General features: G+C 70.5%; 422 protein-coding genes, 3 tRNA genes, 3 rRNA genes, 5 pseudogenes and 1 riboswitch (2 of these 434 only partly in view). Of the genes and pseudogenes, 203 read left to right on the top strand and 230 right to left on the bottom strand.

Going from position 1 to position 453,794, the window contains the following annotated elements; all coding sequences use genetic code 11:
• Positions 1–942, bottom strand: the 5' portion of a protein-coding gene (locus ABFX55_RS15035) for a methionine ABC transporter ATP-binding protein (protein ID WP_346121426.1). It extends 9 nt beyond the left edge of the window; 942 of the gene's 951 nt are visible here — the first part of the coding sequence; its start codon is at positions 940–942; the stop codon falls past the left edge of the window.
• A 297-nt stretch (positions 943–1,239) separates the two neighbouring features.
• Positions 1,240–2,208 carry a GlxA family transcriptional regulator gene (locus ABFX55_RS15030; protein WP_346121424.1) on the bottom strand — a complete coding sequence of 323 codons (969 nt, stop codon included), beginning with the start codon at positions 2,206–2,208 and terminating at the stop codon, positions 1,240–1,242.
• Between the two features lie 84 nt (positions 2,209–2,292).
• On the opposite strand from ABFX55_RS15030, the gene ABFX55_RS15025 reads away from it, so the two are divergent.
• Positions 2,293–3,738, top strand: a complete 1,446-nt coding sequence (locus ABFX55_RS15025) for a pyridoxal phosphate-dependent decarboxylase family protein (protein WP_346121422.1) — start codon at positions 2,293–2,295, stop codon at positions 3,736–3,738.
• Between the two features lie 82 nt (positions 3,739–3,820).
• Here ABFX55_RS15025 and lon read toward each other — a convergent pair whose 3' ends face one another.
• Positions 3,821–6,178 (bottom strand): endopeptidase La, encoded by a 2,358-nt coding sequence (gene lon, locus ABFX55_RS15020; protein ID WP_346121420.1) that lies wholly within the window; start codon positions 6,176–6,178, stop codon positions 3,821–3,823.
• A gap of 167 nt (positions 6,179–6,345) precedes the next feature.
• Here lon and ABFX55_RS15015 point away from each other — a divergent pair, with 167 nt between their 5' ends.
• The gene (locus tag ABFX55_RS15015) at positions 6,346–6,591 is read left to right on the top strand and encodes a hypothetical protein (RefSeq protein WP_346121419.1); all 246 of its coding nucleotides are present in this window, start codon (positions 6,346–6,348) and stop codon (positions 6,589–6,591) included.
• 97 nt (positions 6,592–6,688) lie between these two features.
• Entirely contained in the window at positions 6,689–7,342 is a 654-nt protein-coding gene (locus ABFX55_RS15010; protein WP_346121417.1) for a response regulator, read from the top strand.
• 19 nt (positions 7,343–7,361) lie between these two features.
• On the opposite strand, the gene ABFX55_RS15005 is transcribed toward ABFX55_RS15010, so the two are convergent.
• The 3 genes from ABFX55_RS15005 to ABFX55_RS14995 form a co-directional block, all read right to left on the bottom strand.
• A complete protein-coding gene (locus ABFX55_RS15005) occupies positions 7,362–7,961 on the bottom strand; it encodes a TetR/AcrR family transcriptional regulator (protein WP_346121415.1) in 600 nt (199 codons plus the stop codon).
• Between the two features lie 4 nt (positions 7,962–7,965).
• Positions 7,966–8,604, bottom strand: coding sequence for a biliverdin-producing heme oxygenase (locus ABFX55_RS15000; RefSeq protein WP_346121414.1), 639 nt, complete (start codon positions 8,602–8,604; stop codon positions 7,966–7,968).
• Between the two features lie 242 nt (positions 8,605–8,846).
• Positions 8,847–9,743 carry a glycosyltransferase family 2 protein gene (locus tag ABFX55_RS14995; protein WP_346121412.1) on the bottom strand — a complete coding sequence of 299 codons (897 nt, stop codon included), beginning with the start codon at positions 9,741–9,743 and terminating at the stop codon, positions 8,847–8,849.
• 399 nt (positions 9,744–10,142) lie between these two features.
• On the opposite strand from ABFX55_RS14995, the gene ABFX55_RS14990 reads away from it, so the two are divergent.
• Positions 10,143–10,403: a hypothetical protein gene (locus ABFX55_RS14990; RefSeq protein WP_346121411.1), complete on the top strand. Its 261-nt coding sequence runs from the start codon at positions 10,143–10,145 to the stop codon at positions 10,401–10,403.
• 10 nt (positions 10,404–10,413) lie between these two features.
• On the opposite strand, the gene ABFX55_RS14985 is transcribed toward ABFX55_RS14990, so the two are convergent.
• From ABFX55_RS14985 to ABFX55_RS14975, 3 genes are all read right to left on the bottom strand, one after another.
• A complete protein-coding gene (locus ABFX55_RS14985) occupies positions 10,414–10,833 on the bottom strand; it encodes an SRPBCC family protein (protein WP_346121409.1) in 420 nt (139 codons plus the stop codon).
• A gap of 77 nt (positions 10,834–10,910) precedes the next feature.
• Complete coding sequence (locus tag ABFX55_RS14980) at positions 10,911–11,471, bottom strand: helix-turn-helix domain-containing protein (protein ID WP_346121407.1); 561 nt, start codon at positions 11,469–11,471, stop codon at positions 10,911–10,913.
• 482 nt (positions 11,472–11,953) lie between these two features.
• On the bottom strand, positions 11,954–12,271 hold the full coding sequence (locus ABFX55_RS14975; RefSeq protein WP_346121405.1) for a hypothetical protein: 318 nt from the start codon (positions 12,269–12,271) through the stop codon (positions 11,954–11,956).
• A gap of 231 nt (positions 12,272–12,502) precedes the next feature.
• On the opposite strand from ABFX55_RS14975, the gene ABFX55_RS14970 reads away from it, so the two are divergent.
• Positions 12,503–13,891: an MFS transporter gene (locus tag ABFX55_RS14970; RefSeq protein WP_346121403.1), complete on the top strand. Its 1,389-nt coding sequence runs from the start codon at positions 12,503–12,505 to the stop codon at positions 13,889–13,891.
• Here the strand turns inward: ABFX55_RS14970 and ABFX55_RS14965 are convergent.
• On the bottom strand, positions 13,873–15,102 hold the full coding sequence (locus ABFX55_RS14965) for a cytochrome P450 (RefSeq protein WP_346121401.1): 1,230 nt from the start codon (positions 15,100–15,102) through the stop codon (positions 13,873–13,875). The two genes, ABFX55_RS14970 and ABFX55_RS14965, sit on opposite strands and share 19 nt — an antisense overlap.
• A 66-nt stretch (positions 15,103–15,168) precedes the next feature.
• On the opposite strand from ABFX55_RS14965, the gene ABFX55_RS14960 reads away from it, so the two are divergent.
• Positions 15,169–16,578 carry an FG-GAP-like repeat-containing protein gene (locus ABFX55_RS14960; RefSeq protein WP_346121399.1) on the top strand — a complete coding sequence of 470 codons (1,410 nt, stop codon included), beginning with the start codon at positions 15,169–15,171 and terminating at the stop codon, positions 16,576–16,578.
• 14 nt (positions 16,579–16,592) lie between these two features.
• On the opposite strand, the gene ABFX55_RS14955 is transcribed toward ABFX55_RS14960, so the two are convergent.
• The 7 genes from ABFX55_RS14955 to ABFX55_RS14925 all read right to left on the bottom strand — a co-directional run bounded on the left by ABFX55_RS14955 (position 16,593) and on the right by ABFX55_RS14925 (position 24,780).
• Positions 16,593–17,159 (bottom strand): HAD family hydrolase, encoded by a 567-nt coding sequence (locus tag ABFX55_RS14955; protein ID WP_346121397.1) that lies wholly within the window; start codon positions 17,157–17,159, stop codon positions 16,593–16,595.
• 5 nt (positions 17,160–17,164) lie between these two features.
• On the bottom strand, positions 17,165–18,064 hold the full coding sequence (locus ABFX55_RS14950) for a phosphotransferase family protein (RefSeq protein WP_346121395.1): 900 nt from the start codon (positions 18,062–18,064) through the stop codon (positions 17,165–17,167).
• 43 nt (positions 18,065–18,107) lie between these two features.
• Positions 18,108–19,601, bottom strand: coding sequence for an alkaline phosphatase D family protein (locus ABFX55_RS14945; protein ID WP_346121393.1), 1,494 nt, complete (start codon positions 19,599–19,601; stop codon positions 18,108–18,110).
• 62 nt (positions 19,602–19,663) lie between these two features.
• Positions 19,664–20,368 carry a hypothetical protein gene (locus ABFX55_RS14940; RefSeq protein ID WP_346121391.1) on the bottom strand — a complete coding sequence of 235 codons (705 nt, stop codon included), beginning with the start codon at positions 20,366–20,368 and terminating at the stop codon, positions 19,664–19,666.
• Complete coding sequence (locus tag ABFX55_RS14935) at positions 20,292–22,184, bottom strand: hypothetical protein (protein ID WP_346121389.1); 1,893 nt, start codon at positions 22,182–22,184, stop codon at positions 20,292–20,294. Before ABFX55_RS14935 ends, ABFX55_RS14940 begins: the two co-directional genes overlap by 77 nt.
• Positions 22,185–22,186: 2 nt before the next feature.
• Entirely contained in the window at positions 22,187–23,962 is a 1,776-nt protein-coding gene (locus ABFX55_RS14930; RefSeq protein WP_346121387.1) for an HSP90 family protein, read from the bottom strand.
• Positions 23,963–23,970: 8 nt separating this feature from the next.
• Positions 23,971–24,780, bottom strand: coding sequence for a lipase family protein (locus ABFX55_RS14925; protein WP_346121386.1), 810 nt, complete (start codon positions 24,778–24,780; stop codon positions 23,971–23,973).
• Positions 24,781–24,902: 122 nt separating this feature from the next.
• Between ABFX55_RS14925 and arfB the strand changes: the two genes are divergently transcribed.
• Positions 24,903–25,310: an alternative ribosome rescue aminoacyl-tRNA hydrolase ArfB gene (gene arfB, locus ABFX55_RS14920; protein ID WP_183659589.1), complete on the top strand. Its 408-nt coding sequence runs from the start codon at positions 24,903–24,905 to the stop codon at positions 25,308–25,310.
• A gap of 3 nt (positions 25,311–25,313) precedes the next feature.
• Here arfB and ABFX55_RS14915 read toward each other — a convergent pair whose 3' ends face one another.
• On the bottom strand, positions 25,314–27,230 hold the full coding sequence (locus ABFX55_RS14915) for an ABC1 kinase family protein (protein WP_346121383.1): 1,917 nt from the start codon (positions 27,228–27,230) through the stop codon (positions 25,314–25,316).
• A 7-nt stretch (positions 27,231–27,237) separates the two neighbouring features.
• The gene (locus tag ABFX55_RS14910) at positions 27,238–28,161 is read right to left on the bottom strand and encodes an acyl-ACP desaturase (RefSeq protein ID WP_346121382.1); all 924 of its coding nucleotides are present in this window, start codon (positions 28,159–28,161) and stop codon (positions 27,238–27,240) included.
• A gap of 71 nt (positions 28,162–28,232) precedes the next feature.
• Between ABFX55_RS14910 and ABFX55_RS14905 the strand changes: the two genes are divergently transcribed.
• On the top strand, positions 28,233–28,685 hold the full coding sequence (locus ABFX55_RS14905; RefSeq protein WP_221241453.1) for an NUDIX domain-containing protein: 453 nt from the start codon (positions 28,233–28,235) through the stop codon (positions 28,683–28,685).
• Positions 28,686–28,694: 9 nt separating this feature from the next.
• Here ABFX55_RS14905 and ABFX55_RS14900 read toward each other — a convergent pair whose 3' ends face one another.
• Both ABFX55_RS14900 and ABFX55_RS14895 read right to left on the bottom strand, forming a co-directional pair.
• Entirely contained in the window at positions 28,695–29,315 is a 621-nt protein-coding gene (locus ABFX55_RS14900) for a hypothetical protein (protein ID WP_346121380.1), read from the bottom strand.
• A 4-nt stretch (positions 29,316–29,319) separates the two neighbouring features.
• The gene (locus tag ABFX55_RS14895) at positions 29,320–30,099 is read right to left on the bottom strand and encodes an HAD-IIA family hydrolase (RefSeq protein ID WP_183659585.1); all 780 of its coding nucleotides are present in this window, start codon (positions 30,097–30,099) and stop codon (positions 29,320–29,322) included.
• 62 nt (positions 30,100–30,161) lie between these two features.
• Between ABFX55_RS14895 and ABFX55_RS14890 the strand changes: the two genes are divergently transcribed.
• A complete protein-coding gene (locus ABFX55_RS14890; protein WP_346121378.1) occupies positions 30,162–31,370 on the top strand; it encodes a M20 metallopeptidase family protein in 1,209 nt (402 codons plus the stop codon).
• Between the two features lie 79 nt (positions 31,371–31,449).
• On the opposite strand, the gene ABFX55_RS14885 is transcribed toward ABFX55_RS14890, so the two are convergent.
• On the bottom strand, positions 31,450–31,881 hold the full coding sequence (locus tag ABFX55_RS14885) for a nuclear transport factor 2 family protein (RefSeq protein WP_346121377.1): 432 nt from the start codon (positions 31,879–31,881) through the stop codon (positions 31,450–31,452).
• Positions 31,882–31,944: 63 nt separating this feature from the next.
• Between ABFX55_RS14885 and ABFX55_RS14880 the strand changes: the two genes are divergently transcribed.
• Positions 31,945–32,703, top strand: coding sequence for an aminotransferase class IV (locus ABFX55_RS14880; RefSeq protein ID WP_346121375.1), 759 nt, complete (start codon positions 31,945–31,947; stop codon positions 32,701–32,703).
• Here ABFX55_RS14880 and ABFX55_RS14875 read toward each other — a convergent pair.
• Positions 32,700–33,548 (bottom strand): endo alpha-1,4 polygalactosaminidase, encoded by an 849-nt coding sequence (locus tag ABFX55_RS14875; RefSeq protein ID WP_346121373.1) that lies wholly within the window; start codon positions 33,546–33,548, stop codon positions 32,700–32,702. The two genes, ABFX55_RS14880 and ABFX55_RS14875, sit on opposite strands and share 4 nt — an antisense overlap.
• Before the next feature lie 217 nt (positions 33,549–33,765).
• Here ABFX55_RS14875 and ABFX55_RS14870 point away from each other — a divergent pair, with 217 nt between their 5' ends.
• Both ABFX55_RS14870 and ABFX55_RS14865 read left to right on the top strand, forming a co-directional pair.
• The gene (locus ABFX55_RS14870) at positions 33,766–35,067 is read left to right on the top strand and encodes a family 4 glycosyl hydrolase (RefSeq protein ID WP_346121371.1); all 1,302 of its coding nucleotides are present in this window, start codon (positions 33,766–33,768) and stop codon (positions 35,065–35,067) included.
• Between the two features lie 8 nt (positions 35,068–35,075).
• Entirely contained in the window at positions 35,076–35,852 is a 777-nt protein-coding gene (locus tag ABFX55_RS14865) for a DeoR/GlpR family DNA-binding transcription regulator (protein WP_346121369.1), read from the top strand.
• On the opposite strand, the gene melA is transcribed toward ABFX55_RS14865, so the two are convergent.
• Together melA and ABFX55_RS14855 are read right to left on the bottom strand one after the other, a co-directional pair.
• Positions 35,849–37,153: an alpha-glucosidase/alpha-galactosidase gene (gene melA, locus ABFX55_RS14860; protein WP_346121367.1), complete on the bottom strand. Its 1,305-nt coding sequence runs from the start codon at positions 37,151–37,153 to the stop codon at positions 35,849–35,851. The genes ABFX55_RS14865 and melA overlap by 4 nt on opposite strands.
• Positions 37,150–38,076, bottom strand: a complete 927-nt coding sequence (locus tag ABFX55_RS14855; RefSeq protein ID WP_346121365.1) for a carbohydrate kinase family protein — start codon at positions 38,074–38,076, stop codon at positions 37,150–37,152. Before ABFX55_RS14855 ends, melA begins: the two co-directional genes overlap by 4 nt.
• A gap of 104 nt (positions 38,077–38,180) precedes the next feature.
• Here ABFX55_RS14855 and ABFX55_RS14850 point away from each other — a divergent pair, with 104 nt between their 5' ends.
• From ABFX55_RS14850 to ABFX55_RS14810, 9 genes are all read left to right on the top strand, one after another.
• Positions 38,181–39,074, top strand: a complete 894-nt coding sequence (locus ABFX55_RS14850; RefSeq protein WP_346121363.1) for a carbohydrate ABC transporter permease — start codon at positions 38,181–38,183, stop codon at positions 39,072–39,074.
• The gene (locus ABFX55_RS14845) at positions 39,071–39,934 is read left to right on the top strand and encodes a carbohydrate ABC transporter permease (protein ID WP_346121362.1); all 864 of its coding nucleotides are present in this window, start codon (positions 39,071–39,073) and stop codon (positions 39,932–39,934) included. Before ABFX55_RS14850 ends, ABFX55_RS14845 begins: the two co-directional genes overlap by 4 nt.
• 10 nt (positions 39,935–39,944) lie before the next feature.
• Positions 39,945–41,252, top strand: coding sequence for an ABC transporter substrate-binding protein (locus ABFX55_RS14840; protein WP_346121360.1), 1,308 nt, complete (start codon positions 39,945–39,947; stop codon positions 41,250–41,252).
• 215 nt (positions 41,253–41,467) lie between these two features.
• On the top strand, positions 41,468–43,294 hold the full coding sequence (locus ABFX55_RS14835; RefSeq protein WP_346121358.1) for an ABC transporter substrate-binding protein: 1,827 nt from the start codon (positions 41,468–41,470) through the stop codon (positions 43,292–43,294).
• A gap of 5 nt (positions 43,295–43,299) precedes the next feature.
• A complete protein-coding gene (locus tag ABFX55_RS14830) occupies positions 43,300–44,307 on the top strand; it encodes an ABC transporter permease (protein ID WP_346121356.1) in 1,008 nt (335 codons plus the stop codon).
• Positions 44,304–45,197, top strand: a complete 894-nt coding sequence (locus ABFX55_RS14825) for an ABC transporter permease (RefSeq protein WP_346121354.1) — start codon at positions 44,304–44,306, stop codon at positions 45,195–45,197. The genes ABFX55_RS14830 and ABFX55_RS14825 overlap by 4 nt, the downstream gene beginning before the upstream one ends.
• Before the next feature lie 3 nt (positions 45,198–45,200).
• Positions 45,201–46,187 carry an ABC transporter ATP-binding protein gene (locus tag ABFX55_RS14820; protein ID WP_346121352.1) on the top strand — a complete coding sequence of 329 codons (987 nt, stop codon included), beginning with the start codon at positions 45,201–45,203 and terminating at the stop codon, positions 46,185–46,187.
• Positions 46,184–47,182: an ABC transporter ATP-binding protein gene (locus ABFX55_RS14815; RefSeq protein ID WP_346121350.1), complete on the top strand. Its 999-nt coding sequence runs from the start codon at positions 46,184–46,186 to the stop codon at positions 47,180–47,182. The genes ABFX55_RS14820 and ABFX55_RS14815 overlap by 4 nt, the downstream gene beginning before the upstream one ends.
• Complete coding sequence (locus ABFX55_RS14810) at positions 47,179–48,012, top strand: GNAT family N-acetyltransferase (RefSeq protein ID WP_346121349.1); 834 nt, start codon at positions 47,179–47,181, stop codon at positions 48,010–48,012. Before ABFX55_RS14815 ends, ABFX55_RS14810 begins: the two co-directional genes overlap by 4 nt.
• Positions 48,013–48,014: 2 nt before the next feature.
• On the opposite strand, the gene ABFX55_RS14805 is transcribed toward ABFX55_RS14810, so the two are convergent.
• Positions 48,015–49,094: an exo-beta-N-acetylmuramidase NamZ family protein gene (locus ABFX55_RS14805; protein WP_346121347.1), complete on the bottom strand. Its 1,080-nt coding sequence runs from the start codon at positions 49,092–49,094 to the stop codon at positions 48,015–48,017.
• 48 nt (positions 49,095–49,142) lie between these two features.
• Between ABFX55_RS14805 and murQ the strand changes: the two genes are divergently transcribed.
• The 4 genes from murQ to ABFX55_RS14785 are packed head-to-tail and all read left to right on the top strand — an operon-like array spanning position 49,143 to position 53,358.
• Positions 49,143–50,045 carry an N-acetylmuramic acid 6-phosphate etherase gene (gene murQ / locus ABFX55_RS14800; RefSeq protein ID WP_346121345.1) on the top strand — a complete coding sequence of 301 codons (903 nt, stop codon included), beginning with the start codon at positions 49,143–49,145 and terminating at the stop codon, positions 50,043–50,045.
• Complete coding sequence (locus ABFX55_RS14795; RefSeq protein WP_346121343.1) at positions 50,035–51,135, top strand: serine hydrolase domain-containing protein; 1,101 nt, start codon at positions 50,035–50,037, stop codon at positions 51,133–51,135. The genes murQ and ABFX55_RS14795 overlap by 11 nt, the downstream gene beginning before the upstream one ends.
• Positions 51,132–53,042 (top strand): S9 family peptidase, encoded by a 1,911-nt coding sequence (locus ABFX55_RS14790; RefSeq protein ID WP_346121341.1) that lies wholly within the window; start codon positions 51,132–51,134, stop codon positions 53,040–53,042. Before ABFX55_RS14795 ends, ABFX55_RS14790 begins: the two co-directional genes overlap by 4 nt.
• Before the next feature lie 43 nt (positions 53,043–53,085).
• On the top strand, positions 53,086–53,358 hold the full coding sequence (locus ABFX55_RS14785; protein WP_346121340.1) for a carboxymuconolactone decarboxylase family protein: 273 nt from the start codon (positions 53,086–53,088) through the stop codon (positions 53,356–53,358).
• 15 nt (positions 53,359–53,373) lie between these two features.
• On the opposite strand, the gene ABFX55_RS14780 is transcribed toward ABFX55_RS14785, so the two are convergent.
• Both ABFX55_RS14780 and ABFX55_RS14775 read right to left on the bottom strand, forming a co-directional pair.
• The gene (locus ABFX55_RS14780; protein WP_346121339.1) at positions 53,374–53,730 is read right to left on the bottom strand and encodes a response regulator transcription factor; all 357 of its coding nucleotides are present in this window, start codon (positions 53,728–53,730) and stop codon (positions 53,374–53,376) included.
• Between the two features lie 244 nt (positions 53,731–53,974).
• On the bottom strand, positions 53,975–54,859 hold the full coding sequence (locus tag ABFX55_RS14775; RefSeq protein ID WP_346121337.1) for a TIGR03619 family F420-dependent LLM class oxidoreductase: 885 nt from the start codon (positions 54,857–54,859) through the stop codon (positions 53,975–53,977).
• 1,103 nt (positions 54,860–55,962) lie between these two features.
• Between ABFX55_RS14775 and ABFX55_RS14770 the strand changes: the two genes are divergently transcribed.
• The 6 genes from ABFX55_RS14770 to ABFX55_RS14745 all read left to right on the top strand — a co-directional run bounded on the left by ABFX55_RS14770 (position 55,963) and on the right by ABFX55_RS14745 (position 60,199).
• Positions 55,963–56,340 carry a DUF2089 domain-containing protein gene (locus ABFX55_RS14770; RefSeq protein WP_346121336.1) on the top strand — a complete coding sequence of 126 codons (378 nt, stop codon included), beginning with the start codon at positions 55,963–55,965 and terminating at the stop codon, positions 56,338–56,340.
• An 83-nt stretch (positions 56,341–56,423) separates the two neighbouring features.
• Complete coding sequence (locus ABFX55_RS14765) at positions 56,424–56,597, top strand: hypothetical protein (RefSeq protein ID WP_346121334.1); 174 nt, start codon at positions 56,424–56,426, stop codon at positions 56,595–56,597.
• Positions 56,598–56,608: 11 nt separating this feature from the next.
• Positions 56,609–57,031: an SHOCT-like domain-containing protein gene (locus ABFX55_RS14760; protein WP_346121332.1), complete on the top strand. Its 423-nt coding sequence runs from the start codon at positions 56,609–56,611 to the stop codon at positions 57,029–57,031.
• A gap of 923 nt (positions 57,032–57,954) precedes the next feature.
• Positions 57,955–58,764 (top strand): ABC transporter ATP-binding protein, encoded by an 810-nt coding sequence (locus ABFX55_RS14755; RefSeq protein ID WP_346121330.1) that lies wholly within the window; start codon positions 57,955–57,957, stop codon positions 58,762–58,764.
• Entirely contained in the window at positions 58,761–59,519 is a 759-nt protein-coding gene (locus ABFX55_RS14750) for an ABC transporter permease (protein ID WP_346121328.1), read from the top strand. The genes ABFX55_RS14755 and ABFX55_RS14750 overlap by 4 nt, the downstream gene beginning before the upstream one ends.
• A 74-nt stretch (positions 59,520–59,593) precedes the next feature.
• Positions 59,594–60,199, top strand: a complete 606-nt coding sequence (locus ABFX55_RS14745; RefSeq protein ID WP_346121326.1) for a DUF1707 SHOCT-like domain-containing protein — start codon at positions 59,594–59,596, stop codon at positions 60,197–60,199.
• A gap of 338 nt (positions 60,200–60,537) precedes the next feature.
• On the opposite strand, the gene ABFX55_RS14740 is transcribed toward ABFX55_RS14745, so the two are convergent.
• The 5 genes from ABFX55_RS14740 to ABFX55_RS14720 all read right to left on the bottom strand — a co-directional run bounded on the left by ABFX55_RS14740 (position 60,538) and on the right by ABFX55_RS14720 (position 67,398).
• On the bottom strand, positions 60,538–61,026 hold the full coding sequence (locus ABFX55_RS14740; RefSeq protein ID WP_346121324.1) for a DUF5946 family protein: 489 nt from the start codon (positions 61,024–61,026) through the stop codon (positions 60,538–60,540).
• A gap of 280 nt (positions 61,027–61,306) precedes the next feature.
• Positions 61,307–61,423 (bottom strand): 5S ribosomal RNA (gene rrf, locus ABFX55_RS14735).
• 58 nt (positions 61,424–61,481) lie between these two features.
• Positions 61,482–64,593 (bottom strand): 23S ribosomal RNA (locus ABFX55_RS14730).
• A gap of 359 nt (positions 64,594–64,952) precedes the next feature.
• Positions 64,953–66,474, bottom strand: a 16S ribosomal RNA gene (locus ABFX55_RS14725).
• The 16S, 23S and 5S rRNA genes sit together here, the layout of an rRNA operon.
• Before the next feature lie 369 nt (positions 66,475–66,843).
• Complete coding sequence (locus ABFX55_RS14720; protein ID WP_346121322.1) at positions 66,844–67,398, bottom strand: P-loop nucleotide/nucleoside kinase family protein; 555 nt, start codon at positions 67,396–67,398, stop codon at positions 66,844–66,846.
• Between the two features lie 24 nt (positions 67,399–67,422).
• Here ABFX55_RS14720 and ABFX55_RS14715 point away from each other — a divergent pair, with 24 nt between their 5' ends.
• Both ABFX55_RS14715 and ABFX55_RS14710 read left to right on the top strand, forming a co-directional pair.
• Positions 67,423–68,286: an aminoglycoside phosphotransferase/kinase family protein gene (locus ABFX55_RS14715; protein ID WP_346121320.1), complete on the top strand. Its 864-nt coding sequence runs from the start codon at positions 67,423–67,425 to the stop codon at positions 68,284–68,286.
• Positions 68,287–68,344: 58 nt separating this feature from the next.
• Entirely contained in the window at positions 68,345–68,629 is a 285-nt protein-coding gene (locus ABFX55_RS14710) for a TFIIB-type zinc ribbon-containing protein (RefSeq protein ID WP_183659565.1), read from the top strand.
• 65 nt (positions 68,630–68,694) lie between these two features.
• Here ABFX55_RS14710 and ABFX55_RS14705 read toward each other — a convergent pair whose 3' ends face one another.
• The 3 genes from ABFX55_RS14705 to ABFX55_RS14695 all read right to left on the bottom strand — a co-directional run bounded on the left by ABFX55_RS14705 (position 68,695) and on the right by ABFX55_RS14695 (position 73,058).
• Complete coding sequence (locus ABFX55_RS14705) at positions 68,695–69,627, bottom strand: hypothetical protein (RefSeq protein WP_346121318.1); 933 nt, start codon at positions 69,625–69,627, stop codon at positions 68,695–68,697.
• A 38-nt stretch (positions 69,628–69,665) separates the two neighbouring features.
• Positions 69,666–71,231: an ABC-F family ATP-binding cassette domain-containing protein gene (locus ABFX55_RS14700; protein ID WP_346121316.1), complete on the bottom strand. Its 1,566-nt coding sequence runs from the start codon at positions 71,229–71,231 to the stop codon at positions 69,666–69,668.
• Between the two features lie 204 nt (positions 71,232–71,435).
• A complete protein-coding gene (locus tag ABFX55_RS14695; protein ID WP_346121314.1) occupies positions 71,436–73,058 on the bottom strand; it encodes a flavin monoamine oxidase family protein in 1,623 nt (540 codons plus the stop codon).
• Positions 73,059–73,213: 155 nt separating this feature from the next.
• Between ABFX55_RS14695 and ABFX55_RS14690 the strand changes: the two genes are divergently transcribed.
• Complete coding sequence (locus tag ABFX55_RS14690; RefSeq protein WP_346121313.1) at positions 73,214–74,980, top strand: AMP-dependent synthetase/ligase; 1,767 nt, start codon at positions 73,214–73,216, stop codon at positions 74,978–74,980.
• 53 nt (positions 74,981–75,033) lie between these two features.
• Here ABFX55_RS14690 and ABFX55_RS14685 read toward each other — a convergent pair whose 3' ends face one another.
• From ABFX55_RS14685 to ABFX55_RS14675, 3 genes are read right to left on the bottom strand one after another with little or no spacing between them, the layout of a single operon-like run.
• Entirely contained in the window at positions 75,034–76,521 is a 1,488-nt protein-coding gene (locus ABFX55_RS14685) for a bifunctional phosphatase PAP2/diacylglycerol kinase family protein (RefSeq protein ID WP_346121311.1), read from the bottom strand.
• 29 nt (positions 76,522–76,550) lie between these two features.
• Positions 76,551–77,609, bottom strand: coding sequence for an acyltransferase family protein (locus tag ABFX55_RS14680; RefSeq protein ID WP_346121309.1), 1,059 nt, complete (start codon positions 77,607–77,609; stop codon positions 76,551–76,553).
• Positions 77,606–78,223 carry a TetR/AcrR family transcriptional regulator gene (locus tag ABFX55_RS14675; RefSeq protein WP_346121307.1) on the bottom strand — a complete coding sequence of 206 codons (618 nt, stop codon included), beginning with the start codon at positions 78,221–78,223 and terminating at the stop codon, positions 77,606–77,608. Before ABFX55_RS14675 ends, ABFX55_RS14680 begins: the two co-directional genes overlap by 4 nt.
• 73 nt (positions 78,224–78,296) lie before the next feature.
• Between ABFX55_RS14675 and ABFX55_RS14670 the strand changes: the two genes are divergently transcribed.
• From ABFX55_RS14670 to ABFX55_RS14655, 4 genes are all read left to right on the top strand, one after another.
• Positions 78,297–78,920 (top strand): TetR/AcrR family transcriptional regulator, encoded by a 624-nt coding sequence (locus ABFX55_RS14670; RefSeq protein ID WP_346121305.1) that lies wholly within the window; start codon positions 78,297–78,299, stop codon positions 78,918–78,920.
• Positions 78,921–78,922: 2 nt separating this feature from the next.
• Complete coding sequence (locus ABFX55_RS14665) at positions 78,923–79,336, top strand: acyl-CoA thioesterase (protein WP_346121303.1); 414 nt, start codon at positions 78,923–78,925, stop codon at positions 79,334–79,336.
• Between the two features lie 56 nt (positions 79,337–79,392).
• Positions 79,393–79,782: a hypothetical protein gene (locus tag ABFX55_RS14660; protein ID WP_346121301.1), complete on the top strand. Its 390-nt coding sequence runs from the start codon at positions 79,393–79,395 to the stop codon at positions 79,780–79,782.
• 74 nt (positions 79,783–79,856) lie between these two features.
• Positions 79,857–81,887, top strand: coding sequence for a CehA/McbA family metallohydrolase (locus ABFX55_RS14655; protein WP_346121299.1), 2,031 nt, complete (start codon positions 79,857–79,859; stop codon positions 81,885–81,887).
• On the opposite strand, the gene meaB is transcribed toward ABFX55_RS14655, so the two are convergent.
• The 6 genes from meaB to ABFX55_RS14625 form a co-directional block, all read right to left on the bottom strand.
• Positions 81,874–82,833, bottom strand: a complete 960-nt coding sequence (gene meaB / locus ABFX55_RS14650) for a methylmalonyl Co-A mutase-associated GTPase MeaB (RefSeq protein WP_346121297.1) — start codon at positions 82,831–82,833, stop codon at positions 81,874–81,876. The genes ABFX55_RS14655 and meaB overlap by 14 nt on opposite strands.
• A complete protein-coding gene (gene scpA, locus ABFX55_RS14645; protein ID WP_346121295.1) occupies positions 82,830–84,959 on the bottom strand; it encodes a methylmalonyl-CoA mutase in 2,130 nt (709 codons plus the stop codon). The genes meaB and scpA overlap by 4 nt, the downstream gene beginning before the upstream one ends.
• A complete protein-coding gene (locus ABFX55_RS14640; protein WP_346121293.1) occupies positions 84,956–86,605 on the bottom strand; it encodes a methylmalonyl-CoA mutase subunit beta in 1,650 nt (549 codons plus the stop codon). The genes scpA and ABFX55_RS14640 overlap by 4 nt, the downstream gene beginning before the upstream one ends.
• 67 nt (positions 86,606–86,672) lie before the next feature.
• On the bottom strand, positions 86,673–87,449 hold the full coding sequence (locus ABFX55_RS14635) for a peptidoglycan recognition protein family protein (RefSeq protein WP_346121291.1): 777 nt from the start codon (positions 87,447–87,449) through the stop codon (positions 86,673–86,675).
• An 85-nt stretch (positions 87,450–87,534) separates the two neighbouring features.
• A complete protein-coding gene (gene mtnA, locus ABFX55_RS14630; protein WP_346121289.1) occupies positions 87,535–88,473 on the bottom strand; it encodes an S-methyl-5-thioribose-1-phosphate isomerase in 939 nt (312 codons plus the stop codon).
• Between the two features lie 157 nt (positions 88,474–88,630).
• On the bottom strand, positions 88,631–90,463 hold the full coding sequence (locus ABFX55_RS14625) for a CASTOR/POLLUX-related putative ion channel (protein ID WP_428834767.1): 1,833 nt from the start codon (positions 90,461–90,463) through the stop codon (positions 88,631–88,633).
• A gap of 116 nt (positions 90,464–90,579) precedes the next feature.
• Between ABFX55_RS14625 and ABFX55_RS14620 the strand changes: the two genes are divergently transcribed.
• A complete protein-coding gene (locus ABFX55_RS14620) occupies positions 90,580–91,263 on the top strand; it encodes a GntR family transcriptional regulator (RefSeq protein ID WP_346121285.1) in 684 nt (227 codons plus the stop codon).
• A 9-nt stretch (positions 91,264–91,272) separates the two neighbouring features.
• Positions 91,273–92,745, top strand: a complete 1,473-nt coding sequence (locus ABFX55_RS14615) for a serine/threonine-protein kinase (protein WP_346121283.1) — start codon at positions 91,273–91,275, stop codon at positions 92,743–92,745.
• A gap of 4 nt (positions 92,746–92,749) precedes the next feature.
• Here ABFX55_RS14615 and ABFX55_RS14610 read toward each other — a convergent pair whose 3' ends face one another.
• Positions 92,750–93,370 carry a hypothetical protein gene (locus tag ABFX55_RS14610; protein ID WP_346121281.1) on the bottom strand — a complete coding sequence of 207 codons (621 nt, stop codon included), beginning with the start codon at positions 93,368–93,370 and terminating at the stop codon, positions 92,750–92,752.
• Between the two features lie 58 nt (positions 93,371–93,428).
• Positions 93,429–94,100, bottom strand: coding sequence for a hypothetical protein (locus tag ABFX55_RS14605; protein WP_346121279.1), 672 nt, complete (start codon positions 94,098–94,100; stop codon positions 93,429–93,431).
• A 202-nt stretch (positions 94,101–94,302) separates the two neighbouring features.
• On the opposite strand from ABFX55_RS14605, the gene ABFX55_RS14600 reads away from it, so the two are divergent.
• From ABFX55_RS14600 to ABFX55_RS14570, 7 genes are all read left to right on the top strand, one after another.
• On the top strand, positions 94,303–95,376 hold the full coding sequence (locus ABFX55_RS14600) for a C39 family peptidase (RefSeq protein ID WP_346121277.1): 1,074 nt from the start codon (positions 94,303–94,305) through the stop codon (positions 95,374–95,376).
• 3 nt (positions 95,377–95,379) lie between these two features.
• Positions 95,380–97,185, top strand: a complete 1,806-nt coding sequence (locus tag ABFX55_RS14595; protein ID WP_346121275.1) for a S9 family peptidase — start codon at positions 95,380–95,382, stop codon at positions 97,183–97,185.
• A 1-nt stretch (position 97,186) separates the two neighbouring features.
• Positions 97,187–98,455, top strand: a complete 1,269-nt coding sequence (locus tag ABFX55_RS14590; RefSeq protein WP_346121273.1) for a M20/M25/M40 family metallo-hydrolase — start codon at positions 97,187–97,189, stop codon at positions 98,453–98,455.
• Between the two features lie 75 nt (positions 98,456–98,530).
• Complete coding sequence (locus tag ABFX55_RS14585; RefSeq protein ID WP_346121271.1) at positions 98,531–99,478, top strand: cucumopine synthase-related protein; 948 nt, start codon at positions 98,531–98,533, stop codon at positions 99,476–99,478.
• A complete protein-coding gene (locus ABFX55_RS14580) occupies positions 99,475–100,566 on the top strand; it encodes an NAD(P)/FAD-dependent oxidoreductase (RefSeq protein ID WP_346121269.1) in 1,092 nt (363 codons plus the stop codon). The genes ABFX55_RS14585 and ABFX55_RS14580 overlap by 4 nt, the downstream gene beginning before the upstream one ends.
• Before the next feature lie 2 nt (positions 100,567–100,568).
• Positions 100,569–101,795 carry a cytochrome P450 family protein gene (locus ABFX55_RS14575; protein ID WP_346121267.1) on the top strand — a complete coding sequence of 409 codons (1,227 nt, stop codon included), beginning with the start codon at positions 100,569–100,571 and terminating at the stop codon, positions 101,793–101,795.
• Positions 101,792–103,306: a class I adenylate-forming enzyme family protein gene (locus tag ABFX55_RS14570; protein WP_346121265.1), complete on the top strand. Its 1,515-nt coding sequence runs from the start codon at positions 101,792–101,794 to the stop codon at positions 103,304–103,306. The genes ABFX55_RS14575 and ABFX55_RS14570 overlap by 4 nt, the downstream gene beginning before the upstream one ends.
• Positions 103,307–103,322: 16 nt before the next feature.
• On the opposite strand, the gene ABFX55_RS14565 is transcribed toward ABFX55_RS14570, so the two are convergent.
• On the bottom strand, positions 103,323–103,904 hold the full coding sequence (locus tag ABFX55_RS14565) for a hypothetical protein (RefSeq protein ID WP_346121263.1): 582 nt from the start codon (positions 103,902–103,904) through the stop codon (positions 103,323–103,325).
• A 141-nt stretch (positions 103,905–104,045) separates the two neighbouring features.
• Here ABFX55_RS14565 and ABFX55_RS14560 point away from each other — a divergent pair, with 141 nt between their 5' ends.
• On the top strand, positions 104,046–104,948 hold the full coding sequence (locus ABFX55_RS14560) for a helix-turn-helix transcriptional regulator (RefSeq protein ID WP_346121261.1): 903 nt from the start codon (positions 104,046–104,048) through the stop codon (positions 104,946–104,948).
• Here the strand turns inward: ABFX55_RS14560 and ABFX55_RS14555 are convergent.
• Complete coding sequence (locus ABFX55_RS14555) at positions 104,945–105,367, bottom strand: ATP-binding protein (RefSeq protein ID WP_183659522.1); 423 nt, start codon at positions 105,365–105,367, stop codon at positions 104,945–104,947. The two genes, ABFX55_RS14560 and ABFX55_RS14555, sit on opposite strands and share 4 nt — an antisense overlap.
• 98 nt (positions 105,368–105,465) lie before the next feature.
• The gene (locus tag ABFX55_RS14550; RefSeq protein WP_183659520.1) at positions 105,466–106,194 is read right to left on the bottom strand and encodes a DUF1206 domain-containing protein; all 729 of its coding nucleotides are present in this window, start codon (positions 106,192–106,194) and stop codon (positions 105,466–105,468) included.
• Positions 106,195–106,288: 94 nt separating this feature from the next.
• Here ABFX55_RS14550 and ABFX55_RS14545 point away from each other — a divergent pair, with 94 nt between their 5' ends.
• Complete coding sequence (locus ABFX55_RS14545) at positions 106,289–106,753, top strand: adenylyltransferase/cytidyltransferase family protein (protein ID WP_346121259.1); 465 nt, start codon at positions 106,289–106,291, stop codon at positions 106,751–106,753.
• Between the two features lie 121 nt (positions 106,754–106,874).
• Complete coding sequence (gene thrS / locus ABFX55_RS14540; protein WP_346121257.1) at positions 106,875–108,074, top strand: threonine--tRNA ligase; 1,200 nt, start codon at positions 106,875–106,877, stop codon at positions 108,072–108,074.
• Here thrS and ABFX55_RS14535 read toward each other — a convergent pair.
• The 3 genes from ABFX55_RS14535 to fxsT are packed head-to-tail and all read right to left on the bottom strand — an operon-like array spanning position 108,052 to position 112,868.
• Positions 108,052–109,017: a magnesium transporter CorA family protein gene (locus ABFX55_RS14535; RefSeq protein ID WP_346121255.1), complete on the bottom strand. Its 966-nt coding sequence runs from the start codon at positions 109,015–109,017 to the stop codon at positions 108,052–108,054. The genes thrS and ABFX55_RS14535 overlap by 23 nt on opposite strands.
• Positions 109,018–109,028: 11 nt before the next feature.
• The gene (locus ABFX55_RS14530) at positions 109,029–109,742 is read right to left on the bottom strand and encodes a DUF72 domain-containing protein (RefSeq protein WP_346121253.1); all 714 of its coding nucleotides are present in this window, start codon (positions 109,740–109,742) and stop codon (positions 109,029–109,031) included.
• A gap of 27 nt (positions 109,743–109,769) precedes the next feature.
• A complete protein-coding gene (gene fxsT / locus ABFX55_RS14525; RefSeq protein WP_346121251.1) occupies positions 109,770–112,868 on the bottom strand; it encodes an FxSxx-COOH system tetratricopeptide repeat protein in 3,099 nt (1,032 codons plus the stop codon).
• Between the two features lie 87 nt (positions 112,869–112,955).
• On the opposite strand from fxsT, the gene ABFX55_RS14520 reads away from it, so the two are divergent.
• Positions 112,956–114,893 (top strand): alpha-amylase family glycosyl hydrolase, encoded by a 1,938-nt coding sequence (locus tag ABFX55_RS14520; protein WP_346121249.1) that lies wholly within the window; start codon positions 112,956–112,958, stop codon positions 114,891–114,893.
• Here the strand turns inward: ABFX55_RS14520 and ABFX55_RS14515 are convergent.
• On the bottom strand, positions 114,883–116,616 hold the full coding sequence (locus ABFX55_RS14515) for a GMC oxidoreductase (protein WP_346121247.1): 1,734 nt from the start codon (positions 116,614–116,616) through the stop codon (positions 114,883–114,885). The genes ABFX55_RS14520 and ABFX55_RS14515 overlap by 11 nt on opposite strands.
• Positions 116,617–116,939: 323 nt before the next feature.
• Here ABFX55_RS14515 and ABFX55_RS14510 point away from each other — a divergent pair.
• Positions 116,940–117,016 (top strand) — tRNA-Pro (locus tag ABFX55_RS14510).
• A gap of 75 nt (positions 117,017–117,091) precedes the next feature.
• On the opposite strand, the gene ABFX55_RS14505 is transcribed toward ABFX55_RS14510, so the two are convergent.
• A complete protein-coding gene (locus ABFX55_RS14505; RefSeq protein WP_346121245.1) occupies positions 117,092–117,220 on the bottom strand; it encodes a hypothetical protein in 129 nt (42 codons plus the stop codon).
• Positions 117,221–117,397: 177 nt separating this feature from the next.
• Between ABFX55_RS14505 and ABFX55_RS14500 the strand changes: the two genes are divergently transcribed.
• A complete protein-coding gene (locus ABFX55_RS14500) occupies positions 117,398–118,366 on the top strand; it encodes an AraC-like ligand-binding domain-containing protein (protein ID WP_346121243.1) in 969 nt (322 codons plus the stop codon).
• A 276-nt stretch (positions 118,367–118,642) separates the two neighbouring features.
• Positions 118,643–118,921, top strand: coding sequence for a hypothetical protein (locus tag ABFX55_RS14495; RefSeq protein ID WP_346121241.1), 279 nt, complete (start codon positions 118,643–118,645; stop codon positions 118,919–118,921).
• Positions 118,922–119,179: 258 nt separating this feature from the next.
• Here ABFX55_RS14495 and ABFX55_RS14490 read toward each other — a convergent pair whose 3' ends face one another.
• Both ABFX55_RS14490 and ABFX55_RS14485 read right to left on the bottom strand, forming a co-directional pair.
• Positions 119,180–120,034 carry an amidohydrolase family protein gene (locus ABFX55_RS14490; RefSeq protein ID WP_346121239.1) on the bottom strand — a complete coding sequence of 285 codons (855 nt, stop codon included), beginning with the start codon at positions 120,032–120,034 and terminating at the stop codon, positions 119,180–119,182.
• Positions 120,035–120,255: 221 nt separating this feature from the next.
• Entirely contained in the window at positions 120,256–121,098 is an 843-nt protein-coding gene (locus tag ABFX55_RS14485; RefSeq protein WP_346121237.1) for an SMI1/KNR4 family protein, read from the bottom strand.
• On the opposite strand from ABFX55_RS14485, the gene ABFX55_RS14480 reads away from it, so the two are divergent.
• From ABFX55_RS14480 to ABFX55_RS14470, 3 genes and pseudogenes are all read left to right on the top strand, one after another.
• Positions 121,097–121,417 (top strand): hypothetical protein, encoded by a 321-nt coding sequence (locus ABFX55_RS14480; protein WP_346121235.1) that lies wholly within the window; start codon positions 121,097–121,099, stop codon positions 121,415–121,417. The two genes, ABFX55_RS14485 and ABFX55_RS14480, sit on opposite strands and share 2 nt — an antisense overlap.
• Before the next feature lie 13 nt (positions 121,418–121,430).
• On the top strand, positions 121,431–122,666 hold the full coding sequence (locus ABFX55_RS14475) for a bifunctional alpha/beta hydrolase/OsmC family protein (RefSeq protein ID WP_346121997.1): 1,236 nt from the start codon (positions 121,431–121,433) through the stop codon (positions 122,664–122,666).
• Positions 122,667–122,720: 54 nt separating this feature from the next.
• A pseudogene (locus tag ABFX55_RS14470) lies at positions 122,721–122,771 on the top strand (hypothetical protein); the annotation flags it as partial.
• Here ABFX55_RS14470 and ABFX55_RS14465 read toward each other — a convergent pair.
• From ABFX55_RS14465 to ABFX55_RS14445, 5 genes are all read right to left on the bottom strand, one after another.
• The gene (locus ABFX55_RS14465; RefSeq protein WP_346122023.1) at positions 122,765–123,040 is read right to left on the bottom strand and encodes a hypothetical protein; all 276 of its coding nucleotides are present in this window, start codon (positions 123,038–123,040) and stop codon (positions 122,765–122,767) included. The pseudogene ABFX55_RS14470 and the gene ABFX55_RS14465 sit on opposite strands and share 7 nt — an antisense overlap.
• Positions 123,037–124,434, bottom strand: coding sequence for an MFS transporter (locus tag ABFX55_RS14460; protein WP_346121233.1), 1,398 nt, complete (start codon positions 124,432–124,434; stop codon positions 123,037–123,039). Before ABFX55_RS14460 ends, ABFX55_RS14465 begins: the two co-directional genes overlap by 4 nt.
• A gap of 116 nt (positions 124,435–124,550) precedes the next feature.
• Entirely contained in the window at positions 124,551–126,104 is a 1,554-nt protein-coding gene (locus tag ABFX55_RS14455) for a glycerol-3-phosphate dehydrogenase/oxidase (protein WP_346121231.1), read from the bottom strand.
• A gap of 43 nt (positions 126,105–126,147) precedes the next feature.
• On the bottom strand, positions 126,148–127,605 hold the full coding sequence (glpK, locus tag ABFX55_RS14450) for a glycerol kinase GlpK (protein WP_346121229.1): 1,458 nt from the start codon (positions 127,603–127,605) through the stop codon (positions 126,148–126,150).
• Between the two features lie 96 nt (positions 127,606–127,701).
• Positions 127,702–128,448 carry an IclR family transcriptional regulator gene (locus ABFX55_RS14445; protein ID WP_346121227.1) on the bottom strand — a complete coding sequence of 249 codons (747 nt, stop codon included), beginning with the start codon at positions 128,446–128,448 and terminating at the stop codon, positions 127,702–127,704.
• 61 nt (positions 128,449–128,509) lie between these two features.
• Here ABFX55_RS14445 and ABFX55_RS14440 point away from each other — a divergent pair, with 61 nt between their 5' ends.
• Positions 128,510–129,307, top strand: coding sequence for an alpha/beta hydrolase (locus tag ABFX55_RS14440; RefSeq protein ID WP_346121225.1), 798 nt, complete (start codon positions 128,510–128,512; stop codon positions 129,305–129,307).
• A 205-nt stretch (positions 129,308–129,512) separates the two neighbouring features.
• Positions 129,513–130,121, top strand: a complete 609-nt coding sequence (locus tag ABFX55_RS14435; RefSeq protein ID WP_346121223.1) for a dihydrofolate reductase family protein — start codon at positions 129,513–129,515, stop codon at positions 130,119–130,121.
• Between the two features lie 82 nt (positions 130,122–130,203).
• Here ABFX55_RS14435 and ABFX55_RS14430 read toward each other — a convergent pair whose 3' ends face one another.
• From ABFX55_RS14430 to ABFX55_RS14420, 3 genes are all read right to left on the bottom strand, one after another.
• Entirely contained in the window at positions 130,204–130,821 is a 618-nt protein-coding gene (locus ABFX55_RS14430; RefSeq protein WP_346121221.1) for a DUF305 domain-containing protein, read from the bottom strand.
• Positions 130,822–130,900: 79 nt separating this feature from the next.
• Positions 130,901–131,287, bottom strand: coding sequence for a hypothetical protein (locus ABFX55_RS14425; protein ID WP_346121219.1), 387 nt, complete (start codon positions 131,285–131,287; stop codon positions 130,901–130,903).
• Positions 131,288–131,864: 577 nt separating this feature from the next.
• Complete coding sequence (locus ABFX55_RS14420; protein ID WP_346121217.1) at positions 131,865–132,281, bottom strand: PPOX class F420-dependent oxidoreductase; 417 nt, start codon at positions 132,279–132,281, stop codon at positions 131,865–131,867.
• Between the two features lie 176 nt (positions 132,282–132,457).
• On the opposite strand from ABFX55_RS14420, the gene ABFX55_RS14415 reads away from it, so the two are divergent.
• Genes ABFX55_RS14415 through ABFX55_RS14405 form a run of 3 tightly spaced genes read left to right on the top strand, consistent with a single transcriptional unit; the run spans position 132,458 to position 133,334 of the window.
• A complete protein-coding gene (locus ABFX55_RS14415) occupies positions 132,458–132,601 on the top strand; it encodes a hypothetical protein (RefSeq protein WP_346122021.1) in 144 nt (47 codons plus the stop codon).
• The gene (locus ABFX55_RS14410; RefSeq protein ID WP_346121995.1) at positions 132,598–133,182 is read left to right on the top strand and encodes an LLM class flavin-dependent oxidoreductase; all 585 of its coding nucleotides are present in this window, start codon (positions 132,598–132,600) and stop codon (positions 133,180–133,182) included. The genes ABFX55_RS14415 and ABFX55_RS14410 overlap by 4 nt, the downstream gene beginning before the upstream one ends.
• Positions 133,161–133,334, top strand: a complete 174-nt coding sequence (locus ABFX55_RS14405) for a hypothetical protein (protein ID WP_346121215.1) — start codon at positions 133,161–133,163, stop codon at positions 133,332–133,334. The genes ABFX55_RS14410 and ABFX55_RS14405 overlap by 22 nt, the downstream gene beginning before the upstream one ends.
• Before the next feature lie 4 nt (positions 133,335–133,338).
• Here the strand turns inward: ABFX55_RS14405 and ABFX55_RS14400 are convergent, their stop codons facing one another.
• Positions 133,339–133,788, bottom strand: coding sequence for a YdeI/OmpD-associated family protein (locus ABFX55_RS14400; protein ID WP_346121213.1), 450 nt, complete (start codon positions 133,786–133,788; stop codon positions 133,339–133,341).
• A gap of 63 nt (positions 133,789–133,851) precedes the next feature.
• A complete protein-coding gene (locus ABFX55_RS14395) occupies positions 133,852–134,328 on the bottom strand; it encodes a MarR family winged helix-turn-helix transcriptional regulator (RefSeq protein WP_346121211.1) in 477 nt (158 codons plus the stop codon).
• A gap of 63 nt (positions 134,329–134,391) precedes the next feature.
• Here ABFX55_RS14395 and ABFX55_RS14390 point away from each other — a divergent pair, with 63 nt between their 5' ends.
• From ABFX55_RS14390 to ABFX55_RS14370, 5 genes are all read left to right on the top strand, one after another.
• A complete protein-coding gene (locus ABFX55_RS14390; RefSeq protein WP_346121209.1) occupies positions 134,392–135,537 on the top strand; it encodes an FAD-dependent oxidoreductase in 1,146 nt (381 codons plus the stop codon).
• A gap of 2 nt (positions 135,538–135,539) precedes the next feature.
• Positions 135,540–135,995, top strand: a complete 456-nt coding sequence (locus ABFX55_RS14385; RefSeq protein WP_346121208.1) for a helix-turn-helix domain-containing protein — start codon at positions 135,540–135,542, stop codon at positions 135,993–135,995.
• 78 nt (positions 135,996–136,073) lie between these two features.
• Complete coding sequence (locus ABFX55_RS14380) at positions 136,074–136,649, top strand: hypothetical protein (RefSeq protein WP_346121206.1); 576 nt, start codon at positions 136,074–136,076, stop codon at positions 136,647–136,649.
• Between the two features lie 40 nt (positions 136,650–136,689).
• Complete coding sequence (locus ABFX55_RS14375; RefSeq protein ID WP_346121204.1) at positions 136,690–137,505, top strand: hypothetical protein; 816 nt, start codon at positions 136,690–136,692, stop codon at positions 137,503–137,505.
• A gap of 6 nt (positions 137,506–137,511) precedes the next feature.
• Positions 137,512–137,706, top strand: a complete 195-nt coding sequence (locus tag ABFX55_RS14370; protein ID WP_183659447.1) for a hypothetical protein — start codon at positions 137,512–137,514, stop codon at positions 137,704–137,706.
• Between the two features lie 474 nt (positions 137,707–138,180).
• On the opposite strand, the gene ABFX55_RS14365 is transcribed toward ABFX55_RS14370, so the two are convergent.
• Positions 138,181–138,591 (bottom strand): ATP-binding protein, encoded by a 411-nt coding sequence (locus ABFX55_RS14365; RefSeq protein WP_346121202.1) that lies wholly within the window; start codon positions 138,589–138,591, stop codon positions 138,181–138,183.
• Positions 138,592–138,603: 12 nt separating this feature from the next.
• A complete protein-coding gene (locus ABFX55_RS14360; RefSeq protein ID WP_183659443.1) occupies positions 138,604–139,380 on the bottom strand; it encodes a SigB/SigF/SigG family RNA polymerase sigma factor in 777 nt (258 codons plus the stop codon).
• Positions 139,381–139,578: 198 nt separating this feature from the next.
• Here ABFX55_RS14360 and ABFX55_RS14355 point away from each other — a divergent pair, with 198 nt between their 5' ends.
• Positions 139,579–139,953 (top strand): STAS domain-containing protein, encoded by a 375-nt coding sequence (locus ABFX55_RS14355; RefSeq protein ID WP_346121200.1) that lies wholly within the window; start codon positions 139,579–139,581, stop codon positions 139,951–139,953.
• An 8-nt stretch (positions 139,954–139,961) separates the two neighbouring features.
• Here ABFX55_RS14355 and ABFX55_RS14350 read toward each other — a convergent pair whose 3' ends face one another.
• On the bottom strand, positions 139,962–140,669 hold the full coding sequence (locus ABFX55_RS14350; RefSeq protein WP_183659439.1) for an ANTAR domain-containing protein: 708 nt from the start codon (positions 140,667–140,669) through the stop codon (positions 139,962–139,964).
• A gap of 35 nt (positions 140,670–140,704) precedes the next feature.
• On the opposite strand from ABFX55_RS14350, the gene ABFX55_RS14345 reads away from it, so the two are divergent.
• The 4 genes from ABFX55_RS14345 (at position 140,705) to ABFX55_RS14330 (ending at position 145,059) form a co-directional block, all read left to right on the top strand.
• A complete protein-coding gene (locus ABFX55_RS14345) occupies positions 140,705–142,561 on the top strand; it encodes a SpoIIE family protein phosphatase (protein WP_346121198.1) in 1,857 nt (618 codons plus the stop codon).
• Between the two features lie 107 nt (positions 142,562–142,668).
• Complete coding sequence (locus ABFX55_RS14340; RefSeq protein WP_346121196.1) at positions 142,669–143,775, top strand: glycosyltransferase; 1,107 nt, start codon at positions 142,669–142,671, stop codon at positions 143,773–143,775.
• A gap of 10 nt (positions 143,776–143,785) precedes the next feature.
• A complete protein-coding gene (locus ABFX55_RS14335; RefSeq protein WP_346121194.1) occupies positions 143,786–144,355 on the top strand; it encodes an FMN-binding negative transcriptional regulator in 570 nt (189 codons plus the stop codon).
• Positions 144,356–144,360: 5 nt separating this feature from the next.
• Positions 144,361–145,059, top strand: a complete 699-nt coding sequence (locus ABFX55_RS14330) for a glycoside hydrolase family 16 protein (RefSeq protein ID WP_346121192.1) — start codon at positions 144,361–144,363, stop codon at positions 145,057–145,059.
• Here ABFX55_RS14330 and ABFX55_RS14325 read toward each other — a convergent pair.
• On the bottom strand, positions 145,043–146,086 hold the full coding sequence (locus ABFX55_RS14325; protein WP_346121190.1) for a PucR family transcriptional regulator: 1,044 nt from the start codon (positions 146,084–146,086) through the stop codon (positions 145,043–145,045). The genes ABFX55_RS14330 and ABFX55_RS14325 overlap by 17 nt on opposite strands.
• A gap of 76 nt (positions 146,087–146,162) precedes the next feature.
• On the opposite strand from ABFX55_RS14325, the gene ABFX55_RS14320 reads away from it, so the two are divergent.
• The 3 genes from ABFX55_RS14320 to ABFX55_RS14310 all read left to right on the top strand — a co-directional run bounded on the left by ABFX55_RS14320 (position 146,163) and on the right by ABFX55_RS14310 (position 150,026).
• The gene (locus tag ABFX55_RS14320; protein ID WP_346121189.1) at positions 146,163–147,080 is read left to right on the top strand and encodes a proline dehydrogenase family protein; all 918 of its coding nucleotides are present in this window, start codon (positions 146,163–146,165) and stop codon (positions 147,078–147,080) included.
• A 2-nt stretch (positions 147,081–147,082) separates the two neighbouring features.
• Positions 147,083–148,708: an L-glutamate gamma-semialdehyde dehydrogenase gene (gene pruA, locus ABFX55_RS14315; RefSeq protein WP_346121188.1), complete on the top strand. Its 1,626-nt coding sequence runs from the start codon at positions 147,083–147,085 to the stop codon at positions 148,706–148,708.
• Positions 148,709–149,513: 805 nt separating this feature from the next.
• Positions 149,514–150,026: an NUDIX domain-containing protein gene (locus tag ABFX55_RS14310; RefSeq protein WP_346121187.1), complete on the top strand. Its 513-nt coding sequence runs from the start codon at positions 149,514–149,516 to the stop codon at positions 150,024–150,026.
• A 32-nt stretch (positions 150,027–150,058) separates the two neighbouring features.
• On the opposite strand, the gene ABFX55_RS14305 is transcribed toward ABFX55_RS14310, so the two are convergent.
• The gene (locus ABFX55_RS14305; RefSeq protein ID WP_379479118.1) at positions 150,059–150,313 is read right to left on the bottom strand and encodes a nitroreductase family protein; all 255 of its coding nucleotides are present in this window, start codon (positions 150,311–150,313) and stop codon (positions 150,059–150,061) included.
• A 674-nt stretch (positions 150,314–150,987) separates the two neighbouring features.
• Here ABFX55_RS14305 and ABFX55_RS14300 point away from each other — a divergent pair.
• Positions 150,988–151,350: a nuclear transport factor 2 family protein gene (locus ABFX55_RS14300; protein WP_189143089.1), complete on the top strand. Its 363-nt coding sequence runs from the start codon at positions 150,988–150,990 to the stop codon at positions 151,348–151,350.
• Between the two features lie 277 nt (positions 151,351–151,627).
• Here the strand turns inward: ABFX55_RS14300 and ABFX55_RS14295 are convergent, their stop codons facing one another.
• Complete coding sequence (locus ABFX55_RS14295) at positions 151,628–152,620, bottom strand: hypothetical protein (RefSeq protein WP_346121185.1); 993 nt, start codon at positions 152,618–152,620, stop codon at positions 151,628–151,630.
• Positions 152,621–152,855: 235 nt separating this feature from the next.
• Entirely contained in the window at positions 152,856–153,035 is a 180-nt protein-coding gene (locus tag ABFX55_RS14290; protein ID WP_346121183.1) for a hypothetical protein, read from the bottom strand.
• A 603-nt stretch (positions 153,036–153,638) separates the two neighbouring features.
• On the opposite strand from ABFX55_RS14290, the gene ABFX55_RS14285 reads away from it, so the two are divergent.
• Positions 153,639–154,592 carry an RICIN domain-containing protein gene (locus ABFX55_RS14285; RefSeq protein ID WP_346121182.1) on the top strand — a complete coding sequence of 318 codons (954 nt, stop codon included), beginning with the start codon at positions 153,639–153,641 and terminating at the stop codon, positions 154,590–154,592.
• A 205-nt stretch (positions 154,593–154,797) separates the two neighbouring features.
• Positions 154,798–155,442 (top strand): DNA alkylation repair protein, encoded by a 645-nt coding sequence (locus ABFX55_RS14280; protein ID WP_346121991.1) that lies wholly within the window; start codon positions 154,798–154,800, stop codon positions 155,440–155,442.
• 522 nt (positions 155,443–155,964) lie between these two features.
• On the opposite strand, the gene ABFX55_RS14275 is transcribed toward ABFX55_RS14280, so the two are convergent.
• Complete coding sequence (locus ABFX55_RS14275) at positions 155,965–156,534, bottom strand: hypothetical protein (protein ID WP_346121181.1); 570 nt, start codon at positions 156,532–156,534, stop codon at positions 155,965–155,967.
• Between the two features lie 53 nt (positions 156,535–156,587).
• Between ABFX55_RS14275 and ABFX55_RS14270 the strand changes: the two genes are divergently transcribed.
• Positions 156,588–156,926, top strand: coding sequence for a hypothetical protein (locus tag ABFX55_RS14270; protein ID WP_346121179.1), 339 nt, complete (start codon positions 156,588–156,590; stop codon positions 156,924–156,926).
• 831 nt (positions 156,927–157,757) lie between these two features.
• Here ABFX55_RS14270 and ABFX55_RS14265 read toward each other — a convergent pair.
• Complete coding sequence (locus ABFX55_RS14265; protein WP_346121177.1) at positions 157,758–158,525, bottom strand: hypothetical protein; 768 nt, start codon at positions 158,523–158,525, stop codon at positions 157,758–157,760.
• Between the two features lie 462 nt (positions 158,526–158,987).
• Between ABFX55_RS14265 and ABFX55_RS14260 the strand changes: the two genes are divergently transcribed.
• The 11 genes from ABFX55_RS14260 to ABFX55_RS14210 all read left to right on the top strand — a co-directional run bounded on the left by ABFX55_RS14260 (position 158,988) and on the right by ABFX55_RS14210 (position 164,721).
• Positions 158,988–159,437, top strand: a complete 450-nt coding sequence (locus ABFX55_RS14260; RefSeq protein ID WP_346121175.1) for a hypothetical protein — start codon at positions 158,988–158,990, stop codon at positions 159,435–159,437.
• Complete coding sequence (locus ABFX55_RS14255; RefSeq protein ID WP_346121173.1) at positions 159,434–160,708, top strand: SRPBCC family protein; 1,275 nt, start codon at positions 159,434–159,436, stop codon at positions 160,706–160,708. The genes ABFX55_RS14260 and ABFX55_RS14255 overlap by 4 nt, the downstream gene beginning before the upstream one ends.
• Positions 160,709–160,742: 34 nt before the next feature.
• On the top strand, positions 160,743–161,171 hold the full coding sequence (gene gvpJ, locus ABFX55_RS49810; protein WP_428834763.1) for a gas vesicle protein GvpJ: 429 nt from the start codon (positions 160,743–160,745) through the stop codon (positions 161,169–161,171).
• Between the two features lies 1 nt (position 161,172).
• Entirely contained in the window at positions 161,173–161,985 is an 813-nt protein-coding gene (locus ABFX55_RS14245) for a GvpL/GvpF family gas vesicle protein (protein ID WP_346121171.1), read from the top strand.
• Positions 161,976–162,233: a gas vesicle protein GvpG gene (locus ABFX55_RS14240; RefSeq protein ID WP_346121169.1), complete on the top strand. Its 258-nt coding sequence runs from the start codon at positions 161,976–161,978 to the stop codon at positions 162,231–162,233. The genes ABFX55_RS14245 and ABFX55_RS14240 overlap by 10 nt, the downstream gene beginning before the upstream one ends.
• A 4-nt stretch (positions 162,234–162,237) precedes the next feature.
• Positions 162,238–162,576, top strand: a complete 339-nt coding sequence (gvpO, locus tag ABFX55_RS14235; protein ID WP_183659398.1) for a gas vesicle protein GvpO — start codon at positions 162,238–162,240, stop codon at positions 162,574–162,576.
• Between the two features lies 1 nt (position 162,577).
• The gene (gene gvpJ / locus ABFX55_RS14230) at positions 162,578–162,934 is read left to right on the top strand and encodes a gas vesicle protein GvpJ (protein ID WP_346121167.1); all 357 of its coding nucleotides are present in this window, start codon (positions 162,578–162,580) and stop codon (positions 162,932–162,934) included.
• Positions 162,931–163,716, top strand: coding sequence for a GvpL/GvpF family gas vesicle protein (locus tag ABFX55_RS14225; protein ID WP_346121165.1), 786 nt, complete (start codon positions 162,931–162,933; stop codon positions 163,714–163,716). The genes gvpJ (ABFX55_RS14230) and ABFX55_RS14225 overlap by 4 nt, the downstream gene beginning before the upstream one ends.
• Positions 163,706–163,933: a gas vesicle protein gene (locus ABFX55_RS14220; protein ID WP_346121163.1), complete on the top strand. Its 228-nt coding sequence runs from the start codon at positions 163,706–163,708 to the stop codon at positions 163,931–163,933. Before ABFX55_RS14225 ends, ABFX55_RS14220 begins: the two co-directional genes overlap by 11 nt.
• A 6-nt stretch (positions 163,934–163,939) precedes the next feature.
• Positions 163,940–164,251 (top strand): gas vesicle protein K, encoded by a 312-nt coding sequence (locus ABFX55_RS14215; RefSeq protein WP_346121161.1) that lies wholly within the window; start codon positions 163,940–163,942, stop codon positions 164,249–164,251.
• Positions 164,252–164,478: 227 nt separating this feature from the next.
• On the top strand, positions 164,479–164,721 hold the full coding sequence (locus ABFX55_RS14210; protein ID WP_346121159.1) for a hypothetical protein: 243 nt from the start codon (positions 164,479–164,481) through the stop codon (positions 164,719–164,721).
• Between the two features lie 99 nt (positions 164,722–164,820).
• Here the strand turns inward: ABFX55_RS14210 and ABFX55_RS14205 are convergent, their stop codons facing one another.
• Positions 164,821–167,934 (bottom strand): tetratricopeptide repeat protein, encoded by a 3,114-nt coding sequence (locus ABFX55_RS14205; RefSeq protein ID WP_346121158.1) that lies wholly within the window; start codon positions 167,932–167,934, stop codon positions 164,821–164,823.
• Complete coding sequence (locus ABFX55_RS14200) at positions 167,931–168,365, bottom strand: hypothetical protein (RefSeq protein ID WP_346121156.1); 435 nt, start codon at positions 168,363–168,365, stop codon at positions 167,931–167,933. Before ABFX55_RS14200 ends, ABFX55_RS14205 begins: the two co-directional genes overlap by 4 nt.
• 238 nt (positions 168,366–168,603) lie before the next feature.
• Between ABFX55_RS14200 and ABFX55_RS14195 the strand changes: the two genes are divergently transcribed.
• The 4 genes from ABFX55_RS14195 to ABFX55_RS14180 all read left to right on the top strand — a co-directional run bounded on the left by ABFX55_RS14195 (position 168,604) and on the right by ABFX55_RS14180 (position 171,538).
• Complete coding sequence (locus ABFX55_RS14195) at positions 168,604–169,071, top strand: cupin domain-containing protein (protein WP_346121154.1); 468 nt, start codon at positions 168,604–168,606, stop codon at positions 169,069–169,071.
• 157 nt (positions 169,072–169,228) lie between these two features.
• Complete coding sequence (locus ABFX55_RS14190) at positions 169,229–169,627, top strand: GntR family transcriptional regulator (RefSeq protein ID WP_346121152.1); 399 nt, start codon at positions 169,229–169,231, stop codon at positions 169,625–169,627.
• Entirely contained in the window at positions 169,624–170,550 is a 927-nt protein-coding gene (locus tag ABFX55_RS14185; RefSeq protein WP_346121150.1) for an ABC transporter ATP-binding protein, read from the top strand. The genes ABFX55_RS14190 and ABFX55_RS14185 overlap by 4 nt, the downstream gene beginning before the upstream one ends.
• 19 nt (positions 170,551–170,569) lie before the next feature.
• Positions 170,570–171,538 carry an ABC transporter permease gene (locus ABFX55_RS14180; RefSeq protein ID WP_346121148.1) on the top strand — a complete coding sequence of 323 codons (969 nt, stop codon included), beginning with the start codon at positions 170,570–170,572 and terminating at the stop codon, positions 171,536–171,538.
• A 24-nt stretch (positions 171,539–171,562) separates the two neighbouring features.
• On the opposite strand, the gene ABFX55_RS14175 is transcribed toward ABFX55_RS14180, so the two are convergent.
• From ABFX55_RS14175 to ABFX55_RS14150, 6 genes are all read right to left on the bottom strand, one after another.
• Positions 171,563–172,216 carry a class I SAM-dependent methyltransferase gene (locus tag ABFX55_RS14175; RefSeq protein ID WP_346121146.1) on the bottom strand — a complete coding sequence of 218 codons (654 nt, stop codon included), beginning with the start codon at positions 172,214–172,216 and terminating at the stop codon, positions 171,563–171,565.
• Positions 172,217–172,224: 8 nt separating this feature from the next.
• Positions 172,225–173,445 (bottom strand): MFS transporter, encoded by a 1,221-nt coding sequence (locus tag ABFX55_RS14170; protein ID WP_346121144.1) that lies wholly within the window; start codon positions 173,443–173,445, stop codon positions 172,225–172,227.
• Positions 173,446–173,455: 10 nt separating this feature from the next.
• A complete protein-coding gene (locus tag ABFX55_RS14165; RefSeq protein ID WP_346121143.1) occupies positions 173,456–174,001 on the bottom strand; it encodes an ArsR/SmtB family transcription factor in 546 nt (181 codons plus the stop codon).
• Between the two features lie 159 nt (positions 174,002–174,160).
• Entirely contained in the window at positions 174,161–175,360 is a 1,200-nt protein-coding gene (locus ABFX55_RS14160; protein ID WP_346121141.1) for an aminoglycoside phosphotransferase family protein, read from the bottom strand.
• A gap of 52 nt (positions 175,361–175,412) precedes the next feature.
• Positions 175,413–176,291 (bottom strand): TIGR03620 family F420-dependent LLM class oxidoreductase, encoded by an 879-nt coding sequence (locus ABFX55_RS14155; RefSeq protein ID WP_346121139.1) that lies wholly within the window; start codon positions 176,289–176,291, stop codon positions 175,413–175,415.
• Positions 176,288–177,205 carry an NmrA/HSCARG family protein gene (locus ABFX55_RS14150; protein ID WP_346121137.1) on the bottom strand — a complete coding sequence of 306 codons (918 nt, stop codon included), beginning with the start codon at positions 177,203–177,205 and terminating at the stop codon, positions 176,288–176,290. The genes ABFX55_RS14155 and ABFX55_RS14150 overlap by 4 nt, the downstream gene beginning before the upstream one ends.
• Before the next feature lie 95 nt (positions 177,206–177,300).
• On the opposite strand from ABFX55_RS14150, the gene ABFX55_RS14145 reads away from it, so the two are divergent.
• From ABFX55_RS14145 to ABFX55_RS14135, 3 genes are all read left to right on the top strand, one after another.
• Positions 177,301–177,876: a TetR/AcrR family transcriptional regulator gene (locus ABFX55_RS14145; protein WP_346121135.1), complete on the top strand. Its 576-nt coding sequence runs from the start codon at positions 177,301–177,303 to the stop codon at positions 177,874–177,876.
• A 138-nt stretch (positions 177,877–178,014) separates the two neighbouring features.
• Positions 178,015–179,085 carry a DUF6745 domain-containing protein gene (locus ABFX55_RS14140; protein WP_346121134.1) on the top strand — a complete coding sequence of 357 codons (1,071 nt, stop codon included), beginning with the start codon at positions 178,015–178,017 and terminating at the stop codon, positions 179,083–179,085.
• 101 nt (positions 179,086–179,186) lie between these two features.
• Positions 179,187–179,645 (top strand): hypothetical protein, encoded by a 459-nt coding sequence (locus ABFX55_RS14135; RefSeq protein WP_346121132.1) that lies wholly within the window; start codon positions 179,187–179,189, stop codon positions 179,643–179,645.
• Between the two features lie 67 nt (positions 179,646–179,712).
• Here the strand turns inward: ABFX55_RS14135 and ABFX55_RS14130 are convergent, their stop codons facing one another.
• Positions 179,713–180,882: an ABC transporter substrate-binding protein gene (locus tag ABFX55_RS14130; protein ID WP_346121130.1), complete on the bottom strand. Its 1,170-nt coding sequence runs from the start codon at positions 180,880–180,882 to the stop codon at positions 179,713–179,715.
• A gap of 352 nt (positions 180,883–181,234) precedes the next feature.
• Between ABFX55_RS14130 and ABFX55_RS14125 the strand changes: the two genes are divergently transcribed.
• The 8 genes from ABFX55_RS14125 to ABFX55_RS14090 all read left to right on the top strand — a co-directional run bounded on the left by ABFX55_RS14125 (position 181,235) and on the right by ABFX55_RS14090 (position 189,593).
• On the top strand, positions 181,235–182,215 hold the full coding sequence (locus ABFX55_RS14125) for an inorganic phosphate transporter (RefSeq protein WP_346121129.1): 981 nt from the start codon (positions 181,235–181,237) through the stop codon (positions 182,213–182,215).
• Positions 182,212–182,871, top strand: a complete 660-nt coding sequence (locus ABFX55_RS14120) for a DUF47 domain-containing protein (protein WP_346121127.1) — start codon at positions 182,212–182,214, stop codon at positions 182,869–182,871. The genes ABFX55_RS14125 and ABFX55_RS14120 overlap by 4 nt, the downstream gene beginning before the upstream one ends.
• 95 nt (positions 182,872–182,966) lie before the next feature.
• A complete protein-coding gene (locus ABFX55_RS14115; RefSeq protein ID WP_346121125.1) occupies positions 182,967–184,799 on the top strand; it encodes an ABC transporter permease in 1,833 nt (610 codons plus the stop codon).
• Positions 184,800–185,897 (top strand): ABC transporter ATP-binding protein, encoded by a 1,098-nt coding sequence (locus ABFX55_RS14110; protein WP_346121123.1) that lies wholly within the window; start codon positions 184,800–184,802, stop codon positions 185,895–185,897.
• Positions 185,894–186,658 carry an HAD family hydrolase gene (locus ABFX55_RS14105; RefSeq protein WP_346121121.1) on the top strand — a complete coding sequence of 255 codons (765 nt, stop codon included), beginning with the start codon at positions 185,894–185,896 and terminating at the stop codon, positions 186,656–186,658. The genes ABFX55_RS14110 and ABFX55_RS14105 overlap by 4 nt, the downstream gene beginning before the upstream one ends.
• Positions 186,649–187,452 carry an inositol monophosphatase family protein gene (locus tag ABFX55_RS14100; protein WP_346121120.1) on the top strand — a complete coding sequence of 268 codons (804 nt, stop codon included), beginning with the start codon at positions 186,649–186,651 and terminating at the stop codon, positions 187,450–187,452. Before ABFX55_RS14105 ends, ABFX55_RS14100 begins: the two co-directional genes overlap by 10 nt.
• Positions 187,449–188,225: a Cof-type HAD-IIB family hydrolase gene (locus ABFX55_RS14095; protein ID WP_346121118.1), complete on the top strand. Its 777-nt coding sequence runs from the start codon at positions 187,449–187,451 to the stop codon at positions 188,223–188,225. The genes ABFX55_RS14100 and ABFX55_RS14095 overlap by 4 nt, the downstream gene beginning before the upstream one ends.
• A gap of 93 nt (positions 188,226–188,318) precedes the next feature.
• Positions 188,319–189,593, top strand: coding sequence for a phytase (locus ABFX55_RS14090; RefSeq protein ID WP_346121116.1), 1,275 nt, complete (start codon positions 188,319–188,321; stop codon positions 189,591–189,593).
• 32 nt (positions 189,594–189,625) lie between these two features.
• Here the strand turns inward: ABFX55_RS14090 and ABFX55_RS14085 are convergent, their stop codons facing one another.
• Complete coding sequence (locus tag ABFX55_RS14085; RefSeq protein WP_346121114.1) at positions 189,626–190,231, bottom strand: TetR/AcrR family transcriptional regulator; 606 nt, start codon at positions 190,229–190,231, stop codon at positions 189,626–189,628.
• 83 nt (positions 190,232–190,314) lie between these two features.
• Here ABFX55_RS14085 and ABFX55_RS14080 point away from each other — a divergent pair, with 83 nt between their 5' ends.
• Both ABFX55_RS14080 and ABFX55_RS14075 read left to right on the top strand, forming a co-directional pair.
• The gene (locus ABFX55_RS14080; RefSeq protein ID WP_346121112.1) at positions 190,315–191,241 is read left to right on the top strand and encodes an oxidoreductase; all 927 of its coding nucleotides are present in this window, start codon (positions 190,315–190,317) and stop codon (positions 191,239–191,241) included.
• Positions 191,242–191,305: 64 nt separating this feature from the next.
• Positions 191,306–192,013, top strand: coding sequence for a TetR/AcrR family transcriptional regulator (locus ABFX55_RS14075; protein ID WP_346121111.1), 708 nt, complete (start codon positions 191,306–191,308; stop codon positions 192,011–192,013).
• 26 nt (positions 192,014–192,039) lie between these two features.
• On the opposite strand, the pseudogene ABFX55_RS14070 reads toward ABFX55_RS14075, so the two are convergent.
• Together ABFX55_RS14070 and ABFX55_RS14065 are read right to left on the bottom strand one after the other, a co-directional pair.
• Positions 192,040–192,153 (bottom strand): annotated as a pseudogene (locus ABFX55_RS14070) (BBE domain-containing protein); the annotation flags it as partial.
• Positions 192,154–192,157: 4 nt separating this feature from the next.
• The gene (locus tag ABFX55_RS14065; protein WP_346121989.1) at positions 192,158–193,651 is read right to left on the bottom strand and encodes an FAD-binding oxidoreductase; all 1,494 of its coding nucleotides are present in this window, start codon (positions 193,649–193,651) and stop codon (positions 192,158–192,160) included.
• A gap of 128 nt (positions 193,652–193,779) precedes the next feature.
• Here ABFX55_RS14065 and pdxR point away from each other — a divergent pair, with 128 nt between their 5' ends.
• Entirely contained in the window at positions 193,780–195,222 is a 1,443-nt protein-coding gene (pdxR, locus tag ABFX55_RS14060; protein ID WP_346121109.1) for a MocR-like pyridoxine biosynthesis transcription factor PdxR, read from the top strand.
• Here pdxR and ABFX55_RS14055 read toward each other — a convergent pair.
• Positions 195,219–195,776, bottom strand: a complete 558-nt coding sequence (locus ABFX55_RS14055) for a helix-turn-helix domain-containing protein (protein ID WP_346121108.1) — start codon at positions 195,774–195,776, stop codon at positions 195,219–195,221. The two genes, pdxR and ABFX55_RS14055, sit on opposite strands and share 4 nt — an antisense overlap.
• 63 nt (positions 195,777–195,839) lie before the next feature.
• Between ABFX55_RS14055 and ABFX55_RS14050 the strand changes: the two genes are divergently transcribed.
• From ABFX55_RS14050 to ABFX55_RS14040, 3 genes are all read left to right on the top strand, one after another.
• Positions 195,840–197,039 (top strand): MFS transporter, encoded by a 1,200-nt coding sequence (locus ABFX55_RS14050; RefSeq protein ID WP_346121107.1) that lies wholly within the window; start codon positions 195,840–195,842, stop codon positions 197,037–197,039.
• A 5-nt stretch (positions 197,040–197,044) separates the two neighbouring features.
• Positions 197,045–197,806 carry a hypothetical protein gene (locus ABFX55_RS14045; protein WP_346121105.1) on the top strand — a complete coding sequence of 254 codons (762 nt, stop codon included), beginning with the start codon at positions 197,045–197,047 and terminating at the stop codon, positions 197,804–197,806.
• Positions 197,807–197,903: 97 nt separating this feature from the next.
• Positions 197,904–198,713 (top strand): serine/threonine-protein kinase, encoded by an 810-nt coding sequence (locus ABFX55_RS14040; RefSeq protein WP_346121103.1) that lies wholly within the window; start codon positions 197,904–197,906, stop codon positions 198,711–198,713.
• 7 nt (positions 198,714–198,720) lie between these two features.
• On the opposite strand, the gene ABFX55_RS14035 is transcribed toward ABFX55_RS14040, so the two are convergent.
• Positions 198,721–199,821, bottom strand: coding sequence for a DUF5685 family protein (locus ABFX55_RS14035; RefSeq protein WP_346121101.1), 1,101 nt, complete (start codon positions 199,819–199,821; stop codon positions 198,721–198,723).
• A 6-nt stretch (positions 199,822–199,827) separates the two neighbouring features.
• On the bottom strand, positions 199,828–200,568 hold the full coding sequence (locus ABFX55_RS14030) for a lysophospholipid acyltransferase family protein (protein WP_346121099.1): 741 nt from the start codon (positions 200,566–200,568) through the stop codon (positions 199,828–199,830).
• A gap of 312 nt (positions 200,569–200,880) precedes the next feature.
• On the opposite strand from ABFX55_RS14030, the gene dhaK reads away from it, so the two are divergent.
• The 3 genes from dhaK to ABFX55_RS14015 are packed head-to-tail and all read left to right on the top strand — an operon-like array spanning position 200,881 to position 202,895.
• Positions 200,881–201,873 carry a dihydroxyacetone kinase subunit DhaK gene (gene dhaK, locus ABFX55_RS14025; protein WP_346121097.1) on the top strand — a complete coding sequence of 331 codons (993 nt, stop codon included), beginning with the start codon at positions 200,881–200,883 and terminating at the stop codon, positions 201,871–201,873.
• Positions 201,874–202,488: a dihydroxyacetone kinase subunit DhaL gene (dhaL, locus tag ABFX55_RS14020; RefSeq protein ID WP_346121095.1), complete on the top strand. Its 615-nt coding sequence runs from the start codon at positions 201,874–201,876 to the stop codon at positions 202,486–202,488.
• Positions 202,485–202,895 (top strand): PTS-dependent dihydroxyacetone kinase phosphotransferase subunit DhaM, encoded by a 411-nt coding sequence (locus tag ABFX55_RS14015; protein WP_346121093.1) that lies wholly within the window; start codon positions 202,485–202,487, stop codon positions 202,893–202,895. The genes dhaL and ABFX55_RS14015 overlap by 4 nt, the downstream gene beginning before the upstream one ends.
• A gap of 15 nt (positions 202,896–202,910) precedes the next feature.
• Here the strand turns inward: ABFX55_RS14015 and ABFX55_RS14010 are convergent, their stop codons facing one another.
• Both ABFX55_RS14010 and ABFX55_RS14005 read right to left on the bottom strand, forming a co-directional pair.
• Positions 202,911–204,575 carry a thiamine pyrophosphate-binding protein gene (locus ABFX55_RS14010; RefSeq protein ID WP_346121091.1) on the bottom strand — a complete coding sequence of 555 codons (1,665 nt, stop codon included), beginning with the start codon at positions 204,573–204,575 and terminating at the stop codon, positions 202,911–202,913.
• A pseudogene (locus tag ABFX55_RS14005) lies at positions 204,572–205,333 on the bottom strand (cyclase family protein). Before ABFX55_RS14005 ends, ABFX55_RS14010 begins: the two are co-directional and overlap by 4 nt.
• Before the next feature lie 120 nt (positions 205,334–205,453).
• Here ABFX55_RS14005 and ABFX55_RS14000 point away from each other — a divergent pair.
• On the top strand, positions 205,454–206,152 hold the full coding sequence (locus tag ABFX55_RS14000; RefSeq protein WP_346121089.1) for a VIT1/CCC1 transporter family protein: 699 nt from the start codon (positions 205,454–205,456) through the stop codon (positions 206,150–206,152).
• A 15-nt stretch (positions 206,153–206,167) separates the two neighbouring features.
• Here ABFX55_RS14000 and ABFX55_RS13995 read toward each other — a convergent pair whose 3' ends face one another.
• The 3 genes from ABFX55_RS13995 to ABFX55_RS13985 are packed head-to-tail and all read right to left on the bottom strand — an operon-like array spanning position 206,168 to position 207,503.
• On the bottom strand, positions 206,168–206,422 hold the full coding sequence (locus ABFX55_RS13995; RefSeq protein ID WP_183659324.1) for a Smr/MutS family protein: 255 nt from the start codon (positions 206,420–206,422) through the stop codon (positions 206,168–206,170).
• On the bottom strand, positions 206,419–207,042 hold the full coding sequence (locus ABFX55_RS13990; RefSeq protein WP_346121087.1) for an Rv1352/Rv1906c domain-containing protein: 624 nt from the start codon (positions 207,040–207,042) through the stop codon (positions 206,419–206,421). Before ABFX55_RS13990 ends, ABFX55_RS13995 begins: the two co-directional genes overlap by 4 nt.
• A gap of 32 nt (positions 207,043–207,074) precedes the next feature.
• Positions 207,075–207,503, bottom strand: coding sequence for a CBS domain-containing protein (locus tag ABFX55_RS13985; protein ID WP_346121085.1), 429 nt, complete (start codon positions 207,501–207,503; stop codon positions 207,075–207,077).
• Positions 207,504–207,648: 145 nt separating this feature from the next.
• Between ABFX55_RS13985 and ABFX55_RS13980 the strand changes: the two genes are divergently transcribed.
• A complete protein-coding gene (locus ABFX55_RS13980; RefSeq protein WP_346121083.1) occupies positions 207,649–209,046 on the top strand; it encodes an aminopeptidase P family protein in 1,398 nt (465 codons plus the stop codon).
• A 39-nt stretch (positions 209,047–209,085) separates the two neighbouring features.
• Positions 209,086–209,159: transfer RNA gene (locus ABFX55_RS13975), tRNA-Met, on the top strand.
• Here the strand turns inward: ABFX55_RS13975 and ABFX55_RS13970 are convergent.
• Entirely contained in the window at positions 209,119–209,484 is a 366-nt protein-coding gene (locus ABFX55_RS13970) for a hypothetical protein (protein ID WP_346121986.1), read from the bottom strand. The genes ABFX55_RS13975 and ABFX55_RS13970 overlap by 41 nt on opposite strands.
• Positions 209,485–209,668: 184 nt before the next feature.
• Here ABFX55_RS13970 and ABFX55_RS13965 point away from each other — a divergent pair, with 184 nt between their 5' ends.
• Genes ABFX55_RS13965 through ABFX55_RS13925 form a run of 9 tightly spaced genes read left to right on the top strand, consistent with a single transcriptional unit; the run spans position 209,669 to position 218,793 of the window.
• Entirely contained in the window at positions 209,669–210,460 is a 792-nt protein-coding gene (locus ABFX55_RS13965; RefSeq protein ID WP_346121081.1) for an MlaE family ABC transporter permease, read from the top strand.
• Complete coding sequence (locus ABFX55_RS13960; RefSeq protein WP_346121079.1) at positions 210,460–211,314, top strand: ABC transporter permease; 855 nt, start codon at positions 210,460–210,462, stop codon at positions 211,312–211,314. The genes ABFX55_RS13965 and ABFX55_RS13960 overlap by 1 nt, the downstream gene beginning before the upstream one ends.
• A 3-nt stretch (positions 211,315–211,317) precedes the next feature.
• The gene (locus ABFX55_RS13955; protein WP_346121077.1) at positions 211,318–212,337 is read left to right on the top strand and encodes an MlaD family protein; all 1,020 of its coding nucleotides are present in this window, start codon (positions 211,318–211,320) and stop codon (positions 212,335–212,337) included.
• 1 nt (position 212,338) lies between these two features.
• On the top strand, positions 212,339–213,397 hold the full coding sequence (locus tag ABFX55_RS13950) for an MCE family protein (RefSeq protein ID WP_346121075.1): 1,059 nt from the start codon (positions 212,339–212,341) through the stop codon (positions 213,395–213,397).
• Positions 213,397–214,422: an MCE family protein gene (locus ABFX55_RS13945; protein WP_346121073.1), complete on the top strand. Its 1,026-nt coding sequence runs from the start codon at positions 213,397–213,399 to the stop codon at positions 214,420–214,422. Before ABFX55_RS13950 ends, ABFX55_RS13945 begins: the two co-directional genes overlap by 1 nt.
• A complete protein-coding gene (locus ABFX55_RS13940) occupies positions 214,419–215,543 on the top strand; it encodes an MCE family protein (protein ID WP_346121071.1) in 1,125 nt (374 codons plus the stop codon). The genes ABFX55_RS13945 and ABFX55_RS13940 overlap by 4 nt, the downstream gene beginning before the upstream one ends.
• Positions 215,540–216,568, top strand: coding sequence for an MCE family protein (locus ABFX55_RS13935; protein WP_346121069.1), 1,029 nt, complete (start codon positions 215,540–215,542; stop codon positions 216,566–216,568). Before ABFX55_RS13940 ends, ABFX55_RS13935 begins: the two co-directional genes overlap by 4 nt.
• Positions 216,565–217,926, top strand: a complete 1,362-nt coding sequence (locus tag ABFX55_RS13930; protein ID WP_346121067.1) for an MlaD family protein — start codon at positions 216,565–216,567, stop codon at positions 217,924–217,926. The genes ABFX55_RS13935 and ABFX55_RS13930 overlap by 4 nt, the downstream gene beginning before the upstream one ends.
• Before the next feature lie 3 nt (positions 217,927–217,929).
• A complete protein-coding gene (locus ABFX55_RS13925; protein ID WP_346121065.1) occupies positions 217,930–218,793 on the top strand; it encodes a hypothetical protein in 864 nt (287 codons plus the stop codon).
• Here the strand turns inward: ABFX55_RS13925 and ABFX55_RS13920 are convergent.
• Entirely contained in the window at positions 218,790–219,422 is a 633-nt protein-coding gene (locus ABFX55_RS13920) for a L,D-transpeptidase family protein (protein ID WP_346121064.1), read from the bottom strand. The genes ABFX55_RS13925 and ABFX55_RS13920 overlap by 4 nt on opposite strands.
• Positions 219,423–219,471: 49 nt before the next feature.
• Between ABFX55_RS13920 and ABFX55_RS13915 the strand changes: the two genes are divergently transcribed.
• Together ABFX55_RS13915 and ABFX55_RS13910 are read left to right on the top strand one after the other, a co-directional pair.
• Positions 219,472–220,101, top strand: a complete 630-nt coding sequence (locus ABFX55_RS13915) for a 4'-phosphopantetheinyl transferase family protein (protein ID WP_346121062.1) — start codon at positions 219,472–219,474, stop codon at positions 220,099–220,101.
• Between the two features lie 4 nt (positions 220,102–220,105).
• Entirely contained in the window at positions 220,106–220,285 is a 180-nt protein-coding gene (locus ABFX55_RS13910) for a hypothetical protein (protein ID WP_183659295.1), read from the top strand.
• A 16-nt stretch (positions 220,286–220,301) separates the two neighbouring features.
• Here ABFX55_RS13910 and ABFX55_RS13905 read toward each other — a convergent pair whose 3' ends face one another.
• Both ABFX55_RS13905 and ABFX55_RS13900 read right to left on the bottom strand, forming a co-directional pair.
• Positions 220,302–221,231, bottom strand: coding sequence for a cation diffusion facilitator family transporter (locus ABFX55_RS13905; RefSeq protein WP_346121060.1), 930 nt, complete (start codon positions 221,229–221,231; stop codon positions 220,302–220,304).
• 11 nt (positions 221,232–221,242) lie between these two features.
• The gene (locus ABFX55_RS13900) at positions 221,243–221,416 is read right to left on the bottom strand and encodes a hypothetical protein (protein ID WP_346121058.1); all 174 of its coding nucleotides are present in this window, start codon (positions 221,414–221,416) and stop codon (positions 221,243–221,245) included.
• Here ABFX55_RS13900 and ABFX55_RS13895 point away from each other — a divergent pair.
• The 3 genes from ABFX55_RS13895 to ABFX55_RS13885 are packed head-to-tail and all read left to right on the top strand — an operon-like array spanning position 221,415 to position 224,024.
• Entirely contained in the window at positions 221,415–221,873 is a 459-nt protein-coding gene (locus tag ABFX55_RS13895; protein WP_346121056.1) for a MarR family winged helix-turn-helix transcriptional regulator, read from the top strand. The genes ABFX55_RS13900 and ABFX55_RS13895 overlap by 2 nt on opposite strands.
• Positions 221,874–221,889: 16 nt before the next feature.
• Positions 221,890–222,534, top strand: a complete 645-nt coding sequence (locus ABFX55_RS13890; protein ID WP_346121054.1) for an LppX_LprAFG lipoprotein — start codon at positions 221,890–221,892, stop codon at positions 222,532–222,534.
• On the top strand, positions 222,531–224,024 hold the full coding sequence (locus tag ABFX55_RS13885; RefSeq protein ID WP_346121052.1) for an MFS transporter: 1,494 nt from the start codon (positions 222,531–222,533) through the stop codon (positions 224,022–224,024). Before ABFX55_RS13890 ends, ABFX55_RS13885 begins: the two co-directional genes overlap by 4 nt.
• Here the strand turns inward: ABFX55_RS13885 and aspS are convergent.
• On the bottom strand, positions 223,975–225,228 hold the full coding sequence (aspS, locus tag ABFX55_RS13880; protein ID WP_346121050.1) for an aspartate--tRNA(Asn) ligase: 1,254 nt from the start codon (positions 225,226–225,228) through the stop codon (positions 223,975–223,977). The two genes, ABFX55_RS13885 and aspS, sit on opposite strands and share 50 nt — an antisense overlap.
• 350 nt (positions 225,229–225,578) lie before the next feature.
• On the opposite strand from aspS, the gene ABFX55_RS13875 reads away from it, so the two are divergent.
• Positions 225,579–226,028: a DUF6220 domain-containing protein gene (locus ABFX55_RS13875; RefSeq protein WP_346121048.1), complete on the top strand. Its 450-nt coding sequence runs from the start codon at positions 225,579–225,581 to the stop codon at positions 226,026–226,028.
• Positions 226,025–227,908 (top strand): multicopper oxidase family protein, encoded by a 1,884-nt coding sequence (locus ABFX55_RS13870; RefSeq protein ID WP_346121046.1) that lies wholly within the window; start codon positions 226,025–226,027, stop codon positions 227,906–227,908. Before ABFX55_RS13875 ends, ABFX55_RS13870 begins: the two co-directional genes overlap by 4 nt.
• A gap of 3 nt (positions 227,909–227,911) precedes the next feature.
• Here ABFX55_RS13870 and der read toward each other — a convergent pair whose 3' ends face one another.
• From der to ABFX55_RS13850, 4 genes are all read right to left on the bottom strand, one after another.
• A complete protein-coding gene (gene der / locus ABFX55_RS13865) occupies positions 227,912–229,282 on the bottom strand; it encodes a ribosome biogenesis GTPase Der (protein ID WP_428834766.1) in 1,371 nt (456 codons plus the stop codon).
• A 90-nt stretch (positions 229,283–229,372) separates the two neighbouring features.
• Entirely contained in the window at positions 229,373–230,008 is a 636-nt protein-coding gene (gene cmk / locus ABFX55_RS13860; RefSeq protein ID WP_346121984.1) for a (d)CMP kinase, read from the bottom strand.
• Between the two features lie 160 nt (positions 230,009–230,168).
• Positions 230,169–231,545 carry a carotenoid oxygenase family protein gene (locus ABFX55_RS13855; protein ID WP_346121042.1) on the bottom strand — a complete coding sequence of 459 codons (1,377 nt, stop codon included), beginning with the start codon at positions 231,543–231,545 and terminating at the stop codon, positions 230,169–230,171.
• Entirely contained in the window at positions 231,542–232,162 is a 621-nt protein-coding gene (locus ABFX55_RS13850) for a TetR/AcrR family transcriptional regulator (RefSeq protein WP_346121040.1), read from the bottom strand. Before ABFX55_RS13850 ends, ABFX55_RS13855 begins: the two co-directional genes overlap by 4 nt.
• Before the next feature lie 85 nt (positions 232,163–232,247).
• On the opposite strand from ABFX55_RS13850, the gene ABFX55_RS13845 reads away from it, so the two are divergent.
• Together ABFX55_RS13845 and ABFX55_RS13840 are read left to right on the top strand one after the other, a co-directional pair.
• A complete protein-coding gene (locus ABFX55_RS13845; RefSeq protein WP_346121038.1) occupies positions 232,248–233,081 on the top strand; it encodes a glycosyltransferase family 2 protein in 834 nt (277 codons plus the stop codon).
• Between the two features lie 39 nt (positions 233,082–233,120).
• Positions 233,121–233,315 carry a DUF2795 domain-containing protein gene (locus ABFX55_RS13840; RefSeq protein WP_346121036.1) on the top strand — a complete coding sequence of 65 codons (195 nt, stop codon included), beginning with the start codon at positions 233,121–233,123 and terminating at the stop codon, positions 233,313–233,315.
• On the opposite strand, the gene ABFX55_RS13835 is transcribed toward ABFX55_RS13840, so the two are convergent.
• The 10 genes from ABFX55_RS13835 to pyrG all read right to left on the bottom strand — a co-directional run bounded on the left by ABFX55_RS13835 (position 233,302) and on the right by pyrG (position 244,197).
• Positions 233,302–234,444 carry an NAD(P)/FAD-dependent oxidoreductase gene (locus tag ABFX55_RS13835; RefSeq protein ID WP_346121034.1) on the bottom strand — a complete coding sequence of 381 codons (1,143 nt, stop codon included), beginning with the start codon at positions 234,442–234,444 and terminating at the stop codon, positions 233,302–233,304. The genes ABFX55_RS13840 and ABFX55_RS13835 overlap by 14 nt on opposite strands.
• A 42-nt stretch (positions 234,445–234,486) precedes the next feature.
• Positions 234,487–235,578 (bottom strand): prephenate dehydrogenase, encoded by a 1,092-nt coding sequence (locus ABFX55_RS13830; protein WP_346121032.1) that lies wholly within the window; start codon positions 235,576–235,578, stop codon positions 234,487–234,489.
• Positions 235,575–235,934 carry a chorismate mutase gene (aroH, locus tag ABFX55_RS13825; RefSeq protein ID WP_346121030.1) on the bottom strand — a complete coding sequence of 120 codons (360 nt, stop codon included), beginning with the start codon at positions 235,932–235,934 and terminating at the stop codon, positions 235,575–235,577. The genes ABFX55_RS13830 and aroH overlap by 4 nt, the downstream gene beginning before the upstream one ends.
• Positions 235,935–236,000: 66 nt before the next feature.
• Positions 236,001–238,046 carry a pseudouridine synthase gene (locus ABFX55_RS13820; protein ID WP_346121028.1) on the bottom strand — a complete coding sequence of 682 codons (2,046 nt, stop codon included), beginning with the start codon at positions 238,044–238,046 and terminating at the stop codon, positions 236,001–236,003.
• A complete protein-coding gene (gene scpB, locus ABFX55_RS13815) occupies positions 238,043–238,600 on the bottom strand; it encodes an SMC-Scp complex subunit ScpB (protein WP_346121982.1) in 558 nt (185 codons plus the stop codon). Before scpB ends, ABFX55_RS13820 begins: the two co-directional genes overlap by 4 nt.
• 556 nt (positions 238,601–239,156) lie before the next feature.
• Positions 239,157–239,969 (bottom strand): segregation and condensation protein A, encoded by an 813-nt coding sequence (locus ABFX55_RS13810; protein ID WP_346121026.1) that lies wholly within the window; start codon positions 239,967–239,969, stop codon positions 239,157–239,159.
• Positions 239,966–240,907, bottom strand: coding sequence for a ParA family protein (locus tag ABFX55_RS13805; protein ID WP_183659261.1), 942 nt, complete (start codon positions 240,905–240,907; stop codon positions 239,966–239,968). Before ABFX55_RS13805 ends, ABFX55_RS13810 begins: the two co-directional genes overlap by 4 nt.
• Before the next feature lie 106 nt (positions 240,908–241,013).
• Positions 241,014–241,919 carry a site-specific tyrosine recombinase XerD gene (locus tag ABFX55_RS13800; RefSeq protein WP_183659259.1) on the bottom strand — a complete coding sequence of 302 codons (906 nt, stop codon included), beginning with the start codon at positions 241,917–241,919 and terminating at the stop codon, positions 241,014–241,016.
• 14 nt (positions 241,920–241,933) lie between these two features.
• Entirely contained in the window at positions 241,934–242,536 is a 603-nt protein-coding gene (locus ABFX55_RS13795) for an NUDIX domain-containing protein (protein ID WP_346121024.1), read from the bottom strand.
• Positions 242,533–244,197 carry a CTP synthase gene (pyrG, locus tag ABFX55_RS13790; protein WP_183659255.1) on the bottom strand — a complete coding sequence of 555 codons (1,665 nt, stop codon included), beginning with the start codon at positions 244,195–244,197 and terminating at the stop codon, positions 242,533–242,535. The genes ABFX55_RS13795 and pyrG overlap by 4 nt, the downstream gene beginning before the upstream one ends.
• Before the next feature lie 110 nt (positions 244,198–244,307).
• Here pyrG and ABFX55_RS13785 point away from each other — a divergent pair, with 110 nt between their 5' ends.
• The 5 genes from ABFX55_RS13785 (at position 244,308) to ABFX55_RS13765 (ending at position 248,508) form a co-directional block, all read left to right on the top strand.
• Complete coding sequence (locus ABFX55_RS13785) at positions 244,308–244,964, top strand: acyltransferase (RefSeq protein ID WP_346121022.1); 657 nt, start codon at positions 244,308–244,310, stop codon at positions 244,962–244,964.
• 117 nt (positions 244,965–245,081) lie between these two features.
• Positions 245,082–245,792: an MgtC/SapB family protein gene (locus ABFX55_RS13780; protein ID WP_346121020.1), complete on the top strand. Its 711-nt coding sequence runs from the start codon at positions 245,082–245,084 to the stop codon at positions 245,790–245,792.
• A gap of 16 nt (positions 245,793–245,808) precedes the next feature.
• A complete protein-coding gene (locus ABFX55_RS13775) occupies positions 245,809–246,894 on the top strand; it encodes a nitronate monooxygenase (protein ID WP_346121018.1) in 1,086 nt (361 codons plus the stop codon).
• 260 nt (positions 246,895–247,154) lie between these two features.
• Complete coding sequence (locus ABFX55_RS13770; protein ID WP_346121016.1) at positions 247,155–247,730, top strand: DUF4126 domain-containing protein; 576 nt, start codon at positions 247,155–247,157, stop codon at positions 247,728–247,730.
• Between the two features lie 217 nt (positions 247,731–247,947).
• Positions 247,948–248,508: a hypothetical protein gene (locus ABFX55_RS13765; protein ID WP_346121014.1), complete on the top strand. Its 561-nt coding sequence runs from the start codon at positions 247,948–247,950 to the stop codon at positions 248,506–248,508.
• 8 nt (positions 248,509–248,516) lie between these two features.
• Here ABFX55_RS13765 and ABFX55_RS13760 read toward each other — a convergent pair whose 3' ends face one another.
• A complete protein-coding gene (locus ABFX55_RS13760) occupies positions 248,517–249,077 on the bottom strand; it encodes a hypothetical protein (protein WP_346121012.1) in 561 nt (186 codons plus the stop codon).
• 259 nt (positions 249,078–249,336) lie between these two features.
• Between ABFX55_RS13760 and ABFX55_RS13755 the strand changes: the two genes are divergently transcribed.
• Positions 249,337–250,182, top strand: coding sequence for a serine protein kinase RIO (locus tag ABFX55_RS13755; RefSeq protein ID WP_346121010.1), 846 nt, complete (start codon positions 249,337–249,339; stop codon positions 250,180–250,182).
• Between the two features lie 48 nt (positions 250,183–250,230).
• On the opposite strand, the gene ABFX55_RS13750 is transcribed toward ABFX55_RS13755, so the two are convergent.
• From ABFX55_RS13750 to ABFX55_RS13710, 9 genes are all read right to left on the bottom strand, one after another.
• Complete coding sequence (locus ABFX55_RS13750; protein WP_346121009.1) at positions 250,231–251,775, bottom strand: amylo-alpha-1,6-glucosidase; 1,545 nt, start codon at positions 251,773–251,775, stop codon at positions 250,231–250,233.
• The gene (locus ABFX55_RS13745; protein ID WP_346121007.1) at positions 251,775–252,596 is read right to left on the bottom strand and encodes a carbohydrate ABC transporter permease; all 822 of its coding nucleotides are present in this window, start codon (positions 252,594–252,596) and stop codon (positions 251,775–251,777) included. Before ABFX55_RS13745 ends, ABFX55_RS13750 begins: the two co-directional genes overlap by 1 nt.
• A 10-nt stretch (positions 252,597–252,606) precedes the next feature.
• Positions 252,607–253,533 (bottom strand): carbohydrate ABC transporter permease, encoded by a 927-nt coding sequence (locus ABFX55_RS13740; protein ID WP_346121006.1) that lies wholly within the window; start codon positions 253,531–253,533, stop codon positions 252,607–252,609.
• Between the two features lie 2 nt (positions 253,534–253,535).
• Positions 253,536–254,822, bottom strand: a complete 1,287-nt coding sequence (locus ABFX55_RS13735; protein ID WP_346121004.1) for an ABC transporter substrate-binding protein — start codon at positions 254,820–254,822, stop codon at positions 253,536–253,538.
• Positions 254,823–254,911: 89 nt separating this feature from the next.
• The gene (locus ABFX55_RS13730; RefSeq protein ID WP_346121002.1) at positions 254,912–255,673 is read right to left on the bottom strand and encodes an SDR family NAD(P)-dependent oxidoreductase; all 762 of its coding nucleotides are present in this window, start codon (positions 255,671–255,673) and stop codon (positions 254,912–254,914) included.
• Complete coding sequence (locus ABFX55_RS13725; RefSeq protein WP_346121000.1) at positions 255,670–256,941, bottom strand: ATP-NAD kinase family protein; 1,272 nt, start codon at positions 256,939–256,941, stop codon at positions 255,670–255,672. Before ABFX55_RS13725 ends, ABFX55_RS13730 begins: the two co-directional genes overlap by 4 nt.
• On the bottom strand, positions 256,938–258,479 hold the full coding sequence (gene gcvPB, locus ABFX55_RS13720) for an aminomethyl-transferring glycine dehydrogenase subunit GcvPB (RefSeq protein ID WP_346120998.1): 1,542 nt from the start codon (positions 258,477–258,479) through the stop codon (positions 256,938–256,940). The genes ABFX55_RS13725 and gcvPB overlap by 4 nt, the downstream gene beginning before the upstream one ends.
• Entirely contained in the window at positions 258,476–259,801 is a 1,326-nt protein-coding gene (gene gcvPA, locus ABFX55_RS13715) for an aminomethyl-transferring glycine dehydrogenase subunit GcvPA (protein WP_346120996.1), read from the bottom strand. Before gcvPA ends, gcvPB begins: the two co-directional genes overlap by 4 nt.
• Entirely contained in the window at positions 259,798–261,765 is a 1,968-nt protein-coding gene (locus ABFX55_RS13710; protein ID WP_346120994.1) for a beta-galactosidase, read from the bottom strand. Before ABFX55_RS13710 ends, gcvPA begins: the two co-directional genes overlap by 4 nt.
• Positions 261,766–261,874: 109 nt before the next feature.
• Here ABFX55_RS13710 and ABFX55_RS13705 point away from each other — a divergent pair, with 109 nt between their 5' ends.
• On the top strand, positions 261,875–262,519 hold the full coding sequence (locus ABFX55_RS13705) for a GntR family transcriptional regulator (protein WP_346120992.1): 645 nt from the start codon (positions 261,875–261,877) through the stop codon (positions 262,517–262,519).
• Between the two features lie 75 nt (positions 262,520–262,594).
• Here the strand turns inward: ABFX55_RS13705 and uvrB are convergent, their stop codons facing one another.
• The gene (gene uvrB / locus ABFX55_RS13700; protein WP_183659227.1) at positions 262,595–264,703 is read right to left on the bottom strand and encodes an excinuclease ABC subunit UvrB; all 2,109 of its coding nucleotides are present in this window, start codon (positions 264,701–264,703) and stop codon (positions 262,595–262,597) included.
• Between the two features lie 102 nt (positions 264,704–264,805).
• On the opposite strand from uvrB, the gene ABFX55_RS13695 reads away from it, so the two are divergent.
• The 9 genes from ABFX55_RS13695 (at position 264,806) to ABFX55_RS13655 (ending at position 273,281) form a co-directional block, all read left to right on the top strand.
• Complete coding sequence (locus tag ABFX55_RS13695; RefSeq protein ID WP_346120990.1) at positions 264,806–265,309, top strand: SigE family RNA polymerase sigma factor; 504 nt, start codon at positions 264,806–264,808, stop codon at positions 265,307–265,309.
• Positions 265,306–265,431 (top strand): hypothetical protein, encoded by a 126-nt coding sequence (locus tag ABFX55_RS13690; RefSeq protein ID WP_346120989.1) that lies wholly within the window; start codon positions 265,306–265,308, stop codon positions 265,429–265,431. The genes ABFX55_RS13695 and ABFX55_RS13690 overlap by 4 nt, the downstream gene beginning before the upstream one ends.
• A complete protein-coding gene (locus ABFX55_RS13685; protein WP_346120987.1) occupies positions 265,428–266,633 on the top strand; it encodes a hypothetical protein in 1,206 nt (401 codons plus the stop codon). The genes ABFX55_RS13690 and ABFX55_RS13685 overlap by 4 nt, the downstream gene beginning before the upstream one ends.
• Positions 266,634–266,716: 83 nt before the next feature.
• Positions 266,717–268,621, top strand: a complete 1,905-nt coding sequence (locus tag ABFX55_RS13680; RefSeq protein ID WP_346120985.1) for an SPFH domain-containing protein — start codon at positions 266,717–266,719, stop codon at positions 268,619–268,621.
• Positions 268,618–269,847 (top strand): SPFH domain-containing protein, encoded by a 1,230-nt coding sequence (locus tag ABFX55_RS13675; protein ID WP_346120983.1) that lies wholly within the window; start codon positions 268,618–268,620, stop codon positions 269,845–269,847. The genes ABFX55_RS13680 and ABFX55_RS13675 overlap by 4 nt, the downstream gene beginning before the upstream one ends.
• 21 nt (positions 269,848–269,868) lie before the next feature.
• On the top strand, positions 269,869–270,642 hold the full coding sequence (locus ABFX55_RS13670) for a sporulation protein (RefSeq protein ID WP_183659217.1): 774 nt from the start codon (positions 269,869–269,871) through the stop codon (positions 270,640–270,642).
• Positions 270,643–270,812: 170 nt separating this feature from the next.
• A complete protein-coding gene (locus ABFX55_RS13665) occupies positions 270,813–271,853 on the top strand; it encodes a fused MFS transporter/spermidine synthase family protein (RefSeq protein ID WP_346120981.1) in 1,041 nt (346 codons plus the stop codon).
• Positions 271,850–272,470, top strand: coding sequence for a hypothetical protein (locus ABFX55_RS13660; protein WP_346120979.1), 621 nt, complete (start codon positions 271,850–271,852; stop codon positions 272,468–272,470). Before ABFX55_RS13665 ends, ABFX55_RS13660 begins: the two co-directional genes overlap by 4 nt.
• A gap of 10 nt (positions 272,471–272,480) precedes the next feature.
• Entirely contained in the window at positions 272,481–273,281 is an 801-nt protein-coding gene (locus ABFX55_RS13655) for an inositol monophosphatase family protein (RefSeq protein ID WP_346120977.1), read from the top strand.
• On the opposite strand, the gene ABFX55_RS13650 is transcribed toward ABFX55_RS13655, so the two are convergent.
• Entirely contained in the window at positions 273,273–274,421 is a 1,149-nt protein-coding gene (locus tag ABFX55_RS13650) for an ArsB/NhaD family transporter (protein WP_346120975.1), read from the bottom strand. The two genes, ABFX55_RS13655 and ABFX55_RS13650, sit on opposite strands and share 9 nt — an antisense overlap.
• A 168-nt stretch (positions 274,422–274,589) precedes the next feature.
• Between ABFX55_RS13650 and ABFX55_RS13645 the strand changes: the two genes are divergently transcribed.
• Together ABFX55_RS13645 and ABFX55_RS13640 are read left to right on the top strand one after the other, a co-directional pair.
• Complete coding sequence (locus ABFX55_RS13645) at positions 274,590–280,148, top strand: WD40 domain-containing protein (protein WP_346120973.1); 5,559 nt, start codon at positions 274,590–274,592, stop codon at positions 280,146–280,148.
• 18 nt (positions 280,149–280,166) lie between these two features.
• Positions 280,167–281,129, top strand: coding sequence for a hypothetical protein (locus ABFX55_RS13640; RefSeq protein WP_346120971.1), 963 nt, complete (start codon positions 280,167–280,169; stop codon positions 281,127–281,129).
• On the opposite strand, the gene coaE is transcribed toward ABFX55_RS13640, so the two are convergent.
• Both coaE and ABFX55_RS13630 read right to left on the bottom strand, forming a co-directional pair.
• Entirely contained in the window at positions 281,119–281,706 is a 588-nt protein-coding gene (gene coaE, locus ABFX55_RS13635; RefSeq protein ID WP_346120969.1) for a dephospho-CoA kinase, read from the bottom strand. The two genes, ABFX55_RS13640 and coaE, sit on opposite strands and share 11 nt — an antisense overlap.
• Positions 281,707–281,715: 9 nt before the next feature.
• Positions 281,716–282,162: a GNAT family N-acetyltransferase gene (locus tag ABFX55_RS13630; protein WP_346120967.1), complete on the bottom strand. Its 447-nt coding sequence runs from the start codon at positions 282,160–282,162 to the stop codon at positions 281,716–281,718.
• 551 nt (positions 282,163–282,713) lie between these two features.
• Between ABFX55_RS13630 and ABFX55_RS13625 the strand changes: the two genes are divergently transcribed.
• Positions 282,714–282,863 carry a hypothetical protein gene (locus ABFX55_RS13625; RefSeq protein WP_346120965.1) on the top strand — a complete coding sequence of 50 codons (150 nt, stop codon included), beginning with the start codon at positions 282,714–282,716 and terminating at the stop codon, positions 282,861–282,863.
• 242 nt (positions 282,864–283,105) lie between these two features.
• On the top strand, positions 283,106–284,245 hold the full coding sequence (locus tag ABFX55_RS13620) for an acyltransferase family protein (protein ID WP_346120963.1): 1,140 nt from the start codon (positions 283,106–283,108) through the stop codon (positions 284,243–284,245).
• A 509-nt stretch (positions 284,246–284,754) separates the two neighbouring features.
• On the opposite strand, the gene rpsA is transcribed toward ABFX55_RS13620, so the two are convergent.
• From rpsA to polA, 3 genes are all read right to left on the bottom strand, one after another.
• Complete coding sequence (rpsA, locus tag ABFX55_RS13615; protein WP_183659202.1) at positions 284,755–286,239, bottom strand: 30S ribosomal protein S1; 1,485 nt, start codon at positions 286,237–286,239, stop codon at positions 284,755–284,757.
• A gap of 224 nt (positions 286,240–286,463) precedes the next feature.
• A complete protein-coding gene (locus tag ABFX55_RS13610; RefSeq protein ID WP_346120961.1) occupies positions 286,464–287,546 on the bottom strand; it encodes a polysaccharide deacetylase family protein in 1,083 nt (360 codons plus the stop codon).
• Between the two features lie 683 nt (positions 287,547–288,229).
• On the bottom strand, positions 288,230–290,920 hold the full coding sequence (gene polA, locus ABFX55_RS13605) for a DNA polymerase I (RefSeq protein ID WP_346120959.1): 2,691 nt from the start codon (positions 290,918–290,920) through the stop codon (positions 288,230–288,232).
• 92 nt (positions 290,921–291,012) lie between these two features.
• On the opposite strand from polA, the pseudogene ABFX55_RS13600 reads away from it, so the two are divergent.
• A pseudogene (locus ABFX55_RS13600) lies at positions 291,013–291,385 on the top strand (PaaI family thioesterase).
• Positions 291,386–291,539: 154 nt separating this feature from the next.
• Here the strand turns inward: ABFX55_RS13600 and ABFX55_RS13595 are convergent.
• From ABFX55_RS13595 to ABFX55_RS13585, 3 genes are read right to left on the bottom strand one after another with little or no spacing between them, the layout of a single operon-like run.
• Complete coding sequence (locus ABFX55_RS13595; RefSeq protein ID WP_346120957.1) at positions 291,540–292,304, bottom strand: amino acid ABC transporter ATP-binding protein; 765 nt, start codon at positions 292,302–292,304, stop codon at positions 291,540–291,542.
• Positions 292,301–293,188: an amino acid ABC transporter permease gene (locus ABFX55_RS13590; protein WP_346120955.1), complete on the bottom strand. Its 888-nt coding sequence runs from the start codon at positions 293,186–293,188 to the stop codon at positions 292,301–292,303. Before ABFX55_RS13590 ends, ABFX55_RS13595 begins: the two co-directional genes overlap by 4 nt.
• A 3-nt stretch (positions 293,189–293,191) precedes the next feature.
• Positions 293,192–294,112, bottom strand: coding sequence for an ABC transporter substrate-binding protein (locus ABFX55_RS13585; RefSeq protein ID WP_346120953.1), 921 nt, complete (start codon positions 294,110–294,112; stop codon positions 293,192–293,194).
• A 197-nt stretch (positions 294,113–294,309) separates the two neighbouring features.
• Between ABFX55_RS13585 and ABFX55_RS13580 the strand changes: the two genes are divergently transcribed.
• Positions 294,310–294,837 (top strand): DUF4352 domain-containing protein, encoded by a 528-nt coding sequence (locus ABFX55_RS13580; RefSeq protein ID WP_346120951.1) that lies wholly within the window; start codon positions 294,310–294,312, stop codon positions 294,835–294,837.
• Between the two features lie 57 nt (positions 294,838–294,894).
• Here the strand turns inward: ABFX55_RS13580 and ABFX55_RS13575 are convergent, their stop codons facing one another.
• From ABFX55_RS13575 to ABFX55_RS13550, 6 genes are all read right to left on the bottom strand, one after another.
• On the bottom strand, positions 294,895–295,629 hold the full coding sequence (locus tag ABFX55_RS13575) for an ABC transporter ATP-binding protein (protein ID WP_183659192.1): 735 nt from the start codon (positions 295,627–295,629) through the stop codon (positions 294,895–294,897).
• Positions 295,619–296,404: an ABC transporter ATP-binding protein gene (locus tag ABFX55_RS13570; protein WP_346120949.1), complete on the bottom strand. Its 786-nt coding sequence runs from the start codon at positions 296,402–296,404 to the stop codon at positions 295,619–295,621. Before ABFX55_RS13570 ends, ABFX55_RS13575 begins: the two co-directional genes overlap by 11 nt.
• Positions 296,401–297,552: a branched-chain amino acid ABC transporter permease gene (locus tag ABFX55_RS13565; RefSeq protein ID WP_346120947.1), complete on the bottom strand. Its 1,152-nt coding sequence runs from the start codon at positions 297,550–297,552 to the stop codon at positions 296,401–296,403. Before ABFX55_RS13565 ends, ABFX55_RS13570 begins: the two co-directional genes overlap by 4 nt.
• The gene (locus tag ABFX55_RS13560) at positions 297,549–298,517 is read right to left on the bottom strand and encodes a branched-chain amino acid ABC transporter permease (protein ID WP_346120945.1); all 969 of its coding nucleotides are present in this window, start codon (positions 298,515–298,517) and stop codon (positions 297,549–297,551) included. The genes ABFX55_RS13565 and ABFX55_RS13560 overlap by 4 nt, the downstream gene beginning before the upstream one ends.
• 136 nt (positions 298,518–298,653) lie before the next feature.
• Positions 298,654–299,799, bottom strand: coding sequence for a branched-chain amino acid ABC transporter substrate-binding protein (locus ABFX55_RS13555; protein ID WP_428834765.1), 1,146 nt, complete (start codon positions 299,797–299,799; stop codon positions 298,654–298,656).
• A 368-nt stretch (positions 299,800–300,167) separates the two neighbouring features.
• Positions 300,168–300,752, bottom strand: a complete 585-nt coding sequence (locus ABFX55_RS13550) for an ANTAR domain-containing response regulator (protein ID WP_312895948.1) — start codon at positions 300,750–300,752, stop codon at positions 300,168–300,170.
• A gap of 108 nt (positions 300,753–300,860) precedes the next feature.
• On the opposite strand from ABFX55_RS13550, the gene ABFX55_RS13545 reads away from it, so the two are divergent.
• Positions 300,861–300,937 (top strand) — tRNA-Leu (locus ABFX55_RS13545).
• Between the two features lie 70 nt (positions 300,938–301,007).
• Here ABFX55_RS13545 and ABFX55_RS13540 read toward each other — a convergent pair.
• Together ABFX55_RS13540 and ABFX55_RS13535 are read right to left on the bottom strand one after the other, a co-directional pair.
• On the bottom strand, positions 301,008–301,895 hold the full coding sequence (locus ABFX55_RS13540) for a siderophore-interacting protein (RefSeq protein WP_346120941.1): 888 nt from the start codon (positions 301,893–301,895) through the stop codon (positions 301,008–301,010).
• A 46-nt stretch (positions 301,896–301,941) separates the two neighbouring features.
• Positions 301,942–304,002, bottom strand: a complete 2,061-nt coding sequence (locus ABFX55_RS13535; RefSeq protein WP_346120939.1) for an alpha/beta hydrolase-fold protein — start codon at positions 304,000–304,002, stop codon at positions 301,942–301,944.
• Positions 304,003–304,159: 157 nt separating this feature from the next.
• Here ABFX55_RS13535 and ABFX55_RS13530 point away from each other — a divergent pair, with 157 nt between their 5' ends.
• The gene (locus ABFX55_RS13530; protein ID WP_346120937.1) at positions 304,160–304,579 is read left to right on the top strand and encodes a pyridoxamine 5'-phosphate oxidase family protein; all 420 of its coding nucleotides are present in this window, start codon (positions 304,160–304,162) and stop codon (positions 304,577–304,579) included.
• Positions 304,580–304,599: 20 nt separating this feature from the next.
• A complete protein-coding gene (dapD, locus tag ABFX55_RS13525; protein ID WP_346120936.1) occupies positions 304,600–305,562 on the top strand; it encodes a 2,3,4,5-tetrahydropyridine-2,6-dicarboxylate N-succinyltransferase in 963 nt (320 codons plus the stop codon).
• 103 nt (positions 305,563–305,665) lie between these two features.
• Here the strand turns inward: dapD and ABFX55_RS13520 are convergent, their stop codons facing one another.
• The 5 genes from ABFX55_RS13520 to ABFX55_RS13500 form a co-directional block, all read right to left on the bottom strand.
• Positions 305,666–306,211, bottom strand: a complete 546-nt coding sequence (locus ABFX55_RS13520) for a hypothetical protein (RefSeq protein WP_346120934.1) — start codon at positions 306,209–306,211, stop codon at positions 305,666–305,668.
• A gap of 271 nt (positions 306,212–306,482) precedes the next feature.
• Positions 306,483–307,913 (bottom strand): pyruvate kinase, encoded by a 1,431-nt coding sequence (gene pyk, locus ABFX55_RS13515; RefSeq protein WP_346120933.1) that lies wholly within the window; start codon positions 307,911–307,913, stop codon positions 306,483–306,485.
• Positions 307,914–307,948: 35 nt separating this feature from the next.
• Positions 307,949–308,320, bottom strand: coding sequence for a DUF2784 domain-containing protein (locus tag ABFX55_RS13510; protein ID WP_346120931.1), 372 nt, complete (start codon positions 308,318–308,320; stop codon positions 307,949–307,951).
• A gap of 202 nt (positions 308,321–308,522) precedes the next feature.
• The gene (locus ABFX55_RS13505; RefSeq protein WP_346120929.1) at positions 308,523–310,409 is read right to left on the bottom strand and encodes a S8 family peptidase; all 1,887 of its coding nucleotides are present in this window, start codon (positions 310,407–310,409) and stop codon (positions 308,523–308,525) included.
• A gap of 875 nt (positions 310,410–311,284) precedes the next feature.
• Positions 311,285–311,854 (bottom strand): TetR family transcriptional regulator, encoded by a 570-nt coding sequence (locus ABFX55_RS13500; RefSeq protein ID WP_346120927.1) that lies wholly within the window; start codon positions 311,852–311,854, stop codon positions 311,285–311,287.
• 36 nt (positions 311,855–311,890) lie between these two features.
• Here ABFX55_RS13500 and ABFX55_RS13495 point away from each other — a divergent pair, with 36 nt between their 5' ends.
• Positions 311,891–312,811: an SDR family NAD(P)-dependent oxidoreductase gene (locus ABFX55_RS13495; protein ID WP_346120925.1), complete on the top strand. Its 921-nt coding sequence runs from the start codon at positions 311,891–311,893 to the stop codon at positions 312,809–312,811.
• 178 nt (positions 312,812–312,989) lie between these two features.
• Here ABFX55_RS13495 and ABFX55_RS13490 read toward each other — a convergent pair whose 3' ends face one another.
• On the bottom strand, positions 312,990–313,679 hold the full coding sequence (locus tag ABFX55_RS13490) for a TetR/AcrR family transcriptional regulator (RefSeq protein ID WP_346120923.1): 690 nt from the start codon (positions 313,677–313,679) through the stop codon (positions 312,990–312,992).
• 107 nt (positions 313,680–313,786) lie between these two features.
• Here ABFX55_RS13490 and ABFX55_RS13485 point away from each other — a divergent pair, with 107 nt between their 5' ends.
• Positions 313,787–315,277: an MFS transporter gene (locus ABFX55_RS13485; RefSeq protein ID WP_346120921.1), complete on the top strand. Its 1,491-nt coding sequence runs from the start codon at positions 313,787–313,789 to the stop codon at positions 315,275–315,277.
• Positions 315,278–315,342: 65 nt separating this feature from the next.
• Here ABFX55_RS13485 and ABFX55_RS13480 read toward each other — a convergent pair whose 3' ends face one another.
• From ABFX55_RS13480 to ABFX55_RS13470, 3 genes are read right to left on the bottom strand one after another with little or no spacing between them, the layout of a single operon-like run.
• Positions 315,343–317,652 (bottom strand): ABC transporter permease, encoded by a 2,310-nt coding sequence (locus tag ABFX55_RS13480; RefSeq protein ID WP_346120919.1) that lies wholly within the window; start codon positions 317,650–317,652, stop codon positions 315,343–315,345.
• Positions 317,649–318,356 (bottom strand): ABC transporter ATP-binding protein, encoded by a 708-nt coding sequence (locus ABFX55_RS13475; protein ID WP_346120917.1) that lies wholly within the window; start codon positions 318,354–318,356, stop codon positions 317,649–317,651. Before ABFX55_RS13475 ends, ABFX55_RS13480 begins: the two co-directional genes overlap by 4 nt.
• On the bottom strand, positions 318,353–318,616 hold the full coding sequence (locus tag ABFX55_RS13470) for a hypothetical protein (RefSeq protein ID WP_346120916.1): 264 nt from the start codon (positions 318,614–318,616) through the stop codon (positions 318,353–318,355). Before ABFX55_RS13470 ends, ABFX55_RS13475 begins: the two co-directional genes overlap by 4 nt.
• 22 nt (positions 318,617–318,638) lie before the next feature.
• Here ABFX55_RS13470 and ABFX55_RS13465 point away from each other — a divergent pair, with 22 nt between their 5' ends.
• Both ABFX55_RS13465 and ABFX55_RS13460 read left to right on the top strand, forming a co-directional pair.
• A complete protein-coding gene (locus ABFX55_RS13465) occupies positions 318,639–319,376 on the top strand; it encodes a response regulator transcription factor (RefSeq protein ID WP_346120914.1) in 738 nt (245 codons plus the stop codon).
• Positions 319,373–320,779 carry a sensor histidine kinase gene (locus ABFX55_RS13460; protein ID WP_346120912.1) on the top strand — a complete coding sequence of 469 codons (1,407 nt, stop codon included), beginning with the start codon at positions 319,373–319,375 and terminating at the stop codon, positions 320,777–320,779. Before ABFX55_RS13465 ends, ABFX55_RS13460 begins: the two co-directional genes overlap by 4 nt.
• A gap of 343 nt (positions 320,780–321,122) precedes the next feature.
• Here ABFX55_RS13460 and ABFX55_RS13455 read toward each other — a convergent pair whose 3' ends face one another.
• A complete protein-coding gene (locus ABFX55_RS13455; protein WP_346120911.1) occupies positions 321,123–322,574 on the bottom strand; it encodes a glutamate synthase subunit beta in 1,452 nt (483 codons plus the stop codon).
• 76 nt (positions 322,575–322,650) lie between these two features.
• Positions 322,651–327,159 carry a glutamate synthase large subunit gene (gltB, locus tag ABFX55_RS13450; RefSeq protein WP_346120909.1) on the bottom strand — a complete coding sequence of 1,503 codons (4,509 nt, stop codon included), beginning with the start codon at positions 327,157–327,159 and terminating at the stop codon, positions 322,651–322,653.
• A 242-nt stretch (positions 327,160–327,401) separates the two neighbouring features.
• On the opposite strand from gltB, the gene ABFX55_RS13445 reads away from it, so the two are divergent.
• Complete coding sequence (locus ABFX55_RS13445; RefSeq protein ID WP_346120907.1) at positions 327,402–328,931, top strand: bis-aminopropyl spermidine synthase family protein; 1,530 nt, start codon at positions 327,402–327,404, stop codon at positions 328,929–328,931.
• 29 nt (positions 328,932–328,960) lie between these two features.
• Here the strand turns inward: ABFX55_RS13445 and ABFX55_RS13440 are convergent, their stop codons facing one another.
• The 7 genes from ABFX55_RS13440 to ABFX55_RS13410 form a co-directional block, all read right to left on the bottom strand.
• The gene (locus tag ABFX55_RS13440) at positions 328,961–329,572 is read right to left on the bottom strand and encodes a hypothetical protein (RefSeq protein ID WP_346120906.1); all 612 of its coding nucleotides are present in this window, start codon (positions 329,570–329,572) and stop codon (positions 328,961–328,963) included.
• Positions 329,573–329,583: 11 nt separating this feature from the next.
• The gene (locus ABFX55_RS13435) at positions 329,584–330,387 is read right to left on the bottom strand and encodes a hypothetical protein (RefSeq protein ID WP_346120904.1); all 804 of its coding nucleotides are present in this window, start codon (positions 330,385–330,387) and stop codon (positions 329,584–329,586) included.
• Entirely contained in the window at positions 330,384–331,091 is a 708-nt protein-coding gene (locus tag ABFX55_RS13430) for a VIT1/CCC1 transporter family protein (protein ID WP_346120902.1), read from the bottom strand. The genes ABFX55_RS13435 and ABFX55_RS13430 overlap by 4 nt, the downstream gene beginning before the upstream one ends.
• Positions 331,091–332,167, bottom strand: a complete 1,077-nt coding sequence (lgt, locus tag ABFX55_RS13425) for a prolipoprotein diacylglyceryl transferase (RefSeq protein WP_346120900.1) — start codon at positions 332,165–332,167, stop codon at positions 331,091–331,093. The genes ABFX55_RS13430 and lgt overlap by 1 nt, the downstream gene beginning before the upstream one ends.
• Positions 332,168–332,193: 26 nt before the next feature.
• A complete protein-coding gene (locus ABFX55_RS13420; RefSeq protein WP_346120898.1) occupies positions 332,194–332,958 on the bottom strand; it encodes a DsbA family protein in 765 nt (254 codons plus the stop codon).
• Positions 332,951–333,436: a MauE/DoxX family redox-associated membrane protein gene (locus tag ABFX55_RS13415; protein WP_346120896.1), complete on the bottom strand. Its 486-nt coding sequence runs from the start codon at positions 333,434–333,436 to the stop codon at positions 332,951–332,953. Before ABFX55_RS13415 ends, ABFX55_RS13420 begins: the two co-directional genes overlap by 8 nt.
• A 121-nt stretch (positions 333,437–333,557) precedes the next feature.
• On the bottom strand, positions 333,558–334,427 hold the full coding sequence (locus tag ABFX55_RS13410; protein WP_346120895.1) for a helix-turn-helix transcriptional regulator: 870 nt from the start codon (positions 334,425–334,427) through the stop codon (positions 333,558–333,560).
• Between the two features lie 78 nt (positions 334,428–334,505).
• On the opposite strand from ABFX55_RS13410, the gene ABFX55_RS13405 reads away from it, so the two are divergent.
• Positions 334,506–336,248 carry a glycoside hydrolase family 35 protein gene (locus tag ABFX55_RS13405; RefSeq protein WP_346120894.1) on the top strand — a complete coding sequence of 581 codons (1,743 nt, stop codon included), beginning with the start codon at positions 334,506–334,508 and terminating at the stop codon, positions 336,246–336,248.
• A gap of 54 nt (positions 336,249–336,302) precedes the next feature.
• On the opposite strand, the gene ABFX55_RS13400 is transcribed toward ABFX55_RS13405, so the two are convergent.
• The 14 genes from ABFX55_RS13400 to ABFX55_RS13335 all read right to left on the bottom strand — a co-directional run bounded on the left by ABFX55_RS13400 (position 336,303) and on the right by ABFX55_RS13335 (position 352,444).
• Positions 336,303–340,085 (bottom strand): endo-alpha-N-acetylgalactosaminidase family protein, encoded by a 3,783-nt coding sequence (locus tag ABFX55_RS13400; RefSeq protein ID WP_346120892.1) that lies wholly within the window; start codon positions 340,083–340,085, stop codon positions 336,303–336,305.
• A gap of 46 nt (positions 340,086–340,131) precedes the next feature.
• Positions 340,132–340,968 carry a carbohydrate ABC transporter permease gene (locus tag ABFX55_RS13395; protein WP_346120890.1) on the bottom strand — a complete coding sequence of 279 codons (837 nt, stop codon included), beginning with the start codon at positions 340,966–340,968 and terminating at the stop codon, positions 340,132–340,134.
• Entirely contained in the window at positions 340,965–341,903 is a 939-nt protein-coding gene (locus ABFX55_RS13390; protein ID WP_346120888.1) for a carbohydrate ABC transporter permease, read from the bottom strand. The genes ABFX55_RS13395 and ABFX55_RS13390 overlap by 4 nt, the downstream gene beginning before the upstream one ends.
• A gap of 125 nt (positions 341,904–342,028) precedes the next feature.
• Positions 342,029–343,372 (bottom strand): ABC transporter substrate-binding protein, encoded by a 1,344-nt coding sequence (locus ABFX55_RS13385; RefSeq protein WP_346120886.1) that lies wholly within the window; start codon positions 343,370–343,372, stop codon positions 342,029–342,031.
• Positions 343,373–343,587: 215 nt separating this feature from the next.
• Entirely contained in the window at positions 343,588–344,385 is a 798-nt protein-coding gene (trpA, locus tag ABFX55_RS13380) for a tryptophan synthase subunit alpha (protein WP_346120884.1), read from the bottom strand.
• 1 nt (position 344,386) lies between these two features.
• Positions 344,387–345,616, bottom strand: a complete 1,230-nt coding sequence (gene trpB, locus ABFX55_RS13375; protein ID WP_346120883.1) for a tryptophan synthase subunit beta — start codon at positions 345,614–345,616, stop codon at positions 344,387–344,389.
• Position 345,617: 1 nt separating this feature from the next.
• On the bottom strand, positions 345,618–346,457 hold the full coding sequence (gene trpC, locus ABFX55_RS13370) for an indole-3-glycerol phosphate synthase TrpC (protein ID WP_312895945.1): 840 nt from the start codon (positions 346,455–346,457) through the stop codon (positions 345,618–345,620).
• A gap of 124 nt (positions 346,458–346,581) precedes the next feature.
• The gene (locus ABFX55_RS13365; protein WP_346120881.1) at positions 346,582–346,998 is read right to left on the bottom strand and encodes a DUF2752 domain-containing protein; all 417 of its coding nucleotides are present in this window, start codon (positions 346,996–346,998) and stop codon (positions 346,582–346,584) included.
• 18 nt (positions 346,999–347,016) lie between these two features.
• A complete protein-coding gene (locus tag ABFX55_RS13360; RefSeq protein ID WP_346120879.1) occupies positions 347,017–347,556 on the bottom strand; it encodes a DUF4190 domain-containing protein in 540 nt (179 codons plus the stop codon).
• A 104-nt stretch (positions 347,557–347,660) separates the two neighbouring features.
• Positions 347,661–347,861: an HGxxPAAW family protein gene (locus ABFX55_RS13355; RefSeq protein WP_346120877.1), complete on the bottom strand. Its 201-nt coding sequence runs from the start codon at positions 347,859–347,861 to the stop codon at positions 347,661–347,663.
• On the bottom strand, positions 347,861–348,415 hold the full coding sequence (locus tag ABFX55_RS13350) for a Trp biosynthesis-associated membrane protein (RefSeq protein ID WP_346120875.1): 555 nt from the start codon (positions 348,413–348,415) through the stop codon (positions 347,861–347,863). Before ABFX55_RS13350 ends, ABFX55_RS13355 begins: the two co-directional genes overlap by 1 nt.
• Complete coding sequence (gene hisI / locus ABFX55_RS13345) at positions 348,412–348,765, bottom strand: phosphoribosyl-AMP cyclohydrolase (RefSeq protein WP_346120873.1); 354 nt, start codon at positions 348,763–348,765, stop codon at positions 348,412–348,414. Before hisI ends, ABFX55_RS13350 begins: the two co-directional genes overlap by 4 nt.
• A gap of 95 nt (positions 348,766–348,860) precedes the next feature.
• A complete protein-coding gene (locus ABFX55_RS13340; RefSeq protein WP_346120871.1) occupies positions 348,861–350,636 on the bottom strand; it encodes an ABC transporter ATP-binding protein in 1,776 nt (591 codons plus the stop codon).
• On the bottom strand, positions 350,633–352,444 hold the full coding sequence (locus tag ABFX55_RS13335; protein ID WP_346121980.1) for an ABC transporter ATP-binding protein: 1,812 nt from the start codon (positions 352,442–352,444) through the stop codon (positions 350,633–350,635). The genes ABFX55_RS13340 and ABFX55_RS13335 overlap by 4 nt, the downstream gene beginning before the upstream one ends.
• Positions 352,445–352,562: 118 nt before the next feature.
• On the opposite strand from ABFX55_RS13335, the gene ABFX55_RS13330 reads away from it, so the two are divergent.
• Complete coding sequence (locus ABFX55_RS13330) at positions 352,563–353,192, top strand: TIGR03085 family metal-binding protein (protein WP_346120869.1); 630 nt, start codon at positions 352,563–352,565, stop codon at positions 353,190–353,192.
• Between the two features lie 30 nt (positions 353,193–353,222).
• On the opposite strand, the gene ABFX55_RS13325 is transcribed toward ABFX55_RS13330, so the two are convergent.
• Entirely contained in the window at positions 353,223–354,230 is a 1,008-nt protein-coding gene (locus ABFX55_RS13325; RefSeq protein ID WP_346120867.1) for a PrsW family intramembrane metalloprotease, read from the bottom strand.
• A gap of 513 nt (positions 354,231–354,743) precedes the next feature.
• Here ABFX55_RS13325 and ABFX55_RS13320 point away from each other — a divergent pair.
• Both ABFX55_RS13320 and ABFX55_RS13315 read left to right on the top strand, forming a co-directional pair.
• Positions 354,744–354,905, top strand: a complete 162-nt coding sequence (locus ABFX55_RS13320; RefSeq protein WP_183659132.1) for a hypothetical protein — start codon at positions 354,744–354,746, stop codon at positions 354,903–354,905.
• A 90-nt stretch (positions 354,906–354,995) separates the two neighbouring features.
• A complete protein-coding gene (locus ABFX55_RS13315; protein WP_346120865.1) occupies positions 354,996–356,324 on the top strand; it encodes a glutamine synthetase family protein in 1,329 nt (442 codons plus the stop codon).
• An 8-nt stretch (positions 356,325–356,332) separates the two neighbouring features.
• Here the strand turns inward: ABFX55_RS13315 and hisF are convergent, their stop codons facing one another.
• The 9 genes from hisF to hisD are packed head-to-tail and all read right to left on the bottom strand — an operon-like array spanning position 356,333 to position 362,319.
• Positions 356,333–357,094: an imidazole glycerol phosphate synthase subunit HisF gene (gene hisF, locus ABFX55_RS13310; RefSeq protein WP_183659128.1), complete on the bottom strand. Its 762-nt coding sequence runs from the start codon at positions 357,092–357,094 to the stop codon at positions 356,333–356,335.
• Positions 357,091–357,495: a Rid family hydrolase gene (locus tag ABFX55_RS13305; protein WP_346121978.1), complete on the bottom strand. Its 405-nt coding sequence runs from the start codon at positions 357,493–357,495 to the stop codon at positions 357,091–357,093. Before ABFX55_RS13305 ends, hisF begins: the two co-directional genes overlap by 4 nt.
• Before the next feature lie 21 nt (positions 357,496–357,516).
• Positions 357,517–358,239, bottom strand: coding sequence for a bifunctional 1-(5-phosphoribosyl)-5-((5-phosphoribosylamino)methylideneamino)imidazole-4-carboxamide isomerase/phosphoribosylanthranilate isomerase PriA (gene priA / locus ABFX55_RS13300; protein ID WP_346120863.1), 723 nt, complete (start codon positions 358,237–358,239; stop codon positions 357,517–357,519).
• A 5-nt stretch (positions 358,240–358,244) separates the two neighbouring features.
• Positions 358,245–358,574, bottom strand: a complete 330-nt coding sequence (locus ABFX55_RS13295; RefSeq protein WP_346120861.1) for a hypothetical protein — start codon at positions 358,572–358,574, stop codon at positions 358,245–358,247.
• Positions 358,571–359,203 carry an imidazole glycerol phosphate synthase subunit HisH gene (hisH, locus tag ABFX55_RS13290; RefSeq protein ID WP_346120859.1) on the bottom strand — a complete coding sequence of 211 codons (633 nt, stop codon included), beginning with the start codon at positions 359,201–359,203 and terminating at the stop codon, positions 358,571–358,573. Before hisH ends, ABFX55_RS13295 begins: the two co-directional genes overlap by 4 nt.
• Positions 359,200–359,355: a hypothetical protein gene (locus ABFX55_RS13285; RefSeq protein WP_346120857.1), complete on the bottom strand. Its 156-nt coding sequence runs from the start codon at positions 359,353–359,355 to the stop codon at positions 359,200–359,202. The genes hisH and ABFX55_RS13285 overlap by 4 nt, the downstream gene beginning before the upstream one ends.
• Positions 359,352–359,945 (bottom strand): imidazoleglycerol-phosphate dehydratase HisB, encoded by a 594-nt coding sequence (gene hisB, locus ABFX55_RS13280; RefSeq protein WP_183659120.1) that lies wholly within the window; start codon positions 359,943–359,945, stop codon positions 359,352–359,354. The genes ABFX55_RS13285 and hisB overlap by 4 nt, the downstream gene beginning before the upstream one ends.
• On the bottom strand, positions 359,942–361,012 hold the full coding sequence (locus tag ABFX55_RS13275) for a histidinol-phosphate transaminase (RefSeq protein ID WP_346120855.1): 1,071 nt from the start codon (positions 361,010–361,012) through the stop codon (positions 359,942–359,944). The genes hisB and ABFX55_RS13275 overlap by 4 nt, the downstream gene beginning before the upstream one ends.
• Positions 361,009–362,319: a histidinol dehydrogenase gene (hisD, locus tag ABFX55_RS13270; protein WP_346120853.1), complete on the bottom strand. Its 1,311-nt coding sequence runs from the start codon at positions 362,317–362,319 to the stop codon at positions 361,009–361,011. The genes ABFX55_RS13275 and hisD overlap by 4 nt, the downstream gene beginning before the upstream one ends.
• A 191-nt stretch (positions 362,320–362,510) precedes the next feature.
• On the opposite strand from hisD, the gene ABFX55_RS13265 reads away from it, so the two are divergent.
• The 4 genes from ABFX55_RS13265 (at position 362,511) to ABFX55_RS13250 (ending at position 367,529) form a co-directional block, all read left to right on the top strand.
• Entirely contained in the window at positions 362,511–363,788 is a 1,278-nt protein-coding gene (locus ABFX55_RS13265) for an MFS transporter (RefSeq protein ID WP_346120851.1), read from the top strand.
• Complete coding sequence (locus tag ABFX55_RS13260; protein ID WP_346120849.1) at positions 363,785–365,251, top strand: amidohydrolase family protein; 1,467 nt, start codon at positions 363,785–363,787, stop codon at positions 365,249–365,251. The genes ABFX55_RS13265 and ABFX55_RS13260 overlap by 4 nt, the downstream gene beginning before the upstream one ends.
• A gap of 18 nt (positions 365,252–365,269) precedes the next feature.
• The gene (gene ybaK, locus ABFX55_RS13255; RefSeq protein ID WP_346120847.1) at positions 365,270–365,767 is read left to right on the top strand and encodes a Cys-tRNA(Pro) deacylase; all 498 of its coding nucleotides are present in this window, start codon (positions 365,270–365,272) and stop codon (positions 365,765–365,767) included.
• 391 nt (positions 365,768–366,158) lie between these two features.
• Positions 366,159–367,529, top strand: a complete 1,371-nt coding sequence (locus ABFX55_RS13250) for an amidase (RefSeq protein WP_346120845.1) — start codon at positions 366,159–366,161, stop codon at positions 367,527–367,529.
• On the opposite strand, the gene ABFX55_RS13245 is transcribed toward ABFX55_RS13250, so the two are convergent.
• On the bottom strand, positions 367,524–368,042 hold the full coding sequence (locus tag ABFX55_RS13245) for a hypothetical protein (protein WP_346120843.1): 519 nt from the start codon (positions 368,040–368,042) through the stop codon (positions 367,524–367,526). The two genes, ABFX55_RS13250 and ABFX55_RS13245, sit on opposite strands and share 6 nt — an antisense overlap.
• Before the next feature lie 66 nt (positions 368,043–368,108).
• Between ABFX55_RS13245 and murA the strand changes: the two genes are divergently transcribed.
• Together murA and ABFX55_RS13235 are read left to right on the top strand one after the other, a co-directional pair.
• Positions 368,109–369,419, top strand: a complete 1,311-nt coding sequence (gene murA, locus ABFX55_RS13240) for a UDP-N-acetylglucosamine 1-carboxyvinyltransferase (protein WP_346120841.1) — start codon at positions 368,109–368,111, stop codon at positions 369,417–369,419.
• A gap of 52 nt (positions 369,420–369,471) precedes the next feature.
• Entirely contained in the window at positions 369,472–371,676 is a 2,205-nt protein-coding gene (locus ABFX55_RS13235) for a transglycosylase domain-containing protein (protein WP_346120839.1), read from the top strand.
• Between the two features lie 63 nt (positions 371,677–371,739).
• Here the strand turns inward: ABFX55_RS13235 and dnaE are convergent, their stop codons facing one another.
• Positions 371,740–375,267: a DNA polymerase III subunit alpha gene (gene dnaE / locus ABFX55_RS13230; protein WP_346120837.1), complete on the bottom strand. Its 3,528-nt coding sequence runs from the start codon at positions 375,265–375,267 to the stop codon at positions 371,740–371,742.
• A gap of 184 nt (positions 375,268–375,451) precedes the next feature.
• Here dnaE and ABFX55_RS13225 point away from each other — a divergent pair, with 184 nt between their 5' ends.
• Positions 375,452–376,831 (top strand): amino acid permease, encoded by a 1,380-nt coding sequence (locus ABFX55_RS13225; RefSeq protein ID WP_346120835.1) that lies wholly within the window; start codon positions 375,452–375,454, stop codon positions 376,829–376,831.
• Here ABFX55_RS13225 and ABFX55_RS49805 read toward each other — a convergent pair.
• Positions 376,782–377,603, bottom strand: coding sequence for a chorismate mutase (locus ABFX55_RS49805; RefSeq protein WP_379479125.1), 822 nt, complete (start codon positions 377,601–377,603; stop codon positions 376,782–376,784). The genes ABFX55_RS13225 and ABFX55_RS49805 overlap by 50 nt on opposite strands.
• 244 nt (positions 377,604–377,847) lie before the next feature.
• Here ABFX55_RS49805 and ABFX55_RS13210 point away from each other — a divergent pair, with 244 nt between their 5' ends.
• From ABFX55_RS13210 to ABFX55_RS13180, 7 genes and pseudogenes are all read left to right on the top strand, one after another.
• Positions 377,848–379,635, top strand: a complete 1,788-nt coding sequence (locus ABFX55_RS13210) for a serine/threonine-protein kinase (RefSeq protein ID WP_346120833.1) — start codon at positions 377,848–377,850, stop codon at positions 379,633–379,635.
• A gap of 9 nt (positions 379,636–379,644) precedes the next feature.
• Positions 379,645–379,935: pseudogene (locus tag ABFX55_RS13205) on the top strand (protein kinase domain-containing protein); the annotation flags it as partial.
• Between the two features lie 22 nt (positions 379,936–379,957).
• A complete protein-coding gene (locus ABFX55_RS13200; RefSeq protein ID WP_346120831.1) occupies positions 379,958–381,124 on the top strand; it encodes a serine/threonine-protein kinase in 1,167 nt (388 codons plus the stop codon).
• On the top strand, positions 381,121–381,924 hold the full coding sequence (locus tag ABFX55_RS13195; protein WP_346120829.1) for an AraC family transcriptional regulator: 804 nt from the start codon (positions 381,121–381,123) through the stop codon (positions 381,922–381,924). The genes ABFX55_RS13200 and ABFX55_RS13195 overlap by 4 nt, the downstream gene beginning before the upstream one ends.
• 26 nt (positions 381,925–381,950) lie before the next feature.
• Positions 381,951–382,595: an AzlC family ABC transporter permease gene (locus tag ABFX55_RS13190; RefSeq protein WP_346120827.1), complete on the top strand. Its 645-nt coding sequence runs from the start codon at positions 381,951–381,953 to the stop codon at positions 382,593–382,595.
• On the top strand, positions 382,592–382,903 hold the full coding sequence (locus tag ABFX55_RS13185) for an AzlD domain-containing protein (protein WP_346120825.1): 312 nt from the start codon (positions 382,592–382,594) through the stop codon (positions 382,901–382,903). The genes ABFX55_RS13190 and ABFX55_RS13185 overlap by 4 nt, the downstream gene beginning before the upstream one ends.
• A 10-nt stretch (positions 382,904–382,913) precedes the next feature.
• Complete coding sequence (locus ABFX55_RS13180) at positions 382,914–384,365, top strand: serine/threonine-protein kinase (protein WP_346120823.1); 1,452 nt, start codon at positions 382,914–382,916, stop codon at positions 384,363–384,365.
• A gap of 2 nt (positions 384,366–384,367) precedes the next feature.
• Here ABFX55_RS13180 and ABFX55_RS13175 read toward each other — a convergent pair whose 3' ends face one another.
• Genes ABFX55_RS13175 through ABFX55_RS13165 form a run of 3 tightly spaced genes read right to left on the bottom strand, consistent with a single transcriptional unit; the run spans position 384,368 to position 386,239 of the window.
• Positions 384,368–385,297: an RluA family pseudouridine synthase gene (locus tag ABFX55_RS13175; protein WP_346120821.1), complete on the bottom strand. Its 930-nt coding sequence runs from the start codon at positions 385,295–385,297 to the stop codon at positions 384,368–384,370.
• Entirely contained in the window at positions 385,290–385,877 is a 588-nt protein-coding gene (locus ABFX55_RS13170; RefSeq protein ID WP_346121974.1) for a signal peptidase II, read from the bottom strand. Before ABFX55_RS13170 ends, ABFX55_RS13175 begins: the two co-directional genes overlap by 8 nt.
• Entirely contained in the window at positions 385,850–386,239 is a 390-nt protein-coding gene (locus ABFX55_RS13165) for a TraR/DksA family transcriptional regulator (RefSeq protein WP_183659094.1), read from the bottom strand. Before ABFX55_RS13165 ends, ABFX55_RS13170 begins: the two co-directional genes overlap by 28 nt.
• Before the next feature lie 429 nt (positions 386,240–386,668).
• Here ABFX55_RS13165 and ileS point away from each other — a divergent pair, with 429 nt between their 5' ends.
• Positions 386,669–389,812, top strand: coding sequence for an isoleucine--tRNA ligase (gene ileS / locus ABFX55_RS13160; RefSeq protein ID WP_346120819.1), 3,144 nt, complete (start codon positions 386,669–386,671; stop codon positions 389,810–389,812).
• A gap of 595 nt (positions 389,813–390,407) precedes the next feature.
• Here ileS and ABFX55_RS13155 read toward each other — a convergent pair.
• The 18 genes from ABFX55_RS13155 to mraZ form a co-directional block, all read right to left on the bottom strand.
• Positions 390,408–392,609, bottom strand: coding sequence for a hypothetical protein (locus tag ABFX55_RS13155; RefSeq protein ID WP_346120817.1), 2,202 nt, complete (start codon positions 392,607–392,609; stop codon positions 390,408–390,410).
• Positions 392,610–392,666: 57 nt separating this feature from the next.
• Positions 392,667–393,542 carry a DivIVA domain-containing protein gene (locus tag ABFX55_RS13150; protein ID WP_183659088.1) on the bottom strand — a complete coding sequence of 292 codons (876 nt, stop codon included), beginning with the start codon at positions 393,540–393,542 and terminating at the stop codon, positions 392,667–392,669.
• A gap of 55 nt (positions 393,543–393,597) precedes the next feature.
• Entirely contained in the window at positions 393,598–393,882 is a 285-nt protein-coding gene (locus ABFX55_RS13145; protein ID WP_183659086.1) for a YggT family protein, read from the bottom strand.
• A 77-nt stretch (positions 393,883–393,959) separates the two neighbouring features.
• On the bottom strand, positions 393,960–394,463 hold the full coding sequence (locus tag ABFX55_RS13140) for a cell division protein SepF (RefSeq protein WP_346120814.1): 504 nt from the start codon (positions 394,461–394,463) through the stop codon (positions 393,960–393,962).
• Positions 394,464–394,599: 136 nt separating this feature from the next.
• Positions 394,600–395,301: a YggS family pyridoxal phosphate-dependent enzyme gene (locus tag ABFX55_RS13135; RefSeq protein ID WP_346120812.1), complete on the bottom strand. Its 702-nt coding sequence runs from the start codon at positions 395,299–395,301 to the stop codon at positions 394,600–394,602.
• 143 nt (positions 395,302–395,444) lie between these two features.
• Positions 395,445–396,824 carry a cell division protein FtsZ gene (ftsZ, locus tag ABFX55_RS13130; RefSeq protein ID WP_346120810.1) on the bottom strand — a complete coding sequence of 460 codons (1,380 nt, stop codon included), beginning with the start codon at positions 396,822–396,824 and terminating at the stop codon, positions 395,445–395,447.
• Positions 396,825–397,017: 193 nt separating this feature from the next.
• Entirely contained in the window at positions 397,018–397,680 is a 663-nt protein-coding gene (locus ABFX55_RS13125; RefSeq protein WP_346120808.1) for a cell division protein FtsQ/DivIB, read from the bottom strand.
• Complete coding sequence (gene murC / locus ABFX55_RS13120) at positions 397,677–399,083, bottom strand: UDP-N-acetylmuramate--L-alanine ligase (protein ID WP_346120806.1); 1,407 nt, start codon at positions 399,081–399,083, stop codon at positions 397,677–397,679. The genes ABFX55_RS13125 and murC overlap by 4 nt, the downstream gene beginning before the upstream one ends.
• On the bottom strand, positions 399,080–400,165 hold the full coding sequence (gene murG / locus ABFX55_RS13115; protein WP_183659074.1) for an undecaprenyldiphospho-muramoylpentapeptide beta-N-acetylglucosaminyltransferase: 1,086 nt from the start codon (positions 400,163–400,165) through the stop codon (positions 399,080–399,082). Before murG ends, murC begins: the two co-directional genes overlap by 4 nt.
• Positions 400,166–400,200: 35 nt before the next feature.
• Positions 400,201–401,517 (bottom strand): putative lipid II flippase FtsW, encoded by a 1,317-nt coding sequence (gene ftsW / locus ABFX55_RS13110; RefSeq protein ID WP_346120804.1) that lies wholly within the window; start codon positions 401,515–401,517, stop codon positions 400,201–400,203.
• Positions 401,514–402,872, bottom strand: coding sequence for a UDP-N-acetylmuramoyl-L-alanine--D-glutamate ligase (gene murD / locus ABFX55_RS13105; protein ID WP_346120802.1), 1,359 nt, complete (start codon positions 402,870–402,872; stop codon positions 401,514–401,516). Before murD ends, ftsW begins: the two co-directional genes overlap by 4 nt.
• On the bottom strand, positions 402,869–403,927 hold the full coding sequence (mraY, locus tag ABFX55_RS13100; protein WP_346120800.1) for a phospho-N-acetylmuramoyl-pentapeptide-transferase: 1,059 nt from the start codon (positions 403,925–403,927) through the stop codon (positions 402,869–402,871). Before mraY ends, murD begins: the two co-directional genes overlap by 4 nt.
• Positions 403,924–405,369, bottom strand: coding sequence for a UDP-N-acetylmuramoyl-tripeptide--D-alanyl-D-alanine ligase (locus ABFX55_RS13095; RefSeq protein WP_346120798.1), 1,446 nt, complete (start codon positions 405,367–405,369; stop codon positions 403,924–403,926). Before ABFX55_RS13095 ends, mraY begins: the two co-directional genes overlap by 4 nt.
• Complete coding sequence (locus ABFX55_RS13090) at positions 405,366–406,898, bottom strand: UDP-N-acetylmuramoyl-L-alanyl-D-glutamate--2,6-diaminopimelate ligase (RefSeq protein ID WP_346120796.1); 1,533 nt, start codon at positions 406,896–406,898, stop codon at positions 405,366–405,368. The genes ABFX55_RS13095 and ABFX55_RS13090 overlap by 4 nt, the downstream gene beginning before the upstream one ends.
• A 40-nt stretch (positions 406,899–406,938) precedes the next feature.
• Positions 406,939–408,669: a peptidoglycan D,D-transpeptidase FtsI family protein gene (locus ABFX55_RS13085; protein WP_446686022.1), complete on the bottom strand. Its 1,731-nt coding sequence runs from the start codon at positions 408,667–408,669 to the stop codon at positions 406,939–406,941.
• 479 nt (positions 408,670–409,148) lie between these two features.
• Positions 409,149–409,619: a cell division protein FtsL gene (ftsL, locus tag ABFX55_RS13080; protein ID WP_346120792.1), complete on the bottom strand. Its 471-nt coding sequence runs from the start codon at positions 409,617–409,619 to the stop codon at positions 409,149–409,151.
• Positions 409,606–410,583, bottom strand: a complete 978-nt coding sequence (gene rsmH / locus ABFX55_RS13075) for a 16S rRNA (cytosine(1402)-N(4))-methyltransferase RsmH (protein ID WP_346120790.1) — start codon at positions 410,581–410,583, stop codon at positions 409,606–409,608. The genes ftsL and rsmH overlap by 14 nt, the downstream gene beginning before the upstream one ends.
• A 228-nt stretch (positions 410,584–410,811) precedes the next feature.
• Positions 410,812–411,243 (bottom strand): division/cell wall cluster transcriptional repressor MraZ, encoded by a 432-nt coding sequence (gene mraZ / locus ABFX55_RS13070; protein ID WP_346120788.1) that lies wholly within the window; start codon positions 411,241–411,243, stop codon positions 410,812–410,814.
• Between the two features lie 459 nt (positions 411,244–411,702).
• Between mraZ and ABFX55_RS13065 the strand changes: the two genes are divergently transcribed.
• Genes ABFX55_RS13065 through ABFX55_RS13055 form a run of 3 tightly spaced genes read left to right on the top strand, consistent with a single transcriptional unit; the run spans position 411,703 to position 416,332 of the window.
• Positions 411,703–412,680 (top strand): AAA family ATPase, encoded by a 978-nt coding sequence (locus ABFX55_RS13065; RefSeq protein ID WP_346120786.1) that lies wholly within the window; start codon positions 411,703–411,705, stop codon positions 412,678–412,680.
• Positions 412,680–413,930 (top strand): DUF58 domain-containing protein, encoded by a 1,251-nt coding sequence (locus ABFX55_RS13060; RefSeq protein WP_346121973.1) that lies wholly within the window; start codon positions 412,680–412,682, stop codon positions 413,928–413,930. The genes ABFX55_RS13065 and ABFX55_RS13060 overlap by 1 nt, the downstream gene beginning before the upstream one ends.
• Positions 413,927–416,332, top strand: coding sequence for a transglutaminase TgpA family protein (locus tag ABFX55_RS13055; RefSeq protein ID WP_346120784.1), 2,406 nt, complete (start codon positions 413,927–413,929; stop codon positions 416,330–416,332). The genes ABFX55_RS13060 and ABFX55_RS13055 overlap by 4 nt, the downstream gene beginning before the upstream one ends.
• Positions 416,333–416,392: 60 nt before the next feature.
• Here ABFX55_RS13055 and ABFX55_RS13050 read toward each other — a convergent pair whose 3' ends face one another.
• The 3 genes from ABFX55_RS13050 to ABFX55_RS13040 all read right to left on the bottom strand — a co-directional run bounded on the left by ABFX55_RS13050 (position 416,393) and on the right by ABFX55_RS13040 (position 419,059).
• Positions 416,393–416,791, bottom strand: a complete 399-nt coding sequence (locus tag ABFX55_RS13050; protein ID WP_183659052.1) for a DUF3040 domain-containing protein — start codon at positions 416,789–416,791, stop codon at positions 416,393–416,395.
• A 205-nt stretch (positions 416,792–416,996) separates the two neighbouring features.
• A complete protein-coding gene (locus ABFX55_RS13045; protein ID WP_346120782.1) occupies positions 416,997–418,238 on the bottom strand; it encodes a DNA polymerase IV in 1,242 nt (413 codons plus the stop codon).
• Between the two features lie 65 nt (positions 418,239–418,303).
• On the bottom strand, positions 418,304–419,059 hold the full coding sequence (locus ABFX55_RS13040; protein WP_346120780.1) for a methyltransferase: 756 nt from the start codon (positions 419,057–419,059) through the stop codon (positions 418,304–418,306).
• A 198-nt stretch (positions 419,060–419,257) separates the two neighbouring features.
• On the opposite strand from ABFX55_RS13040, the gene ABFX55_RS13035 reads away from it, so the two are divergent.
• Entirely contained in the window at positions 419,258–420,169 is a 912-nt protein-coding gene (locus ABFX55_RS13035) for a cation diffusion facilitator family transporter (protein WP_346120778.1), read from the top strand.
• 35 nt (positions 420,170–420,204) lie between these two features.
• Here the strand turns inward: ABFX55_RS13035 and ABFX55_RS13030 are convergent, their stop codons facing one another.
• The 4 genes from ABFX55_RS13030 to ABFX55_RS13015 all read right to left on the bottom strand — a co-directional run bounded on the left by ABFX55_RS13030 (position 420,205) and on the right by ABFX55_RS13015 (position 422,845).
• Positions 420,205–420,543, bottom strand: a complete 339-nt coding sequence (locus ABFX55_RS13030) for an MmcQ/YjbR family DNA-binding protein (RefSeq protein ID WP_346120776.1) — start codon at positions 420,541–420,543, stop codon at positions 420,205–420,207.
• 274 nt (positions 420,544–420,817) lie between these two features.
• Complete coding sequence (nusB, locus tag ABFX55_RS13025; RefSeq protein ID WP_183659042.1) at positions 420,818–421,228, bottom strand: transcription antitermination factor NusB; 411 nt, start codon at positions 421,226–421,228, stop codon at positions 420,818–420,820.
• Positions 421,229–421,789, bottom strand: coding sequence for an elongation factor P (gene efp, locus ABFX55_RS13020; RefSeq protein ID WP_183659040.1), 561 nt, complete (start codon positions 421,787–421,789; stop codon positions 421,229–421,231).
• A 24-nt stretch (positions 421,790–421,813) separates the two neighbouring features.
• Positions 421,814–422,845: a M24 family metallopeptidase gene (locus tag ABFX55_RS13015; protein ID WP_346120773.1), complete on the bottom strand. Its 1,032-nt coding sequence runs from the start codon at positions 422,843–422,845 to the stop codon at positions 421,814–421,816.
• A gap of 132 nt (positions 422,846–422,977) precedes the next feature.
• On the opposite strand from ABFX55_RS13015, the gene ABFX55_RS13010 reads away from it, so the two are divergent.
• The 5 genes from ABFX55_RS13010 to ABFX55_RS12990 all read left to right on the top strand — a co-directional run bounded on the left by ABFX55_RS13010 (position 422,978) and on the right by ABFX55_RS12990 (position 428,598).
• On the top strand, positions 422,978–424,690 hold the full coding sequence (locus ABFX55_RS13010) for a glycoside hydrolase family 9 protein (protein ID WP_346120771.1): 1,713 nt from the start codon (positions 422,978–422,980) through the stop codon (positions 424,688–424,690).
• A gap of 334 nt (positions 424,691–425,024) precedes the next feature.
• Positions 425,025–425,891 (top strand): AAA family ATPase, encoded by an 867-nt coding sequence (locus ABFX55_RS13005; RefSeq protein ID WP_346120769.1) that lies wholly within the window; start codon positions 425,025–425,027, stop codon positions 425,889–425,891.
• Positions 425,884–426,963 carry a vWA domain-containing protein gene (locus ABFX55_RS13000; protein WP_346120767.1) on the top strand — a complete coding sequence of 360 codons (1,080 nt, stop codon included), beginning with the start codon at positions 425,884–425,886 and terminating at the stop codon, positions 426,961–426,963. The genes ABFX55_RS13005 and ABFX55_RS13000 overlap by 8 nt, the downstream gene beginning before the upstream one ends.
• Positions 426,944–428,032, top strand: a complete 1,089-nt coding sequence (locus ABFX55_RS12995; RefSeq protein WP_346120765.1) for an XdhC family protein — start codon at positions 426,944–426,946, stop codon at positions 428,030–428,032. Before ABFX55_RS13000 ends, ABFX55_RS12995 begins: the two co-directional genes overlap by 20 nt.
• On the top strand, positions 428,032–428,598 hold the full coding sequence (locus ABFX55_RS12990) for a nucleotidyltransferase family protein (RefSeq protein ID WP_346120763.1): 567 nt from the start codon (positions 428,032–428,034) through the stop codon (positions 428,596–428,598). The genes ABFX55_RS12995 and ABFX55_RS12990 overlap by 1 nt, the downstream gene beginning before the upstream one ends.
• Before the next feature lie 83 nt (positions 428,599–428,681).
• Here ABFX55_RS12990 and ABFX55_RS12985 read toward each other — a convergent pair whose 3' ends face one another.
• Positions 428,682–429,569 carry an endonuclease/exonuclease/phosphatase family protein gene (locus ABFX55_RS12985; protein WP_346120761.1) on the bottom strand — a complete coding sequence of 296 codons (888 nt, stop codon included), beginning with the start codon at positions 429,567–429,569 and terminating at the stop codon, positions 428,682–428,684.
• 104 nt (positions 429,570–429,673) lie between these two features.
• On the opposite strand from ABFX55_RS12985, the gene ABFX55_RS12980 reads away from it, so the two are divergent.
• Positions 429,674–430,714: an LLM class F420-dependent oxidoreductase gene (locus ABFX55_RS12980; protein ID WP_346120759.1), complete on the top strand. Its 1,041-nt coding sequence runs from the start codon at positions 429,674–429,676 to the stop codon at positions 430,712–430,714.
• Here ABFX55_RS12980 and ABFX55_RS12975 read toward each other — a convergent pair.
• Positions 430,695–432,044: a PIG-L family deacetylase gene (locus ABFX55_RS12975; protein WP_346120757.1), complete on the bottom strand. Its 1,350-nt coding sequence runs from the start codon at positions 432,042–432,044 to the stop codon at positions 430,695–430,697. The genes ABFX55_RS12980 and ABFX55_RS12975 overlap by 20 nt on opposite strands.
• Before the next feature lie 259 nt (positions 432,045–432,303).
• Between ABFX55_RS12975 and ABFX55_RS12970 the strand changes: the two genes are divergently transcribed.
• From ABFX55_RS12970 to ABFX55_RS12960, 4 genes are all read left to right on the top strand, one after another.
• Positions 432,304–434,523, top strand: coding sequence for a glycosyltransferase family 4 protein (locus ABFX55_RS12970; protein ID WP_346120755.1), 2,220 nt, complete (start codon positions 432,304–432,306; stop codon positions 434,521–434,523).
• A 3-nt stretch (positions 434,524–434,526) separates the two neighbouring features.
• A complete protein-coding gene (locus ABFX55_RS49800; RefSeq protein ID WP_428834762.1) occupies positions 434,527–434,670 on the top strand; it encodes a putative leader peptide in 144 nt (47 codons plus the stop codon).
• Between the two features lie 95 nt (positions 434,671–434,765).
• Positions 434,766–436,055, top strand: coding sequence for a dicarboxylate/amino acid:cation symporter (locus tag ABFX55_RS12965; protein WP_346120754.1), 1,290 nt, complete (start codon positions 434,766–434,768; stop codon positions 436,053–436,055).
• Positions 436,056–436,237: 182 nt separating this feature from the next.
• The gene (locus ABFX55_RS12960) at positions 436,238–437,362 is read left to right on the top strand and encodes a hypothetical protein (RefSeq protein WP_346120752.1); all 1,125 of its coding nucleotides are present in this window, start codon (positions 436,238–436,240) and stop codon (positions 437,360–437,362) included.
• A gap of 1 nt (position 437,363) precedes the next feature.
• Here ABFX55_RS12960 and ABFX55_RS12955 read toward each other — a convergent pair whose 3' ends face one another.
• The 7 genes from ABFX55_RS12955 to ABFX55_RS12925 all read right to left on the bottom strand — a co-directional run bounded on the left by ABFX55_RS12955 (position 437,364) and on the right by ABFX55_RS12925 (position 443,136).
• A complete protein-coding gene (locus ABFX55_RS12955) occupies positions 437,364–437,750 on the bottom strand; it encodes a PH domain-containing protein (protein ID WP_346120750.1) in 387 nt (128 codons plus the stop codon).
• A gap of 110 nt (positions 437,751–437,860) precedes the next feature.
• Positions 437,861–438,328, bottom strand: a complete 468-nt coding sequence (gene ribH, locus ABFX55_RS12950) for a 6,7-dimethyl-8-ribityllumazine synthase (RefSeq protein WP_346120748.1) — start codon at positions 438,326–438,328, stop codon at positions 437,861–437,863.
• On the bottom strand, positions 438,325–439,530 hold the full coding sequence (locus ABFX55_RS12945; protein WP_346120746.1) for a bifunctional 3,4-dihydroxy-2-butanone-4-phosphate synthase/GTP cyclohydrolase II: 1,206 nt from the start codon (positions 439,528–439,530) through the stop codon (positions 438,325–438,327). The genes ribH and ABFX55_RS12945 overlap by 4 nt, the downstream gene beginning before the upstream one ends.
• Complete coding sequence (gene pnuC / locus ABFX55_RS12940) at positions 439,527–440,150, bottom strand: nicotinamide riboside transporter PnuC (protein ID WP_346120744.1); 624 nt, start codon at positions 440,148–440,150, stop codon at positions 439,527–439,529. Before pnuC ends, ABFX55_RS12945 begins: the two co-directional genes overlap by 4 nt.
• Entirely contained in the window at positions 440,147–440,737 is a 591-nt protein-coding gene (locus ABFX55_RS12935; RefSeq protein WP_346120743.1) for a riboflavin synthase, read from the bottom strand. The genes pnuC and ABFX55_RS12935 overlap by 4 nt, the downstream gene beginning before the upstream one ends.
• Positions 440,737–441,879, bottom strand: coding sequence for a bifunctional diaminohydroxyphosphoribosylaminopyrimidine deaminase/5-amino-6-(5-phosphoribosylamino)uracil reductase RibD (gene ribD, locus ABFX55_RS12930; RefSeq protein WP_346120741.1), 1,143 nt, complete (start codon positions 441,877–441,879; stop codon positions 440,737–440,739). The genes ABFX55_RS12935 and ribD overlap by 1 nt, the downstream gene beginning before the upstream one ends.
• A 103-nt stretch (positions 441,880–441,982) precedes the next feature.
• Positions 441,983–442,113: riboswitch (FMN riboswitch) on the bottom strand.
• Between the two features lie 213 nt (positions 442,114–442,326).
• On the bottom strand, positions 442,327–443,136 hold the full coding sequence (locus ABFX55_RS12925; protein WP_346120739.1) for an oxygenase MpaB family protein: 810 nt from the start codon (positions 443,134–443,136) through the stop codon (positions 442,327–442,329).
• 222 nt (positions 443,137–443,358) lie between these two features.
• Between ABFX55_RS12925 and ABFX55_RS12920 the strand changes: the two genes are divergently transcribed.
• Genes ABFX55_RS12920 through ABFX55_RS12900 form a run of 5 tightly spaced genes read left to right on the top strand, consistent with a single transcriptional unit; the run spans position 443,359 to position 449,141 of the window.
• Positions 443,359–444,351: an ABC transporter permease gene (locus ABFX55_RS12920; protein ID WP_346120737.1), complete on the top strand. Its 993-nt coding sequence runs from the start codon at positions 443,359–443,361 to the stop codon at positions 444,349–444,351.
• Positions 444,352–444,358: 7 nt separating this feature from the next.
• Positions 444,359–446,137: an ABC transporter substrate-binding protein gene (locus tag ABFX55_RS12915; RefSeq protein ID WP_346120735.1), complete on the top strand. Its 1,779-nt coding sequence runs from the start codon at positions 444,359–444,361 to the stop codon at positions 446,135–446,137.
• A gap of 54 nt (positions 446,138–446,191) precedes the next feature.
• Positions 446,192–447,172: an ABC transporter permease gene (locus ABFX55_RS12910; protein WP_346120733.1), complete on the top strand. Its 981-nt coding sequence runs from the start codon at positions 446,192–446,194 to the stop codon at positions 447,170–447,172.
• A complete protein-coding gene (locus tag ABFX55_RS12905; RefSeq protein WP_346120731.1) occupies positions 447,172–448,164 on the top strand; it encodes an ABC transporter ATP-binding protein in 993 nt (330 codons plus the stop codon). Before ABFX55_RS12910 ends, ABFX55_RS12905 begins: the two co-directional genes overlap by 1 nt.
• On the top strand, positions 448,161–449,141 hold the full coding sequence (locus tag ABFX55_RS12900) for an ABC transporter ATP-binding protein (RefSeq protein WP_346120729.1): 981 nt from the start codon (positions 448,161–448,163) through the stop codon (positions 449,139–449,141). The genes ABFX55_RS12905 and ABFX55_RS12900 overlap by 4 nt, the downstream gene beginning before the upstream one ends.
• Positions 449,142–449,420: 279 nt before the next feature.
• On the opposite strand, the gene rpe is transcribed toward ABFX55_RS12900, so the two are convergent.
• From rpe to ABFX55_RS12875, 5 genes are all read right to left on the bottom strand, one after another.
• A complete protein-coding gene (rpe, locus tag ABFX55_RS12895; RefSeq protein WP_346120727.1) occupies positions 449,421–450,074 on the bottom strand; it encodes a ribulose-phosphate 3-epimerase in 654 nt (217 codons plus the stop codon).
• A 200-nt stretch (positions 450,075–450,274) separates the two neighbouring features.
• Entirely contained in the window at positions 450,275–451,909 is a 1,635-nt protein-coding gene (locus ABFX55_RS12890) for an RsmB/NOP family class I SAM-dependent RNA methyltransferase (RefSeq protein WP_346120725.1), read from the bottom strand.
• Entirely contained in the window at positions 451,909–452,838 is a 930-nt protein-coding gene (gene fmt, locus ABFX55_RS12885; RefSeq protein ID WP_346120723.1) for a methionyl-tRNA formyltransferase, read from the bottom strand. Before fmt ends, ABFX55_RS12890 begins: the two co-directional genes overlap by 1 nt.
• 2 nt (positions 452,839–452,840) lie before the next feature.
• Complete coding sequence (gene def / locus ABFX55_RS12880) at positions 452,841–453,389, bottom strand: peptide deformylase (protein ID WP_346120721.1); 549 nt, start codon at positions 453,387–453,389, stop codon at positions 452,841–452,843.
• A gap of 71 nt (positions 453,390–453,460) precedes the next feature.
• On the bottom strand, positions 453,461–453,794 hold the 3' end of the coding sequence (locus tag ABFX55_RS12875) for a hypothetical protein (RefSeq protein ID WP_346120719.1). 1,001 nt of this gene lie beyond the right edge of the window; the window shows 334 of its 1,335 coding nt (coding positions 1,002–1,335); its start codon lies beyond the right edge, outside the window — the gene reads right to left on this strand; the stop codon is at positions 453,461–453,463.

Below are 453,794 nucleotides of genomic sequence, written 5' to 3'. Positions count from 1 at the left end.
CACCTCCACGATCAGGCCGCGCTCGCGCAGGTAGGTGAGGGCTGCCGTGGACTCGGCGCCGTCCAGCGAGACCCGCAGGCGGCCGACCGAGCCGCCGGCCACCTCCTCCAGCGCGCCGCCGAGGATGTTGACGTCCACGTCGAACTTCCGCACGAGCTGGGAGATGACCGGCTCTTCCGCCGCGCCGGTGAAGGTGATCGTGACGTCGCCCCTGGCCGGAGCCGGCAGGGGGAACAGCTCGGCCGCCAGGCGCGAGCCAGGCGTCGTCAGGAGCTGCCTGATCGGGCCCGACTCCTCGATGTGCCCTCCGGTCATGATGGCCACCGAGTCGCACACGCTCTTGACGACGTTCATCTCGTGCGTGATCAGCAGGATGGTCAGGCCGAGCTCGGTGTTGAGCCGCTTGAGCAGGGCGAGGATCGAGGCGGTCGTACCGGGGTCGAGCGCCGAGGTGGCCTCGTCGGCGAGCAGCACCGAGGGGTTGCCCGCCAGCGCCCTGGCGATGCCGACCCGCTGCTTCTGGCCGCCTGACAGCTGCCCGGGGTGGGCGTCGGCCTTGTCGGCGATGCCGACCAGGTCGAGCAGCTCGGCCACCCTGGCCGCGCGCTCGCTCCTGGCCACGCCCATGACTTCGAGGGGGAAGGCCACGTTGCCCGCGACCGTGCGCGACGACAGCAGGGCGAAGTGCTGGTGGATCATACCGATCCGCTGCCTGGCGGCGCGCAGCTCGCGCTCGCCGAGCGCGGTCATCTCCTGGCCCGCCACCGTCACGGTGCCCTGGTCGGGGCGTTCCAGAAGGTTGACGCAGCGCAGCAGCGTGCTCTTGCCGGCGCCGCTCTGGCCGAGCACGCCGAAGATCTCACCCTGACGCACGTCCAGGTCGACACCGTCCAGCGCGACGGTGCTCCCGTACGACTTGCGCAGGCCAGAAGCCTGAATCACGAATTTCCCCACAACGGAGTCGGTAATGGACAGTCAACGCGGGGGAAGCGTCAGCGGGTGCCTGGGTGAAACGGCAGGTGACTCAGGCGGCGCAGCACGAAGCTGGGTCGGATCATCGGAATGCCTTTGAACGAGAGGGTGGGAAGGGTGCGCTACCGGCGGGCCTGACAGCCCGTACACATGCGCATTCGCATCTCGTTCACACCGAGGCCAACGACGTCGTCCGAGGGGGTATTCCCTGGCCACGATGTGAAGTGGCTCACTCGAGGCCGCCCCCTGAAGGCCGAGCCTCACCCGTCATTCCATGTCGCCGACACTCCGGAAGGCGCGGCGGTAGGCGGAGGGCGTGGTGCCGAGGACCTTCGTGAAGTGCTGGCGCAGGCCGTTGCCCGTGCTGAAGCCCGAACGCTCGGCCACGGCGTCGACGGGCAGCCGCGTGGTCTCCAGGAGCTCGCGCGCCCTGTCCAGGCGCTGCCGTGTGAGCCACCCGATGGGGGTCAGGCCCGTCTCCTGGCGGAAGCGGCGGGTGAAGGTCCTGGTGCTCATCCTGGCCTGCTCGGCCAGCTGCGGGATGGTGACGGGCTCGTGCAGCCGCTCGAGCGCCCACCCCAGCACAGGGCCGAGCCCCCTGTCCTGGGCCGGGCCCGGCAGGTCGGGCGACACGTACTGCGCCTGGTCGCCCTCCCGCTGCGGCGCGACGACCATCCTGCGGCCGACCTCCGCCGCCACGGCCGCGCCGAAGTCACGGCGGACGATGTGCAGGCACAGGTCGATGCCCGCCGCGGTGCCCGCGCTGGTGAGGACGTCGCCTTCGTCGACGAACAGGGCACGCGGATTGACGTCGACCCTCGGGTAGCGCCGCTGCAGCTCGTCGGCGTGCATCCAGTGCGTGGCGGCTTCACGGCCGTCGAGCAGGCCGGCGGCGGCCAGGACGAAGGCGCCCGAGCACACGGCGGCGATCCGCGCGCCCCTCTCGTGCGCCTCGACCAGCGCGCTCAGCAGCGCCTCGGGCGGGCGGTAGGAGGCGTCCGCGCAGGCGGGCACCACGACGAGGTCGGCCGAGCGCATCGCCTCCAGCCCGTGGGGCGCGCGCAGCGACAGCCCGTTGAGCGACTTCGGCTCGTGGTCGGTGCTCTGGCAGAGCGCGAGGTCGTACCAGTCGGGGGTCAGGTCGCGGCGGTCCCTGCCGAAGACCTCACAGGGGACGGCGAGCTCGAACAGCGGACACTCGTCCAGCACAGGGACGACCACGCGGATCCTGGCCATGCCGCCAATCTAATGGCTCAAATCTTGTGGAACACGACATTTTCGCCACTAGTAGCCGGGAGGCACCCCGGCGACAGTGGTGTCATGAACCATGCGGGACCGCTCGACGTGGGCGAGGAAGAAGGGGCCAGGCTGCTGACGGCCGCGGTGGACCTGGTCGTACGGCACGCGAAGGAGGTGGCCGAGGGCCCGGTGGCGCCGCCGGAGCCCGGCACCGCGTGGCTGCGCGAATGGCTGGCGGGCCAGGACTTCGAGGTGGCGAGACCATCCGCCGAAGCGCTGCCCGAGGTGATGGAGGCGCTGCGCCGCTGGGGGGTGCACACGACGCACCCCCGCTACTTCGGCCTGTTCAACCCCACCCCCACCTGGTGGGGCGTGGCGGGCGAGCTGGTCGCCGCCGGGGTCAATCCCCAGCTGGCCGCCTACAGCCACGCGCCCGCCGCCGTCGAGATGGAGCGGCACGTGCTGCGCTTCATGGCCGAAAGGCTCGGCCTGCCCGCCACCACGGAGGGCGCCTTCACGGTGGGCGGCGCCGAGGCCAATCTGACGGCGGTCGTCGTCGCCATGACCCGCGGGTTCGCCACCTATCCGAGGTCGGGACTCTCCGGCCTGCCCGGACGACCCGTGCTGTACGCCTCCGCCGAGAGCCACCTGGCCTGGCTCAAGATCGCGCACATGACGGGGCTGGGCCGCGACGCCGTACGGCTGGTGCCCGCCGACGCGGCGCACCGCATGGACACGGCCAGGCTGCGCGAGATGCGCGCGGCCGACGTGGCGGCCGGCCTGCGACCCTTCCTCCTGGTCGGTACGGCGGGCACGACGGCAGGAGGCGCGCTCGACCCGCTGCGCGAGCTGGCCGCCCTGGCGCGGGAGTGGAACCTGCACTTCCACGTCGACGCCGCGTGGGCGGGAGCGGTCGCGCTGTCCGACACGCTGCGCCCGCTGCTGGCAGGGGTGGAGCTGGCCGACAGCGTCACGGTGGACGCGCACAAATGGCTGTCGGCGCCGATGGGCGCGGGCATGTTCCTCACCTCGCATCCGGCGGCTCTCTCGGAGAGCTTCCACGCGACGACCTCGTACATGCCCGCCGAGACCGAGGACGCTCCCGACCCCTACGCCACCAGCGTGCAGTGGTCACGCCGCTTCGCCGGCCTGAAGGTCTTCCTGGCCCTCGCCGTCGCGGGCAGGCATGCCTACGCCGCGCAGCTCGAGAGGGACGTGCGGCTCGGAGAGATGCTCGCGCGCCGTCTCGCCGAGGACGGCTGGTCGCGCATCAACGACACCCCTCTGCCCGTCGTCTGCGTGACGGCTCCCGAGGCCGAGACGGGAGGCCATGAGCGCAGCGCCGCCTGGCACGCCGCCGTCGCCGATCACGTGGTCAGGAGCGGCGCCGCGTGGCTCAGCACGGTCAGGCTCGCGGGGCGTCCCGCCATCCGCCTGTGCGTGACCAGCCATCGAACGGGCCCCGCCGACCTCGAGGCCGTGGTCAGCGTGCTCGCCGAGGCCCGCAAGAGGACGCGGATCGCCTGATCGAGGCCGCCGCGCGTGAAGAAGCCGCCCCGCCGTACGGTGACGGCGGGGCGGCTTCGGGGTGACGGTCAGACGGCCGCGGTCACGCGGCGGCCGGCTGCGCCACCTTCGCGGGGGCGAGCGCGATGTCGAGGACCTCGCGCACGTCGCTCACCGCGTGGATGGTCAGCTCGTCGCGGACCTCCTTGGGCAGGTCGTCCAGGTCGGGCTCGTTGCGGGCGGGGATGAGCACGGTGGTGATGCCCGCCCTGTGCGCCGCCAGCAGCTTCTGCTTGACGCCGCCGATGGGCAGCACCCTGCCGGTGAGGGAGATCTCGCCGGTCATCGCCACGTCGTTGCGGACCAGCCGTCCTGACAGCAGCGAGGCCAGGGCCGTGGTGAGCGTGACACCCGCCGAGGGCCCGTCCTTGGGGACGGCGCCCGCGGGGAAGTGCACGTGCACCGAGCGGTCCTTCAGCGCGGTGACGGGCAGCTCCAGCTCCGCGCCGTGCGAGCGCAGGTAGGACAGCGCGATCCGCGCCGACTCCTTCATCACGTCGCCCAGCTGGCCGGTGAGGGTCAGCCCCGTCTCGCCCGTCTCGGGGTCGGCCAGCGACGCCTCGACGTAGAGGACGTCTCCGCCCGCCCCCGTCACCGCGAGGCCGGTGGCCACGCCGGGCACCGAGGTGCGCTGCTTGGACTCGGGAAGCGACGCCTCGGGAACGAAGCGCGGCCTGCCCAGGTAGTCGACCAGGTTGTCCTCGCCGACGACGGACGGCAGCGCGTCCTTGGCCGTGACCTTGCGCAGGATCCTGGCGATCGAGCGCTCGAGGGAGCGCACGCCCGCCTCGCGGGTGTACTCGGCGGCCAGCTTGCGCAGCGCCGCCTCCTCCACCGTGACCTCCTCGGCGGTCAGGCCCGCCAGCTCCAGCTGCTTGGGCAGCAGGTGGTCGCGGGCGATGGCCACCTTCTCGTCCTCGGTGTAGCCGTCGAGGGTGACGACCTCCATGCGGTCGAGCAGCGGCCCAGGGATGGCCTCCAGGACGTTGGCCGTCGCGAGGAAGAGCACGTCCGACAGGTCGAGCTCGACCTCCAGGTAGTGGTCGCGGAAGGTGTGGTTCTGCGCGGGGTCGAGGACCTCGAGCAGGGCGGCCGTCGGGTCGCCCCGGTAGTCGGCGCCGACCTTGTCGATCTCGTCGAGCAGCACGACCGGGTTCATCGAGCCCGCCTCGCGGATCGCCCTGACGATGCGTCCGGACTGCGCGCCGACGTAGGTGCGCCGGTGTCCGCGGATCTCCGCCTCGTCGCGCACGCCGCCGAGGGCGACGCGGACGAACTTCCTGCCCATGGCGCGGGCCACGGACTCGCCCAGCGACGTCTTGCCGACTCCTGGAGGGCCCGCCAGAGCGAGGACGGCGCCGCTGCGGCGGCCGCCCACCACGCCGAGGCCCTTGTCCTGGCGGCGCTTGCGCACGGCCAGGTACTCGATGACGCGGTCCTTCACGTCGTCGAGGCCGGTGTGGTCGGCGTCGAGCACCTCACGGGCACCCGCGATGTCGTAGTTGTCGTCGCTCGTCTCGTTCCACGGGATGTCGAGGACGGTGTCGAGCCACGTGCGGATCCAGCCGGTCTCGGGCGACTGGTCGGAGGTCCGCTCCAGCTTGTCGACCTCCTTGAGCGCGGCCTCACGCACCTTCTCGGGGAGGTCGGCCGCCTCCACGCGGGCGCGGTAGTCCTCCTCCTCGGTCTCGGTGTCGCCGTTGAGCTCCTTGAGCTCCTTGCGGACCGCGGCCAGCTGCTGGCGCAGCAGGAACTCCCGCTGCTGCTTCTCCATGCCCTCCTGGACGTCCTTGCGGATCGTCTCGGCCACGTCCAGCTCGGCCAGGTGCTCACGCGACCACTCGACCAGCTTGGCCAGCCTGTCGGCGGGGTCGGGGGCCTCCAGCAGCTCCACCTTCTGCGCGGTGCTCAGCCAAGGTGTGTAGCCGGAGCTGTCGGCCAGCACGGAGGGGTCGTCGATCTGGTTGACCTGGTCGACCACCTGCCACGCGCCACGCTTCTGCAAGATGGTCGTGGCCAGGGCCTTGTACTCCTTGGCCAGCTCCTGCGCCCGCTCACCCACCTGAACGGGGTCGACCGTGAGCACCTCCACCCACAGGGCCGCGCCCGGGCCGGTCGTGCCCTTGCCGACCCTGGCCCTGTTGACGCCACGGACGACGGCGGCGGGCTCACCCCCGGGGAGCCTTCCGACCTGCTCCACCACGGCCTGGACGCCGACGGCGCCGTAACGGCCGTCGATCCTGGGAACGAGGAGCACCCGCGGCTTGTTGAGACCAGAAGCCTGAGCCGCGTCGATCGCAGCCCGGACCTCGGAGTCGGACAGGTCCAGAGGGACCACCATGCCCGGCAGGACCACCTCGTCGTCGAGTGGCAGGACCGGGAGGATCAAGCTCTCACTCATCTGAACTCCAAAGGGTTGAGTTATACCGACTCAATTAACGAGAGCCCTCCAATGTTCCCGAAGTTGCTGATGTTCGCTCACAGCGATCGTAATGATGTAAGTGATACCTCCGAGGGATCACTCTCAGGGTTGATGCGGGCCTGGTCAGAGCCTCGTAGGCTGTTGCGGTGATCTCGGCCGTCGTCCAGCCCTTCAGGCTCGCGCTCTTCAGGGGCGAGGCCGACCCCGCGCCCGCGCGTTCGCGCAGGTTGCGCCCTCCGATGCCCAGGCCGCTGCGCGGGCTGCTGCCCTTCGGCCACCTCGATCTGGTGCGGGTGGCGGATCTCCTGCTGGCCTGGACGCTGTTCGGCACCGTCTTCAGCGACCTGACCAACCTGACCGAAGCCGCACCGCAGCCGATGTGGCTGGCATGAGGGAGCGGGCCTCGCTGCTGGGCGGGTCGCTGGAGACGGGTCCCGTGGAAGGGGGCGGGTTCGAGGTGAAGGCCATGCTGCCGCTGGAGGGAGTGTCATGATCAGGGTGCTGATCGCCGACGACCAGGGCATGGTGCGCACCGGGTTCACCGTCTTCCTGAGCAGCCAGCCCGACATCGAGGTGGTCGGCGAGGCCGCCAACGGCGCCGAGGCGCTGGAAAGGGTCGCCGAGCTGGCGCCCGACGTGGTGCTGATGGACGTCAGGATGCCGGTGATGGACGGGCTGGAGGCCACCAGGCGGCTGATGGCCTCCGCCCGGACGAAGGTGCTCATCCTCACCACGTTCGACCTGGACGACTACGTCTACGAGGCGTTGCGCGCGGGCGCCAGCGGGTTCCTGCTGAAGGACGCCTCTGCCGCGCAGCTGGCCGAGGCGGTGCGGGTGGTGGCGGCGGGCGACGCGCTGATCGCGCCCGCTGTCACCAAGCGGCTGATCCACGAGTTCGCCAGGCTGGGCGGGCCGAGGGCGCCCTCGGTGAAGCGGCTGGCCGAGCTGACCGAGCGGGAGACCGAGGTGATGACGCTGATCGCCCAGGGGCTGTCGAACCAGGAGATCGCCTCCAAGCTCGTGGTGGCGGAGCAGACGGTGAAGACGCACGTGGGCAGGGTGCTGACCAAGCTCGACCTGCGCGACAGGGCCCAGGCGATCGTCTACGCCTATGAGACGGGGCTGGTGCGCCCTGGCGAGTGAGCGAGGCCGCGCGACCCGATCAGGAGGCGCTGCCGAGCGCGCGAAGCACGAAGCCCGACACGATCTCCTCGGCCGCCTCCACGCTCACCCGCCCGCTGATCAGCGGCTCCCGCTCGGCTCCGATGACGGCCATGATCATGCGTGCCGTGGCCGCGACGTCCTGCAGGTGGAAGTCCGCCGAGGCGGCGCCGCTGTCGAGGATCTCGACCAGGATGCGCTGCATCGGCGCCACGTGGTCGGCCAGCTGCTGGTAGGCGTCGGGGCCGAGGGAGGCGCTGAGCCCCGCGGCGCCGGGATGCGGATGCGCCACGAGCCCGGCCAGCTGCAGCCTGACGAAGGCGCGCAGCCGCTCCGAAGGCGAGGCGGACGGCGGCAGCTGCGCGGTGTAGGCCTCGATGAAGTAGTGCGTGACGCGCTCGGTGAAGGCGAGCAGCAGCGCCGCCTTGTCGGGGTAGTAGTTGTAGAGCACGGTGCGGGTGATGCCGGCCTCGTGCGCCACGTCCGTCATCGAGATCGCGTCGATGCCCTGCACGCGCGACAGCCGCGAGACCGCCTGCAGGATGCGGTCCTGCGTCTGGGCGCGGTGCTCGCCGATCGTGGCGGCGCTGATCCTGGGCATGGGCCTATGCCGCCGACCTGACCGTGTGCAGCAGTTCGGCCAGCACCTCGGTGTTGAGCTGGTAGGCCAGCCGCACCTCGCGGATGATCCGCTGCCCCTCCGCCTCGTCGAGCGCGAGGGCGTCGAGGCGGGCGCGATACTCGTTCTTGAAGCGCGGCAGCGAGCCGATCTCGTCGAAGACGTAGAAGTCGACGCCGCCGCCCTTGCCGTAGCCGTAGATCTTCTGCAGCTCCATCCTGATGAACTGGCCGCCCGACAGGTCTCCCATGTAGCGGGTGTAGTGGTGGGCGATGTAGCCGCCCGGCCAGTCGGAGACCTGCTCGATGCGGGCCACCAGGGTCCTGGTCGCCTTGGACGGCGCGATGCGCGACTCCCACGCGGGGCCGTAGATCGTCGCCAGGTCCCGCTCCAGCGCCCGCTGCCGGTACAGCGAGGGGAAGACGAAGCGCCCTGCGACGGGGTGCTCGGCCAGCCGCTCGGCCGCGCCGTCGAGCGCGAGGTAGGCGAAGTAGTGCTGGGCGACCATCTCGCCGTACTCCTCGGCGCTGAGCCGTCCCGCCATCAGCTCGGTGAGATAGCTTTCGCCCTCGGCCGACTCGTGGTCGCTCCAGGTGGCCGCGCGAAGGGTCTCGGAGAAGGTCATGACACAGTGTCACCAAAATCGGTGGCTCACGTCAAGTCGATGACGACACCATGTCATAAACCCCAGGATCAGGGCGACCACGGGCAGCCAGGCGAGGCGCTTCGCGGGCGCAGGTCGCCGCGCGACCCAGCGCGCGTCGCCCCGGGGCGTGAACCTCCCGGCTAACTCGCGGGTACTACGCCGTCGCGGGGCTCCGCCGACACCGTCGGAGCCGCCGGACAGCGTGCGATCATCGGGCCCGGTCAGCCGCCATGGACGCGGATCGAGTGGGGACACGTCCTGGCGAGCACGCCCGTGATGTGGCGACCGTCCGTGGTCCGCTCTCGCGGTTGCCGAGCTGCAGGAGTGGACGGCATCGGCCGACGGACCGCGGCGAACAGGCGCGCCAGCGTAGCCGACCTGCCGCCGTCGGCCGCCTGCGGTGCGATGGCGGCGACGCCTTCCTCCAGCCACGCCTCCCACGCCCCACGCTCGCCGCTGTCGAGACGGCCGTGCGCCTCGGCCAGGTCGAGGATGGCCGTGCCGATCTCGCGGGCCATCGTCCCGCCCGTGGGACGGAACCGGCTGCCGATGACACCCAGATGACGAACCTGCACCCGCGCACCGGCCAGCGCGAGCGTGATGTTGAGGAAGGACTCCACTCCGAAGTCCGCAGGAAGCGGCTCGGTGAGCAGCGACCGGCGCACCGCCCGGTAGCCGGTCAGCGCGTTCGCCCCCATGAACCCCGTCTCCGGGAAGAACCTCTCGGTCAGCGGCTCGTAGACGGTGAACGTGGAGCTGAGGATCGTGCCGGGGTGGTCGTATTCGTAGTCGCCCACCACGTGCCCTGCGGTGCCGGAGGCGGCTGCCGCGCGGAGTTCGGCGGCGACGTTGAGCTCCGAGGAGACCAGGTCGGCGTCGAGGAAGCACACCCACTCGGTGCGAGCCACATCGATCGCGGCGTTCATCGCGGCGCCCTTGCCCTTCGGCCCGCTCAGGACCTCCGCCCCCGCCGCGGCGGCACGCCGCGCGGTGGCGTCGGTCGAGGCGCTGTCGACGACCAGGATCCTGTCGCCCGGCCCGGCGGCGGCGCGCGCCTGCCCGACGATGGCGGCGACGGTGGCCTCTTCGTTGTGCGCGGGGATGACGAAGGTGAACAATGCCGTGTCTCCCGGGGGTGCGGTCAGCCACCACCCTAACGATCACCCGCCGCCCGGCGCGTTCCGCCCGAACGTGACCTCTGTCACCATATGGGGCCTTCGTTGATCACCGCGGTGGTCGCACGACGGCGCCCTGAAGGGTGGCGGCCTGGCCACCCGGGCGCGCCTGGAGCGGCGGGAGATCCCGATGGATCTCCCGTGCACTCGACACCTACCTGGCTGACCGCGCTCGCCGGGCCCGAGTCGAGCAGCGGGACCTGCGCAAGCCCTTGCCCGCATCGAGTACGCCGCGCACCTGGACGGGCGGCTGCGTCGATGCGAGGCCGCCGGGTTGAATGACGAGGCCGATCGGTGAAACAGATAGAGGGCGGGGCCAGAATCGCGAAGAGGGGAGACATCATGACGAGCCGGGCGGACGCGCCGCGGGGCTCGTTGACGGTCTGGCTTCAGCCGACGGACGCCCCCAAGCGCGACAAGAACCGCAACCATCCCGACCTCCATGTCCCCGACGGAGGCGATGTGGACGCCGAGGCGAAGCGGCCGAGCCACGGCCGTCCAGGCGGCGAGACCTTCCTCGGCTTCAACGGCCGGCACCGCCGGGGGGCGAGTTCGCGGACCCGGTGCGGCGACGTCGTCGGTGCGGTACTCCGCCGTCCATGAGGTGAACTGATCACATAGTTCCGCCATCGGCGTATGCGGCGAGACCGTCTGCCATACGTTGCATGAAACGGGTCAGGTACCACCGCCAGAAACCACCCGAGAGCGGCAGCTTGGGGTCAAAGGTGGCGGACCAGGCGATGTCGGTGCCGCCTCCGGGTACCGGGGTGAGATCGATGGTCCCACGGTAGGACCGGAAGGGCCCGCCCACGTTGTCGTAGACGAACCGCCGGTCGGTGATCAGCTCGACGATCCGCTCCCGGGCGACGTGACGGCCGGTGCGGAAGATCCTGGTGTCGCCGACCTCTTGCCGGCCCACGGGGTCGCCGTCCTCGACATCGGCCGAGCCGATCGGCGACCACACCGGCCAGGTGGCCGCGTGAGTGAGCGCCGCGAAGACGGCATCAGGATCGGCTTGCGAGCGTGCGGTCACGGCATAGGAGTACGGCATGAGCCCAAACGTAGGCTCCGCCGCCTTCCGGGGACATGCGCGCGATTGCCGAGGATCGATCAGTTCTTGCGGTACGCCGAGGGCCGGACACCGGTCTGGCGCAGGAAGGCCGACGACAACGCGCCTGGACTGGCGAACCCGCACCGCCGGGCGATCTGCTCGATGCTGAGGGAGCTGGTGGACAGCAGCCGCTGCGCCTGCTCGATCCGCAACCGGGTGAGGTACCGGTGGGGTGTCTGGCCGGTGGCCTCCCGGAAGACGCGGACGAAGTGGTACACGCTCAGATGGACCTCGGCGGCGATGGTGGCCAGCGTCAGAGGCTCCGCCAGGCGCTCCCGCATGATGGCGACGCCCGCCCGGACGGCGGCGTGCTCGGGACCGGGCAGGCGTTCGTCCCTGCCGTGGGTCAGCAGGTGCGTGGCGAGGAACGCCGCGGCGGACTCCGCGTACAGGTCGCTGACGCCGCCGGCGCCCGGCAGCGAGCGGAGGAGCTGTTCGACAACCGGATCTCCCCCTCGCAGGACAGTCGACAGCGCTTCGAAGTCGGGCTCACGGCCGCCCAGCGCTCCGGCGACCTGCTGGACGGTCGGCGAGGGAAGGTGGACCTGGATGGTGCTCAACCCGGACGTCGCCCGGTAGCTGAGTGAGCTGGCGCGGCCGGGGACCATGAGTTCCAGATGGCCGGGAACCCAGCGGCGCCGGACGGGTCTCCCACCGGCATGTGTCCACATGTCCGCGTTCCCGGCTACGCAGAGCACAAGATGCAGGTCAGACACTGCGGGGAGCGCAAGGTGCTCAACCTCGGACGCGTGGTCGAAGCCTTGGACGAGTAGTGATCGCCAACCGGCGTCGTCCCAGCTGTTGTACGTGTGCCGCACGTACACCGGCGTATCGAAGCCGGCATAGGCCGCCAGATCGAAGTCAGGCGAGTCGAACACACGGCGAGTCTAGTCGGCGATCAGGCGCCTGATGGGGCCCAGGACCGCGCCCGCCAGGGCGAATAGCGAGCGGGCCGGAGCGCGCCGTACACCGGACCGCGCATCCAGCCCGCCCCGCGCAGGCGGGCACCCGCCTCGCTCGTGACCACCACGTCCAGACAGGATCAGTCGGTGTACCAGGTGTCGTAGTAATCGCACGACCAGTAGCCCCAGACCTTGAGCTTGAAGCAGGCGCGGAACCACCGAGAGCCCCAGTTGTTGATGGCGGGCGTCGTCACGCTGGACTTGCCAGAGGCGATCGTGCGGTGGCAGTAGCGCCAGGTCTTCCTGTTGTCGTCCGACCAGTCCAGTGACACGACGTCACCGGGCTTGAGGTTGCTGCCCCACACCCAGTAGATGCGTTCGTAGCGCCCGGTGTTGCGGTTGTAGTAGACGCGGTTCTTGCTCGTGTACAGCCGCGCGGCACCGGCTCCCGCCTGCACACCGCCCCGGTACCAACGGTCCGATTCGCGGGGGACGTACGGGTGGGGGTTGATATTGGGCCCACACGAGCCTCCTATGGGCCCGGCGGCGGCGCGGCCGCCGGGCTCGTGAGGGGAGAGCGGACCGGAGCCCGTGAGAAGACCGGAGGTGCTCGTGCATGGTCACAGGGGACGACTCTCCTCGAAGGGGGGTGTCCAGTCCTGTCAGAGAGCTACGACAAGATTGCCATCATGGAAGTCCAGCTCAAGTCCCCCCAGGGCCGGTGGATCCTGGCCGCCACCGTGCTCGGCTCAGGCCTGGCCATGCTCGACAGCACGATCGTCAACGTCGCGCTTCCGACCCTGAGCAGGGAGCTCGGCGCCGACATGGCGGGGGCCCAGTGGACGATCAACGCCTACACCCTCACTCTCGCGGGGCTCATCCTGCTCGGCGGCTCCCTCGGCGACCGCTTCGGCCGTCGCAAGATCTTCCTGATCGGCACCGTGTGGTTCGCGCTGGCCTCGGCGCTGTGCGGCGCCGCGCCCAACGTCGAGACGCTGGTGCTGGCCCGCGCCCTCCAGGGGGTGGGCGGCGCGCTGCTCACGCCGGGTTCGCTGGCGCTCATCCAGGCCAGCTTCGTGCGCGAGGACCGGCCGAGGGCGGTGGGCGCCTGGTCCGGGCTCGGCGGTGTGGCCAGCGCGATCGGCCCGCTGCTGGGCGGCTGGCTGGTGCAGACCGCGGGCTGGCGCTGGGCCTTCCTGATCAATCTGCCGTTCGCCGCGATCGTCGTCCTGACCACGCTCAGGCACGTGCCCGAGTCGAAGGACGAGCAGGCGGTGGGCCGCTTCGACGTGCTCGGCTCGGTGCTGGCCGCGCTGGCGCTGGCCGGCATCACCTACGGTCTGATCGAGAGCGGCCAGCCGATTCCGCTGGTCGTGGGCCTGGTGCTGGCCGTCGCCTTCGTGGCGGTGCAGATCCGCAGGTCGCCGGATGCGCTGGTGCCTGTGAGCCTGTTCAACAACCACGTGTTCACCGCCGTGAACGTGGTGACGCTGATCATGTACGCGGCGATGGGCGTGGTCTTCTTCCTGCTGACCCTGCAGCTGATCGTGGTCGCTGGCTTCTCCGAGGTCGCCGCGGGCGCGGCGCTGCTGCCGGTGACGGTTCTGATGATGCTGCTGTCGGCGCGGGCGGGCGAGACGGCCAGGCGGTACGGCCCGCGCCTGCCGATGACGATCGGCATCCTCGTTGCGGGCGCCGGGTTCCTGCTCATGAGCACGATCGGCAAGGGGTCAAGCTACTGGCTGCAGGTGCTGCCGGCCGTCACGGTCTTCGGCCTCGGTCTGGCCGCGGCCGTCGCGCCGCTGACCGCGACCGTGCTGGCCACCGCCCAGGAGCGTTACGCCGGTACGGCCAGCGGCGTCAACAACGCCGTCGCCCGCACCGGCAGCCTGCTGGCGGTGGCGGCGATCCCGCCCTTCGTCGGCCTGGTCGGTGACGCGCTCGGGGATCCCGCGCGCTTCGACGGGGGATTCACCAAGGCCATGCTGATCAGCGCGGGCATGATGGCCGTGGCGGCGCTGATCACCTTCTTCACCATCACCACGAACGTGCTGGCGCCTCAGAAGGTGAAGGACTGACTGCGCACGCTGTTGTCGAAGTTGGACACCAGCAGCTCGGGCTCGCCCACGGACCTGATGTCGGGCAGCCTGGTCAGCAGCTCGCGGAACATCGTCCGCATCTCCTGCCTGGCCAGGTTGGCCCCGAGGCAGAAGTGCGGGCCGGGGCCGCCGAAGCCGACGTGCGGCTTGGTGTCGCGGGTGATGTCGAAGGCGTCGGCGTCGGGGAAGACCTCCTCGTCGCGGTTGGCCGAGCCGTAGAAGAGGACCACGCGGTCGCCCTTCTTCAGCTCGAGGCCGCGCAGCGCGTAGTCCTCGGTGACGGTTCTGCGGAACTGGATGATCGGCGAGACGTGCCTGACCATCTCCTCGATGGCGCCGTTGACGTGGCCGTCGAAGTCGGACATCAGCAGCTCGCGCTGGGCGGGGTGGTCGGTGAGCAGCTTGATGCCGTGGGCCATCGTGTTGCGGGCGGTCTCGTTGCCCGCCACCAGCAGCAGCGCGAAGAAGGAGCCCAGCTCCTTGTCGGTCAGCTTCTCCCCGTCGGGGTTGGCGGTGACCAGGGCGGAGACGAGGTCCTTGCCCGGCTCGGCGACCCGTTCGTGGCCCAGTTGGATGACCATGCGCTGCAGGGCCAGCAGCGCCACCACGTTCTTGCCCGCCAGCCTGGCGCTCTGCAGCAGGCTGGGCCGTACGCCGCTGTAGGCGGTGGAGGCGTCGACGTGCTCGTGCACCTTGGCCCGCATGCTCTCGGGGATGCCCATCATGTCGCAGATGACGTGGATGGGCAGGCGCGCGGCCACCTGGGAGACGAAGTCGCCAGGACCCTTGGCGATCACGTCGTCGACGATGCGCGCGCAGGCCTTCTCGATGTCGGCCTGCAGGCCCTGCAGCATCTTGGGGCTGAAGGCGCGCGAGACGATGCGCCGCAGCCTGGCGTGGCGGGGGTCGTCCATGTTGACCATCGACTCGCCGAACACGTGCTTGACCCAGCCGGGCGGCTCGGGGTTGGTGACGGCGGGCTCGCTGGAGAAGACCTTGGCGTTGCGGCTGGCCTCGACGACGTCGGCGTGGCGGACCAGGGCGTAGAAGCCGGTGCCCGAACGCAGCAGCGGGACCTTCTTCTCGGGGAAGAAGACGGGCAGGTCGGCCTGCCTGAGCCTGGCGAACGCCTCGTGCCGTTCCTTGAGTGGTCTGCGCCAGAAGTCCAGGTCCGCGAGGTCGATGTCCACCCGTCTATCCTGGCACGTTCCCTGGGCGTTAAGGCCGGGTTCTACGGGCCTGGGGACCATCCCAGCATGGACGTCTCTCGTACCGCCCTGCTCGCCGCCGCCTGCCTCGCCCTGCCCCTGCTGCCGCTGCCCTCGACGACCTCCCCCGCCGCCGCCTCGGTGAAGGAGTGCGCGGGGCGCCCCTCCGACTTCGACGGCGACGGGCTGGCCGACCTGGCGATCGCCGCGCCGTACGACAGCGTGGACGGTCACGCCCGCGCGGGCGCGGTCACGATCATGTACGGCTCGGGCCGCAAGGAGCGCCTCTCCCAGGCCACGCCCGGCGTTCCGGGCGACCCCGAGAACGGCGACTCCTTCGGCTCGGCGCTCGCGGCGGGCGACTTCGACGGCGACGGCTGCGGCGACCTCGCGGTCGGGGTGTCGGAGGAGTTCTTCGGCGCGCCGGTTCCCGGCGCCGACGGCAACGGCGCCGTCCAGCTCTTCCACGGTTCGCCGGGCGGGCTCACCGCGGGCAGGCAGCTGTCGCCCTCCAGGCGCGGCTCCGACCGGTACGGCGCGGCGCTGGCGGCAGGCGACCTCGACGGCGACGCCGACGACGAGCTGGTCATCGGCGCTCCCGCGATGGGCGGCGGGGGCGCGGTCGTCGTCCACGGCTTCAAGGGCCGCGCGCGCTACCAGCTCACCCAGAAGGGCCTGCGCCAGCGGGGCGCGGTCACCGACCAGTTCGGCGCGGCGCTGACCACCGGCGACTTCGACGGCGACGGCAAGGACGAGATCGCGATCGGCGCGCCCGCCGACACCGTCCGCTTCGACGGTCAGGGCTCGGTGACGGTGGTGAACCCGCGCACCCGCAGGAACGTCCAGTACACGCAGTCGAGTCAGGGGGTGAAGGGCGCCGCGGAGAAGTGGGACGCCTTCGGCGGCTCGCTGGCCGCCGCCGACTTCGACGCCGACGGCCGCGACGACCTGGCGATCGGCGTGCCGGGTGAAGGGCTGAGCGCCAACCAGCGCGCCATGGACTACGGCGACGGCATGGTGCACGTCCGCTACGGCACCGGACGCTGGGAGGCGTGGACGCAGCGGCTGCTCAAGGGGACGCCGCGCTACTCCGACAGGTTCGGCGCGGCGCTGGCCGCCGGCGACTTCAACGGCGACGGCGACGCCGAGCTGGCGGTGGGCGTGCCGGGCGAGAACGCGGTGCAGGTGCTGGCGGGCGGCAGGCGAGGCGGGCTGAGCAGGCACCGCGACCTGCTGATCAAGGGCAGCGGCCGCGACTTCGGCGCCTCGCTGGCCGCGCTGCCCTCGGTCGGCCGCTACCGCACGCTGTCGGTGCGCCGCCCCGTCCACGGCCTGGTCGTGGCCGCGCCGGGGCGGGGAGTGGTCACGCTGGTGCCCGGCTCGTCGGCGGGCCTGCGCCCCGCCAAGGCGCGCAGGCTCGCCAGCGGCCACGGCCTGTACGGCTACGCCTTCGGCTGAGCGGCTGAGCGGGGTCAGCGCAGCAGCGGCTCCAGGTCGGACGGGTCGCGGAAGTGGACGCCGACCAGGCCCGCGTGCTCGGCGGCCTCGATGTTCTCCAGCCGGTCGTCGACGAACGTCACCTCGCCTGGCTCGGCCCCGAGCCCCTCCAGGACGGCGAGGTAGATCTCCCTGTCGGGCTTCACCATGCCCATCCTGCCGCTGTAGAAGCGCGGCTCGATCCCTGCCATCCACGGCAGGCGGTCGATGCCGTCGGCGATGCAGACCGGCGCGTTGGACAGCAGCGCCACGCGCGGCAGCCGCCGCATGACCGCGACCGTGCCCTCGTTGGCGTGCGACCAGCTGGCCACGTCGAGCTCGACGAGCCCGTCGACCTCCTGCTCGCCCGCCTGACGTCCGAGCGCCAGCGACCAGTACTCCTGGGGGCTGAGCGTGCCCCTGTCGAACTCGAGGCGGTGCTTCCAGTAGCCCTGCCTGAAGGCGGGCAGGTCGAGGCCCGTGGCCTGGGCCATGGCCTCGACGTCGGAGTGCGGCTGGGGGAGGGACAGGACGTTTCCGTAGTCGAACAGCACCCAGTTCATGGGGATCAATCCCACCAGTCGTGGGCGAGATCGTCCAGGGTGGTGGCCTTGGAATCGGGCAGCACCCGCATGTACCAGGGCAGGTGACTGTACTCGTGCAGCAGCGTGTACGCCATGATCGTGCGGGGGTCGAGCGGCTTGCCGTACGAGCCGAGGATCCTGGCGAGCACCCCCTCGCCGGTGAAGAAGACGGCCGGGGCGACGAACTCGTACTGCCAGGCGCCGCGCAGGGCGGGTTCGAAGTCGAACAGGCCGGACAGCCGGCCGTCGTCGCCGATCAGGAAGTGGTCGGGCATCGACTCGGTGTGCAGCAGCACGGGCTCGCCGGCGGGAAGGGTCACACCGTCGAGGAAGGCGGGGATCTGCTCGAGCCACTCCTCGCCGAGCTTCCTGGCGCGCTGCTGCTCGACCGCGTTGGCCTTCTGCTCCTTGACGAAGGCGTCCCAGTCGTCGAACCTCAGCCCCTCGACGTCGGGGATCGGCAGGTCGTGCAGCGCGGCGAACACCTCGCCCAGCTGCGCGGCGAGGTCGTGCCTGGCGGCCGGGTCGAGGGACGGCCACACGTCCTTCAGCTCGGCGCCCTTCAGGCGCTCCATGAGCACGTAGCCCCAGCGGTCGTACTCGCCCACCGCCTCGACGCCGGGGGTGGCCACGGGAAGGCGCCCGTGGACGGCTTCGAGGACGCCGCTCTCCAGGCCCGTCTCCTCGGCGTAGACCGGCGGGTAGAGCTTGAGCACCAGCTCCTCGCCCACGGCGTAGACGGGCAGCGAGCCGCCGTCGAACCGCTGGACGTCGCCGGTGTGGCCGAGCGAGGCGAGCAGCGCCTCGACGCCCGGCCGCAGCGCGACCTCGTCCCTGCGGACGGCGTCGTACTGCTCTTCGGTGTCAGAGAGGGGGAAGGTCACCGCCGAAAGGTATCGGGTGCCCACAAGCCCCCCGCAACGTGTTTTATCCGCCCGAAGCGGCGGCCTGGATGGTGACGGTCTTGGTGGTCTTCGCGGGGGCGCCCTTGCGGGAGATGTAGTCGAGGGTGCGGAAGTCGACGGACAGCTCGGTGGAGGTGAGCCTGGCGGCCAGGTAGCCGCGGCGCTGGTCGATGTAGGAGATGTGCGGGTTCTCCGCCAGCGCCTCGGCGATCCACGCCTTGTCGCGGTAGCCGTCGCCGTCGCTGGCGATGGACGAGGCGACCAGCTCGCGGGCGACCACGGGCGAGGAGGGGTCGTCGAAGTCGAGCTTGAGCTCGGCGTCGTGGTGCATGTGGGCGTCGCCGGTCAGGACGACGGGGTTGGAGGTCTCCTGGAGCCAGCCGAGCAGCCTGGTCCGCTCGGGGGCGTAGCCGTCCCACGAGTCGAGGTTGACCTCGCGTCCAGGGCCGACCTTGTAGTCGCGCTGGGCCATCATGATCTGCTGGCCGAGCAGGTTCCACCGGGTGGTGGAGGAGCGCAGGCCCTCCGACAGCCAGCGGCGCTGGTCGTCGCCGAGGAGCGTGCGGCGGGCCGACAGGCGTTCGTCGCAGGAGGCGCGCACGCCGTCCATGCAGGCCTGGTCGTCGCGGAACTGACGGGTGTCGAGCAGGTGGAAACGGGCGAGCGTGCCCCATGAGACGCGTCTGTTCACCCGCAGCACCGCGCCCTGGAGGCTGGCCCTGCGCAGCGGCATGTTCTCGTAGTAGGCGCGGAAGGCGGCCGCGCGGCGGCGGGCGAAGCCGGGAGCGCCTGTGCTCGAGACCGGTCCCGCCCAGTTGTTCTCCAGCTCGTGGTCGTCGAAGGCGACGAGCCAGGGGGCGACGGCGTGCGCCTTCTGCAGGTCGCGGTCGCTCTTGTACTGCGCGTGGCGCAGCCGGTAGTCGGCCAGCGTGGCGCACTTGCCCGGGGTGTGCGTGCGGACCCTGCCAGCCAGCGCGGTGTAGCCGCTCGGGCCGTACTCGTACATGTAGTCGCCCAGGTGCACGACCAGGTCGGGCTCCTGCTCGGCGAGGCGGCGGTAGGCGGTGTAGTAGCCGTGCTCGTAGTGGGCGCAGGCGGCCACGACGAAGGTGAGCGGCTGCGCGCCGACGGGTGTGGTCCTGGTACGGCCCGCGCGCGACAGCCTGCCCTCGCTCTTGAAGCGGTAGAAGTACTCCCTGCCGGGCTCCAGCCCCTTGGCCTCGACGTGCACGCTGTGCGCGGCGCCGGGCGAGGCGGTGGCCGTGCCGGACCTGACGACCTTGGAGAAGCGCTCGTCGGTGGAGATCTGCCAGTCGACGTCGAGGGAGCGGGAGGGCATGCCGCCCCTGCCGTCCCCGCTGAGCGGGTCGAGCGCGAGGCGGGTCCACAGCACGAAGCCGTCCGTGGAGGGGTCTCCCGAGGCGACCCCCAGCGTGAAGGGGTCGCCTGCCAGGGATCGGGAGGGCGGAAGGAGGAAGGAGGCGGCCGTCGCGGCGAGGAAGGTTCTGCGTTCCACGCCCCAGGTATGTCCTGCTCCGCTGACCCGGCCATGACAGCCGAGTCAATCGGAGATGAACATCAGTCCTCCAGCCAGCCCAGCAGCTCCTTCGCGGTCTCGGCGGCGTCGGAGTCGCCGAGCGCGGTGAACTGCTCAAGGGCCTCGCGGGCGCGGGCCACCGCCTCGGGATTGCGGTCGAGCGCCTGCAGCACGCGAGCCTGGTCGTAGGCGAGCGTGGCCAGTTCGAAAGGCTCGTCCTCCAGCAGCGGGCGAGCCTGCTCGCCCGCCTCCAGCGCCCGCTCGCTCTCCCCCGCCCAGTGCAGCGAGAGGGCGTGACGGCGCAGCATGCGGCCCCTGTCCCCCGGGCTGCCCGCCGCCTCGTAGTACCCGGCGGCGGTGGCGAAGGCCTCGGCGGCCTCGGCGTCGCGGTCGAGCCTGTCCAGGACCCTGGCGGCCGAGTCGGCGGCTCTGGCGGCCTGCATCGGCTCCTTGTAGAGCGGGATCAGGGCGGTGAAGTCGGCCAGCGCGCCCTCGTGGTCGTCGAGCAGGCCGAGCGCGTTGGCGCGGGCCCACTGGACGGCCGTCCTGTTGTCCAGATCGTCGGGGTCGAGCAGCGCCATGGCCTCCTCGGCGGTGACCGCGGCGTCCATCGGCCTGCCGGTGGCGAGGTAGGCGGTGGCCAGGTCCACCCTGGCGAGCGCGGCGCTGTCAGGGCTGCCGAGCGCGGTGAACAGGGCCACGGCCTCGATGAGGTCCTCGGCCGCCTCTGCGGCGCGGTCCACCATGACCAGCACCTCGCCCCTGGAGGCGTGCGCGACGGCGCGCAGCCCCGCCTCCGAGCGCGGCGCGACGGCCAGCACCTCGCCGAAGGCGCCGAGCAGTTCCTCCAGGTCGCCACCGTGCCGCTGGATGAGCCGGCCGTGCAGCAGCGCGGTCTTGGCGAGGGTCAGGACGTCGCTCTCGGCCCTCAGCGCCTGCCGGGCCTCGCGGGCCGTCTCGACCGCGACGGGCTCGTCGGCCTGCAGCTGGGCCAGCAGTGACAGCAGCGTGCCCTCCTTCGCGCCCCGGAGCGCGGCGACCGCGTCCTCGGTCCTGCCGGCCCCCGCGTAGGCCTGGGCCAGGCGGGACAGCGAGCCGCTGCGCCTGCTCTCGTCGCCGTGCGCGAGCAGCCACCGGTGGGTCTCCTCCACCAGCGCCAGGTCCTGGGTGAGCAGGCCGATCCTGCCGAGCGTGGTCTGCCGCCGCGCCTCGTCGCCCGCCTGCCCGTGCAGCTCGGCCGCGCGCTCCCACAGCCGCACGGCCTCCTCCTGCTCGCCCTGCAGGACGGCCGCCAGCCCGAGCGCGTCCGTGCGCCGCCCGTTCGCCTCGCCGCCGACGGCGTCGTAGCGCTCCCACGCGGCGAAGGCGGCGTCGAGGTCGCTGCGCCGCCAGGCCTCCTCGGCCAGGTCGAGCAGCTCGGCGGGGCTCGCGGCGGGGGGGCGGCGCGACCGGCTGGGTGACGGGGATGGCCACCCTGCGGGCGTGCGGGGTCAGCGGCAGGTGCTCCACCAGCGGCTCGGCCGCCAGGCGCGCCTCCAGCCTGCGGGTCTGCTCGCCGGTGCCGTTGCGGGCGTCGAAGCGGGCGGCCAGGTCGCGCGCGTCGCTCTCGAGCTCGGCCCGCAGCCGGTCCAGCGGCACGTCGCTCCCGTCGCGGCGGACGGTCAGCCCGCCGTGTCCGAGGTCCTCGAGGCGGCGCAGCAGCAGCGCGGCGCAGCCGGCGAAGTGCATGCGGTCGCTGGGCGTGGGCGAGCGGTCGAGCAGCGGCAGCTCGCGCTGGAGGATCTCCAGGCCGCGCGTCTCGTTGCCGGTGAGCGCGCAGAACTCCATGTGGTCGCCGAAGTCGTCGACGTAGTTGGCGTCGCCCTGGACCAGCCGGTAGGCGCGCAGGTGCGCCGCCGCCGCGGCCTCGAGCCTGCCGGTCCGCACGTACGGCAGCAGCAGGTTGCTCAGGATCCCCTGCGGCTGGACGTGGCAGGTCAGGTGCCCCGCGACGACGGGCGCGGCCAGCTCGATGGCCTCCTCGTCGCGGCCCATCCAGGCCAGGTGCCAGACCTTGCCGCTGGGGTCGCAGCCCTCGCAGTCGGACATGTCGTCGCGCGGGGTGGTCTGCCACCTGTGGAACCACTCGTCGGCGGCGGCCCTGTCGCCGATGTGCTCGGCGACGTAGGTGCGCTGGGTGTGGATGGCGTGCGAGCCGTAGCCCGCCTGGGTGTAGCGGCGCTCCATCTCCTCCAGCGCGTCGTAGGCGCGCTGGAGCGGGATCTCGGGGAAGCGGCGCATGTCGCTGGCGATCCACTTGAACTGCCACAGCAGGCTGTAGGTGTGCCAGTCCGACCAGCGCCCGGGGTCGGCGTCGTACTCGGCGACGCTGCGGGAGAAGGTGGCGAAGGACTTGGCTGGCTCGGCGCCGTACTGGTAGGCCTCGGTCAGCTCCAGCCGCACCTCGAAGGCCAGCTCCCTGTCGTGGGCGGCGGCCTTGAGCGCCTGTTCGAGCAGGATCGACCTGGCCTCGCCGTACGGCATCTCACGGGCCTGGTCCAGCATCTCTTCCACGTCGGCCATGGTCACTCCTTGCCGAGGACGGCCCAGTCGAGCAGGCCGAGGAACGAACGGTTCAGGGCGGCGGTGTCGGCGGCGCGCAGGGGGTGGTGGCCGTGCAGGAGCGCCATGCCGTACAGCGCCTCCACGGCGGTGGCGGCCAGCGACAGGTCCTTGAGCAGGACCACGCGCCGCACCAGCGGGTTGCGGTGGTTGAGCACCAGGCGGGGGCGCTCGGCGGCGACCGTGCGCTCCATCGCGCCCAGCACGTCGGCCCACAGGTCGTCGGCGGCCTCGCGGGCCTCGCGCAGCTCGGCCTGGTGCTCGGCGGCGCGGCTGGTCAGGTAGAGGGCGGGCAGCGAGGCGGGGTCGAAGTCGCGCAGGACCAGCTCGCAGCCGAGCGGGTCGAGCGCGCGGGCGGCCGCAGTGATGAACGGCCTGGCCGCCAGGTCGGCGCCGGGGTCCACGGGGCCGAGGTGGGTGGCCAGCTCGCCCGGGTCGAGGCGGTCGAGACCCGCGTCTGGGTCGATTCGGCGCAGGCGCTGCATGATGTCGCTGTCGTAGACGTAGCCGCCGTTGACCAGGCCGACGCCCTGCGCGCCCGACACGGCCGACAGCTGGCGGAACTCGTCCACGCTCGAGGTGAAGCGGCCCTTCGGGTGGCGGGTCCTGAACTGGGCGAGCGTCATGGGGCCGTCGCTGGTCTCAAACTCCAGCCACCTGTCGACCAGGCGCAGCATGTCGTCGTCGTGCAGGGCCAGGGCCTTGACGCCGAGGTGGTGCAGGCGCAGGAAGGCGCGCAGCCTGGCGGGGTCGGTCTCGGCCAGCCTGACCAGCCACTCGCGCAGCTGGCGGCCGAGCTGGTCGCGGGTGTGCTCCAGCAGGTCGTCCTCGTAGAGCGCCTCGCGGCTCGCGGTCGGGCGCAGCTCTCCGGCGTCCAGCACACAGCGGGCGAAGAAGGCCCAGTCGGGCAGCACGCCCTCGGCGCGCTCGGTGAGCAGCATGCGCTTGAGGTAGACGCGGTGGGTGGCGCGCGCGGTCGGGTTGGCGGGGCTGGGCAGGACGAAAGCCACGCCGGTGAGTCCGGCCTCCGCCACGTCCAGGTCGATGACGTCGAAGGGGGTGAACCCGAACAGCTGCCTGCCGTACTCCAGCAGCGCGGCCCTGCGCGCGTCGGGGGTCTCGTGCGCGGCCAGCCACGGCGGGCCATCGACGGTGGTGGCGACGCCGTTCACGCTCACCCTGCCGGGCAGCAGCGAGCCGTACAGCGCGGCCAGCTCGGTGACGGTGCGCTCGTCGACCCATTCGGCGGCGTCCCTGCGTGCCTTCAGCGTGACGGTCGTGCCCGGCTCCTCGCGCTCGGTGGCCGCGGCGGCCACCGAGTAGGTGCCGTCGGACCTGCCGATCCAGCTCACGGTGGGGGTGCCGGTCACCGACCTGGTCTCGACGTGGATCTCGTCGGCCACCAGGAAGCCCGACAGCAGCCCGATGCCGAACTGGCCGAGGAACTCGTGCCTGGCGAAGCCGAGCTCGTCGCGCTTGGAGGAGCGGCCGATCGTGGCCAGCAGCGTGTGCACCTCTGCCTCGGTCAGGCCGATCCCGTTGTCGTGCACGCGCACGAGACCCGCGGGGCCGCCCTCGCCCACCTCGATCGCGATCCGGCCCTCGCCCTCCCCGCGTGCGGTGATGGCGTCGGCCGCGTTCTGCAGCAGTTCTCGCACGTAGACGCGGGGACTGGAGTAGAGGTGGCGGCTCAGCAGGTCGACGACACCACGCAGATCCACTTGAAAGGCATTTTCCACCCGCGTCACTATGCCAGGAATGGCCGTAGGTGCGCGTTCAGTGCTCCGCAGCCGAGGTACTTCTCCACGGTGTGGAAGTCGAGCCAGTCGAGGTCGACCAGCGCCTCGGCGTCCACGCCCGTGAAGCAGCCGCCGAGCCCGGGAGGGATGGCGGCGATGTCGTGCCTGTCGGCGATGTTGACCCAGCGCTTCACGCCCTTGGGCCGCTCTCCCCTGCCGTCCGCGGGAGCGGGATAGAGCCGCTCGAAGACCACGTTGCGCATGCCGAGCGGGCTGCCGAGGGTGATCAGCCGGTCCACCTCGATGTCGGGGTTGGCGTGCAGGGTCTCGTAGGCGACGACGCTGCCCAGGGAGTGCGCGACCACCACGCGCGGGGCGCGCCGCCTCAGCACCTCGGCCACGTCCTGGCGGCAGCGCTCGCGCCTGGCCTCGTCGGTGAGGTAGGCCGCCACCTCGGGGCAGAACAGCGCGGCGAAGGCCGCCGCCCTGGTGTCGAGCCTGGCCAGCAGCCATCCGGCGAGCGCCTTCAGGGCGCCGGTGAAGCTCTCCCCCACCCCGAGCTGCCTGGCCCACTCGACGAAGACCCGCTCCTCGGCGGCGCGCATCTCCTCGACCCGCCTGACCTTGCCGTGGTCGTTGAGGTGATGGGCGTAGTAGGCCACCTCGGCGAAGCAGGCGCCAGGCTCGCCCCCGAGACCTGCCCCGAGATAGCGGTTCCACTTGACCCGCATCGCCTCCGCCGCGCCCTCCACTGACCTGCCGGACTGGAGGTAGTAGTTGTACTTGCCGATGCCGTGCACACCGACGATCCCCGCCATGATCACTCCCCACGTTTCGGGAAATGGTGCCATCGGCGACTTGCGGAATGGTTGCAGGGGGAAATTCCGTTGCCGCGGGCATATGTCACCCAGGTACGGTTCCGGAAGAGGAGGTGTTCCGCATGACAGGCCCGTTGATCGTCAACGACTCGATCGCCATTCCAGGCGACGAGCTCGTGTGGCGTTTCTCCCGTTCGTCGGGGCCGGGTGGCCAGGGGGTGAACACCACCGACAGCCGGGTGGAGCTGCTGTTCGACCTCTCGGCCACCTCGGCGCTGCCCGAGGCGCTGAAGGCCAGGGCGCTGGAGCGGCTGCCGTCCCCGGTGATCACCGTGGCGGCGTCGGAGTACCGCTCCCAGCTGCGCAACCGTGAGGCCGCCGCTCAGCGCCTGGCCCAGCGGGTGAGGGAGGCCATCGCGCCGCCGCCCAAGCGGCGCCGTCCCACCAAGCCGAGCAGGGGCTCGGTCGAGCGCCGCCTGTCGGCCAAGAAGCAGCGCGCCGACGTCAAGCGCCTGCGCCGCGAGATCTGACGCTCACTCGCGCGGGCGGAAGACGAGGATGAGCACGCGCAGGACCAGGATCGAGCTGATCACCAGCAGGTTGTAGCCGATCAGCTCGTACAGCGAGATCCGTCCCGTGATCACGGTGGGTCCGCCCTCGGTGCCCAGCAGCATCACCGCCATCAGTCCCGCCGTCGCCCCGAGCACCGTCAGCAGCGCCTGGTGCAGCAGGCCGGTCAGGAAGCGGCGGTCGCGCTCGTCGCCGAGCAGCCGCACGTTCATCGAGAAGCGGCCGTGCTCGGCCGCGCTGGCGATGCGCTCCACCCGCCTGGGCAGGCGGCGCAGCATCGGCAGCAGCGCGGTGACCTCCTGGGCCACCGCCTCCTTCACCGTGGTGGGCCCGATCTGCTCGGCCAGGTACCGGGCGGCGAACTCCCTGGCCTCGCCGATCAGGTTGAAGCCGGGCGAGAGCCGCACCAGCGTGCCCTCGAGCGTGGCCAGCGCCCTGAAGACCGCCGCGACCTCGGGCGGGATCGACAGGCCGTACTCGGAGACGATTTTGAACAGGTCGGTGAACATCACGGCGCTGTCCGTCCCCGGCCCCATGTGCCTGGCCATGAACTGGCCGAGCGCCCGCTCCAGCGCCGCCTCGTCGATCTCTTCTGGCCTGGGCACGACCTCGAGCAGCGCGTCGGTCACGCCGAGAGGGTCCTGCCTGTCCATGGCCATCAGGAAGCGCTGCAGCGCCGCGCGCAGGGAGGCGTCGAGGCGTCCTACCGAGCCGAAGTCGAGCAGGCCGACCGAACCGTCGGACAGCAGCATGATGTTGCCGGGATGGGGATCGGCGTGGAAGACGCCGTCGAGCAGGATCTGCCGCAGCAGGCAGTCGAGCAGCGTGCGGGCCAGCGCGGGGCCCTCGGAGTCCTGGGCGGTGGTCAGCGGCTTGCCCGACAGGCGCTGCATGACCAGCACCTTCTCGGTGCAGAGCGGGGTGTGCGGCGCCGGATAGGTCACCGCGCCGCCGCCCGAGGCCGCGACCGCGGCCATGTTGGCCGCCTCGACGCGGAAGTCGAGCTCCTCGCGCAGGGCGGCGGAGAAGCCCGCCGCCAGCTCCTTGAGGCCGAGCGAGCGGCCCCACCTGGTCCTGGTCTCCAGCGTGGCGGCCAGCCTGGCGACGATGTCGAGGTCCCTGGCGACGACCGCCCCGATGCCGGGGCGCTGGACCTTGACGACGACCTCCTCGCCGCTGTGCAGGCGGGCGGCGTGGACCTGGGCGATCGAGGCGGCGGCCAGCGGGGTGCGGTCGAAGGAGGCGAACGCGTCGAGGTCCACGACCTGCGAGATCTGCTCCCACGGCGCGGGGTTGACGTGGTCCTGCAGCCGCCCGAGCTCGTCGATGAACTCGGGCGGCAGCAGGTCGCGCCTGGTGGACAGCACCTGGCCGAGCTTGACGAACGTGACGCCGCCGTCGTCGAGCGCCTCGCGCAGCGAGCGGGCCAGCCGCGCCCTGCCGCTCCTGTCGCCGGGGTCGCCGCCCCTGCCCCTCAGGTAGGGGCCCAGGCCGTGCCTGAAGGCGATCCTGGTGATCTGGGAGTAGCGGCGGGCGCGGGACAGGCGCCCGCGCAGCGACCTGACCAGCTCGATCGGCCCCGGGACCGAGCCCGGCGGCACGAGCGCCTCCCCGATCACCAGGATGACCATGGGGATCAGCACCACGCACATCGAGACGAGGATCAGCACCCACATCGGCCCGATGCCTGGGTCCTTGTCGACGTCGAGACTCCTGAAGGACTCCAGGACGGGCGACAGGAACGGCCCGGCGAGCGCGAGGGCCAGCAGCGCGGCCAGCGCCGTGCGGACCGCGCCGAATCTGACGCCGAGCAGGCGCTGCGCCGCCGTGGCCAGCAGGATCAGCGTGATCGCGAGGGGAATGGCAATCATCAAAGCCATTCGGAGATCATCGCATGGCGGCGGCGCGCGCCCTGCGCTCCTCCCTGCGCTCGACGAACCTGGCGGCCGTCGCGTCGGTCTTCTCCAGGAAGGCGGCCAGCTCGTCGCGGGCCTTGGCGCCGTCACCGTCGAGGTCGGTCTTGTCGAAGACCGCCCACTGGCGCAGGACGGGCATGAGCACGTCGTCGAGGTGCAGGCGCAGGTCGTAGATGCCCTCGTGGGCGATGATCATCGCCTTGCGGGTGAAGCCCTCGATGGTCGAGCCCGGCATCTGGAAGGTCGTCACGACGTCGGTGATCGCGCGCATCGTCTGGTTCGGGTCGAGGTCGAAGGCCGCTTTGAGCAGGTTGCGGTAGAAGAGCATGTGGAGGTTCTCGTCGGCGGCGATCTTGGCGAGCAGGCGCTCGCAGGTGGGGTCGCCCGAGGCCCTGCCGGTGTTGCGGTGCGAGATGCGGGTGGCCAGCTCCTGGAAGGAGACGTAGGCCAGCTGCTGGAGCATGGTGCCGTACTCGGTCTGGAAGCCGCCCTCCATGTGGACCATGCGGGCGCGTTCGAGCGCGATCGGGTCCACCGCGCGCGAGACGGTCAGGTAGTCGCGGATGGCGACGCCGTGCCTGCCCTCCTCCGCGGTCCAGCGGCCGACCCAGGTGCCCCACGCGCCGTCGCGGCCGAACGTGGTCGCGATCTCGTGGTGGTAGCTGGGCAGGTTGTCCTCGGTGAGCAGATTGACGATCAGCGAGACGCGGGCCGCCTCGGGGAGGGTCGAGTCGGACTCCTGCCAGGCGTCGCCCCCGAAGACGCCGTCGTAGTTGCGGCCCTCGCTCCACGGGATGTACTCGTGGGGGAACCACTCCTTGGCCACCTTGAGGTGGCGGTCGAGCTCGCCCGCCACCACGGGCTCCAGCTCGTGCAGGAGCTCTGTCTGACTCATCACCATAAAGATCATCTCCTTCAAGCTACGCAACCGTAAGTTAGGCTACCTCAGGGAGATGGAGGGTCATTATGCAACCGAGTGTCCGAGGTGTCCTACTCGACGACGACGAGCGCCTGGTCCTCTTCCGGCGGACGGTCCCCGGCAGGCCGCTCTACTGGTCGGTTCCCGGCGGGCACGTCGAACCCGGTGACGCGAGTCTGGAGCACACCCTGCGCAGGGAGCTGCTGGAGGAGCTGGGCGCGGTGGTCTCCGCCGTCACCCCGCTGACCACGCTGTCCTATCCCTACAAGGGCGCGGTGAAGACCCAGCACGTGTACGGCTGCCGCCTGGTCTCCATGGATCCCGCCCTGCGCCACGGCCCCGAGTGGGACGACCCCACCCGCGGCGTCTACGAGGTCGAGCGGCTGCGACTCGACCCCTCCGAGATCGCCTCCCGGCACCTGGTGCCCGAGGTGCTGGGCGACTACCTGGCCGGTCACATCGCCTCACTGCCCCGCCTCATTCGTCTGGCGAAGCGGTAAGGCGCCCGCCTACGAGGGCGACCTGCGGTCCTCCATCTCCCAGAGGTGGTCGATGACGTGCCAGGCGATGCGGCGGGCCGCGTAGCGGCCCGACCAGGCGCCCGAGCCGCCCGCCAGCAGGACCGCCGCCAGTTCCTCGCGCATGGCCTCGCGGTCGGCCTCCGACTTGAAGGGCGGATACCTCACGCCCAGCTGGCGGGCGTAGGAGCGCTCGGCCTCCGTCACGTGGGCGACCATCTTGGAGCGGTCACGCCCGCCGCCGCGCGGCCCCTTGCGCAGTTCCTCGGGAGTGACGGCGGCGCACTCGTCGAACAGCACCCACGCCGCCCGCAGCAGCGCCACGTCGCGGGCCGCGGTCGCGGCGTCGAAGGGCTCGGAGTCGGCGGCGGGCTCTGCGTCGGGAGCCCCGAAGTCGGTGGTGGAGCTGCCCTTCACCCGCTCGACGACCGTCGGCTCGCCGGACTCGAAGTCGAGGCCGGCCCGCTCGGCGATCACCCGGTAGCGGGGCGCGTAGCCGGTGAGCCGGTCGATGGCCAGTTCCTCCGACTTGTCCACCCGGCACCAGCCGGGCCAGTCGAGGGAGCAGGCGAAGATCTTCTTCGGCCCCAGCTCCAGATAGATCCTGTGCACGGTGTCAGACCAGGTCGATCAGGTCGGCGACGGACTCGACCACCCGCGAGGGCCTGAAGGGGAAACGGTCGATCTGGCCTCGCTGGGTCACGCCGGTGAGCACCAGGATCGTGTAGAGGCCCGCCTCCATGCCGCAGACGATGTCGGTGTCCATGCGGTCGCCGATCATCGCGGTGCTCTCGCTGTGGCCGTCGATGGCGTTGATCGCGTGGCGCATCATCATGGGGTTGGGCTTGCCGACGAAGTACGGCTCGACGCCGGTCGCCTTGGTGATCATCGCGGCCACGGCGCCGCAGGCGGGCAGCGAGCCCTCGTTCGAGGGACCCACAGGGTCGGGATTGGTGGCGATGAACCGCGCGCCGCCCTCGATGAGCCTGATCGCCCTGGTGATCTGGGTGAAGCTGTAGGTCCTGGTCTCGCCGAGCACCACGTAGTCGGGGTCGAGGTCGGTGAGCACGTAGCCGACCTCGTGCAGCGCGGTCGTCAGCCCGGCCTCGCCGATCACGTAGGCCGAGCCGCCGGGGCGCTGGTCGTCGAGGAAGCGGGCGGTGGCGAGGGCGGAGGTGAAGATGGACTCCTCCGGCACCTCAAGGCCCGCGGCGCGCAGCCGTACGGCGAGGTCTCGAGGGGTGTAGATCGAGTTGTTCGTGAGCACTCTGAAGCTCTTGCCCGAGTCGCGCAGGCGCTTGATGAACACGTCGGCCCCGGCGACGGGGTGCCCCTCGTGCACGAGGACGCCGTCCATGTCCGACAGCCAGCTCTGGATGGGCTTACGCTCAGTCATCCTCCCGATCCTACAAAAAGCCACTTGTCCTGCTCGTAGCCGACACATGAAGAATGTGGTGCATGTCGCTTCTTGAATCCGCGCAGGACATGCGGGACGAGCTCGTGCAGCTCCGCCACTCGCTTCACACGACCCCTGAGATCGGCCTCAACCTGCCCATCACGCAGGAGAAGGTGCTGGCCGCGCTGGACGGCCTGCCGCTGGAGATCAGCACGGGAGAGTCGCTCAGCTCGGTCACCGCGGTGCTGCGGGGCGGCAGGCCGGGCCCCGCCGTCCTGCTGCGCGGCGACATGGACGCGCTGCCCGTGGCCGAGCGCAACAGCCTGCCCTACATCTCCTCGCACGAGGGCAGGATGCACGCCTGCGGCCACGACCTGCACACCGCGATGCTCGCGGGAGCCGCGCATCTGCTCGCGGGGCGGCGCGAGGAGCTGGCGGGGGACGTGGTGTTCATGTTCCAGCCCGGCGAGGAGGGCTACGAGGGCGCCAAGTACATGATCGACGAGGGCGTCCTCGACGCCGCGGGCTCGCGCGCCGTGGCCGCCTACGGCATGCACGTCGTCTCGGCCATGCTGCCGCCGGGGGTGTTCTCCTCGAGAGGCGGCCCGATCATGGCCGCCGCCGACACGCTCAACGTGCACGTGAAGGGCCGCGGCGGCCACGGCTCCAGCCCGCACCGCGCCCTGGACCCCGTCCCCGCCGCCTGCGAGATGGTCACCGCCCTGCAGACGATGGTGACCAGGACATTCGACGTGTTCGACCCCGTCGTGGTGACCGTGGGCAGCTTCCACGCGGGGACCGTCGACAACGTCATCCCCGACGACGCCCGCTTCTCCGCCACGATCAGGACCTTCAGCAAGGACAACAGGGCCCGCGTCAAGCAGCGCGCCGTGCAGTTGGTCGAGGGCATCGCGGCGGCGCACGGCCTGAACGTGGAGGCCTCGTTCGGCATGGGCTACCCGGTCACGGTCAACACCCCTGACGAGGCGACCTTCGCCGGCCAGACCATCGACGAGCTGTTCGGCCCCGGCCGCTTCTTCGTCGCCCCCCAGCCGGTCACGGGCTCGGAGGACTTCTCCTACGTGCTGGAGGACGTCCCGGGGGCCTTCATCTTCCTCGGCGCGTGCCCGAGCGACCGCGACCCCGCCGATGCGCCGTACAACCACTCGCCCGAGGCCCGGTTCGACGACGCCGTCCTGCCGGACGGCGCCGCCCTGTACGCCTCTCTCGCGCTGTCCAGGCTCTCCGCGGGTACGGCAGGCCCCCGATAGCCCACCGAGGTCACCGGCGAAGGCCCGTCCATCACGCCACCCGGGCGCGCGGGGCGGGCCTGGTCACGCGGAGGCCGCCTCATCCGAGGGTCCGCCACGCCTGCTCCTCGACCAGCTCCCTGCTGCGCCATCCCGACGGCGTGCGGACCATGCGGTGGCGGTACCACCCGCCGCCCTGGCACAACCCCTTGGCGTCCGCGCCGATCATCTCCCTGGAGGGCGAGAGCGTGTCGGTGAACGGCGCGACGACCACGGCTTCGCCGTCCGCGAAGTCGATCACCGGCGCGCCGACCAGGTGCAGCCTTCCCGGCCAGTGCGCCAGCACCTCGGCCAGCCAGGCCCGCACCTCCTCGAGCCCTCCGGCGATCCCGCCCGCCGCCCGGTAGTCGATCACCGCGTCGGCGGTGAACACCTCCGAGAGAACCTCCCACCGGCCCGTGTCGATCGCCCTGGTGTAGCGGGCCAGCAACCCGGTGATCTCGAGCCGGTCGGCCACCTCACGTTCGTCCATGGCCTGATCAAACCAAACGCTTGCTACATTCGCACCCTCTGGCGGCGAACGTAGCCTGGACACGTGATCACGGTCATCGACGGCAGGGTCGCGGGGCCCGACGCCACCCTGCCCATGCTCGCCCGCAACGGGCACTTCACCGCCATGCAGGTGCGCGGTCGCCGCACCAGGGGGCTCGACCTGCACCTGGCCCGCCTCGAAGCGGCCAACCGCGAGCTCTACGACGCCGGGCTCGACACCGAGTCGGTCCTCGACTCGATCAGGACCGCGCTCGGCGACGACATCGACGACGCCAGCGTGCGGGTCCATGTGCTGGAGGCCGACGGGCTGCACCTGTTCGTCACCGTGCGGCCGCCCCAGGAGGCCGCCACCTCGCCCAGGACCGTCACGTCCGTCGTCCACCAGCGCTTCCTGCCGCACATCAAGCACACCGGCGGCTTCGCCCAGGGCTACTACGGCGCGCGCGCCCAGGCGCGGGGCTTCGACGAGGCGCTGTTCACCACGGCGGAGGGGCTGGTGTCCGAGGGCACGATCACCAACGTGGGCTGCTTCGACGGCGCCGCGGTGGTCTGGCCGGACGCCCCGATGCTGCACGGCATCACCATGCAGGTGATGGAGCGGCGACTGCGGGCCGCAGGCATCCCGCAGGAGCGCCGCCCCTTCGCGATCGGCGACCTGCCCTCCTTCGAGTCGGTCTTCCTCACCAACTCCCACGGCGTGGTCATGGTGGGCAGACTGGAGGACAGGCCGCTCCCGCTCGACGACGCCTTCGCCGCCCGTCTGCTCGGGCTCTACGCCGACGAGCCTTGGGAGAAGATCTAGCGGCAGGCCACCCGATAGGCGTCCAGGTCGTAGTTCTTGCGCAGCGAGTTGAAGTTCTGCGCGTTCGACCTGGAGCAGAACGACGAGGCGGCCAGCTCGTACTCCACGGTGAAGACCGCCTTGCCCGCCCTGACGAACTGGTCGTAGCCGTAGCCGCCGTTCTGCGCGGTGGTGCACTCGTCGTACTGCCAGCACTGCTCGTTCAGCGCCCAGTCGAAGTACGACAGCAGCCCGGGGATCTGGGCGAGGTCGTTCTTCAGCCCCACCGACAGCCCCCTGGTGTGCGCCTCGTTGGCCAGCCAGGCGTTGTAGGCGAACTGGTGGGCCGCCGTGAGCGGGAAGCCCGTCTCGTTGGTGTAGCCGTCGACGTTGTCGAACTCGATCGCGTCGAAGCCCTTGGCCTTGCACATGTCCATGCGCGCCCGCATGATCTGGCCGAGCTTCCCGCCGTACTGCCTGATGTCGAGCCAGCGCTCGCCGGGCCACTCGTCGAGGTTGGCGCCCAGCGCCGAGGCGGGGAACTGCGCGGCGTCGGGACGCCAGTCCTCGTAGGAGCCCGCGCTGACGTAGCAGACGACCTTGCGGCCCGCCCTGGTCTCGTGCAGGCGCCGCACGACGGCGGCGGAGGCGTTGAAGCCGTCGATGTCGTACATCGTGACGTTCAGGAACGGCTCGGCGGGCACGGAGGACAGCTGCCACTGCCAGCTGGTGTTGAGCGCGGGCTTCCAGCAGCCCGGACAGGGGACGGGGGCAGGGACGGGCGCGGCCGTACGGGCCGACGCCGGGGCCACGAGGAAGGCCATCCAGGTGAGGACGGCGACGGCCAGGATCCTGATTGCTCGCATGCTTCTCCTCGCTGAAATGATCGGCAAGGGCGCCACGCATGCTGTTCCGCACTCCGCGCACACGGCCCTGCCCAGGGCTCGTGAGCGGTGGCGTGGCCCGGGAACGCCGGGGAGCCCACGCCAGCACATGACAAGAGTTGCCCAAACCCCCCGAACTTTCAACAGATTCGAGCAACATGCCGTCGTGGAATACTGGTCGCCCAGGTAGGAGGTGGGGATGTCGCGCATCGTCTTCGTCGGGGCGGGCAACGTCGAGCTGACACGCAGGATCCTGTCCGACCTGCTGCTGTCGGAGCCGTTGCGCGGCAGCCTCGAGCTCGTCCTGCACGACACCGACCCGGCCCGGCTGGCCACCGCCGAGGCCCTGGTCAGAGCGCTCGACGCCGAGGCGGGTTCCGGGGCAAGGATCATCTCCCACGCCGACAGGCGGCGCGCGCTCGACGGGGCCGACCACGTGGTGTCGGCGCTGGAGGTCGGCGGGTTCGAGGCGACGCTGCGCGACTTCCAGATCCCCCACCGCTACGGCCTGCGCCAGACCATCGGCGACACGATCGGCATCGGCGGCATCTTCAGGGGCCTGCGCACCATCCCCGCCGCCGTCGAGCTCGGCCACGACATCGCCGCGCTCTGCCCCGACGCCTGGTTGCTCAGCCACACCGACCCGATGGCCATGACCGGCTGGGCGCTGCACGAGGCCACGGGCCTGACCCGCTTCGCCGGGGTCTGTCACGCCGTCTGCGACACCCACGCCTACCTGGCCGACCTGGTCGGCCGCGACCTCGACGACCTCACGGTGCGCAGCGCGGGCGTCAACCACCAGTCGTTCGTGCTGGTCTTCGCCGACGAGCGGGGCCGCTCCCTCTACGCCGAGCTCGACGACGCGCTGGCCGCCGATCCCGAGCTGAAGAGCCACGTCAGGGTGGAGATGTACCACCGGTTCGGCTACTTCCCCACCGAGTCGAGCGAGCACGCGGCGGAGTACGTGCCGTGGATCATGCGGCACGCGGCGGAGACCTCCAGGCTCGGCGTGCCCGTGGAGGAGTACCTGCGCAGGGCGGGCATGACCCTGCATGTCTACGAGGAGACCAGGCGGGCGCTGGCGGCCGGCAGGCCGATGCTGATCCGCTGGCAGCACCAGGAGCCCGCGGCGACCGCGCTGCTCGCCATGCTGACCGGCCAGGAGAGGCTGGTCCACGTGAACGTCCGCAATGACGGGCTGATCTCCAACCTGCCGTCGGAGGCGTGCGTCGAGGTGCCCGCGCTGGTCGACGCCTCGGGGGTGCGCCCGCAGCCGGTGGGCGAGCTGCCCATCCAGCTGGCCGCGCTCAACCGCACCTTCCTCAACGTCGTCGAGCTGACCGTGCGGGCGGTGCTCGACGGCGACCGCAGGCACGTCCTGCACGCGGCCATGCTCGACCCCAACACCGCCGCGACGCTCCCCCTGCCCGCCATCGAGGCGCTGGTCGAGGAGCTACTGGCGGCCCACGGCGACCTGCTGCCCGAGGCGGTGCGCGGGTGAAGGAGTCGATGCCCACCGAGGTGCGCCGCGACCGCATGCTCGGCCTGCTGCGCGAGCAGGACTTCGCCAGGGTCAACGAGCTGGCCGAGGCGTTCGGCGTCTCCAGCGTCACCGTGCGCGCCGATCTCGACGCGCTGGAGGAGCAGGGCATGGTGCGCAGGGTGCGCGGCGGCGCGGTCGCCGCGGGTCCCGCGCGCACCGAGCCCTCGTTCGAGATGTCGCTCGGCGCCGCGGCCGTGGAGAAGGGCCTCATCGCCAAGGCCGCCGCCCGCCTGATCGGCTCGGGCGAGAGCGTGCTGATGGGCGCGGGCACCACCACCGCCTACGTGGCCAGGGAGCTGGTCGCCCGCGCCGACCTGACCGAGGTCACGGTCTTCACCAACGGCCTGCGCACCGCGCTCGAGCTGGAGCCCGCCCTGCCCCGCTTCTCCGTCGTGGTCACCGGCGGCAGCCTGCGCCGCCAGCAGCACTCCCTCGTCGACCCGATGGCGGGCAGGCTGCTCGACGGCATCAGGGCCAACACCGTCTTCCTCGGCTGCGGCGGCGTCGATCCCGACGGCGGCTTCACCAACGTCAACCTGCCCGATGCGGAGATGAAGCAGCGGATGCTGCGCGCGGCCTCCAGGCGCGTCGTGGTGGCCGACTCCACCAAGCTCGGCAGGGTGGAGCTGGCCCCGATCTGCGGGCTGACCGACGTCGACCTGCTGATCACCGGCGAGTCGGCCGACCCCGCCGTGGTGGCGGGGCTGCGCGAGCGGGGCCTGACGGTCGAACTGGCCGGTTAGGTCGCCAGCGTGACCCTGAGCGCCTCGGGCAGCAGCTCGCCGTGCGCCAGGGTCAGCTCGTCGCACATGCGCCAGATGTCGTCGAGCGAGAGCGTGGCCGAGGCGTTCGGGTCGACCATGACGGCGTGCCGTACGTGCTCGGGCCTGCCCTCCCGCGCGGCGCGGACGGTCAGCTCGCCCACACTGACGTAGGCGCGGTTGAGCGCCGCGCACTGCGGCGGCAGCGCGCCCGCCCTGGTCGGACGCACGCCCGTGCCGTCCACCACGCACGGCACCTCCACCACGCAGCCGGCGGGCAGGTTGGAGATCAGCCCGTCGTTGACCACGTTGCCGTAGACGACGCGGGGGGCGCCGGTGACCATGCTGTGGATGATCTGCGGGGCGTACTCGTCGGTGCCGGCGATCTCCAGCTCGGCGCCGTGTCGCACGGCGTCGCGGGTGCGCTCGTACTCCCGCACGTTCTCCTCGCTGACCCGCAGGTACTCCCCCACGGGAATGCGCAGCCTGTCGATCTCCCCGCCGTGGCGCAGCAGCCACGGCACGTACTCGGCCGAGTGCTCGCTGGTCTCGGTCGGGTAGTGGCCGAGGCGCCTGTACATCTCCACCCGCACCCTGCGCCGCAGCTCGGGATCGGCGTCGACGCGCGCGTCGAGCCGGTCGTAGAGGTTCTCGCCCTGCCTCTCGAAGCGCAGCACCCACGCCTGGTGGTTGACGCCGGCCGCCTGGTAGGTGACCTCCTCGTACGGCACGCCGACCAGCTCCGCCAGCCCCCGCATGGTCCAGTGGACCGAGTGGCACAGCCCGACGACGTTGCGCACCCTGCTCGACAGGTACCACACGTTCATGGCCATCGGATTGGTGTAGTTGAGCAGCAACGCGTCGGGGCAGACCGCCGCGATGTCCTCGGCCAGGGCGTCGAGCACGGGGAAGGTGCGCAGCGCGCGGAAGACCCCGCCGACGCCGATCGTGTCGGCGATCGTCTGGCGAAGGCCGTAGCGGGCGGGGATCTCGAAGTCGGTGACGGTGGAGGCGTGCCCGCCGACCTGGATCATGTTGATCACGAAGTCGGCGCCTTCGAGGGCGGCGCGCCGCTCGAGGGTGGAGCTGACGCGCGGTCGCGCGCCTTGGGCCTCGGCGATGCGGAGGGCGACGGCCTCGGCGACCTCGAGGCGCTCGGGGTCGATGTCGTGCAGCACGAGGTTGATCGAGCGCAGTTCCGGATAGGCCAGGAGGTCGGCCAGCAGCCCCTGGGTGAAGACGACGCTCCCCGCGCCCACGAACACGATCTTCGGGTTTCTCATGAGGTTGCTTCCTCCCAGGTCGGTTGCGCCGCTGTGCCCCCCGCGGCTCGGGTGGAGAGGGTCCCGGCCCTGACCGCGAGCTCCACGCACGCGCGCAGCGGCAGGCCCCTGAGCCTGGCGGCCAGGAAGCCGGCGTTGAAGCTGTCGCCCGCGCCCACGGCGTCGGCGAAGCCGGTGCCGTGGACCGTGACGGGGACGTGGAGCGGGCCGTCCTGCGGCCAGGCGAGCGCGCCGTCGCCGCCGCGCTTCACCACCGGCAGGGGTCCGAGAGCGGCCAGCGCCGCGGCCGCGTCCGCCACGTCGGAGCCGGCCGCCGCCAGCGCGCCCGCCATCGCGAGGGCCTCGGCCTCGTTCGGCAGCAGGACGTCGGTGAGGCCGACCACCCGCTCCAGCCCCTTCCACTCCCCCGCGGGGTCGTCGTTGGTGTCGAGCGAGGTGCCCACGCCGCGTTCGCGGGCCGCGGCGAACAGCCCGGTGACGTCCAGGCCCGGCTGCAGGAAGAAGGAGGAGACGTGCACGTGCGCCGCCCTGGCGACCAGCGAGGACGGCACCGCCCACGGGTCGGGCAGGCAGCCGGGAGCGGTCATGATCGCTCTGTCGCCTCCGCGCACGAGCACCACGGTCAGCGCGGTGGGCCTGGCGGGCTCGACGACGCAGGCGGAGACGTCCACCCCCCGTCCGGCGAGCGAGGAGAGCACGAAGTCGCCCGCCGCGTCGGCGCCCACGCGCCCGGCGAAGGCGGTGCGCAGCCCGAGCCTGGCCGCTCCGCACGCGGTGATCGCGCCGGAACCGCCGAGCACCAGCTCCCCCGTCTCGACCAGCTGCTCGCGCTGCCCGAAGGCGAGCTGGGGCGGTGCCCCCGAGACGATCACGTCGGGGTTGGCGTCACCCACGACGAGCAGATCGAAGTCTGTTGTGGCCATGGGCAGGAACGCTCGCAGTGCCTTCGATAACTTGTCAAGTCTTTCAAAAATGGAATCCGAGCGAAGGTATTGACAAGTTTTCGTAAGTTGCCAAGATGGGCCCCGTGTCCACACTCACGTTGCAGGGCCGACGGCGCGACGACAGGCGGATCGCGCTGGTCTTCCTGGCCCCCGCGCTGGTCGGCTTCGGCGTCTTCTATGTGTATCCGGCCCTGCTGGGCGCCTGGTACTCGATGACGGACTGGAACCTGCTGTCGGAGCCCGCCTTCGTGGGCGCCGACAACTTCGCGACGCTCCTGACCGATCCGCTGTTCTGGAACTCACTCAAGGTCACGGGCTACTACGTGGTGCTGACGATCGCCATCCAGATGGGCGGCGGTCTGCTGCTGGCCGCGCTGATGCACAGGCTGACGCGCTCGGTCGTGCTGCGCTCGCTGCTGGTGGTGCCGTGGCTGGTGCCCAACGTGACGGTCGGCCTGCTGTGGATGTGGCTGCTGGACGCCAACCTCGGCTTCTTCAACCACCTGCTGACCGGCATGGGCCTGGACAACCAGGGCTTTCTGACCTCGCCCGACCTGGCCATGCCGAGCGTCTCGCTGATCAACGCCTGGACCTCGACCGGGTACACGGCGCTGCTGCTGTACGCGGGGATGTGCCTGGTGCCCAAGCAGGTCTACGAGGCCGCCGCGCTCGACGGCGCGGGCGAGCTGCGCACCTTCTTCAGGGTCACGCTGCCGCTCATGCGGCCGATCCTGACCTTCGTCCTCGTGGTGTCGCTCATCGGCTCCTTCCAGCTGTTCGACACCGTCGCGGTCACCACCAAGGGAGGGCCCGTCAACGCCACCAGGGTCGTCTACTACTACATCTACGAACAGGCCTTCACCCACTTCAAGATGGGCTACGCCTCGGCCATGGCGCTCACCCTGGTGCTCATCCTCGGCGTGCTGACCTTCGCCCAGATGCGCATGCTCCGCGCCTCGACCTCGGACCTGGCATGAGACGACTCCTCGCATGGGCCTGCCTGGCCCTGGCCATCGTGATCACCCTCTTCCCCTTCTACTGGATGCTGCGCACGGCGATCACGCCGGGGCGCGAGCTGGCCACCGACAACTTCGGCCTGCTGCCCGAGCACCCCACGCTGGTCAACTTCGAGCGCGTGCTCGGCCTGGCCAGCCCCGAGGAGTCGAGGGCGGCGGGAGGCTCGGGCGCCAACCTCGACTTCTTCCTCTACCTGCGCAACTCCCTTGTCTACACCGGCCTCGTCACAGCGGCGCAGACGCTGTTCTGCGCGATGGCCGGCTACGCCTTCGCCAGGCTCCGCTTCCCCGGCAGGGACGCGCTGTTCGGGCTGTTCGTGGCCGCGCTGATGGTGCCGCCGATCTTCACGCTGCTGCCCACCTTCGCGGTGGTCAAGGAGCTCGGCTGGCTCAACACCTTCCAGGGCCTGGTGGCGCCGAGCATGCTCATGACACCCTTCGCCGTCTTCTTCCTGCGGCAGTTCTTCCTCGCCTTCCCCCGCGAGGTGGAGCAGGCCGCCACGATCGACGGCGCGAGCAGGTGGGCGCTGTTCTGGCGGGTGGTGCTGCCCATGACCAAGGGCCCGCTGTTCACCCTCGCCCTGACCACCGCGGTCTGGTCGTGGAACGACTACCTGTGGCCGCTGCTCGTGGCGCCCGGCGAGCAGACCCGGGTGCTGACCGCGGCGCTCGGCATCTTCCTCAAGCAGTCGCCCAACACCGCCTACGACTGGACCGGCCTGATGGCCGGCTCGGCGCTGTCGGTCATCCCCGTCCTGTTGCTGCTGGTCTTCTTCGGCCGCCGGCTCGTGGACTCCATCCAGTTCAGTGGTCTCAAATAGGAGGCTTGCCATGAAACGAGCGGCGCTGGCCGTACTGCTGCTGACGGCGGCGTGCGGCACCTCCGCGCAGGACAGCGGGAACGTCACCCTCACCTACGGGCTGTGGGACGACATCCAGCAGGGCGCCTACCAGCAGTGCGCGGACGCCTTCCAGAAGGCCAACCCCGGCATCACGATCAAGATCCAGCAGAGCGCCTGGGACCAGTACTGGCAGAACCTCACCACCCAGATGGTCTCGGGCGACGCCCCCGACGTGATCACCATGCAGGCCTCCTACTACCCGCAGTTCGTCAAGAACGGCCAGCTGCTCGACCTGGAGCCGATGGTCAAGGCCGACAAGGTCGACCTCTCGCAGTACCGGGCGGGCCTGGCCGAGCTGTGGGTCAAGGACGGCAAGCGGTACGGCCTGCCCAAGGACTGGGACACGATGGCGGTCGTCTACAACGTCGAGCAGGCCAAGAAGGCGGGCGTCGACCTCAAGGACCTCACCTGGAACCCCGCGGACGGCGGCACGTTCGAGAAGGCCATCGCCAGGCTCACCGTCGACTCGGCGGGCAGGCGCGGCGACGAGGAGGGCTTCGACAAGAGCGAGGTGGCCGTCCACGGCTACGTCCCCGAACTGCGCGACGGCGCGCTCGGCCAGAACGGCTGGGGGGACCTGGCCGTCTCCAACGGCTTCAGCTTCATCGACAAGAACCCGTTCGGCACTAGGTACTTCTACGACAGCCCCAAGCTGGCCGAGACCGTCGAGTGGTTCAAGCGCCTCAGCGACAAGGGCTACACCGCGCCCTACGACAAGGTCAGCTCGCTGGGCACCGACGCGGTGCTCGAGTCGGGCAAGGCCGCGCTGGGCATCACGGGCTCCTGGATGATCAACACCTACCTGGCGGAGGGCGCGTTCGCCTTCGCTCCCCTGCCCGAGGGCCCGCAGGGGCGCAGGTCCGCCTTCAACGGACTGGCCGACGTCGTCTACGCGGGCACCGAGCACAAGGAGGCCGCGTGGAAGTGGGTGAAGTTCCTCGGCTCCACCGGCTGCCAGGACATCGTCGGCGACAGCGCGGTGGTCTTCCCCGCGATCACCTCCTCGGCCGAGCGGGCCATGAAGGCGCACGAGAAGGCGGGGCGTGACGTCTCGGCCTTCACCTCGGTCGCCGACGCCAAGGACGGCACCTTCCTGCTGCCCGTCAGCGACCACGGCGACGAGATCGGGCAGATCGTGCAGACCGCCCTGGAGGAGGTGTGGCTGGGGCAGAAGGACGCCGCAGGGGCGCTGAAAGCCGCCAACACGCGGGTCAACGCGCTCTTCGGCGCGGGCTGACCAGCGGATACACTACGCAGGTCCCGGCGCGCCCCGGCGCGCCGTCCGACCCCACCCCCCTGTGACAGCCTTTTTCCAGCGTGACGTGCGATGAAGGAAAGTTACATTCACCTCACAACCTCTGGAGATTATTGACGCATCCGCGGGCTGACCATAGGGTCCGGACAATCCCCGATCTATCCGGACCCATCGATAAGCCCCCCACGGAGCGGTACATGAAGCGACTAGCAGCCGTAGTGGCGCTGCTCGGTCTCGCCACGGCGACAGCGTGCAGCAGCACCGACAACAAGCCCGCGGGCGGTGGGAGCGCCAGTGGCGGCCTCTTCACCACGATCGACGTGAACAGGCCCGGCATCGACGCGAGCGCGCCGGCCAACCCTTACAACCCCAAGGGCAACGCCTTCCCCGGCTACACGACGATGAAGATCGGGTGGGTCGTCAACCACCTGACCGACCCCAACAAGGCGCTGCCGGGTATGGCGGCCAGCTGGGAGATCGAGCCGGACAACTCCGCCATCACGCTCAAGCTGCAGCCGAACGCCAAGTGGTCCGACGGCAAGCCGGTCACCGCCGAGGACGTGAAGCTCTCCATCGCCCTCGCCTACACCCAGGGCAGCACCGCCTTCGCGGTCACGCCCGGCGCGGCGGGCGCGGCGGCCGAGGTCACGGTCGTCGACGACAAGACCATCAAGATCACGCAGGACCCCGCCAACCCCAGCCCCAAGTTCGCGCGCGGCGTGCTCGACACCACGGTGCTGCCCTCCCACGTGTGGAGCAGCGCGGTGCCGGCCACCATCTGGGACACGATCAAGACCGCCCGCGGTGACGGTCCCGAGGCTGAGAAGGCTCGCGAGGAGATCACCGCGCTCGGCCAGAAGGTGATCGCCTTCGCGCCGCCGAAGGACGTCGCGGGCGGCCCCTTCGTACTGGAGCGGGTCAACCCCGGCGAGGCGCTGCTGGTCAAGAACAAGCACTTCTTCAACGCCGCCAACGTGGCCCCCTCCCAGGTGAAGTTCCTCAACTACACCGGCAACGAGCAGATCTGGAACTACCTCACCCAGGGCAAGCTCGACCACTCCGGCTTCGTCGCCGCTCCGACCGACGTGATGAACCGGATCAAGGCCGCGCCGGGCAGCGAGGTCATCAAGGGGTACTCCCCCGTGGCCGTGAGCATGGCCTTCAACCAGAGCAAGAAGCCGTACGACAACGTGCACGTGCGCCGCGGCCTGGCCTACCTCGTCGACCGCGAGCAGGTCACCAAGGTCGCCTCGCCCGAGGGCGGCACCCCGGCGACCACCACGAGCGGCATCCACCAGAAGGCCGCCGCCGCCTGGATCCCCGACACGCTGCCCAAGCTGGAGGCGTACAAGGCCGACCTGGCCAAGGCCGAGGAGGAGTTCAAGACCGCCGGCCTGACCAAGAAGGACGGCAAGTGGACCCTGGCCGACGGCACGCCGTGGAAGGTCTCCATGCACGCGCCCGCCGGCTTCTCCGACTGGCTGTCGGCCCAGGAGAACATCAAGAGCCAGCTCATCAAGGCCGGCATCGACGCGGAGGTCGTGACCACCGCCGACTACCCGGTCTACCTCGAGGAGCTGGCGGCGGGTAAGTACGACGTCGGCTTCTGGCTGATCGCGCTCGGCCCCGCGCCCTACGACATCTTCCAGCGCCTCTACGGCGCCTCCAACGGCTGGGCCAACGTCGGCGGCAAGATCAAGCACTCGCCCGCGGGCAAGGCCGGCAACTGGATGGGCAGCCCCGAGGAGATCGAGGTCGACGGCGCCAAGATCAACCCCGGCGAGCTCACCGCCAAGCTGAACTCGGTGGGCCCCGACGAGGCCAAGCCGATCATGAGCCAGCTGGCCATGGCCGCCAACCAGGACCTCCCGGTCATCCAGCTGTGGGACTACATCAACAACCAGTTCGTCAACAACAGCCGCTTCACCGGCTGGCCCCACGACGACGAGGTCCTGCGTCTGGGAACCGGCGTCCTTCCCTCGGGTGTCTGGATCCAGCAGGGTCTGGTCAAGGCGAAGCAGTAGCGCCCATGACGGTTATCGCACGCCGACTCGCGGGCCACCTGGCCCGCGGGTTCGTCATGATCCTCGTGGTCGCCACGATCAGCTTCTTCATCGTCAACAACATCCCCGGCGACCCGGTCGCCGCGCGTTACGAGAAGCTCGTCGAGCAGGGCATGTCGCCGGAGGCGGCGATGCAGGCCACCAAGGTGCTGTACGGCTTCCTGCCGTCGGGATCGATCTGGGACCAGTACGTCTCCTACATGAGCGGGCTGCTCCGCTTCGACCTCGGCGTCTCGGTCACCCACCCTGGGCGCCCCGTCCTCGACGTGCTCGCCGAAAAGACGAAGTGGACCGTTCTACCGGTCCTGCTGGGCACCCTGCTCAGCTTCCTCGTCGGCGTGATCCTCGGCGTCTACGCCGCGATCAAGCGCACCGGCAAGCTCGGTGACGTACTGGCCGTCTCCGGCTCGCTGCTGCACGGCATCCCGCAGTACATCCTGGCCATGCTGCTGGTCGTGATCTTCGCGACGCTGATCCCGATCCTGCCCCACGACGGGCCGGTGGACATCCTGTTCGAGCCCGGCTTCAACGCCGGCTACCTCGGCTCGCTGGCCGAGCACGCCGTCCTGCCGGTCGCGACCTACGCGCTGTCGGCCTACGGCGGCTGGATCCTGGCCATGAAGTCCAGCGTGGTGACGGTCCTCGGCGACGACTTCATCCTGGCCGCCGAGCTGCGCGGGATGAAGCGGTCGATCATCTTCCGCTACATCGCGCGCAACGCGATCCTGCCGCTGTTCACGATCCTCGCGCTCTCGCTCGGACTGCTGCTCGGCGGCGCGGTCTTCATCGAGAAGATCTTCAACTATCCGGGGCTCGGCCTGCTGCTCATCGACAGCATCACCCTGCGCGACTACGCCCTCATGGGAGGGGCGTTCCTGCTGATCACCGTGGCGGTCATCGTGGCCAACATCGTGGCCGACCTGTTCTACACCGTGATCGACCCGCGGGTGCGGAGTGGAGAGGAGGCCCGATGAGCATCGTGCTGGAGAGCAGCACGGCGACCATTCGCCGCAACTTCTGGAACGGCGTCTGGCGCGTCATGAAGCGCAAGCCCAGCCGCATGGTCGGGGTCGTCATCATTCTCGGCTTCGCCTTCATGGGCGTCTTCGGGCCGATGTTCTATCCCGCCCAGCTGCCCGACAACCCCGACGCCATCACCCAGCCGCCCAGCTGGGAGCACTGGTTCGGCACCGACCCGCAGGGCAGGGACGTGCTCGCGCTGGTCATCACCGGCTCGCGCTACGTGCTGCTCAGCGCCGCGGTGACCGCCCTCATCACGGTGGTCCTCGGCACCGCGCTCGGCCTGTACTCGGGCTTCAAGCGCGGGCGCTGGGACACGGTGCTCATGCGGATCACCGACATGAAGCTCACCATCCCCGGTCTGCCGCTGCTGCTGGTGCTGGCGACGGTGTGGAAGTTCGGCAACCCCATCCAGATGGGGCTGGTGCTCGGCCTGCTCGGCTGGGGCGGGGTGGCCCGAGCCGTCCGCGCGCAGACGCTCTCCCTGCGCGAGCGCGGCTTCATCGAGGCGGCGCGCGGGCTCGGTCTGTCCACGACGCACATCATCGGCAAGGAACTGCTGCCCAGCATGGCGCCCTATATCGCGATGAACATGCTCATCGCGGTGACCGGCGCCGTCTACGCGCAGGTCGGCCTGTTCTTCCTGGGCGTGCTCCCCTACGAGTCGGACAACTGGGGCGTGATGCTGAACCTCGCCGTCTTCCAGGCCGGCGCCATGATCACACCGACCGCTCTCGGCTACCTGCTGGCGCCGCTGCTGGCGATCCTGCTGCTCACGCTGGGGATCGTGCTGGTGGTGGACGCGATGGACGAGATCTTCAACCCCCGGCTGCGCGAGGAGTAGGAAGTGGCGAAACAAGCGCCGGGAGTGCGCATCGACGGCCTCACGGTCGTCTACAAGACCCCGGCGGGCGAGCTGCCCGCCGTACGGGATGTCAGCATGGAGCTGGCTGCGGGCACGATCACCGGCATCGTCGGCGAGTCGGGCTCGGGCAAGTCCACGCTCGCCTTCTCGCTGCTCAACGCGGTGCAACCGCCCGGACGCATCAGCGCGGGCAGCGTCGAGATCGACGACCTCGGCAACGTGGTGTCCTTCCAGGGCGAGCAGTTGCGCAAGGCCAGGGGCGCCCACATCGGCTACGTCTTCCAGGCCGCCCAGAACTCGCTCAACCCGCTCAAGACCGTCGGCAAGCAGCTGCTCGACCTGGGCCGCTCGCACGGCGTCGAGGACCTGCGCGGGCTGGTGAGGGAGGCCAAGGAGTTGCTGGGCCGCATGGGCCTGGACGGCGCGCGGGTGCTCGACTCCCACCAGCACGAGCTGTCGGGCGGCATGCGCCAGCGCGTCGGCATCATGCTGGCGCTGGTGCTCAACGCCCACCTGGTCGTGCTCGACGAGCCGACGACCGCGCTCGACATGATCACCCAGGCGACCATCCTGCGGATCATCCGCGAGGTGCACGCCGAGCGTGGGCTGACCACCATGATCATCACCCATGACATCGGCGTGGTCGCCGAGGTCGCCGACCGCCTCGCGGTCATGTACGGCGGCCGCATCGTCGAGCAGGGCCCCACCCGCCAGGTGCTCGCCGACCCGCAGCACCCCTACACGCGCGGCCTGATCAGGGCCATCCCGCGCCTGACGGGTGACATCAACCAGGCGCAGGCGCTGCCGGGAAGGCCGCCGACGCTGACCACCGTGCCGAAGGAGGGGTGCGTGTTCAGAGAGCGCTGCTCGCTGCGCATGGACGTGTGCGACACCGTCGACCCCGAGGCCATCCCCCACGGGGATCGGATCATCGCCTGCCACGCGGTCAAGGTGAAGGAGCACGCATGATCAGCGGCAAGGGCATCACCAAGACCTTCAAGCAGCGCGGAAGCGTGCTGGCGGGCCGCACGGTGCAGGCGCTGCGCGGGGTGGACTTCCAGATCCCCAAGGGCGGGGCCGCCTCCTTCATCGGCGAGTCGGGGTGCGGCAAGACCACGCTCGGCAGGATCATCGCCGGCCTGGAGACCTACGACACCGGCGAGATCACCATCGACGGCGTCAGCGTGACCTCGCCGAAGGACCGGCTCTTCCGCAAGGTCCAGATGATCCACCAGGACCCCTACTCGGCCCTGAACCCCACCCGCACCATCCACCAGACGCTGCGGGCCCCGCTGGAGCTGCGCGCCAAGCAGACCCGCAGGCCCAAGTCGTGGATCGACGAGCGCGCGCACGAGGTCCTCGGCCTGGTCGGCCTCGACCCCGCCAGCGTGATCGGCCGCTACCCCCACCAGCTGTCCGGCGGCATGCGCCAGCGCGTGGTCATCGCCCGCGCGCTCACGGTCGACCCCGAGATGCTCGTCGCCGACGAGGCCACCTCCATGATCGACGTCTCGCTCCGGCTCGGCATCCTGGCACTGCTGAAGGACCTGCGCGAACGCCTCGGCGTGAGCGTGCTGTTCATCACCCACGACGTGGCCACCGCGCGCTACATCGGCGACGACGGCGAGCTGTACGTCATCTACCGCGGCCAGGTCATCGAGCGCGGCTCTGTCGACACGATCATCTCCGACCCCGTGCACCCCTACACCCAGTCGCTGCTGTCGGCCATCCCCGTGCTGCACGGCTTGGAGGAGCCGGGGCCCGAGCCTGTGGTGCCGACCGAGGCGCTGGACGCCGACCACGAGGACGCCGGCTGTCTGTTCGCCAGGCGCTGCCCGTTCAGGACCGAGGAGTGCGAGACGGGCCGTCCCGTGCTCGGGCTGACCGAGGGCGTCCCGCAGGAGCACGCCTGCTTCCATCCCAAGTCGCGCGACGTCGTCGCCACCCACCTGGGGCGCGTGTGATCACCGCGGCCGAGCTGCCCGCGCTGGGCGAGATCGCCAGGGCGGCCCTCACCCTCGACGCGGACGAGGCCCCCGCGCTGGTCGCACGGCTGGCCGCGCCGCCGCAGACCCGGCGGTGGACGGCGCTGGCCACCGAGGGCGGCTTCGTCATGGCCTCGCTGGCCGAGCGCGATCCCACGGTCGGGCACATCGACCTGCTGGCCGTACACCCCGCCCATCAGGGCAAGGGACGCGGACGCGAGCTGCTGCGCGCCGCGGAGGAGTGGCTGCGTGCCGAGGGGGCGACGCAGGCGCGCTTCGCGGGAAACCCGCCCGCCTACGCGTGGCCGGGCATCGACGTGCGATACACCGCCGCCGCCTGCCTGGCCGAGAGCGCGGGCTACGAGCGTTACCACGTCGCGTGGAACATGACGGCCCCGCTGCCGCCTCCCGCCGAGGAGCGGCCCGTACGGCAGGGCGTCACGCTCCACAAGGCCGGCGACCAGGACCGCAGGGAGGTCGCCGCCTTCGTCGAGAAGGAGTGGAACGAGCGCTGGGCATGGGAGGCGAGCAGCGCCACAGGGCTGCACTACGCCAGGCTCGACGGCCAGATCGTCGCGTTCGCCGCCTGGGGCGCCAGGCCCGGCTGGTTCGGCCCGATGGGCACCTCGCCCGCAGCGCGCGGGCTCGGCCTCGGCGGCGTGCTGCTGCGCCGCTGCCTGGCAGAGCAGCACGCCGCGGGACTGTCCGAGGCGCAGATCGGCTGGGTGGGCCCGCTCCGCTTCTACTCGCGCGCCGTGGGCGCGCGAGCCGAGCGGGTCTTCTGGCTCTACCGGCGCGATCTGCGTTGAGGTCACGCGTACAGGAGCCCGCCCTCGGGGGTGGCGGGCTCCGGGCACAGTTCGCGCGGGTCCCCTCCAGCCTCCAGGCAGCGCGCGAGCGTGTCGGAGCCCCAGAGCTTGTCGAGGAACGGGGTGGTCGCGAACTCCTCGGGATGCTGCGTCCGGGCCAGATACATCATCGACACCGCCGTCAGCACGGGCCTGAACGTCCGCGCGTCGGTGACGTGCAGCTGCACCCCCCGTACGGCCGTGCCCGCGTGCTTGCTGAACATCGGCATGAACCACAGGTCGCGGAAGCGCACCCCTGGCAGGTCGAGGGCGTTGAGCGAGGGGGCGAACCTGTCGTCCAGATAGGGCGCCCCGACCAGCTCGAACGGCCTGGTGGTGCCGCGCCCCTCCGACAGGTTGGTGCCCTCGAACAGCCCGGTGCCCGGATAGACCAGCGCCGTGTCGAGCGTGGGCATGTTGACCGAGGGCATCACCCACGGCAGCCCCGTCGCGGCGAACGGCAGCTCCCTGCGCCATCCCTCCGCCCTGATCACCTCGACGCCGGGGTCGAGGGAGAGCGCCAGCTCGCCCACCGTCAGCCCGTGCCTGTTGGGGATCGGCGCCCCGCCCACGAAGCTGGCGAAGGCCGGGTCGAGCAGCGGACCCTCGGCGACCGTCCCGCCGATCGGGTTGGGCCTGTCCAGCACGACGAAGGGCAGGCCGAGCCGCTTGGCCGACCCCATCAGGTCCTTCATCGTCCAGACGTAGGTGTAGAACCTGGCTCCCACGTCGAACAGGTCGAACACCAGCGTGTCCACCCCCGAGGCGGCCACCAGCCCGTCCAGCTCGGCGCCCTCCTTGAGGTAGGTGTCGTGGACGGGCAGGCCGAAGCTCTCGCCCGAGCCCTCGCTGGCGCCGTCCTGGACGGTGCCGCGCACGCCGTGCTCGGGGCTGAAGAGCGCGGTGAGGTTCCGCAGCGCCGTGGGCGTGGGGGTCAGGTCTCTCAGGACTCCCGTCTGGTTGGTGATCAGGCCGATTCTGCCGCCCTTGACCAGATCGGGATCCGCGGCCAGCCGTTCGGCTCCGGTGCGTACGTAAGACATAGCTGAAGCTTATTTGCATACGAGATGCCAAAGGTGGAAATTAGCGTCATGATTGATCCACTCCCCGAGCTGTCCACGGAGCAGAGCGATCCGCGCTACAGCCAGATCGACCGGCTGCCGACCTCGGAGATCGCCCAGTTGATGAACCAGGCCGACGCCACGGTTCCCACCGCGGTCGGCGCCGTCCTGCCCGCCATCACCGCGGCGATCGACGCGATCTCGGCCCGCATGGCGGCGGGAGGACGGCTGCTCTACGTCGGCGCGGGCACCTCAGGCCGCCTGGCCGTCCTCGACGCCTCGGAGTGCCCACCCACCTTCGGCACCGACCCCTCCCTCGTGCAGGGCGTGATCGCCGGCGGCCTGCCCGCGCTGACCAGGTCGGTGGAGGGCGCGGAGGACGACACCTCCGCGGGCGAGGAGGCCCTCGCCGAGCGCGGCGTCGGCGCGCTCGACTCCGTCGTGGGCATCTCGGCCAGCGGCAGGGCGCCCTTCGTGCTGGGCGCGCTCGCCGAGGCGGGCAGGCGGGGCGCGCTGACCGTGGCGCTGTCGTGCAACCACAGGACGCCGCTGTCGGCGGCGGCGGGTCACGCGATCGAGGTGGTCGTGGGACCCGAGGTGGTGACCGGCTCGACCAGGCTCAAGGCGGGCACCGCGCAGAAGCTGGTGCTGAACATGATCTCCACGATCTCGATGATCAGGCTTGGCCGCACCTACGGGAACAACATGATCGAGATGTCGGCGATGAACGCGAAGCTCGCAGGGCGCGCGGCCCGCATGGTCAGCGACATCACCGGCGTCTCCGCCGAGACCGCCCGCGAGACGCTGGAGGCGGCGGGCGGCCAGGCGAAGATCGCGGTGGTGATGATCGAGCACGGCGTCGACGCCGACGAGGCGCGAAGCCTGCTGGAGTCGCACGGCTCCCGGCTCGGCGAGGTACGGCATGCTCGCTGACGTCCTGTCCGCCACCGTCCCCTCGGTCGTGCCCGCCGCCGTCGCGGTGATCGCCGTGGACGGCGAGGTCGTGGCCGCAGAGGCCGCGGGCGATCTGGTCCGCTACACCGACCCCGACGGGACGCTCGCCCCCGTGCGCCCACCCGCCCGGCGCGACTCCGTCTTCGACCTGGCCTCCGTCAGCAAGCTGTTCACCACCTCGGCGATCCTGTCGCTGGTGGCCGAGGGCAGGCTCGACCTGGACGCGCCGGTGGCCGCCTGGCTGCCCGCCTTCTACGCCGACCGCCCGCACGTCACCCTGCGCCACCTGCTCACCCACACGGCCGGCCTGCAGCCGACCCACCGGGTGGACCACGTGCCGCCCGCCGCGCGCATGGACACCGTCCTCGCCACCCCGATCACCTCGCCAGTCGGCGGGCCCTACCTGTACACCGACGTCGGCATGGTGACGGTGGGACGGATCGCGGAGATCGCGGGAGCGGCGCCACTGGACGAACTGGTCCGCGCCCGCGTGACGGCGCCGCTCGGCCTCACCGACACCGCCTACCGCCGCCTCCCGTTCCGGGAGGACACCGCCCCGCTGCCCCTTTCGGAAGACGCGGGCCCTTCTCGAGAGTCCCGAGTCTCCGCAGGGCCGGGAAACGCGCCCGCGGACGTCGCCCGCATCGCCAAGACCGAGTGCCACAGGGCCGTCGGCGAGGTGCACGACGAGACCGCCCACTCCCTCGGCGGCGTCGCCGGCCACGCGGGCGTCTTCTCCACCGCCGACGACGTGCTCCGCTTCGGCGAGGCCCTCCGCCTCGGCCACCTCCCCCTCACCGACGAGATGACCCGCGAGCACGACGTCAAGAACGCGCCCTTCCGCCACGGCCTCGGCGTCCGCATCGGCGACCCCGCCGTCGTCGGCCCGCTCACCGACGCCTTCGGGCACTCCGGCTTCACCGGCACCTCCCTGCTCGTCGACCGCGCCCACCGGCTGACCGTCGTCCTGCTGACCAACGCCGTCCACCCGGTCCGCGGACGTCCGGGCATCAGAGAACTTCGCCATGCCGTCGCCGCCGAGGCGCTACAGATAGTGTCTCGGCCATGAAACCCCGCGATATTTCCCTTTTGCACACTCTCGGCACCCCGAGCGTGTCCCCCGAGGGCACGCAGGCGGTCGTCGCCGTGACCCGGCCCGACCTCGACGCCGACGAGTACCGCGGCGAGCTCTGGCTGGTCCCCACCGACGGCTCGGGCGAGCCCCGCCAGCTCACCGGCGGCCGCCGCGACGCCGAGCCCGCCTACTCCCCCGACGGCAGGTGGCTCGCCTTCACCCGCGCGGAGAACGGCGGCAAGCCTCAGCTGCACGTCATGCCCACCGCGGGCGGCGAGCCTTGGCGCGTCACCGACCAGCCCCTCGGCGCGGGCAAGCCCACGTGGAGCCCTGACTCGCGGCAGCTCGCCTTCGTCGCCCGCGTGCCCGAGGAGGGCAGGTACGGCGACACCAAGCCGGAGAAGGAGCGCCCCCGCCGCATCACCGGGCTGAAGTACCGCCTGGACAACCTCGGCTTCTACACCGACCGCAGGTCCCACGTCTTCGTCGTCGACCCGTTCGCCTCCCGCACCTCCCCCTCGCCCGCCGTCCAGGTGACCGAGGGAGACCACGACCACGACGAGCCCGCGTGGAGCCCCGACGGCGCGCGGCTGACCTTCACCGCGGCCCGCCACGACGGCAGCGGGTCCGACCACTACTCCGACGTGTGGACGTGCGCGCCCGACGGCACCGGCCTGCACATGGTCACCGACACCACCCTCTCGGTCGGCCTGCCCCGCTTCACCCCTGACGGCGAGACCATCTGCTTCGTCGCCGCCCAGCCAGGACCGGACGGCCGCACCCTGATCGCCAGGCACCGCGGCGTCTTCTCCGTGCCCGCCGACGGCTCCGCCGCCCCTCGCCGCCTCACCGCCGCCGAGCCGTACCACCTGGCCGGCAACGGCACCATCGTCCCCACAGCGGACGGCGTGCTGTTCCCCTCGGAGAACCGCGGGGCCTCCGACCTGCTGCTCGTGCCGTACGACGGGGACGAGCCCACGGTCCTCATCTCGGGCCGGCGCGAGGTCTTCGCGCCCGCCCACGCCGGGGGCACCACCGTCGCCACCGTCGCCGACCAGAACAGCCCAGGCGAGCTCGTCGTGCTGCGCGACGGCAAGGAGAGCACCCCCACCGCCTTCTCCGCCCTCACCCCCCTCCCCCTGGAGGAGATCACCACCACCGCCCCCGACGGCCACCCCGTCCACGGTTGGGTGGTCCGCCCCACGGGCGAGGGCCCGCACCCCACCCTGCTGATGATCCACGGCGGCCCCTTCACCCAGTACGGCTGGCACCTGTTCGACGAGGCCCAGGTCTACGCCGCCGCCGGATACGCCGTCGTCATGGGCAACCCGCGCGGCTCCTCCGGATACGGCCAGGCCCACGGCGCCGCCGTCATCGGCGACGTCGGCAACGTCTCGGCCATCGACCTGCTCGCCCTCCTCGACGCCGCACTGGCCACCGGCGGCCTGGACGCCGACCGCGTGGGTGTCCTGGGCGGCTCGCACGGCGGCTACATGACCACCTGGCTGGCTGCCCATCACGGCGACCGGTTCAAGGCGGCGATCAGCGAGCGGGCCGTCAACGCGATCGACAGCTTCCACGGCTCCAGCGACATCGGCTGGTTCTTCGCCCTCGACCTCTACGGTCCCGACCTCGAGCGCTGGAGCGACCTGAGCCCGCTCAGCCACGCGGACCGGATCGAGATGCCGTTCCTGATCATCCACTCGGAGAACGACTGGCGCTGCCCTGTAGAGCAGGCCCAGCGGCTCTTCGTCGCGCTGAAACTGCGAGGGGTCGAGACGGAGCTGCTGCTGTTCCCCGGTGAGGGACACGAGATGTCCCGCTCAGGCCTGCCCAGCCACCGAGTGGCCCGCTTCGAGGCCATCCTCGACTGGTGGAACCGCCACCTCCCCACGACGTAACCCCCCGGCGCCCGTCCGGGACGGGCGCCACCCCGGTGAGTGCATGCCCGCCCGCGTCGGCGCGGCTCTCCACGCGGCCTGTGGTGCCGTCACCGACGCCGAGCGGGCCGCCTTCGAACTCACCGAACAGGGCACCCGCATCGCCGACGCCGCCGGTGGCGTCACCGACGAGGCCTGGGCGAACGCCGCCAAGCACTACGACGAGGACCAGCTCGCCGCCCTGGTCTCCCTCATCGCCCTCATGAACACCGTCAACCGCATGAACGTCATCGTCCAGCAACCCGCCGGCGACTACCAGCCCGGCCATCTGGGATAGCGACAGCGATCCGCGTCAGGCTGGGTGGGACGAACTCCAGCAGCCGATCCCACCAGCCCTGACGCACCGCAGATCAACGTCTCGAGCCCGCGTCACTCCGACTCCCATCCCACAGCCGCTCTCCCCGTCCATCAGGCGGCTCTCCCAGGCCCAGGCCGCGATCCCGACGCGGTTGCGCACGCCGAGCCTGATCAGGATGCCCGGCACGTACCCCTTGACCGTGCTCAGCGAGATGAACAGCTCGTCGGCGATCTCCTGGTTGGTGCGGCCCCTGGCGATCGCCCGGTCGATCCCGGTCCCCCGCGCGGACAGGGGCTGCGCGGAAGCCCCGGCCCTGGCCCTGGCTCCGCGATCGGCGAGGTGGCGCAGCAACCGTAGGCCCGGGTACTCGCCTGATCGTCGGCCAGCAGGACCTGGATGGTCATCGCCACCCCTGCACTGGTTCCCACCCGCAGCGGCTCCCCGCACTGGGCGGAACGGCGGGTTGCTCATCGGGCTCGACGCACTGATCAGCGTCTCTCCGGACCTCCGCGCCGAGTTGCCCCACTGGCGCCCAGGGTCGGGACGACTGAAGCCAGTGGCTGCTTGCCCGAACGTCGTGTGGGGCGACAAGGCGTCAGGGAGCCAGCGCTTCGAGCGCCTCCTCGGCTCTGCGCATGGCCTCGTCGGGATCCGCGGTCACGATCGCGGGGTCGAAGTTCAGATCGTGGAACACCTCCGTCACACCCTGCTCGGCCAGCGCCGCCACATCCTGCCTGATCTTCTCGTACGGCCCGCTCAGCGGCGGCCCATCGACGGCATCGCTCACCCTGGTGACGCCTCTGCACACGAACCTCAACGCCTCGGGATCGCGTCCCGCCTCACTGGCGGCCGCCTTTACAGTGTAGATTTTCTCGGCGATGCCGGAGAGATCCTCCCTGCTGGCGCTCACCCAGCCGTCGCCCAGCCGTCCCGCCCTCCTGAGCGCCACCTCGGCTCCACCGCCCAGCAGCAGCGGCGGCACCGGCGACGGCTTGGGGTCCAGATGCGAGGCCGGGACCCGGTAGAACTCCCCCTCATGCCGGACGACCTCCTCACTCCAGCACGCGCGCAGCACCTCGACGAACTCCTCGCCCCTCCGGCCGCGCTTGGCGAAGTCGACCCCCATGGCCTCGAACTCCTCGGGCAACCATCCGAGCCCCAGCCCGAACGTCACCCGCCCGCCCGAGACCTCCTGCAGAGTCGCGACCTGCTTGGCCACCAGCACGGGCGGCTCGAAGATGTTCACCACAGCCACGCCGAGCCTGATGCTCTCGGTGACGCCGGCCAGATAGGCCAGGGTGACGAGGGGATCGTGCACGCTGCGATAGGTCGCCCCCATCGGATGGTTCTCCGGGTAGAGAAGACGCTGGAAGGTCCACAGCTCGTGGTATCCCAGCTCTTCGGCGCGTGTGGCGATCCTGCGCAGGTTGTCGCGAGTGGCCCAGGGCCCGGACACGGGGGCGGCAAATCCGATCCTCATAGACTGCCACCCTAGAACACCCTCCCCACCCTCCCGTCCCGCGGACGGACGGTGAGTGATAGGGCGCAGCGAGATTGCTTCCCGCGGAGAGGCGGCCGCGGCGGAAGTCGGTGATGCAGGAGTGCCAAGGCACAGGAACCACCTGCGGGGGGACGCCCGCCCCAAAAGCGACGGCATGGCAGCACGGAGACACAGCACTGTAAGACGCCTGCCCCCTGTGTGAGTTCCGGGCCTACAACGCCGCTTCCGTCAGCTCGCTGACGCGACTTTTCGTTCGCATGTGTCCGGGCTGGAGCGTTAGGGGGTGAGGAGCCCGAAGCGGATGTCGAGGCGCGACAGCAGCAGGGGGATCGTGGCCTTGGCCACGGCGCGGGTCTCGTCGGCGGTTTCCTTACGGCGTTCGCGTCGGCCGGGACCGAGGGCGGCGACCCAATGCTTCTTGGTGCGGCACCAGATCAGGGCGACCCAATGCTTCGTGGTGCGGCACCAGAACAGCCGGAGGCGACGGCGGCGCGGTTACGGTTCCACGTCGCCGGCGAGCTGGATCCCCACAGCTCGGCGAACGCCTGACCGATCTCGACATCGGCGATCTCGACGGCGATCTGCGCCAGCGGCGGCGGCCCAGCAGGGCGACGCGGTCGATGGCCGAGGCGTAGGCGCGGTGGGTGTCGGGATTGGCCGAGCGCGAGGTGGCGAGGAAGGCGCCGGCAGTCGAGGCGTAGGCGCGGTGGGCGGCGGGGAAGACGTCGGCAGCCGAGCCGAGGCGAAGCTGACGCCTCCGCCGCGCGGGGCTGCGACCTTCAGTGCCGCGCTCAGGCCGGCCGCCGGGCGGCGGCGCTCGTTGCGTCGATCCGAAACATGCACCAGATAGCGCGCCGGAGTCGCGCAGCGGCCGAACGAGCGGATCGCCTGGTCGACGGTCGGCCATGATCGCTCACACGTGCCTGCCACCGGTGGGGCCGGCCTTGTGGAGCCGGTGACGCAGGCCGCCTCGGGCGGCAGGGCCGTCGGTGGACCAGCAAGGAGCCCGAAGGAAGTGCCGACTTAAGAAAATCAAGATCAACTTCTTGAAAATTGAAGATGCCTCGGTTATAACTTTAGATATGACAGAGCAGGCGATGGACTGGCAGGAACTCACGAACCTGACCCGGGGCCAGCCGTTCGTCGTCGAGCGGGTGCGCCTGACAGGCAGCGGCGTCGCGATCGAGGGCGAGTTCGAGCTACCGCAACTCGCTCAGCTCAACGTCGAGGATCAGGTCTTCGTCACGGCGTTCGTGCGGTGCCACGGCTCCATCAAGCAGATGGAACGGATCTTCGGGGTGAGCTACCCGACGATCAAATCACGGCTGAACCGGATCACGCAGATGCTCGACTTCGTCGAGACCGATCCGGCGCCGTCGCGGGCCGACATCATCGATCGGTTGCGCCGCGGCGAGATCACCGCACAGCAGGCCTTGTCCGAACTGGAGGGGCGCACGTGATGCCGCAGTTGCTGACCGTACGGGTCAAACGCCCGGACCGTCGTCCCATCCGCGTCTGGGTCCCGGTACTCCCCGTAGCGCTCGTGTTCTCACCGGTCGTGGTCCTGGCCGTCCTGGCGGCCACCGTGGCCTGCCACGTGTTCCGCATCGATGTGGTGCGGGCGCTCGGCACCGGCTGGCGCATCATCTCCGCGTTGCCCGGCACCCGGGTCGACATCGAGTACAGCCGTACGGCCGTGCTCGTAGCCATCCGATAGGAGAGGTTCCGATGAACGAAGAGCGTAAGAACATCCTCGACATGCTCGCCGAGGGCAAGATCACCGCAGAGGAGGCGGAGCAGCTCATCGCCGCACTCGAACGAGCCCAGCCGCCGACGGCGGCCAGTCCCGCCGCCCGGCCGAAAGGCAGGGCGAAGTACCTGCGGGTGGTGATGGAGTTCCTCGAGGACGGCGAGTCGGGACGGCTCAACGTGCGGGTGCCGCTGCAACTGCTGCGGGCCGGCGTACAGCTGGCGGCCCTGATCCCGCCGCAGGCACTGGATCGGGCCAACGCCGAGCTGAGCAAGTCGGGCGTGCCGTTCGACCTCACGCAGCTCAAGCCCGAACACCTCGAGGCGCTCGTGGAGCACCTCGACGAGACGATCGTGGAGCTCGAGCAGCCCGATGGCCACCTGCGTGTCTTCTGCGAGTAGGCCGTCCAGTTGGACGGACCCCCGGGAGGGTGCTGGAACACCCCCCCGAGGCCGCGCCCGCTACAGCAGAGCACGGTTGAACTGCCAACCTGACCTTCAGCCGCTCATCGGCGCGGCCCGGTCGACCTCCACACCGGCAGCGGCGAGGTGCGCATCTTCGCGATCGGCGCCTACGGGGCAATCAAACTCCGGCGGATACCCCCTAATCGGCGAGGCCACCGCGACCTGCGAGTGAACTCGGCCAGCGGCGACATCGTCGCCGACCAAGCGCACGGCACGCTCACCGCGAAGACCGCCTCGGGCTCCATCCGGGTCGAAGAGTCATGCGCGGCGAGGTGTACTCCCTGAACCCACGCGGACGTTCCGACGGAACGGTTCGAACAGCTCCGCGAAGGAAGCAAGTAGCCGTGGCCGCAGGGCCGAGCGAGCCGGAGCGGCGCTACCGGTAGTACCTGGAGACGGTCACCAGGCCGAGCGAGCCGGAGCGGCGCTACCGGTAGTACCTGGAGACGGTCACCGGGCCGAGCGAGCCGGAGCGGCGCTACCGGTAGTACCTGGAGACGGTCACCGGGCCGAGCGAGGACAAGCGGTGGTATCGGCCATGCAAGGCGCACTAGCAGCGGCTTCCCCTCTCCTCTCACCCGGCGACCGATGCGCTGCAGCGGTACCTGCAGTTCTTCGGGCCGTCGGTTAAGGCCGTCGGATGAGGCGGACACCTTGCTGGCGATGCTGGAGGATCTCGCCGCTCTGCTCGAGCAGAGCGCGGCGGACGAATCCCGCTCCGCGAAGTCGTCGGGGAGGCCCCGGTGGAGTTCGCCGAGGCGTTACTTACGAACCACCCGCAGGGTCAGGAACGGCTGGCCAACGCCACCGATCGCGTCACGGTCCGACAAGCCGCGACGAAACAGAGAACGGATATCTGAATGACAGCCAATGGGGTCCGAGGGCCTGTGATCCACGTGCAGGGCTTGCAGAAGTCGTACAAGGAGCTGCAGGTGCTGCGCGGCGTGGACTTCGACGTGGCGCGGGGCAGCATCTTCGCCCTGCTCGGCTCGAACGGGGCCGGCAAGACCACGGTGGTGAAGATCCTGTCCACGCTGCTCAAGGCCGACGCGGGCACGGCCAGCGTCCACGGCTTCGACGTCGCCAGGCAACCGGCGGAGGTGCGGGAGTCGATCAGCCTGACGGGACAGTTCGCCGCCGTCGACGAGATCCTCAGCGGGCGGGAGAACCTCGTGCTGGTCGCCCGGCTGCGACACCTCAAGGATCCGGGCAAGATCGCCGATGACCTGCTCGCCCGTTTCTCGCTGACCGACGCGGGCGCGCGGAAGGTGTCGACGTATTCGGGTGGCATGCGCCGCCGCCTCGACATCGCGATGAGTCTCATCGGGAATCCGCCGGTCATCTTCCTCGACGAGCCCACGACCGGGCTCGACCCCCAGGCGCGCATCGAGGTGTGGCAGGCCGTCAAGGAACTCGCCACGAACGGCACGACTGTGCTGCTCACCACGCAGTATCTGGACGAGGCCGAGCAGCTCGCCGACCGGATCGCGATCCTGCACGAGGGCCGGATCATCGTGAACGGCACCCTCGCCGAGCTCAAGCAGTTGCTCCCGCCCGCCAAGGTCGAATACATCGAAAAGCAGCCGACCCTCGAGGACGTCTTCCTCTCGCTCGTCGGCGCCAACGGCAAGGACACGACGTCGGCACGAACGAGTAAGGAACACCGATGACCAAGCATTTCTTCGGCGACACCACCGTCCTGCTGGGACGATCCCTGCGCCACATCACGCGCAGCATGGACACCATCATCACGACCACGATCATGCCGATCGCGTTTCTGCTGCTGTTCGTCTACGTGTTCGGCGGCGCGATCAAAACAGGGGATTCGTATGTTAACTACCTGTTGCCCGGCATTCTGCTCATCACGATCGCTTCGGGCATCGCCTACACCGCGTTCCGGCTCTTCCTGGACATGAAGAGCGGCATCTTCGAGCGATTCCAGTCCATGCCGATCGCGCGGTCGTCCGTGCTGTGGGCGCACGTGCTGACCTCGCTCGTCGCCAATCTGATCTCGCTCGTGGTGGTCGTGCTCGTCGCCCTGCTCATGGGCTTCCGCTCGGGGGCGGGAGTGCTGGCGTGGCTCGGGGTCGCCGGCATCCTGATCCTGTTCACCATGGCGCTGACGTGGCTGGCCGTGATCCCCGGTCTCACCGCGAAGTCCGCGGATGGCGCGAGCGCGTTCTCCTACCCGCTCATCTTCCTGCCGTTCATCAGCTCGGCCTTCGTGCCCACCGACACCATGCCCGGCCCGGTGCGCGTCTTCGCCGAGAACCAGCCGGTCACGTCCATCGTCAACGCCATCCGTGACCTGTTCACCCAGCAGCCGGTCGGCACCGACATCTGGATCGCCCTCGGCTGGTGTGTCGGCCTCCTCATCGTCGCGTACCTCTTCGCCATGAACACCTACCGCCGCAAGATCGCCTAGGCAGCTGTCTCCTTGACCCATCAGCCAACAACTTCGGTGGCGCGGTGCCACCACCTCGCCACGGAGGAGGCCGGATGCCGGCAGATCCGCCCAGCTCACCCGCGCTGCGCGCGTCCGACGCGGACCGCGACCTGGTCATCGAACGGCTGCGCGTCGCCGTCGCCGACGGCAGGCTCGACCCGGTCGAGTTCGACGAGCGGCTGGACGCGGCGCTGGCAGCCCGCACCATCGACGCGCTGGCCCCGCTCATCGCCGATCTGATCGCGGTGCCAGTCGGCGGCGGCGCACTCACCCTGCCGTTCGCCGGGACACCGGCCGAGCCGGCCGCCGAACTGCTCACCATCAATGAGCGTCACGGCTCGGTGCGCCGTGAGGGCCGGTGGACGCTGCCGTACCGGCTGGCGCTGCGCACCGCGTGGTGCGACGTGATGCTGGACCTGACCAGCGCGGTGCGCAGCGCCCCCGAGCTGGTCATCGAGCTGCGGGTGCGCGGCGGCAACGTGGAGTTGGTCCTCGCGCCAGGCATGGTGGTGGACGCCAACGAGCTGTCGGTGCGGCACAGCATGCTGGCGATCAGCAGAGACGCGGGCGACCACACGCCGGAGACACTGCAGGTCCGCTTGGTAGGCCGAATGCGGCACGGCCGGCTCGACACCCGGTGGCAGGCGCCGCCCCGGTGACGCGGCAGGGCCTGGATACCGCGGTATCCAGGCCTGACACCTCGCGCTTGGTGCGGGCGCGCCGCCGTGCTAGGGCTTGTCGTCAACGACGACACCGCCGACGACGAACCGTTCTTTCTGCTCATCCCCTAAACCCTGGGTGATCGCGCCGGCGGCAGTCCCCGCCGGCGCGATGCCGGCGACAGCTTCGTCAGTGCGCCACGACTTCTTTAGTGCACCACGACCTGGCCGCCGTCCGGTCGTGAGGCTGCCGCCAAAAGGGCCGCCCGGACAGTGCTTGGGTTCAACAGGTCGATGCAACACCCCCGATGTTGAGGGGTTGTGTTGGACTTCGAGTGTCAGGCCTGGACGGATCCCCATGCCTCCAGCGTCGCTTCGGCGATGGTTTCGATACGGCGCCCGTATGCCAGATGCCCATCAGAGACGAAGCTGCCGTCACTGAACGGCAACTCACAGAACGTGGCGCGGAAATGCCGGGGAGATCCACCCAGCGGCAGCGGCGCGTACGTTGCCAATGGCGTCATGTCATAGCCCGACCGCGCCCTGTGATTGTTCCGTGCCACCTGATGAGCGGCCACGCGAAGCAGCGCGTCAAGGCCCTTGTCCACGTAGAGCTGCAGTTGGCGGAACTGACCGTCGAGGTACTTCTCATGACCTTCGGAAGGATGCTGCAGGAGATACGCGCAGACCACAGGCGCGTGCCACCTGTACATCTCAGGATCAGCCTGCTCTTCAGCCAGGATTGCGTGGTAGTAGTCCGCGCACACACCCAGTGGGCCGGCAGGTGCACCGCAGTCGCACTGACCCATGATGAGGCTGTCTGGCATGGGTGCAACATAGGTGGCCGGCAACAACCCTGTCGACCGGATTTCGGACTTGTCCCAAGTCCTACCGGGCTATGATCCTGCAGACCCTGAGACCCCGCAGTCCACAAAGTGCGGCTGGCGTATCGCAAGCAGGATTGCGCGTGGGCAACGGCAGTCAGAGGCGCGGCCGGTACCCGCTACCCGGCCTCGGTGCCGCCTACCTCGCCTGCCGTAGAACAGAAGACCCCAGAAATGCAGAAAGGGCCCCACCCAACGGGTGAAGCCCTTCCATACAAAGATTGCGCGGCGGCGACCTACTCTCCCACACCCTCCCGAGTGCAGTACCATCGGCGCTGCAGAGCTTAACTTCCGGGTTCGGAATGTAACCGGGTGTTTCCTCTACGCTATAACCGCCGCAACCCTACGAGACCATTTGTTGTCTCAGAATTGCCTAGTGGACGCGAGCAAAAAGCTTTGTGGTCAAGTCCTCGGCCTATTAGTACCGGTCAGCTCCACACGTTACCGTGCTTCCACCTCCGGCCTATCAACCCGGTCGTCTACCGGGAGCCTTACCCACACAACGTGGTGGGAGACCTCATCTCAAGGCGAGCTTCCCGCTTAGATGCTTTCAGCGGTTATCCCTTCCGAACGTAGCCAACCAGCCGTGCACCTGGCGGTACAACTGGCACACCAGAGGTTCGTCCGTCCCGGTCCTCTCGTACTAGGGACAGCCCCTTTCAAGTCTCCTGCGCGCGCAGCGGATAGGGACCGAACTGTCTCGCGACGTTCTAAACCCAGCTCGCGTACCGCTTTAATGGGCGAACAGCCCAACCCTTGGGACCTACTCCAGCCCCAGGATGCGACGAGCCGACATCGAGGTGCCAAACCATCCCGTCGATATGGACTCTTGGGGAAGATCAGCCTGTTATCCCCGGGGTACCTTTTAGCCGTTGAGCGACGGCGCTTCCACATGCCACCGCCGGATCACTAGTCCCAGCTTTCGCTCCTGCTCGACCCGTCAGTCTCACAGTCAAGCTCCCTTGTGCACTTACACTCAACACCTGATTGCCAACCAGGCTGAGGGAACCTTTGGGCGCCTCCGTTACTCTTTAGGAGGCAACCGCCCCAGTTAAACTACCCACCAGACACTGTCCCCGATCCGGATCACGGACCAGAGTTAGACGTTCAAAACGACCAGAGTGGTATTTCACCAATGACTCCACCCGAACTAGCGTCCGAGCTTCACAGTCTCCCACCTATCCTACACAAGACGTTCCAAACGCCAATGTCAAGCTGTAGTGAAGGTCCCGGGGTCTTTCCGTCCTGCTGCGCGTAACGAGCATCTTTACTCGTAGTGCAATTTCGCCGGGTCTGCGGTTGAGACAGCGGGGAAGTCGTTACGCCATTCGTGCAGGTCGGAACTTACCCGACAAGGAATTTCGCTACCTTAGGATGGTTATAGTTACCACCGCCGTTTACCGGCGCTTAAGTTCTCACCTTCGCTGTGTTGCCACAGCTAAGCGGTCCCCTTAACGTTCCGGCACCGGGCAGGCGTCAGTCCGTATACATCGTCTTACGACTTCGCACGGACCTGTGTTTTTAGTAAACAGTCGCTTCCCCCTGGCCACTGCGACCCCCACCAGCTCAGAAAGCTAGTTTCGTCACCAGCAGAGGTCCCCCTTCTCCCGAAGTTACGGGGGCAATTTGCCGAGTTCCTTAACCACAGTTCACCCGATCGCCTTGGTATTCTCTACCTGACCACCTGAGTCGGTTTAGGGTACGGGCCGCCACAACACTCGCTAGAGGCTTTTCTCGGCAGCATAGGATCATCCACTTCGCCACAATCGGCTCGGCATCACATCTCAGGATCAATGCGTCGCGGATTTGCCTACGACACTCCCTACATGCTTACCCCAGGAACAACCATCGCCTGGGTTGGACTACCTTCCTGCGTCACCCCATCGCTTACCTACTACCCGATCGGATCGAGCGTTCAGCCTCACCACTTGTCCCGAAGGACGCTGCGGGGCTTAAGGACTCTTAGCATCACGAGGTTCGATATGGGCGTGTTAAAGCGGGTACGGGAATATCAACCCGTTGTCCATCGACTACGCCTGTCGGCCTCGCCTTAGGTCCCGACTTACCCTGGGCGGATTAGCCTGGCCCAGGAACCCTTGGTCATTCGGCGGCAGGGTTTCTCACCCTGCATTCGCTACTCATGCCTGCATTCTCACTCGCACAGCCTCCACAACTAGATCACTCTGCTGCTTCGCCGGCTGCACGACGCTCCCCTACCCATCAACAAGAACAAGTTCTCATCAATGCCACGACTTCGGCGGTGTACTTGAGCCCCGCTACATTGTCGGCGCGGAATCACTTGACCAGTGAGCTATTACGCACTCTTTCAAGGGTGGCTGCTTCTAAGCCAACCTCCTGGTTGTCTCTGCGACTCCACATCCTTTCCCACTTAGCACACGCTTAGGGGCCTTAGTCGGTGATCTGGGCTGTTTCCCTCTCGACTACGGAGCTTATCCCCCGCAGTCTCACTGCCACGCTCTCACTTACCGGCATTCGGAGTTTGGCTGACGTCAGTAACCTTGTCGGGCCCATCGGCCATCCAGTGCTCTACCTCCGGCAAGAAACACGTGACGCTGCACCTAAATGCATTTCGGGGAGAACCAGCTATCACGGAGTTTGATTGGCCTTTCACCCCTACACACAGGTCATCCCCCAGGTTTTCAACCCTGGTGGGTTCGGTCCTCCACGAGGTCTTACCCTCGCTTCAACCTGCCCATGCGTAGATCACTCCGCTTCGGGTCTACAGCATGCGACTCAAACGCCCTATTCAGACTCGCTTTCGCTACGGCTCCCCCACACGGGTTAACCTCGCCACACACCATAACTCGCAGGCTCATTCTTCAAAAGGCACGCAGTCACATCACAGCTGAGCAAGCCCAGCTAAGCTCCTACGGCTTGTAGGCACACGGTTTCAGGTACTATTTCACGACCCCTCACCGGGGCACTTTTCACCTTTCCCTCACGGTACTAGTGCACTATCGGTCATCAGGGAGTATTTAGGCTTACCAGGTGGTCCTGGCAGATTCACACAGGATTTCTCGGGCCCCGTGCTACTTGGGATCCCCTCAAACAGCCCATCCGATTTCGCCTACCCGGCTCTCACGGTCTACGGCGCCCCTTCCCAGAGGCTTCAACTATCAGACAGGTTTCTCACTGTTTGTGGTCTCGGCAGAAACCACCAGAGGGTCCCACGACCCCGAACATGCAACGCCTGCCGGCTATCACACATGCCCGGTTTAGCCTCATCCGCTTTCGCTCACCACTACTCACGGAATCACTGTTGTTTTCTCTTCCTACGGGTACTGAGATGTTTCACTTCCCCGCGTTACCACCAACCGCCCTATACATTCAGGCGGAGGCAACACCACATGACTGGTGCTAGGTTTCCCCATTCGGACATCCCCGGATCAACGTCTGGTTGGCGACTCCCCGAGGCTTAACGCAGCCTCCCACGTCCTTCATCGGCTCCTGATGCCAAGGCATCCACCGTGTGCCCTAAAAAACTTGGCCACAAAGATGCTCGCGTCCACTATGCAAATCTCAAACAACAAACAGCAACCAACTCCAAACCACACAATGATGGTTCTTCGCTGGCCCTGTATGAGGTGGAACAGACGGATCAGGCCACCATGCGAAACCCGCAGCGGGTGGCCCCTACGATCCGGTCCGTTTCCTCAGGACCCAACAGTGTGTCCAACCAGTCCAAGCCCCCTCACGGCCGTTCCCACTCCCTCCGAAGAAGGCGGTACTAACCCGCAGGCAACCAAACCTGGTTGAGTAGCCAGTGCTCCACTAATGAGCTGCCGAGCATCAGACGTTCGCTGATGACCTCGACGTAGACCGATCAAAGATCAGTCGGTGCTCCTTAGAAAGGAGGTGATCCAGCCGCACCTTCCGGTACGGCTACCTTGTTACGACTTCGTCCCAATCGCCAGCCCCACCTTCGACCGCTCCCCCCAGCAAGCTGGTTGGGCCACGGGCTTCGGGTGTTGCCGACTTTCGTGACGTGACGGGCGGTGTGTACAAGGCCCGGGAACGTATTCACCGCAGCGTTGCTGATCTGCGATTACTAGCGACTCCGACTTCATGGGGTCGAGTTGCAGACCCCAATCCGAACTGAGACCGGCTTTTAGGGATTCGCTCCACCTCACGGTATCGCAACCCTCTGTACCGGCCATTGTAGCATGTTTGCAGCCCAAGACATAAGGGGCATGATGACTTGACGTCATCCCCACCTTCCTCCGAGTTGACCCCGGCAGTCCCCCATGAGTCCCCAGCACGCCGAAGCGCCTGCTGGCAACATGGAGCAAGGGTTGCGCTCGTTGCGGGACTTAACCCAACATCTCACGACACGAGCTGACGACAGCCATGCACCACCTGTCACCCAGTCCGAAGAGGGCCACATCTCTGCAGCTTTCCGGGCGATGTCAAGCCTTGGTAAGGTTCTTCGCGTTGCGTCGAATTAAGCAACATGCTCCGCCGCTTGTGCGGGCCCCCGTCAATTCCTTTGAGTTTTAGCCTTGCGGCCGTACTCCCCAGGCGGGGCGCTTAATGCGTTAGCTCCGGCACGGAGATCGTGGAAGATCCCCACACCTAGCGCCCAACGTTTACAGCGTGGACTACCAGGGTATCTAATCCTGTTCGCTCCCCACGCTTTCGCTCCTCAGCGTCAGGTAAGGCCCAGAGAACCGCCTTCGCCACCGGTGTTCCTCCTGATATCTGCGCATTTCACCGCTACACCAGGAATTCCGTTCTCCCCTACCTACCTCTAGCCAGCCCGTATCCACCGCAGACCCGCAGTTAAGCTGCGAGCTTTCACGGCAGACGCGACAAGCCACCTACGAGCTCTTTACGCCCAATAATTCCGGACAACGCTTGCGCCCTACGTATTACCGCGGCTGCTGGCACGTAGTTAGCCGGCGCTTCTTCTGCAGGTACACGTCAACTTCGTCCCTGCTGAAAGAGGTTTACAACCCGAAGGCCGTCATCCCCCACGCGGCGTCGCTGCGTCAGGCTTTCGCCCATTGCGCAATATTCCCCACTGCTGCCTCCCGTAGGAGTCTGGGCCGTGTCTCAGTCCCAGTGTGGCCGGTCGCCCTCTCAGGCCGGCTACCCGTCGTCGCCTTGGTAGGCCACTACCCCACCAACAAGCTGATAGGCCGCGAGCCCATCCCCAACCGAAAAAACTTTCCACCACCACCCGATGCCGGGGGCGGTCGTATCCGGTATTAGACCCAGTTTCCCGGGCTTATCCCAGAGTCAGGGGCAGGTTGCTCACGTGTTACTCACCCGTTCGCCGCTCGAGTACCCCGAAGGGCCTTTCCGCTCGACTTGCATGTGTTAAGCACGCCGCCAGCGTTCGTCCTGAGCCAGGATCAAACTCTCCAAACAATGTTTGAGAATTTCTCCCGGCTGAAACATGAATGTTCCAACCAAAGGAATCCGTCCAATGGACGGGGTTGTGCATCATGCACTGGCTTTTAACACACTGTTGAGTTCTCAAGAAACGGACGCATTCACCGTCACCTACCCGGTGGCACTCGCTTCGTTATGTCTTTATTCTTTCAGCTCCCCCGGTCGGAGTCAAATTGACTCTTTCCGAGAAATCATCGGGAATTCCGACGCCCCGTTTCCGGGGCAACCCCTCAAACTTACTTCGACATTTGATTTCTGTCGAACCGGCCCGAGGAGGGCAGCCGACGGCCAACGCCGGCTGGGTGGGACTGGTGAACTCTATGTACGCCTCCGCCACCCGTCAAATCAACGTCCGCCATTCCGGTCACAGGTGTCGAAGAGGGACAGTTCGTCCGCGTCGGGAGCCTGGAAGAGAGCCGCGTACCCCGCCATCATGGCCTCGGTGAGCGCCACCGTGCCCCGGCCCCCTGCCGCGGATCTCGCCTCGACCCTGCGGCACAGCTCCTCCATCGGCACGTCCAGGTAGCGAAGTTCGACGGGGACGCCGAGCGCTCGCGCGCCGCGTCGTTTCTCGTCCCTCTCCGCCCTGCCCCAGAAGCCGTATTCGAGGATCACGCTCGTCCCGAGCGCGAGCAGCTCGAGAGCGTGCCGCCACAGCTGCCGCTCCAGCAGGTCGCGCGCCTCCTCGTCGAACAGATCGATTGCCAGCTCCGTCAGCCACTCGTCGGGGCACAGCCGCACGGCGGGCAGCTCCTCGGCCAACTGTCTGGCCAGCGTCGTCTTACCCGAGCCCGGCAACCCACAGAGCAGAACCAGCCGAACGGAGTCTCCGGAAGCAGAGCCTCCCGCAGCGCGGCCTCCCGAAGCGGGATCGGCCTGTGTACTCGGGGAGATGGGCACCGAATCACCTCATAGTCTTTGCGGGTGGATCTCGAGGCAGAGCTGGCGCGCATGGCCGGCGCGTACGGCGGGACAGGCGAGCCCGTCACCCATCCCACCAGAAGCGACGTGGTGGTCGTCCGCCGCGGCGAGGTGGTCGTCAAGGCGCACTCGGTCCGCGACGATCCCGACCTCCTGCGGATGCGGTTGAGGGCCGCGAACGCTCCGGCGCTGACCGGCCTGCTGCTGACCTCGCTCGATCCCGAGGTGCGCACAGTGGGCGACAGGGCGGTGACCGTCTGGCCCACCGGCGTGCCCGTCGGCCGTGACGATCCCGACGCCGCTCCGTGGGAGGAGGGCGCGCGACTGCTGGCGCGCCTGCACGCCGTACCGCTGACGATGATGCCGCCGCTGCCCGACGCGGCCGGGCCCGCGCGGATGGCGCGGGCGGTGGAGGCGATGCCGGGGCACGGCGCCGCCCAGCGGACGGTACGGCGGGCGTACGCCGCCCTCCCCGACCCCGAGCCCGTCCCCCGCCTGCTCACCCACGGCGACTGGCACCTGGGGCAGCTGGTGAGAAGGGGCGACAGGTGGCTCCTGATCGACGTGGACGACCTGGGCACCGGCGATCCCGCGTGGGACCTGGCAAGACCCGCCGCCTGGTTCGCGGCCGGACTGCTCGAACCCGAGCTCTGGAGCCGCTTCCTCGACTCCTACCTGGCCTCGGGCGGTCCCGCGCTCGATCCGGCCGACCCGTGGGCGCGGCTCGACCTTCCCGCCAGGGCGCTGACCGTCCAGCTCGCCGCCGTGGCAGTCGGCCATGCCGAAGCCGAGGAGCGGGAACTGGACGAGGTGGAGCAATCGTTGGTCCAGTCGTGCGGCAGGATTGTCGGCCTCAGGCAAGGCTGACATAGTGGCGCACGCACGACCGAGGAAAATCCCGCCCAAGGGCAAGGAGATCAACCTGATGCAGTGCCCCAAGTGCCGCGGAAGCATGCGGACTTATGAGCGCAACGGGGTCCACATCGAGCAGTGCGAGAACTGCCGAGGGATCTTCCTGGACTACGGCGAGCTGGAGACCCTGACTCGCATGGAGTCCCAGTACCACACCCCGCCCGCCGCGCCTCCCGCGCACGGAGCTCCCGCGCACGGGGCTCCCGCTTGGGGCGCGCCCGCTCCGCACTACGGTGGCGGGCACTACGGTCACCGGCGCAAGAAGGACAGCTTCCTCGGGATGCTGTTCTCCTCCTAGGACCTGGTGAAAGGGCCGCGACCTCGACAGAGGCCGCGGCCCTTCCCATGTCGCGCGCCGGAGGGTCAGCCGGGGAAGGATCCAGGGTCGACCGCCTTGGTGGGGGCGTTGCCGCCGTTCACCGTGTGGAGGGTGACGCGCCAGTCGTGCCACCTGATCTGGGTGGAGGTGTAGGTCGTCCTGAACCGCACCGACTTCTCGAACCGCTCGAAGCTGCAGGTGCGGGAGAAGGCGCGCCCGTCCCAGTCGGCCCCGTGGGTGAAGAAGACCTCGTACGACCCGTCGCGAACCCCTCGCACCTTGAACGACGACTTCTTGCGCACGTAGACGCTGAACGCCTTGGCCTTGCCGCGCAGCACGGTGACCACCGCGTCGCGGGAGGCGCCGTTGTCGATCTGCAGGGAGCCTCGCCCGTCGCGCCGCCCGCTGCGCAGGAACGTGCCGTTGGCCAGGCGCCTGTTCTGCTTCTTCGCCGCCTTCACCGGCACGACGTCGGCCGGGTAGTCGCCGAGCGCCCGCAGCGCCTTTCCCGTCTGGTCGAGCATCTGCAGCTTGCCCGACACGTCGGCGAACACGCCGCCCGCCGTGCAGACCGTCATGGATCCCACCCTGCCCAGGGTGGTGCCGAGCTCGGTGGTGAAAGCGCGCAGGCTGGCGACGTACGCCTCGTGCTGGACCCTGGCCTCCACAGGGGGCGCGAGGGCCGACAGGCTCTCCGAAGCGCCGCGGAGGGTCTCTTCGGCACGTTCCACACGGGCGTCGAGCGTCTTGATGCTCCTGGCCGAGGCCACCTGGGAGAGCGCCTCGCGGACGCCGTCGCGATGCTCGCCCAGCGCTTGCCTGTAGGCGTCGGCGGTGAGCGCGGCAGGGGTGGCCTCGCCGGTCGAGGCGGCGTTCGATGGCGTCGGCTCCCCCTGGCCCTGGACCGTGGAGGTGCAGGCCGTCAACGCCAGCATCGCCACGGCGAGCGTGCAGGAGATCAACCGGGGGGCAACCATCTGCCACACTATCGCCCGGCTGATCCCCTGCCGTCAATTTACGGTTCGGTCAGTCCACTGTCGCGATCCTGCTGGAGCCATCGGGTGATCCCGAGCTCCTCCAGGAACGGCAGATCGTGGCTGGCCACTATCAACGCGCCCCGGTAGGCGGCCAGCGCCTGCGACAGCTGTCTGACGCTGGCCAGGTCGAGGTTGTTGGTCGGCTCGTCCAGCAGGAGCAGCTGGGGCGGCGGCTCGGCCGACAGCAGCGCTGCCAGCGTCGCCCTGAACCGCTCGCCGCCCGACAGCGTGCCCACCGGCTGCTCGGCTCTCGCGCCCCTGAACAGGAAGCGCGCCAGGCGGGCGCGCACCTGGTTGGGCGAGGCGGTGGGGGCGTGCGCCCGCACGTTGCCGACCACGCTCAGCGACTCGTCCAGCAGGTCGAGCCGCTGCGGCAGGTAGCTGACCGGCACCTGCGCGCCCGCCTCGACGATGGCCCTGAGCAGCGTGGTCTTGCCCGAGCCGTTCGGCCCGAGCAGGGCGATCCGCTCAGGTCCTCGCACCTCGAGGCGCTCCATGCCGGTGCGGCCCAGCAGGTCGAACGACAGGACCATCCGTCCCGCGGGCACCTCGGTCTCGGGCAGCGAGATGCGGATCTCCGCGTCGTCCCGCACGGCCTGTTCGGCCTCGCTCAGCCGTTCACGCGCCTCCTCCAGTTTCTCGGTGTGCATGATGCGGTGCTTGCCCGCCGACACCTGGGCCTCGCGCTTGCGCGCCTGCATGATGATCTTCGGTTCGCGCTTGTTGGCGTACATCTTCGCGCCGTAGCGCACCCTGCGGTCCAGCTTGGTGCGGGCGTCGAGCAGCTCGCGGCGCTGGCGGCGCACGTCCGCCTCCGCCGTCCTGACCAGGCGCTCGGCCGTCTGCTGTTCGGCTTCGAGCATGCGCTCGTAGTCGGACAGGTTGCCGCCGTACACGCGCACGCTCCCCTCGCGCAGCTCGGCGATCTGGTCGACCTGTTCGAGCAGCGCCCTGTCGTGACTGACCACCAGCAGCACGCCCTGCCACGCGCCGACGGCTGCGTGGAGGCGCTGCCTTGCCGACAGGTCGAGGTTGTTGGTGGGCTCGTCGAGCAGCAGCACGTCGGGCCTGCGCAGGAACTGCGCGGCCAGCCCCGCCATGACGGCCTCGCCGCCCGACAGGGTCGCCACCGTGCGGTCCAGGCCGATGCCGCCGAGCCCGAGCGAGGACAGCGCGCCGAGGGCGCGCTGCTCCACGTCCCAGTCGTCGCCGACGGTGGCGAAGTGCTCCTCGCGCACGTCGCCCGACTCGATCGCGTGCAGCGCGGCCCTGGTCGCGCTGATGCCGAGCAGGTCGGAGACGGTGAGCTCGGCGCGCATGGGCAGGTTCTGCGGCAGGTAGCCCACCCTGCCCGCCACGCTGACCGTGCCGGAGGCGGGGGTGAGCTCCCCCGCCACCAGCTTGAGCAGGGTGGACTTGCCCGAGCCGTTGGCTCCGATCAGGCCGGTACGGCCGGCGGGGAAGGCGACGTCGAGGCCGTCGAGCACCTGGGTCCCGTCGGGCCAGCCGTACGAGACATGGTCGATCACCACGGAGAATGACATGGAAGGCTCCCGTCAGAAAAGTCGAAACTTTGTGACATGGCGGGAACCACCGCGAAGACGCCCGAGGTCCAGGTGCGCACGTGCCCAGAGACAGGGCGGAACGGCGCGGTGCCCGCGACCTCAGAACCTCACGTCAACAGCCTCCACGGCTCGGTGATACGACCCAGGAAGGTTACGCGACCGGAGATCCTCGCGCAAGGGTGATCACCGGAGTCTGGCGATCACCTCGTTGGCCGCGCGCGCCCCCTCTGTGGCGCCGCCGTTCATGAAGCCCTGGAAGTCGTAGGAGGTGTGCTCGCCCGCGATGTGCACGTTGCCCTGGGGCACGCCCTCGTACCCGGCGTACCTGTGCAGGTAGCCGACGGGCCAGTACGAGTAGGCGCCGAGCGCGTGCGGGTTCTTGTGCCAGGCCGACAGCTGGGCCCTGCCGTTCCACTGGGCCCTGGTGCCGGGGAAGACGGTGTCGATGCCGTCGAGCACCGAGCCCGCGAGGGCGCGGACGTAGGGGTCGGTGTGGGTGGGGAAGGCCGTGGAGGGGTCGAGCGCGCGGGCGGCGGCGCCTCCGCCGTACTGGATGAGGACGCCGGTGGCGCCGGCCTGCGCCTTGGTGGTGTCCCAGCACTGCTGCCACGGCTGGTCGGTGAAGCAGTCGCCGGCCGACACCCCGTCCCACGGTCCCGTGCCGAGCCAGGGGCGGGTGGAGAACTGCATGTTGAGCTTGGTGACGTGGCCCATGCGGGCGTCACGCAGCAGGTTGGTCATCCTGGCGTCGAAGCCCGCCCTCGACAGGTCGAGGCCCTGCAGGATCGGCAGCGGCACGGTGAGGACGGTGTGGTCGGCGGTGACCGTCCTGCCGCCGTCGAAGGTGAGCGTCTGCGTGCCGTCGGCATTGGCCCGTACGGCCAGCAGCCGCCATCCGGTCCGCACGCTGTCTGAGGGGAGCGAGGCGGCGATGGCCTGAGGGAGCTGGTCGTTGCCCCCCACGATGTGGTAGCGCTCGTCCGACAGGCCCCAGACGTTGAAGTGGCCGGGGTTGGGCTGGTAGCCGAGCAGCAGGACCAGCGCGAGGGACGACTGGTCGGTGGTCTCGGCCCCGTACTCCACGTTGTAGGCGACGTCGAGGAACCTGCCCAGGTCGGAGGCGTAACCGCCCGGCACGCGCGAGTCGATCCACTCGCGGATGGACATGTTGTCCAGTGCGATGCCCTCAGGCGTGGCGTTGTTCCACATGACCTCGCCCGCGGCCATGAGGTCGGCGTGGAGGTCCTGGTACATCTCCTTGAAGTCGGCGTCAGCCTGTGAGCGCGGGTAGTAGTGGCCGTTGACGTGCAGGACCTCCTCGGCGCCGTTGGGTCCCGAGCCCGCGAAGTTGACGGTGCCGAGGCCGAAGCGGCGGCACAGCTGGAGCATCTTCTTGTGCTCGACGTCGATGAGCTCTCCGCCGATCTCGGAGGTCTGGCCGTTCAGCCAGAGCGAGCGCTGGGTGTACATCCGGCCGCCCACCCGGGTGTTCGACTCGTAGACGACGGGCTCGGCCCCCGCGTCGCGCAGGGTGAGCGCGGCGGTCAGGCCCGCGATCCCCGCGCCGACGACCGCGATCCTGGCGGGCCTGAGCGGCGGCTTGGGAGCGTCTGCGACGACGTCGGCGAGGGCCGCGGCCGGGGTGGCGGCGAAGGCGGTCGCGCCCAGACCGGCGAGGGCGGCGCGCCTGAGCAGCTCGCGGCGGCCGAGCCCGCGCACCTCCTCGACGGGCATGCCCAGGCGGCGGGCGGCGTGGTGATCGGCGGCGATGCGCTGCAGGGCGCGCAGTGCGGCGGTGCGAGGCATGGAGGGTGCGCCTTCCTGTTGGTGTTGTCGCCAGAGTGAAGACGGAGGTGTTCACCGAACAGTCGGCACAACGTAACCGATCAGGACCATCGACTGACACACTGCGTTCGGCCTAGAGTGCGCACCAAGCCGTCACCCCTCACCGGAGGTCAGGAATGTCCAGCATTCCCTCTCTGCTGCGCGACCGGATCAAGGCCACGCCCGACGCCGAGGCCTATCGCCATCCAGCGGGATCGGGCTGGGCCTCGCTGACGTGGGCCGAGGTGGGCGAGCGAGTCCGCCCGCTGGCCCTCGGCCTGGCCGGTCTCGGCGCGAGCGCCGAGTCGCGCGTCTCCATCCTCTGCTCGACCAGGCTCGAATGGGTCCTCACCGATCTGGCGGTGCTCGCCACGGGCGCGGCCACCACGACGATCTATCCCTCCAACACCGCCGCCGAGTGCGCGTTCGTGATCAACGACTCGGGCAGCACGCTGGTGGTCGCCGAGAACGACGACCAGGTCGCCAAGCTGGTCTCGGTCCGCGACGAGATGCCGGGCCTGCGCCACGTGCTCGTCGTCGACGGCACCGCGAGCAACGACGGCTGGGTCATCCCGCTCGACCAGGTCAGCGGCGAGGGCGACTTCGACGCCATGGTCGACTCGATCAAGGAAGAGGACCTGGCGACGCTCATCTACACCTCGGGCACCACCGGCAGGCCCAAGGGCGTCGAGCTGACCCACGACAACTGGCTCTACGCCGCGGAGGCGGTCCGCAAGATCGACCTCATCGGCCCCGACGACCTGCACTACCTGTGGCTGCCGCTGTCGCACTCGTTCGGCAAGCTGCTGCAGGTCGTCATGATCGACATCGGCGTGCCGACCGCGATCGACGGCCGCCTCGACAAGATCGCCGAGAATTTGGGCGAGCTGCGGCCCACCTTCATGGCCGCCGCGCCGCGCATCTTCGAGAAGATCCACAACACGGTGGCCGCGACCGTGCGCCGCGAGGGCGGGGCCAAGCTGCGCATCTTCGAGTGGGCCAAGCAGACGGGCATCAGGGTCAGCAAGGCCCGCCAGCGAGGGTCGGCGATCCCGCTGACCACGAGGCTGGAGTACGCACTCGCCGACCGGCTGGTCTTCGGCAAGCTGCGGGCCCGCTTCGGCGGGCGCATCCGCTACTTCATCTCGGGCTCGGCCCCCCTGTCGCAGGACATCGCCGAGTTCTTCGACGGCGCGGGGCTGACGATCCTCGAGGGGTACGGCCTCACGGAGTCGTCGGCGGGCAGCTTCCTCAACAGGCCCGACAGCGTGAGGTTCGGCACGGTGGGGCCCCCGCTGCCCGGCACCGAGGTGCGCATCGCCGAGGACGGCGAGGTCCTCATCGGCGGGCGCGGCGTCATGCGGGGCTACCACGGCCTGCCCGAGGAGACGGCCGCGACGCTCGACGACGGGTGGCTGCGCACCGGCGACATCGGCGAACTGGACGACACGGGGCGGCTGCTCATCACCGACCGCAAGAAGGAGCTGATCAAGACCTCGGGCGGGAAGTACGTCGCGCCGACCTACATCGAGGGTCGCATCAAGGCGGCGTGCCCGTACCTGTCGCACGTCTTCGTCCACGGCGACAGGCGCAACTTCTGCACCGCGCTGGTGACGCTGGACATGGAGGTCGTCAAGCCGTGGGCGGCGGCCGAGGGGCTGCCCGACGAGGCGGAGAAGCTGCGCGAGCATCCCCGGATGAGGGAAGAGGTCGCGAAGGCGGTCAAGCAGGTCAACCAGACGTTGGCCAGCTACGAGACGGTCAAGGAGTTCGCGATCCTGGGGACGGACTTCTCGGTGGAGACCGGGGAGCTGACGCCGAGCCTGAAGGTGAAGCGCAAGGTCGTGGAACAGCACTTCGGCGACACGCTGGACGCTTTCTACAAGAACGCCAACCTCATCTGAGGTCCCGGAGAAGACCGAGCCCGCGCCCTCTCCTGGACGCGGGCCGGGGGTCTTCACGGGCACCGGGAAGCCCGGCCCGCGCCCCGTGCGAGACGGCGGTTCCAGATGCCGGAAAGACCCGGCCACATGCTGGAGGTCATCTGAAGACGTGGAGGGAGCGGGGGGCGTTTGGTGAAGACGAGGGGGCCGTGGGCGGTGAGCGTCTCGCCGTCGCGGGCCAGCCGTATCTCCCCCGACGGTGTCTCGACCCGCACCGTGTCGGCCTGCCACTGGCGGTAGTGGCGCGACAGGCCGAGCCGTCCGGCCACCACGCTGCCGAAGGCGCGCACCCTGGGCAGTGTGCGGGCGGCGGTCATCAGCCTGATGTCCAGCACCCCGTCCTCCAGCCGGACCCGCCGTCCCGGGGCGGCGCCGCGTGAGCCGTACTTGCAGTTGCCCACGAACAGCAGCCACGCCCTGTACGGCACGCCGTCAACGACCACGTCGAAGGGCGCCGCGTCGCGGCCCAGCACCTCAGCCAGCGCCCACAGCAGCGCGGGCCACTTGCCGATGCGTTTCTGCCTGGCCTCGCGCCGGTCGACGAGCTCGGGGTAGATGCCGACGCTGGCGTTGTTGACGAAGACGCCTCCCGCCACCTCGCCCACGTCGACCGCGACCAGGTCGCCTCCCCTGTAGGCGGCGACGGCGTCGTCGGCGTCCTCGATGCCCAGCTCGGTGGCGAAGTGGTTGAGCGTGCCGGCGGGGACGACCAGCAGGGGGCGTCCATGCTCGAGGGCTGCCAGGGCGCCCCTGTTGACGGTCCCGTCGCCGCCCGCGACGGCCAGCGCCTTGCCCTCGGCCTTGTCCATGGACTCCAGCGGGACGAACTCCGCGCGGGGGAAGGCCTCGCGCAGGGTGCGTGCCGCCTCGCTCGCCTCCTGGTTGACCACGACGGCGAGGCCGTCGCCCAGGGGGTCGAGGTCGAAGGAGGGGGCCGTGGCCGAGGCTCTGGCCCTGCCCGCCTCCCCCGCCTCGGGCCAGATGCGGCGGGTGAGCAGGCCGGTGGCCACGCCGATGGCGACGCCGGCCAGCACGTCGCCCGGGTAGTGGACACCGGTGTAGACGCGGGAGAAGCACACCGCTCCGGCGAGCAGCGCGACGGGCGCGGCGACGACGGCGGGGGCCTCCAGCGCGACGGCGGTGGCGAAGGCCGCCGCCGAGGCGGAGTGTCCCGAGGGGAAGGAGGCCGACAGCGGCATCCTGAGCAGCCTGGTCAGGGGCAGCGAGTCGGCGACGGGGCGTTTGCGGGCGAAGGCCTGCTTGCCCGCCAGGTTGACCAGGGGGCTGGCGAGGCTCACCGCCAGCAGCCCTCTGGTGGCCGCCCTGCGCAGGCGCCGCCTGCCGCTGAGGGCGAACCCGCCCGCGATGCCCGCCCAGAGCAGGGCGTTGTCGGCGGCCCGCGACAGCGGCGGCAGGACGCGCTCGAAGCCGGGCAGCCTGGCCTGCGCGACGGAGGCGTACAGGTGCTTGTCGAGCCGGTTCAGGCGTGATCGGAGTCGCATGTGTATCTCTTGCCCAGCTTCGCCGACGTTTACAGGACGCGTTTGGCCCCCGGCAGGGAACGCACCAGGTAGGCCAGGCCCCAGCACAGCGGCAGGGCGAGAACGGCGACGACGGCGAACTTGACGATCGCGGCCGCGTGCAGCCCGCTGAAGGCGTAGGAGAGGCCGACCAGCACGACGGGGTGGATGAAGTAGACGGTGTAGGCCTGGTCGGACAGGAACCTGCCGCGCGGCCCCTGCCGGTTGAAGCGCTCGCGGAAGGTCACCAGCAGGCCGATGGTGATCCCCACCGCGAACACCGCCTCCCACGTCGCCGCCGCCAGCTCCGACGGCATGCCCTGGGTCGCGAACCGGACGGGCAGCAGCACCAGCGAGCAGGCCGCCGCCGCCGCGAAGCCGAGCCTGCCCGCCCTCCTGGACAGCGCGTCGAACCAGCCGTGCCTGAAGGCCAGCACGCCGAGGACGAACATGCTGACGTACTGGGGCAGGTGCGAGGGCGTCGGCAGGCCGAGCACCGGCACGTACAGGCCGGTGGGCACGACCAGGCGCCACAGGAACGTGGCGGCCGCCAGCGCGAGCGTGTACCCGGCGATCGCCGCGAGCCCCGGCGCGCCCTGGGGCACGGGGCGTGGGGTCCTGCCGTAGCGGCGGACGAGCGCGTAGACGGCGACGAAGACGAGCAGCACCTCCACGAACCACATCGGGCCCGGGTCCCAGGAGGCGAGGTAGAACTGCCAGTACGGCAGGTCCATCTCCCTGTAGATGCCGAATGTGACCAGCGGCCTCAGCAGCAGGAGGAAGACGAGCAGGGGGATGCCGAGCCGTACCAGCCGGTCCCTGAGGAACGGGCGGCCGCCCTTGCGGTCGTAGGAGCCGGGGGTGAAGAAGCCGGACAGCAGGAAGAAGAAGCCCATGAAGAAGGCCTGGTCGAACATGACCAGGACGTCGAGGGCGAGCCCGGAGGGGTCCTGGGCGGTCTCCACGTAGTACCAGACGGGGATGTTGCCGTAGGTGACGGCGACGTGGTGCAGGACGACCAGCACGGTGAGGGCGACGCGCAGGTTGTCGACGTAGGCCAGGCGCTTCATCGGACCGCCCTGAGGAAGATCTCGACCAGTTCCCTGGCGTGGGCGTCGAGGTCGTGCTGGGGGTAGGCCGCCCAGTAGGCGAACATGTTGTCCACCGCCGAGGAGTGGGTGATCGCCATGACGCGGGTGTCGAACGGCCGGAACTCGCCGCTCTCCTGGCCGAAGCGGTAGATGCGCTCCAGCGACTCGTACAGTTCCTCGTTGGCGGTGATGCCGTAGCGGGGTGAGCCGTCGGGCAGCCGGAGGTTGTGGAAGATCTCCCCCAGCGCCATGAGCTGGACGCGGTGGTCGCGCATGTGCTCGGCGACGGTGAGGAGATGGGTGCGCAGCAGCCCCGTGGCCGTGCTCTCCCCCTCCATCCTGGCCAGGACGAAGTCGGCGATGCCCGAGTAGACGTGGTCGACGACCTGCTCCATGAGCTCGTCCTTTCCTGCGAAGTGGTAGGAGATGACGCCCTTGCTGATGCCCGCGTGCTTGGCGATGAGGGCGAGGGAGGCCTTGGCGAAGCCCACCTCGGCGATGACCTCGATGGCCGAGGCCATGATCTGGGCGCGGCGCGCCTGCTCGATGAAGGATCGCGGTTTCTGGCCGCTCGCCTCATTTTCTGACCGCATGGCCAAAATTTAGCACGCTTGGACAGGAAAGAATAAATACGACCGATCGGTCATATTGTGTTAGCGTGGACGTATGGCAGACGGGCGCAGGGTGCGCGGGCAGCGCAGCCGCGAGGCGATTCTCGGCAGCGCGGTGGCGCTGGCCTCGGTCGACGGCCTGGGCGGGCTCAGCCTGGGCAGGCTCGCCGAGGCCGCGGGGGTCAGCAAGTCAGGTTTCTTCGCGCACTGGCGCGACAAGGAGGAACTGCAGCTCGACGCGGTCGAGTGGGCCGCGCGGCAGTGGGTGGAGCACGTCATCGTCCCCGCCTCCGCCGCGCCGAAGGGCGTGCGCAGGGTCTTCGCCCTGCACGAGGCCAGGCTCGCCTTCTACAGGGACGGCGTCCTGCCGGGCGGCTGCTTCTTCTTCGTCGCCCAGGTCGAGTTCGACGACAAGCCTGGCCCGGTCAAGGACCGGGTCGCGCAGGCGATGAACGACTGGCTCGGCTACCTGGAGCACACCGTCAGGGAGGCCGTCGACAGGGGCGAGCTGCGCGCCGATCCGGCCCAGCTGGCATACGAGATCGAGGCGCTGGGCGAGGCCGCCGTCACACACTCCCGTCTGCGCGACGGCCCCACCGCATTCGCCCACGCCCGCAGGGCCGTCCTCGACCGGCTGCGAGCGCTCTCACCGACACCCGAACTCCTTCCGGAGGACTGACCTTGTCCCACACCCGCCCCGTCCAGGTGCACTTCGACGACCTCGACGCCATGGGCCTGCTGCACAACGCCCACTACTCCGTCCTGGTCGAGCGCGCCATCACGGCCTTCTGGACCGAGCAGGGCTGGAACTTCGACCCCGCCCGCTCCCGCTTCAAGGACGTCTTCTTCGCCGTCCGCGAGTTCACGATCACCTACCACGTGCCGATCATGGGCGTGGGCGAGCCGCTGGTGCACTTCTGGATCGAGCGGATGGGCAACACCAGCGGCGTGTACGGCTTCCGCGTCCTGTCGCCCGACGGCGAGACCGTCCACGCCGAGGGCCGCAGGGTCAACGTCAACATCGACCCCTCGACGCTGCGCCCCACCCCCTTCAGCCCGGAGATCCGCGACGCCGCACAGGTCCTGGCGGCGTGAGGAGGGACGGCGGGCCGAGCTCCCGCGGGGCGGCGGGCGGCGCGACGGGCGTCCGCGTGAGGAGAACCCGGTGGATCGCGGGGCCCGAGCCGAGAGGCGCGGATCCCGTCGTGGTCGCCGTCACCGCCTTCCGCCTCCACCGCGGCGCGCACCTGCCTCGCGCCTGCCTGGCCGGCTGGCGGCTCAGCCGCCTGTGGCCGGGGCTGGAGGGAGCGGTCGGGCTGTGGCTGTGGGCCGAGCCTGGCGCGCGCCGCATCGGGTCGGTGTCGGTGTGGCGCTCCGAGGCCGACCTCAGGGCCTTCGTGCGGCTGCCCGCCCATGTCGCGATCATGCGTGCCTACCGGGGCAGGGGCGAGCTCGTCTCGGCCACCTTGACGAGCGGAGCGCCTGACCTCTGGGAGGAAGCCAGGTCACACGGGGTGGAGTATTCCGAACCCCCCGGGTGACAATTCGCGCCCCGGCCTGCCTGGAGCTCCGCCGTACCGTGCCAGGATGTCGGCACGCGAGGCGGGAGAGGCTCATGTGCGAGGATCCGATGCTGCCCGAGACGGTCGCGGGCGCGCTGCGAGACTACGGCAGGCTGCTCGACAGGCACGGCATCACCTGGGGTGAGCCGGAGATCCACTACGTCAAGCTCTTCGGCGTGCGAGGGGTGCTGCCGCCCCAGCTCATGGAGAGGTTCTGGGGGCTGGCCTTCACCAGGCTCGCCGACCGCCATCCCGGTGCGTCGCTCATGGAGCTCGGCGCGCGGCTGGGCGAGTGCGACTACGACGAGCTGCTGCGCGACACGCTGGAGGGCAGGCTGCCCGGCGCGCTGGCCGCGCTGCGGATCACCGACGAGGGGGTGCGGCTGGAAGGCGCCCCCCGCACCACGCTGGGCGAGGCGCCCACGGTGTCGCTGCTGGTCGACTCCTGGCGCGAAGGTCCCGTCAGGGTGGAGGCGGGCGGGCGGCGGCGGGAGCTCAGAGCGGCGGGGGCGTGGCTGGTCGAGGTGCGCCCCGACAGCGAGCTGACCGTCGACGGCGTCCCCGTCTGCCTGCGCCGCCTGGTCAGGACCGTGCCCTCGGCCAGGCTCAGGCTGAGCGCGGGCCTGCCGTGCCGCTGGAGCGTCTTCGGCGCCGACGGGCAGGGCTGGTTCCCCGAGGGCACGCCGCGCCGCCACGACTTCCACGGCCTGCCGTACTTCCACGGCGACGACCTCGTCCTCGACGTCCCGGCCGACACGCTCACCGTCACCGTCACCAGGGGCATGGAGTACGGCGAGGCGCTGACGGCCGTCACGCTCTCCCCCGGCCAGGAGCACACCGTACGGCTGACGCCGCGCCGCCACTACGACGCGGCCGCGCGCGGCTGGTACGGCGGCGACCTCCACGTCCACCTGAACTGGGCAGGTGACCACGTGGCCAGCCCCGCCGAGGCGGCGGCCGTCCAGCTCGGCGAGGACCTGCACGTGCTCAACCTGCTGGCCGGCAACGTCTCGGGCGCGCGCGTCTACGACCGCGACGCGCTCGAGCAGTGGATGGGCGCCGACCTGCCGTGGTCGGACGCCACGCACGTGGCGCGGATGGGCCTGGAGTACCGCAACGACCTGCTCGGCCACGTCTACGCCTTCGGCCAGACCAAGCCGCCCGAGCGCTTCCACACCGGGTTCGCGGGCGAGGCCGACTGGCCGCCCAACGCCGAGGCGCTGCGCGAGCTGCGCCAGTCGGGGGCGCTGCTCGGCTACAGCCACCCCTTCGGCCGGCCCGTGGCCGAGAGCGACCCGCCCAAGCGGCTCATGCGCCCCGTCGCCCGCAACTGCGCGGCCCGCGAGCTGGTCGCCGACGCCGCGCTCGGCCTGGTCGACAGCCTCGACGTGCTCACCCACGCCGACATCGCCGCCACCGCCGTCGTCTACCGTCGCCTGCTCGGCGCGGGCAACCGCCTGGCCGTCACCGCGGGGACGGACACGATGCTGTCCTTCACCCGCCTCGACCGCCAGTCCAGCCCGCCCGGGTGGGCGCGCGTCTACGCCCGCGTGGACGGCCCGCTGAGCGCCGCCTCCTTCGCCGAGGCCGTACGGCGGGGCAGGACCTTCGCCACCACCGGCCCGTGGCTGGAGCTGTCGGTCGAGGGGCACGGGCCGGGCGCCGTGCTCGACCTGGGGCGCGGCGCCAGGGTGGAGGTCACCGCGCGCACCGAGGGGGCAGCGGTGGAAGAGCTGCGCCTGCGGACTGCCGACGGCGTCGTGGCGGTCTCCGAGGGCCCCGTGGTGAGCGCCTCGCTGGAGCCGGGCGAGGCCACCTACGTCCTGGCGGAGGCGGTGGGCGGGCCTTCGCCCGAGTCGATGACGGGCCTGACCTATGCGCTGACCAGCCCGGTCCACCTCGACGTGGAGGGGCGGCGGGTGGCGCGGCGCGAGGACGTGCTGTGGTGCCTGGAATGGCTGGAGGCGCTGGAGGGCCTGGTGCGCGGGCACGCGGTCCTGCACGCCCCCGGCCAGCTCGACGACCATCTCGCGCTGCTTGAGCGGGCCCGCGAGGTCTACCGCGCCAGGCTCAGCGGCGTTTGAAGGCCGACAGCAGGCGGTCGGCCGCCAGGGAAGGGGTGAGGGAGCCGTCGAGCACCTCACGCTCGACCTCCCCGGCTATCGCCGCCACGTCGGGGTCGCCGCGCAGCTCGTCCAGCAGCCGGTCGCGCACCAGCGTCCAGGTCCATCCCACCTGCTGGCGGCGGCGCCTCTCGGCCAGGTCGATCCTGTCCTGGTGGGCCAGGACCTGCGCCCACACCTGCTCGATGCCCGCCCCCGTCAGCCCGCTGCAGGTCAGCACGGGCGGCGGAGGGCCTTCGGAGCGCAGCATGCGCAGCGCGCCGGCCAGCTCTCTCGCCGCCTTCCTCGCGGCCACTTCGAACTCGCCGTCGGCCTTGTTGACCGCGATGACGTCGGCGAGCTCCAGCACGCCCTTCTTGATGCCCTGCAGCTGGTCGCCGGTGCGGGCCAGGCTGAGCAGCAGGAAGGTGTCGACCATGTCGGCCACCGCGATCTCCGACTGGCCGACGCCGACGGTCTCGACGAGCACGGTGTCGTAGCCTGCGGCCTCGACGACGACCATCGCCTCCCTGGTCGCCTTGGCGACGCCGCCCAGCGTGCCTGAGGTGGGCGAGGGGCGGATGAAGGCGTTCGGGTCGGCCGCCAGGCGCGACATGCGCGTCTTGTCGCCGAGGATGCTGCCGCCCGTGCGCGTCGAGGACGGGTCGACGGCCAGCACCGCCACCCGATGGCCGCGATCGGTCAGCAGGGTGCCGAGCGCGTCGATGAAGGTGGACTTGCCCACCCCCGGCACGCCCGAGATCCCCGCCCTTCGAGCCTGGCCCGCCAGCGGGGTGAGCTCGACGAGCAGCCGCTGGGCCAGCTCGGCGTGGTCGGCCCTGGTCGACTCGACCAGCGTGATCGCGCGGGCGATCCAGGCGCGGGAGCCCGACTTCACGCCGCTGACGTAGTCGTCGAGCGCTCTCAATGGCCCAACCGCGAGGACAGCTCGCGCACCAGGTCGAGGGCGGCGTCGGCGATCACCGTGCCCGGCGGGAAGATCGCGGAGGCGCCCGCCGCGCGCAGCTCCTCGAAGTCGCCTGGCGGGATCACACCGCCGACCACGATCATGACGTCGTCCGCGCCCAGCTCGGCCAGCGCCTCGCGCAGCGAGGGAACGAGCGTGAGGTGACCAGCGGCCAGCGAGGAGACGCCGACGATGTGCACGTCGGCCTCCACCGCCTGCCGCGCCACCTCTTCGGGCGTCTGGAACAGCGGGCCGACGTCCACGTCGAAGCCGAGGTCGGCGAAGGCGGTGGCGATCACCTTCTGGCCGCGGTCGTGCCCGTCCTGGCCCATCTTGGCCACCAGGATGCGCGGGCGCCTGCCCTCGGCGTCGGCGAAGGCCGCGCACGCCTGCCGTACCTGCTCGATGCCCTTCACCGGGCCGGCCTCCTCGCGGTACACCCCGGAGATGGTACGGATCTGCCCCGCGTGCCGGCCGAACACCTTCTCCAGCGCGTCGGAGATCTCGCCGACCGTGGCCTTGGCGCGGGCCGCCTCCACGGCGAGCGCGAGGAGGTTGTCGCCGCCCGCCGCGCCCTTGGTGAGGTTCTCCAGCGCCTGCCGTACGGCCTGCGGGTCCCTGTCGGCGCGCAGGCGGCGCAGCTTGTCGAGCTGCTGGGCCCGCACCGCGCTGTTGTCGACCTTGAGCACCTCGATGGGCTCGTCGGCGACCGGCCGGTACTTGTTGACCCCGATGACCGGCTGCCTGCCCGAGTCGATGCGCGCCTGGGTGCGGGCGGCGGCCTCCTCGATACGCAGCTTGGGCAGCCCCGCGTCGATCGCGCGGGCCATGCCGCCGGCCGCCTCGACCTCCTCGATGTGCTGCCACGCCTTCTCTGCCAGGTCGTGGGTGAGGCGCTCGACGTAGTAGGAGCCGCCCCACGGGTCGATGACGCGCGTGGTGCCCGACTCCTGCTGCAGCAGTAGCTGGGTGTTGCGGGCGATGCGGGCGGAGAAGTCGGTGGGCAGCGCCAGCGCCTCGTCGAGGGCGTTGGTGTGCAGCGACTGGGTGTGGCCCTGGGTGGCCGCCATCGCCTCGACGCAGGTGCGCACGACGTTGTTGTAGACGTCCTGGGCAGTCAGCGACCAGCCCGAGGTCTGCGAGTGGGTGCGCAGCGACAGCGACTTGGGGTTCTTCGCGCCGAACCCCGACACCAGCCGCGACCACAGCAGGCGGGCGGCGCGCAGCTTGGCGACCTCCATGAAGAAGTTCATCCCGATGCACCAGAAGAACGACAGCCTGGGGGCGAACCTGTCGAGGTCGAGTCCGGCGTTCACGCCCGCCCGCAGGTACTCCACGCCGTCGGCCAGCGTGTAGGCCAGCTCCAGGTCGCACGTGGCCCCCGCCTCCTGGATGTGGTACCCGGAGATCGAGATGGAGTTGAACTTCGGCATGTGCTCGCTGGTGTAGGCGAAGATGTCGGAGATGATCCGCATCGAGGGCCCTGGCGGGTAGATGTAGGTGTTGCGGACCATGAACTCCTTGAGGATGTCGTTCTGGATGGTCCCCGTCAGCTGCTCGGAGGAGACGCCCTGCTCCTCGGCGGCCACGATGTAGAGCGCGAGGATGGGCAGCACCGCGCCGTTCATGGTCATCGACACCGACATCCGGTCGAGGGGGATGCCGTCGAACAGCTGCCGCATGTCGTAGATGGAGTCGATCGCCACCCCCGCCATGCCGACGTCGCCCGCCACGCGTGGATGGTCGGAGTCGTAGCCGCGGTGCGTGGCCAGGTCGAAGGCGACCGACAGGCCCTTCTGACCGGCCGCGAGGTTGCGCCGGTAGAAGGCGTTCGACTCCTCGGCGGTGGAGAAGCCCGCGTACTGCCTGATCGTCCACGGCTGGTTGACGTACATCGTCGGGTACGGCCCGCGCAGGTACGGCACCGCCCCCGGGTAGGTGCCGAGGAAGTCGAGACCTTCGAGGTCGGCGGCCGTGTAGACCGGCTTGACCGCGATGCCCTCGGGCGTCTCCCACGGCTCGCCGTCCCGAGGGCCCGTGGAGGCGGAGGGCGAGGACAGGGGGATGTTCGTGAAGTCCGGGATCATCGAGCCACTCCCAGGTCGTCGAAGGTCGTGCGGAGGACTTCCAGCGCGTCGCAGCCCGCGTACAGGCGCGCGTCGACGCCCTCGTGGGTTCCCTTCCCCGCCAGCCAGATCTTTCTCGCTCCCGCGCGTCTGAGCGCCTGTGCCACGGCGGTGGCGTGCTCGGCGTACAGCTGGTCGCTGGAGCACAGACAGGCCACGGCCGCGCCGCTCGCGGCGAAGGCGCTCGCGATCGCCTCGGGGTCGGTGCCGGGGCCCGAGGTGAGGGTGCGCAGGCCGCCCGCGTGGAAGAGGTTGGCCGCGAAGGCCGCCCTCGCGGTGTGCGCGGCGACCGGCCCGATGGTGGCCAGGAACACCGCCGGCCGTTCGGGCTGGGCGTCGGCGAGGTCGCGCAGCTCCTCGTACGGCCTGGCGTAGCGCTCCACCCTGCCGCCGGCCGAGGGACGCACGGGGCGCTCGCCGGTGTTGGGGAACTCGCTCACGCCCGTGATGGGCAGGCGCCGGTGGGCGATGTCGTCCTCGCGCCTGGCCCGCGTCGCCGCGATGCGCGCCGACACCAGCCCCGAGGCCGCCAGGATGCCGCCCGCCGCCTCGATCTCCTGGAACCACGACCAGGCCCGCTCGGCCAGCTCGGCCGTCAGCCGCTCGACGTACCAGGAGCCGCCCGCGGGATCGGCGACCTGCCCCACGCTCGCCTCCTCCAGCAGCAGCGCCTGGGTGTTGCGGGCCAGCCGCCGCGCGAGGCCGTCCGGCGCGCCCAGTGCGGCGTCGAAGGGCTGGACCGTCACCGCGTCGGCCCCTCCCACGCCCGCCGCGAAGCAGGCGAGGGTGGTCCTCAGCAGGTTCACGTGCGGGTCGCGCGCGGTCATCATCGCCGAACTGGTCACCGCGTGCTGCACCTGCTCGCCGGCTCCCCCGCAGACCTCCGCCACCCGCGCCCACAGCAGCCGCGCCGCGCGCAGCTTGGCGATGGTGGCGAACTGGTCGGCGGTGGCGGCGTAGCGGAACTCCAGCTGGCCGAGCGCCTGCTCCACCGACAGCCCTGCCGCGGTCAGCGCCCTCAGGTGGGCCACCCCGACGGCGAGGGTGCAGCCGAGCTCCTGCGCGTCGGCGCCGCCGGCGTCGTGATAGGGCAGGCCGTCCACGACGATGGCCCTCAGCCCCTCGTGCTCGGCCGCGCACCGCCTGGCCAGCGCCACGGCGTGGTCGCCGAGCCCCGCGCCCAGGTTGCCCCTGACCTCGGCGCCGAGCCTGAGCAGCACGGCGGCGGCCTCCGCGGTGCGCTCTCCCGCCTCCAGCACCACGGGCGCCAGGTCGAGGTGGACCCCGCGCAGCGTCCGCTCGAGATCTCGCGGGGCGAGCGCCAGCCACAGCGAGGTGACGCCGTTCTCCAGGTCGGCGAGCACCGCCTCGTTGTCGGGGACGGCATGGCGCTGCCGCACGTCCCAGCCCCGGTGCGCGGGCCTGGGGCCGCGCAGCTCGGGCAGGTCGCCCGCGTCGTAGAGGGGGGCGAGGCGCACGCCGTCGTAGGTGTCGGTGGCCAGCGCGGCCTCGGGGTCGGCGTCCACGCCGGACCTGCGCAGCACGCCGAGCGCCAGAGCCCGCCAGTCGTCGCGGGTAGTCGACGGGAAGTCCGCGGCCAGTCTCATGCCTTGGATGGTAAGCGGAGCCGTACCAGAACATTGCTCCGGGGGGTGTCTCGCGCGTGGCGGCTGCTCAGGGCAGCGGCGCCTCCCAGCTCAGTCGCCAGGTGGTGGGACCCACGATCCCGTCGTCGGGGATGCCCTGGTTGCGCTGGAACCTGCGGCACACGTCGCGCGAGTCGGCTCCGTAGGCGCCGTCGACGCCGAGGTTCCAGCCCCGCTTCTTCATCTGCTTCTGCCACGTGCGGACGTCCTCTCCGTGCATCACGGGAGGGAACCTCAGCAGCCTGCCGGGGAAGGCCGGGGCCTGCGGCTGCGGCGGCGTCGGCGGCTCCTGCCCGCCCGGCCTGGGCGCACCGCGCCTGATCCAGGCGTAGAGGCGGTCGCCCGGGCAGTCGGTGTTGAACCCGTCGCGGTGCCCCTTGATCTCGCGCCCCGCCCCGCCCTTGTCGCGCAGGTGCTGGATGGCGTCGAGGACGGCGTGCAGCACGCCGTCGGGCGGCACCGTCAGCCCCGCGTTGCCGACCAGCCCGAGCACCGCGTAGTGGCCGGAGTTGAGGCCCGCGCCGTTGGCCGCCGGCAGATGATGCAGCCCCCGCCCCTCGAACACCTTGCGATGCGGACACGCCAGATACGAGTATCCGACGTCGATCCATCCGTTGCCGTCCATGTGGAAGTTCTGGATCGACTGCACCAGGGCGACGCACTTGGCGTGGTCGCGCACGATGGCGGGGTCGACCCTGCCGCCTGTGTAGTGGACCTTGACTCCCCTGGTGGAGTCGAGCTGGGTGTAGCTGCCGCCGGGGGGACGGGCACGCCAGGTGCGGCGCGAGACGAGATCGATGGCCACGGCGAACTCCAGGACGGGGATGGTGACGACCGAGCGTAACGCGGGGTGTACGGACAGATCCCGGGATTATTGATTATTGGTCTGGTTACGGCCGGAACACTCGCCGGTCGGTGACGATCGCGGTGATCAGGTCGTGGGGCGTCACGTCGAACGCGGGGTTCAGGGCTCGGGTGCCCTCGGGCGCGAGCCGTACGCCTCGCACGCTCACGATCTCCTCCTCCGCCCTGTCCTCGATCTCGATGTGCTCGCCCGAGGGGGTGGAGGGGTCGATGGTCGTCTCGGGGGCGACCACGAAGAACGGCACGCCCGCGCGCTCCGCGCCCAGCGCGAGGGAGTAGGAGCCGACCTTGTTGGCCGTGTCGCCGTTGGCGGCGATCCTGTCCGCCCCGATCAGCACCGCGTCGATCCCTCCCCTGGCCAGCAGGGAGGGGCCCGCGGAGTCGGCGATCAGCCGGTACGGCGCGCCCATCCTGTCCAGCTCCCATGCGGTGAGCCGCGCGCCCTGCAGCAGCGGCCTGGTCTCCAGCGCCAGCACCTCGGCCAGCCTGCCGCGCTCGTGCAGGGTCTGGATGACGCCCAGCGCCGTGCCGCGCTCCACGGCCGCCAGCGCGCCGGTGTTGCAGATGGTCATGACGCGCAGCCTGTCGCCTTCGATCAGGTCGGCGCCGCGCCCGCCCATGGCCACGCAGGCGGCGATGTCCTCGTCGCGCAGCCGTTCGGCCCTGGCCAGCACCGCCTGCCTGCCCTCCTCCACGTGCGCGGCGGCCTGGTCGACGCCCCACGCCAGGTTGACGGCGGTGGGCCTGGCCTCGCGCAGGCGCGCGATCGCCTTCCTGTCGCCGTCGGCCAGCGCGACGCCGAACGCCCCCGCCACCCCCAGGGCGGGAGCCCCCCGTACGGCGAGGCGCTGGATGGCCTCGATGAGCGCGTCCACGGTGGTGATGCGCAGCATGACCAGCTCGTCCGGCAGCAGCGTCTGGTCGACGAGCTCGATGGCTCCGTCGACCCAGTCGATCGTCCTCACACCGCGCACGCTACCGCCTCCTCCCGCGACGGTCAGCGCGCCCGAGTACCCCGGCGGTCAGCGCGGGCGGAGTACCCCGACGGTCAACGCGCTCACCGTGTCGCGACGGTCAGCGCGCTCGCGGTCCTGCGACGGTCACGCCGGAGTCGCCCGGCCGTCAGCGCTCGGACAGCACGATCACCGAGTCGCCCTCGCCGAGCGTCAGGGGCTGCGACTTGCTCGGGTTCAGCACGACCCCGTAGTGCGGCGGCTGGTTGACGCCCGAGGCGAGGCGGTAGCCGATCGCCGTCTCGCCCCTGCGCCTGGCCGACTCGATGACCGTGGAGAAGGAGACGGGAGCGTCCTTCGTGACATAGGACGAGGCGGGCCTGGGGTAGATCTCCGAACCGCGCGAGTCGAACAGGTAGCTGAAGACGTCGGCCAGGTGCCTGTTCTCGGCGAGCTGTGCCAGCAGCAGGCCGATCACGGTGTCGCTGATGACGATGTCGTCGGCCTCGGTGACCTCGGCCAGCGAGCGGTTGTTCTCGTCGTGCATCTCGCTGACGATCGAGTAGCGCTCCCCCGCCACCGTCTGCATGTCGCGCAGCTGCAGGAGGGTCATGAGCGTGCGGGTGTCGGCGTGCTGGGGCTTGAACCTGTCGTCGGACAGGACGATCACGTGCTGGTAGAGGCCGACGCCGAGCGCCTCGAGCGCGTACCTGTCGGTGGTGTCGCACTCCTTGACGTTCACGGTGAGGTTGCGCAGGCCGTCGAGGCCGGTGCCCGCCTTGGGGTGGCCCGCCGCGATCTCCAGCATCGAGCCTGGCGCGACGTAGCCGTCCAGGTAGCGGACGATGTGCTCGGCGCGGGCGTTCCAGTTGAGGACCAGCGTGCGCTCGGGCTCCAGCGGCGTGGCGGGCGCGACCGTGATGTTCTTCTCGGAGAAGGAGGCCTGTCCCGAGGCGAGGTGGATGAGGGAGTCGTCGTGGGCGATGACGACGACCTCGTCCTCGGCGGTGATGACGGTGTCCATGGGTGGGTTGAGCACCACGCCCCCCGCCCTGCGCAGGCCGATGACGGTGGCCGTCTGGTAGGCGTGCAGCGCGTCGCCGTACGAGCGGCCCGTCAGGGCGGCGTCGGAGCGCAGGTAGATCTCGCCGTCGTCGAAGTTGAGCAGGTCCATGCAGACCACGGACATGCCCGACTGCCTGGAGGACTGCACGATCAGCCTGGAGGCGGTGTCGTCGGAGTCGACGAGGTGGACCTGGCTGCCTCCCGCGAGGCGGGCGGCGGCCAGGTTGCGGCTGGAGGTGAGCGAGGCGACGACGGGCGGGTGGTCGCCCGCGCGCTTGGCGAGGGCCAGCAGGATCTTGATGACGTGCGCGTCGGGGTCCTCGCCGTCAGGAGAGAGCACGACGATGGAGCGCGCCTTGTCGAGGTTCATCAGCCTCAGGTCGCCGGGCTCGGTGGGCCGTCCCGTGCGGCAGACCAGCCTGGTCCTGCCGGTGTCGCCGATGCGCTCCCTGATCTCCTCCTCCATGTCGAGCTTGTCGCGGTCGGCCAGCACGGCGATGACCGAGCCCCGCTGGCTGGCGTGCGCCTTCACCAGTTCCCCGATGATGGTGAAGACCTGGTCGGACCAGCCGAGCACGACGGTGTGACCGGTCTCGGCGATCCTCGACCTGCCCCGGCGCAGCCGGTCGATCTTCTGCTTGAGACCGTTGGACAGCAGGCCGACCAGGATGCTGACGATGAAGATGCCGGCCAGCGAGCCGACGAACATCACGGCGAGGAAGGCGGTGCTGCCCTTGTCGCTGGCGACCTTGCTCGGGGTCATCGCGTGCATCAGCGACAGCCAGAGCACCTCACCGAACCCGGCCCCCTCGGGCTCGTCGGTCAGCCAGGCGGTCAGGCCCGCCACCACCAGCACTAAACCCACCGAGACCAGTGCGAGCCACCCTATGAGCGAGGCGGTTCCTCTGGACATCGTGTTGTCGAACCAGTAACGCATGCGCTCGCGCAGAGACACGCTTACCTCCCCGTGAATGAACCTCGGCCAACGGCAAAAGGTACAGGTGCTTTCTGGTGACGAAAAATCATTCTGACGGGCGCCCGTACCCTTGTTCCGTGACCACCGCGAACCTGGCCTACGAGACGCTCAAGCGCCGCATCGTCGAGGTGGAGCTGCGTCCTGGCGAACGGCTGATCGAGCGCGATCTGGCCGCCGAGCTCGAGGTCTCGCGCATCCCGCTGCGAGAGGCCCTGCGCCTGCTGGCCGCCGAGGGCCTGGTGGTGCTGGTGCCCGGCAGGGGCGCGCTGGTCAGCCCGTTCACCCCCGGCGACGTGCGCGACCTGTTCGACGTCCGCGAGAGCCTCGAGGCGCTGGCCGCGCGCTTGGCCGCCGAGCGCGCCGACGCCGAGGGCCTCGCCAGACTGCGCGCGTGCATGGAACGTGCCCGTGAGGCGATCGCGCGCGACGACAGGGCGGCGATCGCCGCCGCCAACGCCGACTTCCACCACGAGCTGGTGGCCATCTCGGGCAACGCGCTGCTGGCCGACCTGATGCGTCCGCTGGACGCGCGCCTGCACCGGCTCTTCAGGCTCACCTCCGACCGCGACCCTGGACGGCAGAGCGAGGAGCACGCCGAGCTGTACGAGGCCATCGCGGCGGGCGACCCCGGCAGGGCGGCCGAGCACGCGCTGCGGCACGTCGCCGACGGCAGGCAGGACTCACTGGCCGTCGCGCGCGGCTGGTCGGTGGAGAACATCGACCCCATCCAAGCCACGCATTCCCGGCGCAGGGCTCGCTAATGTAGCGATGTGTTGATCCCCCTCACCCCTGACGATCCGCTGGAGCTGGGCGAGTTCCGGCTGGCGGGACGCCTGGGCGAGGGCGGTCAGGGCGTCGTCTACCTCGCCCACGACCGCATGGGCCGTCCCGTCGCGGTCAAGCTGCTGAGCAGCGGCGACCCCGAGACCCGCGCCAGGCTGGCGCGCGAGCTGTCGGCGCTGGAGAGCGTGGCCTCCTTCTGCACCGCGGCCGTGCTGACCGCCTCGGCCGAGGGGCGCAGGCCGTACGTGGTCAGCGAGTACATCGAGGGGCCCTCGCTGTACGAGCGGGTGCGCGATCGCGGCCCGCTGTCAGGGGGTGAGCTGGAGCGCCTGTTCGTGGGCACGGCCACCGCCCTTGCCGCCATCCACGCGGCCGGCGTCGTGCACCGCGACTTCAAGCCGTCGAACGTGCTGCTCGGCCCCGACGGGCCGCGCGTGGTCGACTTCGGCATCGCCAGGGCCGAGGGGGCGTCCACGATGACCTCGGGCCTGGTCGGGACGCCCGCCTACCTCTCTCCCGAGCAGATCGGCGGCTCGCCTGCCTCGTTCGCCTCCGACGTGTTCGCGTGGGCGGCGACGATGGTGTTCGCGGCGAGCGCCAGGGCCCCCTTCGGCGCCGACACCGTGCCCGCGGTGCTGCACAGGGTGCTGCACGCCGAGCCCGACCTGTCGGCGCTGCCGCCGAGGCTGCGCGACGTGGTCGCGGCCGCCCTGGCCAAGGACCCGTCGGTGCGGCCCACGGCGCGCACGCTGATGGTCGCCCTGGTGGACCCGCAGGCGGGTCCCGTGCTTCCGGTGCCCTTTCCCCTGGGCGGGAGCGCCCCGGGCTCCCCCGGCTCCGGCGACACCGATCCGGGCCGGGCGGCGATGACCACCAGGGGCGGCGCGCGGCGCGGCAGGCGCACGCTGGTGGTGGGCTCGGCCCTCGCCGTGGCGGCGCTGGCGGCCGGCGCCGTGGTGGTGGCGAACCTGCCCGGCCTCCGGCCGGGCCAGGACGAGCGGCCCACTCCCCCGAGCTCCACCGGCTCGGTCACCGCGCCGCCGCCCCCGAAGGACCCGACGCCCTGGAAGAGTCCGACCGCGACCGCCACCTCTGCCGCCTCCGCCTCCTCTCCGCCCGCGGGCGACCTGAAGATCCCCGCGGCGTTCGCCGGCCGGTGGTCGGGCCACACGACCACCACCAACCCCATGGACCCCGACGGAGCCGAGAACACCGTCGAGATCAGGGCGGGCGCCGCCTCGGCGTCGTGGACGGAGAAGGACGCCCAGGCCGACTGCGAGGAGGAGATCAGGCTCACCAAGGTCGAGAAGAGCAAGCTGACCTTCGCGCTCACGCAGGACAGCGGTTGCGTCGCGGGCACGATCGAGCTGACGCTCGGCGACGGCGTGCTGCGCTATCTGTGGCGCGACGTGCCCGGGCTCGGCCTCGTCGAGCAGAGCGGCGACCTGCGCAGGAGCTGAGGCCTCAGCCGCCCGCCGTGGCGAGGGTCTGGACGCCGAAGGCCGCCGCCACGGACCCCGCCACCGAGGCGGGCAGCAGAGGGAGCGCCTCGCGGACGGCCTCGGCGCCCATGGGAGAGAAGCGGTCGCTGTGCCTGACCGCCGTCCTGGCCGCCCTGCACTGCACGTCCCACGAGCCGCACGCGAACGCCAGCCCCAGCGCGGGCGCGAGAGCGTCGAGGTCGTCGAGCTCGTCGGCGGCCTCGTCCAGCCACCGCAGCCCCGCCGTGGCCAGCTTGCGCTCGGGTCGGGACAGCAGGGCGCCCAGCGCCTCGGCGACGTCGGTCTCGGGCAGGTCGCCGAGGCGGCGCAGGTGCCTGAGCGCCAGCTCGGCGACAGGGCCCGGCGCCGAGGGCAGCAGGCGCACGTAGTCGCGGGCGCGGGCGGCAACCTCGTCGTAGGCGGGTTCGATCAGGTCGTGCAGGCGGGCGAAGAAGCGCAGGTCGGTGGCGGTGCCGCCGCGCAGGAAGCGGCGGAGGCAGCCGTCGAGCAGCATCTCGCGGCTGACCGTGCCCTCGCTCTCCAGCACGCGGAGCGTGGCCAGCCAGGTGCCCGCGGCCAGGGGTGCGGCCTTCTCGTGCCGCAACGCCCTGCCCAGGCCCTCGGCCTCGAAGACGCGCGGCAGCAGGACGGGAAGCAGGGGGTCATCGCGCAGCGCCCGCGCGGTCGGAGCGCCCGAGACCCAGGCGACGACAAGGGGGTCGTGCTCGGGTGGGGGGGACGCCGTTGGCGCGCAGCAGCTCCAGCGCCAGGCGCAGGTTGCGGTTGCGGGCGTTGCGGGCGCGCCTGACCAGCCTGGCTGCGACCTCGGCCTGCCACGGGGCCGGCCTGACGGACAGCACCTTCAGCAGGGGGTCGAGGTCGTCGGCCTGCTCGGTCCACGGTTCGAGGTCGCGCCTGTTGAGCCAGGCCACGACCGCGGCGGGCCCGCCGAGCGTGCCGGCTCCCGCGACCCGCATGAGCTCCATCCAGGCGACGTCGTCGCCCCACTCCTCCTCCTCGTGCCAGAGCCGCCGGCCTGGCTGCCAGTGCGCTTCCCACTCGTGGTCGCGGCGCTCCTGTGTCCAGCCTCGCCTGTCGGCCTCCTGCTGGAACTGCGCCCAGCGCTCCTGCGAGCGCCGTTCGACGGAGTCGCGGCGGGTCCGCTCCCTGGACTGAAGCCTGGCCTCCGCCTGGGCGCGGGCGGCGGAGATGTGGCCGGGCAGCACGGCGGCCACCTCGCGGCGGCCCTCGTCGTCGAGCGCCGCCACGCAGGCGGCGAGGCGGCTGACGTCGTCGGTGGCGAGCGCGGCCCGCACCGACTCCCACGCGCTCACGCGGTCGCCTCGACGGCCACGCGGGCGGCGAAGCGCGTGCGATGGGGCGTGCCCCCCGAGGTGGGGAGCGGTAAGCGTTCAGAGGCAGGAGTGGAGGGCACCGCGTTCGTCATGGCGGCGACGATAGAGATCGACTCCGACAGAACCGAGTACGTAAACCATCCGATGCGCCTGCGTCCGGCCGTCCACCACAATCGGCCAGGTGATATCCCGTGTCGCCCTCCAGCCGATCACGCCGGGCGAGCGCGGCTCCCGCGGCTATCACGACCCCTTCGGCCATGGCGCGGCCGTCTGGGACTACACCAGATGGACCAGCGAGGAGATCGAGATCGGCTTCCCCGCGGCCGAGCTGGTGCCCTCGTGGACGGCGCGCACGCCGCCGGGCAGCTGGCTTGAGGTCGAGCTGCGGGGCAGGACCGCCGACGGCCGCCGCACCCGCTGGTACGTCATGGGCAGGTGGGCGGAGACCTGCGCCGACATCCACCGCACGTCGCTGCCGGGCCAGGGCGACGAGGACGGCGACGTCGCCGTCGACACCCTGATCGCCAGGCGTCCCCTGTTCGCCTTCCAGGTCAGGATCACCCTGTACGGCGTCGGCGCGAGCGTCGGCTCCGTCAGCGTGATGGCCTCGGCCGCGCCAGGACCCGTGCGCTCCACGCCTCCCGGCAAGGCGAGCGGCGTCGAGCTGGCAGTGCCGCCGCTGTCGCAGCGCGTGCACGCGGGCCACTACCCGCAGTGGGACGGCGGCGGCGGTTCCTGGTGCAGCCCCTCGTCGGTGACGATGGTGCTCGGCTTCTGGGGCAGGGGGCCCTCGGCCGCGGAGCTGGCGTGGGTCGAGCCCGCCGATCCGTGCCCCGCCGTCGACCACGCCGCCCGCGACACCTACGACCACAGCTACCAGGGCTGCGGCAACTGGCCCTTCGGCGTCGCCTACGCCGGGCGCTACGGCCTGACCGGCTTCGTGACGCGCCTGCGCTCCCTGGCGGAGCTGGAGTCCTTCGTCGCCGCGGGGATCCCCGTCATCACCTCGCAGTCGTTCAGGGAGCACGAGCTGCCGGGGGCCGGATACTCCACGACCGGTCACATCATGGTCGTGGCCGGGTTCACCGCGCAGGGCGACGTGATCGCCAACGACCCTGCGACCGAAGGGGTCCGGCGGATCTATCCGAGGCTGGCGTTCGAGAACGTCTGGCTGCGGGCCACAGGAAGCGGAGGGATCGTCTACGTCCTGCACCCTCCGGAGGTCCCCCTCCCCGAGTCCGACGGCAACTGGTGAGTCATGAGCATTGAACCGGCCGATGTGGCGCGGGTGGACGAGCGGCCCGGCTGGGTCGAGGCGGTGCAGACCCCCGCGGGGGTCGAGGTGTGGTGGGACGAGCCGCGCCCCGCCGAGGGCGGGCGCAGGTGCGTGGTGCGCAGGCTCCCCGACGGCTCGCGCGCCGACGCGCTGCCCGAGGGGTGGAACGCGCGCAACAGGCTCGTGGAGTACGGCGGGCGGGCCTGGCGCCCGCTGCCGGGCGGCGGCCTGGTGTTCACCGAGTGGTCCGACCGGCGCGTCTACCTGCTCGGCGCGGACGGGCCGCGCGCCCTCACCCCCGAGAGCGAGTGCGCCTACGGCGACCTCTACCTGCCGCCAGGGCGCGAGGAGGTCTGGGCCGTCCGTCAGAGCGGCCATCGCAGAGAGCTGGTGGCCGTCCCGCTGTCGGGCGGCGACGTGCGGGTGATCGCCGGAGCCCAGCGCTTCCTGGTCAACCCGCGCCTGTCCCCCGGCGGCGACCAGGTGGCCTGGATCGGCTGGGACCATCCCAACATGCCGTGGGACGGCACGGAGCTGTGCGTGGCCCCGCTCCTGCCGTCCGGGAGCGCCGGGCCGTACAGGGTCGTGGCGGGCGGGCCCGCCGAGTCGGTCATCCAGGCCGAGTGGCGCGACGACGGAGCGCTCTACGCGCTCACCGACCCGACCGGCTGGTGGAACCTCCATCTCGTGCCGCTCGACGGCTCGCCCGCGCGCAACCTCACCCCGCTGGATCGGGAGTTCGGCGACGCGCCGTGGAAGCCCGGCCAGACGTGGTTCGCGGTGAGCGGCTCTCGCGTCGCGCTGGTCCACGGGCCGCCGGGCGGGCGCAGGCTTGGCGTGCTGGAGGGCGGAGAGCTCAGAGACCTGGGCGGCGAGGCGACGGCGTGGCTGGCGTCGCTGTCGTGCGCGGGCGACCTGGTGGCGGGGGTGTCCGCCTCGCCGTACACGCCGTTCGAGGTGACGCTGGTCGATCTGGACAGCGGCGCGCGCACCCCGCTGTCGGAGCCGAGGACGCTGCCGCCCGCGCACCTGCTGCCCACGCCCGAGGCGGTGACGATCGAGGGCGTCCACGCCCTGGTGTGGCCGCCCGCGGGGCAGGCGGGGCCCGCGCCCTACGTGATGTTCGCGCACGGCGGGCCGACCGGCTCCTACCCGCTGGCGCTCGACCTCGAGATCGCCTACTTCACCAGCAGGGGCATCGGGGTCGCCCAGGTCAACTACGGCGGCTCCACCGGGTACGGCAGGGCCTACCGCGAGCGCCTGCGCCACCAGTGGGGCGTCGTGGACGTGCAGGACTGCGCCAGGGTCGCGCGCGGGCTGGTCGCCACGGGCGCCGCCGACGCCGCCCGGCTGGCGATCAGGGGTGGCAGCGCGGGCGGCTGGACCACGGTCGCCGCCCTGACCTCCAGCGACGTCTTCGCCGCCGGGGTGGCCCATTACGCGATCACCGACCTGGAGAGCTGGGCCGCGGAGACGCACGACTTCGAGTCGCACTACCTCGAAGGACTTGTCGGGCCGCTCCCCGAGACGCGGCGGCGCTACCTCGACAGGTCGCCGCTGCTGCACGCCCACCGGGCCTCGGGCCCCTGCCTGATGCTGCACGGCCTGGAGGACGCGATCGTCGACGTCGGCCAAGCGGAGCGTTTCGTCAGCGAGCTGGACAGACACGGCAAAGAGTGCGCGTTGCTGACGTTTCCCGGCGAGCAGCACGGCTGGCGAAGGCTGGAGACTATCGTCGCGGTCCTCGAAGCCGAATTGGCCTTCTACGAGAAAATCTTCTGGGGATGATGTGAAAAGCGTTGCCGAGATCTGCTCCGATCTGATCAGATTCGACACCACCAACCCGGGCTCGGGCGAGCGGCCTGCCGCCGAGTACGTCGCCACGCTGCTGGCCGACGCGGGGCTCCAGCCCGAGGTCTTCGAGTCCGCGCCGCACCGCACCACGGTCGTGGCCAGGTTCGAGGGCGACTCGTCCGACGCCCTGCTCATCCACGGCCACCTCGACGTGGTGCCCGCCGATCCCGCCGAGTGGGAGCTGCACCCCTTCTCCGGCGAGATCGTCGACGACTGCGTGTACGGCAGGGGCGCGGTCGACATGAAGGGCTCGTGCGCGATGACCCTCGCCACCGTGCTCGGCATGCGGGCCAGGGGGTTGCGGCCCAAGCGCGACCTGGTGCTGGCCTTCCTGGCCGACGAGGAGGCGACCGGCGACTACGGCTCGCGTCACGCCGTCACCGAGCACCGCGACCTGTTCGACGGCGTCACCCAGGCGATCAGCGAGTCGGGCGGGTTCAGCGTCACCTCGGGCCCCTCCCGCGTCTACCCGATCGCCGTGGGCGAGCGCGGCACCTCGTGGATGAAGCTCACCGCGCACGGCGTGGCGGGTCACGGCTCCAGGCCCGCCGTCGACAACCCGGTCGCCACGCTGGCGCACGCGCTGTCGCGGGTGGCCTCCCACCAGTGGCCGGTACGGCTGACGCCGTCGGTCGCCGCGCTCCTGCGCGGCCTGTCGGAGATCACCGGCCAGCCGATCGACCTGGAGCGGCTCGACGACGAGGCCGACAGGCTCGGCGCGCTCGGCACCCTGTTCAAGGGGCAGATCCGCAACTCGGCCAACCCGACGATGCTGTCGGCGGGCTACAAGGTCAACGTCGTGCCCTCCAGCGCCGAGGCGCACGTGGACGGGCGTTACCTGCCCGGCCTGCAGGAGGAGTTCCTGTCGACCATCGACGAGCTGCTCGGCCCGAAGATCACCCGCGAGTTCGTCAACCTCGAGGACGCCCCCTCCGCGCCCTACCCCTCCTCCTTCTTCGACGAGCTCGGCGCGGCGCTGGTGGCGGAGGACCCGCTGGCCAGGCCGGTGCCGTACGTGATGAGCGGGGGCACGGACGCCAAGTCGTTCGCCAGGATCGGGATCGAGGGGTACGGCTTCGCGCCGCTGATGCTGAGGCCCGACCTCGACTACTTCGGCATGTTCCACGGCAAGGACGAGCGGGTGCCGGTGGAGGGCCTGGAGTTCGGCACCAGGGTCCTGACCCGGCTGCTCACCCATCCGTAACGAGCGCCTCTACTCCACGGAAAATCGGACATCTCGCTCAATTGAATACGGAATGTGGTGATAGCATCACATACTGTGACTACTCCAAAACGTGTAGAGATCGGCTGGCCCGCACTGGGCATCGCCGTGACCGCCGAGCTGGATGACCGCAACGCCGCTCTGGCGCAGAGCCTGTGGGACGCCATGCCGTACCGCAGCCTTCAGGGGCACGCCCTCGTGGCGGGCCATCACCTCTACCATGTGGCCCCTGTCCACAGCCTGCTGTACCAGGCAGCCACCTACAAGGTGGAGGACAGGCGCTACGAGCCGGACGGCACCATATTCGCCTCCCGCCTTCAGCACCTCGGCATCAAGTACGGGGAGCTCACCGAGCCCATGCCGGCCATCCCGATCGGCCGCGTCGTCCCCGACGACGTGGACTCGCTCGTGGAGGCCGGAAGGGCGGTGTGGGAGGCGGTGTACACAACCAAGAAACCCGTCATCGCCGAGGTGCGCCGCGCGGGCGAGAACAGCGGCCACAGCCTGCCGCGCCTGACCGTGACAGATCCCGAGGCCGACGCGCTGATCGGTGATCTGCACGCCGAGACCGAGCGGATCTGGCTGGAAGCGCCACAGGAGCTCGTCGACCTGCACGAGGGTCGCATCCCCTCGTGCGCGGGCAGCTACGAGACGGTCCTGACCACCCTGCTGTTCGTCAACGGCGAGACCCGTCCGCTGGGTTACGCCGCCTACGGCGGGCTGGTGCGGGCCGCCTACGAGGACGTGCCGCTGGAGTCGCTGCGCCATATGGCCCGCATCCTCACCTCGACACCCGCCGAGTTCCTCGCCTACTGCGGCCTGGAGAAGGTCTGGTACTTCACCAGAAGGACGCTCGACTGCATCGACAGGATCGACAACAGGGACGACTTCGCCGCGCTCATGGCGCACATGACGCTCTATCTCAACTGCCTGGGCGGGTGGAACCTCCACCTGTTCCCCTGGCAGGTGGGCGACCACCTGCGCCGCGTGAGCGCGTCCGCATGAGCGCGGACGCGCAGGTCGTGGTCGTCGGCGGCGGGGTGATCGGCCTGTCGATCGCCTTCCACCTCGCGGAGGCGGGGGTCGAGACCCTGCTGCTCGAACGCGACGCGCTCGGATCGGGCGCGTCGCGGGCCACGGCAGACGTGGTGCGCTCCTACTTCGCGGGCAACCCGGTGAGCTCGGCGCTGGCCGTGCGCAGCCTCGCGGCCTACCACGACTTTCCCGAACGGCCCGGCCTCGACCTGCCGCTGCGGCAGGTCGGTTACCTGGTGCTGTTCACCGAGCGCGAGCAGGTTGCGGCCTTCGAGGCCGACCTGCCCGCGCAGCGGGCCGCGGGGGTCGAGGTCGAGCTGGTCGGCGCCGACGAGGCACGGGCGCTCAACCCGCTCGTCGGCGCCGACCTGCCGCTGCTGGCCGCGGCCTGGTCGCCGGAGGCCTACATCTCCGACACCGCCGCGATCGTCGACGGTTACGCGCAGGCGGCCAGGCGTGCCGGAGCGGACCTTCGCACCGGCACGCCGGTCACGGCCGTCGACGCGGAGACCGGCACGGTGCGGACCGCCGACGGCGTGATCACGGCGGAGGCCGTCGTGTGCGCCGCGGGCGCCTGGTCGGCGGAGCTGACCCGCTCGGCGGGCGTCGACCTGCCGCTCACCGAGCCCGTCGTCCAGGAACTGCTGACGACCGACAGGCTGCCGACCGCGCCCGACATCCCCGTCACGCTGCACGCCGCCAGCGGCCTGCTGGTCAGGCTGCGCGGGGACCGGCTGCTGATCGGCATGGGCTATCCGGACGCCGACCGGCAGGCCTGGCGCGCCCGCGTGGCCGCCAGGCTCGCCACCGTCTATCCGAGCATGGCCGGGGTGGAGCTGCACACGGCGGTCACGGGCGTCCGCGACGCCAGCCCCGACCGCACCGCGTTCATCGGCCACCGCCCAGGCCCTCCCGCGTTCCTGTACGCGGCGGGCTTCTCCGGGCACGGCCTGTGCAACGCTCCCGCGGCCGGTGAGCTGGTCCGTGACCTCTACCTCGGCAAGGATCCAGGACTCGACGCGGCCGCGCTGTCGGCCACGCCGGAGAGGGTGAGGTGAGCATGGAGACCGAACGCACCGCGTTCGTGCTCGATCCCGCCAGTCATGACGTGCACGCCGACAGCGCGCGGCTGCGGGAGGCGGGAGCGCTGGTCCCCGTCGAGGTGGAGGGGGTGCGCGCGTGGGCGGCCACCAGGCACGCCACGCTGGCGGCCGTGCTGGCCCACCCCGACCTGTCCAGGGACGTCAGCCACTGGGATCCGGAGGCGAGGGCCGCCGCCCCGCCGAACACCGCGATCAGCAAGATCGCCTCGGACCGGTCGATGCTGAACGCGGAGGGCGAGGAGCACCTCAGGCTGCGCTCGCCGCTGTCCAGGTCGTTCACCGCCAGGCGGGTGCAGGGGCTGCGGCCCAGGATCGCCGAGCTCGCGGCCGGGCTGGTCGACCACCTGGCGACGCTGCCGCCCGGACCTGTCGACCTGCGGCTCGAGTACGCCTACCCGCTGCCGCGCGACGTCATCTCCGAGCTGATGGGCGTTCCTGAGTCGCTGCGCGACAGGCTCCACGAGCTCACCGACGTGGCGGCCAGGGTCGGCGACGGGCCCGACGACGTCGCCTCCTCACGCGCCGAGCTGTACGACCTGCTGGAGGAGGTCATCGAGGTGCGGCGGCGCACCCCAGGCGAGGACCTGATCACCGATCTGATCGTGACAAGGGAGCAGGACGGCGAGCGGCTCACCGAGTTCGAACTCCTCGACACCGTCGAGCTGCTGTTCATCGCGGGTCACGTGACGACGGTCAACCTCATCACCAACGGGGCGCGCGTCCTGCTGACCCATCCCGACCAGCTCGCCATGGTCCGCTCGGGGGAGCGGCCGTGGAGCACCGCGGTCGAGGAGACCCTGCGATGGGACTCCCCGATCGCGCACTTCCCGATGCGCTACGCCGTCAGGGATCTCGAGATCGAAGGGGTCACGCTGCGCAAGGGCGAGGCGGTGCTGGGCTGCTTCGCCTCTGCGGGCCGCGACCCCGACCAGTACGGCGAGCGGGCCGAGCGGTTCGACGTGACCGCTCCCCCGCCCAGCCACCTGTCCTTCGGGCACGGCCCGCACTTCTGCCTGGGCGCGCCGCTGGCCAGGTTGGAGGCGGAGGTGGCGCTGGCCACGCTCTTCGAGGCCTTCCCCGACCTGACGCTCGCCGACAGGGGCGAGGGCCGGCGGCCCCTCGGCACGGTGCTGGGCAACAGCACCAGGAGCCTGCCCGTGCTGCTCGGAAGGAGAGCGGGATGAGCCTCGGACCGAGCCTGCTCCAAGGGGTGCGTGCGGCGGGACCGCGCGAGGTGCTGGTGTGCGGGCCTCGCCGCCTGACCGGCGACGACGTGCTGGCGATGGTGGCGGGCGCGGTGTCCGCGCTGCAGGCCAGGGGCGTGCGGCAGGGCGACCCGATCGCCGTCATGTACGGCAGGCAGCCCGAGTCGACCGTCGCCAGGCTCGTGACGCTCGCGCTCGGCTGTCCCGTCGTCAAGCTGCTGCCTGGGCTTCCCACTCGGGTGGCGGCCGAGACCCTGCGCACGCTCGGCGGCTCGGTCCTGCTGCACGAGCCGTGCCGCCAGGACGACGCCGAAGCGCTGCTCGACGCCTGTCACCTGCCCATCGAGTACCGGCTCGACGCCGACCTGTTCGGCACGCCGCACTGCGGCCTGGTCGAGCCGCAGGGGAGAGCGCCAGACGCGCTGTCGTCGGTGACGTTCACCAACGGCACGACCGGCGAGTGCAAGCCCGTCGCCTACAGCGAGCGCGCCGAGGCGGCCCAGCTGGCCGCGGCCAGGTGGATGTTCGGCCCCGCGCCCTGGCGCTTCCAGGTGCCACCCGGCCACTTCCTGCCCAACCAGATGGCGCTGTGGACGCTGAGCACGGGCGGCACCGCCGTGCTGCTGAGCGACTCCCAGCTCGGCCGCGAGGCCGAGGTGGCCGTCAGGGAGCGCGTCACCCACATGATGGCCGGCAGGCCGTTCGAGCTCTACGCCCTCGCGGGCGCGCTCGCCACGGCGAGGGCCTCGGGGGCGGACGGGCTTCGCCTGGTGATCTACGGCGGGGCGCCTGCCGTGGCGGCGAGGAGCGCAGAGGCGATCGAGGCGATCGGCCCCATGGCGCTGCAGTGCTACGGGCTGACCGAGGGCGGCTTCGTCTCCGCCCTGCAGCCCGACGCCCACCTGCGTCCCGAGCTGCTGTCCTCCGTGGGAAGGCCGGTGCGGGGCGTGGAGCTGCGCGTGCGCGACCAGGACGGCGCCGACCTGCCCGCGGGCGAGGTCGGGGAGGTCTGGGTGCGCTCGCCGCAGCTCATGACCGGATACGTGGGCGACGCTGTGCGCACCGCCAGGGCGCTGCGCGACGGCTGGCTGCGCACCGGCGACCTCGGCCGCCTCGACGCCGAGGGCTACCTGTTCCTGGTCGACCGGGTGGAGGAGCGGCTGGCGCCCGGCGTCTACGCCCGCCCGATCGAGAACGTCCTGACCGGCCATCCCGCCGTGGCGGACGCGGCCGTCTTCGCCCTGCCGGACGGGAGCGGGCAGGTGCTGGTCGGCGTGGTGGTGCGCAGGGACGGCCACGAGGTGGACCTCGAGGCGCTGCGCGCGCTGGTCCGCCGCAAGCTCGGCGCGTCGTGCGAGCCCCGGCGCCTGTGGCTGATCGACGAGCTGCCCCGCACGCCCGGCGGCAAGCCCGACAAGGCGGGGCTGCGCTCCCGCTACCGGCTGGTCGAGGAGGGGGCGCGCGAGGACCGCACGGCCGCTGTCACGTGAGCGGGCGGCCGGGCTCCTACATCCCGAAGGCCGCCAGCGTTCCCCAGGTCGTCGCCACGCCCACCAGGGCGCCCGCGGCGACCTGGGCGACCGTGTGGTGGGCGAGGCGGACGCGGGCCCAGCAGACCAGCGCCACCAGCGCCCCGCCCGTCAGGACGGTCGCCACAGGCGGCAGCACGTGCGCGAGCACCACCACGGTCCCCGCCGACACCGCGGCGTGGAAGGAGATCTTCCATCGCAGGGTCACGGGGACGGTCACCGCGAGCGCGGCCAGCATCGCGGTGACGGTGGCGACGAGCAGCGTGGGCGCGCCGAGCGCGACCAGCAGGACCAGCGCGACGATCACCGCGCCGACCGCCGCGAGCAGCGGCCCCGTACGGCGGGCCCTGTCGACCAGGTGGCGGGAGTCGAGCCGTCCCGAGCGCACGCCCAGCGCGATGACGGTGGCGGGGACGCCGCCGCACAGCGCCGAGGCCAGCAGGCCCCATGCCGCGCCCCTCCAGCCCTGGGCGAGCAGCCCGACCACCGGCGGCATGGCGATCACCAGTACCTGGGGGGCGAACACCTCGGTCAGCCACCCCGCCACCCTGTTCCTCACCGGCGGTCCGCCGCGTCTCGGCTCATGGGTCACCAACCTGCCACGAGCCCGGCGCGGGAGGCAATCGGGCCCAGTCGATCTTCTTCCACCCGTGGACGCCGGGGGCCTTGGTCCGGCGCGCCGATGCGAGATGATGTCGCGGTGGACCAGATCACGTTGAGCGCCTGCGCCGAGGTCGGGTTCCAGGTGGCGGGTCGCAAGGGGGCGCACGGCGCGATGCGCGCCCTGCGCCGGGTGATCCCCCTGGACGCCTACGAGTTCGTCGCCTTCGACCCGGTCACGGGGCGGCACACGAGCCTGGTCTCCGACGGGCTGACGGTCGCGCCCGCGCCCAGCGAACCGCCGCTGGAGGCGGGCCGCGAGCCGTACGCGATGGAGGGGGCGCTGCTGGCCTCCTACGGCTGGCGGCGGGGGCTGACCACGCCGCTGCTGCTGGCCGAGGGCCGCTACACGGGGCTGCTGCACCTGTCGGCCGCCGTCTTCCCCCCGCACGCGTGGGCGCTCATGGCCGCGCTCTCACCGACGCTGGCCCACGTCACCGACCTGACCAGGTGCGTGATCGACCCCGTGGGGCTGCCGAAGGGGTTCGCCGCCGTGGCCTTCGACCGCGCGGGAGCGGTGCGCGACGTCGCGGGCGCCGAGAGGTCGCAGGTGCTGGCCGAGGACCGCTCCATGGCCGCCTACGCCAGGGACTTCCTCGACTCCCGCGAGCTGAGCAGGCGCGGGCTGTGGCAGGACGGGAACGGCAGGTGGCGGGAGGTGCGGGTGCTGCGCGCGGGCGTCGGCTCGCACGGCGCGCTGCAGGGGGCGGTGGTGGCCGAGCGGGCCTGCTGCCTGCCGTACGAGCTGACGGGCAGGGAGGTGGACGTCCTGACCAGGGTGGCGGCGGGCGACTCCAACCCTCAGATCGCCGCCGCCCTGGTGCTGAGCGTCCGTACGGTCACCACCCACCTCGAGCACATCTTCGCCAAGCTGGGCTGCGGCAGCCGCACCAGGGTGACCACGAAGGCCCTCGCCGAGGGCCTGTGCAGGATCGGCCTCTAGACGCCCGCCGCCGCCCACCCGGCGGGCACGGTGACGAGCACCAGCTCGAACCAGACGGTGTTCACCCCGTTCTGCCTGGTGAAACCCCAGCGGTGGCTGAGCGCCTCCAGCAGCGGCAGGCCCCGCCCGCTCTGCGAGGTCAGCGAGGTACGGCAGGCGCACGGCGGCGCCTCCGAGCCGCCGTCGGTGACGCACACGCGCACCCTCGACTGCGACGACAGGACGCTCACGGTGAAGGTCCCGCCGTCGCGGGCGGCTGAGTGCACGACCGCGTTGGTGGCCAGCTCGCTGGTCAGCAGCACGCTGTCGTCGTGAAGGGGGTGGCTGGGTCCGAGTGCGGCTGTCACCAGGCGGCGGGCCCTGGCGACCTGGTCGGGTGCTCCTTGAAGGGTCCAACTGTCGTATTCCGGCGGCTCCACGGCGACCTCCCCGATTCCGGCGACCTTCTAAGGACGCGGCACCAGGGGAGGAGGAGGGGTCACGAAAAGGTAGGAATGCCCTTTCCGATGGAACCAGATCAGACCCTGTGCCATCGCGCCTCCGCCACGCAGTACGCCGCGAACAACACCAGCCCCAGCGCCACCGCCACCAGCAGCCACGGCCCCGCGGGGGTGTCGGCGAGCGACTTGAGCGCGCCGTCGATGCCGACCGCCTTGTCGGAGTCGTAGGTGATCGCGGCCTGCCCCACGAGGATCCCCGCGGCGATGGCGACGACGCCGCGCGCGATGTACCCTGCCTGGCCGAGCCTGCGAACCGTCTCGCCGCCGCCTGTCATGTCCTTCATGAACTTCTTCGTCCAGCCCTCGTGGATCCAGTGGACCCCGAGCGCGATCAGCCCGAGGGCGGCGATCGCGACGAGCACCTGCCCGCCTGGCAGGTCGAGCAGGGCCTTGGTGGCGTCCTGCGACTGCGAGTCGGTGGAGGCGGCCGGCTTGCCGCGCAGCAGCAGGCCGAGCAGGGAGACGACGAGCAGCGCGTAGAAGGCCGCACGAAGGCCCGACTCGATCCTGTCGCGCGCCCTGCCCCTGCTGGAGAAGGTCTCGCGGGTCTGCCACACGGTCAGCGCCGCCAGCCCCAAGGTCATGATCCACAGCACCACGGTGCCGAAGGGCTGCGCGGCGACGATGCGGATCGCGCCGCTCTTGTCGGCCTCGCCGCCCTCTCCGAAGGCCACCTGCAGGGCCACGATCCCGATCAGTAGATACAGCACGCCCCTGGCCGCGTACCCCAGCCTGGTAAGAATCATGAAGACCTCTCTGCACCGGCAGGCGGGTCGTAAACCAGCGCGGGCGACCGAGTACGCTGCGATCGGATGAGGCGACTGGAAGGGGAACCTGGGCGTGAGCAGCCTGGAGGCCGTCTGGGTGCAGCCGTGCGAACAGCCGGGAACGGCGGTCGTGACGGGGGTCTTCGACATCCTGCACGTGGGGCATGTCCGCTACCTGAGCTCGGTGGCCGAGCGCGGCCTGCCGCTCGTGATCGGCGTCGAGGACGATCCGCGCGTGCGCGCGTGGAAGGGACCGAGCAGGCCGCTGAACACGGCCGTCGAGCGGGCGGAGGTGCTGGCGGCGCTGCGCTGCGTGTCGGGGGTCTTCATCGTCAGCGGCCCGCCTGAGGCGCACGGCCCCGAGGACTACATCGACCTGCTCGCGCCGATGCGGCCGGGCGCGCTGGCCCACACCGCGGGTGACCCGCACGCGGGCGGCAGGTGCGCGGCCGCCGCGCTGCTGGGCGCGCAGTGCTGGGAGCTGGAGATGATCCCGGGCCGTTCGACGACCCGGATCGTCAACGCCGGGCTAGGATGACCGTCATGCAGCGCGCTTTCGTGACGACGACGCCGGACACGTTCCCGGCGCGCTGATCGATGCTCCCCGGGCGAACGCCCGGGGTCACTGGCCGTTCGCCCTCGTCTTCCGGAGGGTTTCCATGAACGACCACCGCAGGCTCGGCCGCGAGCTCGACCTGTTCGACACCCACCCCATGATCGGCTCGGGTCTGCCCTTCTGGCTGCCCGCGGGCGCCGCCATGCGTGGGGCGATCGAGGACTACGTGCGCGAGCTCGAACGCCGCAACGGCTACCAGCACGTCAACTCGCCGGTGCTCGGCAAGCAGGAGCTGTACGAGAGATCGGGCCACTGGGCGCACTACAGCGACGACATGTTCCCCGCGATGGAGGTCGGCGGTGAGCGGTTCGTGCTGCGGCCGAGCCTGTGCCCGCACCACGCGCTGATGTTCGCCTCCCGGCCGCACAGCTATCGGGAGCTCCCGCTGCGGCTGGCCGAGCTCGGCGGCATGTACAGGGGCGAGCTGTCGGGCGTGCTCGGCGGCCTGTCCAGAGTGCGGGCCATCCAGCTCAACGACGGCCACGTCTTCTGCCCTCCCGACAAGGCGGCCGACGAGGTGGGCGCCGTGCTCGACCTGATCGAGGCCGCCCATGACCGGCTCGGCGTCGTGCCCGTCCGCTACCGCCTGTCGCTGCGCGGCGAGGGCGCCAAGTACGTCGACGACCCGGCCATGTGGGCCGGCGCCGAGTCGGTGCTGCGCGAGGCCCTGCACGCGAGGGGCCGCGCCTACGACGAGGAGCGCGGCGAGGGCTCCTTCTACGGGCCGAAGATCGACATCCAGATCGCCGATCCGCAGGGCCGCGAGGCCACCCTGTCCACCGTGCAGGTCGATCTGTTCCAGCCGGGCCGTTTCGAGCTGGCCTTCATCGGCTCCGACCAGCGCGAGCACCGTCCTGTCATGGTGCACCGCAGCCTGGTCGGCAGCCTCGAACGCCTGGTCGCGCACCTGGTGGAGCTCTACGGGGGCGCCTTCCCCTCCTGGCTGGCCCCCGTCCAGGCGGTGGTGCTGCCGCTCACCGACGCCGAGGCGCCCGCCGCCGAGCGGCTGCTGCGGCGGTGCGTGGCGGCCGGGCTGCGGGCCTCGATGGCCGCTCCGCACCAGGGCACCCTCGGCGCCAGGATCAGGGCGAACAGGCTGGTGCCCTTCCAGCTGGTCGTCGGTCCGGCTGAGGCCGCGAACGGCGAGGCGGCGCTGCGCTCGCGCGACGAGGGCAGGCAGGAGGCCAGGCCGATCGCCCAGGTGCTGGCCTGGATGGCGGCTAGAGCCAGCCCCTCCTTTTGAAGGCCAGGTAGAGCAGCCCTGAGGCGGTGAGGATGACGATGGTCGAGGACCAGAAGCCCAGGCTCGTGCCGAACCCCGGGTACGGCACGTTCTGCCCGTAGTAGCCGGTGATCATCGTCGGCACGGCGATGATCGCCGCCCAGCTGGTCAGCGACTTCATGATCTCGTTGAGCCTGAAGCCCTGCTGGGACATGTGGGTCTCGCGCAGGTTGCTGAGCAGGTCGCGCAGGGTTTCGGTCCATTCGGCCACCCGCAGCACGTGGTCGTAGAGGTCCTGGTAGTAGGGCTGCATCGCGGGCACGACCATGTGCACGTCGCGCCTGATCAGCGTGTTGACCACCTCGCGCATAGGGGAGGCCGCCTTGCGCAGCCCCACCATGTTCTTGCGCAGGGTGAACATCCGCCTGGCGTCCTCCTTGGTCATCGGCCGCTCCTCGAACAACTGCTCCTCCAGGTCCTCGACGAGCTCGTCGAGGTGCTCCACCAGGTCGAAGTGGGCGTCGACGACGTGGTCGAGCAGGCCGTGCAGCAGGAAGGAGACGCCGTACTTGGCAAGGTCGGCGTTGGCGTCCCAGCGCGCGACGACCCTGTCGACGTCGAAGTGCTCGCTCTCCCTGACGGTGACCAGCGCGTTGCGGGTGGCGAAGATGTTGATCTCGACGGGGTGCAGCCTGCTGTCCTCGAGATGCAGCCAGTAGACCGTGATGAACAGGTGGCTGTCATACAGGTCGACCTTGGGTCGCTGGTGGTGCTGGAAGACGTCCTCCACCGCCAGCTTGTGCAGGCCGAGCTCCTCCGCGATCGTCTCCAGGTCGCCCGTGGTGGGCGAGCACAGGTCGAACCAGACGACGTTGCCGGGATCGGAGACGTGGTCGGAGACGTCCGCGATGGGGAACCCCTCGTTCACCAGGACCCCATCGCGGTACAAACGGGTGCGCACCATGAACGCCAACCCTAGACGAGGGCGGCAAATCGCAGGGCGTTCCTGACGGCGGCCCCTCCTGGATCGTTGTTGAAGTACACGTAGCTCTCGCCCCATCCGGCCTCGCGCACCCGGCGGGCCCACGAGCGGAGCGCGGCCTCGCCGTAGCCAGGCCTGGGCGTGGCCCTGCCCTCGTGCAGGCGCACGTATCCCCACGAGGTCGTGCGCCACAGCGGGTTCTGGGCGCGGCCGAGGCGGTCGGCCCAGCACAGCGCCGCGCCCCGCTTCTCCAGCACCGCCCTGACCTCGCCGGTCCACCACGAGACGTGCCTGAACTCCACCGCCACCCTCGTGCCGTCGGGGAAGCAGGCGAGACAGCGCTCCAGTTTGGCGGGGTCGGCGCGCAGCGTCGGAGGCAGCTGCAGCAGGATCGGGCCGAGCTTGTCCTTCAGCCCGGCGACGGCGTTCATCAGCCGCTCGACCGGTTCCTCCGGATCGCTCATGCGCTTGATGTGGGTGAGGAACCTGCTGGCCTTGACCGCCATCACGAAGTCGCCGGGGGTGCGCTCGGCCCAGCCCTCGAAGGTCTCCCGCGAGGGCAGGCGGTAGAAGGCGTTGTTGCTCTCCACGGTGTGGAAGGTCTCGGCGTAGGTCTCGAGCCAGAGCCGCTGGGGCACCCCTTCGGGGTACAGCACGCCGCGCCAGTCCTTGTACTGCCAGCCGGAGGTGCCCACGCGCGTCGCCATGCCGCTCCCCTACCCAGCGGGGAGACGTCAACCGGCTCCCGCGGGCAGGGAGGGGGAGCCGCCGCCGCGCAGGGCGCCGGGGCCGTAGGCGGCGCTCAGGATGCGCTCGGCGCGCGAGCGGCACTCCCTCGCCGCCTGCATGTCGGCCAGCCGCTCGTGCACGGCGGCCAGGTCGAGCAGGGCCCGTCCGACGTCGGGGTGGCCTGGCCCGAGCGCCCGCTCGGTGCCGGTCACGGCGCTCTCCAGCAGCTCTCTCGCCTCGACCACGCGCCCGCCGAGGAGCCTGGCCATGCCGAGCCTGCGCGCGCCGAGCTGGGCGTGCGGGTGGTCGGGGCCGAAGACGGCGGAGAAGACGCCCATGGCGCGCTCCTGGTGCTCCTGGGCAAGGTCGTGGTCGCCGATCTCCTGGTAGACCAGCCCCAGGTTGGTGAGCGGCATGCCGACCTCGCCGTGGCCGGGGCCGTAGCAGGCCTCCAGGATGGCCAGCGCCCGCTCGTGACTCAGCCTCGCCTCGTCGTGGCGGCCCACCAGGCGCAGCGCGTAACCCAGCTTGTCGAGGGTGTGGGCCACCTCGGGGTGCTCCTCGCCGTAGACGGCCACCAGCAGCGACAGCGCCTGCTCCTGCAGCTTGATGGCCTCCTCGCGGCGTCCCGCGTCCTGCAGCACCAGGCCGAGGCCCGACAGGGAGTGCGCGACGTCGGGGTGGCCGGGGTCGAGCAGGCTGCGCGAGGCCGTCAGCGAGCGGGTCAGCCACTGCTGGGCCGAGGTCAGGTCACCGGCGAGCCAGGCGGCGAAGCCCAGGTCGCGGCCGATCCTGGCCAGCTCCCTGCCGTCGGCGTCGTCGCGGGAGGCCAGGATGCCGTGGCCGCGCTCGAGTATCCGCCTGGCCTCGGGCAGGCGGCGCTGGCAGACCAGCACGTCGCCGAGGCGCTTGAGCACGTAGGCGACGCCGGGGTGGTCGGGGCCGAAGGCCCCCTCCGCCAGCGTGAGCGCCTGTTCCTGGGCCGCTATGGCGCCCTCGAGGTCGCCGACCACCTCCAGCAGCTTGCCCTGCTCGGTCAGGACGGCCGCCAGGTCGGCGTCCGAGCCGCCCGCGCGGCGCAGCAGCGTCAGCGACGTCTCGAACAGCCTGGCCGCCCGTTCGAAGGAGGCCCTGGTGGTCAGGTAGCGGCCGGCCCCGCACAGCAGCTGCGGCAGCGCCAGCGGCACGGTGCCGACGCTCTCGGACTGCGCGGCCAGGTGGATGAGGCTGGGCAGCACCTCGTCCCAGTGCGGCCAGTGCGTCGGGTTGTCGGGGTCGGCGGGGGCGGTGGCCTCGACCAGGCGGATGCCGCTCATCAGCCACTGCCTGCGCGCCTCGGGCGACAGGGTGGCGACGGCGGCGGCGCCGACCATCTTGTGCATGCGCAGCCGTCCCCTGTCGCGATCGACGAGGGAGTGGCGCAACAGATGGGCGATGGCGTCCTGCAGGCCCACCTCGTCGGCCACGGCCGCCTCGAGCGCGGGCGGCAGCACGCCGGTCAGGCCGCGCATCAGGTGCAGCGACAGCCCGTCGCCGCCCAGCGACGCGCACAGGTAGAGCAGCTCGGTGGCCGCAGGCGAGGCCGAGCGCACCCGCTCGAAGGCCAGCTGCCAGGAGGTGGCGAAGGTCTCGTCCCGCTCGGCGGCGCGGGTCAGGAGCCTGTCGGCCCTGCGCCTGAACAGGTCGGTGTACTCCTCGAAGGTCATGCCGGTCTGCTCGCTGTAGGCCGCGGCCTGCTCCAGCGCGAACGGCAGGTCGCCCAGCTGGTCGGCCAGCTCGGGCGCGCCGCTCGAGCCGGCCTGCGGGCCGAGACGGCGCGCGAGGAAGGCGACGGACTCCTCGCGGGAGAACGGGTCGATGCGCAGCGGTACGGCGTGCTGGCCCCACGCGGGGTTGCGCGAGGTGACGATCACGTGCCCCTCGCCGCCGTCGGGCACCAGCGCGTGCAGGGAGGAGGCGTCCTCGGCGTCGTCGAGGATGAGCAGCCACCTGTCCATCCCCGCGAGCCTGTCGCGCAGCGCGCCGGCCAGCTCTGCCCTGTCGGCCCGCTCGCGCACGCCCAGGCGCAGCGCGAGGTCCTCCATCGTTCCCGCGAGGGCCAGCGGCTCGGCGGCCGAGGCGCGCCACACCACGTCGTAGTCGGCGGCGTGCCGGTGCGCGTACTCGACGGCGACCTGTGTCTTGCCGACGCCCGCCATGCCGTACAGGGCGACAGGATGGCCTGACGACAGCGCCTCGCCCAGCTCGGCCAGCAGCTCCTCGCGCCCGCAGAAGACGCGGTTGCGGGCGGGCAGGTTGCTGACCCGCCTGCGGGGCGCGGGCCTGGCGGGCCTGGCGCTGACCGTCTCGGCCATCAGCGAGGGGTCGTGGGTGAGCACCGCCTGGTGCAGGGCCTGCAGGGTGGGCGCGGGGTCGACGCCGAGCTCCTCGGCCAGGACCTTGCGCACCCTGTCGTAGACGTTGAGGGCGTCGCCCTGCCGTCCGCACCGGTAGAGCGCGGTGATCAGCTGGGCGGCCGAGCGCTCGCGCAGCGGGTGGCGGGCCACCCGCTGCTCCAGCCTGGGCAGCACCTCCGCGTGCCTGCCGAGGGCCAGTTCGGCGTCGGTGCGGCCCTCCTCGGCCGCGTAGCGCAGCTCCTCCAGCCTGATCGCGTCGAACTGCGCCCACGGGTCGGCGCTGAAGTCGGCGAGCGCGGGGCCTCGCCACAGCGACAGCGCGCTGTCGAGGACGGCGACCGCCTCGCTCCAGTCCTGCTTGGCCAGTTCGTCCCTGCCCCTGGTGACCAGGCGCTCGAACCTGTGGGCGTCGACCAGCTCGGGCTCGATGACCAGCCGGTAGCCGGGCCCGTGCGACTGCAGCAACGCGTTGCCGCCGAGCGTCCTGCGCAGCCGCGAGACGTGCGCGTGCAGGGTGTTGGTCGCGCTGCGCGGCGGCCTGCCCGCCCAGATCTGGTCGATGAGCTGGTCGGCGCTCAGCACGTCGCCGTGGTTGAGCAGCAGCACCGCGAGGATGGCGGCCCTCTGGTGCCCGCCTAACGCGGCAGGGACGCCGTCGACCAAGACCTCGAGTGTGCCGAGGATCCCGATCTCCACGCGGGCTTCCATGCTGCGCTTCCCTTCTACATGCTTGCAAGCGACTGTAACGCGTCACACATTGGGCTCAAACCAAGCGAATCTGGAGGTGCGCCCCTCATGGCGACCGTCGAGGAGATCGTCGGCCAACCCGCGCCGCGCCGTGTCCAGGGGGCTCCGTGGCCGGAGCGGCAGGGCTATCACCCCTCCCCCTCGGACTGGCGGGACGAGGTGATCTACTTCCTGCTCCCTGACAGGTTCAGCGACGGCAGGGAAGGCGACCGCCCGCTCCTGGACAGGTCCGACCTGTGGGCCGCCAGGCCGCAGGGCTGGCGCTGGGACCGGTGGGCCCGATCAGGACGGGAACGCTACCAGGGCGGCACGCTGTCGGGGGTCGCTTCGCGACTGGAATATCTGGACGATCTGGGCGTGACGGCCCTGTGGATCGGCCCGGTGTGGAAGCAGCGTCCCGTGGCGGGCGTCGAGGGCGGGCCCGCCGAGCCCGACGACTACCACGGCTACGCCGTCCAGGACTTCATGGAGGTGGATCCGCGCCTCGGCACCCGCGCCGACCTGGTCGCGCTCGTACGGCAGGCGCACCGGCGCGGCATCAGGGTCATCCTCGACGTGCTGCTCAACCACTCGGGCGAGAACTGGGACTACGACCTCGACGGGCAGGACGTGGTGCGCCCGCAGTACAGGGCGGGTCCGCCGTACGACTTCGGGGCGTGGCGCGACGGGAAGGGCGGCAGGCTGCCGCGCGGGATCGTCCCGACAGGCCCCGACCACGGCGTGTGGCCCGAGGAGTTACAGAGCCCGGAGTCCTACACCAGGGCGGGCGGCGACGGCGGCAGCTTCGGGCCTGGCGGGGACGAGGACCCCGACGCGCCCTACCGCCGCGCCGACTGGTTCAGCCGCGACCTCGACATGGGGACGCGCCTGCAGACCATGATCGAGATCTACAGCTACTGGATCGCCCTCGCCGACCTCGACGGGCTGCGCGTGGACACGCTCAAGCACGTCCCCCTGGAGCACGCCCGCGCCTTCTGCGGGGCGATCAGGGAGTACGCCGAGCGCCTGGGCAAGAAGAACTTCCTCATCGTCGGCGAGGTCGGCGGCGGCGACACCATCCAGGAGAAGTACCTGAAGCTGGTGGGGCAGGACCTGTCGGCCGTGCTGGAGACCGGCGAGACCAGGGCGACGCTGCGCGCCGTGGCGGAGGGCCGGGCCGCGCCCGAGGAGCTGTTCGGCCGCTTCACGCTGCCGCTCGACATCAGCCACAGGGCGCTCGGCAGCAGGTACGTCTCCATGCTCGACGACCACGACGACCTGGCCATCACCCCCCAGCTGCGCTTCGGCATGGCCGAGTCCTCGCCCGAGCGGACCGTCGTGGGGGCGGGGCTCCTGCTGTTCCTGCTCGGCATCCCCTGCCTCTACTACGGCGTGGAGCAGGGCCTCACCGGGCCCGAGCCGGAGGAGCGCGGGTGGCTGCCGGGGTGGGGCGTCAGGGACCTGGCCGGCGACATCTACCTGCGAGAGGCGATGTTCGGGCCCGAGCATCCGCGCGAGCTCGGCGGGCACGCGCCCGACCCCTCGACGCCGGGTTTCGGGCCCTTCGGCACCTCGGGCCACCACGTCTTCGACCAGGACAACGAGGTCTACCAGCGGGTGCGCATGCTGCTGAGGGCCCGCGCGGCGCATCCGGTGCTGTCGGCGGGCCGCCAGTACCTGCGCGCGCTCGGCAGGGCCGACGGCTCCTTCACCGCGCCCGCCGCCGGCGAGGTGGTCGGCTGGTCGCGCATCCTGGCGGGCGACGAGGCCCTGTGCGTGGTCAACCCCAGCTCCACCGAGTCACGGACGGCGAGGCTGCACGTCGACGCCGGCCTCAACGCGACGGCGACGGCTTTCACCGTGGTGGCCAACACCGCCGAGGTGGGCGGGGCCACCAAGCACCCCGTGGGTTCGACGGTGCCGGTGCTGCCCTCGCCCGACGGCGCCCGCTATGTGGAGATCCAGGACCTGCCGCCGCTGTCGGTGCTGGTGGCCGTCAACCGTTGACGAGTCCGGCGGCCAGGCGCATCGCGAGGGCGGCGAGCGTGAGCGAGGGGTTGGCGGCGGGCGAGGTCGGGAAGACCGACAGGTCGCAGACGTAGAGGTTGCGCCTGCCGTACACCCTGAGGTCGGGGTCGACGACGCCGGTGGCGGCGTCGACCCCCATCCGCATGGTGCCGACCTCGTGGCCGACCGCGCCGAGCTCCGAGCGCACCGGCAGCGGGTGCAGCGGGGTGCCGCGGACGGCGTCCATCACCGCGGCCCCGATCCGCTCCAAGGCCTCGGCCAGGCCCTCGACCTCGACGTGCGCCATGACGACGTGCGGGCGGGCGCGCCTGCCCTCGCCGCGCACCTCCACCCTGTTGCGCTCCTCCAGGGGCACGGCGGTGAAGAAGACCACCTCGCACGGCATGTCGGCCTCGTCCAGGTCGAGGTCCTCGTCCACGTGGTACTGGTTGAGGTTCACGCCCATCTCGACCACGGCGTTGTAGGGGATGTCGCCTGCCGTACCCCTGAGCAGGACCTTCGCGGCGTCCTCGGCGCTGTAGCCGGGAGATCCGTCCTTGACGGAGAACTTCCAGTAGTAGGTGGGGTGGTCGGTGATGCCGCGCCCGGCCAGCTCGTGCGAGAGGCCCGCCGCGCGGGCCAGCACGGGGGTGCCCATCGTGCCCGCGGACAGGATCACCCTGCCGCCCTCGGCCAGCCTGAACCTGCGCTGCACGCCGGCCACCAGGTCGAAGGCGTCGACGGCGGTCACCGCGTCGCCGTCGAAGGCGAAGCCGCACACCTGGTGGTGCAGGTTGACGTGCAGGCGCTCGTCCCAGCCCGCCCTGAGCCTGTCCTCCATGAGCAGCGCGGCCGTGGAGAAGATGCCGGAAGGAATGCCGAGGCCGTTGCCCGAGGCGTGCTCGGCGGCCAGCATCGCCTGGTCGCCGGCCAGGTCGGGCAGCTCCTGCCCGAGCATGGCCCCCACGGTTCCGCAGAGGGTGTCCTTCGGCATGGCGCTGCCGTTGAGCAGGTCCTCGGCCTGGTCGTACCAGCCGCCCTCGAGGTCCTGCCTGACCTCCTGCGGCCACCCCGCGAACTCGGCGGGCGCCATCCGCGGCACCAGCGCTCCCCAGAACACCGACCTGCCGCCGAGACAGAACGCCTGGGCCAGATCCAGCGGCTGCTCGGAGCTGTAACGCCTGACCTTGAACTGGTTCCACAGCTCCCACACGCTGCGGTTGACGTACGGGCCGTGTCGCCTGGGCAGATTGCCCACGTGCGTGGGGAACAGGTAGCCGCCCGCCTCCAGCACCAGCACCCTGGCGGCGCCGCCGCTCTCGACCATCAGCCTGTGCGCCAGCGTGCCGCCGCCGACGCCGCTGCCGACCACGATGTAGTCGAAGTCCTGGTCGGTGCCGGCGGGAGGGAAGTGGGCGCGGGCGGCCAACGAGTCGGCCACGGGGATGTCGTCCGGCTCCTCGAACAGCTCGTACCGCCTGCCCACCATGGTGGCCACGTGCTCGTTCTCGACGACCCTGTTGGGGCCGCGCTCCCATGAGCCGTCGCAGCGGAACTTGAACTCCACAGGGCCCTCGCCCTGGAGCTCCACCCGCCACTCGTCGGCGCCGCTGACGTACTCGCAGGGAACGTCCTCCTGCCAGCCGTCGAGACCGCTGCGCACCGACAGCCTGGCATCCGGCCTGACGCTGCCGCCGCGCAGCACGATCGTGAGAGTCCCCATCGCCATACCTCCCGCGTTGGGGGTGATCTCACCGCATGCGACTTATAGACCGCTTGCGAATGAATGCAAGGTCCTGACAACCGGGGAGGGGAATGCTGAGAACCGGGCGGGAGCGCGAGCCGGCAGTGACACGGGGCGCCTTGGGGAGGCGCGGCTCGTCATCCCGCCCCGACAGCGACGGGGACCGGCGAGGGCGGCCGGGGCAGCGGAGCATCTCCCGCTGCCCCGGCCCGACTTGGCACAGAACGGCCCGCCGATCGTGATAGTGTTTTCCACGCAAGGCCGCCGCGGAACACCTCCACAAAGGTTCCACGGAAGCTTGGCGGGACGTAGCGCAGCTTGGTAGCGCACTTGACTGGGGGTCAAGGGGTCGCAGGTTCAAATCCTGTCGTCCCGACCAGATAATCGCTGGTCGATGAGGGTGTCATCCGGAAGGATGGCACCTTTTCGCATTCCTGAGTGACTAACTGAGTGACTATCGGGTGAAGATCTCGTCCATCACCCCAGCTCCGCCGAGCAGGACCGGGCGGGTCTGCTTGCGGTAGACCACCTCGGCGACGGCCGTCCCGCTATGGCCGGCGAGCTGCGCGATCTCCTCCTTCAAGGGGACGGCAGGGTCCGAGAGCAGCGAGACGGAGCTGTGCGGCCGTTCGCGCGGGGCACCAGTCTGTGCCGATCCCCACCGCGTCTGTGATCTTCTGGAGCAGGACGGCCGTCCGCTCGTGCCGACACCGCCGAGGCCCGTTCGACAACGCAACCGATGCGTCATGAGAGGTGCTTGATGACCTTCATCGCCTTACAGAGCACGGACCTGCCCCCCAGTCAGCGATTCGACTGGTGGTGCGATCTGATCAGCCATGACGTGGCCCCCACCCGGATCACCACCGATCACACCGACGACTTCAGGGCCACCGCAGGGGCCATTGACCTGAGCGACCTGCGGATCACCACCATGTCCTTTCCCACGCTGAGATCGGAGCGCACCCCGGCGCTGATCCGCCGCTCCGACCCGGAGATGTACGAACTCACCCTCATCACGGGAGGCGAGATGTGGATCTCTCAGGCGGGCAAGGACACCAGAATGCATGCTGGGGACCTGGTCCTGTGGGAGACCTCTCACCCGTATGACGGAGGTGCCTTCGAGGGAACGTCGCGGGCGATAATCCTGCACCTGCCGAGAGCCCGTCTGCCTCTGCCCGGGAAGAAGGTCGACGAACTCCTCGCCCGGCGTATGCCCGCGCGTGCCGGTATGGCGGCGATCCTCGCCCACTACCTCAGGAACCTGGTCCGCCAGGCTTCGTCAATGGCGCTGGTGGACTTGAGGCGGCTGGGGACGCTCACCCTGGATCTGGCCATGGCCTTCATCGCGCATCGCCTGAACGCGCAGGACCGCCTCCCGCCCGAGACCCAGCAGCAGGCGCTTAGGGTACGCATCCGGGCCTTCGTCGAACACAACCTCGGCGACCCGCACCTGTCTCCCGCCGCCATAGCCGCCCACCACCACATCTCCGTGCGTTACCTGCACCTGCTCTTCCAGCGGCCGGAGACCACCCTGATGGCGTGGGTTCGGCAACGCCGGCTGGAGAGCTGCCGCGCGGACCTCGCCGACCCCCATCTGCGAGCGCACTCCATAAAGGACATCGCAGCCCGATGGGGGTTCACGCAGGCCACGGACTTCAGCCGCTCCTTTCGCCGGGCGTACGGAATGCCCCCCAAGGACTACCGCCACTCCGTGCTGGGCTCCCCGTGATCCCCGTTGGGCGCACACCGCCCGGGAGCACTCGGGCGGTGTGCGCGCAGTGTCAAGAAAGACTGCACTCACCGCTAACGACCGCGAGGCGCCGCCGTAGCAAGCTGATGGCGGCAAGATCAGCCGATGTTCCCGGGAGATACGGCAGCCTCCCGGCATGAGCCGCGTGCGTGATCGACTCGACGGCGCGCTGCGGCACGATCATGCCATGGAGCAGTCCCGTCCGACGCCGGGAACAGCGATGCATACATGCGGAATAGGCGGAGAAAAGCATCCATGTTCAGCTATGGACTCATCCTGGTTATCGCGCTCGTCTGGGTTGCTCTCGCCTGTCTACCCGTCCGAAATCGACAGGCGCGAACCGTCCTGATGGGGTTGATCCTTGGTCTGACCCTGGTTGCGATCGGCCTCTTCTTCGTCCAGTTCATGGGGGCGAGAAGTGACCGTGACATGGAAGGCTGGGGGGCGATGATCCAAGCATCTCTGCTCACGCTAGGACCCGGTGCGGTCATCGCCTTGATTCGTCTCGTCATGACGGGAGCTTCCCGCAACTGAGCGGGATTCCGGCAGTTCCGTCTGTAACCGGCTGGGAGCCAGGGGCTGGTAGTTGGTCCGGTCTCCTCGACGCCGGTCAGCCCCGCCGGCGACTGAGGCAAGAGGTAGCGGCCCGGCGTGTCTTGTGGATCAAAGGAAGCTGGGGATCAAAGGAAGCTGGGGAGCCACCGTGCTCAGTCAGGGGCAGACGTAGCCCGCTGACGGCAGACTCTTCGTGCGGGATTCGACTTGCCCAGACCTCCCCCGACCCCAGCCACGTCACCGACGCTCGAGGGCGGCGGCCTGGGCGACCTCGGCGAGCAGGCGGGTGCGCTGCGCACTGGAGATCAACCGGCCTCGCGTCACGACGGCGTGCCGGCGGATCTCCTGTTCGCGGGTGGAGGTGGCATACCAGGTCGAGTACAGGTGCTCGATGCTGCGCTGGCCCGCCCTGCTGGCGGTGGTCAGCGCGACCGCGTCGGGGCAGTGTCCCGCGAACGGGATGCGGAGGCGGCGCGACTCGTCCGCGATGGCGCGATAGGTGACGTCGGTCAGCCTGGAGTAGACCTTGACGAAGTCGGCGCCCTCCTTCTTCGCCTGGCGTACGGCCTGCCGCGCTTCGGCTTCGGTCGTGACCACGGTGAACGATCCCGGGTCCCCGACGGTCGGCGCTCCGTCGACGATCCTGCTGCCGATGATCCATCGCGGGCCGAGCATGGTCCCGCTGCCGACGCGATCCCGCCATCCGTGCAGCAGGGCGGAGCCGGACATCTCTCTGACGGTGGTGACGCCGTTGGCCAGGTAGAGCGGCGGCGCGATCCGCTCCGAGGGGATGCTGTGGACGTGCATGTCGCACAGTCCGGGGATCACGAACCTGCCGGTCAGGTCGAGCACGGTCGCGCCTTCGGGGACGGGGACGTCGGCCGTCCGCCCCACCGCGCTGATCCGGTCGCCTGTGACGAGCACGGTCATGTCGTGGCGTGGCGGGCGCCCCGTGGCGTCGATGACCGTGGCGTGGGTCAGCGCGATGGCGCGGTCATTCGTCCGCGCCGCGGCCGTGCGGGGCTGCAGGGCGGGTGCCGCGCCTGCGGCGACGGCGATGACGGCGGCTCGCAGCGCGGCCCTTCTCGTCATAGAGGGCATGAAAGGTCGTTTCGGATGGACGGCCTGCGCGAACGTGCTCACCACGCGAACCCGTGGTCGTACCTGGCTCTGGACGGGTACGTCTCGGTGACTTCCATGGTCCGAGATCGTCTCCGGCCGGGTTGGGCCGCGGCGTCCGCCTGGGGGCTCTTCCGCGGCTACGCCGGAGGTACCCGGATCCGGCCGGTCTACGACGCGGGGAGTAGCCGCCGCTAGGTCCAGACGGGCTCTCCCAGGCGCGTGGTGGCCGACAGCACCCTGCAGCCCATGCGGCGAGCGGTGTCGAACAGCGTGAGCCTGGCCCGCTGCTCGTCCTCGGGCGGGAAGGCGGCCAGGATCTGGTGGTCGAAGTCCGACGCGTAGGTCAGCCGCCACCCGAGGTCCGTGGCGGCGAGGTGGTCCTGCCTGTCGCCGTCCTCGTCCTCGTAGCCGCCTCTGTGCTCCGTGGGCGCGAGCGCCTCGCGCAGGATCCGCAGCCGCTCGTCGTACGGCAGCGAGCTCTCCGACAAGGTCAGGGTGACGTGCTCGCGCACGCGGAACGGCTCGAACCACAGCCCCGCCTGCCTGAACTCGTCGGACAGGATCCGCGTGGAGACCCGCCCGCTCAACCAGCCGTGGAGGAACCGCGCCGCGCCTGCGTCGTGCTCGTGGTAGGCGACGGCGCGCGGATTCCAGACCACGACGCGCCAGCCGTCGGGCTCTCCCTCGGTCAGCCAGCACAGCGCGTCGCCGTTGTCGGTGCCGGCCCATTCCAGCAGCCCGCCGGGCTCGGGATAGAACGGGTAGGGACATTCGGCGGGATACTTCTCGCGGTAGGGCCCCTCTCTGCCGAGCAGCCCCTGAGCGCGCTCGATCAGCAGGCCGTGGGCGCCGAACGGCGTCAGCGGCGTGATGTGATCGACGAACTGGCCGAGCCCGTATAGCCCGATGAGCGCCTTGAAGTCGGCGGGCAGGGCGAGCCCGAGAGCCGCTTCGACCTCATCCCAGTCGCCTCGCGCGTCGACCGGTTCGGTGGGCGGCGGCACGAGAGCGACCAGGTCGTCGATCGTCGTCATGGGCCGCGAGTCTACCGAGGTCGCACGCGCCGAGCTCGACGCGGTCGACGCCGCGGTGTTGGACGTGGCGCGCGGCCGGTCGACGCGCACCGCCACCGTCCTGCTGCTGCTGGAGCGCGGGGCGGACCCGGCCGACCGCGCCTTCGACGAGGGCCCCACCCCGCTGGACTGCGCGCTGTGGGGGTCGCGCAACAACCGCGCCGACGACGGCGACCACCTGGGGACCGTCCGGGCGCTGGTGGCCGCGGGAGCGCCGACGCGCCTCGGGCCGCCCACGGGGGACGAGGCGATCGACGCCCTGTTGCGCACCATTGCCTAGGCTCTCCCCTGTGATGGGACAGGGCGGGCAGATCCGCAGCGAACGTGTGACCTTTACCGGATCAGCCGGTATCCCTCTGGCGGGCAGGCTGGAGCTGCCCGAAGGCCCGCCCAGAGCGGTCGCGCTGTTCGCGCACTGCTTCACCTGCGGGAAGGACGTGCGCGCCGCCTCCCGCATCGCCAGCGAACTGGCCGGGCTCGGCATCGCCGTGCTCCGCTTCGACTTCACCGGGCTCGGCCAGTCCGGCGGCGACTTCGGCAACACGGACTTCACCTCCACCATCGAGGACCTCGTCAGTGCCGCCGACCACCTGCGGGCCACCATCGCGCCGCCTGCCCTGCTCATCGGGCACTCGCTGGGCGGGGCGGCGGTCCTGGCCGCGGCGGAGAGGATCCCGGAGTCGCGGGCGGTGGTGACCATCGGCGCGCCCGCCGATCCCTCCCATGTGGCGGGGCTGTTCCCCGACGCGCCCCTGGAGATCGAGGCCACAGGGGCGGCGGAGGTGAGCCTGGAGGGCAGGAGGTTCCACGTCAGCCGCGCCTTCCTTGACGACATCGCCGCCCAGCCGCAGCGGGAGCGCATCGCGCGCCTGCGCAGGGCGCTGCTCGTCATGCACGCGCCCACGGACGCGATCGTGGGCGTCGACCACGCCCGGACGATCTTCGAGGCCGCCCGCCATCCCAAATCGTTCGTCTCGCTCGACGGCGCCGACCATCTCCTGAGCGCCGACGCCGACTCGGCCTACGCGGCCACCGTGATCGCCGCCTGGGCGAGCCGCTACGTGGACGCGCCCGCCGCGCCGCCGTCCGAGCAGCGGGACGGGGTCGTGGAGGTCAGGGAGGTCGGCCGCTACACCCAGGAGATCACCGCGGGCCGCCACCGGTTCACCGCGGACGAGCCGCTCTCGGTGGGCGGGGCCGACGCCGGGCCCACGCCGTACGACCTGCTGCTCGCCGCGCTGGGCGGGTGCACGTCCATGACCATCCGCATGTACGCCGACCGCAAGCGGCTGCCGCTGCAGGGGGTGACGGTACGGCTGCGCCATAAGCGGATCCACGCCAAGGACTGCGCCGACTGCGAGACCGAGGCAGGAACGCTGGACAAGATCGAGCGGGAGATCCTGCTGGAAGGCCCGCTGGACGAGGAGCAGCGCCGCAGGCTCCTCGAGATCGCCGACAAGTGCCCCGTGCATCGCACGCTCAAGTCGGAGGTGGTCATCGAGACGGTGGAAACGCCTGGCCATTCCTAGAGTTTGCTTCAGGCGTGGGTCACCGCCAGCGGCCGGGCCGCCTTCTACTCCTACGTGATCAGCCACAGGCCCGCGCTGGGGTTCGAGGACGAGGGCCCCTACGCGATCGCCGTGGTGGAGCTGGAGGAGGGGGTGCGGATGATGACGAACATCGTGGGCGTCGAGTGCTCGGCTCCAGGCTGGTGGCCTACCCCTTCCACCTGCTGGAGTGCTGCCTGGTCACCGACGGGGGGCGGCGAGCTGGTGGTCACCTCCCACGAGCGCGCCCGCGCGCTGGGCACCCGCAGGCCGCTGGTGCACCTGCTGGGCGCGGGCGAGGTTCCCCTGTCCGCACCCGTGACGACCACCACGCGGTCCCGCACGATCCCGGTCATCGGCCCGCCTCCTCACGAGCGGCGTCGAGGACCCTCTGGGCGTCGCGTTCGAAGAAGCCGCGCGCCGCGAGGCAGAGCAGCCCGCCCAGCACCATCGGCACGACCAGGACGTACATCGCGGTCACCAGCGAGCCGCTGCTGTCGGAGGAGATGCCCACCACCAGCGGCCCGAACGCCGCGCCCGCCGCGATGAAGAGCTGGAGCACGGCGAAGGCGAGCCCTCGAGAGTCGGCGCCGACCACGTCGGCCAGCGAGGCGGTCATGTTGGGGATGGCCATCGCCGACAGCAGCGAGGAGGCAAGCAGCAGGAGCACGAGCATGGTCAGCGAGTCCATGGAGATGGCCGCGGCCTGCGTCAGCGAGCCCAGCGTGATGCCGGTCCCGCCGACCAGCAGCCTGCCGCCCTTGCGGGTGGCGTGCATGCGCCTGCCGAGCCAGGCCCCGATGAGCGTGCCGCCCACGACGCCCGCCACGCTGATCAGGCCGGCCAGCGACGCCGCGGCGCCGGGGCTGACGCCGTAGCCCCTGACCATCAGGCTCGGCATCCAGAACGCGATGCCCGCCAGGCCGAGGGTGAGCACCATCAGCCCGACGCAGACCATGGTGAGGGTGGGGATCTTCAGGACGTCACGGAACTGCCTGCCGAAGCGCAGGCGGCCGGTCAGCCTGGCGGCGACGCCCTCCACCTCCTCGGGGCGCGGACCGACCGCATCGGGCACGGGCTGCGGCTGGGCGGAGTCGCGGGCGATCACCCGGTCCAGGAAGCCGCGCGAGGGCTCCCTGAGCCACCAGACCAGCAGCGCCGTCAGCACCCCGGGGATCGCCATGATCATGAAGGTGGCGCGCCAGCCCATCGCCTGGCCCAGCACGCCGCCGAGCGCGGTGCCGAGGCCACCGAGATAGGTGGTGATGCGCACCAGGCCGTAGGCCTTGGCGCGGGTGAGCGGAGGGTAGTAGTCGGCCAGCAGGCTGCCCGAGGCGGGGTTGTCGATGTTCTCGGCGGCCGCGAGGAAGACCCGCATGGCGAAGAACATCGCGAACCCTACGGCCAGGCCGGAGCCGAGCGTGGCCAGCCCCCAGCAGAACACGACGATGGCGATGATGCGGGTACGGCTGTAGCGGTCGGCCAGATAGCCGGCGGGCAGCGCGACGGCGGCCGCCGCGATGGCGGCGGCGGTCGGGATGGCCCCCGCGGCGGTGTCGCTGATCCCCCACTCCCGCTGGAGCAGCGGCAGGACGCCGGACAGCAGGCTGTGCTCGACCCTGTCGACCAGGCCGACCAGGAACAGGACCACCAGGGGCGCCCACCCGTAGGGGGCCGGATCGTTCGCGCTGATCCCACGGGCGGGCGGCGCTCCCATGCGCCGACGCTTCTCCGCAACGACCTCGGCCATCGCACTCTCCTCCGCTGCGCCATCGGACAAAGCTAGAAGCAAGTTCTAAAATGCGGTTCTAGCCGAGAGTGACGTAAATTACAACGCCTCACTTCCAGGGAGGCAGGCTTGCGCGCCTACTTCCTCAGAAGTCCCGCGACGCGGGTGCGGACGTCGGCGGTGTCCAGGCCGCGGATGGTGAGGGTGGTGCGGCGCCGTACGACGTCGTCGACGGTGGCGGCCCACTCGTGCTCGCGGGCGTAGACCGCCTGGGCCCAGATGTCGGGGCCGTCCGGGTGGATGCGCTCGCCCAGGCTCGGGTCCTCGCGGATGAGCCTGGCCACGTCGAAGGCGATCGAGCCGTAGTGGGCGGCCAGGTGGCGGGCCACCAGCGGGTCCATCCTCGCGCCCGGCTCCCGCTCGGTGAACAGGCGCATGGCCACCGCGTCGGGGCTGGCCAGGCCGGGCAGCGGCATGGCGGGCAGGATGGCGGCGAGGTCGTCGCCGAGGGGACGGCCGGGCAGATGGGCCAGGATGTCGAGGACGAGCCTGCCGATGTGGCGGTAGGTGGTCCACTTGCCGCCCGCCACCGACAGCATGCCGCGCCTGCCGCGGGTGACGACGGTCTCCCGCTTGGCGGCGGCCACCCGGCCAGGCCCGCCGGGCAGCACCCGCAGCCCGGCGAAGGCGTAGGTGATGTCCTCCCGCCGCAGCTGTGAGTCCTGTACGGCGTGCCCCGCCTCGGAGAGGATCTGCGCGATGTCGGCGTCGGTGGCCCGCACGCCGGCGGGGTCGCCCTCGTACTCCTCGTCGGTGGTGCCCAGCAGCAGGTGGTCCTCCCACGGGATGGCGAACGAGACCCGGTACTTGTCGATCGGCGTGGTCAGCGCCGCCTTCCACGGCTCGTGGCGGCGCATGACCAGGTGGGCGCCCTTGGACAGCCGGATGCTCGGCGCGGCCGCCGGGTCCTCCATCCTGCGCAGGTGGTCCACCCACGGCCCTGTCGCGTTCAGCACCAGGTGGGCGTCGACGCCGAACTCGCCGCCGTCGAGGCGGTCGCGCAGTTCGGCGCCCGAGACGGTGCCGCGGGCCGTACGCAGGCCGATCACCTCGGCGTGGTTGAGCACGTCCGCGCCCGCCTCGACGGCCGCCCGCACGGTCATGACCGCGACGCGGCTGTCGTTCATCTGGTGGTCGCCGTAGACGGCGGCGGCGCGCAGCCCCTCCGCGCGCAGCGCGGGAACCCTGGCGAGGGCCTGCTGCGGGGTGACGACCCTGCCGAGGCCGTCGCCGAAGGCCGACAGCGCCGAGTAGAGGAACACCCCCGCGCCCAGCTTGGCCGCCCCGTGCGGGCCGCCCCTGTAGATCGGGACCACGAAGCTGAGCGGCGTGACCAGGTGCGGAGCCACGTCGGCGGCCAGCGCCCTGCGCTCGCGATGGTTCTCGGCGACGAGTTTGAGGTTGCCGGTCTGCAGGTAACGAAGTCCGCCGTGGACCAGCTTGGAGGAGGCGCTGGAGGTGGCGCCGGCGAAGTCGCCCGCGTCCACCATCGCCACCCGCAGCCCCGCCTGGGCGGCCATCCAGGTCACGGAGGTGCCCAGGATGCCGCCGCCGATGACGAGCAGGTCATAGGTGGTCCTGGACAGTTCCGCGCGGGTCTCGGCTCTGGTGCCGCGCGTGGCGATGGTCATGGACGTGTCTCCTTCAGGGAACGCGGGGCAGGCGGAGGGCCGGTCACTGCTCGACCCAGTCGAGCGTGCGGGCCACGGCCTTCTTCCAGTAGTGGTAGTCGCGCTCCCGCGAGTCGCCGCCTGCCGCGGGGCGCCATTCGGCGGCCCTGTGCCAGTTGGCGCGCAGGCTGTCGAGGTCGGGCCAGTAACCCGTGGCCAGACCTGCCGCGTAGGCGGCGCCCAGCGCCGTCGTCTCGGCGACCACCGGGCGGATCACCGGCACCGCCAGCACGTCGGCCAGGGTCTGCATGAGCAGGTTGTCGGCGGTCATGCCGCCGTCGACCCGCAGGGAGGTCAGCGCGAGGCCCGCGTCGGCGTCCATCGCGTCGACCACCTCCCTGGTCTGGAAGGCGGTCGCCTCCAGCACCGCCCGCGCGATGTGCCCCTTGGTCACGAACGCCGTCAGCCCGGCGATCACGCCGCGGGCGTCCGAGCGCCAGTGCGGGGCGAACAGGCCGGAGAAGGCGGGCACGAAGTAGCAGCCGCCGTTGTCGTCCACGGTCTTGGCCAGGGTCTCGATCTCGGCGGCGCTGGAGATCAGGCCGAGGTTGTCGCGCAGCCACTGCACCAGTGACCCTGTCACCGCGATCGCGCCCTCCAGCGCGTACGTGGCGGGCGCGTCGCCGATCTGGTAGCCGACCGTGGTGAGCAGCCCGTGCTTGGAGGTGACCGGCTCGTGGCCGGTGTTCATCAGCAGGAAGCTGCCCGAGCCGTACGTGCTCTTGGTCTCACCCGGCGCGAAGCAGGTCTGGCCGAACAGCGCGGCCTGCTGGTCGCCGAGGGCGGAGGCCACGGGGATGCCCCTGTAGTGGCCGTAGACCTCCACCGAGGGACGGATCTCCGGCAGCATCGCCCGCGGCACGTCCAGCGCGGTCAGGAGGTCGTCGTCCCAGGCCAGCGTGTGGATGTTCATCATGAGCGTACGGCTGGCGTTGGTCACGTCCGTGACGTGCCTGCCCGTGAGCTTCCAGATCAGCCAGCTGTCGACGGTGCCGAACAGGACCTCGCCGCGCTCGGCCCGCCCGCGCAGCCCTGGCGTCTCCTCCAGCAGCCAGCGCAGCTTGGGGCCCGAGAAGTAGGTGGTCAGCGGCAGCCCCGCCCGTTCGCGGAACAGCTCTTCCGAGCCTGCGAGCGAGCGGATCAGCCCGTCGGTCCTGGTGTCCTGCCAGACGATCGCGGGGCTCACCGGCTCGCCGGTGAGCCGGTCCCAGACGACGGTGGTCTCACGCTGGTTGGTGATGCCGAGTGCGGCGATGTCGAGCCCGCCCACCGCGTCGTCCAGTACGGCCCGCACCGCCTCCCAGATCTCGGCGGCGTCGTGCTCCACCCAGCCGGGGCGGGGGAAGATCTGCCGATGCTCGCGCTGGGCGACGGAGATGATGTTGCCGCCCTGGTCGAACACGATGCATCGGCTGGACGTGGTGCCCTGGTCGATGGCTGCGACATAGTGCTGTCGAGGCACGGGGTTCCTCGCATGTCTCTCAAAGTGTTCGACAATGCCGAACGCTGAAGGGAATGTTATTCGGTCGTCGGCTGGTGTCAACAGGGGTGGCGCGCCTCATCGCGCCAGGTCCCTGCTGATGGCCCTGGCGGCGTCGCGGACGTAGGAGACGAAGTCCATGTCCAGCCGCCCGTCGGCCGCGAGGCGCTCGACAGCCCCCCTGATGCCGATCGCGCCCACGGCCACGCCCCTGCCGTCCTTGATCGGGGCGGCGACGGATACCTCGCCCTCCTCGAGCTCCTCCATGTCGGCGGCCCATCCCCTGGCTCTGGCCAGGTCGAGCTCCTGGTCGAGCCCCTCCCTTGTGACGATCGTCTTCTTGGTGCAGGGAGCCAGCGGGAGGGGGGCCTCGCCGTAGGGGTCGAAGGCGAGCAGGACCTTGCCCAGCGCCGTCGCGTGGGCCGGCAGGTGGGCGCCGACCTGCAGGACCTGCATGCTGTCGTCGGGCCTGAAGACGTGATGGATCACCAGGACCTGGCCCTCGTGGAAGGTGCCGATCCAGACGCTCTCCCTGCTGCGGCCGGCCAGGCCGTCGGCCCAGTTCAGCGAGCGGGCGCGCAGCTCGTTGACGTCCAGGTAGCTGCTGCCCAGGTGCAGCAGCGTGGCGCCGAGCCGGTACTTGCCCGTCACGCCGTCCTGCTCCACGAAGCCCACGTGGACCAGCGTGCGCAGGATGCCGTGCAGCGTTCCCTTGGGCAGGCCCATGGCCCTGGCCAGCTCGGCCACGCCCAGCTGCCGCGAGCCCGAGGCGAGCAGCCTCAGGATCGCCGCGGCCCTCTCGACAGATTGAATCGTCTCTCCCACTCGAGCAACGATAGCCGTGTTCGGGATTGCCGAACACCGGGGGAAATCGTACGCTCCGGGCATGACGGAACTCCTCTTCACCGGCACCCGGGGCACGATCACCACCCGGGTCTGGCCACACGAGCGGCCGCGCTACCTGGTGGTGCTGGTCCACGGCTACGGCGAGCACATCGGCCGCTACGAGCACGTGGCCGACGTCCTGGTACGGCACGGCGCCGCGGTCTACGGCCCCGACCACCTCGGTCACGGCAGGTCGGACGGCGAGCGCGTCCTGATCGAGGACTTCGAGGACGTCGTCACCGACGTCCGCACGGTGGAGGAGCACGCCAGGGCCGAGCACCCAGGAGTGCCCGTCGTGGTCATCGGCCACTCCATGGGCGGCCTGATCGCCACCCGCCACGCCCAGCGCTACGGCAACGGGCTGGCCGCCCTGGTCCTGTCGGGGCCGGTGATCGGCGAATGGGAGGTGATCCCCGCGCTGCTCGCGCTGGAGGAGATCCCGGACATCCCCATCGACCCCGCCACGCTGTCGCGCGACCTCTCCGTGGGGGCGGCGTACGCCGAGGACCCGCTGGTCTGGCACGGCCCGTTCAAGCGGCCGACGCTGGAGGCGTTCTCCAGGGCCTTCGAGACGATCGCCAAGGGCGGTGACCTCGGGCGGCTGCCGACCCTGTGGATCCACGGCGCCGACGACCAACTCGTGCCGCTGTCGTCCAGCCGTACGGGCATCGAGACGATCAGGGGCGAGAACCTCACCGAGGTGATCTATCAGGAGGCGCGGCACGAGGTCTTCAACGAGACCAACAAGGACGAGGTGCTGGGCGAGGTCACGGCGTTCATCGACCGCGTCCTGGGGTGAGCCTCGCCTCCGGCCCGCCCTCCGCGACAGACGGCGCGCGGCCGTCCGGCCGGCTTGAGGGGTGGGTCGTGAAGAACCCTTACGCGGGCTCCGTCAGGCTGAAGAGGTGGCCGTAAGGAATCCTTAAGCGGGCCCTGCCAGGCTGAAGGCATGACAACGGCGGGGCCCTACGGATCCGCTCCACCCACAGCGTGAGGACAACAAGATGGCGAGCAGGCTGGTGGTCTCGACCTTCGTGTCGTTGGACGGCGTCATGCAGGGCCCCGGCGGGCCGGGCGAGGACGACTCCAACGGCTTCCCGCACGGCGGATGGCTGCCCCCGCACGTGGACGAGGGGTTCGGCCGCATCATGGGCGAGCAGTTCGAGCGCGCGGACGGCCTGCTGCTGGGCCGCAGGTCGTATGACATCCTCGCCTCCCACTGGCCCCACGTGCCCGACGAGGAGGGTGGCGCCAAGATCAACAGCATGGCGAAGTACGTCGTGACCAGGAAGCCGATGAACGCCGAGTGGCGCAACACGCAGGTCCTGGTGGGCGAGGCCGCCCAGACGGTCGCCGAGCTCAAGCGGAGCACCGACGGCGAGATCCTCGTCCAGGGCAGCGGCGACCTCATCCGCTCGCTGCAGGAGGCCGAGCTGGTCGACGAGTACCGCCTGCTGGTCTTCCCCGTCGTCCTCGGCCAGGGCAAGCGGCTGTTCGCCGAGGGGGCCACCCCTGCGGGGCTGAAGCTCACCGGGGCGACCGCCACCGACGCCGGCGTCGCGTACCTCACCTACGAGTGGGCGGGCAAGCCCGTCTACGGCTCCGTCGTCTAGCGCCCGCAGCGGCTGCTCCAACTATTAAAGATAGTGGAGCGGCGCGCCCGGGCATGGACGACCCGGGCGCGAGCCCTCCCGTTCAGAGCCGGCCGAGGATCTTCTCCATCTGCGCGATCTCGGCCTGCTGGGCGCTTTCGATCACCCTGGCCAGCTCCTTCGCGCCCGGATCGGCGCCCTGCGCCCGCTCGGTGCGGGCCATCTCGATCGCGCCCCTGTGGTGGGCGATCATCAGCTCGGCGAACCGCCGGTCGAAGGCCGCGCCCTTGGCCGCCTCGAGCTGCTTCATGTCCTGCTCGGACATGATGCCGGGCATGTCGTGGTGCATCCCGCCGGTGGGCACGGACGTGCCCCATGCGGTGAGCCAGCCCTTCATGGTCTGGATCTCCGGGTCCTGAGCGGCCTTGATCTTGGCGGCGAGCTCCTTGATCTCGGCGTCGGCCGCGCGCGGGCCGGCCAGCTCGGCCATCTCCACGGCCTGCTCGTGGTGCGGGATCATCATCTGCGCGAACGTCACGTCCGCGGCGTTGAAGGACGGCGTCCCTGCCGGAGTGGTGGCGGGAGCGGCGGAGCCGGACATCTGGCCGTGCCCCGCCATCGTCCCGCCGTCGCCGCCACAGGCGGTGAGCAGGGTGAGCGCCCCTGCGCCTGCCACGACGCCGAGGGAAAGCCTGCGGATGATCGTTGGGTTGCTGTGCATGACTGTGACTCTCTCGATGGGTTGACCTGCCGATTCACGATGCGGAACGGCTCTGGAGCCACCCGCGGACGGGATCGGCCTACAGGCGCAGCACCGAGAGACGCGCCAGCCGGACGGCCGTGGGCTCGGGCGGCGGCCTGGCGACTCCACGCACCGGCCAGGCCCGCCGGGCCGCGGCCCTGGCCGTCCGCCGCGCCCGGGCCCGCCGCGTGAAGAGGAGGAGGATCAGCAGCGAGGTGAGGACGGCCACGCAGACGGACGTGGGATCGAGACCGGGCATCGGAGCGCCCATGGGAGCCGCCCCCGCCTCTCCCCCCTCGGGCCCCGCCGGCCCATGCCCCATGACGTGCGTGGCGGCGGTCCGGTGGCCCAGGTGACCGAGGGTGTGCATGCCGCAGACGCCCACGGCGAGCAGGACGAGCAGGATCCAGCGCGACACCCGCGGCGCGGCACGCGATCCCCTCATCACTCCCCCTACGACGGCCACCTACTCACTATGCACTCTAGTAGATCAGGCCAGGAGTTCGGCCGGCGCGCGGGCAAGCGGCCGGCCCTACCCTTCGGTGTGGCCGGAAGAGGCTGGACCGGGTCGAAGAATGCTTCGGTGGGTCTGGGGTCGAAGAGAGCTTCGGTCGCTCCGGAGTCGAAGGGATCTGCGGTGGGTCGGAGGAAGCTTCCGTGGATCGGGAGGAGGAGACGCGGAAGACCGGGTTCCCGGCGAGTCGCTGGAGACAGCCGACGCGCTCGTGCCGGGCGCCTGCGTGCGTGATCTGAGCCGACTTGGTTCCTTGCGGGTCCGCGCAGCAGAATGAAGGCATGCGACCTTGGGTGAAGATCGTCTGCGCGGTCCTGATCGTGGCGATGGCCGGTTCAGCGCTGGTGTCGGCGGCGAACCTCCTCATGGGCGCCTTCTAGGCGGCCCGCCTCGCGGGCACCCTCTGGCTGACCGCCTCGCGGGCGCCTTCTGGGCGACCCGCCTCGTGGGCGCCTCCTGGGCGACCCCGCCTCGTGGGCGACCCGCTCCGGCGGACCGGCGGCGCGGCCTAGACGCTCCTGTGGACGGTCTTGCGCGACTCGTACCAGCTGTCGCCGACGGGCTCTCCCGCCAGGTTCCAGCTCCACGAGACGGTCGGGGTGATGCGGATGAAGATGCCGGGCCCGACCATTCCGACCCGTTCGAACGGCTGCTCGGCATGGCCGTAGATCCTGATGCCCCGCGCGACGAAGGGGTCGAGGGAGACCAGGTCGTCGATGACCAGGGCGACCTGGTGGCCGCCCGCCTCGACGTTGCGGAACTTGCGGGTCGCGACGACGGTCGGACCTCCGCCGATCCAGAAATGGGCGCCGTCGAACTCGAACGCGGTCGGGACCACGTCGGGCTGCCCGTCGGCGGAACAGGTCGCCAGGCGCGCGAGCGGCTGGGACCGCAGGTAGGCGATCTCCTCGTCGGTGAACGACATGAGGCCTCTCCTCGGGATCGTGCCGCCACCCGCCGCTGCGGGCGCGGCTGATTCGTACAAGAGCCGCAGGGGTCATGGTGCGTACGTTCGGCTGCATGACTGACAGGGATGACATGAGGGCCGGCGCCTCCGAGTCTGGCAGATCCGGGTTCGGGAAGCCCGGCATGACAGGCCGTATGAGGATCGGCGTGGGCCTGCCCGCTGCGGTGCCCGGCACCGACATGACCACGCTGGGCCAGTGGGCGGCCGACAGCGAACGCGCCGGTTTCGGCGCCGTCGGCGTGATCGACAGGCTCGTTACGACAATCTCGAACCGCTGACGGCGCTGGCCGCCGCCGCTGCCCGTACCTCGCGGGTCGAGCTGGTCACCACGGTGCTCAACGTCGGCTGGCGCAACAACCCGGTTCTGCTGGCCAAGCAGCTGGCCTCGGTGGAGCGGATCTCGGGTGGACGTCTCACCGCGGGACTCGGGCTCGGCGGGTGGCCGGAGGACTTCGCCGCCGGGCAGGTCTCGCAGCAGGGCGGGGCGGCGCTGTGGGCTTCGACGCTGGAGACGACGGCGCAGGTGTGGGTGGGCAAGCTGAGCGGCCGGGGCGGTCCGATGCCCGAGCTTCCCGAAGGACGGCCCGCGCTCCTGTTCGGCGGGCTGGTGCCGGCGGCCTTCACCCGGGCGGCCACGCATGGTGAGGGCTGGGTGGCCCCGCTGTTCGGGCTCTCCGTGCTCCAGGAGGGGGCGGCCGCCGTACGCGGTGTCTGGGAGCGGGCCGGACGGCCTGGGCGTCCGCGTGTCATGACCGGGCGGTACTTCGGCCTCGGTCACGGCACGGACCCGTCGCCGACGAGTACCTCCGCCACTACTACGGGGACGCCTTCTTCTCCGTGGTCCGCGCCGACACGCTGACCACCACCGACCACCTGCGGGCCGAGCTGACGGCCCTGCGGGCCGCGGGCGTCACCGACGTGGTGCTCCATCCCACCTCGTCAGGGCTCGAGCAGGTCGGACTGCTGGCCGACGCTCTCCGCGCGGCGGGCTTCCCCCTGACCGGCGGGTGAGGGCTCAGCCGCTGCGGCGCTGCCTCAGCAGCTCCATCGCCCTGGCGACCCTGCGGCTGCGGGTCTCGGCCTGCTTCGCCCCCTCGACCGAGAGCACGAACCAGCGGCGCCTGCTGTAGGAGAGCGTGTCCCAGAACGCCTTGGCCTCGGTGTCGGCCTCCAGCTCCCCGGCGAGGTCGGCGGGAACGTCGACGGTGCGCTCCTCGAGGTCCAGCTCGACCTGGACGTCGAGGACGTCGCCCGCGGCGACGCCCGCCGCCTCGCGCCGTTCCGCGCTGACGCCCAGCCAGTAGTCCCCGCCCATCCTGGCGATCGAGGAACGGAAGACGAACCCGTTGAGCGTGACGGTGACCTTGGGACGGCCACCGCCGCCCAGTCCCTTGACGAGCTCCTCCGGCACCTGAAGGCCGGTCGCGGTCTTGCCTGTTCCGATGAGTTCGGCGGTGAAGTTCACGATGTGCTCCTCAGGGTCGGTGCCCCGAGCCTCTCACCGACAAATAAATTTGTCAACGACCTTTCAGGAAGCGGCGTCGAGGCTCGAGGTGGCGGCGTGCTGGACGGCCGTGGCGCGGGTCAGGAAGTCGAGGATCAGCTCCAGCTGCTCGTCGCTGTAACCGAGGTAGAGCTCGGTCAGCCCCGCCACCAGCCCGTCGAACAGCTCTCCGAATCCGGCGAGCCTCTCGTGGTCCACCTCCACGATGACCTTCCGCCGGTCGCGGGCGTCGCGCGTGCGGCGCACCAGCTCCTTGGCCTCCAGCCGGTCGATCAGCCCGCTCACGGAGGCCGGAGCCAGTCCCGTGTGCTCGCACAGCTCCCCCGCGGTCAGCGGCCCGTGCCGCTGGAGCAGGTCGAGCGCCTTCTCCTCCGTCATACCGAGGCCCATGCGCGCCCCCACGGCGGTGTGGAACATGACGGCCGCGTTGCTGTTCTCCCGCCCTGCCAGGAAGAGCGATTCGAGAAGTTTCTTTCGGCTCTCCGAAATATCCGTTGACACGCCCTACCCCCTTCCACATATATTTCGTTCGGACGAACTAAATAATGCGGAGAGGATATCACGATGAAGGCTCTGATCATCGGCTGCGGCATCGGCGGTCCCGCGACGGCGATGGCGCTCCAGCAGGTGGGCATCGACGCGGAGATCTTCGAGGCCTACGACCAGACCGCCGACAACGTCGGCTCGTTCCTGAACGTCGCCTCCAACGGCCTGGACGCCCTGCGCACCCTCGACGCCCACAAGGCGGTGATGGCGGCGGGGATCCCCACGCCTCGCATGGTCATGTGGAGCGGCACGGGCAGACGGCTCGGCGAGGTCGCCAACGGTCTGGCCCTGGACGACGGCACCGTCAGCCACACGATCCAGCGCTCCGACCTCTACCGGGTCGTGCGCGACGAGGCCCTCGGGCGGGGGATACCGATCACGTACGGCAGGCGCCTGGTCTCCTACGAGGAAAGCGAGAGGGGCGTCACCGCCCGCTTCGAGAACGGCGCCGAGGCCACCGGCGACATCATCGTCGCCACCGACGGCCTGCACTCGCGCACCCGTACCCTCCTCGACCAGGCCGCGCCCGCGCCCCGCTACAGCGGCCTGTACAGCCTCGGCGGCATCGTCGAGGACGCCGGCGTCACCGGCGAGCCGGGCGTCTACAACATGGTCTTCGGCAGGAAGGCGTTCTTCGGCTACACCGTGGCCGCCTCGGGCCAGACCTGGTGGTTCGCCAACCTGCCGCGCCGGCTCGGCGACGAGCCCGCCGACTGGCAGGCCGCGCTCGCCGAGGCGCTCGCGGGCGATGACGACCGCTTCGCCGACCTCGTCCGCCGTGGCAGCGTGGATCCCGGCCTGCCGATCCACGACCTGCCCCCCGTGCCGACCTGGCACCGAGGAAGGGTGCTGCTCACCGGCGACGCCGCGCACGCCACCTCACCCAGCTCGGGCCAGGGCGCCTCGATGGCGATCGAGGACGCGATAGTGCTGGCGGCCTGCCTGCGCGAGGAGCCGGGCCACACCGCGGCCTTCGAGAGCTACGAGCGCCGGCGGCGCGCCCGCGTCGAGCGGGTGGTGGCCTGGTCGAGGAAGATCAGCGACCGCAAGGCGGCGGGACCCGTCGCCAGGGTCCTCAGGGACCTGATGCTCCCCGTCTTCCTCAGGAGGTCGGCGGGCGACGAGTCCCTCGCGTGGATGTACCGCCACCACATCGACCTGTGAGAATGGACCGCACAGCGAGCGTGGAGGGCGTGGTGGGTCGAAGGCCGACGATCGACAGAGCCGAGCTGGCGCGGCTGGTCGAGGCGGGGATGAGCGTGCAGGCGCTGGCCGCGCACTTCGGCGTCAGCGAGTCGGGGGTCCTGCAGGCCAAGCGGGCCGCCGGCCTGGCCAAGCCGCAGATGGACCACGGCGCGGCGCTGCCGTGGACTCTCAGCCGCGCGCACGCCCAGTCGGGGCCCGCGACGAACCTGCGCAATCTCTCCGTCGCCGCGCAGGGCGGGCGGGTGGCTCCCGAGCGGCTCAACACCGCCGTACGGTGGGCGCGCAGGCTGGCCGAACAGGGCCTCGACGTGACCTACGACCCCGCGAGCGGTTTCACGGAGATCCCTGCCTCCCCATCGGGCTCACACGTCGCCCGGATGCTGGAAAGCGCCCTGAAGGCCGTGGAACCAGGCTGATCGCGGCGTTTCGACACCTGTCTGCGGGGCAGTCGCATGGCCAATCACGGTCCATCACGACAGACCCGGAGGCGTCTGATGACCACGGAAACTCTGATCTGGGTGGCCGTCGTCGTGGTGGTGGTGGCAGCCATCGCCGCGATCGGCTACGTCGTCTTGCAACAGCAACGCCGGGCTCGCCTCCGCGACCGATTCGGCCCAGAGTACGAGCGCATGGTCTCCGAACACGAGAGCAGGCGCGAGGCCGAACAGGAGATGCTGGCCCGCGAGCAGCGCTTCGCCGAGCTCGACATCCGTCCGCTCGACTCCGACGCCAGGGACAACTACGCCAAGCGCTGGCTCGAAGTGCAGGAGCGCTTCGTCGACGCGCCGGGTTTCGCGGTGACGGAGGCCGACCAGCTGGTGACCTCGGTCATGAGCGACCGCGGCTATCCGACCAATGACTTCGAGGAGAAGGTCTCCACCCTGTCGGTGGGCCACAGCGCCACGCTCGACCGCTACCGGCAGGCCCACGAGATCAGTGGGCGCGCCGCCAGGAAGGAGGCCTCCACCGAGGAGCTCCGCCAGGCGATGGTGCACTACCGCGCGCTGTTCGAAGAGTTGCTGCAGAACGATGCCCCCCACCACACCCGTCACGAACCCGGAGGACGGTGACGATATGGATGAGCGCCGGCACATAGAGGATGAGCTCCAGGTGCCACAACAGCGCGTCGACGATAGACGGGACGACCCCGACGCCGTGGACGACCCGACCGATCGTGACTTCCAGGCGACGGCCGACACCAGGTCCGAGCACGGCCAGACCTGGGAGGGCCAGACCAGGGACGACCGGATCCAGGACGACCGGCTGAGGGACGACCCCGCCCGGAACGACCTGACCCAGAACGACATGGCCAGGGACGACCTGAGCAGGGACGATCTGAGCAGGGACGATCTGAGCAGGGACGATCTGAGCAGGGACGACGTGGCCAGGAACGACCTGACCCAGGACGACCAGACGCCGGACCCTCGCTACAGGGACCCCTACGACAGGACGGGTGACGTCCTGGTCGCGGGGACCACCGACGCCGGCACTCAGCCCATGGCGGGGCCTGGGGCGGGATCCACGACAGGGTCCGCCGCGGATGCCACCATCGAGCCCGCCACCCCGTTCACGACCGAGCCGGCCGGGACGGCGGAGCCGGCCGGGACGGCGGAGCCGGCCGGGGATCAGCCCGAAGGGCAGGCCGCGCCCGACCGCTCGGGGCACCTGCTCGACCAGGACCCCGACCAGGTCCGCACCCGCTGGCGCGAACTGCAGGCCTCGTTCGTCGACGACCCTCGAGAGTCGGTCGAGCGAGCCGACCTGCTGGTGGAGGAGCTGGTCTCCACCCTGACCGCCCGCACGACGGAGATGCGCGACAGATGGAAGAACGCGGGTGAGGGCGAGACCGAGCAGCTGCGCCTGGCCCTGCGCGACTACCGCGAGATGCTCGAACGGCTGCTCACGCTCGGTTCGGGAGAGAGGTGATCTGACATGCTCGCCATCGTGGCCGCGATCATTTTCGGGCTGGGCTTCCTGCTCGATCTGCTCAACACGAGGATCGCGGGGATCAGCGGTATGGCCTTCGCGCTGCTCGGCCTGTGCCTGCTCGCCCTTCATCAGGCGGGAATCGGCACTGCCAGTGTCAGCAGCTACAGAGGAGGCGGCTGGCGCCGTACGCGCCGCTAGCACGTGAACGAGGAAGGGGCGCCCCCCGGAGCGGGGGGCGCCCCTTCTCGCGTGATGGACGCGGCCGGCCTGCTGTACGCCTGCTCGGCTTGGCTCTCTCTGCCGAGGTCCGGTGAGACGCCTGCGCGGACCTCCCCCATGGGTGACGCCGTTGTCCTCGTGCCCGCGGGTCACTCACGCCGTAACAGGTCGCGAGAACGGCGAGGCGGGAGCGGGGCCCAGGACGGCGCACCCGAGAGCGGGTACCAAGACGGGGTAGCCCGGAGCGGATTCCCACCGGCGTAGCCGGGAGCAGGTCCCAAGATGGGGTAGCCCCGAGCGGATACCAGACGGCGTAGCCGGGAGCAGCTCCCAAGACGCCGTAGCGGGGAAGGGCCTCAGGCAGCGTAGCCGGGAGCGGATCCCAGGACGGGGTGGCCGGGAGCGGGTCCCAGGCGGTGTAGCCAAGAGCGGTTCAGAGGGGCAGGGGCGCCGTCATCGAAGGCGTCTGCGCGCGAACCTCATCGTCACCGTGCTGCCTTCGTGGCCGGTGCGGAAGGTGATGCCGTTGGTCAGCTTGCGCGCCACCCACAGCCCCATGCCGTGGGTGGCGTACGGGGTGGGCGCCGCGCTGCCCGGGCGCCCCACCACGTTCCATCGTCCCTCGTCGTGGATCTCCACGACGAGGTCGCCCTGCTCGTTCCACACGCGCAGGCGGGCCTTGCCCGAGGTTCCGTGGGTCACCGCGTTGGTGGCCACCTCGTTGACAGCGATCAGCAGATCGCCGACGCTCTCCTCGGTCAGGCCCGCGTCACGCGCGTGGATCGCGGCGAAGTGACGGACCTCAGGAAGATCGGGGAGGCGGAAGGCCAGTTCCTTGACCGGAGGCCCTGCGTCCTCGTTCACCTGCGAAACCGCCTAGCGTTCTGAGATCAGTTCGGTCCTGAGCTGGTCGAGGACCTTGCGAAGGATACGGGAGACGTGCATCTGCGAGATGCCGAACTCGGCGGCGATCTCGGCCTGCGTCATGTTGCCGAAGAAACGCAGCAACAGGATGTTCTTCTCCCTCGTGGGCAGGGCGTCGATGAGGGGCTTGACGGCCTGCTGGTCGACCAGGTTGTTGAGCGTGTCGTCGTCCTCGGGGATGACGTCTCCGAGTGAGGCGGCGTCGTCGTCGGCGCCGAGCGGCGCGTCGAGCGAGAGCGTGCTGTAGGCGGCGGACGCGTCGAGCGTGAGCAGCACGTCCTCCTCCGATATGTTCATCTTCGCCGCCAGCTCGGCCACGGTCGGCGAGCGGCCGAGGTCCTGGCTGAGGTCGGAGACCAGGCGGTTGAGCTCGGAGCGACGCTCCTGGTAGAGCCTCGGCACCCTGATCGCCCAGGTGCGGTCCCTGAAGTGCCGCTTGACCTCGCCGGTCATCGTGACGACGGCGTAGCCCCTGAAGGCGTGACCGAGGCTGGCGTCGAAGCCGTTGATGGCCTTCATGAGCCCGACGTAGGCGGCCTGGAGCAGGTCCTCCATCGGCTCGCCTCGGTAGCGGTAGCGCCTTGCGATCTCGGTGGCCAGCGGCCTGTGCATCTCGACCACGCGCTCGCGCAGTCGTTCCTTGACGGAGTCAGGAGTCTGTTCGCTGACCATCTCGGCCAGAAGCTCTTCGGCGGTCATCTCTTCGAGGGCGAGTTGCTGAACAGCCATCGCTGGGTGCTCCTATATATGTCGCCGGCCGCCCCTGCACAGCGAAAAAGCCCAGGCAGAGGCGCGCCTCTATCGAGGTCGCTCAGAAGCCCTCTGCTGGACTTCGCTTCTATTTTTCCCACATTAGGGTGGAGTATTCAACCCCTGTCTTCTGACAGTAAGGTTGCTCTGCCGGGGTTGGATCAATGGGAGGCGTTCGTGACGGTGTCGGAGAATGGTGAGTGGCCGGTGGCCGCCCTGAACCTGACGTCGTCGACCGCGGGTGGGCTCGCGGTGGTCGAGGTGGACGGGATTCTCGACGCGACGACGAGGGAGCAGTTCGCCGACTTCCTCTCGGACGTCGTGGCCTCGCACGGGCCTGACCTGGTCCTCGACCTGTCGGCCGTGACGTTCATGGACTCCAGGGCGCTGGGCCTGATCGTGCACCACTGGCAGACCAGCACGTCGGCGGGCGCCAGATTCGCGCTCGTGGGGGTGCGCTACTCCCCGTCCAAGGTCATGTGGATCACCGGGCTCGCGCAGCGCCTGCCGCTCTACGAGACCCTCGACGAGGCCATGGCCGCGCTGGGCTGAACCAGCCCTCAGCGCTGCTTGCGCTGGTGCTCCTCGACGAGCAGACGGGCGAGGTCGGCGACCTTGACCTGGTGGTGCTGGGAGACGCGGCGCAGCTCCTCGAAGGCCGCCTCCGAGCTGCATCCGCTCGACTTCATGATGATGCCCTTGGCCTGGTCGATGATCGCCCTGCCGGCGAGCGCCTCCTGCATCTGGGCGGCGTCGGTGCGGACCTCGTCGAAGTCCCACATGTTGGCCATGGCCACCCCGACCTGCTCGCTCAGCATCTCCGCCAGCGGGGCGGCCGCCTGGGCGGTGAAGGCTCCCGGCCGCACGCCGTACAGGCCGACCACGAGCAGCACAGGGGCGACCTCTATCGGCAGCAGGAGCACCGAGCGCACACCCCACCTGGTGGCCAGGCCGGAGTAGCGGGCCCAGCGCCGGTCGCGCAGCACGTCGCCGATCACGACACGCTGCCGCGTGTTGCGCGCCTCGATGGAGGGTCCCTCGCCGATCTCGCGCTCACCCTCGACCAGCATGATCAGCTCGCTGTGCGAGCCGGACACCAGTACTCTGTCGTCGCGCCACAGCTCAGCCGAGCCGCCTGAGCAGCCTGGAACGCCCCTGGCCAGGGTGGTCGTGAGGCCCCGAAGTACGCTTTCACTCGAAGTGTCCTCACCCACCCGCCCGAGCGTCGCAAGATCTCGTGCCAGCACAGAGGTGATCATTCTAGCCATGGCGAATCCCTTCCCAATCAGCCTAGATTAAACAGGTGACCGAACCCATCGGCCTGACCGCGCTCGAACACGCCCTCGACGAACTGATCGGGCGCGTGTCATCTCTGCGCGCCACCAGAACCGCCTACCCCGGTGAGCTGGCGCAGACACTCGACGCCGCGCTGGCCGAGCTCGACACCGCCACCGACCTGCTGGCCGCGGCCAAGGCCGAGCTGAGCAGGGGGCAGCGCCGCCAGGGCGGCAAGCAGGGCGGCGGCTCCCAGCGCGAGCTGAAGCTGCTGCGCCAGGTGTTCAGGATGTTCCCCGTCCCCGTGATCGTGCTCGACGGCGGCGGCGTCATCAGGCGGATCAACAGCGAGACCTCCAGGCTGCTGGGCAGCCCCGACGGCTTCCTGGTCGGGCGTTCGTTCCCGCTTCTGGTGGACGTGCCGAGGCGCGCCGCCTTCCGTTCGCACCTGACGCGGGTACTGCAGACCGGGCAGAACGCCGCCTTCGAGACCAGGCTGACCCACCAGGGCCGCACGCACGTGGCGCAGCTGTCGCTGACCAGGCTGACCATGCCGGGCGAGGCCCAGCACATGGTGGCCGCGGTGGTGCTGCCGATACAGGTGCAGCTGCCCGAGCCCGGCTCCAGCCGTCCCGAGCTGTCCGACGCGTCGTTGCTGATGATGGCGGCCAAGCGGCAGGAGCTGCTGTCGCGCATGGCGGCGCTGCTGCTGGACGAGGAGAGCCTGCGCAGGCCCGTGGCGCTGCCCAGGACGGCCAGGCTGCTGGCCGGCGAGTGGGCCGACTGGGTGATCGGCGACGTGGTGCGCGACGGGCTGCCGCGCAGGTCGGTGGTGGTGGGGCCCAAGGACCAGCCGATCGGCGAGCTGGTCAGGCTGGTGGAGCGGGCCGATCCCGCCGCCGGCCCCGTGGTCGCGCAGGTGCTCGACCAGGGCTCGGGCGTCGTGCACGAGATGGTCGAGGACGAGTCGCTGCTCGGCTCCTCCCTCGAGGGGCCGTTGCTGACCGCGATGGGCGCCGGGTCTCTGGTGTGCGTGCCCATCGGGGCCGAGGGGTCGATCAGGGGGGCGCTGACGCTGGTGCGCTCACACGACCGCCCGCCGTACACGCTGGCCGATCTGGGGCTGCTGCAGGAGATCGGGGCGCACCTCGGGCTGGCGCTGTCGGCACAGGACCGCTTCCATGACCGCTCGCAGGCCGCGGAGGCGCTGACGGCCAGCGTGGTGCCGCGCGCACTGCCCAACATCCCTGGCTTCGAGGCCGCGGCGATCTACCACCAGGGCGCCTCGGTGGGCGCGGAGTTCTACGACGTCTTCCCCGTGAAGGGCGGATGGGGATTCTCTCTGGGCGGCGCCGTCGGCTCGGGCGAGGAGGCGGCCTCGGTGAGCGCCATGGTGCGCGGAGGGCTGCGCGTGCTGAGCGTCTGGGAGGACGATCCCGACCAGGCGATGCGCAAGGTCAACGAGGCTCTGGTCGCGCAGCGCTCAGGCATGTTCGTGATGGCCGTCGCCGGGTACGTGAGGGGCAGGCGCATCCGCCTGAGCTCGGCAGGACACCATCCGGCCGCGCTCGTGCAGCAGGACGGAAGCGTGCGCTTCGCCTCCGGAGGCGGAGTGCCGCTGGGCATCGCGGACGGGGCGGAGACCGCGGTGGAGGAGATCGAGCTGGCAGCCGGCCAGACACTGGTCTTCTACTCGGAGGGGCTCATCTCCTCGCGGGGCGAGCACGGCGAGCCCTACGGGGAGGAACGGCTGGCCGACGTGCTGGCGCGCAGCGTCGAGCAGACGCCCGCGACGGTCGTCAAGACCATCGAGGAGGACAGGCACGGCTTTGCCGGGGGACGGATCTGGGACGAGATCGTGGTGCTCGCCCTGAAGGTTGCCTGAGCGCGCGAGGTTTACTTTCTCGCGGCTCTGGGGTATTCCTATGGGGTAGTTCGAGTGCCTAAGACGCAGGCACACCTGAAGGATGTTTTCCCTCCCAGGGGTGTGCCATGCATATTGCTATCGTCGCTTCCGACAAGCGCCGCACTCATATCCTCGCCGTCGCCCGTGAGCTGGGCCGCGAGCACCGAGTCACCATCTACAGCCGACGCGACGGCGCCGACCTGAAGGCCAGGACCAAGCTGAGCCAGGGCGTCACCGTCGAGACCATAGACGCCGGCCCCGCCGAAGACCTTCCTGCGGACCAGGTCGCGCCGTTCCTGCCCGACGTCGGCGCCTATCTGATGAGCCGCTGGCAGCACGACAAGCCCGATGTCATCCACGCCCACTCGTGGACCGGCGGCCTCGCGGCCGTGGCCGGTGCCAAGGGGCTGGGCGTGCCGGTCATCCAGACCTTCCACCACAGCTTCGGCACCGTCCTGTCGGCCCAAACGCTCAAGCTGGAGCAGGTGCTCGGCCGCAGGGCCGACGCCGTCGTCGCGGGGTGCGGCGACGAGGAGTCCGAGCTGATCAGGATGGGCGTGCCGCGCAACCACATCGCGGTCGTGCCGTACGGGGTGGACGTCGAGCGCTTCCGCCGCCAGGGCGCGGCGGCCGCGCGCGGCACCCGCAAGCGGCTGCTGCACGTCGGCCCGCTCTCCGTCGACAGGGGCGCGCCCACAGTGGTCCGCGCTCTCGCGGCAGTCCCCGACGCCGAGTTGGTCGTGGCCGGAGGGCCGCCCGCCGACGGGCTGTCCGACGACCGCGACGCCAGGCGCCTGCTGAACCTCGCCGAGCAGGCGGGGGTGGCCGACAGGATCACGGTGCTCGGCCAGGTGCCGAAGGCGTCGGTGGCCAAGCTCATGCGCAGCGCCGACCTGGTGATGTCGCTGCCGCGCGAGGCCCCGGCCGGCACGGTCGCGCTGGAGGCCATGGCCTGCGGCGTGCCGGTCATCGCCTCGGCCGTCGGCGCGCACCTCGACTCGGTCGTCGACGGCGTGACCGGACTGCTGGTCCCGCCGGACCGTCCCGCCCAGACCGCCAGGCTCGTCCGCGAACTGCTCGCCGACCCGACCAGGCGCACCGCCATCGGCTACGCAGGCGCCGACAGGGCCAAGTCTCGCTACTCGTGGGAGCGCGTCAGCCAGGAGTTGCTGAGGGTTTACGAATCTCTATAAGGTCCAGTGCATGCTTATCCATCCCTGGGATGCAGGCTCGCACGAGGACTCCCTCGCCTTCGTTCGTGACCACCAGTTCGGCACCCTGATCGCGGCAGGCTGCGACAGGGACGTGCCGGTGGTGGTCCCCACCCAGTTCCTCCTCGCCGACGACAGCACGGTACTTCTGCACCTGGCCAGGCCCAACCCGGTCTGGAAGGCCATCGAAGAGAACCCGAGAGTCGTGCTGTCGGTGACGGGGCCGTGGACCTACATCAGGGGCGAGTGGCGAGCCGAGCCGGGCACGGACCCGGCGCTGGGGGTGCCGACGACCTACTACTCCGCCGTGCAGCTGATCTGCACGGCGGAGATCGTCACCGACGACGAAGGCAAGCTGGACGTGCTGAGACGGCAACTGGCCGACCTCGAGCCCACTCTGGGCGACCCCGCGAAGATGTCCAGGCTGCTGTCAGGCATCAGGGGCCTGCGGCTCGCGGTCGACGAGGTGCGCGGGAAGTTCAAGTACGACGGGCACAAGAGCGAAGAACACCGCGAGAGGGTCCAAAGGGCCGTTACCAAAGCGAAATCTGTGCTTTCCTGAGACCCATGTCGATTCCTGGTTATCTCGTGGCGGCGTCGCTCCTCGTGACACCCGCCCCGTCAGGGCCCTTCCAGCCGGTCTTCACCGAGAGCTTCGACTCGCTCAGCACCAGCAGGTGGATGATCTACGACTCCCCCGGCGCCGAGACGAACCCCCGCACAGGCAAGGCCACCTCCGTCTCCGGAGGCGTGCTCAGGCTGAAGGGCGGCTTCTACGGCGGCAAGGACCTGTCCGGCGGCATCGCCACCCGCATGTCGCAGGAGTACGGCCGGTGGGAGGTCAGGTTCAAGGCCGAGCGCGGCGCCGGATACACGCCGGTGGCGCTGCTGTGGCCCGACCGGCAGAGCGACGGCGAGTACGCCGAGATCGACTTCGCCGAGATCATCGACCCGAAGCGCCAGGGCGGCGGCATCTTCGTCCACGCGGGCAGGCAGCGGGCGCAGAAGCAGCTGCGCGCCGACTTCACCCAGTGGCACACGGTGGCCGTCGACTGGCTGCCCGGACGGCTGACGTTCTGGCTCGACGGGGAGAAGGTGTGGGACTACAGGGGCCCGCACGTGCCCGACGGCCGCAGGATGGGCCTGGCCCTGCAGAACGACGTCGTCTGCAACGAGTGGTCGCCGTGCAGGAACTCCTCCACGCCCGACACCGTGTCGATGTACGTCGACTGGGTGAAGGTCTACCGCTTCACGGGAGCAACCTGACCGCTTTGAGCCCGAGGTGGGCGGCGAGCCTGTCGTCGCCGTCGGACAGGTCGAGGCCGGTCAGGCGCTCGGCCTTGCCGAGGCGGTAGTAGAGGGTCTGGCGGTGGATGCCCAGCTCCGCCGCCGCCTTCTGGGCGTGGCCCCCGAGGTCGAGGTAGGTCTCCACGGTGTGCGCCAGCTCGCCGTCGAGCGGCGCGGTCTCCTCGGCCAGCTCGCGCAGGTCGGCCGTGCCGAGCCTGGCCAGCAGCCGGTGCACGCCGAGCTCTGCCCACCTGGCGACCGGGTGGAAGCGAGGGAAGTGCTCGGCGATCCGCAGCGCGTGCCGCGCCTCGCGCCAGCTCTGCCAGGCGTCGGCGGGCTCCTGTCTGGGGGCGCCGAGGCCGGCCGCGGTGCCGTACGTGGCCTGGAGCTGGCCGGCGATCTCGCCGGCCAGGTGCGCGGGCGCCAGCACCGCGACGGGCTGGCCCGCGCGGGCCAGCACCCCGCGCGGCAGTGTCCAGAGCGCGGCCACCCGCTCGGCCGACTCCCGTACGGCTATCGCCGTCACGGGCCCCGTGAGGTCGAGCGCCGCTCCCGCCCGCTCCTCTGGGTCGGCCGACAGCAGCACGGCCAGCTCCCTGCCCAGGTCGTGGCGGCTGCGCGCCTCCTGGGCCAGCAGCGAGGCGGCCCTGGCGATCAACGGGCGGATGCGCTCGAGCGCGGCGTCGGCGAGCTCGCCCAGCAGCCACAGGTATCCGTAGGTCACCCCCGTGTGCCTGAGCGGCACGCATACCCTGGCCATGAGCGTCTCGCTGGCCGGGATGTGGACGGGACCCTCCGCCCTGGCGATGCCGAAGCGCTCGAAGTAGTCGCGTACCTCGCTGCTGGCGCGCCTGCGCAGGATGGACTCCTGGCGGACCGTGTCGATGTCGCCGTGCTGCGCGCCGTAGGCGAGCAGCCGGAAGGAGCGGTCCTCCAGCGTCGCGGAGACCCCGAGCAGGCGGGCGGTCTCGTCGACGATGTCCTGTAGGTCATCGGTCTTGTGCATGTGTATGACAGCCTGCCACACCGCGCGTTACGGACGTCAATGGGTCCAGCCTGAGCAGGGGTTTTAGCCTGTAAGCATGCTGGGTCAACTTCTCCTCGCCGGATCACGGAGCAGGCTCGTACGCCGCTCGGTGTCCGGGCTGCCGCTCACCAGAAAGGTCGTCGACCGGTTCGTCGCCGGCGAGACCGTCTCCGAGGCAGGCGCGGCCGTCCAGCGGCTGGTCGACGGCGGCCTGACCGTCACCATCGACCATCTGGGCGAGGAGACGCGCGACGCGGGCGCCGCCGCCGCGACCGCCAAGGCCTACATCACCCTGCTGGAGGAGCTGCGCTCGCTGAGCCTCGGCACGCGCGCCGAGGTGTCGGTGAAGCTGTCGGCGGTCGGGCAGGAGCTGAGCGACTCGATGGCGCTCGACCACGCCCGCGAGATCTGCGAGGCCGCCGCGCTCAACGGGTCCACGGTCACCCTCGACATGGAGGACCACACCACGGTCGACTCCACGCTCGGGATCCTGCGCTCGCTGCGTGAGGACTTCCCCTCCACCGGCGTCGCGATCCAGTCCTACCTGTTCCGCAGCGAGGCCGACTGCAAGGACCTGTCCACCTCCGGCAGCAGGGTACGTCTGGTCAAGGGCGCCTACCGCGAGCCGGCCTCGGTGGCCCACCAGTCCAAGGCCGAGGTCGACAGAGCCTACGTGCGATGCCTGCGGATCCTCATGGCGGGGAAGGGTTACCCCATGGTGGCCACCCACGATGACCGGCTCATCGCGATCACCGAGCTTCTCGCCGACCGCTTCTCGCGCTCGATCGGCGACTACGAGTACCAGATGCTCTACGGCATCAGGACCGACAAACAGGAAGCCCTCGCGGGCGCCGGTCACACGGTCCGCGTCTACGTGCCCTACGGCGACGACTGGTACGGCTACTTCATGCGACGCCTGGCCGAGCGCCCCGCCAACGTCGCCTTCTTCCTTCGTGCCCTTGGGGGTAAGTGATCATGGATGCGATCAGCAACGTCCCGACCCCGGCCAACGAGCCGGTGTACGGCTACGCGCCCGGCAGCGCTGAGCGCGCCACGCTGGAGAACCGGATCAAGGAGCTGGCCGGGTCCTCCATCGACCTGACCATGACGATCGGCGGCGTGGAGAAGATGGGCGGCGGTGCGGCGATCAACGTCGTGCAGCCGCACAACAAGGCCTCCGTCCTGGGCCGTACCAACGACGCTACGGCTCAGGACGTGCAGGACGCGATCTCCTCCGCGCTGGAGGCGGCGCCCATGTGGCGCGCGCTCTCCTTCGACGAGCGGGCGGCGATCTTCCTCAAGGCCGCCGACCTGCTGGCCGGGCCCTGGCGGGCCACGCTGAACGCGGCCACGATGCTCGGCCAGTCCAAGTCGGCGCAGCAGGCCGAGATCGACGCGGCCTGCGAGCTGATCGACTTCCTGCGCTTCAACGTCGCCTACGCCCGCCAGCTCTACTCCGACCAGCCGGTGTCCTCGCCCGGGGTGTGGAACCGCATGGAGTACCGCCCGCTCGAGGGCTTCGTGCTGGCGATCACGCCGTTCAACTTCACCGCCATCGCCGGCAACCTGCCCACCTCGGCCGCCCTCATGGGCAACGTCGTGGTGTGGAAGCCGTCGCCCACCCAGCAGTTCGCCGCGCACTTCACGATGCGGCTGCTGGAGGCGGCCGGCCTGCCGCCTGGCGTCATCAACCTGGTCACCGGCAACGGCCAGGGAGTGTCGGAGGTGGCGCTGTCGCACCCCGCGCTCGCCGGCATCCACTTCACCGGCTCCACGGCCACCTTCCAGCACCTGTGGGCCACGGTCGGCGCCAACATCTCCCGCTACCACGGCTACCCGCGCCTGGTCGGCGAGACGGGCGGCAAGGACTTCATCCTGGCCCACCCGTCGGCCGACCCCGCGGTGCTCTCGACCGCGCTGGTCCGCGGCGCCTTCGAGTACCAGGGCCAGAAGTGCTCGGCGGCCTCGCGCGCCTACATCCCGCGCTCGATCTGGTCGCTCATCAGGGACGACGTGGTCGCCACGGCCGAGTCGCTGACCATCGGCGACGTGGCCGCCGACCTGTCGACCTTCATGGGCGCCGTCATCGACGACAGGGCCTTCGCCAAGCACAAGGCGGCGATCGACAGGGCCTCCTCGCACGGCTCGCTCAACCTGCTGACCGGCTCCTACGACGACAGCGTCGGCTACTTCGTGAAGCCGACCATCGTGGTGTCGGACGACCCGACCGACGAGATCTTCGTCAAGGAGTACTTCGGGCCGATCCTCGGCGTGCACGTCTACGACGACTCACGCTACGACGCGGTGCTCGACCAGATGGAGTCGGCCTCGCCGTACGCGCTGACCGGTTCGATCATCGCGCAGGACCGCTACGCGATCTCCTCGGCGTCGGAGCGGCTGCGGTTCGCCGCGGGCAACTTCTACGTCAACGACAAGCCGACGGGCGCGGTCGTGGGGCAGCAGCCGTTCGGCGGGGCCCGGGCGTCGGGCACCAACGACAAGGCCGGCTCGATCTTCAACCTGATCCGCTGGGTGAACGCCCGCACGATCAAGGAGACGTTCGTCCCGCCGACGGACCACCGCTACCCGCACATGGGCTGACAGCCCGCAGAACGGTCGGGAGCAGCCCGACCTGAACAAGCTCGGCACTGACCGAGCTGCGCGAACAACAGCCGACGCCCCGAGATTCGCATCCGAATCCCGGGGCGTCGCCCTTTTCGCTTCGAATCCGGGGGTCGCCTTTCGCTTTGAAAGCCAGGGCGTCGCCTTTCGTTGCGAAGCCAGGGCGTCGCCTTTTGTTGCGAAGCCAGGGCGCGGCCCCGACCCACGCCGCCCTACCGCCGGCATCCAGCCCGGCCCGTACGCCGCCCGTAGCGGCACCGGCTCCGTGCATGGATCCTCTCCCGGCCTGAGCAGCAACCCCAGCTTGCCCGCCGGCAGCCGGTTCCCCTCGATCCACGCATGGCAGGCATCGTCCAGGTCCAGCCCGTTGCACGGGGCAGTTCGTGATCGCCCGCAGTCGCCGCCCAGCCCTCGCGGATCACGGTGGTGCTGCTGCGTCGCCGGCCGCCGCCCGCACGCCTCGCACACGCCCTGCCACAGGGTGTCGCCGACGTCGCGCAACCGGTTCTCGGCAGCGGTCAGTAGTCGCGGACCGTCGCGGGCAGGTCCTGGGGGCGGTGCAGGTAGATGTCGACCAGGTCGGGCACCTCGTCGAGACCCATGCGGGCCGCCTTCATGTCGTGCCGCCGGGCGGAAACAGTTTGGGCCCCAAGGAGAAGCGGCCGGCCCACAGCTCAGCGGCGCATCCGCCAGCCTACCGAGCAGCTTTCCGCGCCCCGGTGAACGCGGCTCACTCGTCGGTTGCCGCCCGCCTCTGGGGCTCCTGTGGCTAGGCTGCTCCGGCGTGACAGCTGCTACCGAAACGGTCTACCTGTGGCATGAGGCGCCCGTCCCCGACGAGCTCCCGGTCGTGCGGGTGCACGGCTACCTGATCTGCCCGGCGACGGGCCGCGTGATGATCCAGGACGTCGAGGGCGTGATGGGCCTTCCCGGCGGCCGCCCCGAGCCCGGCGACCACGACGCGGCGGCGACGTTCGTGCGGGAGGCTCTGGAGGAGAACCAGGTCCGGGCCGGCCGTGTCGCCTACCTCGGCTATCAGGAGGTTCACGAGTGCGGGCGTGAGCCGTATGCGCAGGTCCGCATGGTGGGCGTCATCGACGCCTTCGAGCCGCCGCTGCCCGACCCGGACGGCGCCGGCCACACCTGCCGCAGGCTGATGGTGCCGCTGCAGGACGCGGCCGACGTGCTCGGCTGGGGCGACCCGGCTGTGGGGCAGGCCAAGGCGGCTGCCCGGGTCGCCGCAGCCGAGTGGGGGCTGCCCGTCGACGAGCCCGCTCCGGCGGGCTACGTCGACTAGGGTCTGTCCCGTAGATCTTGGCCGCCTGACGGTCACGCTCCGATGAAGCTCACTGTTTCCGTCATTTCCGCGCGCTCGGTACGCAGCCGTGGCACGCCTTCCTTCTCGAACCCCACCGAGACACCGCAGAACAGTGCGAGCCTGTCATCGGCTCCGACTATGCGGCTGACAGTCTTGCGATACATCGTCCACATCACCTGGGGACAGCTGTGCAGCCCTTCCACCCTCAGCAACAGCATGACCGTCTGTAGGTACATCCCCGCGTCCCCCCACTGCCCGGGCCCCATCGTCCGGTCGAGGTAGCAGAACAGTACGACCGGGCGCCCCGAACGCCTCCGAGTTCAAGGCGGCGATCTTCATGGGCCTGTCGGGGTCGTCGCGCTCGATTCCCAGCGCTTCGTACCGCTGGGCAGCAGCGGCGGAAAAGCGGTCCAGATACGGCGAGGTCAGTTCTGCCGGGTACATCGGATATTCCCGCTCATCGCCCGGGTCAGCGGATACAGCGCTCCAGGGCTGGCCATCCTCGGCGCCACCGGTGGCGGGCCGGAAACTGATCTTCACACCATCGGGTGCGACTTTGTCGATCATGATCCACCGCCCAGACGCTCATCCGCCGCTCGGTGTGGGGCTTGACTCCCGCATGCCTCATCAGCAACGTCTGCCACCGATGAACCAACAGCCACTATCAACGTAACGTAATGAGACGAGAACACCGCGTCAAGGCTCGACCGCGAGCTTCTCAGAGGTGTCTTCAATCCTCGACCGTCGCGAATCACAGAACACGCGAACTCGCGACGGTCTGATTTTCCGGGCCGCCGCGCACCACTTCAACGGCCTGTCGGGAAGCCTTCTAAACCCGACACCCATTCACCGACGATCGGAGTCCCTGGTCGGACTGCAAAGATCAGCCGAGCGTGAACGTCCTGGCGCGGATACGGCGCTGGCTGGGAGGGTGGACCTCATGATGGAGGACTTGCGGGACGCCGAGCGCCGACTCCAGGCCGCGCAGCTCGCTGGAGATGTCGAGGCGCTGGATCGGCTGCTGGATGATCGGCTGATCTTTACCTTCGGTGCGAACGTTGCGACCAAGGCGGACGATCTGGAGCTGCACCGCACTCGGGCGCAGGTGGTGACGAGGGTGGCCGAGGAGGAGTTGACCGTGCTCGCCGATGGGCGCACCGGGGTGACGTGGTTTCTCGGCACCGTCGAAGGGACCGTCTCCGGTGCGCCGTTCGCGGCCAGGATGCGCTACACCCGTACTTGGCTATACGGCGAGACGCACGGCTGGCGAATCATCGCCGTGCACGCCAGCACGACCGATTGACATAGCCGACACGTTGTCCGACGACCGGCCAGCCGGATGGTCGCCGGCGAGGTTCGACCGCCTCCGGGGGGCGGGCCGACGCTGGAAGCCAGGCTATCCCGGCAAGATCAAGGACTGGATCTTGGTATCCCAGCTCCGGCCCATGCACGAAAGGATCAAAGCCAGTACTCAGAGACACCCTCTCACAGAAAGGCTGTCTCACCGATCTGGCACATGTGCCAGATCGGTGCCAAGATCGTTGATATTATGCCAAGATCGTTGAGACCCTACACGGGTATCAGAGACCGACGCCGCGCATGCACCTATCTAGGACGCACTGCCCGCCCGGAATGATGCGCTGCGCCGTCTTGCCGCGTAGCTGTCCCCGTGTGCCGTCTCGCTGGGAGTCAGCAGGATCCGTTCCACTCCCAATGGATCGGGTGAGCGCCCACAGGAGCGTGACCAGCGCGACCGACCACGCCTGCACCGTGCCGATGAACGCGGCGTACTCATGCCACGCATGCAACTCCTCGACGGTGAGAGCCGAGATGGCCAGCGCCTCCCCGACACACAAGGTGATCACTGTCACGAGGGTCAGGGTTCGCTCGATCGCTCCTTGGCGCAGTCGGTCGAAGAACCTCGCTTCAAAGCCCACAGCGATGAGCAGCAGCGGGATGATCTGACTCACCTGGGCGAAGTACTCCTGCTCCACGCTCTTCATGAGCAGGTGATCCCAGATGGTGGAAGCAGTGAACGCCGCCAGCATCCCGACCACGAGTGGTAGGACGATATGAAAGCGTTGCCACCCGTTCTTTGCTGCTGTGACGGCCTCAGCGACTTCCGCCGGCGTCATCTTGGCGCGGCGCCACCGCCCGGGACGGCGCCGGACACCGAGCACGGCCAAGGCGATGACCGCGAAGGCGAAGGTGTCGCAGACACCGAGGACCAAGTCGAGCGGGAAGCTTCTCCCGGGAAGCACCGACAAGAAGCCTGAGCCGACGGTGAGTGCTAGGCCGAGCACGGCCCATGTCCAACGCACCTTGACCCCACTCAGCATCGCCAAGACGATGATTAGGAAGGTGAGGGCGCCGTCAACCCACGGCAGGTACCCCTTGAATCCGTAGTTAGATGTCGCATCGGCGATCGCTTCGAGGAATTCCTCGGTATAGGGCCAGATGAACGTTAAGGCGAAGATCGAGACGACAGCGGCAACTTCGGATCTTCGGCCCTGCTTCTGCTTCCCGCTCGGCTGCTGCTTCGGTGCCTCGCTGCCGCCCAAGGTCTCATCCACGGGGCCTCCGACAGGTCGCGGAGCCCGAAGCCGGCCGATGGCGAACCAGGCCGCGGCCCCGATGAGCAGCGCTCCTGGGAATACCTCCCACATCGGCCTGCCTCTGGCGCCTTTCACGGGTGATGGCGTAGCTGCGGGGCGACGAGCGGGGGAAGCCATGCCCCATTCGTATGCAGATCGCCACCCAGGTGTTGCCCAATTCGCCGAGTCGTGACCATCGCCTCGCCGGGCCGGCCTACTGGGCGTCGAGCAGTAGGGCGGCCTGAATTTCGGCGAGGGCCTTGGCCAGAACGCTGCTGAGCCCGTCGGCCGAGGCGATCTCGGCTCCCAGCGCGGCCAGGCGGACATCGACGAGCAGCATGTGCAGCTCAGTGGCATCGCCCCGGCGGATCGGCTCCTCGCGGCAGTCGCCCATCGCCGCATCCCACTCGCCGCTTCTGGTGACGATGGTGTGCTCGTCGCCTACAGCCTGCGAGCACGTCGCGCGTTCGTGATCCGCAGGGCATCTGTGGTGGTTGCACGAACGAGTCGAGGACGTGGGCGGCCGCTTCGCCGATCCTTCCGCTCAGGAGGCCATGGCCTATGTCCATAGCCCCCTCCAAGGAGAACTGGAAGGCACGCGACTGGAGTCCGGCAGCTCGCCGGCGCCCGCTCAAGACGCACCACTGGGACCTTTTCGACTCCCTATAAGGCAGTGACTCCAATGTTCCGTCAAACGCACATTACCTAGGCGTTTAGGTGCCGAACTGGTAGGGCGGTATACTCCTTAATAGGCCGTCGAGTCGGCAGGGCCGCGCCGTCGGTAAGCTTCGCGGGGTGACGGTTCACGTCACGCGAGAACATGGTGACACTTCTTTCAAGAAGTCGAATATCGCCAACTCGGAAGTAGGGCATCGCCATGACAAAAGGTATGTCCAACATGGGGAAGCGTGCTTCGCATCTCACCCTATCGGCCGTACTCGTCGTGACGTCAGGTCCACCGACGACCAGCGTCGGTATCGGCGCCTCCATCCCGCCTGTGAACGGCACCATCACGAATACCGGCAGTGCGCTGACCATGCAAATCGGGCACGACTCCATCTACGGCGCACCGATTCTCGGACGCAGCTCGTCAGCCGCAGAAACTTTCACGTTCAGGCCCGCCGGCGGACCGCAAGGCTGGGACGGCACTTTCAACATCATTTCGCCACGTTCGGGCAGATGCCTCGACCTCGAGCACGCCTCCGGAGACAATGGAGTCAGGATAGTCCAACGGGACTGCAACGCCCGCGCCAGTCAATACTGGGCCCGCGAGCCCGTCACGGAAGGACAGTGTACGCCCGAGGCATTTGTCTGTCGGGGCGGCATCAGGATCCAGAATGTTCATAGCAGGAAATGCCTCGATGCGGCGAACGGGTCCTTTCCGAAGCCGCCACAGGTGGGCGCCCCCATACAGCAATGGTCGTGTTTCCGCCCCGACAGGGACGCATGGGGCGTCAACCAAATCTGGGACAACAGGCCTCGTAGATCCCTGGGGAGACCCTTTCCCAACGCCGAGGAAAAAGCAATGGTCGACCAGGTCGTCCAGGTACGGCGAGATCTGGGTAAGTGCGCCGACCCGAGCGTGCGCATCGACGCCAAGCTCAGCGCCATAGCACGCGCCCATAGCGTTGATCTTGCCAAGAATTACGCCACACTCATCGACGCCAAGGCGGGCGATTCCAATCGAGGACACTACGGCTCTGACGGATCACTGCCCGCCGATCGGATCAGGGCGGGCGGCTTCACGCCCGCGCGGAGGCCCGAGAACTGGTCCTTGGGCACCAACCAGACGCTGGCTCAGGCGATGGACAACTGGTTGTACCACGATGAGGCGGCCAACTGGGGGCATCGCGAGGCGATCCTGAACTGTGAATACAGACTGATCGGAGTGGGACGCGCCCCCGGCCACAATAACCGCGTCTACTGGACACAGAATTTCGCCCTTCGTTGACGGGAGGCTGTCAACTTCCGTCAACAAGCGTCGGTGCCGAGAGCTGCTGCACTTTGTGAAGAGCGGGATCTCGCGTCGGTGGCCGCCGCCGAACCGGCGTGTGCGGCAGGAGGCCGACTTCCGTCCTAGGCTGAATCTCCCACGTGATGGACAGGAGGCCGGGGTGGCCGAGACGACGCTGACCGAGACGATGGTGTCCGAGGTGATGGCCGAGCTGGCCGAGCTCGAGGACGCGAAGACACGGGCCGTGAATGAGAGACACGGTGACGATCACGGTGTGAACCTCAGCAAGCTGCGCGCCCTCGCGAAGCGGCTGAAGACGCAGCAGGAACTCGCGTACCGGCTCTGGGAGACGGGTGACACCGCGGCGAGACTGCTGGCGATCCTGATCTGCCGCCCGAAGGCGTTCGAGCGTGACGAGTTGGACGTCATGTTGCGCGAGGCGCGCACACCCAAGGTGCACGACTGGCTCGTGAACTACGTGGTGAAGAAGAACCCGCACTCCGAAGAGCTGCGACTGGCCTGGTCCGCCGATCCGGATCCAGTGGTCGCCAGTGCCGGCTGGGCGCTTACCACCGAACGCGTGGCGAAGAAGCCCGAGGGCCTCGACCTCGCGGGACTGCTCGACGTCATCGAGGCGGAGATGAAAGACGCCCCGGCTCGCCTGCAGTGGGCGATGAACCACTGCCTGGCTCAGATCGGAATCGAGCACGCCGAGCACCGCGCCCGTGCCATCGACATCGGTGAGCGCCTTCAGGTGCTCAAGGACTACCCGACTCCCCCAGGCTGCACATCTCCGTTCGCGCCCACCTGGATCACCGAGATGGTGCGCCGCCAGCACGACAAGTAGGAAGGTTCGCGCTCGCGCTCGTGCCGCTACTGCCGGACGAAGGACCGAAGTGGTCGGCCCCTCGCTGCGTCACTGGGTGACGCTGTACCTGCTGCCGATGGCACGGATCTGGGGCACCTCGCAGTAGGCCCTCGACCTTGCGCCGGGGGCTGTCGCCCGGGTTCCCAGAACCACTTCTGCGTTCCGCTGTTGGTCTTGTCCAGGACCCCGGCGTAGACGCAGCCAACCCCGCTTGTGCACCAAGCCTCGGCCGAGTCAGAGCCGGTGTGGGAGGTGCTCTTGCAGCCTGACGGAATAGGGTCGGCCGAGGCCACCTATTGTCTGGCGCGGTGGGGTTCTGCGCTGCAGCGGTGTTCGTCAGCCGGGGGTGAGCGCTGATGCCCCCACCATGGCGGCGCCGGCCAGGGACAGGAACAGCCTCCGTGAGTTCATGATCACGAGCTAGGCGGTCGCTGTCTGGCCCGGGTGGGTTGCCTGTTGGGTCCGCTCCCAGTGCGGATCTCACCTCAGGCATGACAGCCCTCAAGGCCGGTGGAAGCCTCCCTCTCCGCGACCGGTGGAAGCGGCCCCGGGGTCGAACACAGCCATCTCCCCCGGCGTCATGAGGCACGCCTGGCAAGCCTGACCCGACGCCAGATGGGGTAGCCGATTGCGGTAAGCGTGGTGAACAGGGGCGCGGCGTGTCCGAATACGACCTCGGCGAGTAGCCAGTCCAGTACAGGCGCCAGCAACACGAGGCAAATGACCGACCGGGGCGGCGGGGGGGACGTCAAGTCGCGCTTCCGCCCAGGGGGTGCGTTTCCATGGCTTCGCCACCGACAGCCAGCCCTGGAAGGCGATCGCCGAGGCCATGAGCGCCGTGGCGAAGAGCAGAGCGGGATCGGAGCCCCGTACGCCCTCCGCCAGGGCGGTGAGCCTCGGACTGAGGAGGAAGACGGCCGCGTAGAGCTGGGACATCGTGATGGCGAACTTGGTCAGCACCCACCAGTAGCGGAAGAAGCCCCACCTGGTCATCGCCGACAGCATGATCCCGGTCAAGATCGACGCGTTGGCCAGATGCAGGAGCACGTGGTTGTCGAGCAGATGCGCCATCTCGTATCCGTCGCGGTCGCCGGTGGCCGAGCTTGTTCGTCGCCACGTTGGGCGTGTCGTCCGGCCCGGCCGGCGCGGCGATGGCCTGGGTCTGCCCCAAGGGGAGCGTCTGCTTCTACTACGACGGGGCGGGCACCAAGCTCGCCTGCCAGACCCCGTCCAACGGCAGCCCCAAGTGCGACGGCGCGTACATCTGGGGCATCTACAACAGAGGCTGGGAGGACCCAGGCCACGACCATGCCTACGTCTCTGGCTACACGGTGGGCTCCAACACTTACACCACCGGTTGCATCCACCTTGGGCACAAAGGGGCCTTGGCGCGGGCGGTCAAGTTCAACTGGGTGATCTGGTCGGGAGAGTGCGGCACCGTCGGCGACCACTGGGAGCTGTAGAACGGCGCAACCCCGCCGCCGGCAGCTCACAATCGGCGACGCCCCGGCCCGCGCGGCGGCGGCCTGGCAGCCCGTCATCGTGTGCCGAGCTCACGCGGGGTCACCCGCTGCGCCACCGGGCCCTGCCGCCGCCGCGCGAGCCGCACACCATGCGCGTGCCGCTTTTCGTGCGGCCGACGGCCCCGGGCGGCGAGCAGAACGACCCTGGGTGCACGATCCGTGCCGGAGCCGGCGGCCGGCGTGTGCGTGCCGGAGCGGGAGGCGGACGGCGCTTCGTCGCGGTGGGCTTCGGCTCGGGGCGCTGAGGGGGTTTCACTCGGGGCAGACGAGGCTGGCGCACCGCCGGGGTGGACGCGGTCGTGGTGGGGGTCGGGGTCGGGCTGACCGTCGAGGTCAGCGCGGTCGGGGTGGGGTACGGCGAGGCCGTCCCGAACGGGGCAGAGGTGGGCGAGCGCGTCGCACCGGTGGAGGCGGTCGAGCCGGCAGGTCCGCACGAGGCGGTCAGCGCGACCGCGACGAGAAGCGCTGCCGCGCCGATGAGTCGGGGCATTCCGGAGATCCTTCCTCGGCCGGACACGTCCGCTCATCTCATCCGCCTGTGCCGGCCTCCGCTACCCGATCGGCACAGAAAGTATCCTTCCAGGCACGGAAAGTCATGGTTTGTTGCCGGATGCGGAGGCCGCACGGACGAGCCGTCCGACCGCATGACCGGCAGCTCCCCCATGGGGTCACCCGCGGTACGGCCGCCGCCCACCTCGCGAGAGGGGACCCATGTCCCGTCCGCCTCGAGGAGCTCCAATGCGGTGCCTGCCGTTCGGGGCAGCCACCCGCTCAGCGCCCGGACCGCTTGTCGCGCCCGCCTGGCCGAGCGGGGAGTTCGACGCCGGTGCGATGGGGTGTTCGCTGCGCGGCCACATAGGCCGGTTCGCGCAGCTGCCGGTGCCAGGCGGCAGGGTTCAGGCCGGGGATCGGATGCCGGATCGGGTTGAACCGCATGGGCTCGGCGACATCCTGCTGAGCCGGACCTTCGAGTTCGAGTACGCCGAAGCGCTCCCATGGCCCGGACGGCGATGCCACCACGAGATCGAACACCAGTGGTCGCTGCTCGACGGCGCGGGCGAGTCCGTGGAAGTTCGCGGGCAACGACCAGGATCGTCGGGCGACCGCGCCGAGCAGGACCGTGCCGCTGCTGGTCGCGAACGCGAACAGGGAGCCGTACATGCCCGGCGCCCACCTCGTCGCGGGCCGCAGCAGGCGGCGGCCCGCCACGGTGTGACCGGTCGTGGCCAGCAGCAGATCCGAGGTGAGCCGGGCGACAGTGGCGTCGGCCGCGGGCTGCGGCCATCGCAGGGCCAGGCCCAGGACGTCAGGGAGCGGAGCGGGCAGGCCGAGGGACCGGGACAGCCGTGCGACTCCTCGAAGTTCCGCCGGCTCGTCGAGGAAGGCGACCCCTCGGTGCTGGGGCGCCCCGTGCAGGCTGAGGGCTGCGTTGAGGACCAGCCCGTCGGGGTGCAGCGGTCGCCCGCGACGTAGCCACGCCGCCACGCCGAAGGCCGCCGCGAGCCCGGCGCTCAGAACGGTCGCCGGGTGTCCAAGCACGCGTCCCCCCTCGCCACACGCGGCAGGCGCCGCGCAAGACGGCGTCGCCTCAGCCCTGAGTCTCCTCTTGCCCCGCTACCCCGCGGTGCGCTCATGAACCCGAAGGAATGTTCTTCCCCGTGGACGCGGAAGCGGGCACCGCCGCTAACGCGGAAGCGACCACCGCCGGTGACGCGGAAGCGAGTACCGCTGGTAACAGCGCGGCTCGCCCCGGCGGACCGCCCCTCCGAGTCCACAACGTCAAGTTTGTGCACGTTTTTCCGATACGTGCTTCTTTATCCGTTTTGAGGGGAAGGGGTGAGCGGGTTCAAGGACTCGCGGGACGGATCGCGGCTCCGGCGAAGGTCGGAGTGGCGGTCGAGGTCGGCACAGGAACGGCGAGGGCGCATCATGAACGATCGAGCTCGGATAGCAATGGCTGTCGCAGCCGGGTACTACCTAGGGCGGCGTCACAAACTGCGGATGGCGACAGCGCTCGCGGCCGCCGGACTGGCGAGCCGTATCAAACGGGGCGAAGGTGGCCTCCTGCAGCAGGGAACCAAGTTGATCGGTTCCTCGCCGGAGCTGCAGGAACTGACCAAGAGCCTGCGCGGCGAGTTGATGGAGGCGGGGAAGGCGGCCGCTGTGGCCGCGACCAGCAGGCAGATCCAGTCTCTGAGCTCGCGACTCCTCGATCGCACTGAGTCCCTGCGCCAGCCGGGCGCCACCGACTCCGCGTCGGGGGACGAAGAGACCTACGAAGACGGCGTGTTCGAGGACGAGGCCTACGAGGAGGAGCCTCCCAAGGCACCACCGAAGAAGGCGCCGCCGAAGAAGGAGCCGCCCAAGAAGGAGCCGCCCAAAGCAGCGGCGAGAACCCGGCGTGAGCGTCCTGCGCGACCCGTCGCGAAGACGACGAGGGGATCGCGATGAACATGCCCAAGGCCCCGGCCACTGACGAGGTCACCAAGGAACTGCCGACGGACAAGCTCACCCAGGAACTGCAGGGTCTTCTCCAGGCCGTCGCCGAACGCGCGCTGCTCTCGGCGACGAACAAGGTCGAGGCGATGACAGGGCGGCTGACCGACGTCGCGGCAGGCGGCGGCACAGGTCTGCTGAGCGCCATCACGGGGGCGGATCAGTCGGACGAGCAGTCCGGCGGCTCAGGGCTCGGGAAGGTGGCGGAGACCGTCAAGGGCGTGGCCGGCCTTGCCGGCAGCGTGGTCGGCGGCCTTCTCGGCAAAAAGGGCGGAGGCGGGAAGAAGGGCGCCAAGCTGCGCGTCACCAACATCGTCGAAGTGATCGATGTCGGTGCTCCCGTGCGGGCCGTCTACAACCAGTGGACCCAGTTCAGGGACTTCCCCTCCTTCATGAAGAAGGTGGAGAACGTCGACCAGGAAGCCGACGAGAAGCTCACGTGGAAGGCGCAGATCGTCTGGTCCCATCGCAGCTGGGAGTCCAAGATCCTGGAACAGGTGCCGGACCAACGCATTGTCTGGCGCTCCAAGGGAGACAAGGGGCACGTCGACGGCGCGGTGACCTTCCATGCCCTCACCCCCGACCTCACCCGCGTGGTGCTCGTGCTGGAGTACCACCCGCAGGGCCTGTTCGAGCGGGTCGGCAACCTCGGGCGTCTGCAGGGAAGGCGAGCCCGTCTCGAGCTCAAGCACTTCGCGCGTCATGTCATGACGCAGACATTGCTGAACCTCGACGAGGCGACCTCCGACGGCTGGCGCGGAGAGATACACGAAGGCAAGGTCACCAAGGATCACGAGACGGCCCTCGCGGAAGAGCAGGAGGAGGAGGAGGAGGAGACCGAACAGCCTTCCGAGGAGGAGGACCAGCTGACCGAGGAGGAGGAGCCCCAGGACGTGGAGGAGGGCGAAGAGGAGGAGCCTGAGGAGGAAGAAGAAGAAGAGGAGGAAGGGCCCCAGGACGTAGAGGAAGAAGAGGAAGAGGAAGAGGAAGAGGAGGAGCCGGAGGAGGAAGAAGAGGAGGAGGAAGAAGAAGAGCCCCAAGCCGTAGAGGAAGAGGAAGAAGAGGAAGAAGAAGAAGAGGAGCCACAGCCCGTGGTCGCCAGGGAGCGGCCGAAGAGGCCGGGCGCGGCACGCCCAGTACGGCGGCGGCGCACGCAGGACGCCGAAGACACCGAGGAGCCGCCTGCCCGCCCCACCCGGAGGAGGGCGAGCGCTACGCGCAAGTGACGAGCCGAGAGTCAACACCAAGGAGAGGCAAGGCATGACGGTACAGCCCGCGGGAGGCGGAGCGGCTGAACGTCGCACCGGGTCCGGTCTGGCAGATGTCATCGACTCGATCCTCGACAAGGGGCTCGTCATCGACGCCTACGTCGGGATCTCACTGGTCGGCATCGAGCTCCTGAGCATCGACGCGCGGATCACCGTGGCCAGCGTGGACACCTATCTGCGCTTCGCCGAGGCGGTGAACCGGTTGGATCTCACGGACAAGAGCAAGCCAGGGCTGCCGGAGCTCGTGCAGAGCGTGAAGGGCGACCAGACGCCCCAGGAGCCTCAGAAGTCCCAGAAGCCCAAGACCGTCATCCAGGGGTCGCTGGAGAGCGCCGGCGAGAGACTCGGCGACCTCACCGACGAACGCGACGACGGGCGCCGAAAGAAGCTCCGCCGAACGGAGCGACCGGAGGAGGGCTGACATGGTCCGATCAACTGAGACCTCCGCCACCTCGGAGAGCGTGCCGGAGGAACAGACCACCGGGTGCTATGTCTACGGCGTCGTGCCGGCCGAGATCGAGGTCGACACGGAGACTCGTGGTGTGGGGGATCCGCCCACCCAGGTGCGGTCGCTGCAGCACGGCAGGATCGCCGCTCTGGTAAGCGACATCAGTCTCGATCGCCCGCTCGGCACGCCCCACGATCTGCTCGCGCACGAGGAGCTGCTTGACGCGGCCGCGGCGGAGGTGCCCGTGCTGCCCCTCCGGTTCGGGGCGGTGATCACGGACGACGACGCGGTGGTCGAGGAGTTTCTTCGCCCGAACCACGACGAGTTCGTCGCCGCGCTCGAGGAGCTGGAAGGGCGCGCCCAGTACGTGGTCAAGGGACGGTACATCGAGGACGCGGTGTTCATGGAGATTCTCGAGGAGAACCCCGAGGCCGCCCGGCTGCGTGACGAGATCCGTGATCTGCCCGAGGACGCCACCAGGAACGAGCGCATCCAGCTCGGCGAGATGATCAACGAGGCGATCACGGCCAAGAGAGAAGCGGACACCGCCGAGCTGATCGAACAGGTCGATGAGCTCAGCGTGCTGTCGGTCGTACGCCAGCCTTCGCACGAGCAGGACGCCGTCCATGTGGCCCTGCTCATCGAGACGAGCCGGCAGGCCGAGCTGGAGCAGGTGATGGAGGAACTCGGTCGACGATGGGCCGACCGGATCAAACTGCGCCTGCTCGGACCGCTCGCGGCGTACGACTTCGTCATGACGAGACAGGGTGATGAGGGATGGGACTGATCACATCCCTCCTGGGCCTGCCGCTCGCTCCCCTCAAGGGCCTGATCCGGCTGGCGGAGTTGATACAGGACGAGGCCGAGCGCCAGTTGCGGGATCCGGCCGTGGTGAGGCGGGAGCTGGAGGAGATCGAGACGGCGAGAGCCACAGGCGCGATGTCCGAGGAGGAGGCGGAGGAGGCCATGAATCTGATTCTTCAGCGGATGACCGGCCAACCCGCCGGCCCTATGGATGACACGGAAAGGAGGTGACCTCGTGCCCGCCAAGCGCAGGGTCGTACGTCCGGAGGAGCAGGGCGACAGACCTCGCGAGCGTCGCCCCCGCGCTCTCACCGCCGCCACTGCCGGCGAGGTGGGACTGCGTCACGTCATCGACCTGACCGCCAGGGAGGCGGAGGGCGTCACGCTCGTGGAACCCACCGAAGACGGATGGGTGGTGGTCGTCGAGGTGGTCGAGGACCGTCGCATCCCCTCCTCCGGGGACGTCCTGGCGCTGTACGAGGCCGACCTCGACATGGAGGGCAACCTGATGTCCTACCGCAGGAAGGGCCGTTACAGGCGCAGCAGCAGCGACAATCCCTACGAGAGGTCGTGAGATGACCGACGCCTCACGCCCTCTGCCTGCCGTACGCCAATCATCGTCGCCCGCGACGGCAGGCCGTGAGCCCGCCAACCTCGGCGACATCCTGGAGAGGGTTCTCGACAGAGGAGTGGTGATCGCGGGCGACATCCGGGTGAACCTCCTCGACATCGAACTGCTGACGATCAAGCTGCGGCTGGTGATCGCCTCGGTCGACACCGCCAGGGAGATGGGCATCGACTGGTGGGAGCACGATCCGTGGCTCACGGGCGACAACCGTGGCCTGCTGGAGGAGAACCGCAGGCTTCGCGCCCGGCTGTCGGCGATGGAGGAGCGCCAATCTCTGGACGCGGAACGATCGGACGAGCAATGAATGACACGGGGACCTACCTGTACGCGGTCACGCGTGGCGTCGGCCGCAATCGAGCCGAGGGCCTCGCGGGTGTCGGCGGCACGCCCGTGCGGGCGATCACCCATGCCGGTCTGGTCGCCTATGTGAGCACCGTCCCGCTGGATCAGTTCGGCTCCCAACCGCTGCAGAGGTCGATGGAGGATCTCGACTGGCTCGGTGACACGGCCAGGGCCCACCATGCCGTCGTGGAAGCGGTCGCCGAGGCGAGCCCTACCGCGCCGGTCCGGCTCGTCACCGTCTACACCGATGACGATCAGGTCAGGAACCTCCTGAGCCGGAGACATGACGACTTCGTCGAGGTGCTCTCCCGCATCACCGATCGCCAGGAATGGGGGGTCAAGGTCTACATGGACCTCGCCGGCGCGCCGCCGGTCGAGGAGCGCGCCGAAGAGGGCGGCCCAGGAGCGGCATACCTCAAGCGACGCCAGGCGAGCCTGCGCGGACGCGAGGACGCATGGCGTCAGGCCGCCTCACGTGCGGAGCAGATCCATGACGTCCTCTCGTCCTTCGCGACCGCGAGCCACCGTCACCGAGCGCAGGACCCCGAGCTGTCAGGCAGGAAGGAGCTCATGATCCTCAACGGCGCCTACCTCGTCGATCTCTCCCGCGCCGAAGAGTTCGCCCGCCTGGCAGAGGGTCTGCGGGGAGAGGGCGTCGACATCGAGCTCACCGGCCCCTGGGCGCCCTATTCCTTCGCGGAACTGGCAGAGCCCGCCGAACCGGGGGTGCCCGATGACGATTGAGGAACCGCGCGGCGCCGCACTGGCCAGGGAGGGCCGTCTTCCCTCGGAACGGGTGGCCCTCGTCGACCTCCTGGATCGGCTGCTGGCGGGCGGGGTCGTCGTGAGCGGCGATCTCGTGCTGTCGATCGCGGACATCGACCTGGTACGGATCTCCGTACGGGCGTTGATCACGTCCGTGCGGGACGGCGACACGATCGGCGACGGCACCAGGAGGTGAGACGCCATGGACGCCCTCGAACCACCGAGAAGCGCGCGGCCGAGCAGGCTGCGCATCGAGACCGACACCGAGGCCATGGAGCGTGATCTCTCCCGGCTGGTGCTCACCCTCGTCGAGCTCGTCCGCCAGCTGGTGGAGCGCCAGTGCGTGCGGCGGATGGAGCAGGGAGACCTGACGGACGAGCAGATCGAGACGCTCGGCCTGACGCTGATGCGGCTGGAAGAGGCCATGACCGAGCTGTGTGAGCGGTTCGACCTGTCTCCAGCCGACCTGAACCTCGACCTCGGACCGCTCGGGACCCTGCTGCCGAGGGACTGAAGCCCCTGTCCCTCGCCGGACGCGGGCCACCGACAGCACGCAGGGCGGTTGCGCCGCCCGGCCCACTCCCCTGCGCCCGAGGCCCGCTCGAGACGCGGCGAGCATCTCTTGACGCTAAGTTTCACAACGGTGGTGATTCCCGTGCGGTGATCTGACGGTAGAACCCCGAAGCGGCCCACGGCCGCTCTTCCCCCGGCTCGACCGCCTGTTATCGAGGGAGATCATCCATGCGTCGCATTCCCGACGTCCGGCGCGCCGCCGCCATCGCGGCCGCCGCCACCGTGCTCGGCCTGGCCGCCGCCCCGCTCACCGCCACCAGCGCCCTCGCCGCGCCGGCGAGCGCTCCGGCCGCCACCGTGGCCGCGCCGCTCTGTCCGCCGTCTGGCTGCAGCGAGAAGCCGAAAGAGGAGCTCCACAAGCAGATCCGCTTCCTGGTCCGCGCCCTGATCCTCAACACGTTCAACACCTGACCAGTCGCGTGTCGTCCTGGCCGTCCGGCCAGGACGACACGCGGTGGGCGCACGTGCGGTCGACGGGCCGCGACGGCATGCCGTACCCGAGGGCGCCGGTCACGCGCCAACGCCGCGTTCGGCCTCGCGCTGGTGTTCGGCCAGCTGCCCGCGCAGGTCCGCCGCCTCTTCGCCGCGGCCGACCTCGTCCAGCAGCTCGGCCCACAGATGGTAGGTCCCCCACAACCCGAGAGCCTGCAGCCGGTTGTCCGGCATGGCCTCCAGGATGTGTTCGTAGATGGACACCGCCTCTTCAACGGCCTCCAACGCGGCGTCCGGCGTCGCCCCGCTGGTGGCCCTGGTCGTCACGAAATTGAGCAGAGCGCTGGCGAGGTTGGCCAGGTGCACCCCCGGCGTGGTCTCCTCCAGCTCCCGATAGATGTCGAAGGCCTCCTGGAAGGCGGCGTGTGCCCGGTCCAGATCCACGCCGCCTGACGCGCGTACGGTGGCGAAGCCCGTCAGGCCGAGCGCCAGGCTCGGCCGGTGCGCGACGGGGTCGTCACCGGCCAGCCGACGGAAGATCATGACGGCCTCCTCCGTCGGCGCCAGCCCCTCGAGGTGGCGCTCCGCCTTCGAGAGCTTGAAGCCGAATGCCATGAGATAGCCGGCGAGGTCCTTGATGTGTGCCGCCGGATTGCTCGCGGCCAGGTCGCGCTGGAGTCGCAGAGCCCGTTGTTCGGTCTCGATGCCGACGCGCAGGAGCTCCGGTTCCCGGCAGAGCATCCCCTTGGTCATCTGGCCGCTGCTGAGATTGTGCAGGGCACGAGCGAGCCCTTCGGCATGCGCGACCGGGTTGGCGGCCGCGAGGCGGGTGTAGATCCCCACGGACTCCTCCGCGACAGGAAGCGCTTCGAGGAAGTCTCCCAGCTCGGCGTACCGGGTGCTCAGGTTGTTGAGGGCTTGGGCCAGACCGGGCAGGTACGCGTCAGGATTGGCCTTGGCCAGCCTCCGCTCGAGCTCGACCGCCCGGATCATCGGCGTCACCGCGTCCGCGGGGCGGCCGAGCTTGGACAGGGTGATGCCCATGTTGTTCAGTACGTCCGCCAGCTCCGGCAGGTGCGCGGCGGGGTCCACGTCGGCCAGGGCGGTGAGGATCTGCGCGGCCTGTTCCTCGGCGAACAACGCCTCGCTCTCCCGTCCCAGGTTCGACAGGATCGCCCCCACCATCGCCAGCGACTCGGCGAACTCCGACAGGTGGGCGGGGTGCTCGCGGGCCAGCTGGGCGTCGATGGACACCGATTCCTGCGCGTGCCGGAGGGCTTGGTAGGGGTCGCCCAGCAGTTCGCAGAGCCTGGCGGCGTTGTGCAGAGTCGTGGCGAGCGCAGGCAGGTGCACGGCGCCCATGGCGATCATGTACGACGGCTCGGCCAGCTCGCGGTGGATCTCCATGGCCTCGAGGGTGGTGGCCAGCGCCTCTTCGTGCAGGCCGAGCGCCGACTGGAGGATTCCCAGAACGTTCAGCGAGGCGGCGACATCCGACTGATGGCCGTAGGAGCCGTCGGCTGCCAGCTGCCGACGGATGGTCAGGGCGGCCCTGGTCGGTTCGAGCGCGTCCTCGGAACGTCCGGCGTACGACAGCCGCTTGCCGAGCTCTGCCAGGAGATCCGCACGCTCCTCCAGGTCGTCGGTGGTGGCCAGCCGGCCGGTGATCACACGCTGAGCCACCGCCGCGGCGCCGACGTCGAGGTCCACATGCTGATCGTCCGGCAGGAGGTCGGCGAGGGATTCGAGCAGGTCGGAGTCGACGTCGACGGCGGTGGCCAGGGCGACCAGGGCGGCGCTGCCGGCGTCGTAGGCCAGTTGCGGGTCGTCGCGAAGCAGCGGGAAGAGGCAGCGGGGGCCGACATGCGCCCAGCGACCCGCCGCCGAGGCGAGGAACGTGACAGCCCGCGGCGTCCACGCCTGAGTGTGATCGACGGCAGGTCGCCGCAGGACCGCGGCCGCGGTCGGCGCGGCCCAGGGCTGCGCCGGATAGTCGACGGGATGTCCCGTGATGGTGAGCGCCAGGAAGTCCTCGGCGAGCCGATCGGGGTAGAGGGGCTCGAGCACCGAGGTCGCCGCGGGGTGCAACGGCGGATAGCAGACGGCGTGGTCGGCGAGCGTCCGGTCCTCGTCCAGATCGACGGGAGCCCCGCCGAGCAGCGATCGGCCGGCATCGTGGGCGACCGCGCCGGTGAGGGAGGCGATGAACACGGCGTAGTTCATCGCCGCGGGCGTCGTGGTGAACGTCCGGCCCGCGGGGTCGATCCGGTGTGTCTCCTCGCTGTGCAGCCGCGCCCAGTGCAGGTGCTCCCGGTCCAGCAGGTACGCGGCCAGCGCCGCCATGTCAGCGGGTGGCGGACGCCGCACCCCTGTCGCGTACGCGTCGACGGCCACCAGGGCCGCCATGTGCACCCCAAGGGTCAGCCCCAGGTCCTGGCCGTCCAACCCGGACGGCGCGGCGATGGCCTCGGGATCGGCGAGGTCGTAGTGCCGCGCGAAGCTGTCGCGAGCGGCCAGGAACATGTCCTGACGCTCGGCGGTGACGGCGTCCAGCGCGGACAGGGCCTGCGCCGAGGTGCTGGCCAGGCGGTCGGCGAGCGTGGCGCGAACCCCAGGCCAGGCGTCCAGCGTCCGCGCCACCAGCAGGATCCTGGTGGGCACCCCGACCTGGTACAGCAGCGCGTTGCTGAAGAGCCAGGTCAGGTGGGTCAGCGGCCACTGGTCGGCGTAGTCCACGATGACGAGCAGCCCTGCGGCGCCGGTCAGGCGCAGGTCCTCCCGCCGGTCGGCCGGCAGCACGGTGCCGGGGCCGTGGACGGCCGAGATCACCTTCCACCCCTGCGCCAGCGACTCCTCCGCGACCTGGGCGGCCAGACGCGACTTTCCCTGCCCGCCGGGTCCGTGCAGCCACCGCACCCCCAGGCGGGGGGTGCTGTCGCGCCAGCCACGCAGCTGCGCCATCTCGGCCTCGCGGCCCGTGAACTCCACGACGGCGTGGCGCGCGTTGAGCATCCGGCTGGGCTGGTCGCGCAACGTGCCGGAGTCGACGGGTACGGGACCGCGCCAGTTCTCCAGCAGGTACAACGGACTTCCGTCACCGAAGACGTGCAGATCCGCGCCGATGACGCCGTAGGCGACACCAGCGTTCACGCTGACGTTCTGCACGACGCCGTCGCCGTAGGGCGTGGTCATGCCTGATCCGGCCTGTCCTCTGAGCCCAGCCGGTGGGTGATGATGTTGCCGAACATCACGCCCTGGGCAACCGACCCCTGCCCTGAGGCGGTGATGTGCTGCACCCACGTCTGCTGCGCGGGCGGGAGCTGCCTGCGCAGATCCTCGATCATCCGCCGCAGCTGCGCCTCTGCCTGGGGCTGCTCCTCGATCAGGTCCGCCAGGCGGATCTGCCACGAGGCGGCGATGCGCTCACGCACCTCGTCCCGGTGGGCCGGATCGGCGACCTTCACCTCCGCCGCCGCGCGGTCGAGCCGGGTCTCGGCGATCTCACGCCGGCCTTCGTCACCCTGACCGAACAAACGCCCGGCTGCCGACCTGGCGCTCTGCCACGCGTCGGTGGCCATGGCGCCGACGACGGTCGCGGCGCCGGCCATTGCCAGCTCTGCCACGGCTTCTATCACTCTCGGCTCCTTTGTTCGTACGGCATGTCTCCGGATCTGACGTCACCCAGCAGGCAGTGGTTCGCCGACCGCCTCACCGTATGAACGGCGTGCGGCCCAGGCATGAGTAACCCCTACTCATCCGGACGGCAGGCGCCCGGGCAAAGGTAGGGGCCCGCACCTTGACGGCGACGCATTGTGCCTGGTCAGGTGGAGAGAGGGGATAGCTGGACAAAGGGGGCCGGCGATGGCGAACAAGGTAGTCGTGCGCAAGCCGGGCGAAGGTGACGCCTTCTGGGTACTCGGCGGCCTCTACGAGGTCAAAGCGGCAAGCGGCGAAACGAACGGCAGCGTCACGGTCATGCACATGACCCTCCCTCCGGGATCGGGCCCGCCACTGCACACGCACGCGGGCGGCGAGATCGCCTACGTCCTGGAGGGGACGGTGCGCCTGCAGATCGGCGAAGAGTCGGTGGAGGCAGGACCTGACTCCTTCGTCTACATTCCCGAAGGCACGTTGGAGACCTTCGAGCCCACCAGCACGGCCCGCGTGCTGTTCGTCTACCTGCCCGGCGGGCTCGACGAGTTCTTCGCCGAGGTGGGCGAGCGGGCGCCGTCGCGGGAACTGCCGCCTCCGTCCGACTCGCCGCCCGATGTGGACAGGCTCGTCGCGGCGGCCGGCAAGTACGGCGTGCAGATGAGGCCACCCGCCTGAACGAGTGGCAGGTCGTGCCGTCGGCCCCGTCGACGGTGATCCACCGATGGCTGCGGCTGCGCCGGGGGCCCGTCGTCATGGTAGGCACCGCAGGCGATCCAGGTTGACGAAGATCACCTGCGCCCATACCCTTTTACTATTCTAATAGTGAAAGGGTATGGCGGTGATCAAGCTTCGCCTCGATCCGGGCTCTGGGGTGGCGACCTACCTCCAGCTCGTGCATCAGGTCAAACAGGCGCTGCGGCTGGGTGTGCTCATGCCGGGCGATCAGCTTCCGACGATCAAAGAGGTCGTCGCCGACCTCGCGATCAACCCGAACACGGTGGCCAAGGCCTACCGCGAGCTGGAGCGTGAGGGCCTGGTCGCCGGTCGGCCCGGGCTCGGCACGTTCGTACAGCGGTCCCTGGGCGGCGGGTTCACTGCCGACCACACCGCGCACCGCCGCGATCTCGCTCGATGGGTGCGCGGCTGTCGTGAGGCGGGCCTCGACCACGAGGACATGCAGGCGCTGTTCACCTCCGTGCTCACCGATTCCCTCCGGGAGGACATCGCATGACAGGTGAGTTCGCCGCGCCCCCGCCGGGTACGACGGCCCTGGAGGCCACGGGGCTCGCCAAGCGGTACCGGGGCGCCTGGGCGTTGCGCGACTGCTCGCTGTCCATCCCCGCGGGCCGGGTGGTCGCGCTGGTCGGACCGAACGGCGCGGGCAAGTCCACGCTGCTGCGCCTGGCCGTCGGCCTGATCGAAGCCACTCACGGGAGCGTGCGCGTCTTCGGCGAACCGGTCGGGCAGCGGGCGTCGGCCCTCGCGCGGGTGGCGTTCCTCGCTCAGGACAAGCCGCTCTACGACGGCTTCACCGTCGCCGAGATGCTCCGCTTCGGACGGCAGCTCAACCCTCGGTGGGACGACGCCCTGGCCCGGCAGCGGCTGGCGGAGCTCGACATTCCGTCGCGCCGCAGGGTCGGCAGGCTCTCGGGAGGCCAGCAGGCGCAGGTGGCGCTGACCGTCGCCCTGGCCAAGCGACCTGACCTGCTGGTCATGGACGAGCCCCTGGCCAACCTCGATCCGTTGGCCAGGCACGACATCATGCGCTCCTTGATGACGGCGGTCGCCGAGACCCGGATGAGCGTCGTGCTCTCCTCCCACGTGGTGTCCGACCTGAACGACACCTGCGACTGGCTGGTGGTGCTCAATCGCGGTCAGGTGCAGGTCAGCGGCGAGATCGACGAGTTGCTCGCCACCCACCACCTGCTGTCGGGCCCCGTCGGGCTCGCCGACGGGATGGCGGCCCGGATGCCGGTGATCAGCGACAGCCGTACCGAGCGGCACGCGGCCCTGCTGGCCCGCACCGGCGCGGGAGCGACGCTGCTCGACCCGCGATGGGAGGCCCGCCCCGTGGGTCTGGAGGAACTGGTGCTGGCCTACCTGCGCCGCCCGGACGCCGCCGTGCTGCCCCGCCCGACCCTGACCCGTTCCTGATCGCTGAGGAGACATCGACGTGTTGTGGCTTACGTGGCGGCAGCATCGCATGCAGGTGCTGGTCACCGTGGCGCTGCTGGCCGTACTCGGCGCGCTCCTGCTGGTGAACGGTCTGGGCGCGGCCGGTTTCGACGCCAGGAACCCTCCGCCGGCCGACTGCGTGTCGGGCTCTCGCGCCTGCGCTGGTTACACCGCGGGGATGATGGAGTGGATGCGGGCGGTGGGTGATCTCGTCGGGTGGCTTCCGCTGCTGGCTCCGGCGATGATCGGCGCCTTCTGGGGCGCTCCCCTGCTGGCCAGGGAGTTCGAGCACGGTACGGATCAGCTGACCTGGACCCAGTCGGTGACGCGGCGGCGTTGGCTGATCGCCAAGGTGGGTGGGCTCGGCGCCGCGGTCACGCTGGGCGGGATGGCGCTGAGCGGCATCGTCGACGCGTGGCTGGCCGTTTTCGACAGCTCCACCTTTCCCGTCAACTTCTTCAACACGAACTGGTTCCGCCTGGTCGGCATCGGCCCCGCGGCGTGGTGGCTGTCGGCGTTCGTGCTCGGCGTGGCCGCGGGCGCGTTGATCAGGCGGACGCTGCCGGCGATGGCGGTGACCCTGGCGGTGTGCGCGCTGGCGTTCTTCGGGCTCCTCTCGGCCCCGCGCTTCTACGCGACGCCTGAGCGGTTCGTGCAGACCACCGCCGCCGGCAGTGATCTCGTGCCGGACACGGCCCTGATGGTGGACAGCTACTGGACCGACGGGAACGGCATGAAGCGCACCTCCGCCGATCGGCAGCTCGCGCTCGCCGTCCCCTGTGGCATAGACGAGACGACCAAGGCGTACGCCGCGTGCTCCTTCGACCACGGCTATCGGCAGGTCCTTCTGTTCCATCCCGAGAGCAGGTTCTGGCGCTTCCAATGGACCGAGGCGGGAATCCTGCTCCTGCCCGCCTTCGCGCTCGGCGGCGTCGCCGTCCGGCGCACCCTTCGGCCCCGCATCTGAGGGCGCCCGGCACCAGCAGCCCCTTCACACCCTGCGGGCGAGGAGAAATGCCCCGGGAAAGCCCCGCTTGGGGTCCTCCCCCGGCGCGACGACCAGCCGCGCCACCTCGGTGAGCCCGACCGCGAGGAGCAACTCGGCCACGCGATCGGGTGAGTACCGGTAGGCGGGGAATGTGGCGTGATCGTACGCCTCGGCCGGCTCGACCGGGCCGTCGTAGGCAGGGAAGCCGAGCAGCAGATGGGCACCGGGCGACAGTACGCGGCGGAACTCGGCGAGCATGACCGGGAGCCGCTCGGGAGGGGTGTGGATGATCGAGTAGTTGGCGAGCACCCCGGCCAGGGAGGCGTCCTCCACCTGGAGCGCCTCCATCAGCCCGACCTCGAAACGCAGCCCGGGGTGGGCGTCGCGGGCGATCGCGATCATCTCGGGCGACAGGTCGACACCGAACGCGGTGACGCCGAGGGAGCGCAGGTGCGCGGTGACGTGGCCGGGGCCGCACCCCACGTCCGCCACCAGACCGTCGCCGTCGCCGAAGGCCGTGACCAGCTCGGCGAAGACGCCTATCATCCCGTGGTGCAGCGGGCTGGAACGGTAACGCTCAGGGATGGACTCGGCGTATCGCGCGGCGACGGCGTCGTAGGCGGCGCGGGTCGCGGCGAGGAGGTCCTGTTCGGTCATGGACACGATCATGCAGCAGCGAGGGCTGCGTCGTCGGCGACGGATGGGGTGACGCCGGGCGTCGGCGCGGGGCGCAGCAGGATGAACGCGGCGCACGCCAGCCCCGTCACGACGATGATTCCGTACATCACGCGGTAGTCGACGACGCCGGCCAGGGCCGCGCCGGTGATGATGGAGACGGACTGGGTCAGGTTGGAGAGCATGCCGCCGGCCGCGCCGACGCGGCCCTGGAGCCTGGCGGGGACGTACAGATGCTGGGCGGTGCCGAGGGCGACGCTGAAGAGGGGGATGGCCAGGCCGTAGATCATGGCTCCGGCGAGGAAGAGGGGAAGAGACGGCACCAGGAAGGCCATGGCTCCCACGGCGAAGACCGCGTAGCCGACGCTCGAGCCACGAGCCTCGCCGAGCCGGTTGACCAGCAGGCCCGCCAGCGCGCCGCCGACGACCGAGCCCGCGCCCTGGATGGTGGTGAGGACTCCGAAGAAGGCGGCGGGCTGTCCGAGGCCGCGGTCGATGGCCGCGAACACCGCGGTGTCCATCAGGCCCGCCGTCGCCATGAAGATCGTCTCGGCGAGCGTCAGTCTGAGCAGGAGCGGCACGCTCCACAGGTACCTGAATCCGGCGGTGACGGCACTGAGGAAGGGCCGGCCGGCGGGCTCGGGCTCGGACTCGGACTCGACGACCTTGATGGAGAGGAGGAACGAGGTCCCCGTCACGATGGTCGCCGCTGTCACGACGACGAGCGTTCCTCCGCCGAAGCCCTGGTAGACGGCGGCGCCGACGATGGGGGAAGCGATGCGGACGCCCTGCCGTACCGTGATCAGAGCCGCGCGGGCGCTCGCGGCCTCGGCCGAGGGGAGGATGTCCTTCAGCAGGGCGCCGTAGGCGGGGACCGAGAACGCGACCCCGTAGGCGAGGGCCACGGCGTAGAGCATCCAGAGCTCGGCGGCGGAGTCGATCAGGGTCAGGGGCAGCACGATGAGGGCCGTCGCCGCGTTCATCGCGATGAGCAGCGGCTTGCGGCGGACGCGGTCCACTGCGTGGCCGTACAGCGGGGAGAACAGTCCGGGTAAGGCGAGGCAGAGGAAGACCAGCCCCGCGGCGGAGTCGGAGCCGGTCAGGTCCTTGGCCCAGATGCCGAGGGAGAGGTAGAGCGCGCTGCTGCCGAAGCTGGAGACGGCGTCGCCGGCCAGGAGCCTTCGGAAGAGCGGGTTGCGGAGAGCTGTCACGTCCGGCCTCTCACGAGTCTTCGGGCAGGGGGGTGCCGGTCAGCAGGATCCGGACGAATCTGGCGTCCTCTGGGACGGGGGCCTGACCGGTGGTGCGTGCGATGTACGGCGCCAGCACCTCGAGCAGGCGCTCGCCGACCTCCTCGAGCTCCCCGGCGGTCAGGGGCGCGGTGACCCCGCTCAGGAACGCCGCCGCGCGCCACTCCTCGGGGGCGTCGGGGCGGGCTTGGGACCAGTCGAGGAGCCTGACGGCCTCGCGCTCGACGAAGACCCGCTCCAGCTCGGCCGCCGCGACGCCGCCCGCGCTCGCCGACCAGGACTGCCGCAGGTCCACGACCCGCCATGGCCGTTCGCGCTGGTCCTCGCTCTCGGCCTGGACGACGTAGCCGTACTTGGCGAGCTGGCGCAGGTGGAAGGAGCACGAGGCCTGGGTCGAGCCGAGGTGCCTGGCGCAGACCGCCGCCGTGGCCGGCCCGATGCGGCCGAGCAGGTCGATGAGGTCCAGCCGCAGGGGGTGGGCCAGCGCGCGCATGGCCCGTGGATCGGTGATCTCCATATGTCAAAGATAGCTTTGGCATATGCAAGTGTCAAAGAACTCTTTGGCTTTTTGACGATGGGCGTGCCCATGGTGCGGGCGGCGTCAGCCGCGACCGTGGCGTCCTCGTCGTGGGTGGGACCGCCGCCGACCGTGGAGCGGATCAGCGGCGGGTCTCGCTCAGCCGGCCGCGCAGCGCAGGGCGGCGCGGACGGCTGCGGCGGGGTCGCCGAGGTGGTAGATCCGCTCGGAGGGTTCGATGCCGTCGAGGAACTCCTGGTAGCGCACGGCGTAGGCCAGGTGGGCCAGCGGCTCGGCGATGCTCAGCGCCGACTCGGGCTCGCAGCCCGGCACGTGGGACCTCCAGGCCTCGGCCCACGTCTTCGCGGCGCGGGCCCCTTCGGCCGCGGGCAGGAAGTCGCGGGCCCTCAGCCCGTCCAGCACCGGGTTGCCGAGGTGCGCGTCGGCGAAGTCGAGCACGACCGGCGGGCCGCCGTCGCTGCGCCAGTTGCCCGGGTGGAAGTCGCCGTGCACGATCGTGTCGGGCAGGCCGCACTCCTCGAGGAGGGGCCACCGTCCCGCCAGCCGCCGCGCGGCCGCCACCTCCTCGCCGGTCAGCTCGCGAGCGGCCGCGCCGTCGAGGAGGTCGAGGACCCGGTCGGCGATGACGGGCCCGCGCAGGTCCCGCAGTTGGGGCGCGAGGCCGTCCGCCTGACGGGCGAGCGCGGCCTGCGCGGCGACCAGGCGGGTCACCGCGCTGGTGATGATCGGGGCAGGCGCGTCCCAGCAGTCCTGGCCCGGCAGGTGTTCGAGCAGGAGCCTGCTCGGCCCTGACGCCACGACTCCGGGCGCCAGGCCGGGGTCGAGCTCCGAGAAGGCGCCGATCACCGCGGCCTCGTCGGCCGCGAATCGGGGGGTGGTCTTCAGCCAGACCTGGCCCTGATCGGTGGGCAGGCGGAACAGCCCCGCCAGGTTCCAGGTCTTGCGCTGCCTGATCGGCCCTGTCACCGGGCGGCCCGCGGCGGCCAGCATGTCCGAGGCCCAGCCGAGCGCCTCCCGCAGCCCCTCCGCCCTGGCCCACGGCGAGCGCAGCTCCTCCTGCCCCGCCAACGCGGACTCGTCGACGGGGACCGGCGCGAGCAGCCAGGGCGCGGGCCGCTGGAGCGCCTCGACGTGGTAGGTCACATGACCGTCGCGGCCGCCTCCCCCGCCGTCGACGTGGAGCAGGCGCAGCACGACCACCTCGACCCCGAGCACCCCTCGCACGTGCGTGACGACGGGCTCGACCTCCGACCACCACGCCACGTCCACCGCGAAGGGCCCGACGACGCCGAGGTAGTCGTCACCCGAGGTCACCCATGCCGTCACCGTCCGATCCATCCCGCCAGTCTGACGAGCCCGCACGGCGACGGCGACCGAATATCCGCGGGCCTCAGCCCAGGACGAGTGGCGCGAGCGCGCGCCACTGCCGGATGGGCGGGATCGCGGGGGTGGCCGTGAGGACGAAGAGCGCCACGTGGTCGGCCCCCGCGTCGAGGTGCTCCTGCACGCGATGAGCGATGTCGCCGGCGGGCCCTCGCACCACCAGCGCGTCGACCAGCCGGTCGCCGAGGGCGTCGACGTCCTCGAAGCCGAGATCTTCCAGCAGGTCGCGCCGGTTGGGCAGGAGCGCGGCGGCGTACGACCTGGCCAGGTCGACGGAGCCGGAGCGGCCGGGATCCAGGATGACGAGCTGGGTGACCGCCAGCAGCGCGTCGGGCCCGAGGACGGCCCTGGCGTTCCTGGTGTGCTCCACCGGCATCCCCAGCGGATGCGCGCCCCACGCTCTCTCGCGGGCGAGAGCGAGCAGGTCGGGGCCCAGCGCGGCGAGCACGCGGCGCGGCAGGGCCCCGGTCGGCGGCCCGGCGGAGGCCGCGTCCATCGCGTCCAGGTAGGCGCGCATGGTCTCGCGCGGGGAGCCGAAGCGATGGCCGCGGACGTCTTCGGCGAGGCTGGGGTGGCTCTCCCAGAGCCCGAGCAGGAAGCGTCCTGGAAAGGCCTCGTCGTGGGTGCGCTGCCCGGCCGCGGTGGTCACCGCGTCGCGCGCGTAGATGTCGGCGGCGCCCGCCGCCACCGCGATCCGCCGGGTGGCGGACAGCAGGATCCCCGCCTGCGCCATGGCCTCGCGCCCTGTCGTCTCGGGGAACCACAGCGCTCCGTAGCCGGCGTCCTCGATCGCCGCCGCCGCCTCGCGTACATCCGCCACGGAGCAGCTGTCCAGGTCGCCCGCCCAGATTCCCGCGCGCCCGAGAGCGGGCCCTTCGTCTCTCACGCGTCCTGCCTCGCCGCGCGCTCGGCGGCGAAGAACGCCTCGATCTCGGCCGCGCCTCCCCTGTCGAGCCAGGCGCGCAGGTCGGTCAGGCCGGGGTGGAGCCGCCGCGCGGCCGCGATGTCGGCTCTCCACCCTCGCTCGTTGAGCCACTCGTAGGCGAAGGCGAAGTCCTCGCCGTACTGCCTGATCACCTCGATCGGCACCTGCTCGTACGGCACGGGCCGCCCGATCGCCTCCCCGATCGCCTCGGCGATCCGCCGTGGGGTCAGCTCGTCCCCTGCCAGGTCGACGGCCCTGCCGATCCACTCCGCCGGGCGGGCGAAGGCCAGAGCGGCGAACACGCCGACGTCGTCGACCGCCATGATCTGCTGAGGAACGTCGGGCGCGAAAGCGGTGGCCACGGCGCCGTCGCGCAGGTGGTACCCGCCCGTGTAGTTCTCCATGAAGGAGACGGGGCGCAGGATCGTCGCAGGCAGGCCGAGCTCGGCGACGCGCCGCTCGACGCGCGCCTTGCTCAGCACGTTGCGCGGCAGCACCTCGTCGGCGTGGCGGCCCGCACCCGCCACCGAGGCGTAGACGAGGTGCCTGACGCCGGCGGCGCGCGCCGCCTCGGCCACGTTGACGCCCCATCGGACCTCGTCATCGGCGGTGAAGCCTGGCGGGGTGCCCGGCGAGCCGACGGTCGGCTGGACGCTGAACAGGCCGTGGGCGCCCTCGGCCGCGGCGACCAGGGAGGCGAGGTCGCCCATCTCGGCGCGTACGACCTCCGCTCCCGCCTCGGCCAGGGCCCTCGCCGGGGCGCCCGCGGGGTCGCGGGTCACCGCCCGCACCCGCCGGCCGCCTGCCAGCAGACGCCTCGCCACGACGCCGCCCTGCAGCCCGGTCGCGCCGACGACGACGATGGTCTTCTCCATGATCACGCCCTTCCCATAAACGGGGTGGGCCCCCGCTTGTGTCGTCGCTAAGATATGGAGGGCCACCCCGTTTTAGCAAGTCCAGTGGAGAGCCGATGTCCCCAGACACCACAGCCGCGCAGGCCGGACGGCCGATGCGCGCGGACGCGCGCCGTAACCGCGACCGGATCCTCGCCGCGGCCGAGACGGCGATCGCCGAGCACGGAGCGGAGGCGTCCCTCGAGGAGATCGCCCGGCACGCGGGGGTCGGCTCGGCCACCCTGCACAGGCACTTCCCCTCCCGCCAGTCGCTGCTGGAGGCCGTCTTCAGCGGCAGGGTGGAGGCCCTCTGCGCGAAGGCGGGCGAGCTGGGCGCGCAGCTCGGCCCGGCTCCCGCGCTGGTCGCGTGGCTGCGGGCCGTGGGCACGCATGCGGCGGCCAACCGAGGGCTGGCCGCGTCACTGCTGGGAGGCGACCCGGCGATGGGCGCCAACTGCCACACGATGATCGTGAACGCCGGCGGCGACCTGCTGGAGCGTGCGCGCCGGGCGCACGCCGTACGCGAAGGCGTCGCGATCGTCGATCTGCTCAAGCTCGTCAGCGCCATCTCACTGGCCACCGAGCAGGAGCCTGGCGGTGCGGCCGAGGCCGATCGCCTGCTCGCCCTCGCGATCAACGGCGTGCTCGCCTGACCTCTCCTCACCCCATGGAGAACCGCGACCCGTGTCGGCGGACCGCCGGCGCACGGCGGGGGCCTCTTGCGGCGAGGGCGCGGGAGCTGTCATCCTCTTAGGCATGATCATTGAAAGGGGCGATGTCGCCCGCGCTCTGTGAGCGTCCCCCGGCGGCTGCAGGCCGCCGACATCCGTGACGAATGGCTGGGCTGGGCGTTGTCGACGCTGCCCGCCGACCAGACGGCCGCCGAGGCCGCGATCTCCGAACTGTACGAACGAGCCGGACGGCCCGCGCCGCGCTTCCTCTGGGTCGACTCCCCGAACGCCGCGATGGAGTTCGTTCCTGCCGGCATCCCGATGCGCGACTTCGTCAAGACCCTCTCGATCGCGCCCCGCCTGGCCACGCTCGGCTCCGAGCTGCGCGAGGCGCTCGACCGACGGGTGGGCCATCCGTGGGCGCTGTCGTGGGGACAGGGCGAGCCCGACCCTCTCGACGCCGAGGTGCGCGACCCGCTGCGTGACTTCGTCAGGGACGGCGTCTGCACGCCCCTGCGGCTGGCGCTCCCGATGGCCGAAAGGCTCACCTGGTACGGCCAGCACGACGCGTACTGGGTCGCCCACTACGACGCCTGGCGGCGGATCGGCGGCCGCACCTTCAGAGGCCTGAACGGGCAGCTCGACCTGTGGGCGACGCTGGCCCGCTCCTGCGGCTGGTGGTGGCCCATGGAGGAGCTGTGCGTCGTCTCCCTGCGGCCGGTCTCGGTGAGAACCGAGGAGCAGCGCCTTCACAGCGAGCAGGGCCCTGCCGTGGCGTACGCCGACGGCTGGAGCGTGCACGCATGGCGCGGCACCAGGGTGCCGTGGTGGGTGATCTCCGACCCGACCCCCGACAGGATCGCCCAGGAGCCGAACATCGAGGTACGGCGCTGCGCGATCGAGCGCCTCGGCTGGGAGGTCTACATCGAGCAGGCGGGGCTGCGCCTGGTCGCGACCGCGCGCGACCCCGGCAATCCCGGCTTCGACCTGCTGCTGTACGACCTGCCCGGCACGGTGTGGGGCCGCCGCGCCCGTGTCCTGCTCGCCACCAACGGCTCGGTGGAGCGGGACGGCCGGCGGCGGCGCTACGGCCTCGGAGTCCCCGACCACCTGGACGACCCCGTCGCCGCCGCCGCATGGACCTACGGCCTGTCCACCGATCACTACGCCCAGCTGGCCCGACGCACATGAACCCGACGCACCCGAAACCCGCGCGCCCGAACCCGGCGCACACGAACCCGACACACACGAAACTCGCGCACACGAACCCGACGCACCCGAAAGGAGAACCCATGACCGTCAACCTCGCCACCCTGTCCGACCGCACCGGCCTGGCCGTACTGGAGCACCTGGAGCGGCAGGTCGCCATCCCCGTCATCGAAGGGCTCCAGGCCCAGGGTGACCTCCTCGTCGTCCCGCTGCGGCTGGTCGGCGCCGCCGTCACCGTCAGGGACTGGGCGCGCTGGCAGGACGTGCCCGCCACCGGTCTCGAACTGCTGCGCGGCGCGGCGGGAGGCAACCCCCACAGCCTGGTCGCCGACCCCGGGACCTGCACCTGGACGACCGACGTGCGCGACACCTTCCGGCTCGCGCTCGGCGTCTTCCGCAACAGCACACCCGTCTACCTCCTGCACCCCGAGCACGGCGCGACCGGGTTCACGCCCGGCGCGTACGTGGTGCGCCGCCAGCGCGAGTTCGACCACCGCCTCACGCTCAGGGGCGGCGGTGGTCACCGTCTGATCGCCGACTGATCTCGTCCCTCCACGTCTGGGCGCGCGGCCGCCGACCCGGCCGCGCGCCCACCTTCGCCCTCGGCGGTCAGCCGTGGTTGAGGCGCCAGAAGTCGGAGACGGTCTGGCGGTTCTGCAGGTCTCCGAGCAGGCCCTTGGGATCGGTGTGGAAGAGCTGGCCCTTCCAGTCGGCGAGGCCTGGCGGGGTGACCAGCGGTTTGACGGTGCCGTTGCCCGAGACGCCGCCCTCGCCGATCTCGTGCCTGACCCCCTCCTCGGTCATGATGAAGTGCACGTACAGCTTGGCGGCGTTGGGATGCCTGCTCTTGGCCGCGATGGCGACGTACTTCGGGTAGCTGAAGCCGACGAACGGTTGCATCCCCTCGCACGCCGACTGGGCGTACCCCTTGTCCTCGTTGTTGCGGAACTTCGAGATCGACATGAAGCCGATCTTCTTCTCGGTGGCGCTCGGCGCGCCTATCGCGCCCGAGATGTCCTCATCGGATCCGGTCAACACCGGCCTGTTGCCCGATATCCGCTTGATCCACTCGTAGGCGGCGCTCCTCTCCCCCGCCTCCAGCGCCTTGCCGTACTTCGCCTGGTAGGCCTGCTCCAGGGCCTGGTTGCCGTGGGCGTCCAGTTGGGTGAAGAACGACAACACGGTCGGCTTGCCCAGCGGATCCTGCATCACGAGCTTGCCGGCCCACTCGGGTTCGGTCAGGTCCCACACGTTCTTCACCGGGCATCCCCCGGGCGAGAGCCTGGTGTTGTAGGCGAAGATCGTCGCCTTCGACAGCGCGAGCAGCGGACTGTGGTTCTCGGCCGGGATCTGGTCCTTCAGGTCGGCGGGCACCCATGTCCGCGCCACACCCTGCGGGATCAACTGACCCACCAGGACGCCGCCGTCCTCGTACATCGCCGCGTCGATGGTGACGTTGTCCGCGGCGTGCTCCCTGGTCATCTTCTCCGCGGTCTGCGGGGTGTCGGACTTCACCCCCTCCATCGCGATGCCGTACTTCGCGGTGAACGCCTTGGCCACTTCCTCGATGTCTCCGCTGGAGTCGTAGACCACGAGGCTGCCCTCCTTCTTGGCGGCGGCCACCAGCGTGTCCAGGCTGAAGTTCGCGTCGACCGAGGGGCCGGGCAGCGGCTCGGCCGCCTTCGTCTCCGGTGTCACGCCGGCGCCCGTGGAGGGCGCGCATCCGGCGACGGCCAGCGCCATCAGCGCCACTGGGATGAGCTTCCGGGTACGCCTCACGATGGCGTCACTCCTTTTGCCTGTCGGGGGTCGTATGCGCCGCCCAGAGCCCCGGATCCGGCACCGCAGTGGGCCCAACGATGAACGCGAGCCCATAGGTTGTCAAGACATACTGACCTACTGAATCAGATGCCTGGCAAATCGTCCTTATGTCAGGACAAAGTATTGACTGTTCATCTGTTGTTCATCTAGAACTGGAGGCCTCAGGACGAGGAGACATCATGCGTGTGGGCTTACTCGGCCTTGGTCGTATCGACGCACTCCATGGGCGCCGCTCCCCCCCGGCGCGAAGGCCCGTTCCACGACGCCCGAGCGTCAACCCGACCGTGGCAGACCAGCGCCTCCTCCGCTGATGGGGTGGACGCTGGCGTTCGCCGCCGTGGCGATCCTCTTCGTGCTGATCAGCGGAGCCAACGACGGCGCCACCCTCATCGGCCTCGGGCTGAGGTTTCCCCATTCGCCTGGATGGGCCGTCGCCGTCATTCTCGTGGCGACGCTCTTCGCCGGCCCGTACGTGCTGGGGGTCTCCGTGGCGCGGACCTTCACCGAGCGGCTCGCGGGGCTCGGGACCAGCGGCGGCGCGATGGCGTTCCTGGCCGGCGTGCTGACGGCGGTGGCCGTGGTCGCGGTCCTGACCGGCAGGGGGCTGCCGACCAGCCTGACCCTCGCGGTGATCGGCGGCATCACGGGCGCGGGGCTCGGCGCGGGGCTCCCGGTGTCATGGTCGGGCCTCGGCGCGGTCCTCGCCGTCGGAGCCGGAGCGCCCCTGGCCGGGCTGGTCCTGGGCTACCTGCTGGGAGCCATGTCGCGGCGGGTGCCCTCCTGCCGCCGGATGCCCAGGCTCGTGCTCGCCGCCCACCTGCTGGCCTACACGGCACAGTGCGCGGCCTACGCGGTGAACGACGGCCAGAAGATGGTCGCGGTGGTGAGCGTCGCCGTCGGCGTGGGCCGCGAAGGACTCGGCGGAGTGGGGCCCGTCGACGTGCCGCCGGCGTGGATGGCCGCCCTCACGCTGCTCTTCCTCACCGGCTCCATGACCAGCCTGACGCGCGTGGGAGAGCGGCTGGGCCGCGGTCTGGTCCTCACCAGGCCGCTGCACATCGTCTCGGCCGAGACGGCGGCCACTGCCGCCGTCCTCGGCAGCTCGGCCCTGGACAGCCCGGTGAGCATGACCCAGTCCGTCACGGCGGGAGTCGTCGGCGTGGCGACGAGCGAAGGAGCCAGGAAGGTGCGATGGCAGGGTGTGCTCACCATGGGCACGGCATGGCTGCTCACACTGCCCTCGTCGATGACGCTGGGCTGCCTGGCAGGCCTTGGGCTGAGGCTGTTGTGAGCCGCCTGGGCGGGCGCCGCCAGCGGTTCGTGCGAGCCTGGGACGATCTGCGCGGCCGGTCGGGACGGCGGGTGGTCAACCTGGTCCGCGGCCAGGTCGCCGTCGCGAGGGCAGGAGCCGTCCTGGCCCACTCGACCGCGTTCGGCGCCACCGGGCGGTCGGCCGCGCGTACCCGGATGGCGGTGGTGGAGCACGAGGGCGACGCCGCGCGGGCCGAACTCGTGCGAGCTCTGCGGCGGGTACTGGCGACCCCCATCGACAGGGAGGACCTGTTCAGGCTCTCCCGCTCGATCGACGACGTCCTGGACCACCTGCGCGACTACGTGCGCGAGAGCGACCTGTTCGGACCGCGGGACCTCACCTTCGCGGTCGAGCCGCTGCTGGCCGTGATCGACGGCCTCGACGAGCTGGAGAGCGCGGTGGCGAAGATGCTCGACGATCCAGGCTCGGTCACCGTGGCCGTCCTGGCCACGCGCAAGTCCTGCAGCCGGGTCCGGCAGCTCTACCAGGCGCGGCTCACCGAGCTGTTCGCCGGATCGCTGGAGATGGACACTCTGCGCGAAAGGGAGCTGCTGTCGCGCCTCGACGCCGTGGGGCGCCGGCTCGGGGAGGCCGCCGACGTGCTCGCCGACGCGATGCTCAAACGAAGCCACTGAGCGCCGAGAGGCCACCGAATGTTCGCACGAAGCCATCCGATGCCGACGGGCCTCGCACTGCGACGGTCCTCGTCAACCCCCCGAAGGAAGTCCTCATGGCTGTCAACACCAGGCGACCGGCGGAGAGGCCGCCTGCCCCACCCAGACGGCGCCGGCTGGTCTACCGGCTGCGCGTGCTGCGGCACGATCCGACCGCGGCGCTCGGACTGATCCTCCTCATCCTGCTCGCCTACCTTGTCGTGGCACCGCTGGTCGCGGTCCTGTCCGACGCCTTCCGCCTGCAGTACGGCGACGGCGTGCACGCCGGGCAGCAGCCCGGCGAGTGGACCGGCTACTACCTGTGGCGCGTCTTCCGCTCCCAGATCAGCGGCCTGCTGTTCTGGGAGCCGCTGCTCAACACGTTGGTGATCGCGGTCGGCACCACGCTGTTCGCGCTGGTGGTCGGCGGTGGTACGGCGTGGCTGGTGACCAGGACCAACATGCCGGGGCGCCGGTGGCTGGCAGGCGCGCTGGTGGTCCCCTACATGCTGCCGTCGTGGACCTTCTCCCTGGCCTGGCTCTCGCTGTTCAAGAACGAGCGCGCGGGCGGACAGGTCGGGTTCCTGCAGGCTCAGGGCATCCGCACGCCCGACTGGCTCGCCTACGGGGCGCTGCCGATCATCGTCACCCTGGGACTGCACTACTACCCGTTCGTGCTGCTCCTCGTGGGCAACGCGTTGCGCCGCATCGACGCGCAACTGGAGGACTCCGCGCGCATTCTCGGCGCCCCCCAGCGCACCGTCATCCGGCGGATCGTGATACCGCTGATGCTTCCCGCGCTGTCCTCCGCCGTGCTGCTGGTGGTCGGCCGGGTACTCGGGACGTTCGGCACGCCGTACGTCCTCGGTCTTCCCGCGGACTACCGAGTGCTGTCCACCGGGCTCTTCCAAGCGATCCGCGACCGCAGCACGGGCGTGGCCTCCGTGCTCACCACCGTCATCGTGGTCATCGGGGTACTGATCGTCCTGGCCGACACCCGGATGATGCGCGAGCATCGCCGGTTCGTCACGGTGGGCGGCAGGGGCGCGATGGACCGGCTGGGCGACCTGCGCCGCTGGCGCTGGCCCGCCTTCGCGTTCGGTCTGCTCGCCTTCACGGTGAGCGTCGTGGTACCGGTGCTCACGCTGCTGCTGTCCACCGTCACCCGTACGCCTCTCGACCTTTCCACCTTCACCCTCGACTACTGGATCGCCGAGCGGCTGCCCGGCGCGGTCGGCTTCCCCCACGGGGTCCTGCGCGGTTCCGAGCTGTGGGAGGCGGCGTGGAACTCGCTGCGCATCGTCGGCCTGGCCTCGCTGATCTGCGCGATCGCGGGCCTGCTGATCGGCTACGTCGTGGTGCGAGGAACGGCTCCACGGGTGGCCGCATTCCTGCGCCAGGTCTCCTTCCTGCCCTACCTCATCCCCGGCATCGCCTTCGCGGCCGCCTCGCTGTCACTGTTCGCCGTCGCCAGGGGACCTCTTCCCGCCCTGTACGGAACGACGTTCCTGCTGATCCTGGTGATGGCCGTGACGCACCTGCCGTACAGCTCACGCTCGGGCATCGCGGCGATGATGCAGCTCGGCCGCGAGCCGGAGGAGGCCGCGCAGATCGCCGGCGCCTCCTGGTGGCAGCGGATGCGGCGGATCATCTTCCCGATCCAGAAGGGCGCTCTCGTCACCGGGGTCGTGCTGCCGTTCGTCTCCGGGCTCAAGGAGCTCAGCATCGTGATCATGCTGACCACGACAGGGACGCAGTTGCTCACCACCCTGTCGATCGGCCTCGTGGACTACGGCTACACCCAGCTCGCCAACGCGGTCGTGCTCATGATCGCGTTGATCTCCTTCACCATGACCTACCTGACCCAGCGTCTGACCAAGAGCAGCCTGGCGTCCGGCCTAGGAGGATAGATGCCGACCATCACCCTCAGCGCAGTCGCCAAGAGCTACGGCGGAGGCGACTACGCCGTGAAAGACCTCGATCTCACTGTCCCCGACGGCGCGTTCATGTGCCTGCTCGGCCCCTCCGGCTGCGGCAAGACCACCACGTTACGGATGATCGCCGGTCTCGAGCAGCCGACCGCCGGCACCATCGCCGTCGCTGACAGGGTCCTCGACTCCGTCGAGCAGGGCCTCTACGTCCCGCCGGAGAAGCGCGGGATGGGACTGGTCTTCCAGAACTACGCGCTGTGGCCGCACCTGTCGGTTCGCGACAACGTCGAGTTCGGCCTGCGCATGCGCAAGGTCCCCGCGCCTGACAGGCGGTCGAGGGCCGAGGCCGCGCTGAAGATGGTCCACGTCGACGACGCCATAGACCGCTACCCCTCCCAGCTCTCCGGCGGCCAGCAGCAGCGTGTGGCACTGGCCAGGATGCTGGCGATCAATCCCGGTGTGCTCCTGCTCGACGAGCCGCTGTCCAACCTCGACGCCCAGCTCCGGCTGGAGATGCGGGCCGAGCTCAAGCGCATCCACGAGGAGTCGGGAGCGACGATCGTCTTCGTCACGCACGACCAGCTGGAAGCCCTCACCATGGCCACCGACGTCGCGGTCATGAAGGAGGGCGAGCTGCAGCAGCTGGCCGCCCCGATGGACCTGTACGCCAGACCCGCCAACCGGTTCGTCGCCGCGTTCGTCGGCAGCCCGCCGATGGCGATCGTCGACGTCGGTCCCGCGCCCACCGGCCTGGCCGCCTCGCTGCTGCACTTCGTGGAATCCCGCGCCGAGGGGTGCGCCCCCGCGGCCGTCGGCATCAGGCCCGAGGCGCTCCACCTCGGCGCCCCGCCTGATTCCGCGTGGCGCGAGGAGGCCACGGTCGAGGCCGTGCTGCCGGCCGGCTCCTCCTGGACCGTACGGCTGCGCGTCCTCGAGACGGAGCTGTACGCGCTCTCCTACACACCGGTCCTCGCCGCCCCCGGCGACATGCTGACCTGCTGGACCGAGCACATGCACCTGTTCGGCGAGGACGGCGGCAGGATCTCGGCCTGGGACACGCCGGGGGTGGGCGCGTGATCGGACCCAAGGCGCTGCTCCTCGACTTCGGCGGCGTGATCGTGGAGACGGTCAAGCGCCAGACGTGGGCGGCCGAGCTCGCCGCGGAGGTGCGCGACCTCCTCGGCAGGGCCGGATTCGACGGCCTCGGGCTCGAGGAGATCGAGAGCGACATCCGGGCCGGGGCACGCGCCGACGGCTACTGGAAGGACTCCACGTCCCGTCAGCTCGCCCCAGAGGAGATGACGCACCGCAGGTTCTGGGCCGACTTCGTCGCAGCCGACTGGCCGGACCAGGCCCGCTGGCTGGTGAGCGCCGAGGCGACACCGCTCTGCAGGCGGATGGGCGAACTGCGCAGCGAACGCAAGCTCAGGGCGGGGACGGAAGATCTCCTGGCCGCCTGCTGGGCGCACGGCGTCACGCCCGCGGTCGTCAGCAACGCGCTGTGCGGCACGGTGCACAGGGACTACCTGGCCGGCAACGGGCTCGACCGCCGGTTGGCGGTGCAGGTCTACAGCGACGAGGTCGGCGTTCGCAAGCCCAACCCGGAGATGATCTGGATCGCCTGCCGAGCGCTCGGCGTCGATCCCGCGCAGGTCTGGTACGTCGGCGACACCTACGACCGCGACGTGGTGTGCGGCGCCCGCGCCCGGGTGGGAGCCACCGTCCTGATGATCTCCCGGAGCACCGAGAAGATCCCCTACAAGGTGCGCCAGAGCCCTCAGGCGACCGTCGAGGACCCCCATGGCCTGCTGAGTCTCCTGGAGGAGAGATGGACCTGACCACCTCACGCGAGCTGACCGCCATCGCGGTCGAGGCGGCACGAGCGGTCGGCGAGGAGTTACGAGCCGCCTTCCGCTCCAGGCCGGACGTACGAACCAAGCGCGACTTCCACGACCCGGTGACCAAGCACGACCTGGCCGCCGAGGAGCGCATCAGGGAGGTCCTGACCGCCCGCTGTCCGAGCAGCGTCGTCGTGGGAGAGGAGGAGGGCAGCAAGGGCGAGGGCGACATCAGCTGGTACGTCGACCCCATCGACGGCACGGCGAACTTCGCCGCCGGTCTGCCGTTCTTCTGCACCTCCATCGCGGCGGTGGTGGACGGCGCGGTCGTGGCCGGCGTCGTCTACGACCCGGTTCGCGACGACGAGTTCACCGCCTCGCTCGGCGGCGCCTTCTGCAACGGCGAGCCCCTGCGCAGCACCGGCGCGCGCACGGACCGGGAGGCGGTGCTGCTGTCGAGCTATCCCACCCCTCGCGACCTGGCGGCGGAGGGCGAGGCGGCGCTGCACCGCTTCGCCCGGATGGTCAACGCCTTCGCCACGACCCGCCGCCCGGGAAGCGCGGCACTGAAGCTGGCGCACGTCGCCGCAGGCTGGTCGGACGTCGCCTACGGGACACACGTCAACGCCTGGGACGTGGCCGCCGGCTCACTCCTGGTGGAGCAGGCGGGAGGCGTCTACATCCCGCTGTCCGGCAGCGTCTTCACCGCGGGCGGCTACCTTGCCTGCGTCGGCGGGTTCGACCTGGCCGGCTCCGTGATGGCCGAGGTCCGCGCGGAGAGGAGGTCCGCGTGATCCGCTGGATCGTCACCGACCTGGACGGCACGCTAGTGGGGCGCGATCTGGCCATGGTGCCCGCCAGCAGGCAGGCGCTGCGCCGCTTCCGATCCGCGGGCGGAGAGGTGGTCATCGCCACCGGGCGGACGGAGCGCTCGGCCCGCCGCTACTACGACGAGCTGGATCTCGACGGGGCGACGATCCTCTACAACGGCGCCAGGACGGTGAACCTCGCCACGGGAGAGGTGCTGCGCGCCCGCCACCTGCCGGCGGACGCGTGGAAGGCGCTGCTCGACCTGTTCGGCGCGCTCCCTGAAGGCGTCCACCCCGTGGTGTTCTGCGGCGGCGAGGCCCTGGCCGTGCACGACGTAGCCGGACTGCGAGACTACGCCCGGCGCGACGGGATCGCGCTGCGCGATCCCGGCGGATGGGCGGCGCTGCCACCAGGAGAGATCACCAAGTGCATGCTGATCGGCGATCCGTTTCCCGCTCCTGACATCCCGGGAACCATCACGGTCCGATCCGAGGCGACCTATCTGGAGGTGCTGCCCGAGGGCGCGTCCAAGGGAGGCGCGCTTCGCGAGCTCGCCGCGGCCCGCGGCGTCCCGCTGGAGGAGATCGCGGCGGTCGGCGACAACCCCAACGACATCGACATGATCACGACAGCGGGGCTCGGGGTCGCGGTCGGTGACGGTCACCCGGAGGTCCGGAAGGCGGCCGACGTCGTGGTCGGAGCCTGCTCGGAAGGAGCCGTCGCCGAGGTGGTGGAGCTGGCGCTCGCTGCCATTTGAGCGGATGTCCTGACATAAGGATGTCCTATTGCATCCAGGAAAATCCGCGGTTACGTTCCTTGAGAAGGTCCACCCCCCACACGAGGAGGCGCCATGCGTCCCCTGTCCAGACTCGTCCTGACGGTCGTGACGTTCTCGCTGATAGGAGGGATGGCGACCCCCGCCATGAGTCACGGCCTCCCCTCCGTGGACCCGGAGGCGGAGACCCCTGCCCTGTTCGACGACGAGGCGGGGCACAACGCCAACGGCGACGACCCGGCGATCTGGCTGCACCCGTCGCAGTCCGGCAAGAGCGTGGTGATCACCACGGCGAAGGAGGGCGGCCTGTTCGTCCACGACCTCGACGGTCGGCAGCTCCAGCACTTCCCCGCCCCCGCGGCCCCCGGCCCCGACGACGAGCCGGGACGGTTCAACAACGTCGACGTCACCTACGGCTTCGGCGGGCGAGACCTCGCGGTCGTCTCCGATCGCGGGCGGGACATCCTCCGGATCTACGCCATCTCGGGCGGCCGTCTCACCGACGTGACCGACCCCGCCGCGCCGTTCGTGTTCAACGCCACCCAGCAGGAGGTCAACGACGCGCAGACGGCGTACGGCCTGGCCGCGTGGAAGGACTCCACCGGCACGTACGCGCTGGTCAGCAGGCGCCACAAGACCTCGGTCGGCCTGGTCAAGCTCCTGCCAGGGCCAGGCGGCACGGTCGGCTACCAGCCGGTCAGGACGCTGGACCTGCCCGCGTCGTTCACTCTCCCGAACGGGCAGACCTGGACCCCCTGCACAGAGCCCGGCGAGCTGGCGCAGGTCGAGGGGATGGTCGTGGACCAGGAGAGGGACATCCTCTACGCGGCGCAGGAGGACGTCGGCATCTGGCGGATGCGGGCGGACCTGACCGGAACACCGGTGCTGATGGACAAGGTGAGGGAGTACGGCGTTCCCGGTAGCTACGACCCCGAGACCGAGGAGTGCAGCCCCGGCGCCGACCCCGGCTACGGCGGCCGGCACCTGAGCGCGGACGCCGAGGGCCTCACGATCTACTACCGGGAGGACGGCAAGGGCTACCTGATGGCCTCCAGCCAGGGTGACAGCACCTTCGCCGTCTACCGCAGGGAGGGCTCCAACGCCCATCTCAGGCAGTTCAGGATCGGACAGGACGACGGCATCGACGGCGTCGAGAACAGCGACGGGTCGGCCGTGCTGAACGTCCCCATGGGCGACTTCGACGAGGGGCTGTTCGTGGCCCACGACGGCGCCAACACGCCGGCCGTGCCCGACAGGGAGAACACGAACTTCAAGTTCACCGGCTGGGGTGACATCGCCGAAGAGCTCGACCTCGACGTGGACACCGACGGCTGGAACCCTCGCGACTGAGAACCGGGCACAGCCCGGCGGCCAGGGCCCCGTCAGCGGCGGCGCAGCGCACCCGCGCGCGCCGCCGCCAGGGTGAGCAGGGCCGCCCGCTCGGCGGTGATCTCGTCGACGGGGTCGCCGGTGACCAGCAGCCGGAAGTAGACGGGCGCGGCGAGGGCCTTGAGCAGTTCGGAGGGGTCGGTCCCCTCGGGCAGCTCGCCCCGCTCGACCGCGCGGGCGACCACCGGCTCGGCCCGCCTGAACCTGTCGTCGAAGACCTGCCGCCTCGCCTCGGCGACGCCGGGGACGTCCGCGGCTCCCGAGAACATCGCGGCCAGCAGGGCCCGGCCCTTCGGCGCCGTCATCATGCGCACCAGCGAGCGCGCGAGCTCTCCCAGGTCGCTTTCGATCGACCCGGTGTCGGGGATGGGCACGTCCATCGCCGACAGATCGGCCAGGGCGTCGGCGACCAGGCTCTCCCTGTCCGCCCACCGCCGGTAGAGCGTCGTCTTGTGCACCCCGGCCCGCAGCGCGACGCCCTCGACGGTGAGCGCGGCGTAGCCCTTCTCCACCAGTTCGGCCAGCGTCGCCGCGTGCACGGCGTCACGCACTTTCGCGCCACGCCCGACCTGCCGGGGACGGTGGAACTCAGAATCCATTGCAACTCCAAGTTGCGTTACAGCCGGACGGAATGCCACCATCAGGCTATCGCAACTTGAAGTTGCAAAAGGAGGGCTTTCTCATGCACGCACGCATTCCCGACCAGTCAGGGCGGATCGCCGTGGTGACCGGCGCCAACAGCGGCATCGGCTACGTCACGGCCCGCGAGCTGGCCCGCCGCGGCGCCCACGTCGTGCTGGCCTGCCGCAGCCCCGAACGCGGGCGCGGCGCGCTCGACCGCCTGCTCGCCGAGGCGCCAGGCTCGCGGGCCGAGCTGCGCCGGCTCGACCTGTCCAGCCTCGAGTCGGTCCGCTCCTTCGCCTCGCGGTGGGATCTGGGACGGCTCGACCTGCTGATCAACAACGCGGGCGTGGCGATGGTCCCCTTCTCCAGGACGGCCGACGGCTTCGAGACCCACTTCGGCGTCAACCATCTGGGCACGTTCGCACTGACGGGGCTGCTGATGCCGTACCTTCTGGCCGGCGGGGAGGCCAGGGTGGTGACGGTCAGCAGCGAGGGCCAGCGCTTCGCCAGGTTCGACCTGAGCAACCTCAACGCCGAGCGCGGCTACAGCGCGCCCTTCGCCTACGTGCAGTCCAAGAGGGCCAACCTCTACTTCGCCGTCGAGCTGCAGCGCAGGATGACGGCGGCGGGCCTGCCGCTGCGCAGCATGGCGGTCGCGCCGGGCCTCACCCGCACCAACGTCCTGACAGGAGGCGCCAACGCCGGCCGCGGCGCGGTGTACCGGCGCCTCATCCGGCTGCTGGTCCGCCTGACCTTCCAGCCCACCGAGGGCGGCGCGCGCACCTCGCTGCACGCGGCGACCGCCCGGGACCTGCCGGGCGGCAGCTACGTCGCCCCCGGCGGCCTGCTCGAGCTGAGGGGATCGCCCACGATCCGGCAGGGGCACAGGGCGATCCACGACCCCGTCACCGCGAGCCGCCTGTGGGAGCTGTCGGAGCGGCTTACCGGCGTCCGCTACGAGACGCCGACCGACACGGCGGCGTAGTCGCTCCGAAGAGCGCTCACCCTTGAGCGGAGCAGTTCACTCCGCGATCGATAGGATGAGCGGCATGAGCGCACCCGGGCACCGCGGCAGGCGTCAGGCTGAGGCCGAACGCAACGACCGCGCCCTTCTGCAGGCCGCGCGAGAGGTGCTCGCCGCCGACGGCGCCCACGCCTCGGTGGCCTCGATCGCCGCCAGGGCAGGCGTCGGGATCGGCAGCCTCTACCGCCGTTACCGCACCAAGGAGGAGCTCTTCCAGCGGCTGTCGGCGCTCTCGCTCGAGCACTGGAACGAGGCCGCAGAGCGGGGCCTGGCCGACGACGACCCCTGGCGCGGGCTGAGGGGCTTCATCACGGCGTGCGTGGAGTTCGGCCAGGGGTCGCTGTCGCCGGTCGCCGGCACCATCGAGGTCACCGAGCAGATGGAGGCGAGCAGCGCCAGGGGCGACGAGCTGCTGGCCGCGCTGGTGACCAGGGCGCACGAGGCGGGGGTCCTGCGGGCGGACGTCACCGCCGTCGACATCTCCCTGCTGATCGAGCAGCTCGGCACCTCGCCCCTGCTCGACCAGCTGCGCAAGCAGGGCCGCGACGACCTCGTCGGGGCGGCCGCCGAGGCTCGCGCGCGGCTCGTGGCCATCGCCGTGGACGGCCTGCGCGCCGTCCACACCGAGCCCCTGCCCGGCGGCGCGCCCAGCGGCGGGCTCTTCACCGAACGCTGGGCGCGCGCCCCCGAACCTCCTGCCACGGGCGCGAGGAGCCAGGGCCGGGCAGGCTGAGGACCCTCGCGGGCGGGCCGCCCGGGTCAGGACAGCGGCTGGACCGACTGCGCGTGACGGAAGACGTCGCGCGGGTCCCAGCGCGTCTTCACCTGCCGCAGCCTGGCGTAGTTGCCGCCGTAGTAGAGCTCGTGCCACGGCTGGTCAGAGCCGTTCCACCGCGGGTCGTTGAGGTCGACGTCGGCGTAGTTGACGAAGCAGCCGTCCGTCGTCCCGCCGCGCGCGGGGACGCCGCCCGTGGCGGCGAAGGTGTCGCGGTAGCACTCCCTGATCCACTGCAGGTGCTTGGCGTCGTCGGCGGGGGGGCTGCCACACCGAGGCGAACATCACCTTCAGCACCGAGTCGCGCTGGGGCACCGCCGTGGCCTCAGGCCCGACCGTGTTCACCCTGCCTCCGTAGGCGGCGAGCTGGACCATGGAGCCGAGGTGCGGCTGGTAGTCGGCGCGGGTCAGGTTCCGGTGGATCCCCGCGATCTGATCGTCGGTGAAGCCCCTGCGCAGGTAGGCCGACTTGTACTTCGCCCTGTCGTTCGGGTTGGTCCCTGCGAAGCCGTTCCACCACACGCCGTGCACCCACGGCACCGTGCGGTGCTGGGTCTGCCGCGCGGCGACGCCGACGCCCTCTCCGATCGCCGCGGTGAAGTCGCTCATCAGCTTCTCGGCGTCCGGCCTGGTGGCGTCCAGCTGGGCGGCCAGGGTGACGGTGCCGTGCGCCTGATGCGTCAGCCTCAGGTGGCTGAAGAGGCTGTTGTACGGCGAGTCCGCCGCGCTGTTGGCCTCGAACCACGCGCCCGCGTTGCGCACGAGCCTGGTGAATCCCTCCTGGGTCAGGCCCGCCCACGGCCAGTTCTGCACGTGGAGCAGCAGCTCAGGAGGCGGCTTCGGCAGCAGCTCGCCAGGATCGTCGCCCTTCGCCCCCGGCGTGCGGAACCAGTAACGGGTGACGATGCCGAAGTTGCCCCCGCCTCCTCCTGTGTGCGCCCACCACAGCTCGTGGTTGGGGTCGTCGGGCTCCCTGGTGGCGACGACCGCCCTGGCCGCGCCCGACCTGCCGACGACCACCACCTCCACGGCGTACAGGTGGTCGACCGCCAGGCCGTGCAGGCGGTTCAGCGCGCCGTACGCGCCGCCCACCACGTGACCGCCCATGCCGACGTTCTGGCAGATGCCGGCGGGGATCACCACACCCCACCGGGTGAACAGCGTTCTGTAGACGTCGGCGACCAGCGCCCCGGCCTCCACCGCGATCGCCCGCCTGGCGCGGTCGTAGGAGATCGCCCTCATCTGCGACAGGTCGACGACGACCTGGACGTCGGGGCTGGTGACGAAGTCCTCGAAGCAGTTGCCTCCGCTGCGCGCCACCACGCGCCTGCCCGCCTTGACCGCTTCGGTCACGGCCTGCACCACGTGCGCGGTCGTGCCGGCCACCCTGATGTACTCGGGCCTGCCCATCCAGCGCTGGTTCGACCCCGTGCGCAGGTCGGCGTAGCGAGGGTCGCCAGGAAGGACCGTGCTCGCCTGCGCCTCCCCTCCCTGGCTCTCCTCGGCGGCGGCGGGTCCCGCCGCCCACGCCATGGCCGAGCTCCCGACCGCCACGGCACCGCCCGTGATCATGGTCCTTCGCGACAGTGAGTCCATCACGCCCCTCGATGATGTGGGAAACGACACCGACGCTAGGAGGGCGGGCGGCGGGGGGACAGGGCCGATCCGCGCCCACCTGGCCAGGGCCGGTCACGCCGCGATCTCGAAGTCGTAGGCTCGCCGCCATGGAGTTGCACGTCAGCCTGGACAGGAGCGATCTGTCCGGGCAGATCTACCGGCAGATCAGGCAGGCCGTCCTGGACGGGCGATTAAGGCCGGGCGACCCGCTGCCCTCCAGCAGGGAGCTGCACCGGCGCCTGCAGGTCTCCCGCAACACGGTGTGCACGGCCTACGAGAGGCTGACGGGAGAGGGATTCCTCGTCACCCGCACGGGGGCGGGCACCTACGTCAGCGCGGCGGTGGGCCAGAGCGCGACAGACGGCGGCCCGGCCGGTGAGGCACTGCGGGCCAGACCCCTGTGGGAGCGGGCGGCCGAACCACCCGACCTCAGCGCGGTACGGGTCAGGTTCGACCTGCGGCCGGGGTCCGTCGACGCCAGGCTGTTCCCCTACCAGACCTGGCGCAGGGTCCTCACCGCGGAGCTGCGCGCCTCGGCGGTCGGCCCCGCGACGCACGGGGACCCGCTCGGGCTGCCCGCGCTGCGCGGGGCGATCGCCAGGCACATCGGCCTGTCCCGCGGCGTGCGCACCGACGCGGACCACGTCGTCGTCACCACGGGGACCCAGCAGTCCCTCGACCTCGTGACCAGGGTGCTGGTCGAGCCTGGCGAGCGGGTCGCGGTGGAGGAGCCGGGGTACGGCATGGCCAGGAAGCTGTTCGCCTCACTCGGCGCCCTGGTCGTGCCGGTGCCGGTCGACCGCGACGGCCTGGTCGTCGAGGCCGTCCCCCACGGCGTGCGGATGATCTATGTGACCCCTTCGCACCAGTGCCCGCTCGGCATGCCGATGACACTGGCCCGCCGGATGGAGCTGCTGGCCCGCGCGGAGGCCGAGGGAGCCGCGGTGGTCGAGGACGACTACGACAGCGAGTTCCGCTACACGGGACGCCCCGTCGAGTCGCTGCACGGCCTCGACCGCGCGGGTCGGGTGCTGTACCTGGGCTCGTTCTCCAAGACCATGCTGCCGACGCTGCGGATGGGCTTCCTGGTCGTGCCGCCTTCGCTGCGGCGTGCCGTACGGGCGGCCAAGCATCTGTCCGACTGGCACACCGCGCTGCCGAGCCAGGCGGCGCTGGCCCGCTTCATCGACGAGGGGGCGCTGGCCCGCCATGTGCGCAGGGCCCGCCGCGAGTACCACGTGCGCCGTGACAGGGTGCTGGCCGCGCTGGCCACGGACCTGGCCCCGTGGCTGGAGCCTGTCCCCGCCGCGGCGGGGCTGCACGTCAGCGCCTTCGCCCGCACGGGCGGCGTCCAGGACCTGCTGGACGTGGCGGCGCGGGCCCTGGACGAGGAGGTCGCGGTGTGGACGCTGGCCGGTCACTACCAGACCGAGGCGGTACGGCCCGGCCTGATCCTGGGCTTCGGCGCCATCCCCACCGAACGGCTCGACGAGGCCCTCGCCCGGCTGCGTGCCTGCCTGGCGGAGGTTCTGGGCCAGTCGCCGCGCTAACCGTCGTGATCGCGCCGAAGCGGGAAGGCGTCGAAGTGGATGACGACGTGCTCTCCCTCCTCGTCGTCGTCCAGCGCGTCGATCAGCTCCTTCACGCGCCTGCCCAGCTCGGCCAGGTGCTCGCGGTTGAGCCGCATCGACCGCCTGGTGTGCGTGGTGGCCTCGATCCAGTCCCGTGAGGCCTCGCGCGACTGCTCGATCCAGCGGAGCAGGTCGGTGTGGCGCTGGCGGGCGATGCCCGCCGCGAGCATCTCCGCGGCCTCCGCCGTGGCGGGATCCTTCCTGAACCTGTCGGTGTCGGTGCTGAAGCCCGCGGCGCGCCACCACCGCTCCTTGCCCTTCGCCTTCTCCGGCACCTCGACGATGAGACCGTGCTTGGCCAGCTGCCGCAGGTGGTAGCTGGTCACGCCGGTGTTCTCGTCGATCCGCGCGGCCAGCATCGTCGCGGTCGCCGCGCCGTGCTCCTCGAGCAGCTCGTACATCCGCATCCGCACCGGATGCGTGAACGCCTTCAGCGCCTGGGCGTCGAGTTCCCTCGTGGTCTTGCGTTCCACTGTGTGCAGCCTTATCTTTGCAAAGAAATCTATGCACAACTTCTTATGCAAAGAGGATAGTCCGTGGGCCGCTCCTTCCGATACCTGCTCGCCGCCGCCACCTCCGCCAATGTCGCCGACGGCATGCTGCTGGCAGGGGCTCCGCTGCTGGCCGTCACGCTGACCCGCGACCCCGCGCTCGTCTCGCTGGTGAGCGTCGCGACCACGCTGCCGTGGCTGCTGCTGGCGCTGCACGCAGGGGCGATCGCCGACAGGACGGACCGCCGCCGGATCATGGTGGTCACCTCCTTCGTCCGCGCCGCGGCCCTGGCCGCCACGGCCGCCGCCGTGGCCATGGACGCGCTGAGCCTGCCGCTGCTGGTGGCGATCCTGGTGGTGACGGGGTCGTGCGAGGTCTTCAACGACACCTCGGCGCAGAGCATCGTGCCGATGACGGTCGGCAGGGAGTCCCTCGGAAGGGCCAACGGCCGCATCGTCGCCGCGCAGACGATCGGCAACAACTTCGTCGGGGGCCCTGCCGCCGCGCTGCTGGTGGGCGTCGCGCCCATGGCCGTCTTCGGCGCGCCCGCCCTGCTCTACACCGCCGCCGGGCTGCTCCTGCTGGGCATGCGCGGCGCCTTCACCCCGGCCAAGGTCTCCACCGCGCCCCTGCGCGCCGACATCACCACCGGCTTGCGGTACCTGCTGCGCCACCGGACGGTCCGCGACCTGGCCATCGGAGCCGGCGTGCTGAACCTGTGCAACGCGGCCTACTTCGCGGTCTTCGTGCTGTGGGCGGTCGGCGAGGAGTCCGCGATCGGCATGACCTCGGGGCAGTACGGCGTCGTCATGGCTGTCCTGGCGGCAGGCGCCGTCACCGGCTCCCTGCTCGCCGACCGGCTCGCGGACCTGTTCGGCGAGAACAGGACGCTTCTCACGGTCTGCACGGTCAACAGCCTGACCCTCCTGGTGCCCGTCCTGGTCCCCGCGGTCCCCGCGGTCCACGTGACTGCGGCCCTGCTCGGGGTCACCGGCGCGGCGACCAACGTGCTGATCGTCTCGCTGCGCCAGCGCATCATTCCCGAGGAACTGCTCGGCCGCGTCAACGCCGCCTACCGCCTGATCGGGATGGGTGGCCAGCCGGTCGGCGCGGCGCTCGGCGGCGTCGTCGGCGGCCTGGCGGGGCTCCCCGTCGTCTTCGTCGGCGCCGTGGTGGCGTGCCTGGCGGTCATGCCCCTTGTCTTCAGAGCCCTTGCCCGCAAGGCCGTACCTGTGGCTGTCTGAGTGACATGGCCGAGCGAACCCGCTTACTGAAGTCAGGCGAGTCGATGAACCCGGGCGACAGGCTCCTGTCGCGCAAGAGCGCGCAGGGCTGGCGCGAGTTCAAGCTGGAGTATCAGAAGGACGGCAACCTCGTCCTGTACGACCAGGGCACGCTGCCCAGCGACAAGAACGGCACGCCGCTGTGGGCCACCGACCACTGGGTGCCGGACGGCAAGCTCACCATGGACCGCAAGCGCTCACTCAGGGTCGCCAACGCCCAGGGCGTCGTCTGGCCCGAGCCCGCCTTCCGCCACCCCGAGGGCTCCAGCCTGGTCCTGCACGACGACGGCAACCTGGTCGTCTACGGCCCCGACGGCAGGCCCGTCTGGTCGCCGTGCACCGGCACGGAGATCAGGCAGGCCTCCTACAACAGGATCAGAAGCTTCGAATCCATCGAGCACGGCTTCCCGATCCGCTCCCCCAACGGCGTGCACACCATGGAGATCACCGACAAGGGCGTGCTGACCATCTCCGAACAGGGCGTCCCCCGGCGCAGGGCCAGGATGACCACCCCTCGGCCCGGCAGCGTCTGCCTGCTCCAGCCCGAGGGCGCGCTGGTGGTCTACCGCAGCGCCCGTGACCGCAGACGCCACCTGGTCTCCTTCAGATCCGGTACGGCAGGCGGCCAGGGAAGCGAGCTCGTCCTGCGCGACGACGGCAACGCCGTCCTGCTCGACCCGTCGGGAAAAGTGATCTGGGACTCCGACTCGGTCTTTCTACCGCTCTGACCTGCATCCCCATAAACACGCCCATATCTAGATCAGCCGAGGCGGCATATCCTTCGCGATCATTTGACATGATTACCCCTAGCGACGAGGGGATGACATGCGGGAGATCGGCGGACGGTACCGGCTGGGCGAGCAGGCCGGCCGGGGCGGGATGGGAGTGGTCTGGCGCGCGTTCGACCAGCTTCTCCACCGCGAGGTGGCGTTGAAGGAGCTGACGCTGGTCGGCGAGGCGGAGGCGGTGCGCAGGCGCGTGCTGCGTGAGGCCAGGCTGGCGGCAAGGCTGACCCATCCCAGCATCGTCACCGTCCACGACCTCGTCGAGGAGCAGGGGCGGCTCTGGATCGTCATGGAGTTCCTGGAGGGCCTGTCCCTGCACGACCTGCTCTCCCAGGTCGGCACGCTGCCCGACACCTCGGTCGCCGGCCTCGGCCGCCACCTCCTCGGCGCCCTGCGCCACGCCCACAAGTCGGGCGTGCTGCACCGCGACGTCAAGCCCGCCAACGTGATGCTGACCGGCGACAGGGTGGTGCTGACCGATTTCGGCATCGCCACCGCCGAGGCCGACCTGACCTCCACCCGCTCGGGCGGCCTGCGCGGCACCCCCGCCTTCATGGCGCCCGAACGTCTGTCGGGCGGCATCGCGACCAAGGAGGGCGACATGTGGTCCTTCGGCGCGACGCTCTACAGCGCGGTCGAGGGGCGCCCGCCCTACCCCGGCAAGGACGCGGCGAGCGTGCTCGACCTGTACCGCCAGGGCGGCTTCCCCAGGCCGCGCAGGGCGGGGATGCTGCGGCCGATCATCGAAGGGCTGCTGCACCACGACCCCGCGCGCCGTCCCACGCCGCAGCAGGCGGCGGGGATGCTGGCCAGCGTCCGCTCGGCGGGCACCTACCAGGAGGCCATCTGAGGCGCGGCTAGCAGTCGCACCCGCAGCCCTCGCAGCAGCAGCCGTCACCGCAGCACGAGCAGCACTCGCCGCAGTTGCTGCAGTTGCCGCAGGCGTCGCAGCCGCTGCAGTCGAAGCGGGAGCAGCAGCTCTTGTCGTGCTCCTCGTCCCATTCCGGGCGGTAGATGCCGCAGGTGCAGCAGCTCAGCGACGTGCACGCCAGCGACAGGAGCCCGCCGGGATCGACGGGCCGCTTCGTGGTGCGCTCGGGGCTTTCCTGCTCCTTCTGCGCGAAGGCCCTGGTGACGGCGTGGCCGAGCTCTCGCACCAGCAGCGCCCTGGTCAGGGCGCGCCGCTCCAGGTCCAGTTCGTCCACGGCCATGCGCAGCCCGAGCAGCGCGTCGTCGCAGCGGCGCCTGGCGGTCGCCAGGTCGGTCCCGGTGGCCGTGAGTGGGTTGTAGGCGCCCGCCGCCCGGTCGCGGGGCAGGTCCTCCACCGCGTCGAGCAGGTGGGCCAGCCGGCCGAAGAAGCGGCCCGCCTCCTCCAGCGCCGGCCGGTTGTGAGGCTTGCCCGCCAGCGTCGCGGTGTGCCCGAACGCGGCGGCGACCGCCTCCTCGGTGGGCGCGGTCAGCTCCAGCAGGCCTAAGCCGGGCAGGCGTTCCAGCCTGGACTGCTCCTCCACCGCGCGGGTGAGCGGGGCGGGGTCGAAGCCGAGCTCCTGCGCCGTACGGCCGCCGGCGCTCGACCATCGGGTGGCCACGCGCTCGGCCGCCGCCGCGACCAGGCGCCGGCGGTAGAGGCCGTCGCCGTCCGCGACGTGGTCTCGTGCCTTGCCCGCTGCCAGGACCAGCGAGACCGACGCGGCCAGCCGTACGCCCTGGTCCTGGACGACGTCGGCGCCCCTGAAACCGCGCAGCGCGCACGCGGCCGCGCGCCTGCGGGGCGCGGCGGAGGGGGTCTGCGCCTCGGTCAGGACCGAGACCAGCAGACCGTCGTAGTTGGTGACGAGCCTGGAGAGGTGGCCGTGCTCGTCGCGCAGCGCCAGGCACAGGCCGCACAGATGGGCCATCCACTCGTTGAACAGCCCGCCGCACAGCGCGTGACGGCACGGCCTGACGATTCCGAACACCGCGCTCTAGTCCTTACGGCGCTCGGCCTCGGCGGCGTCCATGGCGGCGGCCTCCTCGGGCGTGGGCGCGGTGCCGCCGAGATGGGCGGGCTGCCACCACACGCCCTGCGGAATCTCGGGATAGGTGCGCTGCGCCCTGTCGAGCAGGCCGGACACCCTGGTGTGCAGCTCGCTGGTCAGCTCGCCCATGTCGTCGCCGCGCTTGGGGTAGAGCGGCTCGCCCACCAGGATCGTGATCGGCACGTGCCGCTGGGTGAGCTGCTTGGGCCTGCCCTTGGTCCACAGCCGCTGGCTGCCCCACAGCGCCATGGGGATCAGCGGCACCTTGGTGGCCTGCGCCATGCGGATGGCGCCGTTCTTGATGTCCTTGACCGTGAACGACCTGCTGATCGTCGCCTCGGCGAACACGCCGATGACCTCGCCCGCCTTCAGCATGCGCAGGGCGGTGGCGTAGGAGCCGGCGCCCGCGCCGCGGTCGACGGGGATGTGGTGCATGCCGCGCATGAGCGGCCCGGAGATCCGGTGCTTGAAGACCTCCTCCTTCGCCATGAAGCGCACCAGCCGCTTGGACGGCAGCGCGCCCAGACCGGCGAAGATGAAGTCGAGATAGCTGATGTGATTGCTGACCAACACGGCTCCGCCTGAGCGCGGAATGTGCTCGGTCCCTTCCAGATGGAAGCGGTAGTCCATGATCCGGAAGAGGGTCCGTGCGGTGGCGATCACCGGCGGGTACACGATCTCAGCCATGTGCAGAAGGTAACGCACTCGTCGAGCGCTCAGAACAGGCGGAACTCCTCGCCCCCGGGATCGGCCATGACCACGGACGACCGTCGGAGATCTCCACCCGCCCGGTGCCGGCATCGGCGCGCCTGCCGGCCGTCCATCGGAGCGGGCGGACATCCGCATGTCTGGACAATGCCGAGATGTCCAGGTCAGGATTGCGGTATTCGGGACGCTTGCGCGCGCATGAGGGCGTAGACAGGGAAGGGGTCGGCGTTGATCGCGGGCCTGAAAGCCCAGATCGCTTGTTCCCATGGGAAAACGGGCAGGAGCATGCGCATGAAGAAGCTCATCAACGACGCCGACTCCGTGGTCGCGGATGCGCTGACAGGTCTGGCCGCGGCGCATCCCGCCCTGCGGGTGGACGTGGAGGCGCGGGTGGTCTGGCGCGCCGACGCGCCCCGCGTGGGCAAGGTGGCGCTGGTGTCGGGGGGCGGCTCGGGTCACGAGCCGCTGCACGCGGGCTTCGTGGGGTACGGCATGCTCGACGCCGCCTGCCCAGGAGAGATCTTCACCTCGCCCGTGCCCGACCAGGTCGTGGCGGCGACCGAACGGGTCGACGGAGGAGCGGGCGTGCTCCACGTCATCAAGAACTACACCGGCGACGTCATGAACTTCGAGCTGGCCGCCGAGCTGTGCGCCGAACAGGGCATCGCGGTGGCGAGCGTGCTGGTCGACGACGACGTGGCCGTCCAGGACTCCCTCTACACGGCGGGGCGCAGGGGCACCGGCGCGACGCTGTGCGTGGAGAAGATCGCCGGAGCGGTGGCGGAGGCGGGCGCGCCGCTGGCGGAGGCGACCAGGGTGGCGGGGGCGGTGGTGGCGCGCAGCCGTTCGTTCGGCATCGCGCTGACCTCCTGCACCGTGCCCGCCGCGGGCAAGCCCACGTTCGACCTTCCCGAGACGGAGGTCGAGCTGGGCATCGGCATCCACGGCGAGCCGGGCCGCACCCGCGCGCCCCTCGCCTCCGCCCGCGACCTGGCGGCCGTCGCCATGGACGCCGTGCACGGGGACCTGCCGCTTGCCGGTGATCTGCTGGTCATGGTGAACGGCATGGGCGGCACCCCGCTCATCGAGCTGTACGTCCTCTTCGCCGAGGTCGAGGCCTACATCAGGGGGAAGGGAGCGCGCGTTGCCAGGTCGCTGGTCGGCAACTATGTGACGAGCCTGGACATGCAGGGCTTCTCCGTCACCGTGTGCCAACTCGACGACGAGCTCACCGAGCTCTGGGACGCGCCCGTGCAGACCCCCTCGCTGCGCTGGGGGCGGTGAATGGACGTCACGTTCTTCACCGCGTGGATCCAGGAGATCATCCGCGTGCTGTCGATCAACCGCGACCTGCTGACCAGGCTCGACGCCGCGATCGGCGACGCCGACCACGGCACCAACCTCGACCGCGGCTTCACCTCGGTGCGGCAGGCGCTCTCCGACACCCCGCCCGGCACCCCCGGACAGTTGCTCACGCTCGTGGGCAACACGCTGATCCGCAGGGTCGGCGGCGCTTCGGGCCCGCTGTACGGCTCGCTGTTCCGCCAGCTCGGCAAGTCTCTCGGCGACGCTCCAGAGGTGTCGCTCGACGACCTGGCCGCCGCTTTCGCCACGGCGCTGGAGTCGGTGACACGGTTGGGCAAGGCCGCCGAGGGGGACAAGACGATGGTCGACGCGCTCGCGCCCGCGGCGCGCACGCTGTCGTCGGCCGCCCGCGAGGGACTCAAGCCCGGCGAGGCGCTCGGCAGGGCGGCGGCCGCCGCGGCCGAGGGCGCCAAGGCGACGATCCCGCTGCAGGCCCGCAAGGGCAGGGCGAGCTATCTCGGCCCGCGCAGCGTCGGGCACGAGGACCCGGGCGCCGCCTCCGCCGCGCTCATCCTGTCGGCCCTGCACCCATGACCACGACACCCGGTGGGGCCGGCGGAAGCGGGGTGGTGGGGATCGTGCTGGTGTCGCACAGCGCCGCCCTCGCGGGTGAGGCGGCCCGCCTCGCGCTCGAGATCGCCGGGGCGGGGGCCAGGGTGGCGGCGGCGGGCGGCACCGAGGACGGCGCCCTCGGCACCAGCGCCGACCTCATCGAGCGGGCGATCGCGGAGGTGGACCAGGGCGCGGGCGTGATCCTCATCCCCGACCTGGGCAGCTCCGTGCTGACCGCCCGCCTGCTGGAGGAGCCAGGGCGAGTGGTGCTCGCCGACGTGCCGTTCGTCGAGGGCGCGGTCGCCGCCGCCGTCACCGCCGCCACGGGCGCGCCGCTGGAGCGGGTGCTGGCCTCCGCGGAGGAGGCGCGCGGCTATCGCAAGGTGTAGGCGGCCCGCGCCACGTCAGTGACCTCTGAAGGCCTCCTCCAGCCACCAGGAGCCGCCTCCGCCTCCCACCTTGGCGTGCACCAGCAGCGGCCTGTCCCTCGGCCCCGCCAGCCACGAGGCCACCGCGTCCAGGTCGGCCCGCTGCGTCACCGTCACCGCGGCGCAGCCGTACCCGCGGGCGATCCGCGCCAGATCCGCGGGAGGGAAGGTGACGGTGTCCAGCCGATGCCCCGAGGGCCCGAAGTGGTGCACCTCGGCACCGTAGGCCTCGTCGTCGTAGACCACGATCACCATCGGCAGGCCGAGCCGCACCACGGTCTCCAGCTCGGCGATCCCCATCAGCGCGCCGCCGTCGCCGAGCGCCGCGACGGGCAGCCTGTCGGGCAGCGCCACGGCCGCGCCGATCGCGCTGGCCAGGCCGAGCCCGACCGACTGGAAGGCCTGCGTGAAGCAGAAGCCGCGCTCGTCGGGGACGTCAAGGAACATCGCCGGATAGCCCATGAAGTTGCCCGAGTCGGTGGCGACGACGCGGGCGGGCGGCAGCAGGTCGTCCAGGGCGATGGTGAGCGTTCTGGGGTCGATCCTGCCCTCCCCCGCCTCCTCCTCGTACGGCACGTCGCGCCACCGCACCTGCGCCGCGATGCGCCCGGCCAGCTCGGACGTGCGGTAGCCCTGGACCGGCGGCCCTTCGAGGGCGGCCTCGACCGCTCGCGCCACCCACGCGGTGTCCCCGACGACGCCCAGCTCGACCGGCCGGTGCGCGCCGATGGCAGCGGGGTCGAGATCCACTTGGACGAGCCTGGTGTGCTGACCGATCAGCCTGCCGTGCCTGGTCGTCCACATGTTGAGCGCGCAGCCCCAGCCGACCAGCACGTCCGCGCCCGCGATCAGCTCGGCGGCCAGCGGGGAGGAGAAGCCTCCGCTGACGTCGAGGTCCCATGGGCTGCCCCTGAACAGGCCCTTGGCGACCGCCGAGGTGGCCAGCAGCGCTCCCGCCCTGTCGGCGAGGGCGCGGAGCTCGTCGCCCGCGTGCCTGGCGCCGCGTCCGGCCACGAACACCGGCCGCCGCGCGCCTTCGAGCAGCCGCGCCAGCCGTACGGCGTCGGCGCCGGGCGCGGGCCCCTCCACGGTGACGGACGAGGCGAGGCGGGCGCTCTCGACGACGAGCCGCCACGCCTCGCTCCACACCTCGCCCTCGCCCGCGACCTTGTTCTGCACGTCGAGAGGCAGGTTGAGGAGCACGGTGGCTCCGGCGCGGGCGGTGCGGAAGGCCCCGACGGCGTCCTCGACGGCGGTCGCGGCCGAGCCGACCCTGAGCGGGACCGCGCCCACGGCCCGCGCCATCGCGTCCTGGTCGATGTAAAAGTTGGAGCGCGCCTGCGTCGCCTCCCCCGCCAGCACGATCAGCGGCGTACGGCTCTTGGCGGCCTCGGCCAGTCCGGTCATCGCGTTGGTCAGCCCTGGTCCCTGGTGCACGGACACGACGCCGACCTTGCCGCTCATGCGGGCGTAGGCGTCGGCCATGGTGGCGGCGCCGCCCTCGTGGCGGGCGGCGACGTAGCGCGCGCCGTTCGCCACGAGGGCGTTGGTGACGTGGAAGTTGCCGCTGCCGACCACGCCGAAGACCGTCTCGACGCCGAGCTCGGCCAGCACCCGCCCGACCAGCGTGGCGACGTTCACCGTTCGACCAGGGCCAGCACCCTGACCGGACTGCCCGAGCCGCCCACGATGGGCAGCGGAGGGGCGAGCACGACCGCGCCCGTGGGCGGCAACTGGGCCAGGTTGCGCAGCTGGGTCAGGCCGTACTTGCCGGCTCCGAGCAGGAAGGAGTGGCAGGGGAAGGCCGGGTCGAAGGAGTGCGCCGCGCCCGCGTCCGTGCCGACGGTCTCCACGCCTACGCCCATGATGGGCGTCTCCTCCGCCAGCCAGCGCGCGCACTCGACGGAGATTCCCGGCGAGTGGCCCTGGTTGAGGAAGCCGGCGGCGTCGTCCGACCTGGCGTCCCAGCCGGTGCGGTAGAGCAGCCAGCCGCCCTAGGGCAGCGCCCCGTTGACCCGCTCCCACTCGCGTACGTGCTCGATCTGGAGCAGGAAGTCGGGGTCCTCGGCCGCCTCGGTGGAGTAGTCGAGCACGACGGCGGGGGCGATCAGGCTTCGCACGGGAACCTGGGAGACGTCCTGCCCCTCGCGGGCGGTCACCCAGTGGACCGGCGCGTCGAAGTGGGTGCCCGTGTGCTCGCTGGTGTGGATGTCGTTCCAGTACCACGCGGGGCCGCGGTCGTCGTAGCGGCTGATCTCCTCCAGGCGGAAGGGGGAGGCGTTCCCGAACGGCTCGGGCAGCTGGAGGATCGGCGTCCGGTCGGACAGCGGCGCGGTCAGGTCGATGATCTCGACGCCGCCGGCGCGGACGCTTGCCAGGAGACTTCTCAGGATCGACATGGACGCATCATCGCATTGACATCGCGGGACTCCTTGATGAAGCATCTGGTGTTTCGCAACAGATGTGACGTATGGGGGTAGAACGTGACGAGTGCGACATGCGGCGTGAGGACGTAGCGCGTGCCGGCCGAACTGCACAAGCATCACCGTGACGTCACCGGCGGCTGGCTGCGCCCCGCCGTCTTCGGTGTGATGGACGGGCTGGTCTCCAACTCCGCACTGCTGGCAGGCGTGGTGGGCGGGGGCGCCTCCCCCACGGCCGTCGCGGTCACGGGCCTTGCGGGGCTGGCCGCAGGGGCGTTCTCGATGGCGACGGGCGAGTACACCTCCGTCGCCTCCCAGCGCGAGCTGACCATGGCCGAGATCGCCGTGGAGCGCAAGGAGATCGCCCGCAACCCGGAGGCCGAGGAGCGCGAGCTCGCCCTGGTCTACGAGTCGCGAGGGCTGACCCCCGAGCTGGCCAGGCAGGTGGCGGGCCAACTGCACAGGGACGGCGAGGTGGCCTGGCGGGTGCACGCCCGCGAGGAGCTCGGTGTCGACCCCGACGACCTGCCCTCCCCTTGGGTGGCGGCGGGCTCGTCGTTCCTGGCCTTCGCCGTCGGGGCGCTGATCCCCGTCCTGCCGTTCCTGCTCGGCTTCTCCTCGGTGGTGGTGGCGATCGTGCTCACCGGGCTGGCGCTGTTCGGCACGGGAGCGCTGGTCGCCGGGCTGACCACCAGGTCGCCGCTGTTCGGCGGGGCCCGCCAGCTGGTGCTCGGCGCCGCGGCGGCGGCCGTCACCTACGGCATCGGCACCCTGGTGGGCGCGGCGGTCTCCTGACCCCGCCCCCGGGGGCTACTTGTGCTTGAAGTAGACGAACAGGCGGCCGTGGTTCTTGGCGTCCTTGTCGATGCGGTGGTAGAGCGCCTTGATCTCCTTCTGGTCGAGGAAGCGCAGCACCTTCTTCTTCAGCTGCCCGCTGCCCTTCCCCGGGATGATCTCCACCTCGGTGGCCTTCGTCCTGATCGCCTCGTCGATGATGCCGCGAAGCGCGCGGTCGATCTGGTCGCCCTTGTTGTAGATGTCGTGCAGGTCGAGCTTGAGTTTCACTGTCTCACCCATGGTTTGCAGCCCCCGCTCTGGAAGGCCTTGTCGGTTGCCTCGATCGTGACCGTGGCGGGCCCTGAGGGCAGGCCGCTGGTGATCACCTCGCTCGGGTCTCCCCCCGTGCCCTTCAGTCTGGCCCAATAGCACAGCGGCATGCCCGGAGAGGGGCCGTCGGTCTTATAGGTGCCGGGCTGGATGTCGGTGCCCACCACCTGGATGCCGACGCCGGGAGGCAGCCCGCCCTCGGGCGGCTGCCCCCCGGAAGGCTGCCCGGCCGACGGCTGCCCGGCCGACGGCTGCCCGGCCGACGGCTGCCCGGCCGACGGCTCGCCCGTGGGAGGGCTCGCCGCAGGAGGCGAGCCGCCGAGCGGCGACTGGCTCGCGTCGGAGGGCTGGCTCGCCTGCCCCGTGGGGGCGCCCTCCTCAGGCGCGCTCTCCGTGGGGCTCTCCATGGTCACCGTCATCTCGGGCGGCGAGTACGGCGAAGCCGTCGTCGGCTCCGCCGAGCCCAGGCCGGTGAGGAAGCCGATGAGGAAGCCCAGGATCGCCGCCAGCCCCGAGGCCAGCAGGATCAGCGTGGGGCTGCTCGACGCGCGCGGTGGCGGGGGGTGGCCGTACGTCACGGGGACAAGCGTGCCATGTCCCCCGCTTCCGGTCAGCGGTGCAGATAGTCGACGAGCGACGCCTTCTCGGTCTCGAGCTCCTCGATCGCGCTCTTCACCACGTCCCCGATGCTGACGATGCCCACCAGGCGGCCGGAGTCGATCACGGGCACGTGCCTGATGCGGTGCGTCGTCATCGTCCTGCGCAGGTCGTCGACGTTGGCGTCGGGCGCGCAGGTGCGCACCTCGGACGTCATGATCTCCGCGACCCTGGCGTCGAGGACGCCCGCGCCCTTGTCGTTGAGCCTGCGCACCACGTCGCGCTCCGACACGATCCCGGCGATCGTCGAGCCGTCGTCGGAGACGACGACCGCGCCGATGTTGTGCTCGGCGAGACTGGCCAGCAGCTCCCGCACGGTGGCGTCAGGGCGAACCGTCGCCACTTCCGATCCCTTGTTCCGCAGGATCGTCCCGATCAGCATGGACCACCACCTTGGCTGTAGGTACATGTGACCTGCCCTTCTCATGCGGGGCCCAATCACGAGCGGCAAGGATTTTCCGGTTAGGGTGCTGGAGGACGCGAGAGCCGTACCATGTGAAATACCACTACCTAGTCCAGGGATCCGCATGTCCGAGAAGCTCAACACCGGCAGCCACGACCTGCCCATCACCGACGCGCTGGCCGCCTTCATGGAGACCGGCTGGGCCGATACCAGGCACACCGGCCTGGAAGCGCTGTCCGTCGCGCCCTGGACGGCCAAGCGGCGCGCGGCGCTGGCCGCCCGCTTCCCCGGCGAGCGGCTGGTGATCCCCTCGGGCTCGCTGAAGGCGCGCAGCAACGACAGCGACTACCGCTTCAGGACGCACAGCGCCTTCGCCTACCTGACGGGCGACACCGAGCCCGACGACGTGCTGGTGATCGAGCCGAGCGGGGAGGCGGTGCTCTACCTGCGCCCGCGCTCGCCGCGCGCGGGCAGTCAGGAGTTCTACCGCGACAGGCGCTACGGCGAGTTCTGGGTGGGCCGCCGTCCGGACCTGGACGAGGCGCAGCAGCTCTACCAGGTCGAGTGCGCGCACATCGGCAGGCTCTCGCTCGACGGGCCCGCGAGGGTGCTGCGCGGGGTGGACGCCTCCGTCGACGCCGCGGTCGAGCGCGGCCAGGGCGATGCGGAGCTCGAGACGTTCCTGTCGGAGATGCGACTGCTCAAGGACGAGTGGGAGGTCGCCGAGCTGCAGTTCGCCGTCGACGCGACCAGCAGGGGCTTCGAGGACGTGGTGCGCGCCGTGCCGGAGGCGCTGGGCCAGGTGCGCGGCGAGCGCTACCTGGAGGGCGTCTTCGGGCTGCGGGCGCGGCTCGAGGGCAACGCGGTCGGCTACGACAGCATCGTCGCCTCCGGCGCGCACGCCAACGTGCTGCACTGGATCCGCAACGACGGCCGCCTGTCCTCGCGCGACCTGCTGCTCCTGGACGCCGGCATCGAGACCGACTCGCTCTACACCGCCGACATCACCAGGACGCTGCCGCTGTCGGGCCGGTTCAGCCCCGTGCAGCGGCAGGTGTACGAGCTGGTCTACGAGGCGCAGAGCGCGGCCATCGAGACGCTGAGGCCAGGCGCCCGCTTCCGCGACTTCCACCTCGCGGCGATGCGGGTGATCTGCGAGGGGCTGCACGCGTGGGGCGTGCTCAAGGACTCCCCCTCGTCGCTGATGGAGAGCGGCCTCTACCGCCGCTACACCGTCTGCAGCAGCGGCCACATGCTCGGCCTCGACGTGCACGACTGCGCCAAGGCCAGGGCGGAGAGCTACCTGGACGGCGTACTCGAGGAGGGCCAGGTGCTGACCGTCGAGCCCGGCCTCTACCTGCAGTCCGACGACCTCACGCTGCCCGAGGAGTTCCGCGGCATCGGCGTGCGGATCGAGGACGACCTGGTCATCACCTCCGACGGCGCCAGGCTCATGTCGGCGGGCCTGCCCCGCCACCCCGACGAGGTCGAGGGGTGGATGGCCGCGCTGCTGTCGAGCTGACACGAGCACTCCCCGCGTACGGTAGAGTTTGTTTCACGACGCGGGGTAGAGCAGCTCGGTAGCTCGTTGGGCTCATAACCCAAAGGTCGCAGGTTCAAATCCTGTCCCCGCTACTCGCGAGGCCCGGCCGTCCATCTGGACGGCCGGGCCTTTTGTTGTCCGGTCGTCACCCGCACCCCCTTGGCCGCCTCCTCCTGCCGCAGGGAGTCCGCCAGCTCGCGCAGCGCCGCCTTGCCGCCCACGAACGCCGACCATCTGGGCGCCGATCATCTGGGCACCGCCCGCATCCCCGGCGTGGCGTTGACCAGGATCACGTGCCCGCGCGAGCACGCCGTCCGCCCTCCCTGCGGCGGCGCGCCCTGCCGCCACGACTCGATGGCCCGCCCTGACCAGCGCCTCGACCAGCGGCCCGCCGATCCCGCCGGTCGCCCCTGTCACGAGAATCTCACCCGTGATCGGCAAGCTCCCACCTCCAGGTCACAGGGCCGTCACATTCTGTGGCTGGCTGACAACCTGTGAGCTGCGTCTCATACCTTTTCCTCAAATTCCATGGGAAGCATCGACTTACTGGACTACCCGTCAGTAAGGTGACTGATCCATAGTCGAGCCTTACGAGGTGGTCATGGCGCTGACCGGGTACGTGGGCCGCAAGGCCGGAAGCGTGCTGGGCCAGGTGGGCGAGCTGTTCGTGATCGTCCTCGAGGGCCTGCGCCGTACCTGGGACATCAAGACCTGGTGGTGGGAGTTCGTCGCCCAGTGCTGGTTCCTGGCCCGCGTGACCAGCGTCCCCGTGCTCCTGGTCTCCCTCCCCCTCGGCGCCACCGTGGCCCTGCAGGTCGGCGAGCTGGCCTGGCAGCTCGGCGCCTCCTCGGCGACAGGCAGCGCGGTCTTCGTGGGCCTGGTGCGCGAGGTCGCGCCGATGGCCAGCGCGCTGCTCATCGCGGGCGCGGGCGGCAGCGCGATGACCTCCGACATCGGCGCCCGCCACATCCGCGACGAACTGGCCGCGATGGAGGTCATGGCGGTCAACCCGATCCACCGCCTGGTCACCCCGCGCATGTGGGCGGCCAGCACGGTGGCGGTGTGCCTGGCCCCGCTGGTGATCGTGGCGGGCGCGGCGGGCGGCTACTTCTTCAACGTGATCATCCAGGGCGTCACCCCCGGGGCCTACTTCGACGGCGCGCTGTCGCTGGTGGTGACCACGGACCTCATCGTGACGCTGTTCAAGGCGTGGATCTTCGGCTTCATCGCCGCGGCCGTCTCCTGCTACATGGGCATGACCTGCGCCACCAGCCCCGTGGGCGTGGGCCGCGCGGTGAACAAGGCCACCGTCGTGACGTTCATGCTGGTCTTCGCGATGAACTACGTGATCACCGCGATCTACTTCCTCGCCTTCCCTCCGAAGGTGCTGTGATGGCCACCCGTACGGCGGGCCTCAGGCTGGCGGGGGCGGGCAGGGAGTGGGGCGAGCGCTTCGCGGGCCTCGCCGACTGGCCGCTGTTCATCTGGAAGGTGCTGTTCTACTCCGTCCGCGACGTCATCCTGCGGCTGAAGTACTTCAAGGTCGTCATGCGGCAGGTCAGCGACGTGGTCGTCGGCGTGGGCGCGACCGTCGTGGGCGGCGGCATGATCTTCGTGGTGTTCACGATGGCCTTCGTCGTGGGCGCGACCGTGGGCCTGCAGGGCTACCAGGGTCTGCAGGCGATCGGCGCCGAGTCGTTCATGGGCCTGGTCGGCAGCTTCGCCAACGTCCGCGAGATCACGCCGATCATCGCCGCCGTCGCGCTGGCCGCGCAGGTCGGCTCGTCCTTCACCGCCGAGCTCGGCGCGATGCGCATCTCGGAGGAGATCGACGCGCTGGAGGTGATGGGCATCAACGCCTTCACCTACCTCATCTGCACCCGGGTGGTGGCCGCGCTCATCGCGCTGCTGCCGATCTACCTGATCGCGCTGTTCGCCAGCTTCTTCGCCACCAGGCTGATGTGCACGGTGCTGTTCGGGATGGCGCCGGGCGTCTACGACTACTACTTCTACATCGGCCTGCCGGTCAGCGACATCGTCTACAGCGTGATCAAGGTCGCGGTCTTCGCCTTCGTGGTCATCGTCATCCACTGCTACTACGGCTTCTACGCCACCGGAGGTCCCGTCGGCGTGGGCGTGGCCGCGGGGCGCGCGATCCGCCAGTCGATCGTCACGATCGTCCTGCTCAACCTGCTGCTGTCGTTCCTGTTCTGGGGGGACGGCAGCGGCGTGAAGCTGACGGGGTGAGGCGTGGGCCGTAACGAGCTGTCCCTTCCTGTCCGCATGGCCGTCGCGCTGGCCGTCGTGCTGCTGCTGGTCGCCACCGGCTTCTACCTCGTGCGCAGTGTCACCGAGGTGAGCGGCACCAGGATCCAGGCGGTGTTCGACAGGGCGGGCCAGGGCCTGGACACCAACTCCCCCGTCAAGATCCGCGGCATCACCGTGGGCGACGTGTCGGATGTGGGCCTCGACCTCCAGGGCAGGGCGGTCATCACCATGCACATCCAGCCGGGTGTGCGGCTGCCGCAGACGACGGTCGCCTCCATCGAGCCGACCTCGGTGTTCGGGCCCAAGTTCATCGACCTGCGGCCGGGCTCGGGCGAGGCGCGCGGCCCCTACCTCGGCGCGGGCGCGATCATCACCGACACCGAGGAGGCGCTGGACCTGTCCGACTCGCTCGGCGCCGCCTACAGGGGCCTGGACGCGGTGGACCCGCGGGAGGTCACCGTCATCGTGCACACGATCGCCAAGGGGCTGGAGGGCAGGGGCGCCACGATGCGGGAGCTGATCGGCGACGCCGGCACCGTGGTCGGGGTCGCGCACAGGCACCGCGAGCGCGCCAGGCGCTTCCTCGGCGACGCCGCCGCCCTGTCGGCCAGCCTCGCCGACAAGGGCGACGAGATCGTCTCGATCGCCTCCGACGTCAACACCATCACCCCCGACCTGCTCGAACGGGCCGAGAAGGTGCGCGTCCTGCTCGACCAGATCACCGACATCTCCGAGCTGAGCGCCCACGGGCTGCGCAAGCACCGGCACAACCTGCGGGAAGGCGTCCACTCGGCCGAGCGGGTGGCCGCGCTCATCTACGCGCAGCTGGGCCTGGCGGGCGACGGCGTGCGCGGGGTGACCAAGCTGGTCGACCTGCTCAACAAGCTCATCGAGACCCCAGGACCCGACGGCAGCCGCCAGCTGCAGGTGGAGGCGTTCGTCGCGACCGACATCTGCGAGCTCATCGTCGGCGCCTGCGGCCCCACCGACGGGAGGAGATGAGATGGCCGTCTCCAGGGAGCGCGTGGCGCGCCGCTGGACACTGCTGCGCTTCGGCCTGTTCTTCGCCGTCACCGCCTCGCTGATCGTCTTCCTCGGCCTGCAGATCGCCAGGGTCAGCACCGGCGCCGGATACGCCCTCGTGGCCACCTTCGACGACGTCTCGGGGCTGATGGAGGGCGACCAGGTCAAGATCGCCGGTGCTCCCGTCGGCCAGGTGCGCTCCATCGGGGTCGTGAACGGCAGGGCGGAGGTGACACTGGAGGTCCAGGAGGCGGTGCGGATCCCCTCCGACAGCGAGGCCGCGATCAGGTGGCGCAACGCCGTCGGCCAGCGCGTGGTCTACCTGCTGCCGGGAAGCGCCCCCGACAAGCTCGCGCCGGGCGCCCGCATCGCCAGGACGGCCTCCGTCGTCGACATCGGCGAGCTCGTGAGCGATCTGGGGCCGCTGACCAGGAGCCTCGACCCCGAGCAGATCAACCAGCTGCTCACGGCGGCGGGCAGGGCGCTGGAGGGCAACGACAAGAACATCCCGCGCCTGCTCGACAACGTCAACGACATCACCGGCACGGTCAACCAGCGCAAGGAGCTCATCAGGCAGCTGCTCAAGGACTACGGCACGGTGACGGACGTGGTCGCCAGGCGCGACAAGCAGATCGCCCAGCTGGTGGACAACCTCGTCACGCTGTCGGAGTCGTTCGCCGACAACCGCAAGCTCGTCGACGACTCGCTCGTCGAGCTGTCGGCCACCTTCGACGTCGCCGACCAGGTGCTCGGCAAGAACGCCGACGAGCTCGGCAGGGTCACCGACGGCCTGGCCAGGCTCACCGGCGGCGTCAGGCGCAACGTCGACAAGATCGACAAGACGGTGAACACGATCCGGCCGCTGTTCAGCAGGGCCTACTCCAGCGTCAACCGGGGCCACTACTTCATCTCGGCCGTCCCGTGCCTCGCGCTGGGACCCTCGCCGTGCCCCTACCCCATGGAGTCGCCTCCGCCGTTGCGCGAGAGCCTGAAGGTCCAGAGCTCCAAGGACCTGCGCAGGCTCATGGTGGGTGAGTAATGGCGCTGAAGTCCTTCCGCGACCGCAACAGGATCGTCGTGGGCCTCGTCTCCCTCGGCGTCCTCGGCTCGCTGTTCGTGGGCACGTTCCTGATCGGCACCCTCGGCCTGTTCGAGGGCGGCTACCACATGTCGGGGATCTTCGTCGACTCCGGCGGGCTGAGGACGGGCAACGACGTGCGGGTGGCGGGCGTGCGCGTGGGCGAGGTGACCGAGGTACGGCCCGACTACACGAAGGGGCACGTGGTCGTCACGTGGAAGGTCGAGAGCGAGGTACGGCTGGGCCGTCAGACCAGGGCCGACATCACCCTCTCCAACCTGCTGGGCGGCCGCTACGTCAAGCTGACAGGGCCGGTGGCTGCGCCGTACATCGACCAGCTCCCCGAGGGGCAGCGGACGATCCCCGTCGAGCGCACGGGGACCCCCGTCCTGATCAACGACGCGCTCAAGGACGCGACCCGGCTGGTGAACAAGCTCGACACGAAGGCGGTCGACAAGCTGCTCACCGAGCTGGGGAAGGTGGACCTCGGCAAGCGGGGGCGCGTGACGCGGCTGCTGAAGAACATCGGCGAACTGTCCGACACGATCAGCAAGAGCGAGCCCGACCTGCAGAAGCTGCTCGACAACGGCTCCCGGATCATGGACGTCCTGGAGAAGAAGGACAAGCAGATCGGGCGGCTCCTCGACGCCATCGAGATCATGCTGGACGAGCTGCGCTCGCGCCGCAACGAGCTGCGCACCCTCCTCGGATCGGGCAGCGACCTGGTCTCCAGCACCACCGAACTCATCGTGGAGCACGAGAAGAGCCTGGTGGACACGCTCGACAACACCAGCGCGATCACCACGAAGCTGACGGGCAGCAGGGAGGAGTTCAACTCGGTCCTGGGGTGGGCGGGGCCCACGTTCGCGGGGCTGGCCACGATGGGCGGCCAGGGGCCGTGGATCGAGGCCATCGCCACGGGGCTCGGGCCGATCAACCCGGAGGTGCTGGCCGCGATCGCCAAGGACAGGAAGAACGACCGATGACCCCTCCGCGACCCGACGCGACCGACCCTCCCTGCGCCCCGTTCCCCCGGACAACCCCGTGGCTCCGAGGGGCCGCGCGAGCGCGCGGCGGGCCGGTGCGGCGGGCGGTGGCGGTGCTGGTGGTGATCGCCGTGCTCGCCGCCACCGGCGGGTGCTCGCTGCTCGGTCCCGCCCCCTACCGCCTCACCGCGATCTTCACCAAGGCGCCCAGCCTCTACGAGCAGGCCAAGATCAAGGTCATGGGCCTCGACGCGGGCACCGTCGAGAAGATCACCATCGAAGGCGACAGGGTCCGCGTCGACCTGGCCGTCTACCCGGAGATCCCCCTGCCCGCCGACGTCAAGGCCGTCGTCGCCCCGCAGAACACCCTCGGTGAGCGCAACGTCGTCCTCTATCCGCCGTGGAAGCCGGGCCAGCCGAAGATCGCACCCGGCGCCGTCATCCCCCTGGGACGCACCGACCTGCCCGTCGAGATCGACGACGCCCTCGACGCCTTCACCAGGCTGACCGACGCCCTCGACTCCGACCAGCTCGGCGACGTGGCGGGCGACCTCGCCGACGGGGTGAGAGGCAGGGGCAAGACGATCAACAACGCGCTCGCCGACACCGCCAGGCTCACCGACACCCTCGCCGCCCAGGACCAGCAGCTCATCGACCTGGCCAAGGGCCTCAACAGGCTCGCCACCAGCCTCAACAAGCGCGAGGGCCAGGTCACCAAGACGATCGACGCCTTCGCCGAGGCCAGCGCCACGCTGGCGGAGGAGCGCCGGCGGCTGCGCGGGTTCATCTCCGGCATGGCCCAGTTCGTACGGCGCGGCGACGTGCTCATCGAGGCCTACCAGGAGCGCCTCCCCCAGGGCGTGGCCACGCTGTCGGAGGTGGTCCTCACCGTGCGCGCCAACAGTGAGCAGATGGCCCAGACGATCAAGGGCGCCGCCGACTTCGCCGACGTGATCATCGACGCCTGGGACAAGGAGCAGCACGTGCTCAAGATCAGGGTGGTCCTCAACGCGATGACCCGCGCATGGCTGGCCCCGCTGTTCGACTCGCTCAACCTGCCCAAGCTGAAGTGCCTGGGCGGCGGCCTGAGCAACTGCCCCTACGAGCGGGAGCGGCGATGAGAGCCGCACACGCCGCCCTCGCCGTGGTCATGGCCGCCTCGGGCTGCACGCTGCAGACGGTGGGCGCGACACAGGGCGAGCTGACGCTGTCGGCGACCTTCTCCGACGTGCAGAGCCTGGTGGTCGGCCACAGCGTGCAGATCTCCGACGTGCGGGTGGGCAGCGTGACCGACGTGCGGCTCGAGGGCTACCGGGCCAAGGTGACGATGGCCATCCAGCAGGACAAGCGCGTCCCCGCCGGCACCAGCGCGACGGTGGCAAAGACCTCGATCCTGGGTGAGAACTACGTCCTGCTCACCCTGCCCAAGGGCAAGGACCTGGCCACGGGGCCGTTCCTGCCGGACGGCGCGACGATCACCGACACCAGCGTCGAACCCGACATCGAGCAGGTCACCGCGAAGGCGGGCCCGCTGATCGAGGCGCTCGGCGCGCAGGACGTCAACGCCATCCTGGAGGCCGCCTCCACCGCCTTCGCGGGCAAGGGCGGCGACGTCAACAAGCTGATCAGGCAGACCGCGCAGGTCACCGACAGCTACGCGGCCGCCAGAGCGGAGATCGCGGGCACCATCGACGGCCTGGCCAAGCTCGGCGACCAGCTCGCCAAGGGCAGCAAGGACCTCGACAGGCTGCCCGGCACGCTCGTCGCCGCGACGGAGAGGGTGAAGCACGGCCGCAAGCACATCAAGAAGGCGATCGTCGCGCTCACCAAGCTGGCCAAGGAGGCCAATGTCACGGTCTACCCCCGTCACGCGGCCAGGCTGCGTACGCTGCTGCGTGAGCTGGATGCCATCAGCGCGTCGATGCTGCGCGGCAAGGAGGACCTCAAGACGCTGGTCACCAGGATGCAGGCCTACATCGACCTCCCCCCGATCACGGTCAACGGCCAGGTGCTCATCTACATCTGGCTGAAGGGCCTGCTGCTGCCGGAGAACAAGGGCGTCATCCCGAACAGGCCTGACGTCGATCCAGGCCCGCAGCCCAACCGCAGGGACGACTTCCGCCTGCTCTGGGAGCCGCCGCGATGAGGACCCGCATCTATCTCAACCTCGCCTTCTTCGCCCTGCTCGGCGTCGTGATGACGATCTGGGCGTTCACCACGATCATCAAGCTCGACGTGATCACCCAGCCCTACCGGGTCTCGGCCGAGTTCGCCTCCTCCCCCGGTCTGGTGCGCGGCTTCGACGTCGCCTACCTGGGCGTCCGCGTCGGCAGGATCGGCGACGTACGGCTGGCGCCTGGCAAGGTCGTCGTCGGGCTCGACCTCGACAGGGGGGTCAGGCTACCCAGGGCCAGCACGGCCGAGGTGCGCCGCAAGTCGGCCATCGGCGAGCCGTACGTGGAGCTCTCCCCGCCCGAGAAGGGCGTGAACGGGCCCTTCCTCGCCCCCGGCGACGTGATCCCGCTGACCAGCACCACGGTGCCGCTCGACTACAAGAAACTGTTCGAGGGCGTGGGCAAGCTGCTCAACGCGGTGCCGCCCAAGGACGCCAAGACGATCACCCACGAGCTGGCGGTCGCGCTCGACGGCAGGGCGCCCTCGATCAGGGGCATCATCGACGACGCGCACGACCTCACCGACACCCTCGCCGACAACTCCAGGACCCTCGACGAGCTGGCGGTGCAGCTGACCCAGCTCACCGGCACGCTGGCGGGGCGCAGGGACAAGCTGGCGGCGGGCATCACCGACCTGTCGGCGGTGACGGGCTCGCTGCGTGAGTCGCGCAAGGAGCTCAACGCCTTCCTCGACCACGGGCCCGGGGTCTTCGGACAGATCGACACGCTGATCAGGACGGCGAGACCGGGGCTGTCCTGCGCGCTGACGGCCGCGGGGCTGCCGCACAGGCCCGTCTTCTCGTCCGAGACCGAGCGGAACACCCACCACCTGCTCAGCGTGGTGCCGACCGCGCTCAGCCTGGCCGACGACATCAGCGACAAGCGGCCCGACGGCACGGTGTACGGCAGGACCACCTTCGTCTTCAGCGTGCCAGGCGGCCCTCAGCCGGCCGAGGAGTACGAGGGCCCGATCGGGCCGCCGAAGATGGCGCCGCTGCTGGAGTGTCCGAAGCACGCCCCTGTGCGCATGGTCGACTTCGAGGCCGACAGGGGCCCGCATCCCGCGGACGCGCCCGACCCCGATGATCCCGCGGCCCCTGCCGACCGTGAGGATCCCGAGGCGGCCGCTGAGCCCGACGACGCCTCCTCGGACAAGGAGGCGCAGGCGGCCACGCCTGGCGCCGACGCCGCGACGTCCGCCTCGGCCTCGGGCACGCCCCAAGACCTCACGCCGCTCGTCATCGCCATCCTCCTGGCCGTCGTCGTCAGCGGCGGCGTGCTGGGCTGGATCGCGGTGGGGCGCTCCTCCCGCCGCCGTGGAACGGAGTAACGCATGACCACCGAACAGGGCCTCGTCGAGGACACCACCCTCCCAGCCGAGCCGAAGCCCGACCCCCAGCCCGAGACCGAGCCCGAGACACGGCCCGAGACACGGCCCGAGACACGGCCCGAGACACGGGCCGAGGAACAGGCCGAAGCCCGGACGAAGGATCGGGCGGACGAGCGCGCCGAGGAACCGGCGAAGGAGCAGCCGCAGGCGCAGGCTCGAGCGGAGGAGCGGGCCGAGGTTCAGGCGGGCGAGCGGGCCGAGGTTCAGGCCGAGGCGTCCGAGACGGAGGTGGGCGCCGGCCGTACCGCCGGGGCGAAGGGGGCGCGCTGGCGGGGGGTGGCGGTGGGTGCGGTGCTGGCGCTGGTCCTGGCCGCCACCGGCGGCGCGGCCGTCGTGCAGTGGCTCACCGCCGACCGCCTGCAGGGTCAGCTCGCCGCGCTGGAGCACGACCGTCTGCTGCGCCTGGAGGTGTCAGGCGCGGCCGGCGCCTTCGCCACCACCCTGCTCAGCTACGACTACAAGGACCTGCAGACCACCCGCGGCCAGGTCATCGCGATGACGGCGGGCGACTTCCTCGCCACCTACGACGAGGCGTTCGGCGGCCCGATGGAGCAGGTGATCATCAAGCTGGAGGCGGTCTCCAGGGCGACGGTCCGCGAGGTCTACCTGTCGGAGGTCGACGAGGTGAGCGCCAAGGCGCTGATCTCGGTCGACCAGCAGGTCACCAGCAAGGAGGCGGTGCGCAACGTCCTCGGCACCCACCTCAAGCTCGTCATGATCAAGCAGAAGGGCGTCTGGAAGGTCAGCGACGTGACCGTGCTCGGCGCCGCCAAGGAGACCGAGACCAAGCTCGGCAAGGACGACTAGAACACCACGACCCCGCCGCCGACCGGCATCCGCCTGTCGCGCCACAGGTGGTCCATGGCCGCGTTGCTCACCCTGACGCAGCCGTGCGAGGCGGGATAGGGCGGGATCGAGGCCGATCCGTGGACGGCGATGCCGCCGACGAAGTACTTGGGCCGGTAGAGCGAGCCGAGCTCGGCCCTGCGGATCCCGTCGATCTGCCTGGTGACCCTGAACGCCCCCGCAGGGGTGGGGGTGGCGGAGGAGCCGGTGGAGGCGTTGACCACCAGCTGCACCTGACCGTCGCGGGTGACCATGAGCAGCTGGCGACTGAGGTCGACCTGCACCTGACGCCCGGGCAGCCTGCGCGGCCTGGGTAGGGCGCCCCTGCGCGCCGCCTGCCTGGTGCGCCGGTCGTAGACGCCCGTGCGCTCGATGCCCGCCGACTTCTGCAGCGCGTAGACGGCCTGGACGGTGAGCGGGCCGTAGGTCCCTCCTCTCGCGCCCACGAAGTAGCCGAGCTCGTGCAGCCTGTCCTGCATCTGCCGTACCCCGGCGCCCGAGTCGCCCGCCTTCAGCTCGGCCAGTGCGGGCCCTGCGCAGAGCACTGCGAGAGCCGCGCCCAGCGGCACCGCTTTCCCCAAGACACTCATGATCCGCTCATGCCCTGACAAGTTCGATGATGACCTCTAATCTGGGCAAATGCATGATCCAGTCGCTATGGGGGGCAAGGTCGACGAGATCGGCGGCTCGCAGGAGTGGCTGACCGGCGTCGAGCGCGAGCGCGCCGCCAGGTTCCTGCGCGAGGCCGACCGCGCGGCGTTCGTCGCCGCCCACCTGCTCGTACGGCACTGCGCCGCCGCCTACCTCGGCCTGCCACCCGAGAAGGTCACACTGCTGCAGCACTGCGAGGTGCACGGCGCGGGGCACGGCAGGCCGTACCTGGAGCAGGCGCCCGAGCTCGGTGTCAGCCTCAGCCACACGCGCGGTTACGTGTGCGCGGCCGTCGGCCACGGCAGGGTCGGCGTGGACGCCGAGCTGGTGCCCCCCGGGCCGCTGGACGAGGGCCTGGCGGGTCAGGCGCTGACCGCGGGCGAGCGGGCCACGGTCACCGACAACGCCGGGCTGATCAGGCTGTGGGCGCGCAAGGAGGCGCTGATCAAGCGCGGCGAGCTGACCCTCGACCGGCTGCGCGAGGTGGACCTCGCGCAGGTGGGAGAGGGGCCCAGGTTCGAGTGGCAGGGCCGTCACTTCCTGGAGCTGACGACCGCCGAGGGGGTGCTTGTGACCATTGTCACCGACCGTTTTGCCAGGTGGGCGACGGTAGAATAGAGCCGTGTTCTACAAGAAGCCGCTCGAGGAGCGCATCGCCGACCGTGTGGCCCAGCGCAAGCCTCTCGAAGAGGGCAAGCACTTCGAACACGGTCCCGCCAAGTTCGTCTTCGTCTTCCTGATCGCCGCCGTGGTGCTGATGCACTTCGTGGGGTTGGCGGTCGTCATGCACTTCTACGCCTAGAAGGCCCGTTTCGCCGTCACTCGCGTCTCCTGTCGGCGCGCGTGGGCGTCGGGTCCAGGAAGACCTGGACGATGCCGGGGTAGCGTTCGCGCAGGCGCCTGTCCACCTCGTCGCAGGCGATCTCCAGGCCTGCCGCGCTCGCCTCGTCCCTGAAGTCGATCTTCGCGGCCACCATGAGCCGACCCGGCCCGAGCATCATGGTCAGCAGCTCCACCACGTCCTCGACCTCGGGCTGAGCCAGCAGCGTCGCCCTGATCCGCGTCTCCATCCCGCGCGGGGCGGCCTGCCCGATCAGCAGCGACACGTTGGCCGCGATCAGGTTGAGCGCGATCGCCAGCAGCAGCACGCCGATCACCACCGAGGCCGCGCCGTCCCACACCGGGTTGCCCGTCAGCTCCGCGCCGAGCAGTCCGAGGGCCGCGATCACCAGCCCGGCCAGCGCCGCGGAGTCCTCGAACAGCACCGCCTTCAGCGCGGTGTCCGACGTGCGCGCGACGTAGGCGCGCCGGCTGACCCCCAGCCGCCCCGCCTCGGCGCGCACCTGCGACATCGCCTTGCGCCACGAGACGGCCTCGATGACGAACGAGACGGCCAGCACGATGTAGGACAGCGTGAGGTCGGACAGGTCCTCCCCGTGGGAGATCGTGTGGAAGCCGTGGGTGATGGAGAAACCCGCCCCGCCCACCAGGGTGGCGCCGGCGGCCATCAGCGCCCAGACGAACCCCGCCTTGCCGTAGCCGAAGGGATGGCGGCGGTCGGCCGGTTTCCCGCCGCGCCGTACGGCCACCAGCAGCAGCACCTCGGTCACGGTGTCGGCGGCCGAGTGCGCCGCCTCGGAGAGCATCGCGGCCGAGCCGCCGACCAGGCCCGCCACCAGCTTGGCCGCCGCGATGGCCAGGTTGGCGAGACCGGCGACGACGACCGTCCCCATTGACTCCTCCGCCATGAGAGATCACTCTACGTGGCGGAATAGGGGAAACCGGCGAGGGGTTCCTGCCGGAGGGCGACCATGTGGCCGTCGCCGTGGTGGACACCGGCGGGCGCGCCGAGCAGGACGCGCACCTCCCCCGCCGGCACCGTCCGGACTTCGACGAGGTCGTCCAGGTCGCTTGAGAGGTAAGTTGAGATCATGAGCACGCCCCGCTGGCTTACCACGACAGAGCAGCGCGCCTGGCGTGCCCACCTCGCCGTGCACAAGCTCCTGTCGCACCGCCTCGACAGGGAGCTGCACGAGTTCGGTCTGTCCCTGAACGACTACGAGATTCTCGTGAACCTGTCGGAGAGCCCCGGCAAGCGCATGAGGATGAGCGACCTGGCCGACGCCACGATCCAGTCGCGCAGCCGCCTGTCGCACCAGATCTCCCGCATGGAGGCCGCGGGGCTGGTGTCCAGGGAGGACTGCGCCGACGACCGGCGCGGCACCTTCGCCGTGCTGACCGACGAGGGGTGGGCGACGATGCAGCGCGTCGCCCCGCATCACGTGGCCAGCGTCCGCGACCATTTCGTCGACTTGCTGACCGACGACCAGCTCGAAGCGCTGGAGCGGGCCTACACTCCCATACTCGAACACCTCAAGAGCGTCCGCTGAGCGCTACGATCCGGGCATGCCGCGAAAGCTCCTCCCCGTCGTCCTCGCGCTGGCGCTGACGGCCTGCTCCAGCCAGGAGGCCCTGCCGCAGGGGCCCGAGCTGGTCACCAAGTCCGCCGAGGCGATGAAGGCGGTCACGAGCGCGTCGTTCGCGATCACGACGGACGGCGCGCCGAAGCTCCAGCTCAAGAAGGCCGACGGCAGGCTCACCGCCAAGGGCGACGCCGACGGGACCCTCCAGATCTCGATCTTCGGCAGCCTCCAGGAGTTCAGCTTCGCCATGATCGGCGAAACCGTCCACTTCAAGGGCTTGACGGGCGGCTTCCAGACGCTGCCCAAGCAGGCGCTCATGGCGGGGGTCGGCTACGACCCCTCCACGCTCCTGCATCCGGACAAGGGGGTCTCGACCCTGCTGCGCGGGCTGGTCAAGCCGGTCACCGAGGCTGAGGAGGACGGCTCCTACCGGGTCGCGGCCACCTTCCCCGGCAAGACGATGGGCACGCTCATCCCCGGCGTCACCACCGACATCAACGGCAAGCTCTGGGTCGACGCGGCCTCCCACCGGCTCAACAGGATCACCCTCCCGCTCGAGGGCGGCTCGGTCACCGTGACACTGACCGACTACGACGCGCCCGTCACCGTCACCCCTCCCGCCGGATGAGCCTGCGCCGCAGCGTCGCGCTCGGGGTGGGCGGCACCGCCGTCCTGCTGGCCGCGCTCGACGCCTACGTGGTCGTCACCGTCCTGATCGGCATCGCCCAGGACGTCGGCGTCCCCGTCAACCGCCTGGAGCGCGTCACGCCCGTGGTCACCGGGTTCCTCCTGGGCTACGTGGCCGCGATGCCCCTGCTCGGCCAGCTGTCCGACCGGTACGGCAGGCGTCCCCTCATCCACGTCTGCCTCGCCCTGTTCGCCCTGGGCTCGGTCCTGACCGCGCTGGCCGTCTCCCTGCCCATGGTCGTGGCCGGCCGTACCGTGCAGGGCATCGCGGGCGGCGCGCTGCTGCCGATCACGATGGCGCTGGTCGGCGACCTGTGGCAGGACCGCGAGCGGCCCGTCATGCTCGGCGCGGTGGGAGCCGCCCAGGAGCTCGGCAGCGCCCTCGGCCCGCTGTACGGCGCCGTCGTGGCGCTGCTGCCTGCCTTCCAGCTGGCCGGTGTGGAGCTGGGCGGCTGGCACGCCATCTTCTGGCTCAACGTGCCGCTGGCGGCCCTCGCGGCGTACTCCGTGCAGCGGACCGTCCCCTCCTCCCCTGTCAGGGAGGGCAGGGTCGGCGTGACGGGCGGCGCGCTGCTGGCGCTCTCGCTCGGCCTGCTGGTCGTCGGCCTTTACAACCCCGATCCCGCCAAGGCCGTGCTGCCCCCGTGGGGGCTGCCGCTGGTCGGCGCGGGGCTGGTCGTGGCGGCGGCGTTCGTGTGGTGGGAGATCCGCTCGCCCGTCCGCCTGCTCGATCTCACGGGCCTGCCCAAGAGGCCGCTGCTGGCCACGCTCGGCGTCAGCTTCCTGTCGGGGGCCGCGCTGCTGGTCACGATGGTCTTCGTGCAGCTGTCCGCGCAGACCCTGTTCGGCGCCGACGCGCTGGGCGGCGCGCTCACCCTGGCCTGGTTCCTCGGCGCGCTCGTGACGGGCGCGCTGCTGGGCGGCCCGCTCACCAGCCGGTACGGCGAGCCGCCCGTCATGGCGGCGGGCTTCGCTGTGGCCACGGCGGGCTTCTGGCTGCTGTCGGGCTCGCTGACGGGCCCGCTCGACCTGGTGGTCGCGGGGGCCGGGCTCGGCCTGGTGATCGCGCCCGTCTCCTCAGCCGCGCTGCGCGTCATGCCCTCCGCCCAGCACGGCGTCGCCTCGGCGGCGGTCGTGGTGGCTAGGATGATGGGCATGCTGATCGGCATAGCGGCGGTGTCGGCGTGGGGCTTCTACCGCTTCCAGTCGCTCACCGCCGACCTCGACACCCCGCTGCCCGTCGGCGTCGACGCGGCCACCTATGCCAGGCAGCTGGCCGCCTACACCGAGCAGGTGCGGGCGGCGCTGCGGGTGGAGTACACCGAGATGTTCGTGGCGACCGCCGCGCTGTGCGCGCTGGGCGCGGCGGTCGCCCTCCTGGTCAGGGCGCCAGGCGGTGCAGGTCGCGAGGGAACAGCGTCGCCGACCTGACGTTGGCGGCCCCGGTCAGCCTGGAGGTCCATCGCTCCAGGCCGATCGCGAAGCCGCCGTGCGGCGGCATGCCGTGCGCGAAGGCCGACAGGTACCCCTCGTAGGGCTCCGTCCGCTCGCCCAGCACCGCCAGATAGTCCTCGTACCGATGCAGCCGCTGGCCGCCCGTCACCAGCTCCAGCCCTCTGAACAGCAGGTCGAAGCCGTTGGAGTGACCTGGCCTTCCGGGGTCGGGGCAGGTGTAGAAGGGGCGCTTGGCCATCGGGTATCCCGTGACGAACAGGAACTCCGAGCCGTGCTCCCTGCGCGCCCACTCCGACAGCCACCGCTCCTGTGCGGGCGACAGGTCGGGCTCGTCCTCGCCGGTCATCTCCTGGGCCTCGGTGAAGTGGATCGAGGGGATCTCCTCCGGCACCTCGGGCGGCGTGAGGCCCAGCGTGGTGAGGGCAGGGGCCGCGCGGCGCCGTACCTCCTCCGTCATCCCCGCGAGCGCCTCCCTCAGCACGGCCATGACGTCGCGGTGGTCGCGCACGAACCCCAGCTCGGCGTCGAGCGAGGTGTACTGCGCCAGGTGGCGGGTGGTGTCGTGCGGCTCGGCGCGGAAGACGGGGCCGACCTCGTAGACCCGCTCGAACACCCCGACCATCGCCTGCTTGTAGAACTGGGGCGACTGCGCGAGATAGGCGGGCCTGCCGAAATAGTCGATGCCGAAGACGTCGGCGCCCGACTCCGTGGCCGAGGCGACGATCTTCGGCGTGTGGATCTCGGTGAAGCCCAGGCCGTCGAGCGCCGACCTGAACCCCGCGACGCTCGCCGCGGCGATCTCGAACGGCGCGCGCAGCGCGGGATGGCGCAGCGCCACGGGCGCGTGGTCGAGGATCGTGGGCAGCGCGGCGGAGACCGTGGGCCTGTAGAGGTCGAAGGGCGGCGCCTTCGCGGGCTCGGCCAGCACGGCGAGCTCGGGCGAGGTCAGCTCGACGCCGCCCGGCGCCTGCGGGTTGAGCGTGACGGTGCCCGTCACCTCGACCACGCTCTCCTCGACGGGAAGCTCCCCCGAGCAGACGGCCTGGGTCAGGCCCGTGCGGTCGCGCACGATGAGGAAGGAAACCGATTTCAGCAGCCGCCGGCGGTGAACCCACCCCGCGACCTTCACTCGTTGTCCGGCGTGCTCCGCGAGCTCCGCCGAGAGGACACGAGAGATCATCACAACTCCTTGAGCCGTATGATCCCTTGGGGACGCGGGGGAGAAGGGGACTCCCGGTGCCACCGCGCCTTCGCCGCCCTCGCGGACGGCCTCACACGACCCTGTGACGGAGGTCAGACCGGCGGGGCATTTCCTCCCCGCACTCAGGAGTGTCTTCGCCCGGGTCGTCGGGTCCGCCTTCACAGCTCCCGGCGGCTCTCTCGGCCCTCCAAGGCCCGGGTTACTCGTCTCCCTCGACGTGTTGGCGCAGATCTTACACGTGTTACAGAGCGGGTGAGTATGGGGCTACTCATGCGCGAGGACCGGTCCGCGCTCAGCATGGGGAGCACCGATCCCCTGAGGAGCACGACATGCGCAAGGTTCTGGTCGTCTTCACCGTGATCCAGCTCGCCCTCGTGGTGCTGCAGTTCTACCTGGCCACCTACGGCGCGTTCGAGACGCCAGAGCCGGCCGACCCGGAGACCGCGGCGATCGGCTGGCACGTCATGAACGGCTTCATGGTCATCCCCGCCGTCTCGCTCATCACCACGATCCTCGCGGCCGTCGCCCGCGCGCCCGGCAGGCTGATCGGCCTGTGCGTGGCGCCGATCGTGCTGGTCGCGATCCAGATGTTCGTGCTGTTCCCGCTGGCCGAGCTGGCTGGGGCGACGATGGAGAGGACCACGCCCGGCAGCCTGTACGTGCTGGGCTTCCACGCCGTCATCGGCGTGCTGCTGCTGGGCGCGGCGATCTCCGCGTGGCGGGGCGCGCAGGCGCACGCCAGGAGCGCGGCGGGCTACCAGGCCACCGAAACGGTGTGAGCGCGGCCGCGCTGATCGCGCTCGACCGGATCCTGGTCATTCTGGTCGCCGTTTCGTGGGGCTTCGCGGGAGGCCACCTGCTGGTCTCCCGCAGAGCCGTCGGGGAAGGCCGCGGCGCGGCCCGCCGCGCGGCCGGGTGGTCGGCGGCGCTGGTGGCCCTCGCCCTGGTCGCGACGGCGGGCAGGCTCGCCATGACCGTGGCGCTCGCCGGGCACGGCTGGTGGTTCGCCGCGGAGAAGGCGCTGCTGGCGCTGCCGTTGCTGCTGCCGCCCGCGCTGGCCGCCGCCGTGCTCTCGCTGCCGCGACTGCTGCGCGGCTCCTTCGGCCCGCTCACCCTGATCTTCCCGCTCACCTCGGCCTACGCGGCGGCGGCAGGGGTGGTCGTCGCGCTGGGGATGGGCTATCCGCTCTCGCCGTACCTGTCGGTGGTGCCGGCGCTGGCCGTGCTCGGCGGGGCGCTGGCCACCTGGTCGATGCTCACCCGCACAGGACCTCCTGGGCGCGCGTGGCGCGTGGCGGGAGCCGTGGTGGCGCTGTTCGCGCTGGCCTGGAGTGGGCTGTCGATGTGGAACGCCCGTCTTCCCTCGTCGCTGCGGCTGGCCTCGGCCGGCTCCTTGGACGTCACCGCGCTGCGCGGACCCGCCGACGCCACCCGGGTGCGCCGCTTCACGCTGACCGCCAGGCCCGCCGTGATCAGGCTCGCCTCCGGGCGCGGCGTCGAGGCACTGACCTTCGACGGCCGCTCCCCCGGCCCGCCCCTGCGCGTGCGGCAGGGCGAGACGGTCGAGGTGCGCCTGCGCAGCCTGCTTCCCGACAGGGGTGTCACGCTGCACTGGCACGGCTACCACGTGCCCAACGGCGAGGACGGCGTGCCCGGCCTCACCCAGAACGCGGTGCGCGAGGGAGGCGAGTTCGTCTACCGCTTCCGCGCCGACCAGCCTGGCAGCTACTGGTACCACACCCATGAGACGCCCAACAGGGCGCTGCAGGCGGGGCTGTTCGGCATGTTCACCGTGGACCCCGTGACCCCCGAGGGGTTCGACGAGCCCGTCGCGCTGCACACCTTCGGCGGCGCCCTCACGGTGGCGCTCGCGGACGCGCCTCCCGCCGACGGCCTCGCCACCAAAACTCTCTCCCCCGGCACGCCGGTGCGGCTGCGGGTGGCCAACACCGACAACGCCCCGCACACGCTGGGCGTCAGCGGCGTGCCGTACCGGATCGCGGCGGTGGACGGCCTGCCCGTGACCGGCCGCACCCTGCGGGACGAGCGCGCCCGGCTGGCCGCGGGCGGCCGCTACGACCTGGTCTTCTCCATGCCGTCACGCCCCGTGCTGATGTCGGCGGGCGCGGCGGGACTGCTCCTGACCCCGGGTGTGGGCGCCGCCCCCGCGCCCTCCGCGGGCCCGCTGATCGACATCACCCGGTACGGCTCAGGCGGCACCGAGGCGCCCCAGCGCTTCGACCGCTCCTACACCTGGGTGCTGGACCGGCTGATCGCGCTGCGCGGCGGCGTTCCCAGGCTGTCGCACACCGTGAACGGGCAGGTCTGGCCCAGGGTGGCGCCCGCCCTGGTGAAGGAGGGCGAGTGGATCCGCTTCACCGTGGTGAACCGCGGCGGCGAGCCGCACCCGATGCATCCCCACGGCCACCACGTGCTGGTGCTCTCACGCGACGGGGTGAAGGCCGCGCCGATCTGGATGGACAGCTTCGACGTCGGCCCCGGCGAGGTGTGGGAGGTGGCGCTCAGAGCAGGCAACCCGGGCGTGTGGCTGGCGCACTGCCACGAGCTCACCCACGCCGCCGAGGGGATGACGCTGCACCTCGCCTATGACGGCGTGCGCAGCCCCTTCGCCCTCGACGGCCACAACCACCCGGAGTGACGGCTACTTCTTCGGCGCCTGTCCGCCCTTCCGCTTCTCGCGGATCTTCATCGTGACCTCGATCGGCGAGCCCGCGAAGCCGAACTCCTCGCGGATCCTGCGCTCGATGAAGCGCCGGTAGGTGTCCTCCAGCCAGCCCGAGGTGAACAGCACGAACTTCGGCGGCTCGGTCGAGGCCTGGGTGGCGAAGAGGATCTTCGGCTGCTTGCCGCCGCGCACGGGGGGCGGCGTCTGCTGCACCAGCTCGGTGAGGAAGGCGTTGAGCCTGGCCGTCGGCACCCGGGTGGACCAGGAGTCGAGAGCCTTCTCGATCGCCGGCACCAGGCGGTCCATGTGGCGGCCCGTCTTGGCGGAGATGTTGACGCGCAGCGCCCACGGAGTGCGGACGAGCTGCCTGTCGATCTCCCTCTCCAGGTAGTAGCGCCGGTCCTCGTCGACCAGGTCCCACTTGTTGAAGGCGACGACCATCGCCCTGCCCGACTCGATGACCAGGCCGATGATGCGCAGGTCCTGTTCGGTGAGCGGCTCGCTGGCGTCGATCAGCACGATCGCCACCTCCGCCTTCTCCAGCGCGGCGCGGGTGCGCATCGCGGCGTAGAAGTCGGCGCCCTGCAGCTCGCGGTCGCGCCTGCGGATGCCCGCGGTGTCGACGAAGCGCCAGGTGGTGCCGCCCAGGTCGATCAGCTCGTCGACCGGGTCGCGGGTGGTGCCCGCCATGGGGTCGACCAGCACCCGCTCCTCGCCCGCCAGCTTGTTCAGCAGGGAGGACTTGCCGACGTTGGGCTTGCCGAGCAGCGCCACCCTGTGCGGGCCCTTGGCCTCGCCGAAGGTCTGCTTGGGTGTCTCGGGCAGCGCCTCGAGGACCACGTCGAGCAGGTCGCCTGAGGAGCGGCCGTGCAGCGCGGAGACCGGGTAGGGCTCGCCGAGGCCGAGCGACCACAGCGACGTCGCCTCGAGCTCCATCTGCTGGTTGTCGACCTTGTTGGCGGCCAGGATGACCGGCTTGCCCGAGGAGCGCAGCACGCCGCCGACGATCTCGTCGGCGTCGGTGGCGCCCACGACGGCGTCGACCACGAACAGGATCACGTCGGCCAGCTCGACCGCGATCTGGGCCTGCTCGGCGATGCGCAGGTTCATGCCCGTCGCGTCGGGGTCCCAGCCGCCGGTGTCGACGACGGTGAAGCGCCGCCCGCGCCAGGTCGCGTCATAGGTGACGCGGTCGCGGGTCACGCCAGGCACGTCCTCGACGACCGCCTCGCGACGGCCGATGATGCGGTTGACCAGCGTCGACTTGCCGACGTTCGGCCGTCCCACGACGGCGAGCACGGGCAGGGCTACCGCCTCGTGCTCCAACTCGTCAGTGGAGATCTCCATGTCGGCGAGCTCGGCCTCGATCCAGCCGGCGTCGTCGTACTCCCCCGTAGTCACTGTTCTCTTCGTTCCTTTGAGTACCGCACCTGATCGTCAGGCGCGCTCCTTGATCAACCTCAGCACCTCCGCGATGACCTCCTCGAGGTTCAGCGCGGTGGTGTCGAGCTCGACGGCGCCATCCGCCATCGAGAGAGGGTCGGTCTTGCGTGTGGAGTCAAGGGTGTCACGCCTGGCCATCGCGGCCTGCTGTGCCTCCACCGTGGTGCCGTTCAGCTCCGCCGTACGGCGGGTGGCCCTGGCCTCGGCGCTCGCGGTCAGATAGACCTTGAGCGTCGCGCCGGGGGCGACCACGGTGCCGATGTCGCGGCCTTCGACCACGATGTCGCCCGAGCCGATGATCTCGCGCTGGAGCGCCACGAGCCTGGCCCGCACCTCGGGCACGGCGGCCACCAGCGAGACCGCGGCGGTCACCTCCTGGCTCCTGATCGGGCCCGCCGCGTCGACGCCGTCGACGTGGATGGTGGGCGCGTCGGGGTCGGTGCCCGAGTCGAGCGCGGGCTCACCCGCACGTGAGGCGATCGCCGCCTGGTCGGACAGGTCGACGCCCCGCTGGAGCATCCACCAGGTGATCGCGCGGTACATCGCCCCTGTGTCCAGGTAGCGCAGACCGAGCGCACGGGCCACCCCGCGCGACGCGCTCGACTTACCCGACCCCGAAGGACCGTCCATGGCGACGACCAGACCGCTCACGGCCTTCTCCCTTTTCACGTTTTCCCAACCTCAAGAGGCTACCGCCTTGTGGCCACGGGATTGGACGCCCGGCCCGGCCTGCCCTCGGCCGGACGTGCGTCTCCGGCGTGAGCCGGTCGGGGAGCTCCGTGGGCGTCTCTCACTGCCCCTCGAGGTCGGCGATCCAGCTGCCGTGGAAGCCGAGCGGCACCCTCGCGGGCAGGTGGACGGTGGCGACGGGCTCGCCCCTGAAGTCCTGGGCGGAGAGGATCACCAGGTCGGTCGCTCCCCTGCGCGGGTCGTTGACGAAGGCCATCACGTACCCGTCGTCCTCGGCCGCGCTGCCCTCCGCGGGAACGAACACCGGCTCGCCCACCGCCGAGCCCCTGCCGAACGTCCGGGTCTCCTGGGCTCCGCGCGGCAGGTCGTGCTTGATGAGCGCGTTGCCGAACGCCTCGTCGGGCAGGTCCTCGATGCCGGTGTCGCCGGGGTAGGCGACGTCGACGTAGTCGTGGGAGGCCGCGGCGTAGCCGTAGCGGTGGGGCAGCGAGGTGAGCCGCTCGTCGGCCCTCGGGAACTCCTGCGCCCTGTCGTCGAGCCTGGTCTCGCTGACCTTGCCCGAGACGGTGTCGAGGGTGAACCTGTCGAGCGTCGGCTGGCCACCCAGGTCGAGCCGGGCGTCGACGAACCGCTTGGGGTAGCGCACGGCGTCGATCACCACCTGGTCGCCGTCGTCGTAGGCGTTGAGCGTGTGGAAGATCCAGCACGGCTCCACCTCCAGCCAGCGCGCCTGCCCGCCGTCCCTTGGCAGCAGCCCGATGCGCGCGGGGTGCTCGTCGTTCCAGCTGTACGGCAGCGGCGCCCCCTTGGCCGCGTGGTCCATGCTGAAGGTGACGGGCAGGTCGTAGATCACCACGTAGCGCTGGGTCAGCGCGAAGTCGTGCACCATGGGGGCGTCGGCGATCGGGATGTCGGTGGTCCTGCTGACCCTGCCCTGCGGGTCGAGCACGACGTGCTGGTGGTGGTCCCAGCCGAAGTAGTAGGCGACGGCGTGCAGCTCGCCGGTGTGCGGGTCGAGCTTGGTGTGGGCGGCGTACCCCCCGGGCAGCGTGCCGCCGAAGTCGCACGGGCCCACCGTGTCGAGCTCGTAGGTCAGCTCGTACGGCCTGGCCCCCGCCTCCACCGTGGCGAATGTCCTGCCCGCGTGGCCGATGACGTGCGTGTTGGCGGCGAAGTCGAAGTCGGCGTGGACGGCGCCCTTCCTCGGCTCCTCGCCCAGCCTGCGGGCCGTCGCGGCGTTGCGGACCCACCTGTTGCGGTACCACTCGGCTCTGCCGTCGCGCAGCCGTACGCCGTGGACCATGCCCTCGCCGAGGAACAGGTGGGCGGCGTTCGGGTCGTCGAGGTCGAAGGGGTTGGGGCCGTTGCGCAGGTAGCGGCCGTTCAGCTCGGCGGGGATCCGCCCCGTGACGGGCAGGTCGAAGGCGGTGATCTCCTCGGTGACCGGGGCGAAGCCGTCGCGGTAGGGCGTGGTCATGGGGGTGTCCTCTCGTCGGAGGTCTGGAAGGCGCGGATGAGGGAGCGGCAGAGCAGCCTGTGGCGCTGCTCGGCCTGCTCCCCTGTGAGATGGCCCGACAGTTCGAGGCTGGTGGCGCCGTGCGAGGCCATCCACAGCAGGTCGGCGATCTCCTTGGCGGTGCCGCCGCGCAGCCGTCCCGCTTCGAGGCAGGCGGCGACATGGGCGGTGAGGATGTCGAAGGTCCTGCGCGAGCACTCCATGGCCTCGCTGCTCGGCACGAACCCCTGCAGGGCGCCCTCGAACATCACGCGGTAGTAGTCGGGTTCGGCCAGCGCGTAGGCGCGGTAGGCGGTGCCGCACTCCATCAGCCTGACCAGGGGGTCGGGGTCGTCGCTCGCGGCCAGGAGCCTGCGTTCGAACCTGGCGAAGCCCTCCAGCCAGAGCGCCTGCACCAGGCCGTCCTTGCCGCCGAACAGGGTGTAGATCACCTTGGTCGAGCAGCCGACGGCGGCCGAGATGCCCCGCACCGTCAGCGCGCTCGCCCCCTCGGTGACGAGCAGGTGGGTGGCCGCGTCGAGGATGGCGGCCCGCACGGCCCCCTGTCCCGCCTCTTGCGCCCGCTGGTAAGCCGTCATCGAGGTAACACCGTTTCTATGGGGTAACGCTGTTACCGCATGTCTACGCCGTTCTCGCGCCCAGGTCAAGGGGTAAGGACCGCGAATGGAAGAAGCGAGGACGACGATCGTGGTCGCCACCAGGAACAGGCGCGAGACGCTGGAGCGGACGCTGCCTCTGCACGCCGGCCCCGTCGTCCTGGTCGACAACGGCTCCACTGACGGCACCCCTGATCTCGTGCGCCGCCGCTTCCCGCACGTGCGGGTCGTCGAGGCGGGCCGCAATCTGGGCGCGCCCGCCCGCAACGTCGGGGTGAAGCTGGCGCGGACGCCGTACGTGGCCTTCGCCGACGACGACTCCTGGTGGGCGAAGGGCGCGCTCGACAGGGCCGCCGACGTGATGGACGCCCATCCCCGCCTCGCCGTACTGGCGGGAAAGGTACTGGTCGGGCCGGAGGAGCGCACCGACCCCGTCAGCACCCTGATGGCCCGCTCGCCGCTGCCAGGCTCGGCGGGACCCGGCGTCCTGGGCTTCCTGGCCTGCGGCGCGGTGGTGCGCAGGTCGGCGTTCCTCGAGGCGGGCGGCTTCGACGACGTGATCTTCTTCTTCGGCGAGGAGGAGCGCCTGGCCGTGGACCTGGCCGCGCGCGGCTGGGAGCTGGCCTATGTCGAGGAGGTCGTCGCCCACCACCACCCCTCTCCCGCCCGCGACCCCCGCGCCCGGCTGGCCCTGGCGGCGCGTAACGCGGTGCTCACCGCGGTGCTGCGCCGTCCGTGGCCGGTGGTCACGCGCACGGTCCTGCGGACCGCGAGAAGCGGTAGTCCAGGACGGCAGGGCCTGCGCGACGCCGTCCCTCGGCTGCCGCGGGCCCTCGCACGCCGCCGCACCCTGCCCCGAGCCGTCGAGAACGCCCGTGAGCTGCTGGAACGCACGTCATAGGTGTTCAGCCGCCGCGCGGCTCCGGGTAGGCGAGAGGTCATGAGCAACTCACCGAATCCGATCGAACTGCAGAAGCACCTGTCCGGCGTGGACTACCCCGCCAGCAGGGACGACCTGGTCAGGACGGCCAAGGAACAGGGGGCCGACCAGGAGATGATCAAGGCGCTGCAGTCCATTCCCGACCGCGAGTACGACGGACCCAACGCGGTCACCCAGGCGGTCAGCCGGAGCTGAGCTTGAGCGCGGCGGCGGGCATGAGCCCCCGCTTGAGCAGCTTGAAGGAGTGGATCGGGCTGCCGCTGACCGTCTCCTTGTACATGATGGCCCAGCGGCCCCTGAGCCAGCCCTTCCTGGGGGTGTCGTCAGCCCTGACGAACTGGATGACCGCGTCCTTGCGGCCCAGGCTCACGGGCTGGTGGAAGTAGCCGAACCTGAACGGCTTGGGCGTCCTGCCGCGCAACTCGTCGGCGAGCGCGCCGCCCGCGTGCAGGCCTGTCGGGATGCCGCCCTGGCAGGTGCCGTGCATCACGCCGAAGGGCTGGCTCACCGCGGCGGCGTCGCCGACCGCGTAGACGTCGGGGTGGGAGACCGAGCGCAGCGCGGCGTCCACGACGATCCTGTCGCGGGCGTCGACGGTGAAGCCCGCCTCGCGGGCCAACGCGAGTCCGCGGGTCCCCGCCGTCCAGAGGGTCGCGACCGAGTCGATCAGCTCACCGCCTTCCAGCTCGACGGCGTCGGGCAGCACCTTCACCACCTGGGTGTCCTGGCGGACCTCGACGCCGAGGCGGCGCATGGCGCGCTCGGCGTGGGCGCGGGCCCTCGGCCCCATCATCGAGCAGGGACGCCCCCTGCTGAGCAGCACCACGCGCAGCCGCGGGTACGCCTCGGCCAGCTCGGTCGCCGACTCGACGCCGGTCAGGCCGCCTCCTGCGACCACGACCGTGCCCTGCCGCGTGGAGCGCAGGCGCTCGGCCAGCGCCACGGCGCCCGCGTGGTCGTCGTAGCGGAAGGCGTGCTCGCCGACGCCCGGCACCGACACGTCGGTGCCGGTGCCCAGCGCGTAGACGAGCTTGTCGTAGGCGAGCACGCGGCCGCCGCCGAGCCGTACCTCATGGGCCTGAGGATCGATGCTCTCGACCCAGCCCTGGACGAAGGCGATGCCTGACCCGGCGAGCACGCCCTCGATGGAGTGGTCGGCGAGCCGCTGACCCGCCGCCGTCTGGTGCAGCCGCAGCCGCTCGGTGAACCTCGGCGAGGCGTTGACCAGCGTCACCCTGCCGCCGTGGCGGCGAGACTTCCGCGCCGCCCTGATCGCCGCCGCCATGCCGGTGTAACCGGCCCCTAGAACCACGATGTTCGTCATGCCATCCAGACGTATCGAGCGGCGCGCGTTGTGACATCGCTTCTAGGGCAGTTGCCATCCGCGGTCGCGCAGGGCCTGGTTGAGCACGGCCACGGCGTCGGGCTGCACCGACAGCTCCGCCAGGCCGAGCGGCAGGCCGGGGGCGTGTTCGAGGCGCACGTCCTCGACGTTGACCCCGACCTCGTCGCAGATCTGGAAGAGCCTCGCCAGCTGGCCAGGACGGTCGCCGATGACGACCTGCACGACGGCGTAGGCCGCGGCCGGACCCCCGTGCTTGCCTGGAATCCTGCCGTGCCCCGCGACACCGCGTTTGAGCAGCTGGGTGACCTCGGGGCCCGCGCTCGCGTCGCCCTGCGCCAGCGCGCGCAGCGCCGTGGCGGCCTCGGACAGGTCGCGCGAAACGGCTTCCAGTACCTCGGCCACGGGAGCGGCGTTGCCCGACAGGATGCCGAGCCAGAGGCCGGGGTCGCCGCCCGCGATCCTCGTCACGTCGCGCACACCCTGCCCGGCCAGGCCCAGCGCCACGTCGGAGGCGTCGGCCAGGCGCGCGGCCACCGCGGAGGCGGCCACGTGCGGGGCGTGGGAAACGACGGCGACGGCCCTGTCGTGGTCTTCTGCCGCCACCTCCACCGCGTTGCCGCCGCACAGCTCGATCAGCCGCAGCACCGCCTCCCTCGCCTCGGCGGAGGCTTCGTCCGTCGGGCACAGCGCCCACGGCCTGCCGAGGAACAGATCGCCCCTGGCGGCGCCCGGGCCCGCCTTCTCCCTGCCCGCCATGGGGTGGGAGGCGACGTAGGTGCTCAGGTCGCAGCCGAGCGCGGCGGCCGCGGCGATCGGCCTGGCCTTGACGCTGGCCACGTCGGTGTAGAAGCGGGCAGCGCCGAGCTGCTGCAGACCGCGCAGCTCGCTGGCCACGTGGTCGGGGGGAACCGCGACGACCGCGAGGTCGACGGGGTCGCCAAGGCGCCACTCCTGGCCCGCGCCCATCTCCCTGGCCAGCCGTACGGCGCCCAGATCGCGGTCGGCCAGCAGCACGGTCACGCCGCGCTGGCGCAGCGCCAGCCCGATCGACGTGCCGACCAGGCCGGTGCCGAGAACGAGAACGGTGTCGAGCTTCACCGGATCGGTGTTCACTGCGCGATGTCCTGGCGTAGCACGGTCGCGCCGCGCAGGTAGACGTGCTGGATCTCGGCGCGCGGACGGTCAATCTCCACGTGCGCCATCAGCCGCACCACACGGGGCAGCGCGCCCGGCACGCCGATCTCGGTGCAGCAGATCAACGGCACCTCGTGGAAGCCGAGCTTGCGCGCGGCGAGGGCGGGGAACTCCGCCGTCAGGTCGGGCGTCGCGGTGAACAGCACGCTGATCACATCGTCGGTGGTCAGCTGGTTGCGCTCCATGACCGCCGCCACCAGCTCGGTGGTCCCACTGATGATGGCGTCGCGGTCGTTGGCCTCGACCTGGATCGCCCCGCGTATCGCCCGCACCATGTCACATCCCCTTCATATGGTTCGGAGCCCGCGCACGGTGTGCGCGGGCTCCTCCGTCCGGCCAGATTACAGCTTGACCGCCGCGTAGAGGTCGCCGACCTCCTTGAGGCTCAACGCCCTGATCGTTCCCGGCTTCGTACGGCCGAGCTTGACCGGACCGAACTCGATCCTGGCCAGGTCGATCACGCGGTGACCCGCCTCTTCCAGCATGCGCCTGACGATGTGGTTGCGGCCCTCGTGCAGCACGATCTCCACCAGCGCCTGCTGCCCGTGCTCCTGCACGATCTCGAAGTGGTCGGCCTTGGCCAGGCCGTCCTCGAGCTCGATGCCCTTCCTGAGCCTGCGGGCCAGGTCACGCGGGATCGGGCCGGGCACCTTCGCCCAGTACTTCTTCTGCACGCCGTAGCTCGGGTGCGTCAGCCTGTTGGCCAGCTCGCCGTCGTTGGTGAGCAGCAGCAGGCCCTCGGTCTCGGTGTCGAGCCTGCCCACGTGGAACAGGCGGGGCGCCAGCTCCTGCGTGAAGTCGGCCAGGCACGGACGACCCTGCGGGTCCTCCATCGTCGAGACGACGCCGATGGGCTTGTTCAGCGCGTAGTAGACCAGGTCGGGAGCGGTCGGGATGCGCTTGCCGTCCACGTGGATGACCTGCGCCGCAGGGTCGACCTTCGCGCCGAACCTCCTGACGACCTGGCCGTTCACGGTGACGCGACCGGCGCCGATCATCTCCTCGCACGCGCGCCTGCTGGCCACGCCCGCCTGGGCGAGCACCTTCTGCAGCCGCACGCCGCCGGGCACCTCGGTGGTGTCGCGCTCGTCGGTGTAGCCGTCGGGGAAGAAGTCGCGGTCGCGCATGGGCTGGCGGGAGGTCTTGAAGACGTCCTTCTTGCCCTTCGCGCCACTGCCGATCGTCTGCACCCTGCCGGTACGGCCGGCGGGCTCGCTCCGCTTGGGCGCGGGACGGCCGATCGTCTGCGGCTCCTCGCGCCTGCCGTAGCGGGCCCTGGAGCCGTCGTCGCGCCTGCCGCCCCTGTCGGCCTTCAGCCCGCCCCTGTCGTCACGCCGCGCCTGACCACCGCGGTCGTCACGGGATCCCTGACCACCGCGGTCGTCACGGTAGGCCGGGGCGCCGCGGTCGTCGCGCTGGGGCTGACCGCCGCGGTAGCCGCCACGGTCGTCGCGTCCGCTCTGGGCGCCGCGGTAGCCCCCGCGGTCGTCGCGGAAGCCGCCACGGTCGTCGCCGGAGGTCGCGCGGTCGTCGCGGAAGCCGCGGCTGTCGCCGTAACCGCCGCGGTCCTGGCGCGCGCCACCGAAGTCGCGCCGCTCCCTGAACCCGCCGCGGTCGCCGCCGCGCTCGCCGGCTCCACGGCCGCCGCCTGGGCGGTCACTCGCGCCTCGGTAGCCGCCGCGCTCGTCACCGCTCCTGCCGTAGCCGCCGCGCTCACCCTGTCCACCACGGAAACCGCCCTGGCCGCCGCGCTCACCCTGGCCGCCGCGGTAGCCGCCCTGACCTGATCCACGGTCGTCGCGGAAGCCGCCGCCCTGGCCGGCCCCGCGCTGGAAACCGCCCTGGCCGCCGCGGTCGTCACGGAAGCCGCCGCCGGTGCCACCGCGCTCGGCGCCGCCGCGGAAACCACCCTGGCCGCCACGGTCACCGCGGAAGCCGCCGCCCTGGCCGCCACGGTCGTCGCGACCGGGGCCCGCGGGCTTGCCGTACCTGGCGCGCGAGCCGCTGCGGTCGGCGCGCAGGGAGTCACGGCCGGGGCCGAAGTCGCCCCTGCTGTCGTCGCGGCGGGCGCCACCACGGAAGTCGTCCCTGCGAGCACCGCCGCCGGACCCCTCCCTGCGCGCGCCGCCGCCGAAGTCGTCACGGCGGGAAGACCCGCCGAAGTCGTCACGGCGGGGGGCCCCGCCGGTGTCGTCACGGCGGGGTGTGCCGCCGAAGTCGTCGCGACGGGGTCCGCCGCGGTTGTCGTCGCGACGGGAGTCGCGCCTGTCATCGGAGCGGAAGGCGGGACGCCCGCTCGCGCCGCCCCTGGGGTTTCCACCCCGAGAGCCGCCGGTGCGTCCACGACCGCGTCCATCACCGGACGGGGTGCTGCGCCTGTTGATCACTTCGTTGTCTCCTCAAGGTTTTCCACGTCGTCGGGCAGGAAGGGCGCGAGCTCAGGTAGCTCGTCGATGCTCTTCAGGCCCAACCGCTCCAAGAAGTAGGAGCTTGTCCGGTAGAGCACTGCCTGGCTCTCCGGGTCGGAGCCGGCCTCTTCGACCAGCCCCCTGGCGACCAGCGTCCGCATGACGCCGTCGCTGTTGACGCCGCGCACGGCGGCGACTCTGGCGCGGCTCACCGGTTGCCGGTAGGCCACGACCGCGAGGGTCTCCAGCGCGGCCTGGGTCAGCCGTGCCTGCTGGCCGTCGCGGACGAACCGCTCGACCAGCTGGGCGCAGTCGGCGCGCGTGTAGAACCGCCAGCCGCCTGCCACCTCTCTCAGATCGAAACCCCGTCCGGCGTCGGAGTATTCCGCCGCGAGTGCGCGGAGCGCCGTCTCGATCTCGTGTGTGGGATGTTCGAGCACCTGGGCCAGCGTCATGGCGGCCACGGGTTCGTCCACGACGATCAGGATCGCCTCCAGCGCCGCCCGCAGCTCGGGCCCTCGCTCGGGCCGCACCCCGTCATCGGAGGGCTCCTCGGTGTCGTCGAACCCCGGGCTCTCCTCTGGACGGCCGGCGGCAGCCCCCCTCCCGTCCCAGGAGAAGTCCCCCAGAACGGCAGCCCCCTCCCCCTGACCGTCGCCGGAGCGAGGGCTACCCGCCGAGGGAGCCTCGAAGGCGGCGGACCCCCGCCCGTCGGAAGCCACCACCGCACGACCCGAGCCACCTGCGGAGTCAGTGTCGGTGGTCGCCGGTTGGGGGGTCGTGGGGCCGTCGAAGGCCGCGGTCTCAGGGGGCTCGGCTTCCAGGTCCAGGGTCGCCTCGGAGGCCGTGGTCTCGGAGGGGAGATCTTCCTGCGACTGGTCGTCCGTCGAAGGTGAGGGGTCACCGCCCGCCGACGGGGGATGGTCACCGTCCGCCGAGGGTGAGGGGTCGCCGTTCTCCGCGGGTGGGGGCGGGGTGCCGAAGATGGCCGAGCCTGGCAGGCGGGCCCAGGCGGGGACGTTGTCTCCCGCGCCACCCCCGTCCCCCGCCAGATGCTCCGACGGCGACGGGTCCCTGGGAGCCGGGAACTCACTCATCTGCAGCCTTCTCCGCGCTCTCTTCGTAGTCGTCGCCCACCGACACGTCTCCGTCGTCGGCGCCGGTCCAGGTCACGTGCAGATCGCCCAGCGGTTCGACCTGCTCGAAGGTGACGGCCGACTCCCTGAACAGCTCGAGTACGGCCAGAAAGCGGGCGATCACCTCGAAGGTGCCCTCGCAGTCGGCGACCAGGGTCCTGAAGGTGGCCCTTCGCATGCGCCGCAACCGCTGGACAAGGATAGCGGCTTGCTCTCTGACGCTGGCCAGAGGTTGGTAGATGTGCCCGACGCTGACGGTCGGCGGCAGCTTGGGGGTGAACGCCTTGGCCGCGATGCGCGCCAGCTGGTCGGGGCCGATGCCGAGGACCAGTTCGGGCAGCAGGTTGGCGAACTGCGCCTCCATGGGCACCGACCTGGGGAACCTCAGAGCCTCCTCCGCCATCAGCCCGGAGAAGACCTTGGCGACCTCCTTGTAGGCCCGGTACTGCAGCAGCCTGGCGAACAGCAGGTCACGCGCCTCCAGCAGCGCGAGGTCCTCTTCGTCCTCGACCTCGCCCGTGGGCAGCAGCCTGGCCGCCTTCAGGTCGAGCAGCGTGGCGGCGACGAGCAGGAAGTGGCTGGTCTGGTCGAGGTCCCACTCGGGCCCACGCGACTTGATGTAGGCGATGAACTCGTCGGTGACCTGGGAGAGGGAGACCTCGGTGATGTCGAGCTTGTGCTTGGAGATCAGGCCGAGCAGCAGGTCGAAAGGTCCCTCGAAGACGTCCAGATGAACCTGGAAGCCCTGCTGCTCGGTGGAAGTCACCTGGCCATTGTGGCAGGCTGCGGCCAGCGCGAGAGCACCTCGCGGGCCAGCTCCCTGTAGGCGTTCGCGCCGAGGGAGGAGGGGTCGAAGGTGGTGATGGGCTCGCCCGCGACGGTCGCGTCGGGGAAGCGCACGGTCCTGTTGATGACCGTGTGGAACACCTTGTCGCCGAAGGCCTCCACGACGCGGGCAAGCACCTCGCGGCCGTGCAGGGTGCGGGCGTCGTACATGGTGGCCAGCAGGCCCTCGATCTCGAGCTCGTCGTTGAGCCGCTCCTGCACCTTGGTGATGGTGTCCATGAGCAGCGCGACGCCGCGCAGCGCGAAGAACTCGCACTCCAGCGGCACCATGACGCCGTGGGCGCAGGTGAGCGCGTTGATCGTGAGCAGGCCCAGCGAGGGCTGGCAGTCGATCAGGCACACGTCGTAGTAGGGCAGCAGCGGCTTGAGCACGCGCCCGAGCACCTGCTCGCGGGCCACCTCGGTGACGAGCTGGACCTCGGCCGCGGACAGGTCGATGTTGCTCGGCAGCAGGTCGAGGCCCTCGACGCCGGTCTCGAGCAGGACGTCCTCGGCGGTGACGCTGCGGTCCATCAGCAGGTTGTAGACCGTCAGGTCGAGCTGGAGCGGGTTGATGCCCAGGCCCACCGACAGCGCGCCCTGCGGGTCGAAGTCGACGAGCAGGACCTTCAGCCCGCACTCGACGAGCGCGGCGCCCAGGTTGATGGTGGTGGTCGTCTTGCCGACCCCGCCCTTCTGGTTGACCATGGCGACCACCCTGGCCGGGCCGTGCGTCTCGCGCGGCAGCGGCTCAGGGAACACCGGGCGCGGTCGCCTGGTGGGGCCCAGATTCACGCCCGTGGCGGGCGTGTTGGTCTTCGTGTCACCCCAGGGATTCTCGGGGGTCCCCGGAGTCGAACCGTTGGCGGTCACAGTCACCAGCTCGAACCTCCCTGACGGTCCCGAACCGGACCGTCCGGACGGACACTATGGCGTCAGCACTTAGGCGGCAAGACGGCACGCCGCGTGACGCAAAGACTATAGATCACTGTCGAGCGCGAGGGTGCGCCGCGGCGTAGACCTCGCGGAGCTTGTCAACCGTCACCAAGGTGTAGACCTGGGTGGTCGTCACCGAGGCGTGGCCGAGGAGTTCCTGGACCACCCTAACGTCCGCACCGCCGTCAAGGAGGTGAGTTGCGAACGAATGCCGCAAGACGTGCGGAGAGATCCCCTCGAGCCCTGCCCTCTCGGCGGCGGCCTGGAGCACCTCCCACGCCCCCTGCCGGGTGAGGCGGCCACCTCTGGCGTTGAGGAAGACGGCGGGGGTGCCGCGGCCGTGTGCCAGCAGGGACGGCCTGGCCCGCACGAGGTAGGCGTCGAGCGCCTGCCTGGCGAAGCGGCCGACGGGCACGACCCTGGTGCGCCCGCCCTTGCCGCGCAGCCGTACCTGCTCCTGTTCGAGGTCGTCGAGGGCCAGGCCGACGGCTTCGGAGATGCGCGCGCCCGTGCCGTACAGCAGCTCGAGCAGGGCCCTGTTGCGGAGGGTCAGCGGCGCGCCGTCGGGACCCGAGGCGGCGATGAGCCGCTCGACCTCGGCGACGCCGATGGCCTTCGGAAGGCGGCGCAGCTGGCGCGGAGGGCGGACCTCGTGGGCGGGGTCGTGGGCGGCGACGCCCTCGCGCAGGGCGAACCTGTGCAGCCCCCTGACCGCCGAGACCGCGCGGGCCGCCGAGCTGGCGACCAGGGCGGGGTGGTCGCCGTCGCCTTCGCGCAGCACGGTGAGGAAGGCGAGGACGTCGGCCTCGCCCACCTCACCGAAGGTGACCCTGCCGCGCGTCCTCAGGTGCTCGACGTAGCGGCGCAGGTCTCTGCGGTAGGAGGCCAGCGTGTTGGCAGCCAGGCCTCGCTCCACCGCCAGATGGGCGAGGTAGCTGGAGAGCACTGCCTCCACGAAGAGTCCTCCTGTCACGCCTCCGGGGCGTCGGCGGGCCGCAACAGGGCGAATCCCTCGACCGAAGCCGCATACGCGGCGAGGATACCGGCCACGGTCGGGGAATTGTGGATCATTCCCATGAGCGCCCTCTCCACGGCGTCGGCCAGGGGCACCCACTCCACCGGCATGTCGAACTCCTCGTGGCGCCGGTCGAAGTCGATCTCGACCTTCGACAGGTCACGGGCCAGGAAGACGCGGATGCGCTCGTCCGACATGCCAGGGGAGGTGTAGAGGTCGACGAGGGTGTGCCAGGTGCCGGCGTGGTAGCCCGCCTCCTCGGCCAGCTCGCGGGCGGCGGTGGCGGCCAGCGGCTCGCCCTCGACGTCGCGGATCCCGGCGGGAAGCTCCCACAGCAGGTGCCGCGTCGGGTGGCGGTACTGCCTGATCAGCAGCACGCGGTCGTCCTCGTCGAGCGCGAGGACCGCCACGGAGCCGGGGTGGACGACGTAGTCGCGGTCGGCGACCTCGTCGAGCGGCATGCGCACGGTGTCGGTGCGCACGCCGATCACGTACCCCTTGAAGTGCTCCTTGGAGTCGACGACCGGCCACTCCTCGGGCAGGTCCTCGATCCTCACTTCTTGGCCGCCTTGGGCGAGCGGCCGTCGGCGTAGACCAGCGAGGCGCCGATGAGGCCCTTGAACAGCGGGTGCGAGCGGGTCGGGCGGGAGCGGAACTCGGGGTGGGCCTGGGTGCCGATGAAGAACGGGTGCGTCTCGGCGGGCAGCTCGGTGTACTCCACCAGGCGGCCGTCGGGCGAAAGGCCCGAGAAGACCAGGCCGACCTTCTCCAACTGCTCGCGGTAGGCGTTGTTGACCTCGTACCTGTGGCGGTGGCGCTCGTCGGCCTTGGCCTTGCCGCCGTAGAGCTGGCGGGCCAGCGTGCCCTCGCCGAGCTTGGCGGTGTAGAGGCCGAGGCGCATGGTGCCGCCCATGTCGCGCTCGCCGGAGACGACGTCCTCCTGGTCGGCCATGGTCGAGATCACCGGGTGCTTGCTGTCGGGGTCGAACTCCGCGCTGTTGGCGTCGGCGATGCCCGCCAGGTTGCGGGCGGCCTCGATGACCATGCCCTGCATGCCGAGGCAGATGCCGAGCAGCGGGATCTTGTTCTCGCGGGCGTGGCGGATCGCGCCGATCTTGCCCTCGATGCCGCGCACGCCGAACCCGCCGGGGATCAGCACGCCGTCGACGCCGTCGAGCTCGCGGGCCGCGCCCTCCTCGCTCTCGCAGTCGTCGGACTTGACCCAGCGGATGTTGACGCGGGCGTCGTTGGCGAAGCCGCCCGCGCGCAGCGCCTCGGTGACGCTGAGGTAGGCGTCGGGCAGGTCGATGTACTTGCCGACCAGCGCGACCGTGACCTCCTTGGCCGGACGGTGGACCCTGCGCAGGAGCTGCTCCCACTCCTTCCAGTCGACGTCGCGGAAGGGCAGGCCGAGGCGGCGGACGACGTAGGCGTCGAGGCCCTCGGTGTGGAGCACCTTGGGGATGTCGTAGATGGAGGCCGCGTCGACGGCGCTGACCACGGCGTCCTCGTCGACGTCGCACATCAGGCTGATCTTGCGCTTGATCGAGGTGTGGACAGGACGGTCGGAGCGCAGCACGATCGCGTCGGGCTGGATGCCGATGCTGCGCAGGGCGGCCACGCTGTGCTGGGTCGGCTTGGTCTTCAGCTCACCGCTCGGCCCGATGTACGGCAGCAGCGACACGTGCAGGAAGAAGACGTTGTCGCGGCCGACCTCGTGCCTGATCTGGCGCACCGACTCGAGGAAGGGCAGCGACTCGATGTCGCCGACCGTGCCGCCCACCTCGGTGATGACCACGTCCACGTCGGGACCGGCCATGCCGCGGATGCGCTCCTTGATCTCGTTGGTGATGTGCGGGATCACCTGGACGGTGTCGCCGAGGTACTCCCCGCGCCGCTCCTTGGCGATGACGTTGGAGTAGACCTGGCCCGTCGTGACGTTGGCCGAGCCGTGCAGGTCGGTGTCGAGGAAGCGCTCGTAGTGGCCGACGTCGAGGTCGGTCTCGGAGCCGTCGTCTGTGACGAAGACCTCACCGTGCTGGAACGGGTTCATCGTTCCGGGGTCGACGTTGAGGTAGGGGTCGAGCTTCTGCATGGTGACCCGCAGACCGCGGGCCTTCAGCAGGCGACCCAGGCTGGACGCCGTGAGCCCCTTGCCGAGACTGGAGGCGACACCGCCGGTGACGAACAGATGCTTGGTTTGCGATGCGCTGCGCAAGAAGTCTCCCGTGGCTCGAGGTGTGGCGTTGACGTCCACGGGCTCTCAGGATATCAAACAACGCCCTCGACATGCCCGAACGGCAGGTCCACAGAGTAACTTTGGGCCCTATGTCACTAGTACGGCGGGCGGTCGGCGCCCTGGTTCACCGCCTTTACGACGCGGTCAGGAGAGCGGGCGCGCTCACCCCTGCCAGTCAGGCCGGCTACCGCTTCCGCCACATGGGCGAGGGTGTCAGCATCGCCTTCCCCGTCGGCGCGATCTTCGGAGAGCGCTGGATCGAGATCGGCGGGCACACCCTGATCGGCGAGCGCGTCTCGCTGTCGTGCGGCATGGGACCGGGCGTCGACCTGGGGCCGAACTCGATTCTGCGCATCGGGGGAAGCTGCTCGATCGGCAGGGGCAGCCACATCGTCGCCCATCAGTCGATCGACATCGGCGACCACGTCTTCACCGGCCCCTACGTGTACATCACCGACCAGAACCACGTCTACGACGACCCTGACATGCCGATCGGCAGGCAGTGGCCGCGCAACAATCCGGTCTCGATCGGCGACGGGTCCTGGCTGGGCGCCGGGGCGATCATCCTGCCCGGCACCAGGATCGGCAGGCAGTGCGTGGTGGCGGGCGGCGCGGTGGTGCGCGGCGAGTTCCCCGACCACAGCGTCATCGCGGGGGTGCCCGCCAAGGTGGTCCGCAGCTACTCCGCCGACCTGGGCTGGCACGCGCCGGGCGTCACCCCCTTCGACCGTCAGGCCACCGGCTGAGGGCCCTGGGGCCTGAGGTACGCGTATCACCAGCAGTCTGGACAAATGCTGTAAATCACCCGGCCATGGATCGGCATCGGAACGCCTCACACCCCCGGCTGGGGGAACCCCTCCGGTATGGCCGACGTCGATCTCCTGCTGCGGCTGGTCACCGCGGCCGTGCTGGGCGCGGTGATCGGCATGGAGCGGCAGTGGCGGGCCCGGATGGCGGGCCTGCGCACCAACCTGCTCGTCGCCGTGGGGTCCGCGCTGTTCGTGCTGCTGAGCGCCTACGGCTTCGTCGGCGACCCCGGCACCGCAGATCCGACCAGGGTGGCCGCGCAGATCGTCTCGGGCATCGGCTTCCTCGGCGCGGGCGTGATCCTGCGCGAGGGCTTCAACATCAGGGGGCTCAACACCGCCGCCACCCTGTGGTGCGCCGCCGCCGTGGGATCCCTGGCCGGTGCGGGCATGTACTTCCTGTCCGTCGCGGGCACCCTCCTTATCGTCGGCGCGAACACCGCGATGCGGCCCATCGGCCGCTTCCTCGACCGGCGAAGGGCCCGGCGGCGCACCCGCTACCGCTTCGAGGTCAGGTGCTGGGACGACGACCAGGCCCATGTCAGGAAGCTGATCGTCAACGCACTCACCCGCCCCGAACTGCGCCTGCGCAGCCTCCACAGCCATGACTCCGACCTGCGCGGACAGGTCGAGATGCACGCGATCGTCGACAGCCTGCGCCGTGACGAGAACCTGTTCGAGGGCGCCACCAGCCGGCTGAGCCTCGAACCCGCGATCACCTCGGTGTCGTGGACCGTCGAGCAGGACGATGACGAGGACGACTCCTAGGGGTTAGCGTCAGCCCATGCGGAGTGCGATCTGTGAGCGTCTGGGCGTCGAGTTCCCTCTGTTCGCCTTCAGCCACTGCCGCGACGTGGTCGCCGCGGTCACCAACGCGGGCGGCTTCGGCGTGCTCGGCGCCGTCGCCTACTCGGCCGAGCAGCTCGACACCGAGCTGAGCTGGATCGACGCCCAGGTGGGCGGCAGGCCGTACGGGGTGGACGTGCTGGTCCCCGGCAGGACCGAGGGCCCGAGGGCGACCGTGCCCGAGTCGCACCTGTCCTTCACCACCGGCCTCCTCCAGCGGTACGGCGTGCCGTTCGCCGCCTCGCCTGCCGGGTTCGGCGACAGGGTCAGCGCCAGGGGCGCGACCGAGCTCATCGAGGTGGCGCTCAGGCACCCGGTCGGCCTGATCGCCAGCGCGCTCGGCCCGCCGCCTCCGCAGATGGTCTCCATGGCCCGCGAGGCGGGCGTGCCCGTCGCGGCGCTGGTGGGCACGGTGGAGCACGCGCGCAGACAGGTGGAGGCCGGTGCCGACATCGTCGTGGCGCAGGGCACGGAGGCCGGAGGCCACACCGGCGAGATCGCCACGATGGTGCTGGTGCCGCAGGTCGTCGACGCCGTCGCGCCCGTGCCCGTGCTGGCCGCGGGCGGCATCGCGTCGGGACGGCAGATGGCCGCGGCCATGGCGCTGGGCGCCGAGGGCGTGTGGTGCGGGTCGGTGTGGCTGACGACCGAGGAGGCCGAGACGCCGCAGTCGGTCAAGAGGAAGATGCTGGCCGCCTCGTCGCTCGACACGGTCCGCTCACGCTCGCGGACGGGCAAGCCGGCCAGGCAGCTCGCCTCTGCCTGGACCGCCGCGTGGGACTCAGGCGAGGACAGCCCTGGCCCGCTCGGGATGCCGCTGCAGATGGTGCTCGCGGAGTCGGCGATGGCCCGCGTGGTGCAGGCGGCGGAGCGGGGCGAGCCAGGCGCGGTGGAGCTGGCGAACTACTTCGTCGGGCAGGTGGTGGGCCAGCTCGACCAGGTGAAGCCGGCCCGCCAGGTGGTCTACGAGATGATCGAGGAGTTCGGCGACGCGATCGAGCGGCTCTCGCGCCTCACCGGGTGAGTTCGCCCTGGGTGACAGGCCCCCGCGCGCCGCCTCCCCCGAGGACCCCGACCGAGCGGCGGGGTCCGAGGGACGACGAAATCCCGACCAGGTGATCGACGGGACAGGCCGCGCGGACGGATTCGGAGCTACGGTCGAAGGAGGCGGGGGGCGACGTCACGGCGGGGGCCGAAGTCGCGCCCGCGTAGCGTGATGGACGGAGGGTCACCCGGTGACCGCGGTGGGCTGTGGGGGGCCTGCCGTACAGGATGGGACAAGGGATGCTCGCTGCACTGACCGGCCTCGGACTGAGCACCGCCGCCGGGTTGAACGCCTACATTCCGCTCCTGGTGGTCGGGGTGCTGGCCAACCTGAGCGACGCGGTGAAGCTGCCCGACGGCTACGGGTGGCTGTCCAACTGGGGCGTGCTCGCGATCATCGCGGTGCTCCTGCTGGCAGAGTTCGTGCTGGACAAGGTGCCCGTCGTCGACAGCGTCAACGACGCCATCCAGACCGCCGTACGGCCGGCGTCAGGCGGCGTGGTCTTCAGCGCCACCGCGGCCGCCGCCGAGATCGACAGCTCCACCTGGATGACGGAGAACCCGTGGGCGGGGTGGCTCATCGGGATCGTGACCGCGCTGGCCGTCCACGTGCTGAAGTCCACGGCCAGGCCGGTCGTGAACGCCACCACCGGCGGCCTCGGCGCCCCCGTGGTCAGCACCGTGGAGGACGCGGGCTCGCTCGGCGTCAGCCTTGTCGCGATCTTCCTGCCGGTCCTGGTGCTGGTCCTGCTGGCCGCGCTGGCCGTCTTCGCCTGGTGGGCGATCAGAAAGGTCCGCACTCCGTCGAGGGAGTGAGGGCGGATCCTTCCGGCGGATGACTCCCGGGAGAGCGTGAAGGCGCTAGCGTTCGGCCAGACGCGTGCGGGCGCCCTGTGGCCCCCGCCCCTGCGCCCGCACGTCGTCTCCGGACCGGCCGCCTCCAGGCACGTCGAATCAACTATCCTCTGAGATAAAGGCCGGACTGGAGGTCCCTCCGATCAGCACTTTCCTTCTGATCCTGCTCGCGGTCGTCGTGATCTTCCTCGCCCTGGCGGGGGTGGCCGTCTACGCCCTGGTCAAGGTGGGCAAGAGGGCCAGTCAGTCGGCGCGACAGGCCACCGCGCGCCTGGCCACCCACGTCAACGCCATGGGCACCGGCGACGCGGCCGAGGTGGAGCGGCTGCGTCTCGACCTGCGCCGCGAGGTCTCCATGACCAGGCAGCACGTCGACGCCGCCCTGCAGCAGGGCTGGGGCCTCGGAGACCTGCCGCAGCTGATGAGAGAGCTGTCCCAGCAGGCAGACGTGCACGACACCCAGCTCGGCATGTACGCCCAGCAGCGCCGCGTCTCCCCCTATGTCGACCACGTCACGCTCGACCGGCTGCGCGAGCACCAGGCCAAGCTGACCGCCATGTGCGCCAGGATCAGGGCCGACCTGCTCGACAGCCAGGTGCACCACGCCTCCACCGGCATCGAGGAGCTGCACGCCCGCACCGAGCTGGAGATCGAGTCCAGGCGAAGGACCGTCGACCCGCTCGACGAGATCGACGAGCTCTACCGCAAGACCATGCAGGAGCGCCGCGACCCGTCCTGAGCCGCCCGTCAGGGAGTGGTGGGCCAGCCGGTCAGGTCGGGCACGTGGACGGCGGCCAGGTCCTCGTAGGTGGCGCCCTTGTTGATGCGGGCCCGTACGGCCTGCGCCTCCGGCGTCGAGGGCAGGTAGCCGCTCAGGACCAGCGGGAAGCCGATCTGCCAGCTCAGCAGTGCCTGCGGCGAGTGCCTGTGCCCGTTGCGCAGCACGGCCGCGCCGACCCTGATCGCGTGCTCGTTGCGGGGCATCACGCCCGGCCTGTCGATCTCGCGGGCGGCGTAGCGAAAGCCCTCGTCGAGCTCGCACGGCGGGCAGTCCTTCGGACCCCTGCCCCGCCTGCTGCCGCATGCCCCGCAGGTCAGGCGCTCGAAGGCGCCGTCGACCACCCGCCAGTCGTAGCCCTTGATCTCCTCGACGATCATCTCGGCGACGGCGACGTCGTCCTCCAGGCCCAGTTCCTTCAGGAACGCCTGGTAGCCGTCCTCGATGATGCGATCCACCAGCGCCAGGCAGCGGCGGCAGCCGGGCGCCCCGCCGTACGGCCAGCGCCCGCACTCCACGCACCGTTCCATGCCCGTGATCGTAGGCGGCCGATATTGCGTTGCGCCGCCGGTTTTCGGCCCTGCATACTCGTCGAGGTGTGGCCGCGCCTCGGCAGCGGCTTCGACACGTGGGAGTCCTCGGCCGGAGCGTCGAGGCGCCGGACGAAGGGAGGGGTGACCGTGACGACGAGTGTTCGCGTGCCGTTTTCCGCGTCTGTTTGCTCTCCCACCGGTCAGCCGCTGACCTGATCGCCGCGCCGGTGGGCATTCTCATCAGGAGATCACCACCGTGCCGAAGAAGCACCGCCTCGACGCCGACGACCTCGACTGGCTCGACAGCAACCCCGTCGACCTCGACGGCCCTCCCTCGGGTGACCGCTGGTCCACCTGGGACCTCAGCACCCCGACCGAGCGCGGCCCCGAGCCGCGTCCCGGCTGGCTGGTCACCGAACTGGCCGCCGTCGACACCGAGCTCGGCATCCTCAAGACCGGCAAGGAAGCCGACGTCCACCTCATCTCGCGCGGCGTGCCCGACACCGACAGGGTCTGCCTGCTGGCCGCCAAGCGCTACCGCTCCAGCGACCACCGGCTCTTCCATCGCGACTCCGGCTACCTGGAGGGCCGCCGCATGCGCGACTCGCGCGCCGGCAGGGCGATGTCCTCGCGCACCGCGTTCGGCAAGCAGGTCATCGCAGGACAGTGGGCGCAGGCGGAGTTCTCCGCGCTCGTGCGCCTGTGGGAGCTGGGGCTGCCGGTGCCCTACCCGGTGCAGATCCTCGGCACGGAGATCCTCCAGGAGTTCGTCGGCACCCCCGACGGCTACGCGGCCCCGCGCCTGGCGACCGTGGACGAGGGGCTGGACGACCTCTGGGAGCAGCTGGTCGAGGCCATGGTCATCCTGGCCGGGGAGGGTCTCGCGCACGGCGACCTGTCGCCGTACAACCTGCTGGTCGACGACGGGCGGCTGGTGATCATCGACCTGCCCCAGATCGTCGACGTCATCGCCCACCCGACGGGCCCCGACTTCCTCGACCGTGACGCCCGCAACGTGGCCAGGTGGTTCGCGCACAAGGGGCTGCCCGTCTCGGGCGAGCGCCTTTCCGCCCTCCTCCGCGCCGAAGCCGGCCTCGCCTGACCTCTCCGGGGCGCGTCCCACTCGGGATCGCGCCCCGGACGGCGGTCACTACGCCTGCCCGGCAGGCTCCTCCTGGGCCAGGTCCAGGAAGAGCGCGGCCGACCAGCCGAACCCGCTGGTGGCCCTGCCCGCCCTGCCGCCCGTCAGCGGGTTCCAGTACTCGTAGAGACCGCCGCCGTCGCGGACCATCGCCAGCGTGCGTTCCCGCAGCTCACGAGCCGTCTCCTGGTGGCCGGACCGGCGCAGGCCGTCGATCAGCAGATAGTTGACGTTCAGCCAGACCGGGCCGCGCCACATGGCATCGGGCTCGAATCTGGGGTCGTCGAACGCCACGGTGGGCACCGGACGCTCCCCCCAGAAGCTCGGCGAGCGCAGGTCCTCGACGAGCCGGGTGGCGATCGCGGCGGGGAGCCGCCCGGTCACGAGCGGCATGAGGTCCAGCGGGGTGCGGACGGCCGCCTCCCGCCCCGCGACCCTGGTGACGAAGCGGGTGCCGCTCCATCGGCGCGCCACCATGAGGTCGACGAGCGCCTGGGCCTTGGCCCGCCACCCGGAGGGGTCGCGGCCGAGCGCGGCGGCGATGTCGCCGAGCCGGTCGTACTGCAACGCCAGGTAGGCGTTGAGGTCGGGAGGCTCGGCGCGCGGCCCGTGATCCCAGATGGGGCTGTCGTCCAGGCCGGACGAGTACGGGTGGAGGTATTCGGCCAGGCCGTCGCCGTCGGGGTCGGAGTGGGCGAACCACCATTCCTGCGAGCGAGCCAGCGGCTCGTAGACCTCGGCCAGAAAGTCCAGGTCGGGATCCACCTCGTGGATCTTCCACACGGCCCAGGCGGTGAGCGGCGGCTTGGTGACCGGCACCACCTCCCGGAGGGGCTCCCCTCCCACGTGCTGGGCCAGGCGGGCCAGGTCCGAGCGGGGCAGGTCCGTGGTCTCGGTGAGCACCCCGTGGTCGTGCACCACGTCGGGGATCAGGCCGTCAGGCCTCTGGTTGTCGAGCAGGATGCGGATCTGCTCCCTGGCCAGCGCCGGGTCGGCGTGCCTGAGGGCGACGGCGTGGAAGTAGGAGTCCCAGTTCCACAGGCCGACGTAGCCGAACTTGGAGGGGATCAGCGACTCCCTTCCCCGGATCGGCACCAGGTTCACCGCGAGCGTCCACCACGCCTGCTCCGCGCGCTCGCGCAGCACCTCGGGCACGGACGGCATGGCGGCGAACCAGTCACGCCAGCGCGTGGCGGCCGCCGCGAGCACCGCCGCGCCGTCGCCGGCAGGGGGGCCGACCAGCGTGAGACAGCCGTCGATGTCTGCCTCTCCGCCGTCCCACACCGCCCGCGCGTCCCTGCCGGTCAGCACGATCGTGTCGGGACCCGCGAAGGCCATCGCCACGCCGCCCTCGAAGTCCACCCGGTCGGGCAGCGCCTGCCGTACCGGCAGCTCCCTGTCTCCCGCGAGGACCCGCAGTCCCGTCAGGACGGTCGTGTCGCGCAGCGGGGTCTCGTACTGGGCTCCGGCGATCCAGAGCGAGCCGTCGTCGGCCGCCATCACCAGCAGCCGGGAGCCCCGGTCGGTGAACGGGCGTTCTCTCAGATCCAGCATCAGCGCCCACCCAGTCCCGAAGCCGCCATCGAATTGATGATCTTTCTCTGGCCGATCAGGAAGGCGATCAGCATGGGCACCACCGCGATCGCGGAGCCCGCCAGGATGAGCCCGTAGTCGACCGCCGTGCGCCCCCCGGAGAACTGGCTCAGCAGCAGCGGCACGGTGGCCAGCTCAGGCGAGTTCAGGAAGATCAGCGGGAAGAGGAACGAGTTCCACGAGGCGAGGAAGGCGATGATGCCGAGCGCGCCCAGGCCGGGGCGGATGTTCGGCAGCACGACGTTCCAGAAGCACCTCCAGCGGCCGGCGCCGTCGATCCTGGCCGCCTCCTCCAGCTCCACCGGCACCGCCCTGATGAACTGGCGGAGCAGGAACACCGCGAACGGGTTCGCGATGGACGGCACGATCAGCGACAGGTGCGAGTCGATCCACCCGATCTGCGCCAGCATCAGGTAGAGCGGCACGATCGTCACCTGCGCGGGCACCATCTGGGTGGCCAGGAACACCACGAACAGCACTTCCGAGCCCCTGAACCTGATCCTGGCGAAGGCGTAGGCGGCCATGGCCGAGGTCAGCAGGGTGAGAGCGACGTTGATCGCGGCGATGTAGAAGCTGTTCCAGTAGGCGGTGCCGAACGGCATCGCCGCGAGCGCGTCGGGATAGTTCTCCCAGCGCCACGGGTCGGGCAGCCAGTCGAGCGGGTTGTTCAGCATCTGCCGCACGCTCTTGAGCGACGTGAGCAGCATCCAGACGAACGGGAACAGCATCGCCAGCCCGCCGATGGTGAGCGCGGCGTGCAGGGCTACCTGCCTGGGTCGCATCCGGGCCCCCTCACGTGTCGTAGTGGACGAGGCGCTTCTGCGCGGCGAACTGGACGAGGGTCACCAGCAGCGTCAGGACCAGCAGGATCAGCGCGGCGGCGCTGCTCATGCCGAACTGGAAGTCCAGGAAGCCGAGGTCGTAGACCTGGTAGACGATCGTGCGCGCGCCCTCGTTGTACTTCGGGTTGACCAGCACGTAGATCTGGTCGAACGCCTGGAACGAGCTGATCACCGCGACCACGGTCGAGAAGAAGATCGTGGGCGAGAGCAGCGGCAGCGTGACCGAGCGGAAGATGCGCAGGCTGCCCGCGCCGTCCATCCTGGCGGCCTCGACGATCTGCGGCGGAATGGTCTGCAGCCCGGCCAGGAAGATCACCACGTTGAGCCCGAGGGACGACCAGATCGTCACGATGGCGATGGCGACGATCACCCAGTCGGGATCGCCCAGCCAGTCGGGCCCTGTGATGCCGAACCAGCGCGCCAGCGAAGCGTTGAGCACGCCGTTGTCGTCGCCGGCCAGGATGATCTGCCACATCAGCGCGACGGCGACCGAGCTGGTGACCACCGGCATGAAGTACAGCACGCGGTAGAAGCCGCTGCCCTTGACGCTGTTCAGCGCGACCGCGATGAGCAGCGCCAGTGCGAGCCCGAACGGCGCGGTCAGCAGCGCGAGCTTGACCGTGTTCCACACGGCCAGCCCGAACTCGGGATCGGAGAGCTGGGCGGCGAAGTTGTCCAGGCCCACCCACTCCTTCTGGCCGAGCCCGTCCCACCGCATGAAGGCCAGCACGACGGCGAACCCGAGCGGGAAGACCAGGAACACGGCCAGCAGGGTGAGCTGTGGCCCGAGGAAGAACGCGGCCCACCAGCCGTCCCTGTTCCTGATGCTCTTGGCCCGGCGGGCCGTCCGCGGGCGGGCCTCGGTGAGGATGGCCACGGCTAGCCCAGCTTGCTCTCGACGAGCTTCTGCAGCCCGGTCATGCCCTCGTCGAAGCCGACCTTGCCGGTCCACACCTTCAGCAGGTGCTCGTTGATGTCGGCGGTCAGGCCCGGCACGGAGACCTCCTCGGCGTAGTTGGCGAAGCCGGTGTCGCGCACGTCGAGGAAGGTCTGGGCGTGGGCGGGGTACTTGTCCTCCAGGACGACCTGCTCGGCGCCCTTGACGGACGGCACCGCGCCGCCGCCCTTGAGCCGCAGGAGCTGGCCGTCCTTGCCGACGAACTCGGTGAGGAACGTGAACGCCTCCTTGGGCAGCTTGGTGTCCTTGTTGATGGACAGGTAGGAGGCGGCGACGGCGCCGGGCATGGGTTCGCCGGTCTGCGAGGGGAACGGCACGATGTCGTAGTTGTCCAGCTCGCCACCCTTCTTCAGGGAGTCGATCACCCAGCGGCCCCCCGCGTAGAAGCCGACCTTGTGCTTGAGGAACTGGGTGCTGGGCCCGTTGCTGTCGGGCAGCGTGTCGGCGCTGAGGAAGGTCTTGTCCTGGTAGCCCTTGGCCAGCGTCTGCAGCGCCTCGCGGGACTTGGCGTCCGTGGTGGCGACGAACTTGCCGCCGTCCCACACCTTGCCGCCGAAGCCGTTGATCATGGAGTACGTGGAGCCGTACCAGTTCCAGAAGATCGAGCCGGCCTTGCCCGCCGCCTTGAGCTTGGCGTTCATCTCCAGGTACTTCGCCATGGTCCACTGCTTGGCCTCGTGGAGGGCGGCGGGGTCCTCGGTGATCCCTGCGTCCTTCAGGGCCTGCTTGTCGAACCAGAGGACCTCGGGGTTGGTGTCGTTGGGGACGCCGTAGATCTTGTTGTCGAGCTTGGCGCCGCCGTAGATGCCCTCGAAGAAGTCCTCCGGCTTGCTCTTGGACTCCGGCCCGGACAGCTGGTCGTTGAGCGGGGCGATCACCCCTGCGGAGACGAACTTGCCGATGTTGTCGTCGCCCACGAAGAACACGTCGGGCGCCGTCTTGCTGGTGAGCTGGGCGAGCAGCTTGGGGTGGTAGTCCTCGTAGTCGGCGACCGACTCCAGCTTGAGCCGGATGCCGGGGTGCCGCTTGTGGAAGTCGTCGGTGAACTTCTCGTAGAGCTTCAGGTCCTCGGCCGATCCCCAGGTCGACCAGCGGACGGTGACCTGGCCTTGGCCGCCGCTCGTGCCGGGAACGTTCCCTCCACCGCTGCCGCTGCACGCGGTGGTGGCGAGGGCGAGGACGCCCAGGATGGCTAGCGCACGCTTCATGGTGGCTCCTTCAGGCTTGTTCATGGGGGGTGTCGAGGCGAGTGGGGTCAGGCACAGCGGTGTCAGGCCGGGGCCGGGGCCCCGGGGGGTCAGGCGAGGCCGCCGCCGTCGACGACGAGGGCGGATCCGGTGATGTAGCTGGCGGCGTCGCTCGCCAGGAAGAGCACGGCCTGGGCGATCTCGTCAGGGGTGCCTGACCTGCCCATCGGCCGGTCAGCCGCGTCGGTCTGGAAGGCGGCCCAATCCTCTCCGAGCTGGCGGGCCTCGTCGCGCAGCATCGGCGTGTCGGTGTCGCCCGGGTTCACGGAGTTGACCCGGATGCCGGCCCTGGCGTGGTCGATGGCGAGGGCCCGGGTCATGTTGACCACCGCGGCCTTGGACGCGCAGTAGGAGATGGCGTTCCCACCGCCCTTCAGGCCCCATCCGGAGCCGGTGTTGACGATGGAACCGCCCTCGGTCATGGCGGGGATGGCGTGCTTGCACATGAGGAAGACGGACCTGACGTTGACCGCCATGACGCGGTCCCACTCGTCGACGTCGAGATCCAGGGCCGTGGTACGGCGGATGATGCCCGCGTTGTTGAACAGCACGTGCAGCCCGCCGAACGTGTCAAGGGCGGTCTGGACGATTCTGCGGCAGTCGTCGGAGTCCGACACGTCGGCCCGCACCGCCACGGCGGCCTTGTCACCGACCACGGCGGCGATCTGCTCGACCGTCGCCTCCGCTCCGGGGCCGTCGATGTCGGCGACCACCACCCTGGCGCCTTCGCGGGCGAAGGTCAGCGCCGTGGCCCGTCCGATGCCCGAGGCACCGCCCGTGACGATCGCGATCTTGCCCTCGAGCGTGTTCATCCGTGGAACTCCTCACTTGCCGTACAGATCTGATAAATCGTGCTCTCGCGGTACCCGGTGATCACCTGGACGTGCCCGCTGAGCTTCCGGTCGAGGTCCTCGTCGCCGCTGTCGGCCAGCAGCGGCCGTCCCCGCAACGCGGCCAGCTTCTGCGGGGTGGCCAGCACGAGCAGCCGCCTGCCTGTGGCGTCCCCGCACCCGATGACCGCGTCGATCACCCTGGGGGACACCTGCTGGTTCCCGCGGCCGAGGACGAACCCCTGCCCGCCGATCACCGACAGCACGACGACCGCCTCCCTGCCCGTGACCAGAGCCAGCAGTTCCGGCTCCGAGACGTCGCCGGCCACCAGCACGCCCCCGTCCCTGTCCATGGGCTCGACCACGTCCACGCCGAGCAGCGTGGTCGTGAGCCCGAGCGCGCGGCCGACCGCCTGGGTGGTGGCGCCGGGGCCGAGGACGTAGCGGACACCTGGCCGCATTCTGGCCACGACCTCCCGCGCGATGCCCTCGACGGTGGCGGGGTAGGTTCCTGAGGACCCGGTCTTCCGTCCGGACAGAGCGGCTCTGGCGGCGGGGACGCGCAGGCTTCCGTAGAGGCGGGGGCTGACCAGGCCCTGCCGGTAGCGCTCCTCGTCGAGATCCACCACTTCGGCCTCCACCGTGCCGGCGCCCGCCGTCCCCGGCCCGTGTCGCAGGCCGGAGGCGTACCCCGCGGCGAGGAACCCCGCCCCGGCAGGGCTGACGGCGAAGCACCCCGAGTAGACCTTCACCCCTGCAGGGATCCCCAGCACGGGCGGCGCCTGGTCGCCGAGCTCGCGGACCGCGTCGAGGACGTCCCGCGCGGTCCCGTCACCCCCCGCGAACAGGAGCAGATCGACATCGGCGAGCGCGACGACCGCCCGGCGCGTGTCCCGTGCCGTGGTGGCGCCGGCCGATCCGGGATCGGCCGAGGACGAGGGTGACGGTCGCACCAGGACGCAGGGCGCTCCTGCGTCGCGGGCGCTGTGCTCACCCATCGAGCCCGGCACCGTGACCACGCGGGTGCCGGGGCGGCGGGCCAGAAGCGCGCGGACGGCACGCGCCGCCCGCTCCCCCGCCCGGGGCGTCGCGCCCCGGGCCAGGGCCTCGCGCTGCACCTGCTCGCCGTCGCTGCCTTTGAGGCCCGCCGCCCCGCCCAGCCCGGCCACCGGGTTGACGACCAGCCCGACCACCACTTCGCGGTCGGGGAACGGGACGGGAGTCCGCGGGGCGGCGACGTCGGAGGTCATGACAGGTGCTTACGGACGTAGGCGCGCCAGGTGGGCGCCCACGCCTTGGGGTCGTCGAGCGATGTCATGTCGATCTTGTGCACGCTCTGGTTGTAGGGCGCGCCCTTGACGAACTCGGGATCCGTGCGTGCCTCGGAGGCCACGTGGGCCAGGATCGCGGCGTACTCGTCCAGGTCCTCCTTCGAGTACGACTCCGTCGGCTCCAGCGTGAAGGGCTCAGGTACCAGGTACGGGTGGTGGCTGGTCCAGTAGTGCACGCCGAAGTCGGCCGCCCGGACACCGATCTCCTCGGAGTGGACCCCTGTCTCCTCAGAGAGCTCCTGCCAGGAGTAGCGCACCTGTTCGACGCGCCGCTTGTCCCACGGCGCCGACGCGCCGGGGATCTGCAGGATCTTGTGCATCAGATAGTTGTTGTTGAGCACGGCCGTCTCGGCCACCTGCCGCAGTCCCTCGGCGCCCATGGCCATGATCCACGCGTAGGCGCGGACGATGTTGGGGGTTACGCCGAGGAACGGCCGCACCTTGCCGATCGAGCTGGGCGGGGTCTCCATCCCGTACGCGGTGCCGTCGAAGGTGACGACCGGGCCCGGCAGGAACGGCTCCAGCGCCGCCGAGACGCCGCACGCGCCCGCCGCGGGGCCGCCGCAGGCGTGCGGGGTGGAGAACGTCTTGTGCAGGTTGAAGTGGCACAGGTCGAATCCGGCGTCGCGGGCCCTGGTGATGCCGAGGATGCCGTTGGCGTTGGCCTGGTCGTAGCAGGCCAGGCCGCCCACCGAGTGCACCAGCTCGACGAACTCCCTGATCCGGGGGTTGAAGATGCCGGTGTCCTCCGGATTGGTGATCATCAGTGCGGCGGTACGGGGGCCGACGGCCGCGCGCAGCGCCTCGATGTCCGGGTAGCCGTCGGCGTCCGGCATCAGCGTGATCACTTCGTAGCCGGCGGTCTTGGCGCAGGCGGCGTTCGACGGGTGGGAGAACATCGTGGTGATGACCTGGTCGCGGTGGCCCTCGCCGTTGGCGGCGTGGTAGGCGCGGATCATGGCGATGTTCGCGTAGATGGCGGCGGACCCGGATCCCGGCTGGAGGGAGACTCTGGACATGCCGGAGATCTCCGCCAGCATCCGTTCGAGCCGCCAGTAGATCTCCAGTACGCCCTGCACGGTCTCCTCGTGCTGGAGCGGGTGCAGCTCGGCGATCGCGGCGGCGAACCGGTCGTTGACCTTGGGGCTGTACTTCATCGTGCAGGTGCCCTGGCCGACGTCGATGTTGAGGTCGACACCGAGGTTCTCCTGCGACAGGCGCAGGTAGTGCCTCAGCACGTGCAGCTGCGACATCTCGGGCAGTTTCGGGGGTTCGGCGCGGCGGACGGTCTCGGGGAGTTCCACCAGCGGGGCACCCGCCTCCGGCACGGCGAGGCCGCGGCGGCCGGGGGCGGACAGCTCGAAGATGATCGGCTCGTCCCAGCGGGCCTGGTGGAAGCGGCGTAGCGGTGGCTTCGGCGCGACTGGGAGCTCGGCGAAGGATTCCGCGGTGTTCACAGCACCTCCTGGACGGCAGCGGCGAGACGGTCGATGTCAGTGATGGAATGGCGTTCGGTCACGCAGACCAGCACCGTGCGGTCGTCGAGGGGGACGCCGCCGTAGATGCCGCGGGCGCGCAACCCGTCGAGCAGGGCCGCGCTCGAGGGCACCTCGATGGCGAATTCTCGGAAGTGGATCGCGTCCCGGTGCAGCACCGTGACGGACCCCGCGAGGGCGTCCATGGCGTAGCGGGTGCGGGCCAGGATGGTCTCCCCCAGGTCCCGCATGCCCTGCGGCCCCATGAGAGCCAGGTAGACGCCCGCCGTGATGCCCCAGAGGGCCGCGGCGGTTCCCACCCATTCCTTGCCCTCCTCGCGCATGGCGAAGGAGGTGCGGTCGTAGAAGACGTCGCCGAAGCCGTACTCGCCGGGCACCTTGGTAGGGGCGATGCCGAACAGCCGGGAGGGGAACTCGGCTACCAGGGGCTCATGGTCGGCCGTGGCGATGTACCCGGCGTGGCCGCCGCCGTAGCTCTGGTGCATGCCGAGCGACTGGATGTCTCCGCAGGCGATGTCGGCGCCGTAGGAGGAGGGCGGGGCGAGGACTCCCAGCGAGATGGGATCGGCGCCGACCACGAGCAGCGCGCCGTGCGCGTGGGCGAGGTCGGCCAGCTCCCGTCCGCGCGTCTCGACGACACCGTAGACGTTGGGGGTCTCCAGGTAGATCGCCGCGTAGGAGTCGTCGAACTCCGCCACGGAGATCTCGCCGCTCTCGCCCGCAGGGGCGAGGGCGATCTCGATGTCCGGGCTGAGGAAGTCGCGCAGCTTGCTCAGCTTGTCGGCGCTGACCGCCCCGCTGACGAGCACCTTCGAGCGCCTGGTGTAGCGGCAGGCCATGCGCAGGGCCGTGCCCGCCGCCTGGAAGCCGTCGTAGGTGGGGACGTTGACCACGTCCATCTCGAGCAGTTCGCCCATCATGCTGACGTACTCGAACAGGGCCTGGAACCGTCCGTGGTCCTCGTACGGCTCGCCCGCGTAGGCGGTCAGGAACTCGCTCCGGGAGTTCACCTCGTCGCAGACGGCCGGCACGTAATGGGGGTAGCAGCCGTGCCCGAGGAAGCTGAGCGCCTCCTCGGTGTCGGTGACGCGGTCGAACAGGCCCTTCATGTGGCGCACGAGGTCGTGCTCGGCCGTGAGGGGCTCCGGGAGGTCGAGTGGCCGGGCCAGGCGCAGGTCCGCCGGGATGTCGGCGTAGAACTCCTCGACGCTCGACGCGCCGATGGCGGCGAGCATCTCGGCCCGCACGCCTGGCTCGGCGTTCGGAATGTACGGGTGCGTCACGTGTCTCCTTCGATCCTGAGCACGACGGCGTCGCGCGGGGCGAGGGTGATGACCCCTCGCAGGTCGGTTTCGCTGAGCAGGTCCCTGCCTGGCTGCGGAAGGGTGACCTGCTGCGGGGTGCTGGTGTGGTTGAGCAGGAAGAGGTGGTTCTCCCGCCGGGTGGCCTCGACGCCGCGGGGGACGTCCAGAGCCGGGACGTCGTGGAGCACGCGGTCGAGGACGGGCGTGAGGTCGTCGAGGAGGCAGCTGAGGTAGGTGGCGTTGCCGTTGCGGGTGATGGCGGGCAGGCCGTCCAGGTCTCCGCCCTCGTAGCGGGCGAGGACCTCCACGGCGTCGCCGACCACGCGCGGCCACTCCGCCCACGTTCTGGCGAGGCCGACGTCGCCACCGGCGTGCCGTACCCGCTGGGTGACTCCGTCGGCGAGCGGCCAGAACTCGTCGATCGCGAGGCCCAGCAGCTCGCGGAGCGGGCCGGGGGCGCCACCGTCGTGGACCTGGTCCGACTCGTCGACCACGCCGCTGAACGGGCCGACGACCAGTTCGCCCGTGACCGACGCCAGCGCCTTGGCCTGCTCGGCCGTACACAGGTAGAGGTTGGGCACGATCACCACGCGGTAGGCCGACAGATCGCGGTCAGGGGGCGCCAGGTCGACGGCGATCCCGCGGGCGTGCAGCGGCGCGTACCAGGCCAGCAGCAGGTCCTTGAGCTTGAGGCGGTTCGACGGCATCGACTCCGGCGCCTCCAGACCCCACCAGCTGTCCCAGCCCAGGACGAGCGCCACCTCGGCGCGTGTGGCGGTGCCCGCGACCTCGGCCAGCCGCCGGAGGTCCGCGCCGAGCCGCAGCGTGTCCTGCCAGCCGCGTGTCGTGGTGCCACCGTGCGGGAGCAGGGCGGAGTGGAACTTCTCAGGACCGTACTTCGCCTGTCGCCACTGGAAGAACATCACTCCGTCGGCGCCGTGGGCCACCGCCTGGAGGCTGTGCAGGCGCATCATGCCGGGCGGCTTGGGCACGTTGACCTCGCGCCACGACACCGCCGACGGCGCCGACTCCAGCAGCAGCCAGGGGCGTTGCTTGAGCGAGCGCATGAGGTCATAGCTCAGGGCGACCGCCACGTGCGACTCGGGATCGGCCGGGTCGGGGTAGGCGTCGTCGCTCACCAGGTCCTCGGCCGCCGCCCACGACCAGTAGTCGAGACCGTGCAGGATGCTCATGAAGTTCGTGGTGACCGGTACGGCCGGCGTGACCTCGCGCAGCGCGTCCCGCTCGGCCGTGAACAGCTCCAGCAGGGCGTCGCTGCAGAAGCGGCGCCAGTCGAGGAGTTGGGCCGGGTTGACGGGGCCTGGCGCCTTGCGGGGCGGCTCGATCTGCTCGAAACCCGTGTAGTGCTGACCCCAGCAGGAGGTGCCCCAGGCGGCGTTCAGCGCGTCGACCGTGCCGTAGCGGGCCTGGAGCCAGGCGCGGAAGTGGCGGGCGGACTCGGGGCAGAAGCATTCGAGCGTGTGATCGGCGTACTCGTTGCCCACGTGCCACATCGCCAGCGCCGGATGCTCGGCGTACCGGGTGGCGATCGCCGTCGCGAGGCGCACGGTGTGCTCGCGGAAGATCGGCGAGCTGGGGCAGTATCCCTGCCGGGACCCGAACTCCAGCCGCACTCCATGGGCGTCGACCGGCATGACCTCCGGGTGCACCCTGACCAGCCAGGGCGGCGGGGTGGCGGTCGCGGTGGCCAGGTCGGCGGACACCCCGTGCTCGTGGAGCAGGTCGAGGACGCGGTCCAGCCACCCGAAGTCGTACACGCCCTGCGCGGGCTCGAGCCGCGACCAGGAGAAGACCGCGACGGTGGCCATGGTGACCCCGGCCTCGGCCATGAGCCGGACGTCCTCGGCCCAGACCTCCTCCGGCCATTGCTCGGGGTTGTAGTCACCGCCGAACAGCAGCCCCGGCACTAGGGTCAGGCGCACTCCAATGATCCTTTCTGGCTGTCCGTAAATCTGTATTCAGAATTCATAGTGTAGTATTTTGTACTACGTCAAGCGCTAAGCAGATCAGGGCCAAGACCTAAGGAGCCTCATGCCGATCGAGCGGCGACCGCTACGCGAGCAGATCAGGGAAGAGCTGCTGAGCAGGATCGATAGGGGTGACTTCGCCGCGGGGACGGACATCAACGAGGTCGCGCTGGCGACCGAGCTCGGCGTCAGCCGCACTCCCCTGCGCGAGGCCCTGATCACCTTGGCGGGCGAGGGCGTGCTGGAAAGCAACCAGGGCAAGGGATTCCGGTTCGCACCGGTGAGCCGGAAAGAGTTCAGGGAGCTCTGCGAGATCGTCGCCGCGCTGGAGTCGCTGGCGCTCGAGCGCTCCGACCCCGCCTCCCTCCGTGAGATCGCGCCCAAGCTCCTCACGCTGGCCCGCGACTTTCCCGACAGCGTCGCCGAGCAGCAGGTGATAGAACGCCACGACGACGAGTGGCACGACCTGCTGCTGAGCGGCTGCCGCAACGAGCGCCTGCTGGATCTCATCACCAGCGTCAAGGCCGGGATGCGCCGCTACGCCCACCTGCTCGCGGGCGACGAGACGCCCCTGGAGCGCGAGCAGGCCGAGCACTGCCGCGTGGCCGAGCTCCTCATGGCCGGCGACCTGCCTCAGGCCGCCGAGGCGCTGCGCGACAACTGGGTCAACGGCATGGAGCGGATGATGTCGCGCATCCCCGCCTCCTGACTGACGGAGTACGCGTGATGGACGGGCGGCCACCGGTCCCCCGATGGCCGTGACCCGGCCTGCCGTACCGACGGGTTACTTCACCCCTGCCTCACGCATGTCCCTCAGCTCCCGCTTGAGCTCCTTGATCTCGTCGCGGAGCCGGGCCGCCACCTCGAACTGCAGGTCCGCCGCCGACTGGTGCATCTGCTCGGTCAGCGACTCGATCAACGACTCCATCTGCGCCCGAGGCATCTCGCCCGCGATCGCCTTGGCGTGCTGTCCCGCCTGGCGAGCGGCGAAGCCCGGCACGGGGGCCTTGCCGCGCGACTGCTGCCTGCCGCTGCCCATCAGCTGCTCGGTGTCGGCGTCCTCGCGCTGCAGCGAGTCGAGGATGTCGGCGATCTTCTTGCGCAGCGGCTGCGGGTCGACGCCGTTGGCCTCGTTGTAGGCGATCTGCTTGGCCCGCCGCCGTGAGGTCTCCTCGATCGCCCGCTCCATCGAGGGGGTGATCTTGTCGGCGTACATGTGGACCTGGCCGGAGACGTTACGCGCCGCACGGCCGATCGTCTGGATCAGCGAGGTCTCCGAGCGCAGGAAGCCCTCCTTGTCGGCGTCGAGGATGGCCACCAGCGACACCTCGGGCAGGTCGAGGCCCTCACGCAGCAGGTTGATGCCGACCAGCACGTCGTACTCGCCCATCCGCAGCTCGCGCAGCAGCTCGATGCGGCGCAGCGTGTCGACCTCGCTGTGCAGGTAGCGCACCCTGATGCCGAGCTCGAGCAGGTAGTCGGTGAGGTCTTCGGACATCTTCTTGGTCAGCGTGGTGACCAGGACCCGCTCGTCCCTGTCGGCGCGCTCGCGGATCTCGTGCACCAGGTCGTCGATCTGCCCCTTGGTGGGCTTGATGACGACCTCGGGGTCGACCAGGCCGGTCGGGCGGATGACCTGTTCGACGACCTCGCCCTTGACCCTGCCCAGCTCGTAGGCACCGGGGGTGGCCGACAGGTAGACCGTCTGGCCGATGCGCTCCAGGAACTCCTCCCACTTCAGCGGCCTGTTGTCCATCGCGGACGGCAGGCGGAAGCCGTGGTCGACGAGGGTGCGCTTGCGGGAGGCGTCGCCCTCGTACATGGCGCCGATCTGCGGCACGGTCTGGTGCGACTCGTCGAGGACGAGCAGGAAGTCTTCGGGGAAGTAGTCGAGCAGCGTGTTGGGCGCGCTGCCCGCCTCACGGCCGTCCATGTGGCGCGAGTAGTTCTCGATGCCCGAGCAGGTGCCGACCTGGCGCATCATCTCGATGTCGTAGGTGGTGCGCATGCGAAGGCGCTGCGCCTCGAGCAGCTTGCCCTGCCGCTCGAGCTCGGCCAGCCGCTCGACCAGCTCGGCCTCGATGCTCTGGACCGCCCTGGCCATGCGCTCCTCGCCCGCCACGTAGTGGGAGGCGGGGAAGATGTAGAGCTCTTCGTCCTCGGTGATGACGTCGCCGGTCAGCGGGTGCATCGTGGAGAGCTTCTCGACCTCGTCGCCGAACATCTCGATGCGGACGGCCAGCTCTTCGTACTTGGGGATGATCTCGATCGTGTCGCCGCGCACCCTGAACGTGCCCCTGGTGAAGGCCAGGTCGTTGCGGGTGTACTGCATGTCGACCAGGCGGCGCAGCAGCTGGTCGCGGTCGACCTCCATGCCGACGCGGAGCCTGGCCATGCGGTCGACGTACTCCTGCGGGGTGCCCAGGCCGTAGATGCACGAGACGGAGGCGACCACGATGGTGTCGCGCCTGGTCAGCAACGAGTTGGTGGCCGAGTGGCGCAGCCGCTCGACCTCGTCGTTGATCGAGGAGTCCTTCTCGATGTAGGTGTCGCTCTGCGGGACGTAGGCCTCGGGCTGGTAGTAGTCGTAGTAGGAGACGAAGTACTCGACGGCGTTGTTGGGCAGCATCTCCCGCAGCTCGTTGGCGAACTGCGCGGCCAGCGTCTTGTTGGGCTGCATGACCAGGGCGGGGCGCTGCAACCGCTCGATCAGCCAGGCGACCGTGGCGGTCTTGCCGGTGCCGGTGGCACCGAGCAGCACGTTGTCCTTCTCCCCGCCCAGGACCCTGCGCTCCAGCTCGGCGATGGCCGTGGGCTGGTCGCCGGAAGGGGTCATCTCGGTGACGACCTCGAAGGGCGCCACCTTCCGCTGCAAATCTGTTACCGGCCGCATGTTTCTCACTGTAGGTGGTGGCACCGACATTTCTGACGGCGAGCCGCCTCCGTGCAACGCCAGGCTCTTCCCGCCCGTCTATATCGGGATGGAAGGGACCACATGACCGACGACCTGCTGTTCGAGACGTTCGTCGCCGACCGGGCCGACGCGCTGATGAGGTACGCCTACGCGCTCACCGGCAATCCGCACGACGCGGCGGACCTGGTGCAGGAGGCGCTGGTGCGGTTGCGCGGCTCCTGGTCGCGCGTGCGCAGCAAGCACGATCCCGAGAGCTACGTCAGGGTGACGATGACGCGCCTGCACATCACGGTGTGGCGGAGAAGGCGGCGCGAGCACCTCGCGTGGGAGCCCCCCGACGGGCAGACGGCCGACACGCCGTCCCAGTGGGCCGACTTCGACTCCGACCTGTGGCGGCAGCTGTCACTGCTCCCTCGCCGCCAGCGGGCGGTGATCGTGCTGCGCTACTACGAGGACCGCCCGGACGCGGAGATCGCCGCCGTGCTGGGCGTCTCCCTCGGCACCGTCCGCAGCCAGGCCTCCCGCGCCCTCGACAAGTTGAGAGCGGGCCTCCACCTGGCCCCCCAGCCGGAGCGGACGAGATGAGCCGCGCCCTGCCCCGCACGGGCGCGGGCACCGGCGCCACCGCCCGCGTCCCCGCCGCCACTCCCGGCGCCGCTGCCGCCGCCGACGCCGTCCGGACCCACGCATGGGAGAGCCTCCGATGAACGACATGGAAAAGCTGCTGTCCGCGTCTCTGTCCCGTTCCGTGGAGCGGGCCCCCACCGCGCCCTCCGATCTCCTCCGCCGGGTCGACGCCACCCGCCGCCGCCGTCGCAGGGGCACGGCCGCGGCGGGGGCGGCGGCCGTTGCCGTGGTCACGGTGGCCGGATTCGTCGCGACGAACGCGATCTCGCACGCGCGTCCCGCCCCCGCCGCACCCGCGTCGGGCACCACCGAGGTCGAGCCGATCAGGAAGGCGTGGCCCGGCGCGGTGCACACGGCCCCCCGCACGCTTCCGAACGGCAGGCCGTACACCCCGGAGAGATTCCTGGACAAGGACACCGTGCTGGTCCGCACCCTGCGGGACGGCAACGCCGACAGGTCGGACGGCCTGTGGGCCTACCACCTCGACTCCCGCAGGGCGGAGCGGCTCGTGGCGGTGCAGGTGCCGAAGGGCACGGTGGTGTCCTGGAGTTTCACCGCCCTCGGCGACGGTCAGCTCGTGTGGTGGACCCTCCGCAAGGACGGCGAGCGCAGGGTCGTCGACATCTGGGCGGCGCCGGAGAAGGGCGGCGCGCAGCGAAGGGTCACCTCCTTCGAGGGCAAGCCGGGCAGGGCCGAGATCGGCAACCTGGCCGTGGCGGAGGGGAAGGTCGTCTGGTCCATGGGCCGGGACGGCGGGCTGTTCCAGGCTCCGCTGTCGGGCGGCAGGCCCTCGAAGGTCGAGGGAACCACGGGACGCCACCTGCTGCGCTGGCCGTGGGCGGCCTCCTTCCAGCACCCGCGCAGGAAGAAGAACTTCCGAAGGCCACCCTTCGGCGACCTGTTGAACGTCCTGACCGGCGAGCGCCGGGGTGTCAGCCTGCCCGTGGACGACCCCCGCCTGCCATGGGACTGCGGGGTCACCTGGTGCGTACGCGGGGACAGGGCCGCCACCCGCGACGGCTCGCGCGAGCGCGGACTACCCGGATCCAACCATGACCTGCCCGCGCTCGACAGGTTCGTGACCGTCGCCATGGCGGAAGGAGCCCGGCCGAAGGGCGTGGCGCTGGTGGACCTGGCCACGGGCAAGGCGGGCGATCTCGGCATCAGGCCGGTCGGCAACACGATGGCCGCGCCGACGCTTGACTACCGCGCCCCAGGTCTGCTCGCCTACGAGCTGGACGGCAAGCAGATCCTCGTCGACCTCACCGTCGCGGGACGCTGACCATGTCGAAATCCTTTTGCAAGCGATCATCAAGGCTCGCCCGATACGGTACGAATCCCCCGTGATTCGATGAGAGAGGTGCGATGTCTCGACCAAGAGAGGCCCTGATCCAGGCGGGTCAGGGCATAGCTCAGGCCGTGACCCAAGGCGGAGACGTACGGCAGGCCGTGGGCCAGGCCGTCGGGCAGGCCGTGGGCCAGGCAGGGCAGCTGGCCGGGCAGGCACCTGGGTTCCAGCTCAACGCGCACGACTTCCTCGCCGCCCGCGACGGCGGCTCCTCCGTCGGCACGATCATCGAGGCCCGCACGGCGTCGCTGAACGAGGCCGGCGAGATCATCAGCCGCAGTTTCAGCGAGCGCGGCAAGAACGGCGAGCCGCTGCACGTCATCTCCCCCGTCGTGATCCCCAAGGGGAGCACGGCGAAGGTGGTCATCCCGCTGGTCGTCCTCGTGGTGCTCGGCCTGGTCGGCGCGCTCGGGAACGTGGTGCCGGGCATCGACGTGCTGTTCGGCCCGCACTACTGGGTGGTGCTGGTGCTGGCCGCCGCCTTCCTGTGGTGGCGGCGCAGCGTCGTCATGGTGCCCGAGGGCTGCAAGGCTCTCATCACCAAGTTCGGCAAGCTGGTGCACATCGCCGACCCCGGCAGGGTGACGCTGTTCAACCCGTGGAAGCGCGTCAGCTACATCGTCAACACCACCCGCGAGTACCCGTTCAACGCGCCCATCCGCGAGGCTCCGACCCAGCAGGGCGTCAAGGCGAGCGTCGACCTTTTCCTGCAGTTCAGGATCGAGAACCCGGCGGAGTTCATCTTCGTGCTCGGCTCGGTCAGCGGCTTCCAGTCCAAGCTGCAGAACGCCATCAGCGAGGTCACCCGCTCTCTCATCTACGCCCAGCGCGCCGAGGACATCTACGACCTCGTGGGTGAGAGCACGCTCGGCATGCTCGACAACCTCAACCAGCAGTTCCTGCCGGCCGTACGGCTGACGGACGTGAACATCACGCACGCCGAGCCGTCCAGCCAGGAGTACCGGATGGACCTGGCGGCCCCCGAAATGGTCAGGGTGGCCAAGGAGGCCTACACCTACGAGTACGAGCTGCAGCTGCGCAAGGAGCAGAACGAGGGCGACCTGGTCAAGGAGCTCGCCGGGCTGCAGGAGACGCTGAGCGCCATCCAGGCCGAGATCGCCGCCTACCAGGCGCGGATGGACACCGCTCTCGAGCGGGCCTCGCACCAGGCCAAGGCGCAGGCCAGGCAGCGGCTGGTGGAGGCGGAGTCGACCGCCAACGCCAACGCCGCGCTGCTGGAGGCCCAGGCGCTCGACATCCGCGCGCTGTCGGCCGCCGAGGCGCCCGAGATCCTCGAGTACCGCTTCCAGCAGGACCTGCTGGACAAGCTGGAGTCGGTCTCGGGACGGCTGCCGCAGGTCGTGCAGGTCGGCGAGGAGAGCGACATCGACTTCCTCGCCCTGGCCCAGCAGCTGGTCGGCGGCAAGGGCGCGGCGCTGTTCTCCGCCGAGGACATGGCGGCCATCAGGTCGAGGCTGGACGAGATCGGGCAGCGCGTCGACGACCGGGGCGAGGAGATCGCCGCCCTGCTCAGGGGCGCCACCGAGACTACGGAGCCGGCGATCGTCGAGCAGCCCGCCGTTCCCGCCGCGGCCGAGCCCGAGTGGGCGACCGTCGACGCCGAGACCACCATCGAGCGCCCGATGCGCCTGCCCGACCCGGGCAGGAGCCAGGGCCGGAACCCGGGCCCTACGCCGCCGGTGCCCAGCTCGCTCCCCGCCTACGAGCGTCCCGCCCAGGCGACGCCTCCGCCGCCTGCGCCACCCGCGCCGCCCGTGAGCAGGGGCCCCGCCGTACAGACGCCGCCCTCGGGGTGGCCCACCCCGCCCGACGCGCAGGGCGCCCGCCCGCCGGGCACCCCGGTCTGGCCGGCGCAGCAGCCGCGGGCCACCAACGACGCGCAGGAGGGTGACGCCCGATGAACAGGGACTTCTCCAAGATCAAGGAGTCGCTGGCCTCCTGGTCCGACATCCGCCAGCTGCTGCGCGGCGGCGAGCAGGGCCAGCTCGTCCCCGTGGTCATCCCCAAGGACAGGCGCGGCTTCGCCTGGGTGACTCTGGTGTTCCTGGCCATCTACTTCGCCGGCATGGCCGTCGTCTCCGGGCTCCTGCTCGCGGCGCTGGCCGCCGTCCTCGTCCTGCTCGTCGGCCTGGTCTGGATGTGGCGGCGCGCCATCATCGAGATCGAGGAGGGCACCACGGGCGTGCGCAGCAGATGGGGCGCCATCACGGGGGTCCTGCCTCCTGGCCGCCACTACCTGTGGCTGCCCTGGGACAGGGTCGACGCGGTCGTCGACACCTCCACCGAGATCCCCTACTCCGCGCCCATCTCCTCCTCCCCCACGGCCGAGAACGTGCCGCTGAAGTCGATCGAGTTCTTCCTGAAGTTCCGCATCGTCGATCCCGTGGCGTTCGTCCGCACGATCGGCGCGGGCAACTTCGACCTGGTGCTCTCGAGCGCCGTGCAGGACGCGATCAGGCAGCGCAGCCGCAAGGTCAACACCGAGCGCGCCTACGACCTGCGCGGCTCCGACGTCGGCGACGTGCAGGACGCCCTCAACCGCCAGCTCGGCAGGTACGGCGTGCGCATCACCGGCGCCAACATCCCCGACGTGCAGCTGCCCGACCAGTACCAGCAGCACCTGGCCACCAGGGAGAAGATCGCCAAGGAGCTGTCGGCCTACGAGCGTGAGTGGGAGCTGACCCGCAAGCGCCGCATCGACACGCTGCTGATGGAGATCGAGCGGTCGAAGAAGACCCGCGACGCCCGCGTCGTGGAGGTCAGGGCCGCGGCCAACACCGCCCGCAAGGACGTCGCCCGCATGCTGGAGGAGCAGGAGACCGAGGCCCAGCGGGTGCGCTGGGAGATCGAGGCGCGCGGCAAGGCCGACCTCACCTCCGCGGAGAACGAGGCGAAGGCGCTGCGCCACCTGGCACACTCCTACCGCGACAACCGCGCGGTCCTGCAGTACGAGCTGGCCCGCCGCCGTCTGGACGTCGGTGCCAAGCTGGCCGAGAGCGCCCCGCAGCCCCTCGTCGTGCGTACGGCGAGCGGTCAGGGCGACTCGGCGCTCTCCACCTTGCTCCTGGCTCAGCTACTGCCCAGGATCGCAGGGAACGGCCAGGCCAAGCCGCCCGTTGGCCAGTAAAAACTCTCCGAGGAGAACCCCATGGTGTTCCGCAAGCTGATGGCCGCCTTCGGTGCGGGCGTCGAGGTCGACACGGTTCTGAGCACCCCCACCGTCCGCCCTGGTGAGCCCCTGCGCGGCGTCGTCAACTTCAAGAGCGGCGGCTCCGACTACAAGGTCGACGGCATCACCATCGACCTGACCGCCGTCGTCGAGGTGGAGAGCGGCGACAACGAGTACAAGACCACCTACAGCTTCCTGCGCCAGCAGGTGGCGGGCTCCTTCCAGCTGGCCGCGGGGGCCGCGCACGCGCAGCCGTTCGAGATCCCCGTGCCGTGGGAGACGCCGATCAGCGCGATCGGCGGTCACCCCCTGCACGGCATGCGGCTCGGCGTGCAGACCGAGCTCGCGCTGGCGGGCGCGCTGGACAAGGGCGATCTCGACCCGTTGCACGTCGCGCCGCTGCCCGCGCAGGAGCACGTCATCGGCGCGCTCGACCGGATGGGCTTCCGCTTCAAGAAGGCCGATCTGGAGCGTGGCACGCTCTACGGCTCGACGATGCCGTTCTTCCAGGAGATCGAGTACTACGCGGGCGGTCAGTGGCGTGGCCACTTCAACGAGCTGGAGCTGACGTTCATCGCGGGTCCCACCCAGATGGACGTCATCCTGGAGGCCGACAAGCGCGGCGGCTTCCTCAGCTCCAGCCACGACTCCTACAACCGCTTCACCGTTCGCTACGGCGACAACCCCGGCGCCGCCGAGCAGGCGCTGCAGGCGGGCCTGGAGCAGATGGCCCGCAGGCGCGGCTGGTTCTAGTCGTTCCCGCACCGGCGCGAGGGGCTGCGGGGCCCCTCGCGCCTCCTTTTTGTGCACGGGCGGGAGCCCGTCGCCCCACCCTTCCGCGATCAGGTGTTGTCATGCGCTGGTGATCGCCTGGTGCCCTCGTTACCATGGCGTGGGGGTTCGGAGGAGGTGCGGGGCACACCATGAGGCGGCTCGTCACGGCGGTGAAGCGGGCCGCGCCCTGGGCGGCGCAGAACGCCGACGGCGCCATCGCGCTGACGCTCGCGATCGTCGTGGGCGTGATGGGCATCATGCCGGGCGAGATGTTCGGCCCCCAGGGCGACGACGTCCAGCGGCAGGTGATCAGCGCCGCGACCCTGGTCATCCTGGCCCTGGTCGCCACGGCCCTGCTCAGAGACCGCGCACGGCAGGCCCCCGTCGAGCGCACCATCACCTCGGGCGCGCTGGCCCAGCTGCCCGAGCGGCTGAAGCGGCTCGACCATCTGGAGTCGCTGGTCGAGGGCACCCGCAAGGCGCTCGACGAGCTGCAGCTCGTCAGGGTGCTGGGCAACAGGCAGGAGATCGGCGAGGCGCTCGCCGCCGCCCGCAAGGACACCACCAGGTGGAGCTTCAAGGGCGGCACGGGCACCTACCTGCGCGCGGTCACGCTGCCCGAGTGCGTCGCCGCCTCCCGCAAGGTCAGACGCCACCTCACGATCACGGTCGAGATCGTCGACCCGACCAACGAGGAGGTGTGCGAGGCCTACGCCCACTACCGGCGTTCCCTGTCGGACCTGCCCGACGGCACGGGCGAGCGCTGGACGACCGACAGGGCCAGGAAGGAGTCCTACGCGACGATCCTGGCCGCCTTCTGGCACCGGCAGCGCTACGGCCTGCTCGACATCAGCGTCGGGCTCTCGCACACGATGACGACCTTCCGCTGGGACCTGTCGGCCACCAGGCTGATCATGACGGTCGAGGATCCGAACAGGGCAATGAGCGCTCTGGCAGGCACCTTCTACTACGAGAACTGCGACTCGGAGCTGAGGCTCAGCCTGGAGCAGGCGCGCAGGGTGCCGATCGAGCGCTACAAGGCGGTGCCGCTGAGCGACGAGCCCACGGTCGAGGAGGTCGAGGAGTTGTTCAGGCGCATCGAGCTGCCGCTGCCGAAGGCCTACACCGAGTACGACATCGTCGACGTCACCCGCAAGGCGCTGCAGGCGAAGGATCCCTACGGCTCATGAGTCACAGGGCGGTGCACGAGGAGATCCTGCGCGGCGGGGCCAGGCAGTGGGCGCTGAAGGTGCTGGCCGACCTCGGCGGGCTGCGGGCCGTGCGGCACCCGCTGGGCTTCGTCTGCCTGCCGCTCGAACGCGACGGCGGCGAGGGCGTCTGCCTGCACCTGTGGTCGGCCGCCTTCCCCGCCGCGGACACCACCACCTCGCAGATCCACTGCCACAGCTGGGACCTGGTCAGCCACGTGCTCTACGGCCAGGTGCGCAACGTGCACGCGGTGGTCGAGGACGCGGACGGCGACGCCACGCACCGGGTCTTCGAGGTGGTCAGCGACGCGGGCGGCGACCGCATCGAGCCGACCGCCAGGACCGTACGGCAGCGCACCGGCCTGGTCGAGACCTTCGGCAGCGGCGAGACCTACACCCTGTCGGCGGGCCGCTTCCACTCCAGCGTCGTGCCCGAGCACGGCGAGGCCGCCACGATCGCGCTGGGCAGGGGCAGGGCAGGCAGCCACGACCTGTCGCTGGGCCCGCTCGACACCCCCGCGCACCACATCACCCGCGGCCACCTCGACGCCGCGCAGACCGCGAGAGCGGCGAGACTGATAGCCGAGCACCTCACCTAGGGAGGACCCCGTGGACCTCGAGCACGCTCGGCAGGTGGCCGTGCAGGCCGCGCAGGCGGCGGGGCTGCTGCTGCGCGACGGTGTCAAGGGCTCGCCCGGGGCGCGGCCCAAGGGCGAGAAGGGCGACGTGGTCACCGATCTCGACCTGGCCTCGGAGAAGCTGATCCTCGAACGCCTGCTCACCGCCTTTCCCGCGCACTCGGTGATCGCCGAGGAGTCGGGGCTGCTCGGCTCGGCGGGCGCGGAGTGGACCTGGCTCGTCGATCCTCTCGACGGCACCAACAACGTGGCCATCGGCCTGCCCGCCTACGTGATCGGGCTCGCGCTCTGCCACGAGGGGCGTCCCGTGCTCGGCGTGGTGCACGAACCCGTGCCCGACCACACCTGGTCGGCGGTGCGCGGGCGCGGGGCGTGCGGTCCCTCGGGGGCACGGCTGGCGCCGCCGTACCGGCCGTGGCGGCACGGGCCCGTGGTGGCCTGGACGCAGGGTCACGGGGTCTCGCGCACCGAGGCGCACCCGCTGAAGATGCGCCTCGACCTGGGTGTGCGCCGGATGCTGCAGCTGTGGGCGCCGCTGCTGTCGTGGGCGATGCTCGCCAGGGGCGACATCGACGGCTTCGTCGGCTACTGCGCCGAGGCCGTGGACCTGCCCGCGGGCGCGCTGCTGGCCCAGGAGGCGGGCATGGAGATCAGGGCGCTGGACGGCGGCCCCTTCCCCGAGGGGTTCGAGGGCCCGCCGCAGGACCGCAGCTTCGTCGCGGGGCCGCCCGAGGCGATTCCCTCGCTGCTCGCGCTGGTCGGCTCAGCCTGAGTTGGCCACCAGGGCGGCAGCGCTCGCCGCGATGCCGACGACGGCCAGGCCCGCGCCGGTGAGCACGAAGCGGCGCATCGGCACCTTCACCCCGTGCCTGGCGCACGACTCGAACCACAGCAGCGTCGCCAGCGAGGCCCACGGCGTGATGACGGGGCCGACGTTGACGCCGACGAGCAGGACCAGCGGGTTGGCCACGACCCCCTCCAGCGCCTGGTAGGCGGGCAGGTTGTTGATCACGTTGGCCAGGCCGGCCGCCACGAAGGCGGTGCGGAAGGGGTCGTGGGCCTCGCCGACCAGCCACGACATGACCGCCGACAGCCCGTGCGCGCTCAGTGTCGGCACGACGAGGAAGAGCCCCGTGACGAAGATCAGCAGCTGCCACGGGACCAGGCTCCAGGTGAGCTTCCCCCTGTCCCTGACGAAGAAGGCGACCACCACGACGGCCGCGGCCGTCGGCGCCGCCACCGAGACCGGCACCTCGATCAGCAGGGCTGCGATGAAAAGCGCGCAGGCCGCCGAGGCCGAGGTGAACAGCACCCGGTCGGCGACCGGCCGCGTCTCGGGAGGGCTGTGGCCGCGGTGGCCCCGCCAGTAGAACACCCACAGGAACACCATCGTCACGGCGATCGCAGCCAGCTGCGCGGCCCACATGTGGCCGGCGAACTCCCTGGTGGACAGGTTGATCTTCTCCATGCCCAGCAGGTTGGTCAGGTTGGAGACCGGCAGTAAGAGGCTGGCGGTGTTGGCCAGCCAGATCGTCGTCATCGCCAGCGGCAGCGCGGCGATGCCCGCCCTGGGCGCCAGCGCGAGCATCACGGGGGTGAGCAGGACCGCGGTGGTGTCGAGGTTGAGGAAGATCGTCACCAGGGAGGCGAAGAGCACGCACAGCAGGAACAGGGCGATGTTGCTGCCCCTCGCCGCGACCGCCATCCTGTCGGCGATCACGTCGAAGACCTGGGCCTCCTTGGTGAGCTCCGCCAGCACGATGACGCCCACCAGGAAGATCATCAGTGGCCAGATGCCGTCGAGCTCCTCGACCGCCCGCTCCAGCGGCAGCAGACCCGTCGCGACGAAGACCAGCCCGAGGGCGAGCAGCCCGATCCTGACCCAGTCGAGGACGCCCAGTCGGCTCAGCACGGGTCGATCTTCGCACAGACCCCTACAGGCGTTCGAGGTGGAAGGCGCCACCCATGGCGGCAGCCGGTCCTCCCGGTCGTCGCCGTGGGCCCGCAACCGATGGAACAGCGCCCGTTGTCCATGACCATCAGGCTCCACATCCACGGCCGCAGCGGGGATACTGGCGCAATGGCGCGTGACGGCAGGCCCACCGACATCTTCGTCAGCTACTCCCCCGCCGACACGGCCTGGGCCACCTGGATCGCATGGGAGCTGGAGTCTGCGGGCTACCGCACGATGATCCAGGCGTGGGACTTCGTGCCGGGCACGAACTTCATCGACTTCATGGACAGGGGCGTCAGCGAGGCGCAGGTCGTCGTCGCTGTGCTGTCGCGCAACTACCTGACCTCCCGCTACGGCCGCATGGAGTGGCAGGCCGCGCTCAGGGCCGCCCCCGACAACCCCTCCAGCAAGCTGATCACCGTCAGGCTCGAGGACGTGCCGCTCGAAGGGCTGCTGTCCACGATCACCTGGGTGGACCTGGTCGGCGTCACCGATCCTGCGAAGGCGCGCGGCATGCTGCTCAACCGCATCGCCGAGGCGGTGGCGGGGCGGGCCAAGCCGCACCTGCCGCCTGCCTTCCCGCACGGCCCCGCCGAGCCGCGGGCCGAGCGGGAGCCGCCGCCCTCCGCGGAGAGCATCGGCAGGGGCAGGAGGACACCCATGTCCGCTCCGGCGTTCCCGCTGGGCAGGGCCGAGGCGCGCACACGCGACTCCCTCAGCGTGCTCCACCTCGGCGGCACCAGGTTCGGCAGGGCGCTGCCCGAACCGGGCGAGCCGTTCACGCCCGAGGAGCTGCAGGCGCGCATCTGGGCCGACCTGACCAGGATGCAGGACCAGGGGATGCCCAAGCCCGACCTGATGCTGGTCACCGGAGACCTGACCGAGTCGGGCACGCTCACCCAGTTCGGGCACGCGACACAGTTCCTGACGAGCCTGCGCGTGCTGCTCGGCCTGGAGCCGCAGCGCCTGGTCGTGGTCCCCGGGCCGCGCGATGTGACGAAGGCGGCCTCCAAGGCGTACTTCGCCACCTGCGAGGCCGACGACGTGCGCCCGCAGCCGCCGTACTGGCCGAAGTGGCGGCACTTCGCGGGCATGTTCGGCGAGCTGTACCACGAGGGGCCGGTCTTCGACGGCAGCCAGCCGTGGAGCCTGTTCGAGGTGCCCGAGCTGCGCCTGGTCGTGGCCGGGCTCAACTCCACGATGGCGATGAGCCACCTGGAGAAGGACGCCTACGGCCTGGTCGGCGAGGCGCAGGCGGCCTGGTTCGCCGAGCGGCTGCGCGGCTACGAGGAGCGGTCGTGGCTGCGCCTGGGCGCGGTCGGCCACGCCCCCGGCGGGCTGCGCGACATCGCCTCGGTCGAGCGGCTGATCGGGCACCGGCTCAACCTGCTCTTCCACGGCCCGGGGCAGTCCGCCGACGGCACGGTGGGAGCGCCGCGCCGCCACCAGGTCGTCGAGTTCACCCGTACGGGCATCCGCACCTGGGTGCCCGACGCCGAGCCCGAGCGGACGCCGTACCAGTGGCGCTCGGCGTCGGCCACCTTCACCGGCGAGAACCCGCCCGAGCCGGCCAAGGCCGCGCCCGAGGTCGTCGCGCGCGAACCCAGCCCGACCGAGCTGCTGCTCGACCGCATCACCGAGGTGTGCGAGGCCAGGCACGAACGCATCAAGATCCGCAGGTTCGACGCCCATCTGGTGATGACCTACCCGGAGGACGGCTTCGTCCGCCAGCAGATGATCGCCGCCCACGTCGGCGAGCTCACCGCCGACCACGCCGACTCCCTCGTACGGCAGGCCCACGCCACCAGCCTCGCGCTGGAGCTCGTCTACCAGGGCCCGCCGCCCGCGAGAGCGCTGCGCGACGACCTCATGCGCAGGGGCATGAGGGTGCGCAGCTTCACCGAGTTCCAGGGCCTGCTCGACCTGTCGGAGTACGTCGCCGAGCAGTCCGTGCGCCTGCGCACCGACCGCCGCTACCCTCCCGACCTGTACGTCCCCCAGCGCTACCGCGAGCTCGACAGGCCCGCCCCCGAGACCAGGCAGGGCCTGACCGACGAGCTGATGCGCCTGCTCGGGGCCGACCACGGCAGGTTCCTGCTCGTGCTGGGCGACTTCGGGCACGGCAAGACCTTCGCCCTGCGCGAGCTGGCCAGGCGCATCCCCACCGAGCTGCCGCATCTCACGCCGATCCTCATCGAGCTGCGCGCGCTCGACAAGGCGCACTCCGTCGACGGGCTGGTCGCCGCGCACCTGGCCAACCACGGCGAGGAGCTGATCGACCTCAAGGCCTTCCACTACCTGCTGCGGCAGGGGCGCATCGTGCTGCTGTTCGACGGCTTCGACGAGCTGGTCACCCGCGTCACCTACGACAGGGCCGCCGACCACCTCACCACGCTGCTGGCCGCGGCCGAGGACAAGGCGAAGATCGTCGTGGCCAGCCGCACCCAACACTTCAAGTCGCACGGGCAGGTGCTGACCACGCTCGGCGAGATGGTCGGCGTGCTGCCGCAGCGGCGGGTCTTCAGCGTCGAGGACTTCACCCACGGGCAGATCCGCTCCTACCTGGCCAACCGCTTCACCGACAGCGGCGAGGCCGAGGCCAGGATGTCCCTGCTCGAGAGCATCAAGGACCTGCTCGACCTCGGGCGCAACCCGCGCATGCTGAGCTTCATCGCCGATCTCGACGCCGAGCGCCTCCACACGGTCGCCACGGCCCGTCACACCATCAGCCCAGCCCTGCTGTACGAGGAGATCCTCGCCTCCTGGCTGGCCTTCGAGGAGCGGCGCACCAGGGTGCCTGGTGCGCCCGCGACGCTCACCACCGAGGAGCTCTGGCGGGCGGTGACGGCGCTGGCGCTGCGCCTGTGGGACTCCGGCGAGTCCTTCCTCGGCCTGGCCGAGCTGACCGAGATCGCCGAGACCCTCACCGACCTGGCCGACGGCCAGCTCACCAGCGTGCAGGCGGCCCACGCGATGGGCACCGGCAGCCTGATGGTCCGCACCGACGAGGGACTGTTCGGGTTCATCCACGCCTCGGTGATGGAGTGGCTGATCGCCAGGCACATCGCCGCCTCGCTCCCCGACTCCTCGATGCTGGCCAGGCGGCCCCTGTCGGCGCTGACCGTGGAGTTCCTCTGCGACCTGGCCGACGTCAGGGCCACCCAGAGCTGGGTGGCCTCCGTGCTGGCCGACCCCGCCACCGACGACGTGGTGCGGGCCAACGCCGTCAAGATCCTGGCCAGGCTGCGCACGCCCGCCAAGGCCGACCTGCGCGGGGCCAACCTGCAGGGCGAGGACCTTTCGGGACGCGATCTGCAGGAGGTGGACCTCACGGACGCGCGGCTGGACGGGGCGACGCTCGCGGGCACCAACCTGTCCAGGGCGATCCTGAGGAACGCGCGGCTGACCGGAGCGCGCATGGACGGCGCCTCGCTGGTCGGGGCCGACCTGCGCGGCGCCGACCTGTCGGGGGCCAGGCTGTTCGGCGCCGACCTCAGCGACGCGGCCGTGGAGGGCAGCCGCTGGCACAGAGCCGCCCTGATCAACGTCACCGGCACCGTCCCCTCGCTGCCTGGCGCGGCGGTCGTGCCGAGAGATCCCGTCGAGATCGAGCTGGCGCCCGCCGCCGTCGGCGTGCCGTACGGCTATCACTTCCAGACCAGCCGCCTGCCCGAGCCGATCGCCTACAGCCCCTCGGGCGCGCTGCTCGCGGTGGGCAACGAGGACGGCGGCGTACTGCTGTGCGCGGGCGGCGTGCCCGTCCGCACACTGCAGGGGCACACGGGCCGCGTCTACGCCGTCACCTTCAGCGACGACCTGCTGGCCACCGGCGCCAGCGACGGCGCCGTCGTGCTGTGGGACCCTCTCACCGGCGAGCGCCTGCACACGCTGCGCGGCCACGCCGACGGGGTGTGGCCCGTCAGGTTCAGCCCTGGGGGCGACCTGGTCATGGCGGGCGGCGGCGACGGCGTCGTCCGCATCTGGTCCACCGCGACGGGCGAGCTCCTGCACCGGCTGAGCGGCCACACCGCGCCCATCTTCACCGCCGTCTTCACCCCGTGGGGACTGGTCACAGGAGACTCGGCGGGCACCGTCCGCGTCTGGAACTCCGGCAGGCTGACCCGCACGCTCTTCTCCGGGCAGGGCGCGGTCTACCGCACCGCCTTCTCGGGCGACCTGCTCGCCACCGGCCACGAGGACGGCACGGTGCGCGTCTGGAGGGACGGCGAGCTCCTGCACACGCTGTCGGGGCACAGGGGGCGCGTCTACTGCGTCGCCTTCTCCCCCGGCGGCGACCTGCTGGCCACCGGCGACATCGAGGGCGCCGTCCTGCTCTGGGACCCTCGCTCGGGCGAGTCCAGGGGCCCGCACACCACCCACAGGGCCGCCGTCTACCAGGTGACGTTCTCGCCCTCGGGCGAGTTGCTGGCCACCGGCGACTCCGACGGCACCGTCCGCGTGCAGGAGGTCGGCGGCTCTGCCAGGACCGAGCTGGCGGGGCACCGCAGCTCGGTGTGGCCCTTCTCCTTCCGCCCCGACGGCGCCCAGCTCGCCACCAGCAGCAACGACGGCACCACCAGGCTGTGGGACCCCGTCACGGGACAGTGCACGCGCGTCCTACGCGGCCACGGCCGCCGCATCTCCTCCGTGGCCTTCAGCGCGGACGGTTCCATGCTGGCCACCAGCGGCAACGACGGCGTCGTCAGGATCTGGGAGCCGCGCACGGGCCGTCGCCTGCGGGAGTTCACCGGCGCCGCCGACCGGCTGATCTCGGCCGTCTTCTCACCGGCAGGGCCCGTCCTGGCCACCGCCAGCAACGACGGCGGCGTCCACTTCTGGAACGCGGTCACCGGCGACCACGAACGCGAGCTGCACGTCGAGACCGACCACGTGTGGGCCGAGGCGTTCAGCCCCGACGGCTGGCACATCGCCACCGCCAACGACGATGACAGCGTCCGCATCTGGTACCGCCCCACCGCCCGCCTGGTCAGCGACCTCACCGAGCACAGGGGCAGGGTCCGCTCGATCGCCTTCAGCCCCGACGGGGCCCTTGTGGCCACCGGCTGCGACGACAAGCTGATCAGGATCTGGCACGCCGAGTCGGGCGGCAGGGTGGCGACGCTCGAAGGTCACACCGACCGGGTCTACTCCGTCGTCTTCTCCCCCTCGGGCGAGCTGCTGGCCAGCGCGAGCAACGACGGCCGCGCCATGATCTGGGAGCTGCGCCCCGGCAGGCCGTGGGAGCCGCGCCTGCGCCACACCCTCTCGGGGCACGCGGGACGGCTGTGGAGCATCGCGTTCAACGCCTCGGGCACGCTGGTGGCCACCGGCGGCGACGACCTCACCGTGCGGGTGTGGGAGGTCGCCACGGGACGCCTCGTCCACACCCTGACCGGGCACTCCAGGCGCGTCCTGTCGGTGGCCTTCAGCCCCTCCTCTCCCTCACTGCTGGCCAGCGCGGGAGACGACGGCGTGGTGATCCTCTGGGAGGACGGCGTGCGCCGCGCCACCCTCCTCGGCCTGCCCGAGGGCTGGGCCGCGCTGGCGCCCGACGGCCGCTACAAGTGCCAGGGCGAGGTGGCCGGGCAGTTCTGGCACGTCATCGGCATGGCCAGATTCGAGCTGGGCGAGCTCGACTCGCACCTGCCCGCCGTACGCTCCGTCGCTCTGGACGCGGAGTTCTGATCGTGGTACTCGCCTGATATGAATGTCTTCGCGCGCCTGCGCGACATCGCCGGCAACCTCGACATCGTCGTGGTCTTCGTGGTGGCCCTCGTGGTGGGCGTCCTCGACCTGCTCAACGTCATCAAGGACGGCGAGGCCGACGGCGTCATCCTCCCGGTGCTCGCCGCGCTCGCCTTCGTCTGGATCAGGGACCGCTCCAGACAGCGCAAGGTAGCCGACCAGCTGGCCAGGGTCGCCACCACGACGGACGGCATGTGGTCGCTGCTCACCAGCGGCCAGTCGGTCATGACCCTCACGGGCCCCGCCATCAGCCGCGAGCTCACCGAGGCGCGCGCCGAGACCGACAGGTGGCTGTTCAAGGGCAGCACCGGCACCTTCACCCGCGCGGTCACGCTGCCCGAATGCCTTGAGCAGGCCCAGCGCCAGCGCCGGAGAATCACCTTCAGGCTGGAGATCCTCGACCCCTCCGACCTCGACCTGTGCGCCGCCTACACCCGCCTGCACCAGGACCTGGCGCCCAGCGGCTCCGAGGAGAAGGACTGGACCGAGCTCGGCACCCGCAGGGACCTCTACGCCACGATCCTGGCCGCCTGCTGGTACCGCCAGCGCAACCGCCAACTGCTCGACATCGAGGTACGGCTCTCGCGAACCCTCTCGCTGTTCCGCTGGGACCTGTCGTGGAGCCGCCTGATCATCACCCAGCGCGGCCCCGCCTTCCCCGCCGTGGCCATCCCCCGCGGCAGCCCCCACTACAACCTGTGGGCCACCGAGCTGGAGAACAGCCTCAGCCAGGCCACCAGGCTCCCCCTGGAGCTGGCGACGCCGCTCAGCGAGCAGCCCACGACCGAGGAGACGCAGCGGCTGTTCACAGCCATCGGGCTGGCCGCCGATCTCGACCCCGGCGATCTGCGGGAGGTCGCGCGCATCGCCCTCGACCACCTCGACCCCTACCGGGACAAGATCCCGACACTCAACCTCTGAGGCGCTTCCACACCTCCGCGACCCTGGCGTCGAGCTCCTCCAGTGTGCCCTCGTTCGGGATCACGACATCGGCGACGCCCAGCCGCTCCTCCCTCGAGGCCTGGGCGGCGATACGGGCCCTCGCGTCCTGCTCGGACATGCCCCTCACCCTGGTCAGCCGGTCGAGGCGGACCTCGTCAGGGGCGTCGACCACGATCACGACCTCGTACATGGGGGCCAGCTTGTTCTCCACCAGCAGCGGGACGTCGTAGACCACCACGGCGTCGTCGGGCGCCTGCCGCTGCAGCTCCTCCACCCGCTCGCCCACCAGGGGATGGACGATGCCGTTGAGCGTGGCCAGCCTGTCGGAGTCGGCGAACACGATCGCGCCGAGCTTCTCCCTGTTCAGCGAGCCGTCCTCGCGCAGGATCTCCTCGCCGAAGGCGGCCACCACCCTGGCCAGCCCCTCGGAGCCCGCCTCGACCACCTCACGGGCGATCTTGTCGGCGTCGATTACCACGGCGCCCCGCTCGGCGAGCCTCCTGGAGACCTCGCTCTTCCCCGACCCGATGCCTCCGGTCAGACCCACTCTCAGCATGAGCGCAGCCTAGCCGCGCCGAAGGTGCACCAGGGTCAGATGGTCATCCATCCGTTCCCTGTGGGTCTCTTTATAGCCAAGTCGCCGATACAGCCGCAGATTCCCCTCCGACAGGTGCCCGGTGAACAGGTCGAACGCCTGGGCCTGGGGCACCTGCTCGTGGAGGGCCTCCAGCAGCGCCCTGCCGATGCCGCGCCCCTGGGCGTCGGGCGCCACCACGAGCCGCCCGACCAGGCAGGTGGTGCCCGCCAGCTGCCCCCTGACCGCGCCCACGATCCGCTCGCCCTGGCGGGCCTTGAGGACGACGCCGTTCTCGATCGCCCTGCGCACCTGCTCCACGGACTCCACCAGCGGGGGGATGAACGGATCACCGTACAGCTGGGCCTCGCTGACGTAGGCCGCCCGCTGCACGGTCAGAATCTCTCCGGCGTCCGTGCCCACCGCCCGCGCGATCATCCCCCCACCCTAGCCGGGCACCTCTCCGACATCCCTGTCGTACGGCAAGCCCGGCCAAGCGCCACCCTGGGCACGGGGCCGGCGTCTGTCCAGGGATACGCATCACCGAGCGCCCGCCCCACGGCCAACGGCCCCCTCCCCTGCCTCGAGCGCACTGATCCCCTACCCCGTCGAACCATGACGCCAGACGAGCTCCACCACGCGCCGGCCTCCCCCGCACGCCAGCACCCGCCGGACAGGCCCGACCTCCAGCAGCTCCCCCGCGCACGCTCGCTCCCACGCGCCCCTTTCAACCCCCACGACCATCCGCCGGCCTCCCGAGCCAGGCCCAGCCTGAGCATCGGTTCCGAGCGACTCCTGGGGTCCGGTCCACGGGTTGAGCCCTTGCTCGGTCTACGGGCCGAGCCCTCAGTCCGATATCCGGTCGAGCCCTCACGGCGGGCCGCGGGTCGGTGCGCCGGGTCTGCGATCCAGCCCCAAGGTCCGGGTCCACCTCCGGCACCGGGACTGCAAGAAGAACGGTGTAACTACTGATCAAGGAGACACACCTGATGAGTACTGTGATCCAGGCATCGTCGGAGATCGACCTGGAGGACGCCGCGGTGGCGCGCAAGGAGCCGGAGACCTCGGCTACGGACCGGGAGCTCGTCGGCCGGCTGGTCGACCAGGCCCGCGCTGAGGGTGAAGCGGGAGCGGCGTGAGGAGGATGAGCGGCGTAAGCCGTTGGAGGCGTATCGGATCGAGGAGTTGACGGAGTGCCCCGAAGCCGGGAGGCGTTCGAGGCGAGGCCGTGGGTTGGCTGCGTGGGTTGGCTGCGTGGGTTGGGTTGTGGTGGCGTTCGAGAGAGAACGTCCGGGCTTAGGGGAAGTAGGCGATCAGGGTTCGATAGGTTGGCTAGATGTCGATTGCCCGCACATCAGCACGACAGAGCGAATCCTCCGCTTTGTCGCGCCTGGCGTGGCTCGACGCGTTGCGCGGCATCGGCGCCGTCGCCGTGGTGGCCGAGCACATGCTGCCCTGGGTGATCCCGTCCCTGCGGCCGTACTGGTTCAACCTCGGCATGTACGGCGTCCTGGTGTTCTTCCTGGTCAGCGGCTACATCATCCCCACCTCACTGGAGCGCCGCGGCGACGTCGGCGGCTTCTGGATCGGCAGGGTCTTCCGCCTCTACCCGCTCTACCTCACTGTGATCGCCCTGGTCATGGCCACCTCGTGGTGGATGCCGATCCGCAGGGAGGTCCCGCGCGACTCCTCCTCGATCGCCGCGCACGCCACGATGCTGCACGACGTCCTCGGCACCGGCGCCGCCGTCGACACCATGTGGACGCTGGCCTACGAGATGGTCTTCTACCTCCTCGTCACCACCCTGTTCGTCATCGGCGTGCACCGCCGCAGCGGCCCCATCGCGATCGGATTCGGCGCCGCCGCCGTGGTCAGCGGCCTGCTGATGGCCGCCGCCCCGATCGCGCCCGGCCCGTGGCCGTCCTGGCTGGCCTTCGCGATCTTCTTCGCGGGCCTCGCCTGCCTGATCTCCGGCAGGCTCCGTACGGTCGCCGCCTACGTCATGGGCGCCGGCGCGCTCGCCCTGCTGGTGCTGAGCAGCAGGGTGCCGTGGTTCGGGCTGGCGATCCTCGCGGTGATGTTCGCGGGAACGGCGATCCAGCGGTGGGAGCGCCGCGAGGGCCCACTGTGGCCGGTGGCCGTCACCGCCGTACTGGTCGCGCTGGCCCCCGCGTGGGCGATCCACGCGGGCTGGTGGTGGGTGCGGCCGGGCGTCTGGATCACCACCCTCGTCCTGGCCGGAGCGACGTTCGCGCTGGCGATGGCGCTGCGCAGCCGTGAAACCTTCCGCTTCCTGGCGTGGCTCGGCATGATCAGCTACTCGCTCTACCTGCTGCATCACCCGCTGCTGCGGTACTTCGTGGGCCTGACCGGCGACCTGCGCAGGTCGCCGCTGGTGATCCAGGCGCTGATGGGCACGCTGTTCGTGGGGCTGGTGCTGGTGGCCAGCTGGCTGACCTACCGCTTCGTGGAGATCCCCATGCAACGCCTGGGCCGCCACCTCGCCACCCGCCGAACCTGACCCGCCCCACACCTCGCGCTTTCCCCGCCCTCACCACATGGCCCAACGAGCCGACCACTGACCCCGCCGCACACCACACTTCCCTCGCACTCACCACACCCACCGAGCCGACTGACCCGCTCACACCTCGCGCTCCCTCGCACTCACGACCGAGGTGCCGAGGTGCGTGCTGACGTGCCGACGTACCGACGTACCGACGTACCGACGTGCCGAGGCCATCGAGGGTGGGCCGTCCGTTGAGGTGCCTGGCCACGAGCGCTCGGTGATGCGTATCCCTGGACAGACGCCCACCCCGCGCCCAGGGTGGCGCGTGAGCGGGCTTGCCGTGCAGCACTCAAACGTCAACGGGCCCGCCGTGCAACACCCCAACGCGAACGGACTCGCCGCACAACACCCGAACGCGAACGGGCCCGCCGTACGACGTGAAGCCGTGCAGCACCAAAAAAGGTCGAGCCCCGCACGGAGGTCCGTGCGGGGCTCGACCCTTTTGTCTAGCTCAGCTCACGCGGTCAGCTCTGGCCGCCCGCGAGCTTCTCGCGAAGGGCCGCGAGAGCCTCGTCTGAAGCGAGCGCACCAGCGGCCGGAGCCGAGGAGGTGCTGCTGCTGCTGGACGGGGCCGGGGTCTCGCCGGTGTAGGTCGAGGGGACCTCGCCCGCCTCGGCCTCGGCCTTGCGGGCCTCCTCGATCTGCTTCTTGTGAGCCTCGAAGCGGGTCTGCGCCTCGGCGTACTGGCGCTCCCACTCCTCACGCTGCTTGTCGAAGCCCTCGAGCCACTCACCCGTCTCGGGGTCGAAGCCCTCGGGGTAGATGTAGTTGCCCTGGTCGTCGTAGGTGGCCGCCATGCCGTACAGCGTCGGGTCGAACTCGACCTCGGCGCCGACGCCCTCGTTGGCCTGCTTCAGCGAGAGGCTGATGCGGCGACGGTCGAGGTCGATGTCGATGATCTTCACGAAGATCTCGTCGCCGACCTGGACGACCTGCTCCGGGATCTCCACGTGGCGCTCGGCCAGCTCGGAGATGTGGACCAGGCCCTCGATGCCCTCCTCGACCCGGACGAACGCACCGAACGGCACCAGCTTGGTGACGCGGCCGGGGACGACCTGGCCGATCTGGTGGGTGCGGGCGAACTGCTGCCACGGGTCTTCCTGCGTCGCCTTGAGCGAGAGGGAGACGCGCTCGCGCTCCATGTCGACGTCGAGAACCTCGACGGTGACCTCCTGGCCGACCTCGACAACCTCGGAGGGGTGGTCGATGTGCTTCCAGGACAGCTCGGAGACGTGAACCAGACCGTCAACGCCGCCGAGGTCCACGAACGCACCGAAGTTGACGATCGAGGACACGACGCCCTTGCGGACCTGGCCCTTCTGCAGGGTGTTGAGGAAGGTCTGGCGGACCTCGGACTGCGTCTGCTCGAGCCAGGCACGGCGGGACAGGACCACGTTGTTGCGGTTCTTGTCCAGCTCGATGATCTTGGCTTCGAGCTCGCGGCCGACGTAGGGCTGCAGGTCGCGAACACGGCGCATCTCGACCAGGGACGCCGGCAGGAAGCCACGGAGGCCGATGTCGAGGATGAGACCACCCTTGACGACCTCGATGACGGTGCCGGTGACGATGCCGTCCTCGTCCTTGATCTTCTCGATCGTGCCCCAGGCGCGCTCGTACTGGGCGCGCTTCTTGGACAGGATCAGGCGACCCTCCTTGTCCTCCTTCTGGAGAACCAGGGCCTCGACGTGCTCGCCGACCTCGACAACATCAGCCGGGTCGACATCGTGCTTGATCGAGAGCTCACGCGAGGGAATGACACCCTCGGTCTTGTAACCGATGTCGAGCAAGACCTCGTCTCGATCGACCTTGACGACGGTGCCCTCGACGATGTCGCCGTCGTTGAAGTACTTGATGGTCTCGTCGATCGCGGCGAGGAAGGCCTCTTCGGAACCGATGTCGTTGACCGCTACCTGCGGGGTGCTCGAGGTGGCCTCGGTGCTGCTCGTCATGTGTGGAATTGCTCCGAACGCGGACAGATGTCGATGTGGCGGATGCGCAGCAGGCTCTCTTCCGCATCAAGCCGAGGATGACGTCATCGACGAGACCGAGCGCGAGCCCGCTCCGTCTGAGGCGCGCGCGAGCCCACAGCGCAGCGATCAGCATATGAGACCTGGCGACTGGGGTCAATCCGAGGACACGGGACGGCAAGAGACGCAAAGGCGTGCGAGGCCACCTAGTAGGGGTTGACCTGCCCGATCCGCTTGGCAGTGATATTACCCCGAGATTTCCGTGGGATGGAGATCCGTTGCGGGTCTCCATCGGAGACAAAGCGCTCACCAGGGTGTTTGTTCAGCCACTCCAGCCAATACTGCGAGCACCACTTGCGGCACTCGCCTCGCTTGCCGTTGCTCTGAATCCGCTGGATCGCGTTTCGGTCAAATTTTTTCGCGTATGGCGAAAGCGAGGGTTCGGCCCCCGCGAGGAAGACGCCTTCGAAATCGTAGGACATGCCGCCCCATGATCCCGTCCTGGCGACCTTCTTCGGGTGCGGCATCGAGCCGAACGGCAGCGCCAGCGTGTCGCTGAGCGGCGCGCCGAGCTTCTTCAGCAGCCGTTCGAGCCGGACGATCTGCTCCCTGACCTTCTTCTTCGGCAGGACGCCCAGGTTTGGATGGCCCCAGGTGTGGTTGGCCACCTCGAACCCGTGCTCGTTCAGCCACTGCACGGCCTTGGCCTGGTCGGTCTGGCTCTGCAGGCCGAAGGGGTAGCTGTTGATCCAGAAGGTCGCGACGGGCCTGAAGTCCGGATACTTCCTCGCCACGTCGTAGATGATCGCGACCGCGGTGTCCTTCTTCGGCGCGCCCTGGGCGTCCAGGGCGAAGTGGCTGGCGTGCCCGTCGTCGAAGGTCAGCACGACGGGGAACTTGCCCGCGGGCACCCTGATGTCGCCGGCCGCGAACTCCCTGGCGGTGATCGGCACATAGCCCTGCCTGGCCAGCTTCTCCAGCTCCTGCCGGAGCTGCGAGGGCGTGCGGTCGATCGAGGCCAGCCGCTTCTTCATGATCCGGTGGTACATGATCACCGGGATCAGTCCGAGCTCGTTGGCCTTGACCTGCTTGGCGAACTCGGGCGTCGCCGTGACCGGCTGCGGCGGCTCGCCGCTGGGCAGATCCGGCACGGCCTCCGGCGCGGCCTCGGGCTGCGTGGAGGACGGCGCGGACGGCTGCACGGTGCCGACCGCCGCTGCCTTTCCCGGGACGGGCTCGCCCGCGGTGGGGAGCACCAGCAGGGCGATGATCGCGACAGTGACGATCACGATGTTGGCTATCCCGATGACGCGCGTCAGGGATGCTGAATTCCGCACAGAACTCCCGTGCTCATCGAGGCCAGACCAACCACACCAGCCTAGACCAGATCCCCCCAAGGGCTCTCACGATCACCGGGCCCGGCAGGTGCATTTCATCCCCGGCTACCCCCGCCCTCCCCCGCAAACCCCTCCTTTCACGGAACCGAGGGGTCCGGGGGTCCATGGTCGGCGTTCGTCCCCTCACGGACCCGTGGAGGTCGAGCAGTCCGTGGGCGGACGTCGCGAGCCCGGCGGGTCCTGGGGGCCGGGAGTTCATGGGCCAGCGCCCATCCCGAACGGACCCGTGGAGGTCGAGCAGTCCGTGGGCGGACGTCGCGAGCCCGGCGGGTCCTGGGGGTCAGGAGTTCGTGGGCCAGCGTCCCCTTGGAGGTCGAGCGGTCCATCGGCCGACGCCCGTGAGAATCGAGAACCCATAGACCGGCATCCACCCCCCACGAACCCATCAAGGCCGAGCGACCCACGAGCCGGTGTGGAGGCGACAGAGGGTCGTCGTCTGTCAGGCGGTTGGCCTTCGGGGCGCGAGGGCGCGGCAGACCCGGGCACCCCCGTCTCGCCCCACCGGGTTACGGGCCCGGTCGGCGGTCCGCTTGGTGGTCCGTCTGGCAGCGGGGTTGGTGGCAGCGGCGGGCGGGTCAGTGGCCGGCGTCCTCCCAGGTGCGGCCGATGCCGACGGAGACCTCCAGAGGGACGCGGAGGCTGTAGGCGGAGTTCATCTGGTCGGTCACCACCTGGCGCAGCGTGTCCAGCTCGCCCGGCGCCACCTCGAACACCAGCTCGTCGTGCACCTGCAGCAGCATGCGCGACCGCAGCCCCTCCTCGCGCAGTGCCTGGTGCACGTTGAGCATCGCGACCTTGATGATGTCGGCCGCCGACCCCTGGATCGGGGCGTTGAGCGCCATGCGTTCGGCCATCTCGCGCCGCTGCCGGTTGTCGCTGGTCAGGTCGGGCAGGTAGCGGCGGCGTCCCATGATCGTCTCGGTGTAGCCGTCCTTGCGGGCCTGGGTGACGATCTCGTGGAGGAAGTCGCGCACGCCGCCGAACTCCTCGAAGTACTCCTCCTTGAGCGCCCGCGCCTCGGCGACGGGGATGTTGAGCTGCCCCGACAGGCCGAAGTCGGACAGCCCGTAGGCCAGGCCGTAGTTCATCGCCTTGATGCGGGCGCGCAGCTCCCCGTCGACCTGCTCGGGCGGCAGGTCGAAGACGCGCGCGGCGGTGGCCTGGTGGAAGTCGTGGCCCGACTCGAAGGCGGCGATCAGCGCCTCGTCGCCCGACAGGTGGGCCATGATGCGCAGCTCGATCTGGCTGTAGTCGGCCGTGAGGAGCGTCTCGTAGCCCTCGCCCACGACGAAGCCCTGCCTGATGCGGCGGCCCTCGGCGGTGCGGATCGGGATGTTCTGCAGGTTGGGCTTCTCGCTCGACAGGCGCCCCGTGGCCGCGACGATCTGGTTGAAGGTCGTGTGGATGCGCCCGTCGTCGGTGATCTCCTTGATCAGGCCCTCGACCGTGGTGCGCAGCTTCTGCTGGTCGCGGTGGCGCAGCATGATGATCGGCAGCTCGTGGTCGGTCTGGGTGGCGAGCCAGGTGAGCGCGTCGGCGTCGGTGGTGTAGCCGGTCTTGGTCTTCTTCGTCTTGGGCAGGTTGAGCCTGACGAAGAAGATCTCCTGCAGCTGCTTGGGCGAACCCAGGTTGAACGGCTCGCCGACCACGCGGTGCGCCTCCTCGACGGCCTGCTTGACCGCCGCGCCGAACTCCGCCTCGAGCCCAGCGAGGTACTGGCGGTCGGCGCCGATGCCGGCCCGCTCCATCCGCGCCAGGACGGTCAGCAGGGGCAGCTCGACCTCCTCCAGCAGCTGGGTGCCGCCGCGCCCCGCGAGGAACGTCTCCAGCGACTGGGCCAGCTCGCGCACCGCGTGGGCGCGCAGGGCGAGGTCCTTGGCTGGCGCGTCGTCGTCGTCGCCGAACAGCGCGGCCTGCCCGCCCGACTCCTCCTCGACCTTGAGGTCGCGGTTGAGGTAGCGGCGGGCCAGGTCCTCCAGGGCGAAGGTGCGCTGCCCCGGCATCGCCAGGTAGGCGGCGAGCGCCGTGTCGCACGTGAGGCCCCTGAGCTCCATCCCCTGGGCCCACAGAGCCAGCATGGGGCCCTTGGCGTCGTGGACGGCCTTGGGCCTCGCCGGGTCGCCCAGCCACGCTCTGAGGGCCGTTTCATCCGCTTCTGTGAGCCTTGTGGGATCGATGTGGGCGGCGGTGCCGTCGGGCGAGGCGATCGCGATGCCGTCGATGCGGCCGGTGCCGCTGCCGTACGCACCCTTGAAGGCCAGCCCGGCGCGGCCCTCGGGCAGCGCCGACAGCCACCCCGTCACCCTGTCGGGGCCGAGGATCACGGTCTCGACCTCGAAGCCCTGCTCGGGCTCCGCCTCGCCGGTGCCGAGCACCTTGAAGACGCGCTCGCGCAGCTCGCCGCGGATCTGCAGGGTGTCGAAGAGCTTGTTGATCTCCTCGCGGTCCCACGCGCCCTGCTGCAGGTCGGTCAGGTCGACGTCGAGCGGGACGTCGCGCATCAGCTCGGTGAGGCGGCGGTTCATGAGCACCTGGGCGACGTGCTCGCGCAGCTTGTCGCCGACCTTGCCCTTGACCTCGTCGACCCTGTCGACCAGCGCCGTGAGCGAGCCGAACTCACGCACCCACTTGGCCGCGGTCTTCTCCCCCACGCCGGGGATGCTCAGGAGGTTGTCGCTGGGGTCGCCGCGCAGCGCGGCGAAGTCGGGGTACTGCTGCGGGGTCAGGTCGTACTTCTCGACGACCGCCTCGGGCGTGAACCTGGTCATGTCGCTGATGCCGCGCCTGGTCATCAGCACCGTGATCTCGGAGCTGACCAACTGCAGCGCGTCGCGGTCGCCGGTGACGATCAGCACGTTCATGCCCTCGGCGGCGGCGCGGGTGGCCAGCGTCGCGATCAGGTCGTCGGCCTCGTAGCCAGGCAGGGACAGGTGCGGGATGCGCATGGTGTCGAGCAGCTCGTAGATCAGCTGCATCTGCCCGCGGAAGTCTTCGGGGGTCTCGCTGCGGTTGGCCTTGTACTCGGTGTACTCCACGTGCCTGAAGGTCGGCTCGGACCTGTCGAAGCAGACTGCCACGTTGGTCGGCTGCTCGTCACGCAGGATGTTGGTCAACATCGAGGTGAACCCGTAGACCGCCTCGGTGTGCTGACCGTCGCTGGTCATCAGGTTGGCGTCCTTCAGGGCGTAGAACGCGCGATAGGCAAGGGAATGCCCATCCAGGAGCAGCAGGCACGGACGGGCGGGGGTCGCTTCACTCTTCGGCACAACCGCAGCCTAGTCTCCAGGTGCGACAGAATGCCTGGGCACTAGGTACAGGAGGCTTCCCCTTGACGTTCGACATCGCCCTCATCGAAGAGATGAACAAGGGCACGCTGGGCGAGCGCGTGGGCATCGAGTTCGTCGAGGTCTCCGCCGAGCGGGTGGTGGCCAGGATGCCGGTGAAGGGCAACACCCAGCCGTACGGCCTGCTGCACGGGGGGCGCCTCGGTGGTGCTGGCCGAGTCGCTCGGCTCCATCGGCGCGGCCATCCACGCGGGCGAGGGCAGGATCGCGGTCGGCATCGAGATCAACGCCACCCACCACCGCTCGGCCTCCGAGGGCTACGTCACGGGCGTGGCGACCAGGCTGTACGGCGGCAGGTCGCTGGCCAGCTACGAGGTGGAGATCACCGACGAGCAGGGCCGCAGGGTCTGCACCTCGCGCATCACCTGCATGCTGCGAGACGCCTGAGTGACACGCGCGACTTGCGTGCTCTCTTTGCGCGGGGACCCCGCGGGTCGCTACCGTTGAGCCCATCAGAGCCCGCGGGGAGGCCCAGTAGATAACGTGTAGGGCCGGGGAAGCCCTACACGGCCCCAAAAGCCTCCCCCGGGTTCGTCTCGTCTCAGAGCACCTTCGACAGGAAGAGCTTCGTCCGCTCGTGCTGCGGATTGGTCAGCACCTCGCGAGGCGCTCCCTTCTCCACGACGATGCCGTCGTCCATGAACACCAGCGAGTCGCCGACCTCACGGGCGAATCCCATCTCGTGGGTCACCACGATCATGGTCATCCCCTCGCGGGCCAGGTCGCGCATGACGTCCAGCACCTCGCCGACCAGCTCGGGGTCGAGCGCCGAGGTCGGCTCGTCGAAGAGCATCAGCTTGGGCTGCATGGCCAGAGCCCGCGCGATCGCGACGCGCTGCTGCTGTCCTCCGGACAGCTGGGCGGGGTAGCTGCGCATCTTCGCCGCCAGCCCCACGCGCTCCATCAGCTCCGCGGCCCTCGTCCGCACGACGGAGGCGGGCTCGCCCTTGACGCGCTGGGGCGCCTCCATGACGTTCTCCAGCGCCGTCATGTGCGGGAAGAGGTTGAAGCGCTGGAACACCATGCCGATGTCCTTGCGCTGCGCGGCCACCTCCCGCTCCTTGAGCTCGTGGAGCTTGCCGCCGTGCTCGCGGTAGCCGATCAGCCTGCCGTCGACGTACAGCCGGCCGGCGTTGACCTTCTCCAGGTGGTTGATGCAGCGCAGGAAGGTCGACTTGCCCGACCCCGACGGGCCGATGACGCACATCACCTCGCCGTTGAGCACCTCGAGGTCGATGCCCTTGAGCACCTGGATGTGACCGAAGTCCTTGCAGACCTGCTCGGCCCTGACCATCACGTCGCTCATGCGGTACCGCCTATGAATCTGACGCGGCCGCCGCCTGGATGCGACCCCTTGGCGTAGTGGCGCTCGATGTAGAACTGTCCGACCATCATGATCGACGACAGGATCAGGTACCAGATGCACGCCATGATCAGCATCGGGATGACCTGGTAGGTCGAGGCGTAGATCGTCTGTGCGGTGAAGGTCAGCTCCAGATACGGGATGGCCACCACCAGCGAGGTGTTCTTCAGCATCGAGATGGCCTCGTTGCCGGTCGGCGGGACGATGACGCGCATCGCCTGCGGCAGCACGATCCTGCGCATCGTGTGCATGCGCGTCATGCCGAGCGCCTGCGCCGCCTCCTGCTGTCCCGGGTCTACCGACAGGATGCCCGCCCTGATGATCTCGGCCATGTAGGCCGCCTCGTTGAGGATCAGGCCGAGCGCGGCCATCACCGCCGCGCTGTAGAGCGCGTTGGTCGGCCAGGTGGCGAACTCTGGGCCGAACGGGATGCCGATCCCGACCTGCGGGAACAGCGCGCCGATGTTGCCCCAGATGAGCAGCTGCGTGTAGAGCGGTGTGCCCCTGAACACCCACAGGTACAGCCACGACGCCCCGCGCATGAGCGGGTTGGGCGAGAGGCGCATGAGCGCGAGCACGATGCCGAGGCTCACGCCGCCGATCATCGCGGCGATCGTCAGCCAGATCGTGTTGCGGACGCCGTTCAGCACGGGCGGTGAGAAGAAGTACTTCCACTGCTCGGCCCAGTTGTAGTTGGCGTTGGTGACGACGTTGCTCACCAGCATCGCGGCGAGCACCACGATGACCGCGGCGGCGACCCATCTGCCCGGATGCCGGACGGGCACGGCCCTGATCGTCTCGGGCCGCACCCTCTCCGTGTCGGTCATGAGCTATCCCTGCGCGCCGTTGATCACCGGGTCGGTGATGGCACCGTCGGCGACGCCCCACTTGTCGAGGATCGACTTGTAGGTGCCGTCGGCGATGACCTCCTTGACAGCGGCCAGCCAGGCATCCTTGAAGGTGCCGGAGTTCTTGCCGATCGCGTAGCCGTACGGCGCGGTGTCGTAGGCCTGCCCGATGATCTCCAGCTTGTCGCCGGTCTGCTTCACCGCGTAGCCGACGATGGGCGAGTCGGCGAGCATGCCGTCGATCTTGCCGGACACCAGGTCGGCGTTGACCTCGGTCTGCTGCTTGCGCACGACCTGGTCGATGGCGGGCTTGCCGGCCTTGACGCACGCGTCGCTCTTGACCTTGATGTCGTCCACCTGGACGGTGCCCTGCTGGACGCCGATCTTCTTCCCGCAGGCGTCCTCGGGGTTGACCCCCTTCGGGTTGCCCTTCAGGGCGGCCCACGCGGTGCCGGCGGAGTAGTAGGTGACGAAGTCGACGACCTTCTCCCGCTCCTTGTTGTCGGTGAAGGAGGAGGCGCCGAGCTCGTACTTGCCGGACTGCAGGCCCGGGATGATCGTGTCGAAGCCCGCGTTCTGGAACTCGGCGGTCAGGCCGAGCTTGCCCGCGATGGCCTCCACCAGCTCGACGTCCCAGCCCACGATCTTCTGCGAGGCGGGGTCGACCGACTCGTTCGGCGGGTAGGAGGCGTCGACGCCCACGATGAGCTTGCCGTCGGACTTGATCGCGTCGGGCACCATCGCCGCGAGCGTGTTCTGCGCGCTGGGGGCGGCCGAGGTGGCTCCGGTGGCAGCGGGCGTGGCGCCGGTCTCGCCGCCACCGCCGCCGCAGGCCGTGAGCGCCAGCGCGCCCGCGACGACGAACGAGCCAGCCGCCAGCGCGCGGCGGGAAACAGTAGCCATACTCACAACGGTCCCCTTCGGTTCCGGGTCTTGTCGCAGAGATGCTCCCGCAAGCTTGTCACCAGGCAGATCACCGCTCAGACACAATCGGACAACTTCCTACAAGCGTATGTCTTTCGGCATAGGCCGAATATCATGTCAACATCACTTATGGGCGAAACCTGTCATAGGCTCCCGCCCCCTCGTACGGTTACCACGTGCGCCGACCCCTTCTCATCGCCTGCGTCGTGGCGGCTCTGGCGTCCTGCAGCCCGGAACCGGCGAAGCCGCAGGCGAAACCCACCTACGACCTGCCCGCCCGGCAGGTCCGCGCCAACGAGACCCCGATCCACGCCGCCCCCGTCAACGACGGCGACGCGCGCTTCCAGGTGATCGGCCTGCAGGCCGGTCAGGCCAGCCTCTCAGGCAGCCATGCCGAATGGCCCGCCAAGGGACAGTTCGTCACTGTCCGTGTCGTGGTGGAAAATCCGGGAAGATCCACATCCAGGTTCGACGCGCGCAAGCAGCGCCTGATCACGGCGGACGGCCGCGCCTTCCCCATCGACGACCCCGCCCAGATCACCAAGCGCCAGCCCCTGGAGATCTCCGTGGGCTCGGGTGTGCGCATCGAGCTCGACCTCTGGTTCGACATCCCCAAGGACGCCGCGCCCGCCGCCGTCGAGCTGTACGGCGACCCGCCCATCGGCTACCCCAGCACCGAAGGCGTGCAGGTCCCGTTGAAGTAGGGGCAGGAAACGAGAGGGGCGGGGCCCGTGAAGGCGCCCCGCCCGCTCCCCGCGTTCCTAGTGCTGGCCGTTCGGGCTGGGCTCGCCCAGGTCGCCGCCCAGATAGGCGGCGCGCACCGCCGGGTCGTCGAGCAGCGCGCTGGCGTCGGCGCTCTTGACGATAGAGCCGGTCTCCAGCACGTACGCCCGGTGCGCCAGCTGCAGCGCCTGCTGGGCGTTCTGCTCCACCAGCAGGACCGTCGTGCCCCTGCGGTTGATCTCCTCGATGATCTCGAAGATCTGCTTGACCAGCAGCGGAGCCAGACCCATTGACGGCTCGTCGAGCAGCAGCACCTTGGGCTTGGCCATCAGCGCCCTGCCGATGGCCAGCATCTGCTGCTCGCCGCCCGACATGGTGCCGGCGAACTGGGTGCGGCGCTCGGCGAGCCGCGGGAACAGCTCGTAGGCCTGGGTCAGCTCGGCGCTGACGTCGCCGCTGCGCGCGTAGGCGCCCATCAGCAGGTTGTCGTGCACCGTCATGCCGGGGAAGATGCCACGGCCTTCGGGGGCCTGGCCGAGCCCCGCCTCGACGCGCTTGTGCCCGGGCATCTTGCTGATGTCCTGGCCGTCGAAGATCACCGATCCCGACGTCAGCGGGCGCAGTCCCGAGATGGTCTTCAGCGTCGTCGTCTTGCCCGCGCCGTTGGCGCCGATCAGCGTGACGATCTCACCCTCGTTGACCTCGACCGAGATGCCCTTGATGGCCTCGATCTTGCCGTAGTGGACGTGGATGTCCTTGACCTCAAGAAGCATCTGCGGGTGCCCCCAAGTACGCCTCGATGACCCGAGGGTCGTTCCGCACCACGTCGGGCAGCCCGTCCGCGATCTTCTCACCGAAGTCGAGGACGGCGATGCGGTCGCTGATGCCCATGACGAGGCTCATGTCGTGCTCGATCAGCAGGATCGTGCGTCCCGCCTCTCTGATCTTCCTGATGAGCTGCTGCAGCGCTTCCTTCTCCGCCGGGTTCATGCCCGCGGCGGGCTCGTCGAGCAGCAGCAGCTTGGGGTTGGTCGCCAGGGCCCTGGCGATCTCCAGACGACGCTGGTCACCGTACGGCAGGTTCTTGGCGTAGTCGCCGGCCCTGTGCGAGATCCCACAGAACTCCAGCAGCTCGAGCGCCAGAGCCTTGCCCTCGCGCTCGGCCTTGCGGTGCCAGGGCAGGCCGAGCGCGACGCTCACCATGCCGGCCCTGTGGTGCACGTCGGCGCCGACCATCACGTTCTCCAGCGCCGACATGTTGTGGAACAGCCGGATGTTCTGGAAGGTGCGGGCGATGCCCTTCTTGGTGATCTTGAAGCGCTTGACGCCGCTGATCCGCTCGTTCTGGAAGCGCACCTCGCCCTCGGTGGGCTGGTAGACGCCGGTGACCACGTTGAACACCGTGGTCTTGCCCGCGCCGTTCGGGCCGATGAGCGCGAAGATCTCGCCCTCGTTCACCGTCAGGTCGACCCCGCGCAGCGCCTTCACGCCACCGAAGCGCATGGTCAGCGTGCGGAGCTCGAGCAGGGCCTTCTTCTCGTCGGTCATTTGTCAGCCCCCTCGACCACGTCGGCCTTCGTCTCCGGGCCCGGGACATCGGCTCCCAGACTGCCCATGCCTCCCGTGCCCCCCTTCAGTTCAGCCTTTCGCTGTCTGGAAGGCAACAGCCCCTCGGGCTTGAAGATCATCAGGGCGACCAGGACCGCACCGAAGATCAGCATGCGGTACTCCTGCAGGCCACGGAAGCGCTCAGGCAGCCACGCGACGATGAAGGCGCCCAGCATGACACCCGGCAGGTTGCCAGCGCCGCCCATGACCACCGCGGCCAGGATCGTCGCCGACAGCAGGAACAGGAAGTCGTTCGGGTTGATCGAGATGACCTTCGCCGCCCAGACCACGCCCATCGCGCCGCCGATGGAGGCGCCGATGGCGAAGGCGAGCATCTTGAACCTGAACGTCGGCACGCCCATGACCTCGGCGGCGTCCTCGTCCTCGCGGATGGCGGCCCATGCCCGGCCGACGCGGCTCTTCTCCCAGCGCTTGACCAGGATGATCACGATGACCGCGAGCGCGACCAGCATGTAGTAGTAGGGCCTCGGGTCCAGCACGCCGTACTTGAAGACCTGGATGCCGAACAGCTCGAAGCCCTCGATGCTCGGCGGGTGCGGGATGCCGCGGATGCCGTTCGGGCCACCGATCTCGTCGGTGTTGCGGGCGGTGATGCGGATGATCTCACCGAAGCCGAGCGTGACGATCGCCAGGTAGTCGCCGCGCAGTCGCAGCGTCGGCGCGCCCAGGACCACGCCCGACAGGGCGCAGATCAGGATGCCGACGACCAGGATCTCCCAGAAGTTCCATCCGAGCCTGGTACCCAGCAGGCCCATCGCGTAGCCGCCGACGGCGTAGAACGCGACGAAGCCGAGGTCGAGCAGGCCGGCCTGGCCGACCACCACGTTCAGGCCGATCGCCAGCACCACGAAGGTGCCGATCGGGAAGAACAGCACGCTCGCCCAGTCGGAGTACGGCGACATGATCGGCGCCAGCGACTCGGAGGGCAGCAGCAGGGCGCCGATGATGAGCAGGATGTAGACCGCCCAGCGCTGCCAGCCCGGCGCCGCGGCCCATCTGTCGCGCACCCCGTCGCTGAAGCTGCTCCAACTCGAACGGAAACGGGACAGTGCATTCATCTGGTTCATGCGCGCGCCTGCTGAAGTGATTCACCGAGAAGACCGGTGGGCCGGAACATCAGGACCAAGACGAGGACCGTGAAGGAAATCACGTGCTTCCAGTCGGAGCCGAAGATGATGGCGCCGTAGTTCTCCGCGAGGCCCAGCGCGATTCCACCGACCAGGGCTCCGCGAAGGTTTCCGATACCGCCCAGAACCGCGGCCGTGAACGCTTTGATGCCGAACAGGAAACCGATGTAGTAGTTGGTGTTCTCATAGGCGAGCAGATACAGCGCGCCGGCCACCCCGGCCATCGCGCCGCCGATCAGGAACGTCATCTGGACGATCCTGTTGATGTCGACACCCATGAGAACGGCTGCTTCGGGGTTCTGCGCGGTCGCCCTGATGCCACGGCCGATCTTGGTCCTGTTGACCAGCCGCTCCAGCAGGATCATCATGCCGATCGCCGCGACCACCACGAAGACCTGGTGGGTCATCACGGGGTGGCCGAAGATGGAGAACAGCTCCGACCGCTCCGCGATGCGCGGCAGGCCCATCTGGATGCGGCCGCGCTCGGGCCGGTCGAAGACCGCGGGGATGACCAGGAGCGCGAACAGCTCCTGCAGGAAGATCGAGGCGCCGATGGCCGAGATGAGCGCGGCCAGGCGGGATGCGCCTCGCTGGCGCAGCGGCCGGTAGGCGATCCGTTCGAGCGCCACGGCCGTGCCCGCCGAGGCGAGCGCCCCAGCAGCGATCATGGCGAGAATGAGCCCGACGAGGGCGATGCCCGTCAGCGGAGTGTTGATGCCGAACACGAACGGCACGACCATCGCGCCGAACGTGCCGATCATGAACACTTCGGAATGGGCGAAGTTGATCAGACGCAGTACGCCGTAGACCATCGTGTAGCCGAGGGCGATCAGCGCATAAATGGATCCAAAAGCTAGGCCGTCGATCGTCTGCGGCCAGAACTGAGAAACGAAGTCATTGAACACGTGACGATTACCACTTCTAGGCGAGGGTTCTCCTGCACTGCCTGGCAGTGGATGCGCGAAGGGAGCGAGACCGCTAGCGGCGATCCCGCTCCCCGCGCGTCAACTACCCGATCACCTGAGACAGGCCGGGAGACCTTTACCCGAGCTTGGCCTCGGAGGCCTTCCCGAGCAGGGTGATGTTTCCGCCCTTGATCTGGTACATGTAAATGTCCTTGGCCACGACCTCGCCGTTGGCCTCGAACTTCACCTGCTTGGAGACGCCCGCGAAGTCGACCGTCGAGATGAAGGTGTTGATGTCCTCGGCGGTGACCTTGCCGGCCTTGATCGCCTCGATGAAGACCGTCGCGGCGTCGAAGCCCTCGGTGGCGTAGATCGCCGGGTCGGCGCTGAAGGCGGCCTTGTAGTCGGTGGCGAACTTCTTGACCTTCTCGTCGGTCACGTCAGGCGTGGCGACGTAGCAGGGGCAGCCGACCAGCGCGCCCTCGGCGTTGGCCGCACCGGCGCCCTCGACGAGGCCCTTGTCCAGCGTGCCGTCTCCGCTGAAGAACTTGGCGTCCTTCACGCCCTTGTCCCTCAGCTGCTTGAGCAGCGGGCCGGCCGCCGCGTAGTAGCCGCCGAAGAAGATGGCGTCGGGCTTGCCGGCCGCCACCTTGTTGACCACCGAGGAGAAGTCGCTCTCCGCCGGGTCGAGCGAGTCGTCGGTGACGGTCGCGCCCTTGGCCTTCAGCTGCGCGCGGACAGCGTCGGCCAGCGGCTTGCCGTACTCGGACTTGTCGTCGATGACGAAGACGTTCTTGGCCGCGGCCGCACCGGCGATGAAGTCGGCGATGCCGGGACCCTGCACGGCGTCGTTCGGCAGGACGCGGTGCCAGTACTTCCAGCCGTTCTGGGCGAGCGCGGCGTTGGTCGCCGATGCCGAGACGCTGGGAATCTTGGCCTCTTCGAGCACCGGGGCGACCTGAGCGGACTCACCGGAGAACGCGGGACCGATCAACGCGACGATCTTGTCGGTCTTGATGGCCTGCTGGGCCAGACCGACGGCCTTGGTGGCGTCAGCCTGGCTGTCGTACTCCACCATCTCGATCTTGACCTTGGGGTTGGTCGCGTTGTACTGGTCAATGGCCAGCTTCGCGCCGTTCCTGGGCGGGATGACAATGCCGGCGTTCGAACCAGTCAGGTCGCCCATGAAGCCAATTTTGACAGTGGTGGGCGCCGCTTCCCCTCCACCGGTGGTCGCGCCCCCGCCGGGGGTCTCAGACCCACCGCCGCTGCAGGCGGCCATGCCGAGCGTGAGAGCCATACCAACGGCAAGCGCGCCGCCGAAGCGAGCAATCTTTGGCCGCAAGGCTGCCTTCCTTTCGCCTGATCCTTTGTCAGGACCGGATTCACAGAGTCATACCCGTGCGGGGACGACCCAGGGGTTGTGACGGTTAGTACAGCCAGGAGATGTCACGGGTTGGTACAGCGGACAGCGTCGTTATCGCTTCGTTATTACACCGATCCTTTACGGCTACCGCAGAGGATTGAAGGGTCAAAAAACGACAAAGGAACGTTCCACAGTACGAAACGAACCCTGGACGCTTCCGCACAACGGACCCCCCGACGGAGTGAAACGCGGAAATGCCCCCTGCGGTCGCGTGTCCCGAAAGATCAGGCGTGCTTCGCCGCGTCGTCCACGACGATCTGCGCGACCTCCCGCATGCTCAGCCGCCTGTCCATCGACGCCTTCTGGATCCAGCGGAAGGCCTGCGGCTCGCTCCAGCCGTGCTGGGCCATCAGCAGCCCCTTCGCCCGCTCGACCAGCTTCCTCGTCTCGAGCCTGCCCGACAGCGACGACACCTCGGCCGCGAGCGCGACCATCTCCTCGTGCCTGCTGACGGCCATCTCGATCGCGGGCACCAGGTCGGCCTTGGTGAACGGCTTCACCAGGTAGGCCATGGCGCCGGCGTCACGCGCCCGCTCGACCAGATCGCGCTGGGAGAAGGCGGTGAGGATGAGGCACGGGGCGATCCTGTCGGCCACGATCCGCTCCGCCGCCGAGATGCCGTCGAGAATGGGCATCTTCACATCAAGGATGACCAGGTCCGGACGGAGCTCGGTGGCCAGCTTGATCGCGTGCTCGCCGTCACCGGCCTCCCCCACGACGACGTAGCCGTCCTCCTGGAGCATCTCCTTGAGGTCGAGGCGGATCAGTGCCTCATCTTCCGCGATCACCACTCGCCGCTGCGTACTCACGAGCAGAAGCCTACCGACGTCCGCTAGATTAGATCCACGCTGGCGTCCCCGGGCTGGTCCTGTGCGGCTTGTAGACTTCAGCCCGGATCCGGACATGTCCGAAGATCCGCCCCGATAGACCAATCGGCAGAGTCGATGGACTCAAAATCCATTCAGTGTGGGTTCGAATCCCACTCGGGGCACCACCACCGCCTGTTCGCCCGCGCCGGGCTGCGTGACATGACGGCTGCGTCTTTCCGGGCAGGGCGACGGAGGTCAGTCCTCGGCGCGGCCCATGCGCCAGTAGCCCATGAAGGCCACCGCGCGGCGGTCCATGCCGCGCTCGGCCACCAGGTGCCTGCGCAGGGTCCTGATCACCGCCGCCTCCCCTGCCAGCCACGCGTACAGCGGCGCCACGGACTCCGCCTCCTCCGGCACCTCCCACAGCAGGTCGACGTCCACGTCGACGTCCTCGAGCGCCTCCGCGGGGGCCGGCGGGGGCAGGAGCCGGTCAGCGGCGGCCTTCACCTCGGGCACCAGCCTGCTGCCGACCCCGCCTCCACCCCGGGGGAGCCAGGTGACGGTGACGCCGCTCCTGGTCGCGCACGGCAGCACGTCGCCCTGAGAGGGCACCTCCATCAGCGCCTCGCCCTCGCAGCCGTCCGGCAGGCGCTCCAGGATGGCGGTGATGGCCGGCACCGCGGTCTCGTCGCCCGCCAGGAGGAATCTGCGCGCGTCGGCCGGCGGCCTGAACTCCAGCCCTCCGTGCCGCTCGCCGTACCCGGCGTCAGGGCCGAACAGCGCGATCCGGTCGCCGGGCCGCGCGCTGTTGGCCCAGCGCGCGGCGGGTCCTCCGTCTCCGTGCAGCACGATGTCCACGTCGACCTCGCGCAGCTCGGGCCGCACCGCGCGCACGGTGTAGGTGCGCAGGGGGTTGCGCTCCCTGTCGGGCAGCGCCCGCCAGCGGGTGAACCAGTCGACGCCCCTCGGCATGCCGGAGACGCCGTGCCCCGGGAGCGGCAGGATCAGTTTGATCCGCTGATCGAAGCCGTTGTCGGCGAAGAGATCCAGGTCGTCGCCCGTGAAGGTCACGCGCAAGAAGGAATCGCTCAACCGGGAGACGTCGCTCACATGGACGTCGAACACACGAAATGGCTCGATCATTACCGCTCCCTTATTAGGTTAGGCTAACCTACATGGAGCTCGCGGATCACGGTAGCCCGGTGGCGGGGTCCACGGTGACCTGGAAGACGTCGCCGTCGCCGCCTCCCCCGTAGGTCAGGCCGGAGATCGCGACCTTGCCCGACGGAGCCGGCGCGGCGTAGAGGTTCGGCTCGGCGAACGGGTCGACGCCGTCGTCTCGCGCGCTGCCGAGCTGGGCGGCGGCCCGCTGCCTGCCCCTGCCGTCCAGCCGTACGGTCAGGATGTCGGCGCCGCCCGCGACCACGCCCACGCGGCCCCTGGTGTAGCCGACGATCTCCACCTCTCCGCCCGCCAGCGGCGCGACGGCCGCGCCCTCGTCCGTGGCGGGGGTGGCGACCGTGGCGCTCCAGCTGCGCCTGCCCGTGGCGGTGTAGGCCTGTGCCAGCAGGTCGCCCTCGCTCACGCCGGTGACGACCGCGAGGCCGGCCGTGGTGACGGCGACGCCGTTGAGCCTGTCCTCGCCAGGGCCGCCGACCGCCGACGTCCACTGGAGCGTGCCGTCGGGGGTGTAGCCGGCCGCCCAGCCGTCCAGTCCGCCGAGCGGGGCCGCACCGTCGAAGCCCGCGGTGGTGCTGCCGACGGCATGGACGCCCGAGGGGCCCGCCGCCACGCCGTACGCCTTGTCCTCGCCGCTCCCTCCGAGCTGGCGGGTCCAGGCGAGCCGTCCGTCGGGGGCCAGGCGCGCCAGGACGGCGTCCTTGTCGCCGCGGTTAGGCCCCGCGAGGTCGCCCTTGGTGTAGCCCGTGACGTACGCGCCGCCGTCGGGGGCGGCGGCCAGGCCGTACAGGCGGTCGGCCGCGCCCGCGACGCCGAACTGGGTGATCCAGGTGACCTTGCCGCTCGTGTCGAGCCTGGCCACGAAGGCGTCGTCGGTGGCGTTGCCCGCGTGACGGCCGTCGAGGTCGCCCTTGGTGTATCCGGCGGCCAGGACGCCGCCGTCGGGCAGCGCGGCCAGGCCGTACAGGCGCTCGTCCGCGGGGGTGGACAGGCGGGCCGTCCAGCCCGCGCCCTTCACCACCGCGTCGAGCCTGGCCTGGCCGCTCTCGGCGTAGCCGACGGTGGTCGAGCCGTCGGCGTGCACGGCCACGCCGCCCGCCCAGTCCGCGCCGGCCCCGCCGTACGGCGGGCCTGGCAGCGGCGTCGGCGGCACCACGCTGAGCCCGGCGCCCAGATCGGTCATGGCCTGCTCGAACGCGGGGGCCCACACGCTCCAGTCGTGGCCGCCGTCCATGACGCGCAGCTCGGCCGAGAGCCCCGGCACGCGCCGCACGGCGTTGTAGAGCGCGGCGGACTCGAAGTCGAGGTCGTGGCGGGCCTCCTCGGGGTCGGGGTTGGCGTACTCGTCGTCGCCGACGGCGATGAACAGCCTGGTCGGCAGGTCGGGATCCACCTTGCCGAGCAGGGCGGGATAGTTCAGCTCGGTGTAGACCTTCTCGGAGAAGGCCGCGTCGCCGTCGCCGAAGGCGCCGTACTCACGGGTGGAGGAGTCGGCGGGCGGCAGCGGCGTGTAGACGGCGGGGCTGAGCACGATGGCCCCGGCGAACAGGTCCTGGTGGGCGAGGGCGTAGCGCAGCGCGCCCGCTCCGCCCATGGAGTAGCCGCCGACCAGGCGGGCGTTGCGCAGCGGAGCGGTGCGGTAGGTGGCGTCGACGTGCTGGACCAGGTCGCGGGTGAAGGCGGTCTCGACGGGCTTGCCGCCGGTGTGGCGGGAGTCGACGTACCAGTTGCCCCTTTCACTCCATGGGGCGTCCGGCATGACCGCGATGAGCGGCGGGATCCGCCTGGCCGCGATCAGGTCGTCCAGTGAGCTCTTGACCCTTGTCCAGGCCTCCTTGGTGTCGCCGCGGCCGTGCAGGAGGTAGAGCACGGGGTAGCGGCCCTTGCCTTCGGCGTAGCCTCCCGGCAGGTACAGGTTGTAGGCGACGGGCTCGCCGAGCGCCGGCGAGGGCGCGGTGGCCGCGGTGATCGTGCCCGGTCGCGCCCTGTCCTGGACGGCCAGCCCTGGCAGGGCTGTGGTCGCGGCGATGACGAGGGCGGCGAGCGCCCCGATCCAGCCCCATCGGACCATCGAGACACTCCTCTGTAAACGTTTACCGTATATAACGGGTGTTTCGGATGAGTTTCATGGTGCGGGATGGCCCCTGCCCTAGTCGAGACCCTTTCGGGAGATTGGGAGCGACCGGCACGGGGATGTCCCTGCGAACGAGATCTTTGGAGGGTGTGGGATGGCGCTGTCGACCGCCGAGCGTGAGGCGTTCCTGGCCGAGGGGCACATCGGCGCGCTGGCCGTCCAGGAGGAGGCGGGCAGGGGGCCGCTGGTCGTGCCCGTCTGGTACGACTACTCGCCGGGTGGCGAGGTGTCGTTCCTGACCGGCGGCGACTCGCGCAAGGCCAGGGCCGTCGCGAAGGCGGGCCGCTTCTCGATGCTCGTCGAGCGCACCCACCCCACCTACCGCTACGTCTCGGTCGAGGGCCCTCTCAGCTCCTCCAACCCCACCACCGAGGACGAACTGATCAGGATCGCCTCCAGGTACCTGTCGGAGGAGTCCGCCGCTGACTACCTGGCCCGCTCGGACCTGGACGCGCTCGTGACCTTCCACATGCGTCCCGCGCACTGGCTGTCCTCCGATCTGGGCGCCTTCTGAGCCTCCGGTATTTTTGGCGTGTGACTGCTATCGATCCCACCAGCACCGGCGCCCACGGCGTCGGCCTCGCCACCATCGCCGCCGACGGCACGGTCCTCGACACCTGGTTCCCCTCCCCCGAACTCGGCGACCCACCCTCCGTGGGCACGCGTCGCCTGTCCGCCGAGGAGGCCGGTGACCTGGCCGCGCTGATCGGCAGGGACGAGGCCAGGGGGGTCGAGGTCGTCGCCGTCCACACCGGCATCGCCAAGCTGTCGGAGGCGCCCTCCGACGCCCACGACGCCTACCTGCGCCTGCACCTGCTCTCGGCCCGCCTGGTCAGGCCCCATGGCCTGAGCCTCGACGGCCTGTTCGGCAAGCTCGCCAACGTCGTCTGGACCAACCACGGCCCCTGCGCGGTGGAGGGCTTCGAGCAGACGAGGGTACGGCTGCGCGCCAGGGGCCCCGTCACCGTCTACGGCGTGGACAAGTTCCCCCGCATGGTCGACTACGTGGTGCCCTCAGGCGTGCGCGTCGCCGACGCCGACAGGGTAAGGCTCGGCGCCTACCTGGCCGGCGGCACCACCGTCATGCACGAGGGCTTCGTCAACTTCAACGCCGGGACCCTCGGCGCCTCCATGGTGGAGGGCCGCATCTCGGCCGGCGTCGTCGTGGGCGACGGCTCTGACGTCGGCGGCGGCGCCTCGATCATGGGCACCCTGTCGGGCGGCGGCAAGGAGGTCATCTCGATCGGCGAGCGCTGCCTGCTGGGCGCGAACGCGGGGGTCGGCATCTCCCTCGGCGACGACTGCGTGGTCGAGGCGGGCCTGTACGTGACGGCGGGGACCAAGGTGGCGCTCCCCGACGGACGCGTGGTGAAGGGGAAGGAGCTGTCCGGCTCCAACGGGCTGCTGCTGCGCCGCAACTCGCAGACGGGAGCGGTGGAGGCGGTGCCGCGCACGGGAACGGGCATCGAACTGAACGCGGACCTGCACGCCAACTGACACACTGCCGCGCCGACCGGCCGTGCCGGTCGGCGCGTCCAGCCGGCCGGGTCTCGTAGGGTTCTCGCAGAACGGCGTCGACCGGTCAGGGCCGGTCGACGGGTCAGTCGAACAGCTCCTCGACGGTGGTGACCTCGAAGGCCCTGTCGAACCACACATCGGCCAGCTCGGGGTCGCGGCAGGCGAGAATCCGCTCCCGAGCCTCCTGCGAGACAGTGATCTCACGCCGGGAAAGAATCTTCAGGACGGCGCGCGCCTCGCCGACCTTTCGTCCCTCGGCCTGATGCATGCGAGCGAAGTCGGTCCGGTACTCGTAGGTTCCCACGACCACCAGTTCCTCCAGATGCTTGCGGGCGGCCTCCGGCAGTGCCGCTTGCACATAGTCAGAAAATATGCGAGCTCTGTGATCATCGAGCTTGCACAGCGACGCGAACAGCGCCACCAAGACGTCACGCCCGCTCGGCCCCGCCCCATGAGCCAGGGCAGACAGGACCGCCAGTTCGGGCATGGCTATCGCATCAGCCGCTTTGGTGATCACGGGCATCAGCTCTGGCCCCACCGCCAGCGGGGTCATCCGCGAACCCGGCCCCAGGTCGATCGGTTCGGCCGCCCACTGCGCGATCTTGTCGGACGGCGCGAGGACCAGCACAACGACTTCGCAGCCGTATCGCGCCCACGTCGTCGCGGCGTATACAGGCCAGAACGGCCTGAGCTCCAAGGCCCCTTCCGGCATCCGCCTCACACGAACGTCGGCACGCCCCAAGAACGTCTACGAGGGATCCACTCCAAGAGCCGCCAAGCCACCAGATTGACTGACCGGCCGGGGAGCGCGAGGGGCCGGCAGGCCCCTCGCCGGGGTTTCAGGGGCCTGCCCCTGAAACGACACAGACCGAGCCGTAGGCGAGGGCCATGCCTTGAGGCTAGCTGGCGTGGGAGACCGCTGATCCGATCGTGTGGACGCGCAGGGCGTTGGTCGAGCCGGGCGTTCCGGGAGGGGAGCCTGCCACGATGACGACCTTGTCGCCCTTCTCCAGACGTCCCAGCGACAGCAGGGACGCCTCCACCTGCCGCACCATGTCGTCGGTGTGGTGGACGAAGGGGACCTGGAAGGTCTCCACACCCCAGGTCAGCGACAGCTGGCCCCGCACGTGCGGCGCGGAGGTGAACGCCAGCAGCGGGATCGGCGAGCGGTAACGGGCCAGCCGGCGCGCGGTCTCGCCCGACATCGTGAAGGCGACCAGCGCCTTGGCGCCCACGATCGCGCCGACCTCGGCCGCCGCGCGCGCGATGGCGCCGCCGGTGGTCTCCGGCAGGCGCTCGAGGCTGTGGGTGGCGCGCAGGGAGGCCTTCTCGGCGGCGCAGGCGATGCGGTCCATCGTGGCGACGGACTCGATGGGGAAGTTGCCGACCGACGTCTCGCCGGACAGCATGACCGCGTCGGCGCCGTCCATGACGGCGAAGGCGACGTCGGAGGCCTCGGCGCGGGTGGGGCGCGGGGCGTTCATCATGGAGTCGAGCATCTGGGTGGCGACGATGACGGGGCGCGCCTTCTCGCGGCACAGCTCGATGATGCGCCGCTGGACGATCGGCACGTCCTCCAGGGGCAGCTCGACGCCGAGGTCACCGCGGGCGACCATGATGCCGTCGAACGCCTCGACGATCTCGGGCAGCCGCTCCACGGCCTGGGGCTTCTCGATCTTGGCGAGCAGCGGGAGCCGTACGGCCTCCTGCTCCATGATGTTGCGGACCACGTCGGCGTCGGAGGGACGGCGCACGAACGACAGGGCGATCATGTCGAAGCCCGCGCGCAGCGCCCAGCGCAGGTCGGTCTCGTCCTTGTCGGTCAGGGCGGGGGCGCTGACGTTGACGCCGGGCAGGTTGAGGCCCTTGTTGTCGGAGATCATGCCGCCGATGACGACGCGGGTGGCGACGCGCTGGCCGTCGACGCGGGTGACCTCGAGGACCACGCGGCCGTCGTCGACCAGGATGGTGTCGCCGGGCTTGACGTCGCCGGGCAGGCCCTTGTACGTCGTGGAGACCTGCTCGCGGTCGCCGGGGACGTCCTCGGTGGTGACGGTGAAGACGTCGCCGAAGCCGAGGCGGACCGGGCCCTCCTCGAAGGTGCCGACGCGGATCTTCGGACCCTGCAGGTCGGCGAGCACGCCTACGCCCCTGCCGAGGTCGGCAGCCACCTCCCGTACCCGGCCGAGAACCTCTTTGTGCAGCTCGTGAGTGCCGTGGCTGAGGTTGAAGCGGGCTACGTCCATGCCGGCGACGATCAGCTCGCGGAGCCGGTCGGCGGAGGATGTGGCAGGACCGAGAGTACAGACGATTTTCGCGCGACGAGTCACGAGTCCTACCTTAATTGGTACAGACCACTTGGCAGTCACGCCCGGGAGAAATCCCGGTGACGACGTCTCCACAGGTACCCGAACCAGGAGCCGACCACAAGTGAAGCCACGCCGAGCCGTACCAGATTGGTGTGTTCTTCCGGATAGATGACGCCCTCGATGTAGTGGTCGATGAAACCGGAGGGCGTCAGCCCGGCCAGGCCCGCCTGGCGGCGTCCCCAGTCCTCAACGAGGGTCAGCGGGCATTCTACGCCCGTGACGATCGACGTCACGCCCCAGGCGGCCACCGCCAGGTGCGCCCCGATGGCGCGCGGCCAGCGCAGGGCGAGGAACCCGCCCAGCGTCAGGTAGGCGAGGAACAGGAAGTGCACGACCATCGCGGCGTCCGCGATCAGCCGGTACATCATGTCTCCAAGCTAACCACTCAGCTGTACGGCAGGCCCCCGACAGCTCCAAGGTGGTCACCCGGCGTCCGCCCGGTCGACGCTCCTCGGGCGCGACGGCGGGCCGCCGTCACGCCGCCCGCCTCACCGGAAGCCCGTCTGACCGGAAGCCCGCCTCCCCGGGAGCCCGCGTCTTACCGGGAACCCGTCCTACCGGGAGCCCACCTCACGGGGCAATCGTCGCGGCTCGGTAGGCGTCGACCACGCCCCTGCCGTAGAACCCGTTCTTGTCCTCGTCACCTTCGCAGGTGTGCGTCTCCTTCTGCCCGAAGTAGTCGTACACGTACGCCCGCGGAGTCGGGCAGGCCTTCGGCGTGGCGCTGGCGTAGAGCAGGCGCTCCGCCTCCGCCGGGTCCATGGCCACCCCACCCTCTCCTGGCCGGCCGAACCGGGAGATGAGGATCGCCGCGACCCCCGTGGCGTGCGGGGCGGCCATCGAGGTGCCGTCGAGGTACTGGTAGTAGGCGCACTCGCTGCCGTGGCAGTCCCGCACGACCGACGCGGTCTTCGGGACGCCGTTCTGGTCGATCTTGCCGTCCCTGAGCATCGCGGCCTCGGGCGCGGCGGCCAGGATGGACCTGAGGGGCGAGGCGGACGTGCCGTCCAGCGCGTCACCGCCCGGCGCGGCCAGGTCGGTCTGCTCGATGCCGTAGTCGGAGTAGACGGCCTTGCGCCCCGAGGGGCCGAGGGCGGAGACCGAGATGACGCCCTTCGACTCGGCGGGCACGTTGAGGCAGGAGTTGTCGATCTTCCGGGTCCTGCTGGATTCCTTCGGGTAGTTGGGGCTCTGGGTGTCGGTGCGCGGGTTGCCGAGGTCGATGGAGCCGTTGCCGAGCGCGGAGATGAGGGTGACGCCCTTGCTGCGGGCGTAGTCGAGGGCGCGCTGCATGCCGGTGATGACGCCGCGCTGCTCCAGCTGCTCCCGCTTGCTGTCGGCCGTGTTGCTCGTGCAGTTGAACGCCCAGGGATCGATGTAGAAGCTCATGTTCACCACGTCGACGCCGTTGTCGGCGGCGTAGGTGAGGGCGTCGAGGCTGGGCTTGAGGAAGAAGAAGCCCGAGTCGTGGCCGGCTCTGAGGTTGACCAGCTGGACGTTCGGCGCGACGCCCGCGATGCCCTTGCCGTTGACGGGAGAGCCGATGGTGCTGGCGACGTGGGTGCCGTGACCGTCGTCGTCGACGTCCACGGGGTCCTTGCAGCCCTTGTACTCGCAGGGGCCGTCGAACGGCTGCCCCTTGGGGTCGTTCGGACGGTCGGTGACGAAGTTGCGGCTGAGCTCGCGGTTGAAGTTGGGCGCGATGTCGGGGTGCTTGCCGTCCACGCCGGTGTCGATGATCCCGACCAGCACCTTCTTCGTGCCGGGTGCGATGCGGTTGGCACGGTCGGCGCCGATCAGCCGCATGTCCCACTGCCGCGCGGCCAGCGGCTCGGCCGCGCTCCCCCGCACGGCCGACCCGTCGGGCAACTGCCCGTCCGCGACGACTCCGGCGAGCTGCGCGCCACCCCCGGCCTGAACCAGCTGACGAGCCTGCCCGACCTTCCCTCCGGCGGGTGCCTGTCGGGTGTCCGCGTTCGCCGTCGGGCTGCTGGAGGCGCCACGGGCGCCCTTCTCGGCCTGACCTCCGGAGGCGCCGCGCTCCGCGAGCCCGGCCGAGCCCGCCGAGGCCGTACGGCCCTCGAGTCGGAGCGAGCCGGTGGCGGCGCCACCGACCGGCCCTGCGGAGGGGATCCCGCCTCGGGTGCCGAGGGCGGCGGAGGCGAAGCCGATGGCGCGGTCGGTCGAGATGCCGACGACGGCCTCGCTCCTGCCCAGCGCGTCGACGAAGGCCGGACCCGCCCCCTTGGCGAGTACGTAGCCGAGCTTGGGCTCAGCCGAGACCGCCCGCCCACCGCCCGCCTCGATCGCCGCTATGGCGGCGCGCTGGCCGCCGTCGGCGTAGAAGACCATGAGCTCCGCGGCGGGAGCCGCGGAGGGGGCCGTCACGACGGAGGCCCCGACGACCAGCGGCACCACCAGTGCCGCAGCCGTCAGACCGTAGATGAGCCGCCGCATCCAAACCCCCAGATATCACTCGAGCACGCGAGGGGAGCATCCTCTACGCCTCGTTCCCCACTTGCAACTTATTCACCCGTTTAATTGATTTTTCACGATATTGACCCACGAAGACCCCACTGCCCCATCCCCGCCGCTCACGGGCATCCCAGGTCAAGCGATCCCCATCCCGGCGGGGCGGGCCGCCGAAATTTGGAGGAGAGACGACCTCTCCTTCAAGCCGTGCGCATGGCGCCATGCCTGTCGCGGCCGCATCCGCCGGCGGGTGCGGGTCTCCGTGACGATTCCGCATGGCCGCGGCCGGTCACCGGCATTTCCTGGCGCTGCGCGCGTGAGCCGGGCCTGGGACGTCCTGCCATGGGTGTGCCTCCTCGGGGGAGTCATGCCCGGGATGCATCTTCAACCTTCAAGCTGTTGATCTTGATTTCTTAAATCCGCACCTCCTTCGGGCTCCTTGCCCGCCCGCCGCCCCGCCCTGCCGCCCGTCACGGCCTCGCCGCTGCCGCTGCCGCCGCTCGACTCGCGAGGTCAGGAGAATCCGCCGCCGCGTCGGAGCCGTGGTCCTCCGCCGATGCCGACGATGCTCCACCGGCCAGGGCGGACGGTGATTCTTCCGGTCCGGCTGCTTGGCGGCTCGCCACGATCATCGTCAGCGCCGACGACTGCCCGCCGGCTCCTCAGCCACGCCGATCCGGCATGCCCGTTACGTCCGCGTCTCCCGCGGCCCCGGCGCCATGGTCGTGATCCTGCGGCCCGCCGACACTGACCCATGGGTTCCGCGCCCGAGGAGGACGAAAGTGCGGTCAGGTGCTGGCGAGAATGGCGCAGACACTGTCGGGGGCGCAGGGGGCCGGATCGGTGCGCGACCTACGCGGTCACGACTCGGCGCAGGCTGGGCGGAGCTTCTCGAATGCGGAGTCGACGAGCTTCATGCGGTCCTCTGCGGCGCTCGTGCGCAGAGACTCGCGTGAGGCGCAGTCGATGGCCGCCGCGGCGGCTGCGGTCAGGAGGTCGACGGTGAAAGCGTCCAGGCCGGTACGGGCCGCCAGCGCCTGGGCGATCCGCCCGCGCACCGCCTCGCGCTTCTGGTGGAACCGGGCACGCAGCGCGGGCGTGCTCTCGATCAGGCGGATGGCCTGGCTCTCGGTGTCGATGCGCGCGACCCACTCGCGCAGGACCGCGTGGAGGGACTCCCAGGGGCGCTCGCCTGGCGGACGGCCGGTGAGCTGCTCGGCGATGTCGTCGCCCATGAGCTGGACCCCGCCGAACACGGCATCCTCCTTCGCCGGGAAGTAGCGGAAGAAGCTGCGTTTCGACACCCCGGCGACGCGGGCGATGTCGTCGACCGTCACCTCGTCGAAGCCACGCTCGGTGAACAAGTCCAGTGCCACCGCGGTGAGTTCGGCCTGTACGGCCCGCCGGGTGCGTTCTCTCAGCCCTGCCATGCGCCCCAGTGTACTGGTTAGCATATAGTGCTGCTTATGGCATCGAATGACATGAACGGCAAGGTCGCTCTCGTCACCGGCAGCACCGGAGGGATCGGCATGGAGACCGCCCGCGGGCTGGCGAAGCGGGGAGCCTCGGTCATCGTCGTGGGGCTCGACCACCAGCAGGCCCGACAGGCCGCGCACGACATCAGAGGCAGCGCGGGACATGACCGGGTGGACGCCCTCGCCGCCGACGTCACCGGGCTCGACGGGCTGCAGCGCCTGGCGTCCGAGGTGGCCGGGCGCTACGACACGCTGGACGTGCTGGTCAACAACGTCGGCATGAACCTGCCCGACCGCGCGCTCACCACCGACGGCGTGGAGAAGATGTTCGCGGCGCACGTCCTTGCCCCGTTCACACTTACCCATCTGCTGCTACCGCTGCTGGAGCGCGCCCCTGCCGCCCGGGTCGTCAATCTCACCGGCGGCATCCCTGGTGGCCCGATCGAGCACGACAATCTCCTCGGCGAGCGTCGATTCATCGGGTGGACGTTCACCCATTACAACCACACCAAGACGATGACGATGGCGATGACGCTCCGCCTGGCCGAGAAGCTCCGCGGCTCCGGTGTGACGGCGAACGTGGTCTATCCGGGCCACGGCTACACGCCGATGAACAGGTCCACGCCCATCCGGGCATTCCCGATCCTCTACCGGCCGATCGCGCCGCTTGTCCTGAAGGTCGTCGCCCCGCTCTTCCTCTCGGATCTGACCAGATCGGCCCGATCCAGCGTCTACGCCGCGTCGAGCCCCGAGCCGGAGGGCGTGACCGGGGCCTACTTCGACGACAAGTGCCGCCGGAAGCCGTGGCCGGCCAGCGCACTGGATCCGGCCAACCAGGCCGCTGTGTGGGATCTGTGCGTCAGGTTGAGCGCGGGCACGCTGCAGACCACAGGCCTTCGGGGTGACGGCTGAAGGATCTGCGGGCCGACGGGCACCGCGTTCCGGTACCCGTCGGCTTTCCCGGTGCCCGCGCCCGGCTCGGCCGGGTGATCTTCTCCCACGGCGTGCCATCGCGGTGAAAGAAGGCCGCGAAGCCTGGCGCGGGGATGCCTGCACACCTGAACGTAGCCGCCGACGCGGAGGAGATCGGTCAGCGCGGCAGACGGGCTCTTACGCTCAGCACGAGCGTGCCGACGATGTGGTCGAACAGCTCGTCGGGCGTCGGGCGGTCGGCCTCCATCACCTCCACCAGGTGGGGGACGTGGATCTCCGGCTGGGCGTCCAGCCACTCCTGGGGGACGGGCGCCACCCGGTCGGCGTCGGCGACGTGGTCGATCAGCAAGCTGAACGCGAACAGCTTCAGCGCCAGCTCGGTGTGCACCAGGAAAGCGTCGAGCGGCGTGAGCCCTACCCCGCGGAGCAGGCCGAGGAGCGCGTCGGTGTTGCGCAGCCTGTTCTCGGGGACCGCCATGGGACGGATGCTCTCGTCTAGCCCCACGAGCAGCGCCCGTGGATGGCGACGGTACAGCTCGCGCATCTGCCCGCAGTACGCGCGCAGGCTCTCCTCCCACCGCTCGGCGCTCAGCTCGGGGAGGTGCCACTGCGCCATCAGCGCCTGCGTGGCCAGCTCGACCACCTCCTGGCGGTCGTCGACGTAGTTGTACAGCGCCCGCACGGTAACGCCGAGCTCCTCGGCCAGCCTGCGCATGGTCACCGAGGGAAAGCCTTCGCGCCCGGCCAGTTCCAGCGCCCTTTCGGCGATCAGCTCCCTGGTCAGGGTGGGCCGCCCCTTCCTGGTGGCGGGCCTGCGGCGCGTGCTCCTGCTCTGGTTCTCGGGCATCGCGACCAAGCGTAGGGCCTCACGCTTGAACTACACACACTGTTGACTTTAAGCACGCCAGCCATCAGCCTTGCCCAGGTAAGCCTTACCTCACTTGGGAGATCCACTTGACTCGGCAATCCGCGGCTCGTGCCGTACTCGCCCTGGTCGTCGCCGGTACGGCGCTGGTGGTGATCGACATGACGATCGTCACCATCGGCCTGTCCGAGATCCAGGCCGACCTGGACGGGACCATGGCCGACATCCAATGGGTGATCGTCGCCTACACGATCACGATGGGCGCGGTCACCCAGGTGGCGGGGACGCTGTCCGACCGGCTCGGCAGGAAACGCGTGTACCTGGCGGGCCTCGGCCTGTTCACGGGCGCCTCGCTGGCCTGCGGGCTCGCCTCCGACGTCCTCGCACTCGACGTCGCCCGCGTGTTCCAGGGGATCGGCGGGGCGGTCCTGATGTCGAACGCGCTACCCATCCTCTCCGACGCCTACGAAGGACAGCGGCGCAACACGGCGATCAGCGCGTGGGGCACGATGGCGACCGCGGCGAGCCTGGCCGCTCCGCTGCTCGGTGGCGTGCTCGTGGACCTCATGGGGTGGCGGGCGATCTTCCTGATCAATGTCCCCCTCGGCGTGGCCGCGCTGGCGGCGGGCGTCGCCGTCCTGCCCCCGTCCCCCGCGGCACGGGAAGGTTCGTACGGCGATGGCGTCGCCATGAGGTCCGGCGGCTCGGGCGACGGAGCCGGGCGCGGTTCCGTCGACTGGCTCGGCGCGGGCCTGCTGATCGCGGCCCTGGCGATCGGCAACTTCGCCCTCCTGCGGGGCGAGCAACAGGGCTGGGGAGCCGCGGCGACGCTCGTTCAGCTCGGCGCGTCCGCGGCGTTGCTGGTCGGATTCGTCCTCGTCGAGCGCAGGGCGGCGGCGCCGACGATGGATCCCGGCCTCTTCCTCAAGCCCGCCTTCGCCGGCGCGGCGTTCGCGGTCTTCATGTCCAGAGTGCTCACTGTCGGCGGTTCGGTCTACCTCGTGCAGCACTTCCAGCACGCGCTCCAGCTCTCCCCCACCCAGAGCGGGTTGCTGCTGGCGCCGGTCTTCATCGCCCAGATGGGCGCCGGCCTGCTCGGCGGCAGGCTCCTCGGGCGCTTTGCCGCGGGACGGGTGATCGCGGCGGGGTACGCGTGCAAGGTGATCGGCGCGGCCTGGCTGGGGCTGGCGTTCGCGGCGTCGGCCCAGCCGTTGGCACTGGTGATTCCCCTGCTGTTCTGGGGTACCGGGGGCGGCATCGCGGGGGCGCCGGTGATGGCCGTCGCGATGAACGTCACCGACCGGGCGCGGGCGGGCATGGTCGCAGGAACGGTCAGCGGCCTCGCGTCCATCGGCGCAGGGGTGGGAACGGCGGCGCTCGGCATCCTGTACACCGCGAGGCTCGGGGCGGGCGGCGGGAGGGAGGCGGTCGCGTCGGCGGCGTCAGCTGTGCTGTTCACCTCGGCGGCGCTGGCCGCCGTCACCGCGGCGGCGGCGCTCGTCCTCATCGGCAAGCGGAACGCGCCCGCTGCCCAGAAGGAGGCCGCAGCCCGCCTGCCCTCCGACTCGCGGGACGACTGAGCTTCCCGCCCCTTCGAAGTCTCGACGAGATCGGGGGCACGGGTAGCGGCCAGGCTGACGGGTGTCTACTCGCTGTGCAGAACCTCGGCGATCGTCAGGCGCGCCGCCGACCGCGCGGGGAGCAGCGCGCCGAGGACGGCGATCGTGACGCCCGCCAAGGCCAGCAGGGCCAATTGCGGCGCGTGCCAGACGTCCTTCACCGCCTCCGGAAACACGACGTATCCGACGTTGTCCACGAGTGTGCGGTGCCCGATCATCCCGATGGGGATACCGACCAGCCCTGCGGCGACGCCCAGTGACGCCATGGACGTCGTCATCATCACCGTGACCTGCCACGGTGTCATGCCGAGCGACTTGAGCATGCCCAGATCGCGGCGACGCTCCCTGGTGTTCAGCAGGACGGTGTTGAAGACGCCGAGCGCCGCGACGACGGACAGCAGCACGGTGAATACCGACGCGAAACCGACGACGGTGCCGGTGTCGATGGATTCTCCCTTGTCGGCGTCGATCTCCGCGCGCAGGCCAGGGTCGGCGGCCTTGACCGCGTGGGCGTAGGCCTGGACGTCGGTGCCAGGCTTGAGCCGGACCTGATAGAGGTCGGCCTTGATCTGGGGGGCGAGTGCGGCGAGTGTCTGCCAGGAGGACCAGATGAATCGGGGCCCGCCTTCCATGACCTCGCCGACGATGGTCGCGCGCACCTGTTCGTCCTTCAGTTTGAGGGTGATCTGGTCGCCGACCTTCAGCTCGCGCTGAGTCAGGAAGGACGGCGGGACGACGACCTCGCCCGGCCCCTCCAGCCAGCGCCCCTTGACGATCTGGGAGGCCATGCTGGGGGTGTCTCCACGCAGGAACTGGGCGTCGAGGGGCTGCTGATATCCGGCGAGGTCCACCCCCACGAACACCCCGGAGGTCACGTGGAGCGTCCCGGGAAGGGAGCGAAGCAGCGCTTCGGTCTCCGCGTCGCTCAGCCGGCGGGTGGGACCGAGGCCGGGTCTGCCTGCGCGCACGTAGAACTCGGTGATCCCGTCGCCGCGCCCTGCCTCGCTGAAGGCGACGATCGTGCTGGTCAGACCGGTGGAGAGGGTCACCGTGGTCACACCGAGGACGATGGCACCCACGGTCATGATGGTGCGTGCAGGGCGGGCGAACGGCTGCCCCAGGCCCAGGCTGATGAAGCGCGGCAGCCGAGTCGCGCCGAGCAGGCGCTGCATACGCAGCCCGCGCCCGGTGCCCGGCGCGCTGCCCGCGCTGATCGCGCGGGCGGCGGACAGCCGGTGCACGCGCAGGGCCGGGATCAGGGCGGCGAGGGCCACGAGGGCGGGCATGCCGATCAGGCAGACGACCGGTACCCAGGTCCCGACGGCGATGGTGGCGCTGCCGGTCTCGACCCCGTCGAAGGCGGTCTTGAGGACTGGTTGCGTCAGCAGGCTGCCGAGCACGATGCCCAGGGCGCAGCCCACGAGGGCGGGGAGGCAGACCATGGCGAGGTAGACCGCGACCACCTGGTTCGGCGTGAAGCCCAGGGCCTTGAGCATGCCGATGTGCCGGAACCCCGAGACGACCGCCCCACTGATCACATTGCCGACGATCAGGACGGCGACCACCAGCCCGAGGATGCCGAAGACCGTCATGAAGGGCAGGTAGTCGTTGCTGAGGCTGGCGAATGCCGCCTTGACGGCGAGGTAGGACCGTGAGGTGTTCAGCGCGCCCTCGGGCAGTTCCGCGGTGACGGCGGCGAGGCTCGCGCGGATCTGGTCGTCGGAGGAGGCGGCGGTGAAGCGGTAGAGCATCTGGCTGGCGGCGGGCTTGAGCAGGGCCATCTGCGCGGGGGTGACCCAGGCGCCGGCGGACTGGCTCATGCTGGTGGCGAAACCGACGACAGTCAGCGACGAGCCGCCCGCGATCTTGAGCTTCGAGCCGAGGGCGCCGGGCTTGAGCGGAACGTTGAAGCGCTGGTTGATGACGATCTCGCCGGGGGCGGCCGGCCAGCGTCCCTGGCGGAGTTCGACGCGGTCCACCGGTCCCCCCGGATCGGTCCTGCCCACCACGGTGAGCGGGCCCGCGACGACGGCGCGCGAGCCCTTCGGGGCGACGACGACCGCCTGGCCGAAAGGGCCCGCCACGGCTTCGACGCCCGGCTGCCGCGCGGTCTGCTCCAGGTGCGCACGCGAGACCTTCGCGGCGTCGAAGGCCGCGACCACGTGAGCGCCGTTCTGCTTGTCGAAGGCATCGTCGAAGGGGCCGGACGTAACGTCCAGCAGTCCCAGCGCGAGCATGGCCGTGGTGGTCGAGCACAGCACGACCAGCCCGATGACGATCGTCTGGAGCCTGCGGCGCTTCACCGCCGCGCCGGCGGCCCGCCACACCGCGCTCATACGGCACGCTCCAGCAGGCTCTGGCGGGCCACCCGGCCGTCGGCGAACTCGACCAGCCGGGTGGCGCAGCGGTTGGCCAGGTGCGGGTCGTGGGTGACGATCAGCAGGGTGTGGCCGATCCGGTTGAGGTCGATCAGCAGGTCCGTCACCTGCTCGCCTGAGCGGCTGTCCAAGGCGCCGGTCGGTTCGTCGGCCAGCAGCAGGGCTGGGTGGTTCATCAGGGCGCGGGCCACAGCGACCCGCTGCCGCTCCCCGCCGCTCAGCGTCGCCGGATAGCTGTTGCCGCGGTCGGCCACGCCGAGCTCGCCGAGGAGTTCCAGTGCACGTCTGCGCGCCTGCCGGGCCGGGGTGCCGGTCAGCTGCGCTGCCAGGGCGACGTTGTCCAGGGCGGGCAGGTCGTCGATGAGGTTGAAGAACTGGAAGATCATGCCGATGTGCCGCCGCCGGAACAGCGCGAGCCCGGTCTCGTTCAGCGCGCCGAGGTCCTGTCCGTGGACCGTGATCACGCCCGAGGTGGGGCGGTCCAGGCCTGCGACCATGTTGAGCAGCGTGGATTTGCCGCAGCCAGAGGGCCCCATCACCGCGACCGCCTCACCGGCGCGGATCTCCAGCGACACGCTGTCCAGCGCTGCCGCGTCGCCGTATTCCTTGCGCACATCGTCCAGTCGTACGACGGCCTGTCCAGTGCTGTTGTGAGTCGTCATGCGGAGCGGGTCACTTTCTCTGTGGAAGCCGGTGGTTCGGCGAAGGCGGGGGTGGATCTTCGCAGGTGGGGGTGCTGCTGTCGCTGACGCGCCTGCTTGGTGGGGGCGACGTCGGCGAACAGTTCCTCGTGCTGGACGGCGGTCCGTTCCGGATCGAAGCGGGTGGCGCTCTGCACAGAGTTCCCAGGGGTCGGTGGGGCGAGATGCGGGGTTCTCGCGGGGAGCAGCGCCAGCCTGAACTGCTGCGGCAACAGCTCCACATGGGCCAGGAAAGAGCACAGTATGAAAACGCCGCTCGTGGCCCGATACATCTGGACGTGTTGCCACAATTCGCAGGTGACGTACACCGTGCTGCTCGCCGAGGACGACCGGCCCATCAGGGACTCGTTGGTGCGGGCCCTCAGCCTCGAGGGATACGAGATGATCGCCGTGGCCGACGGCGTCCAGGCGTTGGCCGCCGTACACCGGCAACGCCCCGACGCGCTGGTGCTGGACGTGATGATGCCGGGCGTCGACGGGCTTGGCGTGTGCCGGGTGCTGCGCGCGGAGGGCGACCGGACGCCGATCCTGATGCTCACCGCCCGGGTCGAGACCCGCGATCGGGTCGGCGGCCTTGATGCGGGCGCGGACGACTACATGGTCAAGCCGTTCGAGCCCGAAGAGCTGTTCGCCCGCCTGCGCGCGCTCTTGCGCCGCACCAGCGGCGGAGAGGGGGAGAACGGCATCATCCACGTCGCCGACCTGCGTCTGGATCCCGCTGCCCGGCGCGCCTGGCGTGGCGGGCGGGAGCTCACCCTGACCCGCACCGAGTTCGACCTGCTGGAGCTGCTGGCCCGCAACAAGGGCATCGTGCTCAACCACACCGTGATCTACGAACGTATCTGGGGCTACGACTTCGGTCCCGGATCGAAGAACCTCACGGTGTACGTCGGCTACCTGCGGCGCAAGCTCGACCCGCCCGGACATCCGCCGCTGATCCACACCGTGCGCGGCATCGGTTACTCCCTGAGACAGCCATGATCCGCCGCAGCCTGCGTACCACCCTGGCACTCACCTTCGCCGGCCTCGTCGCCCTGGTCACCGCGCTCGTCGGCGGGCTCAGCTACGATGCCGCCGCCGGCATGGTGCGCGCCGACGAGGAATCCGTCTTCCTCGGGATCGTCAACGACCTCCAGATCCAGGTACGGCAAGGCCGCTTCGAGGCTGAAGAGTTCATCACCGACAACCCCCGCCAGAACGTCCTGCCCAAGCTGCTCCGCGCCGCCCGCATCACGGTGCAGATCCTGGACCACCAAGGCACTCTGATCGGCAGGCAACGCCCCGTCCCGCTCCCACTCGACCGAGCCGATCGCGCCCTCGCCCCCGACCAGCGCGCCGGGAAGGGCAACCAGCGAGACGTCACCATCGACGGCATCCGTTACCGCATGGCCACGGTGGCACTCGGCGACGGCCGCGGCGCCATCCGGATCGCCCAGCGGCTCAGCGACACCGACAAGCTCCTGTCCCAGCTGCGGCAGCACGTGGTGCTGCTGGCCGGGGCCGTCATCGTCATCGCCGGGGCAGCGGGATGGTGGCTGGCGCGCCGGATCACCCGCCGCCTGATCCGGCTCACCACCCTCACCGAAGAGGTCGCAGCCACCGGCAAGGTGGATCGTGTCGTGCCGGTCATCGGGGACGACGAGATCGGACGGCTCGGCCGTTCCTTCGACCACATGCTCGGCCGTCTGGCCCGCTCCAAGCAGGACCAGCAGCGCCTGGTTCAAGACGCCGGGCACGAACTACGCACACCCCTCACGAGTCTTCGGACCAACATCTCGGTCCTGCACCGCTTCACCGAACTGCCGCCGCAGGCACAAGTCGACCTGTTGCAGGACCTGAGCCAGGAGACGCGTGAACTGACCCACCTGGTCAACGAGCTGGTGCAACTGGCGGCTGACGAACACGGCGACGAGGAGGAGCCGGTCGACGTCCAACTCGCCGGCCTCGTCGAGCGAACCGCCGCCTTGGCCCGCCGACGCACCGGACGAGACATCCACGTGCGGGCCGCTCCTGTCATCGTCACCGCGCGGCCCGCAGCACTGCAACGCGCCATCTCCAATCTGCTGGACAACGCCGCGAAGTTCGACCCCGGCGGCACCCAACCGATCGAACTGCTCGCGGACGACAGCAGGATCGAAGTCCGTGACCAGGGGCCCGGCATCGACGACCATGACCTGGAGCGCATCTTCGACCGCTTCTACCGCTCCATCGACTCCCGAGGCCAGCCCGGCTCCGGTCTTGGTCTCGCCATCGTCAAAGACGTCGCCCTCCGCCACGGGGGTATCCCCTTCGCCGCCCACCGTTCCGGCGGCGGAGCCGTTGTGGGCTTCACTCTCGGCAACCCGAGACCGCAGGGTCGTACCTGGCGGACATCCGTCATCTGAGGGCAGCCAAGAGCTCCTCGTAAGATCGCCGCCTGCTTTGAGGACTCCCCACTCTCCGACCTGCAGAAACCCTGCATGAAGCGCACCCGTTCGAAAGATCCTTCCGGAGGAACCCGAGGGGAGCGGTCGGAGGAACCCCACCGGCGGGACGACCCGAGCGCACGACCTGCGGGACGAGCTCGGCACCCGCTGTCCCCAACGCGGAAACGCCCGCCCGAGCCGAAGCTCGGGCGGGCGTTCACGACGGCGAGCCGTCCACCAGCGCCATCAGACCACCGGGCCGTCAGACCATTGGGCGTCAGACCACCGGCCGTCAGACCCGGACCGTCAGACCAGCTGGGCGTCAGACCAGCGGGCGGGCCGTCGGCAGGATCGGGTACGGCAGGGCCGTCTCGCCGGTCAGGAAGCGGTCGACGCCCGAGGCGGCGGCGCGTCCCTCGGCGATGGCCCAGACGATGAGCGACTGCCCACGTCCCATGTCCCCCGCGACGAACACCCCGTCGACGTTGGTCATGTAGGTCTTGTCGCGGGCCACGTTGCCCCTGGCGTCGTACTCCACGCCGAGGCCCTCCAGCAGCGCGCCCTTCTCCGGGCCGACGAAGCCCATCGAGAGCGTGACCAGGTCGGCGGGGATCTCCCGCTCGGTGCCCGGGATCGGCTTGAAGCCGCTCTGGGGCCCCTCGACCTGGACCAGGCGCAGCGCGCGCACCTGTCCTGTGCCGTCGTCGACGAACTCCGTGGTGGAGACCGCGTAGACCCTGTCGCCCTCGCCGTCGGCCAGCTCCTCGTGGGCGCTCTCCATCTTGAACAGCGTGGGGAAGGTCGGCCAGGGCTGCGCGCCGGGACGCGAGGCGGGCGGCTGGGGCATGATCTCCAGCTGGGTCACCGAGGCGGCTCCCTGGCGGATCGCGGTGCCGATGCAGTCGGCGCCCGTGTCACCACCACCGATCACGACCACGTGCTTGCCGCGGGCGTTGATCGGGGAGTTCTCGAAGTCCTTGTTGGCCGGAGGCAGGTACTCCATCGCCTGGTAGACGCCGCGCAGCGAGCGTCCTGCGACGGGCAGGTCGCGCCACTGCGTGGCGCCGCCCGACAGGATCACGGCGTCGAACTGCTCGCGCAGCTGCTCGGCCGTGATGTCGACGCCGACGTTCACCGAGGTGCGGAACTCCGTGCCCTCGGCGCGCATCTGCTCGAGGCGCCTGTCGATGTGGCGCTTCTCCATCTTGAACTCGGGGATGCCGTAGCGCAGCAGTCCGCCGATGGCGTCGGCCCTCTCGAAGACGACCACGTCGTGGCCGGCCCTGGTGAGCTGCTGGGCGGCGGCCAGGCCCGCGGGGCCCGACCCGACGACCGCGACGCGCTTGCCGGTCTTCTTCCCCGGGACGACGGGGGTCACCCAGCCCTCGGAGAAGGCGCGGTCGATGATCTCGACCTCGACCCGCTTGATCGCCACAGGGTCGGCGTTGATGCCGAGCACGCAGGCCGCCTCGCAGGGGGCGGGGCAGAGCCTGCCGGTGAACTCGGGGAAGTTGTTGGTCGCGTGCAGCCGCTCGATGGCCTCCTGCCAGTCGTGGCGGTAGACCAGGTCGTTCCACTCGGGGATGAGGTTGCCGAGCGGGCAGCCGTTGTGACAGAACGGGATGCCGCAGTCCATGCACCTGGCCGCCTGCTTGGTCAGCTTCGGCGCGGGGAAGTCCTCGTAGACCTCCTTCCAGTCGCGGATGCGGACGTCCACGGGGCGGCGCTCGGGCAGCTCCCTGTCGTGCGTGAGGAAACCCTTCGGGTCAGCCATGAGAGTTGCGCCCCCTATCCCTGAACGTTTCGCGGCGAGCTCGGCAGGTCGCTGTGACCGTGCCCCTGACGGCGGATCATGCCTGCACCGCGGCGGTCATGACCGCCTCGTCGATGTCGCGGCCTTCGATGCGGGCGGCCTCGGCGGCCTGCAGCACCCTCTTGTAGTCGGTCGGCATGATCTTGCCGAACCTGGAGAGCGCGGCGTGCCAGTCGGCCAGCAGCTCCTTGGCGACGGGCGAGCCCGTCTCCTCGAAGTGCTTGGTCACGGTCTCGTGCAGGAACGCCGCGTCCTTGTCGGTCAGCGGCTCGATGGCGACCATCTCGCGGTTGACCCGCTCGGAGCGCAGGTCGAGCAGGTAGGCGACGCCGCCCGACATGCCGGCGGCGAAGTTGCGCCCGGTCTGGCCGAGGACGACGACCTTGCCGCCCGTCATGTACTCGCAGCCGTGGTCGCCCACGCCCTCGACGACCGCGGTGGCGCCGGAGTTGCGGACACAGAAGCGCTCGCCGACCACGCCGCGGATGAACACCTCACCCGAGGTCGCGCCGTACAGGCTGACGTTCCCCGAGATGATGTGCCCGTCCAGCGGGGCGGTGTCGTGCGGGCGGACGGTGATCCGGCCGCCCGACAGGCCCTTGCCGAGGTAGTCGTTGGCGTCGCCGGTCAGCCGCAGCGTGACCCCGCTCGGCACGAAGGCGCCGAAGGAGTTGCCCGCCGACCCGGTGAAGCTTATGTCGATGGTGTTGTCGGGCAGGCCCGCGCCGCCGTACCGCTTGGTCACCTCGTAGCCGAGCATGGTGCCGACCGTACGGTTGACGTTGCGGATGGGCAGGTCGAGCGTGACGGGCGTGCCGTGCTCGAGCGCGCCCTCCGCCAGCGCGATGAGCGTGTTGTCGAGGGCGTGCTCGAGTCCGTGCTCCTGCGAGACCGTACGGCGAAGCGGGGTGCCCTCGGGCAGCGACGGCTGGTGCAGGATCGGCGCCAGGTCGAGCCCGTTGGCCTTCCAGTGGTTCTCCGCGGCCGTCACGTCGAGCAGCTCGACGTGCCCGATCGCCTCGTCGAGCGAGCGGAAGCCCAGCTCGGCGAGGTACTCGCGGATCTCCTCTGCGATGAACTCGAAGAAGTTCACCACGAACTCGGGCTTGCCGCTGAAGCGCTTGCGCAGCTCGGGGTTCTGGGTGGCCACGCCCACAGGGCAGGTGTCGAGGTGGCACACGCGCATCATGACGCAGCCAGAGACGACCAGCGGAGCGGTGGCGAAGCCGTACTCCTCGGCGCCGAGGAGGGCGGCGATGACCACGTCGCGGCCGGTCTTGAGCTGGCCGTCGACCTGGACCACGATGCGGTCGCGCAGGCCGTTCAGCAGCAGGGTCTGCTGGGTCTCGGCCAGGCCGAGCTCCCAGGGGGCGCCCGCGTGCTTGAGCGAGGTGAGCGGTGAGGCTCCGGTGCCGCCGTCGTGACCCGAGATCAGGACGACGTCGGCGTGGGCCTTGGAGACTCCGGCGGCGACCGTGCCGACGCCGACCTCTGCCACCAGCTTCACGTGGACCCTGGAGGCCGGGTTGGCGTTCTTCAGGTCGTGGATGAGCTGGGCCAGGTCCTCGATGGAGTAGATGTCGTGGTGCGGCGGCGGCGAGATGAGGCCGACGCCCGGGGTGGAGTGCCTGGTCTTGGCGATCCACGGGTAGACCTTGTGGCCGGGCAGCTGGCCGCCCTCGCCGGGCTTGGCGCCCTGGGCCATCTTGATCTGCAGGTCGTCGGCGTTGACGAGGTACTCGCTGGTGACGCCGAAGCGGCCGGAGGCCACCTGCTTGATGGCCGAGCGGCGGGTCGCGTCGTACAGGCGTGAGGGGTCTTCGCCGCCCTCGCCGGTGTTGGACTTGCCGCCGAGGCGGTTCATCGCGATGGCGAGCGTCTCGTGCGCCTCCATCGAGATGGAGCCGTAGGACATGGCGCCGGTGGAGAAGCGCTTGACGATCTCCGAGACCGGCTCGACCTCTTCCAGCGGCACGGGGGTGCGGCCCGAGGCGAACCTGAACAGTCCGCGAAGCGTCATCAGCTTCTCGGCCTGGGAGTCGACCAGGCTGGTGTACTCCTTGAAGATCTCGTAGCGGCGGCTGCGCGTGGCGTGCTGCAGCTTGAAGACCGTCTCGGGGTTGAACAGGTGCGGCTCGCCCTCGCGCCGCCACTGGTACTCGCCGCCGACGTTGAGCCGCCGGTGGGCGTTCTCCACCCTGGGGTAGGCGTGGCGGTGGCGCGCGGCCGACTCCTGGGCGAGGACGTCGAAGCCGACGCCGCCCAGGCGCGAGGTGGTGCCGACGAAGCAGGTGTCGATCACGTCGGCGCCGAGGCCGAGCGCCTCGAAGATCTGCGCACCGGTGTAGGAGGCCACCGTGGACACGCCCATCTTGGACATGACCTTGATGACGCCCTTGCCGTACGCCTTGATGAGGTTGCGCACGGCCTTGTGCTTGTCGACCTGCAGCATGCCGGTGTCGACCATGTCCTCGACGGTCTCGATCGCGAGGTAGGGGTTGACGGCGCCCGCGCCGTAGCCGATGAGCAGCGCCATGTGGTGGCACTCGCGGGCCTCGCCGGTCTCGATGACCAGGCCGATCTTGGTGCGGGTCTTCTCGGCGATGAGGTGGTGGTGCACCGCGCCGGTCAGCAGCAGCGAGGGGATCGGCGCGAGCGTCTCGGAGGAGCCGCGGTCGGACAGCACGATGATGCGCGCGCCGCCCGCGATCGCCTCGGAGACTTCCGCGCAGATGGCCGTGAGGCGCTGCTTCAGCGCGTCACCGCCGCCCGCGACCTCGTACAGGCCCGAGACGACGTAGGGGTGGAAGCCGGGCAGGCCGCCCTCGTCGTTGATGTGGATGATCTTCGCGAGCTCGTCGTTGTCGATCACCGGGTACGGCAGGACCAGCTGGCGGCACGAGCTGGGCCCCGGGTCGAGCAGGTTGCCCTCGGGGCCGAGCGTGCTGGCCAGCGAGGTGACGAGCTCCTCGCGGATGGCGTCCAGCGGCGGGTTGGTGACCTGCGCGAACAGCTGGCTGAAGTAGTCGAACAGCAGCCTGGGCTTCTCGCTGAGCACGGCGACGGGCGTGTCGGTGCCCATGGAGCCGATCGGCTCGATGCCCGACTTCGCCATCGGCGACAGGATGATCCGCAGCTCTTCCTCGGTGTAGCCGAAGGTCTGCTGCCGCTTGACCAGCGCCTCGTGGGTGGGGATCTCGTGGGCGCGGGCGGGCAACTCCTCGAAGCGCACAAGACCGGCGTGCAGCCAGTCCTCGTACGGCAGCGCGGAGGCCAGCTCGGCCTTGATCTCGTCATCCTCGATGATCGTGCCGCGGGCGGTGTCGATGAGGAACATCCGGCCCGGCTGCAGGCGGCCCTTGCGGACGACCTCTTCAGGGGCGAAGTCGAGCACGCCCGCCTCGGAGGCCAGCACGACCAGGCCGTCGGCGGTCACCCAGAACCGCCCGGGCCGCAGACCGTTGCGGTCGAGGACGGCGCCTGCCAGCGTGCCGTCGGTGAAGGTGATCGAGGCGGGGCCGTCCCACGCCTCCATCATCGAGGAGTGGAACTCGTAGAAGGCCCGCCGCGCGGGGTCCATCTCGGTGTGGTTCTCCCACGCCTCGGGGATCATCATCAGCACCGCGTGCGGGAGCGAACGCCCGCCCAGGTGCAGCAGCTCGAGCGTCTCGTCGAAGGAGGCGGTGTCCGACCCGTCGGGGTCGCAGATGGGGAACAGCCGCGACAGGTCGCCGGGGATCAGCTCCGACGCCAGCATCGCCTCGCGCGCCCGCATCCAGTTGCGGTTGCCCTTGACCGTGTTGATCTCGCCGTTGTGGGCGACGTAGCGGTAGGGGTGGGCCAGCGGCCAGCTCGGGAAGGTGTTGGTCGAGAAACGCGAGTGCACCAGCGCGATCGCGGTGTCGAAGCGCTCGTCGGTCAGGTCGGGGAAGAACGGCTCGACCTGGAGAGGGGTCAGCATGCCCTTGTAGACCAGGGTGCGGCTGGACAGCGAGGGGAAGTAGACGTCCGCCTCGTGCTCGGCCCGCTTGCGCAGGCAGAAGGCCAGCCGGTCCAGTTCGACGCCGCTCTCGCCGCGCGGGCTCGACACGAACAGCTGCATGAAGTGCGGCATGACGGCGCGGGCGCTCGGCCCGGCGTGCGTGGTGTCGACGGGGACCTCGCGCCAGCCGAGGACCGTCAGGCCCTCCTCCGCCGCGATCTCCTCGATCATGCCGGTGGCGATCCGCCTGGCCTCGCCGTCGATGGGCAGGAAGGCCATGCCGACGGCGAAGTGTCCTGGCTCCGGCAGGGTGAAGTCCACGTTCGCGCGCAGGAAGCCGTCGGGGACCTGCGTCAGGATCCCCGCACCGTCACCGGTGTCGGGCTCGCTGCCCTTGGCACCTCGGTGGTCGAGATTGCACAGGGCCGTCAGAGCCTTCACGACGATTCCGTGGCCACGTCGCCCGTTCACGTCCGCGACCATCGCGACACCACAGGCGTCATGCTCGTTCGCGGGGTGGTAAAGACCCTGGGGCTCGGGGAACCCGAGGTGGGCAGCAGGCATTGAATCCCTCCCGTCGTCATCGTCTGCTTTGGTGTTGCAGGCGGGGACGACGTTGGCCCTGCTGCGGTTCAGTGGGTAGAGATTACCGCACCCTGTCGGAATGGTGCCCACCAGGTCCACATCGCGAACATTAGCGGGGTTCCGGCATGCGGACTCTCCTGTCCCAATCACCGATATCGCATCATCATTCCCACGCGCCGTCGAGAGCCCGCCGCGCAGGGGCTCGCGGCTAAGGTTGCCGCATGGAACGCGACGGCCTGGAAGCCCTGCTCGACACCGCCGGAATCGACAGCCGCAGGCTGCGCCACGCGCTCATGCTCGTGTGCGACACCCAGTGGTGGACGCTGGCGAACCTGGTCAGGCAGAGCGCCACCTCCAGGCGGTCGATCGAGGCCCTGCTGCGCGAGATCGAGCTCGAAAGGGACGGCGACCGCTTCCGCGTCCCGCTCACCCACACCCCCGACTACCAGGACCTCTTCGCCGTCAGCGAGCCGCCTGCCGACCCCGTGGCGCACCTGCTCCCCCACTACGAGCACGTGCTCAAGCGCATGAGGGAGCTCATCGCGAACGCCCCGGCCGCCAGGCAGGCCCTCGACCACGTCTCGGCCACCCCCGAGACCGTGGTGCGCAGGGCGCTGCTGCTGGGCGCCCGCTTCTGGCTGCGCGGGGCGCGGGTGCTGTGCGTGGGCGACCACGACCTGACCTCACTGGCCCTGCGGCTGACGCATCCCGAGGCCGAGGTCACGGTCGTCGACATCGACGAGCGCATCCTGGCCTACATCGACGCCCAGGATCTCGGCGTCGCGACCCGCTGGGCCGACCTGCGGCTCGGGCTGCCCTCCTCGGTGCGCGACCACGACCTGGCGATCACCGACCCGCCGTACACCCCGGAGGGGGTGGGCCTGTTCACCGCGCGCGCCGTCGAGGGGCTGAAGGACGAAGGCCGCGTGCTGCTGGCCTACGGCGCCAGCGAGCGCACGCCCATGCTCGCGCTCAAGGTCCAGAACGCGCTCTCCGACCTCAACCTCGCCCACGAGGCCGTCTACCCCGACTTCAACCGCTACTTCGGCGCGGAGGCCATCGGCTCGGCCGCCGATCTCTACATCCTGCGTCCCACCAGCAAGACCAGGCCCGCCGTCGCCGCCCGCGTCGAGCGCTACAGCACCGCGATCTACACCCACGGCCCCCAGTCGATCGAGTCGGGCGCCGTCGCGAGCCCTGACCGGCCCGCCGCCTTCGACGCCGACCTGCTGGTGGGAGACTGGCCCAAGGAACTCACCCAGCCGCGCGTCAAGCTGACCACCTGGCTGGCCAAGCCGCACGCCACCGCCCCCACCAAGGTGGCCATCGCGGTGCCCCCGGGCCTGGAGGCCGCGCTCCCGCGGCTGCTGCTGGCCACCCGCGCCGCCCACGTGCGCGTCCACCTCGCGGCCCCGCCGCGCTCGCTGCCGCCGCTGTCGGCGGTCTACGAGCTCACCGCCGACGGCGCCGTCCTCGACGCGGTACGGCTGCCGCCGCCCGGCGACGAGGAGGGCAGGGTGCTGCGCCGCATCCTCGACAACGGGCACGGGAAGCTGGCCAACACCTGGAGGGAGGGGCTGATCGCGGTGGCGCAGAGCCGAGGGGTCGCGCTGACCAAGAACGACGCGCGCGCCCTGATCCGCCGGGCCGCCCCCTGGGCCGAGACGGGCACCGTCCTTGAGATGCCGCTGCACCGCCTGGAGTCGCTGGCCTCCGAGGTCGCAGGGACCGTCGCGGCCCTCCCCCGCTGACCGGCCTCGCCGCGCAGGAAGCGCTCGGGTCAGGTGGCGGCGATCACGCGGGAGGAGACGACCGCGCGGCCGAGGCCGTCGAGCGCGATCTGCGGGTAGGCCAGATCGGCGGTGCCAGGACCGACGGGCCCCACCCAGCTCACCGTCACGAAGTGGCCGAGCGCCCTGGCCTGCGCCCTGCTGCGGGTGGCGTCGAAGGCGCCCGCCTGCCGTACGAAACCGGTTGTGCCGAGCTGCGCGACCAGGGCGTCGGCCGCGCGCCCGTCGGCGAGGTTGAAGATGACGAACTGCCCCGCCACGCTCTTGTCGGCGCTGCTGTAGGAGGCGCTCATGGCCTGCGTGCATCCGGCGGCCTCGACGCCCCACACCGCCTCCGCGCAGTCGGCCAGCACGGCCGCAGAGTCGCGCCTCATCGTGACGCCGCCCGCCACGAGCTGGGCGGTCGAGGGCCCGAAGACCTCGGCCTCGGTGAGCGGGCGCGGGTCGAGCGCGCTGGTGTCGATGACCGCGTACTGGGCCGAGGTCGGCTCGCCCGCGAAGACCGCCGCCCTGGGCCCGCCCTCGCGGGTGAAGACGAAGACCGCGACGGCCGCGACCGCCACGAGGGCGGCCAGGAGAGGGATGAGAACGCGCCTGGGCATGGTGACCTAGCCTACGAGGTGCCGGTGAGCGCCACTACCCGCTTGTAGAGAGGCTTCTCCGCCGCTCTGACGGCCAGCGCCAGGTTGCTGAAGTCGTCGCCCGCCTCGGGCTCCGCGCCGTCGGTGCGCGAGAGCCAGACCAGCGCGACGTAGTGGCCGAGCGCGTAGGCGCCGCCCTCGGTGTAGGCGTCGGGAGGGAAGGCCATGACGGGTCGCACCCATCCGCCCCTGTGCAGCGATTTCAGCGACTCGACCAGCTCTCCCGCCACCTTGCTGTCGCTGAGGTTGAGCAGCGTGAACTGGGCCAGGTAGCGGCCGTCGGCGCTGGTGTAGCCGGCCCGCGCGGCCTGGGTGCAGCCCGCGTCGCTCACCTGGCTGACGAGCTTCTCGCCCCAGAGCGCGGACACGCAGTCGGTGTCGATCGTCTTCTCGGTGAGCTTGAGGGTGAGCTTGCGCTGGCCCACGAGCGTCTTGTGGGCGAACAGCTCCTTCGCGGTGAACGGCTTGCCGTCCTTGGCCCTGTCGGCGATGGGCTCGAACACCTTGGGCGAGGGCCAGCCCTCGAACTTCTCGGGGCGCAAGTCGCCGATCACGGGGGAGGCGCCCCGCAGGTGCGGGTCGGGCGCGTCGGAGCCGAGCGCCGACACGACGGCGGTCAGCGTCACCGCGGCGATGAGGACGCCCGCCACCGAAGCGATGATCACGAGCAGGCGCTGCTGCGCGGGCTTGAGCCCCCAGTCGGTGAGGATGGGCAGGTTCCAGTCGGGCGGTGGGGTCCGCCTCCGCTTGCGCGTGCTGCCCCTGGTCACGGTCATAGCCCGCTGGCTCCGCCGATCAGGTTGCCCAGGCCGAAGGTCAGGCCCGCGGCCACCACGCCGACCACCAGCTGGCGCAGTCCTGAGAACCACCAGCTGCGCGCGGTGACGGTGGAGACCAGCGCGCCCGCGCCGAACAGGGCCAGACACGACAGCACCGCCGACAGCCACAGGCTGGTGACGCCGAACAGGTACGGCAGCAGCGGCAGGATCGCCCCCACGCTGAAGGACAGGAACGACGACACCGCGGCGATCTTGGGTGAGGGCAGGTCGCCGGGCGTGACGCCGAGCTCGGCTCGCGCGTGCACCTCGAGCGCCTGGTCGGGATCGCGGGAGATCTGCCTGGCCACCTCGGCGGCCAGCTCGGGATCGACACCCCTGTCGATGTAGACCTGGGCGAGCTCGTCCTGCTCGTCCTCGGGGTGGCGCAGGATCTCGCGCCGCTCGACGGCGATCTCGGCCAGCGCCAGCTCCCGCTGGCTGGCCACCGAGACGTACTCGCCTCCGGCCATGGAGAACGCGCCCGCGGCCAGCCCCGCGATGCCGGCGAGCGCGATCACCCTGGTGTTGTCGGTGCCGCCCGCGACACCGGCGATGAGCGCGAAGTTGGACACCAGCCCGTCCATCGCCCCGAACACGGACGGCCGCAGCCATCCGCCGTTGACGTCACGATGCTCGTGGTGGTGCTCCGCGCGCCCACTCATCAGGACTTCTTCTCCTCCGAGACGGCCTTCGCCCTGTCGTCCTCCGCCCCGTCCTCGTCCGCCCCTTCGGGGGAGCTGTCCGCGTCGGAGGGCGCAGCTTTCCCGGAGGTCTCCGTCTTGCCGGAAGGCTCTGCCTTGCCGGGACTGTCCGTCTCCTCAGAAGAACGTGTCTCGTCGGCGGGCTCTTCCTCCGCGACGGCGGCGCTCGCCGGAGAGTCGCCCGGAGTCTGCTCCGAGGGTGCGACGACGATCTCCTCGGTGTCCTTGTTCCTGGTCACCCAGAGATAGACCAGCGCCCCGACGAACAGCGCGATCGCGGTCCACTGGTTGATGCGCAGCCCGAGGAAGTGGACCGCGTGGTCCACGCCGCCGACGGGGTCGACCCTGAGCCCCTCGATCCAGAATCTGCCCACGGTGTAGCCCGCCACATAGAGCGCGAACAGGCGTCCGTGGTGCAGGGTGAAGCGCCTGCCCGCCCAGATCAGCGCGAAGCCGAGCGCGACGTTCCACAGCGACTCGTACAGGAACGCCGGGTGGTAGAGGCCGGTGTAGCCCTCGATCGTGCCCGCCCTGCCCGGCTCGATCTCCAGCCCCCACGGCAGCGTCGTGGGGCCGCCGAACAGCTCCTGGTTGAAGTAGTTGCCCCATCTGCCGATGGCCTGCGCGAAGGCGATGCCCGGGGCGACGGTGTCGGCCACCGCGCCGAGCGACAGCCCCCTCTTGCGGCACGACAGCCACACCCCGACGCCGCCGAGCGCCACCGCGCCCCAGATGCCCAGCCCGCCGTTCCAGATGAACAGCGCCTCATACGGCTTGTTGGGCGCGTCGGGACCGAAGTAGAGCTGCCAGTCGGTGATGACGTGGTAGAGGCGTCCACCGATCAGGCCGAAGATCACCGCGGGAACCGCGATGTCGACCATCGTGCCTGGCGTCCCACCGCGGGCGCGCCAGCGGCGCTCGCTGAGCCAGACCGCGACGATGACGCCCAGGACGATGCACAGCGCGTAGGCCCTCAGCGGGATGGGGCCGAGGTACCAGACCCCCTGGGAGGGGCTGGGAATCGAGGCAAGGGGCATGTCACTGGAGAGTAGCGGACGGGCGGCTACTTGGCGGCATCGAGAACGGTCTGGCGCAGCTGCGACGGCGTGAAGGTCACGTCCTGGTCCATGTCCTTGCCGTTGAGCTTGACCGTCGGTGTGCCGTCCAGCTTGGCGGCCTTCATGACCTGGTCGCTGTTGGTGAGGTGGCCCTGGGCGTTCTTCTGCGAGGTGACGCAGGTGGCGAAGTCGGGGGCGGTGACGCCCGCCTCCTTGCCGAGCGCGATCAGCTGGTCGGTGGTGAAGCCCTCGACATGCTCCTCGGGCTGGGCGGCGAAGAGCTTGTCGTGGAAGGCCATCCACTGCTTGCCGTCGGTGACGCAGCGGGCCGCGGCGGCCGCGCGGGTGGAGTTGGCGCGGGTGATGCCGTTGTTCATCTGCTGCGGGAAGATCGTGACGGGGTGGTAGACGACCTTGGCCTTGCCCTCGGCCGCGAGGTTCTTGAACGTCGCACCGCTGGTCTCCTCGAGCTGCTTACAGGCCGGGCACTGGAAGTCCTCGTAGATGTCGATGACGGGGGCGTCGACCCCCGCGTTGCCCATCGCCGCCGAGCCGTCGCCCTGGATGGTGACGGGCGCGAGCCCCTGCGCCGCCTCCTCGGGTTTGCTCTGGTTGGCGGCGAACAGCCAGCCCGCGCCGATCGCGGCGAGGGCGACGACGCCCACCGTGGCGTAGGTGACCACGCGCTTGCGCTGTTCCTGCTTCTTCTCCGCCTCGCGCTGCGACTTGATCCTGTCGCGCACGGACTGCCCCCGCTGGGCCTTACTCATTGTCGTCCCCTTCGATCTCTGTGTCCCCGCGTCCGCCGGTCAGTCCCAGGGCGGCATCGAGAGCGAAGCGCCCCGGCGGGAAGCGGACGGTCCAGGCGGCCAGCAGCACCAGGCCGAAGTCGCGGACGATGTCGAGTAGGTAGCTCGGCTCCTCCCACGCCTCCAGTTGCCCGCCACCGCCGAAGCAGCCGCAGTCGATGCGCAGCCCGCGCGCCCACGCCCAGGCGATGCCGAAGACGAAGGCCAGCATGAGCAGCCCGCCCACCACAGCGGCCAACCTGGTGAGCAGCCCGACCACCAGCAGGACGCCGACGACGACCTCCAGGATGGGCAGGCCGTAGCCGACGGTCGTGGCCAGCGAGTCGGGCAGCAACCGGTACGCCCTGACCGCCATGACCGACTGCTGGATGCTGCCGACCTTGAGCCCACCGGCCACGATCAGCACTGCGCCCAGGATCAGCCGGGCGACGGTCGTCACCCAGGGTATCGCCACACTGGCTATGCGTGGCGGCAGCAACGCGGTCAACGGCCCCTCCTCTGTAGTCGCGATTGGCATGCGCACAGTACCTGGAGTCATCTGATCACGCGCTGAATAAGAATCAACTAAGGCCGGCAGATGCCAGACCGCCGTGTTGCTGCGCGCGGAACTCACTCGGGGGCAGCCCCGCCCTGCGGGTGAAGATCCTGGTGAAATAGGCGGGATCGTCGTAGCCGACGCGCCTGGCGATCGAGGCGATCGGCAGCTCGGAGCCTGCCAGCAGGTCCTTGGCCCTGGTGAGCCTGATCGACAGCAGGTAGTCCTTCGGGCTGCAGCCGGCCAGGCGCCGCACGACCACGCGCAGGTCGGCGACGGTCATGCCGAGCCGTCTCGCGTGCTCGGCCACGGAGATCGGCAGGCAGGCGTCCCTGGCCAGGCCCGTCAGCACGGGGTCGCCCGCCGCGTCCTCGTCCACCCGCGCGTGGCGCAGCGCCACCAGCACCTCGTGCACCAGCGCTGAGGTCTCGACCTCCAGGTACGGGCTGCCCCTGCGGATGGCCTGGGCGATGCGGCCGATGCCGTGGGCCGCGGGCTCTGCCGTGGTGAGCGGGGTGACCGGCGAGACGGCGTCGACGAAGCCGAGGTCCTGGTAGGCCGTGGCGGCGGGTCCTGTGAAGTCGACGAACCACTCGGTCCAGCCGGTGTCGTCGTGCGGGGCGTAGTGGTGCCTGACCCCCGGCAGCAGCCACAGCACGGAGGGGGCCACGACCTCGACGGGCTCCTCGCCCGCATGGGAGAACCAGCCCTTGCCCTGGGTGACGACGACCGCGACATGGTGGTCGAGGGCGCGCGGCCCCACGGTGGGCAGCCTGCCCTCCAGGTGGCCCACGCCGAGGCAGACCAGGCCGAGCCGGCGGTGGGCGGGCCCCGGTGTCAGATAGTGCATCCACCGCCTGAAGTCCTCGGCCATCCGCTGCCTTCCGTCCAACATGTCCCCGCCTTTGTCCATGGCCTCTGAGCTGGGAAGTCGGCAAGCTGCTATGCGCGGAATCCTATCTCAAGGGGCAAGATGCGAAATTTCACGATTGATGGGGACGCCTTCCGGCTGGACGGCGAGGAGTTCAGGGTGCTGTCAGGGGCCCTTCACTACTTCCGCGTGCTCCCCGAGCAGTGGAGTCACCGGCTCAGGATGCTCAGGGCCATGGGACTCAACACGGTGGAGACCTACGTGCCCTGGGACCTCCACGAGCCCCGCAAGGGCGAGTTCCAGAGGCTGGAGGAGCTGGCGGCCTTCCTCGACGCCGCCGCGGCCGAGGGGCTGCTGGCCATCGTCAGGCCAGGGCCCTACATCTGCGCCGAGTGGGACAACGGAGGGCTGCCCTCCTGGCTGACCGCCGAGCTGGGGCTCAGGGTGCGCACCCGCGACGCCGAGTACCTCTCCCACGTCGAGCGCTTCTTCGACGAGGTCGTCCCGCTGATCGCCGAGCGGCAGGTCACCAAGGGCGGCAACGTCATCATGGTGCAGGTCGAGAACGAGTACGGCTCCTACGGCAGCGACGCGCTCTACCTGCGCCACCTGACCGACGACCTCATCGCGCACGGCATCGAGGTCCCCCTGGCCACCTCCGACGGGGCCGACGACTACTTCCTCACCGGCGGCGCCGTCCCAGGGGTGCTGGCCACCGTGAACTTCGGCTCCGGGCCCGAGGCGGCCTTCGCCAAGCTGCGCGAGCACCGTCCCGACGGCCCGCTGATGTGCATGGAGTTCTGGTGCGGGTGGTTCGACCACTGGGGCCACGGCCACGTCACCCGCGACGCCGCCGACGCCGCCGACACGCTGGAGCGGATCCTGGCGGCGGGCGCCTCGGTCAACCTGTACATGGCCCACGGCGGCACCAACTTCGGCACCACCGCGGGCGCCAACAGGGTGGGCGAGCTGGCCGACGGCGAGTACCGCGCCACGACCACCTCCTACGACTACGACGCGCCCATCGACGAGCGTGGGGCGCCGACCGAGAAGTTCTGGCTCTTTCGCGAGGTGCTGTCCCGCTACAACTCCGACATCCCCGACCTTCCTCCGCTGCCCGAGCCCCTGCCTGCCACGCCGGTGCCGCTGACCGGGTCCGTAGGGCTGCGCGACGCGCTCGACCAGCTGGCGGGGCCCTCGGTGACCGCCGCGCTGCCGCCCTCGTTCGAGGATCTCGGGCTGACCCACGGCCTGGTGCTCTACCAGGTGGAGGTGCCGGGGCCGCGCAGGCCGTACCGGCTGAGGGTGCGCGGCGTGCACGACCGCGCCCACCTGTACGTGGACGGCGAGCAGGCGGCGGTGCTCGAGCGGGGGGGCGAGGAGCCCGTGCTGGAGGTGGCGGGGCCTGCGCGGCTCGAGGTGCTGGTGGAGTCGATGGGCAGGACGAACTACGGGCCCGCGCTCGGCGAGCGGAAGGGGCTCATGGCCCCGATCATGCACGACCGGCAGTACCTCCACGGCGTGACGGCCAGGCCGATCCCGCTGCGGGAGCTGCCCGTGCTGCCGTACGGGGAGGGCCTGTCGGCGGCGGTGCCCGCGCTCTTCCGCGGCGAGCTCGAGGTGGAGCGGCCCGCCGACGGCTTCCTCGCGCTGCCCGGCTGGGGCAAGGGGTACGTGTGGGTGAACGGCTTCCTGCTCGGCCGCTACTGGGACAGGGGGCCGCAGCGTACGCTGTACGTGCCGTGGCCGCTGCTGCGGGCGGGCGCGAACGAGATCGTGATCCTCGAGCTCGACAGGGCGGGCGAGCCCGCGCTGGAGATCCGTCCGGCCGCCGAGCTGGGCTAGGTCGCGGGTCAGGCCTGGGGGCGCGGGCCTCCAGGCCTGACCGGGCGGGTGGGATCAGTGGCAGCTCAGGCGAGCCTCACCCCAGTCCGCGTGGTCGTTGCCGTTGCCGTCGCCGCCGTCGCCGACCACCAGCTCGACGTGGTGGCGGGCGCCGGTCAGGTCGGCCTTCAGCTCGTGAGCGGCGTCGGCGGCCCTGAGCACCGGACTCTGCGCGACGGTCCTGCCGTCGGCCTTGACCGTGAACTGCACCGAGCCGCGCGAGGTCTGCACGTCGTCCACGCCGACCCAGGCCGACAGGGCGGTGCACCTGCCGCCGAGGAAGTAGCGGACCGTGGCGGGAGCGTGCGTGCCCAGGCCCTTGGCGAAGGACCTGCCGCCGATGGTGATCGGCCTGCCGTCGCCCTGGCCCTGCTCGCCGTTGGACTGGTCGCGCTCGACGGGGCCCCAGCCGTTGCTCGCGGAGATCCAGTCGATGTCGCTCGCGTAGACGTCAGTGGAGGGCGGCGGCGGCATCGTGCGCACCGACGCGCTGCCCTCCAGGGTCTTGGCGACCCCGCCGGCGGTGTAGGTCAGCTTCGCCGCGATCGGGTACGACCGGTAGGCCGCGTCGATCGGAGGCGTCACCTTCCAGGTGGTAACCAGCCGCTGGCCCGGCGCCACCGAGGGCGAGACGCTCTCGCCCTCGAGCTTCCAGCCCTGCGGGACGGTCACCGCGACCCTGACGTCCGTGGCCGCCACGTCCTCCAGGTTGGTGAAGGTCGTGGTCAGGTCGTTGGCGATGCCCGGCTCGAAGACCTCGGCCGAGGGCTGGACCGTCAGCGACGCGCAGGCCGGCTGATCGGCCGAGGTGCCCAGGTCCTTGACGGAGAAGTTGTCCAGGATGAGGTCGGCGCCGTCGCGCTCGGGCTGCAGCGAGCGCAGCCCGACCCACATGTCGCCGCAGCCGGCCACCAGGCGCTCGGTGAAACGGGCCGTGGTGGTCTTCTGCTCGAGCGGGCTCTGCCTGATCTCGACCGACTGCCCGTTCTTGTCGTAGCCGCTGACCCAGGCGTAGGTGCCCGGCAGCGCGGCCTGGTAGTCGAAGGAGACCTCGTAGGCGTGGCCAGGCTCGAAGCGCTGGGTGAACGGGGCGGTCCTGTAGACCAGTCCCCTGCGCTCCTCGTGCGCCTTCAGCGACCACTCACCGTCGAGCACGTCGTCGACGGCCTTGCCGTTCCAGCCCTTCTGCGTGTAGGGCGCGTGCTTGTTGATCAGGTGGGTGCGGGGGTCGGTGCTGCCTCCCGCGTCGCCCTTGATGAACGGCCCCCAGCCCTGGTCGACGCGTTCGAAGCCCTCGACGGCGCCGGTGGGCTCGATCTCGACCAGCCTGAAGTCGTCGGCCCGCACCGCGCCGTCGCCCTCACCGGCGCGCAGGCGGATCGTGGCATGGCTCTTGGTGGCGGTGAAGGAGAGCTTGACGCGCTGGAAGTAGGTGCCGTGCTTCTCGTCGGCGGCGACGAGGTTCATGGCCGTCGAGCGGTCGAAGGCCACCTGCTCGCGCAGCCCCTTCGGCCCGTCGATCTCCAGTACCGTCCTGCGCGACCTGCCGGGCTCGACCTCGATCCAGGCGGAGGCCATGTAGGACCTGCCGGGCACGAGCTCCTTGAGGTTCTGCTCGATCGAGGCCGGGCTGCCCGCCGCCAGCAGCGCCACCCGCTGGCCCGTGGCGCTCCTGTCGACGGAGACCTGCCCGGTGCTCTCCCACTTGCGCAGGTCGTCGGCGTTGAAGCCGGGGTCGACGACGCCGGAGCCCTCACCCCACTGCGGCCGGTCCTGCTTGGCCGGCCGGCCAGGGAAGAGCACATACGGCACGCCCGCCTCGGCGTTCAGCGTGACCTTGCCGTTGACGGCCGTGACCTCGCCGATCTCGACGCGGCCCTGGTCGGTCAGCTTGTGGACGCGCAACCGGCTCTCGGCCACGTCCCAGGTGGTGGCGCCGCCCGCGGGGTTGTAGTGGTAGTACATGCCCTGCCACGGCAGCAGGTAGGTGGCGCCGTCCAGCACCTTGCGCTCGCCCACGAACAGCTCGCGCCTGCCGCCTGTGGTCGTGCCGCGCACGCCGCCCGCGAGCCTGATCTCGCCGGGTGCCCACTTCGTGATCGGCTGCTGCTGCATGAACTTGGCGGGGAGGTTGTGCTCCCAGATGTTGCGGTAGAAGGCGTGCCAGTCGTTCTCCCCCGTCCAGCCCTCGAACTCCTCGATGCGGGCGTTGCCGAGGATCGGGTCGGGGTTCCAGACGTCCTTCTCCTGGTTGCGGATGAAACGGATGATCTGGGAGTTGAGCCCCTTGTCCGTGACGCCGCCGTAGCTCTCGTCGGTGGCCCAGTGCGACCACAGGGACGAGCGCTCCAGTTTGGAGGCCCACTCGCTGCTCACCTGCCAGCCCTGCTCGCGCAGCTCGGCGAGCGTCTGGTCGGCGATCCAGCCGTGGGTGTAGTAGACGTCGAGATAGAGCATGGCGAGGTTGCGGTCGGTCTCCTCGCGCAGCCGCTCGAACCTCTTGGCCAGGTTGCCGCTGGCGAGGTCGTGGCGCTGGTCGATGTAGTACGACTGGTTGAGCCAGTCCCAGCCGCGCGCGTTCTTGTCGACCAGCTTCTCGTCGAAGGTCTTGGCCTCGCCGTACGCCTCGGTGGCGTTGACGTGCACCCCGAAGGTGGCGCCCCAGTCCTTGCCCGCGCGCAGCAGCCTGTTGAGGTCCTTCAGCCCGCCCGCGCGCGTGTTGTAGTTGCCGCCGTAGTCGGGGTGGGCCGAGTCGTGGCCCTCTGACTGGTAGCCCTTGAGCAGCACGAACTGGCCGAGCCCGTCGGTGGCCAGCGAGATGCGCTTGACGTCGTCGAGCGTGCGGAGGAACGGGTGGGTGGCCTGGCTGGCGAAGTTGAAGGGGATGTGGGTGACGACGCGGTCCTTGGTCTGGTCGGCGCCGAGGGCCTTGACCCCGATGCCGCGGAAGGCGATGGCGCCGTCCTGCCAGTCCACGAGGCCGTCGCCGTTGGCGTCGGGGGTGACGACGACCTTGGCCCACGGCAGCTCACTGGTGAACGGCGCGCCCTCGCCCCTGTAGGTCCACTGGCCGCTCCACACCCCGACCCTGGTGGTGCCGTCGGGCAGCTTGCGCGCCTGGTGCCAGAAGCGGGCGCCGTCCGCGCCGCTCTGGCCCGACGGCTTGTCGTAGGTGGAGTTCGACTCGATCGAGGCGGCGAGGGCGCCGGTGTTGACGATCGCGTAGGTGGCGCCCACCGGTCCCTGCTCCGCGGGGGTGGCCGAGGTGACCTGCGCGAACCTGTCGGCGGTGCGGGTGCGGTTGCTGTCGAGCTTGGTGAAGGCCGTGGCGGCGCCCTGCTGGTCGCTGCCCACCGAGACCAGGTCGTGGCCGGGGATGTCGATGGTGGCGACCCTGAAGGCCTCGCTGTCGCGGACGGCGTCGATCCTGAACGTGGTGACGAGGTCCTCCACGCCGATCGAGGCGTCCAGCTCCACGCCAGGAAGGTCGACGAAGGTCAGGGTGTAGCGGGCGATGCGGCCGTCGTTGCCGCCCAGCGCGCCGGTGACGGCGTACGGCCTGCCGTTCAGCGCCACCTGGGTGACGGGGGCCACGCTGCCGCCCATGACCGCCCCGCCGGCGACGTAGCGCAGCACCCGGGGGAAGGCGGGGTCGAGCTCCACCGTGAGCGAGGAGGACGAGACGCTGATCGCGCCGGTGACGGCAGGGGGAGCAGGGGGGTCGGCCAGTGCGGGGCCCGCCGCCGCGAGGGCGGCTAACGCCAGGACAGCGGACAGAGCCAGCGAACGTTTGGGCACGCGGTCCTCCATGGGGGGGTGGGTGTCACGAAGGGGCGGGCGCGCGTCAGACCTTGACGCTGCCCGCGGCGAGGTCGGCCTTCCAGAAGCGCTGGAGGCCGATGAAGGCGAGGATGACCGGGATGACGGAGACGAACGCGCCGGTGATGACCATGTCGCGGTAGAAGCCCGTGCGCAGGCTGTTCCACTTGACCAGGCCGAGGGTGATGGGCCAGAGCTTCTCGTCGTTCAGCACGATCATCGGCAGGAAGAAGTTGTTCCAGATGGCCACGAACTGGAACAGGAAGAGCGTGACCAGCGCGGGGGCCATCAGACGCACCGCGACGGTGAAGAAGATGCGCAGCTCGCCCGCGCCGTCGAGCCTGCCCGCCTCCAGCAGGTCGGTGGGAACGGCGGCGTCGGCGTACACCCTGGCCAGGTAGACGCCGAAGGGGCTGACCATGCTGGGCAGCAGCACGCCCCACATGGTGTTGAGCAGGCCGAGCTGGGTGAGCAGCAGGTAGAGCGGCAGGCCGAGCAGCGGGATGGGGATGAGTACCGCGAACATGATGACCGCGAACACCGCTCCCCTGCCCCTGAAGGGGTACTTCGACAGGGCGTAGCCGGCCATCGCCGACACCACCGTCGCGCCCACCGCGCCGCCGACGGAGTAGATGACGGTGTTCATCAGCCAGCGCGGGTAGACACCGCCGTCCTGCTCCATCAGGCGGCCGACGTTGGTGCCGAGGTTGATCTCCCCGAACCACAGCGCGGGGGTGTCGAACAGGTCGCCGCCCGACTTGGTGGCCGAGACCAGCAGCCACCACACGGGAAGCAGGACGTACACCGCGACCACGAACATGAACGCGGTGGTCAGCGTGCGGGAGCGCAGGGTGGGCTTCATCGGTTCACTCCCCGGGCGGTCAGCCATGCCGACAGGCGGATGAAGAGGTAGGACAGCCCCGCCGCGAACACCGCCAGCATGAGCGCGATCGCCGTGCCCTGGCCGTAGTCGTTGTTGTCGAGCGCCACCTGCAGCGAGCGCATCAGCGGGGTGTAGTCCTTGCCGACGGCGGGGGTGATCCTGCTCAGCACCATCGGCTCGTTGAACAGCTGCAGGGTGCCGATGATGGAGAAGACGCCGGTCAGCACGAGGGAGGGCCGCACCAGCGGCACCTTGACGTACCAGGCGGTCTTCCAGCCGCCCGCGCCGTCGAGCTCGGCCGCCTCGTACAGCGAGGTCGGGATCGACTGCAGGGCCGCGTAGATGACCAGCATGTTGAAGCCGACCCACGTCCAGGTGACGATGTTGGCCATCGACCACAGCACGACGCTGTCGGACAGGAAGTCGAAGGGCACCAGGTCGGCCAGCGGGGAGATCTGCGGGGTGTAGAGGAAGGACCACACGATCGCCGCGATCACGCCGGGCACCGCGTAGGGCAGGAAGTAGGTCAGCCTGAAGAAGCGCTTGAACCTGGCTGAGGCGCTGTCGAGCAGCAGGGCGAGCACCAGCGCGAGGCCCAGCATGATCGGCACCTGGACGAGCCCGAACAGCAGCAGCCTGCCGATGCCGTTCATGAAGGAGCCGTCGGCGAAGACCGCGGTGAAGTTGTCCAGCCCCGCGAAGACCCTCTCCGGCGTGCCGAAGCCGAGCCCCGAGCGCTTGACCTGGTAGAAGCTCTCGTTCACCGCGTAGACGATCGGCACCAGGAAGAACACGACGAACAGCACGGCGAACGGCGCGAGGAAGATCCCCGCCGCCCTGTTGCTGGTCGGCCTGCGCCGTCGTGGTGGCGGCGCGGTACGCCGCTGTTCGGCTTCGAGCTGGATTGTTGCCATCGGTCTGAAACCCTCCACCTCGCCGCCCGCTGGAGGGCCGCGACGGTCACGCGGTCGGAGATCGGATCGCCTCTGCGGGAGGGCTCCCGGCGCCGGTGGACGCCGGGACCCCTCCCTGGCAGGCGTCAGGGGGCGACGGTGAGGCCCTTGTCCTTCAGCGAGGCCACGGCCTTGTCCTGGATGGTCGCCATCGCCTCGGCCAGCGTGCCGCCCTTGCCGTTGGCCGCCTTGGCGAAGGCCTCACCGAAGACGGAGTTGACCGCGGGCATCGTCGGGCCCCAGCTGAAGTCGGGGCTGACGTTCTTGCTCGCCTCCGCGAAGACCTGGAAGACCTTCTGGTCACCGTAGAAGGGACGCGCGCCGCTCATGTTGGGCAGCGAACCGCCGTCGACCGTGACGGGGAACAGCCCGCCCTTGTCGATCAGGTCGTTGAAGGCGGTGGCGTCGGTGGACAGCCAGGCGGCGAAGTCGACCGCCTCCTTGGGGTTCGCGCAGCCCTTGAGCACGGCGTTGGGCGAGCCGCCCACGTTGCCGACGGAGGGGCTGGACGCGTCCCACACCGGCATCGGGGCCACGGCCCACTTGCCGCTGGTCTTGGAGATGGAGTCCTCCAGGACCTTGGTCATCCAGACCGCGCCGACGAACGTGGCGCTCTTCCCGTCGGTGTAGTTCTTCCACAGCCCGTCGGACCAGCCGGGCATGACGTCGACGAGCTTCTTGTCGATCAGGCCCTGCCAGTAGTTGGCGACCTTGACCGTGGCCTCGTCGTTCATCCTGACCTGCCAGGCGTCGCCGCTGATGCCGAACCACTTGGCCCCTGCCTGCTGGGCGAAGCCCGCGAAGCCGTACATGTCCTCGGGGGAGAAGGTGGTGATGGAGACCTCGGGGTCTGCCTTGCGCAGCTTCTCGGCCGCGGCGGCGTACTCGTCCCAGGTCTTGGGCACCTCGATGCCGTGCTTGTCGAAGATGTCCTTGCGGTAGAACATGCCCATGGGACCCGAGTCGACGGGGATGCCGAACTGCTTGCCGCCGAAGGTGACCGTGTTCAGCGTCCACGGCTGGAACTTGGCGTTGTACGGCTGCGCGTGCGCGGTGATGTCCTCCAGCGCCCCCTCGACCAGGAAGCTGGGCAGCGTCTCGGCGCCCACCTGGGCCAGGCACGGCGCGTTGCCCGCCTTGACCGCGGCCAGCATGCGCTGGTAGCCGCCCTGCGTGCCTGGCTGCGTCTGGGTGAATTTCACCTGCACGTCGGGGTGGGAGGCGTTCCACGCCTTGGCGGCGTCCTCGTATCCGGGCGCCCAGCCCCACCATTCGATCGTGACGGGTGCACCCGCCGCCGCGCTCGACGCGGCGGCGGGGGCGGAGGGCGCCGCCGAGCTCTGGGAACCGGGCTGGCCGCCGCACGCGGCCACCAGCGACACACAGACCATCGCCCCTGTGGCGCCGAGGATCGTCCTTGACTTACCCATCGTCTTTCCCTCCAGGCCACGCGGGCGCACAGCCCGCGTCCAATGCCCGTTACCTTGGCCCCCGCGCCTGGGCGGGTGCCATGGACAAACGATGGGCAGCCCTTGCACTTACGTGCTCACATGGGCCAGAAAGCGCACAGAAACAGAAATGCGGCTGTCTTGTTATGACAGCCGCATTCCGGATGTGATGTGCGTGGCGCGAAAGGGCGCGTGCGCTACCTGGAGGCGACGCCCGCCCTCAGCTCGGCGGCCAGCTCGCGAACCGCTGACAGGCCGCTCGCGGAGTCGGGCGCGTCGAGCAGCCGGCGGATGAACGCCGAGCCCACGATGACGCCGTCGGCGTAGCCGGCGACCTCGGCCGCCTGCTTGCCGGTGCCGACGCCGAGCCCCACGCAGACGGGCAGCGAGGTGTGCGCCTTGGTGCGGGCCACGAGGTCCTCCGCCGCCACGTTCACGCTCTCCCTGGCGCCTGTGACGCCCATCAGGGAGGCCGCGTAGACGAAGCCCGTGCAGCACTCGACCACGGCCTTGATGCGCTCCTCGGTGGAGCTGGGCGCCACCAGGAAGACCGTGTCGATGCCGGCGGAGGCGGAGGCCTCACGCCACTGCCCGGCCTCCTCGGGCGTCAGGTCGGGCGTGATGGTGCCCACGCCGCCCGCGTTGGCCAGGTCGCGGGCGAACCGCTCGACGCCGTAGCGGTCGATCGGGTTCCAGTACGTCATGACCAGCGTCGCGGCGCCGGTCTTGGCCACGCCCTCGACGGTGCGCATGACGTCGGCGATGCGGGTGCCGTTCAGCAGCGACCTGTGCACCGCGTCCTGGATGGTCGGGCCGTCCATGAGCGGGTCGGAGTACGGCAGTCCGATCTCGATGACGTCGCAGCCCGCCTCGACCATGGCGGCGGCGGCCTCGACCGCGCCCTCCTTGGTGGGGAAGCCGGCGGGCAGGTAGCCCACGAGCGCGGCCCTGTTGTCGGCCTTGGCCTTGGCGAACACCGTCTGAAGAGTCGTCATCTCACAGCCCAAAGTAGGTCATGGCGGTGCCCATGTCCTTGTCACCGCGGCCGGACAGGTTGACCAGGATCGTGGCGTCGGGGCCGAGCTCCTGACCCAGCTTGATCGCGCCCGCCAGCGCGTGCGAGGACTCGATCGCGGGGATGATGCCCTCGGTCCTGGCCAGCAGGGCGAAGGCGTCCATGGCCTCGGCGTCGGTGACGCCGTGGTAGACCGCGCGGCCGGTGTCCTTGAGCCAGGCGTGCTCGGGGCCGACGCCCGGGTAGTCGAGACCCGCCGAGATCGAGTGCGACTCGATGGTCTGACCCTCGTCGTCCTGCAGCACGTAGGTGCGCGAGCCGTGCAGCACGCCGACGGAGCCCGCGGTGAGCGTCAGGGCGTGCTCGCCGGTCTCCAGGCCCCTGCCCGCGGCCTCGTAGCCGTGCAGGACCACGTCGTGGTCGTCGAGGAAGGCGTGGAAGATGCCGATCGCGTTGCTGCCGCCGCCGACCGCCGCGCAGATGGCGTCGGGCAGCTTGCCGGTCAGCTCCAGCATCTGGCGGCGGGCCTCGACGCCGATGATGCGGGCGAAGTCGCGGACGATCTCGGGGAACGGGTGCGGCCCCGCGATCGTGCCGAACAGGTAGTGCGTGGTGTCGACGTTGGTCACCCAGTCGCGGAAGGCCTCGTTGATGGCGTCCTTGAGCGTCTGGCTGCCGTTGGTGACGGGCACGACGGTGGCGCCGAGCAGCTTCATCCGCGCGACGTTGAGCGCCTGGCGCTCGCAGTCGACGGCGCCCATGTAGATGACGCACTCGAGACCCATGAGGGCGGCGGCGGTGGCCGTGGCCACGCCGTGCTGGCCCGCGCCGGTCTCGGCGATGACCCTGCTCTTGCCGAGGCGCTTGGTGAGGAGCGCCTGGCCGAGCACATTGTTGATCTTGTGTGCGCCCGTGTGGGTGAGGTCCTCGCGCTTGAGGATGATCCTGGCCCCGCCCGCGTGCTCGGCGAAGCGCGGCACCTCGGTCAGCGTGGTGGGCCTGCCCGCGTAGGTGCGCAGCAGGTGGTCGAGCTCGGCGACGAAGGCGGGGTCGGTCTTGGCCTCGTTGTAGACGGAGGACACCTCGTCGAGGGCGGGAATCAGCGCCTCGGGGACGAACCTGCCGCCGAAGATGCCGAACTTGCCGCCACTGTCGGGGTCGTCGCCGCGGGCTCCGTTGCCAGCCAGGTCGGCGGCGGTGAGGACAGTCATCTCATCCCTCTGATCCATGGTCGGGTCGAGTGGCGGGGTGAGCGCCCGCGGTCACGAGGGCCTCCACCGCCTTGCGCGGGTCCTTGCCTGTCACCAGGCTCTCGCCGACCAGGACGGCGTCGGCCCCGGCCCGGGCGTACGCTAGCAGGTCGTGCGGGCCCCTCACCCCGGATTCGGCGATCTTGATGATGCCATCGGGGATCTTGGGCGCGAGCTTTGCGAAGACGTCGCGGTCCACCTCGAGCGTCTTGAGGTTGCGCGCGTTGATGCCGATGATGCGGGCGCCCGCGGCGACTGCGCGCTCGAGCTCCTCCTCGGTGTGGATCTCGACCAGCGGGGTCAGCCCGATCGACTCGGCCCGCTCGATGAGCGAGACCAGTGCGGGCTGCTCCAGCGAGACCACCATCAGCAGGGCCAGGTCGGCGCCGTGCGCCCGCGCCTCCCACAGCTGGTAGGAGGTGACGATGAAGTCCTTGCGCAGGATCGGGATGTCGACCCTGGCGCGAACCGCGGCGAGGTCGTCGAGACTGCCGCCGAAGCGGCGCCGCTCGGTCAGCACGCTGATGACGTGCGCGCCGCCCTCCTCGTAGTCGGCGGCCAGGGCCGCGGGGTCGGCGATGGCGGCCAGCGCGCCCTTGGACGGGCTCGACCGCTTGACCTCGGCGATCACCGAGACCTTGTCGCCGCCCAGCGCCGCGTAGGCGTCTCTGGGTGCGGGGGCGCGCCCCGCTCGCTCCTTCAGGTCCTCGAGCGACACGGCCGCCTGCCGAGCGGCAAGGTCTTCTCGCACTCCGGCAAGGATGTCGTCGAGAACGGTTCCGCTCAGGCTCCGCTCGTTCACGCGATCAAGGTCCCTCCGGTCGACAGTGCTGGGGGCGACAGGGAGTTCGCGTCGGCGTTCGCTCCCCCGTCTTGTCTTGCGATGGTATCGGCCGCTCCGAGGTCGCCTAGCCACAGCCCCCCTGCTACGGAGCCAGGAAGGCCCCTGCGGGAAGGTTGCGCACGACCCAGAACAGCAGCACGAGCGCCATGAGCGCCCACAGGTGGAGCGGTTTCGGCGGGCTCGGCCGCCAGGCCCGCCCGCTCCACGCGGCCGCCAGCCACCTGGCCCACACGTACGCCACGACGGGAGCCACGAGCACCAGCAGCGCGTTGAGCCCGAACGCGGCGGCCGGGTCGAGATGGGCCAGGGCGTGCGTGGCCCTCAGCGCCCCGCAGCCGGGACAGAGCAGACCGGTCAGCGCGTAGAAGGGGCAGGTCGGGTAGCGCCCTGGCTCGTTAGGGTCGACCACGCCCACATACGCGACAGCCGCCCCCGCCGCCAGGGCGACGCCCAGCGGTGCGAGGACGGCTCTCAGACGGCTCGACTGCTGCGTGACCACCTGATCCACGATACGCGCCTAGTAGGAACTGCTCACACTCGCCGCCCAGCCGAACAGGCCGATCCAGAGGATCAGGAAGAGCACCCAGCCGGCGAGGCCGACGTAGGACAGGATGAGCCCGGCCAGCGCCATGCCCTTGCCCTCCTCGCCGGTCCGCTTGATCTGGCCCAGTGAGATGTGACCGAGGATCGCGCCCACGATCGAGGCCAGACCGCAGGTGATCAGGCCGACCAGACCGCAGATGAGCGTGGCGATCGCCATGCCGTTGGTCTTGCTGGGAGGGGGGCCGCCGTAGCCGCCGCCGTAAGGGTCGTAACCGCCACCGGGCGGCGGGTAGCCGCCTCCCGGAGGCTGGGCGCCGTACCCGCCCGAGCCGTAACCACCCGCGCCGTAGCCACCCGAGCCCTGACCGGGCGGGGGGCCGTAGCCGCCGGAGCCCTGCCCGCCCGAGGGAGGGCCGTAGCCGCCTGAACCCTGTCCGCCGGCCGGAGGGCCGTAACCACCCCCGGGCGGCTGTTCGCCGTAGCCCCCGCTACCGCCCTGGTTCCCGTAGCTCATACCGACGACTCCTCGTTCATAGCGAATTGCCCGCCGCAGCTTAGCGACTACCCGCCCGCCACGTGGAGAAGCATCCGTTTTGTGGGCCATTTGTAACCGTGCGGTCAGGCTCCCTGCCTGCCGAGGCCCATCATCTGCATGAGCTTGCCGATCATCGCGCCCATGGCCATCACCGCCAGCCCCGCGCCGAAGCCCACAGGTGAGTCCTGCACGAGCCCCACACCTCCCACCACCGAGCCGATGAAGACGATCGTCACCGCGGTCCACGCGGCAGGGGTGTTGCCGTGGTCGTGCCTGGCTGTCATCAGCGCTCCTCAGTCGGGTCGTCTCCCCTGTCGATCGCCTCCCACAGCGACTTGTCGTCGCGCTGTTCGGCGGCCGATCCCGGGCGATCGTAGCGGCCCGACATGCCCGCCCACCCGGTGGCGCGCGCAACGGCCAGCACTCCGCTGGCGATGAGCAGCGCCCCACCCGCCGCCGCCAGGTACGGCCACGCGGTGTGCGCGACCGCCGCCACGTCGCCGGCGGCCGCGGCCAGCGGCCGTCGCGCCGCGGCCAGTTCCTCGGCCGCCCCTGCGGACAGGCCCTGCCACGACAGCAGCGCGATCCCCACGCCGCACAGCGCGAGCACCGCGCCGATGACGCGCCGCCAGAGGCCCTTGGTGGCGAAGAGCGCGACCGTCGCCGCCAGCGCGGCCAGCGCCAGCGGCTGCACGGCGGGGGCGAGGTCGCCGCCGGTCAGCTCGACGGGGGCGGCCCCGCCGTACCGTGCCGAGGCCCAGACCCTGCCCGTGGCCAGCAGCGTGAGGCCGGCGCCCGCCGCGCACAGCAGGAGCCAGACGCCGAGCTCGCGCTTCACGACGACAGGCTCGCGACGGTCAACTGGTCGGCGTCGAAGCAGGTGCGGTCGCCCGTGTGGCAGGCCGCGCCGACCTGGTCGACCTTGAGCAGGATGGTGTCGCCGTCGCAGTCGAGCGCCACCGACTTCACGTGCTGCACGTGGCCGGAGGTGTCGCCCTTCACCCAGTAGGAGGAGCGGCTGCGCGACCAGTAGGTGGCCCTGCCCGTGGTCAGCGTGCGATGCAGCGCCTCGTCGTCCATCCAGGCGAGCATGAGCACCTCGCCGGTGTCGTACTGCTGGACGACGGCGGGCACCAGCCCGTCGGAGGTGCGCTTGAGCCGCGAGGCGACCTTCGGGTCGAGGGACATGCGGCCATTCAACCAGCTCTGGGGGTCGCCGACGCTGCCGGGACCGAGTCGGCGACCCCGGGCCTCCCTCCGCGGGACGGCCGGGGTCGCCGGGGTCAGGAGTGCGCGGAGGAGATCCAGGAGGCGTGCAGGTCGGCGTAGACGCCGGGCTCGGCGACCAGGCTCGCGTGCGGGCCGCGCTGGACCAGGCGTCCTGCGTCGAAGACGAACACCTCGTCGGCGTTCTCCGCCGTCGAGAGCCGGTGCGCGATCGAGATCGCCGTCCTTCCCCTGGTGACGCCCTCGAGCGCCCTGGCCAGCCGTACCTCCGTGGCGGGGTCCACCGCCGACGTCGCCTCGTCGAGCAGCAGGAGGTCGGGGTCGGCCAGGTAGGCCCTGGCCAGGGCGACGAGCTGCCGCTCCCCCGCCGACAGCGACTCGCCGCGCTGCCCGACGGGCGTGGCCAGGCCGTACGGCAGGCCCTCCAGCCAGTCCGCGAGCCCCAGCTCGGTCAGCGCCGTCGTGATCTCCTCGTCGGTGGCCGAGGGCCTGCCGAAGCGGATGTTGTCGGCCAGCGCGCCGTCGAACAGGAACCCGTCCTGCGGCACCATGACGATGCGCTCGCGCAGCGAGGAGAAGCGCACGTCGCGCAGGTCGTGCCCGTCGACGGTGACGCGCCCCTCGACGGGGTCCATCAGCCGGGTGAGCAGCTTGGCGAAGGTGGTCTTGCCCGAGCCCGTCTCGCCGACGACCGCGATGCGGGTGCGCGGAGGGATGGCCACCGACAGCTCGTGCAGCACGGGAGCGCCGTCGGGGTAGGCGAAGTGCACGTCCTCGAAGGCGACGGAGATGGGCCCCCTGGGCAGCTCGACGCCCTCGTCGCCCGGGTCGGCGACGTCGGGCGGGGTGTCGAGCACACCGAGGACGCGCCGCCAGCCCGCGACCGCGTTCTGCGCCTCGTTCAGCACCTCGGTGGCGATCTGCAGCGGGGAGACGAACAGCGTGACCAGGAAGAGGAAGGCCACCAGCTTGCCCGCGCTGATGTCGCCCGAGATGCCGAGCCTGACTCCCAGCAGCACGATCCCCGCGATGGCGACCGCCGCCACGATCTCGGTCAGCGGGAAGACCATGCCCACGATCTTCTGGGCGCGGATCTGCGCGCTCCTGTTGGCGTTGATCGCGGTGTCGATGCGCTCGGCGGTGCGGCGCTCGGAGCCGTAGGCGCGGATGACGGCCGCGCCGACGACCGACTCGCTGACGGCGGCGAGCATGTCGCCCGTGCGCTCACGGACGGTGGTGTAGGCCGACGACAGCCAGCGCTGGAAGCGCGGCAGGGCGATCAGGAGCGGGATGAAGCAGACCCACACCAGCAGCGTGAGCTGCCAGGAGTAGACGAACATCAGTCCCGTGGCGACGAGCACCTGGCCGCACGCCACGATGATCATCAACCCACCCCACTGCATGAAGTTGCTGATCTGGTCGATGTCGTTGGTGACACGGGAGACCAGCGCGCCGCGTCGTTCGGAGTTCTGGGTGAGCACGGACAGGTCGTGGACGTGGCGGAAGCCCCGCACCCTGAGCGTGGCCAGCGACGACTCGGTGGCCTTGTACAGGCGTACGTTCATCACGTAGCCGCACAGAGCGGTGATCACGACCGCCGCCGCGCACAGCACGAGCGCCCTCGTGATGTACGGCAGGTCGGGCGTGCCTGACTTCAGCCCCGTGTCGATCGTCTGCTGGACGGCGATGGGAACGATGATCTTGCCGATGGTGGCGACGATCGCCAGCACGAGCGTGCCCGCCAGCCCCTTGCGGAACTCAGGCGTGAACGACAGCCCCCTGCGTACGGTGGCCAGCGCCGACCTCTCGGCGCCCTGGAACACCACGCTCATGCCACGACCTCTTCCTCTTCCGCCGCGATCGCGGCCCTCTCGGCCTCTTCGCGCTCGTAGGCGGTGACCAGGTTGCGGTAGCCGGGGCAGCGCTCCAGCAGTTCCTCGTGGGTGCCACGGTCGACGACGCTGCCCCTGTCGAGGTAGACGACCTCGTCGGCCAGCGAGATCGTGGCCAGCCTGTAGGCGACGACCACGACCGTCGAGCCCTCCTCCCCCTGCCTCGACTCGGCCTCGCTCACGTTCAGCGCGTCGCGCAGGCCGTGCAGGATCCTCGCCTCGACCTGCGGGTCCACGCTGGAGGTCGCGTCGTCGAGGATGAGCAGGCGCGGACGGCGGACGAGCGCGCGCGCCAGGGCGACGCGCTGGCGCTGCCCGCCCGACAGCGTGGTGCCGCGCTCGCCCACCCTGGTGTCGAGGCCGGAGGGCAGTTTCGCGACGAAGCCGTCGGCCTGTGCCAGGCGCAGCGCGGCCCAGACATCCTCGTCGGAGACCTCGAGACCGAGCGCGATGTTGCCGCGAACCGTGTCGTCGAACAGGAACGTCTGCTGGGGCACCAGCGCGACCATGTCGGGGATGCCGCCGTAGGCGATCTCCCGCAGGTCGACGCCGTCGAGGAGCACCTCGCCCTTGACCGGGTCCACCAGGCGCACCAGCGTCTGGACGAGCGTGGACTTGCCCGATCCGGTGGGCCCGACCAGCGCGACGGTACGGCCCGCGGGAACCTCGAAGGTGACGTCGTGCAGCACCTCGGCCGCTCCGTAGGCGTACGACAGGCCGGAGACCTGCAGCCCTGCGGGCGCGCCGCCGCGCAGGCCCGCCTCGCCGTACTCCATGGAGCCCTTCGCCTCCAGCACCGCCTGCACGCGCTGCCAGCCGACGACGCTGCGGGGCAGCTCGGCCAGCACCCAGCCCAGCGCGCGGATCGGGAAGGACAGCAGCGTGAACAGGTAGGCGACCTGGACCAGCTCGCCGGAGTTGATGGAGCCGCCCGACAGCCGCATGGCCCCGACCATCAGCACGATCAGCACGCCCAGCGTGGGCAGCGCCTCCAGCATCGGGTCGAACAGGCCGCGCACCCTGCCCACGGCGATGTTGGCATCGCGCAGCTCGTGCGCGCGACGCCGGAAGCGCTCGGTCTCCAGGTCCTCACGGCCGAGGGTCTTGACCACGAGCGCGCCGTCGAAGCTCTCGTGCGCGATCTCGCTGACCTCGGCGCGCAGTTGCTGCGCATGGGTGGCGAGCGGGCTTAGTCTGCGCTGGTAGACCAGGTTCAGCACGGCGATCGCAGGGAAGATCAGAAAGCCGACGAGCGCGAGGACGGGGTCGGTGATCAGCATCGCGATCGCCGCGGTGAAGAGCATCACGACCACGCCCACCGCCATCGGCAGCGGCGCGAGCGGCGCCCATGCCGCCTCTGCGTCGGCGCTGGCGTTGGACAGCAGCTGACCCGTGGGGTGCTGGTGGTGCCAGGCCAGCGGCAGCCGCAGGTACTGCTTGGTGACGTCACGACGCGACCTGGCCTGCATGCGGTACTGCAGGACGCCCGCCAGGATGCGCCTGCCCGCCACGCCGACCGCCTTGAGCAGGGCGGTGCCCACGATGAGCAGCACTCCCGTCCACAGCGCGGCGGCGGTGATGTCGCCCTGGCCGAAGGACGGCAGCACGACGTTCTCCGTGGCCCAGCCGAGCGCCCACGCCGAGGCGACCGTCATCCCCCCGTAGAGGCTGCTGCTCAGGACGGCGGCCGAGAAGACGGCCTTCTCCGTGCGGATGGCCACCCCAAGGACACGGAGCCCTTGACGCATGACGGCTGAGGTGACCTTGGTCGCCACTCTGAAGGAGTCCTTCCAACGGGGAAATTTCTACTTAAGTCCCTATCATGGTCGATCATCTGGATATTCCCTGCCCCAGTAGAATCGTCTGGTGACTCACGCCCGCAGCGAACGCACCGCTCTGTGCGACCTGTTCGACAGGCTCGGCCCCGACGCTCCCACGCTGTGCACGGGCTGGAGCACCTACGACCTGGCCGCCCACCTCGTGCTGCGCGAACGCAGGCTCGACGCGGGCGCGGGCATCGCCCTGCGTCCGCTGGCCGGCTACACCGCCTCGGTCCAGCGTGGGCTGAAGGCCAAACACCCCTTCCCTGAGCTGGTCGGCCTCGCCCGCACGCCCGGCGGTCTCTACGGCCTGCTGCCGCCCCTCGACGAGGCGGTCAACACGCTGGAGTACTTCGTCCACCACGAGGACGTGCGCCGCGCCCAGCCGTCATGGGAGCCGCGCGAGCTGCCCGACGACCTCGAACGCCTGCTCTGGAAGCGTCTGGACATGGCCGCCAAGCTGATGCTGCGCAAGTCGCCCGTCGGCGTGGTGCTCCACCGCCTGGGCGGCGGGGTGGCCATCGGCGGCGCCAAGGACGGCCCGAAGGTGGAGGTCACGGGCAAGGCGAGCGAGTTGCTGCTGTTCTGCTTCGGACGGCAGGAGCACGCCAGGGTCGACCTCACGGGCGACCCCGACGCCGTCGCCCGCGTCACCCACGCCCCACTCGGCATCTGAGACCGCACGCTGGAGGAGCCCGCGGCGCCGTCATCGAGGGCGACGGGTTCGTTCTCGTGCGGTCACGGTGATCAACGCGCCGGCGACCGTCAGCTCCAGCAGGTAGACCTTGCCCATTCCGGCCAGCCAGGTCGCCGCGCCGCTCCATGGCCCGGCTCCGGCCTGGGCGACGGGCGCGCCGTCGATCGTGTGGTTCCAGAGGAAGTGCAGGAGGGTGGCGCCCGCGTAGCCCAGCCCGATGGCCGGGCGCCTCGCCCTGCCGCGCGCGACGAGGGCGTAGCCGACGCCCAGCCCGATCAGCGAGGTCCAGAGGGGATGCATGAACAGCATCAGGGGCCCCCGGACGGCGGCGAAGGCCAGCCCTTCCTCCACCCCCTCTCCGACGATCGGGATGAGGTAGTAGAGGACGTTCTCCGTGGCGCCGAATCCCAGGCCCGCGACGGCCGCGTGGACGACGCCGTCCGTCAGCGAACCGATCGCGCGCCGGCGATGGAGCAGCAGGGCGAACAGCGCGGCGCCCTTGAACGCCTCCTCGACCGGCGGGGCCACCATCACGCTGCTCACCGTCTCGGCGGCCGTGGCGTCCACGCCGAAGTACAGCTGGAGGTCGGCGGAGACCCAGCTCTCCATGGCGACGGAGAAGAAGGCGGCGATCCCGGCGCCCCACCCGAAGACGAGGGCCAGCTGCGACCACGGTGGGGGGCTCAGCCGGTTCAACGCGACGACGGCGGCGAACATGACGGGTAACGGGGTGAACGCCAGGGCGAGCGAGAGGGCGAGGCCCAGGGCGTACTCGGCAGGAGACCTGTCGCTCTGGGCGACCAACCAGCTCAGCTGGTAGCCCATGGCGAGAAGGGCGAAGAGTCCGCAGATCACCAGGGTCGTGATCGCGGCCTGCCTCCCGGGCTGTCTCCCGGGGTCAGGCGGTGCGGGATGGACGAGGCCGGGCCCGGCGGTGCGCCCGCTCTCCGTCCGGCGACGAGGTGCGCCGGCCCAGGTGCCCTGGCTCGGCGACTCGAAGGATGATGCGGTGACCACGGCCTCTCCATCAGCACGGTGAGCGGTCGGACGACGTCCGTCGCCTGCCGGCGCGAACGGGCCGGCGCCAGGCTGACCGCCACGACGCGAGACCGCCGGCAGGACCGCGCCGCAGACGGCACCGGCGCAGATCAACCCCGGTGAGTGCCGGCTCGTCCTCCATGATCACCAGACGTCGCCGAGGCTATCGACGCGGCCCCCGGCTTCGCCAACGGTTTTCGAGGGGCGCGCCGACCGGTTCCTCACAGCGCTCGCTCCAGCGCGTGACGCATCGGAGTGAAACCCGCAGCCCGGTGGACGACGATGATCGCCAGGGCGTATCCGCCCGGCCGACCCCGCGACGACCCTTTGGCCTCTCGTGTGCGCGTCTCCCGCGCCAACTCATGCCAATGGCCGTACGATGGCCGGGTAAAGACGCCCCCCGGTTATGATCAAGAACATCTTCATAGAAGATGCCAGTGATCGCCCAGATCCGGGTATATACGGCTGGGAATGGACTGCAGGAGGCCCCCCATGCAGGTCAAGAAGGTCGTCACGTATATCGCCGTGGCCTTCGTCGTCTTCTACCTGTTCACCCAGCCGCAGAACGCGGCGGCGGCGGTCAGGGGTGTTTTCGACGGCATCGTAAACGGAGCCAATCAGTTGGCTGTCTTCTTCACCAACGTCGTGACCTGACAGAGCCAACGGTCCGCCCTGGTCGCGGGTCGTGCGAGTTGACCGCCCACCTGAGATCGAAGCGCGTAGAGTCGGTCGGGTGGGGTGCCTATGAGAGACCGCCAGAGCGTCATCGAACGGGCTGAGATCGAGGGCGTCGAGCTCGTCCGGTTTCTCTACGCCGACCACGGCGGGGTGATCCGCGGCAAGGCGGCCTCCCGCACGCGCCTGGCCGAGCGCCTCAGCTCGGGCATCGGGCACACCGTGGCGATGATGGCGATGAACATGCTCGACCAGTTGCAGGAGGTCGAGCACTTCGGACCCGTCGGCGAGGTCCGGATCATGCCGGACCCGTCGACATTCGTGCTTCTCCCCTACTCTCCCGGCGCCGCGGCCATGGTCTCCGACCTGGTCCAGCTCGACGGGTCGGCGTGGGGCGCGTGCCCGCGCACCTTTCTCAAGGAGGCGGTCGCCGCTCTGGAGGCCGAGGGCTACGCCCTGGAGGCGGCCTTCGAGCCCGAGTTCACGCTCGGCCACCGCGTCGCCGACCCCGAAGGCGGCCTCGACACGCTCGTGCCGCTCGACGACAGCCTCTGCTACTCCACCATCGGTTTCGACCTCGCCCACGACTACGCGATCAAGCTGGTGCGCACGCTCGAGGCCCAGGGGCTGCGGGTCGAGCACTACCACCCCGAGCTGGGCCACGGCCAGCAGGAGCTGTCGATCAGGCACGCCCCCGCCCTGCGCGCCGCCGACAACCAGATCCTCTACCGCGAGACGGTCCGCGGGGTGGCGCTGCGGATGTCCATGTGGGCCTCGCTGGCCCCCAAGCCCATCGCCGACCAGGCGGGCAACGGCGCCCACCTGCACCTGTCGCTGTGGGACCGCGAGCGTCACGCCAACCTCTTCGACGGCGACCCCGGCCTGATGAACGCCTTCGTGGGCGGCCTGCTGGACCACCTGCCCGCCCTGACGGCGCTGACCTGCGGCACCGTCAACAGCTTCAGGCGGCTGGCGCCCCGCATGTGGTCCAGCGCCTACGCGGTCCACGGGCCGGACAACAGGGAGGCGGCTGTCAGGGTCTGCTCGCCCCTGGGGCAGACCGGGTCGGTCAACCTGGAGCTCAAGCCCTCCGACTCCTCGGCCAACCCCTACCTGTCGCTCGGCGCGGTCATCCACGCGGGCCTCGACGGCATCCGCCGCGGGCTCGACCCCGGCGAGCCCGTGCTCGTCGACCCCGACACCAGGCCGGGCGCCTACCCCAGGCTGCCGTCGTCCCTCGACGAGGCGCTCGACGCGCTGGAGGCCGACTCACTGCTGATGACGGCGCTCGGGCCGCTGCGCAGCGGCGCCTACCTGGCGGTGAAGCGCTCGGAGGCGGCCGCCTTCAAGGAGCGCGACGCCGCCTTCGAGCTCTTCCACCACCTGCGCGTCTTCTGACGGCGGCGCTACCTGACCGGGTGGCCCGCCGCGTGAAGGGTCTGCTTGACCTCGGAGATCTTCAGCGTGCCGAAGTGGAACACCGACGCCGCCAGCACCGCGTCCGCGCCCGCCGCGACCGCGGGAGGGAAGTCCTCCAGCCGTCCCGCGCCGCCGCTGGCGATCACCGGCACGCTGACCGCGGCTCGCACCGCGCGCAGCATCTCGAGGTCGTACCCGTCGAGTGTGCCGTCGCCGTCCATCGAGTTGAGCAGGATCTCGCCGACGCCGAGCTCCTCGCCCCTGGCCGCCCACTCCACCGCGTCGATGCCGGTGCCCCTGCGTCCGCCGTGCGTGGTGACCTCGAAACCGGACGGCGTGCCCTCGGCCCTGCGGGCGTCGACGGACAGCACGATGCACTGCGCGCCGTACCTGCGGGAGGCCTCGGTCAGCAGCTCAGGACGGGCGATGGCGGCGGTGTTGAGCGACACCTTGTCCGCGCCCGCCCTCAGCAGCCTGTTGACGTCCTCGACCGAGCGGACGCCGCCGCCCACGGTGAGCGGGATGAAGACCTGCTCGGCGGTCCTGCGGACCACGTCGAACATCGTCTCCCGCTCGCCGGAGGAGGCGGTGATGTCGAGGAAGGTCAGCTCGTCGGCGCCCTCCTCGTCGTAGCGGCGGGCGAGCTCGACCGGATCGCCCGCGTCGCGCAGGTTCTCGAAGTTGACGCCCTTGACCACGCGCCCCGCGTCCACGTCCAGACACGGGATGACTCGAACCGCGACCGTCATGCCCGAAACGCCTCGATCTCGATCTCGACCAGCATGCGCGGGTCGATCAGACCCGCGACCTTCACGCCCGTGCAGGCGGGCCTGACGTGCCCGAGCACCTCGGACAGGGCGGTGCCCACCGCGTCGTAGTGGCTGTCGTCCACCACGTAGTAGCGCACCATGACCACGTCCTCCCTGGCCAGCCCTGCCGCCTCGACCGCCTCGAGCGCGATGTCGAAGGCCGTCATGGCCTGCCGGTAGGCGTCGCCGACGTGCCGCACCTCGCCCTCGATCGTGGCCGTGCAGCCGGAGACCACGACGCGCGGCCCGGCCACCACCGCCCTGGCGTAGCCGTACTTCTCCTCCCAGACGCCGCCCGAGAAGATCCTCGTCCCCTCGCGCACGCAGCTTGCCTGGCCCATCACGCGTCCCTCCCTTTGGCCCTAGCCGCGAACAGCGGCGAGAGCGTCTTCCAGCGTGAAAGCCTGCGCGTACAGTGCCTTGCCCACGATCGCGCCCTCCACGCCGTGGGGCGTGAGAGAGGTGAGGGCGATGAGATCATCGAGAGAGGAGACGCCTCCGCTCGCGACGACCGGCTTGTCGGTTCGATCGCAGACCTGGCGCAGCAGGTCCAGATTCGGGCCGCGCAGTGTTCCGTCCTTGGTCACATCCGTCACCACGTACCGCGGGCAACCGTCGGCGTCGAGTCTGTCGAGCACCTCCCACAGGTCGCCGCCCGCCTCGGTCCAGCCGCGTGCCGCCAGCGTAGTACCTCGCACGTCGAGCCCGACGGCGATCTTGTCACCATACTCAGCGAGTATCCTTCGGCACCAGTCCGGCTTCTCGATGGCGGCGGTGCCGATGTTCACCCGCCTGCACCCGGTGGCCAGCGCGGCCTCGAGCGAGGCGTCGTCGCGGATGCCGCCGGACAGTTCGACGTTGATGTCCAGCCTTCCGACCACCTCGGCCAGCAGATCCTTGTTGGAGCCCCGGCCGAAGGCCGCGTCGAGGTCCACCAGGTGGATCCACTCCGCGCCGGCCTTCTGCCAGGCCATCGCCGCGGTCAGCGGATCGCCGTAACCCGTCTCAGTTCCGGCCTCTCCCTGCACGAGGCGTACGGCCTGGCCGTCGACGACGTCCACGGCGGGCAGCAGTACGAGCGACATCTTCTTCAGGTCCTCCGGTCAAAGGCGAGCGTGACGATCACAGGGACGAACAGCAAGGAGAGCACGAACACGGCGAGGCTGGCCTGCCACGACGACCACAGCAGCCAGGTCAGGAGCTGGACGATGAGGAAGAGCAGGGCGACGACGCCGTTCTGGGCGCGCTGCCTGCGGGCGAGCAGGCCGCCCTGCCTGGCGAAGCGGACGGGGCGAGGGGTCAGCCTGGCGGCCAGCGCCCTGCGGCGGGACCTGCGGGCCATCCGCTCGGCGTTCAGCCTGGCCGCCCGCTCTCTCTCGGCCTCGCGTACGGCCCTGCGCCGCGCCCGCTCCTTGCTCAAAGCGTGCCGACCCAGTTCTTCAGCAGCACCGCGCCGGCGTCACCCGACTTCTCCGGGTGGAACTGGGTGGCCATGAGCGGGCCGTTCTCCACGGCGGCCACGAAGGGCACGCCGTGCTCGGCCCAGGTCACCAGCGGTACGGCGAAGCCGTCGCCCGCCTGGAGTTCCCACTCGCGCACGCCGTAGGAGTGCACGAAGTAGAAGCGGGTGTCGGCGTCGAGGCCGGCGAACAGCACGCTGCCCGAGGGCGCCTTGACGGTGTTCCACCCCATGTGCGGCAGCACGGGGGCCTCCAGGCGCTCGACCGTGCCGGGCCACTCGCCGCAGCCCTCGGTCTCGACGCCGTGCTCGACGCCGCGCTCGAACAGGATCTGCATGCCGACGCAGATGCCCAGCACCGGGCGGCCCCCCGACAGCCGGCGGCCGATGATGCGCTCGCCGGCCACGCTCCTCAGGCCCTTCATGCACGCCTCGAAGGCGCCCACGCCCGGCACGACCAGGCCGTCGGCGTCCATCGCCGCGTCGTAGTCGGAGGTGACCGTCACCTGGGCGCCGGTCCTGGCCAGCGCGCGTTCGGCCGAGCGCAGGTTGCCTGAGCCGTAGTCGAGGATGACGACGTTCTTGCTCACCACCACAGCACCCCCGCCGTCAGCGCCATCGCGGCGCCGATTCCACAGATCACCGCGCCGATCTTCAGGCCCTGCTTGAACAGCGAGACGACCCCGCCGACCAGGAACAGCCCGATGAAGACCATCGCGATGGCAGTCCAGTTGTCACTCACAGCACACCCTTGGTGCTCGGCACGCCCGTGGCGCGCGGGTCCGGCTCGCTGGCCTCGCGCAGCGCCCTGGCCAGCGCCTTGAACTGGGCCTCGACGATGTGGTGGGCGTTGCGCCCGTACGGGACGCGCACGTGCAGGCAGATCGCCGCCTGCGCCACGAACGACTCGAGGATGTGCCTGGTCATCGTCGTGTCGTACTCGGGGCCGATCATCGGGGCCATGCCCTCGGGCTCGGCGTGCACGAGGTACGGACGGCCCGACAGGTCGACCGTGACCTCGGCGAGCGCCTCGTCCAGGGGGCAGGAGGCGTTGCCGTACCGCCTGATGCCCGACTTGTCCCCCAGCGCCTCGCGGAAGGCCGCGCCCAGCGCGAGCGCGGTGTCCTCGATCGTGTGGTGGGAGTCGATGTGCAGGTCGCCCTCGGTCTTGACGGTGAGGTCGAACAGGCCGTGCTTGCCGAGCTGGGCGAGCATGTGGTCGTAGAACCCGACCCCGGTGGCGACGTCGACCAGGCCTGTGCCGTCGAGGTTCACCTCCACCAGAACCGAGGTCTCCTTGGTGGCGCGCTCGACGCGACCGACTCTGCTCACAGAACCCCCTCCAGAGCGGCACGGAATGCCGACATCTCCTCGCCGGTGCCGATCGACACCCGCAGCCACTCGGGCGGCCCGACCTCACGGATCAGCACACCACGCTCGAGCAGTCCCTCCCAGATCGTGCGCCGGTTCTCGAAACGCCCGAACAACACGAAGTTGGCGTCCGAATCGGCCACCGTCAAGCCGAGGGCGCGCAGCCACGCCACCGTGTCGTCGCGCTCCCGCCTGAGCGCGTCGACCGTGCCGAGCAGCTCGGCCCTGTGCCGCAGCGCCACCCTGGCCGTCGCCTGCGTGACCGTCGACAGGTGGTACGGCAGGCGCACCAGCAGCATCGCCTCGACCACGGCCGGATGCGCGGCCAGGTAGCCGAGCCTGGTGCCCGCCATCGCGAACGCCTTCGACATGGTGCGCGTCACGATCAGCCTGGGGTGCTCGGGCAGCAGCGTGAGCGCGCTCGGCGTGCCGGATCGGGCGAACTCGGCGTAGGCCTCGTCGACCACGACCATGCCGGGCGCGGCCTCGACCACCCTGGAGATCGTCTCCAGCGGGAGCGCGGTGCCCGTCGGGTTGTTGGGCGAGGTCAGGAAGACGATGTCGGGCCTGTGCTCCTCGACGGCCGCGACCGCCTTGTCCGCGTCGAGGGAGAAGTCGTCCTCGCGCGCCCCCGAGACCCACTCGGTGTTCGTGCCCGTGGTGATGATCGGGTGCATCGAGTAGGAGGGCTCGAAGCCGAGCGCGGTGCGGCCGTGCCCGCCGAAGGCCTGCAGGATCTGCTGGAGCACCTCGTTGGAGCCGTTGGCCGCCCACAGCTGCTCGGTGGTGAGCCCGTGACCGAGGTAGCCGGCCAGGTCGGCGCGCAGGGCCAGCGCGTCCCTGTCGGGGTAGCGGTTGAGGCCCGCCGCGTCGCGCCTGATCTCCTCGGCCAGGTCGTCGACCAGCGCCTTGGAGGGCGGATAGGGGTTCTCGTTGGTGTTGAGCTGCACAGGGACGTCGAGCTGGGGCGCGCCGTACGGCTTCCTGCCCCTGAGGTCGTCCCTGATGGGAAGGTCTTCGAGATTCACTGGTTCGGAATCTCCCAGTCGAATCGGGCACGGATCGCCGCACCGTGGGCGGGCAGGTCTTCGGCGTCGGCTAGCACGCAGGTGTGCGCGGCGGCTTCGGCCAGCGCCTCGCGGGTGTAGTCGACCACGTGGATGCCGCGCAGGAACGTCTGCACCGAAAGTCCGCTGGAGTGGCAGGCGCAGCCGCCGGTGGGCAGCACGTGGTTGGAGCCGGCCATGTAGTCGCCCAGGCTCACCGGGCTGTACGGCCCGACGAAGATCGCCCCGGCGTTCCTGACCCTCGCCGCCAGCTCGGCCGCGTTCGCGGTCTGGATCTCCAGGTGCTCGGCGGCGTAGGCGTCGACCACCCTGAGGCCCGCGGCGAGGTCGTCGACCAGCACGATGCCCGACTGCCTGCCGGACAGTGCCTCGGCCACGCGCTCGGAGTGGCGTGTGGCGGCCACCTGTCCCGGCAGCTCCTTCTCCACGGCCTCGGCCAGCTCCACGCTGTCGGTCACGAGGACCGCGGCGGCGATGACGTCGTGCTCGGCCTGGCTGATCAGGTCGGCGGCCACGTGCCTGGGATCGGCGGTGGAGTCGGCGAGGATGGCGATCTCGGTGGGGCCGGCCTCGGAGTCGATGCCGATGACACCCTTGAGCAGGCGCTTGGCGGCGGCCACCCAGATGTTGCCGGGACCGGTCACCATCGTCGCCGGCCTGCACTCCTCGGTGCCGTAGGCGAACATCGCCACCGCCTGCGCGCCGCCGACGGAGTAGACCTCGTCGACGCCGAGCAGCGCGCACGCCGCCAGGATCGTGGGGTGCGGCAGCCCGCCGAACTCCTTCTGCGCGGGGCTGGTGACCGCCAGCGACTCCACGCCCGCCTCCTGGGCGGGGACCACGTTCATGACCACGCTGGAGGGGTAGACCGCGCGCCCTCCCGGCACGTAGAGGCCCACGCGCTCGACGGGCACCCAGCGTTCGGTGACTGTGCCGCCCGGGACCACCTGGGTCGTGGTGTCGGTGCGCCGCTGGTCGCGGTGGACCATCCTGGCCCGCCTGATCGACTCCTCCAGCGCCGCCCTGACCTTGGGGTCGAGGGCGTCGAGCGCCCGCAGGACCGTCTCGGCGGGGACACGGGTGGACTGGATCTCGACACCGTCGAACCTGGCGGTCAGCTCGCGCACGGCTGCCGCCCCACGATGGCGCACGTCCTCGCAGATGGGCCGCACCTTCTCAAGGGCGGCCTCGACGTCGAGTTCGGCGCGGGGCAGCACGTCGCGCAGGTTCTCGGGAAGAGAGCCGCGCAGGTCGATACGGGAAATCACCCGTTCAGTCTACGGAGTCCGACTGGGGAATCCCGTCGTGTCCACCATGCGGGACGCGTTTCGCCCCAGAAAGGCGGGTGTTCGTCCCCATTCACGACCTTCGGCCGGACTTTCGTCTTGTGGGACGAAGCGCCGTCGCGCGCGCTGACAGAGGGTGACGGGAACGCCACGAGCGATCCGGAGGTCGCGCTTTGGGTTCCACCGAAACATCCGCCGTCCACCTCGACGAATGGACCCCCGCACGGGTACGCAGGACCGCCACCGTCACCGTCGGCCTGCTCATGGGCGTCTGGGTCATCGACTACGTCGACCGCGTCATGATGGCCGTGGCGCTGCCGTACATCGGGGAGGAGTTCGCGCTCAGCAAGACCGAGCAGGGCTGGCTCATCACCGTCTTCTCCCTGGTCTATCTCCTCTGCCAGGTGCCGGGCGGCGTGCTCGCCGACCGGTTCGGCTCGCGCAGGCTGCTGGTGGTCTCCCTGGTGCTGTGGACCGCGTTCACGGCGCTGACCGGCCTCGCGTGGGGGCTGGTGTCGCTGCTGGTGATCAGGGCGCTGTTCGGAGTGGGTCAGGGGCTGTTTCCCGGAGCCTCGTTCAAGGCGCTGGCCGAGCGCACCACACCCGGACGCAGGGGCACAGCGGCGGGGTCGATACTGGCCTCCAACCAGCTGGGCGCGGGTCTGGCGCCGCTGGTGGTCGCGCCGTTGCTGCTGGTCTTCGGCTGGCGGCACACGTTCTGGGTGGTCGCGGTGGCGGGCGTGCTGATCGGTGTCGCGCTGTGGGCGCTGCTGCCCAAGGCACTGCCCGCCGCGCTCAGCGGCTCGGACCGGATCGCGGGGCAGACGGCGAGCGGGGGCGGCGGGCTGGCCCTGGTGATCCGCTCCCCCTCGGTGTGGAAGTTCGCCGCCCTGTTCTGCGCGACCAACATGCTCGGCTACGGCATGATCACCTGGGTGCCCAGCTACCTCATGGAGGAGCGCGGCATCTCCCTGCTGAACACCGGCGTGCTCGCCGCCATCCCCGGTCTGGTGATGTGCCTGACCACGTTCGTCGGCGGCTGGCTGTTCGACAGGTTCTTCCACGACAGGGCGCGGCTGTACGTGATCCCGCTGCTGCTGTGCACCGCCGTCCTGCTGGTGCTGATGCTGCGCGCCGACAGCGCCGCGGGCTTCACGATCTACCAGACTCTCGCCCTGGGGGTGGCGGGGCTGTCGACGATGGGCATCCTGGGCATGCCCTTCCGTGCCCTGCCTCCCTCGATCATCGGCTCGGGCATGGGCGTGGTCAACGTGGGCGGGCAGATGGCAGGCGTGCTCGCGCCCGTGGTGATGGGATGGCTGGTGGACCGCTTCTCCTACACCGCGGCGTTCGGGCTGCTCATCGGCACGACCGTCCTGGGCGCGCTCATCGCGGTGATCGTGCCGCAGCGCCCCGAGCAGTTCTCTCTCGCGACGAAGGAGACCGTGTGACGACCTACGACCTGGTACTCAGCGGCGGCAGGGTGATCGACCCCGAGACCGGCCTCGACGCGGTGCGTGACGTCGGCGTCTCGGGCGGGCAGGTGCGGGAGGTGTCGGCCACCCCGCTGGCCGGCGTCACCGTGGTGGACGTGCGAGGGCTCGTGGTCTGCCCCGGCTTCATCGACCTGCACAGCCACAGCGCCGACCAGGCCGGGCACCGGCTGCAGGCGCTCGACGGCGTGACCACGGTGCTGGAGCTGGAGGCGGGGAGCTACCCGGTGGCGGCCGCCTACCGGCAGGCGGCGGCCGAGGGCAGGCCGCTCAACTACGGCTTCGCCACCTCGTGGGCGGTCGCGCGCATGGCCGTGCTGGCGGGGGTGCGGCCAGGAGGTGACATCGACGACTTCATGGCCAACATCGGCCGCCCCGAATGGCAGCGTCCGGCCCCTGCCGCCGCAGTCAGGCGCATCGTCGAGATGCTGGAGCGCGACCTGGCCGACGGCGCGCTGGGCATCGGCATCCTGGTCGGCTACGCGCCGAGGATCGACCCCTCGGAGTACCTGGCCGTCGCGGCGCTGGCCGCCCGCGCGGGGTTGCCCACCTACACGCACGCCCGCGAGCTGGTCGAGCTCGACGCCACCACGCCGATCGACGGCGCGGAGGAGATCGTCAAGGCCGCCGCGGAGACCGGCGCGCACATGCACTACTGCCACGTCAACAGCACCTCGATCCAGCACGTCGACCGCGTGCTCGGGCTGGTCGAGCGGGTGCGCGCCGAGGGCGCGCGGGTCACCACCGAGGCCTACCCGTACGGCGCGGGCATGACGGGCGTGGGCGCCGCCTTCCTGGCCCCCGAGATCCTGCACCGCCGCGGCCTCACGCCGCACTCGCTCGGCCTGCTCGGCGCGGAGGGCCGCCTGGCCGACGAGGCGGCGCTGCGCGAGGTCAGGCGGCGCGATCCCGGGGCCGCGGTCTTCGTCCACCTGCTCGACGAGCACGACCCCGCGCAGTTCGCCTTCATCGAGCGCGCCCTCGCCTTCCCCGACGCCGCCGTGGCCACCGACGCCGTGCCCCTGCTCTGGAGGTCGGGCACGGCCGACCCTACGGCGTGGCCCCTGCCGGAGGGCGTCGTCTCCCACCCCCGTACGGCAGGCACCTACGGGCGCGTCCTCAGGCTCCTGGTGCGGGAGAAGGGCCTGCTGAGCCTGGCCGAGGCCGTCCGCAGGTGCACGCTCGTGCCCGCCGACGTGGTCGGGGTGCCCGCGATGCGCCGCAAGGGCAGGGTCCAGCCCGGCTGCGACGCCGACCTCACCGTCTTCGACCCCTCGACGGTCGCCGACCGCGCCACCTACGAGTCGACGATCCTGCCCTCGGCCGGGTTCGCGCACGTCGTGGTGGGCGGCGAATTCGTGGTGCGCGACGGCGAGCTGCTGCCCGAGTCCCTGCCCGGCAGGCCCGTCACCGCCCTCTGATCGTTACGATCGGGTGTCGTGAGCAAAGCGAAGAAGGGCGGGCAGGGCACCCCCGCGACGGTCGCGCTGACCAAGGCGGGGGCCGACTTCACCCTGCACCCGTACGAGCACGACGCGAACGCGCAGGCCTACGGCGAGGAGGCGGCCGACGCGCTCGGCCTGCCGTACGACCGGATCTTCAAGACCCTGGTGGCCGAGGTGGAGAGCGGGCTGGCGGTGGCGGTGGTGCCGGTGGCGGGCAAGCTCGACCTCAAGGCGTTCGCGGCGGCGCTCGGCAGCAAGCGGGCGGCGATGGCCGACGCGGCGAAGGTCGAGCGGGTCACGGGGTACGTGGTCGGCGGCATCAGCCCGCTCGGGCAGCGCAAGCAGCTTCCGACGGTGGTCGACGCCTCGGCGCTGGAGTTCGACACGGTGTACTTCTCGGCGGGCAAGCGGGGCCTGCAGATCGAGACCTCGCCGAAGAACCTGGTCGATCTCACCAGAGCGGCGACGGCCCCGATCGCCAAGACCGGCTGACCCCGCGCGCCTCCGGCCCCGTTCTCCGGAGACGAACCGGCCGCCGGACTTCGGCCCCGATCTCCGGGAAGCGAAGGCCGGACTTCGGCCCCCGTCCTCTCGGAGAGGAGAAGGCGCCGGACTTCGGGCCCGTCCTCTCGGAGAGGAGAAGGCGCCGGACTTCGGGCCCGTCCTCTCGGAGAGGAGAAGGCGCCGGACTCCGGGCCCGTCCTCTCGGAGAGGAGAAGGCGCCGGACTTGGGGCCCGTCCTCTCGGAGAGGAGGAGGCGCGTGGCTCGGCCCGGCTCTTCGGGGAACTGGCGGGCTTCGGTTCCGAGCTGACGACGAGGGACGTGGGAACACGGCAAGGGCTGCCGTGGCCCCGCGGCGGGCCATGGGGCAGGATCGCAGACGTGACCGAACTGCACTACCTCACAGCCACCGAGATGGTCCGCCTGCTCAGGGCCCGCGAGATCAGCGCCGTGGAGCTGATGCGGGCCCACCTGGCCCGCATCGAGCAGGTCAACCCCTCGGTCAACGCCATCGTGACCCTGGTAGCCGAGCGGGCGCTCGAGGCGGCGGCCGCCGCCGACGCGAGCGAGCCGAAGGGCCCCCTGCACGGCGTGCCCGTCGCGCACAAGGACCTGGTCGACACCGCGGGCGTCAGAACCACGTACGGCTCGCCGCTGTTCGCTGACCACGTCCCTGCGAAGGACGACATCCTGGTCGAAAGGCTCAGGAACGCGGGGGCCATCGCGATCGGCAAGACCAACACGCCCGAGTTCGGCACCGGCTCCCACACCGTCAACGAGGTCTTCGGCGCCACCCGCAACCCGTACGACCTGTCGAGGTCGGCGGGCGGCAGCAGCGGAGGCGCCGCCGCGGCGCTGGCGACCGGGATGGTGCCGCTGGCCGACGGCTCGGACATGGGCGGCTCCCTGCGCAACCCCGCGAGCTTCTGCAACGTGGTCGGCCTGCGGCCGACGCCTGGACGGGTGCCCGACATCTCCGACACCGCGGCCTGGTACACCCTCGCCGTCTCAGGGCCGATGGCCAGGACGGTCGAGGATCTGACGCTGATGATGAGCGTGATGTCGGGATTCGACCCGCGCTCGCCGTACTCGATCAAGGAGCCCTTCGCCGCCGACCTCGAAGCGCCGGTGCGCGGCCTGCGGGTGGCCTTCAGCCCCGACCTGGGCGGGCTGCCCGTGGACCACGAGACCGCGGCCGTGACCGCCTCCGCCGCCAAGGTGTTCGAGCGGCTCGGCGCGCACGTGGAGCAGGTCGACCTCGACCTGTCCGACGCCGACGACGCCTTCAGGATCTACCGCGCCTGGTACTACGCGCTGTCGTTCGGCGAGCTGAGCGGCCTGGGCGCCAACACCGCGTGGAACGTCGAGCAGGGCCGTCTGGTCACCGGGGCCGACCTGGCCCGCGCCGAGAAGCTGCGCAGCGGCCTCTACCAGCGGATGGCCGCCTTCTTCGACACCTACGACGTGCTGGTCGCGCCGGTCAGCCAGGTGCCGCCGTTCCCCGTCGAGCAGCCGTACGTCGACGAGATCAACGGCGTGAAGCTGCCCGACTACCTGACCTGGATGCGCTCGGCCTACTGGATCAGCGTCCTGCACGCGCCCGCCGCGTCGGTGCCCGCCGGGTTCACCTCGACGGGGCTGCCCGTGGGCGTGCAGATCGTCGGCCGTCCCTTCGACGACGCCGGCGTGCTGCGCGTGGCGCACGCCTTCGAACAGGCCACGGGGTACGGCACCCGCCACCCGTCCCTATAGCCGCTCGATCTCCCCGTACGGCCTGCGCAGCGGCGACTCGCGGTAGGCCACGACGGCCTCCATGATCCCGAACATGCCGACGGCCAGCAGCGGCCAGGTGACGAGCACGCCCTTGGCGGTGAGCTCCAGCGCCCCGGCCACCACCTTCACGCCGGGGCCGAGCGCCTGAGCCTCCACGGTGACCGCGCCGAGCGTGAAGGTGGTGCCCACCCAGTAGGTGACGAACGCCGCGAGCCCGCCACCCGCGGCCAGCCCGAGCAGGACCTCCAGGCGCCGGGTGCGGGCCAGATTCCACGCCACGACCGCGCAGGCCAGCGCGAGGGCGCCGGTGATCACGGCGTACCAGCCGTCGGCGGCGATCAGGCTCTGGGTCGCGGGATCGGCCAGCACCGGCCCCTCGCCGGTGAGCGCGTACGGCGCGCGCGGCGCGATCAGCGACCACACCAGCCCCGCAGGGACGCCGAGAGTGGCAAGCGCGAGAACGGTCACCGCGAAAGCCCGCACATGCCCCACCAGGCCACTCCCCCTCACAAGTGTGTCCGAACCTGCTCGATGGTATCCCCCGGTTAGGCTCGTGCCGTGATTGAAGACAAGGTCTGGCTGATCGAGCCCTCAGGTCCGCTGCGTGGCGACGTGGAGGTCCGCGGGTCCAAGAACGGCGTGTCGAAGCACATGGTGGCGGCCATGCTCGGCACCGGCGAGAGCAGCATCCACAACGCTCCCGAGGTGGGCGAGGTCGGCATCACCGCGGCGATGCTCGAAGCCCTCGGCATCCACGTCAAGATCAACGAGCAGGAGATCAGGATCGAGAAGGGGAAGGAGATCAGGCCGCAGGTGCCTCACGCCTTCAGCGGCCTGAACCGCATCCCGATCCTCATGCTCGGCCCGCTGCTGCACCTGGCAGGCGAGGCGTTCGTGCCCCTGGTCGGCGGCGACCCGATCGGCCGCCGCCCGGTGAACTTCCACGTCGAGGCGCTGCGCTCGATGGGCGCCGAGGTCGAGGTGGGCGAGGACGGCATCTACGCCAAGGCCACCAGGCTGCGGGGGGCCAGGATCGAGCTGCCCTACCCGAGTGTCGGCGCCACCGAGACGATCCTGATGTCGGCGGTGCTGGCCGAGGGCAAGACCGTGATCAAGAACGCGGCGATGGAGCCCGAGGTCGTGGAGCTGGCGCTGTTCCTGCAGCGCATGGGCGCCAGGATCGAGCTCTCCCCCGACCGCAGGATCGTCATCGAGGGGGTCCCCGAGCTGCACGGGGCGCAGACCTGGCTGTCGGGCGACCGCATCGAGGCCTTCTCCTACCTGGCCGCCGGACTCATCACCAGGGGCGAGGTGCGCGTGCACGGCTGCCCCCAGGACCGCCTCGTCACCGCGATCACCACGCTGGCCAGGATGGGCGCCCAGTTCGAGATCAACGACGACTACATCTGCGCGACCGCGCCGCCCGAGGGCCTGCGCTCGGCCGCGGTGCAGACCGACACGCACCCCGGGTTCATGACCGACTGGCAGACGCCGCTGATGGTGCTGTTCACCCAGAGCCAGGGCATGTCCGTGCTGCACGAGACGGTCTTCGAGAACCGCCTGGTCTACGTGCCCGCGCTGCAGGAGATGGGCTGCGAGATCGAGGTGTTCGACCAGTGCCTGGGCGGCCCCGCGTGCCGCTACCACGACACCAACGCCAAGCACTCGGCCGTGGTGCGTGGGGTGTCCAAGCTGCGCGGCGCCGACGTGATGCTGCCCGACATCAGGGCGGGGTTCTCCGCCGTGCTGGCCGCCGCGGTGGCCGACGGCACGTCACGACTGCGCGGCGTCCAGCACATCGAGCGGGGCTACCACCGGCCGTTCGAGCAGTTCGCGTTGCTCGGTCTGAATATCCGCAGAGAAGGGTAAAGGCTGGAGAACCAGGTGTTTGGCCGGGTTCGGCCGGTCGCAGACCATCTGAGTGACTGTGATCAAATCCGTCGCCGGGCTCGGGATGGCGGGCGTGCTCGGCGGCGTGCTCGCGGCGGCGGTGGTGGTTCCCGCCGTCGGCGGAGCGGGGATCGCCACGCGCACCGCCGCGTCCACCCTCATCGACCTGCCTCCCGCACCTCGCGAGGAGCCGTTGTCACAGCTCACCACGCTGCTGGACAAGAACGGCAAGCGATTCGCCCAGTTCTACGAGGCCAACAGGACCACCGTGCCGCTCTCGCGGGTCGCTCCCGTGATGCGCAGGGCCATCGTCGCGATCGAGGACGCCCGCTTCTACGAGCACGCGGGACTGGACATCAAGGGCACGCTGCGCGCGGTCATCGCTAACACCCAGGCCGGTGGCATCAAGCAGGGCGGCTCGTCGCTGACGCAGCAACTGGTGAAGAACATCCTGGTCGAGAACGCCGAGAGCGAGAAGGAAAGGCAGGCGGCCCGCGCCCCGAACATCGCACGCAAGATCACCGAGCTGCGCCTGGCGCTGGCGATGGAGGAGAAGTACCGCAAGGACGACATCCTCGAGCGGTATCTCAACATCGCCTACTTCGGGGCGGGCGCCTACGGCGTCGAGGCGGCGGCCAGGCGCTTCTTCTCCACCTCGGCCGACAAGCTGACGCTGGCGCAGGCGGCGACGCTGGCGGGGGCGGTGCGCCTGCCGTACTCGACCGATCCCTCGCTGGGCAGGACCCAGCGGGCGCGGCTGCGCGAGCGCCGCGACACCGTGCTCGACCGCATGGCCGGGCTGGGCATGATCTCCCAGGCGACCGCGACGGCCACCAAGCGGGCGCCGCTGGCCATCAGGCTGCGGCCAGAACCGGGCGGCTGCGCCGAGAGCGCCTACCCCTACTTCTGCCTCTACGTGCAGCGCGAACTGCTGTCCAACCCCGTCTTCGGCGGCACCAGGGCGGAGCGGCAGCGCCGCATGGCCAGGGGCGGCCTGGTGCTGAAGACCACCCTCGACCCCGTGGCCCAGCACGCCGCCGAGCGGGCGATCGCCGCCAGGGTGAGCGCCGAGGACACCGAGGTCGCGGCCGAGGCCATGGTCGAGCCCGGCACGGGACGCATCAGGGCGCTGGCGGCCAGCAAGAAGTTCGGCCGCAACGCCGGCGACAGGAACAACGGGCCGCACACCACCTTCAACCTGGCGGCCGACGTGCAGCACGGCGGCGGCATGGGCTTCCAGGCCGGCTCGACGTTCAAGGTGTTCACGCTGGCCACGGCGCTCAAGCAGGGCTGGCGCTTCGACGAGGGGTTCAAGACGCCGGGGATGTTCGTCCCCTCCGAGGGCTACAAGGACTGCGCGGGCAAGCCGGTCAACGCGCCCGCCGCGAAGATCTACAACGCCAGCGGCGAGGGGAAGGGCGGCCCGCACAGCCTGTCCACGGGCACCTGGAAGTCGGTGAACATCTTCTACATGATGCTGGAGCGCAGGGTCGGCCTGTGCAACGTGGTCGAGACGGCCAGGTCGCTGGGCGTCACCAGAGCCGACGGCGCCCCGCTGCGGGAGGTGCCCACCTTCACGCTCGGCGTCAACGAGATGGACCCGCTCACGGTCGCCGGCGCCTTCGCCGCCTTCGCCGCCCGAGGGCGCTACTGCCGTCCGGTCGCGATCGTGGAGATCGTCGACAGGGAGGGCCTGCGCACCCGGGTGCCTCCCTCCTGCGAGCAGGCGTTGGAGCGCGACGTGGCCGACGCGGTCAACCACATCCTGTCGGGCGTCTTCTCCCAGGGCACGATGAAGGGGCAGAGCCTCGGGCGGCCCGCGGCGGGCAAGACCGGCACCAACAACGGCTACACCTCGGCCTGGTTCGCCGGCTACACCCCCGACCTGGCGGCCGCGGTGAGCGTGGGCGACATCCGCGGCTCCTACCGCTACCCGCTGCGCGGGGTGGAGATCGGCGGCCAGTCGTACGGCCAGGTGCAGGGCGCGTCGCTACCCGGACCGATCTGGGTGGCCTCGATGGAGGCGGCGCTGCACGACACCCGCCCCACCTCGTTCGTCCACCCCGACATGTCGCGCTTCGGCGGCGGCCACACCCCCGGCCTGGAGGAGGCCCTGGCCGCGGAGAAGCGCGCCGAGCAGCGTCAGGCCTCCCACCGGCGCCACTTCAGGAAGCTGCGCGACGGCTACCGCCAGTACTACCGCTGGCTGAGCAGACGCCACCGACCCGACCACTAGCCGCAGGGATGAGGTCGATCCACCCAGCGTCGGACGTGACCCGTGTCGAACGCACACCCAGGTCTAGCCGCCGAGGCAGGCGGGGCCGAGCAACTCCTTCAGGTCGCCCATGAGGGCGGGCGACTGCGTCACCCGTAGCCGGTCCTCCACCCGCATGACCGTGGTCTTGGGGCCGTTGTGCACCTGGAGGTGCACCTCGGAGGTGCCGGGGTGGGTGACGAGGATCTCCTTCAACCTGCCGACCACCGGCGGGGTGCAGCGGCTCAGCGGCAGGCTGACCAGCAGCGGGCCGCCCGACTCGACGGTCAGGTCGGGAGCGGTCACCTCCATCGCGATGATCTTGGCGACGTCTTCACGCTTGTCGATGCGCCCCTTGACGAAGACGATGGCGTCCTCGGCCAGGATCGTCGAGCACAGCTGGTAGGCCGACGGGAAGATCATCACCTCGATCGCGCCTTCGAGGTCCTCCAGCTGGGTGAGCACCCAGGTGTCGCCCTTCTTGGTGACCTTGCGCTGCACACCCGACAGGATGCCGCCGACCGTGACGACCTGGCCGTCGGAGCGGCTGTCGTCCTGCAGCGCGGCGATCGAGCAGTCGGCCCCCGAGGCGAGGATGTGCTCCACGCCGAACAGCGGGTGGTCGGAGACGTAGAGGCCGAGCATCTCCCGCTCGAACTGCAGCAGCGTGTTCTTGTCCCACTCGCCCACCGGGACCTGCACGTCGAAGGTCTGGTCCTCGCCGCCGTCGACGGCGCCGAACAGGGAGTCCTGGCCGATGGCCTCGTTCTTCTTGATGTCGATGATCGCGTCGACGGCCTGCTCGTGCACCATGACCAGGCCCTTGCGGACGTGGCCGAGCGAGTCGAAGGAACCCGCCTTGATCAGCGACTCGATCACCCGCTTGTTGCAGACGATCGCGGGGACCTTGCGCAGGAAGTCCTTGAAGTCGGCGAAGCGGCCCTTCTCCTTGCGGGCGGTGATGATGCCGTCGACGACGTTGCCACCGACGTTGCGGACGGCCGACAGGCCGAAGCGGATGTCGGTGCCGCGCGGGGTGAAGTCGAAGTCGGAGTCGTTGACGTCCGGCGGGAAGACCTTGATGCCCATGCGGCGGCACTCGTTGAGGTAGAGCGCCGACTTGTCCTTGTCGTCCTTGACGCTCGACAGCAGGGCGGCCATGTAGGCGGCCGGGTAGTTGGCCTTGAGATAGGCGGTCCAGTAAGCGACCAGGCCGTAGCCCGCGGTGTGGGCCTTGTTGAAGGCGTAGTCGGAGAACGGCAGCAGGATGTCCCACAGGGCTTTGATGGCGGCGGGCGAGAAGCCGTTCTCCCTCATACCCTTCTCGAAGAACTCGTACTGCTTGTCCAGCTCGGACTTCTTCTTCTTGCCCATCGCGCGGCGCAGCAGGTCGGCGCCGCCGAGCGAGTAGCCCGCGACCTTCTGCGCGATGGCCATGACCTGCTCCTGATAGACGATCAGGCCATGGGTCGTGTCGAGGATCTCCTTGAGCGGCTCTTCCAGCTCGGGGTGGATCGGGGTGATCTCCTGCTGGCCGTTCTTGCGCAGCGCGTAGTTGGTGTGGGAGTTGGCTCCCATCGGGCCTGGCCGGTAGAGCGCGAGCGCCGCGGAAATGTCCTCGAAGTTGTCGGGGCGCATCAGGCGCATCAGCGAGCGCATGCCGCCGCCGTCGAGCTGGAAGATGCCCAGCGTGTCGCCGCGGGCCAGCAGCTCGTAGGTCTTGGTGTCGTCGAGGGGCAGGTCGAGCAGCTCGATCTTCTCACCGGTGGTGAGCTCGATGGCCTTCAGGCAGTCGTCGATGATCGTGAGGTTGCGCAGGCCCAGGAAGTCCATCTTCAGCAGGCCGAGCGTCTCGCAGGTCGGGTAGTCGAACTGCGTGATGATCGCGCCGTCGGAGTCGCGGCGCATGATGGGGATGTAGTCGGTGAGCACCTCGGCGGACATGATGACGCCCGCGGCGTGCACGCCGGTCTGCCTGATCAGCCCCTCCAGGCCCCTGCCGAGGTCCATCGTCGCCTTGACGTCGACGTCTTCCTCGTAGAGCCTGCGCAGCTCGCCGGCCTCGGCGTAGCGCGGGTGGTCCTTGTCGAAGATGCCCGCCAGCGGGATGTCCTTGCCCATCACCGCCGGAGGGAAGGCCTTGGAGACCTTGTCGCCGAGCGCGTAGGGATAGCCGAGGACGCGACCGGCGTCCTTGATGGCGGCCTTCGCCTTGATGGTGCCGAAGGTGGCGATCATGGCGACCTTGTCGGCGCCCCACTTCTCGGTCACGTAGCGGATCACGTCCGCGCGCCTGCGCTCGTCGAAGTCGATGTCGACGTCGGGCATGGAGACGCGCTCAGGGTTGAGGAAGCGCTCGAAGATCAGGCCGTGCGGGATCGGGTCGAGGTCGGTGATGCCGAGCGCGTAGGCGACCAGCGAACCTGCCGCCGAACCACGGCCAGGGCCCACGCGGATGCCGTTGTTCTTGGCCCACATGATGAAGTCGGCGACCACGAGGAAGTAGCTCGGGAAGCCCATCTGGATGATGACCCCGAGCTCCTTCTCGGCCCAGGCGCGGTGCTCCTCGTCGATCCCGCTGGGGAAGCGCCGTTCCAGGCCCTTCCAGACCTCCTGGCGGAAGAACTCCTCCTCGGTCATCTCCTCGGGGACGGGGAAGGTCGGCATGAGGTTCTTGAACTCGAAGAACCCCGTGGGGTCGACCTTCTCGGCCACGAGCAGCGTGTTGCGGCAGCCCTCGAGCCAGAGGTCGGAGGAGTCGACCGCCCGCATCTCGTCGGCGTCCTTGATGTAGTAGCCGGAGCCGTCGAAGCGGAAGCGGTCGGGGTCGGACAGCTGCTTGCCGGTCTGGATGCACAGCAGGGCGTCGTGGGAGGCCGCGTCGGACTCGTAGGTGTAGTGGGAGTCGTTGGTGACCAGCGGCGGGATGGCCAGTTCCTTGCTGATCCTGGTCAGCCCGTCGCGGACCCTGCGCTCGATGTCGAGGCCGTGGTCCATGATCTCGAGGAAGTAGTTGTCCCTGCCGAAGATCTCCTGGAACCTCGCCGCGGCCTTGACCGCCTCGTCGTACTGGCCGAGGCGCAGCCTGGTCTGGACCTCGCCCGAGGGGCAGCCCGTGGTGGCCATGAGGCCCTCGGAGTGCTCGGCGAGGATCTCGGCGTCCATGCGCGCCCACTTGCGCACGAAGCCCTCGGTGTAGGCACGCGAGGACAGCCGCATCAGGTTGTGCAGGCCGGCCTTGTTGCGCGCCCAGATCGTCATGTGGGTGTAGTAGCCACCGGCCGAGACGTCGTCCTTCTTCTGGTGCGGCTCGCCCCACAGCACGGGCTTCTTGTTCTGCCGCAGCTCGGGCGCGACGTAGGCCTCGATGCCGATGATCGGCTTGATGCCCGCGCCGGTGGCCTGCCGGTAGAAGTCGTAGGCGCCGTGCATGTTGCCGTGGTCGGTGATGGCGATGGCGGGCATGCCGAGCTCGCCGACCTGTTTGAACATCTGCTTGAGGCGCGCGGCCCCGTCCAGCATGGAGTACTCGGTATGCACGTGCAGATGTACAAACGAGTCACTGGACGACATGGAGCGGCGCCTCCTCCATCGAGACCGGATGTGCAGGCTCTGAGCCTAATGGGCCGCACCGACTTTTCCGGCCCGCGCCACCAGCCCCTGACGAGGTGTACGGCCTCCGCTACAGACTGCACGGCGTGCCCCTGAGAGCCGCCCCTACCTGCGTATATATCGTTTCCGTGACGAAGGAGAAACGGTGCGCGAACAGTCTGACGAGGGCTACTCCCACGCCCTCGGCAACCGCCAGGTACAGATGATCGCGATCGGCGGCGCCATCGGCGTGGGCCTGTTCCTCGGCGCGGGCGGCAGGCTCGCCGCCGCCGGTCCCGCACTGGTGCTCTCCTACGCCGTCGCGGGGCTGGCCGCCTTCTTCGTCATGCGCGCTCTGGGCGAACTGGTCCTCTACCGGCCCACCTCGGGCTCCTTCGTGGAGTACGCGGGCGAGTTCGTCGGGCCGTGGGCCGCCTTCGCCAGCGGCTGGATGTACTGGATCAACTGGGCCTTCACCGGCATCGCCGAGCTGACCGCGATCGCGACCTACGTCGCCTACTGGGCGCCAGGCTTCCCCCAGTGGCTCACGGCGCTGATCGCGCTGGCCTTCGTGCTGGCGGTCAACCTGGTGTCGGTCAAGCTCTTCGGGGAGCTCGAGTTCTGGTTCGCGCTGCTGAAGGTGCTGGCGATCTGCGCCTTCCTGGTCATCGGCCTGGCCCTCGTGCTCTTCAGCATGGACGTCGGCGGCACCAGGGCGGGGGTGGGCAACCTCACCGCGCACGGCGGCTTCTTCCCCAACGGCCTGCCAGTCGTGCTGATGAGCCTGCAGGCGGTCGTCTTCGCCTACGCCTCGATCGAGCTGGTCGGCATCGCGGCGGGCGAGACCAAGCACCCCAGGCGGGTGATGCCCAAGGCGGTCAACGGCGTGGTGTGGCGCATCGCGCTGTTCTACATCGGCTCGATCCTGCTGCTGACCATGGTGCTGCCCTGGACGTTCTACAGCGCCGGCACCTCGCCCTTCGTCACGGTCTTCGACAAGCTGGGCGTGCCGTGGGCGGCCGACGCGATGAACCTCGTCGTCATCACCGCCGCCACCTCCTCGTGCAACTCCGGCCTGTACTCCACGGGTCGCATCCTGCGGGCGATGGCGCTCAAGGGCGAGGCTCCGCGTTTCACCGGCCCCCTCAGCTCCAGGCACGTGCCCGTCGGGGGCATCATGCTGACCGCCTCGGTCTTCCTCGCAGGGGTGGCGCTGTTCTACTTCGTGCCCCAGCGGGCCTTCGACATCGCCACCGCCGTCGCCTCGCTCGGCGTGATCACCACGTGGGGGACGCTGGTCTACTGCCAGCTGCGGCTGCGCCGTACCGGGCACCGCTCGGAGTTCGCGATGCCGGGCACGCCGTACAGCAACTGGTTCACGCTGGGGTTCCTCGCGCTCGTGGTGGTGCTCATGGCCTTCGCCGACGACAACCAGCGAGTGGCCTTCTTCCTCATTCCCGCGCTGGTCGCGGCGATCGCCGTGGGATGGAAGCTGGTCAGCGCTCCTCGGCGAGGCGCAGCCCCGCCTCGATCACCGCGTTCATGATCGGCGCCAGGCGCTCCTCGCCCAGCTTGGGCGCGCGCTCGGCCATCGCCGCCACGAGCTGACGCTCCCGCTCCATGTCGCGTCCCGCGAACCCGCCGACGGGCTTGAGCGACTGCACGACGCCCGCGAGCTCGGCCCGTCGTTCGAGCAGGACCGCGAGGGCCGCGTCGACCCTGTCGATGGCCTCGCGCGCCTCGGGCAGGGTGGCGGGGCTCTCGTGCACTGCCAGCGCCCCGAACAGGGCCACGGCCTCGCGGGCCATGGCCACCTCGGCGTCGGAGGCCGACGGCGACAGCAGCAGGCCGTCGGCGCCCGCGGCGATCGCGGCCGGCGCCAGCGAGGGGTCGCCTGAGACGTCGGCGAGCACCGGCCGTCCCGACCGGGCCTTGGCGGCGCGCAGCAGGGTCAGGTCGAGGGCGACGTGGCTCAGGTGGGTGCGGGTGCCGCTCTCACAGAGCACCACCTGGTCGTTGCCCTCGGCCACGCAGTAGTCGGCGATGCCGAGCCACTCCTCGAGGGTGGCCGAGTGGCCACGCTGCACGATCACCGGCAGGCCCAGCCTGGCCACGGCGCGCACCAGCTGGAAGTCCTGCATCCACGCCGAGCCCACCACCACGCCGGCCGCGCGCTCGGCGATCGCCGGCAGGTCGGCGGCGGAGAAGGGCTCGACGTACAGGGGGCCGTCGACCAGGTCTTCGGCGGGCACCCGCCCGTGGTGGGGACGCAGGCTGACCCAGCGGGTGACGGTCCTCGGTTCGAGAGTGGAGGTCATCTCGGCTCCCATTGCTCAAGCCGGTCCCAACGGAGCCGGCGGGGTCTCCAGGAAACAAAAAGGGCAGAGACCTCGGGTCTCTGCCTGTCGCCGGCTCCAGGTGGTCGCTACAGCTCGACCGGCCCTCCGGGAGCCGGCTCGGTAAACGTGTAGCGAGGAGTCATGGATCTAAGACTACACGGGTCGCTGCTACCCGATCCCTATGGGAGTATTTCTAGGCTTAGAAGGGGGTTTGAGGCCGTTGATGTCGGATGGACAGCAGCATGCCGGGCGCCGCATCGCCGGTCGGTACCACCTGAAGGAGCCGATCGGCAAGGGCGGCATGGGCATCGTCTGGCGCGCCCATGACGAGCTGCTCGACCGCGAGGTCGCGGTCAAGGAGGTCCGCTACGCGGCCGTGCTCGGCGACGAGGTGCAACTCCTCAACCGCAGGACCATGCGAGAGGCACGGGCCGCCGCCAGGTTCACCCACCCGAACGTGATCGTCGTGCACGACGTCATCGAGGAGGACGACCGTCCCTGGATCGTCATGCAGCTGGTCCAGTCCCGCTCGCTGGGACAGGTGATCAAGGCCGACGGGCCGCTGGCGCCGGGGAAGGTGGCCGAGATCGGCCTGGCCGTCCTCGACGCGCTCAGGGGCGCCCACGACGCCGGCGTGCTGCACCGCGACGTCAAGCCCGAGAACGTGCTGCTGGCCGAGGACGGCAGGGTCGTGCTGACCGACTTCGGCATCGCCACGCTGGAGACCGAGACCGCGCTGACCATGACGGGCCTGGCGGGCACGCCCGCCTTCATCGCGCCCGAGCGGCTCAAGGGCCTGCCCGCCAGACGTGAGTCGGACCTGTGGTCGCTGGGCGCGACGCTCTACACCGCGGTCGAGGGCAGGGCGCCGCACGAGCGCGGCATGGCGATGGCGACCATGATGGCCGTGCTCAACGACGACCCCGAGCCGCCGAAGCGGGCGGGGGCGCTCAAGCCCGTCCTCGCCGGCCTGCTGGCCAAGGAGCCCGACCAGCGTCTGGGCTTCGACGAGGCCGCCAGGCTGCTGCGCAGGGCCGCCGCGGAGTCGTCAAGGAGCGAGACGGTGCGGACCCCGCGCCGCCCCGTCGTGCCGGTGGTGGACGTCGACGACACCCCGACCGACCCCAGTCTCCCCCGCATCGCGGCTCCGCCTCCCTCATCCGCCGCGTCCTCGTCGCCTCCCCCTTCGCCCTCCAGGCCTCCCGCGCGGACCCCCGCCAGGCCTCCAGCGAAGGAGCCAGAGGAGCCCGAGGAACCCCAGGAGATGGCGCAGACGGGCATGCGCCTGCCCGACGCGACCACGCCCACCGCCACCTCCCTCGCCCCCTCACGGCGTGCGCTCCCCGTCATCGCCGCGGTCGTCGGGGTCGTCGTGGTGGGCGGCGTGGCGGGCATCCTCGGCCTGCGCTCCGCGGGCCAGGCCGATCCCGAGGCGAGCAGGAGCCCGACGCAGAAGGTGACGACCACGGTCACCGCCACCGCGACGGCGACCGCCGCCACCCCCGCCGACAAGCCCTCCGCCTCGCCCAGTCCTTCGCCTTCGGCGTCTAAGACGGAGTCGGCGCTGCCGGACGGCTGGCGGATGTACAAGGACAAGGAGCTGGACTTCTCCGTCGGCCTGCCCGAGGGCTGGGACGTCTACGACCGCAGGGGCAGGCAGGTCTACTTCCGCGGCCCCGGCGCCTCCTCCAACTCCTTCCTCCTGATCGAGCAGGCCACCGACCCAGGTGACGACCCGTACAAGGACTGGAAGGTGCAGGAGCCAGGCGCCAGGGGCAACTTCGGCGGATACGAGCTGATCGGCATCAAGAAGGTCGACTACATGAAGGCCGCGGCCGACTGGGAGTTCACCTGGAACACCAACACCGGTAAGTCCAAGGTGCGCAACCGCGGTTTCGTCACCGACAACGGCAAGGGCTACGCGATCTACTGGCACACGCTCGCGAAGAACTGGAAGCGCGATCTGCGGTTCTTCGACACGTTCGCGGCGACCTTCAAATCGTCCAAGTAAGCTTCGCAGGTGCGCGTAGGAAACAGGTATCGCCTGCTGGAGCCCATCGGCGAAGGTGGCATGGGCATCGTCTGGCGCGCCCATGACGACCTGCTCGACAGGACCGTGGCGATCAAGGAGGTCCGCTACACGGGCATCGGCGAGGAGAAGCGCGCCCAGCTCAACCAGCGCACCATCAGGGAGGCGCGGGCGGCGGGCCGCCTCGACCACCCCAACGTGGTCGTCGTCCACGACGTCATCGAGGAGGACGGCAGGCCCTGGATCGTGATGCAGCTGGTGCGCTCGCGCTCGCTGGCCGCGGTGGTCAGGGAGGGGGGGCCCGATGCCGGTGGGAGAGGTGGCCCGCGTCGGCGGCGCGGTGCTCGCGGCGCTTCGGGCCGCCCACGCGGCGGGAGTGCTGCACCGCGACGTCAAGCCGGAGAACGTGCTGCTGGCCGAGGACGGCAGGGTCGTGCTGACCGACTTCGGCATCGCCGCGATGGAGGCCGAGGCGGGGCTCACCGCCACAGGCAACCTGATCGGCACGCCCGCCTACATGCCGCCCGAACGGCTCAACGGCCTGCCCGCCACGCCCGCCTCCGACCTGTGGTCGCTGGGCGCGACGCTGCACACGGCCGTGGAGGGCCGCGCGCCGTACGAGCGTGACTCGTGGGCGGCGACGGTCGCCGCGGTGCTGCGCGACCCGCCTGAGCCCCCGCGGCTGGCCGGGGCCCTGGTCCCGGTGATCTCAGGGCTGCTGCGCAGGGACCCCGCCTCGCGGATGAGCGCGGAGGAGGCCTCGGCCAGGCTGGCCTCGCTCACCGATGGGAACTCATCGACCGTCGTGCGCCCCGCGCCCGTCAGGCGCTCGCCGCTGCGCTGGCTCGTGCCTGCCGGGCTGGCGGTCGCCGTGGTGGCCGCCGGCGGCGTGTGGGCGATGGGGCAGACGGACTCACCGGCCGTGAGCGCGTCGTCCGCCGGCTCCTCGACGCCTTCCTCCTCCGCCACGCCCTCGGCGAAGCCGTCGATCGGTGGCAGTCCGAGCCCCGCCCTGCCACCTGGCTGGCGCAGACTCAGCAACGCCACGGGCGGCTTCTCCGTCGCCGTCCCCAGCGGGTGGAAGGCGACCAGGAACCCGGACGGCCGCGACAGCATCAGCGTCAAGGGGCCGGGCACCAGGGGCGAGCTCATCATCGAGTGGACCGACTCGGGCAAGACCGGCCTGACCCCCAAGCAGGAGTGGGAGAGCCTGGAGCAGGAGATCCAGGCGAAGGGCGAGTTCCAGGGTTACACCAGGCTCGGCATCATCCAGCTCACCTACCTCGGGGTCGAGGCCGCCGACTGGGAGTTCACCAGGAACAAGGACGGCCAGATGATCCACGTGCTGAACCGGGGCTTCAGGCTGCGCGACGGCCGTCCCTTCGCCCTGTACTGGGAGACCCCCGAGCAGCTGTGGACCGAGGGCAGGGCCACTCTCGACACCATCCTCGAGACGTTCAGGCCGACGTGAGCGAGCAGGCGCGCTTCTGGCGGCACCCGGGAGTGCCTGAAGTCGACCTGCTCAAGGCCCGGTACGTCACCCACCGCTTCTCCAGGCACGTCCACGAGGGCTACGCGATCGGCGTGATCACCTCGGGGGTGGAGGAGTTCGCCTACAAGGGCAGGCTGCTGCGGGCCGGTGAGGGCGAGGTGGTGCTGGTCAACCCCGAGCACGAGCACACCGGTCAGGCGGGCGTTCCGGGCGGCTGGTCCTACCGCATGCTCTACCCGTCGGTCGAGGCGCTGGGGGCGGGGCGCGGCACGCCGTACTTCCCCGAGCAGGTGGTGCGCGATCCCGACCTGGCCAGGCTGCTGGTCAGCGCGCACCTGGCCACCGAGCGCGGCGACAGGCTCGCCGCCTCCACGCTGATGCGCGCGCTGTTCGCGCGCCTGCTGTCCAGGCACGCGGGCTCGCGGCCCGCCCCGGAGGCGCCGACCGGCCAGGACGCGGTACGGCAGGCCATCGACCTGCTGCACGAGCGCATGGCCGACCCGCCCACCCTGGAGGGCCTGGCCGAGGCCGTCCAGGCCAGGCCCTTCCCGCTGCTGCGCGCGTTCAAGGCCGTCACGGGCCTGCCGCCGCACGCCTACCTCACCTCCCTGCGCGTACAGCAGGCCCGCCGCCTCCTGGAGGCCGGCCTGCCTCCCGCCGAGGTCGCCGCCGAGGTCGGCTTCACCGACCAGGCCCACCTGGGCCGCCACTTCAAGCGCGTCGTCGGCATCCCGCCCGCCGCCTACCAACGCGGCGCAGGAACGTACAAGACTCGCTAATCTCCCAGGTCATAGCCTCAGGCGGTATGAACACCGCAACAAGGGACGGACTAGGCGTCGGAGTCGCCGTCGGCCTGTCGGGCGCCGCGTTCGGCGCGGCGGCCGTCACCGCAGGACTCGACGTGGCGCAGTCGTGCGTCCTCAGCCTTCTCGCCTTCACGGGCGCCTCCCAGTTCGCGCTGGTCGGCGCCGTCTCGGGAGGCGGCGACCTGCTGGCGGCCTCGGCGGGCGCGCTCCTGCTGGGCGGGCGCAACACCCTGTACGGCCTGCGCCTGGCCGATCTGCTCAAGGTACGCGGCGGCAGGCGGCTGGTGGCCGCCCAGGGGGTGATCGACGAGACGACCGCCGTCGCGCTGGCCCAGCCGACCCCCGAGACCGCCCGCAGGGCGTTCACCGTGACCTTCGCCAGCCTGTACCTGATGTGGAACCTGACCACGCTGATCGGCGCGCTCGGCACCTCCGCGCTGGGCGACCCTGGCGTGCTCGGGCTGGACGCGGTCGGCCCCGCCACCTTCCTGGCCATCCTCTGGCCCCGCCTGGCGAGTGAGCCGGGCCTGCGCGGGCTGGCGCTGGGCGGCGCCGCGGTGGCGCTGCTCGCGACGCCCTTCGTCCCCGCGGGCGTGCCCGTCCTGCTGTCGGCCGTCGTCGTGCTCCTGGTGGTGCTCCGATGACGCTGTGGTGGGCGATCGTCCTGGTCAGTCTGGGGTGCTACGCCCTGAAGCTGTGCGGCCTGGCCGCTCCCCGCAGGGTGCTCGACCACCCGGTGGTGCGCAGGTTCGCCGAGCTGGTGCCCGTCGCGCTGCTGGCCGCGCTGATCGCGGTGCAGACCTTCACCCACGAGGGAGCCCTCCAGTTCGACCCGGCCAGGACGGCGGGACTCGGCGCCGCGGTCGTCGCGCTCGTGCTTCGGGCGCCCTTTCTCGTGGTGCTGGCGGCAGCGGCGGTGGTCACCGCGCTTGTTCGGGCCTTTACGGGGTAGCCCGTCCCTCATGTCCGAATCTCCGGGGATCATCGGCGGGCGGTACAGGTTGCTCAGAACCATCGGACGGGGCGGCATGGGCACCGTATGGCACGCGTACGACGAAGTGCTCGGCCGCGACGTCGCGGTCAAGGAGGTGCTGCCACCGCCCGACCTGAGCGGTCCCGAACGCGAGATCTTCACCGTGCGCACCTTCCGCGAGGCCAGGGCCGCGGGGAGGGTCGCGCATCCGGGGGTGGCGACCGTCTACGACGTGGTCCAGGAGGGCGGACACCCCTGGATCATCATGGAGCTGGTCCGCTCGCGGACGCTCGGCTCGCTGGTGCGCGAGAGGGGACCGCTCGAACCGGCCAGGGTGGCGGAGATCGGACTGGAGATCCTGGCCGCGCTGCGCGCCGCCCACGCCGTCGGAGTGCTGCACCGTGACGTGAAACCGGACAACGTGCTGCTCGCCGAGGACGGCAGGGCGGTGCTGACCGACTTCGGCATCGCCACGACGGAGGACGAGGCCCCGGTGACCAGGACCGGCATCCTGGTCGGCACGCCCGCCTTCATCGCACCCGAACGCGCGGCGGGCGGCAGCGCCGAGCCCGCCTCGGACCTGTGGTCGCTGGGGGTCACGCTCTACACGGCCGTGGAGGGCCACTCGCCCTTCCACCGCGGCCACGCCCTGGCCACGCTGGCCGCCGTCATGCACGACGAGCCGATGCCGATGGCGTCCGCGGGGCCGCTCGCGCCGGTCGTGCACGGGCTGCTGCGCAAGGACCCGGCCGAGCGGATGGACATCGACGAGGCAGAACGGCGCCTCAGGCCGATCGTGCTCGGACTGGCCCCTGAGGCGACCGCTCCCGTTCCTGTAGTGGTGCCTCCCGCGCTGCCCGGCTCCGCCGTACGGCCTGCGGCTCGCGGGAAGCGGCCGCCACCGCTGGTCGCGCTCGCGGCCGCGGCGACAGTGGTGGCGCTGGTGACCGGCGGGATGGCGTGGATGTCGGGCCGCGCGGAGACCCCCCAGCCGAAGCAGCCCGCCTCCGTCCCCTCAGTGGTCAGCACGCCGAGGGACACCTCCGCTCCCGCGCCCGCACCCGCGCCTGAGCCCACCGCTGTGAGCTCGGGCGACGACGGCACCCAGCCGGCACGGCAGGCCCCGACCTCCGCCGACGTGGGTCAGCAGCCGAAGCAGAGCAGACCGCCGGCCAGGACCGACCAGGACAGGCCCAGCCCGAAGCCGACCAGGAGCAAGGGCAAGGCGAAGCAGTCCTCGCCTCCCGCGGAGGAGACGGAGGAGCCGACCGAGGAGCCGACCGCGGACCCGCCCGCAGACGACGCGCCCGACGACGCGCCCGCCGACTCCGGTCAGGTCGAGCCCGACGAGGGCGAGGCAGAGGGGGAGCAGCGCGAGAAGGGCAAGGTCAAGGCCAAGAGCAAGGGGCCGGCCAAGGCGAAGGACAAGGCGAAGAGCTGAGGTCAGGACTCCGCGCGCACCATGTCGAGCGCCTTCTGCAGGTCGTCGGGGTAGTCGCTGCTGAAGGAGACCCACTCGCCCCCGGAGGGGTGCTCGAAGCCGAGCGAGACCGCGTGCAGCCACTGCCTGGTCATGCCGAGCCTGGCCGCGAGAGTGGGGTCGGCGCCGTACATCATGTCGCCCACGCAGGGGTGGCGCAGCGCGGCCATGTGGACGCGGATCTGGTGCGTGCGCCCGGTCTCCAGCTTGATGTCCAGCAGCGTGGCGGCCCTGAAGGCCTCCACAGTGTCGTAGTGGGTCACCGACGGCTTGCCGCCCGCCACGACGGCGAACCTGCCGTCGCCCGAGGGGTGCCGGTCGATGGGCGCGTCGACCGTGCCCCTGAACGGGTCGGGGTGGCCCTGCACCAGCGCGTGGTAGCGCTTGTCGACCGTGCGCTCCTTGAAGGCGCGCTTGAGGAAGGAGTAGGCGTGCTCGCTCTTGGCCACGACCATCGCGCCGGTGGTGTTGGCGTCGAGGCGGTGCACGATGCCCTGCCGCTCGGCCGCGCCGCTGGTCGCCACCGTGTGCCCGGTGCCGAGCAGGCCGCCGATCACCGTGGGGCCGGTCCATCCGACGGTCGGGTGGGCCGCGACGCCGATGGGCTTGTTGACCACCACGATGTCGTCGTCCTCGTAGATGATCGCCATCCCCGGCACCGGCTCGGCCACCGGCATGGGCGTCGTGATGGGTGGGGGAAGGGTGACGTCGAGCCACGCGCCCGCGTGCACCCTGTCGGACTTGGCGGCCTGTGAGCCGTCCACCAGCACGTCGCCCGAGCTGATCAGCTCGGCCGCGCGGGTGCGTGAGAAACCGAAGAGCCGCGACAGTGCGGCGTCGAGTCGTTCGCCTTCGAGCCCGTCGGGGACGGGCAGGCTGCGCTGTTCAGTCATTCTTGGTGGTCACCTCCCTGGTGCCGTCGATCTGGTAGCCGCGCCAGGCCAGGAAGACCGCCACGATGCCGCCGCACACGATCGCCGAGTCGGCGATGTTCCAGACGGGGAAGTGGCCGGGGAAGGTCTCGATGAAGTCGACCACGTGCCCCTGCAACTGCCCCGAGGCGGGACGGCCGAGGCCCGCGGGGTAGCGCAGCAGCCGGTCGGTGAGGTTGCCCAGCGCCCCGCCCAGCATCAGGCCGAGCGTGATCGCCCACGGCAGGCTGCGCAGCTTGCGCGCGGTGCGGATGATCGCGATCACCACGCCGGCGGCCACCAGGGTGAACACGAAGGTCATCCCCGTGCCGATGCTGAAGGCGGCGCCCGAGTTGAAGATCACCCGGAACTGGAGCAGCCCGGGGATCACCACCTCCGGCTCCCTGCCCTCGAGCGTCCGCAGCACCAGCGTCTTGGTGAACAGGTCGAGCCCGTAGATCACCACGGCGAGCGACGCGAGAAGGCCGATCAGGCGTCGCCCGACCGGCCTCGCGGCTGTCTCGCTGTCAGCGCTCAGCGGCGCTCCTCCCGCTGCTTGCATGTCACGCACAGCGTCGCCCTCGGGAACGCCTGAAGACGCTCCTTGCCGATCGGCTTGTGGCACGATTCGCACACTCCATAGGTCCCTGCGTCGATCCTGGCGATCGCACGTTCGTTCTGCGCGACCAGGTCGCGTGTGTTCAGGGTAAGGGCGATCTCGCGTTCCCGCTCATAGGTCTTGGCCCCGGCATCGGCCTGGTCGTCGCCGGCTCCCTGGGTGACGTCCCCAGAGGCGATCTCGGTCTCGTGTCGAAGGATGTCCGCCTCGAGCTCGGCGATTTCCTGAACGAGGGTGTCGCGTACCTCGGCCAGCTCCTCTGCCGACCACATCGAAGGGGTCGCGGTCTGCGTGACTGCCGCCATGGCTGCCTCCATGCTGATCAAGGCTCAAACGGTGCGGGCAGCTTAGGCCGTGGATAACGACTCGGCAAACGACCCGCCGTACGGATTACCCCTCCCGTACTATCCCGCCTCGCCGGATCAACTCCTCACCATAGGCATCCATTCCCGGATCTTTGTCGCGATTTGCTGAGTGGGATGTCGGGAAGCCTTTGCCCTCCACTCTGCGTTATGGTTTTAGCCTGCAAGGCGTCGACGGAGCCCTGTGATTGAGATCACAAGGGATATCACTCCCGAGCCGCCGGAAGAACGGCTCGCGAGAGCTCACTAGAACCGGCCGCAGAACGAAATGAAGTGGGTCCCTTCGGGGATCAAGAGGGGTGGTACCGCGGAGCCGCACGGCTTCGTCCCTTCACGCCGTCGCTGTCCGACACCGTGGAGGTCCCGCCCGAGATGTCCCACTATTTCCGCTCTCTACCCGCGCAGGTCGACCTGCCCGCGCTCGAGCGTGAGGTCCTCGACCGCTGGCGGGACGGGAAGATCTTCGAGCGCTCCGTCGAGCAGAACGAAGGCGCTCCCTCCTGGGTCTTCTACGAGGGCCCTCCCACCGCCAACGGCCTGCCGGGCGTTCACCACGTCGAGGCGCGCGTCTTCAAGGACCTCTTCCCCCGCTACAAGACCATGCGCGGCTTCAGCGTGCCCCGCAAGGCCGGATGGGACTGCCACGGCCTGCCCGTCGAGGTCGGCATCGAGAAAGAGCTCGGCCTGACCGGCAAGAAGGACATCGAGGCGTACGGCATCGCCGAGTTCAACGCCAAGTGCCGCGAGTCGGTCCTGCGCCACGTCGACGCCTTCGAAGAGCTGACCGAGCGCATGGGCTACTGGATCGACCTGTCCCAGGCCTACCGCACGATGGACCCCGAGTACGTCGAGTCCGTCTGGTGGTCGCTCAAGGTCATCTTCGACAAGGGCCTGCTGTTCCGCGACTTCCGCATCACGCCGTACTGCCCGCGCTGCGGCACCGGCCTGTCCGACCACGAGCTGGGCCAGCCCGGTGGCTACGAGACCGTCACCTCGCCCTCGGTCTACGTCCGCATGCCCGTGACCTCGGGCCCGCTGGCCGAGCTGAACGCCTCGCTGCTGATCTGGACGACCACGCCGTGGACGCTGGTGTCCAACACGGCGGTGGCCGTACACCCCGAGGTCACCTACGTCGCCGCGCGCACCGCCGACGGCGAGGTGCTGGTGGTGGCCGAGCCGCTGCTGTCGGTCCTCGGCGAGGGCGCCACCGAGGTCGCCCGCTTCTCGGGGCGCGAGCTCGAGCGCACCGCCTACTCCCGCCCGTTCGACCTGGTAGACATCCCCGGCGCGCACTACGTGGTCCTCGGCGACTACGTGACCGTCGAGGACGGCACTGGCCTGGTCCACCAGGCCCCCGCCTTCGGCGCCGACGACATGACCGTCTGCAAGTCGTACGGCATGCCGATCGTCAACCCGATCGGCCCCGACGGGCGTTTCCTGCCCGACGTGCCGATGGTGGGCGGCCAGTTCTTCAAGGACGCCGACGAGGGCCTGACCGAGGACCTCGAGGGGCGCGGCCTGCTGTTCCGCGGCGGTCACTTCGACCACAGCTACCCGCACTGCTGGCGCTGCCACACCCCGCTGCTCTACTACGCGCTGCCCGCCTGGTACATCCGCACCACCGCGGTCAAGGACACCATGCTCGCGGAGAACGAGAAGACCAACTGGTTCCCCGAGACCATCAAGTGGGGCCGCTTCGGCGAGTGGCTGCGCAACAACGTCGACTGGTCGCTGTCGCGCTCGCGCTACTGGGGCACGCCGCTGCCCCTCTGGGTGTGCTCGGCCGACGAGTCGCACGTCACGTGCGTCGGGTCGCTGGAGGAGCTCGGGTCCCTGGCGGGACAGGAGCTGTCGAACCTCGACCCGCACCGTCCCTACGTGGACGACGTGACCTTCCCCTGCCCCTCGTGCGGCGCCGTCGCCCAGCGCGTGCCCGACGTCATCGACGCGTGGTACGACTCGGGCTCCATGCCGTTCGCCCAGTGGGGCGCCAAGGGCAAGCCCGAGGGCGTCTACCCCGCGCAGTTCATCTGCGAGGCGACCGACCAGACCCGCGGCTGGTTCTACTCACTGATGGCGGTCGGCTCGCTGGTCTTCGAGCAGTCCTCCTACGAGAACGTGCTCTGCCTCGGCCTCATCCTGGCCGAGGACGGCCGCAAGATGAGCAAGCACCTCGGCAACGTCCTCGAGCCCATCTCGCTGATGGACCAGCACGGCGCCGACGCGCTGCGCTGGTTCATGGCCGCCTCGGGCTCGCCGTGGGCGGCGCGCCGCGTGGGTCACAACGCGCTCGAGGAGATCGTCCGCAAGGTCCTGCTGACCTACTGGAACACCGCCTCCTTCTTCACCCTCTACGCCAACGCCGAGTCGTGGTCGCCCTCGACGGCGCCGGAGGCGCCGCCCGTCTCCGAGCGCCCGCTGATCGACAGATGGGCGCTGGCCGAGCTGCACAGGACGGTGTCGGAGGTGTCGGCCGCGTTCGACTCCTTCGACACCGTGCGCGCGGGCCGCAGGCTCGCCGAGTTCCTCGACGACCTGTCCAACTGGTACGTCAGGCGCTCGCGCCGCAGGTTCTGGCAGGGCTCGCAGGAGGCGTTCGCGACGCTGTACGAGTGCCTGGAGACGGTCACCAGGCTCATGGCGCCGATGACGCCGTTCGTGACCGACTACCTCTGGGACGTGCTGCGCGGCGTGGACGCGCCGTCGTCGGTGCACCTGACCTCCTGGCCTGCGGTCAAGGAGGAGCTGCTCGACCCGTCGCTGTCGGCGCAGATGGCGCTGGTGCGGCGACTGGTGGAGCTGGGCCGTTCGGCCAGGGCCGCCTCCGGGGTCAAGACCCGCCAGCCGCTGGGCCGCGCCCTCGTGGGCGCTCCGGGCTGGGCGTCGCTCTCCCCCGAGCTGCGCGACCTCATCGCGGACGAGCTGAACGTGCAGGCCCTGGAAGACATGTCCGGATTTAGTACGGATTTGGTGTCTTTCACCGTCAAGCCCAACTTCAGGGCGCTCGGCAAGCGGTTCGGCTCGCAGACCAAGCTGGTCGCGGCGGCGGTCTCGGCCGCCGACGCCGGCTCGCTGGCCGCGACGCTGCGCTCGGGCTCGCCGGTCTCCGTGGACGCGGGCGAGCTCGGCACGGTCTCGCTCACCGCCGACGAGGTGATCGTCACCGAGCAGCCCAAGTCGGGCTGGGCGGTCGAGACGGGCGCGGTCGACACCGGCACCGGCGAGACGGTCGCGCTCGACCTGGCCATGACCGACGAACTGCGCAGGGCCGGACTCATCCGCGAGGTCATCCGCCTGGTGCAGGACGCCCGCAAGTCGACGGGCCTGTCCATCACCGACAGGATCGACCTGTGGTGGACGGCCTCGTCCGAGGACCTGTCACAGGCGCTGCGCTCGGACGGTTCGCTGGTGGGCGAGGAGGTCCTGGCCTCCAGCCTGACCGAGGGCGCCTCCGAGGACCTGCCCGTCCACACCGACACGGACCTGGGCCTGACCTTCCAGCTCCGCCGCGCCTGACCCCGCGGCTCTCGGAGCCCAACCTGGTGCGTGGCCCCTCATCCTGAGGGGCCACGCCACCCCCCACGCAGGATCACCGCGAATCCGCGGGAACCGGCTGAGCGGGACCATCGCAAACCCCGCCAGAACTGGCTGAACAGCATCACCGCGAATCCCGCGGGAACCGACGGAGCCGGATCATCACAAACCCCGCCAGAACCCACCGGGCGCGATAACCGCAAACCGGCAGAGCGGGGATCATCCGGCGCGCCAGAACCAGCTGAGCGGGATCATCCGGCTCGACTTCTCCAAAGCCGACGTGTCTCCTCCCAAACCGACGCCACTCCCCCAAGAAGCGTCGCTTCTCCCCCAGGAAAGCGTCGCCTCTCCCCCAGGAACCGGAACAGACAGGCCCCGGCCACATCGGCGCGATCTCAGACGAGACCTGGCCGAGAGACGCAAATCAGTCGTGAGACGGTCGACCGAAGATGGCGGTCAACCGTAGACGGCGGACCGGAGACGGAAATCGGCCGTGAGGCCGGTCAGTCGTGAGACGAGGGATCAGTCCTGCGGCAAAGGTCAGCCGTGCAGGGCTGACCTGGCCGCGAGACGGATGTCAGCTGACCCGCTGGTGGTCGTGCTGGCAGACCGCGCACGGGGTGAGCCCCTTCGACGCCGCCTCCGTCTTCTGCATCGACTGGACGCTGCTCGGCTCCGCCCCCTTGACCAGCGGGCAGGACGAGCTGTGGAAGCGGCGCGTGGCACCGATCACCTTGACGACGCCGGGACGGTCGAGCCTGACCGTGTCGTTCGCCTCCGAAGGCGTGTCCTCCTCGGAGTCGGCGGATGCGCCTGCCGTACCCGAGGACGTGGAGGAGGTGGAGCCGGAGGCGACCGGAGGCCCGGCGCGCCCGGGTGCGGTCGCCTCCGGTCCCACCGGCTCTGCGTCCAGAGACTCCGGACGGTCGAACCACCCGCCGCCGGACTCCGCGGACCGGGCACCCCGCTCGGGGTCGCTGTCCTGGCCGGGGGTGGAAGCCTTGGAGTCTGTCTTCGGCACCGGGGCGGCCATGGGCGGCCGCAGCCTCTGGGTCGTCTCGGACGAGGCGGCCTCGGACCCACCCTCCTCCGAGCCCCCGCCCCGCACACCACCGGCAGGAGAACCGCCCTGCCTAGAACCGGCAGGAGATCCGCCCTGCCCCGGGCGGGTAGAGCCACCCTGCGCGGGACCGGCAGGGGACCCACCCTGCACCGGACGAGCAGGAGTAGAACCGGCAGGAGATCCACCCTGTGCCGGACGAGGAGATGACCCGCCCTGCGTGGGAGCGGCGGGAGAGCCGCCCTCGCCGGCGCTGGCCCGCGAGTCGCTCTGGGCGGGGTTGGACGGGGAGTCGGCCTGCGCGTCGCCCGGCCGGGAGCTGCCTTGCGTGCCACCCTCCGAGCGGCCCTCGCTGGCCGGGCGCTCAGGGGAAGTCTTCGAGGGGCCCGCCGCTGGGCTGCTCTTCGTCGTCTCGAGAGAAGGCCTGCTGGAGGACGGGGTCGGGACGGCTCCTGGGGTACCCGCCACGAGTCTGCCGGGCGCGGGCTTCGGCTGCGATCCGCCCGCCGGCGTCTCGGGACGCCGGGCAGCCGCGCCCTCGGAGGGCTCGGTGGATCCACCCTCGGGGCGCGGGGACGCAGCGCCCTCGGACCGCTGAGCGGCCTGCGCCTCGGGGCGCGGAGAAAGCGTGGGAGCGCCTGCGGGCCTCGCGCCGGGCGAAGGGTCGCCCTTGGGGCCGCCACCGGCGGAAGGGGCCCCTGCGCCTGCGGCAGGACGCTGCTCGCGGGTGGGCTCGGCCGACTTCTCCTCACTCTCGCGTGGTCCGTCCGCCCCCTCGCGGGAGCTCTCGCCACGCTCGGAGGAGGACACCGCCTTCGAGGCCGGCGACCCGGGACGGGCGGGCGCGTCACCGCGCGAAGACGAGGACTCGGCGCGGGGAGAGGAGGACTCAGTGCGCGAGGACGGAGACGAAGACTCGGCCCGTGAGACCGGGGACTCGGCGCGGGAGGCTGCGGGCGCGACGCCGGAGGACGGCGACTCGGCCCTGGAGGCGGAAGACCCGGTGGCGCCGGAGATGCCGGACGGGGCGCCGGAGGGGCCTTGCGGGGCGCCGGGCTGGCCGGGGGAGGTGGCAGGGCGGCCGACGGGGTCGGTGTCCCTGCTGGCGGAGGCGGCCGGATAGGGGGCGCGGCCGACACCTGGCTGTTCGGGGGCAGGTGGGACCTGCCGCCCGCCGAGCGCGGCGTCGGGCAGGCACGTCGTGCAGGGCGTGAAGCCCTCCTCGCGCGCCTCCTCGTAGGTGAGCTCCTCGTGATCCCGTCCGCTGAGCTGACGGCAGCCCGCCACGTGGTAGCGCTTGCGTCCGGGGATCACCATGACGATCGCGTCGGGCGAGATGCCGCGCGCCGTGACGGGCCTTGGACGAGGCGCCTGGTTCGGGACGGTGGCCGTCTGCTGCCTCATCCCCGTGGGGGCGGGGGCCGGCGGCCTGGGCTGGGGGGCCATCGGCTGCGGCGCCGTCCCCGCAGGAGCGACGCCCGCAGGCGTCACCGCCGTCGGGGCACCGGGCGCGGACGGCTCCCGCGGCGCCTGCGCCCCGGCACCACCGCCGCCGGGGAACAGCTCGTGACGCCGCAGGAACGCCCCGATCACCAGGAAGAGCGCGGACAGCACGCTGACCACGATCGACCACATGATCAGGAACGGTTCAGCCATGACGAAGCCCGCGATCAGCAGGATGACCGCCGCGAGCACCAGACCAGCGCTGATGAGGATCACAGGGGGCTCTTTCGAGTGACGGATCAGAAGCGAATCTGACCCGTTACCTTACCGGCGTTAGCGGCGGTCGTTGTGCGGGCCGTCGGCGCCCTGGAAGGCACCCTGGTGCTGCGACTGGTCGCCACCGAAGGGGTTGGGCCCACCGGCGAGAGGCTGCTGGCCGCCCTGCGGGACCGAGTGGGTCATGGCGGGGGCGCCACCGCCCATCGGAGCGCTGGGGATGACGGGGAAGCCGCCGCTGCCGCCCTCCGCGGAGACGTTCAGCTCGGCGAGCTGGTTCTCCAGGTAGAGCTTGAGCCTGCTGCGGTACTCGCGCTCGAAGCTGCGAAGCTCCTCGACCTTGCGCTCGAGCTCGTCGCGGGTCTGCACGAGGGAGCCCATGGCCTGACGGTGGCGCTCCTGGGCGTCGCGCTCCAGCGTCTCGGCGCGGGCACGGGCGTCACCGATGACCTGCTCGGCCTGGCGGCGAGCCTTGGTCAGGATGTCGTCGGCCTCGCGGCGGGCGCGGGTGACGGTCTCGTCCGCCTCGCGGCGGGCGTCGGCGATCGCCTGGTCGGCCGTCTGCTGGGCGAGGGCGAGCACGCGGGCCGCGGTGTCCATGTTGTCCTCGGCGGGAGGCATGCTCATGGCCACGGGAACCGGCTGCGGCTGCGGCGGGGCCTGCATGGGCTCCGGCTGCGGCGGCGCCATCATCTCCGGCTTGGGCTGCTCCTGCACAGGCGCGGAGGCCATCGGCATGCTCATGCCACCCGGCACCTTGCCGCGCAGGCACTCGGCCAGCTTGGCGCGCAGCTCCTCGTTCTCTTGGATCAGGCGGTCAAGCTCAGCCTCGACTTCGTCGAGGAAGGCATCCACCTCTTCCTCGTCGTAACCCGGTCGCAACCGGGTGGTACTGAATTGCTTGTTCCGCACATCAGCGGGCGTCAGCGGCATCTTTTTGGTCTCCTTGGCGCGCTCGGAGTCTGTCCGGAGGGACGGTACCCGGTCACTACAGCGCGGACACGAGTTGGATCATGACCAAGACCACAATGAAGAGCACTGTGAAGCTTAGGTCAAAGGCCACCGTACCCAACCGGAGGGGAGGAATGAAACGGCGGAGAAACTTGAGAGGTGGGTCTGTTGCGGTGTATGTGGCTTCGGCCAGCACCAGAACGAACCCCGAAGGCCGCCACTGCCGGGCGAACGCCTGCACCGTCTCAAAGATCATTCTGCCGATGAGCAACACCAGGTAGAGAGACAGGACAACGACCAAGATCTCGCCAACGATCCCCACGGTCCGGCCGCGCCTCCACTTCTGGGTGCCCCTCCCGGTCTCGAGGACCCGGTCGGGTAGATAGTCATACAGAGACTCTAGCTCTGGTTGAAGAATCCGCGTTCCGCGATTCGGGCCTTGTCCTCGGCGGTCACCTCGACATTGGCAGGGGACAACAGGAACACCTTGTTGGTAACACGTTCGATGCTGCCGTGTAGGCCAAAGACGAGACCTGCCGCAAAATCGACCAGTCGCTTGGCATCGCTGTCAACCATCTCGGTCAGGTTCATGATGACCGGGGTGCCGTCGCGGAAGTGCTCGCCGATCGTGCGCGCCTCGTTGTAGGTGCGCGGATGCAGCGTCGTGATGCGAGCGAGGTCTGTGGTGCGGCGCTCCAGCACCGTCGTCGCCGGCCTGGGCGCGGGGACGCCGGGGTCGGTGTCGTCTTCGCGCTCGTGCACCGCCGGGGTGCGGTCCTGCTCGGCCCGACGCGACTCCTCCTCGTAGTCGTAGTCGTCGTCGGTGTAGGTCTCGTACCTCTCGTAGCGGTCGTCCTCCACGAGACCGAGGTAGACCGCCATCTTGCGCATCGCGCCGGCCATCGCTAAGTCGTCCTCCTGCTCATGGTCGCACTCGCTCGAGCGATCCACACTCGAGGCGGCAGCCGTACCCCCTTGGAGCTCACCGCTGATCGACCTCTACTTCGTCCGCGGGCCCCAAGGCCCACTTGAGGGGACATTACCTGACGAAGGGCTTGCGACGACCGAGCAACGCCGTACCGACTCGCACGTGTGTCGCCCCGTGCGCCACGGCTTCGGCCAAATCGCCGCTCATCCCCGCTGAGATTATGGTCGCACCAGGATGCCCGGCCTGTACGGCCAGCGCCAGATCCCGCAGCCTCCCGAACGCCTTGCCCGGTTCCTCCCCGAGCGGCGCGACCGCCATGAGCCCGCCGAGCCGTACGCCCTCGGTGGCCGCGATCTCGTCGGCCAGCCCGAGCACGTCGGCGGGGCGAGCCCCGCCGCGTCCGGGGTCGTCGTCGAGCGCGACCTGCACGAGACAGCCGATCTCGCGCTCCGCCCTTACGGCCTCGCGCCCGATCGCCGCCACCAGCCTGGAACGGTCGACGGAGTGGACCAGGTCGGCGTAGCCCACCACCGAGCGCACCTTGTTGGTCTGGAGCTGACCGACGAAGTGCCAGGTGAGCGGCAGGTCGGCGCAGGCGAGGGCCTTGTCGGCGGCCTCCTGGTCGCGGTTCTCGCCCACCTCGGTCACGCCGAGCCCGGCCAGGATCCGCACGTCCTCGGCCGGGTAGGTCTTGGTCACCGCGATCAGCGTGACCTCCTCGCGGGGGCGCCCCGCGGCCCCGCAGGCCTCGGCGATCCGCTTCTCGACCTCGGCCAGACCCGCCGCGATCTGATTTTTGCGAGCTATGTCCACAAGAAACCCATCGTGCACCCTTTGCGGTGGGACCGCGAACCCAAGCAGCCCCGAGACGCACCGAACCCCCACCGCGTCGACCCTGAGGTCTCGCAGCGGGGGTGTGATCCCCTCCCCCGGACCCTGGGGCCGGGTGAGGAATCTCACTTCAGGAAGTCGGGCACGTCCAGCTCCTCCTCCTGCTCCTCGAAGACCACCGGGCGACGCCGGCCTGGCTCCGACATGCGAGAGGAGATCGGGGTGGGCGGGTTGGTCACCTCGGGCGCGGGCCTCGGGATCGAGACCGGCGGCGCGGGCGGCTCCTCGACCGGCAGCGGCGCGGCGGCCGCGGGCGCGGGGGTGGGAGCGGGAGCAGGCGCGGGCGTCTCGACGGCCCGAACGGGCTCGGGGCGCGGCTCGGGCCGTACCTCGAGGCGCGGCTCAGGGCGCGGCTCGGGCCTGGGCGGCTCGAGCTTCACGCTGGGCGCGGGAGCGGGCGCGGGACGCACGGGCGCGGCGACCGAAGGAGCCGCGGGCGGCGCGGCGGCGGGCCTGGGCTGCTGGCGCGGCTGCTGCATCGCGGGCTTCTCGACGGGAGCGATCTCGTCGAAGCCCGCGGCGATGACCGTGACGCGGACCTCGTCGCCGAGGGCGTCGTCGATGACCGTACCGAAGATGATGTTGGCGTCGGGCGCCGCCGCGTTCGAGACGAGCTGGGCCGCCTCGTTGATCTCGAACAGGCCCAGGTCCGACCCGCCCGCGATCGACAGCAGCACGCCGTGCGCGCCGTCGATGGAGGCCTCCAGCAGCGGGCTGGAGACGGCCATCTCGGCTGCGGCGACCGAGCGGTCGTCGCCCCTGGCGTGGCCGATGCCCATCAGCGCCGAGCCCGCGCCCGACATGACCGACTTGACGTCGGCGAAGTCGAGGTTGATCAGGCCGGGCGTGGTGATCAGATCGGTGATGCCCTGGACACCGGACAGCAGCACCTGGTCGGCCGCCTTGAAGGCGTCGAGGACGCTGACCTGCCTGTCGGAGATCGACAGCAGTCTGTCGTTGGGGATGACGATGAGGGTGTCGACCTCGTCGCGCAGGGTCTCGATTCCCGCCTCGGCCTGCATGGCGCGGCGGCGGCCCTCGAAGCTGAAGGGCCTGGTGACGACTCCTATGGTCAGAGCGCCGAGAGACCGGGCGATGTTGGCCACGACCGGGGCACCGCCTGTGCCCGTGCCGCCGCCCTCGCCCGCCGTGACGAAGACCATGTCGGCCCCCTTGAGGACCTCCTCGATCTCCTCGCGGTGGTCCTCGGCCGCCTTGCGACCCACATCGGGGTTGGCGCCGGCCCCGAGGCCGCGCGTGAGTTCCCTGCCCACGTCCAGTTTGACGTCGGCGTCACTCATCAGCAGCGCCTGGGCGTCGGTGTTTATCGCGATGAACTCGACGCCCTTGAGTCCCTCCTCGATCATCCGGTTGACGGCGTTCACTCCGCCGCCGCCAATGCCGACGACCTTGATGACCGCGAGGTAGTTCTGCGGTGCTGCCACGACGAGGGGCCTTTCCGCTCGTTGACTTGCCATTTCAATGGTGCTCGAAAACTCTCAACCTCAAGTTGAGATTTAGATTTATGTCAACCTGAGGATTGATACGGACAGTAGGAGTCCCCTACCGGGCGGGTCAACTAACCGCGCCGCAAGCCCGTCCGGCGTGTCGCGCGCTGTCCTATTCGCGACCAGCTTCTCATTTCATGGAGACGACGTCGGGCGAACTGACGTCGTACACCCTGGCCGTGCGTGGGAGCAGCGCCTCGAGGACGCGAGCCTTGTCCTCGCCCCTGTCGGCCCCGCCCCATATGACCGTGCGTCCGTTGGTGAGCCTGAAGGAGATGCCCTCGGGCGAGGTGGCGCGCACCTCGTCGATCTTCATGAGCAACGCCTCGGGCAGGCCGCCGATGACCTTGATGGCGGCCACCGTCGCGGGGTCACCAGGCCCTGGTCGATCCACTCTCAGCACCGGCAGCTCGGGCGGGGCGCTCGGGCGCACCTCGGTGACCACGCCCTTGCGATCGATCAGCGCCGCCCTGTCGCCCACGGGGACCACGGCGACCGGCTGGCGCTCGACCACCTCGATCTTGAGCGTGCTCGGCCACGCCCGCTCGACCCTGGCCGAGGCGAGCCGCCTGATCGCCAGCACCCTGCCCTCCACCTCGCCCAGATCGACGGTGGCCAGCGGGTGCAGCGGGGCCACGCCCGCCTGCTTCTCGATCTGGTCGGCGGGCACTGTGAGATTTCCCACGATCTCCACCGACCTGACGCCCAGGACCGGCGAGAAGAACACCAGCCACACCGTGCTGCCCACCACACCGGCGGTGAGCAGCGCAACGAACGCCTGCCTGGCCTTCACCTCGCGGACAGCTCCGCGACGATCTTCGGCCCGAGCTCGGTCACGTCTCCCGCCCCCATGGTCAGCACGATGTCGCCGGGCCTGGCCAGCTTGGCCACCAGGGCCGGCACCGCGGCCTTATCGGGCGCGTAGGCCACCTGTTCCTCGTGCAGCGGCACCCTGGAGGCCACCATGGCGCCGGAGACGCCGGGCTCAGGGTCCTCCCTCGCGCCGTAGACGTCGAGCACCACCGCCACGTCGGCCAGGCCGAGGGCGGTGCCGAACTCGTCGGCGAAGAACCTGGTGCGGGAGTAGAGATGCGGCTGGAAGACCGCGATCACCCTGCCGTCGCCCGAGTAGGAGGCGACCACGTCACGGGCGGCGCGCAGGTCGGCGGCCAGCTCGGTCGGATGGTGGGCGTAGCTGTCGAAGACCGCCACACCGCCCGCCTCACCCTTGGCCTCGAAGCGCCGCTTGGCCCCTGTGAAGGCCGACAGGCCCTCCCTGATCACCTCGAACGGCAGGCCGAGCTCGTCGGCCACGGCGATGACCGCGGTGGCGTTGAGCGCGTTGTGGGCGCCGGGGACCGACAGGCGGACCTCACCCTTGCCGACCACCTCGAACAGCACGCCGAACCCGTCGGGCCGCACCTCGGCGATCCGGTAGTCGGCGCCCTCGGCCTCGCCGTAGGTGACCACGCGAAGGCCGCGCCCGCGGGCGGGCTCGATCAGCGCGGCGGCGCCGGGGTCGTCGGCGCACACCACCAGTGTGCGGCCGATGCGCTCGACGAAGCGCGCGAAGCTGTCGTAGACGGCCCGCGGATCGCCGTAGTTGTCGAGGTGGTCGGCCTCGACGTTGGTGACGACCGCGATGTCGGGCGCGAGCATGAGGAAGGAGCCGTCGCTCTCGTCGGCCTCGGCCACGAACACCCCGCCTGAGCCCTCGTCGGCGCCGAGCCCCGTGGTGACGAGCTGGCCGCCCACGCAGTAGGACGGGTCGGAGCCGCACTTCTGCAGCGCCACCGTCAGCATCGAGGTCGTGGTGGTCTTGCCGTGGGTGCCGGCGATCGCCACACCGGTGCGGCCCGCCATGACAGAGGCCAGCGCCGCGGCCCTCGGGATGACGCGAAGACCCTGCTTGATGGCCTCGCCCAGCTCGGGGTTGGAGTCGCGGATCGCGGTGGAGACGACCACCGTGTCGATGTTCTTGATGTGGGAGGCGGCGTGGCCGATGTGCACGCTGGCGCCGAGCTCACGCAGCTCGGTCACCATGTCGGAGCCGCGGGCGTCGCTGCCGGACACCTTCACGCCCCGCTTGAGCAGGATGCGCGCGATGCCCGACATGCCGGCGCCGCCGATGCCGATGAAGTGCACCCTGCCGAGCTCCTCGGCCGCCACGGGGGCGACCAGCCGTACCAGGCTCATGAGCGACCTCCCACGATCTCGAGCACCTTGCGGGCGAGGGCGACGTCGGCGTCCCTGCGCCCCATCGCCGCGGCGGCCTCCGACATGGTCGCGACCCGCTCGGGGTCGCGGAGGATGGGCAGCACGTTCTGGATGATCCAATCAGGTGAAAGGTCGGAGTCGTCGATCACGAGCCCACCGCCTCGCTGGGCGATCGGCGTGGCGTTGAGCCGCTGCTCGCCGTTGCCGTGCGGCAGTGGCACGTAGGCGGCGGGCAGACCGACGGCGGTCAGCTCCGCGCAGGTCATCGCCCCGCTGCGGCACAGGGCGAAGTCGGCGGCGGCGTAGGCGAGGTCCATGCGGTCCACGTAGGGCAGCACGACGTACTGAGGGTCGCCAGGAGGCGGCTCCTGCTCCAGGGCGTTCTTCGGGCCGAGCACGTGGAGCACCTGCACGCCCGCCCTGCGCAGCACCGGCCCCGCCGCCAGCGCGGCCTGGTTGAGCGAGCGGGCGCCCTGCGAGCCGCCGAAGACCAGCAGCGTCGGCAGGTCGGTGCGCAGCCCGAACCACGAGCGGGCCTTGTCGCCCATCGACAGCCTGTCGAGCTGGACGATGTCCCTGCGCAGCGGGATACCGATGAGCTCCGCCTTGGCCATGGTGCTCTGCGGGTGCCCGGTGAAGACATGGTCGGTCAGGCGGGCGCCGAGCCTGTTGGCCAGCCCGGGACGGGCGTTGGCCTCGTGGACGACGATCGGCAGCCCGCGCCGCCTGGCCGCCAGGTAGGCGGGGGTGGCGACGTAACCGCCGAAGCCGACCAGGATGTCGGCGCTCGTCCTGTCCATGATGGACGCCGCGGCGTTGATGGCCCCCGCCAGCCGCCCGGGAACGGTGAGCAACTGCGGCGTGAGCGCCCGCGGAAGCGGCACGGCGGGCACGAGCTGCAGCTCGTAGCCCCTGGCGGGCACCAGCCTGGTCTCCAGGCCGCGCTCGGTACCGAGACACGTCACGCCGATGCCTGGCTCCAGCCGGCGCAGCGCGTCAGCCAGGGCCAGAGCCGGTTCGATGTGACCGGCCGTCCCGCCACCGGCGAGGACCACCCTCATGTCGGTTACTCCCTACTGATGAGAAACGTGCCGCCTTAACGTTCCGCATCTGGCCCGACTCGTCCAGTAGGCACGTTTCTTGTCGGTCGTCTCGGTCGGCCCCGCTGCGCACCCCCCAGGCCCAGCCAGCTTAGAGCCCGCGCGGCCGGTCCGGGGCCACGCGCGGCCAGAGCCTCCCTGGCGCCCGGTTCGCGTTTGGCGAATGACAACAACATGCCAAGCGCGGCGAGCGTCGGCAACAGCGCCGAGCCTCCGTAGGAGACCAACGGCAGCGGGATGCCCGTGATGGGCAGCACGCCGATGACGGCGCCGATGTTGACGATGGCCTGCCCTGCGACCCACGCGACCACGGCCGAGGACGCCAGCCTGATGAAGGGATCGTTGACGCGCATCGCCACCCGCAGGCCCGCGTAGCCGAGCAGGCCGAACAGCGCGATCACCGACAGCGTGCCCATCAGCCCGAGCTCCTCGCCGAGGATGGAGAAGATGAAGTCGCTCTCGGCGTGGGGGATCCAGCTCCACTTCTGACGGCTGCTGCCCAGTCCGAGCCCGAACCAGCCGCCCGAGCCCATCGCGATCTGCCCCTGCACGGCCTGGTAGCCGGCGCCCTGGGCGTGGCCCCACGGGTCGAGCCAGCCGGTGATGCGGTCGGACCTGTAGCCCTCCGTGGTGATCATGAAGATCACCGCCACCGTCATCATCGCGACGATGCCGCCGAACAGCTTGATCGGCGCGCCCACCACCCACAGCAGTGACAGGAAGATCAGCATCAGCACCAGCGTGGTGCCGAGGTCGCGGCCGAGCATGACCATGACGGCCAGGATCGCGGTGCCGGGCAGCAAAGGGATGAGCAGGTGGCGCCACTCGATCCGGCCGCCGCGCGCCTTTCGGGCCAGCAGGTCGGCCCCCCACAGCGCCAGGCCGAGCTTGGCCGGCTCGGACGGCTGCAGGTAGATGGGGCCGACGTCGATCCAGCGCTGCGCGCCGAGCTGCGACTCGCCTGCGAAGATCACGATGCCGAGACCGATGATCGACAGTGCCATGAGCGGGTAGCCCGCCCACCTGAAGAAGCGGTGCGGCAGCCGGGAGCAGACCCACATCACCGGCACACCGAGCCCGGCCGACATCGACTGCTTGACGAACCAGTAGAACGGGTCGCCCGTCTCCTGCAGCGCCTCGATGCTGGAGGCCGACAGAACCATCATGAGCCCGAGCGCCAGCAGCAGCGCGCTGCACCCGATGATCAGGTAGTAGGTGGTCAGCGGCCGGTCGAGCAGCTCCCTGAGCGCGGCGGCCTGCTCCTTGACCCAGCCGGTGGGGCCCTCGACCGGGTTGTCGGCCGCGGTGCTCACGCCTTCTCCTTCAGTTTCCTCACGGCGTGCGCGAAGGCCTCCCCCCGAGCAGGGTAGTTCGCGAACATGTCGAGGGAGGCGGCGGCCGGAGCCAGCAGCACGGTGTCCCCGGGGGCGGCGAGCCTGGCGGCTTCGGTGACGACACGGTCCATCACCCCAGTGTCTCGATCGGCCAGGTCCACCACAGGGACATTCGGCGCGTGTCGCGCGAGTGCCTCGGCGATCCTCGCCCTGTCGACGCCGATCAGCACCACGCCGCGCAGTCTCGGCGCCGCCTGGCGGACGAGGTCGTCGACGTCGAGGCCCTTGAGCTGCCCTCCCGCGATCCACACGATCGAGGGGTAGGCGGCCAGCGAGGCGGCGGCCGCGTGGGGGTTGGTGGCCTTGGAGTCGTCGATGTAGTCGACCTCGCCCGTCCTGCCCACATGGGTCATGCGGTGCGGGTCGGGGACGAAGTCTCGCAGGCCCTGCCGTACCGCCTCGGTCGGGACGCCGAAGGCGCGGGCCAGCGCGGCGGCGGCCAGGGCGTTGGCGACGTTGTGCGGGGCGAAGGGGTGCACGTCGTCGAGCGTGGCAAGCTCCTCCGCCTGCCGTACGGGGTCGGCCACGTAGGCGCGGTCGACCAGCAGGTCCTCCACGACGCCGACCTGGCCAGGCCTCGGCACCCGGAGGGTGAAACCCACAGCCCCCGAGTACGGCTCGGCGAGTGCGGCGGCGATCGGGTCGTCGGCGTTGTAGACCACCGTGCCCGCCCGCTCGAAGATGCGGGCCTTGGCCCTGGCGTACTCCTCGAGGGTGCCGTGCCAGTCGAGGTGGTCGGGGGCGATGTTGAGGATGGCGGCGGCGTGCGGGGCCAGGCTGCTCGACCAGTGCAGCTGGAAGCTCGACAGCTCGACCGCCAGCACGTCGTAGGGGCCGGCCACGGCCTCGACGACGGGCACGCCGACGTTGCCCACCGCCAGCGCCTTGCGCCCCGCGGCCAGCAGCATCGAGGTCAGCATGCGCACGACGGTGGTCTTGCCGTTGGTGCCGGTCAGCGCCAGCCACGGCGCGGCCCGCTCGGGCCGCAGCCGCCAGGCCAGTTCGACCTCGCCGACCACCTCGACGCCCGACTCGAGGGCGGCGGCGATCAGCGGGTGGTGCGGCGCCCAGCCCGTGGTGACCAGCGAGGAGGCTTCGGAGGGCAGCTCCGTCGTGCCGAAGCGCACCTCGACACCGAGCTCGGCCAGCTCCGCCGCGACGACGCGCTGGCGCTCCCCCTCGACGCCTTCGAGGACGACGACGCGCTCTCCCCGTGCGGCGAGCACCCTGGCCGCGGCGGTTCCCGAGACGCCGAGTCCGGCTACGACGATCATGACTTGGGCATCCACTCCACGTAGAACAGACCGAGGCCCACGGCCGCGCACAGCCCTGCGATCAGCCAGAACCTGATCACGATCGTGGTCTCCGCCCAGCCTTTCAGCTCGAAGTGGTGCTGCAGCGGAGCCATGCGGAAGACTCGTTTGCCGGTCATCTTGAAGAAGCCGACCTGAATGATCACCGAGCAGGTGATGATGACGCACATCCCGGCCAGGATGATCAGCAGGAGCTGGGTGCGGGTGGTGATGGCCAGCCCCGCCAGGACTCCGCCCAGGGCCAGCGAGCCCGTGTCGCCCATGAAGATGCGCGCGGGAGGGGCGTTCCACCACAGGAAGCCGATCAGCCCGCCGAGCACGGCCGCGGCGACCACCGCCAGGTCGAGCGGGTCGCGCACCCAGTAGCAGTTGGGTCCGAGGTTGTCGATGCAGTTGTTGCGCAGTTGCCAGTTGCCGATCAGCACGTAGGCGCCCAGCACGGTGGCCGTGGCGCCGGAGGCCAGGCCGTCGAGGCCGTCGGTCAGGTTCACCGCGTTGGAGAAGCCGACGATCATGATGAGCACCCAGAGCGTGAAGAAGAAGATGCCGATCGCCGGGCCGAAGTCACGCAGGAAGGACAGCTTGTCCTGGGCGGGGGTGATGCCGTAGACGTTGGGGAAGCGCATCACGAGCACCGCGAAGACGGCGCCGACGACGAGCTGGCCGAGCGCCTTGGCGCCGCTGCGCAGGCCGAGACTGCGCTGTTTGTAAATCTTGATGAAGTCGTCGAGGAAGCCCACCGCGCCGAGGCCCGCCATGAGGAACAGCACCAGCAGCCCCGAGACGGTCGGGGGTTCGAGCGTGGCCAGGTGGGAGGCGGCGTAGGCGAGCAGCGCGGCCAGCACGAAGACCGTGCCGCCCATGGTGGGCGTGCCCTTCTTGCTGAGGTGCGCCGAGGGCCCGTCGTCGCGGACCTCCTGCCCGTAGCCTCGCCGGGAGAAGAGTCTGATCGCCAGGGGGGTGCCGAGCATCGAGAGGATCAGGCCCACCGCACCGGCGATGATGATGTTGGTCACTTGGTGGCCCTCCCAAGGACCAGCTCGGCCGTGCGCTGCAGGTCCATGGCGCGCGGCCCCTTCACCAGCAGCACGTCGCCCGGCCTGAGCCAGGCCGAGAGCTGCGCCGCGGCGGCCTCGGCGTCGGCCACGTGCACGATCGGCGGGCCCTCCCTGTGGTACGGCCCGCCGCCCGCGCCGAGGCCCTCCACGGCGGCCTGCTCGGCGGCCTCGACGGCGGCGAAGGCCCCGCGCAGCACGGGTTCGGCCCCCGGCCCCGCGACGACCAGCCCGCTCAGCCCCGAGGCGCCCGCGAGGCGGCCGACGCCCTCGTTGAGCTCGTCGCTCTCCTCGCCCAGCTCGCGCAGGGCGGCGATGACGGCGAAGCGGCGCCGGCCCTTGCCGAGCGCGTCGAGGGTGTGGAAGGCGGCCCGCATCGAGTCGGGGTTGGCGTTGTAGGCGTCGTTGATGACAGTGACGCCGTCGGGGCGCTCGGTGACCTCCATGCGCCACTTGCTGCGCGGCTCGGCCTCCGACAGCTCCTCCGCGATGGTCGCCACGGGCAGGCCCAGCTCGTAGGCGGCGGCCGCGGCGGCGAGGGCGTTCTCCACGACGTGCTCGCCGTACAGCCTGAGCGCGACGTGGGCGGCGCCCGAGGGGGTGCGCAGGGTGAAGGAGGCGCGCCCGCGCTCGTCGACGACGACGTCCTCGGCGCGGACGGCAGCGTCCTCGCCACGGCCGAAGTAGGTGACCCTGGCGGCGGTGCGGGAGGCCATCTGGCGCACCAGCGGGTCGTCGGCGTTGAGCACCGCCACCCCGTCGGACGGCAGCGCCTCGACCAGTTCGCCCTTGGCCTGGGCGATGGCCTCCTTGCCGCCGAACACGCCGAGGTGGGCGGTGCCGACGTTGAGGACCACGCCGATGCGCGGCGGTGCGACGCGCGCCAGGTGCGCGATGTCGCCCGCGTAACGCGCGCTGAGCTCCAGCACCAGGAACCTGGTCTCGTGGTCGGCCTTCATCACGGTGAGCGGATGGCCGATCTCGTTGTTGAACGAGCCGACGGGCGCGACGCTGGGACCCATCCGCGCGGTCAGCCTGGCCAGCAGGTCCTTGGTGGTCGTCTTGCCCGCCGAGCCCGTGATGCCGATGGCGGTGGCGGCGGGCAGCGCGGCGGCCACGGCCGTGCCGAGCGCGGCCAGCGCGGCGAAGATGTCGGTCACGATCACCGCGGGCACCTCGACCGGCCTGGTGGCCAGCACCGCCACGGCGCCCGCCTTGATCGCCTCGGCGGCGAAGTCGTGGCCGTCGGCGCGAGCGCCCTTGATCGCCACGAACAGGGATCCCGGCTCGACCGCCCGTGAGTCGATCACGACGGGGCCGCGCACCACCGCGCGGGGGTCGGCCATGCCCGACAGAGCGCCCGAGGTGATCTCGGCGACCCTGGCCAGTGGCAACGGGATCATAGGTTCTTCCTGCTTTCCTTGCGTGCGTCGATCGCCCCCGCGACGACGGCCCTGTCGTCGAAGGGGATCACCTCACCTGAGATGTACTGGCCCTGCTCGTGACCCTTGCCCGCCACGACGACCACGTCACCGCGCTGGGCGTGGCCGATCGCCAGGCCGATGGCCGCCGCCCTGTCGGGCTCGACGACCACGTGGGCGCGCTCACCGGGCGGCACCTGTAGCGCTCCGTCCATCATCGCGGCAAGGATCGCCAGCGGGTCCTCGGAGCGGGGGTTGTCGCTGGTGAAAATCGCCACATCGGCCAGCCTCGCGGCCGCCTCGCCCATGAGCGGGCGCTTGCCCTTGTCGCGGTCGCCGCCGCAGCCGAGCACGATGGTCAGCCTGCCTGCCGTGACGGCGCGCAGCGACTCGAGCACGGACTCGACCGCCCCCGGCTTGTGGGAGTAGTCGACCACGGCCTGGAACTCGCAGCCTGCGTCGGTGACGCGCTCCATCCTGCCCGGCACGCCCGTCATCGAGCCCACCCCGTGGACGGCCGCGCGCAACGGCACGCCCGCCTCGACCAGGGTGACGATCGCGCCGAGCGCGTTGGCGACGTTGAAGGGGCCCGGCAGCGAGATCGCCACGTCGTCCTCGACGCCGCCTGGGCCCACCACCCTGAAGGCGCTGCCGTCGGCGCCGAGCCTGACGTCGAGCGCGCGCCAGTCGGCTCCCGGGTCGCCCGTGGCGGAGAAGGTGGTCATCGGGATCGTGGCGCGGTGCAGGAGCTCGCGGCCGTGGGCGTCGTCGAGGTTGGTGACGCCCGTCCTGCTGAACTCCGGCTGGAACAGCTTCGCCTTGGTGGCGAAGTAGTCGTCGAGGTCCTTGTGGAAGTCGAGGTGGTCCTGCGAGAGGTTGGTGAACAGGGCCACGTCGTAGAAGACGCCGTCGACCCTGCCGAGCGCCAGCGCGTGGCTGGAGACCTCCATGACCGCGGCCGTGACGCCGCGCTCTCGCATGAGGGCGAACAGGCCGTGCAGGTCGGTGGCCTCGGGCGTGGTCAGCTTGGGCTCGATGACCACGTCGCCCGCGTGGATCTCCACGCCGCCGACCAGGCCTGTGGTGTGGCCCGCGGCGCGCAGCCCCGCCTCCAGCAGGAAGGTGGTGGTCGACTTGCCGCTGGTGCCCGTCACGCCGAGGACGGAGATGTCATGGGCGGGCTGGCCGTACACCCAGGAGGCGATCTGGCCGAGCACGAGGCGGGGGTCGCCGAGGACGAGCACGGGCAGGCCGGTGGCGGCGGCGGCCTCGCGGCCCGCCGGGTCGGTCAGGATCGCCACCGCGCCGCTCGCCATCGCCTGCGGGGAGAAGTCGGCGCCGTGGGCGGTGTTGCCGGGCAGGGCGACGTAGAGGTCGCCAGGAAGGACCTGGCGCGAGTCGATCGTCACACCTGTGACGGCGGCCAGCGGTGAGCGTGAGCTGCCTGACGGAGCGTCAAGCATGGCCGCCAGCCCACTCAGCGGGCGCGGCGGGCTGGTCTTGGGACGCATAGACGACGGGGGACGCACGGCGAGAGCGTACCCTCCCTGTTCAGTGTCCGGCGCCGATCCGCGCGGGTGACGCGGACGGGCCTGTGGGCGGAATCTTTCTGCTCTTGATGGCGAACGTCATCACGTCCTTGAACACAGGGGCCGCGATGTGCCCGCCGTAGATGTCCTTGGCCGGCTTCTGCACCACCGCGAGCACCACGAGCTCGGGCTTGTCCGCGGGGGCGAAACCAACGAAGGAGGCGGTGTAGCCGTTGTAGCGGCCCAATTGCTGATCGTATCGGTTCGCGGTGCCTGTCTTGCCCGCCACCCTGTATCCGGGGATGGCGGCCAGGGTACCGGTTCCCTCGGCGCTGACCGCGCCCTCGAGCATGGCGGCGATCTCATCTGCCGTGTTCTGGCTGACCACCCTGGTCTGCCTGCCCGGCTTGCCGGCGACGAACCTTCCGTTCTCGTCGGTCATGCCCGCCACGATCTGCGGCTGCACCCTGACCCCGCCGTTGGCGATGGCCTGGTAGACGCTGGCGGTCTGCAGCGCGGTCACCGACACGCCCTGACCGTAGGCCACCGTGCAGCGCTGGGTGCCCGACCAGGTCGTGTGGTCGGGCAGCAGCCCCGCCTCCTCGCCCGGCAGGCCGAGGCCCGGCCGCGCGCCGAAGCCGAAGTTCTTGAGCATCGTGTACAGGCCCTGGTCGCCGATCCTGCGCGCGGCCTGGATGGTGCCGACGTTGCTGGAGGTCTCGACGATCTGCTTGAACGTCATCACCTCCGTCTTGTGCGGGTGGGAGTCCTTCAACGTCTGGTCGGCGCACCTGATGTGGTCGGCCACCTTGAAGGTCGTCTCGGGCGTGACGGCGCCCGCCTCGATCGCCGCGGCGGCGGTGATGACCTTGTTGGTGCTGCCAGGCTCGAAGACCTCGGCCACCGCGCGGTTGACGAAGGACCTGTCGGGCGCCTTCTGCCAGTTGTTCAGGTCGAGTTCGGGGGCGTTGGCCATGGCGACGATCTGGGCGGTCTTGACGTCCATCACGATCACGGTGCCGCTCAGCGCTCCGCTGGCGGCGACCTGCTCGGTGATGGCCTTCTGGGCGGCCCACTGGATGTCGCGGTCGATGGTCAGCCTGACGTCGCGGCCTTCGATCGGGGCCTGGCGCTGGCTGCGGGTCATCGGGATGCGCTGGCCGTCGCGGCCCTGCTCCATGCTCTGCTTGCCGTCACGTCCCGCGAGCACGGAGTTGCGCATCTGCTCGACGCCCTCGAGGCCGGTGCCGTCGTCGCCGACGAAGCCGATCAGCGTGCCGGCGAGGTCGCCCGCAGGATACGTCCTGCGGTAGGTCTTCTTGGTGGTGACCGTGGGCAGCTCCTGCTCCAGCAGCCTGTCGGCGACGAGGGGGTCGACGTCGCGGGCCAGGAGCTCGTAGCGCGAGGTGGTCTTGGCGAGCTTCGCCGCGATCTCGGCAGGGGGCTTGTTCAGCTCCTTGGCCACCACCGCGGCCACGTGGGCGCGCTTGTCGGCGGGCACCTTGCTCGGGTCGATCGCGATCTCGCGCGCCTCGACCGTGACGGCCAGCTCGTGGCCGTTGACATCGGTGATGGAGCCGCGTTTGGCCTTGATGGTCTCGCTGACCACCCGCTGCTGGGCGGCCCTGGCCTCGTAGACCTTGGAGTCGAGGCCCTGCAGCTGGATGAGCCGCCCCGCGAAGATCGACAGGATGAACGTCATGCCGATCAGGCCGATGTTGATGCGCCTGCGCGGGTTGCCCAGGCGCAGCACCAGCGGAGGGCGCGGGGGGCGGGGCGGCGGCGGAGGCCTGCGCCCCTGCCTGCGCGGGTCGGAGCGCGGCGGGCCCTGGGGCGGTCCCTGCCTGGAGTCCTGGCGAGGGCCGCGCCGCTGGGCGCCCGCCCTCGGCTGGGGCACGGTGTCCTCGGAACGGACGCGCCTGCTCTCCTGCGCCCCCGCCCCTGTGAGCCCTCGGGGCAGGTCGAAGGGGTCGTCCGGGCGCGCCTGCCGTCCTTCGGGGCGGTCGGGCTCGTCCTTGCGGGGGCGAGGCGCGTCGTCGGGAGCGCCGCGGCGGCCGGCGTCGTCCGGCCTGTTGCGGCGGGGCGGCTCGTCGGGCGAGGGACGGCCCGCGCCGCCCTGCCGTCCCGGCCTGCCGGGACCCGCGGGCGTACGACGAACGGCGCCGGGCCCTCCCTGAGAGCCGGCGCCGGCACCGCCACGGCCGGGACCCTGCCCCCGGCCGCCTGACTCCCTCACCTGTCCTGGCCTACCTCGATCGAGCCGACCGTCGGGTCCCACTTCTCGCCCTGCAGTTCGGCGTCGCGCGCGAGCTGGGCCGGCTGCTCCTTCTTGGCGTTGGCCTGCCTGAGCGCCTCGTTCTCCCGCTGCAGCTGGGCGGTCTCCTCGCGCAGCGTGTCCTGGGTGAAGGAGTCGCGGTTGAGCACCGTGTTGAGCAGCAGCAGGCTGATCAGGCCGCCGCAGAGCAGGCCGACGACGAGCAGCACGAAGGGCGCGCGCTGCTTGCGCGACATCGGCCGCCGCACGCGCGCGGGCTTGGCCGCGGTCGCCTCCGCGGGGCGCGTGTGCGCAGCGGAGGGACGGGTCGCCGTCCGCTCCGCCGCGGGCGCGCTCGGCCTGCGGGCTCCGGTCCTAGCCGGAGCCGTCTTGGGCGCGCCGGCCCTGGCGGGCGCTCCCCGCCTGATCTCCTGCTCAGTACTCGTCAACACGGATCCTCTCTGCCGCCCTTAGCCGGGCCGAGGCCGCCCGCGGATTGCGGGCGAGCTCTTCGTCAGTCGGGAGCTCGGCTCCCCTCGTCAGGAGGCGGAACCGCGGCTGGTGAGCCGGCAACGGGACGGGTAGCCCCGGCGGGCTGGTGTCCCTGGTTCGCGCCGCGAGAACCTGCTTGGTCAGCCGGTCCTCAAGGGAGTGGTAGGAGAGAACGACAACTCTCCCACCCAGCGCCAGCGCGTCGAGTGAGGCTGGGAGCGCCGTCTCGAAAGCGGTCAGCTCCGCGTTGACCTCGATACGCAACGCCTGGAAAGTACGTTTTGCGGGGTTACCCCCGGTACGTCGGGTCGCGGCCGGAATCGCTGCGCGGACGATGTCGGCGAGCCGCTTAGTCGACGTTATGGCCTCCTTGGCCCTTTCCTTGACAATGAGCGCCGCGACACGCGGCGCAAACCTTTCCTCCCCGTAATCACGGAGGATGCGGGTCAGCTCTCCCACGGAATAGGTGTTGACCACCTCCTCCGCCGTGAGCGACTGCTCGGTGTCCATGCGCATGTCGAGCCTGGCGTCGTAGGAGTAGGCGAAGCCTCGCTCGCCCTCGTCCAGCTGCGGGGAGGAGACGCCGAGATCGAACAGGACGCCGTCGATCACGGGCCTGCCCGCCCCCGCCAGCACCTCGGACATGTCGTCGGAGGAGGCGTGGACCAGCGTGACCCGGTCGGCGAAGGGAGCGAGCCTGCGCGTGGAGAACTCGATCGCGAAAGGGTCGCGGTCGATGCCGATCAGGTGAAGGGAGGGATGCGCGGCGAGGAGCGCCTCCGAGTGACCGCCGAGGCCGAGGTTGGCGTCGACCACCACCGGCGAGGGCCCCGTCAGCGCGGGGGCGAGGAGCTCGAGCACCCGCTCGAGCATCACTGGAACGTGACCACCCGTGCCCGCAGTGTTGCCTTCTCCGTGCATTACTGAAACCCCCCTCCTGCTGAATGCGTCTGTACTCGCGGATGACGCTACGGCCCGCCACCGGTGTCCCGCTCATGGGTCCCCACCCGTAGCCGTCCGGCCAGGTCCCCATCCGCACCCGCTTCGTGGACGCCTGCCATCTGACACCGGGGAAGGTGCATCAGCTGGCGGGCGAGTGGTTGCGGGTGGAGACCTCGCCGAACGACATCACCGACGGATCGGCCGTGACTAGAGAATCCCTGGCAGCACCTCCTCCGAAAGATCGGCGAAAGCCTGCTCCTGGTCCGCCAGATAGGTGTCCCAGGCCTGTTGGTCCCAGATCTCCAGACGGGTGTTGGCTCCGATGACCACGCAGTCACGCTCCAGCCCCGCGTACCGCCTGAGGGCCTGCGGAATCGTGATGCGCCCCTGCTTGTCGGGAGTCTCGTCGGACGCGCTGGCGAAGAAGACACGGCTGTAGTCCCGGACCGCCTTGGCGGTGACCGGGGCAGTGCTGAGAGCCTCGGTAATGCGCTGGAACTCCCCCACGGGAAAGACGTAGAGGCATCGCTCCTGGCCTTTGGTGATCACAAGACCCTCCGCCAGCTCCTCACGGTACTTAGCCGGCAGGAACAGCCGTCCCTTGTCGTCAAGACGCGGTTGATGGGTGCCGAGGAACACCGGCCCCACCTCCCGTGCCTCATGAAGCGCTCAGCGCTGGTGCACCGGCCCTCCACTGCGCACCACCATACTCCACTTCTCCCCACCGTCAACTGATTCGAACCGTCTTCGGCCGCCGTTTCTCACGCGTTTACGCAGGTCAGGGCGGTGGAGCGGGGTGGGGGGCGGTGGGCGGCGCCGAGGCGGCGCGGGCGTGTCGAACGCCGAAATGATCGGTGAATACCGGGCGACCCCACCGGCCGTGGAGGAAAGGGGAGGAGCCGTGTCACGGGATTCGCACCACTATGCGACAAGAACCGGACGGATCGCCTGAACACTGTGGCTGTTCGCCGAATATCCACAAAAGTCGCTCAAGAACCCTCCTCGTCGTAGGGTCGTACACACAATGAAAAGGAATGGCAAGGCTCCCGCAATAGCAGCCCGAGCGGACCGGCCGTTGCACTTCTCCATGGAGGCCTGGTGGCAGTAACCCATGACGTCTCTCCCCAGCTCGACGAGCTGGTCTCCACCGCTCACCGGATTCGGCAGGCGATCGAATCGGTGATCGAGGGGAAGAGTGACGCCGTCCGGCTGACCCTGACCGTGTTGCTGTCGGAGGGCCACCTTCTCATCGAAGATGTCCCGGGCGTCGGCAAGACCATGCTGGCCAAGGCGTTGGCGCGCTCCATCGACTGTCCTGTCAGGCGTGTGCAGTTCACCCCCGACCTGCTGCCCAGCGACATCACAGGAGTGAGCGCCTACAACCAGCAGACGAGGGAGTTCGAGTTCAAGCCCGGCCCGATCTTCGCCAACATCGTGGTCGGCGACGAGATCAACAGAGCCTCGCCCAAGACCCAGTCGGCGCTGCTGGAGTGCATGGAGGAGCACCAGGTGACCGTCGACGGCGTCACCTATGAGCTCGACTCCCCCTTCATGGTGATCGCGACGCAGAACCCCATCGAGATGGAGGGCACCTATCCCCTTCCCGAGGCGCAGCGCGACAGGTTCACCGCCAGGGTGGCGATGGGCTATCCCGAGCCCGCCGCCGAGCTGGAGATGCTCGACGTGCACGGCGGCACCTCCCCGCTGGACAAGCTGCAGCCCGTCGCCACCACCGCCGAGGTGCGCGCGCTGATCGAGGCCGTGCGCGGGGTCTACGTCTCGCAGGCGGTGAAGAAGTACGCCATCGACCTCGTGACCGCCACCCGCCACTCCCCCGACCTGCGTCTGGGCGCCTCGCCCAGGTCCACGCTCCAGCTGGTGCGCGCCGCGAGGGCGCACGCCGCGCTCTCGGGTCGCGACTACGTCATCCCCGACGACATGCAGGAGCTGGCCATCCCCGTCCTGGCCCACCGGCTGCTGCCGAGCATCGAGGCGCAGGGCCAGCGCCGCATGCCCGAGCAGGTGGTCACCGAGCTCGTACGGCGGGTGCCCGTGCCGGAGACCCGAGCGTCGTGATGGCCGGACTGCGCGCGCTCACCTCCAGGGGCAGGTCGTTCCTGGCCTCGGGGGTGGCCGCGCTGCTGATGGCGCTGCTGCTCGGCGAGCACGACCTGCTGAGGATCGGCGTGCTGATCATGTCGCTGCCGCTGCTCGCCGCTCTGGTCGTGGCCAGGACCCGCTACCGGCTGAGCTGCGCCAGGCGCCTCGACCCTCCCAGGAGGGAGGTGGGCGGCGAGGCGACCGTCACGTTGCGGCTGGAGAACGTCACCCGCCTGCCGACCGGGCTGCTGCTGATCGAGGACACCGTTCCCTACGCCCTCGGCGCCAGGCCGAGGTTCGTCCTGGACAGAGTGGAGTCCAAGGGCATCAGGGAGATCGACTACCGCGTCCGCTCCGACCTGCGCGGCCGCTACACCATCGGCCCCCTGTCGGTACGGATCACCGACCCCTTCGGCCTGGTCGAGCTGACGAGGGCGTTCACCATCAGCGACACCCTCGTCGTGACGCCCCAGGTGGTGGCGCTGCCGCACGTGCGCCTGTCCGGGGAGTGGACCGGCGGCGGCGACAGCCGTACGAGGAGTGTGGCGGCGGCGGGCGACGACGACGTCGCCCCTCGCGAGTACCGGCAGGGCGACGACCTGCGCAGAGTGCACTGGCGCTCCACCGCCCGCCACGGCGAGCTGATGGTGCGCCGCGAGGAGCAGCAGTGGCAGAGCAGGGGGGCGCTGCTGCTCGACACCCGCAGGCACGCCCACCGCGGCGAGGGTCCCCGCTCCTCCTTCGAGGTGGCCGTCTCCGCCGCCGCCTCGATCGGCCTGCACCTGGCCCGTGAAGGACTGGGCGTGCGTGTGGTCACCGACCAGGGGCCCGAGCACCTGAGCGAGAGCGGGGTCGGCTGGTCGCTGCTCGACACGCTCGCCGTGGTGCGCAACAGCCCCGCCAGGTCGCTGGAGCTGGGCATCAACGCGCTGCGCCAGGGCGGAGGCGACGGCCTGATCGTCGCCGTGCTCGGCGCCATGGAGCCGGAGGAGGCCAGGGAGCTGGCCAAGGTCAGGCACGGCGGCGCGACGGGCGTGGCCGTCCTGCTCGACGTGGAGGGCTGGGAGGCCAGGGAGTACGGCTCGGCCGACCGCAGGCAGGCGGTCGAGGCGGTGCTGGCCGGGTCGGGCTGGCGGATCGTCACCCTGTCCGCGGGCACCTCCCTCGCCACCGTCTGGCCGAGCGCGGGTGTCAAGACCCGCTTCGCCGTGGGAGGTGCGGCATGAGGCTGCCCATCTGGTCGGGCGTCGCCACCCTGGCGGTGTCGCTGACGCTCTATCCGCTGTTCGAAGGCGGCGCGTGGCTGTGGGGCTCGCTCGGAGTGGTCCTCGCCGTCACCGCCGCGGGTGTGGTGAGCAGCAGGCTGACCCTCCCCGGGTGGGCGGCACCGGTGCTCGGCCTGGTCGCGCTCGGCGTCTACCTCACCGCCGTCTACACCGGTGAGAAGGCGTGGGCGCTCCTGGTGCCGACCAAGGAGTCGGCAGGGGCGCTGCTCGACCTGCTGGCCACGGGCTTCGCCGACATCCAGCGCTTCGCCGCCCCCGTGCCCGACGACCCCCCGATCGCCATGCTCACCACCGCGGGCGTCGGGCTCATCGCGATCGTCGTCGACCTGTTCGTCACCCGCCTGCGCAGGGCGGCGCTGGCCGGCCTTCCGCTGCTGGCGCTGTTCACGGTGCCCGCCGCGGTGCTGCCCGACCCGATCGGCTGGCCCGCCTTCATCCTCGGCGCGCTCGGCTTCACCAGCCTGCTGATCGCCGACGGCCGCGAGCGCGTGGGGCACTGGGGCAGGGCCGTCCTGGTACGGCGCAGCCGCGCCGCCGAGAGCGGCAACCAGGAGACGGCAGACACACGCGGGCTGCGCCTTTCCGGCAAGCGCATCGGGTTCACCGCGATCGCGCTGGCGGTGGTGCTGCCCGCGCTGCTGCCGACGCTCGAGCCCGACCCGCTGTTCGGGTTCGGGGTGGGCGGCAGCGGCAAGGGCAAGGGCGGCACCATCAGCGTGCCGGACCCGGTCGCCGACCTCAAGGGACGGCTGAAGCTTCCCGAGAACACCACCGTTCTCTCCTACACCAGCAGTGACGACGCGCCCCGCTACCTGAGGATCTACGCCCTCGACGTCTTCGACGGCGAGCGCTGGACGATGAACCAGACCAAGGGCCGGCCGGAGAACAGGATCGACCAGGGGCCGCTCCCTCCGCCACCCGGCCTCGCGTCCTCGACCAAGACGTCGAGGGTCGAGACCGACATCCAGATCAGCGACGACGTCGACCCGCTGAAGTTCCTGCCGCTGCCGTACCCGCCGCAGCTGGTGAGGGCGGAGGGAGACTGGCGCGCCGACGTCGACTCGCTGATGGTCTTCTCCTCGGGCGACCTGGCCAGCGGCCTGCAGTACCAGGTGGTCAGCACCGAGCCCGAGCCGACCGCCGACCAGCTCGACGCCTCCTCGGAGCGTCCCGAGGTCGACCCTCGCTACCTGCAGCTGCCCGAGCTGCCCACGCGGATCAGGGAGCTGGCCACGGAGGTCGTGGCCGACAGCCCGACGAAGTACGAGGCGGCGGTCAAGCTCCAGCAGTTCTTCACCAGGACGGGGGGCTTCACCTACAGCCTGGAGACCCAGGGGCACAACACCGAGGCGCTGACCGACTTCCTCATCCAGAGCAGGACGGGCTACTGCGAGCAGTTCGCCTCAGCGATGGCGGTGCTGGCCAGGTCGATCGGGATCCCCGCGAGGGTGGCCATCGGCTACACGGGCGGGACCAAGATCGAGAACCGCTGGGAGGTGCGCACGCACGACTCCCACGCCTGGCCCGAGCTGTACTTCGAGGGGGTGGGCTGGCTGGCCTTCGAGCCGACGCCCGCGGGCAGCGCGGGACAGGGCACCGCCCGCGTCCCCGACTACTCGCTGCCGAGGCCCGCCGAGACCACGCCGAGCACCGACGACCCGAGCACGAGCCCCACCACGGGCTCCGACACCCCTTCGGGCGCGCCCAACAGCCGCGACAGGCTGAGGGAGCTCGACCCCGAGGGCGTCTACAGCGGCCCGATCACGCCGGTGGAGACCACGCCGCTCTGGGTCACGATCGGCCTCGGGGTGGCCGCGCTGCTGATCCTGCTGCTCATCCCCGCGATGGTCAGGCTGGTGATCAGGAACCGGCGGGTGCGGGCGCTGACCTGGAAGATCTCAGGACCCTCCGACGAGGTGACGGCCAGGGCGGAGAAGGTGGACCGCTCGGTCGCCGCGGCCTGGGCGGAGCTCGACGACGTGCTGTGCGACTACGGGATGGCGCGGGCGTCGAGCGAGACCCCGAGGGCGCTGGCCCGCAGGCTCACCCAGCAGCACGAGTTCGACGCCGAGGCGGCGGGAGCGATCACCTCGATCGCCTCCGCCGTGGAGCGGCTGCTGTTCGCGCGTGACCCCGGCTCGATCACGCCGCTGAAGAAGGAGCTGCGGATCGTACGGCGGGCGCTGGCGGCCACGGCCTCACGCGGCAGGCGGATCAGGGCGACGCTGCTGCCGCCCTCCACCCTGCTGCGGATGCGCGGCGTGGGAGAGAGAGTGCTGGACGGCTTCGACCGCCTGGAGAACATCAGGCTCTGGAGCAGGGCAGCACGAAAGAACGCCTGACCCTCGTGTCGTGCGGCCGTTCCTCGGACGGAGCGGCCGCACGATCAGGTAAGGATCAGATCAGCGCTCGTCGTGACGACGGCGCCAGCGTTCTTCCATGCGTTCCATGAAACTTCCCCGGTTGCCCCGGCGCTGGCCCTTGCCCGGCGTTGGCACGCCGGACCCGGACGCACCGGAGTCACCGAATCCGTTCATGCGCTTCCAGCTGGACAGACCCCACAGACACGCGGCGAGCATGACCACGAAACCGCCGACGCCGAGCGGGATCTGGGCGATCACGACGCCGACCATCATCACGACGATGCCCAGCGCAAAGCCGATGGAGGCTTTGACCAGGCGTCGCTTGTAATGGCTGCGCGGATCGCTGATCCGAACGGTATTGGCCCACTTCGGGTCCTCGGCGTAGAGGGCCTGCTCGATCTGGTCGAGCAAGCGCTGCTCGTGCTCAGAGAGCGGCACGGCGCCTCCCAAGGACGGCCCCATTTCGGGGAAGACGGCAACGGACGACACGGGGTGTCCGAACCTCGCGGTCGGTTATCCCCAGAATACGAGGCTGTAGACGTAGGCGAAAGAAAACGTCCAACGTAGACCAAACCGGAGGTGACGTCATAGCTCTAGACATGCCTATTCTCCCCCACCCTCCGAGATGTCGCGACATCGGGCGTCATGCCTCCATTTCATCAAGTCGTCCCCGGACTAGTGAAGCCGGGACCACCGCATCGGGGCCGAATCTTCTGATCGCTTTGTCCATCGCTCGTTCGGCCTCCCTCCAGCCGGTCTCCTTCTCACCCAGGCTGAGCTGGTGAGATGCCGACCCGGCCGGCTTGAGGTTCTCCATGCGGACCCCGACAAGACGGAGCCTGACCCGCTCGAGCCCGGCCGCCACGAAGAGCTCGCAGGCCGTCGCGTAGATCTCCTGCGCGACGTCGGTCGGCTCACGCAGCGTCCGCGACCGGGTGATCGTGGAAAAGTCGGCGCGGCGCAGCTTCACACTTACTGTTCTGCCCACATGGCCGCCCGCACGCACCCTGGCGGCCACCCGTTCGGACAACCGCAGCAGTTCGCGCTTGATCACTTCGGGATCGTCGACGTCGGCGGCGAACGTCTCCTCCGCGCCGATGCTCTTGTCCGGCACGTGCGCGGTCACGGGGCGCTCGTCGCGGCCCCACGCCAGCGCGGCCAGGTGGGTGCCCGCCGCGTGGCCGAGCTCGCGCTGCAGCGTCGTCAGCGGAACCCTGGCCAGATCGCCCACGCTCCTGATGCCCAGGCGCACCAGCGCCTGCTCGGTGCGCTCGCCCACGCCCCACAGGGCGCTGACGGGCAGCGGATGGAGGAAGTCGACCACCTTGTCGGCGGGCACGACGAGCAGGCCGTCGGGTTTGCACTGCTTGGAGGCGAGCTTGGCGACGAACTTGCTGCTGGCCACGCCGACCGAGCAGGTGATGCCGAACCTGTCCAGCACCTCGGCGCGGATCCTTGCCGCGATGTCGGCGGGCGAGCCCAGCCTGCGCCTGGCGCCCGCCACGTCGAGGAAGGCCTCGTCGGAGGCGATCGGCTCCACCAGCGGGGTGATCGAGTGGAAGATCTCCATCACGCCCTTGGAGACCTCGGAGTACTTGCCGTGGCTGGGCGGGATGATCACGGCCTGGGGGCACATCCTGCGGGCCCTGCTCATCGGCATGGCCGAGTGCACGCCGTACTGCCTGGCCTCGTAGGTGGCGCTGAGCACCACGCCGCGGCCGGCGGGCGAGCCGACGATCACGGGCCGGCCCCTCAGCTCGGGACGGTCGAGCAGCTCGACGCTGGCGAAGAAGGCGTCCATGTCGACGTGGAGGATCGGGCACGCGCTGTCGTCGGCCCCGATCCTGGCGACGGGGCCGACTCCGGTGATCTGCTTGCGCGACACGACGTGATTCTACCCGAACATTCGTTCGACAGACCTCCGCGCGCGGAGGACGTCCGGCGAGGGCCTCACTTGTGGCCCAGGACGTGCAGCTGGGTGGCGATGTCGCGCAGCACGGGATGCGTGGCCGCGGCCTGCTCCAGCGCGACCAGGGCCTCGGCCGCGCCGGGCTCGCCGTCGACCAGGCGGCTCGGCACGAGGTCGGCGAAGACCCTGACGCCGTGCACCTCCCCCACCTGGAAGCCGGTCGCCGAGAGGAGCTCAGCGAGCGTCTGAGCGGTGAACCTGCGCGGGGTGGGGTCACGGTCGCCCCAGCGCCCCTGCGGGTCCTCCAGGACGGCTCTGGCCTCGTCGAAGTGCCCGGCAAGCGCCCTGTGGATGGCGCTGGCGACGGGATTGGCCGCCAGCACGCTGACCGCGCCTCCCGTGCGCAGCAGCCCCGCCACGGCGGTCAGCGCGGAGATCGGGTCCTCGACGTACTCCAGCACGCTGTGGCACAGCACCAGGTCGGCGCCGTCGCGGGGCAGGAGCTCACCGAGGTCGGCCGCGTCGCCCTGCATGGCCCGCACGCCCACCCCCCGCTCGGCCGCCCTGCGCTCGAGCGCGAACAGCGAGTCGGGGCTCGGGTCGACCACGGTGACCGCGTGGCCCAGCTCGGCCAGCGGGACGGCGAAGCCGCCCGTGCCGCCTCCCGCGTCGACGATGTCGAGCCGCTCGCGGCCCGTCTCCCGCGCCCTCGCGGCCAGCACCGCCCGCAGCGCGTCCCAGACGACGGCGGTGCGCACCGCCGGGGTCGCCTGCTTGGTGATGCTCTCAGCACGCAACGTCGGCTCGCCTCCTCGATTCCTCCGCGCTGGTGGCCCCGAACGCGATGTCTGCAGGGGTCGGCCCCGCGCGGCTGCCGTCCGCACAGGGGCGCTCCCCCTGTCGCGGCCCGCCCCCGCGAGGGAGAAGCACCGCGACACGGGCCAGCCTACGCCGTCAGGAGCGGGCTGGGCATACTAGATCACGGGGAGGTCACGGTGGGCGGTGGACACGGGCACGGGCAGGCGAGCGCCACGGCGCGGCACCACGGCAGGCTGCTGGTCGTCGTCGCGATCACCTCGCTCGTCTTCGTCGTGCAGGTGGTCGGCGGCATCGCGGCCAACAGCCTGGCGCTCATCTCCGACGCGCTGCACGTGGCCACCGACATCACCGGCGTCCTCATGGCGCTGATCGCCTCGCACTTCGCCGCGAGGCCCGCCTCCGAGCGGCGCACGTTCGGCTACTACCGCCTGGAGATCCTGGCGGCGATGGTGAACGCGGTCGTGCTGTTCGGCATCGCGATCTGGGTCTTCAGCGAAGCGTGGACGCGCCTGTTCGCCCCTCCCGAGGTGTCGTCGGGGCTGGTGCTGGTCATCGCGCTCTTCGGCCTGGCGGTCAACGCGCTCTCCCTCGGCCTGCTGCACAGGGGGCAGCAGGAGTCGCTCAACGTGAGGGGTGCCTACCTGGAGGTCCTGGGCGACCTGCTGGGGTCGGTGGCGGTCGTGGTGGCCGCGGTGGCCATCCAGCTGACCGGCTGGTGGGTCATCGACCCGATCGCCTCGGTCGTGGTGGCGACGATGATCCTGCCGAGGGCGTGGCGGCTGCTGCGCGAGGCCGTCGAGGTGCTGCTGGAGGCCACGCCGAAGGGCATGGACCTGAGCGAGATCCGCAGGCACATGATGGACAGGCACGGCGTGCTGGACGTGCACGACCTGCACGCCTGGACGCTGACCAGCGGGCTGCCCGTGCTGTCGGCGCACGTCGTGGTGGAGGACTCACGTCTCAGGGACGCGGGGCGGCTGCTCGACGAGTTGCACGAGACGCTGCTCGGGCGCTTCGACGTCGAGCACTCCACGATCCAGATCGAACCCGTCGGCCACTCCGACCACGAGGGCGCCAGGCACGCCTAGCCGCCGGCCTCCACACCTACGCGCGGCCTCCATGCCTACGCGTCGAAGGCGGCCAGGACGCGTTTGGGGGCGCGCAGGCGCCAGGCGTCGGTGAGCAGTTCGGCCAGCTCCTCCACCTCGACGGCGCCGAAGCGCACCAGCACCGCGGCGTGGCCGTCGTAGTGCGGCAAGGTGAAGAACGTGCCGGGCTCGGCGGCGACCAGCTCGCGCTTGTGCTCCTCCGAGGCCACGGGCAGCACGAGGACGTCGCCCTCCTCCCTGATCCTGGCGAACCACCTCGCCTTGACGTAGAAGGCAGGCGTGCCGTGCATGGGCCGCTCGGCGCTCTCGGGCAGCTCGAGCGCGATCCGCCGCACGTCGTCCTCGGTCACCATGTCCCCATCATGCCGCCCGCCCCCGGCCAGAACCACCCGGGCGGGCGCGTGGTTCCGTCTTCGGGAACCGAGAACGCAGGTGAGGTGATGCCGTTCTCGAGGGCGCGAGGAGAGCCACGGACGCGGTCTCGTGGAGGCGCGTGTGAGGGAGTCCGCTTCCGGGGTCCGTTGACCGGGCCCGGCCACGTGCGCTGGAGGAGCGTTCCCCTGGACGGACCCGGGCCACGCACCGAGGGTGGCGCGTGGCCAGGCCTGGCCGTACAGGAGAACGGGTTTACAGGGTGATGCTGGGTTTGAGCTGCTTGAAGCGCGCCAGGAGGCCGTTGATGAACTGGGGCGACTCGTCGGTGGACAGCTCGGAGGCCAGGTGCACCCACTCGCTGATCACCACGCCCTCGGGCACGTCGGGCATCCACAGCAGCTCGTAGGTGCCGCCGCGCAGCAGGTTGCGGTCGACCGCGGGCATGCGCTCCAGCGTCCACCCCTCGGCGTAGGTCGTGATGAGCTCGTCGATGCGCGCCGCGTGCCGGGCCACACCCTCGACGATCGCCGAGGTGTACTCGTTGACCGGCGGCTCCTGCCGCTCCACGCGCTCGGCGAGGATCTTCAGCGGGTCTTCCTCACGCGCCTCGGCCTCGAAGAGGATGTCGAGGGCGCGCCTGCGTGCTTTACCTCGGGCGGACACTCAGGCCCGGCCGAGGTATTCGCCGCTGCGGGTGTCGACCTTGACCTTCTCGCCGGTCGTGATGAACAGCGGCACCTTGATCTCGGCGCCGGTCTCGAGCGTGGCGGGCTTGGTGCCACCGGTGGAGCGGTCGCCCTGAAGGCCGGGCTCGGTGTTGGCGATCAGCAGCTCGACCGCCGCGGGCAGGTCGACGTAGAGCGCGGCGCCCTCGTTGAAGGCGACGGTGGCCAGGGTGTTCTCGAGCATGTAGTTGGCGGCGTCGCCGACGGTCTTGGCGGGCACGTTGACCATGTCGTAGGTCTCGGTGTCCATGAAGACGAAGTCGTCGCCGTCCTTGTAGGAGAACTGCATCTCGCGCTTGTCGACGTTGGCCACGTCGACCTTCACGCCGGCGTTGAAGGTCTTGTCCACGACCTTGCCCGAGAGGACGTTCTTGAGCTTGGTGCGCACGAACGCACCGCCCTTGCCCGGCTTGACGTGCTGGAACTCCACAACGGACCAGAGCTCACCGCCGTCGAGCTTCAGCACGATGCCGTTCTTGAGGTCGTTGGTCGTCGCCACTCGCTTCTCCCGGATGCGGCCGCTCTACAGGACGAGCAGCTCCTTGGTCGTCTTCGTGAGGAGTTCCGATCCGCCTTCACGCGTCACGAGCGTGTCCTCGATGCGGACCCCACCCCGGCCCGGAAGGTACACCCCCGGCTCGACAGTGATCGGAACTCGATCCTCTAGTCTACCGGTCCGCGAAGGACCCAGGAACGGCTCCTCGTGGATCTCCAGGCCGACGCCGTGTCCCAGGCCGTGGCGGAAGTGCTCGGCGTGTCCCGCCTCGGCGATCAGCGACCTGGAGGCGGCGTCGACGTCGCTCGCCCCTGCGCCCGGTCGCACGGCCTCGCGCCCGGTCCGCTGGGCCTCGCGGACGAGGTCGTAGACCTCCCGCTGCCAGCCGTCGAGGTGGCCGAGGGCGACGGTGCGGGTCATGTCGGCGTGGTAGCCCTTGTAGAGGGCGCCGAAGTCGAGGGTGACCAGGTCGCCCGCGCGCAGCTCGCGGTCGGTCGGCGCGTGGTGCGGGACGGCGCCGTTCTCGCCGGCCGCCACGATCGACTCGAAGGCGGGCCTGTCGGCGCCGAGCTCGACCATGCGGGCCTCGAGCACGCGGGCGACCTCGCGCTCGGTCACGCCCGGCCGGATCCTGTCCTGGATGTCGGCGAAGGCCTGGTCGGAGATGGCGCAGGCGGTGCGCAGCAACTCGATCTCCTCCTCGTCCTTGACCGTGCGCAGTCGCTCGACGAGGGGCTCCAGCGCGACCAGACCCTCGCCCAGCCGGTTGTAGACCGCCACGGTCATGTGCCCCGCCTCGATGCCGACGCCCTTCGCGGCCAGCTCGCCCGCGACGTCGGTGGCCTCCACGACCTCGACGTCGAGCCCGCGCGTCTTGTCGATGTAGCGGGAGTCGGTGGCCAGGCGCGCCGAGCCGTCCGCCCTGACCAGGACGGCGGCGTTGGAGCTGTCGAGTCCTGTGAGGTAGCGGACGTTGACCGGGCTGGTGACGAGAACGGCTTCGACGCCGTGCGGCAACGCGGCGAGGGCGGCCCTGCGCCGGGCGAAATCCATGGGCATTTCACCAAGTATTGACCACGTTCGCGGCAGGCGGCTACGGTCGCCTTGAAGGTTAGGAAGGTTTACTAACTTGTGGAGCAGCCGATGCGGATCGTCTTAGCCCTCGCCCTCGCCCTCACAGGAGCGCCAGCCATGCAACCGAGTGGCCACATCCGCGTCGACCAGGTCGGTTTCGCGCCGGGCGAGGCCAAGCACGCCTATCTCATGACCAGCGGAAAGCCTGCCGGCTTCACGGTGGTGGACAGCAGGGGCAGGCCGGTGCTGAAGGGCACGGCGGGCCGCGACCTCGGCGCGTGGAACGCCGCCTACGCCCACGTCTACGACCTCGACCTGACCGGGCTGAAGCGGCCCGGCAGCTACCGGATCAAGTCGGGCGGCCTCACCTCCGCCGAGTTCGCGATCGCCCCCTCTCCCCTGCTGGCGCTGCCCGCCTCCAAGATCGTGACGTTCTTCGGCGGCCAGCGCGACGGCGGCAGGCGCCACTCCACGGACAAGGCGGCCGACGTCTACGACTGGCCCGTCTTCACCGGGCCCGACACCGACCAGATCAAGGGCGAGCTGACAAAGGTCGGTGGCCCCGTCGACGTCGAGGGCGGCTGGTTCGACGCGGGCGACTACCTGAAGTTCACCCACATCCTGGCCTACGTCGACACGCTGATGTGGGCGGCCAGAAGGGACGGAGGGCGGTTCACCGACCCACGTCTGAGGTCCGAGGCCGAGCACGGCCTGAAATATCTGGACAAGATGTGGGACGGGAAATCCAAGACTCTCTACATCCAGGTGGGCGTCGGCGCGGGCAACGCCGAGGGCACCTTCGTCGGCGACCACGACATCTGGCGCCTGCCCGAGAGCGACGACTCCTCAGCGGAGAAGTACATCCGCAACCGCCCGGTCTTCAGGGCCGCCCCGCCCGGCGAGCCGATCAGCCCCAATCTCGCCGGCCGTACGGCGGCGGCCTTCGCGCTGGCCGCCCAGGTCGAGCCCGACAGGCGCAGGGCGCGGGCGTGGCTCGACCAGGCCGCCGAGATCTACGCCATGGCGAAGACCACGGACGTCGGCCCGCTGGTCACCTCCCTGCCGCACGCCTTCTACCCCGAGAGCGTCTGGCGCGACGACATGGAGCTGGGCGGCGCCGAGCTGGCGCTGGCCGCCCAGCGCCTCGGCGACCCCAGGGCGGCCCAGTGGCTGGCGCAGGCCTCCCACTGGGCGCAGGAGTACATCGCCAACGACACCGGCGACACCCTGAACCTCTACGACGTGAGCGCCCTGGCCCACACCGACCTGATCAGGGCGGGGGCGGCGATGAAGGACGCCCTGGCCGCCGATCTGAAGGCGCAGCTGGAGATCGGCGCCTCCCGCGCCGCGAAGGACCCGTTCAGGGCGGGAGCGCGCTACGACCAGTTCGACTCGGTGCCGCACGCCTTCGGCCTGGCCGCCACTTCCAGGCTCTACAGGTCGGTGACGGGTGACCGCTCCTACGACGCCTTCGGCACCCAGCAGCGGGGGTGGGCCTTCGGCGCCAACCCATGGGGCGTCTCCTTCGTCCAGGGCGTCGGCGACAACTCGATCGCCTGCCCGCACTACCAGATCGCCAACCTGACGGGCAGGCCCGCGACCGGCGCCGTGGTCAACGGGCCCAACGCGGCCTCGCTGTTCGACGACGGACTCGGCGGCCACTTCGAGGAGATGGCCAAGTGCCCCGCCGACGGCGTGGACCGATACGAGGAGTTCACCGGGCGCGGCAGCAGGTTCGTCGACGACGTGCGGTCGTGGCAGGCCTCCGAGCCCGCCGACGACTTCGCCGCGATCGCGCTCTACGCGCTCACCCTGATGGCCAGGGACTGACCCGCCCGTACGGCGGGGTCAGCGCTTCCTGCCGATCCCGCCGTACTGGTGCACCTAGCGGCCGGTGTACTCGGTGGCGCCCAGATCTCCTCGCCCACCGCCCTGTCGGGCGCGTGGTGTCCCTGCCGCCCAGCCAGTAGTCCCGCACCCTGGCCGGGTGCTGCACGCTGGAGTCGATCCTGTCGAGCCTGTCCCGAGAGTCACTGGAGCCCCCCGTGTGGTCGGTCCGCTCTGGTCAAGATCGATCTAATTGATCGTCCGCGGGAGCGGCCGCGTGTCCCGAATTCACGCTCGGCCGTAGCCTGAAGGGGTGCTGCGGCGGACAATCAAGGCAATGGACATCGAGTCGCCCGCGAAACTGGCCGACCTGCTCGACCAGCACGCCTACCTCGCCGACGAGGGGCTGTCGACGGCCGTCTTCCTCGCCCTCAAGATGGGACGCCCGTTGTTCCTCGAGGGAGAGGCGGGGGTCGGCAAGACCGAGCTGGCCAAGACCATGGCCCTGCTCCTCGACGCCCCGCTGATCCGCCTGCAGTGCTACGAGGGCCTCGACGCCGCCCAGGCGCTCTACGACTGGGACTTCGCCCGCCAGCTGCTCCACCTCAAGGCGGCGGAGGCGGCCGGGATCACCGACGCCGGCAGGCTGGAGGGCGAGATCTACGACCGGCGCTTCCTCATCGCGCGCCCGCTGCTCAGGGCGATCGAGACCGATCCCGCGGTGCTGCTGGTGGACGAGATCGACAGAGCCGACGACGAGTTCGAGGCGTTCCTGCTCGAGGTGCTGTCGGACTTCACGATCTCCGTCCCCGAGCTCGGCACGATCAGCGCGCGCACGCCGCCTGTCGTGGTCGTCACCTCCAACCGCACCCGCGAGGTCCACGACGCGCTCAAGCGCCGCTGCCTCTACCACTGGCTCGAGCATCCGAGCTTCGAGCGGGAGGTGGCCATCCTGCTGCGCAGGCTGCCCGAGTGCACCGAGGCGCTGGCCCGCCAGGTGGCGGGCACGGCCGCGCGGCTGCGCGAGCACGGCCTGGTCAAGCCGCCCGGCATCGCCGAGACACTCGACTGGACCGAGGCCCTGCTCACGCTCGGCGCCCGCGACCTCGATCCGGGGCTGGCCGCCGTCACGCTCGGCGCGGCGCTGAAGTACAGGGAGGACGTGGAGAAGGTGCTCGGCAGCGGGGTCCTCGGCCGTGCGTAAGCTGGCAGCCACCATGACGGGCTTCGCCCGCACGCTGCGGGCCGCAGGGGTGGGGGCCGACCACGAGCGCACCCAGAACCTGCTGAAGGCCCTCGGCCACCTCGACGTGGCCCGCCGCGAGGACGTCTACTGGGCAGGCCGCCTCACCCTGTGCGCCACGCCCGACGACCTGCCGCGCTACGACCGCTGCTTCGCCGCCTACTTCGGCGGCAGGCGGGCCGTGCGGGGCCTGACGAGAGCCGCGACGGTCACCAGGCACCTGGCAGGGGGCGAGGGAGAGGGCGAGCGGGGCCAGGAGGCGGTGCTCGCCACCGCCAGCCCTGTCGAGGTGCTGCGCCAGAGGGACGTGTCGGCGCTGAGCGAGGCCGAGCGCGCCGAGGTGCACCGCATGCTCGCCCTGCTGCGTGCCCGCAGGGAGCGGCGGCTCTCGCGCAGGCTCGTACCCTCCCGCAGGGGCAGGCTCGACCAGCGCAGGACCGTCCGTGAGGCGCTCAGGAAGGGCGACGTCGCGCGCCTGCGCCACCGCGACCGCACCACCAGGCCGCGCAAGGTGGTGCTGCTGGTGGACGTCAGCGGCTCGATGGCCCCCTACGCCGAGACGGTGCTGCGCTTCGCGCACGCCATGGCCAGGACCGAGCCCAGGGCCACGCGGGTCTACTCGATCGGCACCAGGCTCACGCCGATCAGCGTCGAGCTGCGCCACCGCGACCCCGGCACCGCGCTCGCCGAGGTCTCCAAGGCGATCCCCGACTGGAGCGGGGGCACCCGGCTCGGCGAGGAGCTGCGAGAGCTGCTGACCAGGACCAGCGTGCGCGGCGCGATCGTGGTCGTCGCCTCTGACGGCTGGGAGCGCGGCGACCCCGCGCTGCTCGGCGAGCAGATGGCGCGGCTGGCCCGCCAGGCGCGGCGGGTCATCTGGGTCAACCCGCACAAGGGACACGAGGACTACCAGCCGCTCACCGGGGGGATGCGCGCGGCGCTGCCGTTCATCGACGACCTGGTGGCAGGCCACAGCCTGGCCGCCTTCGAGGAACTCTCCGAGAGGCTTTCAGATGCGCGACGTCCTGCCTGAGATCATGCGGTGGTGGGAGTCCGGGCTGCGCTTCGGCCTGGCGACCGTGGTCCGGACCTTCTCCAGTGCGCCCAGGCCTCCTGGGGCGGCCATGGCGGTGCGCGGCGACGAGGTGGTGGGCAGCGTCTCGGGCGGCTGCGTCGAGGGGGCGGTCTTCGAGCTGGCCTCCGAGATCGAGACCCCCGTGCTCCAGAGGTACGGCGTCAGCGACGACGACGCCTTCTCTGTGGGGCTGACCTGCGGCGGCACCATCGACATCCTCGTCGAGCCGATCTCGATCGAGTCCTATCCCGAGATGGGTGAGATCTTCGCCTCCGTCAGGGCGCACGAGCCTGTGGCCGTCGCGACGGTCGTGGCGGGCCCCGGTGTCATGGGCGCGCGCAGGGTGATCTGGCCAGGCCGCGCCTCGGGCTCGCTCGGAGTCGAGCGGCTGGACGAGGCGGTGGACGACGACGTGCGCGGCATGCTGGCCCAGGGCCTGACCGGGATCAGGCACTACGGCGAGCACGGCGAGCGCCGCCTGGACGACCTGTCCGTCTTCGTGCAGTCGTTCGCGCCGCCGCCGCGCATGCTGGTCTTCGGCGCCATCGACTTCGCCGCCGCCGTCGCGCGCATGGGCAAGTTCCTCGGCTACCACGTCACCGTCTGCGACGCCAGGCCCGTCTTCGCCACCGCCAAGCGCTTCCCCGAGGCCGACGAGGTGGTGGTCAAGTGGCCGCACGACTACCTGGCCTCCATCCAGGTCGACGAGCGGACGGTGATCTGCGTGCTCACCCACGACCCGAAGTTCGACGTGCCGCTGCTGGAGGTGGCGCTGCGCACCCGCGCGGGCTACGTCGGGGCGATGGGCTCGCGCCGTACGCACGAGGACAGACTGGCCAGGCTGCGGGAGGCGGGTCTGACCGAGCGGGAGCTGAGCCGGCTGCGCTCACCCATCGGGCTCGACCTGGGGTCGCGCACGCCCGAGGAGACCGCCGTGTCGGTGATGGCGGAGCTGATCCAGTTGCGCTGGGGTGGGAGCGGTCGCCCGCTGAGCGAAACCGGCGGGCGCATCCACGGGGAGGTCTGATGACACAGGTGGTGGGGCTGCTCCTGGCGGCCGGGCGAGGGGCGCGCCTCGGCAGGCCCAAGGCGCTGCTGGAGTACGAGGGCGAGCGGCTGGTCGACAGGGGTGTGCGGCTGCTGCACGAGGGCGGCTGCCACCCGGTGATCGTCGTGCTCGGCGCGGCGACGGTGCAGGTGCGCGGCGCGGTGGTGGTGCGCAACCCCTCCTGGCGTGACGGCATGGGCTCCTCGCTGCGGGTGGGCCTGGCCGCGCTGCCCTCCGACGCCACGGCGGTGGTGGTCGCGCTGGTGGACCAGCCGTTCGTCGTGCCCGCCGCGGTGCGGGCGCTGATCGACAGCGGGGCCGAGCTCGCCGTCGCCACGTACGGAGGGCGCCGCCGCAACCCGGTGCTGATCGCCAGGCGGCACGTCGAGCGGGTGGCGGAGCTGGCGGTGGGCGACGTCGGGGCCAGGCCGTTCCTGAAGGCCCACCCCGAGCTGGTCACCGAGGTGGAGGTGCCCGGCGATCCTCGCGACATCGACACGCCCGAGGACCTGGCCCGCCTGGTGGCCGGTGAGGCCCCCGGCTGACCGGGGCGCGCACCGGGTCAGGGCGGGCCGGGTCAGGGGCGGGCCGGGTCAGGGGCGGGCCGGGTCAGGGGCGGGCCGGGTCATCAGAGGCGAAAGGAGGCCGTCGCGGCGCGGTGGTCGCTGCCCGTCGCGGGGGCCACTCCCGCGTGGGTGGGCTTCAGCCCCTTGTAGAGGATGTGGTCGGGCCTGGTGATCGGGAAGCTCGACGGCCAGGTGAACCCGAACCCCTCCCCCACCTCCTCCTGCGCGTTGAGCAGCGGCGGCGTGAGGTTGCTCAGGCCCCTGTCGTAGGTGGCGGTGTTGAGGTCGCCGAGCAGCAGGATGCGCTCGCTCTTGTCGGCCTCGATGAGCTTGCGCGCCTCCGCCAGTGTCCTGTCGCGGGTCGCGGTGTGCCCGGGACGGGCGGAGGCCAGGTGCATCACGTAGACGGTGACGTCGCCCTCGGGGGTCTTGGCCACCGTGCGCAGGGCGCGCTCCCAGCCGAGGCCGACGTCGAAGTAGTCGGGTTCGGACAGCGGGAACCTGCTCCACAGCCCGACCGTGCTGACGTTCCGGTGGAACTTGAAGATCTTGTTGAGCGCCTTGGCGGCGGGCCCTCCGGGCGTGAGCTCCTGCGCGGCGACCATGTCGAGGCCCTCGGCGATGGCCCGCACCGCCGAGCCCGAGGAGTTGTTGCGCACGCCCACGTTGACCGTGGCCACCGACAGGTCGCTGGCCCCTCCCGGGGACGAGCGCAGCACGTCGGGGCCGAACATCACGCCCCACACCAGGGCGGGAAGCAGGGCCGCCACGGCGGCCCCCGCCGAGCGCGCCAGCAGCGCCAGGAGCAGCAGCACCGGTATCGCGAGCCCAAGCCAGGGCAACAGACTCTCCATGATGGGGGTGAACCCACCCAGCGCGGGAATCAGACGGTGTCCCGCCAGAATCGCCGCCAGGACGATCGCCCCCGCGATCACCGCACGCTTCAGCACGCTGCTCCTCTCGCCCCCTGAGTTGACCAGGTTAGGCGGTCGCCGAGCGACACGCGAAGCGCTAACCTGAGGCCGAACATAGTTCGGTTACTAGGGAGTTCGGCATGCGGATCGGGATGGCGCTCAACTACTCAGGGGGCTTCAAGGAGACGGTCGCCGAGCTGGCCGACTACGAGAAGGCCGGGCTCGACATCGTCTTCGTGGCCGAGGCCTACTCCTTCGACGCCGTGAGCCAGATGGGCTACATCGCGGCCAGGACCGAACGGCTGGAGATCGCCTCCGGCATCCTGCCGATCTACTCGCGCACGCCCACCCTGCTGGCCATGACGGCCGCGGGCATGGACTACGTCTCCGACGGGCGCTTCACGCTGGGCCTCGGCGCCTCGGGTCCGCAGGTGATCGAGGGCTTCCACGGCGTGCCCTACACCGCCCCGCTGGGCCGTACGCGCGAGGTCATCGAGATCTGCCGCAAGGTCTGGGAGCGCGAGCGCGTCACCTACGAGGGCAAGCACTACACGCTGCCGCTGCCGGCCGACAAGGGCACGGGGCTCGGCAAGCCGCTCAAGCTGATCAACCACCCCGTGCCCTCGCGCATCCCGATCGTGGTGGCCGCCATCGGCCCGAAGAACGTCGAGCTCACCGCCGAGATCGCCGAGGGCTGGGAGCCGATCTTCTACATGCCGGAGAAGGCCGCCGACGTCTGGGGCCCCTCGCTGGCGGCGGGCAAGGCCAAGCGCGACGCTTCGCTGGGCGAGCTCGACGTCATCGCGCAGGCCGCGCTCTACATCGGTGAGGAGGGCGCGGGACTGCTGGAGCTCGGCAGGTCGATGGCCGCGCTCTACATCGGCGGCATGGGCGCCAAGGGCAAGAACTTCTACAACGAGCTGGCCTGTCGCTACGGCTACGAGAAAGAGGCCGAGCAGATCCAGGAGCTTTACCTCGCGGGCAGCAAGAAGGAGGCCGAGGCGCTGGTTCCCCAGGAACTGCTGGAGAAGATGTCGCTCATCGGCTCCGAGGGGTTCGTGCGCGACCGGGTGCAGGCGATGAGGGAGTCGGGCGTCACCACGCTCAACGTCACGCCGCTCGGCCGTACCCACGAGGAGCGCATCAAGCTCCTGGAGAAGGTCAAGGAGCTGGCGGCCTAGCCCGTCCCACGGCGTGGAACCACCGCTGCCCGGGCTCTCGCCTGTCGCAGCGGGCCACTCTGAGCCTGGCGCGCCGGAGGAGCAGGTCGTCCTGCCGCAGGCAGCCTCTCGCGGTGCTCACCTGGCCCGCGTCGGCGAGGGTCCAGCGCTGCCGCCTGCTCCCGTCGCAGGCGGCCACCCTGGGCGCACGACCGGCGGCCGTCAGGCAGCGTCCGTCCATGGCGCTGCGCAGGGTGGCCCCCTTGGTGTACCAGCTCTGCGCGCGGGTGCCGTCGCAGGCGTAGGTCCGCACGGCGTCCCTCGCCGAGGGCCCGTCGCGGACGGCCAGGCAGCGCGCGGTGGCCGAGTCGTCGTTCGGCGCGCTGGTGGAGCCCGCCCCCGACACGATCGTGTCCTCGACAGGCGCGGGGCCCTGCCGCCGGTACTGCCTGGCGACCCAGGCAGTCTCGCTTGCTCCCACCCTGGGCGGCGCGGCCCCGCAGCCGCCGGGCCCGCAGGTCACCTGCACCACGTACGCCTCGAAGATCGCCCTCTTGCGGGTGCTCTCGTCGAGGGTGAGGTTGGCGGGCAGCGCCGAGATGCCGTACGTCCGGTAGAAGGCGAGCTCGGGCCGCAGACCCGGCGTGGCGGCCATGGCGTGGCGCGCGGCGAGCAGCGTGTAGCGGGCGGTCACGGCGTGGTCACTGTGGTCGACCGACTGGGTGGTGCTGTAGCCGAGGCGGGTGCTGTGGTGGTCGAGTGTGCGGATGACGTCGGGCCTGAAGCGCTGGATCAGCCCACGCAACGCGGCTATCAGGGCCCTTTCGTCGTAGCGGGCCGAGCCGTCCACGGTGGTGATCCGGCCGTGGCCGCCGCGGAACAGCTTGAGCAGGCTCTGCCTGCCGTACGCCGCGCTTCCGCCCCCCTTGGGAAAGCCGTCGGGCAGGCCCATGAAGATCAGCTGGATGTCGCCGCGCTCCTTGGGGGGCTTGACGAGGGAGTAGGCGCGCAGTCTGCGCCCGCCCGCTCTCAGGTCGGACCTTCTCCACGTGTTCGACACCCCCGCCATGACGGCGTAGGCCGCGCGGACCCCGTTCTCCCTGCTGCTGACGTAGTCGCCCGTCTGCCCCGCGTCGCCCGCGGTCAGGTAGACCACGCGCAGGCAGGCGCCCCTGTCGTAGTCGCGGCTGAGATCGGGGTTGACGAAGAGCAGGTCGTCGTCCTGATGCGCGACGGACACGAGTGTCGTGCGCGCGCACGACACCCTCGCGGCCTCCGCGGCGGCGGGCGCCACGACGAGGCCGCCCATCAGGCCCAAGCAACTCAACAGCGCGGTCACGGCTCTGTTCACGACGGCTAGATTGCCGCTCTTCCCGCCGCTGACCTGGCGACTTTCCGTTCCGTTGCGAAGATCTTACAGCGCGTGGCGACCCTCGGACAGCGGCACGCCGCGCGTCAAATCCCCGCCAACAACGCCCCATGCGTTGCCTGGCGCGCGCCGCGCCGCCGCCAAAGGCGGGCACGCTTGGCGAGCCGTCGCATCATCCGGAGTCCGGCGCGGAACGGCTAGCAGTACACCAGGTCATTCCCTTCGTGGTGACGGAGAACCGATGAAGATCGTCTTTCTGATCCAGAACCTGTACGGCATCGGCGGGACGATCCGTTCCACCGTCAACCTCACCGCGGCGCTGGCCGAGCGGCACGAGGTGGAGGTCGTCAGCATCCTCAGGACCGCCGACCAGCCCTCGTTCGACATCGACGCCCGCGTCACGGTGCGCGACCTGGTCGATCTGCGCGAGAGCTCCCCCGACTTCGCTGGAGACGACCCACGGCAGGCCCAGCCGTCGGAGGACGCCGCGAAGGGCGACACCAGGGGCCACCACCACTGCTCCCTCCTGACCGACGAACGCATGGCGGCCTACCTGGCCGAATGCGACGCCGACATGGTCATCGCGACCAGGCCGGCCCTGATCGCCTACCTGGCCAAGTACGGCACCCGCCGCTACCTGAAGGTCGGCCAGGAGCACTGGATCCACAACGGCCACAGCCAGAGGCTGCGGGCAGACCTCCGCGAGCTCTGCCCGGACCTCGACGTGCTCGTGACCGTCTCCGAGGGTGACGCCGAGGTGTACAGGACGAAGATGCCCTTCGCGGACACGGCCGTCGTGTCGATACCCAACAGCGTGCCCCAGCCGAAGGTGGGGCCTTCCACCCTCGACACCAAGACGATCGTCGCCGCGGGGCGGCTGATCACGGTCAAGCGCTACCCGCTGCTGATCGAGGCGTTCGCCAAGGTGGCCGCCGAGCGCCCCGACTGGAGGCTGCGCCTGTACGGCAAGGGCCCGGAGGCCCCCCACCTCCAGCAGGTGATCGACGACCTCGGGCTCAACGGCCGCGCCCTGATGATGGGCCCCCGCTCCCCCATCGAGACCGAGTGGGCCAAGGGCTCCATCGCCGCGGTGTCGTCCCAGCTCGAGTCCTTCGGCATGACCATCGTGGAGGCCATGCGCTGCGGGGTCCCCGTCGTCAGCGTCGACTGCCCCTACGGCCCCGGCGAGATCATCAGCCACGGCAACGACGGGCTGCTGGTGCCCGAGGCCACGCCGTCCGCCCTGGCCGACGCGCTGCTGCGGTTGATCGAGGACGAGCCGCTGCGCCACGCGATGGGCGCGGCGGCGCTGCGCAGCGCGCAGCGCTTCGATCCCGCCGAGATCGCACTGCGCTACGAGCGGCTGTACGCCGAGCACATGCCGGCGCGCCGGGCGAGGGGGCTCGCCCGTCTCAGGGATCTGGGCGCGAGAACGATCGCGGGCGCGCGGTCACTGGTGCCGCGGAAAGCGGCCGACCAGCCGCTCCGGCCGCAGGCGCCCGTCACCACGCACTGCCTCGTGCGCCAGGACGGCGGCCTGACCATCCGGCTCATCAGGGAGTCCTGGGCCACCGGCGTCCTCGCCACCAACGCGCTGGCGCTGCGGCACCGCGGCACGGCGACCACGATCGAGGTGCCGCTCGTGCGGGCCGAGGACGGGGCGATGGAGGCGCGGCTCGACCGCGGGGCGCACCGGCTGGCCGAGGGACGCTGGGACGTCTACCAGGTCAGGCCCGGCAAGCGGCGCAGGCGGCTGCCCGCGGGGCTGTGCGACAGCCGCGCCCTGGTCAACGCCTTCCCCGACCTGCGCAGGCCGCTGGAGACCTGGACGCCCTACGCCACCGACACCGGTGAGCTGTCGCTGGCCGTCCGCGCCAGGAGCATGCACGCCGAGGTGACCGACGTGGTGTCCGCCTCCACCGGGCTCACCGTCCACGGGCTGCTGATCAACCTGCCCGAGGGACGACCGGCCCTTACCCTGCTGGCCGTACGGCGCATCGCGCGTCGCGCGGCTTCGTCCCTCGACCAGGACGACGCGACGGCCTCGTCCCTCGATCAGGACGAGGAGACGGCTCCTCTCCTCGACCAGGACGAGGAGACGGACCCTTCCCTCGACCAGGACGACGTGCCGGGCGCGCAGATCGCCCTGCGGGCCCAGGCCCACCTCGACGGCCGCTTCAGCTGCTCGGTGCCCTACCAGCGGCTGATGGAGGCGCGCAGCCACTCCCACGAGGTGTGGGACCTCTACCTGCGCCCCGGCGAGGAGGGCCAGGAGGGCGAGCCGATCCGACTCGGCCGGTTCTGCGACGACATCGCCGAGCGCAAGGGGGTGGAGCGCTACCCCCATCAGCAGATGGAGGAGGCCCTGGTCCGTCCGTTCTACACGGCAGGCAACGAGCTCTCGGTGCGCGTCGTCCCCGTCCCGGACGAGGATGAAAGCACACCCCTGACAGAGCATTGATCTGTGAGGCAGATCACATGTAAGGTCGGAATACCGTCCGTTTCACTACGGTTTACTGATTTCGTGAGGTTTTCTGTCCTGTCTGTGTGGCTCGTTGAGCGGCTGCACATCGATCTCTGTCGTCTGACCGGCTCCCTGTGTCGCTGATCGCGCTCTGACGAGCGCTCGATCGCCCCATCCCCTCACCCACCCCCCTTCCGCATGCCTATTTCGGCATGCCGTAGTACGGAGCCCTCCTCATCGTGAAGAGATTCTCGTTCTCCCTGCAGTTGCTGCTGGGCCTGGTCGTGGGCGTCGCCCTCGGCTTCGCGGCCCGCGTCTGGGACCTCGCCTGGCTGGCGACGACACTGACCGAAGTCGGAAAGATCTTCGTCCAGCTGCTCAAGCTGGCCGTGCCTCCGCTGGTGTTCACCGCCGTGGTGGTCAGCGTGGCCAACCTGCGCAACGTCAACGGCGCGGCCAGGCTGGCCGGCAAGACGCTGCTGTGGTTCCTGGCCACCGGGCTGATCGCCGTCATCGTCGGCATCGGCCTCGGCCTGATCCTCAACCCCGGCAGGGGCGTCACGCTGGCGACCGAGGGCGCCAAGGCGCCCGAGAGCGTCGGCACCTGGGTCGACTTCCTCACCGGCATCATCCCGACCAACATCGTCACGGCGTTCACCGAGCTCAACGTCCTCCAGATCGTCTTCCTGGGAGTCGTCCTCGGCGCGGCGGCCATGGCGATCGGCGAGAAGGCCGAGCCGTTCCTCAACTTCAGCCGTTCGATCCTCGAGCTGGTCCAGAAGGCGCTGTGGTGGGTCATCCGCCTGGCCCCCATCGGCACCGCGGGCCTGATCGGCAAGTCCGTGGCCACCTACGGCTGGGACCTGCTCGCGCCGCTGGCCAAGTTCAGCCTCGGCGTCTACGTGGGTTGCTTCATCGTCCTGCTGGCCGTCTACCCGACGCTGCTGGCCGTGGTCGCCAAGGTCAACCCGATCACCTTCTTCCGCAACGCGTGGCCCGCGATCGAGCTGGCCTTCGTCTCCCGCTCGTCGGTCGGCACGCTGCCGCTGACGCAGAAGGTCACCGTCGAGCGTCTGGGCGTCGACCGCGACTACGCCTCCTTCGCCGTGCCGTTCGGCGCGACGACCAAGATGGACGGCTGCGCCTCGATCTACCCGGCGCTGGCGGCGATCTTCGTGGCGCAGGTCTTCGACATCCCACTGGGCATCGGCGAGTACCTGCTGATCGCCTTCGTCTCGGTGGTCGGCTCTGCCGCGACCGCCGGCCTGACGGGCGCGATCGTCATGCTCACGCTGACGCTCAGCACGCTGGGCCTGCCGCTCGAGGGCGTCGGCCTGCTGCTGGCGATCGACCCGATCCTCGACATGATCCGCACCGCGACCAACGTGGCGGGGCAGATCGTGGTGCCGGTGCTCGTCGCCCGCGGCGAGGGCAGGCTCGACGAGGCGGTGCTCAACGCCCCGCCGCAGCCGCTCGACGAGGCGCCCCCGGTGCGCGTGAACCGGGCGCCTGAGCCGACGCCTGCCTGATCCGTTCCATCACGCGTGTGGGCGGGGAGCCGTGACGGCTCCCCGCCCACACGCGTGTCAGGGGAAGATCCACTGGTTGCGTGCCGATCTGTGACCCTGGGAGGGGCTCTCCACCCGGACCAAACAGGCCGAATTCCGATACATTCGTCCGACCCATATCTGTAAAAATCCGGAGTACGCGCATGGCCCACCTGCTGGACACCTTGGACGACGAGGTCCCCATCACCTATGGGCAGTTCCTGCTTCGCGGCGTGAGCGGGCTTCAAGGCGTGCACAACCGGGTCCACCTGGCCGAGCTCGACCGGCAGGTCTACCTCTACGCCAGCGCCGAGCACAGCCGCGTGAGGGTGGAGGTGTGGGACGGCGAGCCGCCCCCATGGGAGGGACACGGCAAACTCGTCGCCGACGCCAGCTGCGTCGCCGAGACGGGGGTCGTCGCGGTCACGCCGTACATGTTCGCGGGCTCGGGCCGCAGCGTGCTGATCGGTCCGGCCTTCTTCGAGTACGGCCTGCACCTGTACGCCCACAACGCCGAGCGCCTGCTGCGCTTCTGGCCGATCAAGGACGCCTTCGACCCCGCCCAGCACCTGCGTCCCGACGGCGTCGACGCCGAGGCCAAGCCGCAGGAGGCCGTGGAGACCCGCTCCGCGGCCGGCGACTGGGTCTCGATCAGGGTGCCAGGCTCGGGCGAGCCGCCCGCCCCCGCCTCTCCCGCCAAGGGCGAGGAGGAGTGGCCGCTCGACCACGAGCACGAGGTCAGGCTGGCCGAGCTGCTCGGCGACCTTCGTCCCCGGCTGCTGACCAGGCCGCCCACCTGGCTGCTCGACACCGACGAGGGCAACCGCCGCCGCTACCTGAACGAGCTGCGCAGCTCGGTGGCCGGTGCCAGGCGCCTCAACCCCGACGGGCTGCCGACCTTCCAGCTGGCCTCGGGCGAGCTGGGCGAGCGGCCCTCTCCCGGGCTCAGCTACCGGCTGTGGCAGTGGCGCCCGATCGAGGAGCCGAAGGAGGACACGCTCGCCGAGCGCGACCCGATCGACGCCGAGCCCACCGATCAGGACACCGCCCCGGACGGACCCGCCTCGGCCGAACTCGCCTCCCAGGCATCCGCCCTCGCTGCGTCCGCTCCCGAGACCCTCACCGCCGAGCGCGAGGTGCGGGCGCTCGACGTGCTGCGGCGGCGCAGGCTCGTGACGGGGATCGTGACCGTGCTGCGCGAGGAGAACGGCGTCGTGGAGGTGCGCGACGCGCTCCCTCCCGAGGTCGCCAGGGTGCTGGCGGCCGAGCGGGCCTGGGCGCTGGACTGACCTACTCCCCCGCCTCACCCTTGGCCTTGATCAACGCCGCCAGCTCGGCGGTGGCGCGGCGGGCGCGGGCCTTCTCGCTGCCCTGGATGCCCATCGCGCCCACCGTCAGCCCGTCGGAGAAGTCGATCTTCGGCCACGGGTCGCTCTCGAGCAGCGTGACCTCGAGCACCTCAGGCCAGGTGTAGCGGTGGGTGCGCAGCGCGTTGACCACGGTGATGCCCTGCTCGTCGGCCTCGACCCTGACCCTGCCGAGCAGGTGCAGCACCCACGCCACCCCGCACCCGAAGGCCACGATCATGATCTTGTCAGGGAGCTGGAAGGGCTCCGAGATGAAGATCGCCATCACGATCGCGCCGAGCACGATGAACCCCGCGAAGCTGTAGGCCACCCATCTCCCCCTCCGCGGCCGCCAGGTCAGGGGCAGGGGCGGAGGACTCACGGGCTCAGGCATGTCGGCTTCTCGCTGTGTCGGTGGGCGTTGTCTTGATCAAGTGAAAACTATCGCAGTCCTCGCAGGAGCAGCGCCGTCTCCATCGCCGCGACCGTGGACTCGTACCCCTTGTCCTCGACGCTGCCGGGCAGCCCGCTCCTGGCGATCGCCTGGTCAAGGGTTTCACAGGTGAGCACCCCATTGCCGACGGGGGTCTCCTCGTCCAGCGAGATCCGGGTCAGCCCCGCCGTGACCGAGTCGCACACGTAGTCGAAGTGCGCGGTCTCGCCGCGGATCACCGCGCCGAGCGCCACCACCGCGTCGTGCCTCCTGGCCATGGCCTGGGCGATCACCGGGATCTCCAGCGAGCCCGCGACGCGCACCACGGTGGCGTTCGCGCCGCTGTCCTGCGCGGCCTGGACGGCCCTCGCCACCAGCTGGTCGGTGATCTTCCCGTGCCAGCTGGCCGCCACGATCCCCACGCTGAGCCCTGTCGCGTCGACCACCGTCGCCGCGGGCCTGCCCGCTCCGCTCACAGCTGGTGCCCCAATCGCTCTCTCTTGGCCTTCAGGTAGCCCTCGTTGTGCGGGTTGGCCGCCACCGGCATCGGCTCGCGGCCCAGCACCTTGATGCCGTAGCCGTCCATGCCGCGCAGCTTGGCCGGGTTGTTGGTGAGCAGCCTGACCGACTTCACGCCGAGGTCGGCCAGGATCTGCCCGGCGTTGGAGAACTCCCTCGCGTCCACAGGAAGGCCGAGCTCCAGGTTGGCGTCGACGGTGTCGCTTCCATTGTCCTGCAGGCTGTAGGCCTGCAGCTTGGCCAGCAGGCCGATGCCCCTGCCCTCGTGGCCCCGCAGGTAGACGATCACGCCGCGGCCCTCCTCGGCTATCGCCTCCATGGCGTTCTCCAGCTGCACGCCGCAGTCGCAGCGCAGCGAGCCGAACACGTCGCCCGTCAGGCACTCGGAGTGGGCACGCACCAGGACGTTCTCGCCGTCGCCCAGCTCGCCGAGCACCAGCGCGACGTGCTCGCCGCCGTCGAGGGCGCTGGCGTAGCCGTAGGCCTGCCAGAGCCCGTAGATGTTGGGCAGCCTGGTCTCGGCGACTCTCGTGACCATGCTCTCGGTGCGCCGCCTGTGGTCGACCAGCTGCTCGATGGAGATCAGTGCGAGGTCGTGCTTGTCGGCGAACTCCCGCAGCTCGGGCAGCCTGGCCATGGTGCCGTCGTCGTTGACGATCTCGGCGAGCACGCCCGCGGGGCTCAGGCCCGCCAGGCGGGCCAGGTCGACGGCGGCCTCGGTGTGGCCCCTCCTGGCCAGCACCCCGCCCTCGTGGTAGCGCAGCGGGAAGATGTGGCCCGGCCTGACCAGCTCCTGGGGCTCGGTGGCCGAGTCGGCCAGCGTGCGGATGGTCCTGGCGCGGTCGGCGGCCGAGATGCCGGTGGTCACGCCGTCGCGGGCGTCCACGCTGATCGTGTACGCGGTGCGCATGCGCTCCTTGTTCTGGAACACCATGAGCGGCAGGCCGAGCCTGTCGAGCTCGCGCCCCTCCATCGGCACGCAGATCACCCCGCTGGTGTGGCGGATGGTGAAGGTGAGCAGCTCCGGCGTGGCCCTGGCCGCGGCGAAGATGATGTCGCCCTCGTTCTCGCGGTTCTCGTCGTCGACGACCACGACGGGCCTGCCCTCGCGGATGTCGTGGATGGCCCGTTCGACCGAGTCGAGCGTGATGTCGCTCATGCCGGCACCGCCGCGGTGGAGCGGTACTGCTTCAGCCAGCTGCGGAAGCCGAGGATGACCAGCACGAGGAAGACGGCGTAGACGACGCCCGAGACCACCAGGCCCGAGGTGAAGGCCAGCGGCACGCCCACGAGGTCGACGAGCACCCAGATCCACCAGAAGTCGAGCAGCGCCCTGCCCTGCGCGAAGGTGGCCACCGCCGAGCCGACGAAGATGTAGGCGTCCGGCCACGGCGCCCACGAGATGTGCAGGCCCAGGGAGTTGAGCCATGTGAACAGCAGGGCGATCACGACCGTGCCGACCACCATGGCGCCGATCAGCGCGGTGCGCTCCCTGCCCGTCGCCGGCCTGACGGCGAGGCCGCCGTCGTCGCGCCTGCCCTGGGTCCACTTGTACCAGCCGTAGACGGCCAGGGCGCCGAAGAGCACCTGCTTGAGCGCGTTACCGGTGATGTGCGCGTTGACGGAGGCGATGAACAGCAGCACCGCGCCCGTCAGCTGCACCGGCCAGGTCCACATGGACCTGCGCATCGCCAGCACGACCGTGGCCAGCGCGGCGACGTTGCCGATCAGGTCGGTCCAGTAGACCGGCGTGCCGAAGACGGTGAAGTCGCCGTTCACTTGGTCACCACCAGCTTCTCCACGTACTTCGCGATCACGTCCACCTCGAGGTTGACCAGGTCGCCCTCCCGCCTGGCGCCCAGCGTGGTGAGCTCGAGCGTCGTGGGGATCAGGCTCACGCCGAAGCTGTCCTCGTCCACGCTGGTCACGGTGAGGCTGATCCCGTCGACCGCGATCGAGCCCTTCTCCGCCACATAGCGGTTCAGCTCGCGCGGCAGGGAGAAGCGCACGTCGTCCCACAGCTCGCCCCGCTCACGCGACAGCAGTGCCGCCGTGCCGTCCACGTGGCCCTGCACGATGTGCCCGCCCAGGCGCTGGTCGGCCCGTACGGCCCGCTCCAGGTTGACCCGCGCGCCCGCCTGCGCGTTCTTGAGCGAACTCCTGTTCAGGGTCTCCCGCATCACGTCGACGGTGAACACCTCGTCCTCGACGTCGACGACGGTCAGGCAGACGCCGTTGACGGCGATCGAGTCGCCGTGCTTGGCGTCAGAGGTGACGACCTTGCCGCGCACGGCCAGCCTGGCCGCCTCGCCGTGGGGTTCGATCGAGACGATCTCGCCCAGCTCTTCCACTATTCCGGTGAACATCAGTTCTCCTCACTCGCGGGGCGGGCGGTGATCCGCAGGTCCGTCCCGATGGGGGTTACATCCTCGAAGACCAGCCGGTGGGTGTCGGAGATCGTCCGCACCCCCGCCGGCCCCAGCGCGGCGGCCCCCGATCCGAGGAGCGCCGGAGCCAGGTAGGCGACGACGCGGTCGACCAGCCCTTCCCTCAGGAAGGAACCCGCGAGGGCCGGTCCGCCTTCCACGAACACGCTGACGATCTGCCGCCTGGCGAGTTCGGTCAGCAGCGCGCGCAGGTCGAGGCCGTGCGGGTGGGCTCTCGGCAGGCGCAGGAGAGGTGCCTGCAGGTCGGTCTTGGCGTCGTCGGCGACGGCGATGAGGGTGGGGGCCTCGGACGACAGCACCCTGGCGCCGGGAGGAGTCCTCGCCTCTGAGTCGACCACCACCCGCAACGGCGCCCGGCGCGGGGTGGCCGGGTGAGGGCTCTGGTGGAAGGAGCGCCGGTGGTCAGGGCGGGCGGTCAGCCGGGGGTCGTCGGCCAGGACGGTGCCGATCCCCGCGACGACGGCGTCGGACTCGGCGCGCAACCTGTGCACGTCGGCCCTGGCCTCGGGGGAGGTGATCCACTGGCTGGTGCCGTCCTGCGCCGCCGACCTGCCGTCGAGGGTGGCGGCGAACTTCCACGTCACGTGCGGCCTGCCGAGCCGGACGAAGGTGAGCCACTCGGCGTTGCCGCGCTCGGCCTCCTCGGCCATCAGGCCGCTGTCGACGCGTACGCCGTGGGCGCGCAGCCTGCTCATCCCGCCCGCGGCTTCGGGATTGGGGTCGAGGACGGCCACGACCACCCTCGCGACGCCCGCCTCCAGCAGGGCCTGCGAGCAGGGCCCCGTGCGGCCGGTGTGGTCGCAGGGCTCGAGGGTGACGTACGCGGTGCCGCCTCTGGCCCGCTCGCCCGCCTCGCTCAGCGCCACGACCTCGGCGTGCGGGCCGCCCGCGTAGGCGTGGAAGCCCTCGCCCGCGTGGGCTCCCGCCGCGTCGACGACGACGCAGCCGACGACGGGGTTGGGACTGGTGGTGCCCCGGCCGAGCGCGGCCAGTCTGATCGCCCTCGCCATGTGCAGGGCGTCGCCATCCGGTACGGCACCGGCCGGGCTGGGTTCGTCCACCCCCGGACCTCCTACTCGCCAGTAGCTTGCAGCTACGGCGGGCCCCGGGGATGACAGGGTGCGGCACACGCACCACAGAGGCGCCCGGCTGGACACCGGACACCCGCGCGCTTCCTCCCATCCGGACTTTCACCGTCGGTCCCGGAATTTCACCGAGTCAACCGGCCGATGGCATCGGCCGGGTCGCGGACTGTCACCGCCGGTTCGGACTTTCACCGACCCCGGAGCACGCTAGCTCTGTTCGCTACCAGTTTGCCATGCCCGAAAAGCCGGACGCGACCACCCCCGGCGAAATTTTTGAACGAGCGCTTGGTTGATACGTTTTCCCAGGTGAGCGGTTTCGCCGTTCGGGCGGCCGGCCGTCATCGCACGAGTACCGTCCCTTCGGAGGACGGATCCACGTGCCGGGCGGCGGCGCGCTGCCGTGCGTGCCGTACCGGGGAAGGATCAGGCGGCCATGATGCGGCGCGCCCTGCGGGCGTCGGGGGCGTAGCGCACCTGGGCGGGCACGAAGCCCAGCCCCGCGTGCAGCGCGCGCAGCGACGCCGTGGCCCACAGGTCGCCCACAGGGGTGGCGGGCAGCCCGTACAGGCGGCGCGCCCACCGGGGCAGCGTCGCGAAGGCGAGCAGGGTGAGCGCGGGCAGCGCGGCCTTGACCGGCGCGAGGTAGAACGGCAGCGGCGCGTTGAGCGACAGCCGCAGCGGATGGGCGGCCTCGGGCACGAACCGCAGGCCAGGGCGCTCCGCCTCGATGTAGTCGCGCATCTCGGCCACCGACCCCGGCACCTCGGACGGCGAGAGGCCGACGACCTCGGCCGCCGCGCGCCACTCGGCCACGAACCGGTCGGCGTCGGCGTGCGACAGGCCGATGCCCGCCCTGCGGGCGACCGACAGGTAGGAGTCGACCTCGCCGACGTGCACCCAGCGCAGCGCCTCGGGCTCGTCGAGACGATAGCGCTCGCCGGTGTCGGGATCGAGCGCGGTCAGCGTGGCGTGGATCTTCCTGACCCTGGCTCCCGCGCGGGCCACCTCGGCGTGCGTGCCGTAGGTGCGCACCCTGACGAACTCGGTCGTGCGCTGGAAGCGCGACCACGCCTCGGCGGGGTCCATGAGCGCGGAGTTCTGCAGCACTCCGCGCATCGCCCTGGGATGCAGGCCCTGCATGAGCAGGGCGCGGAAGCCGCCCACCAGCAGGATGGGCTCCCCCATCACCCGCCAGGTCACCGAGTGCGGCCCGAACAGCCCGTGATCCTCCATAAGTAATCAATTACCCCACAACCATGGACCCATGTCCTGAATTCGTGGAGTTCGTGTCGCGATCTGGTGACCGATCCAGGCCACACGCCGCCGATTGTCACTCGGATCAGTCGACGAACACGTCGGAATCGCGCGACAGAATCGGCAAGGAACGCGCATTGAATTGACGGTCCCGCGGCTGCGAACGTGCTCGCAAGGCACGACAGACACGGGAGCAGCCCCATGACGATCCCGACCTCCACGCTGGACGCGACCGCCGTGACCCCGCTGCCCGAAGCCGTCGGGCGCTCGCCCGGCCAGCTCATGTGGCTGCGCTTCAAGCGCGACCGGGCCGGGATCGGGGCCGCCGTGATCGTGCTGTTCTTCTTCCTCGTCGCCATTCTCGCGCCGGTCATTTCCATGGTCTACGGAAAAGATCCCTACACGCTCTACGGCCAGGAGAATCCGGGGCTGCTGAACGACTTCGGCTATCCCGTGGGGGCCAACGGAGGGGTGAGCGCGCAATTCTGGTTCGGCATCGAGCCGGGCCTCGGCCGCGACGTGTTCACCCAGCTCGTCTACGGCATCAGGACCTCCCTGCTGATCGCGGCCGTGGCCACGGTGCTCACCTCCCTGCTCGGCGTGGTGCTCGGCATCGTGGCCGGCTACGCGGGAGGGCGGGTCGACTCGCTGATCAGCCGGGTGATCGACATCGTGCTGTCCTTCCCCGCGGTGCTGTTCACGATCGCGTTCATGCCCGTGGTGGAGAACCTGTTCGTCAGGCCCGACGAGCAGACGCCCGTGTGGCTGCGCGCGGTCACGCTGGTGATCGTGCTGAGCGCCTTCGGCTGGGCCGGGCTGGCCAGGCTGCTGCGCGGCCAGGTGCTGACGCTGAGGGAGCGCGAGTTCGTCGAGGCCGCCAGGGTGACCGGCGCCTCCCCCGCCAGGGTCGTGTTCAGGGAGCTGCTGCCGAACCTCTGGACCCCGATCCTCATCCAGTCGACGCTGCTGCTGCCCGCCCTGGTGACGGCGGAGGCGGCGCTGTCCTTCCTCGGCGTCGGCATGATCGAGCCGATCCCCGACTGGGGGCGGATGTTCCTGCGCGGCACCGAGGTCTACCAGAACGACATCACCTACCTCGTCTTCCCCGGCGTCGCCCTGCTGGTCTTCGTCATCGCGTTCAACCTGCTCGGCGACTCCGTCAGGGACGCCTTCGACCCGAAGATCAAACGATAGGAGAGTCATGCCGTCCGTCCGCACGGTCATCGCCGTACTCGCCGCCGCGGCCCTGGCGCTCACCGGCGCCTGCGCGCCCGCCAACCAGGGCGCTCCCCCGCAGGGCACGAGCCCGCAGGCGACGCCCTCGGCCGCCGCCTCGTACAGCCCGCCGAAGATCTCGGTGGGCACCGCCGAGGACAGCAGGGGTCCAGCCATCGAGCCCGACGGCGCCGTCAAGGGCGGCACCGTCACGATGATCGACAGGGACGACTTCTCCCACCTGGACCCCGCCCAGATCTACGTCAACACCGAGGCCAACTTCGCGCTGCTCCTGCATCGCGGGCTGACCGGCTACAAGCGGGTCGCCAAGGGCGACTACAAGCTCGTCGGCGACCTGGCCACCGACGCGGGAACGGCCTCCGACGGCGGCAGAACGTGGACCTTCACCCTGAAGGACGGGGTGAAGTGGCAGGACGGCACGCCGATCACCTCGGCGGACGTCAAGTGGACGATCGAGCGGATGTTCGCCCCCTTCATCACCCAGGGACCCACCTACATCCAGCAGTGGCTGACGCAGGAGGACCACAGGGCGGCCTACGAGGGGCCCTACGGCGGCAAGGAGCTCGACGCCATCGAGACCCCCGACGACAAGACCGTCGTCTTCAGGTTCAAGGCGCCGCACGCCGACGCCAACTACGCGTTCGCGATGGCCGGCTACAACATCGTGCCCAAGGCCAAGGACACCAAGGAGCAGTACGACAAGCAGCCGGTCTCCAGCGGGCCGTACATCATCAAGTCGCACGTGGTGGACAAGTCGTACGAACTGGAGCGCAACCCGCAGTGGGACGCGGCCACCGACCCGATCCGCGGCGCCTACCCCGACGGGTGGAAGCTGGAGTTCGGCCAGGAGGCGCTGCAGATCACCGACAGGCTCGTCGCCGACGCGGGCGCCGACCAGCAGGCGTTCACCTTCTACGCCCTCACCCCGCCCGAGCGGCTGCAGCAGGTGCTCAGCGACCAGAGCCTGGCGCCCAGGCGCATGATCAGCCCCTCGCCCTACGGCAACTACTACTACTTCAACCTCGACAGGGTGAAGGACGTCAAGATCCGCCAGGCCGTCAACCACGCCTGGCCCGGCAGGCAGATCCAGCAGATCATGGGCGGGCCCCAGGCCGCCGCGCTGCCGACGACCATCCTGAACGAGAACACCACGATCGGCTACGAGTCCTACGACCTGTTCGCCAAGGCCGCCAAGCCCGACGGGGACGTCGAGAAGGCCAAGCGGCTGCTGGCCGAGTCGAGCGACCCGACGCCGACCATCGTCTACGCCTACAACCAGACGCCCGTGCAGGAACGTGTCACCGTCGCGATCAAGAACGCGCTCGAGAAGGCGGGGATCACGGTCGTCACCAAGCCCATGGACCGCAAGACCTACTACGACTCCATCGGCCTGGTGGACAACGCCTTCGACCTCTACTGGGGCGGGTGGGGCGCCGACTGGGCCTCAGGCTCGACGGTCCTGCCGGTCATCTTCGGCCCCGTCGCCGACGGCGCCCCCAACTACTCGCACCTGAACGACCCCGCGCTCAAGGCCGAGATGAAGAAGATCGCCGAGATGCCCGACTTCGACGCGCAGAACGCGGCCTGGATGCGCCTCGACAGGAAGATCCAGGAGACCATCACCCCGCTGGTCGTGGCGGAGAACCGCATCGCGACCATGCTGCACGGCTCCAAGGTGGGCGGGGCGGAGATCGACCCCCAGCAGTGGATCGTCTCCCCCAACACCATCTTCGTGAAGCCATAGCGACCCCGGCCCCGGGCGGTCGCCGTCCGGGGCCCCTCCGCCGCGGGAGATCACGTGCTCCGTTTCGCCGTCCGCCGTACCATCGCCACCGCGATCACGCTGGTGATCATCTCGGCGGTGACGTTCTTCCTGTTCTTCGCGCTGCCGTCGGACCCCGCCCTGCTGGCCTGCGGCAAGGTCTGCCCGCCCGAGCTGCTCGCCCTCGTCAGGCGCAACCTCGGCCTCGACCAGCCGGTGATGGCCCAGTTCGTGGCGTGGTTGACGGGGATCTTCGCGGGCCGCGACTACCCGGGCCTCGGCTACTGCCCCGCGCCCTGCCTCGGATACTCCTTCGTCAACCGCGCCCCGGTCTTCGAGACGATCATGGACAGGCTGCCCGTGACGCTCTCGCTCACGATCGGCGCCGCGGTGATCTTCCTGACCTTCGGCGTCGCCACCGGCATCCTCGCCGCGCTGCGCCAGGGCCGTCCGCTGGACAAGGTCGCGAGCGTGGCCTCGCTCGTCGGGGCGTCGGTGCAGATCTACTTCGTCGGCACCCTCGCCCTGTACTTCCTGGTCTACCAGGGCAAGCTGCTGCCCAGCCCCTCGTACGTGCCGCTCACGGAGAACCCGCTCGGCTGGGCGACGGGGCTGCTGCTGCCCTGGGTGGTGCTGGCGATCATCTTCACCGCCAACTACACCAGGATGACGCGCTCCACGATGGTGGAGAACCTGAGTGAGGACTACGTCCGCACGGCCCGCGCCAAGGGCATGCCCGCCCGTACGGTCATCCTGCGCTTCGCGCTGCGCGGCACGCTGATCCCGATCGTCACGATCTTCGGCGTGGACCTCGGCACCCTCATCGGCGGCGCGATCATCACGGAGACCACGTTCGGCCTGCAGGGCATCGGCCGCCTGTCGGTCCGCGCCGTCACCTACTCCGACCTGCCCACGCTGATGGCGACCGTCCTGGTCGCCGCGGGCGCGATCGTGGTCATGAACGCCGTGGTCGACGCCCTCTACGCCGTCATCGACCCCAGGGTGAGGCTGACCTAGTGTTCCTTCACGTCAACGATCTGACCGTCGACTTCACGACCGAGGACGGCGTCGTCCACGCCGTGGACGAGCTGTCGTTCGAGGTCGAGCGCGGCAGCACGCTCGGTGTCGTGGGCGAGTCCGGCTCGGGCAAGTCGGTGACCAGCCTGGCGGTGCTCGGCCTGCACGACCCCCGCACCTCCACCATCTCTGGCAGCGTCCTGTTCGAGGGACAGGAACTGCTCGGCGCGCCCCGCACGGCGATGGAGCGGCTGCGCGGCGACAGGATCGCCATGATTTTCCAGGACCCGCTGACCTCGCTGTCGCCGTACCACACGGTGGGGGCGCAGATCGCGGAGGTCTACCGCAGGCACAGGGGCACGTCCAGGTCGGCCGCATGGGAGCGGGCGATCCAGATGCTGGACAGGGTCGGCATCCCGCAGCCGAAGGCGCGGGCCGAGGACTACCCGCACCAGTTCTCCGGCGGCATGCGGCAGCGCGCCACGATCGCGATGGCGCTGGTGTGCGACCCGGGCCTGCTGATCGCCGACGAACCGACCACCGCGCTGGACGTGACCGTGCAGGCGCAGATCCTCGACCTGCTGAGGGAACTGCAGGAGCAGAGCGGCACCGCGATCATCCTCATCACCCACGACCTGGGCGTGGTCGCCGCCGCCGCCCACGACGTGCTGGTCATGTACGCGGGCAGGGCCGTCGAGCGCGGCACCGTGCGTGAGGTGCTGCGCGAGCCCCGCCATCCGTACACGTGGGGGCTGCTCGGCTCGATGCCGACGCTGCGCCGCCCCGTCACCGAGGAGCTGCGGCCTGTGCGCGGCGCCCCTCCCAGCCTCGTCAACGTGCCGAACGGCTGCCCGTTCCACCCGCGCTGCGACTTCGTGGAACTACCCGGGCCCCGGGTGTGCACGGGCGAGCGGCCCGAGCTCTCCCCGCCGCGCGGGCACGGCGACGCCTGTTACCTGACCATGAAGCAGAAGCGGGAGGTGGCCCCATGACGCTGCTGGAGCTGTCGGGGCTGGAGAAGCACTTCCCCGTCAGGGGCGGCTTCCCGATCAGGCGTCAGATCGGCAGGGTGCACGCGGTGGACGGCGTCGACCTGACCGTCCACGCGGGGCAGACGCTCGGCCTGGTCGGCGAGTCGGGGTGCGGCAAGTCCACGACGGGACGCCTGGCCGCCCGCCTGCTCGAGCCCACCGCGGGACGCGTCCTCTACGACGGCCGCGACATCAGCCACGCGAGCCGCAGGTCGCTGAGACCGATCAGGCCGGAGATCCAGATGATCTTCCAGGACCCGTACTCGTCGCTGAACCCCCGTCACACGGTCGGCGCGATCATCAGGGGCCCGATGGACATCAACGGGCTCAACCCGAAGGGCGGGCGCGAGGCCAGGGTGCGCGAGCTCCTGGAGATCGTCGGGCTCAACCCCGAGCACGTCAACCGCTTCCCGCACGAGTTCTCCGGCGGCCAGCGGCAGCGGATCGGCATCGCGAGGGCGCTGGCGCTGGAGCCCAGGCTGATCGTCGCCGACGAGCCCGTCTCCGCGCTCGACGTCTCGATCCAGGCCCAGGTGGTCAACCTGCTGGGGCGGCTGCAGCGGGAGCTGGGGATCGCCTTCCTGTTCATCGCGCACGACCTGGCCGTGGTGCGGCACTTCTCGCAGCGGGTGGCGGTGATGTACCTGGGCAGGATCGTGGAGATCGGCGACAGGACCTCGCTCTACGAAAGCCCCCGGCACCCTTACACGCACGCGCTGCTGTCGGCGGTGCCCGAGGTGGCGGTGGACGGGGGCGGCAGGGAGCGGATCAGGCTCACCGGCGACGTGCCGTCGCCGATCGACCCGCCGTCGGGCTGCCGCTTCAGGACCAGGTGCTGGCGGGCGCAGGAGAAGTGCGCGCTGACCACGCCGCCGCTGACGCGGCTGCAGGGCAACCGCGAGGGCCACCTGACCGCGTGCCACTTCCCGCTTCCCTGATCCCACCAGTGGATCCCGCCCGTGCCCGCTGATCCGGACGTTCCCGCCGCCCGTTCCCGCTGATTCCGTACGGCAAGCTCCGCCACGCCCACCGCGGTCACCGCTGACCGCCCGTCCATCACGCGATCTCCAGCAGGACTCCGGCGCGCCACCCCAACGCCGCATCCGGCGACCTCCGCCCCGACGCGACGCACGGCCCCGCCGCCACGCAGGGCCCGTCGCGGCGTCGGGCGGTGGGCCGCGGCGGGGTGGTGGGGGCCGTTCGCGGTGGGAGAGGCGTCAGGTGGTGGCGAGTTCGCGGAGGTGGTCGATGGCGGCCGAGGGGTCGGCGGCGCCGTAGACCGCGCTGCCCGCGACGAACACGTCGGCGCCCGCCTCGGCGCAGCGCTCGATGGTGTCGGCCGCCACCCCGCCGTCGACCTGGAGCCACACCTCGCCCCCGTACCTGGCGATCAGCTCCCGCGCCCGCCTGATCTTCGGCAGGACCACGTCGAGGAACTTCTGCCCCCCGAAACCGGGCTCCACGGTCATCAGCAGCAGCATGTCGATCTCGGGCAGCAGGTCCTCGTACTGCTCGACCGCCGTCGCGGGGTTCAGCGCGAACCCTGAGCGCGCCCCCGCCGCGCGGATCTGGCGCAGCGTGCGCACGGGGGCCTTGGCGGCCTCGGCGTGGATGGTGACGCTGCCGGCTCCCACCTCGGCGTAGGCGGGGGCCCACCGGTCGGGGTCCTCGATCATCAGGTGGCAGTCGATCGGCGTCGAGGTGACCTTGAGGAGGGCCTCGACGACCGGAAGGCCGATGGTGAGGTTGGGCACGAAGTGGTTGTCCATGACATCCACGTGCAGCCAGTCGGCGTTCGGCACGCGGGCGGCCTCGTCGGCGAGCCTGGCGAAGTCGGCGGACAGGATGCTGGGCGAGATCTGAACGGCCATGATGCCCAGAGTTTAGTGAACACCTTCCGGCTCTCCACCACCGGCCACCGCGCCGCTGCCCACACCCGGCCACCCCCGGCATCCCGGCTCGCCCCAGCGGCCTCACACCCGGGAGCCCCCACTCCCCAGCGGCCGCGCATCCGGCCTTCCGCTCTCCCCATCGGCCCTGCGTGAGGTGCGGACGCACGCCCTCGGCAGGGTCAGGAGGGCGTGGCCGTCTTGCGCAGCAGCGCGATGAACATGGCGTCGGTGCCGTGACGGTGGGGCCAGAACTGCGCGTGGGGCCCCTCGCCGAGCCCCTCGACCTCGGGCAGGAAGGCGCGGGCGTCGAGCTGTTCGGCGTCGTTCCTGCGCTTCAGCGCGTCGGCGACCACGACCTGGGTCTCGGCCAGATGCGGCGAGCAGGTCACGTAGGCCACGACGCCGCCGGGCCGCAGCGCGTCGAGGGCGGCGGCCAGCAGACGGCGCTGCAGCGCGCCGAGTTCGGCCACGCTCGCGGGGTCACGCCGCCACCTGGCCTCCGGACGGCGGCGCAGTGCGCCGAGCCCGGTGCAGGGAGCGTCGAGCATGACCCTGTCGAAGACGCCAGGACGCCACGGCGGCTCGGTGCCGTCCGCGGTGACGACCGCGGCCTGCCTGGTGGTCTGCCAGACCAGCCTCGCCCTGTGGTACTGCGCGTCGGCGGCCAGCAGCCTCGCGCCCCCGGGGAAGGCGGCGGGATCGCGGGCGTCGAGCCCCGCCAGGTCGCCGTGGGTCGCGATGGCGTCGAGCAGGCCCGCCTTGCCGCCCGGCCCCGCGCACATGTCCAGCCACAGCTCGTCGGGCCCCTCCACGGGAACCCTGGTGAGCGCGAGGGCGACGAGCTGGCTGGCCTCGTCCTGAACGGCGGCGCGGGTCTCGGCCACCGCGAGGACCCGGCCGGGGTCGCCCTCGGAAAGGTAGGCGGCGTAGGGCGAGTAGCGTCCTGGCTCGGCCCCCGAGTCCTCGAGCTCCTCCATCGAGCTGCGCCCCGGCCTGACCACCAGCGTGACCACGGGCCTGGCGTTGTCGGCCGCCAGCAGCTCGGAGGTCTCCTTGGGGTCGCCGCCGAGCGCGTCGCGGAAGGCGCTGACGATCCAGCGGGGATGGCTGTAGGCGACCGCGAGATGGCCGACGGGGTCGGTGTCCTCCGAGGGCGCGACGATCGGGATCCACTCCTCCAGCGACCTGGAGGCGATCTTGCGCAGGACCGCGTTGGCGAAGCGGGAGGCGCCGGTGCCGATGCGCAGCCGTACCAGGTCGACGGTGGTGCCGACGGCCGCGTGCGGCGGAACGCGCATCTTGAGCAGTTGGTGGGCGCCCAGGCGCAGCGCGTCGAGCACGGCGGGATCGGGCTCGCGGTCGCCGCACATGTCGATGATCGAGTCGTAGGTGCCCAGGCCACGCAGCGTGCCGTAGGCCAGCTCGGTCGCCAGCGCGGCGTCGCGGCCGGCGAGGCCGCGCTCGCGCAGCAGGCGGGGCATGAGCAGGTTGGCGTAGGCGTCGCGCTCGTCGACGGCCCTCAGCAGGTCGTAGGCGGCGTTGCGCGCCTCGTCGCGCGTCGGCTTCGGCGGTCGCGGCCCACGACCGCGCCCTCCAGGGCCGCCGCGCCCTCCCGCAGAGCCCTGCCCTCCAGGCGAGCCCTGCCCTCCCGAGGAACCGCGCCCTCCGGAAGATCCGCGCCCTCCGGAGGAACCGCGCCCTCCGGAGGAACCGCGGCCGCCCGAAGGCCCGCGGCCCCCTGAGGAGCCGGAAGAACCGCCCGAGGAGCCCGAAGAGCCCGCGGAGCCGCGGCCCTGTGATCCACGATCCGCCATCAGACCAGCCGATCCTCAGCCGTGACGCGCACGCCGCGCGCCCACTCCCCCGCGGTCATCAGCCGCTTGCCCTGCGGCTGCACCTCGCCCAGCTCCACCGGGTGGGTGCCGGTGCCGACCAGCACGGTGTTCTTCTCCACCGAGAGCTCGCCAGGGGCCAGCCGCCCGGCCGACGCGACCTGCCGTACGGGACCGAGCTTCATCCGCTGGTCGCGGAAGGTCGTCCACGGCCCCGGGTTGGGCGTGCAGGCTCGCACGAGCCTGTCCACCCGCATGGCGGGCGCGCTCCAGTCGACCTGGGCGTCCTCGACGGTGAGCTTGGGCGCGACGGACACCCCTTCGAGCGGCTGGGGACGGGCCTCCAGCGTGCCGTCCTCGACGCCGTCGAGCGTGGCCGCCAGCAGCCCCGCGCCCGAGATCGCCAGGCGTGCAAGCAGCTCGCCGCTGGTGTCGGTGGCCTTGATCTCCTCAGTGACCACGCCGTAGACGGGCCCCGCGTCGAGCTCCTTCACGATCTGGAAGGTGGCCGCGCCGGTGATCTCGTCGCCGTGGAGCACGGCGTGCTGCACAGGAGCGGCTCCGCGCCAGGCGGGCAGCAGGGAGAAGTGCAGGTTGATCCACCCGTGGCGGGGGATGTCGAGCGCGACCTGCGGCAGCAGGGCCCCGTAGGCGACCACGGGGCAGCAGTCGGGCTCAAGCGCGGCCAGCTGGGCGAGGAAGTCGGGGTCGCCCACCTTGGCGGGACGCAGCACCTCGATGCCGGCCTCCCTCGCCAGCTCGGCGACCGGGCTGGGCTGCAGGGAGCGTCCCCTGCCCGCGCGGGCGTCGGGACGGGTGAGCACGGCCACCACCTCGTGGCGCGGCGAGTCGATCAGCGCGCGCAGCGAGGGCAGCGCGGTCTCGGGAGTGCCGGCGAAGACCAGGCGCATCGTCAGAGGGCCCTCCCGCCCGTGGCGTGGGGTGAGAACTTCACCGTGGGGGCGGACAACCCGCTCCACTCGGCCTCGCGGATGGCCTTCATCGCCAGCTTGCGCTGCTTGGAATCCATCCTGTCGATGAACAGGATGCCGTCGAGGTGGTCGGTCTCGTGCTGGAAGCACCTGGCCATCAGGTCGGTACCCTCGAGCACGACCGGCTCGCCGTGCATGTTGAAGCCCTTGGCGACCGCCCTGATCGCGCGCGGCGTCGGGAAGGACAGGCCGGGGAAGGACAGGCAGCCCTCCTCGCCCTCCTCGTCGAGGTCGGCCGACAGGTCGAGGTCGGGGTTGATCAGGTGCCCGAGCTGGTCGTCGACGTAGTAGGTGAACACGCGCAGGCCGACACCGATCTGCGGGGCCGCGAGGCCGGCGCCCGGCGCGTCCATCATCGTGTCGGTGAGGTCCTTGACCAGCTTGCGCAGCTCCTTGTCGAAGTCGACGACGGGGGCCGCCGGGGTGCGCAGCACCGGGTCACCGAACAGCCGGATCGACTGAATGGACAAGGGGTACTCCGTTCGCGTAGATGGGATCAACCCAGTCTACTGATGGGAAACGACGCGCTTGGTTCACGCGGCTAGTCGGGCGCGTTCCCCGTGAGCTGGGCCTCCAGCGAACGGGCCTTCATCGCGGCCTTCCTGGCGGCCTTGGCCACCGCCTGGTCCCCGTGGTGGTTGGCGAGCAGGTCGAGGACGGCGATGGTGTCGGGGTGGTCGACGGAGGCCATCTCGCCGACCAGGCGCACCAGCTCCTCGCCTGCCTCCAGGACGTCGAAGGAGCCCATCGCGCCCGGCGCGTCGGCGAAATAGAGCAGCGCGGCCAGCGAGTCGATCGCGATCCAGGTGTGGTCGTCGGGGCTGAGCGGCGGTGCGGGCAGGTCGCGGATGTGCAGCCAGGAGGCGGCGTAGCGC

The sequence above is a fragment of the Nonomuraea roseola genome (genome assembly GCF_039535395.1).
Lineage (GTDB): Bacteria > Actinomycetota > Actinomycetes > Streptosporangiales > Streptosporangiaceae > Nonomuraea > Nonomuraea roseola.
Note: the sequence above shows the minus strand (reverse complement) of the source record. Positions and strands in the feature narration are given on the sequence as shown.

Bases quoted from the DNA above. Each gene is read 5' to 3' on its own strand.
- ABFX55_RS13770 (WP_346121016.1), top strand. From the start codon at position 247,155: ATGCTCGCTGCACTGACCGGCCTCGGACTGAGCACCGCCGCCGGGTTG.
- ABFX55_RS13185 (WP_346120825.1), top strand. From the start codon at position 382,592: ATGACGCTGTGGTGGGCGATCGTCCTGGTCAGTCTGGGGTGCTACGCC.
- ABFX55_RS14750 (WP_346121328.1), top strand. From the start codon at position 58,761: ATGACCAAGCATTTCTTCGGCGACACCACCGTCCTGCTGGGACGATCC.
- murD (WP_346120802.1), bottom strand. From the start codon at position 402,872: ATGATCGTCGTAGCCGGACTCGGCGTCTCGGGAACCGCCGCGGCCAGG.
- ABFX55_RS14415 (WP_346122021.1), top strand. From the start codon at position 132,458: ATGAGGATCGGCGTGGGCCTGCCCGCTGCGGTGCCCGGCACCGACATG.
- ABFX55_RS12890 (WP_346120725.1), bottom strand. From the start codon at position 451,909: ATGGCGGATCGTGGATCACAGGGCCGCGGCTCCGCGGGCTCTTCGGGC.
- ABFX55_RS13530 (WP_346120937.1), top strand. From the start codon at position 304,160: ATGGCGCTGTCGACCGCCGAGCGTGAGGCGTTCCTGGCCGAGGGGCAC.
- ABFX55_RS14030 (WP_346121099.1), bottom strand. From the start codon at position 200,568: ATGGCTGAGATCGTGTACCCGCCGGTGATCGCCACCGCACGGACCCTC.
- pruA (WP_346121188.1), top strand. From the start codon at position 147,083: ATGGATGCGATCAGCAACGTCCCGACCCCGGCCAACGAGCCGGTGTAC.
- ABFX55_RS14165 (WP_346121143.1), bottom strand. From the start codon at position 174,001: ATGGAGATCACCGATCCACGGGCCATGCGCGCGCTGGCCCACCCCCTG.
- ABFX55_RS13540 (WP_346120941.1), bottom strand. From the start codon at position 301,895: ATGATCGAGCCATTTCGTGTGTTCGACGTCCATGTGAGCGACGTCTCC.
- ABFX55_RS14840 (WP_346121360.1), top strand. From the start codon at position 39,945: ATGAAACGAGCGGCGCTGGCCGTACTGCTGCTGACGGCGGCGTGCGGC.
- ABFX55_RS14160 (WP_346121141.1), bottom strand. From the start codon at position 175,360: ATGGATCGGACGGTGACGGCATGGGTGACCTCGGGTGACGACTACCTC.
- gvpJ (WP_346121167.1), top strand. From the start codon at position 162,578: ATGACCGACGCCTCACGCCCTCTGCCTGCCGTACGCCAATCATCGTCG.
- scpA (WP_346121295.1), bottom strand. From the start codon at position 84,959: ATGATCCCGGACTTCACGAACATCCCCCTGTCCTCGCCCTCCGCCTCC.
- ABFX55_RS13625 (WP_346120965.1), top strand. From the start codon at position 282,714: ATGAGTACTGTGATCCAGGCATCGTCGGAGATCGACCTGGAGGACGCC.
- ABFX55_RS14390 (WP_346121209.1), top strand. From the start codon at position 134,392: ATGAAGGCTCTGATCATCGGCTGCGGCATCGGCGGTCCCGCGACGGCG.
- ABFX55_RS14440 (WP_346121225.1), top strand. From the start codon at position 128,510: ATGACGGAACTCCTCTTCACCGGCACCCGGGGCACGATCACCACCCGG.
- ABFX55_RS14325 (WP_346121190.1), bottom strand. From the start codon at position 146,086: ATGCACAAGACCGATGACCTACAGGACATCGTCGACGAGACCGCCCGC.
- ABFX55_RS13435 (WP_346120904.1), bottom strand. From the start codon at position 330,387: ATGACCGTGACCAGGGGCAGCACGCGCAAGCGGAGGCGGACCCCACCG.
- ABFX55_RS13315 (WP_346120865.1), top strand. From the start codon at position 354,996: ATGAGAGACCGCCAGAGCGTCATCGAACGGGCTGAGATCGAGGGCGTC.
- ABFX55_RS13005 (WP_346120769.1), top strand. From the start codon at position 425,025: ATGGACATCGAGTCGCCCGCGAAACTGGCCGACCTGCTCGACCAGCAC.
- ABFX55_RS13730 (WP_346121002.1), bottom strand. From the start codon at position 255,673: ATGAACACGCTCGAGGGCAAGATCGCGATCGTCACGGGCGGTGCCTCG.
- ABFX55_RS14990 (WP_346121411.1), top strand. From the start codon at position 10,143: ATGACGAGCCGGGCGGACGCGCCGCGGGGCTCGTTGACGGTCTGGCTT.
- ABFX55_RS14690 (WP_346121313.1), top strand. From the start codon at position 73,214: ATGTCCAGCATTCCCTCTCTGCTGCGCGACCGGATCAAGGCCACGCCC.
- ABFX55_RS14890 (WP_346121378.1), top strand. From the start codon at position 30,162: ATGTCGCTTCTTGAATCCGCGCAGGACATGCGGGACGAGCTCGTGCAG.
- arfB (WP_183659589.1), top strand. From the start codon at position 24,903: ATGACAGGCCCGTTGATCGTCAACGACTCGATCGCCATTCCAGGCGAC.
- ABFX55_RS14550 (WP_183659520.1), bottom strand. From the start codon at position 106,194: ATGATTCTTACCAGGCTGGGGTACGCGGCCAGGGGCGTGCTGTATCTA.
- ABFX55_RS13745 (WP_346121007.1), bottom strand. From the start codon at position 252,596: ATGCGACCCAGGCAGGTAGCCCTGCACGCCGCGCTCACCATCGGCGGG.
- ABFX55_RS15025 (WP_346121422.1), top strand. From the start codon at position 2,293: ATGAACCATGCGGGACCGCTCGACGTGGGCGAGGAAGAAGGGGCCAGG.
- ABFX55_RS13010 (WP_346120771.1), top strand. From the start codon at position 422,978: ATGCAACCGAGTGGCCACATCCGCGTCGACCAGGTCGGTTTCGCGCCG.
- ABFX55_RS14195 (WP_346121154.1), top strand. From the start codon at position 168,604: ATGGCGAACAAGGTAGTCGTGCGCAAGCCGGGCGAAGGTGACGCCTTC.
- ABFX55_RS14655 (WP_346121299.1), top strand. From the start codon at position 79,857: ATGTGCGAGGATCCGATGCTGCCCGAGACGGTCGCGGGCGCGCTGCGA.
- ABFX55_RS14280 (WP_346121991.1), top strand. From the start codon at position 154,798: ATGGCCGAGCTGGCCGAGCTCGAGGACGCGAAGACACGGGCCGTGAAT.
- ABFX55_RS14515 (WP_346121247.1), bottom strand. From the start codon at position 116,616: ATGGGGACTCTCACGATCGTGCTGCGCGGCGGCAGCGTCAGGCCGGAT.
- ABFX55_RS13915 (WP_346121062.1), top strand. From the start codon at position 219,472: ATGCATGATCCAGTCGCTATGGGGGGCAAGGTCGACGAGATCGGCGGC.
- ABFX55_RS13575 (WP_183659192.1), bottom strand. From the start codon at position 295,629: ATGCTTCTTGAGGTCAAGGACATCCACGTCCACTACGGCAAGATCGAG.
- ABFX55_RS12990 (WP_346120763.1), top strand. From the start codon at position 428,032: ATGACACAGGTGGTGGGGCTGCTCCTGGCGGCCGGGCGAGGGGCGCGC.
- ABFX55_RS13935 (WP_346121069.1), top strand. From the start codon at position 215,540: ATGAGAGCCGCACACGCCGCCCTCGCCGTGGTCATGGCCGCCTCGGGC.
- ABFX55_RS14520 (WP_346121249.1), top strand. From the start codon at position 112,956: ATGGCGACCGTCGAGGAGATCGTCGGCCAACCCGCGCCGCGCCGTGTC.
- ABFX55_RS14595 (WP_346121275.1), top strand. From the start codon at position 95,380: ATGAGCATTGAACCGGCCGATGTGGCGCGGGTGGACGAGCGGCCCGGC.
- ABFX55_RS13980 (WP_346121083.1), top strand. From the start codon at position 207,649: ATGTCCGAGAAGCTCAACACCGGCAGCCACGACCTGCCCATCACCGAC.
- ABFX55_RS13180 (WP_346120823.1), top strand. From the start codon at position 382,914: ATGTCCGAATCTCCGGGGATCATCGGCGGGCGGTACAGGTTGCTCAGA.
- priA (WP_346120863.1), bottom strand. From the start codon at position 358,239: ATGTCGCTCGTACTGCTGCCCGCCGTGGACGTCGTCGACGGCCAGGCC.
- ABFX55_RS14075 (WP_346121111.1), top strand. From the start codon at position 191,306: ATGAGCGCACCCGGGCACCGCGGCAGGCGTCAGGCTGAGGCCGAACGC.
- ABFX55_RS14580 (WP_346121269.1), top strand. From the start codon at position 99,475: ATGAGCGCGGACGCGCAGGTCGTGGTCGTCGGCGGCGGGGTGATCGGC.
- ABFX55_RS14190 (WP_346121152.1), top strand. From the start codon at position 169,229: ATGGCGGTGATCAAGCTTCGCCTCGATCCGGGCTCTGGGGTGGCGACC.
- ABFX55_RS13900 (WP_346121058.1), bottom strand. From the start codon at position 221,416: ATGATCTCAACTTACCTCTCAAGCGACCTGGACGACCTCGTCGAAGTC.
- ABFX55_RS13965 (WP_346121081.1), top strand. From the start codon at position 209,669: ATGGCGCTGACCGGGTACGTGGGCCGCAAGGCCGGAAGCGTGCTGGGC.
- ABFX55_RS14480 (WP_346121235.1), top strand. From the start codon at position 121,097: ATGGGCCGCGAGTCTACCGAGGTCGCACGCGCCGAGCTCGACGCGGTC.
- murQ (WP_346121345.1), top strand. From the start codon at position 49,143: ATGATTGATCCACTCCCCGAGCTGTCCACGGAGCAGAGCGATCCGCGC.
- rsmH (WP_346120790.1), bottom strand. From the start codon at position 410,583: ATGCACGGAGAAGGCAACACTGCGGGCACGGGTGGTCACGTTCCAGTG.
- ABFX55_RS13410 (WP_346120895.1), bottom strand. From the start codon at position 334,427: ATGTTGGACGGAAGGCAGCGGATGGCCGAGGACTTCAGGCGGTGGATG.
- gltB (WP_346120909.1), bottom strand. From the start codon at position 327,159: ATGCCTGCTGCCCACCTCGGGTTCCCCGAGCCCCAGGGTCTTTACCAC.
- ABFX55_RS13340 (WP_346120871.1), bottom strand. From the start codon at position 350,636: ATGAGCGTGGTGTTCCAGGGCGCCGAGAGGTCGGCGCTGGCCACCGTA.
- aspS (WP_346121050.1), bottom strand. From the start codon at position 225,228: ATGATCTCTCGTGTCCTCTCGGCGGAGCTCGCGGAGCACGCCGGACAA.
- ABFX55_RS13055 (WP_346120784.1), top strand. From the start codon at position 413,927: ATGAGGCTGCCCATCTGGTCGGGCGTCGCCACCCTGGCGGTGTCGCTG.
- ABFX55_RS14015 (WP_346121093.1), top strand. From the start codon at position 202,485: ATGACCACGACACCCGGTGGGGCCGGCGGAAGCGGGGTGGTGGGGATC.
- ABFX55_RS14745 (WP_346121326.1), top strand. From the start codon at position 59,594: ATGCCGGCAGATCCGCCCAGCTCACCCGCGCTGCGCGCGTCCGACGCG.
- ABFX55_RS14680 (WP_346121309.1), bottom strand. From the start codon at position 77,609: ATGAAGCGCCTGGCCTACGTCGACAACCTGCGCGTCGCCCTCACCGTG.
- dhaL (WP_346121095.1), top strand. From the start codon at position 201,874: ATGGACGTCACGTTCTTCACCGCGTGGATCCAGGAGATCATCCGCGTG.
- ABFX55_RS14905 (WP_221241453.1), top strand. From the start codon at position 28,233: ATGCAACCGAGTGTCCGAGGTGTCCTACTCGACGACGACGAGCGCCTG.
- ABFX55_RS13940 (WP_346121071.1), top strand. From the start codon at position 214,419: ATGACCCCTCCGCGACCCGACGCGACCGACCCTCCCTGCGCCCCGTTC.
- der (WP_428834766.1), bottom strand. From the start codon at position 229,282: ATGGAGATCTCCACTGACGAGTTGGAGCACGAGGCGGTAGCCCTGCCC.
- uvrB (WP_183659227.1), bottom strand. From the start codon at position 264,703: ATGCGGCCGGTAACAGATTTGCAGCGGAAGGTGGCGCCCTTCGAGGTC.
- ABFX55_RS13060 (WP_346121973.1), top strand. From the start codon at position 412,680: ATGGCCGGACTGCGCGCGCTCACCTCCAGGGGCAGGTCGTTCCTGGCC.
- ABFX55_RS13695 (WP_346120990.1), top strand. From the start codon at position 264,806: ATGACCGACGACCTGCTGTTCGAGACGTTCGTCGCCGACCGGGCCGAC.
- ABFX55_RS13030 (WP_346120776.1), bottom strand. From the start codon at position 420,543: ATGGTGACCGAGGACGACGTGCGGCGGATCGCGCTCGAGCTGCCCGAG.
- ABFX55_RS14320 (WP_346121189.1), top strand. From the start codon at position 146,163: ATGCTGGGTCAACTTCTCCTCGCCGGATCACGGAGCAGGCTCGTACGC.
- ABFX55_RS13590 (WP_346120955.1), bottom strand. From the start codon at position 293,188: ATGACCGACACGGAGAGGGTGCGGCCCGAGACGATCAGGGCCGTGCCC.
- ABFX55_RS14685 (WP_346121311.1), bottom strand. From the start codon at position 76,521: ATGCGACTCCGATCACGCCTGAACCGGCTCGACAAGCACCTGTACGCC.
- lon (WP_346121420.1), bottom strand. From the start codon at position 6,178: ATGAGTGAGAGCTTGATCCTCCCGGTCCTGCCACTCGACGACGAGGTG.
- ABFX55_RS14460 (WP_346121233.1), bottom strand. From the start codon at position 124,434: ATGGCCGAGGTCGTTGCGGAGAAGCGTCGGCGCATGGGAGCGCCGCCC.
- ABFX55_RS13840 (WP_346121036.1), top strand. From the start codon at position 233,121: ATGAGCAACTCACCGAATCCGATCGAACTGCAGAAGCACCTGTCCGGC.
- ABFX55_RS13535 (WP_346120939.1), bottom strand. From the start codon at position 304,002: ATGGTCCGATGGGGCTGGATCGGGGCGCTCGCCGCCCTCGTCATCGCC.
- ABFX55_RS13905 (WP_346121060.1), bottom strand. From the start codon at position 221,231: ATGGCGGAGGAGTCAATGGGGACGGTCGTCGTCGCCGGTCTCGCCAAC.
- ABFX55_RS14970 (WP_346121403.1), top strand. From the start codon at position 12,503: ATGGAAGTCCAGCTCAAGTCCCCCCAGGGCCGGTGGATCCTGGCCGCC.
- ABFX55_RS12920 (WP_346120737.1), top strand. From the start codon at position 443,359: ATGACGATCCCGACCTCCACGCTGGACGCGACCGCCGTGACCCCGCTG.
- ABFX55_RS14570 (WP_346121265.1), top strand. From the start codon at position 101,792: ATGAGCCTCGGACCGAGCCTGCTCCAAGGGGTGCGTGCGGCGGGACCG.
- ABFX55_RS13750 (WP_346121009.1), bottom strand. From the start codon at position 251,775: ATGCTGGATCTGAGAGAACGCCCGTTCACCGACCGGGGCTCCCGGCTG.
- dnaE (WP_346120837.1), bottom strand. From the start codon at position 375,267: ATGTCGTCCAGTGACTCGTTTGTACATCTGCACGTGCATACCGAGTAC.
- ABFX55_RS14350 (WP_183659439.1), bottom strand. From the start codon at position 140,669: ATGGCTAGAATGATCACCTCTGTGCTGGCACGAGATCTTGCGACGCTC.
- ABFX55_RS14875 (WP_346121373.1), bottom strand. From the start codon at position 33,548: ATGCGAGCAATCAGGATCCTGGCCGTCGCCGTCCTCACCTGGATGGCC.
- ABFX55_RS13775 (WP_346121018.1), top strand. From the start codon at position 245,809: ATGCGGAGTGCGATCTGTGAGCGTCTGGGCGTCGAGTTCCCTCTGTTC.
- ABFX55_RS15010 (WP_346121417.1), top strand. From the start codon at position 6,689: ATGATCAGGGTGCTGATCGCCGACGACCAGGGCATGGTGCGCACCGGG.
- lgt (WP_346120900.1), bottom strand. From the start codon at position 332,167: ATGCCCCTTGCCTCGATTCCCAGCCCCTCCCAGGGGGTCTGGTACCTC.
- ABFX55_RS13585 (WP_346120953.1), bottom strand. From the start codon at position 294,112: ATGGCTACTGTTTCCCGCCGCGCGCTGGCGGCTGGCTCGTTCGTCGTC.
- ABFX55_RS14175 (WP_346121146.1), bottom strand. From the start codon at position 172,216: ATGACCGAACAGGACCTCCTCGCCGCGACCCGCGCCGCCTACGACGCC.
- ABFX55_RS13305 (WP_346121978.1), bottom strand. From the start codon at position 357,495: ATGGGCCAGGCAAGCTGCGTGCGCGAGGGGACGAGGATCTTCTCGGGC.
- ABFX55_RS13705 (WP_346120992.1), top strand. From the start codon at position 261,875: ATGCCGATCGAGCGGCGACCGCTACGCGAGCAGATCAGGGAAGAGCTG.
- ABFX55_RS13895 (WP_346121056.1), top strand. From the start codon at position 221,415: ATGAGCACGCCCCGCTGGCTTACCACGACAGAGCAGCGCGCCTGGCGT.
- ABFX55_RS13555 (WP_428834765.1), bottom strand. From the start codon at position 299,799: ATGGCCGCCTGCAGCGGCGGTGGGTCTGAGACCCCCGGCGGGGGCGCG.
- ABFX55_RS14575 (WP_346121267.1), top strand. From the start codon at position 100,569: ATGGAGACCGAACGCACCGCGTTCGTGCTCGATCCCGCCAGTCATGAC.
- ABFX55_RS13140 (WP_346120814.1), bottom strand. From the start codon at position 394,463: ATGGCCGGCGCGATGCGCAAGATGGCGGTCTACCTCGGTCTCGTGGAG.
- ABFX55_RS14835 (WP_346121358.1), top strand. From the start codon at position 41,468: ATGAAGCGACTAGCAGCCGTAGTGGCGCTGCTCGGTCTCGCCACGGCG.
- ABFX55_RS13565 (WP_346120947.1), bottom strand. From the start codon at position 297,552: ATGAACCAGATGAATGCACTGTCCCGTTTCCGTTCGAGTTGGAGCAGC.
- ABFX55_RS13665 (WP_346120981.1), top strand. From the start codon at position 270,813: ATGAGGCGGCTCGTCACGGCGGTGAAGCGGGCCGCGCCCTGGGCGGCG.
- murC (WP_346120806.1), bottom strand. From the start codon at position 399,083: ATGAGCCTGGTACGGCTGGTCGCCCCCGTGGCGGCCGAGGAGCTCGGC.
- murG (WP_183659074.1), bottom strand. From the start codon at position 400,165: ATGAGGGTGGTCCTCGCCGGTGGCGGGACGGCCGGTCACATCGAACCG.
- ABFX55_RS14675 (WP_346121307.1), bottom strand. From the start codon at position 78,223: ATGCGGTCAGAAAATGAGGCGAGCGGCCAGAAACCGCGATCCTTCATC.
- ABFX55_RS14125 (WP_346121129.1), top strand. From the start codon at position 181,235: ATGGGGTGGACGCTGGCGTTCGCCGCCGTGGCGATCCTCTTCGTGCTG.
- ABFX55_RS14100 (WP_346121120.1), top strand. From the start codon at position 186,649: ATGGACCTGACCACCTCACGCGAGCTGACCGCCATCGCGGTCGAGGCG.
- ABFX55_RS14360 (WP_183659443.1), bottom strand. From the start codon at position 139,380: ATGGCTGTTCAGCAACTCGCCCTCGAAGAGATGACCGCCGAAGAGCTT.
- ABFX55_RS14770 (WP_346121336.1), top strand. From the start codon at position 55,963: ATGACAGAGCAGGCGATGGACTGGCAGGAACTCACGAACCTGACCCGG.
- ileS (WP_346120819.1), top strand. From the start codon at position 386,669: ATGTCCCACTATTTCCGCTCTCTACCCGCGCAGGTCGACCTGCCCGCG.
- ABFX55_RS13675 (WP_346120983.1), top strand. From the start codon at position 268,618: ATGAACAGGGACTTCTCCAAGATCAAGGAGTCGCTGGCCTCCTGGTCC.
- ABFX55_RS14500 (WP_346121243.1), top strand. From the start codon at position 117,398: ATGACCTTCATCGCCTTACAGAGCACGGACCTGCCCCCCAGTCAGCGA.
- ABFX55_RS13405 (WP_346120894.1), top strand. From the start codon at position 334,506: ATGCGAAATTTCACGATTGATGGGGACGCCTTCCGGCTGGACGGCGAG.
- ABFX55_RS14080 (WP_346121112.1), top strand. From the start codon at position 190,315: ATGCACGCACGCATTCCCGACCAGTCAGGGCGGATCGCCGTGGTGACC.
- ABFX55_RS14225 (WP_346121165.1), top strand. From the start codon at position 162,931: ATGAATGACACGGGGACCTACCTGTACGCGGTCACGCGTGGCGTCGGC.
- ABFX55_RS14705 (WP_346121318.1), bottom strand. From the start codon at position 69,627: ATGGTTGCCCCCCGGTTGATCTCCTGCACGCTCGCCGTGGCGATGCTG.
- ABFX55_RS14855 (WP_346121365.1), bottom strand. From the start codon at position 38,076: ATGGCCACAACAGACTTCGATCTGCTCGTCGTGGGTGACGCCAACCCC.
- ABFX55_RS14535 (WP_346121255.1), bottom strand. From the start codon at position 109,017: ATGGTGCGCACCCGTTTGTACCGCGATGGGGTCCTGGTGAACGAGGGG.
- ABFX55_RS13885 (WP_346121052.1), top strand. From the start codon at position 222,531: ATGAGCCTGCGCCGCAGCGTCGCGCTCGGGGTGGGCGGCACCGCCGTC.
- ABFX55_RS13490 (WP_346120923.1), bottom strand. From the start codon at position 313,679: ATGCCCGAGAACCAGAGCAGGAGCACGCGCCGCAGGCCCGCCACCAGG.
- ABFX55_RS13430 (WP_346120902.1), bottom strand. From the start codon at position 331,091: ATGAGTGGGCGCGCGGAGCACCACCACGAGCATCGTGACGTCAACGGC.
- ABFX55_RS13090 (WP_346120796.1), bottom strand. From the start codon at position 406,898: ATGCGTCCCAAGACCAGCCCGCCGCGCCCGCTGAGTGGGCTGGCGGCC.
- ABFX55_RS14380 (WP_346121206.1), top strand. From the start codon at position 136,074: ATGACCACGGAAACTCTGATCTGGGTGGCCGTCGTCGTGGTGGTGGTG.
- dhaK (WP_346121097.1), top strand. From the start codon at position 200,881: ATGAAGAAGCTCATCAACGACGCCGACTCCGTGGTCGCGGATGCGCTG.
- ABFX55_RS13645 (WP_346120973.1), top strand. From the start codon at position 274,590: ATGGCGCGTGACGGCAGGCCCACCGACATCTTCGTCAGCTACTCCCCC.
- ABFX55_RS14815 (WP_346121350.1), top strand. From the start codon at position 46,184: ATGATCAGCGGCAAGGGCATCACCAAGACCTTCAAGCAGCGCGGAAGC.
- ABFX55_RS14830 (WP_346121356.1), top strand. From the start codon at position 43,300: ATGACGGTTATCGCACGCCGACTCGCGGGCCACCTGGCCCGCGGGTTC.
- ABFX55_RS15000 (WP_346121414.1), bottom strand. From the start codon at position 8,604: ATGACCTTCTCCGAGACCCTTCGCGCGGCCACCTGGAGCGACCACGAG.
- coaE (WP_346120969.1), bottom strand. From the start codon at position 281,706: ATGCTGAGAGTGGGTCTGACCGGAGGCATCGGGTCGGGGAAGAGCGAG.
- ABFX55_RS13210 (WP_346120833.1), top strand. From the start codon at position 377,848: ATGTCGGATGGACAGCAGCATGCCGGGCGCCGCATCGCCGGTCGGTAC.
- ABFX55_RS14220 (WP_346121163.1), top strand. From the start codon at position 163,706: ATGACGATTGAGGAACCGCGCGGCGCCGCACTGGCCAGGGAGGGCCGT.
- ABFX55_RS14275 (WP_346121181.1), bottom strand. From the start codon at position 156,534: ATGGCGCATCTGCTCGACAACCACGTGCTCCTGCATCTGGCCAACGCG.
- ABFX55_RS13785 (WP_346121022.1), top strand. From the start codon at position 244,308: ATGTCACTAGTACGGCGGGCGGTCGGCGCCCTGGTTCACCGCCTTTAC.
- ABFX55_RS12925 (WP_346120739.1), bottom strand. From the start codon at position 443,136: ATGGAGGATCACGGGCTGTTCGGGCCGCACTCGGTGACCTGGCGGGTG.
- ABFX55_RS14895 (WP_183659585.1), bottom strand. From the start codon at position 30,099: ATGACTGAGCGTAAGCCCATCCAGAGCTGGCTGTCGGACATGGACGGC.
- ABFX55_RS13165 (WP_183659094.1), bottom strand. From the start codon at position 386,239: ATGGCGGCAGTCACGCAGACCGCGACCCCTTCGATGTGGTCGGCAGAG.
- ABFX55_RS13455 (WP_346120911.1), bottom strand. From the start codon at position 322,574: ATGGCTGACCCGAAGGGTTTCCTCACGCACGACAGGGAGCTGCCCGAG.
- ABFX55_RS14485 (WP_346121237.1), bottom strand. From the start codon at position 121,098: ATGACGACGATCGACGACCTGGTCGCTCTCGTGCCGCCGCCCACCGAA.
- ABFX55_RS12960 (WP_346120752.1), top strand. From the start codon at position 436,238: ATGGCCCACCTGCTGGACACCTTGGACGACGAGGTCCCCATCACCTAT.
- ABFX55_RS13630 (WP_346120967.1), bottom strand. From the start codon at position 282,162: ATGATCGCGCGGGCGGTGGGCACGGACGCCGGAGAGATTCTGACCGTG.
- gvpJ (WP_428834763.1), top strand. From the start codon at position 160,743: ATGACGGTACAGCCCGCGGGAGGCGGAGCGGCTGAACGTCGCACCGGG.
- ABFX55_RS12945 (WP_346120746.1), bottom strand. From the start codon at position 439,530: ATGAGCGACATCACGCTCGACTCGGTCGAACGGGCCATCCACGACATC.
- ABFX55_RS14910 (WP_346121382.1), bottom strand. From the start codon at position 28,161: ATGAGTCAGACAGAGCTCCTGCACGAGCTGGAGCCCGTGGTGGCGGGC.
- ABFX55_RS13780 (WP_346121020.1), top strand. From the start codon at position 245,082: ATGGCCGACGTCGATCTCCTGCTGCGGCTGGTCACCGCGGCCGTGCTG.
- ABFX55_RS14430 (WP_346121221.1), bottom strand. From the start codon at position 130,821: ATGCACAGCAACCCAACGATCATCCGCAGGCTTTCCCTCGGCGTCGTG.
- ABFX55_RS14940 (WP_346121391.1), bottom strand. From the start codon at position 20,368: ATGGTGGACCGCGCCGCAGAGGCGGCCGAGGACCTCATCGAGGCCGTG.
- ABFX55_RS13735 (WP_346121004.1), bottom strand. From the start codon at position 254,822: ATGAAGCGTGCGCTAGCCATCCTGGGCGTCCTCGCCCTCGCCACCACC.
- ABFX55_RS14115 (WP_346121125.1), top strand. From the start codon at position 182,967: ATGGCTGTCAACACCAGGCGACCGGCGGAGAGGCCGCCTGCCCCACCC.
- ABFX55_RS13690 (WP_346120989.1), top strand. From the start codon at position 265,306: ATGAGCCGCGCCCTGCCCCGCACGGGCGCGGGCACCGGCGCCACCGCC.
- ABFX55_RS14150 (WP_346121137.1), bottom strand. From the start codon at position 177,205: ATGGAGAAGACCATCGTCGTCGTCGGCGCGACCGGGCTGCAGGGCGGC.
- ABFX55_RS13845 (WP_346121038.1), top strand. From the start codon at position 232,248: ATGGAAGAAGCGAGGACGACGATCGTGGTCGCCACCAGGAACAGGCGC.
- ABFX55_RS13680 (WP_346120985.1), top strand. From the start codon at position 266,717: ATGTCTCGACCAAGAGAGGCCCTGATCCAGGCGGGTCAGGGCATAGCT.
- ABFX55_RS15005 (WP_346121415.1), bottom strand. From the start codon at position 7,961: ATGCCCAGGATCAGCGCCGCCACGATCGGCGAGCACCGCGCCCAGACG.
- ABFX55_RS14495 (WP_346121241.1), top strand. From the start codon at position 118,643: ATGTTCAGCTATGGACTCATCCTGGTTATCGCGCTCGTCTGGGTTGCT.
- ABFX55_RS13595 (WP_346120957.1), bottom strand. From the start codon at position 292,304: ATGAGCGACGTGATGGTCAGGGCCGAGCAGGTCTGCAAGGACTTCGGT.
- ABFX55_RS13095 (WP_346120798.1), bottom strand. From the start codon at position 405,369: ATGATCCCGTTGCCACTGGCCAGGGTCGCCGAGATCACCTCGGGCGCT.
- ABFX55_RS13850 (WP_346121040.1), bottom strand. From the start codon at position 232,162: ATGACGGCTTACCAGCGGGCGCAAGAGGCGGGACAGGGGGCCGTGCGG.
- ABFX55_RS13420 (WP_346120898.1), bottom strand. From the start codon at position 332,958: ATGAGTAAGGCCCAGCGGGGGCAGTCCGTGCGCGACAGGATCAAGTCG.
- ABFX55_RS13175 (WP_346120821.1), bottom strand. From the start codon at position 385,297: ATGACTGAACAGCGCAGCCTGCCCGTCCCCGACGGGCTCGAAGGCGAA.
- ABFX55_RS14045 (WP_346121105.1), top strand. From the start codon at position 197,045: ATGGCCGAGCGAACCCGCTTACTGAAGTCAGGCGAGTCGATGAACCCG.
- ABFX55_RS14960 (WP_346121399.1), top strand. From the start codon at position 15,169: ATGGACGTCTCTCGTACCGCCCTGCTCGCCGCCGCCTGCCTCGCCCTG.
- ABFX55_RS13170 (WP_346121974.1), bottom strand. From the start codon at position 385,877: ATGCAAGCAGCGGGAGGAGCGCCGCTGAGCGCTGACAGCGAGACAGCC.
- ABFX55_RS13320 (WP_183659132.1), top strand. From the start codon at position 354,744: ATGCAGGTCAAGAAGGTCGTCACGTATATCGCCGTGGCCTTCGTCGTC.
- fmt (WP_346120723.1), bottom strand. From the start codon at position 452,838: ATGCGCCTGGTCTTCGCCGGCACTCCCGAGACCGCGCTGCCCTCGCTG.
- ABFX55_RS14215 (WP_346121161.1), top strand. From the start codon at position 163,940: ATGGACGCCCTCGAACCACCGAGAAGCGCGCGGCCGAGCAGGCTGCGC.
- ABFX55_RS13855 (WP_346121042.1), bottom strand. From the start codon at position 231,545: ATGACCACGCCCTACCGCGACGGCTTCGCCCCGGTCACCGAGGAGATC.
- ABFX55_RS13960 (WP_346121079.1), top strand. From the start codon at position 210,460: ATGGCCACCCGTACGGCGGGCCTCAGGCTGGCGGGGGCGGGCAGGGAG.
- ABFX55_RS13475 (WP_346120917.1), bottom strand. From the start codon at position 318,356: ATGACGACTCACAACAGCACTGGACAGGCCGTCGTACGACTGGACGAT.
- ABFX55_RS14695 (WP_346121314.1), bottom strand. From the start codon at position 73,058: ATGCCTCGCACCGCCGCACTGCGCGCCCTGCAGCGCATCGCCGCCGAT.
- ABFX55_RS14935 (WP_346121389.1), bottom strand. From the start codon at position 22,184: ATGGCCGACGTGGAAGAGATGCTGGACCAGGCCCGTGAGATGCCGTAC.
- ABFX55_RS13190 (WP_346120827.1), top strand. From the start codon at position 381,951: ATGAACACCGCAACAAGGGACGGACTAGGCGTCGGAGTCGCCGTCGGC.
- ABFX55_RS13570 (WP_346120949.1), bottom strand. From the start codon at position 296,404: ATGACCGACGAGAAGAAGGCCCTGCTCGAGCTCCGCACGCTGACCATG.
- ABFX55_RS14330 (WP_346121192.1), top strand. From the start codon at position 144,361: ATGTCGATTCCTGGTTATCTCGTGGCGGCGTCGCTCCTCGTGACACCC.
- ABFX55_RS13150 (WP_183659088.1), bottom strand. From the start codon at position 393,542: ATGCCGCTGACGCCCGCTGATGTGCGGAACAAGCAATTCAGTACCACC.
- ABFX55_RS14090 (WP_346121116.1), top strand. From the start codon at position 188,319: ATGCGTCCCCTGTCCAGACTCGTCCTGACGGTCGTGACGTTCTCGCTG.
- ABFX55_RS13360 (WP_346120879.1), bottom strand. From the start codon at position 347,556: ATGAGCTACGGGAACCAGGGCGGTAGCGGGGGCTACGGCGAACAGCCG.
- ABFX55_RS14670 (WP_346121305.1), top strand. From the start codon at position 78,297: ATGGCAGACGGGCGCAGGGTGCGCGGGCAGCGCAGCCGCGAGGCGATT.
- ABFX55_RS14865 (WP_346121369.1), top strand. From the start codon at position 35,076: ATGCCCACCGAGGTGCGCCGCGACCGCATGCTCGGCCTGCTGCGCGAG.
- ABFX55_RS14845 (WP_346121362.1), top strand. From the start codon at position 39,071: ATGAGACGACTCCTCGCATGGGCCTGCCTGGCCCTGGCCATCGTGATC.
- ABFX55_RS13945 (WP_346121073.1), top strand. From the start codon at position 213,397: ATGGCGCTGAAGTCCTTCCGCGACCGCAACAGGATCGTCGTGGGCCTC.
- ABFX55_RS14955 (WP_346121397.1), bottom strand. From the start codon at position 17,159: ATGAACTGGGTGCTGTTCGACTACGGAAACGTCCTGTCCCTCCCCCAG.
- ABFX55_RS14790 (WP_346121341.1), top strand. From the start codon at position 51,132: ATGAAACCCCGCGATATTTCCCTTTTGCACACTCTCGGCACCCCGAGC.
- ABFX55_RS13465 (WP_346120914.1), top strand. From the start codon at position 318,639: ATGAAAACGCCGCTCGTGGCCCGATACATCTGGACGTGTTGCCACAAT.
- ABFX55_RS49805 (WP_379479125.1), bottom strand. From the start codon at position 377,603: ATGACCTCCACTCTCGAACCGAGGACCGTCACCCGCTGGGTCAGCCTG.
- pdxR (WP_346121109.1), top strand. From the start codon at position 193,780: ATGGAGTTGCACGTCAGCCTGGACAGGAGCGATCTGTCCGGGCAGATC.
- ABFX55_RS14420 (WP_346121217.1), bottom strand. From the start codon at position 132,281: ATGTCGTTCACCGACGAGGAGATCGCCTACCTGCGGTCCCAGCCGCTC.
- rpe (WP_346120727.1), bottom strand. From the start codon at position 450,074: ATGGCCGTTCAGATCTCGCCCAGCATCCTGTCCGCCGACTTCGCCAGG.
- ABFX55_RS13335 (WP_346121980.1), bottom strand. From the start codon at position 352,444: ATGCGTCAAGGGCTCCGTGTCCTTGGGGTGGCCATCCGCACGGAGAAG.
- ABFX55_RS13685 (WP_346120987.1), top strand. From the start codon at position 265,428: ATGAACGACATGGAAAAGCTGCTGTCCGCGTCTCTGTCCCGTTCCGTG.
- ABFX55_RS13460 (WP_346120912.1), top strand. From the start codon at position 319,373: ATGATCCGCCGCAGCCTGCGTACCACCCTGGCACTCACCTTCGCCGGC.
- ABFX55_RS14435 (WP_346121223.1), top strand. From the start codon at position 129,513: ATGGCGAGCAGGCTGGTGGTCTCGACCTTCGTGTCGTTGGACGGCGTC.
- ABFX55_RS14240 (WP_346121169.1), top strand. From the start codon at position 161,976: ATGGGACTGATCACATCCCTCCTGGGCCTGCCGCTCGCTCCCCTCAAG.
- ABFX55_RS14785 (WP_346121340.1), top strand. From the start codon at position 53,086: ATGCCCGCCCGCGTCGGCGCGGCTCTCCACGCGGCCTGTGGTGCCGTC.
- ABFX55_RS13495 (WP_346120925.1), top strand. From the start codon at position 311,891: ATGGCATCGAATGACATGAACGGCAAGGTCGCTCTCGTCACCGGCAGC.
- ABFX55_RS14205 (WP_346121158.1), bottom strand. From the start codon at position 167,934: ATGACCACGCCCTACGGCGACGGCGTCGTGCAGAACGTCAGCGTGAAC.
- ABFX55_RS12900 (WP_346120729.1), top strand. From the start codon at position 448,161: ATGACGCTGCTGGAGCTGTCGGGGCTGGAGAAGCACTTCCCCGTCAGG.
- ABFX55_RS14805 (WP_346121347.1), bottom strand. From the start codon at position 49,094: ATGTCTTACGTACGCACCGGAGCCGAACGGCTGGCCGCGGATCCCGAT.
- ABFX55_RS14760 (WP_346121332.1), top strand. From the start codon at position 56,609: ATGAACGAAGAGCGTAAGAACATCCTCGACATGCTCGCCGAGGGCAAG.
- ABFX55_RS13760 (WP_346121012.1), bottom strand. From the start codon at position 249,077: ATGGAACGGTGCGTGGAGTGCGGGCGCTGGCCGTACGGCGGGGCGCCC.
- ABFX55_RS12935 (WP_346120743.1), bottom strand. From the start codon at position 440,737: ATGTTCACCGGAATAGTGGAAGAGCTGGGCGAGATCGTCTCGATCGAA.
- ABFX55_RS12980 (WP_346120759.1), top strand. From the start codon at position 429,674: ATGCGGATCGGGATGGCGCTCAACTACTCAGGGGGCTTCAAGGAGACG.
- ABFX55_RS15030 (WP_346121424.1), bottom strand. From the start codon at position 2,208: ATGGCCAGGATCCGCGTGGTCGTCCCTGTGCTGGACGAGTGTCCGCTG.
- ABFX55_RS14870 (WP_346121371.1), top strand. From the start codon at position 33,766: ATGTCGCGCATCGTCTTCGTCGGGGCGGGCAACGTCGAGCTGACACGC.
- ABFX55_RS14740 (WP_346121324.1), bottom strand. From the start codon at position 61,026: ATGCCAGACAGCCTCATCATGGGTCAGTGCGACTGCGGTGCACCTGCC.
- hisI (WP_346120873.1), bottom strand. From the start codon at position 348,765: ATGTCCCTCGACCCGAAGGTCGCCTCGCGGCTCAAGCGCACCTCCGAC.
- ABFX55_RS13670 (WP_183659217.1), top strand. From the start codon at position 269,869: ATGGTGTTCCGCAAGCTGATGGCCGCCTTCGGTGCGGGCGTCGAGGTC.
- ABFX55_RS14255 (WP_346121173.1), top strand. From the start codon at position 159,434: ATGAACATGCCCAAGGCCCCGGCCACTGACGAGGTCACCAAGGAACTG.
- ABFX55_RS14640 (WP_346121293.1), bottom strand. From the start codon at position 86,605: ATGAGACTGGCCGCGGACTTCCCGTCGACTACCCGCGACGACTGGCGG.
- ABFX55_RS14475 (WP_346121997.1), top strand. From the start codon at position 121,431: ATGGGACAGGGCGGGCAGATCCGCAGCGAACGTGTGACCTTTACCGGA.
- ABFX55_RS14885 (WP_346121377.1), bottom strand. From the start codon at position 31,881: ATGGACGAACGTGAGGTGGCCGACCGGCTCGAGATCACCGGGTTGCTG.
- ABFX55_RS14290 (WP_346121183.1), bottom strand. From the start codon at position 153,035: ATGGGCGACTGCCGCGAGGAGCCGATCCGCCGGGGCGATGCCACTGAG.
- ABFX55_RS13950 (WP_346121075.1), top strand. From the start codon at position 212,339: ATGGCCGTCTCCAGGGAGCGCGTGGCGCGCCGCTGGACACTGCTGCGC.
- ABFX55_RS12995 (WP_346120765.1), top strand. From the start codon at position 426,944: ATGCGCGACGTCCTGCCTGAGATCATGCGGTGGTGGGAGTCCGGGCTG.
- ABFX55_RS14135 (WP_346121132.1), top strand. From the start codon at position 179,187: ATGACCGTCAACCTCGCCACCCTGTCCGACCGCACCGGCCTGGCCGTA.
- trpA (WP_346120884.1), bottom strand. From the start codon at position 344,385: ATGACGACTCTTCAGACGGTGTTCGCCAAGGCCAAGGCCGACAACAGG.
- ABFX55_RS13510 (WP_346120931.1), bottom strand. From the start codon at position 308,320: ATGATGTACCGGCTGATCGCGGACGCCGCGATGGTCGTGCACTTCCTG.
- ABFX55_RS13640 (WP_346120971.1), top strand. From the start codon at position 280,167: ATGAATGTCTTCGCGCGCCTGCGCGACATCGCCGGCAACCTCGACATC.
- ABFX55_RS14455 (WP_346121231.1), bottom strand. From the start codon at position 126,104: ATGACCATCGCCACGCGCGGCACCAGAGCCGAGACCCGCGCGGAACTG.
- ABFX55_RS14530 (WP_346121253.1), bottom strand. From the start codon at position 109,742: ATGGCGACGCGCGTGGGCACCTCCGGCTGGCAGTACAAGGACTGGCGC.
- ABFX55_RS14260 (WP_346121175.1), top strand. From the start codon at position 158,988: ATGGCGACAGCGCTCGCGGCCGCCGGACTGGCGAGCCGTATCAAACGG.
- trpB (WP_346120883.1), bottom strand. From the start codon at position 345,616: ATGACTGTCCTCACCGCCGCCGACCTGGCTGGCAACGGAGCCCGCGGC.
- ABFX55_RS14085 (WP_346121114.1), bottom strand. From the start codon at position 190,231: ATGGATTCTGAGTTCCACCGTCCCCGGCAGGTCGGGCGTGGCGCGAAA.
- melA (WP_346121367.1), bottom strand. From the start codon at position 37,153: ATGAGAAACCCGAAGATCGTGTTCGTGGGCGCGGGGAGCGTCGTCTTC.
- ABFX55_RS14425 (WP_346121219.1), bottom strand. From the start codon at position 131,287: ATGAGGGGATCGCGTGCCGCGCCGCGGGTGTCGCGCTGGATCCTGCTC.
- ABFX55_RS13440 (WP_346120906.1), bottom strand. From the start codon at position 329,572: ATGCCCAGGCGCGTTCTCATCCCTCTCCTGGCCGCCCTCGTGGCGGTC.
- ABFX55_RS14795 (WP_346121343.1), top strand. From the start codon at position 50,035: ATGCTCGCTGACGTCCTGTCCGCCACCGTCCCCTCGGTCGTGCCCGCC.
- aroH (WP_346121030.1), bottom strand. From the start codon at position 235,934: ATGGTGCGGGCGATACGCGGGGCGATCCAGGTCGAGGCCAACGACCGC.
- ABFX55_RS14775 (WP_346121337.1), bottom strand. From the start codon at position 54,859: ATGAGGATCGGATTTGCCGCCCCCGTGTCCGGGCCCTGGGCCACTCGC.
- ABFX55_RS14710 (WP_183659565.1), top strand. From the start codon at position 68,345: ATGCAGTGCCCCAAGTGCCGCGGAAGCATGCGGACTTATGAGCGCAAC.
- ABFX55_RS13445 (WP_346120907.1), top strand. From the start codon at position 327,402: ATGGAACGCGACGGCCTGGAAGCCCTGCTCGACACCGCCGGAATCGAC.
- hisF (WP_183659128.1), bottom strand. From the start codon at position 357,094: ATGACGGTCGCGGTTCGAGTCATCCCGTGTCTGGACGTGGACGCGGGG.
- ABFX55_RS14185 (WP_346121150.1), top strand. From the start codon at position 169,624: ATGACAGGTGAGTTCGCCGCGCCCCCGCCGGGTACGACGGCCCTGGAG.
- cmk (WP_346121984.1), bottom strand. From the start codon at position 230,008: ATGGACGGTCCTTCGGGGTCGGGTAAGTCGAGCGCGTCGCGCGGGGTG.
- ABFX55_RS13480 (WP_346120919.1), bottom strand. From the start codon at position 317,652: ATGAGCGCGGTGTGGCGGGCCGCCGGCGCGGCGGTGAAGCGCCGCAGG.
- ABFX55_RS13890 (WP_346121054.1), top strand. From the start codon at position 221,890: ATGCCGCGAAAGCTCCTCCCCGTCGTCCTCGCGCTGGCGCTGACGGCC.
- ABFX55_RS14110 (WP_346121123.1), top strand. From the start codon at position 184,800: ATGCCGACCATCACCCTCAGCGCAGTCGCCAAGAGCTACGGCGGAGGC.
- ABFX55_RS14755 (WP_346121330.1), top strand. From the start codon at position 57,955: ATGACAGCCAATGGGGTCCGAGGGCCTGTGATCCACGTGCAGGGCTTG.
- ABFX55_RS14145 (WP_346121135.1), top strand. From the start codon at position 177,301: ATGTCCCCAGACACCACAGCCGCGCAGGCCGGACGGCCGATGCGCGCG.
- ABFX55_RS13875 (WP_346121048.1), top strand. From the start codon at position 225,579: ATGCGCAAGGTTCTGGTCGTCTTCACCGTGATCCAGCTCGCCCTCGTG.
- rpsA (WP_183659202.1), bottom strand. From the start codon at position 286,239: ATGACGAGCAGCACCGAGGCCACCTCGAGCACCCCGCAGGTAGCGGTC.
- ABFX55_RS13200 (WP_346120831.1), top strand. From the start codon at position 379,958: ATGCCGGTGGGAGAGGTGGCCCGCGTCGGCGGCGCGGTGCTCGCGGCG.
- ABFX55_RS14210 (WP_346121159.1), top strand. From the start codon at position 164,479: ATGCGTCGCATTCCCGACGTCCGGCGCGCCGCCGCCATCGCGGCCGCC.
- ABFX55_RS14915 (WP_346121383.1), bottom strand. From the start codon at position 27,230: ATGGCTTTGATGATTGCCATTCCCCTCGCGATCACGCTGATCCTGCTG.
- ABFX55_RS14065 (WP_346121989.1), bottom strand. From the start codon at position 193,651: ATGGACTCACTGTCGCGAAGGACCATGATCACGGGCGGTGCCGTGGCG.
- ABFX55_RS12915 (WP_346120735.1), top strand. From the start codon at position 444,359: ATGCCGTCCGTCCGCACGGTCATCGCCGTACTCGCCGCCGCGGCCCTG.
- ABFX55_RS13355 (WP_346120877.1), bottom strand. From the start codon at position 347,861: ATGACAGCCAGGCACGACCACGGCAACACCCCTGCCGCGTGGACCGCG.
- ABFX55_RS12970 (WP_346120755.1), top strand. From the start codon at position 432,304: ATGAAGATCGTCTTTCTGATCCAGAACCTGTACGGCATCGGCGGGACG.
- ABFX55_RS14925 (WP_346121386.1), bottom strand. From the start codon at position 24,780: ATGGCGGGGATCGTCGGTGTGCACGGCATCGGCAAGTACAACTACTAC.
- thrS (WP_346121257.1), top strand. From the start codon at position 106,875: ATGAACGACCACCGCAGGCTCGGCCGCGAGCTCGACCTGTTCGACACC.
- ABFX55_RS13395 (WP_346120890.1), bottom strand. From the start codon at position 340,968: ATGAAGCCCACCCTGCGCTCCCGCACGCTGACCACCGCGTTCATGTTC.
- ABFX55_RS14825 (WP_346121354.1), top strand. From the start codon at position 44,304: ATGAGCATCGTGCTGGAGAGCAGCACGGCGACCATTCGCCGCAACTTC.
- ABFX55_RS13725 (WP_346121000.1), bottom strand. From the start codon at position 256,941: ATGACCTCCGACGTCGCCGCCCCGCGGACTCCCGTCCCGTTCCCCGAC.
- fxsT (WP_346121251.1), bottom strand. From the start codon at position 112,868: ATGGAAGCCCGCGTGGAGATCGGGATCCTCGGCACACTCGAGGTCTTG.
- ABFX55_RS13920 (WP_346121064.1), bottom strand. From the start codon at position 219,422: ATGAGTGTCTTGGGGAAAGCGGTGCCGCTGGGCGCGGCTCTCGCAGTG.
- ABFX55_RS14335 (WP_346121194.1), top strand. From the start codon at position 143,786: ATGCTTATCCATCCCTGGGATGCAGGCTCGCACGAGGACTCCCTCGCC.
- ABFX55_RS13385 (WP_346120886.1), bottom strand. From the start codon at position 343,372: ATGGGTAAGTCAAGGACGATCCTCGGCGCCACAGGGGCGATGGTCTGT.
- ABFX55_RS14465 (WP_346122023.1), bottom strand. From the start codon at position 123,040: ATGACCGGGATCGTGCGGGACCGCGTGGTGGTCGTCACGGGTGCGGAC.
- ABFX55_RS14245 (WP_346121171.1), top strand. From the start codon at position 161,173: ATGGTCCGATCAACTGAGACCTCCGCCACCTCGGAGAGCGTGCCGGAG.
- ABFX55_RS13500 (WP_346120927.1), bottom strand. From the start codon at position 311,854: ATGGCAGGGCTGAGAGAACGCACCCGGCGGGCCGTACAGGCCGAACTC.
- ABFX55_RS14385 (WP_346121208.1), top strand. From the start codon at position 135,540: ATGGACCGCACAGCGAGCGTGGAGGGCGTGGTGGGTCGAAGGCCGACG.
- ABFX55_RS14490 (WP_346121239.1), bottom strand. From the start codon at position 120,034: ATGACGAGAAGGGCCGCGCTGCGAGCCGCCGTCATCGCCGTCGCCGCA.
- ABFX55_RS14700 (WP_346121316.1), bottom strand. From the start codon at position 71,231: ATGTCATTCTCCGTGGTGATCGACCATGTCTCGTACGGCTGGCCCGAC.
- ABFX55_RS13985 (WP_346121085.1), bottom strand. From the start codon at position 207,503: ATGCTGATCGGGACGATCCTGCGGAACAAGGGATCGGAAGTGGCGACG.
- ABFX55_RS13930 (WP_346121067.1), top strand. From the start codon at position 216,565: ATGAGGACCCGCATCTATCTCAACCTCGCCTTCTTCGCCCTGCTCGGC.
- ABFX55_RS13835 (WP_346121034.1), bottom strand. From the start codon at position 234,444: ATGACGAACATCGTGGTTCTAGGGGCCGGTTACACCGGCATGGCGGCG.
- ABFX55_RS13660 (WP_346120979.1), top strand. From the start codon at position 271,850: ATGAGTCACAGGGCGGTGCACGAGGAGATCCTGCGCGGCGGGGCCAGG.
- ABFX55_RS14340 (WP_346121196.1), top strand. From the start codon at position 142,669: ATGCATATTGCTATCGTCGCTTCCGACAAGCGCCGCACTCATATCCTC.
- ABFX55_RS14305 (WP_379479118.1), bottom strand. From the start codon at position 150,313: ATGGGGCCCGGGCAGTGGGGGGACGCGGGGATGTACCTACAGACGGTC.
- ABFX55_RS14370 (WP_183659447.1), top strand. From the start codon at position 137,512: ATGCTCGCCATCGTGGCCGCGATCATTTTCGGGCTGGGCTTCCTGCTC.
- ABFX55_RS13390 (WP_346120888.1), bottom strand. From the start codon at position 341,903: ATGGCAACAATCCAGCTCGAAGCCGAACAGCGGCGTACCGCGCCGCCA.
- ABFX55_RS14300 (WP_189143089.1), top strand. From the start codon at position 150,988: ATGATGGAGGACTTGCGGGACGCCGAGCGCCGACTCCAGGCCGCGCAG.
- ABFX55_RS13925 (WP_346121065.1), top strand. From the start codon at position 217,930: ATGACCACCGAACAGGGCCTCGTCGAGGACACCACCCTCCCAGCCGAG.
- ABFX55_RS13015 (WP_346120773.1), bottom strand. From the start codon at position 422,845: ATGCCCATGGATTTCGCCCGGCGCAGGGCCGCCCTCGCCGCGTTGCCG.
- ABFX55_RS13505 (WP_346120929.1), bottom strand. From the start codon at position 310,409: ATGCGGCGGCTCATCTACGGTCTGACGGCTGCGGCACTGGTGGTGCCG.
- ABFX55_RS14625 (WP_428834767.1), bottom strand. From the start codon at position 90,463: ATGCGTTACTGGTTCGACAACACGATGTCCAGAGGAACCGCCTCGCTC.
- ABFX55_RS14040 (WP_346121103.1), top strand. From the start codon at position 197,904: ATGCGGGAGATCGGCGGACGGTACCGGCTGGGCGAGCAGGCCGGCCGG.